This is a genomic window from Streptomyces sp. YIM 121038, assembly GCF_006088715.1.
GTDB lineage: Bacteria > Actinomycetota > Actinomycetes > Streptomycetales > Streptomycetaceae > Streptomyces.
In genome coordinates, this window is the sequence record NZ_CP030771.1 from 8,947,243 (window position 1) to 9,386,316 (window position 439,074).

498 protein-coding genes and 4 pseudogenes (2 of these 502 cut by a window edge) are annotated in these 439,074 nt (G+C 72.3%); 292 read left to right on the forward strand and 210 right to left on the reverse strand.

Annotated elements, in window-relative coordinates; all coding sequences use genetic code 11:
• From C9F11_RS37255 to C9F11_RS37280, 6 genes are all read left to right on the forward strand, one after another.
• Positions 1-852: the 3' portion of a DUF6421 family protein gene (locus C9F11_RS37255; protein ID WP_138964077.1), read on the forward strand. 552 nt of this gene lie to the left of the window's left edge; only the last 852 of its 1,404 coding nucleotides appear in the window; the start codon falls outside the window, past its left edge; it ends in the stop codon at positions 850-852.
• Between the two features lie 26 nt (positions 853-878).
• The gene (locus tag C9F11_RS37260; protein ID WP_138964079.1) at positions 879-1,619 is read left to right on the forward strand and encodes an SDR family oxidoreductase; all 741 of its coding nucleotides are present in this window, start codon (positions 879-881) and stop codon (positions 1,617-1,619) included.
• On the forward strand, positions 1,616-2,686 hold the full coding sequence (locus tag C9F11_RS37265; protein ID WP_138964081.1) for a low specificity L-threonine aldolase: 1,071 nt from the start codon (positions 1,616-1,618) through the stop codon (positions 2,684-2,686). Before C9F11_RS37260 ends, C9F11_RS37265 begins: the two co-directional genes overlap by 4 nt.
• A gap of 127 nt (positions 2,687-2,813) precedes the next feature.
• On the forward strand, positions 2,814-3,422 hold the full coding sequence (locus C9F11_RS37270) for a transglutaminase domain-containing protein (RefSeq protein ID WP_138964083.1): 609 nt from the start codon (positions 2,814-2,816) through the stop codon (positions 3,420-3,422).
• Between the two features lie 180 nt (positions 3,423-3,602).
• Positions 3,603-5,846 (forward strand): glycoside hydrolase family 95-like protein, encoded by a 2,244-nt coding sequence (locus tag C9F11_RS37275; protein ID WP_138964085.1) that lies wholly within the window; start codon positions 3,603-3,605, stop codon positions 5,844-5,846.
• A 155-nt stretch (positions 5,847-6,001) separates the two neighbouring features.
• Complete coding sequence (locus C9F11_RS37280) at positions 6,002-6,703, forward strand: phenylalanine--tRNA ligase beta subunit-related protein (protein WP_138964087.1); 702 nt, start codon at positions 6,002-6,004, stop codon at positions 6,701-6,703.
• 21 nt (positions 6,704-6,724) lie between these two features.
• Here C9F11_RS37280 and C9F11_RS37285 read toward each other — a convergent pair whose 3' ends face one another.
• Positions 6,725-7,453, reverse strand: coding sequence for a lysophospholipid acyltransferase family protein (locus tag C9F11_RS37285; protein WP_138964089.1), 729 nt, complete (start codon positions 7,451-7,453; stop codon positions 6,725-6,727).
• 260 nt (positions 7,454-7,713) lie between these two features.
• Between C9F11_RS37285 and C9F11_RS37290 the strand changes: the two genes are divergently transcribed.
• The 4 genes from C9F11_RS37290 to C9F11_RS37305 all read left to right on the forward strand — a co-directional run bounded on the left by C9F11_RS37290 (position 7,714) and on the right by C9F11_RS37305 (position 10,836).
• Positions 7,714-8,049: a thioredoxin family protein gene (locus C9F11_RS37290; protein WP_249402045.1), complete on the forward strand. Its 336-nt coding sequence runs from the start codon at positions 7,714-7,716 to the stop codon at positions 8,047-8,049.
• Between the two features lie 240 nt (positions 8,050-8,289).
• Positions 8,290-8,796 (forward strand): flavin reductase family protein, encoded by a 507-nt coding sequence (locus tag C9F11_RS37295; RefSeq protein ID WP_138964093.1) that lies wholly within the window; start codon positions 8,290-8,292, stop codon positions 8,794-8,796.
• A gap of 229 nt (positions 8,797-9,025) precedes the next feature.
• Positions 9,026-9,814, forward strand: coding sequence for an electron transfer flavoprotein subunit beta/FixA family protein (locus C9F11_RS37300; protein ID WP_138964095.1), 789 nt, complete (start codon positions 9,026-9,028; stop codon positions 9,812-9,814).
• A 59-nt stretch (positions 9,815-9,873) separates the two neighbouring features.
• Positions 9,874-10,836, forward strand: a complete 963-nt coding sequence (locus C9F11_RS37305) for an electron transfer flavoprotein subunit alpha/FixB family protein (protein ID WP_138964097.1) — start codon at positions 9,874-9,876, stop codon at positions 10,834-10,836.
• Positions 10,837-10,896: 60 nt separating this feature from the next.
• Here C9F11_RS37305 and C9F11_RS37310 read toward each other — a convergent pair whose 3' ends face one another.
• Positions 10,897-11,802, reverse strand: a complete 906-nt coding sequence (locus C9F11_RS37310) for an endonuclease/exonuclease/phosphatase family protein (protein ID WP_138964099.1) — start codon at positions 11,800-11,802, stop codon at positions 10,897-10,899.
• A 285-nt stretch (positions 11,803-12,087) separates the two neighbouring features.
• On the opposite strand from C9F11_RS37310, the gene C9F11_RS37315 reads away from it, so the two are divergent.
• Entirely contained in the window at positions 12,088-13,386 is a 1,299-nt protein-coding gene (locus C9F11_RS37315) for an aldolase/citrate lyase family protein (RefSeq protein WP_138964101.1), read from the forward strand.
• A gap of 13 nt (positions 13,387-13,399) precedes the next feature.
• Here the strand turns inward: C9F11_RS37315 and C9F11_RS37320 are convergent, their stop codons facing one another.
• Positions 13,400-14,386: a LacI family DNA-binding transcriptional regulator gene (locus C9F11_RS37320; protein ID WP_216677027.1), complete on the reverse strand. Its 987-nt coding sequence runs from the start codon at positions 14,384-14,386 to the stop codon at positions 13,400-13,402.
• Between the two features lie 430 nt (positions 14,387-14,816).
• Here C9F11_RS37320 and C9F11_RS37325 point away from each other — a divergent pair, with 430 nt between their 5' ends.
• Positions 14,817-15,788, forward strand: a complete 972-nt coding sequence (locus tag C9F11_RS37325; RefSeq protein ID WP_138964105.1) for an ROK family protein — start codon at positions 14,817-14,819, stop codon at positions 15,786-15,788.
• 62 nt (positions 15,789-15,850) lie between these two features.
• Here C9F11_RS37325 and C9F11_RS37330 read toward each other — a convergent pair whose 3' ends face one another.
• Complete coding sequence (locus tag C9F11_RS37330; RefSeq protein WP_171075963.1) at positions 15,851-17,899, reverse strand: NPCBM/NEW2 domain-containing protein; 2,049 nt, start codon at positions 17,897-17,899, stop codon at positions 15,851-15,853.
• 276 nt (positions 17,900-18,175) lie between these two features.
• On the opposite strand from C9F11_RS37330, the gene C9F11_RS37335 reads away from it, so the two are divergent.
• Genes C9F11_RS37335 through C9F11_RS37345 form a run of 3 tightly spaced genes read left to right on the forward strand, consistent with a single transcriptional unit; the run spans position 18,176 to position 21,303 of the window.
• Positions 18,176-19,444 (forward strand): ABC transporter substrate-binding protein, encoded by a 1,269-nt coding sequence (locus tag C9F11_RS37335; protein WP_138964107.1) that lies wholly within the window; start codon positions 18,176-18,178, stop codon positions 19,442-19,444.
• Between the two features lie 18 nt (positions 19,445-19,462).
• On the forward strand, positions 19,463-20,377 hold the full coding sequence (locus C9F11_RS37340) for a sugar ABC transporter permease (protein ID WP_138964109.1): 915 nt from the start codon (positions 19,463-19,465) through the stop codon (positions 20,375-20,377).
• Entirely contained in the window at positions 20,374-21,303 is a 930-nt protein-coding gene (locus C9F11_RS37345) for a carbohydrate ABC transporter permease (RefSeq protein WP_138964111.1), read from the forward strand. The genes C9F11_RS37340 and C9F11_RS37345 overlap by 4 nt, the downstream gene beginning before the upstream one ends.
• 81 nt (positions 21,304-21,384) lie before the next feature.
• Here the strand turns inward: C9F11_RS37345 and C9F11_RS49745 are convergent, their stop codons facing one another.
• The 4 genes from C9F11_RS49745 to C9F11_RS37365 form a co-directional block, all read right to left on the reverse strand.
• On the reverse strand, positions 21,385-21,513 hold the full coding sequence (locus C9F11_RS49745; RefSeq protein ID WP_269078113.1) for a hypothetical protein: 129 nt from the start codon (positions 21,511-21,513) through the stop codon (positions 21,385-21,387).
• A 66-nt stretch (positions 21,514-21,579) separates the two neighbouring features.
• Positions 21,580-21,777, reverse strand: a complete 198-nt coding sequence (locus C9F11_RS37350) for a hypothetical protein (protein WP_138964113.1) — start codon at positions 21,775-21,777, stop codon at positions 21,580-21,582.
• Positions 21,778-21,871: 94 nt separating this feature from the next.
• Positions 21,872-22,594, reverse strand: a complete 723-nt coding sequence (locus C9F11_RS37355) for an alpha/beta hydrolase (protein ID WP_138964115.1) — start codon at positions 22,592-22,594, stop codon at positions 21,872-21,874.
• Between the two features lie 185 nt (positions 22,595-22,779).
• Complete coding sequence (locus tag C9F11_RS37365) at positions 22,780-23,694, reverse strand: NAD(P)-binding domain-containing protein (RefSeq protein WP_138964117.1); 915 nt, start codon at positions 23,692-23,694, stop codon at positions 22,780-22,782.
• Positions 23,695-23,768: 74 nt separating this feature from the next.
• Here C9F11_RS37365 and C9F11_RS37370 point away from each other — a divergent pair, with 74 nt between their 5' ends.
• Positions 23,769-24,176 carry a MerR family transcriptional regulator gene (locus C9F11_RS37370; RefSeq protein ID WP_138964119.1) on the forward strand — a complete coding sequence of 136 codons (408 nt, stop codon included), beginning with the start codon at positions 23,769-23,771 and terminating at the stop codon, positions 24,174-24,176.
• 248 nt (positions 24,177-24,424) lie between these two features.
• Here the strand turns inward: C9F11_RS37370 and C9F11_RS37375 are convergent, their stop codons facing one another.
• Complete coding sequence (locus tag C9F11_RS37375; RefSeq protein WP_249402046.1) at positions 24,425-24,757, reverse strand: STAS domain-containing protein; 333 nt, start codon at positions 24,755-24,757, stop codon at positions 24,425-24,427.
• A gap of 1,015 nt (positions 24,758-25,772) precedes the next feature.
• Here C9F11_RS37375 and C9F11_RS37380 point away from each other — a divergent pair.
• Positions 25,773-26,006, forward strand: a complete 234-nt coding sequence (locus C9F11_RS37380) for a helix-turn-helix transcriptional regulator (protein WP_138964123.1) — start codon at positions 25,773-25,775, stop codon at positions 26,004-26,006.
• 7 nt (positions 26,007-26,013) lie between these two features.
• Here the strand turns inward: C9F11_RS37380 and C9F11_RS37385 are convergent, their stop codons facing one another.
• From C9F11_RS37385 to C9F11_RS37400, 4 genes are all read right to left on the reverse strand, one after another.
• Positions 26,014-26,481 carry a hypothetical protein gene (locus tag C9F11_RS37385; RefSeq protein ID WP_138964125.1) on the reverse strand — a complete coding sequence of 156 codons (468 nt, stop codon included), beginning with the start codon at positions 26,479-26,481 and terminating at the stop codon, positions 26,014-26,016.
• On the reverse strand, positions 26,478-26,846 hold the full coding sequence (locus C9F11_RS37390; protein WP_138964127.1) for a hypothetical protein: 369 nt from the start codon (positions 26,844-26,846) through the stop codon (positions 26,478-26,480). Before C9F11_RS37390 ends, C9F11_RS37385 begins: the two co-directional genes overlap by 4 nt.
• Positions 26,843-27,316 carry a hypothetical protein gene (locus C9F11_RS37395; RefSeq protein ID WP_138964129.1) on the reverse strand — a complete coding sequence of 158 codons (474 nt, stop codon included), beginning with the start codon at positions 27,314-27,316 and terminating at the stop codon, positions 26,843-26,845. The genes C9F11_RS37390 and C9F11_RS37395 overlap by 4 nt, the downstream gene beginning before the upstream one ends.
• A gap of 104 nt (positions 27,317-27,420) precedes the next feature.
• A complete protein-coding gene (locus tag C9F11_RS37400; protein WP_138964131.1) occupies positions 27,421-28,623 on the reverse strand; it encodes a transcriptional regulator in 1,203 nt (400 codons plus the stop codon).
• Positions 28,624-28,706: 83 nt separating this feature from the next.
• Here C9F11_RS37400 and C9F11_RS37405 point away from each other — a divergent pair, with 83 nt between their 5' ends.
• A complete protein-coding gene (locus C9F11_RS37405; RefSeq protein ID WP_138964133.1) occupies positions 28,707-29,375 on the forward strand; it encodes an HAD family hydrolase in 669 nt (222 codons plus the stop codon).
• A 66-nt stretch (positions 29,376-29,441) separates the two neighbouring features.
• Positions 29,442-29,621: a hypothetical protein gene (locus tag C9F11_RS37410; RefSeq protein ID WP_138964135.1), complete on the forward strand. Its 180-nt coding sequence runs from the start codon at positions 29,442-29,444 to the stop codon at positions 29,619-29,621.
• A gap of 60 nt (positions 29,622-29,681) precedes the next feature.
• Here C9F11_RS37410 and C9F11_RS37415 read toward each other — a convergent pair whose 3' ends face one another.
• The 47 genes from C9F11_RS37415 to C9F11_RS37625 form a co-directional block, all read right to left on the reverse strand.
• Positions 29,682-29,960, reverse strand: coding sequence for a hypothetical protein (locus C9F11_RS37415; RefSeq protein ID WP_138964137.1), 279 nt, complete (start codon positions 29,958-29,960; stop codon positions 29,682-29,684).
• A gap of 3 nt (positions 29,961-29,963) precedes the next feature.
• On the reverse strand, positions 29,964-30,914 hold the full coding sequence (locus C9F11_RS47670; protein ID WP_212767864.1) for a hypothetical protein: 951 nt from the start codon (positions 30,912-30,914) through the stop codon (positions 29,964-29,966).
• A 2-nt stretch (positions 30,915-30,916) separates the two neighbouring features.
• A complete protein-coding gene (locus C9F11_RS37425) occupies positions 30,917-31,363 on the reverse strand; it encodes a hypothetical protein (RefSeq protein WP_138964139.1) in 447 nt (148 codons plus the stop codon).
• Positions 31,364-31,401: 38 nt separating this feature from the next.
• Positions 31,402-31,761: a hypothetical protein gene (locus tag C9F11_RS37430; protein ID WP_138964141.1), complete on the reverse strand. Its 360-nt coding sequence runs from the start codon at positions 31,759-31,761 to the stop codon at positions 31,402-31,404.
• The gene (locus C9F11_RS37435) at positions 31,758-32,198 is read right to left on the reverse strand and encodes a hypothetical protein (protein WP_138964143.1); all 441 of its coding nucleotides are present in this window, start codon (positions 32,196-32,198) and stop codon (positions 31,758-31,760) included. Before C9F11_RS37435 ends, C9F11_RS37430 begins: the two co-directional genes overlap by 4 nt.
• Complete coding sequence (locus tag C9F11_RS37440; protein WP_138964145.1) at positions 32,198-32,380, reverse strand: hypothetical protein; 183 nt, start codon at positions 32,378-32,380, stop codon at positions 32,198-32,200. The genes C9F11_RS37435 and C9F11_RS37440 overlap by 1 nt, the downstream gene beginning before the upstream one ends.
• A 9-nt stretch (positions 32,381-32,389) precedes the next feature.
• Entirely contained in the window at positions 32,390-33,178 is a 789-nt protein-coding gene (locus tag C9F11_RS37445; RefSeq protein ID WP_138964147.1) for an N-acetylmuramoyl-L-alanine amidase, read from the reverse strand.
• Positions 33,178-33,414, reverse strand: coding sequence for a hypothetical protein (locus C9F11_RS37450; protein WP_138964149.1), 237 nt, complete (start codon positions 33,412-33,414; stop codon positions 33,178-33,180). The genes C9F11_RS37445 and C9F11_RS37450 overlap by 1 nt, the downstream gene beginning before the upstream one ends.
• A gap of 62 nt (positions 33,415-33,476) precedes the next feature.
• Positions 33,477-36,122: a right-handed parallel beta-helix repeat-containing protein gene (locus tag C9F11_RS47675; RefSeq protein WP_171075964.1), complete on the reverse strand. Its 2,646-nt coding sequence runs from the start codon at positions 36,120-36,122 to the stop codon at positions 33,477-33,479.
• A gap of 12 nt (positions 36,123-36,134) precedes the next feature.
• Positions 36,135-36,752 (reverse strand): hypothetical protein, encoded by a 618-nt coding sequence (locus tag C9F11_RS37460; protein WP_138964151.1) that lies wholly within the window; start codon positions 36,750-36,752, stop codon positions 36,135-36,137.
• An 11-nt stretch (positions 36,753-36,763) separates the two neighbouring features.
• A complete protein-coding gene (locus tag C9F11_RS37465; RefSeq protein WP_249402047.1) occupies positions 36,764-37,693 on the reverse strand; it encodes a hypothetical protein in 930 nt (309 codons plus the stop codon).
• Positions 37,693-38,850 carry a phage tail protein gene (locus tag C9F11_RS37470; RefSeq protein WP_138964153.1) on the reverse strand — a complete coding sequence of 386 codons (1,158 nt, stop codon included), beginning with the start codon at positions 38,848-38,850 and terminating at the stop codon, positions 37,693-37,695. Before C9F11_RS37470 ends, C9F11_RS37465 begins: the two co-directional genes overlap by 1 nt.
• A complete protein-coding gene (locus C9F11_RS37475; protein WP_138964155.1) occupies positions 38,850-39,728 on the reverse strand; it encodes a hypothetical protein in 879 nt (292 codons plus the stop codon). Before C9F11_RS37475 ends, C9F11_RS37470 begins: the two co-directional genes overlap by 1 nt.
• Positions 39,729-39,748: 20 nt before the next feature.
• Positions 39,749-44,122: a phage tail tape measure protein gene (locus C9F11_RS37480; protein ID WP_138964157.1), complete on the reverse strand. Its 4,374-nt coding sequence runs from the start codon at positions 44,120-44,122 to the stop codon at positions 39,749-39,751.
• Between the two features lie 22 nt (positions 44,123-44,144).
• Positions 44,145-44,405, reverse strand: a complete 261-nt coding sequence (locus C9F11_RS37485; protein ID WP_249402048.1) for a hypothetical protein — start codon at positions 44,403-44,405, stop codon at positions 44,145-44,147.
• Positions 44,406-44,566: 161 nt separating this feature from the next.
• Positions 44,567-44,932 carry a hypothetical protein gene (locus C9F11_RS37490; protein WP_138964159.1) on the reverse strand — a complete coding sequence of 122 codons (366 nt, stop codon included), beginning with the start codon at positions 44,930-44,932 and terminating at the stop codon, positions 44,567-44,569.
• A 4-nt stretch (positions 44,933-44,936) separates the two neighbouring features.
• Positions 44,937-45,302, reverse strand: a complete 366-nt coding sequence (locus C9F11_RS37495) for a hypothetical protein (protein WP_138964161.1) — start codon at positions 45,300-45,302, stop codon at positions 44,937-44,939.
• 85 nt (positions 45,303-45,387) lie between these two features.
• Complete coding sequence (locus C9F11_RS37500) at positions 45,388-46,158, reverse strand: Ig-like domain-containing protein (RefSeq protein WP_138964163.1); 771 nt, start codon at positions 46,156-46,158, stop codon at positions 45,388-45,390.
• 62 nt (positions 46,159-46,220) lie between these two features.
• Positions 46,221-46,649, reverse strand: a complete 429-nt coding sequence (locus tag C9F11_RS37505) for a DUF3168 domain-containing protein (RefSeq protein ID WP_249402049.1) — start codon at positions 46,647-46,649, stop codon at positions 46,221-46,223.
• Entirely contained in the window at positions 46,637-46,918 is a 282-nt protein-coding gene (locus C9F11_RS37510) for a hypothetical protein (RefSeq protein WP_138964165.1), read from the reverse strand. Before C9F11_RS37510 ends, C9F11_RS37505 begins: the two co-directional genes overlap by 13 nt.
• Before the next feature lie 9 nt (positions 46,919-46,927).
• Entirely contained in the window at positions 46,928-47,296 is a 369-nt protein-coding gene (locus C9F11_RS37515) for a hypothetical protein (RefSeq protein ID WP_138964167.1), read from the reverse strand.
• Positions 47,297-47,312: 16 nt separating this feature from the next.
• Entirely contained in the window at positions 47,313-47,870 is a 558-nt protein-coding gene (locus C9F11_RS37520) for a mobile element protein (protein ID WP_138964169.1), read from the reverse strand.
• Entirely contained in the window at positions 47,863-48,168 is a 306-nt protein-coding gene (locus C9F11_RS37525; protein WP_138964171.1) for a hypothetical protein, read from the reverse strand. The genes C9F11_RS37520 and C9F11_RS37525 overlap by 8 nt, the downstream gene beginning before the upstream one ends.
• 86 nt (positions 48,169-48,254) lie before the next feature.
• Positions 48,255-48,467: a hypothetical protein gene (locus C9F11_RS37530; RefSeq protein ID WP_138964173.1), complete on the reverse strand. Its 213-nt coding sequence runs from the start codon at positions 48,465-48,467 to the stop codon at positions 48,255-48,257.
• A 15-nt stretch (positions 48,468-48,482) separates the two neighbouring features.
• Positions 48,483-49,811: a phage major capsid protein gene (locus C9F11_RS37535; protein WP_138964175.1), complete on the reverse strand. Its 1,329-nt coding sequence runs from the start codon at positions 49,809-49,811 to the stop codon at positions 48,483-48,485.
• Between the two features lie 6 nt (positions 49,812-49,817).
• A complete protein-coding gene (locus tag C9F11_RS37540; RefSeq protein ID WP_138967486.1) occupies positions 49,818-50,708 on the reverse strand; it encodes an HK97 family phage prohead protease in 891 nt (296 codons plus the stop codon).
• A gap of 13 nt (positions 50,709-50,721) precedes the next feature.
• Positions 50,722-52,680: a phage portal protein gene (locus tag C9F11_RS37545; RefSeq protein WP_138964177.1), complete on the reverse strand. Its 1,959-nt coding sequence runs from the start codon at positions 52,678-52,680 to the stop codon at positions 50,722-50,724.
• Entirely contained in the window at positions 52,680-52,898 is a 219-nt protein-coding gene (locus C9F11_RS37550; RefSeq protein ID WP_138964179.1) for a hypothetical protein, read from the reverse strand. Before C9F11_RS37550 ends, C9F11_RS37545 begins: the two co-directional genes overlap by 1 nt.
• A 21-nt stretch (positions 52,899-52,919) precedes the next feature.
• On the reverse strand, positions 52,920-54,614 hold the full coding sequence (locus C9F11_RS37555; RefSeq protein ID WP_249402050.1) for a terminase TerL endonuclease subunit: 1,695 nt from the start codon (positions 54,612-54,614) through the stop codon (positions 52,920-52,922).
• Between the two features lie 43 nt (positions 54,615-54,657).
• Positions 54,658-55,122 carry a phage terminase small subunit P27 family gene (locus C9F11_RS37560; protein WP_138964183.1) on the reverse strand — a complete coding sequence of 155 codons (465 nt, stop codon included), beginning with the start codon at positions 55,120-55,122 and terminating at the stop codon, positions 54,658-54,660.
• Between the two features lie 290 nt (positions 55,123-55,412).
• Entirely contained in the window at positions 55,413-55,817 is a 405-nt protein-coding gene (locus C9F11_RS37565) for an HNH endonuclease (protein WP_138964185.1), read from the reverse strand.
• A gap of 126 nt (positions 55,818-55,943) precedes the next feature.
• Positions 55,944-56,162, reverse strand: coding sequence for a helix-turn-helix domain-containing protein (locus tag C9F11_RS37570; RefSeq protein ID WP_212767865.1), 219 nt, complete (start codon positions 56,160-56,162; stop codon positions 55,944-55,946).
• Between the two features lie 24 nt (positions 56,163-56,186).
• A complete protein-coding gene (locus C9F11_RS37575) occupies positions 56,187-56,570 on the reverse strand; it encodes a hypothetical protein (RefSeq protein WP_138964189.1) in 384 nt (127 codons plus the stop codon).
• Between the two features lie 107 nt (positions 56,571-56,677).
• Positions 56,678-56,983, reverse strand: coding sequence for a hypothetical protein (locus C9F11_RS37580; RefSeq protein WP_138964191.1), 306 nt, complete (start codon positions 56,981-56,983; stop codon positions 56,678-56,680).
• A gap of 63 nt (positions 56,984-57,046) precedes the next feature.
• Positions 57,047-57,202, reverse strand: coding sequence for a hypothetical protein (locus C9F11_RS47680; protein WP_171075965.1), 156 nt, complete (start codon positions 57,200-57,202; stop codon positions 57,047-57,049).
• Positions 57,203-57,291: 89 nt separating this feature from the next.
• The gene (locus C9F11_RS37585; protein ID WP_138964193.1) at positions 57,292-58,071 is read right to left on the reverse strand and encodes a hypothetical protein; all 780 of its coding nucleotides are present in this window, start codon (positions 58,069-58,071) and stop codon (positions 57,292-57,294) included.
• Positions 58,068-58,523, reverse strand: a complete 456-nt coding sequence (locus C9F11_RS37590) for a hypothetical protein (RefSeq protein ID WP_138964195.1) — start codon at positions 58,521-58,523, stop codon at positions 58,068-58,070. Before C9F11_RS37590 ends, C9F11_RS37585 begins: the two co-directional genes overlap by 4 nt.
• Positions 58,520-59,041, reverse strand: a complete 522-nt coding sequence (locus C9F11_RS37595; RefSeq protein ID WP_138964197.1) for a hypothetical protein — start codon at positions 59,039-59,041, stop codon at positions 58,520-58,522. The genes C9F11_RS37590 and C9F11_RS37595 overlap by 4 nt, the downstream gene beginning before the upstream one ends.
• Positions 59,042-59,049: 8 nt before the next feature.
• Complete coding sequence (locus tag C9F11_RS47685; RefSeq protein WP_171075966.1) at positions 59,050-59,223, reverse strand: hypothetical protein; 174 nt, start codon at positions 59,221-59,223, stop codon at positions 59,050-59,052.
• 7 nt (positions 59,224-59,230) lie between these two features.
• Positions 59,231-59,440: a hypothetical protein gene (locus tag C9F11_RS37600; protein WP_138964199.1), complete on the reverse strand. Its 210-nt coding sequence runs from the start codon at positions 59,438-59,440 to the stop codon at positions 59,231-59,233.
• On the reverse strand, positions 59,437-59,628 hold the full coding sequence (locus tag C9F11_RS37605) for a hypothetical protein (RefSeq protein WP_138964201.1): 192 nt from the start codon (positions 59,626-59,628) through the stop codon (positions 59,437-59,439). The genes C9F11_RS37600 and C9F11_RS37605 overlap by 4 nt, the downstream gene beginning before the upstream one ends.
• On the reverse strand, positions 59,625-59,768 hold the full coding sequence (locus tag C9F11_RS47690; protein WP_171075967.1) for a hypothetical protein: 144 nt from the start codon (positions 59,766-59,768) through the stop codon (positions 59,625-59,627). The genes C9F11_RS37605 and C9F11_RS47690 overlap by 4 nt, the downstream gene beginning before the upstream one ends.
• Positions 59,765-60,781 carry a hypothetical protein gene (locus C9F11_RS37610; protein ID WP_138964203.1) on the reverse strand — a complete coding sequence of 339 codons (1,017 nt, stop codon included), beginning with the start codon at positions 60,779-60,781 and terminating at the stop codon, positions 59,765-59,767. The genes C9F11_RS47690 and C9F11_RS37610 overlap by 4 nt, the downstream gene beginning before the upstream one ends.
• Before the next feature lie 105 nt (positions 60,782-60,886).
• Positions 60,887-61,339, reverse strand: a complete 453-nt coding sequence (locus C9F11_RS37615) for a hypothetical protein (protein ID WP_138964205.1) — start codon at positions 61,337-61,339, stop codon at positions 60,887-60,889.
• 55 nt (positions 61,340-61,394) lie between these two features.
• Positions 61,395-61,562, reverse strand: a complete 168-nt coding sequence (locus tag C9F11_RS47695) for a hypothetical protein (RefSeq protein ID WP_171075968.1) — start codon at positions 61,560-61,562, stop codon at positions 61,395-61,397.
• Entirely contained in the window at positions 61,559-61,777 is a 219-nt protein-coding gene (locus C9F11_RS37620) for a hypothetical protein (protein WP_138964207.1), read from the reverse strand. The genes C9F11_RS47695 and C9F11_RS37620 overlap by 4 nt, the downstream gene beginning before the upstream one ends.
• Positions 61,774-62,082 (reverse strand): hypothetical protein, encoded by a 309-nt coding sequence (locus tag C9F11_RS37625; protein ID WP_138964209.1) that lies wholly within the window; start codon positions 62,080-62,082, stop codon positions 61,774-61,776. The genes C9F11_RS37620 and C9F11_RS37625 overlap by 4 nt, the downstream gene beginning before the upstream one ends.
• A gap of 163 nt (positions 62,083-62,245) precedes the next feature.
• On the opposite strand from C9F11_RS37625, the gene C9F11_RS37630 reads away from it, so the two are divergent.
• From C9F11_RS37630 to C9F11_RS37645, 4 genes are all read left to right on the forward strand, one after another.
• Positions 62,246-62,539, forward strand: coding sequence for a hypothetical protein (locus C9F11_RS37630; RefSeq protein WP_138964211.1), 294 nt, complete (start codon positions 62,246-62,248; stop codon positions 62,537-62,539).
• A 2-nt stretch (positions 62,540-62,541) separates the two neighbouring features.
• Positions 62,542-62,940: a DUF6221 family protein gene (locus C9F11_RS37635; protein ID WP_138964213.1), complete on the forward strand. Its 399-nt coding sequence runs from the start codon at positions 62,542-62,544 to the stop codon at positions 62,938-62,940.
• Between the two features lie 99 nt (positions 62,941-63,039).
• A complete protein-coding gene (locus C9F11_RS37640) occupies positions 63,040-63,291 on the forward strand; it encodes a hypothetical protein (protein ID WP_249402051.1) in 252 nt (83 codons plus the stop codon).
• 55 nt (positions 63,292-63,346) lie between these two features.
• A complete protein-coding gene (locus C9F11_RS37645; protein WP_138964215.1) occupies positions 63,347-63,562 on the forward strand; it encodes a hypothetical protein in 216 nt (71 codons plus the stop codon).
• 23 nt (positions 63,563-63,585) lie between these two features.
• Here the strand turns inward: C9F11_RS37645 and C9F11_RS37650 are convergent, their stop codons facing one another.
• From C9F11_RS37650 to C9F11_RS37715, 14 genes are all read right to left on the reverse strand, one after another.
• Positions 63,586-63,816 carry a hypothetical protein gene (locus tag C9F11_RS37650; RefSeq protein WP_138964217.1) on the reverse strand — a complete coding sequence of 77 codons (231 nt, stop codon included), beginning with the start codon at positions 63,814-63,816 and terminating at the stop codon, positions 63,586-63,588.
• Between the two features lie 75 nt (positions 63,817-63,891).
• Entirely contained in the window at positions 63,892-64,536 is a 645-nt protein-coding gene (locus tag C9F11_RS37655) for a hypothetical protein (protein WP_138964219.1), read from the reverse strand.
• A gap of 96 nt (positions 64,537-64,632) precedes the next feature.
• Positions 64,633-64,854 carry a hypothetical protein gene (locus C9F11_RS37660; RefSeq protein WP_138964221.1) on the reverse strand — a complete coding sequence of 74 codons (222 nt, stop codon included), beginning with the start codon at positions 64,852-64,854 and terminating at the stop codon, positions 64,633-64,635.
• Between the two features lie 2 nt (positions 64,855-64,856).
• Positions 64,857-65,072: a hypothetical protein gene (locus C9F11_RS37665; RefSeq protein ID WP_138964223.1), complete on the reverse strand. Its 216-nt coding sequence runs from the start codon at positions 65,070-65,072 to the stop codon at positions 64,857-64,859.
• 10 nt (positions 65,073-65,082) lie between these two features.
• On the reverse strand, positions 65,083-65,583 hold the full coding sequence (locus tag C9F11_RS37670; protein WP_138964225.1) for a hypothetical protein: 501 nt from the start codon (positions 65,581-65,583) through the stop codon (positions 65,083-65,085).
• Positions 65,580-65,912 carry a hypothetical protein gene (locus C9F11_RS37675; protein WP_138964227.1) on the reverse strand — a complete coding sequence of 111 codons (333 nt, stop codon included), beginning with the start codon at positions 65,910-65,912 and terminating at the stop codon, positions 65,580-65,582. Before C9F11_RS37675 ends, C9F11_RS37670 begins: the two co-directional genes overlap by 4 nt.
• Positions 65,909-66,331 (reverse strand): hypothetical protein, encoded by a 423-nt coding sequence (locus C9F11_RS37680; RefSeq protein ID WP_138964229.1) that lies wholly within the window; start codon positions 66,329-66,331, stop codon positions 65,909-65,911. Before C9F11_RS37680 ends, C9F11_RS37675 begins: the two co-directional genes overlap by 4 nt.
• Before the next feature lie 196 nt (positions 66,332-66,527).
• Positions 66,528-66,677: a hypothetical protein gene (locus C9F11_RS47700; protein ID WP_171075969.1), complete on the reverse strand. Its 150-nt coding sequence runs from the start codon at positions 66,675-66,677 to the stop codon at positions 66,528-66,530.
• 259 nt (positions 66,678-66,936) lie between these two features.
• The gene (locus tag C9F11_RS37690) at positions 66,937-67,971 is read right to left on the reverse strand and encodes a hypothetical protein (RefSeq protein ID WP_138964233.1); all 1,035 of its coding nucleotides are present in this window, start codon (positions 67,969-67,971) and stop codon (positions 66,937-66,939) included.
• 198 nt (positions 67,972-68,169) lie between these two features.
• Positions 68,170-68,685 (reverse strand): hypothetical protein, encoded by a 516-nt coding sequence (locus tag C9F11_RS37695; RefSeq protein WP_138964235.1) that lies wholly within the window; start codon positions 68,683-68,685, stop codon positions 68,170-68,172.
• 50 nt (positions 68,686-68,735) lie between these two features.
• A complete protein-coding gene (locus tag C9F11_RS37700; protein WP_138964237.1) occupies positions 68,736-68,942 on the reverse strand; it encodes a hypothetical protein in 207 nt (68 codons plus the stop codon).
• Complete coding sequence (locus C9F11_RS48330) at positions 68,939-69,664, reverse strand: hypothetical protein (protein ID WP_212767866.1); 726 nt, start codon at positions 69,662-69,664, stop codon at positions 68,939-68,941. Before C9F11_RS48330 ends, C9F11_RS37700 begins: the two co-directional genes overlap by 4 nt.
• 57 nt (positions 69,665-69,721) lie before the next feature.
• On the reverse strand, positions 69,722-70,027 hold the full coding sequence (locus C9F11_RS37710; RefSeq protein WP_138964239.1) for a hypothetical protein: 306 nt from the start codon (positions 70,025-70,027) through the stop codon (positions 69,722-69,724).
• A gap of 17 nt (positions 70,028-70,044) precedes the next feature.
• A complete protein-coding gene (locus C9F11_RS37715) occupies positions 70,045-70,890 on the reverse strand; it encodes a hypothetical protein (RefSeq protein ID WP_138964241.1) in 846 nt (281 codons plus the stop codon).
• 147 nt (positions 70,891-71,037) lie between these two features.
• Here C9F11_RS37715 and C9F11_RS37720 point away from each other — a divergent pair, with 147 nt between their 5' ends.
• On the forward strand, positions 71,038-71,232 hold the full coding sequence (locus C9F11_RS37720) for a type II toxin-antitoxin system prevent-host-death family antitoxin (RefSeq protein WP_138964244.1): 195 nt from the start codon (positions 71,038-71,040) through the stop codon (positions 71,230-71,232).
• A gap of 61 nt (positions 71,233-71,293) precedes the next feature.
• Here the strand turns inward: C9F11_RS37720 and C9F11_RS37725 are convergent, their stop codons facing one another.
• From C9F11_RS37725 to C9F11_RS37835, 23 genes are all read right to left on the reverse strand, one after another.
• The gene (locus tag C9F11_RS37725; protein WP_138964246.1) at positions 71,294-71,731 is read right to left on the reverse strand and encodes a hypothetical protein; all 438 of its coding nucleotides are present in this window, start codon (positions 71,729-71,731) and stop codon (positions 71,294-71,296) included.
• The gene (locus C9F11_RS37730) at positions 71,731-71,937 is read right to left on the reverse strand and encodes a helix-turn-helix domain-containing protein (RefSeq protein ID WP_138964248.1); all 207 of its coding nucleotides are present in this window, start codon (positions 71,935-71,937) and stop codon (positions 71,731-71,733) included. The genes C9F11_RS37725 and C9F11_RS37730 overlap by 1 nt, the downstream gene beginning before the upstream one ends.
• A 266-nt stretch (positions 71,938-72,203) precedes the next feature.
• Positions 72,204-72,893 (reverse strand): VWA domain-containing protein, encoded by a 690-nt coding sequence (locus C9F11_RS37735; RefSeq protein WP_138964250.1) that lies wholly within the window; start codon positions 72,891-72,893, stop codon positions 72,204-72,206.
• A gap of 63 nt (positions 72,894-72,956) precedes the next feature.
• Positions 72,957-73,205 (reverse strand): hypothetical protein, encoded by a 249-nt coding sequence (locus tag C9F11_RS37740; RefSeq protein ID WP_138964252.1) that lies wholly within the window; start codon positions 73,203-73,205, stop codon positions 72,957-72,959.
• Positions 73,202-73,441: a hypothetical protein gene (locus C9F11_RS37745; RefSeq protein ID WP_138964254.1), complete on the reverse strand. Its 240-nt coding sequence runs from the start codon at positions 73,439-73,441 to the stop codon at positions 73,202-73,204. Before C9F11_RS37745 ends, C9F11_RS37740 begins: the two co-directional genes overlap by 4 nt.
• Positions 73,438-73,737, reverse strand: coding sequence for a WhiB family transcriptional regulator (locus C9F11_RS37750; RefSeq protein WP_138964256.1), 300 nt, complete (start codon positions 73,735-73,737; stop codon positions 73,438-73,440). The genes C9F11_RS37745 and C9F11_RS37750 overlap by 4 nt, the downstream gene beginning before the upstream one ends.
• Positions 73,734-74,291: a hypothetical protein gene (locus C9F11_RS37755; RefSeq protein WP_138964258.1), complete on the reverse strand. Its 558-nt coding sequence runs from the start codon at positions 74,289-74,291 to the stop codon at positions 73,734-73,736. Before C9F11_RS37755 ends, C9F11_RS37750 begins: the two co-directional genes overlap by 4 nt.
• Positions 74,292-74,302: 11 nt before the next feature.
• A complete protein-coding gene (locus C9F11_RS37760) occupies positions 74,303-74,932 on the reverse strand; it encodes a hypothetical protein (RefSeq protein WP_249402052.1) in 630 nt (209 codons plus the stop codon).
• A 184-nt stretch (positions 74,933-75,116) separates the two neighbouring features.
• Positions 75,117-75,920, reverse strand: a complete 804-nt coding sequence (locus C9F11_RS37765; RefSeq protein ID WP_138964260.1) for a DNA polymerase III subunit epsilon — start codon at positions 75,918-75,920, stop codon at positions 75,117-75,119.
• A 23-nt stretch (positions 75,921-75,943) separates the two neighbouring features.
• The gene (locus tag C9F11_RS37770) at positions 75,944-76,519 is read right to left on the reverse strand and encodes an HNH endonuclease signature motif containing protein (RefSeq protein WP_212767867.1); all 576 of its coding nucleotides are present in this window, start codon (positions 76,517-76,519) and stop codon (positions 75,944-75,946) included.
• On the reverse strand, positions 76,516-77,541 hold the full coding sequence (locus tag C9F11_RS37775) for a hypothetical protein (RefSeq protein WP_138964262.1): 1,026 nt from the start codon (positions 77,539-77,541) through the stop codon (positions 76,516-76,518). The genes C9F11_RS37770 and C9F11_RS37775 overlap by 4 nt, the downstream gene beginning before the upstream one ends.
• A complete protein-coding gene (locus C9F11_RS37780) occupies positions 77,541-78,374 on the reverse strand; it encodes a hypothetical protein (RefSeq protein WP_138964264.1) in 834 nt (277 codons plus the stop codon). Before C9F11_RS37780 ends, C9F11_RS37775 begins: the two co-directional genes overlap by 1 nt.
• Positions 78,371-78,607 (reverse strand): hypothetical protein, encoded by a 237-nt coding sequence (locus C9F11_RS37785; protein WP_138964266.1) that lies wholly within the window; start codon positions 78,605-78,607, stop codon positions 78,371-78,373. Before C9F11_RS37785 ends, C9F11_RS37780 begins: the two co-directional genes overlap by 4 nt.
• Positions 78,604-78,867 (reverse strand): hypothetical protein, encoded by a 264-nt coding sequence (locus C9F11_RS37790; RefSeq protein ID WP_138964268.1) that lies wholly within the window; start codon positions 78,865-78,867, stop codon positions 78,604-78,606. Before C9F11_RS37790 ends, C9F11_RS37785 begins: the two co-directional genes overlap by 4 nt.
• Entirely contained in the window at positions 78,864-79,100 is a 237-nt protein-coding gene (locus C9F11_RS37795) for a hypothetical protein (RefSeq protein WP_138964270.1), read from the reverse strand. The genes C9F11_RS37790 and C9F11_RS37795 overlap by 4 nt, the downstream gene beginning before the upstream one ends.
• The gene (locus C9F11_RS37800) at positions 79,097-79,531 is read right to left on the reverse strand and encodes a hypothetical protein (protein ID WP_138964272.1); all 435 of its coding nucleotides are present in this window, start codon (positions 79,529-79,531) and stop codon (positions 79,097-79,099) included. The genes C9F11_RS37795 and C9F11_RS37800 overlap by 4 nt, the downstream gene beginning before the upstream one ends.
• Positions 79,528-79,977 carry a hypothetical protein gene (locus tag C9F11_RS37805; protein ID WP_138964274.1) on the reverse strand — a complete coding sequence of 150 codons (450 nt, stop codon included), beginning with the start codon at positions 79,975-79,977 and terminating at the stop codon, positions 79,528-79,530. The genes C9F11_RS37800 and C9F11_RS37805 overlap by 4 nt, the downstream gene beginning before the upstream one ends.
• Complete coding sequence (locus C9F11_RS37810) at positions 79,974-80,231, reverse strand: hypothetical protein (protein ID WP_138964276.1); 258 nt, start codon at positions 80,229-80,231, stop codon at positions 79,974-79,976. Before C9F11_RS37810 ends, C9F11_RS37805 begins: the two co-directional genes overlap by 4 nt.
• Positions 80,228-81,001: a hypothetical protein gene (locus tag C9F11_RS37815; RefSeq protein ID WP_138964278.1), complete on the reverse strand. Its 774-nt coding sequence runs from the start codon at positions 80,999-81,001 to the stop codon at positions 80,228-80,230. Before C9F11_RS37815 ends, C9F11_RS37810 begins: the two co-directional genes overlap by 4 nt.
• A complete protein-coding gene (locus C9F11_RS37820; protein ID WP_138964280.1) occupies positions 80,998-81,315 on the reverse strand; it encodes a hypothetical protein in 318 nt (105 codons plus the stop codon). Before C9F11_RS37820 ends, C9F11_RS37815 begins: the two co-directional genes overlap by 4 nt.
• Positions 81,312-81,722: a hypothetical protein gene (locus tag C9F11_RS37825; protein WP_138964282.1), complete on the reverse strand. Its 411-nt coding sequence runs from the start codon at positions 81,720-81,722 to the stop codon at positions 81,312-81,314. Before C9F11_RS37825 ends, C9F11_RS37820 begins: the two co-directional genes overlap by 4 nt.
• Before the next feature lie 90 nt (positions 81,723-81,812).
• A complete protein-coding gene (locus C9F11_RS37830; RefSeq protein WP_138964284.1) occupies positions 81,813-82,121 on the reverse strand; it encodes a DNA-binding protein in 309 nt (102 codons plus the stop codon).
• Complete coding sequence (locus tag C9F11_RS37835) at positions 82,052-82,369, reverse strand: helix-turn-helix transcriptional regulator (protein ID WP_138964286.1); 318 nt, start codon at positions 82,367-82,369, stop codon at positions 82,052-82,054. The genes C9F11_RS37830 and C9F11_RS37835 overlap by 70 nt, the downstream gene beginning before the upstream one ends.
• Before the next feature lie 174 nt (positions 82,370-82,543).
• Between C9F11_RS37835 and C9F11_RS37840 the strand changes: the two genes are divergently transcribed.
• The 3 genes from C9F11_RS37840 (at position 82,544) to C9F11_RS49875 (ending at position 85,834) form a co-directional block, all read left to right on the forward strand.
• On the forward strand, positions 82,544-82,990 hold the full coding sequence (locus tag C9F11_RS37840; RefSeq protein WP_138964288.1) for a helix-turn-helix transcriptional regulator: 447 nt from the start codon (positions 82,544-82,546) through the stop codon (positions 82,988-82,990).
• 430 nt (positions 82,991-83,420) lie between these two features.
• Complete coding sequence (locus C9F11_RS37845; protein WP_138964290.1) at positions 83,421-84,794, forward strand: integrase; 1,374 nt, start codon at positions 83,421-83,423, stop codon at positions 84,792-84,794.
• Positions 84,791-85,834 carry an NUDIX domain-containing protein gene (locus C9F11_RS49875; protein ID WP_138964292.1) on the forward strand — a complete coding sequence of 348 codons (1,044 nt, stop codon included), beginning with the start codon at positions 84,791-84,793 and terminating at the stop codon, positions 85,832-85,834. The genes C9F11_RS37845 and C9F11_RS49875 overlap by 4 nt, the downstream gene beginning before the upstream one ends.
• A 121-nt stretch (positions 85,835-85,955) precedes the next feature.
• On the opposite strand, the gene C9F11_RS37855 is transcribed toward C9F11_RS49875, so the two are convergent.
• Together C9F11_RS37855 and C9F11_RS37860 are read right to left on the reverse strand one after the other, a co-directional pair.
• The gene (locus C9F11_RS37855; protein ID WP_138967494.1) at positions 85,956-86,672 is read right to left on the reverse strand and encodes an MBL fold metallo-hydrolase; all 717 of its coding nucleotides are present in this window, start codon (positions 86,670-86,672) and stop codon (positions 85,956-85,958) included.
• Between the two features lie 113 nt (positions 86,673-86,785).
• A complete protein-coding gene (locus C9F11_RS37860) occupies positions 86,786-88,135 on the reverse strand; it encodes a tannase/feruloyl esterase family alpha/beta hydrolase (RefSeq protein WP_138964294.1) in 1,350 nt (449 codons plus the stop codon).
• A gap of 242 nt (positions 88,136-88,377) precedes the next feature.
• On the opposite strand from C9F11_RS37860, the gene C9F11_RS37865 reads away from it, so the two are divergent.
• Both C9F11_RS37865 and C9F11_RS37870 read left to right on the forward strand, forming a co-directional pair.
• The gene (locus C9F11_RS37865) at positions 88,378-89,673 is read left to right on the forward strand and encodes a sensor histidine kinase (protein ID WP_138964296.1); all 1,296 of its coding nucleotides are present in this window, start codon (positions 88,378-88,380) and stop codon (positions 89,671-89,673) included.
• Complete coding sequence (locus tag C9F11_RS37870; RefSeq protein ID WP_138964298.1) at positions 89,670-90,341, forward strand: response regulator transcription factor; 672 nt, start codon at positions 89,670-89,672, stop codon at positions 90,339-90,341. The genes C9F11_RS37865 and C9F11_RS37870 overlap by 4 nt, the downstream gene beginning before the upstream one ends.
• Before the next feature lie 141 nt (positions 90,342-90,482).
• Here C9F11_RS37870 and C9F11_RS37875 read toward each other — a convergent pair whose 3' ends face one another.
• The gene (locus C9F11_RS37875) at positions 90,483-91,841 is read right to left on the reverse strand and encodes a dipeptidase (protein ID WP_138964300.1); all 1,359 of its coding nucleotides are present in this window, start codon (positions 91,839-91,841) and stop codon (positions 90,483-90,485) included.
• Positions 91,842-92,061: 220 nt separating this feature from the next.
• Between C9F11_RS37875 and C9F11_RS37880 the strand changes: the two genes are divergently transcribed.
• The 4 genes from C9F11_RS37880 to C9F11_RS37895 all read left to right on the forward strand — a co-directional run bounded on the left by C9F11_RS37880 (position 92,062) and on the right by C9F11_RS37895 (position 96,139).
• Positions 92,062-93,264, forward strand: a complete 1,203-nt coding sequence (locus C9F11_RS37880; protein WP_138964302.1) for a geranylgeranyl reductase family protein — start codon at positions 92,062-92,064, stop codon at positions 93,262-93,264.
• 230 nt (positions 93,265-93,494) lie between these two features.
• On the forward strand, positions 93,495-94,076 hold the full coding sequence (locus C9F11_RS37885) for a response regulator (RefSeq protein ID WP_138964304.1): 582 nt from the start codon (positions 93,495-93,497) through the stop codon (positions 94,074-94,076).
• 97 nt (positions 94,077-94,173) lie between these two features.
• Positions 94,174-95,451, forward strand: coding sequence for a sensor histidine kinase (locus C9F11_RS37890; protein WP_171075970.1), 1,278 nt, complete (start codon positions 94,174-94,176; stop codon positions 95,449-95,451).
• A gap of 22 nt (positions 95,452-95,473) precedes the next feature.
• Positions 95,474-96,139: a response regulator transcription factor gene (locus C9F11_RS37895; RefSeq protein WP_138964308.1), complete on the forward strand. Its 666-nt coding sequence runs from the start codon at positions 95,474-95,476 to the stop codon at positions 96,137-96,139.
• Here the strand turns inward: C9F11_RS37895 and C9F11_RS37900 are convergent.
• The gene (locus C9F11_RS37900) at positions 96,100-96,438 is read right to left on the reverse strand and encodes a DUF6332 family protein (RefSeq protein WP_171075971.1); all 339 of its coding nucleotides are present in this window, start codon (positions 96,436-96,438) and stop codon (positions 96,100-96,102) included. The genes C9F11_RS37895 and C9F11_RS37900 overlap by 40 nt on opposite strands.
• A gap of 71 nt (positions 96,439-96,509) precedes the next feature.
• On the reverse strand, positions 96,510-98,018 hold the full coding sequence (locus C9F11_RS37905; protein ID WP_138964310.1) for an MFS transporter: 1,509 nt from the start codon (positions 98,016-98,018) through the stop codon (positions 96,510-96,512).
• An 86-nt stretch (positions 98,019-98,104) separates the two neighbouring features.
• Here C9F11_RS37905 and C9F11_RS37910 point away from each other — a divergent pair, with 86 nt between their 5' ends.
• A complete protein-coding gene (locus C9F11_RS37910) occupies positions 98,105-98,524 on the forward strand; it encodes a MarR family transcriptional regulator (RefSeq protein ID WP_138964312.1) in 420 nt (139 codons plus the stop codon).
• A 54-nt stretch (positions 98,525-98,578) separates the two neighbouring features.
• Here C9F11_RS37910 and C9F11_RS37915 read toward each other — a convergent pair whose 3' ends face one another.
• Together C9F11_RS37915 and C9F11_RS37920 are read right to left on the reverse strand one after the other, a co-directional pair.
• The gene (locus C9F11_RS37915) at positions 98,579-99,310 is read right to left on the reverse strand and encodes a maleylpyruvate isomerase family mycothiol-dependent enzyme (RefSeq protein ID WP_138964314.1); all 732 of its coding nucleotides are present in this window, start codon (positions 99,308-99,310) and stop codon (positions 98,579-98,581) included.
• A gap of 152 nt (positions 99,311-99,462) precedes the next feature.
• A complete protein-coding gene (locus tag C9F11_RS37920; RefSeq protein ID WP_138964316.1) occupies positions 99,463-100,680 on the reverse strand; it encodes an MFS transporter in 1,218 nt (405 codons plus the stop codon).
• Between the two features lie 226 nt (positions 100,681-100,906).
• On the opposite strand from C9F11_RS37920, the gene C9F11_RS37925 reads away from it, so the two are divergent.
• Positions 100,907-102,127 (forward strand): ROK family protein, encoded by a 1,221-nt coding sequence (locus C9F11_RS37925; protein ID WP_138964318.1) that lies wholly within the window; start codon positions 100,907-100,909, stop codon positions 102,125-102,127.
• 14 nt (positions 102,128-102,141) lie between these two features.
• Here C9F11_RS37925 and C9F11_RS37930 read toward each other — a convergent pair whose 3' ends face one another.
• From C9F11_RS37930 to C9F11_RS37955, 6 genes are all read right to left on the reverse strand, one after another.
• A complete protein-coding gene (locus tag C9F11_RS37930) occupies positions 102,142-103,338 on the reverse strand; it encodes an MFS transporter (RefSeq protein WP_138964320.1) in 1,197 nt (398 codons plus the stop codon).
• A 116-nt stretch (positions 103,339-103,454) separates the two neighbouring features.
• Positions 103,455-104,051, reverse strand: a complete 597-nt coding sequence (locus C9F11_RS37935; RefSeq protein ID WP_138964322.1) for a TetR/AcrR family transcriptional regulator — start codon at positions 104,049-104,051, stop codon at positions 103,455-103,457.
• A gap of 100 nt (positions 104,052-104,151) precedes the next feature.
• Complete coding sequence (locus tag C9F11_RS37940) at positions 104,152-105,081, reverse strand: phosphotriesterase (protein WP_138964324.1); 930 nt, start codon at positions 105,079-105,081, stop codon at positions 104,152-104,154.
• Positions 105,075-105,659, reverse strand: coding sequence for a DUF4865 family protein (locus C9F11_RS37945; RefSeq protein WP_138964326.1), 585 nt, complete (start codon positions 105,657-105,659; stop codon positions 105,075-105,077). Before C9F11_RS37945 ends, C9F11_RS37940 begins: the two co-directional genes overlap by 7 nt.
• Before the next feature lie 36 nt (positions 105,660-105,695).
• On the reverse strand, positions 105,696-106,091 hold the full coding sequence (locus tag C9F11_RS37950) for a cupin domain-containing protein (RefSeq protein WP_138964328.1): 396 nt from the start codon (positions 106,089-106,091) through the stop codon (positions 105,696-105,698).
• 85 nt (positions 106,092-106,176) lie between these two features.
• Positions 106,177-106,749, reverse strand: coding sequence for a TetR/AcrR family transcriptional regulator (locus C9F11_RS37955; RefSeq protein ID WP_138964330.1), 573 nt, complete (start codon positions 106,747-106,749; stop codon positions 106,177-106,179).
• Positions 106,750-106,946: 197 nt separating this feature from the next.
• Between C9F11_RS37955 and C9F11_RS37960 the strand changes: the two genes are divergently transcribed.
• The 3 genes from C9F11_RS37960 to C9F11_RS37970 are packed head-to-tail and all read left to right on the forward strand — an operon-like array spanning position 106,947 to position 110,283.
• Positions 106,947-107,231: an SHOCT domain-containing protein gene (locus C9F11_RS37960; RefSeq protein ID WP_138964332.1), complete on the forward strand. Its 285-nt coding sequence runs from the start codon at positions 106,947-106,949 to the stop codon at positions 107,229-107,231.
• Positions 107,228-108,103, forward strand: a complete 876-nt coding sequence (locus tag C9F11_RS37965; protein ID WP_249402053.1) for an ABC transporter ATP-binding protein — start codon at positions 107,228-107,230, stop codon at positions 108,101-108,103. The genes C9F11_RS37960 and C9F11_RS37965 overlap by 4 nt, the downstream gene beginning before the upstream one ends.
• A complete protein-coding gene (locus tag C9F11_RS37970) occupies positions 108,100-110,283 on the forward strand; it encodes an ABC transporter permease (protein ID WP_249402054.1) in 2,184 nt (727 codons plus the stop codon). The genes C9F11_RS37965 and C9F11_RS37970 overlap by 4 nt, the downstream gene beginning before the upstream one ends.
• 5 nt (positions 110,284-110,288) lie before the next feature.
• Here C9F11_RS37970 and C9F11_RS37975 read toward each other — a convergent pair whose 3' ends face one another.
• Positions 110,289-111,638, reverse strand: a complete 1,350-nt coding sequence (locus C9F11_RS37975; RefSeq protein ID WP_138964334.1) for an integrase — start codon at positions 111,636-111,638, stop codon at positions 110,289-110,291.
• Between the two features lie 455 nt (positions 111,639-112,093).
• Positions 112,094-112,510: a hypothetical protein gene (locus tag C9F11_RS37980; RefSeq protein WP_138964336.1), complete on the reverse strand. Its 417-nt coding sequence runs from the start codon at positions 112,508-112,510 to the stop codon at positions 112,094-112,096.
• A gap of 187 nt (positions 112,511-112,697) precedes the next feature.
• Here C9F11_RS37980 and C9F11_RS37985 point away from each other — a divergent pair, with 187 nt between their 5' ends.
• The 62 genes from C9F11_RS37985 to C9F11_RS49040 all read left to right on the forward strand — a co-directional run bounded on the left by C9F11_RS37985 (position 112,698) and on the right by C9F11_RS49040 (position 140,857).
• Entirely contained in the window at positions 112,698-112,946 is a 249-nt protein-coding gene (locus C9F11_RS37985; RefSeq protein ID WP_138964338.1) for a helix-turn-helix transcriptional regulator, read from the forward strand.
• Position 112,947: 1 nt separating this feature from the next.
• Positions 112,948-113,322, forward strand: coding sequence for a hypothetical protein (locus tag C9F11_RS37990; RefSeq protein ID WP_138964340.1), 375 nt, complete (start codon positions 112,948-112,950; stop codon positions 113,320-113,322).
• Positions 113,323-113,439: 117 nt separating this feature from the next.
• Positions 113,440-113,718 (forward strand): hypothetical protein, encoded by a 279-nt coding sequence (locus C9F11_RS37995; RefSeq protein WP_138964342.1) that lies wholly within the window; start codon positions 113,440-113,442, stop codon positions 113,716-113,718.
• Positions 113,715-113,981 carry a hypothetical protein gene (locus C9F11_RS38000; protein ID WP_138964344.1) on the forward strand — a complete coding sequence of 89 codons (267 nt, stop codon included), beginning with the start codon at positions 113,715-113,717 and terminating at the stop codon, positions 113,979-113,981. The genes C9F11_RS37995 and C9F11_RS38000 overlap by 4 nt, the downstream gene beginning before the upstream one ends.
• Complete coding sequence (locus C9F11_RS38005) at positions 113,978-114,784, forward strand: phage antirepressor KilAC domain-containing protein (protein WP_138964346.1); 807 nt, start codon at positions 113,978-113,980, stop codon at positions 114,782-114,784. Before C9F11_RS38000 ends, C9F11_RS38005 begins: the two co-directional genes overlap by 4 nt.
• Positions 114,777-115,205 carry a hypothetical protein gene (locus C9F11_RS38010; protein WP_138964348.1) on the forward strand — a complete coding sequence of 143 codons (429 nt, stop codon included), beginning with the start codon at positions 114,777-114,779 and terminating at the stop codon, positions 115,203-115,205. Before C9F11_RS38005 ends, C9F11_RS38010 begins: the two co-directional genes overlap by 8 nt.
• The gene (locus C9F11_RS38015) at positions 115,202-115,411 is read left to right on the forward strand and encodes a hypothetical protein (protein ID WP_138964350.1); all 210 of its coding nucleotides are present in this window, start codon (positions 115,202-115,204) and stop codon (positions 115,409-115,411) included. The genes C9F11_RS38010 and C9F11_RS38015 overlap by 4 nt, the downstream gene beginning before the upstream one ends.
• On the forward strand, positions 115,404-115,913 hold the full coding sequence (locus tag C9F11_RS38020; RefSeq protein ID WP_138964352.1) for a hypothetical protein: 510 nt from the start codon (positions 115,404-115,406) through the stop codon (positions 115,911-115,913). Before C9F11_RS38015 ends, C9F11_RS38020 begins: the two co-directional genes overlap by 8 nt.
• Complete coding sequence (locus C9F11_RS38025) at positions 115,913-116,158, forward strand: hypothetical protein (RefSeq protein WP_138964354.1); 246 nt, start codon at positions 115,913-115,915, stop codon at positions 116,156-116,158. Before C9F11_RS38020 ends, C9F11_RS38025 begins: the two co-directional genes overlap by 1 nt.
• Entirely contained in the window at positions 116,155-116,700 is a 546-nt protein-coding gene (locus C9F11_RS38030; RefSeq protein ID WP_138964356.1) for a hypothetical protein, read from the forward strand. The genes C9F11_RS38025 and C9F11_RS38030 overlap by 4 nt, the downstream gene beginning before the upstream one ends.
• Complete coding sequence (locus tag C9F11_RS38035) at positions 116,697-117,107, forward strand: hypothetical protein (RefSeq protein ID WP_138964358.1); 411 nt, start codon at positions 116,697-116,699, stop codon at positions 117,105-117,107. Before C9F11_RS38030 ends, C9F11_RS38035 begins: the two co-directional genes overlap by 4 nt.
• Positions 117,104-117,667, forward strand: a complete 564-nt coding sequence (locus tag C9F11_RS38040; protein WP_138964360.1) for a hypothetical protein — start codon at positions 117,104-117,106, stop codon at positions 117,665-117,667. The genes C9F11_RS38035 and C9F11_RS38040 overlap by 4 nt, the downstream gene beginning before the upstream one ends.
• Positions 117,664-117,870: a hypothetical protein gene (locus C9F11_RS38045; protein ID WP_138964362.1), complete on the forward strand. Its 207-nt coding sequence runs from the start codon at positions 117,664-117,666 to the stop codon at positions 117,868-117,870. Before C9F11_RS38040 ends, C9F11_RS38045 begins: the two co-directional genes overlap by 4 nt.
• A complete protein-coding gene (locus tag C9F11_RS38050; protein ID WP_249402055.1) occupies positions 117,867-118,184 on the forward strand; it encodes a hypothetical protein in 318 nt (105 codons plus the stop codon). Before C9F11_RS38045 ends, C9F11_RS38050 begins: the two co-directional genes overlap by 4 nt.
• The gene (locus C9F11_RS38055; RefSeq protein ID WP_138964363.1) at positions 118,184-118,387 is read left to right on the forward strand and encodes a hypothetical protein; all 204 of its coding nucleotides are present in this window, start codon (positions 118,184-118,186) and stop codon (positions 118,385-118,387) included. Before C9F11_RS38050 ends, C9F11_RS38055 begins: the two co-directional genes overlap by 1 nt.
• The gene (locus C9F11_RS38060; RefSeq protein WP_138964365.1) at positions 118,384-118,578 is read left to right on the forward strand and encodes a hypothetical protein; all 195 of its coding nucleotides are present in this window, start codon (positions 118,384-118,386) and stop codon (positions 118,576-118,578) included. Before C9F11_RS38055 ends, C9F11_RS38060 begins: the two co-directional genes overlap by 4 nt.
• Complete coding sequence (locus C9F11_RS38065; protein ID WP_138964367.1) at positions 118,575-118,775, forward strand: hypothetical protein; 201 nt, start codon at positions 118,575-118,577, stop codon at positions 118,773-118,775. The genes C9F11_RS38060 and C9F11_RS38065 overlap by 4 nt, the downstream gene beginning before the upstream one ends.
• Positions 118,772-119,146, forward strand: coding sequence for a hypothetical protein (locus tag C9F11_RS38070; RefSeq protein ID WP_138964369.1), 375 nt, complete (start codon positions 118,772-118,774; stop codon positions 119,144-119,146). The genes C9F11_RS38065 and C9F11_RS38070 overlap by 4 nt, the downstream gene beginning before the upstream one ends.
• Positions 119,143-119,604 (forward strand): hypothetical protein, encoded by a 462-nt coding sequence (locus C9F11_RS47705; RefSeq protein WP_171075972.1) that lies wholly within the window; start codon positions 119,143-119,145, stop codon positions 119,602-119,604. Before C9F11_RS38070 ends, C9F11_RS47705 begins: the two co-directional genes overlap by 4 nt.
• Positions 119,605-119,679: 75 nt before the next feature.
• The gene (locus tag C9F11_RS49750; protein WP_269078114.1) at positions 119,680-119,805 is read left to right on the forward strand and encodes a hypothetical protein; all 126 of its coding nucleotides are present in this window, start codon (positions 119,680-119,682) and stop codon (positions 119,803-119,805) included.
• On the forward strand, positions 119,805-120,917 hold the full coding sequence (locus C9F11_RS47710) for a hypothetical protein (protein ID WP_171075973.1): 1,113 nt from the start codon (positions 119,805-119,807) through the stop codon (positions 120,915-120,917). The genes C9F11_RS49750 and C9F11_RS47710 overlap by 1 nt, the downstream gene beginning before the upstream one ends.
• 18 nt (positions 120,918-120,935) lie before the next feature.
• On the forward strand, positions 120,936-121,574 hold the full coding sequence (locus C9F11_RS38080) for a hypothetical protein (protein WP_138964373.1): 639 nt from the start codon (positions 120,936-120,938) through the stop codon (positions 121,572-121,574).
• A gap of 27 nt (positions 121,575-121,601) precedes the next feature.
• A complete protein-coding gene (locus C9F11_RS38085; RefSeq protein WP_138964375.1) occupies positions 121,602-121,856 on the forward strand; it encodes a hypothetical protein in 255 nt (84 codons plus the stop codon).
• Positions 121,857-121,920: 64 nt separating this feature from the next.
• Positions 121,921-122,499 carry a TerD family protein gene (locus C9F11_RS38090; protein ID WP_171075974.1) on the forward strand — a complete coding sequence of 193 codons (579 nt, stop codon included), beginning with the start codon at positions 121,921-121,923 and terminating at the stop codon, positions 122,497-122,499.
• 161 nt (positions 122,500-122,660) lie between these two features.
• Complete coding sequence (locus C9F11_RS38095; RefSeq protein ID WP_138964379.1) at positions 122,661-123,293, forward strand: exonuclease domain-containing protein; 633 nt, start codon at positions 122,661-122,663, stop codon at positions 123,291-123,293.
• The gene (locus C9F11_RS38100; protein WP_138964381.1) at positions 123,290-124,156 is read left to right on the forward strand and encodes a PD-(D/E)XK nuclease-like domain-containing protein; all 867 of its coding nucleotides are present in this window, start codon (positions 123,290-123,292) and stop codon (positions 124,154-124,156) included. Before C9F11_RS38095 ends, C9F11_RS38100 begins: the two co-directional genes overlap by 4 nt.
• Complete coding sequence (locus tag C9F11_RS38105; protein ID WP_138964383.1) at positions 124,153-125,016, forward strand: hypothetical protein; 864 nt, start codon at positions 124,153-124,155, stop codon at positions 125,014-125,016. The genes C9F11_RS38100 and C9F11_RS38105 overlap by 4 nt, the downstream gene beginning before the upstream one ends.
• Positions 125,017-125,095: 79 nt before the next feature.
• A complete protein-coding gene (locus tag C9F11_RS38110) occupies positions 125,096-125,467 on the forward strand; it encodes a hypothetical protein (RefSeq protein ID WP_138964385.1) in 372 nt (123 codons plus the stop codon).
• Positions 125,464-125,841: an SLOG family protein gene (locus tag C9F11_RS38115; protein ID WP_138964387.1), complete on the forward strand. Its 378-nt coding sequence runs from the start codon at positions 125,464-125,466 to the stop codon at positions 125,839-125,841. Before C9F11_RS38110 ends, C9F11_RS38115 begins: the two co-directional genes overlap by 4 nt.
• A 100-nt stretch (positions 125,842-125,941) precedes the next feature.
• The gene (locus C9F11_RS38120; protein WP_138964389.1) at positions 125,942-126,199 is read left to right on the forward strand and encodes a hypothetical protein; all 258 of its coding nucleotides are present in this window, start codon (positions 125,942-125,944) and stop codon (positions 126,197-126,199) included.
• Positions 126,196-126,591 carry a hypothetical protein gene (locus C9F11_RS38125; protein WP_138964391.1) on the forward strand — a complete coding sequence of 132 codons (396 nt, stop codon included), beginning with the start codon at positions 126,196-126,198 and terminating at the stop codon, positions 126,589-126,591. Before C9F11_RS38120 ends, C9F11_RS38125 begins: the two co-directional genes overlap by 4 nt.
• Positions 126,588-127,010, forward strand: coding sequence for a hypothetical protein (locus tag C9F11_RS38130; RefSeq protein WP_138964393.1), 423 nt, complete (start codon positions 126,588-126,590; stop codon positions 127,008-127,010). The genes C9F11_RS38125 and C9F11_RS38130 overlap by 4 nt, the downstream gene beginning before the upstream one ends.
• A complete protein-coding gene (locus C9F11_RS38135) occupies positions 127,007-128,029 on the forward strand; it encodes a DNA cytosine methyltransferase (RefSeq protein ID WP_138964395.1) in 1,023 nt (340 codons plus the stop codon). Before C9F11_RS38130 ends, C9F11_RS38135 begins: the two co-directional genes overlap by 4 nt.
• Before the next feature lie 114 nt (positions 128,030-128,143).
• Positions 128,144-128,992, forward strand: coding sequence for a hypothetical protein (locus C9F11_RS38140; RefSeq protein WP_138964397.1), 849 nt, complete (start codon positions 128,144-128,146; stop codon positions 128,990-128,992).
• Positions 128,993-129,065: 73 nt separating this feature from the next.
• A complete protein-coding gene (locus C9F11_RS38145) occupies positions 129,066-130,217 on the forward strand; it encodes an HNH endonuclease signature motif containing protein (RefSeq protein ID WP_138964399.1) in 1,152 nt (383 codons plus the stop codon).
• Entirely contained in the window at positions 130,214-130,957 is a 744-nt protein-coding gene (locus C9F11_RS38150; RefSeq protein WP_138964401.1) for a hypothetical protein, read from the forward strand. The genes C9F11_RS38145 and C9F11_RS38150 overlap by 4 nt, the downstream gene beginning before the upstream one ends.
• Positions 130,954-131,286, forward strand: coding sequence for a hypothetical protein (locus C9F11_RS38155; protein ID WP_138964403.1), 333 nt, complete (start codon positions 130,954-130,956; stop codon positions 131,284-131,286). The genes C9F11_RS38150 and C9F11_RS38155 overlap by 4 nt, the downstream gene beginning before the upstream one ends.
• A complete protein-coding gene (locus C9F11_RS38160; RefSeq protein WP_138964405.1) occupies positions 131,283-131,588 on the forward strand; it encodes a hypothetical protein in 306 nt (101 codons plus the stop codon). The genes C9F11_RS38155 and C9F11_RS38160 overlap by 4 nt, the downstream gene beginning before the upstream one ends.
• Positions 131,585-131,827 (forward strand): helix-turn-helix domain-containing protein, encoded by a 243-nt coding sequence (locus C9F11_RS38165; RefSeq protein WP_138964407.1) that lies wholly within the window; start codon positions 131,585-131,587, stop codon positions 131,825-131,827. The genes C9F11_RS38160 and C9F11_RS38165 overlap by 4 nt, the downstream gene beginning before the upstream one ends.
• A 192-nt stretch (positions 131,828-132,019) precedes the next feature.
• Positions 132,020-132,268: a hypothetical protein gene (locus C9F11_RS38170; RefSeq protein ID WP_138964409.1), complete on the forward strand. Its 249-nt coding sequence runs from the start codon at positions 132,020-132,022 to the stop codon at positions 132,266-132,268.
• An 88-nt stretch (positions 132,269-132,356) separates the two neighbouring features.
• Positions 132,357-132,800 (forward strand): hypothetical protein, encoded by a 444-nt coding sequence (locus C9F11_RS38175; protein WP_138964411.1) that lies wholly within the window; start codon positions 132,357-132,359, stop codon positions 132,798-132,800.
• Positions 132,793-133,401 carry a hypothetical protein gene (locus C9F11_RS38180; RefSeq protein ID WP_138964413.1) on the forward strand — a complete coding sequence of 203 codons (609 nt, stop codon included), beginning with the start codon at positions 132,793-132,795 and terminating at the stop codon, positions 133,399-133,401. Before C9F11_RS38175 ends, C9F11_RS38180 begins: the two co-directional genes overlap by 8 nt.
• 105 nt (positions 133,402-133,506) lie before the next feature.
• Complete coding sequence (locus C9F11_RS38185; RefSeq protein WP_138964415.1) at positions 133,507-133,827, forward strand: MazG-like family protein; 321 nt, start codon at positions 133,507-133,509, stop codon at positions 133,825-133,827.
• The gene (locus C9F11_RS38190) at positions 133,827-134,090 is read left to right on the forward strand and encodes a hypothetical protein (protein WP_138964417.1); all 264 of its coding nucleotides are present in this window, start codon (positions 133,827-133,829) and stop codon (positions 134,088-134,090) included. The genes C9F11_RS38185 and C9F11_RS38190 overlap by 1 nt, the downstream gene beginning before the upstream one ends.
• Before the next feature lie 60 nt (positions 134,091-134,150).
• Positions 134,151-134,381 carry a hypothetical protein gene (locus C9F11_RS38195; RefSeq protein WP_138964419.1) on the forward strand — a complete coding sequence of 77 codons (231 nt, stop codon included), beginning with the start codon at positions 134,151-134,153 and terminating at the stop codon, positions 134,379-134,381.
• The gene (locus C9F11_RS38200) at positions 134,378-134,617 is read left to right on the forward strand and encodes a hypothetical protein (RefSeq protein ID WP_138964421.1); all 240 of its coding nucleotides are present in this window, start codon (positions 134,378-134,380) and stop codon (positions 134,615-134,617) included. The genes C9F11_RS38195 and C9F11_RS38200 overlap by 4 nt, the downstream gene beginning before the upstream one ends.
• On the forward strand, positions 134,614-135,069 hold the full coding sequence (locus tag C9F11_RS38205; protein ID WP_138964423.1) for a hypothetical protein: 456 nt from the start codon (positions 134,614-134,616) through the stop codon (positions 135,067-135,069). Before C9F11_RS38200 ends, C9F11_RS38205 begins: the two co-directional genes overlap by 4 nt.
• On the forward strand, positions 135,066-135,236 hold the full coding sequence (locus tag C9F11_RS47715; protein ID WP_171075975.1) for a hypothetical protein: 171 nt from the start codon (positions 135,066-135,068) through the stop codon (positions 135,234-135,236). The genes C9F11_RS38205 and C9F11_RS47715 overlap by 4 nt, the downstream gene beginning before the upstream one ends.
• Positions 135,237-135,590 carry a hypothetical protein gene (locus C9F11_RS38210; RefSeq protein ID WP_138964425.1) on the forward strand — a complete coding sequence of 118 codons (354 nt, stop codon included), beginning with the start codon at positions 135,237-135,239 and terminating at the stop codon, positions 135,588-135,590.
• Positions 135,591-135,696: 106 nt separating this feature from the next.
• Positions 135,697-135,990, forward strand: coding sequence for a hypothetical protein (locus C9F11_RS38215; protein WP_138964427.1), 294 nt, complete (start codon positions 135,697-135,699; stop codon positions 135,988-135,990).
• The gene (locus tag C9F11_RS48335) at positions 135,987-136,343 is read left to right on the forward strand and encodes a hypothetical protein (protein ID WP_212767868.1); all 357 of its coding nucleotides are present in this window, start codon (positions 135,987-135,989) and stop codon (positions 136,341-136,343) included. The genes C9F11_RS38215 and C9F11_RS48335 overlap by 4 nt, the downstream gene beginning before the upstream one ends.
• Positions 136,340-136,573 (forward strand): helix-turn-helix transcriptional regulator, encoded by a 234-nt coding sequence (locus C9F11_RS38225; RefSeq protein WP_171075976.1) that lies wholly within the window; start codon positions 136,340-136,342, stop codon positions 136,571-136,573. The genes C9F11_RS48335 and C9F11_RS38225 overlap by 4 nt, the downstream gene beginning before the upstream one ends.
• Positions 136,570-136,827, forward strand: a complete 258-nt coding sequence (locus C9F11_RS38230; protein ID WP_138964431.1) for a hypothetical protein — start codon at positions 136,570-136,572, stop codon at positions 136,825-136,827. Before C9F11_RS38225 ends, C9F11_RS38230 begins: the two co-directional genes overlap by 4 nt.
• 88 nt (positions 136,828-136,915) lie before the next feature.
• Positions 136,916-137,404 carry a hypothetical protein gene (locus C9F11_RS38235; protein ID WP_138964433.1) on the forward strand — a complete coding sequence of 163 codons (489 nt, stop codon included), beginning with the start codon at positions 136,916-136,918 and terminating at the stop codon, positions 137,402-137,404.
• A gap of 104 nt (positions 137,405-137,508) precedes the next feature.
• Positions 137,509-137,742, forward strand: a complete 234-nt coding sequence (locus C9F11_RS38240; protein ID WP_138964435.1) for a hypothetical protein — start codon at positions 137,509-137,511, stop codon at positions 137,740-137,742.
• 56 nt (positions 137,743-137,798) lie between these two features.
• Positions 137,799-138,095: a hypothetical protein gene (locus C9F11_RS38245; RefSeq protein ID WP_138964437.1), complete on the forward strand. Its 297-nt coding sequence runs from the start codon at positions 137,799-137,801 to the stop codon at positions 138,093-138,095.
• 9 nt (positions 138,096-138,104) lie between these two features.
• Positions 138,105-138,278, forward strand: coding sequence for a hypothetical protein (locus C9F11_RS47720; RefSeq protein ID WP_171075977.1), 174 nt, complete (start codon positions 138,105-138,107; stop codon positions 138,276-138,278).
• Between the two features lie 479 nt (positions 138,279-138,757).
• Positions 138,758-139,660 carry a hypothetical protein gene (locus C9F11_RS38250; protein ID WP_138964439.1) on the forward strand — a complete coding sequence of 301 codons (903 nt, stop codon included), beginning with the start codon at positions 138,758-138,760 and terminating at the stop codon, positions 139,658-139,660.
• Positions 139,661-139,847: 187 nt separating this feature from the next.
• The gene (locus C9F11_RS38255; protein ID WP_138964441.1) at positions 139,848-140,066 is read left to right on the forward strand and encodes a hypothetical protein; all 219 of its coding nucleotides are present in this window, start codon (positions 139,848-139,850) and stop codon (positions 140,064-140,066) included.
• On the forward strand, positions 140,056-140,316 hold the full coding sequence (locus C9F11_RS38260) for a hypothetical protein (protein ID WP_138964443.1): 261 nt from the start codon (positions 140,056-140,058) through the stop codon (positions 140,314-140,316). The genes C9F11_RS38255 and C9F11_RS38260 overlap by 11 nt, the downstream gene beginning before the upstream one ends.
• Positions 140,317-140,323: 7 nt before the next feature.
• On the forward strand, positions 140,324-140,608 hold the full coding sequence (locus tag C9F11_RS38265) for a hypothetical protein (protein ID WP_138964445.1): 285 nt from the start codon (positions 140,324-140,326) through the stop codon (positions 140,606-140,608).
• Positions 140,609-140,674: 66 nt separating this feature from the next.
• On the forward strand, positions 140,675-140,857 hold the full coding sequence (locus tag C9F11_RS49040) for a hypothetical protein (RefSeq protein WP_249402056.1): 183 nt from the start codon (positions 140,675-140,677) through the stop codon (positions 140,855-140,857).
• Positions 140,858-141,428: 571 nt separating this feature from the next.
• Here the strand turns inward: C9F11_RS49040 and C9F11_RS38275 are convergent.
• From C9F11_RS38275 to C9F11_RS38290, 4 genes are all read right to left on the reverse strand, one after another.
• Positions 141,429-141,815: a hypothetical protein gene (locus C9F11_RS38275; RefSeq protein ID WP_138964447.1), complete on the reverse strand. Its 387-nt coding sequence runs from the start codon at positions 141,813-141,815 to the stop codon at positions 141,429-141,431.
• Positions 141,816-143,247: 1,432 nt separating this feature from the next.
• Positions 143,248-143,748 carry a GntR family transcriptional regulator gene (locus C9F11_RS38280; RefSeq protein WP_138964449.1) on the reverse strand — a complete coding sequence of 167 codons (501 nt, stop codon included), beginning with the start codon at positions 143,746-143,748 and terminating at the stop codon, positions 143,248-143,250.
• Positions 143,741-145,225 carry a peptide deformylase gene (locus C9F11_RS38285; protein WP_138964451.1) on the reverse strand — a complete coding sequence of 495 codons (1,485 nt, stop codon included), beginning with the start codon at positions 145,223-145,225 and terminating at the stop codon, positions 143,741-143,743. The genes C9F11_RS38280 and C9F11_RS38285 overlap by 8 nt, the downstream gene beginning before the upstream one ends.
• A gap of 127 nt (positions 145,226-145,352) precedes the next feature.
• Positions 145,353-145,625, reverse strand: coding sequence for a hypothetical protein (locus C9F11_RS38290; RefSeq protein ID WP_138964453.1), 273 nt, complete (start codon positions 145,623-145,625; stop codon positions 145,353-145,355).
• A gap of 292 nt (positions 145,626-145,917) precedes the next feature.
• Here C9F11_RS38290 and C9F11_RS38295 point away from each other — a divergent pair, with 292 nt between their 5' ends.
• From C9F11_RS38295 to C9F11_RS38520, 50 genes are all read left to right on the forward strand, one after another.
• On the forward strand, positions 145,918-146,373 hold the full coding sequence (locus tag C9F11_RS38295) for a hypothetical protein (protein WP_138964455.1): 456 nt from the start codon (positions 145,918-145,920) through the stop codon (positions 146,371-146,373).
• Positions 146,370-146,642 carry a hypothetical protein gene (locus C9F11_RS49045; protein ID WP_249402057.1) on the forward strand — a complete coding sequence of 91 codons (273 nt, stop codon included), beginning with the start codon at positions 146,370-146,372 and terminating at the stop codon, positions 146,640-146,642. Before C9F11_RS38295 ends, C9F11_RS49045 begins: the two co-directional genes overlap by 4 nt.
• Positions 146,639-146,983 (forward strand): hypothetical protein, encoded by a 345-nt coding sequence (locus C9F11_RS38305; protein ID WP_138964457.1) that lies wholly within the window; start codon positions 146,639-146,641, stop codon positions 146,981-146,983. Before C9F11_RS49045 ends, C9F11_RS38305 begins: the two co-directional genes overlap by 4 nt.
• Positions 146,980-147,216: a hypothetical protein gene (locus C9F11_RS38310; RefSeq protein WP_138964459.1), complete on the forward strand. Its 237-nt coding sequence runs from the start codon at positions 146,980-146,982 to the stop codon at positions 147,214-147,216. The genes C9F11_RS38305 and C9F11_RS38310 overlap by 4 nt, the downstream gene beginning before the upstream one ends.
• A gap of 96 nt (positions 147,217-147,312) precedes the next feature.
• The gene (locus C9F11_RS47725; RefSeq protein ID WP_171075978.1) at positions 147,313-147,489 is read left to right on the forward strand and encodes a hypothetical protein; all 177 of its coding nucleotides are present in this window, start codon (positions 147,313-147,315) and stop codon (positions 147,487-147,489) included.
• 145 nt (positions 147,490-147,634) lie between these two features.
• Positions 147,635-147,820, forward strand: a complete 186-nt coding sequence (locus C9F11_RS38315) for a hypothetical protein (protein WP_138964461.1) — start codon at positions 147,635-147,637, stop codon at positions 147,818-147,820.
• A 71-nt stretch (positions 147,821-147,891) separates the two neighbouring features.
• On the forward strand, positions 147,892-148,065 hold the full coding sequence (locus C9F11_RS47730; protein ID WP_171075979.1) for a hypothetical protein: 174 nt from the start codon (positions 147,892-147,894) through the stop codon (positions 148,063-148,065).
• Between the two features lie 14 nt (positions 148,066-148,079).
• The gene (locus C9F11_RS38320; RefSeq protein ID WP_138964463.1) at positions 148,080-148,376 is read left to right on the forward strand and encodes a hypothetical protein; all 297 of its coding nucleotides are present in this window, start codon (positions 148,080-148,082) and stop codon (positions 148,374-148,376) included.
• A gap of 15 nt (positions 148,377-148,391) precedes the next feature.
• Complete coding sequence (locus C9F11_RS38325) at positions 148,392-148,709, forward strand: hypothetical protein (protein ID WP_138964465.1); 318 nt, start codon at positions 148,392-148,394, stop codon at positions 148,707-148,709.
• Entirely contained in the window at positions 148,709-148,915 is a 207-nt protein-coding gene (locus C9F11_RS38330; RefSeq protein ID WP_138964467.1) for a DUF4236 domain-containing protein, read from the forward strand. The genes C9F11_RS38325 and C9F11_RS38330 overlap by 1 nt, the downstream gene beginning before the upstream one ends.
• Positions 148,915-149,196 carry a hypothetical protein gene (locus tag C9F11_RS38335; RefSeq protein ID WP_138964469.1) on the forward strand — a complete coding sequence of 94 codons (282 nt, stop codon included), beginning with the start codon at positions 148,915-148,917 and terminating at the stop codon, positions 149,194-149,196. The genes C9F11_RS38330 and C9F11_RS38335 overlap by 1 nt, the downstream gene beginning before the upstream one ends.
• Positions 149,197-149,290: 94 nt before the next feature.
• Positions 149,291-150,724: a DUF2058 domain-containing protein gene (locus tag C9F11_RS38340; protein ID WP_138964471.1), complete on the forward strand. Its 1,434-nt coding sequence runs from the start codon at positions 149,291-149,293 to the stop codon at positions 150,722-150,724.
• On the forward strand, positions 150,724-152,829 hold the full coding sequence (locus C9F11_RS38345; RefSeq protein WP_138964473.1) for a hypothetical protein: 2,106 nt from the start codon (positions 150,724-150,726) through the stop codon (positions 152,827-152,829). Before C9F11_RS38340 ends, C9F11_RS38345 begins: the two co-directional genes overlap by 1 nt.
• Before the next feature lie 151 nt (positions 152,830-152,980).
• Positions 152,981-153,604, forward strand: a complete 624-nt coding sequence (locus C9F11_RS38350) for a hypothetical protein (RefSeq protein WP_138964475.1) — start codon at positions 152,981-152,983, stop codon at positions 153,602-153,604.
• 8 nt (positions 153,605-153,612) lie between these two features.
• The gene (locus C9F11_RS38355; RefSeq protein ID WP_138964477.1) at positions 153,613-154,149 is read left to right on the forward strand and encodes a hypothetical protein; all 537 of its coding nucleotides are present in this window, start codon (positions 153,613-153,615) and stop codon (positions 154,147-154,149) included.
• A gap of 12 nt (positions 154,150-154,161) precedes the next feature.
• Positions 154,162-154,332, forward strand: coding sequence for a hypothetical protein (locus C9F11_RS47735; protein ID WP_171075980.1), 171 nt, complete (start codon positions 154,162-154,164; stop codon positions 154,330-154,332).
• Between the two features lie 178 nt (positions 154,333-154,510).
• Positions 154,511-154,645 carry a hypothetical protein gene (locus tag C9F11_RS49755; protein ID WP_269078115.1) on the forward strand — a complete coding sequence of 45 codons (135 nt, stop codon included), beginning with the start codon at positions 154,511-154,513 and terminating at the stop codon, positions 154,643-154,645.
• Positions 154,646-154,778: 133 nt separating this feature from the next.
• Positions 154,779-155,498 carry a hypothetical protein gene (locus C9F11_RS38360; RefSeq protein ID WP_138964479.1) on the forward strand — a complete coding sequence of 240 codons (720 nt, stop codon included), beginning with the start codon at positions 154,779-154,781 and terminating at the stop codon, positions 155,496-155,498.
• A 46-nt stretch (positions 155,499-155,544) separates the two neighbouring features.
• The gene (locus C9F11_RS38365; protein ID WP_138964481.1) at positions 155,545-156,105 is read left to right on the forward strand and encodes a hypothetical protein; all 561 of its coding nucleotides are present in this window, start codon (positions 155,545-155,547) and stop codon (positions 156,103-156,105) included.
• 117 nt (positions 156,106-156,222) lie between these two features.
• On the forward strand, positions 156,223-156,462 hold the full coding sequence (locus C9F11_RS38370; RefSeq protein WP_138964483.1) for a helix-turn-helix domain-containing protein: 240 nt from the start codon (positions 156,223-156,225) through the stop codon (positions 156,460-156,462).
• 217 nt (positions 156,463-156,679) lie between these two features.
• On the forward strand, positions 156,680-157,507 hold the full coding sequence (locus tag C9F11_RS38375) for a glycoside hydrolase family 16 protein (protein ID WP_138964485.1): 828 nt from the start codon (positions 156,680-156,682) through the stop codon (positions 157,505-157,507).
• Positions 157,508-158,140: 633 nt separating this feature from the next.
• A complete protein-coding gene (locus C9F11_RS38380; protein WP_249402058.1) occupies positions 158,141-158,551 on the forward strand; it encodes a hypothetical protein in 411 nt (136 codons plus the stop codon).
• 6 nt (positions 158,552-158,557) lie between these two features.
• On the forward strand, positions 158,558-159,109 hold the full coding sequence (locus C9F11_RS38385) for a hypothetical protein (RefSeq protein ID WP_138964489.1): 552 nt from the start codon (positions 158,558-158,560) through the stop codon (positions 159,107-159,109).
• A gap of 15 nt (positions 159,110-159,124) precedes the next feature.
• Positions 159,125-159,628, forward strand: coding sequence for a hypothetical protein (locus C9F11_RS38390; RefSeq protein WP_138964491.1), 504 nt, complete (start codon positions 159,125-159,127; stop codon positions 159,626-159,628).
• Positions 159,629-160,489: 861 nt separating this feature from the next.
• Positions 160,490-162,538 carry a hypothetical protein gene (locus C9F11_RS38395; RefSeq protein WP_138964493.1) on the forward strand — a complete coding sequence of 683 codons (2,049 nt, stop codon included), beginning with the start codon at positions 160,490-160,492 and terminating at the stop codon, positions 162,536-162,538.
• Positions 162,532-162,819, forward strand: coding sequence for a hypothetical protein (locus C9F11_RS38400; protein WP_138964495.1), 288 nt, complete (start codon positions 162,532-162,534; stop codon positions 162,817-162,819). The genes C9F11_RS38395 and C9F11_RS38400 overlap by 7 nt, the downstream gene beginning before the upstream one ends.
• Positions 162,820-162,891: 72 nt before the next feature.
• Positions 162,892-163,224 carry a hypothetical protein gene (locus tag C9F11_RS38405; protein WP_138964497.1) on the forward strand — a complete coding sequence of 111 codons (333 nt, stop codon included), beginning with the start codon at positions 162,892-162,894 and terminating at the stop codon, positions 163,222-163,224.
• Positions 163,225-163,236: 12 nt separating this feature from the next.
• The gene (locus C9F11_RS38410; protein ID WP_138964499.1) at positions 163,237-164,079 is read left to right on the forward strand and encodes a hypothetical protein; all 843 of its coding nucleotides are present in this window, start codon (positions 163,237-163,239) and stop codon (positions 164,077-164,079) included.
• Positions 164,070-164,363 carry a hypothetical protein gene (locus tag C9F11_RS38415; protein ID WP_138964501.1) on the forward strand — a complete coding sequence of 98 codons (294 nt, stop codon included), beginning with the start codon at positions 164,070-164,072 and terminating at the stop codon, positions 164,361-164,363. The genes C9F11_RS38410 and C9F11_RS38415 overlap by 10 nt, the downstream gene beginning before the upstream one ends.
• 12 nt (positions 164,364-164,375) lie before the next feature.
• Positions 164,376-164,606, forward strand: coding sequence for a hypothetical protein (locus C9F11_RS38420; RefSeq protein ID WP_138964503.1), 231 nt, complete (start codon positions 164,376-164,378; stop codon positions 164,604-164,606).
• Between the two features lie 16 nt (positions 164,607-164,622).
• Entirely contained in the window at positions 164,623-165,330 is a 708-nt protein-coding gene (locus tag C9F11_RS38425; protein ID WP_138964505.1) for a glycosyltransferase family A protein, read from the forward strand.
• On the forward strand, positions 165,327-165,920 hold the full coding sequence (locus tag C9F11_RS38430; RefSeq protein WP_138964507.1) for a class I SAM-dependent methyltransferase: 594 nt from the start codon (positions 165,327-165,329) through the stop codon (positions 165,918-165,920). Before C9F11_RS38425 ends, C9F11_RS38430 begins: the two co-directional genes overlap by 4 nt.
• 9 nt (positions 165,921-165,929) lie before the next feature.
• Positions 165,930-166,352: a hypothetical protein gene (locus C9F11_RS47740; RefSeq protein ID WP_171075981.1), complete on the forward strand. Its 423-nt coding sequence runs from the start codon at positions 165,930-165,932 to the stop codon at positions 166,350-166,352.
• A complete protein-coding gene (locus C9F11_RS38435; RefSeq protein ID WP_171075982.1) occupies positions 166,352-167,233 on the forward strand; it encodes an NAD-dependent epimerase/dehydratase family protein in 882 nt (293 codons plus the stop codon). The genes C9F11_RS47740 and C9F11_RS38435 overlap by 1 nt, the downstream gene beginning before the upstream one ends.
• A gap of 11 nt (positions 167,234-167,244) precedes the next feature.
• A complete protein-coding gene (locus C9F11_RS38440; RefSeq protein ID WP_138964511.1) occupies positions 167,245-167,514 on the forward strand; it encodes a hypothetical protein in 270 nt (89 codons plus the stop codon).
• Positions 167,515-167,621: 107 nt separating this feature from the next.
• Positions 167,622-167,771 carry a hypothetical protein gene (locus tag C9F11_RS47745; protein ID WP_171075983.1) on the forward strand — a complete coding sequence of 50 codons (150 nt, stop codon included), beginning with the start codon at positions 167,622-167,624 and terminating at the stop codon, positions 167,769-167,771.
• Between the two features lie 22 nt (positions 167,772-167,793).
• Complete coding sequence (locus C9F11_RS38445; protein ID WP_138964513.1) at positions 167,794-168,219, forward strand: hypothetical protein; 426 nt, start codon at positions 167,794-167,796, stop codon at positions 168,217-168,219.
• A gap of 26 nt (positions 168,220-168,245) precedes the next feature.
• Positions 168,246-168,644, forward strand: a complete 399-nt coding sequence (locus C9F11_RS48340) for a hypothetical protein (RefSeq protein ID WP_212767869.1) — start codon at positions 168,246-168,248, stop codon at positions 168,642-168,644.
• Positions 168,637-168,843, forward strand: a complete 207-nt coding sequence (locus C9F11_RS38455; RefSeq protein WP_171075984.1) for a hypothetical protein — start codon at positions 168,637-168,639, stop codon at positions 168,841-168,843. Before C9F11_RS48340 ends, C9F11_RS38455 begins: the two co-directional genes overlap by 8 nt.
• 3 nt (positions 168,844-168,846) lie before the next feature.
• Positions 168,847-169,122 (forward strand): hypothetical protein, encoded by a 276-nt coding sequence (locus C9F11_RS38460; protein ID WP_138964517.1) that lies wholly within the window; start codon positions 168,847-168,849, stop codon positions 169,120-169,122.
• A gap of 300 nt (positions 169,123-169,422) precedes the next feature.
• Positions 169,423-169,641, forward strand: coding sequence for a hypothetical protein (locus C9F11_RS38470; RefSeq protein ID WP_138964521.1), 219 nt, complete (start codon positions 169,423-169,425; stop codon positions 169,639-169,641).
• Positions 169,642-171,173: 1,532 nt separating this feature from the next.
• Entirely contained in the window at positions 171,174-171,662 is a 489-nt protein-coding gene (locus C9F11_RS38480; RefSeq protein WP_138964525.1) for a hypothetical protein, read from the forward strand.
• A gap of 4 nt (positions 171,663-171,666) precedes the next feature.
• A complete protein-coding gene (locus C9F11_RS38485) occupies positions 171,667-173,343 on the forward strand; it encodes a terminase (RefSeq protein ID WP_138964527.1) in 1,677 nt (558 codons plus the stop codon).
• Positions 173,340-174,809, forward strand: coding sequence for a phage portal protein (locus tag C9F11_RS38490; protein WP_138964529.1), 1,470 nt, complete (start codon positions 173,340-173,342; stop codon positions 174,807-174,809). The genes C9F11_RS38485 and C9F11_RS38490 overlap by 4 nt, the downstream gene beginning before the upstream one ends.
• Entirely contained in the window at positions 174,787-175,605 is an 819-nt protein-coding gene (locus C9F11_RS38495) for a hypothetical protein (protein ID WP_138964531.1), read from the forward strand. The genes C9F11_RS38490 and C9F11_RS38495 overlap by 23 nt, the downstream gene beginning before the upstream one ends.
• Positions 175,606-175,668: 63 nt before the next feature.
• Positions 175,669-176,304, forward strand: coding sequence for a hypothetical protein (locus tag C9F11_RS38500; RefSeq protein ID WP_138964533.1), 636 nt, complete (start codon positions 175,669-175,671; stop codon positions 176,302-176,304).
• Positions 176,305-176,324: 20 nt separating this feature from the next.
• On the forward strand, positions 176,325-177,284 hold the full coding sequence (locus tag C9F11_RS38505; RefSeq protein ID WP_138964535.1) for a phage major capsid protein: 960 nt from the start codon (positions 176,325-176,327) through the stop codon (positions 177,282-177,284).
• A 119-nt stretch (positions 177,285-177,403) separates the two neighbouring features.
• Positions 177,404-178,318, forward strand: coding sequence for a glycosyltransferase family 4 protein (locus tag C9F11_RS38510; RefSeq protein WP_346347426.1), 915 nt, complete (start codon positions 177,404-177,406; stop codon positions 178,316-178,318).
• Positions 178,319-178,327: 9 nt separating this feature from the next.
• On the forward strand, positions 178,328-178,741 hold the full coding sequence (locus tag C9F11_RS38515; RefSeq protein WP_138964539.1) for a hypothetical protein: 414 nt from the start codon (positions 178,328-178,330) through the stop codon (positions 178,739-178,741).
• Entirely contained in the window at positions 178,741-179,121 is a 381-nt protein-coding gene (locus C9F11_RS38520; protein WP_138964541.1) for a hypothetical protein, read from the forward strand. The genes C9F11_RS38515 and C9F11_RS38520 overlap by 1 nt, the downstream gene beginning before the upstream one ends.
• Positions 179,122-179,145: 24 nt before the next feature.
• Here C9F11_RS38520 and C9F11_RS38525 read toward each other — a convergent pair whose 3' ends face one another.
• Positions 179,146-179,442: a hypothetical protein gene (locus tag C9F11_RS38525; RefSeq protein WP_138964543.1), complete on the reverse strand. Its 297-nt coding sequence runs from the start codon at positions 179,440-179,442 to the stop codon at positions 179,146-179,148.
• A 74-nt stretch (positions 179,443-179,516) separates the two neighbouring features.
• On the opposite strand from C9F11_RS38525, the gene C9F11_RS38530 reads away from it, so the two are divergent.
• From C9F11_RS38530 to C9F11_RS38605, 16 genes are all read left to right on the forward strand, one after another.
• Positions 179,517-179,804 carry an HK97 gp10 family phage protein gene (locus C9F11_RS38530; RefSeq protein WP_249402059.1) on the forward strand — a complete coding sequence of 96 codons (288 nt, stop codon included), beginning with the start codon at positions 179,517-179,519 and terminating at the stop codon, positions 179,802-179,804.
• A complete protein-coding gene (locus tag C9F11_RS38535; RefSeq protein ID WP_138964547.1) occupies positions 179,801-180,193 on the forward strand; it encodes a hypothetical protein in 393 nt (130 codons plus the stop codon). Before C9F11_RS38530 ends, C9F11_RS38535 begins: the two co-directional genes overlap by 4 nt.
• A gap of 76 nt (positions 180,194-180,269) precedes the next feature.
• The gene (locus tag C9F11_RS38540) at positions 180,270-180,854 is read left to right on the forward strand and encodes a phage tail protein (protein WP_138964549.1); all 585 of its coding nucleotides are present in this window, start codon (positions 180,270-180,272) and stop codon (positions 180,852-180,854) included.
• A 122-nt stretch (positions 180,855-180,976) separates the two neighbouring features.
• Positions 180,977-181,330, forward strand: a complete 354-nt coding sequence (locus C9F11_RS38545; protein WP_138964551.1) for a hypothetical protein — start codon at positions 180,977-180,979, stop codon at positions 181,328-181,330.
• A 14-nt stretch (positions 181,331-181,344) separates the two neighbouring features.
• Positions 181,345-181,731, forward strand: a complete 387-nt coding sequence (locus tag C9F11_RS38550; protein ID WP_249402060.1) for a hypothetical protein — start codon at positions 181,345-181,347, stop codon at positions 181,729-181,731.
• Positions 181,732-181,750: 19 nt separating this feature from the next.
• Positions 181,751-187,075 (forward strand): peptidoglycan DD-metalloendopeptidase family protein, encoded by a 5,325-nt coding sequence (locus C9F11_RS47755; RefSeq protein WP_212767870.1) that lies wholly within the window; start codon positions 181,751-181,753, stop codon positions 187,073-187,075.
• 3 nt (positions 187,076-187,078) lie between these two features.
• On the forward strand, positions 187,079-189,310 hold the full coding sequence (locus C9F11_RS38560; protein ID WP_138964553.1) for a hypothetical protein: 2,232 nt from the start codon (positions 187,079-187,081) through the stop codon (positions 189,308-189,310).
• 12 nt (positions 189,311-189,322) lie between these two features.
• Positions 189,323-190,405, forward strand: a complete 1,083-nt coding sequence (locus C9F11_RS38565; RefSeq protein ID WP_249402061.1) for a DUF5047 domain-containing protein — start codon at positions 189,323-189,325, stop codon at positions 190,403-190,405.
• Positions 190,402-191,142 (forward strand): hypothetical protein, encoded by a 741-nt coding sequence (locus tag C9F11_RS38570; protein WP_138964557.1) that lies wholly within the window; start codon positions 190,402-190,404, stop codon positions 191,140-191,142. Before C9F11_RS38565 ends, C9F11_RS38570 begins: the two co-directional genes overlap by 4 nt.
• 9 nt (positions 191,143-191,151) lie before the next feature.
• Positions 191,152-191,772, forward strand: a complete 621-nt coding sequence (locus C9F11_RS38575) for a hypothetical protein (RefSeq protein ID WP_138964559.1) — start codon at positions 191,152-191,154, stop codon at positions 191,770-191,772.
• A gap of 24 nt (positions 191,773-191,796) precedes the next feature.
• Positions 191,797-192,123, forward strand: coding sequence for a hypothetical protein (locus tag C9F11_RS38580; protein ID WP_138964561.1), 327 nt, complete (start codon positions 191,797-191,799; stop codon positions 192,121-192,123).
• A gap of 37 nt (positions 192,124-192,160) precedes the next feature.
• The gene (locus C9F11_RS38585; protein ID WP_212767871.1) at positions 192,161-193,108 is read left to right on the forward strand and encodes a hypothetical protein; all 948 of its coding nucleotides are present in this window, start codon (positions 192,161-192,163) and stop codon (positions 193,106-193,108) included.
• A gap of 16 nt (positions 193,109-193,124) precedes the next feature.
• Complete coding sequence (locus C9F11_RS38590; protein ID WP_138964562.1) at positions 193,125-193,442, forward strand: hypothetical protein; 318 nt, start codon at positions 193,125-193,127, stop codon at positions 193,440-193,442.
• The gene (locus tag C9F11_RS38595; RefSeq protein WP_138964564.1) at positions 193,443-193,868 is read left to right on the forward strand and encodes a hypothetical protein; all 426 of its coding nucleotides are present in this window, start codon (positions 193,443-193,445) and stop codon (positions 193,866-193,868) included. It begins immediately after the preceding gene.
• Positions 193,865-194,218, forward strand: a complete 354-nt coding sequence (locus tag C9F11_RS38600; protein WP_138964566.1) for a hypothetical protein — start codon at positions 193,865-193,867, stop codon at positions 194,216-194,218. Before C9F11_RS38595 ends, C9F11_RS38600 begins: the two co-directional genes overlap by 4 nt.
• A gap of 563 nt (positions 194,219-194,781) precedes the next feature.
• Complete coding sequence (locus C9F11_RS38605) at positions 194,782-196,413, forward strand: TROVE domain-containing protein (RefSeq protein WP_138964568.1); 1,632 nt, start codon at positions 194,782-194,784, stop codon at positions 196,411-196,413.
• A gap of 172 nt (positions 196,414-196,585) precedes the next feature.
• On the opposite strand, the gene C9F11_RS38610 is transcribed toward C9F11_RS38605, so the two are convergent.
• Complete coding sequence (locus C9F11_RS38610; RefSeq protein ID WP_138964570.1) at positions 196,586-196,864, reverse strand: hypothetical protein; 279 nt, start codon at positions 196,862-196,864, stop codon at positions 196,586-196,588.
• A gap of 86 nt (positions 196,865-196,950) precedes the next feature.
• Here C9F11_RS38610 and C9F11_RS38615 point away from each other — a divergent pair, with 86 nt between their 5' ends.
• Together C9F11_RS38615 and C9F11_RS38620 are read left to right on the forward strand one after the other, a co-directional pair.
• Entirely contained in the window at positions 196,951-197,133 is a 183-nt protein-coding gene (locus C9F11_RS38615) for a hypothetical protein (RefSeq protein ID WP_138964572.1), read from the forward strand.
• A 189-nt stretch (positions 197,134-197,322) separates the two neighbouring features.
• Complete coding sequence (locus C9F11_RS38620) at positions 197,323-197,934, forward strand: recombinase family protein (protein WP_138964574.1); 612 nt, start codon at positions 197,323-197,325, stop codon at positions 197,932-197,934.
• Positions 197,935-197,986: 52 nt separating this feature from the next.
• Here the strand turns inward: C9F11_RS38620 and C9F11_RS47760 are convergent, their stop codons facing one another.
• From C9F11_RS47760 to C9F11_RS38630, 3 genes are read right to left on the reverse strand one after another with little or no spacing between them, the layout of a single operon-like run.
• The gene (locus C9F11_RS47760) at positions 197,987-198,157 is read right to left on the reverse strand and encodes a hypothetical protein (protein ID WP_171075584.1); all 171 of its coding nucleotides are present in this window, start codon (positions 198,155-198,157) and stop codon (positions 197,987-197,989) included.
• A 43-nt stretch (positions 198,158-198,200) separates the two neighbouring features.
• Complete coding sequence (locus C9F11_RS38625) at positions 198,201-199,097, reverse strand: ATP-dependent DNA ligase (RefSeq protein ID WP_138964576.1); 897 nt, start codon at positions 199,095-199,097, stop codon at positions 198,201-198,203.
• A gap of 41 nt (positions 199,098-199,138) precedes the next feature.
• Complete coding sequence (locus C9F11_RS38630) at positions 199,139-199,483, reverse strand: DUF6233 domain-containing protein (RefSeq protein ID WP_138964578.1); 345 nt, start codon at positions 199,481-199,483, stop codon at positions 199,139-199,141.
• Positions 199,484-199,522: 39 nt separating this feature from the next.
• Here C9F11_RS38630 and C9F11_RS38635 point away from each other — a divergent pair, with 39 nt between their 5' ends.
• Positions 199,523-199,750 carry a hypothetical protein gene (locus C9F11_RS38635; RefSeq protein WP_138964580.1) on the forward strand — a complete coding sequence of 76 codons (228 nt, stop codon included), beginning with the start codon at positions 199,523-199,525 and terminating at the stop codon, positions 199,748-199,750.
• 241 nt (positions 199,751-199,991) lie between these two features.
• Here C9F11_RS38635 and C9F11_RS38640 read toward each other — a convergent pair whose 3' ends face one another.
• From C9F11_RS38640 to C9F11_RS38650, 3 genes are read right to left on the reverse strand one after another with little or no spacing between them, the layout of a single operon-like run.
• Positions 199,992-200,204: a hypothetical protein gene (locus C9F11_RS38640; RefSeq protein WP_138964582.1), complete on the reverse strand. Its 213-nt coding sequence runs from the start codon at positions 200,202-200,204 to the stop codon at positions 199,992-199,994.
• Positions 200,205-200,213: 9 nt separating this feature from the next.
• Positions 200,214-200,393, reverse strand: coding sequence for a hypothetical protein (locus C9F11_RS38645; RefSeq protein ID WP_138964584.1), 180 nt, complete (start codon positions 200,391-200,393; stop codon positions 200,214-200,216).
• 39 nt (positions 200,394-200,432) lie between these two features.
• Positions 200,433-200,672, reverse strand: a complete 240-nt coding sequence (locus tag C9F11_RS38650) for a winged helix-turn-helix domain-containing protein (RefSeq protein WP_138964586.1) — start codon at positions 200,670-200,672, stop codon at positions 200,433-200,435.
• Between the two features lie 218 nt (positions 200,673-200,890).
• Here C9F11_RS38650 and C9F11_RS38655 point away from each other — a divergent pair, with 218 nt between their 5' ends.
• Positions 200,891-201,121 (forward strand): hypothetical protein, encoded by a 231-nt coding sequence (locus tag C9F11_RS38655; protein WP_138964588.1) that lies wholly within the window; start codon positions 200,891-200,893, stop codon positions 201,119-201,121.
• A gap of 126 nt (positions 201,122-201,247) precedes the next feature.
• Here the strand turns inward: C9F11_RS38655 and C9F11_RS38660 are convergent, their stop codons facing one another.
• Positions 201,248-201,862, reverse strand: a complete 615-nt coding sequence (locus tag C9F11_RS38660; protein WP_138964590.1) for a GntR family transcriptional regulator — start codon at positions 201,860-201,862, stop codon at positions 201,248-201,250.
• Positions 201,863-202,374: 512 nt separating this feature from the next.
• Here C9F11_RS38660 and C9F11_RS38665 point away from each other — a divergent pair.
• Positions 202,375-202,800, forward strand: a pseudogene (locus tag C9F11_RS38665) (ABC transporter permease); the annotation flags it as partial.
• Between the two features lie 145 nt (positions 202,801-202,945).
• Here the strand turns inward: C9F11_RS38665 and C9F11_RS38670 are convergent.
• Together C9F11_RS38670 and C9F11_RS38675 are read right to left on the reverse strand one after the other, a co-directional pair.
• Positions 202,946-203,455 (reverse strand): ATP-binding protein, encoded by a 510-nt coding sequence (locus C9F11_RS38670; RefSeq protein ID WP_138964592.1) that lies wholly within the window; start codon positions 203,453-203,455, stop codon positions 202,946-202,948.
• Positions 203,456-203,644: 189 nt separating this feature from the next.
• Positions 203,645-203,971: a hypothetical protein gene (locus C9F11_RS38675; RefSeq protein WP_138964594.1), complete on the reverse strand. Its 327-nt coding sequence runs from the start codon at positions 203,969-203,971 to the stop codon at positions 203,645-203,647.
• A 341-nt stretch (positions 203,972-204,312) separates the two neighbouring features.
• Between C9F11_RS38675 and C9F11_RS38680 the strand changes: the two genes are divergently transcribed.
• Complete coding sequence (locus C9F11_RS38680; RefSeq protein WP_216677008.1) at positions 204,313-205,470, forward strand: PLP-dependent cysteine synthase family protein; 1,158 nt, start codon at positions 204,313-204,315, stop codon at positions 205,468-205,470.
• A 12-nt stretch (positions 205,471-205,482) separates the two neighbouring features.
• On the opposite strand, the gene C9F11_RS38685 is transcribed toward C9F11_RS38680, so the two are convergent.
• Together C9F11_RS38685 and C9F11_RS38690 are read right to left on the reverse strand one after the other, a co-directional pair.
• Positions 205,483-205,962 carry an SRPBCC family protein gene (locus tag C9F11_RS38685; RefSeq protein ID WP_138964598.1) on the reverse strand — a complete coding sequence of 160 codons (480 nt, stop codon included), beginning with the start codon at positions 205,960-205,962 and terminating at the stop codon, positions 205,483-205,485.
• A 99-nt stretch (positions 205,963-206,061) separates the two neighbouring features.
• A complete protein-coding gene (locus tag C9F11_RS38690; RefSeq protein WP_138964600.1) occupies positions 206,062-206,889 on the reverse strand; it encodes a DeoR/GlpR family DNA-binding transcription regulator in 828 nt (275 codons plus the stop codon).
• A 300-nt stretch (positions 206,890-207,189) separates the two neighbouring features.
• Here C9F11_RS38690 and C9F11_RS38695 point away from each other — a divergent pair, with 300 nt between their 5' ends.
• On the forward strand, positions 207,190-209,454 hold the full coding sequence (locus C9F11_RS38695) for a hypothetical protein (protein ID WP_249402272.1): 2,265 nt from the start codon (positions 207,190-207,192) through the stop codon (positions 209,452-209,454).
• Here C9F11_RS38695 and C9F11_RS38700 read toward each other — a convergent pair.
• The 3 genes from C9F11_RS38700 to C9F11_RS38710 form a co-directional block, all read right to left on the reverse strand.
• On the reverse strand, positions 209,414-211,816 hold the full coding sequence (locus tag C9F11_RS38700; RefSeq protein WP_171075987.1) for a right-handed parallel beta-helix repeat-containing protein: 2,403 nt from the start codon (positions 211,814-211,816) through the stop codon (positions 209,414-209,416). The two genes, C9F11_RS38695 and C9F11_RS38700, sit on opposite strands and share 41 nt — an antisense overlap.
• A 133-nt stretch (positions 211,817-211,949) precedes the next feature.
• A complete protein-coding gene (locus C9F11_RS38705; RefSeq protein ID WP_138964604.1) occupies positions 211,950-212,555 on the reverse strand; it encodes a hypothetical protein in 606 nt (201 codons plus the stop codon).
• 515 nt (positions 212,556-213,070) lie between these two features.
• Entirely contained in the window at positions 213,071-213,523 is a 453-nt protein-coding gene (locus C9F11_RS38710; RefSeq protein WP_138964606.1) for a DUF6643 family protein, read from the reverse strand.
• A gap of 293 nt (positions 213,524-213,816) precedes the next feature.
• Here C9F11_RS38710 and C9F11_RS38715 point away from each other — a divergent pair, with 293 nt between their 5' ends.
• Complete coding sequence (locus tag C9F11_RS38715) at positions 213,817-215,124, forward strand: TerD family protein (RefSeq protein WP_138964608.1); 1,308 nt, start codon at positions 213,817-213,819, stop codon at positions 215,122-215,124.
• Positions 215,125-215,164: 40 nt separating this feature from the next.
• On the opposite strand, the gene C9F11_RS38720 is transcribed toward C9F11_RS38715, so the two are convergent.
• On the reverse strand, positions 215,165-216,346 hold the full coding sequence (locus C9F11_RS38720; RefSeq protein ID WP_138964610.1) for a glycosyltransferase: 1,182 nt from the start codon (positions 216,344-216,346) through the stop codon (positions 215,165-215,167).
• A 58-nt stretch (positions 216,347-216,404) separates the two neighbouring features.
• On the opposite strand from C9F11_RS38720, the gene C9F11_RS38725 reads away from it, so the two are divergent.
• The gene (locus C9F11_RS38725) at positions 216,405-217,205 is read left to right on the forward strand and encodes an aspartate/glutamate racemase family protein (protein WP_249402063.1); all 801 of its coding nucleotides are present in this window, start codon (positions 216,405-216,407) and stop codon (positions 217,203-217,205) included.
• 201 nt (positions 217,206-217,406) lie between these two features.
• Positions 217,407-217,961 (forward strand): hypothetical protein, encoded by a 555-nt coding sequence (locus tag C9F11_RS38730; protein ID WP_138964612.1) that lies wholly within the window; start codon positions 217,407-217,409, stop codon positions 217,959-217,961.
• A gap of 12 nt (positions 217,962-217,973) precedes the next feature.
• On the opposite strand, the gene C9F11_RS38735 is transcribed toward C9F11_RS38730, so the two are convergent.
• Positions 217,974-219,029 carry an O-antigen ligase family protein gene (locus C9F11_RS38735; RefSeq protein ID WP_171075988.1) on the reverse strand — a complete coding sequence of 352 codons (1,056 nt, stop codon included), beginning with the start codon at positions 219,027-219,029 and terminating at the stop codon, positions 217,974-217,976.
• A gap of 215 nt (positions 219,030-219,244) precedes the next feature.
• On the opposite strand from C9F11_RS38735, the gene lnt reads away from it, so the two are divergent.
• From lnt to C9F11_RS38760, 5 genes are all read left to right on the forward strand, one after another.
• Positions 219,245-220,837 (forward strand): apolipoprotein N-acyltransferase, encoded by a 1,593-nt coding sequence (lnt, locus tag C9F11_RS38740; RefSeq protein ID WP_138964616.1) that lies wholly within the window; start codon positions 219,245-219,247, stop codon positions 220,835-220,837.
• A 10-nt stretch (positions 220,838-220,847) separates the two neighbouring features.
• Entirely contained in the window at positions 220,848-221,318 is a 471-nt protein-coding gene (locus tag C9F11_RS38745) for an NUDIX domain-containing protein (protein ID WP_138964618.1), read from the forward strand.
• 121 nt (positions 221,319-221,439) lie between these two features.
• Positions 221,440-222,150 carry a hypothetical protein gene (locus C9F11_RS38750; protein WP_138964620.1) on the forward strand — a complete coding sequence of 237 codons (711 nt, stop codon included), beginning with the start codon at positions 221,440-221,442 and terminating at the stop codon, positions 222,148-222,150.
• A 90-nt stretch (positions 222,151-222,240) separates the two neighbouring features.
• A complete protein-coding gene (locus C9F11_RS38755) occupies positions 222,241-223,398 on the forward strand; it encodes a methyltransferase (protein WP_138964622.1) in 1,158 nt (385 codons plus the stop codon).
• Entirely contained in the window at positions 223,395-224,057 is a 663-nt protein-coding gene (locus tag C9F11_RS38760; protein ID WP_138964624.1) for an alpha-ketoglutarate-dependent dioxygenase AlkB, read from the forward strand. The genes C9F11_RS38755 and C9F11_RS38760 overlap by 4 nt, the downstream gene beginning before the upstream one ends.
• A gap of 13 nt (positions 224,058-224,070) precedes the next feature.
• On the opposite strand, the gene dnaA is transcribed toward C9F11_RS38760, so the two are convergent.
• Positions 224,071-225,870, reverse strand: a complete 1,800-nt coding sequence (dnaA, locus tag C9F11_RS38765; protein WP_212767872.1) for a chromosomal replication initiator protein DnaA — start codon at positions 225,868-225,870, stop codon at positions 224,071-224,073.
• 159 nt (positions 225,871-226,029) lie between these two features.
• On the opposite strand from dnaA, the gene C9F11_RS38770 reads away from it, so the two are divergent.
• Positions 226,030-226,263, forward strand: coding sequence for a hypothetical protein (locus C9F11_RS38770; protein WP_138964626.1), 234 nt, complete (start codon positions 226,030-226,032; stop codon positions 226,261-226,263).
• 11 nt (positions 226,264-226,274) lie between these two features.
• On the opposite strand, the gene C9F11_RS38775 is transcribed toward C9F11_RS38770, so the two are convergent.
• Complete coding sequence (locus C9F11_RS38775; protein WP_138964628.1) at positions 226,275-227,036, reverse strand: 2OG-Fe(II) oxygenase; 762 nt, start codon at positions 227,034-227,036, stop codon at positions 226,275-226,277.
• Positions 227,033-227,530, reverse strand: a complete 498-nt coding sequence (locus tag C9F11_RS38780) for a methylated-DNA--[protein]-cysteine S-methyltransferase (RefSeq protein WP_138964630.1) — start codon at positions 227,528-227,530, stop codon at positions 227,033-227,035. The genes C9F11_RS38775 and C9F11_RS38780 overlap by 4 nt, the downstream gene beginning before the upstream one ends.
• Before the next feature lie 352 nt (positions 227,531-227,882).
• On the opposite strand from C9F11_RS38780, the gene C9F11_RS38785 reads away from it, so the two are divergent.
• The 3 genes from C9F11_RS38785 (at position 227,883) to C9F11_RS38795 (ending at position 231,253) form a co-directional block, all read left to right on the forward strand.
• Positions 227,883-228,416, forward strand: a complete 534-nt coding sequence (locus C9F11_RS38785; RefSeq protein WP_138964632.1) for a hypothetical protein — start codon at positions 227,883-227,885, stop codon at positions 228,414-228,416.
• Between the two features lie 162 nt (positions 228,417-228,578).
• Positions 228,579-230,609, forward strand: a complete 2,031-nt coding sequence (locus tag C9F11_RS38790; protein WP_138964634.1) for an NADPH-dependent 2,4-dienoyl-CoA reductase — start codon at positions 228,579-228,581, stop codon at positions 230,607-230,609.
• Between the two features lie 53 nt (positions 230,610-230,662).
• Entirely contained in the window at positions 230,663-231,253 is a 591-nt protein-coding gene (locus C9F11_RS38795; RefSeq protein WP_138964636.1) for a PadR family transcriptional regulator, read from the forward strand.
• Positions 231,254-231,264: 11 nt separating this feature from the next.
• On the opposite strand, the gene C9F11_RS38800 is transcribed toward C9F11_RS38795, so the two are convergent.
• The 4 genes from C9F11_RS38800 to C9F11_RS38815 form a co-directional block, all read right to left on the reverse strand.
• Positions 231,265-232,401 (reverse strand): Gfo/Idh/MocA family oxidoreductase, encoded by a 1,137-nt coding sequence (locus C9F11_RS38800; protein ID WP_138964638.1) that lies wholly within the window; start codon positions 232,399-232,401, stop codon positions 231,265-231,267.
• Positions 232,398-233,141: a sugar phosphate isomerase/epimerase gene (locus C9F11_RS38805; protein ID WP_138964640.1), complete on the reverse strand. Its 744-nt coding sequence runs from the start codon at positions 233,139-233,141 to the stop codon at positions 232,398-232,400. The genes C9F11_RS38800 and C9F11_RS38805 overlap by 4 nt, the downstream gene beginning before the upstream one ends.
• Before the next feature lie 171 nt (positions 233,142-233,312).
• Positions 233,313-233,816: a hypothetical protein gene (locus tag C9F11_RS38810; protein WP_138964642.1), complete on the reverse strand. Its 504-nt coding sequence runs from the start codon at positions 233,814-233,816 to the stop codon at positions 233,313-233,315.
• 169 nt (positions 233,817-233,985) lie between these two features.
• The gene (locus tag C9F11_RS38815) at positions 233,986-234,951 is read right to left on the reverse strand and encodes a LysR family transcriptional regulator (protein WP_138964644.1); all 966 of its coding nucleotides are present in this window, start codon (positions 234,949-234,951) and stop codon (positions 233,986-233,988) included.
• Positions 234,952-235,123: 172 nt separating this feature from the next.
• Between C9F11_RS38815 and C9F11_RS38820 the strand changes: the two genes are divergently transcribed.
• From C9F11_RS38820 to C9F11_RS38830, 3 genes are read left to right on the forward strand one after another with little or no spacing between them, the layout of a single operon-like run.
• Entirely contained in the window at positions 235,124-235,819 is a 696-nt protein-coding gene (locus C9F11_RS38820; RefSeq protein ID WP_138964646.1) for a type 1 glutamine amidotransferase domain-containing protein, read from the forward strand.
• 2 nt (positions 235,820-235,821) lie between these two features.
• Complete coding sequence (locus C9F11_RS38825) at positions 235,822-236,502, forward strand: TetR/AcrR family transcriptional regulator (RefSeq protein WP_138964648.1); 681 nt, start codon at positions 235,822-235,824, stop codon at positions 236,500-236,502.
• Complete coding sequence (locus C9F11_RS38830) at positions 236,499-237,824, forward strand: aldehyde dehydrogenase family protein (protein WP_138964650.1); 1,326 nt, start codon at positions 236,499-236,501, stop codon at positions 237,822-237,824. Before C9F11_RS38825 ends, C9F11_RS38830 begins: the two co-directional genes overlap by 4 nt.
• A gap of 99 nt (positions 237,825-237,923) precedes the next feature.
• On the opposite strand, the gene C9F11_RS38835 is transcribed toward C9F11_RS38830, so the two are convergent.
• Positions 237,924-238,376: a nuclear transport factor 2 family protein gene (locus C9F11_RS38835; protein ID WP_249402064.1), complete on the reverse strand. Its 453-nt coding sequence runs from the start codon at positions 238,374-238,376 to the stop codon at positions 237,924-237,926.
• A gap of 150 nt (positions 238,377-238,526) precedes the next feature.
• On the opposite strand from C9F11_RS38835, the gene C9F11_RS38840 reads away from it, so the two are divergent.
• Together C9F11_RS38840 and C9F11_RS38845 are read left to right on the forward strand one after the other, a co-directional pair.
• Positions 238,527-239,117, forward strand: a complete 591-nt coding sequence (locus C9F11_RS38840) for a PadR family transcriptional regulator (protein WP_138964654.1) — start codon at positions 238,527-238,529, stop codon at positions 239,115-239,117.
• Between the two features lie 93 nt (positions 239,118-239,210).
• Positions 239,211-240,869: an amidase gene (locus C9F11_RS38845; protein ID WP_138964656.1), complete on the forward strand. Its 1,659-nt coding sequence runs from the start codon at positions 239,211-239,213 to the stop codon at positions 240,867-240,869.
• Positions 240,870-240,945: 76 nt separating this feature from the next.
• Here C9F11_RS38845 and C9F11_RS38850 read toward each other — a convergent pair whose 3' ends face one another.
• Entirely contained in the window at positions 240,946-241,869 is a 924-nt protein-coding gene (locus C9F11_RS38850) for a fibronectin type III domain-containing protein (RefSeq protein WP_249402273.1), read from the reverse strand.
• 162 nt (positions 241,870-242,031) lie between these two features.
• A complete protein-coding gene (locus C9F11_RS38855) occupies positions 242,032-242,625 on the reverse strand; it encodes an exonuclease domain-containing protein (protein ID WP_138964660.1) in 594 nt (197 codons plus the stop codon).
• Positions 242,626-242,784: 159 nt separating this feature from the next.
• Between C9F11_RS38855 and C9F11_RS38860 the strand changes: the two genes are divergently transcribed.
• Complete coding sequence (locus C9F11_RS38860; RefSeq protein WP_138964662.1) at positions 242,785-243,198, forward strand: nuclear transport factor 2 family protein; 414 nt, start codon at positions 242,785-242,787, stop codon at positions 243,196-243,198.
• A gap of 141 nt (positions 243,199-243,339) precedes the next feature.
• Here the strand turns inward: C9F11_RS38860 and C9F11_RS49050 are convergent.
• Positions 243,340-243,513, reverse strand: a pseudogene (locus C9F11_RS49050) (hypothetical protein); the annotation flags it as partial.
• Positions 243,510-243,860, reverse strand: a complete 351-nt coding sequence (locus C9F11_RS38870; RefSeq protein WP_138964664.1) for a DUF6191 domain-containing protein — start codon at positions 243,858-243,860, stop codon at positions 243,510-243,512. The pseudogene C9F11_RS49050 and the gene C9F11_RS38870, both read right to left, overlap by 4 nt.
• 296 nt (positions 243,861-244,156) lie before the next feature.
• On the opposite strand from C9F11_RS38870, the gene C9F11_RS38875 reads away from it, so the two are divergent.
• Positions 244,157-244,705: a GNAT family protein gene (locus C9F11_RS38875; RefSeq protein WP_138964666.1), complete on the forward strand. Its 549-nt coding sequence runs from the start codon at positions 244,157-244,159 to the stop codon at positions 244,703-244,705.
• Positions 244,706-244,994: 289 nt separating this feature from the next.
• Complete coding sequence (locus tag C9F11_RS38880) at positions 244,995-245,960, forward strand: hypothetical protein (protein ID WP_138964668.1); 966 nt, start codon at positions 244,995-244,997, stop codon at positions 245,958-245,960.
• Between the two features lie 85 nt (positions 245,961-246,045).
• On the opposite strand, the gene C9F11_RS38885 is transcribed toward C9F11_RS38880, so the two are convergent.
• The 4 genes from C9F11_RS38885 to C9F11_RS38900 all read right to left on the reverse strand — a co-directional run bounded on the left by C9F11_RS38885 (position 246,046) and on the right by C9F11_RS38900 (position 249,915).
• Positions 246,046-246,540, reverse strand: a complete 495-nt coding sequence (locus tag C9F11_RS38885; protein ID WP_138964670.1) for a hypothetical protein — start codon at positions 246,538-246,540, stop codon at positions 246,046-246,048.
• A 27-nt stretch (positions 246,541-246,567) separates the two neighbouring features.
• Positions 246,568-247,359: an alpha/beta hydrolase fold domain-containing protein gene (locus C9F11_RS38890; protein WP_138964672.1), complete on the reverse strand. Its 792-nt coding sequence runs from the start codon at positions 247,357-247,359 to the stop codon at positions 246,568-246,570.
• Positions 247,360-247,429: 70 nt separating this feature from the next.
• Positions 247,430-248,218, reverse strand: a complete 789-nt coding sequence (locus tag C9F11_RS38895) for an SDR family oxidoreductase (RefSeq protein WP_138964674.1) — start codon at positions 248,216-248,218, stop codon at positions 247,430-247,432.
• A 200-nt stretch (positions 248,219-248,418) separates the two neighbouring features.
• Positions 248,419-249,915, reverse strand: coding sequence for an MFS transporter (locus tag C9F11_RS38900; RefSeq protein WP_138964676.1), 1,497 nt, complete (start codon positions 249,913-249,915; stop codon positions 248,419-248,421).
• Between the two features lie 234 nt (positions 249,916-250,149).
• Between C9F11_RS38900 and C9F11_RS38905 the strand changes: the two genes are divergently transcribed.
• Both C9F11_RS38905 and C9F11_RS38910 read left to right on the forward strand, forming a co-directional pair.
• On the forward strand, positions 250,150-250,767 hold the full coding sequence (locus C9F11_RS38905) for a TetR-like C-terminal domain-containing protein (RefSeq protein ID WP_138964678.1): 618 nt from the start codon (positions 250,150-250,152) through the stop codon (positions 250,765-250,767).
• Positions 250,768-251,129: 362 nt separating this feature from the next.
• Positions 251,130-255,050: a hypothetical protein gene (locus tag C9F11_RS38910; RefSeq protein WP_138964680.1), complete on the forward strand. Its 3,921-nt coding sequence runs from the start codon at positions 251,130-251,132 to the stop codon at positions 255,048-255,050.
• A gap of 3 nt (positions 255,051-255,053) precedes the next feature.
• Here C9F11_RS38910 and C9F11_RS38915 read toward each other — a convergent pair whose 3' ends face one another.
• Positions 255,054-256,220: an alpha/beta hydrolase gene (locus C9F11_RS38915; protein ID WP_138964682.1), complete on the reverse strand. Its 1,167-nt coding sequence runs from the start codon at positions 256,218-256,220 to the stop codon at positions 255,054-255,056.
• 187 nt (positions 256,221-256,407) lie between these two features.
• Between C9F11_RS38915 and C9F11_RS38920 the strand changes: the two genes are divergently transcribed.
• Positions 256,408-257,274 carry a GNAT family N-acetyltransferase gene (locus C9F11_RS38920; protein WP_138964685.1) on the forward strand — a complete coding sequence of 289 codons (867 nt, stop codon included), beginning with the start codon at positions 256,408-256,410 and terminating at the stop codon, positions 257,272-257,274.
• Between the two features lie 49 nt (positions 257,275-257,323).
• Here C9F11_RS38920 and C9F11_RS38925 read toward each other — a convergent pair whose 3' ends face one another.
• On the reverse strand, positions 257,324-257,524 hold the full coding sequence (locus C9F11_RS38925) for a hypothetical protein (RefSeq protein ID WP_138964687.1): 201 nt from the start codon (positions 257,522-257,524) through the stop codon (positions 257,324-257,326).
• Positions 257,525-257,676: 152 nt separating this feature from the next.
• Between C9F11_RS38925 and C9F11_RS38930 the strand changes: the two genes are divergently transcribed.
• From C9F11_RS38930 to C9F11_RS38945, 4 genes are all read left to right on the forward strand, one after another.
• Positions 257,677-258,189, forward strand: a complete 513-nt coding sequence (locus C9F11_RS38930) for an RNA polymerase sigma factor (RefSeq protein ID WP_171075989.1) — start codon at positions 257,677-257,679, stop codon at positions 258,187-258,189.
• Between the two features lie 71 nt (positions 258,190-258,260).
• Positions 258,261-259,019, forward strand: a complete 759-nt coding sequence (locus C9F11_RS38935) for a hypothetical protein (protein WP_138964691.1) — start codon at positions 258,261-258,263, stop codon at positions 259,017-259,019.
• Positions 259,020-259,068: 49 nt separating this feature from the next.
• Entirely contained in the window at positions 259,069-260,121 is a 1,053-nt protein-coding gene (locus C9F11_RS38940; RefSeq protein WP_138964693.1) for an ROK family protein, read from the forward strand.
• A 30-nt stretch (positions 260,122-260,151) separates the two neighbouring features.
• On the forward strand, positions 260,152-261,144 hold the full coding sequence (locus tag C9F11_RS38945; RefSeq protein WP_138964695.1) for an ROK family protein: 993 nt from the start codon (positions 260,152-260,154) through the stop codon (positions 261,142-261,144).
• A 31-nt stretch (positions 261,145-261,175) separates the two neighbouring features.
• Here the strand turns inward: C9F11_RS38945 and C9F11_RS38950 are convergent, their stop codons facing one another.
• The 3 genes from C9F11_RS38950 to dhaK form a co-directional block, all read right to left on the reverse strand.
• Positions 261,176-261,580, reverse strand: coding sequence for a PTS fructose transporter subunit IIA (locus tag C9F11_RS38950; RefSeq protein ID WP_138967510.1), 405 nt, complete (start codon positions 261,578-261,580; stop codon positions 261,176-261,178).
• Positions 261,581-261,617: 37 nt separating this feature from the next.
• Positions 261,618-262,244: a dihydroxyacetone kinase subunit DhaL gene (gene dhaL / locus C9F11_RS38955; RefSeq protein ID WP_138967508.1), complete on the reverse strand. Its 627-nt coding sequence runs from the start codon at positions 262,242-262,244 to the stop codon at positions 261,618-261,620.
• An 84-nt stretch (positions 262,245-262,328) separates the two neighbouring features.
• Positions 262,329-263,321, reverse strand: coding sequence for a dihydroxyacetone kinase subunit DhaK (gene dhaK / locus C9F11_RS38960; RefSeq protein ID WP_138964697.1), 993 nt, complete (start codon positions 263,319-263,321; stop codon positions 262,329-262,331).
• A gap of 368 nt (positions 263,322-263,689) precedes the next feature.
• On the opposite strand from dhaK, the gene C9F11_RS38965 reads away from it, so the two are divergent.
• Both C9F11_RS38965 and C9F11_RS38970 read left to right on the forward strand, forming a co-directional pair.
• The gene (locus C9F11_RS38965) at positions 263,690-264,250 is read left to right on the forward strand and encodes a sigma-70 family RNA polymerase sigma factor (RefSeq protein WP_138964699.1); all 561 of its coding nucleotides are present in this window, start codon (positions 263,690-263,692) and stop codon (positions 264,248-264,250) included.
• Complete coding sequence (locus C9F11_RS38970; protein WP_138964701.1) at positions 264,243-264,539, forward strand: hypothetical protein; 297 nt, start codon at positions 264,243-264,245, stop codon at positions 264,537-264,539. The genes C9F11_RS38965 and C9F11_RS38970 overlap by 8 nt, the downstream gene beginning before the upstream one ends.
• Before the next feature lie 137 nt (positions 264,540-264,676).
• Here C9F11_RS38970 and C9F11_RS38975 read toward each other — a convergent pair whose 3' ends face one another.
• The 4 genes from C9F11_RS38975 to C9F11_RS38990 form a co-directional block, all read right to left on the reverse strand.
• Positions 264,677-265,024: a DoxX family protein gene (locus tag C9F11_RS38975; protein WP_138964703.1), complete on the reverse strand. Its 348-nt coding sequence runs from the start codon at positions 265,022-265,024 to the stop codon at positions 264,677-264,679.
• Between the two features lie 230 nt (positions 265,025-265,254).
• Positions 265,255-265,626 (reverse strand): MerR family transcriptional regulator, encoded by a 372-nt coding sequence (locus tag C9F11_RS38980; protein WP_212767932.1) that lies wholly within the window; start codon positions 265,624-265,626, stop codon positions 265,255-265,257.
• Between the two features lie 26 nt (positions 265,627-265,652).
• Positions 265,653-266,420 (reverse strand): SDR family oxidoreductase, encoded by a 768-nt coding sequence (locus C9F11_RS38985; RefSeq protein ID WP_138964705.1) that lies wholly within the window; start codon positions 266,418-266,420, stop codon positions 265,653-265,655.
• Between the two features lie 110 nt (positions 266,421-266,530).
• A complete protein-coding gene (locus tag C9F11_RS38990; RefSeq protein ID WP_138964707.1) occupies positions 266,531-267,232 on the reverse strand; it encodes an NAD(P)H-binding protein in 702 nt (233 codons plus the stop codon).
• 123 nt (positions 267,233-267,355) lie between these two features.
• On the opposite strand from C9F11_RS38990, the gene C9F11_RS38995 reads away from it, so the two are divergent.
• From C9F11_RS38995 to C9F11_RS39015, 5 genes are all read left to right on the forward strand, one after another.
• Entirely contained in the window at positions 267,356-268,072 is a 717-nt protein-coding gene (locus tag C9F11_RS38995) for a TetR/AcrR family transcriptional regulator (RefSeq protein WP_138964709.1), read from the forward strand.
• Positions 268,073-268,232: 160 nt separating this feature from the next.
• The gene (locus C9F11_RS39000) at positions 268,233-269,120 is read left to right on the forward strand and encodes a LysR family transcriptional regulator (RefSeq protein WP_138967514.1); all 888 of its coding nucleotides are present in this window, start codon (positions 268,233-268,235) and stop codon (positions 269,118-269,120) included.
• A 255-nt stretch (positions 269,121-269,375) separates the two neighbouring features.
• A complete protein-coding gene (locus tag C9F11_RS39005; protein WP_138964711.1) occupies positions 269,376-270,032 on the forward strand; it encodes a hemerythrin domain-containing protein in 657 nt (218 codons plus the stop codon).
• 71 nt (positions 270,033-270,103) lie between these two features.
• Entirely contained in the window at positions 270,104-270,991 is an 888-nt protein-coding gene (locus C9F11_RS39010; protein ID WP_138964713.1) for an NAD-dependent epimerase/dehydratase family protein, read from the forward strand.
• Between the two features lie 90 nt (positions 270,992-271,081).
• Positions 271,082-271,549 (forward strand): MarR family winged helix-turn-helix transcriptional regulator, encoded by a 468-nt coding sequence (locus C9F11_RS39015; RefSeq protein ID WP_138964715.1) that lies wholly within the window; start codon positions 271,082-271,084, stop codon positions 271,547-271,549.
• A gap of 115 nt (positions 271,550-271,664) precedes the next feature.
• On the opposite strand, the gene C9F11_RS49060 is transcribed toward C9F11_RS39015, so the two are convergent.
• Positions 271,665-272,006 (reverse strand): hypothetical protein, encoded by a 342-nt coding sequence (locus C9F11_RS49060; RefSeq protein WP_249402065.1) that lies wholly within the window; start codon positions 272,004-272,006, stop codon positions 271,665-271,667.
• Positions 272,007-272,348: 342 nt separating this feature from the next.
• Here C9F11_RS49060 and C9F11_RS39025 point away from each other — a divergent pair, with 342 nt between their 5' ends.
• The 3 genes and pseudogenes from C9F11_RS39025 to C9F11_RS49080 all read left to right on the forward strand — a co-directional run bounded on the left by C9F11_RS39025 (position 272,349) and on the right by C9F11_RS49080 (position 275,186).
• Positions 272,349-273,284 carry a MarR family transcriptional regulator gene (locus tag C9F11_RS39025; protein ID WP_138964717.1) on the forward strand — a complete coding sequence of 312 codons (936 nt, stop codon included), beginning with the start codon at positions 272,349-272,351 and terminating at the stop codon, positions 273,282-273,284.
• A 501-nt stretch (positions 273,285-273,785) separates the two neighbouring features.
• A pseudogene (locus C9F11_RS49075) lies at positions 273,786-274,178 on the forward strand (zinc-binding dehydrogenase); the annotation flags it as partial.
• Positions 274,173-275,186, forward strand: coding sequence for an NAD-dependent epimerase/dehydratase family protein (locus C9F11_RS49080; RefSeq protein ID WP_346347465.1), 1,014 nt, complete (start codon positions 274,173-274,175; stop codon positions 275,184-275,186). The pseudogene C9F11_RS49075 and the gene C9F11_RS49080, both read left to right, overlap by 6 nt.
• Positions 275,187-275,239: 53 nt before the next feature.
• On the opposite strand, the gene C9F11_RS39035 is transcribed toward C9F11_RS49080, so the two are convergent.
• On the reverse strand, positions 275,240-275,818 hold the full coding sequence (locus tag C9F11_RS39035) for a hypothetical protein (protein ID WP_138964721.1): 579 nt from the start codon (positions 275,816-275,818) through the stop codon (positions 275,240-275,242).
• Positions 275,819-276,189: 371 nt separating this feature from the next.
• Here C9F11_RS39035 and C9F11_RS39040 point away from each other — a divergent pair, with 371 nt between their 5' ends.
• The 6 genes from C9F11_RS39040 (at position 276,190) to C9F11_RS39065 (ending at position 282,542) form a co-directional block, all read left to right on the forward strand.
• The gene (locus C9F11_RS39040) at positions 276,190-277,056 is read left to right on the forward strand and encodes a universal stress protein (RefSeq protein WP_249402066.1); all 867 of its coding nucleotides are present in this window, start codon (positions 276,190-276,192) and stop codon (positions 277,054-277,056) included.
• A gap of 203 nt (positions 277,057-277,259) precedes the next feature.
• On the forward strand, positions 277,260-279,668 hold the full coding sequence (locus C9F11_RS39045; RefSeq protein ID WP_269078146.1) for a phosphoketolase family protein: 2,409 nt from the start codon (positions 277,260-277,262) through the stop codon (positions 279,666-279,668).
• 125 nt (positions 279,669-279,793) lie between these two features.
• The gene (locus C9F11_RS39050) at positions 279,794-280,777 is read left to right on the forward strand and encodes a universal stress protein (protein WP_138964727.1); all 984 of its coding nucleotides are present in this window, start codon (positions 279,794-279,796) and stop codon (positions 280,775-280,777) included.
• Between the two features lie 65 nt (positions 280,778-280,842).
• A complete protein-coding gene (locus C9F11_RS39055) occupies positions 280,843-281,478 on the forward strand; it encodes a maleylpyruvate isomerase family mycothiol-dependent enzyme (protein ID WP_138964729.1) in 636 nt (211 codons plus the stop codon).
• Entirely contained in the window at positions 281,475-281,942 is a 468-nt protein-coding gene (locus C9F11_RS39060) for an NUDIX domain-containing protein (RefSeq protein WP_138964731.1), read from the forward strand. Before C9F11_RS39055 ends, C9F11_RS39060 begins: the two co-directional genes overlap by 4 nt.
• 123 nt (positions 281,943-282,065) lie before the next feature.
• A complete protein-coding gene (locus C9F11_RS39065) occupies positions 282,066-282,542 on the forward strand; it encodes a VOC family protein (RefSeq protein ID WP_138964733.1) in 477 nt (158 codons plus the stop codon).
• 30 nt (positions 282,543-282,572) lie between these two features.
• Here C9F11_RS39065 and C9F11_RS39070 read toward each other — a convergent pair whose 3' ends face one another.
• Positions 282,573-283,214, reverse strand: coding sequence for a TetR/AcrR family transcriptional regulator C-terminal domain-containing protein (locus tag C9F11_RS39070; RefSeq protein ID WP_138964735.1), 642 nt, complete (start codon positions 283,212-283,214; stop codon positions 282,573-282,575).
• A 124-nt stretch (positions 283,215-283,338) separates the two neighbouring features.
• Between C9F11_RS39070 and C9F11_RS39075 the strand changes: the two genes are divergently transcribed.
• Positions 283,339-284,841, forward strand: coding sequence for an FAD-dependent monooxygenase (locus C9F11_RS39075; RefSeq protein ID WP_138967518.1), 1,503 nt, complete (start codon positions 283,339-283,341; stop codon positions 284,839-284,841).
• 11 nt (positions 284,842-284,852) lie between these two features.
• On the opposite strand, the gene C9F11_RS39080 is transcribed toward C9F11_RS39075, so the two are convergent.
• Entirely contained in the window at positions 284,853-285,806 is a 954-nt protein-coding gene (locus tag C9F11_RS39080; protein WP_138964737.1) for a hypothetical protein, read from the reverse strand.
• 313 nt (positions 285,807-286,119) lie between these two features.
• Complete coding sequence (locus tag C9F11_RS39085; protein WP_138964739.1) at positions 286,120-286,497, reverse strand: hypothetical protein; 378 nt, start codon at positions 286,495-286,497, stop codon at positions 286,120-286,122.
• A 64-nt stretch (positions 286,498-286,561) separates the two neighbouring features.
• Here C9F11_RS39085 and C9F11_RS39090 point away from each other — a divergent pair, with 64 nt between their 5' ends.
• The 12 genes from C9F11_RS39090 (at position 286,562) to C9F11_RS39145 (ending at position 299,993) form a co-directional block, all read left to right on the forward strand.
• Positions 286,562-287,014 carry a MarR family winged helix-turn-helix transcriptional regulator gene (locus C9F11_RS39090; RefSeq protein ID WP_138964741.1) on the forward strand — a complete coding sequence of 151 codons (453 nt, stop codon included), beginning with the start codon at positions 286,562-286,564 and terminating at the stop codon, positions 287,012-287,014.
• 141 nt (positions 287,015-287,155) lie between these two features.
• Positions 287,156-287,668 (forward strand): YbaK/EbsC family protein, encoded by a 513-nt coding sequence (locus C9F11_RS39095; protein WP_138964743.1) that lies wholly within the window; start codon positions 287,156-287,158, stop codon positions 287,666-287,668.
• A 127-nt stretch (positions 287,669-287,795) separates the two neighbouring features.
• Positions 287,796-289,061: an ATP-grasp domain-containing protein gene (locus C9F11_RS39100; RefSeq protein ID WP_138964745.1), complete on the forward strand. Its 1,266-nt coding sequence runs from the start codon at positions 287,796-287,798 to the stop codon at positions 289,059-289,061.
• A 119-nt stretch (positions 289,062-289,180) separates the two neighbouring features.
• Positions 289,181-292,132 (forward strand): AAA family ATPase, encoded by a 2,952-nt coding sequence (locus C9F11_RS39105; protein WP_138964747.1) that lies wholly within the window; start codon positions 289,181-289,183, stop codon positions 292,130-292,132.
• On the forward strand, positions 292,129-293,352 hold the full coding sequence (locus C9F11_RS39110) for an MFS transporter (protein WP_138964749.1): 1,224 nt from the start codon (positions 292,129-292,131) through the stop codon (positions 293,350-293,352). The genes C9F11_RS39105 and C9F11_RS39110 overlap by 4 nt, the downstream gene beginning before the upstream one ends.
• 98 nt (positions 293,353-293,450) lie before the next feature.
• Positions 293,451-293,882 carry an S-adenosylmethionine decarboxylase gene (locus C9F11_RS39115; RefSeq protein WP_171075990.1) on the forward strand — a complete coding sequence of 144 codons (432 nt, stop codon included), beginning with the start codon at positions 293,451-293,453 and terminating at the stop codon, positions 293,880-293,882.
• Between the two features lie 27 nt (positions 293,883-293,909).
• Positions 293,910-294,995, forward strand: a complete 1,086-nt coding sequence (locus C9F11_RS39120; protein ID WP_138964753.1) for a radical SAM protein — start codon at positions 293,910-293,912, stop codon at positions 294,993-294,995.
• A gap of 46 nt (positions 294,996-295,041) precedes the next feature.
• Positions 295,042-296,364 carry a radical SAM protein gene (locus C9F11_RS39125; RefSeq protein ID WP_171075991.1) on the forward strand — a complete coding sequence of 441 codons (1,323 nt, stop codon included), beginning with the start codon at positions 295,042-295,044 and terminating at the stop codon, positions 296,362-296,364.
• Positions 296,361-297,071, forward strand: a complete 711-nt coding sequence (locus tag C9F11_RS39130; protein WP_171075992.1) for an SDR family oxidoreductase — start codon at positions 296,361-296,363, stop codon at positions 297,069-297,071. Before C9F11_RS39125 ends, C9F11_RS39130 begins: the two co-directional genes overlap by 4 nt.
• Complete coding sequence (locus tag C9F11_RS47775; protein WP_171075993.1) at positions 297,065-297,874, forward strand: ABC transporter substrate-binding protein; 810 nt, start codon at positions 297,065-297,067, stop codon at positions 297,872-297,874. Before C9F11_RS39130 ends, C9F11_RS47775 begins: the two co-directional genes overlap by 7 nt.
• Positions 297,871-298,698 carry an amino acid ABC transporter permease gene (locus C9F11_RS39140; RefSeq protein ID WP_138964759.1) on the forward strand — a complete coding sequence of 276 codons (828 nt, stop codon included), beginning with the start codon at positions 297,871-297,873 and terminating at the stop codon, positions 298,696-298,698. Before C9F11_RS47775 ends, C9F11_RS39140 begins: the two co-directional genes overlap by 4 nt.
• Positions 298,695-299,993, forward strand: coding sequence for a GNAT family N-acetyltransferase (locus tag C9F11_RS39145; RefSeq protein WP_138964761.1), 1,299 nt, complete (start codon positions 298,695-298,697; stop codon positions 299,991-299,993). The genes C9F11_RS39140 and C9F11_RS39145 overlap by 4 nt, the downstream gene beginning before the upstream one ends.
• On the opposite strand, the gene C9F11_RS39150 is transcribed toward C9F11_RS39145, so the two are convergent.
• Complete coding sequence (locus tag C9F11_RS39150; protein WP_138964763.1) at positions 299,990-300,286, reverse strand: trypco2 family protein; 297 nt, start codon at positions 300,284-300,286, stop codon at positions 299,990-299,992. The genes C9F11_RS39145 and C9F11_RS39150 overlap by 4 nt on opposite strands.
• Before the next feature lie 78 nt (positions 300,287-300,364).
• On the opposite strand from C9F11_RS39150, the gene C9F11_RS39155 reads away from it, so the two are divergent.
• The 6 genes from C9F11_RS39155 (at position 300,365) to C9F11_RS39180 (ending at position 309,528) form a co-directional block, all read left to right on the forward strand.
• Positions 300,365-302,059, forward strand: coding sequence for a serine protease (locus C9F11_RS39155; RefSeq protein ID WP_138964765.1), 1,695 nt, complete (start codon positions 300,365-300,367; stop codon positions 302,057-302,059).
• Positions 302,056-304,461, forward strand: coding sequence for a serine/threonine-protein kinase (locus C9F11_RS39160; protein ID WP_249402067.1), 2,406 nt, complete (start codon positions 302,056-302,058; stop codon positions 304,459-304,461). The genes C9F11_RS39155 and C9F11_RS39160 overlap by 4 nt, the downstream gene beginning before the upstream one ends.
• A 34-nt stretch (positions 304,462-304,495) precedes the next feature.
• The gene (locus C9F11_RS39165) at positions 304,496-305,980 is read left to right on the forward strand and encodes a VWA domain-containing protein (protein ID WP_138964767.1); all 1,485 of its coding nucleotides are present in this window, start codon (positions 304,496-304,498) and stop codon (positions 305,978-305,980) included.
• A complete protein-coding gene (locus tag C9F11_RS39170; protein ID WP_138964769.1) occupies positions 305,977-306,915 on the forward strand; it encodes a hypothetical protein in 939 nt (312 codons plus the stop codon). Before C9F11_RS39165 ends, C9F11_RS39170 begins: the two co-directional genes overlap by 4 nt.
• A gap of 29 nt (positions 306,916-306,944) precedes the next feature.
• Positions 306,945-308,153: an ABC transporter substrate-binding protein gene (locus tag C9F11_RS39175; RefSeq protein WP_249402068.1), complete on the forward strand. Its 1,209-nt coding sequence runs from the start codon at positions 306,945-306,947 to the stop codon at positions 308,151-308,153.
• A 184-nt stretch (positions 308,154-308,337) separates the two neighbouring features.
• Positions 308,338-309,528 carry an acyl-CoA dehydrogenase family protein gene (locus tag C9F11_RS39180; protein WP_138964773.1) on the forward strand — a complete coding sequence of 397 codons (1,191 nt, stop codon included), beginning with the start codon at positions 308,338-308,340 and terminating at the stop codon, positions 309,526-309,528.
• A 19-nt stretch (positions 309,529-309,547) separates the two neighbouring features.
• On the opposite strand, the gene C9F11_RS39185 is transcribed toward C9F11_RS39180, so the two are convergent.
• A complete protein-coding gene (locus tag C9F11_RS39185; RefSeq protein ID WP_138964775.1) occupies positions 309,548-310,462 on the reverse strand; it encodes an AraC family transcriptional regulator in 915 nt (304 codons plus the stop codon).
• Between the two features lie 205 nt (positions 310,463-310,667).
• On the opposite strand from C9F11_RS39185, the gene tkt reads away from it, so the two are divergent.
• The 7 genes from tkt (at position 310,668) to C9F11_RS39220 (ending at position 319,961) form a co-directional block, all read left to right on the forward strand.
• Entirely contained in the window at positions 310,668-312,752 is a 2,085-nt protein-coding gene (gene tkt, locus C9F11_RS39190) for a transketolase (RefSeq protein WP_138964777.1), read from the forward strand.
• A gap of 28 nt (positions 312,753-312,780) precedes the next feature.
• Positions 312,781-313,935: a transaldolase gene (gene tal, locus C9F11_RS39195; RefSeq protein ID WP_171075994.1), complete on the forward strand. Its 1,155-nt coding sequence runs from the start codon at positions 312,781-312,783 to the stop codon at positions 313,933-313,935.
• The gene (gene zwf, locus C9F11_RS39200) at positions 313,932-315,467 is read left to right on the forward strand and encodes a glucose-6-phosphate dehydrogenase (RefSeq protein ID WP_138964781.1); all 1,536 of its coding nucleotides are present in this window, start codon (positions 313,932-313,934) and stop codon (positions 315,465-315,467) included. The genes tal and zwf overlap by 4 nt, the downstream gene beginning before the upstream one ends.
• Positions 315,464-316,405, forward strand: a complete 942-nt coding sequence (gene opcA / locus C9F11_RS39205) for a glucose-6-phosphate dehydrogenase assembly protein OpcA (protein WP_138964783.1) — start codon at positions 315,464-315,466, stop codon at positions 316,403-316,405. Before zwf ends, opcA begins: the two co-directional genes overlap by 4 nt.
• Positions 316,398-318,056 carry a glucose-6-phosphate isomerase gene (gene pgi, locus C9F11_RS39210; protein WP_138964785.1) on the forward strand — a complete coding sequence of 553 codons (1,659 nt, stop codon included), beginning with the start codon at positions 316,398-316,400 and terminating at the stop codon, positions 318,054-318,056. The genes opcA and pgi overlap by 8 nt, the downstream gene beginning before the upstream one ends.
• 6 nt (positions 318,057-318,062) lie before the next feature.
• Positions 318,063-318,947, forward strand: coding sequence for a phosphogluconate dehydrogenase (NAD(+)-dependent, decarboxylating) (gene gnd, locus C9F11_RS39215; protein ID WP_138964787.1), 885 nt, complete (start codon positions 318,063-318,065; stop codon positions 318,945-318,947).
• 264 nt (positions 318,948-319,211) lie between these two features.
• Positions 319,212-319,961 carry a nucleotidyltransferase domain-containing protein gene (locus tag C9F11_RS39220; protein ID WP_138964789.1) on the forward strand — a complete coding sequence of 250 codons (750 nt, stop codon included), beginning with the start codon at positions 319,212-319,214 and terminating at the stop codon, positions 319,959-319,961.
• 147 nt (positions 319,962-320,108) lie between these two features.
• Here the strand turns inward: C9F11_RS39220 and C9F11_RS39225 are convergent, their stop codons facing one another.
• Positions 320,109-321,626, reverse strand: coding sequence for an FG-GAP-like repeat-containing protein (locus C9F11_RS39225; RefSeq protein WP_138964791.1), 1,518 nt, complete (start codon positions 321,624-321,626; stop codon positions 320,109-320,111).
• Between the two features lie 264 nt (positions 321,627-321,890).
• On the reverse strand, positions 321,891-322,319 hold the full coding sequence (locus C9F11_RS39230; protein WP_171075995.1) for a peptidase inhibitor family I36 protein: 429 nt from the start codon (positions 322,317-322,319) through the stop codon (positions 321,891-321,893).
• 361 nt (positions 322,320-322,680) lie between these two features.
• On the opposite strand from C9F11_RS39230, the gene C9F11_RS39235 reads away from it, so the two are divergent.
• The 5 genes from C9F11_RS39235 (at position 322,681) to C9F11_RS39255 (ending at position 329,253) form a co-directional block, all read left to right on the forward strand.
• A complete protein-coding gene (locus C9F11_RS39235) occupies positions 322,681-323,493 on the forward strand; it encodes a metalloregulator ArsR/SmtB family transcription factor (RefSeq protein WP_138967524.1) in 813 nt (270 codons plus the stop codon).
• Between the two features lie 158 nt (positions 323,494-323,651).
• Positions 323,652-324,587: an oxygenase MpaB family protein gene (locus C9F11_RS39240; RefSeq protein ID WP_138964795.1), complete on the forward strand. Its 936-nt coding sequence runs from the start codon at positions 323,652-323,654 to the stop codon at positions 324,585-324,587.
• The gene (locus tag C9F11_RS39245) at positions 324,560-326,854 is read left to right on the forward strand and encodes a serine/threonine-protein kinase (RefSeq protein WP_138964797.1); all 2,295 of its coding nucleotides are present in this window, start codon (positions 324,560-324,562) and stop codon (positions 326,852-326,854) included. Before C9F11_RS39240 ends, C9F11_RS39245 begins: the two co-directional genes overlap by 28 nt.
• A 115-nt stretch (positions 326,855-326,969) precedes the next feature.
• Entirely contained in the window at positions 326,970-328,532 is a 1,563-nt protein-coding gene (locus tag C9F11_RS39250) for an NAD(P)/FAD-dependent oxidoreductase (RefSeq protein ID WP_138964799.1), read from the forward strand.
• A gap of 97 nt (positions 328,533-328,629) precedes the next feature.
• Positions 328,630-329,253: a TetR/AcrR family transcriptional regulator gene (locus tag C9F11_RS39255; RefSeq protein WP_138964801.1), complete on the forward strand. Its 624-nt coding sequence runs from the start codon at positions 328,630-328,632 to the stop codon at positions 329,251-329,253.
• Here the strand turns inward: C9F11_RS39255 and C9F11_RS39260 are convergent.
• Positions 329,225-329,821 (reverse strand): hemerythrin domain-containing protein, encoded by a 597-nt coding sequence (locus C9F11_RS39260; protein WP_138964803.1) that lies wholly within the window; start codon positions 329,819-329,821, stop codon positions 329,225-329,227. The two genes, C9F11_RS39255 and C9F11_RS39260, sit on opposite strands and share 29 nt — an antisense overlap.
• Positions 329,814-331,025, reverse strand: a complete 1,212-nt coding sequence (locus tag C9F11_RS39265; protein ID WP_138964805.1) for a hypothetical protein — start codon at positions 331,023-331,025, stop codon at positions 329,814-329,816. Before C9F11_RS39265 ends, C9F11_RS39260 begins: the two co-directional genes overlap by 8 nt.
• A 160-nt stretch (positions 331,026-331,185) precedes the next feature.
• On the opposite strand from C9F11_RS39265, the gene C9F11_RS39270 reads away from it, so the two are divergent.
• From C9F11_RS39270 to C9F11_RS39310, 9 genes are all read left to right on the forward strand, one after another.
• Positions 331,186-331,425 carry a hypothetical protein gene (locus C9F11_RS39270; RefSeq protein WP_138964807.1) on the forward strand — a complete coding sequence of 80 codons (240 nt, stop codon included), beginning with the start codon at positions 331,186-331,188 and terminating at the stop codon, positions 331,423-331,425.
• Between the two features lie 732 nt (positions 331,426-332,157).
• Complete coding sequence (locus C9F11_RS39275) at positions 332,158-332,397, forward strand: phosphopantetheine-binding protein (protein WP_138967526.1); 240 nt, start codon at positions 332,158-332,160, stop codon at positions 332,395-332,397.
• Positions 332,394-333,248, forward strand: a complete 855-nt coding sequence (locus C9F11_RS39280) for a siderophore-interacting protein (RefSeq protein ID WP_138964810.1) — start codon at positions 332,394-332,396, stop codon at positions 333,246-333,248. Before C9F11_RS39275 ends, C9F11_RS39280 begins: the two co-directional genes overlap by 4 nt.
• 64 nt (positions 333,249-333,312) lie before the next feature.
• The gene (locus tag C9F11_RS39285) at positions 333,313-334,308 is read left to right on the forward strand and encodes an ABC transporter substrate-binding protein (RefSeq protein WP_138964813.1); all 996 of its coding nucleotides are present in this window, start codon (positions 333,313-333,315) and stop codon (positions 334,306-334,308) included.
• The gene (locus C9F11_RS39290; protein ID WP_138964815.1) at positions 334,305-335,348 is read left to right on the forward strand and encodes an iron chelate uptake ABC transporter family permease subunit; all 1,044 of its coding nucleotides are present in this window, start codon (positions 334,305-334,307) and stop codon (positions 335,346-335,348) included. Before C9F11_RS39285 ends, C9F11_RS39290 begins: the two co-directional genes overlap by 4 nt.
• 59 nt (positions 335,349-335,407) lie before the next feature.
• A complete protein-coding gene (locus C9F11_RS39295) occupies positions 335,408-336,388 on the forward strand; it encodes an iron chelate uptake ABC transporter family permease subunit (protein ID WP_249402275.1) in 981 nt (326 codons plus the stop codon).
• Positions 336,385-337,170 carry an ABC transporter ATP-binding protein gene (locus C9F11_RS39300; RefSeq protein WP_138964820.1) on the forward strand — a complete coding sequence of 262 codons (786 nt, stop codon included), beginning with the start codon at positions 336,385-336,387 and terminating at the stop codon, positions 337,168-337,170. Before C9F11_RS39295 ends, C9F11_RS39300 begins: the two co-directional genes overlap by 4 nt.
• A 1-nt stretch (position 337,171) precedes the next feature.
• Positions 337,172-347,137, forward strand: a complete 9,966-nt coding sequence (locus tag C9F11_RS39305) for a non-ribosomal peptide synthetase (RefSeq protein WP_138964822.1) — start codon at positions 337,172-337,174, stop codon at positions 347,135-347,137.
• Complete coding sequence (locus C9F11_RS39310) at positions 347,134-348,534, forward strand: MDR family MFS transporter (RefSeq protein ID WP_138964824.1); 1,401 nt, start codon at positions 347,134-347,136, stop codon at positions 348,532-348,534. Before C9F11_RS39305 ends, C9F11_RS39310 begins: the two co-directional genes overlap by 4 nt.
• Before the next feature lie 43 nt (positions 348,535-348,577).
• Here the strand turns inward: C9F11_RS39310 and C9F11_RS39315 are convergent, their stop codons facing one another.
• Positions 348,578-349,054, reverse strand: a complete 477-nt coding sequence (locus C9F11_RS39315; protein WP_138964826.1) for an HIT domain-containing protein — start codon at positions 349,052-349,054, stop codon at positions 348,578-348,580.
• A gap of 152 nt (positions 349,055-349,206) precedes the next feature.
• Between C9F11_RS39315 and C9F11_RS39320 the strand changes: the two genes are divergently transcribed.
• Positions 349,207-350,757, forward strand: coding sequence for an alpha/beta fold hydrolase (locus C9F11_RS39320; protein WP_138964828.1), 1,551 nt, complete (start codon positions 349,207-349,209; stop codon positions 350,755-350,757).
• Here the strand turns inward: C9F11_RS39320 and C9F11_RS39325 are convergent.
• The 4 genes from C9F11_RS39325 to C9F11_RS39340 form a co-directional block, all read right to left on the reverse strand.
• Positions 350,738-351,253: a hypothetical protein gene (locus tag C9F11_RS39325; RefSeq protein ID WP_138964830.1), complete on the reverse strand. Its 516-nt coding sequence runs from the start codon at positions 351,251-351,253 to the stop codon at positions 350,738-350,740. The genes C9F11_RS39320 and C9F11_RS39325 overlap by 20 nt on opposite strands.
• Positions 351,254-351,527: 274 nt before the next feature.
• The gene (locus C9F11_RS39330) at positions 351,528-353,957 is read right to left on the reverse strand and encodes a CHAT domain-containing tetratricopeptide repeat protein (RefSeq protein ID WP_138964832.1); all 2,430 of its coding nucleotides are present in this window, start codon (positions 353,955-353,957) and stop codon (positions 351,528-351,530) included.
• Between the two features lie 19 nt (positions 353,958-353,976).
• Complete coding sequence (locus tag C9F11_RS39335; protein WP_138964835.1) at positions 353,977-355,482, reverse strand: CATRA conflict system CASPASE/TPR repeat-associated protein; 1,506 nt, start codon at positions 355,480-355,482, stop codon at positions 353,977-353,979.
• Positions 355,479-355,886, reverse strand: a complete 408-nt coding sequence (locus C9F11_RS39340) for a CATRA system-associated protein (RefSeq protein WP_138964837.1) — start codon at positions 355,884-355,886, stop codon at positions 355,479-355,481. Before C9F11_RS39340 ends, C9F11_RS39335 begins: the two co-directional genes overlap by 4 nt.
• Positions 355,887-356,245: 359 nt before the next feature.
• On the opposite strand from C9F11_RS39340, the gene C9F11_RS39345 reads away from it, so the two are divergent.
• The 5 genes from C9F11_RS39345 (at position 356,246) to C9F11_RS47780 (ending at position 365,867) form a co-directional block, all read left to right on the forward strand.
• A complete protein-coding gene (locus C9F11_RS39345; RefSeq protein WP_171075996.1) occupies positions 356,246-358,183 on the forward strand; it encodes a dynamin family protein in 1,938 nt (645 codons plus the stop codon).
• A 166-nt stretch (positions 358,184-358,349) separates the two neighbouring features.
• Positions 358,350-362,339 carry an Hsp70 family protein gene (locus C9F11_RS39350; protein ID WP_138964841.1) on the forward strand — a complete coding sequence of 1,330 codons (3,990 nt, stop codon included), beginning with the start codon at positions 358,350-358,352 and terminating at the stop codon, positions 362,337-362,339.
• Positions 362,329-363,246, forward strand: a complete 918-nt coding sequence (locus tag C9F11_RS39355) for a hypothetical protein (protein ID WP_138964843.1) — start codon at positions 362,329-362,331, stop codon at positions 363,244-363,246. Before C9F11_RS39350 ends, C9F11_RS39355 begins: the two co-directional genes overlap by 11 nt.
• Entirely contained in the window at positions 363,243-365,480 is a 2,238-nt protein-coding gene (locus C9F11_RS39360) for a hypothetical protein (RefSeq protein WP_138964846.1), read from the forward strand. Before C9F11_RS39355 ends, C9F11_RS39360 begins: the two co-directional genes overlap by 4 nt.
• A 210-nt stretch (positions 365,481-365,690) precedes the next feature.
• The gene (locus C9F11_RS47780; protein WP_171075997.1) at positions 365,691-365,867 is read left to right on the forward strand and encodes a hypothetical protein; all 177 of its coding nucleotides are present in this window, start codon (positions 365,691-365,693) and stop codon (positions 365,865-365,867) included.
• A gap of 52 nt (positions 365,868-365,919) precedes the next feature.
• On the opposite strand, the gene C9F11_RS39365 is transcribed toward C9F11_RS47780, so the two are convergent.
• Positions 365,920-366,531, reverse strand: coding sequence for a TetR/AcrR family transcriptional regulator (locus tag C9F11_RS39365; protein WP_138964848.1), 612 nt, complete (start codon positions 366,529-366,531; stop codon positions 365,920-365,922).
• A gap of 40 nt (positions 366,532-366,571) precedes the next feature.
• On the reverse strand, positions 366,572-367,063 hold the full coding sequence (locus C9F11_RS39370) for a MarR family transcriptional regulator (protein WP_138964850.1): 492 nt from the start codon (positions 367,061-367,063) through the stop codon (positions 366,572-366,574).
• Between the two features lie 171 nt (positions 367,064-367,234).
• Here C9F11_RS39370 and C9F11_RS39375 point away from each other — a divergent pair, with 171 nt between their 5' ends.
• The 4 genes from C9F11_RS39375 (at position 367,235) to C9F11_RS39390 (ending at position 371,674) form a co-directional block, all read left to right on the forward strand.
• Positions 367,235-368,365 (forward strand): GDSL-type esterase/lipase family protein, encoded by a 1,131-nt coding sequence (locus tag C9F11_RS39375; RefSeq protein WP_138964852.1) that lies wholly within the window; start codon positions 367,235-367,237, stop codon positions 368,363-368,365.
• Positions 368,366-368,552: 187 nt separating this feature from the next.
• On the forward strand, positions 368,553-370,553 hold the full coding sequence (locus C9F11_RS39380; protein WP_171075998.1) for a carboxypeptidase-like regulatory domain-containing protein: 2,001 nt from the start codon (positions 368,553-368,555) through the stop codon (positions 370,551-370,553).
• A gap of 22 nt (positions 370,554-370,575) precedes the next feature.
• Positions 370,576-371,079, forward strand: a complete 504-nt coding sequence (locus C9F11_RS39385; protein ID WP_138964856.1) for a hypothetical protein — start codon at positions 370,576-370,578, stop codon at positions 371,077-371,079.
• Positions 371,080-371,212: 133 nt separating this feature from the next.
• Positions 371,213-371,674: a cyclic nucleotide-binding domain-containing protein gene (locus C9F11_RS39390; protein ID WP_138964858.1), complete on the forward strand. Its 462-nt coding sequence runs from the start codon at positions 371,213-371,215 to the stop codon at positions 371,672-371,674.
• On the opposite strand, the gene C9F11_RS39395 is transcribed toward C9F11_RS39390, so the two are convergent.
• Together C9F11_RS39395 and C9F11_RS39400 are read right to left on the reverse strand one after the other, a co-directional pair.
• Complete coding sequence (locus C9F11_RS39395; RefSeq protein WP_138964860.1) at positions 371,671-372,144, reverse strand: universal stress protein; 474 nt, start codon at positions 372,142-372,144, stop codon at positions 371,671-371,673. The two genes, C9F11_RS39390 and C9F11_RS39395, sit on opposite strands and share 4 nt — an antisense overlap.
• Before the next feature lie 40 nt (positions 372,145-372,184).
• Positions 372,185-373,441 (reverse strand): SLC13 family permease, encoded by a 1,257-nt coding sequence (locus C9F11_RS39400; protein ID WP_138964862.1) that lies wholly within the window; start codon positions 373,439-373,441, stop codon positions 372,185-372,187.
• 176 nt (positions 373,442-373,617) lie between these two features.
• On the opposite strand from C9F11_RS39400, the pseudogene C9F11_RS39405 reads away from it, so the two are divergent.
• The 3 genes and pseudogenes from C9F11_RS39405 to C9F11_RS39415 all read left to right on the forward strand — a co-directional run.
• Positions 373,618-373,716 (forward strand): annotated as a pseudogene (locus tag C9F11_RS39405) (SAM-dependent methyltransferase); the annotation flags it as partial.
• Positions 373,717-373,936: 220 nt separating this feature from the next.
• Positions 373,937-374,905: an FG-GAP-like repeat-containing protein gene (locus C9F11_RS39410; protein WP_138964864.1), complete on the forward strand. Its 969-nt coding sequence runs from the start codon at positions 373,937-373,939 to the stop codon at positions 374,903-374,905.
• Positions 374,906-375,006: 101 nt separating this feature from the next.
• Entirely contained in the window at positions 375,007-375,510 is a 504-nt protein-coding gene (locus C9F11_RS39415; protein ID WP_138964867.1) for an RICIN domain-containing protein, read from the forward strand.
• 143 nt (positions 375,511-375,653) lie between these two features.
• On the opposite strand, the gene C9F11_RS39420 is transcribed toward C9F11_RS39415, so the two are convergent.
• The 6 genes from C9F11_RS39420 to C9F11_RS39445 all read right to left on the reverse strand — a co-directional run bounded on the left by C9F11_RS39420 (position 375,654) and on the right by C9F11_RS39445 (position 384,214).
• Positions 375,654-377,459 carry an ABC transporter ATP-binding protein gene (locus C9F11_RS39420; protein WP_138964869.1) on the reverse strand — a complete coding sequence of 602 codons (1,806 nt, stop codon included), beginning with the start codon at positions 377,457-377,459 and terminating at the stop codon, positions 375,654-375,656.
• Positions 377,456-379,186 (reverse strand): ABC transporter ATP-binding protein, encoded by a 1,731-nt coding sequence (locus C9F11_RS39425; RefSeq protein ID WP_138964871.1) that lies wholly within the window; start codon positions 379,184-379,186, stop codon positions 377,456-377,458. Before C9F11_RS39425 ends, C9F11_RS39420 begins: the two co-directional genes overlap by 4 nt.
• Positions 379,186-381,477 carry a YcaO-like family protein gene (locus tag C9F11_RS39430; RefSeq protein WP_138964873.1) on the reverse strand — a complete coding sequence of 764 codons (2,292 nt, stop codon included), beginning with the start codon at positions 381,475-381,477 and terminating at the stop codon, positions 379,186-379,188. The genes C9F11_RS39425 and C9F11_RS39430 overlap by 1 nt, the downstream gene beginning before the upstream one ends.
• 562 nt (positions 381,478-382,039) lie before the next feature.
• The gene (locus C9F11_RS39435; RefSeq protein WP_138964875.1) at positions 382,040-382,663 is read right to left on the reverse strand and encodes a TetR/AcrR family transcriptional regulator; all 624 of its coding nucleotides are present in this window, start codon (positions 382,661-382,663) and stop codon (positions 382,040-382,042) included.
• Between the two features lie 64 nt (positions 382,664-382,727).
• Positions 382,728-383,738 (reverse strand): NAD(P)-dependent alcohol dehydrogenase, encoded by a 1,011-nt coding sequence (locus C9F11_RS39440; protein ID WP_138964877.1) that lies wholly within the window; start codon positions 383,736-383,738, stop codon positions 382,728-382,730.
• A 50-nt stretch (positions 383,739-383,788) separates the two neighbouring features.
• Complete coding sequence (locus C9F11_RS39445; RefSeq protein ID WP_138964878.1) at positions 383,789-384,214, reverse strand: nuclear transport factor 2 family protein; 426 nt, start codon at positions 384,212-384,214, stop codon at positions 383,789-383,791.
• A gap of 102 nt (positions 384,215-384,316) precedes the next feature.
• Here C9F11_RS39445 and C9F11_RS39450 point away from each other — a divergent pair, with 102 nt between their 5' ends.
• On the forward strand, positions 384,317-384,910 hold the full coding sequence (locus C9F11_RS39450; RefSeq protein WP_138964881.1) for a TetR/AcrR family transcriptional regulator: 594 nt from the start codon (positions 384,317-384,319) through the stop codon (positions 384,908-384,910).
• A 50-nt stretch (positions 384,911-384,960) separates the two neighbouring features.
• Here C9F11_RS39450 and C9F11_RS39455 read toward each other — a convergent pair whose 3' ends face one another.
• Together C9F11_RS39455 and C9F11_RS39460 are read right to left on the reverse strand one after the other, a co-directional pair.
• Positions 384,961-387,816: a hypothetical protein gene (locus tag C9F11_RS39455; RefSeq protein WP_138964883.1), complete on the reverse strand. Its 2,856-nt coding sequence runs from the start codon at positions 387,814-387,816 to the stop codon at positions 384,961-384,963.
• A 147-nt stretch (positions 387,817-387,963) separates the two neighbouring features.
• A complete protein-coding gene (locus tag C9F11_RS39460; protein ID WP_249402069.1) occupies positions 387,964-389,136 on the reverse strand; it encodes a serine hydrolase domain-containing protein in 1,173 nt (390 codons plus the stop codon).
• A 110-nt stretch (positions 389,137-389,246) separates the two neighbouring features.
• Here C9F11_RS39460 and C9F11_RS39465 point away from each other — a divergent pair, with 110 nt between their 5' ends.
• Positions 389,247-389,873, forward strand: coding sequence for a TetR/AcrR family transcriptional regulator (locus C9F11_RS39465; protein ID WP_138964887.1), 627 nt, complete (start codon positions 389,247-389,249; stop codon positions 389,871-389,873).
• A 7-nt stretch (positions 389,874-389,880) separates the two neighbouring features.
• Here the strand turns inward: C9F11_RS39465 and C9F11_RS39470 are convergent, their stop codons facing one another.
• On the reverse strand, positions 389,881-391,182 hold the full coding sequence (locus C9F11_RS39470; protein ID WP_138964889.1) for a PD40 domain-containing protein: 1,302 nt from the start codon (positions 391,180-391,182) through the stop codon (positions 389,881-389,883).
• Between the two features lie 244 nt (positions 391,183-391,426).
• Here C9F11_RS39470 and C9F11_RS39475 point away from each other — a divergent pair, with 244 nt between their 5' ends.
• Entirely contained in the window at positions 391,427-392,011 is a 585-nt protein-coding gene (locus C9F11_RS39475; RefSeq protein WP_138964891.1) for a TerD family protein, read from the forward strand.
• Between the two features lie 143 nt (positions 392,012-392,154).
• Here C9F11_RS39475 and C9F11_RS39480 read toward each other — a convergent pair whose 3' ends face one another.
• Together C9F11_RS39480 and C9F11_RS39485 are read right to left on the reverse strand one after the other, a co-directional pair.
• The gene (locus C9F11_RS39480; protein WP_138967528.1) at positions 392,155-392,361 is read right to left on the reverse strand and encodes an antitoxin; all 207 of its coding nucleotides are present in this window, start codon (positions 392,359-392,361) and stop codon (positions 392,155-392,157) included.
• A gap of 130 nt (positions 392,362-392,491) precedes the next feature.
• A complete protein-coding gene (locus tag C9F11_RS39485) occupies positions 392,492-394,525 on the reverse strand; it encodes an acetylserotonin O-methyltransferase (protein WP_249402070.1) in 2,034 nt (677 codons plus the stop codon).
• Between the two features lie 547 nt (positions 394,526-395,072).
• Here C9F11_RS39485 and C9F11_RS39490 point away from each other — a divergent pair.
• Positions 395,073-395,627, forward strand: coding sequence for a sigma-70 family RNA polymerase sigma factor (locus tag C9F11_RS39490; protein WP_138964893.1), 555 nt, complete (start codon positions 395,073-395,075; stop codon positions 395,625-395,627).
• Positions 395,628-395,669: 42 nt separating this feature from the next.
• Here the strand turns inward: C9F11_RS39490 and C9F11_RS39495 are convergent, their stop codons facing one another.
• Positions 395,670-395,909 carry a zf-HC2 domain-containing protein gene (locus C9F11_RS39495; protein ID WP_249402071.1) on the reverse strand — a complete coding sequence of 80 codons (240 nt, stop codon included), beginning with the start codon at positions 395,907-395,909 and terminating at the stop codon, positions 395,670-395,672.
• A gap of 85 nt (positions 395,910-395,994) precedes the next feature.
• Positions 395,995-398,616, reverse strand: a complete 2,622-nt coding sequence (locus tag C9F11_RS39500; protein ID WP_249402072.1) for a PA14 domain-containing protein — start codon at positions 398,614-398,616, stop codon at positions 395,995-395,997.
• A gap of 357 nt (positions 398,617-398,973) precedes the next feature.
• On the opposite strand from C9F11_RS39500, the gene C9F11_RS39505 reads away from it, so the two are divergent.
• On the forward strand, positions 398,974-400,125 hold the full coding sequence (locus C9F11_RS39505) for a S1 family peptidase (RefSeq protein WP_138964899.1): 1,152 nt from the start codon (positions 398,974-398,976) through the stop codon (positions 400,123-400,125).
• Positions 400,126-400,428: 303 nt separating this feature from the next.
• On the opposite strand, the gene C9F11_RS39510 is transcribed toward C9F11_RS39505, so the two are convergent.
• The 4 genes from C9F11_RS39510 to C9F11_RS39525 form a co-directional block, all read right to left on the reverse strand.
• The gene (locus tag C9F11_RS39510; RefSeq protein ID WP_138964901.1) at positions 400,429-400,797 is read right to left on the reverse strand and encodes a YbjQ family protein; all 369 of its coding nucleotides are present in this window, start codon (positions 400,795-400,797) and stop codon (positions 400,429-400,431) included.
• Between the two features lie 130 nt (positions 400,798-400,927).
• The gene (locus C9F11_RS39515) at positions 400,928-401,464 is read right to left on the reverse strand and encodes a DUF3618 domain-containing protein (RefSeq protein ID WP_138964903.1); all 537 of its coding nucleotides are present in this window, start codon (positions 401,462-401,464) and stop codon (positions 400,928-400,930) included.
• Positions 401,440-401,868, reverse strand: coding sequence for a phage holin family protein (locus C9F11_RS39520; RefSeq protein WP_249402073.1), 429 nt, complete (start codon positions 401,866-401,868; stop codon positions 401,440-401,442). The genes C9F11_RS39515 and C9F11_RS39520 overlap by 25 nt, the downstream gene beginning before the upstream one ends.
• Positions 401,869-401,870: 2 nt before the next feature.
• Complete coding sequence (locus tag C9F11_RS39525; RefSeq protein ID WP_138964907.1) at positions 401,871-402,503, reverse strand: hypothetical protein; 633 nt, start codon at positions 402,501-402,503, stop codon at positions 401,871-401,873.
• A gap of 136 nt (positions 402,504-402,639) precedes the next feature.
• Between C9F11_RS39525 and C9F11_RS39530 the strand changes: the two genes are divergently transcribed.
• Positions 402,640-403,716 (forward strand): YihY/virulence factor BrkB family protein, encoded by a 1,077-nt coding sequence (locus C9F11_RS39530; RefSeq protein ID WP_138964909.1) that lies wholly within the window; start codon positions 402,640-402,642, stop codon positions 403,714-403,716.
• 108 nt (positions 403,717-403,824) lie between these two features.
• Here C9F11_RS39530 and C9F11_RS39535 read toward each other — a convergent pair whose 3' ends face one another.
• A complete protein-coding gene (locus tag C9F11_RS39535) occupies positions 403,825-405,057 on the reverse strand; it encodes an FAD-dependent oxidoreductase (RefSeq protein ID WP_138964911.1) in 1,233 nt (410 codons plus the stop codon).
• A 263-nt stretch (positions 405,058-405,320) separates the two neighbouring features.
• On the opposite strand from C9F11_RS39535, the gene C9F11_RS39540 reads away from it, so the two are divergent.
• Both C9F11_RS39540 and C9F11_RS39545 read left to right on the forward strand, forming a co-directional pair.
• The gene (locus C9F11_RS39540) at positions 405,321-406,424 is read left to right on the forward strand and encodes a nitronate monooxygenase family protein (RefSeq protein ID WP_138964913.1); all 1,104 of its coding nucleotides are present in this window, start codon (positions 405,321-405,323) and stop codon (positions 406,422-406,424) included.
• A 116-nt stretch (positions 406,425-406,540) separates the two neighbouring features.
• The gene (locus C9F11_RS39545; protein WP_138964915.1) at positions 406,541-408,097 is read left to right on the forward strand and encodes an acyl-CoA synthetase; all 1,557 of its coding nucleotides are present in this window, start codon (positions 406,541-406,543) and stop codon (positions 408,095-408,097) included.
• Positions 408,098-408,119: 22 nt separating this feature from the next.
• Here C9F11_RS39545 and C9F11_RS39550 read toward each other — a convergent pair whose 3' ends face one another.
• Both C9F11_RS39550 and C9F11_RS39555 read right to left on the reverse strand, forming a co-directional pair.
• Positions 408,120-408,842 (reverse strand): N-acyl homoserine lactonase family protein, encoded by a 723-nt coding sequence (locus C9F11_RS39550; protein WP_138964917.1) that lies wholly within the window; start codon positions 408,840-408,842, stop codon positions 408,120-408,122.
• 84 nt (positions 408,843-408,926) lie between these two features.
• Positions 408,927-409,619 carry a VOC family protein gene (locus C9F11_RS39555; protein ID WP_138964918.1) on the reverse strand — a complete coding sequence of 231 codons (693 nt, stop codon included), beginning with the start codon at positions 409,617-409,619 and terminating at the stop codon, positions 408,927-408,929.
• Positions 409,620-409,758: 139 nt separating this feature from the next.
• Between C9F11_RS39555 and C9F11_RS39560 the strand changes: the two genes are divergently transcribed.
• Positions 409,759-410,334: a GNAT family N-acetyltransferase gene (locus C9F11_RS39560; protein WP_212767874.1), complete on the forward strand. Its 576-nt coding sequence runs from the start codon at positions 409,759-409,761 to the stop codon at positions 410,332-410,334.
• 73 nt (positions 410,335-410,407) lie between these two features.
• Here the strand turns inward: C9F11_RS39560 and C9F11_RS39565 are convergent, their stop codons facing one another.
• The 3 genes from C9F11_RS39565 to C9F11_RS39575 all read right to left on the reverse strand — a co-directional run bounded on the left by C9F11_RS39565 (position 410,408) and on the right by C9F11_RS39575 (position 413,340).
• A complete protein-coding gene (locus C9F11_RS39565; RefSeq protein WP_138964920.1) occupies positions 410,408-411,418 on the reverse strand; it encodes an aldo/keto reductase in 1,011 nt (336 codons plus the stop codon).
• Positions 411,419-411,635: 217 nt separating this feature from the next.
• Positions 411,636-412,496 carry an oxidoreductase gene (locus C9F11_RS39570; RefSeq protein ID WP_138964922.1) on the reverse strand — a complete coding sequence of 287 codons (861 nt, stop codon included), beginning with the start codon at positions 412,494-412,496 and terminating at the stop codon, positions 411,636-411,638.
• Entirely contained in the window at positions 412,483-413,340 is an 858-nt protein-coding gene (locus C9F11_RS39575) for a helix-turn-helix transcriptional regulator (protein WP_138964924.1), read from the reverse strand. The genes C9F11_RS39570 and C9F11_RS39575 overlap by 14 nt, the downstream gene beginning before the upstream one ends.
• Before the next feature lie 307 nt (positions 413,341-413,647).
• On the opposite strand from C9F11_RS39575, the gene C9F11_RS39580 reads away from it, so the two are divergent.
• From C9F11_RS39580 to C9F11_RS39590, 3 genes are all read left to right on the forward strand, one after another.
• Positions 413,648-415,450 (forward strand): LuxR family transcriptional regulator, encoded by a 1,803-nt coding sequence (locus C9F11_RS39580; RefSeq protein ID WP_138964926.1) that lies wholly within the window; start codon positions 413,648-413,650, stop codon positions 415,448-415,450.
• A 163-nt stretch (positions 415,451-415,613) separates the two neighbouring features.
• The gene (locus C9F11_RS39585; RefSeq protein WP_171075999.1) at positions 415,614-416,039 is read left to right on the forward strand and encodes a peptidase inhibitor family I36 protein; all 426 of its coding nucleotides are present in this window, start codon (positions 415,614-415,616) and stop codon (positions 416,037-416,039) included.
• 63 nt (positions 416,040-416,102) lie between these two features.
• The gene (locus C9F11_RS39590) at positions 416,103-417,029 is read left to right on the forward strand and encodes a hypothetical protein (RefSeq protein WP_138964930.1); all 927 of its coding nucleotides are present in this window, start codon (positions 416,103-416,105) and stop codon (positions 417,027-417,029) included.
• A 39-nt stretch (positions 417,030-417,068) separates the two neighbouring features.
• Here the strand turns inward: C9F11_RS39590 and C9F11_RS39595 are convergent, their stop codons facing one another.
• Complete coding sequence (locus C9F11_RS39595) at positions 417,069-418,520, reverse strand: amidase (RefSeq protein WP_138964932.1); 1,452 nt, start codon at positions 418,518-418,520, stop codon at positions 417,069-417,071.
• A gap of 217 nt (positions 418,521-418,737) precedes the next feature.
• Between C9F11_RS39595 and C9F11_RS39600 the strand changes: the two genes are divergently transcribed.
• Both C9F11_RS39600 and C9F11_RS47785 read left to right on the forward strand, forming a co-directional pair.
• Positions 418,738-419,508 carry a phosphotransferase gene (locus tag C9F11_RS39600; protein WP_138964934.1) on the forward strand — a complete coding sequence of 257 codons (771 nt, stop codon included), beginning with the start codon at positions 418,738-418,740 and terminating at the stop codon, positions 419,506-419,508.
• Between the two features lie 330 nt (positions 419,509-419,838).
• Positions 419,839-419,991: a hypothetical protein gene (locus C9F11_RS47785; RefSeq protein ID WP_171076000.1), complete on the forward strand. Its 153-nt coding sequence runs from the start codon at positions 419,839-419,841 to the stop codon at positions 419,989-419,991.
• A 161-nt stretch (positions 419,992-420,152) separates the two neighbouring features.
• Here the strand turns inward: C9F11_RS47785 and C9F11_RS39605 are convergent, their stop codons facing one another.
• Together C9F11_RS39605 and C9F11_RS39610 are read right to left on the reverse strand one after the other, a co-directional pair.
• Positions 420,153-422,567: a penicillin acylase family protein gene (locus tag C9F11_RS39605; RefSeq protein WP_138964936.1), complete on the reverse strand. Its 2,415-nt coding sequence runs from the start codon at positions 422,565-422,567 to the stop codon at positions 420,153-420,155.
• 106 nt (positions 422,568-422,673) lie between these two features.
• On the reverse strand, positions 422,674-424,338 hold the full coding sequence (locus tag C9F11_RS39610; protein ID WP_138964938.1) for a hypothetical protein: 1,665 nt from the start codon (positions 424,336-424,338) through the stop codon (positions 422,674-422,676).
• Between the two features lie 226 nt (positions 424,339-424,564).
• On the opposite strand from C9F11_RS39610, the gene C9F11_RS39615 reads away from it, so the two are divergent.
• On the forward strand, positions 424,565-425,143 hold the full coding sequence (locus C9F11_RS39615) for a hypothetical protein (protein WP_249402074.1): 579 nt from the start codon (positions 424,565-424,567) through the stop codon (positions 425,141-425,143).
• A 172-nt stretch (positions 425,144-425,315) separates the two neighbouring features.
• On the opposite strand, the gene C9F11_RS39620 is transcribed toward C9F11_RS39615, so the two are convergent.
• Positions 425,316-425,723 carry a hypothetical protein gene (locus C9F11_RS39620; protein ID WP_138964940.1) on the reverse strand — a complete coding sequence of 136 codons (408 nt, stop codon included), beginning with the start codon at positions 425,721-425,723 and terminating at the stop codon, positions 425,316-425,318.
• Positions 425,724-425,867: 144 nt separating this feature from the next.
• On the opposite strand from C9F11_RS39620, the gene C9F11_RS39625 reads away from it, so the two are divergent.
• Positions 425,868-428,102, forward strand: coding sequence for a helix-turn-helix domain-containing protein (locus tag C9F11_RS39625; protein ID WP_138964942.1), 2,235 nt, complete (start codon positions 425,868-425,870; stop codon positions 428,100-428,102).
• A gap of 94 nt (positions 428,103-428,196) precedes the next feature.
• Positions 428,197-428,931, forward strand: a complete 735-nt coding sequence (locus C9F11_RS39630) for a VOC family protein (RefSeq protein WP_138964944.1) — start codon at positions 428,197-428,199, stop codon at positions 428,929-428,931.
• 103 nt (positions 428,932-429,034) lie between these two features.
• Here C9F11_RS39630 and C9F11_RS39635 read toward each other — a convergent pair whose 3' ends face one another.
• Entirely contained in the window at positions 429,035-430,744 is a 1,710-nt protein-coding gene (locus C9F11_RS39635) for a glycoside hydrolase family 18 protein (protein ID WP_138967537.1), read from the reverse strand.
• Positions 430,745-431,114: 370 nt separating this feature from the next.
• On the opposite strand from C9F11_RS39635, the gene C9F11_RS39640 reads away from it, so the two are divergent.
• The 5 genes from C9F11_RS39640 (at position 431,115) to C9F11_RS39660 (ending at position 435,592) form a co-directional block, all read left to right on the forward strand.
• Positions 431,115-431,651 carry a hypothetical protein gene (locus C9F11_RS39640; protein ID WP_138964946.1) on the forward strand — a complete coding sequence of 179 codons (537 nt, stop codon included), beginning with the start codon at positions 431,115-431,117 and terminating at the stop codon, positions 431,649-431,651.
• 2 nt (positions 431,652-431,653) lie between these two features.
• Positions 431,654-432,865 carry a histidine kinase gene (locus C9F11_RS39645; RefSeq protein WP_138964948.1) on the forward strand — a complete coding sequence of 404 codons (1,212 nt, stop codon included), beginning with the start codon at positions 431,654-431,656 and terminating at the stop codon, positions 432,863-432,865.
• Complete coding sequence (locus C9F11_RS39650; protein ID WP_138964950.1) at positions 432,862-433,527, forward strand: response regulator transcription factor; 666 nt, start codon at positions 432,862-432,864, stop codon at positions 433,525-433,527. The genes C9F11_RS39645 and C9F11_RS39650 overlap by 4 nt, the downstream gene beginning before the upstream one ends.
• Positions 433,528-433,573: 46 nt before the next feature.
• Complete coding sequence (locus C9F11_RS39655; protein ID WP_138964952.1) at positions 433,574-435,082, forward strand: acyl-CoA synthetase; 1,509 nt, start codon at positions 433,574-433,576, stop codon at positions 435,080-435,082.
• 171 nt (positions 435,083-435,253) lie between these two features.
• Positions 435,254-435,592, forward strand: coding sequence for a hypothetical protein (locus C9F11_RS39660; RefSeq protein WP_138964954.1), 339 nt, complete (start codon positions 435,254-435,256; stop codon positions 435,590-435,592).
• Between the two features lie 28 nt (positions 435,593-435,620).
• Here the strand turns inward: C9F11_RS39660 and C9F11_RS39665 are convergent, their stop codons facing one another.
• Positions 435,621-435,956: a cupin domain-containing protein gene (locus C9F11_RS39665; RefSeq protein WP_138964956.1), complete on the reverse strand. Its 336-nt coding sequence runs from the start codon at positions 435,954-435,956 to the stop codon at positions 435,621-435,623.
• Between the two features lie 71 nt (positions 435,957-436,027).
• Between C9F11_RS39665 and C9F11_RS39670 the strand changes: the two genes are divergently transcribed.
• Complete coding sequence (locus C9F11_RS39670; RefSeq protein WP_138964958.1) at positions 436,028-436,963, forward strand: helix-turn-helix domain-containing protein; 936 nt, start codon at positions 436,028-436,030, stop codon at positions 436,961-436,963.
• Between the two features lie 192 nt (positions 436,964-437,155).
• Here the strand turns inward: C9F11_RS39670 and paaK are convergent, their stop codons facing one another.
• Positions 437,156-438,457 (reverse strand): phenylacetate--CoA ligase PaaK, encoded by a 1,302-nt coding sequence (gene paaK / locus C9F11_RS39680; protein ID WP_138964960.1) that lies wholly within the window; start codon positions 438,455-438,457, stop codon positions 437,156-437,158.
• 147 nt (positions 438,458-438,604) lie between these two features.
• Positions 438,605-439,074, reverse strand: the 3' portion of a protein-coding gene (locus C9F11_RS39685) for an SAM-dependent methyltransferase (RefSeq protein WP_138964963.1). It continues 349 nt past the right edge of the window; 470 of the gene's 819 nt are visible here — the last part of the coding sequence; the start codon falls outside the window, past its right edge — the gene reads right to left on this strand; it ends in the stop codon at positions 438,605-438,607.

Here is a 439,074-nt window from a genome sequence, read left to right on the forward strand (position 1 = left end):
GTGCTCTTCCCCGAGACGATCGCCGTGCGCGAGGCCCCCGAGCGCTTCACCTGGGGCGGCATCTTCTGCGACCGCGAGGCCGCCCGCTTCCGCCGGGTCACCGAGGCCGCCGTGGACATCCTCGGCATCGAGCTGCCGGACGACATCCGCGCCATGGTCGCCGACCAGGCCCGCTGCCAGGAGGCGTTCGTCCTGTGGGACATGGTCCACGACCGCACCCACAGCCACGGCGACCTGCCCTTCGACCCCTTCATGATCAAGCAGCGGCAGCCGTTCTGGATGTACGGCCTCGAGGAGCTGCGCTGTGACCTCACCGCCTTCAAGGAGGCCGTGAAGCTGGAGGCCGAGGGCGTGCCCCAGGCCCGTGACGTGCAGTACGCGGTGCTCTTCGACCGGATGTTCCGCTTCCCGGTCACCGGCGACCGCGTGCGCAACTACGACGGCGTCGGCGGCCAGCTGCTCTTCGCGTATCTGCACAAGCACGACGTCGTCCGCTGGACCGACAACAAGCTGAAGATCGACTGGGACCGTGCCCCGCAGCTCACCAACCAGCTCTGCGCGGAGATCGAGAAGCTCTACCGCGACGGCATCGACCGGCCCAAGCTCGTCCACTGGCTGGCCGGCTACCAGCTGGTTTCCTCCTATCTGGCCCCGCACCCCGGCTCGCGCTGGGCCAAGGGTCCGGAGGCCCTGGACACGTCGCTGCCGCCGCGCAAACTGGTCGACGACGTGCTTCCCGACGAATTTCCGCTCAGCATGTTCTATGAGGCGCTCTCCAAGAAGCTCAAGCACGTGATCGCCTCCACCAAGGGGATCACTGCGGAGTCCGGCGCCGAGACGGTTGCCGCGTGAGCGGCCGCAACAAGGAGGCGAGGGCCATGTCCGCACTCGACGGAGCCGTGATCGCGGTGGCGGGGGCCGCAGGGCCCGCGGGGCGGGCGACCCTGCTGCGCCTGGCGGAGGCGGGGGCGACCGTGGTCGCGTCCGACGCCGACGCCTCGCGCCTGGCGGAGGCCGTGGACGCGGCGCGCTACGCGCACGGCGGCGCCACGGTCACCGGTGACACGGTCGACCTGCTCGACCTGGAGGCCGCCCGCGCCTGGGCCGACCGCACGGAGAAGGAGTACGGCCGGATCGACGGCCTGGTGCACCTCGTCGGCGGCTGGCGCGGCAGCTCCTCCTTCGCCGACACCGACCTCGGCGACTGGGACGTCCTCGAAGACCTCCTGATCCGCACGGTGCAGCACACGTCGCTCGCCTTCCAGGGCGGCCTCCAGCGCGGCGGCAACGGCCGCTACCTGCTGATCAGCGCCGCGGGTGCCAGCAAGCCGACCGCGGGGAACGCGGCGTACTCGGCGGCGAAGGCGGCCGCCGAGGCCTGGACGCTCGCGCTCGGCGACGCCTTCCGCAAGGAGGGGGGCGAGGACGGCCCGCGGGCCGCGGCTGCCATCCTGATCGTCAAGGCGCTGGTGCACGACGCGATGCGCGCGGAGCGCCCCAACGCGAAGTTCGCGGGCTTCACGGACGTCAAGGAGCTGGCCGAGGCCATCACCGGCGTCTGGGAGCGCCCCACATCGGAAGTGAACGGGAAACGTCTGTGGCTGACCGAGAAGCCGTGAACCCTCCGAAGACCGATGCCAGGCGGCATCACGACCCCGCCGTCCGCGGTTTCGCGAGCGACAACTACGCGGGCGCGCACCCGGAGGTCATGGCGGCGCTCGCCCTCGCCAACGGCGGCCACCAGGTCGCCTACGGCGAGGACGAGTACACCGACCACCTCCAGCAGGTCATCCGCGGCCACTTCGGCGCGGGCGCCGAGGCGTTCCCGGTCTTCAACGGCACCGGTGCCAACGTCGTCGCTCTCCAGGCGGTCACCGACCGCTGGGGCGCGGTGATCTGCGCGGAGAGCGCGCACATCAACGTGGACGAGGGCGGCGCCCCCGAGCGCATGGGCGGTCTGAAGCTGCTCACCGTGCCGACGCCCGACGGCAAGCTCACCCCCGAGCTGATCGACCGTCAGGCATTCGGCTGGGAGGACGAGCACCGCGCGATGCCGCAGGTGGTCTCGCTCGCGCAGAACACCGAGCTGGGCACCCTGTACACGGTGGACGAGATACGCGCGATCGTCGAACACGCCCACGGCCTCGGCATGCTGGTGCACGTCGACGGCGCCCGCCTGGCCAACGCGGCGGCCGCGCTCGACGTGCCGATGCGGACGTTCACGAACGCCGTCGGCGTCGACATCCTCACCCTGGGCGGCACCAAGAACGGCGCGCTGTTCGGTGAGGCCGTCGTCGTCCTCAACCGCGACGCGGTGCGCCACATGAAGCACCTGCGCAAGCTGTCCATGCAGCTCGCCTCCAAGATGCGCTTCGTCTCGGTGCAGTTCGAGGCGCTGCTGGCCAAGGACCTGTGGCTGCGCAACGCCCGGCACGCCAACGAGATGGCCCAGCGCCTCGCCGAGGGCGTCCGCGCGGTGCACGGCGTGGAGATCCTCTACCCCGTGCAGGCCAACGCCGTCTTCGCGCGGCTGCCGCACGACGTCAGCGAGCGCCTGCAGAAGCGGTTCCGCTTCTACTTCTGGGACGAGGCCGCGGGCGACGTCCGCTGGATGTGCTCCTTCGACACCACGGGGGACGACGTCGACGCCTTCGTGGCGGCGCTGAAGGAGGAGATGGCGCGCTAGTCGCGCCCGGACCTGCCGTGGGCACGGCGACCGTGCCCGTCCCGCGCAGGCCCTGATATCGCATAGGTATGCGGCTGATCGAAAAGTCATTGACTCTCGGTCGGCCGCTTTCCTATGCTCGCGGCTCATGGAGCTGATCCAGGAGAACCCAGACCTGTCCGCCTATCTCGCGGCGGACGAGGCCATCGACCACAGGCACCCCCTGGTCCGGGAGACCGCGGCGCGCCTGGCCGAGGGCGCCGACGACTCATACGTATACGCGCGGGCGGCCTATGCGTACGTCCGCGACACCATTCCGCACTCCGCGGACGCCGGGGACCCGCGCGTGACGTGGCGCGCCTCCGACGTCCTGGAGCGGCGGACCGGCATCTGCCACGCCAAAGCGCACGCGCTCGCCGCGCTGCTGCGCGCCGAGGACATCCCCACGGCCCTGTGCTACCAGCGGCTCCTCCATGACGACGGCAGTGGCTTCGCGCTGCACGGCCTCGTCGCCGTGCGCTTCGACGGTTCCTGGCACCGCCAGGACGCGCGCGGCAACAAGCCCGGCGTGGACGCGCGGTTCTCCCTCGCGGGCGAGCGGCTGGCCTTCCCGGTGGACGCGGCCGCCGGGGAAGTCGACTACCCGACGCTGCACGCCGAGCCGAACCCGGTGCTGCTGGAGATCCTCAAGGCGGCCCCGGACCGGCCCTGGCTCTGGGCGAGGCTGCCGGAGGAACTCCCCGCGGCGCAAGGCTGAAACATCGGATGTGGCGAGGGGGTGCTTGCCGAATTCACCGCGTGAAAGAGGCTTATGAGGCGGCGAGTTGGAAAGTCATCCGACCTATTCCTGTCGGATCGCTTGACGCGGCAGGGCGTGGACCCGATGCTGCGTACGCCAACTCACCCTGACCGCACCGCTGTTGGAGAGGCCCACGCCATGACTCCCCTCTCACGGCGCGCCTTCGTCGCAGGCGCCTCCGGAGCACTCGTCGCGGCGGGCTCGCCCGTCGCCTGGGCCGCGTCCGCGGCGTCGCCCCGCGCGGACGCGCACGCCGCGCTGCTGCGGGACGCCGCCATGGTGTGGAAGCGGCTCCCGCGCAGCTGGCAGGAGGGGCCGTTCCTCGGCAACGGCTTCCTCGCCGCGCACGTGTACGCGCAGCCCGGCGAGGGCAACGTCCTGCGCTTCATGGTCAACCACGGGCACGTACAGGACCAGCGCGGTCAGTGGGAGGCCGCGATCGGCTACTCCCGGCTCGGCGTCGGCTTCCTGACGCTCACCTTCGCCGGGACGGTCACCGGCGTCGACTGGCGCCTGGACCTGGACGACGCCGAACTGGCGGGCACCGTCACCACCACCCGCGGCAGCGTCGCCTTCTCCGCCCTGATCCTCAGCCACGAGGACGTCCTGCTGATCTCGACGGAGCCGAGCGCGGGCGAGGAGGCCGCGTCCTGGGGGTTCACCGCGCTGCCCTCGCGCACCACCCGCACCGTCCGGGTCCCGCCCGAGTACACCGCCAACCCCGACCCCGCGACCGGCCCCGGCCACGTCGAACAGCCCCTGCACGCGGGCGGCGGCTACACCACGGCCTGGCGCGAGCGCCGCTCCGGCACCGGCCGCCTCCTCGCGGCCACCATCGCGTACGGACACCCGGACTCCACCGGCCGGGAGCGGGCGCTCCGCGCGGTCGAGAAGGCGCTCGACGGTTCGGCCGAGGCCGCCGTGGCCCGCCACCGCGGCTGGTGGCACGCCTTCCACCGGCGCAGCTTCGTGTCCGTGCCCGACAAGAAGCTCCAGCGCTTCTACTGGATCCAGCTGTACAAGCTGGCGTGCGCGACCCGCGCGGACGGGCCCGTCACCCCGGTCTTCGGCCCGTGGTTCCCGGAGACGGGCAACAACTGGACGAGCATCTGGTGGAACACCAACGTCCAGGTCACGTATCCCCTCGCCGACGTCTCCAACCACCGCGAACTCGACGCCGTCACACCGGCGTTCGCCCGCGACCACGCCAACCTGGAGAGCAACATCCGCCCGGAGCTGCGCGACGGCGACACCTACGCGCTCTGCCACCCCGGCGACTGGCGGCTGCGCTCCGGGCCGCGCTACGTCGGCGTGCCCGGCGTGAGCCCCAACGACCACACGGGCAACCTCGTCTGGGCCCTGCACAACGCGTGGGTCACCTACCGCCACCACATGGACGACGACGCCCTGCGACACGTGATCCGCCCGGTCCTCGCCAAGGCGGTCCGCTACTACGCGCGGCACCTCACCGAGGGCTCCGACGGCAGGCTGCACCTGCCCGAGACCCGCTCGCCCGAGTACGCCAACGCCGCCGACTGCACCTACGACCTGTCGCTGCTGCGCTGGGGCGTCACGGCCCTGCTCGACTCCGTGCGGCGGCTGCGCCTGCGGGACCCCGACGAGAAGCGGTGGCGCGACATCCGCGACCGCCTCGTCCCGTACCACCGCGACGAGAACGGCGTCATGATCGGCGCCGGGGTCCCGCTCGCCGAGTCCCACCGCCACTTCTCCCACCTGCTGTGGCTCCACCCGCTCCAGGAGGCCCTCGACCGGCGCAGCTTCGACCACTGGGCCGGGCGGCAGGACCGCTGGCACGGCTACAGCTACGCGGCGGCCGCCTCCATGGAGACGCTGTTCGGACAGGCGGAGCGGGCCCTGCGCCACCTGCGGTTCTTCGTGGACGGCAACGTCACCGACAACTGCGCGCTCACGCCCAACACCATGTACCGCGAAGGCTCCAACTTCGCCCTGGAGAGCCCCGTCGCCGCGGGCCGGTCCCTGCTCGACATGCTGACGCAGAGCCACGGGGGAGTGGTCAAGGTCTTCCCCGCCGTCTCCGACACCTGGCGGGACGCGAGCCTCCAGCGGCTCCGTACGCAGGGCGCGTTCCTCGTCGACGCCTCGCGGCGCGCCGGGCGCACGGAGTGGGTCCGGGTGCACAGCGAGGCCGGGGAGCCGCTGCGGCTGCGGCACGGCATCGCAGGGGAGATCGACGTACGCGACGAGCGGGGCCGTGACCTGCCGTACCGGGGCAGCGACGTGATCAGTGTCCCGCTGCGGCGCGGACAGACGGCGCTGGTCACCCCGAAGGGCGCCCGCCCGGCACCGGGTCCGCGCGACGTGCCGGGCAACGCGACGGAACCGGCCTGGGGGCTGCCGTAGGCGGGCCGCGGGCCTGTCGTAAGCCTGGAGTATGCCTGGCGTCGTCCGGCGCGGGGCCGCGCCGAGCCCGCCGCGGAGCGAAAGTACAGTGCAATGAACTAATGAGTTCGTTATGCTGTACTTCCGCTGATGACGTCCGCGACCCAAGGCAGATCATGACGCTCACGCTCACCGTGTCCGACGAGGTGCGGGCACTCGCGCCCGGCTTCACCCACATCGCCGTCGAGGCGTACGACCTCGTGAACGGCCCTAGCTCCGACGGCACGTCGGCCCTCCTCGACGACGCGGCCCGGCGCCTGGCCGCGCGCCTCGACGGCCGCGCCCCGCACGAGGACCCGCACATGGCGGACTGGCGCGGGGCCTACACGGACTTCGGCGCCAAGCCCTCGCGCACCCGGAACTCCGCCGAGGCCCTGGCCAAGAGGGCCCTCACCGACGCGGGGCTGCCGCGGATCAACGCGCTGGTCGACGTCTACAACGCGATCAGCGTGGCGCATCTGATCCCCGTCGGCGGCGAGGACCTGGACCACATCAAGGGCGCCATGCGGCTCGTCCGCGCCACCGGGGACGAGGACTTCGTCACCATGGCCGGGGGCGAGCGGACCGTCGAGCACCCCGACGCGGGCGAGGTCGTCTGGCGCGACGACGAAGGCGTGACCTGCCGCCGCTGGAACTGGCGGCAGGGCCCGCGCACCCGCCTCACCGAGCAGACCGTCAACGCGGTCTTCCTGCTCGAAGGCATGGGCCCGCACGCGGGCCTCGACGCGGCGGCCGCGGAGCTCGTGGAGCTCCTGGAGAAGTTCAGCCCCGGCGCGCGGATCGTCGTCCACGAGCCGGCGGGCGGGCCGCTCCGCTAAGGCGGGCCGCCCGCCGTGGCCTCAGTGCGCCTCGGCGGCGCGGACCTCGGCCGGGGTCGGGGCCGTGCCGCCCAGGTGGGCGGGGAGCCACCAGGTGTCGTCCGGGCCCTTGGGGCGGCCGGGGTAGGCGCGCTGGGCGGCTTCCAGCAGCTCCTGGCAGCGCTCGCGCAGGCGCCGCGTGATCGCGCCCGCGTACTGCTCCTTCGGCGCCTCCACGCCCTCGCCGACCCGGATCGTCACGGGCAGGTGCTGGCGCTTGAAGTTGCGCGGGTGCCCCTTCGTCCAGACCCGCTGCGTGCCCCACACCGCCATGGGGATCAGCGGAACCCCCGCCTCCTGGGCCAGGCGCGCGGCACCCGTCTTGAACGACTTCAGGGTGAACGACTGCGAGATCGTCGCCTCGGGGAAGACGCCGATGATCTCCCCGGAGCGCAGCGAGTCCAGGGCGTGGGCGTACGCCTGGTCGCCCTGCTTGCGGTCCACGGGAATGTGCTTCATTCCGCGCATCAGCGGACCGGAGATCTTGTGGCGGAACACCGACTCCTTCGCCATGAAGCGCACCAGGCGCTTCTGCGGAAGCGCCGCCAGGCCGTTGAAGACGAAGTCGAGATAGCTGATGTGATTGCTGACGAGGACCGCGCCACCCGTGCGCGGAATGTTCTCGGAACCCTTGCAGTCGATCTTCAGGTCCAGTGCCTTGAAGAAGGTCTTGGCGACGCCGACGACCGGTCGGTACACGAGTTCTGCCATGGGTGGGGAGGCCCTTCATCTCTGCCAGAGGAGGGGGGCCTTTGGCAGGTAACCAAGTTACGGATCCGTAGGTATACGGCTCCGCAGATCGTGCCCCAAGAACGAGCGACTGGCCAGCGCTAGTGCCCGTAGTGCGGGAGATTCTCGTCACGTCGGAATCTTTGAGCCCGCGCGCGTGCTGAAGGGAATGAGGTATGTGCGCCCCCGGCCGGGGGCCGGACAGCGCCCCGGCGGGCGACGGAGAAGGGTGGGAGGCGCGGGTGACAGCGGCGCGCGGACACGAGAGCGCACGGCGGCTGGACGCGGGGGACCTGGGCGGACCGCTCGGTGAGCGGGCCACGCTCGTGCAGTTCTCCAGCGCCTTCTGCCAACCCTGCCGGGCCACCCGCAGGGTCCTTGCCGACGTCGCCGCCATGGTGCCCGGCGTCGCGCACGTGGAGATCGACGCGGAGGGTGCCCTGGCGCTCGTCCGCGAGCTGCGCATCGACAAGACGCCCACGGTGCTCGTCCTCGACCGCGGCGGGCGCGTGGTGCGGCGCGCGGCGGGACAGCCGCGCAAGGCCGACGTCATCGCCGCCCTCGGAGCGGCCGTATGAGGCGGGGGCCCGCGGTCCCGGAAGGAGGCCACGTGCTCCGGCCCGTGTTCCTGAGTGATCTTTACCGCGCCCGCAGGGCCTTGACTGCACCGGCCATCTATCGACAGCCTGCTGCCATGCCACCGGAGCTCCTTCTCTACGAGCGCGTCCATGTGGACCTCGCCCGTCATGCCAGTGCGCGCTGTTGGTCCTGCTGAGCAGCCACGGACCCGCTCGTACCTCCTGCAGAAGGACAACTCCATGACGGCTTCGCCCGACCTCGACACCCCTCAGCTCGCCGCGCCCGACCTGCTGCGCTCCGTCTTCCGGCGGCACGCGGCCGGGGTCGCGGTGATCACCGCGACCGGCTCAGGTCCCGTCGGCTTCACCGCCACCTCGCTCACCTCGGTGTCCGCCGAGCCGCCCATGATCTCGTTCGGCATCGGCACCGGCGCCTCCAGCTGGCCCGCGATATCCCGGGCCGAGTACGTCGGCGTCCACGTCCTCGGTGAGCACCAGGAAGAGCTCGCCGCGACCTTCGCGCGCAGCGGCGCCGACCGCTTCGGCGCGCCCACGCGCTGGTTCGAGGGACCGCACGGCGTGCCCGTGCTCGACGGCGTCCTCGCCTGGCTGGTGTGCCGCGTCGTGGCGCGGGTGCCCGCGGGCGACCACCGGCTCGTGCTCGCGGAGGCGGTCGTCGGCGACCCCGCGGGGGCGGGCCGCCCGCTGCTGTACCACCAGGGGCGCTTCAACGCGCTGCGTGACTGAGAGTTCCCGATGACGCGGCGTGCGCGCGATTACGGAGCGTTGCGAAGGTCACAGTTCAAAGCGCTTGCTCAGCGGGAAAGCAGTGGGTGTACTCATGAGTAATATTCCGGTTGGAGCGGGGGCCGCCCCGACCGGGATCCGCCGCTTGAGGCGCCTATGCTGCCTGCAAGAAGGCAGTGGCCCAGCCAAGGCAGCAGCCCAGTAATGACGATGCAGTAGGAGAGCCGGCGTGAGCTTGAGGATCGTTGTCTGTGTGAAGTACGTGCCCGACGCCACCGGCGATCGGCACTTCGCCGAGGACCTGACCGTCGACCGTGACGACGTGGACGGCCTCCTCTCGGAACTCGACGAGTACGCGGTCGAGCAGGCCCTGCAGATCAAGGAGGCGGCGGACGGCGAGGCCGAGATCACGGTCCTGACCGTCGGCCCCGAGGACGCCAAGGACGCGCTGCGCAAGGCCCTGTCGATGGGCGCCGACAAGGCCGTCCACGTCGAGGACGACGACCTGCACGGCACGGACGTCATGGGCACCTCGCTGGTCCTCGCCAAGGCCGTCGAGAAGACGGGCTACGACCTCGTCATCGCCGGTATGGCCTCGACGGACGGCACCATGGGCGTGCTCCCCGCGATCCTCGCCGAGCGCCTGGGCGTCCCGCAGGTCACGCTGCTCTCCGAGGTCTCCGTGGCGGACGGCGTCGTCAAGGGCCGCCGTGACGGCGACACCGCCTCCGAGCAGCTGGAGGCGTCCCTGCCGGCCGTCGTGTCCGTCACGGACCAGTCGGGCGAGGCCCGTTACCCCTCGTTCAAGGGCATCATGGCGGCCAAGAAGAAGCCGGTGGAGTCCCTGGACCTGGACGACCTGGACATCGACGCGGAAGAGGTCGGTCTCGAGGGCGCCTGGACCAAGGTCGACTCCGCCGCCGAGCGTCCCGCGCGCACCGCGGGCACGATCGTCAAGGACGAGGGCGAGGGCGGCAAGCAGCTCGCCGAGTTCCTCGCGGGCCAGAAGTTCATCTGAGCTTCAGTCACTCCCTCAACCGCCCCAACTTCTTCGTAATCGCAGGAGATTGAAGTCCCATGGCTGAAGTTCTCGTCTACGTCGACCACGTCGACGGAGCCGTCCGCAAGCCCACCCTTGAGCTGCTGACGCTCGCCCGCCGTCTCGGCGAGCCCGTCGCCGTCGCTCTCGGCGCGGGCGCCGAGGCCACCGCCGCCACGCTCGCCGAGCACGGCGCGGTCAAGGTCCTCACCGCCGACGCCCCCGAGTTCGCCGACTACCTCGTCGTGCCGAAGGTGGACGCGCTGCAGGCCGCGTACGACGCCGTGTCCCCGGTCGCCGTGCTCGTGCCGTCGTCCGCCGAGGGCAAGGAGATCGCGGCTCGCCTCGCGGTCCGCGTCGAGTCCGGCATCATCACCGACGCCATCGACCTGGAGGCCGGCGACGAGGGCCCGGTGGCCACGCAGTCCGTGTTCGCGGCCGCGTTCACCACCAAGTCCCGCATCTCCAAGGGCACCCCGGTCATCACCGTGAAGCCGAACTCGGCGCCGGTCGAGGCCGCCCCGGCCGCGGGCGCCGTCGAGGCCCTGGCCGTGTCGTTCTCCGCCCAGGCCACCGGCACCAAGGTCACCGCGCGCACGCCGCGCGAGTCGACCGGCCGCCCCGAGCTCACCGAGGCCGCGATCGTGGTCTCCGGCGGCCGCGGTGTCAACGGCGCCGAGAACTTCGCGATCATCGAGGCGCTCGCCGACTCGCTCGGTGCCGCCGTCGGCGCCTCGCGCGCCGCCGTCGACGCCGGCTGGTACCCGCACTCCAACCAGGTCGGCCAGACCGGCAAGTCCGTGTCGCCGCAGCTGTACATCGCCTCCGGCATCTCCGGCGCGATCCAGCACCGCGCGGGCATGCAGACGTCGAAGACCATCGTGGCCGTCAACAAGGACGCCGAGGCCCCGATCTTCGACCTCGTCGACTACGGCGTGGTCGGCGACCTCTTCGAGGTCGTCCCGCAGCTCACCGAAGAGGTCAAGGCCCGCAAGGGCTGAGCCGTTCGACGCTCACGAGGCCCCTGGTTCCGCCGCGCGCGGGGCCGGGGGCCTCGCGCGTCACAGCGTCAGGCTCGCCTGCACCGGCAGGTGGTCGCTCGGGAACTGGCCGTCCAGGGAGAAGACGTTGACGGCCGCCGCGTGCACGCGCGCGGCCGGAGTCGCCAGGATCCAGTCGATGCGGTCGCCGTCCGGCACGAGCGGCTTGTAGCCGTGGAAGGTCGCGTACTGCTTGCCGCGTTCGTCGGCCGCGTCCCAGGTGTCGACGAGCCCCGCCTTGAGCAGCGTCTCGTACACCGGGTTCTTGTGGGCCGCGACGTTGAAGTCGCCGGTGACGACCTTCGGCACGGTGCGGTCGAGGGCGGAGAGGCGGTCGGAGATCAGATGCGCGGCCCGCGTGCGCGCGTACTGGCTGTGGTTGTCCAGATGGGTGTTGAGGAAGTAGAACTCGCGCTCCGTGCGCCGGTCGTGGAAGCGGACCCAGGTGACCATGCGCACGGAGCCGCCGCCCCAGGTGTTGGAGCCGATCACCTCCGGGGTGTCGGAGAGCCAGAAGTGTTCGTACGCGACGGGCGTCAGCCTGCGCGTGTCGTAGTAGACGGTCATGAACTCGTCGCGGCTGCCGCCCGCGCGGCCCGTGCCGATCCAGGCGTAGTGCGGGCCCAGGTCCTCGGCGATGTCCCGCACCTGCTGGTAGAGGCCCTCCTGGGTGCCGATCACATGGGGCCGCGCCCGGTGCAGGAGCTCGCGGGTCACCGGGCGGCGCTCCGGCCACGCGTTCGGCGGCGTGGGGCTCGCGTAGCGCAGGTTGAAGGTCATGACCTCCAGGCGGCGGCCCGGGCGCTCCGCGGCGTGCGCGGGAGCGGCGGCGAACGCCGTGGCGAGCAGCGGGACCGTGACGGCCGTCGCGGTGGCCACGGCCGTACGCAGGCCGGAGCGGCGGGTCACGGGTGTGTCGGTCGGCACGCGTTCTCCTTCGGTCGGTCGCGGTGCGGCGCTGTCGGGCTCCGAGCGGACCCCGACCGTGCGGAAGGGGCCCATCGGAGTGTGGAAGCACCATCTGAGACAGGCGTGAACGCCCGGGGTCCGGTACACGAGAAGGTGTTGACCAGTGGGAAGGTACACGGATAACTTCGCCATACGGATTCCTGATTCCGTGAAGCGGAAGATTCGATGCTCGGTTCACCGGCGTCCCCGCCATGGAACACCGTGAGCACGGAACGCCGCACTATGAATGTGGAGGGTGCACGGATGGGTCAGCAGGAAAAGGTGGCGACGAGTCTCGCGGGCGCCGTCAGCGAGCGGGTCAGCGCCTCGCTCACGCCGGTGGACGAGGAGCTGGAGCGCCGCTACCCCGGAGACCCCGGCACCCGCCAGCCCGTCCACACCGTGTACGTGCCCGGCGAGCTGTTCGCCGCCGACACCATCCGCTCCTGGGGCGACCGGGCGCTGGCCGCGCTCGACGAGCACGCGCCGGACGCCGCCTCCTTCGCCGCCGTCCTCGGCCTCGCCGACGACCTCGCCGAGCCGGTCTACGCGCGCGTGCGGGCCAAGCTGGAGCGCGAGCCCGTCGAGGACCTGCGCGTCGACTTCGAGGACGGCTACGGCGGCCGCACGGACGCCGACGAGGACGCCGACGCGGCACGCGCGGCCCGGCTGATCACCGAGACGTACGCGGGCGGCAGCGCCGCGCCGTACATGGGCATCCGCATGAAGTGCATGGAGGCCGCCGTACGGGACCGCGGCATCCGCACCCTGGACGTCTTCCTGACCGGCCTCATGGAGGCGGGGGGCCTGCCCGACGGGCTCGTCCTGACGCTGCCGAAGGTGACGTATCCGCAGCAGGTCACCGCGATGGTGCGGCTCCTGGAGGAGTTCGAGAAGGCGCGCGGCCTCGCCCCCGGCCGGATCGGCTTCGAGATCCAGATCGAGACCAGCCAGTCGATCCTCGCCGCCGACGGCACCGCGACCGTCGCCCGCATGATCGACGCCGCCGAGGGCCGCGCCACCGGCCTGCACTACGGCACCTTCGACTACAGCGCCTGCCTCGGCGTGTCCGCCGCGTACCAGGCGAGCGACCACCCGGCCGCCGACCACGCCAAGGCGATCATGCAGGTCGCGGCCGCGGGCACGGGCGTGCGCGTCTCCGACGGCTCCACCAACGTCCTGCCGGTCGGCCCCACGGCGAAGGTCCACGACGCCTGGCGCCTGCACTACGGCCTCACCCGGCGTGCCCTGGCCCGCGCCTACTACCAGGGCTGGGACATGCACCCCGGCCACATCCCCACCCGCTACGCCGCCGTGTTCGCCTTCTACCGCGAGGGCTTCGAGCAGGCCGCCGCCCGCCTGGCCGCGTACGCCAACCGGACCGCGGGCGACATCGCGGACGAGCCCGCCACCGCCAAGGCGCTCGCCGGGTATCTGCTCCGCGGCCTGGACTGCGGCGCGCTCGACACCGCCGAGGTCACCCGGCTCACCGGCCTCACCCCGGCCGGGCTCCAGACGTACGCGGGGCCGCGCCGGGGCGACCTGACGCCCTCGGCCACATAGCGTCCCGCCGCGCTCAGTCCGCGGGCGCCAGCTCCCCCGAGCCCCGGGTGATCAGGCGCGTCGGCAGCTCCACCCGCTCCGGCGGGCCCGACGCGCCGTCCAGCTGACGGAAGAGGCGCTCCGCCGCCGTGCGGCCGAGCTGGGCCGCGTCCTGGGCGACCACCGTGACCCCAGGCCGGAGCAGGTCGGCCAGCTCGATGTCGTCGAAGCCGACCAGGGCCACGGGGCGGGGGAGCCCCGCGAGGACGCGTACGACGGTGACCGTCACGCGGTTGTTGCCCGCGAAGATCGCGGTGACGGGAGCCGGGCCCGCCAGCATCGTCTCGGCGGCGCGGGCGACGCGCTCGGGGTGCGTGAGGCCGAGGGACACCCAGGACTCGTCGACGTCGATGCCCGCGTCCGCCATGGCCGTGCGGTAGCCCCGCAGGCGCTCTATGGCGGTGTGGATGCGCGGCTGGTCGCCGATGAAGCCGATGCGGCGGTGGCCGTGCGCGATCAGGTGCGCGACGCCGTCCCGCGCGCCGCCGAAGCTGTCGGAGAGCACCACGTCCGCGTCGATCCGCCCCGGCGGCCGGTCCACGAACACCGTGGCGACGCCCGCGGCGATCTCCGGCTCCAGATAGCGGTGGTCGTCGCCCGCGGGGATCACCACGAGACCGTCGACGCGCCGCGCGCACAGGGCGAGCACCAACTCCTGCTCGCGGTCCGGGTCCTCGGCGCTCGAACCGTTGATGAGCAGCGCCCCGTGCGCCCGCGCCACCTCTTCGACCGCGCGGCTCAGCGGGCCGTAGAACGGGTCGGCCAGGTCCTCCAGGACGAGGCCGATGCTGGCCGTGCGGCCCTTGCGCAGCACCCGCGCGCTGTCGTTGCGCCGGAAGCCGAGGGCGTCGATGGCCTCCTGGACGCGCCGCTCGGTGTCGGGCGTGACCCCCGGCTCGCCGTTCACGACGCGGGAGACCGTCTTGAGGCCCACGCCCGCGCGGGCGGCGACGTCCTTCATGGTCGGCCGGTTGCCGTAGCGGCTCCTGGGGTCCGCGGGGTCCGAACTGCCGTCGGTGCGGCGGTGGGAGACGGGGGTGCGGGCGGTCTCTGCCACGGTGCGCTGTCCTGTCTGTCGTCCACTACGGGGCTGTGCTGCGCGGGTCGCGGACCCAGTCTGCGTAACGGAGGCCGGTTCGCGTGCGGAAGTTCAGGTTTCCACGGTGTACGGGGCTCATGTGACGTCCACTATGTATACGGGGGGTTGGATGTCCGGTGTTTACCCGGGGGTGGCGTGCTGCGCTGCCGAGGCGGGGGCCGCGGTTCCGGCGGTGGGCGCAAGGGCCCGCCGTGTGGCATCGAGCATAGAACCTGGACAACGTTGTCAGATGCACGAGAGACTGTCCCCCCGCACTCTCCGGCCTGCCCTTTCACCAGGAGATCTGACAGTGATGCCCACGGACCTCGTCGCCGCACTCGACATCGGCGGCACCAAGATCGCCGGAGCCCTGGTGGACGGCCGCGGCCGGATCCTGCTGCGCACCCAGCGGCCGACGCCCGCGCGCGAGGACGGCGACACCGTGATGCGGGCGGTCCAGGACGTGCTCGGCGAGCTCGCGGCCGGGGAGGCGTGGGCCCAGGTGCGCGCCGTCGGGATCGGCAGCGCGGGCCCCGTGGACGCGTCGGCGGGCACGGTCAGCCCCGTCAACGTGCCCGGCTGGCGCGGCTATCCCCTGGTGGAGCGGGTGCGCGCCGCCACGGACGGCCTGCCGGTGGAGCTGGTGGGCGACGGCGTGGCGATGACGGCCGCCGAGCACTGGCAAGGTGCCGCCCGGGGTCACGACAACGCCCTGTGCATGGTGGTCTCCACCGGCGTCGGCGGCGGCCTGATCCTGGGCGGCTCGCTGCACCCCGGCCCCACCGGAAACGCGGGCCACATCGGCCACATCTGCGTCGACCTGGACGGCGACCCGTGTCCCTGCGGCGCCCGCGGCTGCGTCGAACGGATAGCGAGCGGCCCGAACATCGCCCGGCGCGCCCTGGAGGCGGGCTGGCGGCCGGGCCCGGACGGCGACACCTCCGCGGCCGCCGTGGCGCTCGCGGCCCGCGCGGGCGACGCGGTCGCCACGGCGTCCTTCGACCGGGCCGCCCAGGCGCTCGCGGCCGGCATCGCCGCCACCGCCACGCTCGTCGAGATCGACATCGCGGTGATCGGCGGGGGCGTGGCGATGGCGGGCGACGTCCTGTTCGCGCCGCTGCGCCGAGCCCTGCGGGACTACGCCGCGCTGTCCTTCGTACGCCAACTGACGGTCGCCCCGGCCCTGATGGGCACGGACGCGGGTCTGGTGGGCGCGGCGGCGGCCGCGCTGCGGGCCTTCCCCGACCCGGCGGTGCCCCGGCTGCCGTCCGCCGTCAACGGCTGAGCGGACCGGAGCCCGCTCGCGCGGCGCCCGGCGCGAGCGGGCTCCGGCGCCCGGCGAGTCGCTCAGCAGCTGAGGACGGGCTCCGCCCAGTCCGCGTGGTCGGAGTCGATGCCGTCGCCGCCGTCGGTGACGACGAGGCGCACCACCTCGGCGCCGCTGACGTCGGCGGAAACGGTCTGCGCGGGCAGCTGGTTGGTGAGGACGCCGGTGGACGCGGCCTTCTCGCCGTCGGCCCAGACCTCGAAGGCGACGGTGCCCTTGAGGAGCTTCTCGTCGTCGAGACCGACCTGTGCGGTCAGCCGCTCGCAGGCGCCGCCCGCGTAGTAGGCGATGTCGCTCTCGGCGTGGACGCCGAGCCCCTTGGCGTACACCTTGCCGTCGATGGTGAGCGGATTGCCGTCGCCCGCCCGGCTCTCGCCGTTGCTGGTGTCCTTCTCGACGGGGCCCCAGCCGTTGGTGGTGGAGATCCACGGCAGGTCGCTCAGGGCGGAGCGGCCCGCCGGGGGCGCGGTCACCACCTGGGCCGTCAGGGGCAGCGCGCTCTCGACCTGGCGGCCGCCCGGGCCGCGGTGGGTCGTCTTGAGCTCGAAGGCGTACGCGCCGGTGGGCGTGCCCGCGGGTGCCGTCACGGTCCAGGAAGTGGTGAGGGCCTTGCCGGTGGGCAGCGCCGCCGCGCCGGTGGGTGACGTCGCCTTCACCTGCCAGCCCGCGGGGCCGCTGAGGCGTGCGCGGACGTCGCGCGCGGGGGTGCGGCCGAGGTCGGTGACACGGGTGGTGAGCTCCTCGGGCCTTCCCGCCTCGACCAACGCGCCGCCGTCGAGGCCGAGTTCGACGGCCGGGGGCTTGTCGGCCCACGTGCCGTCGGCGGCGACGCGCACCAGGACGGTGCCGTGCGCGGGCACGGTCGCGGAGATGGCCCCCGCGGTGTTGAAGCTCTCGTGCTTCCACAGGTCGCGCAGCGTGTAGCCGGCGGCCTGCGGCAGGCCGACGGCCTTCGCGGTCGTGGCGACGCGCTGGGGGCTCCCGGTCTCGTTGAACAGCGCGACCGCGCGGCTGCCGTCCTTCATCTCCTTGGCGACGACCCAGCGCCCGCCGGTGGAGGAGAGGACGGTGCCCTGCTTGCCGAGCGGGTCCTGGTCGACGGCGACGACTTCCTTGTTGCCGAGGATCTCGAAGGTCTGGGGCGAGACCTTGCGCAGGTCGGAGCCGATGAGCAGGGGTGCGGCCATGATCGACCACATGGAGAAGTGCGTGCGGTACTCGGTGTCGGTCATTCCGCCGTTGCCGACTTCGAGCATGTCCGGGTCGTTCCAGCGGCCGGGGCCCGCGTAGCGCGCGAGCGGCAGGTTCCGCTTCATGATGGAGAGCATGGAGTTCCAGTTGTCGCTGATGTCACCCGTCGTGCGCCACAGGTGGCCGACGCCGGAGGCCCACTCCCAGGGCTTGTTCTCGCCCCACTCGCAGATGCTGTAGACGATGGGGCGCCCCGTGCTCTCGGACGCGGCCTTGAGGGCGTCGCGCATGGCGATGTAGCGCTCCTTGGCGTCCACGCCCTGGTTATTGCAGTTGTCGTACTTGAGGTAGTCGACGCCCCACTCCGCGAACTGCCGTGCGTCGCTGCGCTCGTGGCCGAGCGCCCCGGGGAAGCCCGCCTGGTTGCAGGTCTTGGTGCCCGCGCTGGTGTAGATGCCGAGCTTGAGGCCCTTGCCGTGCACGTAGTCGGCGACGGCCTTGATGCCGCCGGGGAACCTCTTCGGGTCGGGCACGAGCTTGCCGTTCGCGTCGCGCTGCGGCAGGGCCCAGCAGTCGTCGAGGTTGACGTACTGGTAGCCCGCGTCCTTGAGGCCCTTGGACACGAAGAGGTCGGCGATCCCCTTGACCATCGCCTCGTCGAACTCGGCGCGGCAGTGCGTGGCGTTCCAGTTGTTGAAGCCCATCGGCGGGGTCAGCGCGAGGCCGTCGGGCAGCCGGGGCCCGTCGGCGCCCGCGGCCCGCGGGCCCGGTGCCTCGCCCGCCACGGCGGGCGAGGCGAGCCCCGCCGCGCAGAGCAGCGCCGCGGTGAGGGATCCGACCACTCTTCGGCGGGATGTGCGGGTGGGAAGGTGACGCATCGTTACGTTCCTCCGTACTCGCGGAAGATGGGATGTCTCCATGTACGTGTCAGTCGTGCGCGCTTACGGTAGAGCGTGTTGAAGTCTGTTGGAAGAGGAGGGGTAACGGTTCGAGCATTTGCCGTCAGAACCCTTGACGGCGGTGACTCTTGGGAGTGAGATCCAAGCCTTGCGTTCGGTTGTGTTGGGTTGCACCCCGAGGAGGGGGACATGGCACAGTCAGATTTCACCGGGTCCCACGGTCCGACCGCCCCCCGGAATGTGAATGGACATCCGATGTCCCGCCGGACCCTCCTGCGCGGTACCGCCCTCGGCGCCGGGGCGGTGACGCTCCCCGCCCTGCTCACCGCCTGCGGCGACGGGCCCGGCGGCGACAAGAACGAGGTGACGGTGGGCTCCAACTCCTCGGACGCCGTGCCCAAGGCGGCCTTCGCGCAGGCCTTCAAGGCGTACGAGAAGGAGAGCGACAAGCGCGTCAAGGTCAACACCACAGAGCACAACGAATTCCAGCAGAACATCACGCGCTATCTGCAAGGATCGCCCGACAACGTCTTCATGTGGTTCGCCGGTTACCGCATGCAGTACTTCGCCGAGAAGGGCCTGCTGGTCGAGATCAGCGACGTGTGGAAGGGCTTCCGGGGCTTTTCGCAGGCACTGCGGGACCAGTCCACGCACGACGGGAAACAGTACTTCGTGCCGTACTACTACTACCCGTGGGCGGTCTTCCACCGGAAGAGCCTCTTCGAGAAGCAGGGATACGAACAGGCCGGGAACTGGGACCAGTTCATCGCGCTCGCCAAGAAGATGCACAAGGACGGCATCCCCGTCGCCTTCTGCGACAAGGACGGCTGGCCGGCGATGGGCACCTTCGACTACATCGACCTGCGGCTCAACGGCTACGACTTCCACAAGCGCCTGATGGCGGGCGAGGAGGCGTGGACCGACCGGAAGGTCAAGAAGGTCTTCGACCTGTGGCGTGAACTCATGCCGTACTACCAGAAGGGCGCCCTCGGCCGGACCTGGGAGGAGGCCGGACAGGGCCTCCAGCGCCGCAGGACCGGCATGGCGGTGTTCGGCATGCCGCACCCCGGCAGCCAGTTCCCGGAGGGCGAGCGCGACGACATCGACTTCTTCGCCTTCCCCGAGATCGACCCGCAGTACGGCCAGGACGCCGTGGAGGCTCCCATCGACGGATTCCTCGTCCCGAAGAAGTCGAGGAACGTGGAAGGCGCCAAGGACTTCATGAAGTGGCTCGGCACGGCGGAGGCCGAGGACGCCTATCTCAAGGGCGACCCGAACAACGTCGCCGTCAACGAGGACGCGGACACCAGCAAGTACAGCCCGCTGCAGAAGAAGTCCGCCGAACTGGTCGCCGAGGCGAAGCAGATCTCCCAGTTCCTGGACCGCGACACCCGTCCCGACTTCGCCCAGACCGTCATGATCAAGGCGCTGCAGGACTTCATCGACGACCCCAAGGACGTCGACGGTCTGTGCAACAGGATCGAACGGCAGAAGAAGGACATCTTCTCCACGTCCGTGAGCTGAGTCAGGGGAGCGCACTCCGTGCCGCAGAACACCGCGCGGCGCGCCGGACGGCGTACGACGCGGCGTTTCACACGCCGCGACATCGCCGTTCTCGGCGCGCTCTTGGGCCTGCCCGTCCTGCTGGACGTCCTCATCGTCTGGGGGCCCGCCCTCGCCTCCGTCGGCCTGTCCTTCACGTCCTGGGACGGCATCGGGGACATCCACTGGGTGGGCGGCGACAACTACGAGAACCTGGTCCAGGACTATCCCGCGTTCTGGCCCGCCGTCCGTCACAACCTGCTGTGGATCGCCTTCCTCGGGCTCGTCGCGACGCCCTTCGGGCTCCTCCTCGCGGTCCTCATCGACCGGGGCATCCGCTTCAGCCGCTTCTACCAGTCCGTGATCTACCTGCCGGTCGTGCTGTCGCTCGCCGTCGTCGGCTTCATGGCGCAACTGCTGCTCGGCACCGACCAGGGCGTGGTCAACACCGTCCTCGGCAACGAGCAGGACCCCGTCGACTGGCTCGGCGACTCCGACATCAACCTGTGGATGATGATGCTCGCCGCGAGCTGGCGGCACACCGGCTACGTGATGATCCTGTACCTGGCCGGGCTGAAGTCCGTCGACCCCGAGCTGAAGGAGGCCGCGGCGATCGACGGCGCGAACGAGCGCCAGACCTTCTTCCGCGTCACCTTCCCCACCCTGCGCCCCGTCAACGTCATCGTGGGCGTCATCACGGTCATCGAAGCGCTGCGCGCCTTCGACATCGTGTACGCGGTGAACAAGGGCCGCAACGGCCTGGAACTGCTCTCCGTCCTCATCACCGACAACATCATCGGGGAGGCCAGCCGCATCGGCTTCGGCTCGGCCATCGCGGTCGTACTGCTCGGCGTCTCGCTGGGCTTCATCGTGACGTTCCTGGTCCAGGAGCTGAGAGGGGCGCGCGAGAAATGACCGCGGACCTGAAGTCCACGACACGGGCCGGCGACGTGACGCCGAGCCTCCGGGGCGCCGCGCCGCGACCCCGCCCGCGCCGGGGCAGATACGGCGTCCACCTCTTCCTGTCCGCGGTCTGCCTGGCGTTCGTCGCCCCGCTGCTCCTCGCCGTCTACGCCAGCCTGCGCCCGTACGAGGAGACCGCCCGGGACGGCTACTTCTCCTGGCCGGACAAGCTGTCCTTCGCCTACTACCGCGAGGCCTACACCGCCTCCGGCATGGGCAAGTACTTCACCAACACGCTGATCATCGCCGTGCCCGCGGTGCTCGTCACGCTGTTCCTCGCGGCCTTCGTCGCCTTCGCGGTCTCCCGTCTGAACATCCGCGGCGGCCTCGCGCTGCTCATGTTCTTCACGGCAGGCAACCTACTCCCGCCACAGGTCCTCGTGACCCCGCTCTACGTCCTCTTCCTGAAGGTCGACCTGCCCTGGTGGATGTCGGACTCGATGACCCTCTACGACTCGTACTGGGCGGTCATCCTCGTCAACATCGGCTTCCAGGTGGGCTTCTGCGTCTTCGTCCTCTCCCAGTTCATGCGCACCCTGCCCAAGGAGATCCTGGAGGCCGCGGTCGTCGACGGGGCCGGGGTGTGGACGCAGTTCTGGCGCATCACCCTGCCGCTGTGCCGCCCGGCCCTCGCGGCCCTGGCCACCCTCGAATTCACCTGGATCTACAACGACTTCCTCTGGGCCCTCATCTTCATCTCCAACCCCGACAAGCTCCCCATCACCTCGTCCCTGAACAACCTCCGCGGCCAGTTCTTCACCGACTACAACCTCCTGGCGGCAGGCTCCGTCCTGGTGGCGCTCCCGACGATCCTGGTGTTCCTCCTCCTGCAACGCCACTTCATCGCGGGTCTGACCTTGGGGTCGAGCAAGGGCTGAGGCCGACCTGGAACAGCGCACCCCGGCACGGACGTGCCGGGGTGCGCTGCGACCGTACCGGGCCGGGCGAGGGCGAGCGGGCTACCGCCGACGCCGGATGAGGAACCAGACGCGGAGCGCCGCCAGGCCGAGCACCACGACCCCGGCCGTGACCCGCAGCCACGGAGGGATGGCTCCCGCTTCGGGGAGGAAGAGGGCCATGGAGTTCACGTGGCGTCCTCGTCTCGGTCGTGGCTCGTCCGAGCCCATGATCCCGGATCCGGGCGGCCGCCACCGTCAGGGGGCGGACGGGCCGCGGGGCGCCGGGGTGTCGTCCGGCTTGGTGGGGGTTGCGGTCCAGACCTCGGCCGCGAGGGCGTCCACCTCGGCCTGGGGCAGGCCCGCCCGCACCGTGATCACGCCCTTCGTTCCGTCGGGGAACACCGCCTCCCGCATCTCCACGCCCAACCGGCCAGGCACAGGCTCGTCAGCCATGACATCCCTCTCGACGACTGGACCTCCACGACTACCACGAAGATCCCGCCGGGTTGAGGAGGCGTTTCACCGGCGTGGCGGTCCGGCACCGGCCCTACCTCAGGTGCCGGTCGAAGAAGCGGCCCCCGTCCTCCACCTCGAACCACGGGGTGCCGGTGTGCCCGCCCGGATTGGCGTGCAGCGTCTTCTGCGCGGTGCCGAAGGCGTCGAACAGGTCGAGGGCCCGCTGCCGGGGGTTGCCCTCGTCGTCCCACTGCAACAGGAGCAGCAGCGGAACGGCGACCTGCCGGGCCTCCTCGCGCTGGGCGCGGGGCACGTACCCCCCGGCGAAGAAGCCGGCGGCCGCGATGCGCGGCTCGGTCACCGCGAGGCGGATGCCGAGGGCGGTCCACCCCGAGTACCCGACCGGGCCGCCGATCCCGGGCAGCTGAAGGAGGGCGTCCAGGGTGGTCCGCCACTCCGGGACCGCCTGTGCGACGAGCGAGCCGACCAAGGACTCGAAGATGTCGTCGACCGGTTCACCGGCCCGCATCGCCCGGCGCAGGTCGGCGCGGGCCCGCTCGTCGGCTGCGGAGCGGGGCCGGTCACCGCACCCGGCGGCATCGATGGTGGCCACCGCGTAGCCGTGCGCCGCGGAGTGCCGGGCGCGGGCCACCAGCCGCGGTTCCCGCTTGGGCAGGCCGTTGTTGTGGGCCATCAGGATCAGCGGGGCCGGTGCGGCGGACGCGGGTGTCCACAGGGTGCCGGGGATCTCGCCGAGGGTGAACTCGCGCTCGATGACGCCGTCGTCGAGGCGTCGTTCGGACGTGATGTGCATGGTCGTGCCTTTCGGGAGTGCGCTGCAACGGCGCTCCCGGACGACCTACCGCCCGACCGTGACCCCGGAGGGGAGCACCCATGTCGATACGTTCACGGGTACCACCTCCTCACTCTCTCGCACGGCCTTCGGAAACGTAGCAGCGCCCGCCGCGGCCCGCCAACGGATTTTCCCGGAGGCCCCGGTCAGGACGTGGGCGACGCCTGCTTGAACACCTCGTAGACGGCGAGGTAGTTGTGCTCGCCGTAGCCCTGACGTATCGCGCGTTCGGCGACCTCGTGCATCAGCCGTGGCAGGTCGGTGTGGACGCCCTGCTCCGCGCTGGCCCGCGTGATGTGTTCCAGGGCGTTCGCGTTCATCACCAACGTGCCGAGTTCGCCGGGGTAGTCGGCCTCGTCCAGGGCGGGTGCGTACCGGGCGAGCATCGGGTCGACGACCGTCGGTGTGAACCAGTCGAGTGCGAGCTTCGAGAAGTCGGCCGCGGACACCCCTGCGGAGCCGACCAGGGCGGAGGCCTGGAGGAAGCCGTTGACGCTCGCGAACATCATGTGCAGCAGGGCCGTGTTGTACAGGACGGCCAGCGCCGGGTCCGTGCCGATGAAGCGCGGGTCGCCGAGGCTCGCCAGGGGTGCCCGGTACTCGTCGAAGACGGCGCGGTCGCCGCTGTACAGGAAGACCGCGTCGGGCCGCCCGACCAGCGGCGGCGGCACCATGATGGCGCCGTCGAGATAGCCGGCGCCCCGCTCGGACGCCCAGGCGACGGCAGCGTGGACCTCCTGTGGCGTACCGGAGTTGAGGTTCACCAGGGCCCGGCCCCGCAGGGCGTCGTGGGCGGGGGCGAAGACCTCGTACATCGTGTCGTAGGTGTTGAGGCACATGAGCGTGACGGGGCTCGCGGACACCGCGTCGGTGATGCTCCCGGCGAGCCGCGCGCCCTGGGCGACGAGGCCGCTCGCCCGTTCCTCGGTGCGGTTCCAGACGGTCGTGGGGTGGCCCTTGGCCAGGAGGACCTCGGCGAGGACCAGGCCCATGGGGCCGAGGCCGACGACGGAGACGGGGGTCGTGGGAGTCGTGGCTGCTGATGTTCCGTGGTGCGTCATGCGGCCTAGACTGCTCTCTCACATCGATGTGAGAGTCAACGGGCGCGAGAGTCAACAGACGTGGTGGTGATCACATGCGCATGGGTGGGTTCTCCCGGCGGACCGGCGTCAGCCAGCGGCTGTTGCGCTACTACGAGGAGCAGGGCCTGCTCGCTCCCGCGCGGCGGCCCAGCGGATACCGCGAGTACACGGAGGACGACGTGGTCACGGTGCGCGGCATCCGCGTCCTGCTGGCCGCGGGCCTCAACACGGCCACCATCGCGGAGCTGCTGCCCTGCATGATCGACGACGACGGCGCCCTCGCCCCCGGCTGTTCCGGGATGCTGCCGGACCTCACCAAGGAGCGTGACCGCATCGACGAGGCCGTCGCCGGTCTGCTCGCCGCCCGTGCCCGTCTCGACGAGATCATCAACGCGACGGTGCCGGGCGCGCTCGACGACCCGGACGCCTGTTACGCGAGCGCCGCGCCGGGCGCCGCGTGACGTGTGCGCTCTGCGTGGCGCCGGGGCCCGAGGCGGGCGGCGAATCGCGGGTGGGGCGGGGGTGTGCCACGGTGGAGACACACTCCGGCTCAGGCACAGGCCCTGACCAGCAGGGAGAGGAGCACGCATGTCCTCGAAGCGACGCCGTAAGAAGAAGGCCCGCCGCAAGCACGCGGCCAACCACGGAAAGCGGCCGCAGTCCTGACCCGGCCGGGGCGGCTCCGGGCCGCCCCCGCCCTCTCCGACGGCTAGGTGCCGGGCCCCGCCTGCTCCAGTGCCTCGCGCACCGACGCCACCGGCGCGAGGATCACCCGAAGGCCGGTGATGCCCATGACGCGCAGCGCCATCGGATCGCGGCACACGACCCGCAGCTCGGCGCCCCTCGACGCGAGGCGGCGCCGCGCCCGCATGAGCAGGGCGAGGCCGGAGCAGTCGATGAACGTCGTGTGGGTCAGGTCGATGACGACGGTCTCCGCGGAGCCCGCGGTGACGGGATCGAGTACCGGTGCCGCCTGCTGGAAGCCCACGAGGTCGACCTCGCCGCGCAGTTCCACCACGACGCCGCCCCCGGACTCGTACACCCGAGGCGGTAAGTCCGGAATCTCGCACGCGAATTCGCGCAGTTCGTCCTGATGCACTAATCCCCCCAGGGCGGGCCCCGGCCGGTCTGCGAGGCCGGGGTGGATGCGGTGAAGCAACCGGAATGAGGAGGTCACCAGGGGCCGGGGTGCCTGGCTGATCACGGTAGCGGGCGGGGGCCCGCCCCGCAGTGCGGGAACGATTCGTGGGGTGGCGGTGCCACTCGATGGGGCGAAGTTGTCGCGAGAGGCTTGACATGATCTGGCGGCTTTTGGTCTGGCGTCGGCGGCGCTCATCAGGTGCTGGTTTCCGTGGCACTGTGTAGCGGGCAAGCCACTTGGGGCCAACAGAAGAGGGGGAAACGTGATCGTCTGGATCAAACGCGTGGCTGGCGAAGGGGCTGGTCAGTTGCCTGCCTGCGAGGTGGGAGCCTTGACTGTTGGCCCAAGTTAGCTCCAGTTGGGTCCAGTTAGCCTTGGTGGGCAAGATCTATCTCCCATCTTTCTCCCATGTGCACAGAGGAGCCCCCGGCGGCTACGCCGGGGGCTCTCTCCTGTGGGGGACCAGAGTGGGGCCGCCACCCGGGGAGGCGGACTTAGCGCCCCACTCTGGCCGTCTGGAGAACGAAACTGGCCAGGCACATGACACGGTCAAATGCCTGCCCCAGATAGATGAGTTTGAGCCATGGCTGGTTCTTACTCAAGAGGGCAGGGCCGCCCACTCGTCGACGAGGGGGTGCTCACGGCGAGCGGGCGGCTGCCGACGGCGCGGGCGGGGTCTCGGCGCGCGCCGGTCCTGTCGGGGGTGGTCCCCTCATCTCACTGCGGATCACGACGTGCCGGGAGTGTGTGCACACGGCACGTGACTGCGCTCTATTCACACGGGGCGCGTTCCGATCACACGCTGTTCAGCTTTCGCGATAGGTCGCGCGCGGTCCGCCGCAGCGACCCAGTCAAGATCACATAATTTACCTGGCCAGGTAAAGACTCTTGCTCATGATCTTTACAAGGTGGGCGAGTGCCACTCGACCCCATGCCCGCCTGGGTACTCACCCGCCGCCGGGCCATCGGGGACCGCATCCGCACCGCACGCCTCAACGCGCAGCTCTCACAGGTCCAACTCGGCGAACGCATCGGCCGCGACCACAAGACCATCCACCGCTACGAGGTGGCGTCCAGCGTGCCCACCCTCGTCGATCTGCTCCTGATCGCCGATGCACTCGACGTGCCGCTCGCCGACCTCGTCCGCTGACTCAGGGTCAGGGCTGCGGGCAGGTGCCGGCGTGCCGGTAGCTGAGCTCCGTCCCGCGGCGGCTCTGCCACAAGTGCGGCTGCCACAGCTCGTCGGACCGCATCACGCGCAGGCACTCCCTGCACCAGACCGCCGGCCGCCCGATGCGGCGCCGGGCCTCTATGTGCGCGGCGCGCAAGGTGCCCACGGTGGAGCACGGCGCGTGCTGGCAGCAGGCGGCGCAGCCGAGCAGGTGGTCGTTCCAGTCGAGGGCCGTCGCCACGGACCGGAGATTGTTCGCGTAGCAGGCCTTGCAGGCGTGCGGCCACCAGTCCCGCTCGGCGGTGCGGCCGCCGCGGATGTCGACGCCGTCGCCGGGGAGCAGAACCGCGGGGCACCACACGCAGGCGTTGCCCTGGACTTGCTGGACGCTCAGCGCGGGGCCGCGCTCGACGATGGCCAGCAGCAGGGTCTCGGCGACGCCGGGCGCGCTCACCGGGGCCTCGGCGGGCAGGTGTGCCCTCCGGCGCTGGCTGGGTACACCGCCAGGGCCCGCAGTCTGGGGGCGAGCTCGGCGACGCGCAGCGCCGCGCCGGTCGGACCGTCGCCCGGGGACGGCTCCTCGCCCACCATCGCCAGGGCGTCGTGCGTCGCGTCGACCACCCGCTGGTGCGTGTACCAGGCGTCGCTGCGCACACGCTCGGCCGCCGCGGCCTGCTCTGCCTGAGGCAGGCGCAGGAGGATCTCCGCGACGATGCGGCGGTGCAGGGTGGCGGTGTCCTCGGGCCTGGGCAGGTCGGCGAGCGCACTGAAGGCGAGCTCGACGAGCTCCTCCAGTCGGGGCTGGTCGGCGGTCATCATCGGCCCACCGTCCTGAGGGAGGCGGTCGTCGAGAGGAGCGTGTGCACGTACCGGGTGTCGCACAGGGCGCCGGGGTACGACGGCAGCACCACCCAGCGGGAGAGCATCGTGGAGTGGCCCGGGCGCGGGACGCCGAGGTATGTGTCGGTGCTGAGCCGCTCGGCCGGGCCGTCCCAGTCGGCGCCCGGCGCGATGAGTACGTAGTACGGGCCCATGCTGCTGCGGGAATCCCGGATGACCGGGCCGTCGAGCCAGGCTGCCAGCACCTTGGCCACCGTCTTCGCGGCGTCGCTGCCTACTACGTCGTGGACCTGCTCGGCCGGGATGCGGATCGCGTCGAAGAGGCGGCCGAGCGGGAGCAGCGCGGCTCCGCGTTTCTCCCACTCCGCCCATGCGTTGCCCGGTCGCGGGTCGGCGTCCGCCAGCCACTGCGATACGGCGAGCAGTTGCCTGTCCTCAAGCGTGGTCATCGGGCCCTCACAGTTGCAGGTGATCTGAATCACTTCTGCGACCGTAAGTAGTCCTCCTCGGACTCACCCGAACTGTCAGCTCGGGTGAGCCACGGGCTCGGCAGCTACACGAGCCCCATCCGTACAGCGAGTTTCTCCGCCTGCCGTGCGTGCATCGCTCGGGCCCGCCGGATCACCGTCAGTACCAGCTGCCGGGCAAGCGGCGTCCGGGCCAGGTCTTCTGGGGCGATCGCCTCCAGGCTGAGCAAGGAAAGGAGTGCTGCGGCGTCGTCCCGCCGCTGGCTGTGGCAGGCCGCCACCTCCAGGCCGAACGTGAACTCCCGCTCCACCGAGGGAAGCCCAGCGGTATCGATGGCGTCCGCTGTGTGCAGAGCCTCTCCTGTCTCTCCCGCTTCCATCTCGATGGACAGTGCGTGCAGGGCGATGTTCGTCGACCCGAAGACCGTCCAGCCGATGTTGCTGTTGTCGGGCACCTTGCGCGCTGCGGGCGCTGCGTGCTCGACCAGTCGCTCGCGCGCCTCCCACCAGCGCCGCCGACGGGCCGCGCCGAGCACGGCCACCAGCTGGAGCGCGCCGCGCATCGCTTGGCGCTCCACCTCCGGCATCTGAGCGGTAGCCACCTGCTCGGCCGCCCGCAGAGCCATTTCCTCCGCCTCGGACGGCTGGCCCGCCGCGAGGAGCGCGTGCCCCAGATTCCACTGGGCAGTGGCAATGCGCAGCGGATCGTCAGCGTCTTCGGCGGCCCTCATCGCCCGGTCGGCCGCGAGCGTGGCAAGGTCGACACGGCCGATGCGGCGCAGGTAGGAGCGGAGCAGACAGTACAAATCAGCAGCTGCACGCAGGACCGCACGGCGGTCCCCGGCGTCGCTGCTGGCACGCACAGTGCGCAGCGTGTGCTCCACGTCGGCCACCAGCCCCGGGAGCGTCTCAGCCGCGGTGGTGAACCGCTCGCCGCTGGTCTGCCAGCTGTGCCACGCAGTCTCTACCCGGTCCCTCAGTACACCAGCCTCGACGGGCGTGGAGCTGCGGGCGGGGCCGTAGCCGAGGAGCGCGCGACCCACGGCTGTCTCGGGGCTGTCCGCTGTCTCGATCTCGGGGGGCGGCTGCTCAGACAGCAGCGCTGCGGTGGGCACGCCCAACTCCTGCGCGAGGGCGTACAGGATCGGTAGCGATGGCACCTTGAGGCCTCGCTCGATCTGTGACAGGTAGTCCGGCGAGATGCCGACCAGTCCGGCGATCGCGTCCTGCCGACGCCCTCCGCGGTAGTGCCTGATCCGGTCCCCGATGGGTAGATCCGCTGCAACCATGCTGCCCACACTCCTCGTTCACTGCCTGAGCGTAGGGTTCCCGCTACGCGGGGACACGCGAATCTGCCGAGACAGGGGGCGCCGTGACGAAGCTGGTGCTGTGGGACATCGACCATACGCTGATGGCCACCAGGGGCCTGGGGGGCGAGCTGTGGGCTCAGGCTTTCCGCGAGGTCACGGGAGTTGAGCTGCGGAGGCAGGCGTCCGTCACCGGGTCGACCGAGCGCGTCATCCTGCGAGAGACCGCGCGCCTGCACGATCTGCCCTACAACGATGAGCTGTTCGAGTCCTTCGCTCACGCGCTCAGCACCGTCCATGTCCGACGGGTCGCCGAGCTGCGCGAGCGCGGGCACGCGTTGCCCGGAGCCGCTGCGGTCCTCGACCGTCTCGCTGAGCAGGGCCTGCGGCAGAGCGTGGTGACGGGCAACGTCCGCGGCGCCGCCGAGGTGAAGCTCGCGGTCTTCGGCCTCGATGACTACCTGCGTCTGGACGACGGGGCGTACGGCGAGGACGGGGAAGAGCGCCTCGAGCTCCTGCGCGTGGCCCTGGCCCGGAACTCCGCCCGGCGCGAGGACGCGGTGTTCCTGGGGGACACGCCCGCGGACGTCGCGGGCGGGCTGGAGGCTGGCGTCCGGGTCGTCGCTGTTGCGACGGGACGCACGTCGGCGGATGAGCTCCGCGATGCTGGTGCTGACGCAGTGCTCGACGGGCTGACGGACATGGACGCGGTGCTCACTGCCATCGTGGCCTGACTGTGAATTGGCCAGACGGTGGCGGCGCCGTGGCCGCTGTCAGCGCGACCGCCTACGCTGGCAGGCATGTCCCCCAACCCCAGCCCCCGGGCCGCCGCGCGCCCTGCTGCGGCCGTGAACGAGGACATCCGCAACCTCTGGCGCGACCCCCGCGTCCGCCTCACCGCCCCCCAACGGGCCCTGTACGAACGCCTGCTCGCCGAGTGGGCCGCCGCCGCCCGCGCGGACATCGTCGCCGCGGCCTGACTCCGGACATGACGAAGCGGCCCCCTCCGCCCGAAGGCAGAGGGGGCCTGAGCCGTTGTCCTACCGGTTGGCGATGGTGAGGTAGATCGACCGCTCGTCGATCAGCCCTCCAGCCGTGATGATCTGGCAGACCACCGTGTACGCGCCGCCGAGGGACCCGCCCGAGATCCGCTGAGTCACGGCCGCCTCGTCGACGACAGGCGCCCCGACGGCCGTCAGCCCGGCAGGCACGGCGACCGTGGCCGTGCTGATCGTGTCGGCGACCGCGTCGAGCCAGCCCGACCAGTCCCAGGTGTAATCCAGCAGCGCCGACGGGTCCTTGACGAATCGGTCCGGCACGGCCTACCTCCCGACTCTCAGGGTGCGGTGCTCGGCGGGGATCCGGTACGTGCGCTCCGGGCTGCGCGTGGTGGCGGACCGCACGGTGAGCGGGCGCGCCGTGTCGACCTCCACCGCGGGCGCGAGCGCGACGGTCTTGCTGCCGGTCAGCGCGAGCGCGGCCTCGACGACTGCGGCAGTGCCGAGGACCGCGGTGACCGTCCCGGTGAGGGGCTGCGCGGCCTCCACAGCAGTCGCGGGGGCGAGCGCGGCCGTCTTGGTCCCCGCGAGCGCCTGCGCAGCCTCCAGCTCGGTGGCTGGCGTCAGGACGGCCGCCTTAGCGCCGGTGAGCGGCTGCGCCGTGCTGGTCTCCCCCGCGATGCCGAGCGGGGCCTGTTTCGCCCCCGCGAGGGGCTGGGCGCTCTCGGTGCTGCTGGCGGTGCCGAGGGCCGCGCCGGTGGTTACGTCGGCGGCGGCGAAGTCGTCGTAGCGGATGCCGCTGGCGGTGCCGGAGCGGATGCCGACGCCGGTGCCGCTCGTGACCGCGGTGTTGGTGACCGAGACGCGTTCGACTCCGTTGACGTAGGCCTTGATCGTCGAGCCGACGGCCTGCACCTTCGCGACATCGCCCGGGCCAGCGGGGGCAGCGTAGGTACCGATCAGCGTGAAGGTGCTGCTGACGACGCTGAACAGGTCCCAGGTGCTGCCGTCGTTGCGCCACAGGTAGCCGGTGCTGATGTTGCTGTTGCCGCGGCACCACACGCCCATGCTCGCCGCCGCGGTGGCGGCGATCGTGACCTGCGCGGAGTGGTCGCTGCTGTCCATCGCGCCCGCGGCGCGCAGGATGACGGTGCCGGTGTCCACGCCCGGGCTCAGCTGGTTGGAGGTGATCGACCAGTCGCCGGATACCTCCAACCATCCGGCGCCCAGGTCGCTGCTGTTGGCGCGGTTGAAGTCGTCGCTGAAGCTCGCCACGGTTACGCGGCCGAGGTGGCCCGGTAGAAGTCGGAGACCGTCAGCGTGAAGTTGTTGCCGTCCGGCGTCCAGCTCAGATCGTGCTTGGTGAGCGGGATGATCGCGGCGTCGCTCGGGGTCGTCGTGTCCGGTACGTAGCCGATGACCACCGCGCCGACCGGGGTGCCGGTGGGGGCGGTCCAGGTGACGTCGGCCGCGTCGACTTCGACCCGGTCGGCGGTGTCGTTCACCGTGACCGTGACGGACGCGAGGGTCTTGCGGCCGATCGACGTCTGCTCGTTGGAGGCGCCCGCCAGCAGGTCAGCGAGGGTGTCGTAGTCGCGCATCGTCGAGTCCGCGACGAGCCCCGACGCCTCCAGCGGCACCAGGACCAGCGCGTCGTTGGCAGCGGGCAGGGCGGCCAGCGCGGCGACGCGCCCCAGCGCGGTGTTGAAGGTGATGGTGGCCATGCTCTCTCTCCAGGTCTTGCACGTCGATGTGGGGGTGGTCAGACGCCGGTGCGGTTGTACTCGTCGACGCGGTCGGGCGGCGCGGGCGGCTCGATGCCGTGGCGGCGCATCTGGCTCGTGAGCTCGGAGACGTACCAGGCGAAGGAGCGCACCAGCGCGCGCAGGGACCGCACTTCCTCCTTCGTCGCGGAGAGGTCCGAACGCAGTTCGTTCTTGATCGCCTCGAAGGCGGCCCGGTCCTCGGCCCGCTGGTTCGGCTCGGCCGTCGCGGCTGCGGCCGCCCGGGTGGCCTCCGCCGTCGCGGCCGCCGCCCGTGTCGTCGCCCGCGCGGCGAACAGTCCGGCGACCACCATGCCGACCGTGCCGATCACGGCCACGATCCCCGCCCACACCGTCATGGCGTCCCGCCTTTCCGGGCGGGTCTCGGCGCGTGGGGGACCGAATACTCGGGCACCGCGGCCGCCCACATGATGACCCCGACGTGCGAAGTCAGGTACCAGAGAGCGACGTACGCGCCGCGGGAGTAGTCGCCGTTGATCACGGCGACGGTGTAGGAGATAGCCCACACGGTGGGGGGAATCAGCGCGGCGACGAAGCCGATCCAGTCCCGGCCGACCTGCACGAACGCCGAACTGGCAGTGATGACACCGGCGATGATCCACAGCCATGCCCAGTGCTGCAGGCCGCACAGGTTCGTCAGCAGCCGCAGGCCCTGGCCCGGGGGTGGGTCGACGAGCATGCCCACGCCCCAGCAGGTCTTGCCGGTGCCGACGATCGCGAGGAAGACGCCGCGGCGGCCGAGCAGCTGGCCGAGCCGCCGGGCCGCCGCGCACATCAGGCGCCCGGGCCGGGCTTGTTGGGCACGGCGTACGTGATGCCCCAGGCGCCGAGGACAGCGAGGACGATCGTGACGACCTCGCCGGTGGCGAGCGCGTCGTCCTGGACGGCGGTGACCGCGGCGGCTGCGCCGGCGGCGAGCCCGGCGATAAGCGACTTGGCGATGCTGGAGATACGCATGATCGTTCCTCATCTCTTGGGGAGGGTGAGCTTCTGGCCGGGCACGATGTCGTCGGCGTCCCGGAGCCGGTTGAGGTCGGCGATCTCGCGCCAGCGGGCGCCGTCGCCGAGCTTGGAGGCGGCGATCGACCACAGGGTGTCGCCCGCGCGGACCGTGTAGCGCAGCTGGTCGCCGGGCGACCACGTGGCAGGGTGCTTCAGGCGCTCGGCCGCGCGGGCGCGCACGTCCGTCATGGTGATGCCGGGCCCCTTGGGGTCGCTCTTGCCGGGCTGCCACTCGGCGTGCCCGATCACGGACGTCGCCCCGGCCTTGCCCCAGCCGTGCGCGCGGCAGAGCGCGGCCGCAGCGCGCACGATCGCCTCCACCTGGACGCCCGGCCAGGGGTCGTCGCCGTCGCCGAGGTTCTCGCACTCGAAGCCGTAGAAGTGGCGGTTGCCGTCGGTGCTGGCCTCGTTGTCCGGGGGCAGCGCGCGCTCGGCGATGACGGCCTGGAGCACGTCGTCGTCACCGAGGCCCGCGTGGTTGGCGCGGCCGTAGCCGACGAGGTGGACCGTGCCGTCCTTGGTGATGACGCCGTGGCACAGCGGGCCAGGCAGGCCTGCGTAGCCGTCGCGGCAGATGGCGACGGTGCGGGCCGAGCCAGACGTGACGGTGTGGTGGATCATCACGCCGTGTACCGGGCCCCACGGCCCCTTCGAATTGCGGTTGTGCGTGCGCCAGTCGCCGACCTCGACGACCCGCACGCCCTCAGCGCGCAGTACGTCGAGCAGCCTGGACGCGGTCAGGGGCGCGGCCATCACACACGCTCCGGCCAGTGCCAGGTGCCGCCGCGGCGCTCGTCTTGCGATTCCAGCACGTACCGGTTGAAGAACATCCCTTCGGGGTTCAGCACAGCGAGGCCGATCAAGTCGCTGTCGCCTTGGGCTGCCTCGGTCACGATGGCCGCCCGGCACTGCGAGGTGTACTCGCCGCCCGGGGTGCCGTGGCTGACGTAGTGGACGATGCGGCCGACGGTCGCCTCGGGATGGGACATGGGACCTCCGTGCATGAAGAACGCCCTGGCCGAAGGGCTCAGGGCGTGCGAAGGGGAAGGGATCAGGTGGTGTAGCCGTAGGCGAGCAGGCCGGTGTTGCCGCCGAAAGCGGCCGCCGTGAAAGCACCCGACGTCACCGTCGGCGGGGTGGTCTGGCCGGTGTTCGTGTCGCCGAAACCGGGCGAGGAGCTGGCCCCTGCGGTCATGGATCCCTCGCCGACGATGGTCGGCATGGTCGTGGCCTTGATCATGATGCCGAGGTAGTACAGGCCCGCGTACGTCGTCGTGTACGTGGACGCCGAGCCCGCCGTGGTCTGCGCGATCGCCAGGGTCTTCGTGGTGTTCGCGGCCCACGCGGCCGTCGTCTGGTCCGCCGTCCGGGCCAGCGCCACGCGGCTGCGGTCGTGCAACGTGAACCAGTAGTTCGTCGGCGTGCCCACCCCCGTGCCGCCGGTGACGAACGACAAGTTCGAGATCACGGCGCCCTTAGGCAGCCAGATCGGCACCAGGTACAGCACCCCGGATGTCATCGCCGAGGACGAGGTGCCGCAGCGCAGCCGTGAGGTGGTCTCGAAGCGGCCCGCGGGCCGCATCAGCTCCTCCAGCGCCCCCACGGTGTCGTACGGCGTGGTCTCAGGCCCGGTGGACTGGTCATCGATGCCGGTGTCGCCGAGGTCGTTGCCGTACCGGCGCACGTTCGTGCAGGTGTTGGTGATGCCGATGCCGTTGGCGACCTCGTTGCCGCTGCCGTACTTGCGGATCTTGTTGCCGGTGATCAGGAGCCCGTCGGAGGACGTCGAGGCGCGGATGCCCCACGACCCGGCTGCGGCCCGGGAGGCGCCCTTGATGTAGTTGTCGACGATCGTGACGTCCGTGCCCCCGAGAACGTGGATGCCGTTGACGCCGAGCTCGCGCATCGTGTTGTCCGCGATCTCGATCTCGGAGCACGTGGTGCAGGCGATGCCGGAGCCGGTCGTGCCGCGCACCCGGTTGCCGGTGACGGTGCCGCCGCTGGTCTGCTCCTGGCTGATGCCGGTGCCCGCCGTGTCGCGGATCGTGTTGTCGCCGATCGTGTAGTCGTCGGCGTACTCGATGCGGATGCCGTTCTGCCCACCCGCGCTGTTGCCGTCGAGGATGTTCCCGTCGATCGTCGCGTCGATGATCCGGCCGGTGGCCTCGCCCTGGAGGACGATGCAGTCGTCGTAGCCGGTCGTGCCGGTGATCGTGTTGCCGACGATGGTGAAGTTGCGGGCGGCCTGGGAGGCGGAGGTCTGCGTCCCGGACGTGTTCTTGGTGTCCTCGGTGTCGGCGGTGTCGACGGTGCGCATGCGGACCCCGGCGCCGCACCCGGTGATCGTGTTGCCCTCGACGACCGGGTCCTGCCAGTTGTAGCCGCCGACGGCGTACTGGGCGCCGCCCTCGAAGGTGTTGCCGATGACCTTGATGCGCTTGTGCCAGCGGCCGATGGTCGCCGAGTGCGAGCCCACCCCGCGCGGCCAGGGCACGGTCCCGGCGGTGCCGGAGGCCCCGAAGTAGCAGTCGGTGACAGTGAGGTCTTCGACCGGCGTGTGGTCGTACGGGCCGAACGCACCGAAGTACGCCGAGCCCTTGGCCAGGTCGGGCTGGATCGCCTCGGAGAACGGGCGCGAGCCTGGGTCGATGTAGCCGAGGAAGCGGCAGTTCTCCACCCGGATGTTCTTGCACGCGTTGATCTCCAGGGCGTGAAAGCCCGGCGTGTCGCGGACCTCGGTGTCGCGGATCAGGATGCGCTGCGCGTGGCCGAGGCTGATGCACATCCGGGAGGCGGTCAGGCCGCTGGTGGTGCCGCGCATCTCCCAGGTCCCGCCCTCGATGACGAGGTCGCCGTGCCCGGTGTAGCCGCCCAGGTTCTGCGAGGCGGCGCCGTTGGTCAGCACGGTGGAGTCCGCGGCGCGCAGCATCCGCGCGCCCGGCAGCAGGGTGAGGCGGGTCTTGCCCCAGATCCGCAGAGGGAGCGTGGCCAGCCGGTAGTCGCCGGGCGGGATGATGACCCAGCCGCCGCCCGCGGCCTGCGCGGCGTCGAAGGCGGCCTGGATGAACGGGGCGTCGTCGACGGTGCCGCCGCCCGTCGCTCCGTGGATGCGCACGTTGAACAGGCGCATCCCGGACAGGGAGACCTGCCCGGCCACGAACGTGCCCGGCGTCTCCAGCACTCCCGCGGCCGAGCGGGACAGGAACGTGTCGCGTGCGGCGGCGCCGCTGCCCCAGGCCATCGCGCCGTCGGCGGTCATCCGCCACCGGTCGAAGGCGTCGGCGACCTTGAACGATCCGAGGGCCACGTCGGTGCTGTTGGCCATGCCCCACTGGAGCTTGCCGGTCAGCGTGCTCCCGGACTTGTCGACCTTCGCCTCCAGCTGGTCCAGGGCGCCGGTGGCGGCCTCGCGCGCGGCCGCGTACCAGCGCACCGGGTCGCCCTCGCCGTCGAGGTACTCGAACTGGATCGCCGTCACGCTGTCCGCCTTGAACGTGCGGATCGCCCCCGGCGCCCCGCTGCCCACCGGATTCGAGCGCAGTTCGCTGATCGGGGTGGTGCCGTCCTCCTCGTACAGGGCGGTCACCAGCTCGCCGGTGCCCGCGCGACGTACGAGGACCGGGTAGTCGGGCACGACGTCGCCGGTGACCGTGGTCAGGACGTCGGCGGGGGTGCCGCCGTAGGTGTACAGAGCCATGCGCGCGGCCTCCTAGTCGAGCCAGTAGTCGCCGCTGATGTCCACCCAGCCGGTCCCGCCCGGGCCCTGGTACCACCACAGGAGATCGCCCGGATCCCCGTACGCCGAGGACGTGTTGTCGCCCAGGACCTCCATGCGCCCGGCCGCGAGGGTGGTGGTGCCCGCCATCGAGCAGGTCCCGGCCCACGTGCCGAGCGCCTCGGGGACCAGGCTGGACGGCACGCTGCCCAAGTTCACCGCGTTGGCGTCCTCGATGTTGTTGCCGTCGATGCGCTGGACGCGGCCCTTGAGGTAGACGTGGCCGCCCTCCAGGCGGCGGATCCCCAGGTCGACCGCCCCCTCCTCGAACCCCGCCTTCAGGGTCAGGGTGGACTGCCAGGTCTGCATCGGCTCCCATATCGTCACCCACGTGTTCGCCACCGAGGAGGTCTTGATCCAGGTGGTGCCGTTCTGGGCGATGACCAGGGTCTGCACCGGCGCGGCCGCGTACGTCGCATCCCGGTCGGCCTGGTCCACAGCGTGCTGGACCAGGTGCGGGTCCAGCACGGAGGCGAGTTCGGCGATGTCGGCGGGGATCGTGGGGCTGTCCCCGCCCACCGGGACGGGAAGTTCGGCGAATCCGATGGTCACAGCACGGCTCCCTAGGAGGCAGAGAAGGTGATCACGATGCGGCCGTCGGTGAACGCGCCGTAGTCCGCCGAGCCGGTGGTGTAGATGGCCAGCCCGCGCGCGGCCCCGGACGCCAGCTGCGAGCGCCAGGACGCGGGCAGGGTGGCGGTGCCCTTCGCGCCGACGGACAGGCGCAGGAGTTCCTCGGGGCCGTCGTCGAGGTCGAGCTGCCCGGACGGCGGGGAGGTGTGGTCGTGGAGGTACAGGTGCATGGGCACGCGGGAGTTGCGGCCGGCGCCGCGCTTGCGCGTGAACTTGACCTTCATGCTGGAGACGGTCTTGCCGGAGCAGGCGGAGGCGATCGCGGTGCCGTAGAACCAGCCCCCGCGCCGCGGCCCCCGGGAGGTCCAGGTGCCCTGGGTGGGGCTGGAGGCGTAGTCGTCGGGCCGTCCGTCGCGCCAGGATCCGGAGGCGGTCGGGGAGATCGTCACCGTCTTCGGCGGCCGGGTCGGCGTGGTGGGCGGGGAGGGGTCGGTGGCGCCGATCTGCGCGTACAGCTGGCCGATGCCGTTGGAGTCCTTGCGGGTGTAGAGCTGGGTGACCGTCTGCCAGCCGGAGCCGCCGGGGGCGCCGGTGCCCCACGTGAACGCGCTGACGGCGATCATGTCCTGGGCGGCGTCCTGGGCGAGCTCGGTGACCGTGGCGGCCTCGGCCTCGGCCGGGTCGTCGCCGAGGCGCCACAGCACGACCGGCCGGGCGCCGAGCTGCACGGCGACCCAGTCCCCGGCGGCCCGGTTGCGGTAGGAGTCGGTGCACGGCACGTCCGGGACGAGCGCGCCGAGCAGGTCCAGGTTCACGCGGCCCTCGGCGGTGACGTCGACGACGCGCGCGGTGACCTGCCGCGGCGAGGATGCCCGGCCCGCGCGGGCGAGTTCAGCGCCCCACAGTTCGGCTTCGTCCACTACAGCCTCCTGGCGGTGGTGCGCGTGGTCAGGGACATGGAGGCCGCGCCGAGGGTGTAGGACAGCGAGTCGACCAGGTGCCGCTCCCAGGTCCCGGGGAGGGTGTCGACCTCGACGACGTCGCCGGGCTCCAGGGCGGGGTTGCAGGCCGCGGTCAGGGAGAGCGCGTACTGCACGCCCAGGGAGTCGGCGAGCTTGGCCTGCGCGACCTCGTGGGCCTGGCCGAGGCTGGTGATCACGGCGCTGGAGTGGCGCTGGACCCGCAGGCGTACGTGCCACAGGCCGAGCCGCTGCGGCGCCAGGGGATCGGAGATGGGGTCCGGGCCCGCGTACGTGAGGCTGTTGGGGTCGTCGTCCCAGGCGTAGGCCGGGCCGATCGTGGCTTCGCCGGATCCGCTGTCGCCGGTGACGGCCCATACGTTGGCCAGGCCTTCATCGGACTGCTCGGTCTGGGGCTCGATGAGCACGCCGCCCGCGCCGCGGGCGATCCGCCACCGGACGGGGTCGGCGAGGGTGGGCACCGGGGCGACGGTGATGATGCCGCGGGCGTCGGCGTAGATCTCGGCGGCCAGGGCCTCGACGATGCCGGTGGAGGTGCCGGAGGAGTCCGTGCCGGAGGAGAGCACCGACCAGCGGCTGGACTCCGCCAGGACCTGCGGCACCAGACGGTCGCCGTCCACGCCGTCGCGCCAGGACACCGGGATGCCCGGCAGGGCCTCGCCGACGAGCTGCTCCACCAGCGCGCGGGCGGCGCCCGGGCCCACAGGGCGGGCGGTGGGCAGCCCGGCGTCGCGGATCTCGTCCTCGATCCCGGCGAGCTCCACCTCCAGCCCCGTCTTGGTCTGCCGCGGGCGACCGACGGTGTACCGCCCGGCCGGGAACCACACGACGTTGCTGCGTGGGAGCTGGATGCCCTGCCACAGCCGCACGTTCGTGCTGATGGGGTTGATGCCCTGCGCGCCGGCGGGGGCGCCGGTGAGGGTGGCCTGGCCGGTGTAGCGGGTCTCCGCGGTGCGGCTGGCGGTGATCTGCGCCGACCCGGCCTGGATGCCGCAGCCGGTCCAGGTGCGGCCGCCGTCGTTGGACCAGTCGGCCCGGTACGGACGCCCCACGGCCTGGCCGAGTGCGGCCAGCACGGCGTCGGTGACGGGCAGCATCACAGCACCCCGCGCAGGGCGAGGGACCGGTAGGTGCTGTAGCTGGCCTCCACCGCGTCGTAGGTGGCGACCTGCTCGGCGAGCGCGTCGTAGGACCAGCCGGGCATGCGCATGCGCTGCCCGGCCGTGTCCGGCCGCTCCACCTGGACCAGAGAGGCGGTGAACGTCCGGGACTCGTCGGGCTCGCCGTCCAGGGCCTCGGCCGGGCCGGACACCAGCACGTACATGTCGGGCCGGTGGTAGGCGGCCCGGGTCTGGATCAGCAGCACGCCGGGCGTCGTCAGCAGCGCGCGCACGGCCTCGATCGCGGAGCCCTCGGCGTCCATGGTGATCTCGGAGGCGGTGGCCGCGTATACGTCCTGCGCGGCCGCCGGGAAGCGGCTGCCCGCGATCGCGGCCTGGTCGATGCGGGCCTCCCAGGACAGCTGCGGCCAGGCGGTGACCGTCACCCGCGCGGATGCCCCCGGCGCCTCCAGCGATTTGATCCACACGTCGGCGGGCGGGGCGGGGGCGGGCAGGGTCAGACCGAGCGACGAGGTGGGGCCCCAGCTGCCGTCGGCGAACAGCGGGCGCGCGGTGTAGGTGACGCCCACGCCGAGCGGCGCCTCGTGGTCGTAGCCCTGGCTCACGCCGCCGATCGCCCACGCCAGGTCCGCGCCCCGCACCGGCACCGGGGCGGCGGCGTCCGGGTCCTGGCGGGTGATCAGGACCTTGCGGACGTCGGCCACATCCGGCAGCGGGGTGGCGGCGGTGTAGTCGACGGACAGCACCACCCCGGCCCATACCGCATCCACGGCCGCCGTCAGCCAGCCGTCCGGGCTGGAGACGGTTTCCGGCGGCTCGACCAGCGGCGCCCCGGGGTCGACGATCATCGGCATGGGCCGGGCCCTCCCTTCCTCTACTTGCTGCCGGCGTGCTGCGCGCGGCGGGCCCGCGCGAACCCGGCGCTGACCCGGCTGTCTGCGCGGTCGTCGACGTAGGCGGCGAACTCCCGGCCGTCCTCGACGACCAGGCGCAGCCGCGTCCCCGCCGCGAGCCCGGTCGGGGTGCTGGCGGCGCGGGCGATCCCGGCGGGCGACACGGCCGGTATCTCGGGCACCGCGGCGTCGGCCAGGCGGGCCGCGGAGGCGGCGACGGCGGACGCGGTGCTGTCCAGGCCCACCCCGACCCCGGCGCCGGTCATCTCACCCAGGTACGCGGTGACCCGCGACGGGGACTTGATCTTCAGGCGGCGTTTGATGGCGTTGACCAGGCCCGCGCCGAGGCGGTCCATGGCCTTCTGCAGTTCCTTCTCCTGCGCCTTCAGCCCGGTCAGGAACCCCTTCCCCGCCTGGCTGCCCGCGTCGAACATCGCGTCCGCCATCGTGTTGCCGTACGACGTCGACAGCTTGCCGCCGGACTTCGCCAACTGGTTGAGCTGCGCCAGCTGCCCCTTGGAAGCGCCGGAGACCAGGTCGATGAGCGGCCCGCCGGGGCCCTGCGCCACCAGCTGGCTGATGATGGACTTCGAGACCCCCTTCTTCGACAGGCCCGCGATCTGCTTCTGGAACGCACGCGCCTGGTCCTGGCGGGACTGCAGCCCGCCCAGCAGGTCGGAGAAGGTGGTGACCTCCCCGACCTGGCCGAGGCCGAAGAAGTCGGCGGCCGACTTCTTCTGGTCGGCCGCCGCGGCCTTGGCCTCCTGCAGCCGCTTGTCGACGCTGTCGCGCTGCTTGGCCAGCGCCTGCAGCTTCGCCGACGCCTTCGAGGAGGAAGCGGCCAGGGCCCGCCCGGCGCCGCCCGCCGCGCGCAGGTCCTTGGTCAGCTCGTCGAAGGCCCGCTTGATCTCTGCCACGGATCCCGTGAGTGCCTTGCTCGCCCCGGTCAGGTCGCCGGGGATCTGACCGCGCGCGGTCGCGCGGGCCCGGGCCGCCGCCTTCGCCTTGCTGGTGCCCTTGGCGAAGCCGCGCGCGCCCAGCCCGGCGGCCATCTGCACCGAGGTGCGGTGGTCGTAGACCTCGCTGGTGCCGGAGCCGAACCGCACGAGCTCCGGGCCCATCTCACCGACCCAGGCCAGCTCGCCGGGGCGCGGGCGCCCGCCGGACGCGTAGCCCTTGGCGTTGAACCCGTACCGGGCGGTGAACAGGAAGTCCCCGGCCCCGCGGGCGCGCTTGCCGACGAGGACACCGTCCCCGCCGCGCGACTCGACGTTGACGCCGTTCAGGGTCCCCGCCGTGTGGCCGACACCCGCGTTCGTGATGCCGATCATGAACGGGGAGCGCTTGCCGCGCACCCAGCCCGCCGGAGCACTGGACCCCGAGAACGCCCCGGTCGCCCACCTCCTGTGCGGCTTCTGGCCGCGGATGACGGACTCGATCGCCGACATGAAACCGGAGCAGTCCCAGGACGGGTTCCCGTTACCGGCCCACTGGTAGGGCTTGCCCGCCTGCGTGCGCGCCCACGCGAGCGCACCCTTGTAGCCCTTGCCGCCGACGCCGAGGGCGATGAACTTCTTGTCCGCCTCCCCGGAGTACGACAGCACGGTCTTGAGGATCTTCTGGGGGATCTTCGTGACCATGTCCTTGTAGAGGGACGCGGACCCGGAGATCTTGTCGATCAGCGGCTGCACGATCTTGTTGAACCCGGCCATCGCACTGGCCTTGACGCCGTCCTTCAGCCACGACACCCCCGACGTGACCAGGTCGCCGCCCTTGGACGCGGCGTCCTTGACCCAGTCGAAGATGCCGCCCTTGGCGAACCCGCCGCCCTGGTACGGCTGCAGAGAACGGCCCGACATGGCGGCCCGGTTCACCGCGTGCAGGCGCGCCCGCTCGTACGGGTCGCGCATCGCCTCGGAGACGTACACGCCCTCGCCACGGCGCATGGGCACCAACTGGTCGTCGCCCTGCCTCCACGAGGAGGTACCCGGCAGCACACCGCCGCGCGCCAGACCCGCGATCTTGTGAAGCGTCGGCGCCCCGAACTTGGAGGCGACCGCATTCCAGACACGGACGATGCCCCCGTTGTAGACGGTGTCGATAATGAAGCTGACCGGCCCCTTGGCGATGCCCTTGACCTTGTCCCAGGCAATCTTGATCGCGCGGCGGGCGGTCTCGAACGAATCAGCCGTCTTACCGACGGCGCCCCGCAGAGCGGCCAGGACGGGCTTGATCCCCGTGTTGTAGACGGTGGAGATCACCGACTTGATGCCGCTCATGGCCGGGGAGATGGCGTTGGTCCACAGCCACTTAGCCCCGGCACCCACACCCTTCAGCCCGGCCGTGAACAGACCGAAGACGACCTTCACGCCGGTCCACATGAGGCGGAACCCGGCCACGACCAGCCGCACCACGGGCGCGACCGCGGCGTCGTACAGCCACCGCACCGCCGCGCCACCGCCGCGCACGCCCGCGATCAGCAGGCCGAGGACCACCTGGATCCCGGCCCACATGAGCTTCCACCCGGCGACGATCAGACGGACCGTCGGCCCGATGGCCACCGCCCACAGCCACATGAACGTCGCGCCGAGGAGCCGGATGGCCAGGTAGATCGGGCCGAACACCACGATCGTCACGACGGTCAGCAGGATCCGCAGCGCGGTGTCGATGAAGCCGAACACCGGCTTCAGCACGGTCGACCACAGCCACACCGCGGCCGCGCCGATGGCACGCAGCCCGGTCAGGAACCCGGCGAACAGCATCTTCAGCACGCCCCACACCGCGAGCGCGCCCGTCTGGACCCCTGCCCACACGGCCTGCACGACGCTGCGGAAGGTCGCGCTGCGCTGGTAGGCGATGACGAGCGCGGCGCCCAGGGCCACGATCGCCGTGATCACCAGGACGACCGGGTTGGCGTTCATCACGGCGTTGAACGCGGCCTGCGCGATCGTCGCGCCGCGCTGCACCACCGTCCACGCCAGGATCGCCGCCCGGTACAGCGCGAACGTGGCTGTCACCGCGCCCGTGGCGATGGCCTGCGCGGTGATGGCCACGGTCAGACCGGCGACGAGGATGCCCACCGGGATGAGCCACACGCCCATGTCCCGCAGCCAGGCGACAGTGCCTGTGCCCGCCGTCCACAGAGCCGTCAGGGCCGGGACGAGGAGGGCGACGACGACGCTGCCGGTGGCCTTCAGCGGGGGCAGCACGGCCCGGTTCATGAACGCCCCGGCCTTGGCGATGACCGGCAGGACCTGCCCGCCCAGGACGTTGACGAAGCTCTGCTTCAGGCCGCGCGTGAACACCTCGATCTCGTAGCTCGGCCCGGAGTGCAGGTCCTTGCCGAGCTTCTTCGCCGACCCGGCCACGTCCCCCATCACGGAGACGGCCTTGCCCGGGTCCAGCTTGAACAGGGCCTTGCCGAGGTCCTCGGCCTGGGTACCGAACAGCCCGACAGCCGCGGCCTCGCGCTTGACGGGGTCCTTCATCGACCGCAGCTTGTCCAGGACGGTCTGCAGGCCGCGCTGGGCGGCGTCGCCGCCCTGCCCGATCTGCTTCTCCATGTCCTTGGCGTCCAGGCCGAGCGCCTTGTACGCCTCCCGCGAGCCGTCGCTCATGTCGACCGCGCGGATGGAGAACTCCTTGAACGCGTCCGCGATGATGTCGGTGTCGCGGGCGCCACCCTGGATGCCCTGCCGGAACAGCCCGAGCGCCTCGCTGCTGTCGATGCCGAGCTTGCGCAGCTGCACGCTGTACTCCTGGAACGTCTCCAGGAGGTCCTCGGCGTTCGGGCCGAGCTTCTGCATGCCGACCGTGATGACGTCCAGCGCCGCGGCGGCGTTGGGGGCCAGCTTGTTCTTGAGCATCGCCGAGACGGCCTGCGTCTGCAGCGACATGTCGGTGCCGAACGTGTTCGCCACGTCCGCCATCTGCGCGCTGATGGCCTTCAGCTGCTTGTTCGTCGCGTCCGGCGGCACCAGCCCCGCGTTGATCACGGAGCGGATGATCTCCGCGCCCTGCGCGACGTCTTCGGTGATGCCCTTCGCGTACAGCTGCCCGGCGATCTTTCCGTAGCGGGCCGCGTCCTTGCCCGTCGCGCCGAGCTGCGCCTTCAGCGTGGAGGTGATGTTCGCCTGGTCCATCGCCTCCTGGATCCCGGCGACGAACAGCGCCCCGGCCGCAGCGCCCGCGGCGGCCGCGCCCATCTTGACCTTGTCGCGCAGCCCGCTGCCCGCCGCCTCACCGGCATCCTGCCCGGCATCGCCTGCGGGGCCGATGAGCTGGCGCCGCAGTTCGTCGCCGATGCCCCGTACGGAGGGGATGACCTGGAGGGTGGCGTAGCCGACCGAGGGCATGGAACACCCCCTCTGCGCTGGTTCAGGTGATCTCGCCGGACGCGATAGCGCGGCGCCGCGCCGCTGCCCGCTCCAGGGCCGAGCGGCGTTTGGCGATCCGCTCCGGGCTGTTCTTGTCCCGCCCCCGGCCGACGCCGGGCCGGACCATGGGCTTGGGCGGCTTGGTCTGCTTGGACGGCTTCACGCCCTCGTTGCCGCGCTGCCAGTTGGCCACCCGCAGCTCGTCGACGACGAGCGCGGTCAGGTGCTCCTGCAGCCCCCACACACCGTCGGTCTCGCCCATGACCAGGCGGGTGCGGGCGCGCGGGGGGAGCTGGCGGATGTAGCCAGCCAGCTCCCGCCACGTCAGCAGCGGCCGCCCGTACGGGTCGCGCGCAAACAGGTCACTGAGGCGGATGCCGTAGTGCTCGCGCAGGTCGGCTTGGACGGCCTCGCCATGCTCACTCAGGAGCTGGACGAGGCGAGCGATTCCCCCACGTTCGTGCCGCAGTGCTTGGTGTAGGCCTTGAACAGAGCCTTCATCTTGTACTGGGGCAAGGGGGTCTTCTGGAAGTCTTCCCACTGGTCGTCGCCCAGCGCGGTGCGGAAGACGCCCACCATGGCACCGACATCACCGCCGTCGGCGGCGGCCATGAGCGGCCAGATGTTCAGGCCCTCCAGGTGCTGCATGGTCAGACGGCGGTTGGGGTTCTGCTTGCTGGCCCACATGAAGCGGAAGGGCTTCAGCTCGGTCTCCGCCTGGACGGAGTTGAGGTTGAACTCGAAGACCTCGCCGTCATCGGGCTGGTCGGTCGCGGTTCGGCTGGTCATGGCGCTACTCGCTCTCGCTCTGGTCGGGGTTCTGCTTGGGTTTGAGGACCTGCACGGCGCCGGCCATCAGGGTCAGGCGCACGGTGGAGATCCCGTCGGGGTTGAGGCCGATCTCCATGGCCTGCTTGGCGATCAGCCAGGGGAACGGGGCGCCATCGACGAGGACGGCGCCGCCGGGCTGCACGACGATCTCCCCGGCCAGTACCGGCTCCGGCGCGGCGTCCTCGGCGTGCGCGGCCTGGCGTTCCTGAAGGAGGGCGGCGGCGACCTTCGAGCGCTGCTGGCGCGGCAGGTCCTGCTCGTCGGTGATGATGCCGAGCTGCACGGCCTTGGCGTGGAGCTCGGCGTCGGTGAACTGCTGCAGAGGCACAGGGCCCTCCGAGTCGCGGTTCGGCGGGCGGGTGATGCACCGGGGCGCGGGCCGAACCGCGACGAACTCCCCGCGCCCCGGGCGCTCAGGCCGTGACGGTCACGGCGCAGGTGTCGGACTGCCCCTGGTAGGTGGCCGTGACGGTGGACGAGCCGGGGTCCACGCCGGTCACGAACCCGGCCGAGACGGTGGCCTTGGCCGGGTTCGACGAGACCCACGACGCGGTCGCGGTGACGTCCGCCGTGCTGGCGTCGGAATACGTCGCTGTCGCCATCAGGGCGCTGATCTCGCCGTCGGCGACTGTCAGCGTGGCCGGGGTGACGGAGATCGACGACAGCACTGGGGTGTCCTGCCGGTTGAAGAGCCAGCCCTCGGCGGTGGGGAAGATCGTCGCGGCGATCGTGGCGGATTCGAGGTCGGTCTCGTTCTCGCCGTGGTCACCGTCCAGCGAGCACTCGGCGTACTGGGCAGTGATCAGGCGGCGGATCTTCTCGCCCTCGCGGGTCTCGAAGGCGACCAGCACCCGCTCGGGGCGCGGGACCTTGATCTGGGTGGCGGTCGAGCCGGGCCACACCAGCTTGCGGGTCCACTCGTTGTCCTCCAGGCACGTGAAGCTCTTGGTGAGCTTGAAGTGGTTCCGGGACGTGCGGACGATCATGCCGCCCCAGGCGAACTTGTCGTCGGAGTCCTCATCCCTGCTTTCGGGGAATCCTTCGTCGCCGTCGAGCAGGCCGATGAGCTTCCAGTCCGAGGAGAACGCCGCCTCGGCGTTCGCGGGCAGCGTCGCGCTCAGGTTCCAGGACACGTACACGTCCGCGTCGATCCAGAGATTTGCCTTGGTCGGGTCGCCAGCCACGGCGCCCTCCTCTCAGGTAGCAGATGCAGGGAGCCGCGGTTCAGCAGAGGGGCCCCGCCCGGTCAGGGCAGGCGGGGCTTGATGTTGGCGAGCACAGTGATCGTCGACAGGTCGACGCCGGAGATGTCGTCGACAGCAGCGAGCGGGCCGGTGCCCGGGCGCACCCCACGGATGACGGGCCCGGAGTGGACGATGAGCAGGCCCTGGCAGAGCATCGCCAGGTCGTGCGCCTGATCGGCGTCCCGGTGCCAGACCGTGATCCGCAGCGTGCACCGGGCGTTGGCCATCGAGGGGTGCGGGCTGTCGGAGTCCTTGCGGACCATCACGTAGGGCAGGTGGTCCAGTTCTGGGGCACGGTCGTAGGGGACCCTCGTGCCGACCGTGGCACTGGCCGCGTACGCCTCGGCGCGCCCGGCGAGCGCGGTCCGCAGTACCCCAGCCCCGGCGGCCTGCGCGTCGTCGAAGACCGTCAGCGTCTTCACCGCTGCCACGCCTTCACCTCAAGGCCCGCGGCCGCGGCCGCGCGCGTGAGGATCCCGTCGCGGGCCTGCCACGCCATGGCGCGCACGTCCTGGACGGTGACCGTCGCGGCGCCGCGGTCGGTGGTGTAGCCGCGCACGCTCACCGCCACGTCCGACGGCACCGACGTGCGGACGTGCGCGGCGATGTCGTTGGCCAGGCCGTCGACGACACGACGGATCTCGGGGCCCTTGAGGATCTCCCGGATGCCCGCCGAATCGAGGCGGAGTTCTTCGAGCACGAGGGCCTCCTAGCCGGTGGCGCGGGTCATGGTGAACTCGACGTGGTGCACGGCCCCGGTGAGCGGGTCCGACCACTCGGCGACCTCGCCCTCCACCTCAAGGACCATGCCGCGCCACTCCAGCCGGTCGGCGGCGGTGATGTCCGGGCGGGTGCCCTCGGCGGACTGCACGCGCCAGCCCGTGACCACCGCGGTGCGGGTGGGGTCCGCGGCTCCGCTGGACGTGCTGCTGCCCTCGGCCTGGCTGGACGGCTGGATGTTCAGCTGGCCCACCGGGACCCGTACGACCTTGTCCGCCGACCAGTCCGGCACCGTGTTCCCGCCGCGGTCCGTGCGCGTGCCCGCGCGCACGCGCACCAGGGAGTCGAAGAAGAACACCACCAGCCCCCGTTCGTCACGCGTAGGCGGAGGTGCGGACCTTGTGCCGGGCAACGGCCTGCACCCAGGCCTCGGTCGCGCCGGACGCGGCCTGCGCGCCGAACGTCACGGACTGCCCGCCCACCGCCTTGGACTGCACGCCGACCGGGATCGTGACCCCCGCCTGCGCGCGCTCCAGCACGGCCTCCTGAATGTCGTCCGGGATGGCCGCCGCCGACCAGCCGTGGCTGTAGGTGACCTGCAGACAGCGCAGCCGGTCCGGCCACATCCGGCAGCCCAGACGGCGCAGGATCCCGCTCTCCGACCAGGAGAAGTCGGTTCCCTCGGTGAGCTCCTGGCCGTCCAGGAGGACCTCGTGGACGGCCGTGGTGGGCCACACGGGCAGCAGCAGCGAGCCGCGGCCGGTCCCGTCCAGCACCACCGTCTCCTCGGCGACGAGGTGGACCGGGTGGCCGACCTGCCCGCGAAAGCGCCGGGTGGCCGCGCGCAGGGCGGCGAGCAGCGTGGGGTCGTCCTCGGACCGGCCGAGCAGCGCGGCCAGCTCGCCCGGGTCGGCGAGGAACTCCTCAGCCATCGGCCTTCGTGGACGCGCCGGTGCGGGCCTTGTTCGACGACGCGGTGCGCCGCTTGGCCGCCGTCCTGCGCGCGGGCTCCGCAGGCGCCGCATCCTCGGGCCCGTCCGGCTGCTCCTCGTCGGCGGCGGTCACGGGCTGGATCGTCGAGGCCGCGCCCACGATGTCCTCAGGTCCGGCCCCCAGCCGCTTCGCGTCGTCGTCGGACAGCTTCATCACGGTCACGACGCCGCCGCGCCGGACTCGGTACTTCTTCAGGGGACCGCTCACCGGCCCCACCTCCTCGATGAGTTGGTCCACCGGCACCACGCTGGAGGGCGGCCCGCACGCGGCGTTCTCGGCCCCGCACGGGCAACGCCCTCCAGCGACACGGTGGACGAACAGGGTCACGGCGCGAGCTGGCCGGACGTGCGCATCGCCGCGAGCAGCGCGTTCAGCTTGGTGCGCAGCGCGTTCACGTCGGCCAGCAGCGCGTCGTACTCGGCCTTCGTCGGCGTCGCCCCGGCAGCCGCCGCGGCCGTGGCCGCAGCGGCGTTGGCGACGGCGGCGGTCTGCCTGCCCTCGCGGGCCTTGCCCTTGGACGCGTTCAGGTACGCCATAGCGGTCGTCTCCGATCAGGCCGTGAGGTCGATCTCGACGAACGCGGACGGCTGCATGATGCCGAAGGCCGCGCGCATCTCGGCGAGGATCGCGACGAGGTTGCGGACGAAGAAATCGAGGTGGCTGTCGGTGACCTGGACGGTGGCCTGCTCGCGGTCCCACAGCACGGCCTTGCGGAAGTCCCCGACGTAGCCGGTGCCCGCCGGGACGGCCTCGGTCTCGACGACGCCCACGCCCCACAGGGGGTTGGCGCTGCCTGAGGCGGTCGGGCCGCCGAAATAGTACCGGCCCTCGTTGTCCTGCAGCAGGTCGAGGGTCTCCAGGTCGGCCGGGTTGAACAGGTAGGCGTTGGCGATGGACCGGCCCACCGTGCGGACCTTGGTCCGTGCCTTGCGCAGCGTGGTGAGCAGGTCGGTGTCCCAGGCCTGCGCCTGCACGCCGGACACGTTGCCGAGGCCCTCGAAGTTCTCGCCAGTGTTGTCGCCCTGGATCATCTGGTCTTCGAGTTCTTCCTCCAGCCCATACAGCAGGAAGGAGTCGATCAGAGTCCGGATCTGCGCGGCGTCGGACAAGGACCGCTTGGTCGCGGGCATCCAGTGCGCGATCGTCCTGACCGGTGCCTGGATCTTCGCCAGGGCGAGGCCGGACTCCGGCTTGTAGCCGCCGCCCGCCGCATTCACCAGGGCGCCCGCACCGCCCGGCGCGGTCGGGGCTGCCGCGGTCGTGGCCTCAGCCACCGGGGCGGCGTTGTTCGTCACCGAGGTGACGCGCACGTACTCCACCGTGTCGGAGGTGGTTGTGCCCGGGGTGACGACGTCCCGCATGCGCAGCGGCCGCTGGAAGACGTCCAGGCCCACCTGCAGGCCCCGGTAGTCGGGCTGGACCAGCGCGCCGCCGGAGGTGTCGGAGGCGCCGGTGACCAGCGACTTGTAGCCGACCATGCCGGACTGCACCCGCTGGTTCTTCGCGAAGACCCCGTTGGGGGCCTGGGCGAGCAGGGCCTTGTACTCCGGCGACTCGGTGAACTGCTCACCGACGGACTTGGCCTTGTCCGGCAGATGGAAGCCGGACGCGGTCTGCCGCTGCCCATCCTCATCCGTCTTGGCGTTCAGGGCGATGTCGTCGCCGAGCTGGGCGAGCGTCGCCTTGAGCTCCTCATTGCCCTTCAGCTTCTCGATCTGGGCCTTGGCCGCGGTGGCCTTGGCCATGTGCTCGCGAAGCTGCGTGTTCTCCTCGTCGGTGAAGCCCCGGTCGTCCTCCTTCTCAGCGAGGGCGGTGATCTCCCGCGCCTTGAGGAGGTGGTGCTTCATCTCCTCGGAGAGTTCCTTGATCGTGTTGGGCATGTCTCCTCATTCCGTGAGCGAGACCTCCAGCTCCAGGAGCTGGAGATCGGTGCGCAGACGGGCAGAGGCGGCACCGTCCCTGGCGGCGGCGTCGGGCGACGGCGCTTCGCGGGGGTCCGGCGTGGTCTCGTCCTCGGTGCTGCTCTTACTGGTGTCCGCGACGGTGTCCTGGGCGGGCGCGGGCTCGGAGGGCTGAGCGGGCGGCACGGTGCCGCTGGCCGCCGCCGGGCCGGGCTGGCCGGACTCCTCGGGGCTGGTCGTGGGGGCGGCCGGGCCGCGGGCCTTCTCCGGCTCCGCAGCGGCCAGGACCTCACCGATCGCCGAGTGGGCGGAGGCGAGGCGGTCATAGTTGGCCGCGCTCAGGACGCGGCCTGCCTTGGCTCCGGCGGCCAGGCTCTGCGCCTTCGCCGCCAGCAGCTCGGTGTCCCTGTTGACGCCGAGCAGGCACGGGCCGACCTCGTGCAGGTCCAGGCGCCGCAGCTCGTAGTAGCCGCCCCAGGGGTGCTCGTCGTCGGTGATCCAGCCGCCCTCGCCGACGTCGTACGCGAAAGAGAACTGCGTGACGCGGCGGCCCTTGAGCAGGCGGTAGACCTGGGCGGACGTCGGGTTGTCGGCGAGGTCCTCGATCTGCCCGGTGACCTCCAGGCCCTGCAGCGTCTCCACCGCCTTGACGACCCGTCCGATGTGGGAGAACGGGTCCGACCACTGGTGCGACCAGATCACCGGGATGTCGTCGCCCTTGGCCGCCCACTCAGCCAGCGTCTGGGTGAACGCGCCCGGCCGGACGATGTCGCCCATGCTGTCCTCGGTGTCGAACACACTGACCAGGGCGGTGAACTGCCCCTCGGCCAGCCCGTCGGCGACGCCCGCCGCCTTGACCTTGGCGGCCACTTCCATCGTGCGCACGGCGTCACTCCTCCTTCGCGTAGTCGAGAGTGCAGTTGCAGTTCACGAGCTCCTCGGTGCGGCCCTTGCCGTCGCCCGGCCAGCGCAGCCCGTTGGAGAACACGTCATCCAGCGCCACGGCCTCGCCATCCTGTGCGCGGTGGGAGGCCCGCGGGTTCTTGCCGCCCGTGCGCCAGACCTTCCGCGTCAGCCCGGACGCGCCGGCCGCGTCGTGGCCGCCGAAGGAGCGGAGTTCGGTGGAGGCGGTGAGCGCCCGTGCCGCAGCCGCGGTGCCCCACGCGACCGCAGCCGACTGCAGGGCCTCCCGCCAGCCCTCGCCGCCCTCCTCCTGCACCTGGGCGACGGCCTCCCGTCCGGCCTCCTCGTGCTGCGCCGCATGCGTCTCAGCAGCCGCGAGGATCCAGGCGAGCATCACCTCGGCCGACCAACCCTCGGCCTCCTCGTTCCAGACGTCGAGGACCTCCCACGCCCCCACCTGCGCGAGGCGGTAGCCGTGGTGGGCCAGCAGAGCCTGCAGCTGCGCGAGCCGGTCCTCGGACCCGGCCGCCCACAGCGCCAGCAGGTCCGGCAGCGCCTGCCCCTCGGCGGCCTTCGCCCCGGCCGCCACCAGCAGCGCGGTGCTCTGCCGCTCGGTGAACGCGGTGAGCGTCTGCTGCAGCGCGTCCCGCTCGCTGGCGAAGGACCCGATCGATGACGGCCTGCCGGAGGCTTTCCTACGCGGCAGGCCGCGCGCTTTTGGGACCGCGTCCACCGCATCCGGCGCCGTATCCCTGGGGCTGGCGAGGCCGCCCTCGGTGACGTTCATCGGCACGATCAGCTCGTCGCCGCCCTCAACGCGCGGCAGGTTGAAGCGGGCCCGCTGTTCGTTCCGAGTCATCCACGGCCCGCCCGTAGCGGTCGACGCCGCGGCCGCCTGGCTCTCGAAGTCGCCGCGCATCTTCTCCGCGATGTTGAACTCGCAGTACACATCGCCGTACTCGCCCGGTGTGCCCTCCAGGTCGGGCAGGATCTGCGCCGCGAACTCCTGCTGGATCATCACCGTCCACGGACCGAGGGTGTCCTGGTAGAGGTGGCTGTGCTGCTCCTTGATGTTGCTGTACGTGGCGTGATCCAGGATCCCGATCAGCGGCGGCGGGATGAAGTACGCCGCGGAGACCTCCTCGCGGGTCAGCTTCCTGGCCTCGATGTACTGCGCCTGCTCGGGGTTGAAGCCGACCTTGTCGTAGGTCATGCCGTCCTCGAGGATCGGCGTACCGCCCTCGGCGCCGCCGCCGTCGGCGAAGGAGCGCCACATCTCGCGGAAGCGGCGCTTGTCGTCCGGCGACCAGTCCGGCGCGTCGGCTGGCCGGACCAGGACACCGGTGAGGCGAGCCCCGGACTTCCACATGTGCCGTCGCTGCTTGGACGCCTCGGAGGACTCCAGCAGCAGGTCGCGCAGGGACTCGATGGGCGACTCGCCGTACGTGAGGTCAGTGGGCGAGTAGCCGTGGATGTGGACGACCTCGTCCACCCCGAAGTCCCGCCCGCCCGCGGTCTCGAAGTGCTTGGGCCGGATCCAGTTGCCCCCGTAGGGGCGGATCAGCGTGGGCGGCACCGGCAGGATCTGCAACTGCCCGTTGAGCTTCAGCTTGATCCCGTACCAGTTGTCGTACAGCGCGATGTCCGAGACGAGCCGCTCGATGAACCGGTACGTCGTCATGCCGAGCAGCGGGGTGTTGAGCAGCTGCGCGAGCGGGTGCAGCGTGAGCCGCTCCCGGTCGGTATCGCTCACCCGCCGGTAGACGTGCACACCGAGCTGGGCGATGTTCCGCGCCAGGAACGCGATCACCGTGCGGACCTGGGGCTGGGTGCGCCAGATCGTCTCGTACTCCCACGGCGCCGCCCGGTAGGTCATCGGCGCGTACGCGGGCAGCACCCCGGCGCCGGTGGTGGCGAGATCACCGGAGGAGACCACGAACGCCATCAGCCACCCCCCGGCAGGACCTGCGTGAACTCCACCCGAGGCCGCTCGACCACGACTTCCCCGTCCACCGGCTGCGGCTCCCGCCCCGCCTCCAGCAGCCGCGCATCACGCAGCACCAGCAGCGGGCCCCGCTGCGCCCACAGCACCCCTTCGAAGGCCTTGTCCGCCAGGTTCACGATCACCCGCTTACGGACCGCCGTACGCCGCCATGCGAACACGCCGCCTCCCGCCCGGCCGCGTCACACGACCATGATCTCGTCCTCGTCCGCGTACCTCGACTTCCGCCGCGGCGGGCGGGCGAGGATCTCCGACATGGCGGTGGCCAGCGCCGACACACCATCGATCTTGTCGCCGCTGTTGGCCTTGTCCGGCTTCACGTTCCCGGCCGGATCCATCGCCACGGCCAGGTTGTCCACGCACCAGCGCACGACCGGATGCCCGCCGTGCCGCAGCGCCGGAGCCTCAGGCGTGCCCTGCAGCACCAGCCGCTGAATCGCCTTCAGCGACGGCGACATGGTCAGAAAGCCCTGGCGGACCTTCACCATCGGCGCCCGCTCACTGATCAAGTCGTTCGTCAACTGCGAGGCGTTCCACGGGTCGTAGCCCAGCGAGCGGACCCGGAAGGTGTCCCGGTCCCGGCGGACCTGCTCGCGGATAAAGTCGTAGTCCGCGACGTTGCCCGGCGTCGCCACCAGGAAGCCCTCACGCACCCACCGCGAGGCCGCCCCCGCCGTCCGCTTGTCCAGGGCCCGCAGGTTGTCCTCCGGCGTCCAGAACCGCCACAGCGCATCGAGCGTGCCGTCGCTGTCGTCGGGGAACAGCCAGCACAGCGCACACAGGTCGCTGGTGCTGGCCAGGTCCAGGCCGCCCCACGTCTCCCGCCCGGCGAAGGCCTGCTCGTCGACCAGGCCCGCGTTCGCATCCCAGTCCTCCAGCCGCAAGAACCTGGTGGACTGCTTCGTGCGGATCCCCAGGTGCAGCCGCAGGTACTTCGCCAGGTCCGCCGGTGACTGCTGCGCCTCCGCCGCCGCGCCCCGCAGATACGCCGCGCTCGGGCTCACCCCGTAGCCGGGATTCGCCTTGCGCATCGTCTCCTCGGCGAACGGATCATCACCCTCGTCCGCGCCCCACACCACGCCGTACGTGTCCGGATCGTGCAACGACCGGCGGGCGAGCTGCTCGACGTACTGACGGCGCCGGTCGTAGATCGACTCCTGCTTGCCGTCGTCCGCTGTAGTGATGATCACGACCAGCGGCTGACGACGCGAGCCGGTACCGGTCTCGATCGTCTCCACCAGGTCCGGGGACTTGTGGACGTGCAGCTCGTCGATGATCCCGCCGTGCACGTTCGCGCCGTGCATCGCCTCGGCCACCGACGAGACGACGGTGAAGTACGAGCCGGACGCCGGGTGCGTGATCTTCTTCGTGAACGCCTTGACGTTGCCCTTCAGCGCGGGCGCCCGCTCGGCGATCTGTCGGATCGGATCGAACGTGAACCGCGCCTGCTTCTCCGACGTGGCCGCCGCGTACACCTGTGCGCCCGGCTCCCCGTCCGCCGCCATCAGGTACACCGCGATGCCGCCGCTGAGGGTGGTCTTCCCGTTGCGCCGGGGCACGTCCACGTACAGCTTGCGGACGACCCGCACGTAGCCCTCGGCCTCGTCGTCCCACCGCACCCAGCCGAAGACGGGCGCCAGGATGTACGCGACCTGCCACGGGTCCGGGTCCAGCGGCCGGCCCGCCCATTTGCCCTGCGTGTGCCGCAGCAGGTGGAAGGAGCGCAGCACCCGGTCGACGCGGGCCGGATCGAACACGGCCCCGGGCGCCTCACCGGGCGACGGCGTGATCACCTTGGGCGGGCAGTCAGGCAGCGGGATCCCGCGCTCCACCAGGTACCAGGCGACCTCACGCGACAGCTTCAGCCGCGCCAGCAACTCCTCGTCCAGGTACGCCGCCGGCGTCTTCGTCGCCCGGCGCCTACCCCGACCCGGCGAACGGGTTGTCGTCCCCAACGTCATCGCCCCCGCCCCGGCTCAGCCCCTGCTCCGTGGAGGGCGTCAGGCCGAAGTGCGCGGCCCACGTCCGCAACTCCCTCCCCGCGTTCCGGGCGATCGCGACCGCCGGGTGCGCGAGGGTGCCCTGCTTCGCCTCGATCGTCAGGCCCTCCCGCTGCACCGCCTCCGTCGCCTCCCTGAACGTCGCCCACGCCTCGCAGTACGCGGCCAGCCCCGCCCGGTCGTTCTCCTTCAGCAGGTCCAGCCGCGCCAGCTCCGGCACCACCCGGTCCCACTCCGCGCGCGCCTCCGCCGACAGCCACTCAGGCGGGGCCGGGGCGACGCGCTTGAACGTCGGCACGGCCGGGACCGGCCGCCCGCCGGAGTCGCGGCCCTCTGACCTGCCTTTTAGCAGCCGCAGCGGGGCAGGCTCGGAAGCCTTGGCCATAGCTGACCCCCTATCAGCGAGCTGAGCTCACGTCTTCCGAGTTGACCGCGGCGGGCCCCCAGGATTTTGACCTGGTGATTTCGACTCCCCTACCCCTCCGGGAGGGGTGCGGGGCGGGCTCGGCGGGGGTTACAGACAGTGAAATTCGGGTCTGTGCGGCGACTTTTGGGCCGTTCGGAGACCAAATTCGTGGTCTGCGTGCACGTTTTTCGTGTGGTCCTTGGCTCGCGGTGAGCGCCGGGAGGGGGCTCGGGCCCGTGTGGGGCTCGTGGTGGCCCCTTGCGGGGCTCTCAGCGGGCCTTGCGGCGCCGTGCGTTGGCTCGTGCGGCCTCGGCCTTGCTCTTGGCCTCGTGACACGTCACGCAGGCCAGGCCGAGGTTGTCGAGGTCGCGGCGTGCTCCGCCTTCGCTGATGGGGATGACGTGGTCGAGCTCGTGTGGCCAGGTGGTGCGGTCGCCTTCGTCGTACTGCTCGGGGTCGGGCGACTCGGCGCCGCAGAGGTAGCAGCAGCCGTGATCACGTCGTGTGATCTTGGCCTTGAGTGATCGCCACTCGCCTGAGCTGATGCCGTAGCGCTCGGCCTTGTTGTCGCGTCCTCGCCAGGGGATGGGCTGGTGGTCGTCGCAGCGTGATCCTTTGGTGGCGTACTCGTGGCACTCGGGGTCGGTGCAGCGGGAGGGCGGGGCGTACGGCATGGGCCCCTCCTGGGTATGGCGAAGCCCCCGGGGCGTGGCCGTCGGGGGCTTGATCATGTGTGGTGTGTGTGCCCGGTTTTGGGCATGGGTCTGCGGAAAGATCGTGGCGCATGAGATTGGTGCACGTCAAGCGGCTTCGCTGCGTTGGCCTGGGCGGGTGGGCTTGGCTGCTGCTCGTGCGGTGGTGATGTCGTCGATGCGGTAGTAGGGGCGGCGGGGGCTTCCGCCTGCGCGGTGGAGGATGCCGCGGCGTATCCAGTCGCGGATGGTGGCCGGGCGGACGCCGCAGGCTGTGGCGGCCTGGGTGGTGGTGAGGAGGCCTGGGGGCAGGGACGGATACTCCATGGTGACCATGATGCGGCCGTAGCCTCACCAGGACGCGTCTCCCAAGCGCTGGCCCACGTTGCGGGCGGCGTGCCACAGCCACTCTGCCCAGTCCCTGATCTGCGCGTAGTGCTGGGGGCCTGCGTCCTGCGGGGGCGGCACGAGGGCGGTGATGGCGGCCAGGGCCCTGGTGACGTCGGCCCGAGTCCCGGGGTACGAGGGGCCGATGGGCAGTTCTTCCTGCGGGTGCGGTGTGCCCTCTTTCAGTGTGATGGCGGCGCCGCTGATCCACTCCACGAGCTGTTCCACCCGCTCGTAGTCCTGCTGCGTGGTCGGCTTGCGGGGAAGGGCCTGGACGGCGCGGGTCAGATCCTTGATCGTGGCGTCGAATTGGTGTGGCAGCGGCCGGTCGTCGGGCAGGTCGGGCATGGGGGGATCCTCTCGTGACGGGGTGGGGATGAAGAAGGCCCCGCTGCGACGAAGCGCGGCGGGGCCGGTGCCGGGCGCGGCCCGGCGTGTGCTGGCGGCCTAGACGTTCACCCTTCCTGGCGCGGTCGCCCTCCCTCGGACTCAGGCACGCGCGGATCGATCCAGTTGATCAGGTCAGCCATCGATACCTCTCCGCCGCTGTCCAGTGATACGGCGTGGTGCTTGGCCATGGCGCGCTGCTCCTCAGCCATGAGGTGCGCGGCCTCGTCCAGCAGGGCTTCGATCAGGTCGTCGGCGCGCTGCTCATCGAGGTCCGGGTTGTTGCGGAGCATCTCGCGCAGCACCGCCTCGTGGGCCTGACGGTGGGCTGCCCCGTAGTCGCCCAGGCCGCAGTCGGGCATGTCGTCGCTCATGTGCTCATCCTTCTCCAGCTGTAGACGGTGCCGGGGCACTTCTCTGGTTCTGGCACGTTTTTGTCAACTCTGCTCGTGGCCCTGCGGCGCGCCGGGTACGGGCTTGGGTTCGGTGGGGTAGTAGCCGCCGCGGCTGGCCTGGTAGTCGGTGGCGTGGGCCGGGTCGGGCTCGGCGTCGTGGGGTGGGCGGATGGGCATGTCCTGCGGGAGCGGTGCCACGATGGCGGTCTCCTGTCTCGTGTCGCGGGATGGGTGGTCCGGGGCGGCCGGTCTGCTGGCCGGCGGGCGGCCGCGCCGGGGCTTGCGGGTCAACGGCCCTGCCGGGCGCGAACCTTCTTCGCGACGTCGGCGTACGACGTGCCAGCGAGGAAGACCGACACCGCGACAGCGGGCCAGGCGAAGCTGAGGGCCAGCGCCGCGAGCGGCCCGGCCATGTAGGTGTCCCAGAACGCTGACCACTGCGCGACGGGTAGGCGCGGCAGCAGGACTTCGCGGACGGCTGCGTCGAAGCCGACGTCCCAGAGGATCCATCCGCCTGCGCTGAGAGCTGCCAGGCAGTTGCCGATGAATGTGTGGAGCAGCGCGCGCAGTACTGCCCGCAGCAGGAGCGCCGCCGCGTAGGCAGGCCCGCCTGCTGTGACGATCAAGGCAGCTGCCCACGCGGGCACCGTGTCGTTGGCGCGGGCCTTGGCCAGGCGGCCGAACGCCCATGCCGCGAGCCGCACATCGGGGATGGCGCTGTTCGGGACCCGGGCAGGGGCGGGGGCCGCCTGCCCTAGATCGGCGAGGTGCTGGCGGTAGTACGGGAAGTTCAGGAGTCGGTGGCCCTGGTCGGCGTGGCGGCGGATCTGCAGCTGTTCCTCGTGGTTGAGCAGGGGTACGGGGACGGTGGTGAGGGGCTCGATCCGCGGGGTCATCCCTTGGAGGCTGAGGGCGTTGATCCAGACGCGCATCGCTGGGTTGGTGGGGGTGGCGAGGTGGCTGCCGAGTCGGGTGAGGACGGGTTTCTCGGTCTTGCCGATGTAGCGGATCTTGTTGTCGCGGGGGTCGATCAGGGCGTAGATGGTGCCGTTGCGGGTTGGGCTCACGGTGTCCGTCCGGTCGGTTCGCTGCTGTCGGTGGGCTGGGTGGGGGCGACCTCGACCCGGACTGGGTGCAGGATGAAGCCAACCCCTTCTGCGATCGGCTCCACTCGCTCGACTTCGCCGGTCTCACCTGCGAGGACGTCGCCTTGGGGGCGAGCCCCTCTCGGTGGGGGAGGGGCGGACGATTCGGACATCTGCCAGGCGCCGTAGAGCCACACGAGCGGTACGGCGTAGATCAGGTGCGGGGCCCGCATCAGCAGCAGGCCGTAGAAGACGGCGGCGCCGACGGCGAGGACCAGGCGGCGCACGGCGACGCCGACGGCGCGCGCGATGGCGCCGAGGGTCCGCTCGCGCGGAGCGTGGTCGGCGGCCGTCTGCCAGCGCCCCCACGCCTCGATGCCGAGCCAGGTGCCGCGGCACAGTCGACGGCCCGCGGCGGCCGCGCGGGCGCTCACAGCAGCCCCGCGACGTAGTCACCGGCGGTGGAGACGACAGGGGCCGCGAGGTAGCCGACGGCTCCGGCGATGCTCTTGGCGAGGCCGAGGCTGATCCCGGCGAGGATGCCGCGCACGAAGCGCCAGTTGATGCCGCGGCGGCTGGTCACGGCGGCGACGATGACGGTGAGGATGATGACGACGGAGTGCCCGCCGGGGGTGAGCGCGAGCTGGGAGGTGCGGGTGACGTCGGGGCTGGTGCCGCCGACGCCGTAGACGAGGCCGACCTCACCAACCTGGTTGCTGCCCCAGAGGGACCAGTCGGCGGCGGCGCCGATGATGCCGCCTGCGGACAGGACGAGCAGGGCGCCGTAGAGCATGCACAGCACGACCGGGGCCAGGTCCTTGAGGGCCTTGGCGGCGAGGCGCTTCTTGTGGGTGGCCCACCAGCGGGTGACGTCCCAGGCGGTGAGGGACAGGCCGACGGTGACGCCGCCGAGGGAGACGGCGGTGTAGACGGGAATGCCGAGCGGGGTCACGGTGGGTCCTATCGGAGGACGGCGATGCCGAGGGCGGCCAGGGCGAGGATGGCGAGGGTCGTGGCGCTGATCGGGGTGAGGTAGAGCAGGCGCGCGCGGCGGGGCGCGAGGCTGCACAGGCCGAGGAGGCCGACCAGGGCTGCGGCTGGGAACAGGGCTTCGAGGACAGGTGTGTTGGCCATGGGCGTCTCAGTGGATGAGGTGGGCGGCGAGCGCGCTGGCGGTGGTGGCCGCGGTGAGGGTGGCGGCGGGGCGGTGGTGTCCGTACGTGGCCGCCGTGATCGCGAGGAGCAGCGCGAGGGCCTCGGTGAGCGCGGCGGCCGTCGGGCTGGTGGTCCCGGCGAGGACGCACAGGTGCCAGGCGTCGGCGACGTCGCGCAGGACGGTGGTGTCGCTCACCGCCCCACCGTCCAGGCCTTGAGGAGGCAGAAGGTCATCGTGCACGTGAGGCCCACGACGAGGGCTGTGGCGCCGGTGGTGGACAGGAGCGGACGCTGGTGGCGCTCGCCCCAGGCCGCAGCCGCGCTGGTGACGGCGATGCCGCCGCCGAGGACCGCGCCGATCACGAGGCCGAGTTCGAGGGTCACCAGGCCCCCAGTTCGGTGAGGGCGCGCAGGGTGATGTACGCGGTGAGGATCCAGGCGGCGAGGCGGGGGCCGGGCTGTGTGCGGGTGCTGGTGGCGACGGTGCCGCTGAGGAGACCGGCGGCGAGCAGGACGTAGATCATGCGTAGCCGCCCCCGCCCTGGCCGACGCCGTCGTCGGGCGGCTGCTTCTTCAGCTTCAGCTCCCGCTCGAAGGTGCGCCGGACTGAGTCCGGATTCGTGTCCGGACCCAGCAGTTCCCGAGTGATGGTGACGACTGCGGACCGGTCGGTGACGCCGCGGTCGAGGAGGGCGCGTACGGCGGTGGTGATGTTGTCCGGGCGTTGTCCGGACAGCATGTCCGCCCTGGCCAAAGCGATGCGGGGGTCTTCGCGCCGGTCGGTGTCCGCCGTGGTCCGGGCGCTGTCCGGACGCTCGACCGTGACCTGGGCCGGGCGGCCGTGGAGGACGAGGGCGACCTGGACGGCGTCGACGTTCACGCCGTAGGTGCGCAGCAGCGCGGCCAGGTCGGCGGGGGCGAGGTCGGGCTGGGACTCGTGGGCGATGCGGATGGCCTCTGCGGGGTCGCACTGGGCGAAATGCACGCGCAGCAGGTCGGTGGCGGAGGGGCTGGTGTCCGGATCGTGTCCGGACGGCTGTCCGGCGAGCTGGATGTGGTCGACGGCTCGCGCCATGACGGCCTTGCTGGCGCGTCCAGGGGCGAGGACCCAGGCCCATCCGCCGAAGGCGGGAAGCCGGTAGGGCCGGTCACCGCGGGCGGCGCGGGCTTGGGCGCGGGGGCCGGACCAGGACATCTCGGAGACGGCGAGCAGGCCGAGGGTGGGGACGGCGAACAGGACGGCGGCGGGCAGGCCGCCGCCGATCAGATTGGCGTGAGTGATGTTGAGGTAGACCGACATGCCGGCCATGGCCAGGGCGGTGAGGCGGGCGCCGAAGGCGCTGCGGCCGTCGGTGGCGGCTTCGGAGGCGAGGTGGAGGCACATGTAGGCGATGCCGTCGAACACGGCGACGGCGGCGCCCGCGATGCCCTTGGGGGTGTCGTAGTGGCGAGCGACGGTGTAGAGGGACCAGCCGGTGGTGATGAGGGCGGCGAGGGAGACGATGGTCATGGCCGTGCGGCGTGCGGTGTGGTTCACGGTGCTGCTCCAGAAGGAGGAGCCGGGCCCGGGGCGGGGGCTGGGGCGCGGGGCCCGGCGGCGGGGTTCAGTGGGCAGATTCGGCGTGGAGTCCGACGAAGCCGGTCAGGCGGTGCTCAGCGGGAGCGGCTGCACTCGCCACGCCACCTCGGACGCGGGCGGCAGGGCAGCCCCCGCAGTGAGCGACGTCCAGCCGGAGGGGGTCGCGCCCTCGGCTTCTGCTGCCGCTTCGGCGCCGTCCAGCGTGGTGTGGATGCTGTGCAGGGCCCCGCGCTGGAAGAGGACGAACACGCGGTCGGGTAGCGAGGACTGTCGCCGGGCGGAGCGCAGCAGCATCCGCAGGGCGACGCGGTCCTCGGCGTCGAGGTGCGTCTGAGCGCGCAGCGCGACGAGCTCGCCCTCGGCTCCGGCGAGGGCGCCGCGCAGCTTGTCGGCCTCGGCGTGGTGCTCGCGAGCGACGGCCTCGGCGGCGGCGCAGTGCCGCTCGGCTTCGGCGCGGGCGGTGGCGGCGTCGCTGCGTAGGGCGTCGAGCGTGGTGGTGCGGACGAAACGGAACATCGTGGCCTCTCTGGGATGGCCGGGCCCGCGCGGGCGGCGGGCCCGGCCGGGTGGGTCAGCCGTGGGAGCGGGGTACGCCGGCCTGCTCGGCGCCGTGGGCGCGGGCGAGGGCGAGCTGGTCACGGGCGGCGGCGGGGTCGGTGCCGAGGTCGGCCGCGCAGGCCTTGACGGTCGCGGGCTCGGCGAGGATCCGGTTCGGCTGCGGCGGGTGCTGCTCGGTCATCGCGGGTGGACCCCCTCGGCGGCGAGGGCGGCGAGCAGCTGGCGCATCCGGTGGTCCAGCGCGACGCTGTGGCGGATCAGGGCCCGGTGGTCGTTGATGTCGACCTGGTCGGCTGCGGTGAGGATGCGGTGGGCCTGGTCGAGGGTGATGGCCAGGGAGGGGACGTAGCCGAGGGTGCTGCCGGGCTTGTGCAGGGGTGCGGTCGGCTCGCTCATCGCAGCCTCCTGGCCACGCCGCGCAGGACCTGGGCCTGGACGTGGTGCGTGTTGCCGTCGACTCCGGCGGGGATCGCGGCCCATGCCCGCGCGGCGGCCGTGTCGGCGACGGCGGTGGGCAGGGTGTGGAGGTGGGTGGCGACCGCGACGGTGACGGCGCGACGCAGCGTGGTCTCGGTGACGCGGCGGTCACGGCCCATGCCCTCCAGTACGTCGGCCGCGGTGGTGAGGACGTCCACGGCGTACGAGGGTTCGGGCAGCGCAGGGCTGGGCTGGTCAGGGGGCTGATCTGTACGGTTGGGCATGCCTGCCTCTTCGTGGAGTTGAAGGTGGGCGCCCCCGGCCCATATGGCGTTCCAGCGCCGGGCCGGGGGCTTTGTGCATCAGTGACTGCGGTGCCACTTCCAGCACTGTAGGGGAACCCCCTACACTCGCGCCAGTGGCCCGCCCAAGAAGAAGGGGCTGGGTGTGACCGAGGAGGCGCAGCGGGTGTTCGACGCCATCGACGCTCTGAAGGAGATCGCTGACCCGACCGAGAGAGCGCGCGCCCTCGGAGAGGTGCTGAAGGCGATGCCGTCGCAGAACAAGGCCCTGAAGGAAGCGCGGCAGGCTGCCGTCAGCGAGATGCTGGCGAAGCCGGACGCGTCGCTGCGATCGGTGGGGGCCGAGCTGAACATCAGTTTCAGCACGGTGCAGGACATCATGAAGGGCTACTCGGGGTCCGGCTCGAAGCGCCCCAAGAAGACCGATGCGGAGGCCTAGCCGTGGATGATCTCGTGCAGTGGCTGCGCGCCCAGCTCGACGAGGACGAGAGGATCGCGCGGGCGGCTCGCGGCGTCGAGTTCTGTAAGGACGGCCGTTGGGTAACGAGAGGTCCGTTCGAGGAGGGGCTCGGCGGTATCCACTCCGAAGCCGGGGAGGCCATCCTCGGCGAGGAGGAAAACGTGCCGTTCGCCGTAGCTGATCACGCCTCCCGTCATGATCCGGCGCGGGTGCTGCGCGAGATCGGCGCCAAGCGGGATCTGCTGCGCGTCGCCAAGGCCGCTCGCGACTACCACGAGACGTTCACCAGCGGCTTCGCCTCCGCACTGGAGGGGACGCTGCGCCTGTTCGCTCTGGCCTATGCGGACCGGCCGGGCTACCGCGAGGAATGGCGGCCGTAGCCGCGCGCGGCGAAGCCCCGGTCGAGGCCCCGGGGCTTCCGCGTGGCGGGCGGCGTGCGTGAGTGGCGTGACCTGCGAGGCAGCCTAGAATTCGGTCACGTGGCTGATACTGATCTCCCTGACGACCTGATCATGCTGGAACGTTCCTCCGAAGAGGCCCGCGCCGCGCTCGCCAGCCTCGACAGCGAGGCGTTCGAGGAGCAGTGGCGCGCCTGGCGCGACGCCGCCGAGCGCTTCCAGGCCGCAGTCACCGAGCATGCCGCGCGTGAGGACGTGACCATGCCGCGCCACCAGCTGGAGCAGGCCGTGAAACGGGCCGTGAGGCACGCCGAGGAGGACCCGGCCGAGTAGGGCGCCCCGCCCCGCTCGGCGTGCTGGACTGCCCGGGCTGCCGCACGCTGGGGTCATGGTCTCCGCCACGCCCGTAGTGATCTACCCGCCCGACGAGGAGGGCGGCCGGCGTGTCCGGATCGACGGCACGATCCTCGGCCGCGCGTACGGCGTCCGCGATGTCGCGGCGTTCATGCAGGAGGCCGGGCTCCAGGACTTCGACGAGATGGACGTGGTCCGGTCCGCGCTGATCGAGTGGCGGGGCGGCGGGCCCGAGGTCTGGACGCGCTGACCGGGCGGGCGTAGCGTCGGCCTTTACTTGGGAGAGCGCGGCCCGCTGGTCCTGTCCGGATCCGCGGGCCGCGTGCTGCGCGGGGCCCCGGGCGCGGCTCGGTCGTGGCGCCTCACCGCTGCCTCGTGCCGGGCAATGAGTTCATCGTCGGTCATCCGCGCGGTGCGCTCGGTCTCTTCGAAGGCGACGATCACACGCTCGTCCTTGGTGGGCCAGTACTCGATCACGCGGCACTTGTATGCTTTTTCAGCCATGACGCCCCCTATTCGAGACAGGGCGTTCAGCGTGGGTCCGCGGGCGGTGCAGGTCAATACGCCGGAGCCGGATTTCTACGCTGCCATGCCTTGGCCGCGTCCGGGCTGGTAGTGCCGAAGGGCGAGCCAGGTGTCCGGGGTGTAGACGCACAGGCACCAGTCGCACTGCACGGCCCGGTCCGGGTACGCGTGCAGCGGCCGCCCGCACACGGCGCCGGTCGTGTCGGTGGCGATGCAGCGGCCGAGATATTGCGGCTCGTCGGGGTCGCGTCCGGGCTGGATGACGGCGTAGGCGCGGCCGACGAGGGTGCGGATGTCGGTGGCGAGGTCGGGGGCGGCGTACCAGCGGGCGATCCAGTCGAGGTGTCCGTCGAGGGCCCGGGCGGCGATGGCGACGCGGTGTTCCAGGGAGACGGCGCGCGGGGGCGGGGCCATTCCGCGGGCGTCGTGCACGGCCGCGCGCCAGTCTTCGAGGACGCCGACGATGCCGCCCTCGGCGCGCAGGTCCAGGACCTCCTCGCGGAGCGGGAGCGGGGCTTCGGCGCGGGGGGTGCGGCCGCTGATGAAGGGGGCGCCGCGTCCTGGTGCGAGCCAGATCTCCAGCGCCGACCACAGGGTGGGGAGTTGGAGGAGGTGGCGGCTGGTGGCGCGTACGCAGGGGTCGCAGAGGAACCCTCCGTGAGGGAGGTCGTTGGTGGTGCAGTGTGGGCAGGTGGTCATCGTCGTGCTCCGATGCGTGCAGAGGGCGTACGGTGATGCCACCGGTGGGGGCGCGCCTGGTCTGGGGAGATCGTGGGCGCGCCCCTTCGTCATGCGTCAGTCGTCCCAGCGGATGCCGTTGTTGGCGAAGGCGCGGACGATCGCGGGGTCGTCGAGGAAGAGCTGGAGCGAGTCGAGTTCTGTGTCCCAGTCCTCGGCTTGGAGGTTGGCGATCAAGTCGGTGAGTGTCTTCTCCTTGACCTCGTCGGACGCTCCGGCCCCGATGAGGGAGCGGGCGACCGGGTTGAAGAAGGTAAGTCCTGCGCTGCCGAATCCCATGGTCATTCCTCCGTGGCTGGCTGTTGGGTGGTCGTGGTGGTCCGCTCCATCAGCCGGTGCTCCCATCCGGGCTGCATCTCGCGGCGGGTGGCGAGCCGCTCAAGGGCTGCGGCCTTGGAGGCCCAGGTGCGCGGGACGCCCGTCGGGCGCTGCCAGGGCTGGCTCGGGGCGGGGCGGGACTGGATGAAGTAGGCGGTGGTGGTGCGCTCTTCGGGCATGGTGATCCGTTCAGGTGGTGGGCGGGAGGATCGCGTCGTGGAGCTCGGCGAGGCGGGCGTCCCACCAGCGGGACACAGACGTGCCGAGCGGCGGGGGTCCGGCCGCGAGCCAGCGTTCGTACAGGTCGATGACGCGGCTGACGTTCTGCTCGGCGCTGCGGTGAAGGGCCGCGAAGACGCGGGCGGTCGTATCGGTCGCTGCCGGGCCGGGCTGATCGAGAGTGCCGAGGACGGCAACGGAGCATGCCCTGAAGCCTCGCTGCCAGTCGGTCACGTCTTCGTCGTCGGCGATGTGTACGGCGGCCCGCACGCGGGCGAGGGCGCCCTCGGCCTGCTCGGCGCGCCTCACGGCGCTGGCGCGTTCGGCCTCGGCCCGGTTGGACGTCTCGTGCGCGATGCGGAGGAGGTCCTCGGCCTGCTCCGCGCGGGTCTGCGCCTGCTCCAGCCCGGCGTACAGCTCGTCGAGGGCATCGTCGGTGACCGTGTCGGCGGTGTGGCGGGGCTCGGTCATGCTGCGGTCCCGTGGTCGAAGTCGGCCTCCAGGGAGGCGATCACGGCGCGCTCGTAGGCGTCGAGCGGGGCCCCGTCCCGGAGCGTGCGGGCGGCTGCCGGGCGGGTGCAGTCGGGTGCGGGCCGGGCGGCGAGCTCCGCGCAGCGGGCGTGGACGCGGGCCCGGCGGTCGAGCACGGCCTCGCGGCGCCCGCACCAGGCGAGGAACGCAGCGCCGTAGACGGTGGCGAAGGCAGCGGGCCAGTACGGCGTTGCGGCGGTGGCCGCGGTGGCGACGAGGAGGGTGAAGGCGCCGGCGCGGCAGGCGAGGGCGCGGTGGTGTGGGGTCATGGCTGGCTCCCGAGGATCGCGCGGGCGACGGCGAGGGCGTGGTCGCCGTCGATGGCGACGGCGTGTTCGTCGGTGCCGTCCTGCGCGATACGTCCGGCGATGACGTCGGCTTCCAGGTCCAGCCAGTCGGCGAGGGCGAGGCCGACGGTCGGGTCCATGGCGGCGGCGTACTGGCCGTGTCGGGTGCGCATGCCGGGGTGGCCGTCGCGTCCGGTGCCGTGGGTGAGCCGTGCGCCGGGGCCGTTGGGGTTCTCTGCGTACAGGTAGCCGGAGCCGAAGCCGGGGCGTTCCGCGAAGTGCCAGCGGGTGGTGGGCTTGCCGCCCCTGTCGAGTGGTGCGGACGTGGCGGTGGATGCGGCGGTGGCGAGGGCGCGCAGTGTGGCGGCTGCGGTGCGGATTTCGTCGGTGGGGCTGGTCATGGGCTGACCTCGATCTCTGAGAGCGGGACGCGGCGTTCGAGCTGGCGGTGGAGTTGGCGGACCCGGGCTGTGGCGCCGGGGTCGCGGCGTGAGAGGGAGCGGAGGGCGGGAGCGGGGAGTTGGTTCCAGCAGGTCCAGCAGAGGTACTGGTGGGGGCGGCGGGTGCTGTGGCAGGTGGGGTTGGGGCAGGGCGTGGTCATCGCTGCTCGCCCGTTCGGCGCCGTAGCTCGTCCTGTGCGGCGAGGCGCTGCTGTGCTTCGGTGAGGCACTCGCGGTACGGCTTGCCGGTCTCGGCTTGGATCTGGCGGGCGAGCTTCTGTGCGGGGGTGCGCTTCTTCTTGGTCACGGCTGACTCCTGGTGCGAGTGGGGCGGCGAGGGCCTGAGCGCCCGTCTGGGGCGCGTGTGCGGTGCCGGGCGTGGATTCGGGCCTGGAGGCGTCCGCGAGCCCAGGAGGGGCGCCTGGGGCCGCTCCTGACGGCATTCCAGGCCCACGCGACGGCGGCGGTCAGGGCCGCGAAGAGCAGCGCGGCGGCCGCGGCGAGGCCGATGACCCACCAGAAGAGGGCCCGGAGCAGGACGAGGGCGGTCTCGATGGCCTCGCCGATCACGTCGCTCCCGCCTCGCCGCCGAGCACCCGCCGCTTGGCGACCTCGATGAGGGCTCCGAGCGCCTGCTCGGCCTCCGGGCTCAGGTCCGGTGCGGCGTGGACCATGACGACGACCTCGTCCTGTTGCGCGCCGTCCTCGGCGTGGCAGGGGCAGATGCAGCGGGCCCCGCAGACCTTGCAGGTGCCCGCGACCTTGGTCGTGCCGTCGTACCGCCGTGCCTCGGTCTGGCAGTACTCGTGTCCGGTGCGCCCGTCGGGGATGACGGTGTCTCCGTGATGGCAGCCGGTGGACAGGTACACGTGCGCGCCGTCGTCCTGCTGCGCCTCGTCGGCCATGCGGCGGAGCCTGACCTCAGCGTCGATGAGCGCCCGCTGCTCCGTCGCGGTGGGGTACGACGGGTTCAGTTCGCCCTCGACGTACTCGCGGCGCATCTCCTTGACCGCGTCGGCGGCCTCGTGGAGCACTGCGGCCTTGTCGGCGGGTGCGGGGAGGACGGCCAGCACCGCGTCGGCGATCTGCCGCGCTGCCTGGTCCGGGATCTGGCCGCTGTAGATCTCGTGCATCTTGGCGACTGCGGCGGCATGGGCGCGGTCGCGGAGGTCCCGGTCGGCGGGCGCAGACGACGCGGCGGCCTGCTCCAGCTCGGCGATCCGGGCGCGTTGCTGGGAGACGTCCCGGATCAGGTCCGCCCACTCCGCCTGCGGGTCGGCGGCGAGGGCGGTGACGAGGTCGTCGTGGCTGTCGGCGAGGTCCTGGCGGGCCTGGTCCCGCTCGGCGCGGAGGTCGGCCTGCTCGGCGTCCGCCACCGCCAGGACGGCGCGGGTGATCGCCTCGTAGAACGGGCTGTTCCCGTATGCGGCGTCGCCCGCGGTGCGGATCGCTGCCGCGTACCGGTCGCGGCGCCCGGCGTCGGGCACCGCGGGCGCAGACGGGACGGCGACGGGGCGGGCCATGAAGGCGTGAGCCCAGTCCTGCGTGTACTCGCAGGCCGGGTCCGGGCAGATCCAGCCCGAGTGCGTAGCGTCAAGCACTGGCGTCATCCCACTCGCGTGCAGGGCACCGCACGTGAACGGATGCATCGGGCCCGCCTGCTGAAACTGGTTGAGCGCTTCGACTTGCTCTGAGGTCCACGGCGCGTGGATCAGCTCAGTCATGGTCGTCTCCAGGTGTTGTGTGGTGTGCTTGGTGGTGCGGCCGCCCCGATACCCGCGGGGCGGCCGTCCTGCTGCTCACGCCTGCGCGGCCAGACGGTGCAGCGCAGCGATCAGGGCGTCGAGCTCGGCGACGGGCACGTACACCGGATCCGTCGGGGTGTAGAAGCTGACGACGCGGCCGTCGGGCGTCCCCGGAATGCCGATGTGGACGTAGTCGCCGTCAGCGTCGGTGTACCGGTACGGCTCGCACGGCTTCAGGGCCGACGGCTCGTCGACCGGCACCCACTGCTGGACGACGACGGGCCGCTCCTCGACCTCGACGGCCTCGACCGTGGGCCCGTACCAGCCGTAGTCGTCCGGGCCTCCGTCGCCGACCTCGAAGTCCCCGACGTCGATGGGCGCCTGGTACTCGACGGCGTACGTCCGGCCGTCGTCGGGCGCGGTGAAGATCACGCGGCGTAGGGCGGTGTACTTCAGGTTCGTGACGTGCTCGTCGGCGAGGAGGACGTCGCTGTACTCGACGTCGTCGGGCTGGTCGGGCGGGACGCCGAGGGCGGCGAGCTGCTCGCGGGTGAAGTGGCGGTCGGTCATGGTGCTCCTTCGTGGTGCCGGGTCGGTGGTCGGGCGCCGCGCCCGGGGGTTCACGGGGTGGTCTTGCAGGCGGGGCACAGGTCGACGAGCCGGCCATCGCGGCGGCGCCGCACCCAGCCGTCCCGTCGGCCGTCGGCCCGCACCTGCGCGGCGGTCAGAGAGCCGAGCCTGGCGCTGATCGCTGCCGAGTCGGGGCAGTCGCTGGCCTTGTCGGGGCCGTCGCAGGCGATCTCGAAGCCGAGGTCGTGCGCGGTCACCGCTGCACCGCTTCGTCGAAGCCCGCGGCCAGGAACTCGCGGACCGCCTGATCACCGCGGCCGGTCTCGGCGTCCCGCTTGGCGAGCTGGCCGAGGAGGTACCTCCGCTGGTGCTGGAGGCGGCGGACTTCGGCGACGAGCGCGGTCACGTCCTGCTGCGCGTGCCGCACGAACTCCTCGTCCGCTGCCGCCTGGCGGCCCGCCCCGAAGGCGAGGTCACCGACACCCTGGAGGTACGGGCCGGAGACGTTGGCGAAGAAGTGGCGGCCGCTGTCGGGGTGGCGGTCCCAGGGGCCGTCGGTGGCAGCGGTGGCGCGGGCGTCGATCTGGGTGAGCTGCTCGTCGGTCAGCGGGGCGGGGGCTTCCCCCGCAGGGGCAGGCTGTTCCTCAGCCACCGGCGCGGCTGCGGAGGCCGTGCGTCGGTCGATGGCCTGTACCCACGCGACGGCGACCGCAGCGACCTGGACCAGCTCCGCGCGCAGCCGGGCCGGGTCCTCCTCGGCGAGGGCCTCGTACACCTCCTCCAAGAGGATCGCGCGCCAGTCGGGGCCGCCGTTGGCGGCGAGGTGCTGGCACTGTGCGCGGGCCTTGTCGGCGCGGGCACGCATCACGGGGCCGCCGGTGCCGTCTCGGTGGTTCTGTTCGCCGAACGTGGTGTCCTGGCGGGTGCGTTCGGTGCGGATCTCGACGAGGACGGTGTTGAGGGTGCGCTGGTTGGTCATGTGCTGCTCCCTGGGGTTGTGGTGTGTGTTGGTTGGTGGGGTGGCTGGTTGGAGCGGTCAGACGGTGTCGTGGCCGCCGCGGGCCGAATCGGGGCCCGGGGGCCCTTCGGCTGCGAGGGCGAGGCAGTCGGCATCTGGGGGCCGCCATCCGGCGTCGAGGAGGCAGGCAACGATGCGGCGGGCGGCACATTCGGCGGAGTCGTCGGGGCCGTAGGTGGGGAAGGAGTCTGGGCTTTCGGCGCGTGCGGCACGGACTTCGAGGAGTGCCCAGATGCGTGTGGTGACGATGTCTTCGGCGATCTTGAGTCCGGTCTGGCCGTGGGCGTAGCCGGTGCGGGCGAGGGGGCATTCGACGTTGGTCATGCGGGGGTCGTTGGGGTTCATCCGGCTTCTCCGGTGTCGTGGTCGGTGGCGGGGTCGACGAGGCGGAGTTCGGGGCAGTGGGCGTGGGTGGTGCGGCCGGGGCGGGGGAGCATCGGTTTGCGGCAGCGGGCGCAGCGGATGAAGTCGCTCGGCGGCGGGTCTGCTCTTGGCTCGTCTTGGTGATCGATTTCGGGGGCGGCGGACCCAACCACCTGAGGTTGGAAGATCACCTCAGCCCCGTCTTGGGAAGTCCCTTGGGAAGTACCTGGGTTGTTCGGGGGGCGGTCCCCCGAACTCAACGGGGGGCGGTCCCCCGAACTCCAACGGGGGGCGGTCCCCCGAACTTCGTTCTCCGTACCGTCGGTAAGTTCCGGGGGCGGTCCCCCGAACTTCGGGTCTGCAAGTTCGGGGGACCGCCCCCCGAACTTTGGGCCCTGCTCGTCGGCCCACGGAGCGCTCTTTCGGCCGGAGCGCGTGCGCTTCGTGGCATCGAGATGGGCGAGCGCGGCACCCCAGTCGGGCCGGGGGGACATGACCAGGGCGTACAGGTTCGGGCGGCCTCGGCGCCGCTCGCCGACGACGACCAGCACGCCCGCGTGCTCGGCGGCGTCCAGGTAGCGCCGGGTGTCCTTCTCGTCGGCGCAGGCCGCCTTGGCGAGGTCCTGGATGCGGATCGGTCGGCCGTCGGAGAAGCGGAGCTGCCCGGCCGCGTTGGCCATGGCGCGGAGGGCGTAGAGGAGCGTGGGCAGCCCGGAGCGCCGGAGGGCGGGGGGCATGCTGCGGGTCCACTTCCAGGCGAGGGCGTTACCGAAGGCGTTCGGCACACTGCCGCTGGCGCGGGTGTCCTGCTCCTCGTTGCTCAACTCGTGCTCTTCTCTGAGGCGTTCCGGTCAGGGCGTGACTGCGGAGGCCCCAGTTCAGGGCGGTCTCTCGTGTCGCTCCTGCGTCTCAGATCCTACCGGATTTGTGTACACATGTGGACCTTGGTGTACCACGGCTACCATGTGTGTATGCCTGCGACCACAAGCGCCGAGATCGGGGTCCGCGAACTGCGCGCGACGCTGTCCGAAGTCCTGAACGACACCGCCGTGCGCGGCCGCATCACCTACGTGACCAGCCACGGCCGCCGCGTCGCCGCGATCGTGCCGGTGCCCGACGCGGAGGCCGTTGAGACGAAGAGGCAGGCGCCGCCCGCCGAGTCCTGACACCGCTCTCTCCCCTCTGTCTGGCCCCGCACCGTGCTGGTGCGGGGCTTCGTGCTGCCGGTCAGCTCTGCTGGTCGAGCGCGAGCCGGGTGATGCCGACGACGTCCGCGAGGAGCGCACACACCGAGTCGATGTACTGCTCGCCGTGCGCGCGCACGGCGGCTGCGAAGAGCGCCTGCGTGGTCGAGTGGTCGCCGTTCGCGTGCGCGATCAGGAACCGGACGGCGAACGCGCCCGCCGGGTCGCGGTCGAGGGCGCCGGGCTGCAACTGCTCCAAGACCCACATGTCGCCCTGTTCCGGGGACACGACACGACCGCCGTTGAGGCGGACGAGCATGAGCTTCCCGGCCTCAGCGATGGAGCAGCAGGCTGCGTACATCAGCCGGTTGTCGCCCTGGATGCCGAGCTTGGTCAGGTTGTCGGCTGCCCGCTCGGAGTCGCCTGCGACCCCGTAAGCGATGGCATCGAAGACGAGCGTGGAGGCTTCTCGGGAGTCCATCAGGCAGCCGCCTTCGAGCGGTGGCCGCCTCGGGCCCGGAGCGTGACCCCGGCCTCCAGCAGCAGCGCCCGGGTCCCGCCGTACGAGCGGCCGAGCTGCCGGGCGACGGAAGCGATCGTGCAGCCCTGCGCGTACAGCTCGGCGGCGCGGCGGGCGGTCTCCTCGCGTTCGGGGCCCTTGAGGCGGGTGCGGGTCGTGGTGCTCATGTGCGGTGCCTTTCGTGGTGGTTGGGGTCCGGGCCCGCCCGCCGGGCAAGGACGGGCGGGCCCGGGTGGCGGCCGCGAGGGGCGTGGAACGGGGGCGCGGCCGCCGGTCTCGGTGCGGTCAGAGGAGCTCGTCGAAGTACGGCTTGCCGAGCCAGACCAGGACCGCGACGCACACGCCGATCACGACGGAGACGGTCAGGTCATGGCTCGCGCCCCGGCGATGCCGAAGGCACCGGCGCCGAGGATGAGTCCGACGAGGAACCGCGTCACCGGACAACTCCCGCCGTGCGGGCGGCCGTCAGCCAGCCCGCGAACTCGTGGGTGATGCCGTCGTACAGCTCGGCGTCGGACACGAGGTGCGGTTCGGCTGCGTGGAAGAACGAGGCGTTGTCGACCACGCGCCCGCCCAGGCCATCGAGCTGCTCCAGGAACTCGACGCGGCCGCCGAAGCCGACGAAGGCCCAGAAGATCGGCAGCGACGACGCGTGACGCAGCACCCGCTCGGCGCCCTCGCGGTCGTCGGGCCCACCATCGGTCTGGAAGATGACCAGGGCCGGGTCTGTGGCCCCTGAGGCCCGGTACTCGCTGACCGCCGCGTTCATCGCGGCGACGTAGTTCGTCGAGCCCCAACGGAGCCGCTGGTGAGCGCGGTCGATGAGGCCGGTGTAGTTGTCGAGGCGGACGTCCTCGTGCTGCTCGGCCTGCGAGCCGAAGAAGATCAGAGGCACGCTGCCGTCGTCGTCGAGGTTCACGGACAGCCCGAGAGCCTGTTCAGCGAGGCGCTGGACGCTGCCGTCACGGTAGAAGGGCCGCATGCTGCCGGAGTGGTCCAGGACAAGCTGGACGGCGGCGCGCTGCCCGCCCAGGCCCTGCTTCTCCAGGCTGACGGCGGCGGTCTTGGCGAGGCTGACCAGGCCGGGGGCCTGCTGCTCGATGCTGGTGAGTGCGATGGGCACGTGTTCTCCTGATGGGTTAGGTGCCCCGCCGGATTCCGCCCGGCGGGGCGCTCGGGCGGGTGGTCAGTCGCAGTCGTCGAAGTCGACGTGCGCCTTGCCGGGCTTGGACTTCGGCTTGGGCTTCGCCTTCTGCTTGGCGGGCGCCTGACGGGCCGGGCGCGGCGGTGCGGGCTTCACCGCGGCGGCCACGGCGAGCGCGTCGCCGTCGCAGCCGTCGTCCGGCTCGTCGCCGCACGCGGCCAACAGGCCAAGCGCGAAGACCGTGGCGACCGCAGCGGCGGCGGCCCGGCGGCGGGCGGGGTGGTGGGTCATGACTGTCCGTTCTGGTAGACGTCAGCCGCCTCGGCGGCCTGCTGGGCAAGCGCGGTCTCGGCGCAGATCTTGTGGGCCGATTTGCCCTTGGAGTCCCGCAGTTGGGTCGGGCGACCGCAGTAGCGGCAGGGCAGCGGGCCGTCGTAGTCCCAGTGCGCCGAGCTGGTCCAGTCGAGGAGCGTGCCGGGCACGTACTCAGGCTCCGGCGGGGCACGATGGCGCCGACGGCCGCTCACGGGCTGATCCTTCGCTTGCGGAGCTCCAGGTGGAGTCGGTGCCGCTGGCGGGGCGTGAGCCCTCCGAAGATTCCGTAGCGACTGTCCCGTCCTGCCTTGCCTTCCGCTCGCAGCGCCAAGACGAGGCAGGCTCGGGTGACGGGGCAGGCGGCGCAGACGGTCTGCGCGAACTTGATGCGGACGGCGTCGCTGTCCGGGAACATCTCCTCGGGCTCGACGTCACGACAGGCAGCGCGCTTCAGCCAGGCGTCGGCGGGGGCGAGGGTGCGTGGGGCCGAGTGGCTGTTACTGATCATGGCGTCACTGCCCGCCGCGCGCGGGCCTGGACCGTGTTGCACGCCGCGCAGTACGCAGTTCCGTCTGGCCCGTACCGCCCGTGCTCCGCCTGGTCGTGGCCCTGCCCGCAGAACGGCTTCCGCTCACGACCACCCCGCAGGTACCGGAACTGCTCACGGGCCCGGAGGCGGCCCGGCTCGTCTTCGACATGGGCCGGGGCGACACAGTGCGGACGCCCGCACTCGGCGAAGACCATGCCCTTGGGCTCGCGGCCGTGCTGGATGCGGAACGCGATGGCCGCGGGGCTGTAGTGCTTGCCCTTGTGACGCATGACGGGGGTGGTGGCCCGTAGCGGCCCGGTCCACTCCAGGTGGCCGTGCTCGGCGGGCTGCACGAACTGCGCCCACTTCTCCTCGGCGGTGTCTGGCTCCGTCGCCTGGACGAAGACGGGCAGGCCGAGCTCGCGGCGGATCTGGACGACTCGGGTCTTGGCACAGTGGAGGCTGCGGGCGATCTTCCTTGCGCTGTGGCCGTCGTGGAGCATGGCGATGATGTCGGCGCGGGTAGCGTTCATGCGGCGAGGGCTCATCGGGCCGTCACCGCCTCGCGGTCGGGCCAGCGCACCGAGTCGAGAGCGCGGCGCCGGTCGTCGGCGACGACAGCGAGCGGGTAGCCGAGCCAGTGCAGGCCCATCGCCATCAGGACGTAGGCGTCGGCCTCGTCGTACCGCGCGGGCCCTTCGGTGGTGATGCCGTACGTCTCGGCCACGGCCTGCCGCAGGATCGCCTTGAGGCCCGTGCCTTTCAGCCGCTTCCCGGTCTCCGGGTCGGTGGGCGCCGCGGTGCCGACCGCGTAGATCATGCGCTGGCCCGGGGTGACGACGGCGTAGGGGATGCGGCGCTTCCACAGGGCGTGGCGGACCATCCACCGCATCGCGGCGAGGGCGTCGGCGCCCTGGTTGTTGTGGCCGTAGGCGGCGCCTTCGATGACGACGAGTGCGGCGTGGCGGGTGTGGTCGGCGATCCCGGCGAGCTGCTGCTCGAAGCGGGAGTGTTGGCTGGCGCCCTTCGCGCGGACGTAGTCGGTCCAGCCCTCGCCCGCGATGCCGGTGATGCTCATCGCGACGTCGAGGCCGATCACCTTGGGGACGCTGGCGGTGGACCGGGGCCCGGCCGCCGCGGGGGCGGCCAGTGTCTCGGTGGAGGTCAGGCCCATGAGCCCCCCTTGGCAGTCGTGTGGCCTTCGGCGCAGGTGTGGGATCCGTCGGCGTGGACGACAGCAACGGCCTCGATGCCGCACGTCAGGCAGAACCGGAACGCCGTGTGGGCGGCGGCCCCGTGCGGGCGGCGGTGACGGCCGTCAGGAGCCACGACCTGCCGCAGGAAGCGGAAGGCTCTCATCAGTCCTCACCTACCTGACGCGGAGCCGGGACGAGCGGCCAGCGGCCATCCACCACCGCCTGCGGATCCCGCTTCCCCTCCGGCGCCTTGCACCGCAGCCACTCCTGGAACCCGGCCGCCTGCTCCTTCGCCCACGCCTGCTGCATCAGGTGCAGGTCATCGACCGACACCCCCGCCAGCGCGTCGAAGCGCTGCGCGCGCAGCCGGTGCACCCACACCGGCCGCTCCGCCCGCGGCTGGTGGGCGATGGCACCCATCCGGTACGCGGCCCGCGCCGACTGCAGCGCGTCGTACTCCGCGCCGTGCGCCGCCGCCTCGTCCCAGGCGAGCCCGTACGTCTCTGCGGTGGTCCGCATCTGGTAAGGGCCCTGGGTTTCCGAGACGCGCCGCCGGTAGGGGGCGACGTGCCGGTCGATGACCATGGTGTCGATCACCCGGGTGAGCGGCTGCCGCAGGATCCCTTCGAGGCCGTCGCCGAGGTGGCGCAGACACTCGTGGTTCAGCAGGTTCAGATCGAAGCTGCCGATGTTGTGGCCGACGATCGGCACGCCGGCGGCGACGACTTCAGCAATCGACTTCGCGATGTCGGCGACGGCCTGAGCAGCCGGTGCACCATGCTCTGACAGGTGCTCGTCGGTCAGCTTGTGCACTGCAATCGCGCCGGGCTCCTGTGCGACCCCCGGGTTGACCAGCCACGTTCGGGTATTGGTGTCGAGTCCACCGCCCACGAGGATCAGGGCGCAGCTGACGATGCGCGCAGTCTCGGGGACCTTGTCCGAGCACTCAAAGTCGAGTGCCGCCATCCTCTGGGTGTGCCAGGGAGCGTTCACTTGGTCACCGCCCGGTTCGCCGCGGTCTTCCGCTGACCCCACTCGCGCTGGCAGGCCTTGCAGCGGCGGGTGCCAAGGGGAGTGATGCGCAGGTTGGCGCCCGAATACGGGTGTCCGCTCGGGCAGTGGGTCTTGGCCGCCGCTGTTTCGCGGCGACGCTGCACGGCGATGCCACGCCGGACGTTCTCCGCGTGCGTGACGGGTTCGAGATGCTTGGGGTTGCAGCAAGCCGGAACGCGGCAGAGGTGATCGAGCTCCAGACCAGCGGGGACTTCCCCCACCGCGTGCTCGTAGACGACACGGTGCACGAGCGCCCCTCCGAGGCCACTTCCGCGCTTAACCTGGCCGTGCCCGAAAGGCATCCGGTAGCCCGTCCAGATCCAGCACGGGCCGAGCTCAGGGCGCTCGGGCGACACCGGTCCGCTCTTGTCGACCTTGGCCATCACCCGCTCGATCAGCGTCGGCTTCGGCAGGACAGCTACGCCGTGGCGCCGCCAGTTCTTGGCGTGGCCGCCGCAGTAGCCATGCGCGTGGTGCTTCTTCCCGCAGTCGGGGACAGAGCAGGTCGTCATGCGCGGGCCCCCGATCCGGGCTGCGCGACAGCAGGCCAGCCAGCGGGGTCTCCCTCGCCCGGCTCGTCCTCGACCACCTCGGCCTCGTACGCACCGTCCTCGTCCGGGCCCGGGCCGTCGCCGGTGGCGTTGTCGGCGTCCTTCGCCGCGGCGATGGCCATCAGCTTCTTCGAGAGCTCATCCGTGCCCTTCGGGTGCACGGCGCCCGCCGCCTGAGCCTCCATCCACAGGTCCCGCACGTCGTCCGACGTGAGCGCGCCCTCCGCCTCGGCGATCCAGTCCCGCCCCTTCGGCGCCTCGATCGCGGCCCGCTGCTGCCCGGCCGCCCCCGGATCGAGGGCGGTCGCGGCGTTCATCGGCCCGGCCAGGGCCTGGCGCGGCGTCACACCGCGCAGCTCGACCACGACGACAGGGAACTTCTTCGTCTTCCCCTCGCGGATCACCTGTCGGGGCTCGATCCGCAGCGTCACGGGGACGAAGCCCTTGCCGTCGGTCCCGGCGAGGACCATGTCGACCATGCCGCCCCACTCGGAGGCTGCGTAGAAGCTGTGGGTCTCGGCCCGCCACATGCCCATCCCGGACAGGTCGGGCAGCATGACGTTGAAGCGGGAGGTCGCCGAGCAGACGCGGCCCTTGGGCTGGGTGTGCCAGTCCTCGCCGAACTGGCGGGCGCAGATGCAGGGCTGGCGGGTCAGGAGTTCGGTCTCGCCGTCGCACCGGCGCTGGCACCCGCCGGCGGACCACATCTCGTTGTACTGGTTCAGCGGGTCCCCGGGCGTGATCAGCGCCTCGATCGAGGGCGCCTTCGTGATGACGCGCCACTGCGTGATCGTCGAGTTGAGCGGCTGCCACTGCTCGGGCTCACCGCCCCACAGCTCGGCCGCACGGCGCACGTGCTCTTCGCTGTGGGAGGTAATGACCCACGTCGCGGAACGCATGGGCCGCTTGCCCTGGGTGTAGCCGGTGCGCAAGCGGCCGTGCTCGGCCGCGCGGGCTTGGATGTTGCGGAGGCGAGATCCCATCAGGCCGCCTTTCGATTCGACCGCGCGGCCCCATCGGGGGCGGTGAGCGCGGGGTACGAGGAGGGCGCGGCGTGCAGCCAGCGCGTGGTTTCCAGGGCGCCGCGGAAGGCGCGGTGCGCGTCCCGGCCAGCGGGCATCGGCACGAGCGCGTGCGATTTGGCGCGGAGGTTGAGGACGCCGGTGCGGTCGATGCGGGGCATCGGCTGCTCGGTGTCGTCAGGCAGCAGCGCGGTCTCGGCGTAGCGGAGCGCGGCGAGCTGGAGCGTGTTCTCGGGGTAGACCGACGAGGCGCGGCGGGTGGCGGACGACTTGTAGTCGATGAGCCACAGCTCCAGGCGCCGGGCCGGACCGGTGGGCAGCCAGATCATGAGGTCCGCCGTCCCGGCGTAGCCCAGGCGCCGGTGCAGGACGGTGATCTCGGTGGCCTCGACGTGCTCGTCGACGTCGACGTCCCAGGAGGCGAGCCACTGGTCGAACTGCGCCAGGTACGGGGCGACTTCCGGGTCGTCCGCGATCGGGGCCCGCAGGAGGCGTGCTTCGGCGGCGGCGTGGACGCGGTCGCCGAGGTCGGCCGCGCGCTCGCGGGCCTCGCGGTGGATGGCCTTGATCTCCTTGGTGAGGCCGGTCCGGTCGCCGAGGACGCGGCGGGTGATGCTCGCGATGTTGTCGAGGACGTGCTCGACGGTGAGCTTCACGCCCCACGGCACCAGGGCCATGGACTTGTTCACGGCGGTGTCGAGGACGTTGGTGACGGATACGAGGTCCGGGCCCCCGGCGGGGTCGCTGTAGTAGCGGCCCCGCTCGGTGTCCCGGGCGTGCTTGGGACTGGTCACGCGGCACCTCGCAGCGGCTGGCACGAGCAGCCGGTCGACACCCGCGGGTCGCAGTGCTCCTGATGCCGTAGCGCCACGGGCGCGGGCGGGCGGAGCATGGTGGTCGGCCACACTGCGCGGCCGTACGCGGCCTCGTGACGGGCGGCGATCGCCCGGGCACCGGCCGCACCGGCGAGGACCTCACCGCGCTCGATCTGGCCGAGCACCCGCTCGGCGTCGTCGCGTGGCGTCATCGCGGATCACCCACCACGTACCGCACCAGGACCTCACACCCGTACTCCGTGAGCCTCTTCACGGCCTGGAAAGCCCCCGCAGGCCGGTACTCCGAGACCTGGCCGAGCCTGCTGCCCGCTGTGTGGATGTCGCGGACGATGCCTTCGGCGGACTGGCCGGACCGGTACTCGCCCACGACGAGCCAGGTGTGCGGCTTGCTGCGGGCTCGGGCGGCGACGGCGGCGTGGTCGACGCGCGGGCGACGAACGAGGCGGCTCATCGGCGGCCCTCCTTCCTGAGGTGGTAGTAGCGGCCGTCCTCCGGCCCGTGCTGGGTCAGGTGGCCCCGGCGGTGCAGCTCGGCGAGGTCACGCCGGGCCGTGCCGGTCTGCGGAGCACCCCAGCCGGGCCCGCGGTAGAGGGCGTGGACGCGGGCGGTGTTCCACCGGCCGCCGTGGGAGCGCATCTCGTCGAGGAGGCGCTGGAGGCGGGCTTCCTGCCCGCGGGCGCTCACGCCGTACTCCCGAGCCAGCGGGCGACCTTCGCCCGGGTCTCGACGTCCAGCAGCAGGGCGACGGGGCGCCCGTCCTCGGCGATCGCGCCGATGGTGAGGACGGGCTCCTCCTCGGGCGCGGGCTCGATGGCCACGTCGAAGCGGGACACCAACAGCGGCTCGGGAGTGTCGGGAGTGACCGTCGCCGCCGAAGCGCTGGCCTTCTCCTCGCTGCCCTCGGTGACCTCCGTGTGCCCTACCAGCTGGTGCAGGTCCCAGTCGTCCGTGTGATAGGCGTAGGGCTCCCACACGCCGTAGAAGTGCCGCCACCCGAGCGCGGCGCGCTCACCGGTTTCCGGGCAGGTGGTGATGTGGTCGACCCGGAATGCCCAGTCGGTGCCGCGGTCCGAGTCCGTGTAGGTGCGGCCGGGCTGGAAGAAGTCGGCGCTCATGCGGTGCGCCTCCCGTCCTGCTCCGGCAGGGGGTGCGCGGCCAGGTACTTGCGCGTGGCCCGCATGGTCGGGTGCTTGATGTCCGAGGCGCCCTTCGGCCGCTCGACGCGGTCCGGGTTGAAGCGGCCGAGCTTCGCGATCACCGCGTCCAGCTCGGCCCGCAGCCGGAGAGCGTCATCGAGACGGACCTCGACCTGCGCGTCATCCATCCCGGCCGCGCCCTCGACCTGCTCGACGAGGGCATCCAGCTCGCCCTCGCGCGGGGAGGCCACCGTCTCGGCGAGCGCGTCGAGCTGCGCGAGCACGTCGTCCCGCGCGTCCGGGTCCGACCAGGCGGCGACCAGGCCGACGAGCGTGTCGTGACGGATCTGGTCGACGCGGAGGTAGGCGGCCAGCCAGTCCGAGCGGAGAGAGAAGGAGAGCTGCGGCTTCGACGATTCGGTCATGACGAGATCCCCTTCGGGGCGGAGAGCAGCAGGAGAAGAGCAGCGCCCGACAGCGCGGCGCGGGTCCGGGCGCCGGCGGCGGTGTGGCGCGCGCGGGCGATCTCGACGAGCAGCCGGTCACCGGCACGGGTCTCGATCAGCTCCCGACGCGACGGCCATACGGGGTCGTCGACGAGGAGCAGCACCGGGATGCTCGCGGTGGCGTACGCGCTGGTCGCCAGCGCGACAGCGGCGGGCACGGTCTCGGCAATCACGAGGCACCACCCCACGAGGCGTTCGCGTGAGTGCACGCGTTGCCGTCGAACCCTCCGAAGCAGCCCTTCTGGCAGGCCGCGCAGTCCGGGCACCAGCTCTCCGGCAGCGAGCCGCACGCGTCACAGGCTCCGGGAGCCGGGCGCGGCGACTCGGCGAGCAGCCCTCGCAGCCTCGCGGCCGCCCGCTCCTCGGCTCGCTGCGCCACGGTCACGTCGGCCAACACGGCGTTCGTCGCGTGCCGCTCGGCCTCCAGCTCGCCGACCCGAGCCCGCAGCCCCTCGCGCTCCGCCTCGACATCCAGCAGACGCCTCAGCACCGGGCCGACCCGCTCGCCCATCCAGCCGTAGAGATTGCCGCAGAAGATGTCCTCCTGCTTCGGGTGCTCGTGCCCCCAGCAGTCCCGCAGCACCTCCGCCACCGCGACCACGAGACCAGCCGTCGCCGGAGCCGTCCCCGCGAGGATCTCGGCCAGCTGCTCCCGCTCCTCCGGGTACAGCTCCGTCGCCCGCTCCGGGGCCTGCGCCCGCAACCGATCCAGGTGGAAGCGCAGCGCCTCAGCACCCACCGGCACCGGCAGCACGTCCGCCGTCCCCACGATCCCGAGCTCAGCCAGATCCGCCAGCGACGCCAGCACGCACTCCGGAACACCCGGCACCGCACCAGCCACCGCGTACAGGCCACGCCCATCCACGCTGACCGCGTGCCGCAGCCACGACGCTCCATCCCGGGTCGTCACCGCGACCGGGTCATGCGACGACGGGGCACTCATACCGACACCTCCAGCGGGTCCATGAGCGTCCAGATCTTCACGGGGATGCCAGCGATTTCGGCCGTCGCCACCGTGTAGAGCTGCGGGTCGGTCGTGCTGTGCTGCCGAGTCGTCGTCCCTACGCCGAGCACCTCGGCGAGCTGCTGCACACCGTCGCGGTCCACGTGGAAGTTGATGTCCACGCTGGGCTCGGTGGGGCTGAAGGCGTGGCACATGATCGTGACCGACGACGGCGGAACCGGGGCCACGACCTGCACGTGCAGGGCCACGGAGTGCGCCGCCAACAGGCTCTTCCTGCGCTGCGAGTCGCTCATGCCGACACCTCGCACGCAGCCGCAGCCGCCTCCAGCACCGCCACTGCCGACTCCGTCGTACGGCCCTCGGCGTCGCCCCACTCGTCCACGTGGAACGCGAGCGCGAACTCGTCCTCGGCGTACGGGCCTTCGCCTCGGACGACGAGGCGGTGCGCGAGGAACGCGACTGCCCGGCGGGACTCATCCGACGGCCGGTGCGGGTCCGCGGTCGTCACGTAGTTCAGCGACGCCACGATCGACATCCGACGCATCGCGTGCGGCGTCGTCAGACGCCGGTCGAAGGGGTCCTCGACGAAGTCGCCCTGGTGGAGGCGGTTCACGGCGAGGACGCACGCCGCAGCGCGGAAGGTCTGAGCGTCGGCAGCGAGGCCGCTGGTGGGCGGTCGATCGCTAAGGTGTGTGGCCATGGTGACCTCTGCTTTCATGAGTGGTGGAGGCGCCGTAGTCGTGGGGGTCGCCGGGCCTGGCAGTCGGGCGGCCCCTGCGGCGCGTTGAGCTCAGGACTTGGCGAGAGCCGCTGCGGACCGCGGGGAAGTACGGCGCCGCTGACGCGGCAGACTGCGACCAGCACGCGGGTCACCCGCGCTGCGCGCTTTGTGGATGGCAGTCCGCTGCTCACGGTCGGTGGTGATCCGGCCCCGGGTTCCGTTGCGGCCGCGCAGGTGCGCGTTGTCCCGGAGGAAGCGGTACAGCCACGAGACGCTGCACTTCATGACGTAGGCCGTCTCCTGGATGGTCATGTACTCCTGGTCCGGGGAGTCGGGGGGAGTCGGTCGGCCGTAGCGCTCGTATGCCCTGGTGGCCATGTCGTCACTTCCTTTCGGGTTGGGCCTCGGTGGGGGGCGAGGAGGCGCGTGTCGGTCGCTTGCAAGGCCTCGCGGAGGGCGATGTAGCGCTTGGGGCTCATGTGCTTGCGGGTGCCGTTTTCGAGGTGGGCGAGGTAGCGGTGGCTCATGCCTGCTCTCTCGGCCAGCTCGGATCGGGCGAGGCCCGCCTGCATGCGCTCTTCACGGATCGCGTCCCCGACGACCTCGAAGGTCGTGGGTTGGTGCATGCGACGAAGTTAGCCCTAGTTAGCTTCCATGTCTAGCCTCAGTGCGTGTTACATCGTGCCAAATAGTCCCGAGGTCGCCTTAGATCGTCTCGCAAGGCGTGGGTGTGGCCAAGAATCCGGCCGTTCTGGCTGGTGGCCCTAGTTGGCCCTAGTTGGTCCTGCGAAGATGTCGACATGGCACTTCGTGATCTCGACCGCGTGGCGAAGCGTGTGAAAGCTCGCCGCATGGAGCAGTACCCCTCGCGCCGAGCCGCGGCGGAGGCGGCTGGCGTCTCCAAGGACACCTGGCAGCGCATCGAAGAGGGCCGGGAGGTGCGCGAGGTTACCTACGCCAAGGTGGATCGAGGGCTGGGGTGGGCCGCTGGCAGCTGCCTCGCTATCGCGGAAGGTGGCGAGCCGGTCGAGGTCGGATACATCGAGACTGGCCCCGACGTGACGATGGTGTCCAGGCTGCCCGCCGCATGGTCCGACGAGTTCGAGGATGACGTGCGGCAGGCGCTGATGGACTCGGCGATCGCGACAACCCCCGACCTGCCGATCGGCAAGATTCAAGAGCTGGCTGATCAGTTCATGGAAGCGCTGCGGAAGCGTGCAGCTTCGAGCGGCCCAGGGCAAGGTTGATCTGCGCCATTCTGCGTACAACCATTCGACCGTAACGGGATCGTGACATTCCGTCACGGTAGAAAGTGGCCGCGCCCCCTCCCGCGCGCGCGACCCACGTGCCACTCTGACGATCCACCCGGGGAGGTCTCCGCGAGAACATAGGGGGACCGGTGAGTTACGCCATCGAACTGGATCTCGGACCAGATTTCTTCGGACTCGCAGCCCGAGAAGCAGGAGAGGCGGTGTGTTACCTGACCCCCAGGGCCGCCACCGACACGCGTATTCAGGCACGCGTCAGGCAGTTCATGAGGGGACAGGGAAGAGACTGCGCAAAATGCCGCGGCTGCCCCGTCGGGCAGGCAAGGTAGAAGCAGTCAGGGACGGGCCGGCGGTAGGGGTGCCTGCCGGCGCATCCACTCAACTCAGGCAAGATTTGGGGGGATGACGCATGCCTTACGTAGAAACGCGTGGCAACTCGATTCGCGTGAAGTGGTGGTCAGGCGAGTACCACCTCGACACTAAGGGCAAGCCCACGAAGCGGAAGCGCTACGACTCCGCGAGCGGTCCCGAAGACGGGGTGCCCTTCAAGGACGAGGACGAGGCGTACCACTACGGCCTCGACCGTGAATCCGATGTGCGGAACAAACGGAACCGACGCAAGGTGTCCGACCGCCTGGCCATGGGCGAGTACGTCGATCTCTGGTTCAGCAACATCGAACTGAGGGTGAAGTCCGACGCCACGTACAAGTCCCGCCTGAACGCGGTGATCAAACCGTACTGGGAAGGGTGGACCGTCGACGGGATCACTCCGCCCGACTACGACACGTTCCGGGATTACGTCATCGGGAAGTACTCGCACAACTACAGCAAGCACGTCCTCGGCATGTTCAGGATGCTGATGGACGACGCGGTCGTGAAGTACAAGCTCCGCGACGAGTCACCCATCGTGGAGCAGCGCCGTCGTGGCCTCTATCGAAAGAAGCAGACCCGACGAGTGAAGCGCAAGTTGGGAATTCAGTCGATTCATCAAGCGGCAGTAAACGCTTACATCGTGTGGGGCTTCGCCGGGTGGGTGTACATCTGGACCGTCGCGTTCACGGGCATGCGGTCGCCCGGCGAGATGTACGGACTCCAGCGGGGATACTCGTCGCCCTACTGGCCTGCGTCGGAACCGGACGAGGAGCTTCGCGAGGAGTCGCTCGCGAGATACGAGGCGATGCACGCGCTACGGGTGCAGTATCAGACGTACTTGGCTGATGGCGGGCCAGTTCTCGCGGGGCCGAAGTACGACTCGTGGAGAACGCTTGTGATGCCGCCGTTCTTGCATGCGATGCATGTGGCGCTGCTGGCGTCCCACGACCAGCCGTGGACGTTCCTGTCGATGACTGGGAAGCCGCTACTGGGGTCGAACTTCAAGAGCCACTATTGGTATCCGATCCGTGACGGCGCAGATGAGCGACTAGAGGAAGGGCGTAACAGGCGGTGGGCCCGGCCTGCGATCCCGCCGGTGCCGGAGCTTGCGGGAGAAGACATCTACCGGATCAGGCACTGGCACAAGGGGAAGCTTGATGAGCCGGGGGACATTCCGCGTGTGGCGGTTGAGGCGCGTCTGGGTCACGAGTTGCCAGGGGTTGAGGGCACCTACAGTGAGGTGACGGTCGCGATGGAGGAGCGGATCGTGGAGTACCTGCAGCAGGTCTGGGAGAAGGAGGTAGTGGGTGCGGGGCTGTGGACGCCGCCATTTCCCATGCCTCTCCCATCCGGTCCTGCGCAAGCCGTTCCGTCGCTGTTCAGCGGCCTTCGAGTCTTGGAGTATGAATGATCGTCTGGATCAATGGGGCGTTCGGTGCGGGAAAGACATCCGCCGCACGGGAACTGATCGAGCTGATCCCGAACAGCGCGCTCTTCGACCCTGAGGTCATCGGCGGCGCCCTGCCGCAGCTGCTGCCCGCCAAGCGACTCGCCGAGGTGAGCGACTACCAGGACCTGCCGATCTGGCGACGCCTCGTGGTGGACACGGCGGCCGGACTGCTCGCGGAGCTGGGCGGGGTCCTCGTGGTGCCGATGACGCTCCTGCGCCAGGAGTACCGGGACGAGATATTCGGGGGGCTCGCCTCGCGGCGGATACCGATACGCCATGTGGTGCTCGCCCCGGACGAAACGATCCTGCGCAAACGCATAGCCGGACGCGAAGTCCCCCCGGACCTCCCCGATGGCGAACTGCGCATTCGCCAATGGTCGTTCGACCACATCGAGCCCTTCCACACGGCGCTCGCCGTCTGGCTGGGGGCGGACGCCCATCGCGTCGACACCAGCGCCCTGACGCCGTACGAGACGGCCGAGCACATCGCCGACGCGGTGCGCACCGGAGCCGCCCCCGTCTGCGAGATCGTGCAGACCCCGCAGCCCACCGCCGAGACGCTGGCCGCGGGCGTGCTGCTCTTCGACGAACGGGACCGGGTGCTGCTCGTCGACCCCACGTACAAGGCGGGCTGGGAGTTCCCCGGCGGGGTCGTGGAGCGCGGCGAGGCGCCCGCGCACGCCGGTGTGCGCGAGGTCGCGGAGGAGACCGGCATCCGGCTCACCGGGACTCCCCGGCTCCTCGTCGCCGACTGGGAGCCGCCGCTGCCGCCCGGCTACGGCGGGATGCGCTTCCTCTTCGACGGCGGCGTCCTCGACGGCACCGAGGCCGAGCGCCTGCTGCTGCCGGGACCCGAACTGCGCGACTGGCGCTTCGTCACCGAGGAGGAGGCCGCACGGCTCCTGCCGCCGGTGCGCTACGAGCGCCTGCGCTGGGCCCTGCGCGCCCGGGAGCGGGGCGTTCCGCTGTATCTGGAGGCCGGGAAGCCCGTGGGCGACTGAGCCCGCGCGGGCGCCGGGCGCGCGGCAGGCCGGGCGCCGTCCAGGCCCTGGCCCTGGCACGGGTGGAGGCGGTCACCCGCCGCTGAGGGCCGCCGCCCCCGCTCGTCCCGCCCAGGCGGTGTCAGGCGTGCGCATACCGCGCCGCCGACTCCCGCAGCACCGCCGACGCGTCCGCGCGGACCGGATCGCCGTGACCGAAACACGCCATGTCCGAGTCAAGCGCGGCGAGCCGGTGGAACGAGGCGACGGCCTGCTCCGCGTCCTGGTTGAACACGCCGAGGAGCACGCCCGTTTCGGGGGTGTTGGCGATGGCGTCGCCGGTGAACAGGACGCCGTGCTCCGGCAGGTGCAGGCCGATGCTGCCCCGCGTGTGCCCGGGGGCGCCGACCACGTGGGCCCCGCCGCCGAAGGGCAGGACGTCGCCGTCCGTCACCTCCTGGACCTCGGCGGCGTACACCCGCCGCTCGGTCGGCTTCGGCACGTTCTTCGACGTCTCCGCGAAGATCGGCACCTCCCAGTCCTCCAGGACGGGGGCCGGGCCCGGGACCTCGCCGCGCACCATGGGCGCGTCCAGGTGGTGCGCGAGGACCGTGGCGCCGGTGAGGGCCGCCACCTCGCCCGCGCCGCCCACGTGGTCGCTGTGGAAGTGCGTCAGGACGACGCGCCGTACGTCGCGGGCGCGCAGCCCGAGGCCCTCGATGGCCTCCGCGATGGCCGGACCCGAGCCGGGGGTGCCCGCGTCCACCAGGGTCAGCTCGTCGCCGTCGCGCCACAGATAGGCCTGGCCGACGGAGAAGCGGAAGAGGTGGACGCGGGGCCGGAGTTCGACGATCTCGATCGGGTTCATACGGCGACCGTAGGGACGGCGCGCCCCGCGGAGCGAGCCCCCTTCGCCCGGAGCGTACGGGTTCTGCTTCCGGCAGAGCGGCCCGGCCGGAGCCCGTGCCGGGCTCAGAGCGCGCACGTGTGCACCGGGTCGCCGTCCGGGCGCGGCACCGTGCGGCCGCGCGGGGGCGCCGTGCCGTCCTCCACCCAGGCCGTCAGGGCGTCGAAGGCGTCGCGCACGCACGGCAGCAGGGGGCGGACGAGGTCCGGGTGCGCGGCGTACAGGCCGTCCGTGTGGTTGCCCCCGGTGATCCGGTAGTAGCGGTGGAGCGGGCCGCGCCGGGCCCCGTCGACGAGCCGCGCGTAGCGGTCGGAGCCGGGCCCGATGGGGATCAGGGCGTCCAGGGTGCCGTGCACGGTCAGGAGCGGCCGGGCGATGCGGCCGGTCAGCGCGAGCCTGCCCACGGTGTCGTGCACCGCGCGGGGGCGCGCCGCGTAGTCGTAGTCCGTGTCGCAGCCCCGGCCGGTGCCCTCGGGGCAGAACGGCGTACCGGCCTCGGTGGCGCCGTCGTAGCCGGGGTCGACCTCCTCGCGGATCAGCCGCTGGAAGGTGTCCCACTGCGTCCGGTAGTGCGTGTCCCACAGGGGCTCGGACTCCGGCGGGTACCCGGCGGCGGCCAGCGCGTCGCGTGCGCCCGGCTCGCCCGCGCGGAGCCGTGGGTAGGCGCGCAGCGCGGGCGGCAGCGTCGTGAGGAGGTCGGGCGCGTCGCGGGTCAGCAGGACGCCCTCCCAGTCGAGCCCGCCGTCGTACAGCCACGGGACGTTCTCCAGCTGCCAGCGCACCAGGTAGCCGCCCATGGACATGCCCGCCGCGTAGGTGCGCCGGGGCGCGCGGCCGTAGTGCCGCGCCGCGACCCGCTCGGCGGCGACGGTCAGCTGGGTCAGGCGCCGGTGCCACTCGGCGATGGCGTCGCCGGGACGTGCGCCGTCGCGGTACAGCGTGGGCCCCGTGTTGCCCTTGTCGGTGGCCGCGAACGCGTAGCCCCGCGCCAGGACGTGGTCGCCGATGGTGCGGTCGTTGGCGTACTGCTCCCGGACGCCGGGCGGCCCGGCCACGACGAGGCCGCCGTTCCACCGCTCGGGCAGCCGGATCACGAACTGGCTGTCGTGGTTCCAGCCGTGCGTGCCGTTGGTGTGCGAGGAGTCGGGGAAGTAGCCGTCGAGCTGCACACCGGGCACGCCCGACGGGCTGCGGGTGCCGGGCGCCACCAGACCCGCCCAGTCCGCCGGGTCGGTGTGGCCGGAGGCGACCGTTCCGGCCGTGGTGAGGTCGCTCAGACAGGCGGCGACGGTCTTCTCGGCTCCGGGGACGCGCAGCCGCTCGCCGGGGCAGGCCCCTGGCGGCGCGGCCGTGGCGGCGGGGGCGAGCGTCGCGAGCAGCAACGCCGCGGTGGTGGCGGCCAGATGACGGATCATGCGTGGGGCTCCCGGTTCTCGTCGTGGGCCCGGCCGCGGACAGCGCCGGGGCGACAGACCCTAGGGAGCGGCCGAGGGCGGCGGTCAGTGCCGGACGGCCGCAGCGGCGGCCACCGTCCCGGGCGGCGGCCGTCCGTTCGGCACGTGCCGAACGGCCAGAGCTCCTGCGGGAGCCCCCGAAGGGTCGTGGCCCGCCGCCCGCCCCAAGTACCGTGACCCGCACGCCGTGGGGGGAGGGGCGGATGACGACCACGCCGTGGCACCCGGGGGAACCGTCACCGGTGCGACCGGGCCACGCTCCGCCCTGGGTGGCCTCCGTGCTCTACGCGGCCGTCCTGTTCGCGGGCGTGTACTACGACCTCGTCGGGGACGAGCCCCAGGTGCCCGCGCGCACCACCGGATTCGTCGCGGCGCTGGCCGCGCTGTTCGCGCTGGACGCGGCCGAGCGGCGGCTCCACCGGCGTGCGGGCGTCGCGCGCGGCCTCGCGGCGGGCGTGCTCCTCGCGCGCGTGGGCCTCTTCTTCGCGGTGACGGCCTGCGACAGCGCGGGCCTTGCGCGGGCCTTGTTCGTGCTCGTGCCGTTCACCGCGTACTTCGCCTTCGGGCGGCGCGTGAGCCTCGCGCTCGGCGCGGGCTGCGCGGGCGCGCTGCTCGGCCGCTACGCGCTGACCTCCGACGGCTGGTACACGGACGCCGAAGCGATCTCCGACCTGCTGATGTTCGCCCTCGTCCTGGTGCTCACGGTGTCCATGGCGGCCGTCGCGACGGGGGAGCGGGACGCCCGGTGGCGCCTGGAGTCGACGGTGCGCGAACTCACCTGCTCCCAGCGCCGGTTGCGCGCCTACGCCGCCCGGGTCGCCGAACTGTCCACGGCCGAGGAGCGCAACCGGCTCGCCCGCGAGATCCACGACAGCATCGGCCACCACCTCACGGCCGTCGCCGTGCAGGTGGAGAAGGCGGAGGCGTTCCGCGACCTCGACCGCGCGGAGTCCGACCGGGCGCTGGCCGCCGCCCGCTGGTCGGCGCGGCGCGCGCTGGCCGAGGCCCGCCGCTCGGTGCGGGCCCTGCGGGACGAGCCGGAGCCGTTCTCGCTCTCGGACGCGCTCACGGACCTCGTGCGGAACGGGGCCGACGGCGGCGGCCCGCACGTCACCCTCGACATCACCGGAGAGGAAACGGGCTACGGAGAAGGCCAGTTGACCGCGCTGTACCGCGCCGCCCAGGAGGCCCTGACGAACGCCCGCCGCCACGCGGACGCGGCACACGTCCACCTCCACGTGGCATACGGTCCGGCCGCCGCGCGCCTGACCGTCACCGACGACGGCCGCGGCCTGCCCGACCCGGCCGCCGCGCGGGCCGCCCCCGGCGTCGGCCTGCGCGGCCTGCGCGAGCGGCTCCAGCCGCTCGGGGGCGCGCTGTGCGTGCGGAGCGCGCCGGGCGACGGCACCACGCTCACGGCGACGGTGCCCCGAACCCTGCCGGTGCCGGGCGCCGCGGACGCCGTCGACCCCACGGCGCCGACCGGACCCGGCCGATGAACTCCCCGGCCCCCGAAGGCCCCGAGGCCGTGCGCGTCCTCGTCGTCGACGACCAGGAGCTCGTCCGTGAGGGCATCGCGTCCCTGCTCGGCATCCAGCCCGGCGTCCGGGTGGTCGGCACGGCCGCCGACGGTGCCGCGGCGGTCGACGCCGCGCTGACGCTGGCGCCCGACGTGATCCTGATGGACGTGCGCATGCCGGGCATGGACGGCGTCACGGCCGTCGCCGCCGTCCATGCCCGCGCCCCCGCCTGCAAGGTCGTCATGCTGACGACGTTCGACGACGAGGACTACGTGGTGCGCGCCCTGCGGGCAGGGGCCGTCGGCTACCTCCTCAAGAGCCTGCCCGCGGCCGAACTCGCCGACGCCGTACGGCTCGCGCACCGGGGCGTGGCCCCGCTCGACCCGGCGGTCACCCGCCGCCTCGCGGCCGCGCCGCCGCCCGCCGGGCCGCCCGCGCCCGTCGTGGAACCGGGCGGCGCGCCCACCGCCCGTGAGATCGAGATCCTGCGGCTCGTCGCCGCCGGGGCCACCAACCGCGAGATCGCGGCGGAGCTCTACCTCAGCGAGGGCACGGTCAAGAACCACATCTCGCGCGTCCTGACCCGCCTCGGCCTGCGCGGCCGCGCCCAGGCCGCGCTGTACGCCCGCGACCACGGCCTGCTGTAGGACCCGGGGCCTTGCGCTGCGGGTCAAGGAATCCTGCGCTCCGTGCCGACGACACGAGGGGGTGCGGCCGGGCACGGTAGGGCTCCGGAGGGGGAGCCGGAGCCCGGGGCCGCGTTCACGGCCCCGGGCATCGGGGCGGGGTCAGGCCCCGGTCGCGTACCGCTGCAGGAACAGGGCCTCGGCGACCGACATGCGCTCCAGCTCGTCCGGCGACACGCTCTCGTTCACGGCGTGGATCTGCGCCTCGGGCTCGCTCAGGCCGATGAGGAGGATCTCCGCCTCCGGGTACAGCGCGCCCAGCGTGTTGCACAGCGGGATCGAGCCGCCCATGCCGGAGGCCTGCATCTGCCGCCCGTCGTACGCCTCGCTGAGGGCGGCCGCCATCGCCTCGTACGCGGGGCTTGTGACGTCCGCGCGGAAGGCCTGGCCCTGGCCGACCTGCTCCGTGCGCACCCGGGCGCCCCACGGCGTGTGCGCCTCCAGGTGGGCGCGCAGCAGCTTCGTCGCCTCCGCGGCGTCCACGCCCGGCGGCACCCGCAGGCTGATCAGCGCCCGCGCGCCCGCCTGCACGGACGGGGTGGCGCCGACGACGGGCGGGCAGTCGATGCCGAGCACGGTGACGGCCGGGCGCGCCCAGATGCGGTCGGCGACCGTGCCCTCGCCGATGAGGCCGACCCCGTCGAGGACCTTGGCGTCCCTGCGGAAGTCGTCCTCGGCGTACTGCAGGCCCTCCCAGACGCCGGCGCTGTCGAGGCCGTCGACCGTCGTCGAGCCGTCCTCGGCGCGCAGCGAGTCCAGGACGCGCACGAGGGCCGCGAGCGCGTCCGGGGCCGCGCCGCCGAACTGCCCGGAGTGGAGGTTGCCTTCGAGCGTGTCGACCTCCACGCGCACCAGGGTCATGCCGCGCAGGGTCGCGGTGACCGTCGGCAGTCCGGCGCGGAAGTTGCCCGCGTCGCCGATGACGATGGTGTCGGCGCGCAGCAGGTCGGGGTGTGCCTCGGCGTAGCGCTCCAGGCCGCCGGTGCCCTGCTCCTCCGAGCCCTCGGCGATGAACTTCACGGCCACGGGGATGCCGCCGTTGGCCTTCAGGGCGCGCAGCGCGAGCAGGTGCATGACCACGCCGCCCTTGCAGTCGGCGCTGCCGCGGCCGTACCAGCGGCCGTCGCGCTCGGTCAGCTCGAAGGGGGGCGTGGTCCAGCCGGACTCGTCGAGCGGGGGCTGGACGTCGTAGTGCGCGTACAGGAGCACCGTCGGGGCGCCCTCGGGGCCCGGCAGGTAGCCGTACACCGACTGCGTGCCGTCCGGGGTGTCCAGGAGCGCGACGTCCTCGAAGCCCTCGGTGCGCAGGGCGTCGGCCACCCAGTGCGCGGCGGCCTCGCTCTCGCTCTTCGGATACTGCTCGAAGTCCGCCACCGACTTGAAGGCCACCAGCTCGGTGAGCTCCGCCTTCGCCCGCGGCATGAGCGAAGCGACGGTCTCGGCGATCGGATGCGACGGCATGGGCACGCTCCTCGTAGGTGCGACGTTGTCCTTGGGGACGGGTGACGCGGTTCGCGGTGGTCTCGGGTGCGCGCCGCGCGCGTGGCCTGTGGGCACGGTGCGTGCGGTGTGCACGTTGCTGATCCTCCCACAGGAGGATCGCGCGGGCGTGCGCCGTAGGATGCCCTCCAGAGAGCAAGGACAGCGCGGCCAAGACGGGGATCAGGAGCGTAAGACCAACGTGAGCAGCGAGAAGTCAGCGGACGACCCGCGGCAGGTGTGGGACGTCGTGGTGGTCGGCGCGGGCCCCGCGGGAGCCTCCGCGGCCTATGCGGCGGCCGTCGCGGGACGCAGCGTCCTGGTCCTGGAGAAGGCCGCCCTGCCGCGGTACAAGACGTGCGGCGGAGGCATCATCGGTCCCTCGCGGGACGCGCTGCCCCCGGGCTTCGACCTGCCCCTGCGGGACCGGGTGCACGCGGTCACGTTCACCCTGGACGGCAAGTTCTCCCGCACCCGCCGCTCGCGGAAGATGCTCTTCGGGCTCATCAACCGGCCGGAGTTCGACCAGCAGCTCGTGGAGCACGCGGAGAAGGCGGGCGCCGAGGTGCGCACCGGCGTCACCGTGGCGCGCGTCGAGCAGCACGGCCCGGCCGTGCCGGACCGGCGCACGGTCGCGGTCGTCCTCCAGGGCGGTGAGACGGTCCTGGCGCGCGCGGTCGTGGGCGCCGACGGCAGCGCGAGCCGCATAGGAGCGCACGTCGGGGTGAAGCTGGACCAGGTGGACCTCGGCCTGGAGGCGGAGATCCCCGTGCCCGCGACGGTCGCCGAGGACTGGGCGGGCCGGGTGCTCATCGACTGGGGCCCGATGCCCGGCAGTTACGGCTGGGTGTTCCCCAAGGGCGACACGCTGACCGTCGGTGTGATCTCCGCGCGCGGTGAAGGCGCCGCGACGAAGCGCTATTTGGAGGACTTCATCGCCCGGCTCGGCCTTTCGGGCTTCGAGCCGAGCATCTCCTCCGGTCACCTCACGCGCTGCCGCAGCGACGACTCGCCGCTGTCCCGCGGCCGGGTCCTGGTGTGCGGCGACGCGGCGGGCCTCCTCGAGCCGTGGACCCGCGAGGGCATCTCGTTCGCGCTGCGCTCGGGCCGGCTCGCGGGGGAGTGGGCGGTGCGCATCGCGGAGGCGCACGACGCGGTGGACGCCCGCCGCCAGGCGTTGAACTACGCGTTCGCCGTCAAGGCGGGCCTCGGCGTGGAGATGAGCGTCGGGCGGCGCATGCTGGCCGTCTTCGAGCGGCGCCCCGGCCTCCTGCACACGGCGATCACCGGCTTCCGCCCGGCGTGGAACGCGTTCGCGAAGATCACCAGCGGCCGGACGACGCTCGCCGAGATCGTGCGCACGCACCCGATGGCGGGCCGCGTGCTCGGCAAGCTCGACCGGTAGCGCCCCGACCGGGGCGGGCGGCGGGCGGAGGGACGCCCCGCGCGCCCGCCCCGACGGCCCCGCCCCCACCCGTGCGCTCGTGCCGCACGCCCCCTGGCGGGAAACGCGTGGAGCGGCCGAGTTCGGTGATCGGCTTGTGAAGAATGAGAAGTCGTCTAGCGTTTCGCATGAAGGTTTCTCCAACTCGCCATGGGCATAGGCTGGTTAGCTCGGATGAGGGGGCTCCACACATGCCGTCGCACTCGAAGATCCTCGTCGTGGACGACCACGAGGATTACCTCTTCGCGCTCGAAAGCGCGCTGGCTCCGCTCGGCTATGAGACGACGTGCGCGACCAACGGGGACGACGCCCTCAAGGAGATACTCCGCGGCCACATCGCCGTGGCCCTGCTCGATGTGCGCATGCCCGGCGTCGACGGCCTGGACGTGGTGCGTTACGTACGGGGCGTGGAGCAGACGCAGCTCCTGCCGATCATCCTCCTGACCGGCTTCGACGTGAGCCAGGAGCTGTCGGCGACGGCCCTGCGCCTCGGCGTGGCCGACATCGTCGTGAAGCCCGTCGACCCGTGGACGCTGCGCACCAAGGTGCGCTACCTCTACGACACCTACCAGCGGTTGCGCGCCCTCCAGGCCGAGGTCGACGGCTATCGCTCCCGGAGCCTCGACGGCGTGCGCCCCGGCGCGGGCGCACCGGCCCGCCGGGGCGTGCCGAAGACACCGTCCGATTCCCCCGCCCCGCCGGACGCCGTACAGGTCCGCGTGCCCTCCCAGCCCAAGGGGACGGCGCGCCGAAGACCGCTGCCGAAGGACTGACCGCCGGGGGCGCGCGTGGCGTACTCCCCAGGGAGTACGCCTGATCGCCACGCCTGGCGGACGCCCGGTGCCCCGGCCGCCGTCTAGCGTGGCCGCCATGGACGAACAGCGCGGACGCGGGTGTCCCGGCCCGCCCCGGAGCGGACCACCGGGGTGGCGGCAGGGGCCGCCGTGGTGGCGGTTGCGGGGCCCCGACGAGCCTGCTGCGGCCGGGCGCCGCCTGCCCTGGCTGACGACCGTGCTGCTCACGGCGTTCATCCAGATCGGCACGGGCTTCGCGGCGCACGGCCAGCCCGAGCGCGTGGGGGTCGACGGCTTCGCTCGGGCGCTGCTCCTGCTCGCGTCGGGCTCCCTGTTGCTGCGCCACCGCCACCCCGTGGCCGTGGCCTACGTCACCGCCGGGGCCACCCTGGTCTACCTGGGCGCCGGATATCCGTACGGGCCCGTGCTCCTCACGGTCGCGGTCGGCTGCTTCGCGGCGGTCGTCGCGGGGCACCGGCGGGCGGCGTGGGGCGCCGTCGGCCTGTGGTGGGCCGGGCAGATCCTGGTCACGCAGGTGCTGTACCGCTGGCTGCCGCCGGACGGGGACGGCGCGCTCGGCTGGGGCGAGGAACTGGTCGTCGCCGTCTGGGTGGTGGCGACCGTCGCGGTCGCGGAGCTGGCCCGCACCCGCCGCGAGCAGTGGGCCAAGGAGCGCGCCGAGCGGGCGCTCGCGGCCCGGCGCCGCGCCGACGAGGAGCGCCTGCGGATGGCCCGCGAGCTGCACGACGTCCTGGCCCACAGCATCTCCGTCATCAACGTGCAGGCCGGGGTGGGCCTCGCCCTGCTCGACTCCGACCCCGAGCAGGCCAGAACCGCCCTGACCACGATCAAGGCCGCCAGCAAGGAGGCCCTCGGCGAGGTCCGTCAGGTCCTCGACACCCTGCGGGCCCCGGGAGCCGCCCCGCGCGCCCCGGCCCCGGGCCTCGACCGGCTGCCCGAGCTCGTCGAGCAGGCGGGGAGCACCGGCCTGACGGTGACCGTCACCAGGGAGGGCCGCGACGGCCCGCTGCCGCCCGGCGTGGACCTGGCCGCCTTCCGCATCGTCCAGGAGGCGCTCACCAACGTCGTACGCCACTCCGGTTCGCGGCGGGCCCGCGTCCTGGTGCGCCGCGCCCCGGGCTCCGTGACCCTGCGCGTCGACGACGACGGCCCCGCCACCGGCGCGGACGCGGGCGGCAGCGGCAACGGCCTGGCCGGCATGCGGGAGCGGGCCGCCGCGCTCAAGGGCACCATTGAGGCGGGTCCGCGCCCCGACGGCGGCTTCCGCGTGACGGCGGTGCTGCCCACCACCGGTGCCGCGCGGCCCGGCCGGGACCGGCACGACGACCAGTGAGCACCCCACCCCAGGAGGCCCCGTGATCCGCGTACTGCTCGCCGACGACCAGTCGTTGGTCCGCGCGGGGTTCAAGGCGCTGCTCGACGCCCAGGCGGACATCGAGGTGGCGGGCGAGGCCGCGGACGGCGAGGAGGCGGTGCGCAAGGTGCGGGAGCTGCGGCCCGACGTCGTCCTGATGGACATCCGCATGCCGCTGCTCGACGGCCTGGAGGCCACCCGCCGGATCACCGGAGAGCCGGACCTCGACGGGGTCCGGGTGGTCATGCTCACCACGTTCGAGCTCGACGAGTACGTCTTCGAGGCGATCCGCTCCGGCGCCTCGGGCTTCCTGGTGAAGGACACCGAGCCCGACGAACTGCTGCGCGCGGTGCGGGCGGTGGTCGCGGGCGACGCGCTGCTCTCGCCCGGGGTGACGCGCCGCCTCATCGGGGAGTTCGCCGCGCGCTCCAAGGAACCTGCGGCCGCCGGGGCGCTCGCCGACCTCACCGAGCGGGAGCGGGAGGTGATGGCCCTGGTCGGCATCGGCCTGTCCAACGAGGAGATCGCGCGCCGCCTGGTCGTCAGCCCGCTCACCGCCAAGACGCATGTGAGCCGCACGATGGTGAAACTGGGCGCCCGCGACCGCGCCCAACTGGTCGTCCTGGCCTATGAGTCGGGCCTGGTCCGCCCCGGCTGGCTGGGCTGAGCGGGCAGCCCGGGAAGGGCCGCGCGGCGCGCCCGCCACCGCTCGGTGAAGCGCCACAGGACGGTGACGACGCGGACGACGAACACGAGGGCGGCGAGCGTCACGCCCACGACCGTGAGCGTCCGCGCGGCGCCGCCCGACAGGCCGAAGACGAGGACGGGCCCGCCCGCGAGGGCCATGAAGACGAGCACGGCGGCCGCCGCCGCGCTCGCGAGCGCGTACCCGATCTCGACCGTGACCGCGTCCCGCTCGGCCTGGCTCCGTCGGCCTTGTCCGACCGTGTCCCCCATGTCATTCATACGGGGAGTGTCACAGGGCCGGGGCCCGGCGGGCAAGAAACCGCCCGCCGGGCCCCGGGGGCCGGTCGTGGTCAGTCGCCGACGGTGACCTGCTCGCGCGGGGCGTCCGTCCGCGGCTGCGACGAGGCGACGGTGATCGTCCGCTGCTTGCGCCGCGCGCGCAGGCCGGTGAGGTTGATGAGCAGACCGGCGACCGCGAAGGCCGTCACCAGGACCAGGCCCGGCCGGTAGCTGTCGAGGACCTCCGCGGGCGAGGCGCCGGTCTCGGGCGAACCCTTGCCGGAGGCCGTGATGGCCGCGGTGGTGATCGCGAGGATGACCGCGCCGCCCACCTGGATCGAGGTGTTGAGCAGGCCCGAGACCATGCCCTGCTCGTGGTCGGCCACGCCGTTGGTGGCCTGGATGTTGAGCGAGGGGAAGACCAGGGCGCACGCGACGCCGAGCAGCACCATCGAGGGCAGGATGACCGCGACGTACGTCGGCGTCAGGTCGATGCGCAGGAACAGCGCGTACGACGCGACGAGCAGCGCGAAGCCGGTCACGATGACCCGGGTGGTGCCGAACCGGTCGATGACCCCGGCGATCTTCGTGGCGGACAGGGCCACGATCACGCCCGCGGGCAGGAAGGCGAGCGCCGTCTCCAGGGCCGACCAGCCGAGCAGCGACTGGAGGTACTGGGTGGCGATGAACTGGAACGAGACGTAGCCGCCGAAGAAGGTCACCGCGCCGAGCTGGGCGCGGACCTGCGCTCCCGAGCGCAGGACGCCGAGGCGGATCAGCGGGCTCGCGGTGCGCAGCTCGATGGCGACGAAGGCGGCGAGGAGCACCGCCACGGCCAGGAACGACAGCAGCGTGCGGGCGGAGGCCCAGCCGACCTCGGGGGCCTGGACGACGGTGAAGACGAGCAGCAGCATCGACGCCGTGCCGGTGACGGCGCCCGGCACGTCGTAGCCGCCGCGGTTCGCCTCGCGGGCGGAGCGCGGGATGAGCTTGAGACCGGCGACGAGCGCGATGACGGCGATCGGCGCGGGCAGCAGCATGGTCAGGCGCCAGCTGACCTCGGTGAGGACGCCGGACAGGACGAGGCCGAGCGAGAAGCCGGTGGCGGCACAGGTGGTGTAGATGGACAGGGCGCGGTTGCGGACCGGGCCCTCGGCGAAGGTCGTGGTGATGATCGACAGGCCCGCGGGCGCGGTGAACGCGGCGCTCAGGCCCTTCACGAAGCGGCTGGCGATGAGGAGCGGCCCGGAGTCGACGAGCCCTCCGAACAGGGAGGTGACGGCGAAGACGCCGAGGGCGATGAGGAAGACCTCTCGGCGTCCGAGGAGGTCGGCGGCGCGGCCGCCGAGCAGCAGCAGACCGCCGTAGCCGAGGATGTAGCCGCTGACGACCCACTGCAGGGACGAGGTGGAGAGGTCCAGGTCCGAGCCGATGGAGGGCAGGGCGACGCCGACCATCGAGACGTCGAGGGCGTCCAGGAACATCGCGGCACACAGGACGAGCAGCGTGCCCCACAGGCGTGGGGTCCAGCGCTCCGCCGACGCGGAGGCATGGGGGACAGGGGAGACCGGTGAAGTCATGCGGAGCACAGTACATGCATATGCATTGACTGCAAGTGCATTTAATTCCGATGCAATAATCGCCCGATTTCTGCTACGGTGCCGCCATGGCGGCGACGAAGGCCGAGCCCCCGGCGGAGGCCGAGCAAGGGCTTGTGAACGAGTGGCGGGAGATCCTCGCGGTGCACGCGCGCACCCTCTGCGAGCTGGACCGGGAGCTGCATCCGCACGGTCTGGGCGCGAGTGACTTCGAGGTGCTCGACGTGCTCGCCGCGGGCCACTCCGCGGGCGGTGGCGGCGGCTTCCGGGTCCAGGACATCGCCTGCCAGGTCCACTTGAGCCAGAGCGCCCTGTCCCGCCTCGTCGGCCGTCTGGAGAAGGACGGCCTGGTCGAGCGCGGCATGTGCAGCGAGGACCGCCGCGGCGTGCTCGTCTGTCTGACCGCCAAGGGGCGTGCGCTGCACGCCGAGGTGAAGCCGGTGCAGCGCGCCGTGCTCACCCGCATGCTGGCCGCGCCGGACGCCTGACCGCGGCCCCGGGGGGGCGGGCCCGGCCGGAGCCGGGCCCTCGTCGGCCCGGCGTCAGCCGACCCCCGCCGTCTCGCGCCACAGCGTGGCGAGCGCGGTGTCGCCCGTGATCTGCGGGAACGGCAGCCGGTTCCACAGGGCCAGATACAGATACGCCGCCTGACCCGCGACCTCGCAGTCGGCGGGCAGGGTGTCGCCGTGCTCGGTGACGGGCACCTCCGTGGACAGATGGACCGTCCACGCCTCCTTCGCGTCGGTGGCGCGGATCCGCAGCACGCGCGGCTCCGGCGTGCGCAACCGGCTCTTGGGCCGGGCGTGGAAGCCGCGGAGCAGCTCGTCGATGCCGTCCACCGCGAAGTCCGTGCCGACGGCCGTGGGCGTACCGCCCCGGGCGGACTCGGCGTCCACCCGGTGCACGGCCGTCTCGTTCGCCTGCCGCCGCGCCCAGAAGGCCAGCGGTGACGGGGCGGGCAGGAACGTCCAGCACCGCAGGTCGGCCGGGGCGGCGGTGAGTGCGGCGACGAGCCGCGCGTGCCCCTCGCGGAACCACGCCACGAGGTCGGCGCCGTCCAGGGCCGGCTCCTCCGGCAAGGAGCGGAAGGAAGGATGCGCGTCGGCGACGAAGGCGGCGGCCCAGCGGTGCACCACGCCCGTGTGCCGCACCAGGTCACGCACCCGCCACCCGGGGCAGGTGGGCACGGCGGCAGCGGTCCCCGCCTCCTCGGCGGCGCGGGCGAGCAGCCGCCCTTCCCGGTCGAGGATCTCTATGTGCTCGGCAATCTCCATGCGGGGATTGTGCAGGACGATCCGGCCCGCGCGTGGGGGAAGCGATGCCCGCGTTCGCGCCGGGACGAAAGGCGCTTGTGGCCGGGCGCGGGGGCGCGCGTGAGGGCGGGCGCGGTGGCGGAGGGCGCCGCACCCACCCTCCCTCGGAGGGCTCAGGCGTCGCCGCGCGCCGCGGACGCGCGGCCCGTCGCCCCCGCGATGCCCGCGGCGAGCGCCGCGAGGAGGGCCACGCTGGTCAGCGCCACCGGCAGGGAGAACCAGTCCGCCATGAAGCCGATCGCGGGCGGCCCGAGCAGCATGCCGCCGTAGCCGAGCGTGGACGCGGCCGCCACCCCGCTCGGACCGGCGAGCGCACCGGCGCGCTCGATCGCCACGGGGAAGATGTTGGCCAGGCCGAGGCCCGTGATCGCGAACCCGGCGAGCGCCGCGCCCGTGGAGGGGGCGAGCGCGCCGAGGAGCATCCCGGCCGCGGCGAGCAGGCCGCCGCCGACGACGGTGCGGGTGCCGCCGAGGCGTTCGAGGAGCGCCGTGCCGGACAGACGGCCGATCGTCATCGCGAGGGCGAAGCACGAGTACCCCGCCGCGGCGACGCCGGGGTGTGCGTCGAGGTCCTGCTCCAGGTGGAGCGCGCCCCAGTCGGCCAGCGCCCCTTCGCCGTACGCCGTGCACAGCGCGACGAGCCCGAAGACCAGGACGAGCACCCGCGCGCCGCCGCCGCCGGACCCGGGCGGCGCGGACGCCCGCGACCCGGCGGCGGCCGGGGCCTGCGGCACCTCGTACCGCAGCAGCGTCGGCGCGGTCACCGCCGTGACGAGGAGGCCGATCAGGGCGAGCCCGAGCAGGTGCCGGGTGGGGGAGAGGTGCCCGGCGACCAGGCCGCCGAGGCCCGCCCCGATCATGCCGCCGAGGCTGAACGCCGCGTGGAAACTGGGCATGACCGGCCGCCGCAGCGCCCGGACGAGATCGACGGCCGCGCTGTTCATGGCCACGTTGATGCCGCCGTACGCGGCGCCGAAGAGCAGCAGGACCAGGCCGAGGGCGAGGGCCGAGTGCGTCAGCGGGGGCAGCGCGACGCTCAGCGGCATCAGGACGCCGCACGCCACGGTCACCGGATGGCTGCCGAAGCGCGTACACAGCCGCCCCGTCATCGTCATCGTCACCACGGCCCCCGCCGAGACCCCGAGCAGCGCGAGCCCCAGCGTGCTCGCCGACGCCCCCGTCTGCTCCTTGATGGCGGGGATGCGGACGACCCATCCGGCGAAGACGAAGCCGTCGAGGGCGAAGAACACGGTGAGGGCGGCGCGCAGTCGGCCGAAGTCGTGGGACGTGGCCTCGGACGCCTCTGACGTGGTTTTGTTTAGTAGCGGCACAAAGTCAGCGTAGGGCCGCACCCCGGTCGGGGACAAGGCGGTTGTCCGGGGTGCGGCCGCCGCGCGGTGCGCGCGGTGCGGCGCGGCCCCGGCGCGGAGCCGAGGCGGCGCACTTCGGAAAGAGGCGTACGAAACCGTGGATCACGGGCAGGCGAAGAGCGCGGGAAGGCCGGATGGCGACGACGGAACGGCGAGGTGGCGTACGGATCATGGGAGACTCGCACTCATGAACGGGAAGGCTGCCACCGGGGGTGAGGCGCGTACGCGCCTGGAGCGAGGGCGTACCGCGCTCGGCCCCGCACTCGAACTCGTCCACACCGGGCGCGCACCCACCCGAGCCGTCCTCACCGCCGAGTTGGGCGTCACGCGCGCCACGGCGGGCGCCGTCGCGGCCGAGTTGGAGGCGCTCGGCCTGATCAGCGTCGACGCGAAGCCGAGCGCCGCCTCGGGGTCGCAGGGCCGCCCCTCGCACCGCCTCTCCGTCGCGGGGACCGGTCCGGTCGCCCTCGCCGCCCAGGTGCACGCCGACGGCTTCCGCGCGGCGCTCGTCGGCCTCGGCGGCGAGATCGTCGCCACGACGCCCGGCTGCGAGACGATCGACGCGGACCCGGCGCAGGTGCTCGGCACGGTCGTCGACGAGGGCGCGCGCCTGCTGCGCGAGACCGGGAGGCGGTGCGTCGGCGCCGGACTCGCGGTGCCCTCGGCCGTCGCGGAACCGGAGGGCACCGCCCTCAACCCGCTGCACCTGGCCTGGCCCGCGGGCGCGCCGGTGCGGGAGATCTTCGCGGACTGCGTACGCCGGGCCGGGGTCACGGGCCCCGCCTTCACCGGCAACGACGTGAACCTCGCGGCGCTCGCCGAGCACCGGCACGGCGCCGGGCGCGGCGCCCGCGACCTGCTGTGCGTGGCGACCGGGCACCGGGGGGTCGGCGGCGCCCTGGTCCTGGACGGCCGCCTGCACACCGGGAGTTCGGGACTCGCCCTCGAAGTCGGGCACCTCACGGTGCACCCGGAGGGGCGCCCCTGCCACTGCGGCAGCCGCGGCTGTCTGGACGTGGAGACCGACCCGCTCGCCTTCCTGACGGAGGCCGGGGTCAGGCCCGGCCCCGAGGGGCTGCTCAACCAGGCGCGCACGCTGTTGGCCGAGCACTACGCCGACCCGGCGGTGCGGGTGGCCGCCGAAGCCCTGATCGACCGTCTGGGCCTCGGTCTCGCGGGCCTGGTGAACATCCTCAACCCCGACCGCATCGTCCTCGGCGGTCTGCACCGCGCGCTGCTCGACGCGGACCCGGAGCGGCTGCGCGCGGTCGTCGCCGACCGGAGCCTGTGGGGCCGCAGCGGCGGGGTGCCGATCCTGGCCTGCACCCTCGACCACAACAGCCTGGTGGGGGCCGCCGAGCTGGCCTGGCAGCCGGTGCTCGACGACCCCCTGGGGGCGCTGGGTTAGGGGCGCGAGGCGCCTCAGCCGACCCGAGCGGGTTCCCGTACGGGGGCCACGACGTCGGCGGTGGCCGGTGCGGCGGCCCCGCGCCGCCGCAGGTCCGGGATCAGCGAGAGCAGTCCGAGCACCGCGAGCCCGGCGCCGATCCACAGCGGGGCGCGCAGCCCGTAGGCGTCGATGGCGGGGCCGCCGACGGACGTCGCGATGATGATGCCGCCCGTGATGAACGACGAGTGGACGCTGTTGACCAGGGGGCCGGTGTTGCTGGCGCGCTGGACGCGGGTGATCATCGCCGGGTTCATGGTGACGCCCACCAGGCCGATGCCCAGCATCATCGCCACGGCGGCGACCGGTACGTCGGCGACGAGCGCGAAGCCGATGAGGAAGCCGAGGTTCAGCAGCAGGCCCGTGGCCAGGACGGGCAGGGTGTACCGGTCGGCGAGGCGGCCGACGACGGTGTTGCCGATGAGGGTGGCGGCACCGTAGGCGATGAGCAGCAGCGGCACGGTGCCGGTGGCGAAGCCGGTGATCTCGGTGAGGATCGGGTTGAGGTAGCTGAAGGCGGAGAAGGTGGCGCCGATGACGAACGTACTGGTGAGAAGGGAGAGCCAGAGCCGCGGGCTCTTGAAGGCGCCCAGCTCGTCGCGGAGCGCGCCACCGCCCTCGGTGCGCTCGACGTGCGGCACCCCGAAGAACGTCGTGACCGCGGCGAGGGCGGTGAGCACGGTGATGGCCCAGAACGCGGCGCGCCAGCCGAGGTGTTCCCCGACGACGGTGGCCATCGGCAGGCCGAGGAGCGTGCCCAGCATCAGCCCGTTCAGCGCGACGGCGACGGCGCGGCCCCGCATCTCGGGCCGGGCCAGCTGCGTGGCCATGGAGATGCCGACCCCGAAGAAGGCCTGCGAGGCGACGCCGGTGACCACGCGCGCCACCAGCATGGTCCCGTAGTCGGGGGCGAGGGCGGCCAGGACGTTGCCCGCCAGGAAGACGGCGAAGACGACCAGCAGGGCCCGCTTCGGCGCCAGTTTGAGCAGGGCGGCCGTCAGGAACGGCCCGCCGAAGGCCATGGCGATCGCGAAGGCCGTGATCAGATAGCCGATCTCGGGGATCGTGGCGCCGAGCCCGTCGGCCATCTGCGGCATGAGTCCGGCGACGACGAACTCGCTGGTCACCATGGCGAAGATGCCTAGGGCCAGGACGTATACGGCGCGGGGCATGGGTGCTCCTCGGGGTGGGCGGGGCAAGTATTGGATAGGTCAGTACAAAATTGGGGCAGGGGGTGCCGCGGAAGGGGCTCCGGGGTGGGTTCGCCGTGCCCGTGCGGCGGGGAGGGTCAGGGGCGCAGCGCGTCCAGAGCCGTCTCGGCGATGGCTTCGAGGGCGGCGCGGTCGGCGCCCGCCTGGGCGGAGACCCGCATGCCGCCGATGGTGGCGTTGACGAACCGGGCCAGGGACTCCGTGTCCCGGCGGGCGGTGATGGTGCCGTCGCGCTTGCCCGCGTCGATCGCGATCCGCAGCAGCCGGAGCCGCAGGTCGAGGTCGCGCTGGATCAGCGCGTCCGCGTCGGCGTCGCGCCGGGCGAGCTCGACCACCGTGTTGACGGTGAGGCAGCCGATGCTGCGGTCGTCCTCGCGGTACTCGAACTCGCTGTCGACGATCCGGGTGTACAGCGCGCGGAGCCGGTCGAAGCCCGGGCGCTCGCTGTCCTCCAGGATCTCCGCCTGCGGGGCGCTCATCATGTCGATGTAGCGGTTCAGCGACCTGCGGAACAGGTCGTGCTTGCTGGTGAAGGTGTTGTAGATGCTGCTGCGGCCCAGTCCGGTGGCGTCGCACAGGTCCTGGGTCGAAGTGGCTTCGTAGCCCTTTTCCCAGAAGGCGCGCATCGCCGCGTCCAGGGCCCGCTCCTCGTCGAACGTCCTCGGTCGGGCCATGACGGAACCGTACCTGTTTTGGAACGCGCGATGCAATACGGGTGTGCGGGTGAGCGCCCGCCTTCCCGGTGCGGTGCCGGGCGGCACCGCACCGGTGGTGTCAGGCGGGCCACTCCACGGCGAAGGCCGCGGCCGGGTTCGCCGTGAGCATCCGGTCCACCAGGTCCTCGCCGACGGCGCGCGCCAGGCGCGGGCGGACCCCGCGCAGCAGATGCGGCAGGCCGGGCCCGCCGTGCACGGAGCGCGCGGCGGCCGTCGTGGTGTCGCCGCCCAGGAGCAGCCGGGCGCCGTGGCCCGCGTCGGCGAGGGCCCGTACCGCGTCCGGCATGCGCCAGTCCGTGGCGTGGTGGGCGCGCGAGGGCCCGTCGAAGGCCAGATAGGCGCCCGCCGCCGCGGCCCGGAGGTGGACGTCGAGGTCCGGGAAGCGGTTGAGGTGGCCGAGGATCACCTTGGCGGGCGGCACCTCCAGATCGGCGCAGAGCAGGTCGAGCACGTCCTCGGCGCCGGTGCCCAGCTCCAGGTGGACGGCGATGGGCGCGCCCGTCGCGTGGTGGGCCTCGGCCGCCGCCGTCATCGTCCAGCGGGCGTGGGCGTCCAGGGTGTGGAAGCCGCCCGCGACCTTGATCAGACCGGCCCGTACGCCGCTGCCGGCGATGCCGTCGGTCAGCTCCCGTACGAACACCGCGGCCAGGCCGGTGGCGCGCAGCGCGGCGAGTGCGTCCGCGTCGTAGTGCACGGCCTGGTGCAGGCCCGTCGCGGCCACGATCCGGGTGTCCGTCGCGCGGGCCAGGGCGGGCAGTTCGGCCGCGTGGCGGCCCATGCCGTGCGGGGTCCACTGGATGAGGCTGCGGCCGCCCGCCGCGCGGAAGGCCGCGAGCTCGTCGGCCGCGGCCCGCGCCGAGTCCAGCTCCTGGCCCGGGAGCCGGGGGCTGCGCAGGAAGAGGTGGTCGTGCGCGTCGCAGACGCCGAGCTCGGACGGCGCGACGTCCCCCGTGACGGTACGGACCGCCGGGCCCGCCCCGTTCACCACGACCTGCCCCGGACGAGCCGGTCGCGCTCGGGCGTCGAGCAGTGCAGGACCTGGAAGACCTCGCCGCGCCCCGCGGGCGCCTCGTGGGCCCAGAGCGAGAACGTCACCGCCTCCCAGTGCCGCGGGTCGACGGCCACCGTCACGCCGACCGCCCCGTCGACGCGGGAGAGGGCCGCCGCGTCGTCGAGGAGCCCGGTGGCGAGGTCCGCGATCCGCGCGCCCTCCGGCAGCGGCGTCCGGTGGCGCACCGCCGCCGTCGGCGGGGCGTCGACGGCGGGCCCGGCCTCGTAGGCGAGCGCCGTCCAGTGCTGCACCACCGGCCGCCCGAAGTCGTCGGTGAGCCCCTGGAATCCGGGCCCCCAGAGGAAGGAGTTCATGCCCTCGGCGGTGTTCCAGAGGTAGAACGGCGCGTACTGGTTCACGGGCGAGCCGTCGACGCCGCGCTCGCGCATGAGGTAGGCCTTGAAGCCGAGGCCGGGGAAGTCGTCGAGGAGATGGCCCTTGGCCGCCACGCGGTCACGGATGACGCCCATGTCGTAGTCGGCGGGCAGGGTGATCTCGTACTGCAGAGCGTGCATGGTGTGCGTACCTGCTGTTCTGTCGGATGCGGGGTCTCAGGCCGGGTACTCGTCGGCGGCGAGGAGTTCCTCCCAGTGGGCGGCGGTGCCGTCGTCGGCGGCCTCCACCACGGCCAGGTGCGTCATGAACGTGTGCGGCCCGGCTCCGTGCCAGTGCCGCTCACCGGGCGCGATCCACACGGTGTCGCCCGCCCGGATCGGCTCCACGGGCCCGCCCTCGCGCTGCACCAGGCCCTCGCCCTCGGTGACGTGCAGGACCTGGCCGTGCGGATGGCGGTGCCAGGCGGTGTGCGCGCCCGGAGCGAAGTGGACGTTGAACATCCGTAGCCGGGACGGGGCTTCGGGGCTCGCGATCTCGTCGAGCCAGACGCTGCCGGTGAAGTGCTCGGCGGGGCCGCGCAGGCTTGCGGGGCGGGTGCGGGTGATGTGCACGGCGTTCCTCTGTGCGTAGTGCGGGGCGTGCGGGAAGCGCGACGCCCCGGTGGTGAGTGCGGGCGCCGGAGTGCGTACGGCGGGCTCAGCGCGGGGCGAGCAGGGCAAGCAGGCCGCGTACGCCCGCGTCGAAGGCGTCGGGGGAGCCCGTGGAGCGGGCCAGGACATAGCCGCCCTGGACCGTGGCGACGATGGTCGACGCGATCTCGTGGGCGTCGAGCGACGGGCTGAACTCGCCCTGGTCCAGGCCCTCCTGGACGATCGCGGCGAGCCGCCCGCGCAGCCACTCCAGGGTCTCGGTGACCGGCGCGCGCAGCGTGTCGCTCGCGATGACGTCCGGGTCCATCGTCAGGCGCCCGACGGGGCAGCCGCGCAACACGTCGCGCTCGCGCAGCAGATACCCGGCGACGCGCTCGTACGCCGACCCGGCGCCGCTCAGCGAGGCCTCGGCGGTGGCGCGCATCTCCTGGGCCGTGCGCCGGATCGCGGCGAGCGCGAGGTCGGGCTTGCCGGAGAAGTGGTGGTACATGCTGCCCTGTCCGGCGCCCGCGTGCTGCTGGATGGCCTTGGGGCTCGTGCCCACATAGCCCCGCTCCCACAGCAGCTCGCGGGTGGACTCGATCAGACGCTCCGGGGTGCTCATGCCGACACTGTACATACTAATAGGTACAGAGCGCCAGGTGAGAAGGCATCCGTCGCGGCACCGCACACGGGGGAGCAGGCGCCACGCCCCCTCGTACTCCCCGGGAGGTACGCGCACGGCCGCTGGCCGTACGACGACTTCGACGCGCCCCCGGACCAGGCTCGGAAGCGACGGAAAGCACGGCTCCGCACCCCTTCGAGGAGATGGACATCATGTACACCCTGGCGTTCGACGGCGGGCCCGGCCCGTGGATCCTGTTCTTCCCGCTGATCTGGGCGGCCGTGGTGTTCGGCGTCGTCACGGTCCTGCGCCGCACCGTGTGGCGCGGCCGGGGCGGGCCCTGGCAGCGGGGCGCCGCGCCGGTCGACCCGAAGTCGCCCATCGCCGTCCTCGGCCACCGCTTCGCCTCCGGCGAGATCGACGAGGACGAGTACTGGCGCCGCCTCACCGTCCTGAACGAGGAGTTCGGCCGCGTGGCCGAGGGAGGCCGGTCATGAGCACCGCCACCACCCCGCAGCCGGCCGGGATCCGCTACGCCGCACGGGTCGAGCGGGCCGTCAAGGTCTACGGCTCGACCGCGGCCGCCGAGACCGCGGTGACCGCCCTGGACGACGTCAGCGTCGGGTTCCCCGCCGGGCGCTTCACCGCGATCATGGGCCCGTCCGGCTCGGGCAAGTCCACCCTGATGCACTGCGCCGCGGGCCTGGACACCCTCACCTCGGGCTCCGCCCTCATCGGCGAGACGGACCTCGGCTCCCTCGACGACCGGCAGTTGACCCTGCTGCGCCGCGACCGGATCGGCTTCGTCTTCCAGGCCTTCAACCTGGTGCCGACGCTGACCGTCGCGGAGAACATCACCCTGCCGATGGACCTCGCCGGGCGCCGCCGCGACCGCGCGCAACAGGAGTGGACGGACGCGCTCATCGACGTCGTCGGCCTGCGTGACCGCCTGCACCACCGGCCCGCCGAACTCTCCGGCGGACAGCAGCAACGCGTCGCCGTGGCCCGGGCGTTCGCGGGCCGCCCCGACGTCGTCTTCGCCGACGAGCCCACCGGCAACCTCGACTCGCGCTCCGGCGGGGAGGTCCTCGGACTGCTCGGCCGCACGGTGCGCCAGATGGACCGCACCGTCGTCATGGTCACCCACGACCCGGTGGCCGCCGCCCACGCCGACGAGGTCGTCTTCCTCGCCGACGGCCGTCTGGTGGACCGCATGCGGGCGCCCACGGCGGACAAGGTCCTCGACCGCATGAAGGCCTTCGAGACCACGGGCGCGGCCCGCTCCGGCCTGGCCTCCTACGACGCGTACGGCGAAGCGGCCTACGACGTCCCGAGCGCGTACGACCCCACGAAGGGGGCGGCGTCATGACCTCCCTCGCCCCCGCCGCGCGCCTCGGCCTCACCTCCCTGCGCGGCCACAAGCGCCGCTTCGCCGGTACGTTCGTCGCGGTACTGCTCGGCGTCGCGTTCCTGGCGGGCACCCTCGTCATGGGCGACACGCTGCGCGCCGGCTTCGACACGATGTTCGGCGACGCGACCCGCGGCACCGACGCGGTCGTCCGCGCGGAGAACACCATCACCGCGCCCGGCGAGAGCCAGGGCGTCCGGCAGGCCGTCGACTCGGGCCTCGCCGAGCGGATCGCGCGCGTGCCGGGCGTCGCGGCCGCCGAGCCCAGCATCCAGGGCGCCGGCCAGCTCGTCGGCAAGGACGGCGACCCCGTCGGCGGCCAGGGCCCGCCCACCCTCGCGGGCAACTGGATCGAGGACACCGCGCTCAACCCCTACCGGCTCGCCGAGGGCCGCGCCCCGGCGAGGTCCGGCGAGGTCGTCGTCAACCGCGGCGCCGCACAGCGCGGCGACCTGAAGATCGGCGACACCACGACCCTGCGCACGCCCGACCCGGTCCGGGTGACCGTCGTGGGCCTGGCCACGTTCGGCGGCGAGGACGGGATGGCGCAGACGACCTTCACCGGCATGACCCGCGCGGACGCGGAGAAACATCTGACGCCGGAGCCCGGCCGGGCCTCGTCCATCCAGGTGCGGGCCGGGCCCGGCACCAGCCAGGCGGAGCTCGTCGACGCGCTGACCCCCGTCCTTCCCGACGGCGTCGAGGCCATCACCGGCCAGGAGGCCGCGGAGGAGAACTCCGAGATGATCTCCGGGCAGTTCCTGACCCTGTTCACGACGTTCCTGCTCGTCTTCTCCGGCATCGCGCTGCTGGTGGCGACCTTCTCGATCCACAACACGTTCGCGATCGTCGTCGCCCAGCGCACCCGTGAGAACGCCCTGCTGCGCGCCCTCGGCGCCTCCCGCCGCCAGGTCACCGGCGCGACACTGCTCGAAGCGGGCGCCGTCGCCGTGGTCGCGTCCCTGGCGGGCCTCGCGGGCGGCATCGCCGTCGCGGCCGGGCTCCAGAAGCTGTTCCCCGCCATCGGATTCCCCTTCCCCGAGGGCGACTTGGTGATCAGCGCCACCTCCATGCTGCTGCCCCTCGCGGTCGGCGTCGTCGTCTGCATGGCCTCCGCGCTGCTGCCCGCCGTCCGGGCCGGGCGCACCGCGCCGCTGGCCGCGCTGCGCGAGACGGCCGTCGACCACTCCGGCGCCTCGCGGACGCGGGCCGTGGCGGGCACCGCACTCGGGCTCACCGCCGTGGCCCTCGCGCTGGCCGGGGTCCTCGCCGACCCGTCGGTGTGGCTGGCGGGGACCGGCGCCGTGCTCGCGCTCGCCTCGTTCGTGGTGCTCGGCCCCGTCGCCGCCGCGCGCGCGGTCCGTCTCATCGGCGGCCCGCTGGACCGGCTGCGCGGCGTCACCGGCGCCCTCGCCCGGCGCAACGCCCTGCGCAGCCCCAAGCGCACCGCCGCCACCGCGAGCGCGCTGATGATCGGCGTCGCCGTCGTCTCCCTGTTCACGGTCTTCGGCGCGTCCCTGAAGGCGACCATGGACCAGACCGTGTCCCGGTCCTTCGCGGGCGACATCGCGGTCAGCACCCCGTCCTTCGGCGCCGGAGGCAGCGGACTGAGCCCGCGTCTGGCCCCCGCGCTCGCCGAGCGCCCGGAGGTCGCGACGGCCGTCGGTCTCGGCAAGGGAGTGGCCGAAGTGGACGGCAAGGGCCGGGCCCTGACCGTCACCGACCCCCGGGCCCTCGCCGAGGCCTTCGACCTCGGCGACGTCCAGGGCTCCCTGGCCCGGCTCGGCGACGACGGCATCGCCGTCACCCGGGGCGAGGCCGACAAGCGCGGCCTGAAGGTCGGCGACCGCGCCGAACTCGCCTTCACCGACGGCACGAAGGACACCTTCACCGTGCGCGCCGTGTACGGCCGGTCGGAACTCGTGGGCGACTACGTCGTCACCCGCGAGGCCTGGGCCCCGCACCGGGCCCAGGACTCCGACACCCTGGTCTCCGTCACCTTCGCGGACGGCGTGAGCGCCGCCGACGGCAAGGCCGCGGTCTCCGCCGTGGCGAAGGACTACGGCAACCCCGAGGTGCAGACCCGTGACGCGTACGCGCGGTCCTCGGCCGGAGGCATCGACATGATGCTCACCCTTTGATTCAGCTACCCGTCTGACCTGTGAACTCCGTCGCTCTCGCTCCCAGATGGGAGACTGATGGGAACCGGTGGTGCCCACCAGACACCCATCGCCCAGAACTTGTCCCACCGCTCCTGCAGACTCTGCATGATGGCCGCCTCCATCCGCGGAGTCAGATTGCTGTACAGGCCCTCCACTCCGGCCACCTCGTGCCCCATGCGCGTCTCGATCGCCGTGCGCGAATGCCCGTCCTCGTCCAGCCACTCGCGGTGGCCGTGCCGCACCAGATAGAACCGCTTGCCTGCCATCTGAGGCACCGCGAAGATCCTCGGCCGTATCAGGTCCCTGCGCCCGCCACGCTCCGGAACGCCGTCCCTGATCGGGATCCAGTAGCTGTCGTACCAGTTCCTCGGCATCTCCCCGCCCTGGATGCCAGGGAACGTCCACTCGCTGTCATGCGACGCCAGCAATACCACGAACAGCTCGTGCAGGAACGGCGGGATCACGAGGGTCCGGTGCGAGTCGTACTTGGGGTCCACCAGGGACCGCGTCCCGTCAACGTACTGCTGCTGCCACTGCACCCGGATCGCAGGCATGTGATCCGGCCCGTACCGGCCTGCGGCCAGCGCGCGGCGCTCGTCGTCAGGGTCGGAGGCGGGCCAGGTGGGGGATGTGAACTCACGGCGCAACCCCCACAGTTCCCCCGGCGGGCGCAGGCCGGTGAACGCTGTGGCCCACACGCACACCCAGCCGGTGAACCCCCAGACCGTGTATGCGTTGCGGGCAAGATGGTGCAGGACCTGCATTTCCAGAGGCCGCTTGATCTCGCGCTTCCTCTTCACGTACCTGCCGCGGCGTCGGTGGTTGACGACAGGGGACTCGTTGCGCAGCTTGTACTTGACCACCGCATCAGTCATCAGCAGGTTGAACAGGCTGAGCAGCTGGCTGGCGTAGTGATGGGAGAGCTCGCCGGCGGCTTCCGCCTTCCTGAGGCTCTTCTTCCACGCGTCGTACTCCCATGCGGTGATGTCGCCGACGGGCCGGTCGCCCCAGTAGGGGACGATCCTGGCCTTCAGGCGGGACTTGTACCTGCCCATCGACATGGGGCGCAGGTCCTGCGCCTCCCACCACATCCAGCAGTAGTCCTCCATTAGGGTCTTCGCTGAGGCCCGGCGAATGTGCTTGCCGTGGCGGACGTCGTGCTCTCGGTCAAGGCCGTAGTCGTAGGCCTCGGCCTCGGTCTCAAAGGGCTCGCCGGGTTCGGGTCCAGACGCGGACTCGTAGCGCTTGGTCTTCCGACCGCCCGGATGGATCTTGTACTCGCCAGCCCACCACTTGACGCGGATGCTGTTCCCGCGCCGTTCGATCCACGGCATGTGGCCCCCTTGCTGCTGGTGCGGTCGTCCGGCGGGTACCCCTCCGCCGGAACACCGCGGCCGACTGTCAGCTGTCGTTGCCTATATGGCAGTTGCGGCAGCTGTCGCAGTCTCCTCCTCCGCGCCTGACGATCTCGCGTAGTGACTGACGGCGTTCCGTGTCAGTCACGAGATCGGCAGGCATCACACAAACCATCCTCTTCCCGTTGATCAATCCCGCCCACCCGTCGAACTGCGGGTCGGGATCGGTTACGAGCAGGGTGCTTTGCATGCTGGTTCCCCCTCTCGGGACTGTGGGGAACCCCCAAGGTGATGCAAAGACTCTGCCATGCCTGTGACTTGTTGGGACCTGGCAGGACCAGAAATGTGTGAGGCCAAGCGATAACAAAGCGATGTATGCGAATGGTTGTACGTCGAATGTGTGATTTCTGCTAGCTGAACAAGCGCGTCCTCGATCAGAGGATGCCGCGCTCCTTCAGGTGATCGAGGACGCGCTTGTTCAGCTCAAGGATCTCGTCTCCCGTCAGGGATCCCTTGGTGGCGATAGCGGCGTGCGTGACGGCGTCGCCGACGTGCCGCTCCAGTTCAGCCTTCGGGATCTCGGTGACGGTCGTGTCGGGGTGGTCGGTGAGGGGCTCGCTGACGATCGGGTCGCCGCCGTCGAGGACGCGCGTGCAGCTGCCTGACGCCCACTGGAGGGCGACCTCGATGCCTGCGTAGGTGCGGTCCCAGACCTTGGTGCCGGCCTCGACGCGCTTCCAGGTGTCCTTGCTGATGCCGCCGCGCCGGGCGGCGGGCTCCACGCCGAGGCGCAGCTCGGTGCGGCGTTTCTGTACGAGCGTCGCGAGCCGCTCGAAGTCGGGGGTGGTCATGACTCACATCTTCTCAGGACCAGCTAGGACCAGCTAGGACCAGGCCAAAGGAGGCCGGAACGCGCCGGTAAGCAGGCGGAGAGTGAGCGAGTCAGGACCTGATCAACCGGATAGGTAGCCGCGAACATCAGCAGACATGTGCACACTTCCGCTAGACATGGCCGCCCACTTCCGCTAACTTCGATGCATGGAAAGACCCCCCACCTACACGGTGAACGGGGCGGAAATCCGCAGGCTCCGCATGCAGGCGGGGCTGACCACCGAAGAGCTGGCACGAAAAGCACAGATCAGCAGGCGATACCTCGGCCACCTCGAAACCGGCTACCGCACCCGCATGAGACCGGACACCTACGCCGGACTCCGCACAGCACTCGGCCTCCCGGCCGACTCCCGACAGCTCCTCGATCCCACCGAGGGCACATCCGAGAAGAGGTGACATGCCCACGCGAAGCGGTCCCTCCGCCCCGCAGCTCGAGAGCTTCTACAACCTTGGCCTGGCGGCAGTGCTGCTCGGCCTCAAGACGAAGGACGAACACGAGAACGGCAGCAAGAAGGGCGAACGCTGGCTACGCGACGGCGTCAACCGGCTCGAAGACGGCAGCGAAGGCCGCCCGTTTCCCCACCACCGCATGAACGGCTGCCTGATGTTCAGCGAGAGCAATCTCGCCGAGATCGCCGAGATGCACCTCAACGCCCCCACCCAGGGGCCCCGCCGTCGGACCCGGCGCAAGAAGACCGCGCCGTCACAGGCGACGCCTTTGACTGAGGGCGCCAAGCGGCGACGCGGCTCTGAAATGCCGTCCGCCGCTTAGCGCGGTGTTGCGGCCCCAACCGCCGGGCCTTCACACACCGGCAGCCGGGGCCACCGCGGCCCGTGAGCCGCGAGATCCACCCACACCATCCACAGAGAAGAGGAGTGGACCAACATCATGGTCTCATCCCCGAACGAAGAACCCATGGCCTATGTGGTCATGATCGGCGGGCTGCCCCTGGCTGCTGCTTCCTCGTTGGAGGCCGCCCAGGCGGACGCCGAGGAAGGCGAGAAGCGCTACGCCATGAAGGGCGAGAGCCGCTGGGACGAGTACCGCCCCGGCAAGGAGTGGCGGCTGATGAGCCGCCCGGAGGGGCGTCGCCGCTTCGCGTGGACCCAGCGCTGGGTTGCCGCTGTACCCCTCCTCGCCGACGACCTCTCCGGCGGTGCGTCGTGACGAGCGTCCCGAAGCTGAAGTCCACGCGGGAGTACGCGGAAGCGATCACCGAGCTGCGGGACATGGTTCCGGCGGAGTCCCAGTACCGCATGTTCGACCTGCTGACGGCGGTCGTCGAGTACGTCACGGACGACGCCCGCGTGAAGACTCTCCGCGAGGCCGCCGAGCTCGGCCGTGAGTTGAGCCGTCAGGGCTACAGCGCGCAGGAGATCGCCAAGAAGCTCGACCGCAAGGCCGATGCCATGGAGGGCGGCGCATCATGACGACTCCGCTGGTGTTCACGTTCCCGGAGACCGCGCAGCACGTGCGCTCCGTGGTGATCGACGGCGAACCGTGGTTCGTCGCGAAGGACGTAACCGACGTGCTCGGTCTGGCGAACGGCCGCGACGCCGTCGGGCGCCTGCCGAAGCGCATGAAGAGTTCCGTCGTCATCTCCGACGGAACCCCCGGCAACCCCACCAAGACCCTGATCCGCGAATCGGGCGTCTACCGACTGATCATGCGGAGCAACCTTCCGGCCGCCGAACGCTTTCAGGACTGGCTCGCAGAAGAGGTAATCCCGGCGATCCGCCAGACCGGCTCGTACACGGTCGAGCCCGCGGCCCCGCGGCTGCCGGACCTGACCACCCCGCAGGGCGTCCTGGCTCTGGCCGAGCAGTTCAAGGCGACCGCCGAGCAGTTGGTGGAGGCGGACCGGAAGCTGAAGGAACTGGAGCCGAAGGCGCTGGCGCACGACACGCTGATGGCTGCGGCCGACGGTGATCTGCTGGTGCGGCAGGCGGCGAAGACGATCGGCTGGCAGGAGAAGCAGCTTCGGCACTTCCTCCTCGACGAGAAGCTGATCTACCGCCGTCAGGCGACGTGCGGCGCCACCCAGTACGACTTCTACGCGGCGCACGCCGACTGCTTCGACGCGGTCGAGAAGGTCGTCGAGCACACGTGGGGGTCCTGCGCGCACTACACGCTGATGCTCACCCCGCGCGGCCTGTCGTTCGTGCAGATGCGGATCGGCAAGAGGGCCGCCGAGATGCGGGCCGCGATCGAGGGCGGTGCCCGCGATGAGTGATCTGTTCGAGGAGATCGTGGCTGGGGTTGCGCAGCCGTCGGTGTGGCAGACGGCGTTCGGTATCGAGGAGGAGTACCTCCAGGCGGAGCGGCCGGGCGGCTACGAGGTCGAGGAGATCGGCCACCGCACGTGGGAGCGCCTGTCGGAGGAGGACCGCGAGACCGCGCTGCCTGAGCTGTTCTACGCGGCGTGGGAGAACCGTCAGCAGCAGCTGGATGAGCGGGCTCGCTGGGAGCGGGAGGGGTCGCTGAAGAAGGAGCTTCAGCCGCTGCTGGCCCGCTACGGCGAGCTGACCGAAGCGGGGGCTCCGGTGCCGCCGGGACTGGCGGCGTCGATCGCGCAGCTGACGTTCCGGCTGATGGTGCCGTGTGATCCGTCGTGCGAGTGCCCGGCCTGCAGCACGGCTGGGGGTGCGTCGTGAGTGCCCGCGACGAGCTGTTCTTGCATCTGCCGGACACGTTGTGGCTGAGTAAGCGTGACGCGCTGCTCGACGCCTACCGCGCCGAGGTGCTCCGGGAAGCGGCGGTCATGGCCGCTGCGCGAAGTGGGTGCCCGTGCAATGCGGCGGAGGCGATCGCGCACGATCTGCGGCGCGCGGCCGCCGAGGGTGGTGGCCGGGATGCCTAACCGTCTGTCGCCGCAGCGCGAAGCCGAGATCCGTGAACAGCGCACCGCGTGGGGCTTTAGCGAGGATCCCGATGAAGCGGTCCCCTACGAGATGCTGGACGACCTGCTCCGCGAGTTCGACCGGGTCCGCGCCGAACGCGACGCCGCTCAGGCGGAGACGGTTCGGCTTGCGGGGCTGCTGGGTGAGCGTGGCGCGGAGCTGGAGTCGCTGCGCGGCAAGGCTGCTGCTGCGGACGGCTACTACCGGCAGATCAAGGAACAGGCCGAGGAGCTCAACCAGCTGCGCCGCGAGCTGGAGCGGCGCCGCGGCGGCCGGCTTCCCCGGGTGTCGCTGGAGGAACAGGCCGCGCGCGAGACGGATCCGGCTCGCCGGGCTGCGCTGCGGATGATCGGCCAGCCCGCGCACTTCGGGTCGTGCGGCACGAACTCAAGTGGGCACCGGCTCGTGAACGGTCACTGCGTGTACTGCGGCACTCCGTCGGCTGAGGCGGGTGATCGGTGATGGCGATCGACATGCCGCGCCCGATTGAGGCCCTGGACCGTGCGCTGCACGCGCTGGAGGCGGACGCTCAGCGGCTGGCGTTGCAGGACGCGTACCGGCACGTGCCGGAGCCGCTGGAGGCCGAGTTCGCTGCCCTCGCGATCACGCACCCCGAGGCGTGCTCCACCGCCGCCGACTATCCCGGCTGGGCTGAGCAGCTTGCCGCCCTCGCCGAAACCAACCGCCGCCCCAAGGAGGGGTCATGAGGTGCGATGAGCCCTACGAGGGCAACGAGTACACGGGCTGCACGAAGGACCTGGGGCACCCCGGGGACCACGAGTACTACGGCAAGCAGTGGCCCCGGCCGGTCAAGGCGGGCGAGCTGACGGACGACGTCCTTGCTCTGATCCCCGACCAGTGGGACGTGGACGAGCGCGGTTACTACCTCGCCTTCGAGGTCACGAACGTCTACCCCATCAAGGTCGGCGCCGAGTCCGAGGACGACGCGCTGAGGCAGTACGACGACTACGTGGACCTGCCTGATTTCAACCGTGAGACCGCGATCGACGGATCCGTCGAGGTGCGGCGGCCGACCCAGTACGAACGGTCGGGCATGACTGGTGCACCGATCGGGCCGGTGATCGCTTGCCCTGGCTGCGGCAAGCAGGCCATGCAGCGGTCCTGGTTCCACAACCCGCTGCGTAAGTGCCACGGGCCCATCAAGTGGAGGGAAACACGCGCTCCGAGCCCTCGCTGGCGCTGGAGCAGGGACCATGAGGCGCACGCCGGACAGGCGGTGGCATCGTGACCGAGCCGATCACCAGGGAACTGCTCGCTGAGGTCGCGCAGTCGCATCCGGGCGACTGGTACGACGGCGAGTGGCGTAGCGAGTACATCGAGTCCACGCCGGACCGGTACGGGCACTACGTGGTCCGCCACCAGGAGTCGGGCGAGGTTCTGGCGGAGCTGCCGGACTGGGCAGGCGGGATCGCCCTGTTCATCGCCGACGCCCACGACCACACACCCGTACTGCTGGCTGGCGTCCAGCGCCTGACGGCACGGATCACACAGCTGGAAGACGCGGCCGTATGCCCGTCCGTCTCCCGCCTCGGCCACGCCCGCTGCTGCCTGCCGGTCCGGCATCGCGGTGACCACCAGACCGCGGACAAACGCCGGTACTGGGACGACCACCACGCCGCAGGGGAGGCGCTGTGACCGCCGTGAAGTGCTCGTGCATGTTCGGCCCGCGTACCGGCCTGAATGGCGAGATCGTCCACTCCGGCGACTGCCGGGTCATCAACCCGGTGCGCCACGCCTCGTGGCAGGCGATTCTCGCGCTCGTCGAGGACCTGCCTCGAGAGACCGGTGGCACGGACCGCAGTATCGGCGAGTTCACCGAGGACGGCCTGGGCGGCAGCTCCATGCGCGCCACATACAAGGTCGGCCAGGTGGACGGCTCCGACATGGTCTACACGATCACCGTGACCGTCGAGCAATCGGCCGATCACAAGGACAAGTTCTGGGGGCCCGGCGGCACCCGAGACGGAGATGACCCGACCAGGCGCGTGGTCGTCGGCGGCGAGCACTTCATGCTCGGTGACGATCGTCCGGGCGACGGATTCAAGGGGTTCGGCGGGCGCCGCTTCGACATCCAATTCTTCGACGGCCGCACCGTCACGACGCGCGACCTCTGGTACCAGGGCGTGGTCCCTCCCAAGTGGCGTGAGCGCTACCCCGACAACGCCCGCTTCGTCACCACCCAGGAGGCGCTGTGACTGCCGACGAGTTCAAGGCCCTGTGCCCAGTCGGTACTCGGGTCGCCGCGTACCCGATGACTCGCGACGAGGAGCCGCTCCTCACTGCCACCCGCACCCCGGCCTGGAATCTCGGCCACGGGGCTCCGGTCGTGTCCGTCGAGGGCTACGCGGGCGGCATCTGCCTCACCCACATCGACATCCGCACCGGAGGCACGTCGTGAAGAGGTTCGCTGATCTGTCCCGCCCGATGGCCCTGCTCCGCCTCCTGGCCCTGGACCATCCTGACCTGCCCGCAGCGGACGTGCAGATCTCACCGATCTACCCCGACCGCCTCACCTTGTCCATCCACAACAACCTGAGCGCCTTCGAAGCGTGGCGTGAGGCCCTCGGCCTCGACCCGGCGGAGGTCAAGCACAAGCTGCAGAGCGGCGACACGACGACCGTCCTCATCGCCGTCGGCCAGGTCGCCGACGCCACCGTCGAACTCGTCGGCTACGCCCGCAACCTGACACTCGTCGCACAGGCGGTGGCGTGATGGCGACTGAGATCGAGCCGCGCCGTTTGGAGGATCTGGAGGAGGACGCGCTCGTCCAGGTGGAGCGGGAGTGGCAGCGCCGGGCCCGCGGCCGCAAGCCGTGGACGAACTGCGAGTACGTCGACCAGATCGAGCGTGTCCACGCCCGCTACACGGCCCGCCGCGCCTGGCTCGCCAAACACGGGCAGGGGGTGGGGTCGTGACCGCGATCGTTCCGGAGCCGAATCTGCTCGCCGATCTGCCGTCGATGCCTGCAGGGGCTGACCCCGTGCTGCTTCCCCGCCTGCTGCGGGGGCTGGGGCTCACCGACTACCAGCGGTCGATCAACGACGGGCTCGTCGAGTCCTTCGAGGAGTACTGCAGCCGCATCAGCGCCAAGGAGGCGACACCATGAGCGATCATCCGGCCCCGGAGGAGCGGCTGGCTGAGCTGCGGGCTGCCGCGCGGGACCGGCTGGCGGCCCGGGAACAGGCTGTCGCCCGGCAGGACCCGATGCTTGCCGACCTGGAGCAGTTCCTGGTCGAGGGCGCCGAGCTGGAGCTCCTGTACCAGCTCGGGCTCGGCCACCTCGACGAGGGAGGCATGCCGTGACCACCGAAACCAAGCCGCGCAACACCGATGTTGCCGACGCCCTCGACAGGGCCGCCGACCACATCGAACGCTACGGCTGGGCACAGGGCGCCCTATACGACGGACGACAGGCCGAAGGCGCGCCGACCAGCGAATGCCGGGTCTGCGCGATCGGAGCCATCAACACCGCCGTCTACGGCAGCCCCAGCTACCCGGCCTACGACTCCCCGCACCACGATCTGGCCCTGCTCGCCGAGCGCTGGCTGCGCGTCTACCTCCAGCTCGACACGGTGACGCTCCCGGAGTGGAACGACGCGCTCGGACGCACGCAGGAGCAGGTGGTGCAGGCGATGCGCGACACCGCGAAACGGCTGCGCGAGGAGACGCCATGAGCATCGCCGACCTGATCACCGGATGGCGGGGCACCGGAAGCCGCCGCGCCATCGACGAAGTGCGGCGGCTCCGCGAGGAGGTCTTCCAACTCCGGGGCTTCCTGCAACAAGCGGGCGACGAACTCGCACTGCTGCAGTGGGACCTGACCGTCGCCAACAGCCATCTCGGCAAAGCCGAACTGCTGGTCGTGCATCTCGACGCGGACATCGAAGACCTCACCAAGGAACGCGACGCCCTGCAAGAGGAAGTCACCTCCCTGCGCCAGAGGTTCGCCGCTCAGCTGGCGGCCGAGGCGAATGCGGCCGCGATCCGGGTGCCGCCCGTCTACCGCGACACCTCCGACCCCGACGACCAGGCCACCGAACCCATCCGAGTCTTGACGCTGGCCGAGGCGTTCGGCAGCACCGACCCGACGCACGTGCCCGCCTGGGCCCTCAAGACCGGCCCGGCCGCCTAGTCCGCCGGTCGGCCGCAGGATCCCGCGACGCCGCGGCCGACCGGCGCACCACCTTCAGTCTTCTTGGAGAACCTCATGGATCACTTCGTTCAGGACGTCCTGTTTCCCGACACCGACCTGCAGCAGGCCGGATGGGCGATGCCCGCGCCGCGCGGCGAAGAGGCGGACGATGGGCCGCAGCCCGCAGAGGACGCGGCCTGATGCGCCTGACCATTCCCCAGCCCGAGCTGGCCGCGGCGGCGAAATGGGCGGTCCGGCAGCTGCCGCACAACCCGTCTCAGCCTGTCCTGCTTGGCGCCCGGCTCGAGGCCACCGACCACCAGCTGAAGCTCAGCGTGTGGGATGGGGCAACGGCAGCCCACACCACCGTCGACGCCGACGTCGACCAGCCGGGCATCGTCATCCCCTCCGGCCGACTCCTAGCCGACGTCACCGGCAGCCTCCGCAAGAGCGAGGTGACGCTCGAAGGCGACCGCGACTTGACCCTCACCACATCGGTCGCCGAGTTCCGTATCCCCGGCATCGACCCGTCCGACTACCCCGCCCTGCCCGGCCTGCCGCCGACTCAAGGGCAAGTGAGCGGAGACGAGTTCGCCGCCGCCTACCAGCGCGTGCACCGGGCCATCGACCCCAAGGCCACCGGCTCCTTCGCAGGCATGGCCGGGATCCGCCTGAAGGTACTGGGAGGCATGCTGAAGCTGTCGGCAACCGACCGGTTCCGTATCGCCTCCGCCTGGCTGCCCTGGTGCGGCGAGGCGGGGGATGAGGCCATGGGTGTCGTCACGGCCAAGGTCCTCGCGGACAACGCCAAGACCTTCGACGGCACACTACGGATCGCCTTGCCAGAGAAGGGCAACGGAACCGCCGCCTTCGTCGCCGACCGCACCGCCGTCACGAGCCTGCTGATCGATCCGGCCCTGTTCCCGCACAAGGTCGACAGTCAGATCCCGCGCCAGTTCACCGGCACCATCACCGGCCCCGCCGACGAACTGACCGCCTCACTCCAGGCGGCGATGACCGTGGCGGGCGGCAACCTCCTATGGATCAGCACCAGTGGCAGCACCGTCACCCTCAGGGCCGGACGCGACGCCTCCAGCCGCGTCACCGCCGACGCCGAATACGACGGCGACCACGACGAGTTCGAGATCGCCATCAACGCCGGCTACCTCCTCGACGGCCTCGCCCCCATCACGGGCAACGCCCAGATCAATCTCACCACCCCCATGCACCCGGTCCTGATCGAAGACGCCGCAGACGACTCCTACCAGTACGTCACCGTCCCCATCCGTGAACCCGCCAAAGCAGCCGCCTAAGCCGCCGGAGAACCAGACGTGATCACCATCGCCGACCATACTCTCAGCCGACTCGTCGCCCAGACCCGCCCGCACGTCGGCAACCTCATCGACGCCGAGGCCGTGCAGTGCATCACCTTCGACCACGACGGCCGCCACCTGTACGCCATGGCCACCAACCGCTACACCATCGCCGTCTCCCGCACCCAGATCACCGGCGGCGGCGACCAGCCCTGGTCGGCCATCGTCCACCGCCAGCAACTGCCTGACCTGGCAGCCGCGGTCAAGCTGCTCGACGCCCACACCGTCCAGCTCGAACGCACCCAGGACCAGCTGATCCTGTCGGGGCAACGCGGCAGCCGCATCGCCGTCGACCTCAGCCCCTACGCCAAGGAACCCCTCGACTGGCGCAAGGTACTGCTGCCCGCCCTGGACAAGCCCGCCGCAGGTGTGCACACGTCGCTGGACCCGAGGTTCTTCGGCGCCTGGAAGAACCTGCCCAAGCCCGTCCAAATGTGGTCCACCGGCGAGGGACGCCTGTCCCTGATCGTCGCAGCCGACTTCCTCGGCGCACAGATGCCGATCCGCCGCGAAGGCGCCGACCTCGAGCTACGCCGCCAACTCGACACCTGGGCGGCCGCCCGCCGCGACGAACCCGAGACCGCGGCCGCCGCCTGACCCCGAACACACTCCCTGGAGACCTTCATGCGCCGTACCCGAATCCGGGCCGCAGCAGCCGCTGGCGCCGCCATCCTCGCCCTCGGCCTGTTGTCCGCATGCGGCGACGAGCCGGACGACGACTGCGACACCGAGGCCCTGGCGCTCGTCGCTGTAGCGAAGCCAGCGCCTCCGCGGCCAGGACGTCAGGCGCCGGCCAAGAAGCAGACCATGCCGAAGGCGCCCGCGCAGCAGCAGCCTGGTAAGTCGAGGCACATCGACATCGACGACTGCGACGACTGACTGCCCCCAAGGAAGTGCCCCGCCGAGGCGTGTTCGGCAGGGCACCCAACCCCGAGGAGATCACGTGCTCAGCCTGAAGAAGAACCAGCCCGAAACCCTCACTGACATCACCACCCTCCAGGCCGGCGTCGCCTGGAAGACCTCCAGCGGCGGCCAGAAAGGCCTCATGGGCCGACTGCGCCGCGCCGTCGGCACCGACCTCGACCTGGCCGCCGTCGCCCTGGAAGAAGGCCGTCCGAAGCGGATCTGCTGGTTCGACAACGCGGACGCTTTCGACGACGGCTCCCTGATCACCCTCGGCGACAACCGCAGCGGCAAGGGCGACGGAGACGACGAGACCATCATCGCCCGCCTCGACAAGCTCCCCGACTTCATCGACACCGTCGTGTTCATCGTCTCCGCGTTCAAGCAGGGTGTGTCGTTCTCCAACGTCGAGGGCGTCACCCTCAACGTCTACGACGGCAACGGCGGCCGCAAGCTCGGCTCCTACCTGCCTGACATCGACTCCCGCAACAACGCCTGCGTCATGGTCAAGGCCCGCCGCGCCGCCGGCCCCGAGTGGGAGATCGCCATCGTCAACGAGATGGGGCACGCCACCAGCCGCGAACAGCTCCTCCACCTCGCCAAGCAGCACGCCGCCTGACAACACGGCTGCGTTCCTGCGCCGCCCCTTCCTCACAACCGAAGACCACCGCAGCACCCCCGCCCCCCGGGCGGTCTGCGGCTCCCAGGCCCGCCGGGGCCGGGGCCCACCCCTCCTCGGCCCCGGCGGGTCCTACCTCGCACACCCTTTTGGAGCAGCACATGAGCACCGAAAGCACCACAAGGCAGGCGCCGTCACTCGTCTTCGTCGACACCGAGACCACGGGCCTCGACCCGTTCATGCACGACGCGTGGGAGTACGCCCTCATCGTCCGCCGCGACGGCCACGACACCGAGTACACGTTCCGCATCCGCCCCGACCTCGAGCATGCGGACCCCAAGGCACTGGAGATCAATCGGTTCCATAAGCGCACGAGCGACGAGGACTGGAGCTGGGACGACCCGCACGCTGCGGCGACCCGCATCTACCGGCTCCTCGACGGCGCCGTCCTCGTCGGCTCCAACCCCAGCTTCGACGCCAACATGACCAGCGGCCTGCTCGCCCTCTACTACGAGAACACTCAGCCCTGGCACTACCGCACCATCGACATCGCCACCCTCGCGGCCGGCTTCCGCTACGGCCAGGCCGCGTCGGGCGCCTACGGCGGAGACTTCGCCTTCCGCGCCGACTACCCGCAGGTGCCGTTCAAGTCCTACGAGCTGTCACGAGCCGTCGGCGTAGAACCGCCCGCCAAGGAGGTCGCACACACCGCACTCGGTGACGCGGCGTGGGCTCGGGACGTGTACGACGCCGTCACTCGCGTGCAGGCCGCGGCCCTCGGCGGCGCCGCATGACCGCCGCCGTCGAGGCCTCGGCGCCCGCCCTTGGCCTGCACACGGACCTCTCCAATGAGTCGTACCACGCTGACAAGACGTCGCTTTCCTCGTCTGGCGCCCGCAAGCTGCTGCCGCCGTCCTGCCCGGCCAAGTTCCGCTGGGAGCAGGACAATCCGCAGCCGCCGTCCAAGACCTTCGACTACGGCAACGCCGCTCACAAGAAGGTGCTCGGCAATGGGCCCGAGCTAGTTGTCATCGAGGACGACACCTGGAACACCAAGGACGTCAAGGCGGCCGTCTCAGAAGCCCGTTCACGCGGCGCCATCCCTCTGAAGCAGCACGAGATGGACATGGTCGACGCCATGGTCGACGCCATCCGCCGCCACCCTCTCGCCGCCGCCCTCCTCGACCCCGCCTACGGCGCGCCCGAACAGTCCGGGTTCTGGATCGACGAAGCCTCCGGGATCCGCTGCCGCGTCCGCTTCGACTGGCTGCCCTCCATCCACGAAGGCCGCCTGATCATCGCCGACTACAAGACCTGCACCGACGCCAGCAACGAGGCGATGCAGAAGGACATCGACAAGTACGGATACAACCAGCAGGCCGACTGGTACGAGACCGGAGCCCGCGCCCTAGGACTCGGCGACCAGGCCACCGAACTCCTGCTGATCGCACAGGAGAAGAAGCCGCCCCACCTCGTCAACGTCATTGGTATCGGCCTTGGCTCCCGCCTCCTCGCCGCCGCCAAGAACCGGCGCGCCATCGAGACCTTCGCCGAGTGCACCAGCACCGGCCACTGGCCCGGCTACGCCGACCACGAACCCAACTACCTCGAACTCCCCGGCTACGCCGAGAACCGCGACAAGGAGATCTACCTGTGAACTTCCCTGCCCAGATGCCCGCCGCGCAGGGCCCCGACCGCCTGGGCCAGCAGACCGCGGTCGAGCAGTCCCGTGCTGTCGCCGAGGTACAGGCTGCGATCTACGTGGCTCGCCAGTTCCCCCGCGATGTCGGCCGCTCCCGCGCTGCCATGCAGGCCGCCTGCGGCTCCATGGCGCTGGCCGAGCGCGCCTTCTACCGGTTCCCCCGCGCGGGGGGAGCGGTCGAAGGGTCCACGATCCACCTCGCCAAGACCCTCGCCCAGACGTGGGGCAACATCCAGTACGGCGTTTCCGAGATGCGCCGCGACGACGATTACCGCCAGTCCGAGATGCAGGCGTGGGCGTGGGACGTCGAGGCCAATACCCGGCACGTGCTCTCGTTCATCGTTCCGCACGCGAAGTTCGCCAACAAGCAGGTCCAGCAGCTCGTCGATCTCCGGGACATCTACGAGAACAACGCCAACAACGGTGCCCGCCGACTCCGAGAAGCGATCTTCGCGGTGATCCCCGACTTCTTCATCGACGAAGCCGAAGAACTCTGCCGCGAGACCCTCAACAAGGGCGACGGCAAACCCCTCGAGCAGCGCGTCGAAGGCGCCGTCAAGGTCTTCGAACAGCTCGGCATCACCGCAGACCGCCTGGAGCAGAAGCTCGGCCGCCCCCGCGCCCAGTGGGCTGGCGCCGACATCGCCCAACTACTCATCACCCACAAGTCGATCCAGCGCCGCGAGATCGCGGTCGACGAAGCCTTCCCTCAAGCCCGCATCACCGGCGCCGAAATCACCAGCAAAAAGAACGGCGGACGCAAGCAGCAAGGCCCGCCAGACGACGACCCCTGGGCCGGAGAGCCCTCGCACTAGCCCGCGCAGGCCTGAGCCGGCCGCACCCGTAATGCGGCCGGCTCCCAGCCCAGCAGACCACATCCGGAAGGAGCCGACCATGGCCCGCAAGCTCACACCCGCCGAACGCCTCGCCTCCGCCGAGAAGGACCTCCTCCTCGAGGAGATCGCCGACCAGTCCTCCTGGGACCAGTTCCTCGTCGAGCAGGCCGTGTTCCACTTCGGGCAGCGCCACACCGAATGGTCTTGCAACGACCTGCGCGACGTGCTCCCCGAGCTCGGGCACGGCTTCCTCGGCGCCGCCATCAACGCCCTACGCACCGCCGGAATCATCGCCCACACCGGCCGGATGGTGCCCTCCACCCAGGCCAACACCCACGGGCACCGCATCAACTGCTGGAAGTTGAGCGACAAGGGGCTGCAGATAGCCGCCCAGCGCCGCGCCGCCCGCACGCAGGGGAGGGCAGCGTGAGGCCCTACCGCATCCTCGTCACGGGGTCTCGGGCCTGGGACGACGTACTCACCGTCGAGGGCGCCCTCGCCGTGGCCTGCTACCAGAAGGTCCCCGCGGTCATCGTGCACGGCGCGTGCCCCAACGGGGCCGACGCGATCGCGTCCCGCTGGACCAGGACCCACCGCGTCATCGGTCTCACCGAGGAGATGCACCCCGCCAACTGGCAGTGGCTCGGCAAGCGGGCCGGGTTCGTCCGCAACCAGCTCATGGTCGACCTCGGCGCCGACCTCGTTCTCGCCTTCATCAAGGACGGCTCCCGCGGTGCCTCCCACACGGCGGCTCTTGCCGAGCGCGCCGGGATCCCCGTGCGCCGATTCGAGGTGCACGGCTGATGTGCCTCTTCGCCCTCCTCGTTGGGGCCCTTGGCCTCGCCGTCTCCGTCACCGCCGTCAGCCTCGCCCGCGCCGACCGCAGGTACAGGAGGCGGACGTGATGGCCGACCTCGTCCAGACCGCCGACGCGATCGTCTTCGGCGCCATCGTCACCGTGTCCGTCCTGTGCGGGGCCGCCGCAGCCGGCATCGCCCTCGGCGTCCAAGCCGCCCTCCACTGGGCCCGCACCCGCCGACTCCGCCAGCCGCAGGTTCCCGCCGCGCCAGACAACCAGCCCGGCACGAACACCGACGCCCTGTGGGAATGCCGCCGCATCCACGCCACCAGCAACCCCCAAACCCGGAAGGAGAAGCCATGAACGCCCGCCGTCCGCACGCCACATGGGCTGTGCCTGTCCGCCGCCCCCTACCCCTGCCGACCACCAAGACCAGCACCGGCGGCATCGACTGGATCGCGGTGGAACGCGCCATCACCGGCGACTACCCGCGCCCCCATCTCACTCGGGAAGAACGCTGCACCGCCGCGATCATCCTGATCCGCGCCGGGTTCACTGAGAAGGAGACAGCCCGACTTGTCGAGGTCGCCGAACGGCAGATCGCCCGCTGGAAGTTCCAGCACGGCCTCGGCGGGGCCAGCACCTGCGCCATCTCAGACTGCTACGACCTGGTGAAAGGCCGTGGTCTCTGCCACCGCCACTACCGGCGAGACCTGCGCCGCCGCCACGCTGCCCGCAAGCAGGTGGCCGCGTGAGCACGCGCGCCGCGATCGTCGAACTGCTGCACGCCGGCTACAGCGACAAGGCCATCGAACGCCAGCTCCACGTCTCCCGACGCCGGGCCCGCGACCTGCGCGCCGAGCTCGGCCTGCCCCAGCACAAGCCCGGCATCACGCCCGCCGCCAGCCCAGAGGACCTGTTCTGGCGGCGCACCCAGCCCACCGGCGACGGCCATCTGCTGTGGCCCCGCTACAGCACCGGACGCGGCGCGTCCGTCCGCCACGGCGGGCGCAGGCACTCCGTGCACCGGATCGCCTTCGCCATGGCCCATGAGCGAGAGCCCGTCGGCCACGTCGCAACCGGCTGCGGCACCCACGGCTGCGTCCACCCCCGCCATGTCGAAGACCAGCTCATGCGCGACCAGTTCCGCGCGATCTTCGGGGAGGCGGCATGACGAACCTCAGCCTCTGCTCCGGCTTCGGCGGACTGGACATCGCGGTCGAGCAGATCACCGGCAACAAGACCCTCGTCTACGCCGAGAACGACCCGTTCGCCGCCCAGGTCATGGCCGCCCGCTTCCCACACGCCACCAACCTCGGCGACATCACCGCCATCAACTGGGCGGGCCTCGCCCAAGACCACCACTTCGACACCGTCACCGCCGGTTTCCCCTGCCAGGGACTGTCCAACGCCGGCCTCAGGAAAGGATTCCTCGATGCCCGCTCGGCCCTCTGGAAGAACGTTGCTGAAGCTGTTCGCGTCCTTCGACCCCACCTCGTCTTCCTGGAAAACGTGGCGGCGATCCGGTCGCGCGGCCTCGGCGAAGTCGTCGCCGACCTGGCCCAGGTCGGGTATGACGCGCGGTGGACATGTGTACGAGCTGGAGACCCGGCCGTCGGCGCGCCGCACCCGCGGGACCGCTGGTTCCTCATCGCCCATCCCGCTGCTGAAGACCCCGACAGCGCAGCTTGGCGTCAACGGTGGCCCGCAGCACCCCGACAAGCGGAAAGCCGGGGGGCACGGACCGACCCTGGAGGACGAGGTCGTCTTCTTGCTGCCGCCCCCGCCGGCGGCATAGCGCTCCTGCCCACCCCCAAAGCCTCCGACGGGCCCAACGGCGGCCCCAACCAGCGCGACGGACAGGGCAACTACTACCTGCCCGGCATGGCGGTACGCCTCGGCCAGGACTGGGTCGCCCACGACGGCACCGACTACGGGCCCGCGATCCGTCGCTGGGAGTCAGTGCTCGGCCGCCGGGCCCCGTTCCCGACGGAGCCCGGATCGCGCGGCAACCGGCGCCTTACCCCGCCGTTCGTCGAATGGCTCATGGGCGCGCCGGAAGGCTGGGTTACCGGCCTCGGTCTGCCCCGCGCCCAGCAGCTCAAGATCCTCGGCAACGGCGTGGTGACCCTGCAGGCCATCGAGGGCTACCGCCGGCTGCTGTGCGCCGACCTCGAGGCGATGGCCGCGTGACACACCGGCCGCCCGCCGCACGCGGGCCCTGACGGGCACGGCAACCCGCACCCATGCGCGAAGGGGTCGGCCGCCCACCGGCTGACCCCTCCGTCACCCGACAAGGAGCAGAAGATGACCACAACGCTAGCGCCCGCGACCACCGCAGAACTCGACATGATCGGCGCCGACGGGCCCACCGCCGTCGTCATCACGATCACCCCCGAGCTCGCCCAGCAGCTACTTAAGCGCAACACCCGCAACCGCAAGCTGCGGGAACGCGCCGTGAGCGACTACGCCCGCGACATCACCGCAGGTAACTGGTCCCTCAACGGCGAAGCCCTCAAGCTCTCCGCCAACGGGGATGTTCTCGACGGGCAGCACCGCCTCCACGCCGTCATCGAGGCCGGAGTCCCCGTCGACATGTTCGTCGTCATCGGCCTCGACCCGGCCGCCCAGGAAACCATGGACTCCGGCCGCAAGCGCTCCACCGCCGACGTTCTCGCCCTGCGCTCCGAAGAGAACGCCACCACCCTCGCCGCCGTCCTGCGCCGCGTCTGGGCCTGGCAGAACGGCGACCACCGCTTCAAGGGCCGCCAGAGCCCCACCACCGCCGAATGCGCCGCACTGCTCGAGGCGCACCCCGAACTCCGGCGCTCCGCAGAAATCGCCAACCGGGTCCGCAGCTCCTTCCCGCACATCCCGCAGTCCGTCCTCGGCACCTGCCACCACCTGTTCAACGCCATCGACGCCGACGAGTGCGCATGGTTCTTCCAGCGCGTCGCCGACGGCGCCGAACTCCCTCTCGGCCACCCGGTTCTTGCCCTGCGCACCCGCGTCACCAGCGAACGCCTCGACAGCGTGCGCCTGAGCGAGGACCGGTTCATGGCCTACCTCATCCGCACCTGGAATGCCGTCCGCGAGGGCCGCGAACTCACTCGTCTCATGCACAAGCCCGGCACGGAAATCCCGATGCCCAAGTAGCCGTGCGTCGGGGCCGGTGGTCCCGGTCCCCGCACCCAGCCCCCATCCGCACTGCCAGGAATGAGAACGCTCGATGCCACGCATCCGCACTGTGAAGCCCGAGTTCTGGGAAGACGAGCTCCTCGGCGTCATGCCGCGTGATGCGCGGCTGCTGTTTATCGCCACGTTCAACATGGCCGACGACGAGGGGATCCTGCGGTGGACGCCGGCGTATATCAAGGCGCAGGCGTTCATGTACGACGACGACCTCACGATCAAGGATGTCGATCAGCTCATGCGGTGCCTTACCGACACGGGGCTCGTCTTCCCGTACATCGGTGGCGCCGCGCGGCAGCAGATGGCTGTGATCGTCAACTTCCGCAAGCACCAGCGGATCAACCGGCCGCAGAAGAGCAAGCTGCCGCCGCCGTCGACCGGGGCTTGGCAGGTGCGGGAGATGTACGCCCGCCGGGATGGCTGGGTGTGCCAGCTGTGCGGCGGCGAGATCCCTCGGCGGCTAGTCGTTAATGACGATCACAACCTTTGGGTCGACCACATCCGCCCGGTGGCGGCGGGGGGTACCGATCATCCGTCCAACGTCCGCGCCGTGCACCGGGTGTGCGGCCGGAGCCGGGGTGCCTGCGAGAGCGAGGAGGGCTTCATTCCGCCCGCCGGGCTGGCAGGCATTGAGGATTCACTGAACGATTCACTGAATCGTTCAGTGAATGACCCAGTGAAGGAAACTCACACTCCGTTGAACTTCGATGTCCAGACGGATACTGACGGTGAGTTTTCTTCCATGAACCATTCACTGACGGAAGGGAAGGGAAAGGAAGGGAACAGGGAAAGGAAGGGACCCCCCCCTACCCCCCGGCAGTCGTCCGGCAGCCCCACCGTCGCGCAGACGGGCGAGAGGGCCATCGAAGACCGGATGACCGACGCCTTCCTCCAGCGGTACGGCCGCGGCAACGCCTACAAGCAGCGACAGGTGCGCAAGGTCGTCGCCGACGCCCTCGCCAACAGCACCGACTCCAGCGAGCTATGGCGCGCCCTCGAGCGACTCGGATCCCTCTCGAAGCCCGTCAGCGCCGGAACCCTCCAGTTCGCCTTCTCCGAGATCCGGCAAGCCCAGAACGCCTCCAACGTCATCGCCCTCCCCTCCGGCCAGACCCTCACCGGCACCGACGCCACCGTCGCCGGATGGGCAGCCCTGGCCGTCCCGCCACCCTCAGAGGACTCCGCATGAACGAGTACGAAGCAGCCGAACTGCTTGGCCACTGCGCGGCCTTCGACAACCGGAAACCGTCCGTGGCCGCCCGCGCCGCGTGGGCCGCCGCCCTCCACGACGTGCCGCTCGACGCGGACGCCAAGGCTGCCGTCGCCAGCTACTACACGACGCCGCCGAAGGATCCGGACACGAAGCTGTGGATCCTGCCGCACCACCTCCGAACCCTCCGCTCCAAGATCCGTTCGGCCCGGCTGGAGAACTTTCAGTACGAGCCGCTGCCGGATGAGACGCCCGCCGAGTTCCTTGCCCGCTACAAGGGCCAGGTTCAGGCGATCGCCTCCGGCCGCGTTGCCGCCCCGTCCGCCCGGCTGGCCCTGGAGGGCGGCCCATCGCGGGAGTTCATGGCCGAGTTGGAGGCGCGCGGCTGGCAGGTCGGCCGCGACGTGCCCGACGACGAGGAGCCCCTCGTCGAGACCGTCCGCCGGTCCGGCCCGCTGGGCGTCGACTGCCCGGCCTGCCAGGCGGCGATAGGCCGGCCGTGCAAGACGCCAGGCGCCTCACAGAAGCAGCCGCTGGGCAAACCGCGCACCAAGCCGCACAGCGCCCGCCTGCGCGCCGCGGAGGGCGAAGCCGAGGCGACCGCTGCAGAGCGGGCCGAGCAGGAGCAGCGGATCCGGCAGATGTCCGCCCAGCACCTGGCCCGTGAAGCCGAGACCATCCCCGACGCCGAGATCGTCGACGAGGAGGCCGCGTCGTGAGCGATGCCCGGATCCCGGATGACGACGGCATCCAGGTCGACGACATCAGAGCCATCCGCGGCGAGGGCCGGGGGGAATTGCGGGCGCTGATGCGGTCGCAGATCGCCATTGGCCGCTCCCGCCGCGAACCCCCGCCGAAGCCCGTGCCGTCGTCGCCGCCAGGGCACCGGCCTGGCGCCTGGCCTACCGGCGCCTCGCCGCCGGGGCCGCCGCCGGACTGGCAGATCCCCACCCCTGTGTGGCGGGCCGCGGCCCGCCACTGCAGCAACCAGACCCACCGACCCGACGAGCCCTGCGACTGCGGCAACTGCCCTGAGGAGAACCGATGATGATGCGTTCCGGCGCCCCGATGCCCGAACAGCTCCGGCACTTCATGCGGGCCAGTCAGCACCCTGCCCGCTCGGTGCCCTGCCCGCACTGCGGGGCGCGCGCCCACCGGCCGTGCCTCCTGCGTGCTTCGGGCCGCCAGCTGCCGCAGCCGCACCCGCGGCGGGTCTCCGACTGGGCGCGCACGGTGGCCTGCTGCCCCGAATGCCAGGTCGAGCCGACCGTGTCCTGCCACGACGACGGCTGGGCCCGCACCACCGTCCACGCCCGCCGCCAGCAGGAAGCCGAGGCCACCGCCCCATGAGCATCGGAAGGACCGGGTGGCACGAGGCACGCCGCTGCTGGCGGGACGCCGACGACTACGACGTCGACTTGATCGTTCGGGAGCGGCGGCCCGCCGGAGACCTGACCCGCCTCGAGCGGGTGCTCGTCGCCCGCGGACTCCACGGCCAGCTGCCCGGTACGGAGATCGCCCGCATCGTCGGCGTGACGCCGCGCACGGTGTGGCGGTGGGCGGCCGACGGATGGAAGCAGGCCGCCTGACCCGTGCCCGGCCTCGCCTGCCGCCCGCAGCACCCCGTCCCGCGCTCACAGAAAGCCCTCAGGCGGCCTCGCAGGCATCCGGTGGCCCCTCGCGTCATCCCGAGCCGTTCCAGGGCCTCTGAGGGCCGTACACGGCTTCGCCGCCCAACCCGGGCCCGCAACACCTCGATCCGCAACCGAAGGAGAACCCCGATGACCGACCGCTACGCCGTGATCGGCGCCGACCAGATCGAGCTCCACGGAGGCGACGTGATGCTCCAGGAGCTGTCCGTCGGCGACCCCCTTGAGATCGGTAAGCAGACCGGGCCGCTCGCTCCCGGCACCTGGGTGATCGACCGCTTCGAAGCCGACGACCGCAGCCGGGCCCGGATGCGGAAGCTCACCCGCGCCGAGATCGAGGCTCGGCGACGCGCCGAAGCCTTCGGCCGGATCTACGAGTAGCCCGCCCCGTGACCCCGCGTGCGGCAGCGCCCGGCCGTTATCCGGGCGCTGCCAACCCGACCCTTCCACGAATCTCTGGAGAATGACCATGAACCTTGGTGATCTGATCGCCCGCCTCGAAGCCGCCGACCCCGGCCAGACCCTCCGGCACGGCTTCAACAACCCGCACTCCTACCGGGGCCAGTACATGGACCTCGCCTTCGAGCTCGCTTCCCACATCACGGTCGCGGCCATGCTCGCCGCGGCCCGCTCCGCGCTCGGCGCCACCTTCCAGGGCTGGAAGGGCGGCGACTTCACGATGGACGAAGACTCCTGGTGCTGGCTGTCTCAGGAGGGCGACGCGTCGGGGGAGACGATCAGTGCACTGCTGCTCGACTTCATGCTCACGCCCGACCGTGCCGCGGTCCTCGACGAGGCTGTCGCGGCAGCCGTCGCCGTGAACAGCCGTTACCCCTACGGGTGCAGCGGCGAGACGGTCATCACCGAACTCCGCCGCCTCGCCGACGACACGGGGGAGGCGAGCCGTGGCTGACTCCCAGCGCCGCGATCGGTACGCGACAGCGATCCGCGCCGAATCCTCCCGCGTCGATGACATCGCCCTCGCCACCGCCGTCATGGCCGTCGCCGACGCCGAGCAGGCCGACCTCCGTACCCGCATCGCGCAGGTTGAGGAACTCCTCAGCATCGCGCACCAGACGTCCAACACGTCCGAGGCCGCACGCGCCGCCGCCGAGCGCATCCGCGAGAACGCGGACTTCCACCTCGGCCAGGAGATGGCCCGCCGCCAGCGCGCCGAGAAAGAGACCGCGCGGCTCCGAGCCGACCGGGCCGCCGTGCTGCGCGAGGCCGCCGACGCGATCGTCGAGATGCGGCGCGAGTTCTTCGAGGGTGAGCTGGACCCGTCGTACCCCACGACAGTGGAGCAGCGGGCGCTCATCGACGCCGAGGTCAATCTCCGCCGCATGGCCGACGAGGCGCAGCAGGCACCCGAGCCGCACACTCCGACCGCCCACTACCGCCGTGACGACGGCGTGGACTGCTGTGTCCACACCATCCCTGTCGGCCCCAACTCCTGCGCAGCATGCCGGGAACTGGACGCCGACGAGGCCGAGCACACCCCGGAGCCGACGTGATCGGCGACGCGGTCGCCACCGCCTCCATCCTGCTCCGCGCCCGCGACGACCAGATCGTCATCGAATTCACCACCGAATCCCCCGCCCCCTGATCAGGAGAACCTGATGCTCACTTCCGACCAGTGGTCCACGATCAAGCGTCTCGTGGACTGGCTCGACTCCACCAACGGCCGCAGCCGTGAGGAGATCGGCCTGCGGATCCTCAAGCTCACCGAGGAGGTGGGGGAGGCCGGGCAGGCGTGGATCGGCGTGCAGGGGCAGAACCCGCGCAAGGGCGTCACGCACACGATCGCTGACGTGCAGGACGAGCTGTGCGATGTGATCGTCACCGCCGCCGTCGCGCTCGCGTCGATCAGCGGCGAGCCCGAGGACGTCCTCGCCGAGAAGCTCGCGAAGATCGCGGCCCGGTCCGGGGCGGCCACCTGATGGCCCGCGTGATCCGCACCCGCCACGTCGCCCAAGTCCTCGAGGCCTACCCGCAGTCGGAGTGGATCAACGACGACTGGGGGATCCCCGGCTGGCGCGTCGTCCAGGCTGGCCGACGCCAGGTCAACGTTTTCCACGACGGCCCCGGGGAGACCGACGGCCTTGAGACGTACCGGCTCGAGCTCCAAGCCGCCGGATTCCACGTCGTCGTCGACCAGCAGCCCGGCGGCGGACGACGCCGCCTACACATCACCAAGCCCTAACCCACGCCCCGGGGGCGGCGGTTCCGGCCGCCGTCCCACTCCGAACCGACAGGAGACCCGATGTCCGTCCGTGGCCTCGTCCCGGAGCCGACGCCCGAACAGATCTCGATGATCATGCTGCGGCTCATGGGCGCCGCCCAGCCCCGTGAACAGCAGACCCTCTTCCGTATCGGAAAGCGTGCCGGATTCCTGTGGACCCATCGCGGCTGCCCGCACCCCAAAAGCGTCAGCCTCGCCACCGACGACCACTGCCTGCACTGCGGAGCGCCCAAACCGAAAGGCAAGCCGTGACCGCCCAGCCACCGCCGCGGCGCCGTCTCGTGATCGACGGCTCCGGCCGCGTCACTGCCGCACCCGCGCGCCCGGGCCGCCCGAACGCCCGCCGCTACCTGACCCCGGCCGCCGAGCAGATCCTTGCCGCCTGCTACCCGGGCCAGATCACCGCCGCCGTCATCGAACGTGCCCTGCGGCGTATGGCCATCGGCGACGGACTCCTCCAGCCCAAGCCCCGGAAGGACCAGACATGACCAGCCCCGCAGCCCGTACCGCCGCCGTCTGGGCGGCCCTCAGCGCCTCCCACGAAGTCGCCGATCTCTGGATGCAGATCGACGCCCAGGCTGTCGCCAAGGGCAAGCCCGGCCGGGACGGCGCCATCGCCTGCGCCAAACACGTCGCCACCTACACCGCCACCCAAGCCCTCGCTGTCGTCGCAGCGGACCGCCTCCTCGGTCTGCGTCTGGAGTGGCGGCGCGCGGCCCTCGGCCTCGCCGTGTCCGCCGCCACCCACTACGCCGCCGACCGGCAAGGAGGGCACTGGCGCGACCCAGAACCCCGCGGCGTCGTCAAGCTCGCGGCCGCCACCGGGCACGCGGGCTGGCTGCAACGTGACCCGAACGCCGGCTACCTGATGGACCAGTCCTGGCACAAAGGCTGGCTCGCCGTCGCAGCGGTGATCGCCGGGGCCAGGAGGCCGTCGTGACCGTGCACTGGGCGGCCGCTGATCCGGCCGCGATAGAACCCTGCGACACCAGCCCCGCCGAAGTGCGCGCGGTGCGACTCGACCTGGACGCCACCCGGCAGGGGCGGGCCACCGACATCGACGTCCTCACCGCCGAGCTCGTGATCCTGGAAGGGGAGTGGCTGTAGATGATCCGCCGCCCGCCCACGATCGAGCAGCTCCGGAACATCGCCGACCGCGCCGACCGCGGCCCCCTCGCGCCGTCCGAGGTCGCCCGGCTCCGCGAAGGCATCAACCGATTCGACCGGCGACCCGACCAAGCGCGTGCCGTCCAGCCCGCCGCAGTGTGGGCCCGCAAGGCCGCCGCACTGCGCCGCCGCCTCACCGCAATCCACCACCCGGTGCAGCGCGGCCCGATCGCAGCCTGCGCGGAGTGCTCCGGCTGGAACGGCCGCCGCTGCACCGGCCTCGTCACCCCCTGGCCCTGCCCCACCCTCGAGACGCTCGACGAGCTCTTCCCCGGCAAGGAGACCGCCGCATGACCGTCAGCCCGTGAATGCGGGCTTAGGCGCCCGGACGCAGCCGAGGCCGCCCTCAGGCCCCCAGGCGCTCCTGACCAAAACCCTTCAGGCAAGAAAGGGCAACTTCATGGCACTGCCTATCCCCGGCTCCGACGGGATACCGAAGAACGCCATCGTCCACGGCGCATGCGGATCATGGTGGACCGGCGCCGAACGCTCCCACTGCGGAGGATGCTGCCGCACCTTCAGCAGCCTCACCGCCTTCGACCAACACCGAAAAGGCGGACGCTGCAACAACCCCGCCACCATCGCCCTCGCCGCCCGCCAGAAGCCCCACGGCACCCTCTGGGGCTGGCCCGCACCCATCGGCGGATACACCGGACCCCGCACCCGCAACGACATCGAGGAGGCCGCAGCATGACCGACCAGCTTCCCCGCCGCTTCCACCTGGTCCGAGACGTCGACGAGACCGGCACGTCAGGTGTCGGCATCGTGGTCGAGGGCCTGGAGTTCACCGACGGCACCGTCGCCCTCCGTTGGCTGACCGCCACCACATCGACCGCGATCTACGCCTCGATGGCCGACGTCGAAACCATCCACGGCCACGGCGGCAAGACCCGCGTCGTCTGGGTCGACGACCACACGACCGCCTGGCCTGAGCCCGCCCCGGCAGCGACTGAAGCGACCGGGCCCGCCACTTATGACGGGCCGTCCATCACCGAGGCGGCGGCTGACGACCGACGCTGGTGGGAAGGCGAAAGGGACGGCGAGTGAGCTCCTACCGCCTCGACGTGCCTGAGCTCCGCAGACGGCTTGACGCCCGGCGGCGTGAACGGGGCCTGACCTGGCGCGAGCTCGCCGACCAAGTCGGCATCTCGGCTTCCACGTTCTCGCGGCTCGCTGACGACAAGCGCCCCGATGCCGATGCCCTCGTCACACTGCTTGTCTGGCTCGACCTCGACGACGGCCTCGCCTACCTGATCACGCCCAAGGAGCCGCGATGACCGACTGGACGCCGCCCCCGCCCGGCAACCCCCGCGAACAACTACCCGACAACATACTCGCTCTGATCGACATCCCGCTGTACCTGTCGACCGCCTGCGAAGCTGCCGGCCGCCTCACCGAAGCGATCGAGATCCACCCCGGCCGTGCCGACGAACTGCGGCAATGGGCCGACCGCATGCACGCCCACTGCCGCATCAACAACAAGTACACCGGACAGATCTGCCAATGCCCCCACCACCGCGCAGGGGCGTGAGCACCGCGGCCCCTGCTCGTTTGCACGTTGTGCAAGCGGACTTGCGGCCGAGCCCGACACCGAGTACCGACCCGCACCAGGAGCCCCGATGAGTACCGCCGATCACATCCTCGGCCAGATCGACAACGCCCTCCACGACACCACCGTCGGGCCCGACGCCATGCGCAGCACGCCCCGGCCAGCAGCGCGCCCGCAGATCACGCCGTTCCGGCAGGCCCGGCAGCTCCTCATCGACCGACTGATCGACAACCACGGCCTGGCCCCCGCCACCGCCCGCCCTGCCGTCCTCGCCACCGAACAAGGCCACGCCAGCCGACACGCGGACCTCGTCCGAGCCGAAGCCCGCGCTGTCATGCGCGAAGCCGCCGAGCCCATCCGGGCCGCCCTGCAGCCCGCTCTCGAGGCCGCCGTCCACGCCATGCGTGCCTTCGCCGAAGCCTGCAAGCGGATGACCGACGACGCCGGGTGGACCGACACCAGTAGCTGCCCTGCGCCCACCGCTGAGCCGCGCAGCCCGCACGACCGGCCCGCCTGGCAAACCCCCTACGGGCCCGCCCCCAGGAGGCGACGCGCATGAACCTCGGCACCGTCGTGACCCACCTCAACATCAACCTGTGACGGCAGGACCCTGCCGCATCCGCCCGCCGTACAGGCCACCACCCGCCAGCCAGGAGTCCCGCCATGACGTCCCGAGTCTGGTCCACCACCATCGACGAGCACCTCGCCGCCGCAGGCCACACCGGCTACCGGCTGCGGCAGGACAGCCACTACACCGTCCGCGTCATCCAAGACGGGCCCGACCCGCAGACCCGTCTCGACGAGTACGCGCACCTCCTCCAGGGCCACGGCTACAAGACCACCCTCGAGAAGGCCACCGACATCCGGCCCCTCCGACTGCGTGTCACCCACCCCTGAACCGCGGCATACGCCCCATCAGCAGGGCAGCCACACCACCTCAGAAAGGGAGGCACATGCCCCCAGCCCAAAACCCGCTCACCGACCTCGCTGAACTCCTGGACCAGGCCGGGCTCGACAACACCACGGTCGAACGCAACACGCACGGCCACATCCTCATCCGGCTCGCGCCCGACGACACCGCCGCCCTCGCCCGACTGCTGAACCTCGACGACGCGTGGTCCCTTGCTTGGGACCTGCCCCCGCTCGGCATCCGGCACATCACCTGCTGCATCACCCCCGAGATCAGCGTGCTCACCCTGACCGACGGCAACGCCAGGCACCTCGCCACCCGCATCCGATACGCCCAGTAGGAGGCGATCATGTACGACGACAAGCTTCTGCCCGGCACTCCCCTCTTCGACGACGAAGACGACGACGGCCTCGAGCGCCGCATGGCCGGGCCCTCACCTGACACCGCCCGCCTCATCGGCCAGCACCTCGTCGACCGGCAGGCGGAAGGCCGCCCCCCGTACTGGCCCGACTGGGACGAGTAGCCGCAGCACCCAAGGCGGGGCTGCCGCCTGGTGGCCCCGCCCGCTAGTCCCGGGACGGCACCCGCGCCGCCAGCACCGACGCGAGATCCCCCACCCACTGCCGGTCCACCGGCCGGCCCTGCGCGACCAGGGCGAGGGCTTCGACGATGTCCTGCGCCTCGGTGCGTGTGATCAGGGGGAGGAGCAGGCCGTCGTCCGGGGAGGGGCGGTGATCTCATCCATACGATCATCAACCGGCGGGGGAGCCTTGCGGTTACGGATGAGAAGGCCCGCTGGCGTCAGCGATAGTGGCTTCGGCGGCAGGACACGCGACCGCGTTCCTCGCGCACCGACTCGCTTCCTGCCGCCGCCCGCTCGGCGTCATGTACGATCACCGGCACCCCAACACCGGGGCCGGCCGCGGTCCTTCCAGTCTCTGACTCACTGAGACCGCGGCCCACTGCACCCTCCCTGCGGGGAGGCCGAGTGACGGAGGGCCCATGCCCAAAACCGCGTACATCTACGTCCCCACCCCCTCCAGCGGCAACCTGGAAATCGGGCTCAGCAAGGGCCTGTGGGGATGGCGCAGCAGCGCCCTCGACCGCGCCGGCGCCCGCCAGACAGTCCAGTCCCTCACCAAGGGCGACCTCCTCGTCCTCGCGCACAAGGGCCCCAACAGCCGTGTCGCCCCAGGCGGATGGGCGGCCGCCACCCTCAAGCGCGTCATCGTCACCCAGATCGACAAGCCCTACTTCACCGACACCCTCACGGTCTGGCCCGACGACGACTACCCCGAGCGCATCGGCATCGACATCCTCGACGAGGAACACGACGTCCACGGCCACGCCCTCGGCGCCGACGCCATGGAAGCCCTCCGCCTGTCCGCCAACAAGCAGGGCGCCGCCGTCCTGCAGGCCGGCACCGGCGCCGTCGCCCAGCTCGCCGACACCCTGCCGCCCGTCAGCCCGCCCAGCAGCGACGGCAGCATCGACCACGATGGCGACGACAGCACCGTCGCCCAGGTCCTCGTGCGCCGCGAGCAGAGTAAACTCCGCAAGCAGATGCTCAACGGCGCCACCACCTTCACCTGCGCCCTGTGCGGCCGCCACCTACCGATCCGCTTCATCCGCGCCGCCCACATCAAACGCCGCAGCGCCGCCAGCCGCGAGGAACGCCTGCAGCGGGCGAACATCATGCCCGCCTGCCTCCTGGGCTGCGACGAACTGTTCGAGCACGGCTACGTGTACGCCACCACCGACGGGAAGATCGCAGTCAGCGGCAAGAACCCCACGACCCCTGCGCTCGCCGACGCCGCCAAGACCCTCGACGGGCTCCCGGTCGCCGACTACGGCCCCCACCGCGAACCGTTCTTCACCTGGCACCGCACCAACATCGCCACCTGACCACGGCGAAGCCCCGCGGACCGCACCCCGCGGGGCTTCCCGCCGCGAACACGAACGCGGCCTCACCTGCGGCGATCACCGTGCGCCGGAAGAGCAGACCATCATGTTTTTGGCACAGACCGGTACTCTCCGGCACAGTCCGGTACCGTGATGGCCTAGGCCACGCACGGGCAGCAGGGAGACCGGAATGCCGCGCACCCCACTCGCAGCAGACAAGGCCGCCGCCCTCACTCAATGGGCCGAACAAGAGCGCGAAACATCACCTGAACTGGCGGCAGTCCTCGAAGGCATCGCCGCCAACGGACTCCCCGGCCAAGATGAATGCGTGCCCTGGGAGCAAGTACGCGACGATCACTACCGGCAGCTCGGCATCGACCCGACCCGCTGGCACCACGGTGTCGCCTAAGCACGGCCCCTGGCGGGCGAAGGCCATCCTGACCCCGGCCGCCCAACGTCAGATCGACGGCTACGACACCCGCGAGATGATCGCCGCAGACCGGGCCATCGTCGCCATCCAGACCGACCCCGGCATCGGCGACCTCACTCCAGGCCGCGAACCGCTGCGCGACTACCAGGAGTCCGGCTCCGGCGTCCGCGTCATCTACTACATCGCGGAATACGGCAGCCACGTCGTCATCGTCTACATCGAAGTCTGAGTCAGCCGTGGCCGAACGCATGTGGACCATCGACAGCATCTGGCATGGCCTCCCCATGCCCGAGCTCCGGCAGGCCTTCCTCCAGCAGGTCCACCTCGCCCCCCTGCCCGATCTACAGGCGACCCTGGACCGCTGGATCAAACTCGTCGCCGACCCCGGAACAGCCCAGCCGAAGATCGAAGCACTCCGGGAGTGGATCAAACAACACGGCCGAGAACCCGAAGAACTCCACACCCGCGGGCTCGACCACTGGCACAACACCTGGAAAGCCCAGCAAGAGCAGCCAGACTGAACACACCCTTGCCGCCTACCCCGCCCCGGCGAGACGCTAGACACCCAACCCGGGACGGAGGCCGCCATGGGCTGGGTCGACAAGCAGCACCTCCCCGCCCTCCGCGAGGACACCCGCTACCAGCGCATCCTCGCCCTCACCCAACGCCTCCTCCGCCGCGACCTCCACACACGCCTCGCAGCAGACCTCCGACAGCTGGAGCACCGGTGGCAGCACCCTGCACAGACTGCACCGGCACAGGAACCATGACCCTCACCGACGAGACGCGGCAGTACACGATCACCTGCGGAAGCTGCGACGGCACCGGCCAGACGCCGACCCTCGCCGACAACGAAGACAACGGGCAAGCCGGACAGTGAGAGCTGCCGGAATGGGACTGCTGGAATGAGCCTGCACTAAATCTCCGTCTCGCCGTGTCCTGGAATTCGAGACGGAGGCTCGGAGAGAAATCGAACGAGAGGAGTGAAAGGCTGATCGAGAATAAGGGGAAGCCGCCAGTGGAAATTATCCAGAGGGCTAACAAGGTCAGTATCACCGCTGTGGCCAGCAGGAACGCGAAGATTATGCCACCAGTGGTGCTTTTTGCGGCAGGGGTGTAGCTCATGGGTAACTCCGTTCAGTAGCTCTGCAAAACCGGACACCGTACTCGTTCTCCAGTCCGAGAATGCGGCGGTCCATGCCAGAACATTACGCCCGATACCCCGCACTGAAACCGGGTTCGACGGTGCCATTTCGATCAGTTTCTGAAAGGCCCGCAGCTCAGCCCATGCGACAGCACCCCCGCAGCCGTGAGGCTGCGGGGGTGCTGTCGTGCGCGCAGTCAGTCGCCCGCGGCCACCACCCCGCCAGCCAGCCGCGCCTGCTCCAGCATGGCCAGACCCTGCGCGATCAACAGGCCCCCCGCCGCATCCGCCATACCCGGCGACAGATACGCATCAAGCGCGTCATCCGAGCTGACGACGAGGTGGACGTCGCGCAGCCGCGGATCCTCACTCGACGGGTCAGCATGCAGGCGCACGTCCAGCTCGAGCACCTTCACGCCCGGCAGCAAGAAGGAGCCGACACTCCACGCCGCCGGAGCGCCATAGTGATCCACATCCTCGACCGCCACCTGACGATCTACGGCATGATCCACCACACACCACGACGTCGGACAGGCGACGGCCTCCAGCCGAGCCGCACCCGGCAGGCCAATCAACGCCGGCACCAGCTCAAAACCAGGCGGCAGAGCAGGCGAGCACCCCCGAACGGTCAGGCCTGGTGCCGGTGCGGCAGCCGACGGGGACGGATCGAGGTTGGGATGTGACCCTTTCCTCGTTAAGCTCATGAGCAGAGTCCTCTCTTGACGGTAGGGACTTACTGATCAGCGAGTTAGTGGCTCGCCGGTCGCGGTGGCCGGGTGTTCCAGCACCCGGCCACTCCGCGTTTCAAGCGCTCACCGCGGAGCCGCGACCCGATGACCATAGATCAAGCCACCACCTGACAGAGCCGACGCGGATCAAATTGAGCACCCCTCTCCGCAAGCCTTAAGAGTCAAAACCGCAGGTCAGTTATAGTTATGTCTGTAAGGTCCTCTCCCTCTCACCTCCTGCTTCCTGCGTGGCGGGGGGGGGGCCTCGGGGTATTGCGTAATTTGAATCAACACCCCGAACATCCCGAATTGGGAAGCGAGGCAGGCTGGCGGAAAGTCGCCCCCAAGCTGGCCCCTGCCAACTGCCAGGCGCGGATACTCTCCCGCAACCAGCCAGCGCACCGCACACAGATTGCGGCAGATTGCTCTAACAACCGCCATGTTGTGCGAGGTTGTACGGCCGTCACCACATCCCCTTCCCTCGCGCTAATCCTGCCCCCGGCTGCCGGTCCGCGCCCTGTTGGGCAGCGCAAAACAACAAGGACAGGCGAACAACCAACAAAACCAACACGCCGAGCAACGGCCATCCTCGGCGAACGCGGCCCCCAAGTCACCTTACGAATGACCCGAAACTCCCTGTCTGCCGGAAACAGGAAGTTTCCAAATCACTTGGAAACTCCAATGCCGGTAGAAGGCAGCCCACACCGACACGCACCCAAGCCTCCCTCCCAACCACCCCAACCACCAGACGGACGGCCTGGACAAACGAAGCTGTCCAGACGTCGGGCCGCGGAACGACTCTCCCAGTCGACACTCGACCTGGGAAGGAACCCTTGTAGAACTTGCGCCGCACTAGCATCGATCAGCCCCCTCCTCCCGCACCTCTCGGCGACTTGAGCTGCGCACGAACGTACCCCGCCCCCCAGAACCAGCCATCGAAATCCGGCGACAGCGACACTCACTGAACCTCACGAGACTCACGTGACAAATTCTCAGAAGCGAGAACACGCACGTCGCCGACCTGCAACGCAGCCAGCGGCATATGCACGCTACGGCACCCCAACGAAAGCCACGGACGGCCGGAACACGACCACAGCCAGACGCTACCGGCGCGACGCGAGGATGCCGGCACGAACCAGACGGCCGACGGCGGGCCGCCCACCAGCAGCACGTCCAACTTGCCCGAAGCGGTACGATCTGGCGCGCTCCCTCCACTCGCGCGGCCGGACCGGGCTGGCGGGAGACGTCGGCCAGAACGCGGTGGGCGCTGGCGGTCTGTTTCGAGGCGCTAGAGCAGGCGCCTCTGGCGAACGAAATGCCCAAAGCCTCGACGCAAGTAGACGTATCTCGCGTCAACGAGCTTCTCGATCGCCTGCCTGGCGGTGCACCAGCCGATGTCAACCGCTGCGGCAAGGGCGCGCGGGCCTGGGAGTTTGTGGCCGACGGGCCAGCGGCCAGTCTCGATCTCTATGCGCATCAGCTCAGCCAGTTGGATCGCCTTGGTCCGGTGGGCCTTCGCCAGGGAGGGCCACGCCATGTCGTCGAGCGTGATGTCGCCGAAGTTGTGGGCCCGGTTGTAGGTAGGCAGCTCTGCTTTGATGGCTCGTATCTCAGCAGCGGCCGCGTCGGCCGCAGAATCGTGCCACTCGACGACGAAGGATGCGGCCTCTCGGTGCCACGGCTGATGCGAGTGCGCCTCCCTTCGCTCCTTCACGTTGCCGGTGATCCCGATGTAGAGCGGGTGACCATCGTCGGCCAAGTAGCGGTAGAGCGCAGTGCGCTCAGGCACCTGACCGGCCCTCGTAGCTCCACGTGCTGCCGGTCCCGCGGTACTCCGAGACGGGGATGGGCTCGATGCCCTCCCGCATCCGCGAGCGGTAGAGCTGGCCGTGCAGGTGGTCGACCTCGTGGGCGACGAGCCGGGCAAGGCCGCGCTCGAAGATCGTGATTCTCTGCTGGCCGTCGATGTCCGTGTGCTCGACGCTGATGGCGAGCGGGCGGGGGACCATGCCGCGGACGTCGAAGAAGCTCAGGCAGCCTTCATACTGCTCGTCCCGCTCGGGGGACTCCTCGACGATGCGAGGGTTGAACAGGGTGATCGACTCGCCGTCGGGAGTACGGACGATCGCGGCAGCCCGGTCGATGCCGATCTGCGGCGCCGCCATGCCCATGCCCTTGCCGAAAACATGAACGCTCGCGGCGCGCTCGCAAGCGGAGATGAGCTCGGCGACGACTCTGCGCGCGTCCTCAGCCTCGGCGGGCAGGTCGAACGTCCGGGCGGTCTTGGCGAGGATCGGGTCGCCCTCCTGGACGACGCCGACGGCGCGCATCCTCTCGCTCGCGGTCACTGCGGTGGTCATGTCCTGCTGGGTCTCCTCGGTATCGGGGCGTGTGCGGAACTTCCATTCGAGCCGGTAGCGGGCGTGCAGCGGCGGGTCCTCGGTGGACCACGAGAAGACGCGCCGGCCGCCCTCGTCAGTGCGGCGAATCGCGGTGCGGAGCGGCATGGCCTCGGCGGTCATGCTGGTCTCCGTGCCCCACGCAACAGGTTCGAGCTCGGCAGGGAAGTCCAGGCGGACGCTCATGCGCTGGGTCGGGAGGCGCACCGCCCGCTGGAACCATGACCCCCACTTGGAATCCGAGACCGTGTAGCTGTACTCCAGCCACACCGACTCGCCCGGGTACAGAGGGAACTGCCCGAACAGCAGCCAGAGTTCCTTGAAGGCGTCACGGTCATGCTTCACCCGCCACGACAGGGGCTCGCCGTCGATCGACGCGCTGAGCCCGATCTCCTCCCACGTCAGCGGGTTCTCGCGGTAGTGCCGATTCGAGCGCTCGGGGTCGCCCGGGTACCGGTCCACGGAGATCCGGATCAGGTACCGGGTGACGGGGTCAGGGGAGTCGTTGAAGAGGCGTCGGCGCTGGCTTGCCCGGTACGTGCGCCCGTCGTAGGCGAGCGTCGTGTCCTCATGCTCGACGATCAGGCTCGTCGCGTGCGCGTCCTCCACGGCCGGGCCGGGGTGAGGGGCCGTTGGCCGCCCGTGCTTCGCGATCTCACGGAACGCGCGGCGGAGGGCGCCGCCGGACTGGAGCACGTCGTCGGCCGCAGCGGCGAACTCCTCCGAAGGGGCCAGCTGCCCGCCCTCGACCTTCGACACGTAGGACGGCGTGTACCCGACCTCGCGAGCCAGCTTCGACTGGCTCTTGCCACGGATGTCGCGCCAGTGCTTCAGCTCGGCGATGAACGCCTCGGCCGCCGCCTGCATCGCTCCCCCTGTGCCTATGAGTGATATGTGAGTGATCGACTCTCAGGCTGCCGTCACAGGGCCCGCCTGGGCTTCTCTGTCCGCAAGACAGAGAGGAGGCCCGTTATGCGCCCGCCTTTGAGGCCGGCTAGGTTCTCGATTTCGCACTGCGCACGGTCGGCTCCCGCAAGGGTGGTACGCCGGCAGCGTTCGCGATCCGTCGGATGTGATTGCGGTCGTAGGGCGTGTGGTCCGCGACCCGGCCCGGGCGGGCGTTACGAGCCATGAGGTGCTTGATGATCGCCGAGTGAAGGGCGTCGCGGGCCTCGTCGAACGGCTTCTTGGCTTCCTCGTATGCAGCCGTAAGCACGTCGAGCTCCTTGAGCGCGGCTTCCTCGCGCTCCTTCTCCTCTTCGGTCATGGGCTGATGATCCCACACCCCCTGGTTGCAACCACTAGTCGCAGGACCAGCGAATTCAAGCCGATGACGTCGGACCGCTTGCGATTGGCTCCTCATGTTGCAACTATAGGTTGCATCGCTACGGAGCGATAGACGCAAAACGGCCTCGCCCGGTGCGCCAACACCGATGCGAGGCCTAGGTCAGACGTCCCTACTCCCAGGGAGACCAACCGTGAGTCCAACCGTACAGGCCGTTCCAGCGGCGGTTCCGCCCCCCATTCCGTTCCCCGTGGCCAGGCCAGGTTTCCGGCTGGTGCCTGCGAAGGTCGGCCGCCCCGAGGGGCCGACCGCGACGATCTACATCGAGTGCCCGACGAGCTGGTGCGACAGCGGCACTCATGTCGCCGAGCCGACGGCCCACCCCGAGGACATCAGCCACATCTCAGGCGCCGAGGCGAACGAGGTGTCGGTGAGCTCGTTCCTCAAGTCCAAGCACGTGGCCGCGCACATGCTGACCTCCACCATCCAGTGCGACCCTGGCTCGCACGACCCGCGCCTCGAAGCCGCCCACATCGTCATCGAGGACGATGTCGACTACGCGCACCTGACGCCGGACATGGGCGAGGCCTTCGCCGACGACCTGGTCGCCTTCGCCTCCCGCCTGCGGCAGCAGGCTCGTACCGCCCGGCAGCACAATCAGACGGTCGCTGGCGACTCGGGCACGGACATGGACGAGGCGCTGCGCCGGGTCCGCGGAGGTGCCGCATGAGTCCGGCCGATGTGGCCGCCCACGAGGCAGCCTCCTACGTCCGCCGCCCGCGCCGTGTCCTGGCCCGGTTTCCTGCTGGTGGTCCGCGTGGTTCGTGGCCTGCGGAGCGGGAGGCGGAGCGTCTGCGTCGGGAGGGTGTTCCTGCCGAGGTCCGGATGGATCTGGTGTCGGACAGTTTCCTCGTCGTCGCCGAGGATCACGGTAAGTCGAAGCCTGAGCTGCCGCGTCGTCCGCGTGGCCCGCACCCGTACCGGGCGGTGGCGTCGTGACTGGTGTGCCCGCGCGGTCGGCGTATGGGGAGGGCGATTTCGTCCTCTACAGGGATCCGGTCCGGTTTCTGCTGGGCGCGAGGGATCACACGCGGATTGGTCGTGTGTGGAAGTCGTGGCCCGATGCGGTGGAGGTCTTCGATCTGGCTCCGGGGAAGGTCCATCGGGTGCCGCTGGAGTATGTGCGGCCGATCCCGGTCGAGTACCTGATGCGGGATATCGATGAGGCGCCGCTGGGTGCCGAGCATCCGGAGCTGGCGTCGGTGGCGGTGGCGTGGTTGCAGCAGCAGGCACGTCTGCAGACCCCGCCCGAGCTGGAGTCGGGCGGTGATCCGCGATGACGGTCCTGTTCGACGCGGACCTGGCCGTGACGGAGCTCGGCGTGAGGCGGCGTTCACAGTCGTCGGTGGCTGAGGCTCGGGATGCTGCGGTCGCGGACTTGTTCGCCGAGTATGCGGAGGCGCGTGAGGCGGGTGATGGGGCCCGGATGTCGGAGATCCTCGACCACGCCTACGCGCTTGACCCGGCCCTGACCGACGAGCTCCTCGGTTTCGACTATCCCGCTGCGGCCTGAGCGCCGCACTTGTTCGCCGTGGGCGGCGGATGCTTCGGCTCCCCCGATCCTGCCGTCCACGGCTCCCACCCTTGTTGATCCCGGAGAGGATCCGTCATGTCTGCACAGACTCGTGCTGCGTTCCTTGCCGAGTACCGGGCGGCGCGCGCCGTCGAGGACTTCGACCGTGCGCTGGAGCTCGCGTTCGCGGCGATGGACCACGACGCCGACCACCCCGACGAGCCGTCGCTGATGGCCGAGCTGCGCGGCTTGCATCAGCCGGCTGCGGCCTAGCCGTCCTTGAGACCGCTGTGGCGGCGGGTGCTGCCTCCTCGCGGCCACGGCTCCCAGCCCCCGTTGACCGTTCTGGGTCTACGTCTCGAAGCAGGCAGGGGCACGCACGACCGGTATCCGACATCGATCACGTGAGGAGAACGACATGAGCGACAGCGACTTCTACGCCGACCGTCTGCATGATGCCAAGGCCGCCGTCAACCGGGGAGACATTGAGGGAGCCGCCGACATCACGTTCCACGCCCTCCTTGAAGGGGGCGGTACGTGTGCGGAGAACCTCGCGGAGCTGAACAAGACCACGCAGGGGCTCCTGGACGGCCGGGACCGCTGACCACGCCGGCCGCCTTGTCTCGAGGGAGCCGTCGATCTGGCGGTGACCGTCCACCCGAGAGGAGACCGCACATGAGCTGGAAGAAGGACCGAGCCGAGATCCGCGAGCTGATGGCAGCCCGCCCCGACCCGGATGGCAAGCATGGCTGCGAGTCCCAGGAGGCCGTTGCCGTCAACGCGGAGCTCGACCGGAAGCTGCGTGAGCAGCCCGTCTGGCGGCGCGCCCGCGCGCTCTACGAGGACTGAGGAGGGGAGTGCTGATGCGCCCGTATCTGATCACTGCGAAGCCGGGCCGGCTGCACCGGGCGGCTGTGTGGCTGCGGGTGTGGGCGCTTCGGCTCCTGGCTCTGACGGTCATGACCGTGCTCGGCGCGCTGGTGTTCAGCGTCCGCTGCGCCCGCCCGCTCATCAACTACGTGGCCACTCGGGCGGCGTGGCTGGAGCTGTGGGCCGCATCCGTGACCGGGATCGGCCCGATCGGCGCCGCTGTCGGCTCCGGGCTGACCGACGAGTTCGTCCGTGAATTCCACAAGGCGCGCACCGGCGCGCCCGCCTAGAGAGGAGTCATCCCCATGGCCGCGGCCACCCGCCGTCACCGCGTCATCCAGTGGGCCGTCGTCGACGGTCAGCGCGATCACCTGAACTTCGGCCTCACGGAGGGACGGGACCGTCTCCGTTCCGCCCGCCGCTCCGCTGATGCCTTTCACGTCTACGAGTTCCCCGCACGCAACGGCGCCCCTCTGTATGTCGCCTACGCCCGTTTCCTGCCCGGTAGTGCAAAGCACGGTTTCAGCAGGTTCGATCCCGACCTGGATGTCGCCTACGTCTTCGAGCTCACCGCCGAGGCGGTCATCGCAAGCTTCGGACTCGGTGAGAGGGAGGTCGCCTGATGTCGATCACGTTCCGCAAGAGCTACCGGATCTTCCCCGGTGTCCGGCTCAACATCAACCGCAAGTCGTGGTCGATCACCCTCGGCGGGAAGCACGGCCCCCGCCACACGATCTCATCCACCGGCCGCCGCACCACCTCCATGGATCTCCCCGGCGGATTCGGCTGGAGGAAGACCACCACCCGACGTGCCCGAGGAGACAACTGATGTTCGCGCTGACCTTTCCGAAACGACGCAAGGAGATCGCCATGACCGAGACTGCTGCCCCTGCCGACACCCATCCCAACGCTTTGATGCGCTTCCTGGCACAAGGCGGAGCGACCGTCATCGTCACGGGATCCGGCCGGTACGGGGACGAGGACCACCACTGGAAGTGCCTCGGCTGCGACGCCACGGACAACGGGATCGGTCGATACGACTGGGATGCCCGTGACCAGGCCAACGGGCACGCCACCGTCTGCCGAGCGATGCCGAAGCCGCAGTCGTGAACCCCGACACCTACTGATCATCTGCTGACCAAGAAGGGACCTGCCCGTCATGACCGCCAGTCCGCCCCTGATGAACGGCCACCGGAGGCCGGCCATGCCCGTGTTCGGGGACTGGCGGCCCGTCACAGATACCCCCGAGCCCGCCCCCGTCGACGAGCAGCGCGCCCTTCAGCCGGAGCCCGCCGGGACGTCGGCCCCGTCCTCTCGACGCGAGCAGAAGAGGCAAGACCGGCGCGCCCAGCGCGAGGACGACCGCGCAGACCGCGCACAAGACCGCGAGGAGAAGCGGCGGGACAAGGCGCACCGACGTCAGCTGAAGGACGAAGCCCGTCAGGCCGAGCTCGCCCGCAAGCAGCAGGAGCGCGCCGAGAGGGAGAAGGCCCGGGCCCGCCGCCGCAAGGAGCGGCGTGCCGCCTGGCTGGCACTGCAGGTCAAGCTTGCCCACCACATGCCGCTGTGGGGCCTGCCGGTCGTCGCCGTCTCCCTGGTCATGGGCTGGTCGGGGCAGGCCGGGGCTGCCTCGCACCTGGGCATGGGGTGGGCCGCGGCTGGCGTGCCGGTGCTCACGGAGGGCATGACACTGACGCTCGCGGGTCTGACCGGGCAGGCCATCGAGCACCGCCGCCCCTACCGGTGGCTGCTGTGGGCCACCTGGGTCACCGCGATCATCTCCGCCACCATCAACGGACTCGGCCACCTCATCGAGGACGACACCGTAGCCGGGGTCTACCGGGCCTCCGCCTACGCCGGCGCGTCCCTGGCCGCCCTGGTGCTGTGGGCCGTCGTGATGCGCTCCAAGCGGGCCGCGGTCTCCGGCCGCACGGCCGAGGAGATCGCGCGCTGGAAGCGGCTGCGCCGCCGTCACCCGATCCTGATGCGGCGTGCCCGGCGGATCGCCGACAACACCGGGACGCGGCTGGAGGACGCCTACGCCAAGGCGTGGGAGCGGGCGAACGGAGCAAAGCTGGGGGAGCCGTCGATCCGTGAGATCCGTGCGTCCCGCCGTGCCGCGTACCGGCGCCGGGAGGCCGAGTCCTGGAACGGCCAGCGCGGCCGCCGGTCGGGTTCGAAGGCGCTCAAGCCGGTGGTTCCCGCGAGTGAGCACAAGCTGGCGGACACGCCCGGGGAGGCCATGTCGCCGTCTCCGGCCGGGCGGGTGCAGGCGCCGGTCCTGCCGGTGCCGCTCCTGATTCCCGGCGCCGAAGGGGAGTGGGTTTCACACCCCGTCCCGGTGCGTCCGCTGACCGCTTCCCAGCACCCTCGGGCGCACAGTGAGCGGACCGCTACACCCCGCTTCCCGCAAGGGAAGGACGCGGTTTCCAAGCGTGTCCGAGAAGACGTCACCGACGACCGCGTCAAGACCGTGCGGCGCCTCGTTGCGGAAGCTGCCGAGAACAACCAGGACCTTCGGAAGCACCCGTCGAACCGGGCCGTTGCCCGCCACCTCGGGTGCCGTCCCGCCACCGCCCGTGAGCTCCTGACCGCCGTCCTCGCCGAGCGCGGAATCACCCGCAAGAAGGACCAGTGATGACGACCGAGATGCACCGCGGGCTGCCCGCGGACTGGGACCTGGACAAGGTCGTGCCGGGGGAGGTCGTCGACCCCGACGAGGCCGACGGCTACGACGAGGACGACGACATCGCCCCGGGCGTCGTCGAGGTGTACGAGCCTGGCGAGCCCGCCCTGCACAAGGTCGGGACGGCGGCGATGGTGGTCGCGGCGACGACCGGCCGGGCGGTCGGCCTGACCGCCCGCGGCGGAGGAGTCCTCGGCCGCTGGTTCGGCCACGGCGTCAAAGCCGTCTCCTACCTTGGCTGGCGGTACGTGCGCGCCCACGATCTCCAGGAGGTCATGGGCGGCATGCAGCGCAGCGCCGACTGGAACAAGGTCGCCATGGTGCGGCACTCCCGCTGGCGGTTCCTCGGCTGGACCGGCGGCATCACCGGGGCGCTGAACTTCAGCGGCTGGATCGCTCTGGTCACCGCCGGGGGCATGGAGCCGGTCGGCCTGTCGATGGCGGTCCCGCCGACCGGCACCGGCCTCATCATCACCACCGCGATCACCGCCTACGGCCGCTACCGCCTCAACCGGCCCGACATCGCCCCCGAGGCGTACATCGCCGACCAGGACGACCCCGACAGCGACGAGCCGTTCCCGCTGGCCATGTGCCAGTCCCCGGGCCAGGTCGAGGACTGCGTGTCCCGCGCGCTGGCCGCGGAGGGCATCGGCACCCGGACAGTGCGGGTGCTCGGCTTCCGCGGCTGGGGCTGGGAGATCGACGTCATCCTCAAGGGCGCCGCGCCCGAGCAGGTCAACGCCGTAATGAGCAAGCTCGACTCGCACTTCGGCATCGGTAAGGGCGGCACCCTCAACGAACCCGACCCTGCCGACCACTCCCATCTCACACTGCGCCTCGTGCAGTCCGACCCGTTCGCCGACATGCCGCGCCCGTCGGTGCACGCCCCCAACAGCCTGTCGGTACGGGACGCGGTGGTCTACGGCCGCTGCATGGACGGCTCCCACTTCGAGGCCCGGCTGCGCGGAATGTTCATGCTCATCATCGGCTCGTCCGGGTCGGCGAAGACCAAGGGCGCCCTGCGCTGCCTCGCCGAGGTCGTCACCGCCTGCCGGGACGCCATCGCCATCGAGATGGACCCGATCAAGGACGGAATCCGAGAGTTCTCCGAGGTCATGGCGCTGCCGCCCATTCGGGGCCGGAAGGAGTGCACGGAGAAGCTCAGGTGGCTGCGCGACATTGCCTCGGCCCGCAACCAGGTGAAGTCCGTCAAGGAGATGGGTGACCTGTGGGAGCCCACTGCTGAGGACCCTGCGATCTACGGGTTCATCGACGAGTTCATCTTCTTGTCTCCGGAGGCCAAGGAGCTCGCGATCGATATCCTCCGCATCGGCCGTGAGACGGGCGTCTATCTGATCTTCGCCGCGCAGGAGGCGACGCAGGACTCGCTCGGTGACGCCATCGCCAGCGCTGTGACGTACCGGGTGATGCTGGCTGCGCGCAGCGAGGACATCCGGCTCGTGTTCGGCAAGGGCGCCAGCGACATGGGCTACCGGCCGGACCGGCTGCGTCCGGCTGTGGACGACGAGCGGGTCTACGACGCAGGCAAGTTCTACATCGCCGGGCCCGGCTTCGACCGGCCTGTGCTGTGGCGGTGGAACCGGTTCGAGCGGGACCAGATCCGCCAGGCCGTCAAGGACCGCCAGGAAGCCGGTCGCCCTTGGTTCGATCACGACAGTCTTGCAGCTGCCGACCTGCTGCACGTGATTCGTCGGGACGGTGCGACGGGGGAGGCGTCACTGGCGGACCGGCTCGATGCGCTCGACGAGCAGGGCGGAGTGGAGGACGCGGCCGTGGTGGCGGTCTTGCTCCGGTCGTTCGGGGGCAAGCCGTTCCTGCCGACGACGGAGGTGCTGCTGCCTGCGCTGGCCGATGCCGGTATCGAGTCGGATGCGACAGCTCTTGCTCAGCTGCTGAGGAAGTACGCCCCCTCGGTGAAGGCCAGCCGGGAGGAGTGGGACGGACGGTCGCAGGTTCGTGGTTGGTCGCGCGGGGCTGTCGAGCAGGCCGCCGCGGGCCTGCTGGACCCGTCTTTGGCCCGTCTACGGGCCGTCTGACCCCCGTCTTTGACCCGTCTACGGCCCGACTAGGCGATCAAGGAGAGTCGCAGGCAGCCGGGCTGTAGACGGGCGATAGCCGGGCCTTAGACGGCCTATAGACACCCTATTGATCCGCATATGTGTACTTGGTTCTGAGGAGATCGCGATCATGGCTGCGAGGAAGTCGACCACCCGCAAGAGGACCGCCGCGCGCCGCCGCAAGACCGTCTCGCGCGCCCGCCGGGCCCGCATCCCGCGCTCCGGCCCACTGCACGCCCGCCTCACCGCCTGGGCCATGATCCGCACCGTGGAGCAGCTCGGCCTCCACCAGGACGGCGTCCGCTCCCGCAAGGACGCCGCAATCCTCCGCGCCACCCACGAAGGCTGCCCGAAATGCGGCGGCAACGGGCAGGTCTTCACCAAGCGCAAGGACGGCAGCTTCTCCGGCTCCAGGCCCTGCCCCGCCGCCCCCACCAAGACCCGCGTCTCCAAGTGGCAGGTCTACAAGGCCAGTCGGTTCGGCGCCGAGAAGCGCTCCGGGCTCGTCGGCTGCTCCTGCCCCTGCGGCTGGAAGCGGAAGCCCCGATTCCGTGACGCGAAGGAAGCCACCAAGGCCCTGCGCGCCCACGAGAAGCACAAGCACGGCGGCAAGAGCGTCGGCGGCACCTGGTACGCCCAAGTCGCCAAGACCACCCCCGGAACCCAGCCGCAGAAGACCGCGGGCCCGGCCGTCACCAAGGTCAACACCAGGAAGGCCGCACCCAGCCCATCAGCCGCCCGTCCGGCCGCCTAGGAGCCGCCATGCACAGGCCGCTGACCGGCCGTGGTCTGGCCGGCCCGCGGCACCCCAACGGCCAGACCACCCCGGCGCCCCCCGTCCACCTCGACCTCGAAGCCCGACTCGCCCTCGTCAACGCCCTCATGGGCGGCCATATCGACCGGTGCCTCGTCGAGTTCGAGGTCCGCACCGTCCACATCCCCGCCCCACCCCAACCAGCAGTCACCCTGCCGCTCCCGCCCGCCGCCGAGCCCTGCCCCTACACCACCCCCGTCGCGGCGACCCTGCACCGGGCACGCGTCCGCATCGAGCAGGGCGGCTGGTGCACCGGACAGCTCACCGACGGGCAAGGCGCCACCTGCCTCGCCGGAGCCATCCACGCCGCAGCCGCCCGCCGCACCGACGCCCACGACGCACTCGCCGTGCTCTTCGAGACCATCCACCGCGACTACCCCCACGCAGAGACCATCCCGGCCTGGAACGACGCCCAACGCGACCCGCGGCTCCCGCTCCTCTACCTCGACCGGGCCGCCGCACTCGCCCACAGCCGAAACCAATGAAGGAGAGACCCGATGCCCCTGCCCCTGACCGCCACCCTGTCCACGGTGGTCCTGTTCCTGACGGTGTACGGCGCCCATGTGGCGGGCGCCTCCGACGTGCAGGCCGCCGCGGTCGCGGTGGCCGTGCTCGGGCTGCTGACGGTCGCCGCCGCCCTGGCGGGACTGCGCGCGCCGACGAACTGACCACCGATACCCCCGAGTGCAACGACGAGAAGGAGACGTGATGGACGACGATGTGCGGTGTGGTGATCCGATGTGTCACTGCCGGTGCGGTGATGACCACGACTGCGGATGCGACTGCGGGCGCTGCCCCGACTGCAGGCAGCTCGAGGAACACTGCGACTGCTGAAAGGAGACCAGCGTGGAAGAGGAAGACCCGAACCGTCCCTGGTACGAGAAGACGACCGCGGAACTGACCGACGAGGAACGCCTCGAGGCGCACGCGTACTTCGACTCCATCGGCGAGCACATGCCGGACGGAACCCCCTCGCACTAGACCCGCCCGTCGCAGTAGGCCCTGACCGTTGAGGTCGGGGCCTACTGCTGTGCCATTGGCCTGCATTGTCAACTGTTCGTGCATCATTGGCTCAAGCATTGCCTAGTTCCCCGTGCCACCCGAGGAGCCCGCCGTGCACGACCACCCCACCCACCTCGACGACTACCTGTGGCCGACCTGTACGGCACCGCGGTGCGGCCGTCAGCTTTGGGTCGCCGAGACGGGCCGATACGCATGCCGCCCGTGCGAGGACAGCACCGCCACCCGCATCCGCGAACTCCCCGCGCTGTTCGTCCGCTTGGACACGACGGCGATGTTGATGAAGGGTGCCCGCCGCACGAGCTCCGCGACCTCGGGCAGTCGCACCCCGCCGATACCGCCCCGCCTCGACGTCCTCGCTCTCGTCGGCCCCGGCGGCATAGCCACCCGACTCCGCGACATCGAGGACGCCTGGCGGGCCGCGCTCGGCTGGACGGTCGCGCCGTGGCGCGGCAGCCCCGCCGAGGCGATCCCGCAGCACGTGAAGTTCCTTGCCGACAACCTGCTGTGGGCCTGCAGCTCCTACGAGTCGATCGGCCAGGACATCGACGACCTCCGCAAGCTGCACGGTGAATGCCGGGCCCTCGCCGACGGAGAGAAGCGCGGCGGCCGCGTCCAAGTCGGCTGTTGCCCGGCCCGCTACGACGACGGCACCCTCTGCTGGCAGCCCCTCACCGCCGCCACCGACAACCACCGCATCCACTGCCGATCCTGCGGCACACGCTGGGACGGACTGGGAGAGTGGCGGGCACTCCGCGAAGCGCAGGATCTGGTGGCCTCCGAAGCCTTCGAAAAGCCCGCGACAGCAGCCTGACGAGCAAGCCAAGCTGAACCTTCACGCCCGCCGACGGAGGCCCGCAGTGCAGAAAATCCCAACCCTATTCGTCCGCAACCCCGATGACCGACGCCACGTCCTCCCCGAGACCACGCCCGGCTGTGAGTGGGTCATGGACGGCTACGGCATCGCGACCCGCAAGTACGACGGGACCTGCGTTCTCCTCGACGAGTCCGGTGAATGGTGGGCCCGACGCGAGGTCAAGCGCGGGAAGGCGGAGCCCCCCAACTACGTGCCCGTCGAGTTCGATGAGACAACGGGCAAGACCGTCGGCTGGGAACCCATCAGCCAGTCCTCGTTCGTGAAGTACCACGCCGAGGCTTCCGAGATACGTGCCGACTGGCCGCACGGCACTTACGAGCTCTGCGGCCCGAAGGTCAACGGCAATCCGGAGGGGCTCGACCGGCATACCCTCATTCGGCACGCGACTGCTGAGACCGTCGACACCAGCCTGGATATCCGTACCTACGACGAGATCGGGAACTTCCTGGCCCGCCACGATTGGGAAGGGCTCGTCTACCACCACCCCGACGGCCTCATGGTAAAGATCAAGACCAGGGACTTTCCGGGCGCAGAAGTGCCCTGACTACTTGAGCGCTTGACAAACGGCGATCACCGAAGTCACTCTGTGCTCAGATAGCTGAACTTCGCGCTGAGGCCACCCGCCACCCCGGGTGGCCTTCGTCGTACCCGGAGGTGACCATTGCCCTCCGGAACCCCCACCCTCGTCACCGCCGCAGACCTCGCCTACTGGACCGGACGCCCCGTCGGCACCATCTGGCGATGGGCCTCCGAAGGCCGCCTCACCGTCTACGGCAGAGGCAAGACGGCCCGCTACGACCTCAACGAAGCCGCCGCCGCCGAGCGCGACCCCGACACACGTGAACTGATCACACCCACACCTGCACCCCCCATCAAACAGCGGCAGCCCCACGCCGCCTGAAGCCCCTGCGCGCGGTGGTCGGCGCAGGCGGGCCTGGAGCGCCACGCGCTCGGCCCAACCCCGTCCGCCCGGTCCGTGGGGGTCTGGGCGGACACCCCCTGGCCGGACACGCCCGCCCCCAGCAGGCGTACCCGGCCCCCGTCGCCCGGCAGGCCCCCGCCCCGGGCGACGGGACCCCACCCCCCCCGATCGGTGCGGCGAGGAAGAGGTGGTTGCTGTGCGACGTGCCCTCACCATCGCAGGCACCCTCGCCGCACTCCTCCTCTGGCACGTCACCGCCCCCACCGCCGATGCCGGACGCGTCGCGGACGCCGGGCCTTCGTGGCAGCTGCGGTTCTCCGACGGCTTCAACACCCCGGTCGCCCGCGGCCGGTTCACGGACTGCGCCCACTACGTCGACACGCCGAAGGCCTACTGCGGCGGCCTGTCCGGCAGCGTGCGCACGAACTGGTGGGCCTACCCACACGGCTGGCCCGACACCGCCACCCAACGCGACTACCCCGTCGGCGGCATCTACGACCCGGCGTCCACAGTGTGGATCTCCGACGGGCAGATGCACATCCGCATGTGGCGCGGCAGCAACGGACCCGTCCACTCCGCCGCCGTCGTGCCAAAGCGGCTCATGAACCAGCGGTACGGGCGGTACGAGGAGCGATTCCGCGTCTCCAAGGTGGCGCCTGGCTACAAGAGCGCGCACCTGCTCTGGCCCGTCGTGAACGACAGCTGCAGCGAAATTGATCACCCCGAACTTGAGTGGACCGAGACCATCGCGGCCTTCCACCACCCCTCCAACTGCACACGGCAAGCCGCCTTCGACACGGGCAAGCGATGGAGTGACTGGCACACCTCGCGCATCGAGTGGAAGCCCGGCGAGGTCCGCTTCTACCTCGACGGCCAACTGGTCGGCCGCTCCGCGAACAGCGTCCCCGACAAGCCCATGAGCTGGATCATCCAGAACGAGGCCGCACTCAACGGGGACCAGGCCGCGCCCAACTCTTCCGCCCAGATGGACATCGCCTGGGTCAAAGGCTGGAGCTGGAGTTGAAACTCGGTGGCTTGCGCGGCCCGCGACGGGCGCAGGAGCGTGAGCAGAACCGACCGCGCCCCGGTCGAGGATCAGGGTGCGCAACAAACCGATTCCCGCACAGCTCGCAATTCCTGGCCTCTCCACGCAGGCGCGTCCCATTGGCGATGATCCGAAAGTCTTCGTCATCCTCGACGGTCCGCTCAGAATTGAGAATGTTGCACCGCTGGCACGACGGCACAAGGTTCTCGAGCGCGTCGTTCAGTGGGTCCCTGTCTAGGTGATCCACGACGAGCACTCCGGGGCCGCACTTGCCGCCCGGCTTCCACTCCACACGAGTTCCGCAGTGGTGACACGGATGAGCCCCAGGCCCAAGAGCCGAGTACAGGATCGCCCTGTACTCGGGGATGTACGGGCTATTGAAGGCCAGAGGGTGATCGGGCGCATAGATCATGCGCCTGGCCGTCACCTCCCCTTTCCGGCGGCTCGCGTAGGCGCACGACTTCGAGCAGAACTTGCCTAGATGGCTAGGTATTCGCGAGTACTCGATTCCGCATTGATCGCATTTTCGGGTCACCTTCTCCATTCCCCTATTGTAATGAAGTCCGGAGGCGTGAAGTGGGGAACATAGTATTCAATCAAGCTCTGGGGCGTGTGGCATATTTGGCTAGCCTCCCCGCCACCAACGACGCCCTCATCGCCGTCCCCATCGAAACCAGCGGCATCGTCTCCGACGCGACCATGCGCGACTACGACGACCTGCAGACCCTCCTCGCCGGCGCGAGCAACGAGCAGACGACCATGGGCCGCAAGACGCTGGCATCCGTCACCGTCACGGTCGACGATACGAACGACCGCGTCGCCGTGGACTGCGCCGACATCACGTGGACCGCAGCAACGGGCAACGCGATCTCCGCCGTTGTGATCTGCTACGACCCGGACACCACCAGCGGCACGGACGCAGATCTGATCCCGCTGACCAAGCACGACGTGTCGATGACCCCAGACGGCAGCGACTTCACGCTCACTGTCGCCGATCTCTTCCGCGCCACCTCGGCGGCCTAGCAGATCGTGCCGTCCAGTGACCGCTACACCAACACGTCCGTCGCCGCCGCGGCCGTCACCAACTTCGAGAGCGGCACCGGAGCATGGTCGACGGGCGCCCAGGCCTCCGCGATGGCGCAGTCCACGGAGCAGGCCCACGAAAGCGCTAACTCCTTGAAACTCACCAGGTCGGCGACCGCAACCGGGTACATGGTCGTGAGCGGCAACACCGACTACCCCGTCGCCGCATCCACCGCCTACATCCTCGACTGGTGGATGTACGCCAACTCCACCGCCGCCGTGTACCGGATCGACACCGACTGGTACACCTCCGGCCAGGCATACATCAGCACCACCACCGGCACCAACGTCACCTGCACCCAGAACGCCTGGACCCACGCCGGACCCTTCACCATCACCTCCGCAGCCACGGCAGCCTTCGCCCGGCCCGCGCTCATCGCCGTATCCGGCAGCTCGACCGGTGACCTCGTCTACCTCGACGAGATCTACCTCTACCAGCGCCTGTGGCGACACCAACTCCCCATGCTCCAGAGCATGAACCGCGCCGCTACCCGGTAGGAAGGAGCCAGCCAGGTGACCGCCCAGTACATCGCGTTCAACAGTGCCTTCGGCGCGACGACCAACACCATGGCGGGCACCAGCTACGCCACCGGAGCAAAGGTCGCCATCCAGCTTGCCACCCCGTCCACACTCCAGATCAAAATCATCGAGTGGGGGATCTCCTTCAACGGCAGCGCCGCAGCCACTCCGGCCGTCTGCGAGCTGGTGCAGAACGGCACCGCATCGACCTGCAGCAGCGCACACAGCACGACCACGATCCAGCCCATCGGCGACAACGCCAAGGGCAGCGGTCTGACGATGGGCACCACCTCGTCGGGATACGGGAATGGTGCGATCACCTCAGCAACACCGGACAAGTACTTTGAAGCGCAATATATTTCGCCTACCGCGCAGTTTGTCCACCAGTATCCACTGGGGCGTGAGCCAGTGGTTGCGGCGTCGAAGTACTGTCAGTTGCGTGTCAATACGTCGGCCACGGTCAATGCGATTGCCTATGTGGTATTCGAGGAGTGTTGAGCGCAGAAATCAATGTCGTTGATATCCGTATTCTCTGCGCTAGTTGGAGCGATGGATTGTAGAATCTATGTGTGGCGCAACTCATTCATCGAATCACGCCAGGGGATCGCTTCGGGAGACTGACCGTGGTCGATGCAACGGATCGTCAGGCGATTCGCTGCCTATGCGACTGCGGAGAGGAGCGCACAGCGCGGGCGCATGGCCTGTATGGAGGCGGCGTCCAGTCCTGTGGCTGCCTACGCCGCGAGACGGCGCGGGCGCGAGGAAGACGTAACGCGCGCCTGGTCATCAGTAGAGGTGATCGGTTCGGGCGTCTCACGGTGATTGATGCATCGTCGCGGCGTTCTGTTCTCTGCCGCTGCGACTGCGGCAACGAGAAGCGCACCACAGCTGACAGGTTGGCGAGTGGACACACACGGTCATGCGGATGCTTGCGCAGAGAAGGAACACGCCGTACCCACGGCCTTACAAATCACGCGCTCTACCCCACATGGCAGGGAATGTGGGCGCGGTGCACCAAACCCGAAGCCACCGGGTACCGCAACTATGGTGGTAGGGGCATCTCGATACATGAACCGTGGCGTGATCCGTCTGTCTTCATTGCTGACATCGAGGCATCCATAGGTCCCCGGCCAAAAGGGATGACATTGGACCGCATCGATAACAACGGCAATTACGAACCAGGAAACGTTGCTTGGCGCACCCACAAGGAGCAGGCCAGTAATCGGCGGAGCCCTTGGACCGAGAAGGTGACCTGTCCTTGCTGTAGTCACACGTTCGTCATTGCAGAAGGCCAGCGGTGACCTTGCTCGGACGGGACGTCTCTACTGCCTCCCAGTTGGTGCTGAGGGCGGTGACCGCATGGCCCGGCTCGGACGCGGACGGCCCGCACGCGCCTACCTCATCATCACCCGCCCCCTCACCAGCAGCGCCACCAGCGCCCCGCTGACCGGCTCAGACGAAACAGACTCCGCGCAGACCCTCGGCAGGACGAAGACCCTCAGCGTCAGCCCCGCGCAGGCCACCGACACCGCGCAGGCGCTCGGCCGCACCAAGAACCGCGCCCTGGCCGTGGCCTCCGGGCAGGACACCGCCCAGACCCTGGCCCGCGGCAAGACCCGCGCCCTGGGTACTGCATCGTCGAGCGAGACCGCACAGGCCCTCGGCAGACGGAAGACCCGCGCGCTCGGCACCGCCACCGAGACGGACACCGCCCAAGCCCCCGGCCGCACCAAGACCAGGAGCCCCGCGCTCGCCGCAGGGTCGGACACAGCACAGCCACTCAGCCGCACCAAGACCCGGCAACTGGGCGTCGTCGCCGAACCCGGCACCGCCCGGACGCTGGGCGCGGCGAAGACCCGCGCCGCTGCTACTGCGGCGGAGACCGGAGCCGGCCAGACGGTAGCCCGGTCCAAGCGAGCCAGCCTCGCGGCCGTCGCGGGCACCGAGACAGGGCAGGCGCTGGCGCGCACCAAGACGCGGGCGCTCACCGTAGCCACCGCGACCGAGGCAGCCCAGCCCGCCGGGAAGGCCAAGCAGAAGACGCTCGGCCCCGCGGTAGCCGTCGAGACCGCACAGGCGCTCACACGGACCAAGACGGCCCCTGCCGCGACTGCGGCGGAGGCTGATGGCGCGCAGCTGCTCGGACGGGCGAAGTCCCTGCCCCTCCCGGCGGCGGTCAGCACGGCGGGGGCGGAATCCCTCGCACGAGGGAAAGCCGCCGTACTCTCGCCGTCCGCCGAGACCAGCACTGCCGTCCCGCTCTCCGCCACCAAGGCCGTGCAACTGGCACCCGCGGCCGAGCAGAGCACCGCGCCGCCGCTCGGGCACGGCAGCACCCTCGGGCAGGCAGACCAGATCGACGGGGCACGAGCCCTCGGAGCGGCCAAGAGCAAGACGCTGCCGCCTGCGGACGGCACGGACGCGGCGCAGGAGCTGACCGGCGGCAAGGCCCGCGCCGTCGAAGCGGCCACGGCCACCGAAGAAGCCCTGCCGCTCGGCCAGGCCAAGACCCGCACCCTGCCCTCCGTGACCGCGCAGGAGGCGGCACAGTCGCTCGGCGGGGCACGCGACGTCGCCCTCACCACCGCCGTAGAGACCGGCATCGCATCGGCTCTCGGCGCCGCGAAGGCGACGGCAGTCACACGCGTCGGCGGCCTGGAAGCCGCAGTCGAGGTCGCCTCGGGCAAGGCCCGCCTGGTCGGAGCCGTGCAGGACGTCGAAGCCGCCCAGGCCCTGACGTCTGCCAAGCACAGGCCGCTCGAACCTGCGGTTGTGGTCGAGGTGGCGCAGCCGGTAGGCGCCCGCAAGGCGCGTCTGCTCGGCGCCGCGACGGAGGCGGGCCAGGCACTGCCCATCACGGCAGCCGGCGTCCTCGCCCAAGCGGTCGAGAGCGACACGGCGCGCCCCCTCGGACGCGTCAAGGCGAAGGTCCTCGGAGCCGTCATCGAGACTGCTGCCGCCCTTTCGCTCGCCGCATCGAAGCGGGCGGGGCTCGGAACCGCGGTCGAGACCGACAGCGCACAGCCGATCACCGCAACACCACTGCTGGGCACTGCGGCCAGCGTCGAATCCGCCACAGCCCTGGGCAGGGTCAAGCGGCTCACGCTCGACGCTGCAGAAGCAGTCGGCGAGGCGCTGCCGATCGGCAGCGGCAAGAACCGCGTGCTTGCCGCTGCCGCCGAGCTCGACACCGTGCTCGCGCTCAGCAGCGGCATGCCGACGCCCGTCGACATCGACATCGTCGTCGGCGCCCCCTACAGCCGCTGGAGCGCTGGGGCGCCGCACGGTGATGACGCCTACGGCACCCACGTCCTGCCGTCCGTCTGGCGCGCTGGAACACCGAGCGCCGAGCCCTACACCGCGGACGTGTCGCAGGACTCGGAGTGGGAGGTGGGCGCCCCGTGCTGATCCCCGCCAGTAGCACCGAGTACCTGCACGTCCCCGTGACCGCCCCGGAAGGGGTGGATCTCTCCGGGGCCCCGGTGAGGATCGCCGTCGTGGCGCACCGCGATAACCCGGCGACGGGGGAGTGGCGGACCGCGGCGTGGGACGGCGACGAGGTGGTCCTCTTGATTGGCCCCGGTACCGGCCTCGTCCTCACGCGCGGCGACTACCGCGTCTGGGTGACCGTCGACCCGCCCGGTGCCGAGAACATCACCCGCCACGCCGGACACCTCGGTGTCACCTGACCAGGAAGGAGGGCCGTAGCCATTAGCGACAACTTGAGCAATACCGGAGAAAATCGGGCGCTGGATTGGCTCATGGGCACGTCCACCACGGCGCCCACGCTGCCCCTCAAGGCGGCCCTCGTGACCGCCAACGGCAGCGACAGCGCAGCCGGTACCGAGGTCACCGGCGGCTCCTACGTCCGAAAGAACATCACCGTCGGCGCCGCCTCATCCGGCGCGACCTCCAACAGCGCGGACATCGTGTGGACCGGCATGCCCGCCGGAACCATCGTCGGCGTGGAAATCTGGGACTCCGCAGGCAGCCCCGTCCGCTGGTGGTACGGGCCCCTCGCCAACAGCCGCACGCTGGCATCCGGCGACGAATGCCGCTTCCCCGCAGGCACGCTGACCTTCGCCTTGGCCTGATCGGGGGCGGTCGTGGCCCTGCTCAGCACCCTCACCGACAACTTCAACGACGGGATCATCGGCCCGTACTGGGGGAACTCCTACGGCGGCGCCCTGGAGACCGGGGGCAGGGCCCGGCTGCCCTGCGTGGCAGGCGCCTACGCGGGCTACCAGACCGCCAAGGACTGGACGCTCGCCGGGTCCTCCGCCTACGTCCAGCTTCCCCTCGCCGCGGCGGCGAACGGCGCCACCGTCGAAGCCCAGACGGTCATCAACATCATTCAGGCGACCGCGGGCACCACCATCGCCATCAACATCAACACGGTGGCGAACACGATCCGCTTCGAATCCAACGTCAACTACACCGACGGCAGCGCCGTCTCCCTCACCTACAGTGCCGCCACCCACGCCTGGCTCCGCATCCGCGAAAGCGGCGGCACCCTCTTCTGGGACACCTCCACCGACGGCTCCTCCTGGACGAACAGGCGCTCCATCACCACCCCGGCCTGGGTCACCAGTAGCGTCGACGCGGTCGCCGTGGAGATGTACTCCTACCGCAACAACGGCACCACCAACTACGCGGAGTTCGACAACTTCAACACCGCCGCATCCAGCGCCGCCGTCTACCTCCTGTCCGCCAGCCTCACCGCCGACAGCACCCAGACCGCAGCCCTCACCCAGTCCAAGGTCCTCGGCGCCGCACTCGACGCCACCAGCAGCCTCGACGCGTCCGCCACCCAGGCCGCAGTCCTCGGTGCCTCCCTGTCGGCCAGCTCGCGGCTCGGCGCACAGACCGACGCCGCACCCCTCGACGACCTCACCACCCACATCAGCGAGCCCCACAGCGGATGGGCGGTGACCGGCCCGTGGATCTAGCAGCCCTCTCCACCGAATACGTCAAGATCACCGTTGTGGCCAAGGCCGGAGGAGCGACGATCAACACCGGTGTCCCGCCGAGCTTCGCGTTCCTCGCCGACGGCGCCACCCCCGAGACCGGCGACTGGCTCAGCGGCGAGTGGCTCGCCCCGCACGCGCGGATCCTCATCGGCCCCGAAGGCGGCGTCACTACCCTCGAACCCGCCGACTACAAGGTGTGGATCAAGTTCGCGGGTGGCACCGAAACCCCCGTCCATCAGACTGGGAGCCTCAGCGTCTACTAGGAGCCCGCGACCATGCCCACGTTCAAGGTCACCTTCCGGTACCAGCACGACGAGAACACCACCGAAACCGTCGACGTCCTCGCCGACGCCCCGAGCGAGGACGATCTGGCCGCCAGGGTCGACAAGAGGATCGCCACCGCGATCACCACGGAGAGCAACGTCCTCGAACTCTGGGACGTGACCGGCTCATCGTGGATCATTCCGGCGGACAGCATCCTCGACACCAAGGTCACCGCCATGTGACGAAGGGAGCCGCGCCGTGGACGACCTCCTCGTCATCATCCCGACCCGTGGTCGTCCGCACGCGATCCCCGAGATCATGCAGGCGTGGGACGACACAGGCGCCACCGCCCACGTGCTGTTCGCCGTCGACACCGACGACCCCGAGCTCGCCGCGTACAAGAAGCACGCCGCCGCCCTGAAGGCGGACTCGCGGGTGCGGTTCGCGTTCGGCAAGCGGCGCCGCCTCGTCGGCACCCTCAACCAGCAGGCAGTCAAGGCCGCGAAGGCGTACCGGTTCCTCGCCTTCCTCGGCGACGACCACCGGCCGCGCCCGGCCGCTATGCCGTGGGACGCACGCATCCGGGAGTGCCTGTCCGGCGGGCCCGGCATCGTCTACGGCAACGACCTGCTCCAGGGCGAAGCCATGGCGACCGCCGTCGCGATGACCTCGGACATCGTCACCACGCTCGGCTACATGTGCCCTCCAGCCCTGGTGCACTTGTGCGTCGACCTCTGCTGGGTCGACTGGGGGCGCGGCATGGGCCGCATCACCTACCTCCACGACATGATCATCGAGCACCTGCACCCCGCGAACGGCAAGGCCGAAGTAGATCAAGGCTACGAAGAGGCCAACAGCCCCGAGCAGGTGACCGCCGACTCGGCCGCCTACTACGAGTACCGCGACGGCGGCGGCCTCCAAGCCGACCTCGCCAAGCTGAGGAAGCTCGTCGAGGAGGCCTCGTGAATGCCGCTGACGTCATCATCGCCTGGGATCAGGCCGACCCTGAGTCGATCCACCCGCTTCGCCGAGTCTCCGAGGACGCCTACTGGGAGTCCGGCCGGGCGCAGGCCAACCTGCTCGCCTCGGTCATCCCGCCTGGCGCCCGCGCCATGGACTTCGGCTGCGGCGACGGCCGCGTCGCCATCCCCCTCGCCAGCCTCGGCTACGAGGTGACGGCCGTCGACAGCTCGCAGCGGATGCTCGACAGGCTCACCGAACGCGCCGACCTCACCACCGTGCAGGCCGACGCCGACGGCATCGCCGCCCATCTCGGCCGCCGCCGCATGGACGCCGTGTACGCCCTCGCTGTCCTCATCCACCACAGCTACGCCGACTGCCTACACATCATCGGCAAACTGCGGGCCGCCACCAAGCTCGGCGGGACCCTCGTCCTCGACTGGCCCGTCTCCGACACGCCCGAAGAAGCCGACTCGTGGATCGGCGTCACCACCTGGTCCGAGCAGCAGCAGACAGACGCCTGCGCACGGATCGGACTGGAGCCCGTCGACAGCGGACTGCCATGGGGCGTCTACCGGGCCGTGAAGGCAGGCTGAGGAGGCGAGATGGACGAGCTTCCCGCACCGCGCAACGTCCGCCCCTACACCCCTCAAGGCGAGCGCCGACCGACACAGCGAACGAAGGCGCAGAACCACACCCAGCTATGGAGGGCGGTCGGCTGGTACGGAGCATCAGGAGCCCTGTACGGCTGGGACGAAAAGGCTTGCCGCTACGAAGGCAGCAACTACAAGATCGTCTGGGTTCTTGCAGAGGAAGAAGCTCTCAGCGCCGACGGAGTAGGACTCTCCGTACCTGCCGCTCCGGCAGCCGAGACTGCGAACCCTCGCGTGATGGCCCTCGCGCAGCGACTCATGGACCTGCAACAGCAGCTCGGCACCACGCTCACAAGGGAGCAGCAGGGCGAGCTAGTCGGAATCGCCGTAGGCCTCGGGCTTGCAGCAGCGCAGCATCCCGACGGGGAGAGCTGATGCGCGTCCTTCTCAGTGGAGCGTCCGGCTTCGTCGGCCGTCATCTGCACCCGGCGCTCCGCGACCGGGGCGACGACGTCCTCGCGATCGACCTCCACCCGACGCCGGGTGTGCAGGCCGGGGACGCGCTCGACCTCTTCCGCCACGACGGCACCCGCTTCGACCTCGCCATCCACTGTGCGGCGGTCGTCGGCGGCCGGGCGTCCATCGACGGCAGCCCCCTCGGCGTCGCCACCAACCTCGCACTCGACGCCTGGTACTTCCGCTGGCTGGCCCGCACCGGCACCCCGCGAGCCGTGTACTACAGCTCGTCCGCGGCTTACCCGGTCGCACTCCAGCAGCCCGGCCCGATCCACCGGCTCGTCGAGACGGACATCGACTACGAGCAGCCCGGACGACCGGACGCCACCTACGGCCTCGCCAAGCTCGCGGGGGAGCAGCTCGCCCGGTACGTCGAAGCTGAGGGGTGCCGCGTTCACGTGCTCAGGCCGTTCTCCGGCTTCGGCGAGGACCAGGACGACTGCTACCCGTTCCCCGCGTTCATCCGCCGGGCGAAGCAGCGGCAGGACCCGTTCGAGATCTGGGGCGACGGCAGCTCGACGAGGGACTGGGTCCACATCGACGACCTCGTCGGCGCCACCCTCGCCGCCATCGACCAAGACGCCACCGGACCCATCAACGTCGGCTGGGGCAGGGCGACCTCGTTCGACGAACTCGCCGAGCTCGTCACCACCGAAGCCGGATACCAGCCCGAGCTCAAGCACCTCGCCACGGCGCCGCAAGGCGTCCACCACCGCGTCTGCGACCCCAAGCGCATGCTCGACGTCTACCAGCCGCGCGTGGAACTCGAAGAAGGCATCCGGCGAGCGCTCACAGCCTGAAGGAGGCCGCCATGCTGTCCATCCACATCGCCGTACCCGCCGGAGACAGCCCGCACCGGCATGCCGAGTGGCGCCTCCTCCAAGAAGCCCACATCCGCCGCCTCCACCTCAAGAGGCCCCTGACACCCGTCTTCACCCCGACACAGGAGCGCTTCCGGGTCCTAGCCGAGGTGCTCGGCCTCGACCCCGACGCCGACATCACCCGCGACTTCTACAAGGTCGAAGTCGAGACCGTGCCCTGCGGCGAAGACGACCACCCACGAGGCCACCCCGATGAATGAGACCTGGCCCAGCCTCCTCGCCGCCCTGGCCGTCCTCAGCATCGCCATCACGACCGGATGGTTCATCGGACCGCTCATCGACAAGATCAGACGCAGTAGGAGACCTCGTGCCCGATCCTGAGGACCCGATCACCGAGCTGGCAGCCGCCGCCGTCCAGCTACACGAGGCCTACACCGCCTACCTGCAAGCCGGATTCACCGAGCCCCAAGCCTTTGAACTCGTCAAGACCATCCTCGCCGCCAGCTTCGGCGGATAGATGCCCCACGGAGCCCGCGCCCATGGATCTCCACGCCTGGATTACCCAGCAAGTCGACCTCGTCGAACGGCTGCTGGACGAATACGAGTGGCCGCCCAGTCAGAGCGAAGGCGTCCGCCTCCGCTGCGAGGCGGACCGCCGCATCCTCGCCCGGCACACCCTCGACCTCGACTGCCCCTACGAGCCCGCTTGCAAGGGCTGCGGCACTTACGGGGACCAGGCGATGTCGAACACCGAGAACCTCAACGACTGCCCCGAACTCCTCGACCTCGCCCACGCACACGGGCTGACAGACGGCATCCTCGCCGGGCTCGACCGGCCCCAGCCGCCCGAGCCCGAGCCCCGCGCCGACGGGTGGCACCGCGGCCTCGCCGACAGCCTCGCCACCCCGCCCATCACCACCAGCGACGTACCCGCCGCACTACGCGGACCCCACTGGAAGCCATAACCCCCACACCACAGGAGCCCGCGCCCATGGCCCGCCTGCAGATCCTCGAACTCCCCGAAGGCACCAGCGACGACCGACCACCGTTTGTGCTCGTCGTCGACGAGTCCGTGCCGCAGCGCATCGTCCTCGGCGTCGACCACCCGGTCCGCGACTACTGGCAAGACATCGCCGACAAGATCGGCGCACGTGCCGTCATCGTCACACCCGAAACCATTGACATCCCCGCCAACGACACCAGCGCCTACGCCCTCGGCGGCCCACTACCAGCGAGCCCTAAAGGGCCTGACTTTACGAGCTCGCTCGCAGGACGGATCGAAGTCCGCAAGCCGTGCCCGTACTGCGGCGACCAGCAGATGATCCCGGCCCATCAGTTCCGCGAGCACATGGCCCGGCTCCACCCCGACGAGCCAGCCACCGATGCCTGACGTGACGGTGAAGCTGTCCGACGGCATCCGGGAGATCACTGTCGAGATCAGTGGCAGCGACGACGACCCCCTCAGCCGGGCCGAAGCAGCAGCCGTCCGACTCCTCGACCACGTCGCGACAGCCATACCGCCCAGTCGGCGCGCTGGCTTTGACAGCTGGGCACTCGCCAGCGACACCGAACGCAGCCCCGAGGAGTGAGCGATGAGCGATCCCGAGTACGGAGACATTCAGCTCACCCAACATCTCGGCATCGGAATCACCGTCGACGAGGCCCCGCGGCGGGCCAAGATGGACGTCGACCTCCTCGCCCAGCCAGGCCTCTACCTCCGTGTCGAACACGGCGACGTCGTCATCGCCGACCAGGTCGTCTACCGCATCACCGGCTACGACCCCGCCAACTGCACACTCGCGCTCGAACTCATCAAGGACTGGCGGCCCGGCCAGAAGGACGACCCCAACGCCGAGACACAGCCATGAGCGGCGGCTGGAAGGGCAGCGACCGGAAGAGCCGGCTACCGTCCAACTGGTCGAAGATCCGCGCCAAGGTCCTCGCCCGCGACCCGATCTGCAAGATCTGCTGCGTGAGGCCGAGCAGCCACTGCGACCACATCGAAGCCAAGACCGACGCCCACGCCGAAGACAGACTCCAAGGCGTGTGCGCCACTTGCCATGGGCTGAAGAGCAGCGCGGAAGGGAACGCCGCCCAACGCGCCAACCCGCGGCCCGGACGGACGAGGCCCGCCGAGCAGCATCCCGGACTCCTGTAAGGCGGTGCCCATGCCCGCCTACCTCATCGTCCACCCCGCCGGGCAGCGCCGCGAAGACATGCTCCTCGAAGACGACCAGCTCACCGTCGACTTCACCACAGGCTGGGCAATCTTCCACGACGGACACGGCATCTGCCTCGCACTCCCCGCCGAACTCGGAGCCATGATCCAGCGGGTAGACGAGCAGCAGGAACCGCAAGACCAGGAACCCGCGCCGCAGAAGGAGTGAGACCTGTGGCCAGCCGAGCCAAGTCCAACCGTCGCATCGTCGGACAAGGGCGCAGGTACTGGAGCGACAAGCCGACAAGCCGCGGCAAGGCAGCCGGCATCGGCTACGCGCCGCGCTCGGGATCTTTTACGCGCTGCGTGTCCCGGGTTCAGCGCTTCATGGGCCCGCGGGCGCGAGGGTACTGCGCGCTCAGGTTCCACGAGGCGACGGGAATCTGGCCCGGATCGAAGGCCAACCGAGGCGCAAGTGGTCGGCGGCGCTGAACTCCCCGACTGCCAGAGGCGGATGAGAACCTGAAACGAAGAGCCTCGGCGAGTGCGCTCACACTCCCGAGGCATGGCCGAACCTGACACGACAGGAACGACATGACCAACGCTACACGTGCGTGCGCGTACTGCGACGCGCCCCTCACCAACCCCCGCCGAGTCCAATGCGGAGCCCCGGAGTGCAAGCGCCAGCACCGCAACGAACGACAGCGGGAGTTCCAGGCCAAGCACCGGGCGGCAACCGGGCGCAGCTACAGTCGGCGATACGATCGGCCGCGGACGAAGGCGTACCCGATCACGTGCGCTCAGTGCGGCCGGGAAGCCACGGTCACCAAGACGACCTCTCGCTACTGCACACATCAGTGCTTCTACGACGCCAAGTACGGACAGGGGCGCCCGCGCGAGAAGTACGTTGGCATCGGCAAGGCCGAGTATCAGGCCCGCGAGCGCGCTAAGACCCGCCGACGTCGAGCCGAGCGCAGACTGCGCGCCTCGATGGCGGGCGTGCGTGGGGCAGGGGTGTGGTGTGCTGGGCGTTGTGCTCGCTGCGGAACGCACTTCCTGCGCAAGAGCACTACAGAGCCCACGGCATTCTGTTCTCGTCGGTGTCGGCAGCGAGCCAGCGCATCCCTGCGACGCGCATTGGCTGCCGGAGCCGAAGGAGGCTTCGTCTCTCGCTGGCGCATCTATGAGCGGGACGGATGGCTCTGCCACATCTGCGGAGATCCAGTGGACCGTGATGTCGTCGTCCCCGCCCCTCGCGCACCGGTTCTGGATCATGTCGTACCTATCGCCCGTGGCGGCCCCCACTGTGAAGAGAACCTCAAGACGGCGCACTTCTACTGCAACAGTGTCAAGCGGGACCTGGTGGACGGGTGGCAGGTGGTCGCCTGATGGTGGTCGGCGCCCATGTGGTTGCCGTCGGCGCGGGGCAGCAGGCGAGGCTCACTGGTGCTGAGGCCAGATGCGTTGCATGCAGGTCAACATCACGATGAAGGTTCCTCGATCGACGTTCAATGGTGAATGAGTCTTGATCTTCAAGTGAATCAAGATCGAGATGTTCTGAATTCAGGCGACGACGAGCCTGCTGGGCGCCTCGCACAGTCCGGATGACTAGTGGATCTCGATCCGGTGGGGCCGATCGTGGTGTGAATGAGATCAAGGTCCTGACCAGGGGATATGTCCCTGACCTGCGGTTTCTTCGGATCGGGGACGTGTACGCGCTGTCCTGATGTACAGGTCTGGGGTTTCAGGGAGGTGGTCCAAATGGCTGGTGTGGGGCCAGCGCCGAAGGATCCCTCCCGGCGGGCGCGGCGCAACAAGGAGGCGCAGCCTCAGACGATTCTTCGCTTCCAGCGTGCTGAGGCGCCTGAGCTGCCAGACTTCCGCATCGAGCAGGACGGCGACCTCGTCGAGTTCGTCTGGCCGGAGCGCACCCGTGAGTGGTGGCAGATGTGGGTCGACTCGCCGCAGGCGGAGCACTTCGGTTCCACGGACTGGGACTTCCTGCTCGACACCGCGCTCATCCACGCTCGCTTCTGGCGCGGCGACGTATCGGTGGCGGCCGAGCTCCGGCTCCGGGTGGCGAAGCATGGGGCCACGATGGAGGACCGGGCGCGGCTGCGCATGGCGTTCGCTGAAGCCGACGGCGCGGATGGCGGGCAGGGCTCGTCGGGCGCCGACGCCGCGAAGGAGCGGTACGCGAAGCTGCGGGTCATCAAGCCCGGCCAGGAGGGCGAAGCCTCCGGGGGGTGATCCGATGCCTTGGCGCGGACCCACTTACTCGGGCGAGATCCCGACTTTGGGCTACCAGGTTCTCGGCTGGATAGCGGAGAACCTGATCGTTCCTGACGGGCCAGCCGCTGGTGAACCACTGGAGTTCACCGACGAGCAGGCGATGTTCGTCCTGCAGCTGTACGCCATCGACCCGCATTTCTCGGGTCCCGCCATCGGCGGGCGGGCTCTTCGTAACGGGCGCCGTATTCGTCGAGCCGTCCTCTCTCGCCCGAAGGGTTGGGGGAAGTCGCCGCTGGTCGCGGCGCTCTGTCTGGCGGAGGCGCTGGCCGATGTGGTCCCGGACGGCTGGGACGCTGACGGGGAGCCTGTTGGGCGGCCTTGGACGACGCTGGGCTTCAAGGCGAAGGTGCAGATCGTTGCGGTCTCGGAGGATCAGACGGCGAACACGTGGGATCCCCTGCTGGAGATGGCCCGCGGCGGTCCGGTGCTGGACGCCTACGACATTGAGCCGATGGAGACCTTCGTCAATGTCCCGCGAGGGCGCGTCGAGTTCGTGACCAGCTCGGGGACCAGCCGGGAGGGATTCCGGCCGGTGTTCTCCGCGATGGACCAGACGGAGTCGTGGATTCCTTCGAACGGCGGACGGAAGCTGGCCGCGACGATCCGCCGCAATCTGGGCAAGGTTAACGGCTGTTCTGTCGAGACGCCGAACGCGTTCATTCCCGGCGAGGGGTCGGTAGCCGAGCGGTCGTTTGAGGCGTGGACGAAGCAGCAGGAAGGCAAACTGAAGTTGGATGAGGGCCTGCTGTTCGATCATCGCGAGGCTCCTGCTGAGACTGACCCCGCGGATGAGCGGTCGTTGATGGATGGCCTCGCCGTGGCCTACGGCGATTCGGCGGACAGGAGCGGCGGCTGGGTGAACCTGCGCCGCCTGCTTGCTGAGTACTGGGATCCGGATACGGACCCTCAGGATGCCCGGCGGTACTACCTGAACCAGGTCACTCACGCGACGGACGGATGGATCAGCCAACCGGAATGGGCAAGCGTCGCAGCCATCGAGAAGGTCGTGGCGGACCAGGACGAAATCGTTCTCGGCTTCGACGGTTCCCGTCGCCGCGCCCATGGCGTGACGGATGCGACGGCTCTGGTCGGCTGCCGAGTCTCGGACGGACATCTCTTCCTGCTCGGCTGCTGGGAGCAACCCGACGGGCCGTTCGGCCAGGACTGGCAGGTACCCACAGTCGAGGTGCTCGCGGCGGTCGAGGACGCTTTCCGCGAATACAAGGTCGTCGGGATGTACGCCGACCCGGCCAGGTGGGAGTCCCATGTGGCGAAATGGGAGGCGGACCATGGGCGCCGGCTGAAGTTGAAGGCGTCGGTGCAGCATCCCATCGAGTGGTGGATGACGGGCGGGCGGTCGAACCAGATCGTGCGGGCGTTGGAGAAGTTCCGCTCGAGCGTCGTCGACGGCGAGTTGTCCCATGACGGGTCGAGCGTGTTGACGAGGCACATCCTCAACGCGCGCCGCCGCGAGTCGCGTAGTGGCATTCAGATCATGAAGGAGCATCCCGACAGCCCCCGGAAGATCGACGCCGCAGTCGCGGCGGTGCTTGCCTGGCAGGCCCGTGTGGACGCGATGGCCAAGGGTCTTGGCCGTAAGAAGACGGGTAAGTCGGGACGGGTGGTGGTGCTGCGGTGACCCTCTCGATCCCTGAACTCCCGCTGCTGACGCTGTCGGACGACGAGCTTGCCCTGATCAACCTGTTGCGTGCGGACATGCTTCGGGACCGCTGGGCGCTGCAGTTGCGGGACGCCTACTTCAACGGCGAGCAGCTGGTTCGCGACCTCGGTATCAGTATTCCGCCGCAGCTCAAGGGTCTGCATACGGTGATCGGCTGGCCGCGTGTCGGTGTCGAGTCGCTGGAGGAGCGCCTAGATCTGGAGGCGTTCCGGTGGGCTGACGGCTCGGACTCTGCCGAGCTGGCCGAGATCGCCGAGGCCAACGACCTGTTCGACGAGTCGTCGCTGGCTCACCTGGACGCCCTGGTGTACGGCCGCGAGTATCTGGCGGTCGGCTCCGGTGACTGCGGCGACGACTGCCCGCCGTTGATCTCGGCGGAGTCGCCGCTGGACATGACGCTGCTGTGGGATGCGCGGCTGCGGATGGGGACGGCGGCGTTGCGGGAGTGCGCGGCGGACACGTTCGTCGAGGCGCGCCCTGAGGAGCGGATGCTGGTCCTGTACCTGCCGGATCAGACGGTGATGTGCTTGCCGTCGGAGTCGGGGGGCTGGGAGGTCATCGACCGGGACATGCATGGCCTGGGTGTCGTGCCGGTGGTGCGGATGGCGAACCGGCAGCGCACTGCCGACCGGGTGGGTAGGAGCGAGATCACGCCCGAGGTTATGTCGATCACGGATGCGGCGTGCCGGCGGCTGATGGGCATGGAGGTCGCCGCTGAGTTCTTTGGGGCGCCGCAGCGCTACATCCTCGGTGCGGCCGAGTCGGCATTCCAGGATGCGGAGGGCAACGCCAAGAGCGCCTGGGAGACGTACATCGGCCGGGTCCTCGCGCTGGAGCGGGATGAGGACGGCAACGTCCCCGCGGTCGGCCAGTTCGCGGCGCACGACCCGACGGGCATGACGAAGATCATCGACCTGTACGCCAGGATCATGTCCAGCCAGTTCGGGCTGCCGCCGCACATGCTCGGCTACACCACCGACAACCCTGCCTCCGCCGACGCGATCCGCTCCACCGAAGCCAAGCTCGTCAAGCGCTCCGAGCGGCGCATCCGCAGGTTCGGTGCGTCCTGGCAGCAGGCCATGAGGCTCGCTCTGTGGATCCGCGACGGCGAGCCGCCCGACAAGACGCGGCGCATCGAGACGGTCTGGCGCAACCCGGCGACACCCACCGTGGCAGCCCAGGTGGATGCCACGGTGAAGCTGGTGCAGGCCGGCGTGCTGCCCGCGGACTCGGACGTCACGCTGGAGATGGCTGGGTTCACAGAGGCGCAGCGGCAGCGCGTGGCCGCGGACCGGCGGCGGGCTGAGGGCCGGGCCGGGAGCAGCGCGCTGATGGACCGCCTCGCCGAGCTCGGCGCGAACGCCAACAGCCCCTCGGCGGCCGAACCGTCGGAGGCTGACCTTGGCATCGACGACCTCGGATAGCAGCACGAGCGTCACCCGCTGGCGGCAAGCCCAGCTCGGCCTGACCACGCTGCTCCTGCGGGATTTGCGCGGCCTCCGCCGCCTGATCAACCCTGCCCGTCTGCAGGTCACCGTGCCGACGTGGATCGAGGCGGTGGCGGCCCTGGTGGCCCGCTACTCCGAGGTCGCCGCGACACTGGCCGCCGACTTCTACGACGGCGAACGGGATGCGGCAGGCATGCCTGGCCTGTTCACGGTCCCCCTCACCGATGCCCCGCCGGACAGCCAGATGTCGAACTCGCTGCGGTGGGCCACGAAGGACCTATGGCCGCGCGATGAGGCCGCCGACGCGACGACCGCTCAGCTGGCGCCGTTCGACGTGCGGCTGGGCGCGGCGATGGCGAAGGCGGACGGGGCGGTGCAGAAGCTGGTCGCAGACCGCGGCCGAGCCACCCTGCGGCAGGCCGTGGGCGCGGACCCGCAGGCAGTTGCCTACGCTCGAGCGGCAGCCCTTGGAGCCTGCTCCTTCTGCAAGCTCATGGCGTCCAGGGGGCAGGTCTACCGGACCGCTGGCAGCGCTGGCGTGGAGGCCAACGAGCGCTTCACGGGCGATGCGTCGGTGGTGAAGTTCCACGACAACTGCCACTGCGTGATCATCCCAGTTTTCCGTGGCCAGCAGTTCGAGCTGTCGCCGCACGCCGCGGAGTGGGAGCGGCTGTACCGCGAGTACGCCCAAGGTCATCCAGGGGACCAGCTTCGCCTGTTCCGCAGGGCGCTAGCCGAGCACGACCAGTACCCGCTCCCCGGATCCAACTGATCAACGAGGTCGCCCTGGTGGCGGCCTTCCTCATTTCCACAGCCCCTGGAGGGCCGTTTCGTCATGCCCGAAGAGACCGAGCAGCAGGAGCAGCAGCAGGACACCGCCGCCGAGGCCCCCGTCGAGGAGACGGCGACCGAGGAGAACGGCACCGCCGAGCAGCAGGACGACGCCCCGGAGGCGGACTCCGACAGCGAGGAAGAGCCGTTCGACCGGCGGAAGTTCGAGGCTGCGCTGCGCAAGAAGAACAGCGAAGCCGAGAACCTCCGCCGGCGCTTGAAGGAGCAGGAGCCTCTGCTGGCCGAGCTGCAGCAGCGCAAGGACGCGGAGAAGTCCGTCACGGACCGTCTCAACGACCAGCTGGCCCGCGCGAACGAGCAGATCACCACGACACGTCAGCGGCTGGTGCGCACACAGGTGCAGGCCCTGGCCATGACTGGGTTCGCGGACCCGGAAGACGCGGTCGGCGCGCTGGATCTCGGCTCGTACATCGGCTCTGACGGCGACATCGACGAGGCAGCCATCAAGGCGGACCTCGACGCGCTCTTGGAGCGCAAGCCGCACTGGGCGAAGAGCCAGCCCCTGGAGGGCCCGCGGCGTCCCGCACCGGACCGCACTCAGGCGTCCGGCGCCAACAAGCAACGGACCCTCAACCCCGCCGATGAGTTCGCGGGGTTCATACAGGCGCGGCTGAAGTAGCCGCTGAAAGCGAGTAGGCCATGGTGGCTACGGCCCCTCTCAAGCTCTCTGACGTCAACGATGCCCTACTGCCCCGGACGCTCACCGGCCCGATCTTCGAGAAGTCGGTGGAGCAGTCCGCGGTGATGGCGCTGGCGCGCCGGGCGCCGCTGGCGATTGACGCGACGACGTCGGTGCCGATCCCGATGGACGTGCCGACCGCCGACTGGGTCGGGCAGGCGGCGAAGAAGCCGCTGTCCACATCGTCGGTGGGCGTGAAGCAGATGACCGCCAAGAAGCTCGCCGTCCTCATCCCGGTCGCGGAAGAGGTCGTGATGACCAACGCGGGCGGGCTGTGGACGCAACTGCAGACGGACCTGCCGACGGCGTTCGCGCGGGCCTTCGACCACGCAGCGATCCACGGCAAGACCATGAAGGGCGCGGCCGGGCCGTTCGACGACTACCTGGCCGAGACCACCAACTCGGTGGCGCTCGGCACCGCGTCGCAGAGCAACGGCGGTATCTGGGCTGACCTGGTGACCGGCATGGAGAAGGTCATCGACTCGGACTGGGACTACACCGGCACCGTCGCCGACCACCGGCTGAAGCCGAAGCTTCTGCTGGCCACCGACACGACCGGCCGTCCGATCCTGGTCGACACGACGACCCCGGGCACGAACATGGCGGCGGCGGGCACGCTGATCGGCGAGCCGCTCGCCTACTCGCGTTCGGTGTCCGGCAAGCAGCGCCGTCAGTCGGCGTCCAGCGACTCGGGTCTGCGCGGCATCGGCGGCGACTGGTCCCAGGCGGCGTTCGGCGTGGGCATGGACATCACGGTGAGGATCTCCAAGGAGGCGACCTACGTCGACGAGGACGGCGGCGTGCACTCGGCGTTCCAGGAGAACCTGGTGCTCCTCCTCGCCGAGGCCTTCTACGGCCTGGTGATCGGTGACACCGACGCGTTCGTCAAGTTCACCGGCACGCCGTCGGGCAGCGCCTGATGAGTGGGGCTGTCCCGGCTTCCGCGCCGGGCGGGGCAGCCAAGCCCCTTCAGATCGTCGCCCGTGTCCACGCGATGCCGCCGGAGCACAATGCGGGTGCCGAGCACATGCTCGTCTCCATGCTGCGTCCTCTGGTGGAGCGTGGCCACGATGTGTCGGTGTGGCTGTCCCGCTACGGCAAGGCCCACCGGGAGTACGAGTACCGCGGCATCAAGGTGATCCCGCTGGAGTCGCGGCTCGACTTTCCTTCGGCGGTGCGGCGGGCGGATGTGCTGCTGGGGCATCTGGAGACGGTGCCGTCGACGGCGTCGCTGGCCCGCGGATACGGCAAGCCGCTGATCGTGGTGTGTCACAACACGCACCCGCCGACGTTCCGGGACATGGCCGCGGGCGGGACCGCGCTGGCGGTGTACAACAGCCGGTGGATGGAGGCGGAGGCGGAGGTCTTCTTCGCCGAGTACCCCAAGTCCATCCGCCCCGCGGACGCGCTGATCGTGCGTCCGCCGGTGTTCGCCGACGAGTACGCGACGAAGCCCGGCAAGGCCATCACGCTGATCAACTGCAACCCGGAGAAGGGCGGCGAGGTCCTCGAAGCCCTTGCCGAGAGGTTGCCGGAGCAGCAGTTCCTCGCCGTCCGAGGAGCCTACGGGACACAGATCCTGCCCGACTTGCCCAACGTCGAGATCATCGAGCATGTCGACGGGCAGGACATGCGGGACCGCGTGTACGCGCGGACCCGGGTGCTGCTGATGCCGTCCTCGTATGAGTCGTGGGGGCGCGTCGGCTGCGAGGCCTTGGCCAGCGGGATTCCCGTCGTGGCCCACCCCACGCCGGGCCTGTGCGAGTCGCTCGGAGAGGCCGGGATCTTCGTGGACCGGGCGGACGTGGACGGCTACGAAGCGGTCCTGCGGAAGCTCGTGTCGGCGGCCGAGTACCGGCTGGCCAGCAAGCGGGCCAAAGCCCGTTCTGCCGAGCTCGACCCGTCCGCTGATCTGGCGGCCTGGTGCCAAGCCGTGGAGGCTCTGCCCGCATAGGAGGCTCCTGTGGCGTTCGAGCTCCCGACAGCCGAGGACCTGGGCCTGTACCTGGACCTGGACGAGATCAGCGGGGACCGGGCGGCACTGCTGATCCGGCAGGCCGTCAACCTGTGCCAGACCGTAGTGAAACCCCTCCCTGAGGGCGCCGAGGCCGTGGTCTTGTCGGTCGCTGGCCGGGCCTACACCAACCCCCAGCAGGTCTCCTACGAGACGATCGGCCCGATGTCGGTGCAGCGCCCGACAGGATCGGGCGGCCTGTATCTGACGAAGGCCGACAAGTCCGCGCTCAAGGCGCTCGCTGGCCGCGGGGGAGCGTTCACCGTCGACCCGACGCCAGAGACAGCGGATCCCTCGCCGACGTGGCCGATCGATGATGACGGGTTCGCGGACGAGTTCGAGCCGGGCTGGGGGTACTCCTGATGCCCGGACGGTATCCGTATGGGGAGACGGTGCGGATCCTGCGCACTGGCGCCTCGCCCGGGCGTGACCCGCGCGGGCAGCCCTTGCCGGGGCCCGACGAGTCCTTCGACCTGGAGGGCTGCGTGGTCACACCGCGTGCGGAGACTCCGCAGGTGGGCGGCGAACAGCAGCAGGGCCGGGACACCGTCATCGTCGGCTGGACGGTGTACGTGCCGAAGAGCCAGAAAGCTGCGGCGGCTCTGCCGCTGCGCACCACCGACAGGGCCAGGGTTCGGGGCGTCGCATGTGACATCACTGGCGAGCCCGGCGACTGGGGGCGCAGCCCGTTCACCGGCACACGGGGCGTGATCCAGTTCGCGGCCGACCGGGTCACGGGGTAGGCCGTGCCTGTTCGACGGCGGCGATCAGTTTCTCGGCCGCCGTGTTGCTGCTGTGGCGGATGGACAGGCTGTGTGGGTCGTTGTGCGGTGGTCGGCCGCCGTCCCAGAGGTCGTCTTCTCTGGCGCCGGCTGGGATCCGGGCAGCACGAACTGCACGTAGCCGTGGAAGAGCCTGCTGGCGGGCTTGTGGCGGGTGCCGGTGACGTCGGCGGCCCGGAGTCTGAACTCCTGAGCTCGCTGGCCCGGTGCCTTCTTTCTGATTGTGATCCATTCGCCGTCGAAGTAGATCTCGCCGAGTACGCCTTTGACCTGCATGTCCATGCCGCCCCCAATAGCACGTAGTGGAGGTGGCTATGGCAGCACGTCTCAAGGTCCGTCGTCAGGGAATCGGTGAAATGCTGCGAATGCCCGGCATGCAGGCGGAGATGCTGCGCCGCGCCGAGGTCATCAAGGCCGTCGCGGTGGCGACCTCTCCAGTTGACGAGCGCAGTCCGAACCCGGGGCACTACAAGGCGTCGTGGGAGACGGACAGCACGAGCCGCGGCGGCAGGCGCCGTGACCGGGCTGTTGCCTACGTCCGCAACACCTCCTACTACGCGCGGTGGGTGGAGTACGGCACCGAACGCGTACCCCCGCATCACGTGGCACTCCGGGCCGCGCAGATCGGCGGGCGGAACCAGTGACCGCCCTGATAGACGTCGAAGGCGAGCTCATCGCCCGCGCCGCCGATCGCTTCCCCAGTGCTGTGGTGCGCGATGAGCTCGACAACAACCTCGCCAACGAGCTCCCGACGATCCAAATCGAACAGGTACCGGGCGGCGGGGACGACGGTCTACGCCTCGCCCGCTACCTCGTCGACATCAACGTGTACGCAGCCACTCGCGTCGAGGCGATCGCCCTCGCCAACGACGTGCACGCCTGGGCCACCGGCGAGCTCCGCGGCTCCACCAGCACCGCTGCGGTGATCGGCCGCACTGGGGCTCTCACCCTGCCCGCGGCCCGCCCCTACGAGAACACCGGGCTCCGACGCGTCGGGGCCACCTACGAGATCTACCTCCATCCGGTCTCCTGACCGGCGGATTCGCGCCGAGTCCCCCAACCTCTGACCCCGCCGGTGTGCGGGGTTTTCGCATGTCTGGAGACCCCTCATGGTCAACATCACCCGCGCTGCGGATCTGACGGTCATCGGCGCGAATGGCGCCGGCTGGGTGGCGGACACCGGCACGGCAGCCCCGGCGGCACCGCTGACGCAGCCGATGCCGCCCTGGGAGCCGCTCGGCGCCATCAGCGACGACGGCCTCACCTACGGATTCGACGAGGACAGCCAAGAGTTCACCCCCTGGGGCCTCACCTCGCCGTTCCGCACGCAGATCACGAAGTCGGTCCGCACGTTCAAGGCGACGCTGTGGGAGACGGCCCGCGTCTCTGTCCAGTCGGTCATGTACCGGATTCCGGCGGCCGAGCTCGAGCCGGTCAGCGGCGTCACCTCCTTCGCCGAGACCGCCAGCCCCGTGCCGGACCGCAGGGCCTGGTGGTTCCTCGTCCTCGACGGCGACACGGCCCGCGGCTTCTACGTCCCCCAGGGTGAGGTGTCCGACCGCTCCGACGTCACCTTCAAGCAGGACGAAATGAGCGGATATGAATTGACCATCACCGCCTACCCAGACGCCGCAGGCAACACCGTCTACCACAGCGACAAGCTCCCGGCCACGCCCGACTACACCGGGTCCTGAACGGGCGGACGGGCCACTGCGGCAGCTCCACGGGCGAGAGGGCTGCCGCCGGGGCCGGGCGCGAGCCCCGGCCCGTCCGCCTCCACACCTCACGCGCCACCAACCCGTAGGAGATTCGCGCCATGCCCGCAACCAAGGCCCAACTCGACGCCGCTCGCGCACAGGAGCTGGAGGCCGACCTCGGCGACGACTACGTCACTGTGCCGCTCGCCGGGTACGACGGCGTCACCAAAGACGTCCGCACGCTGCCCGTGGGCCGCTGGAGGGCGTCGGCCCTGCGTGCTCTTAACCGGAGCGACTTCGATGGCTTCTTCGAAGCCGTTCTGCACGAGGACGACTTCGAGATCTACGAAGACCTCGACCCCACCGCGGAGGGTGTTCTGCACTTCGCCGAGGCAGTCGCCCAGGCCGGTGGTGATGATCTGGGAAAGTCCAGTCCACGGCGGCCCTCCTCGCGGAGCACGCGGAAGAGGTAGAGGCCGACCTGCTGGTGCTCGGTATCGACGTTCTGGACGTGCACCGCGGCCTCATGTCGTGGCGGCGCCTGCGGGTGCTGGTCGAGCATCTGCCGCCCGAGTCGCACACCATGACCGCTCTACGGAACCAGCTCTCCGACGAGGAGCTGGCGGAGCAGGCGGACAAGGGCGAGCCGGAGAAGGGCCGCTGGTCCCAGCAGGACCAGCTCCTGGCTGCGGTTGTGGATGCTCTGCGTCGCGTGGAGTACGTGCTGATCTGCGCGAACAGCGAGAAGCGCAATCACCCCAAGCCGCCTGAGCCGATGCGGCGTCCGGGCGCGAAGGCCCGCCCGGTGAAGCAGTCCCTCTCCGATGCTCAGGCGGAGCGCCTGTTCCGGATCATCAACGGGGGCGCGGCCTAACGCGGGAGGGGGACCTCTCGTGGCGATCAGTGTCGGCTCCGTCGAAATCGACGTCATCCCGAACGCGCGCGGCATCCACGGCCGTCTGCGGGCGGCGATCGTTCCTCCGGCGTCGCAGATCGGCGACGAGGTCGGCCGGATCATCGGCCGTCAGATCGCCGCGCACATCGCGCCGGCGATGCGGGACGGCATTCAGGACGGGGCTCGGGCGGCGCGCCCGGCCGCCACCAGGCAGGGAGCTGACACGGGCGGCGCGTTCGCCCGGTCGCTGAAGGCCCGCCTGGAGGCGGCCTTCCGGTCGATGCCCAAGCTCGACGTCCGCCTGAACGACACGGGTGTCGACGCGGACCTCGCCCGGCTGCGGGCCCGCTTGGAGTCGCTGTCCGGCAAGCGCATCGGAATCGATGTCGACGCGCAGGCTGCGCGTGCGGAGGCCGCCGACATCGAGGAGCGGCTGCGCCGTATCGGCGCCGCCCACCCGAACGTCGCGGTGCGCGCGGACACGGCGGCGGCGATCGCGCAGCTCCGTCTGCTGCAGGCGGAGATGGATGAGCTGTCCGCTGATCCGGCGCGCATCCGGGTGGAGACGGACGGCACGTTCGGCCAGCGGCTGCGCGCCCAGGTTCAGGCTGCCGAGGCGAGCCTCCCCAACATCAACATCGGGGCGGATACCTCTCCGGCCGAGGTGGAACTGGCGCGGCTGCGGGCCCGACTGACCGCGCTGCGGGATGTGCGGATCGGCGTCGACATGGACGCTGCGACCGCGCAGGCGGAGATCACCGCGATCGAGGCACGTCTGCAGGCGTTGACCGCGCAGGACGCCGACGTGGCGGTGCGTGTGGACGCAGCTGCTGCTGCGGCGCAGCTTGCCGCGGTCCAGGCGATGGTCAACAAGCTGGACGCGGACGACGTGCACATCCGTGTCGATGCGTCCGGGGCCACGTCGGCGATCTTCCAGCTGACGGTCGCGCTTGGCTCTGTCGCCGTGCTTCCGGCGATCCCGGTGCTGGCTGCGGGGCTGGGCGCGATCGCCTCTGCTGGTGTCGCCGCGTCGGTCGGCGTGGGTGCGCTCGCAGCTGTGGCGGTCCCGGCGTTCATGGGGATTGCGCGGGCGGCGCAGGCGCAGCGGGCGGCGCAGGATGCGGCGACGACGGCGTCGATCAAGGGTGGTCAGGCGGCGGCTCAGGGTGCGGCGCGGGCTCGGCAGTTGGAGGGCGCGCAGCAGTCGCTGGCGGCGGCGCACCGGAATGCCGCACGGCAGATCCAGCAGGCTGAGCAGGCCGTCGCCGACGCCAAGCGTTCTGCGGCGGAGGCGAACAGGAACGCCGCCCAGCAAGTGCGTCAGGCCGAGCAGGATGTGGCGGCCGCGGTGCAGCAGGCTGCGGACCGGCAGCGGACTGCCGCCCAGCAGGTCAAGGACGCCAAGCAGAGCCTGGCGAACGCGATCCAGCAGGCGGCGGACCGGCAGCAGGCCGCGAACGAGCGGGTGGCGCAGGCCGAGCAGTCCCTCGCCGACGCTCAGCGCACGGCTCGGCAGGCGCAGCAGGACCTGACGCAGGCCCGCCGTGACGCGGCGATGGAGCTCGAGGACCTCGCCAACCGGTCCGCCGATGCGCAACTGTCCCAGCGGGATGCCGCCCTCAACGTCCAGGAGGCCGAGCAGCGCCTGCGGGCGGTGCGGGCCAAGGGCTCCAAGGCGTCGGCGCTGGAGCAGGCGCAGGCACAGCTGGCCTACGACCAGGCGGTCCAGCGCCTCAAGGAGCAGCAGCTCGCGACGAAGCGCATCGCCGACGAGAAGAAGCGCGCGGACCGGGCCGGCGTCGATGGCTCGGACCGGGTCAAGAACGCCCAGGAGAGGCTCCGGCAGGCTCAACGGCAGGTGCGTGAGCAGACGGCCGCGTTGGCGAAGGCGCAGCAGGCGGCGGCTCGTCAGCAGCGCGAGAACGCGTTGGAGATCGCTGCTGCCCAGGCGAAGGTCGCGGACGCTCAGCGCAATGTCGCCCGCGTCCAGAAAGACAGCGCGGACGCTATCGCGGCTGCTCAGGCCAAGGTCATCGAGGCGCAGCGGAACTCCCGCCGTGTGCAGGAGGACGGTGCACGGTCGGTGGGCCGCGCGCAGGAGTCCCTGGCTCACACGCATGTGACGGCCGCGGATTCGATCGCGTCAGCTGAGCGGCAGGTGGCGTCGGCGGCGGAGCAGACGGCCGGGAGCATGTCGCAGGCCGCTGTCGCGCAGGCCAAGTACCAGGACGAGCTGTCGAAGCTGTCGCCGAGCGCGCGCGACACGTTCGACGCGTTCACCGACCTGCGGTCCGCGCTGACTGCGTGGTCGGAGTCGCTGCAGCCCCGCGTGATGCCGATCTTCACGCGGGCGCTGATCGGGCTGAAGAACAGCCTGCCGGGGCTGACACCGTTCGTGAAGGCCGCCGCTGACGCGATCGGCGAGCTCCAGGAGCGGGCAAGCAAGGGCTTCAAGTCCCAGGGCTGGAAAGAGTTCAAGTCCGACCTTGCGGGCGCCGTGAAGCCCGCGATCATCGGGATGGGCGTGGCCTTCGCCAACCTTTTCAAGGGGATCGGCGGCATCGTCCAGGCCTTCCTGCCCCACATGGACTCGATCTCCGCGCACATGCAGCGGATCACCGGAAGGTTCGCTGCCTGGGGCACCGGACTCAAGGGGTCGCCTGCGTTCGAGCGGTTCCTCTCCTACTCTGCGGAACAGGGCCCGGTGGTGGCCCGCGCGATCGGCGACATCAGCTCTGCGTTCTACCAGGTGGCACGGGCCCTGGAGCCGCTGTCGGGCCCGATCCTGCGCGTGCTCGGTGTCTTGGCCCGAGGTATCGCCTCGGTGGCGGAGACCACGCCGTGGCTGATCCAGGGCCTGTACGGCCTGTTCATCGCGACCCGGTTGTGGACGCTTGCGCTTGTCTTCCAGGCCGCGGTGCTGAACGCGCACCCGCTCGCTCTCCTGGTCATCGGGATCGCAGCGCTGGTCGCCGCGATCATCTACGCGTACAAGCACTTCGGCTGGTTCCGCGCAGGGGTTCAGGCGGCCTGGAACGGCATCAAGGACGCGGTGTCCGGCGCCTGGAACGTCGTACTCAAGCCCGCCTTCGATGGCATTTCCGCAGGCCTGCGCACGGTGGGCGGCTGGGGATCATGGCTGTGGCGCACCGCGCTGAAGCCCGCGTTCGACGGCATCTCGCTGGGCGCACGTGTCCTCGCTGCAGCCATCGCCACCCTGCTGATCACCCCGGTCGTGCTGGGGTTCAAGCAGACGGCGGCGACCGGGAAGTGGATGTATGAGAAGGGGCTCCTCCCGGCATTCCGAGGTGTCGGTGTCGCGGCTGGATCCCTGTACCGGAATGCGATCAAGCCTGCCGTCGACGGCATCGTCGAGGCCTTCCGCTTCGTCGCCAGGACTGGCAAGTGGCTGTGGCAGAACGCTCTGCGGCCCGCCTTCCAGGGCATCGGGACGGCGGCTGGGGCGCTGTATCGGCTGGCTATCAAGCCTGTCGGCGAACGCATCGTCGGGACGTTCCGGTTCGTCGCACGGATCGGGAAGTGGCTGTGGCAACAGGCCCTGGCCCCGGCGTTCCGAGGCATCGGCGCGGTTGGCAAGTGGCTGTACGACAAGGCGATCAAGCCTGCGTTCAATGGGATCGCGACGACTGCGTTGTGGCTGTGGCGCAAGGGGCTGAAGCCTCCGTTCGACCGGATCAAGGAAGCGGTCCGGCTGGTCGGTGTGGCCTTCGGTAGGGCGAAGGACGCCATCAAGACGGCTTGGGGCAAGGTTCAGTCGATCACTAAGGGCCCTGTCAACTTTGTGATCAAGTACGTGTACGGCAAGGGCATCCGCCCCGTCTGGAACGCCGTCGCGAAGATCGTGAGCTTGGACGAGCTGCCCGCAGGACCGAAACTGCTGGCCGCGGGTGGCACGGTCGGTAACGGCTTCGGCCCTGCCCGGCCGATGGTCACCAACCGTCCGACCGCGATCGTCGGCGAGGGGCGGAGTCAGTGGCCTGAGTTCGTGATTCCCACCGACCCGCGGTATCGCGGCCGGGCGCGCTCGCTGTGGGAGGCCGCTGGCACCAAGCTGATGGCAGACGGCGGCATCCTGGGCGGCGCCTGGGACTGGACGAAGGACACCCTCGGTAAGGCGATCAACTGGGCGAAGACTGGCTTCAATCTGATGACGAACCCCGGCAAGGTCTGGGAGAAGGTCATCAAGCCCATCAAGGACAAGGTCGCCAAGGGCATTACCGGTGATGGCCAGTGGGCCAAGGCGATCCGGCGTATGCCCGGCAAGTGGCTGAGTGGGCTGAAGCACAAGCTCGTCGACGCCGTGAACTCCCTGTTCGGCGGCGGCGCTGACGGTGGCCTCGGCGGCGCCTGGTCCAAGCCGGTCGATGCGCGCTTCGGCACCCGGTTCGGTGTCCGCGGCTCCATGTGGTCGTCGGGCCGCCACACCGGCCTCGACTTCCCTGCCGCTGTTGGTACGGCTGTGAAGGCGGTCGCGGACGGCACGATTGCCAAGACGGCGAATGGCGGCCCCTACGGCAAGCACATCGTGATCAACCACGGGAGTGGGCTGCAGAGTCTGTACGCCCACATGTCGGCGATCTTGATGAAGCAGGGCCGGGGTGTCGCGGGTGGCACGCAGATCGGGCGGGTCGGTGCGACCGGCAACGTCACCGGACCGCACCTGCACTTGGAGGCCCGCGTCAACGGCAGGTCCGTCGACCCCATGCCCTTTCTTACTGGCGGAGGGAAGGGCTTCCCGGCGAACGCGGTCGGGGCGGCGCAGAAGTACGCTAAGGCGCTCCTGCCTCGGTTCGGCTGGGGTGCCAATCAGTTCGGGCCGCTGAAGAAGCTGTGGCAAGGAGAGTCCCGCTGGCGCTGGAACGCGGATAACCCCACGTCAGACGCCTACGGCATCCCACAGGCGCTCCCCGGCCGACGCATGGCGTCGGCGGGTCCGGACTGGCGCACCAACGCCAAGACGCAGATCCGCTGGGGCATGGGTTACATCAAGGACCGCCCGGACTACGGCAGCCCGTCGCGCGCCTACGCGAAGTGGCTGGCCAGGTCACCGCACTGGTACGACAAGGGCGGCATGCTCCAGCCCGGCCTCAACCTCGCCTACAACGGCACGGGCAGGCCGGAGCCTGTCTTCACAGTGCAGCAGGCCAATGCCCTCGCCCGGCTGGCGACGGACGGCGGCGGGCTCGGCGACCTTAACGTGCAGGTGTTCGTCGGGGACCGGGAGATCACGGATATCGCTCGTGCCGAGGTGCGGCGGTCGAACGGCGAGCTGGTGACGGCGCTGCGTGGCGGGCGGGGGTGAGCGATGGCGATCCCCGGGAATCTCCTCAGCGCGACGACGTCGGAGATCGATCCGAACACCAGCGGGTGGACCAGCAAGCTCAACTGCACGCTCAGCAAGGGCACAGGAGGCCGGGTCGGTGACGGCTGTCTGATCGTAAAGTCGGTGGCGGCGGGGGAGATGCAGGCCCGCACGGTCTCGTCGTACCCCGTCACCGCCGGCACCACGTACCAGACGTTCGCGGACGCCGCGGGCACGCTCGTGGAACGGATCGGGATCCGCTGGCTCAACTCCAGCGGCTCCGAGATATCGATCACCTGGTCGCTGTCCACGGCGTCGGCCTCGGCGGCGTGGCACCGCGTCGGCGTCGCGGGCGCGGCACCGGCAGGGGCGACGCAGGCGCAGGTCTTGCTGTCGTCCACTCCGGCCGCCGGGAATGTGAATCAGTTCTGGGAGAACATCTACCTGGGTTTGCCGATCAGGACGACCGGCAACTTGTTCTCCTTCGGCACGGAGTCCGCCGAGATCGACGCGTCGGGATGGACAGCCGAGGTCAACGCCGGTGTGACCCGGCAGGTCCCGGCGGTCGCGTGGTCGGTCGACAACTACCTGGTGGGCGGGCAGGTCATCGCGGTCACCGCGACCGGTGCCGGTAACGCGGCGGCAGTGTCGACGGACCGGCCCGTCGTCACACCGGGCACCGACTACCGGGCCTACATCTACCTCAACCCCCCGACACTCGCTGCGGACACGTGGGTTGAGCTGCGCTACTACGACATCAACGGCAACCAGATCTCGGCTGCCCGGTCGTCGTTGGTGCAGCCGTCACCCGGGCAGGGCTGGTACCGGCAGCGCGCCTCCGGCATCGCCCCGACCAACGCCGCCACCTGCAGCATCGCTGCAGGGATCAACGGCGCGGCGGCGGGGCAGGTGCTGCGGCTGGAGGGCGCAGTTGTCACAGTCGCCCCGGAGCTCCAGGCCGGGACGATCCTGCCCTACGCCGACGGTTCGCTCGAGCAGGGCATCGCTGGGTGGACTGTTGCCTCCGGTGTGGCGACGATTGCACGCTCCTCGCCGTGGGGCATCGCAGCCTGGGACGGGAACTACTCGCTGGCTGTGTCGTCGTCGACAGCGACTGCGAGTGTGATCCGGTCCGGGCGGTTCGCGGCCCCGGCGGATACCAGCTACCGGGCTCAGATCATCGCCAGCCGGTCAGCGGGCTCCTGGTCCACGGTGAACATCAAGGTCCGCTGGTACGACGCAGCCAACGCCGACCTCGGCACCTCGAGCGGCACCAGCTACAGCCTGCCCGCGAGTGACTGGTGGGCGATGGCCACCGACGCCTCGGTGCCAGCCGCGGCGACGCAAGGCGCGATCGAGCTGACCGTCACCGCGTCAGCGACAAGCTCCGGCATGTACATCGACAACGCCGCGCTGTGGGAGGCCCTGCCCCTCACGGCGGTGGAGGTCGTCGAGCCCACGGCGTCGATCACGCTGACGCTGCGGGAGCTGCCGCTCGACTACGACATCAGCGTCTACCGGCAGGCCTCCGACGGCTCCCGCACCCTCGTCCGCGGCCCGTCCGGACTCCTCGACCACACGCTGATCACCTCGGACCTGCTGGTCATCGAGGACTACGAGGCGCCGATCGGCGTCTCCGTGTCCTATCTGGTCGAGCTCTACCCACCAGGCTCGACGAGCCCGTCCACCCGCGGCTCCGACACCGTCACCATCCCGGCCGGGGACCGCAATGAGGCCTGGCTGAAGGATCCGGGGAACCCGCAGCGCAACCTGCAGGTGATGGTGCAGCGGGCGCCGGACTGGCAGCGGCCCATCGAGCAGACCGCGTACCGCGTCAAGGGCCGCCGCAACGCCGTCGTCCTCTCCTCCACGCGCGGCGGCCTTGAGGGCGAGCTCACTGTGTGGACCCGCACTGACGACGAGCGGGCCGCCCTGCACTGGATCCTCGACTCCGGCGCCACCCTCCTGTGGCAGGCCGTCCCCGGCATGGGTGTGGCCGACATGTACGTCAGCGTCGGCCAAGCTGCCGAGGCCCGCACCGGCGGCACCGCCATGGACCAGTGGCGGGCCTGGACGCTGCCGTTGACGGAGACGGACATGCCCGTCACCACCGGCGTCGGCGCCAGCGCAGGCCGCACCTGGCAGGACATCCTGAGTGAGTTCGACACGTGGCAGGCGGTGCTCGACACCTACGCCACCTGGGAGGACGTGCTCCTCGACCGCCGAACGGGGTGATCCGTGTACCCCGTGAGTGATCGGTTCTTGCCGCGGCTCGCCGAGTCCCACACCCCTGTCACGCGCGTCCAGCTGTTCCGGACCGACGGCAGCGTCGTCGAGCTGGAGCACACAGGTGGCAGCGTAGCGGTGGACCGCGGTCAGGCCATCCGCCGCACCTGCACCGTCACCAGCGCCGACGTGTCCCTGATTCCGCGCACGCCCACCGACCAGCTGGCCGTGTACGGGGCCCGGCTACGGATCGCCCGTGGCGTCGACTACGGCGACGGCACCACCGAGCTGGTGCCGCTCGGCGTGTTCCGGCTCGACAGCGTCGAGGGCGACGTCGCCGAAGGCCCGGTCACGCTGCAGGGCAAGGACCTGTCTGCCTGTGTTGCCGACGACAAGCTCACCGAGCCCTACAAGGCCACCGGCACGGTCGTCGGCGCGATCACCTCGCTGATCCAGCGGAGTCTCCCCGACGCGGCCGTCATCAGCACCATCGTCGACGCCCCCATCGGCGCCCGCACATTTGATGTCGAAGCGGACCCGTGGGCCGGGGTGCAGGAGATCGCCGCCGCGGCCGGGGCCGAGTGCTACGCCAACGCCGACGGCGAATTCGTCATCGCCACCCTGCCGGAGCTGACGACCACACCCGCGGTGTGGGAGGTCGCCGCGACCGAGGGCGGCGTGTACGTGTCCGGCAGCCGGGCCATGACCAGCGACAACGTGTGCAACGGGGTCCTTGCGCGCGGCGAGAACACGGAGGAGAACGTCCCGCCCGTCTCCTATCTGGCAACGGACGACGACCTGAACTCGCCGACGTACTGGGGCGGCCCCTACGGGCGGCGGCCCCGCTTCTACTCCAGCTCGACGCTCATCACCGAGGAGGCGTGCGCGCAGGCAGCCGGGCTGAAGCTCAAGGCCAGCAAAGCGCCGAACGCATCCGGTGACTTCAGCAGCCTCCCCAACCCTGCCCTGGAGCCTGGCGACGTCGTCCGCGTTGTCCACCCAGACGGCACCCGCGAGCTCCACCAGGTGCAGTCGTTCTCCGTCCCCCTCGACTACGGCGGCGACTTTCCGATCACCACGATCGGCGCCAAGGAGGACGAATGACCTCGCCCTTTTCCTCCACACGCGAGCTCGCCGACGCCTTCGTCCACTCCGCCCAGCGCGTCGGGGCCACCACCCCGGCCATCCGCGGCGCGGACTGGCGGCTCGCCGTCGTCACGTCCGTCGGCGGGGGCGGCACCGTCGTCGCGGAGGGCGTCACTTGCCGGTGCCTCGACAGCTACCCGCAGCCCACCATCGGCGACCTCATCGTCATCACGCAGTCGTCCTCCGGGAACTGGCTCGCCGCGGGCCGCACAGCGACGGGTGGCCTTGGTATCGGGCAGTCCGTCACCGCCCTGAAGACCGCTGACACGTCCCGCACCAACAATGCGACCCCCGCCGACGACCCTCACCTGGCCTTCACCGTCGCCGCCAACGCGACCTACACCGTCGAGGGCTGGATCAAGTACTCGGCGCTCGTCGACCTCGACATCACGGTCGACTGGACCGTGCCGTCCGGGGCCCTGGGGGAGTGGACCGGACACGGCATGGGCCTGGGCACCACAGGCCAGAGCACCAGCGGCTACAGCATCCGCACCGAAACCAACGACGTCAGCCAACCCAGGAACTTCTCCGGCACCACCTCAGCGGCCGGCGAGTACAGCGTTCTGCTCTACGGCACCCTCCGCGTCCAGGGCACGGGCGGGACCTTCGCCATGCAGTGGTCGCAGGGCAACACCGGCGCCACCGCCACCACCGTCTACACGGACTCGTGGCTGCGCCTCACACGCATCTCATAGGGAGGCCCTGTGCCGATCACGGACGACTACGGGCAGGGCATCCAGATCGCCGCCCTCACCGACCAGCCCGACGCGGGCAAGCTCGCCAAGGACATCACCAACGCGCTCGCCCAGCGCGGCGTGATGCGCTTTGCCTCGGCGTCGGCGCGAGCCGCCACGCTCGTCGGCACGTCCGCGCCCGTCGAGGGCATGGAGACGTGGCTGCAGGACGTCAATCGCCTCGACGTGTACGACGGGTCCGCCTGGGTCGCGGTGTCCACGGGCGCCTCCGCCTGGACAACGATCAGCCTCGCGAGCGGATTCACGCAGAACGGCAACAGCAACGGCAACCTCCAGTACCGGCTCCTCAACATCTCCGGTGAGGAGTCGCTGCAACTGCGCGGCGCCGTGAACCGCACCTCGTATCCGAGCAGCCCGCCGAGCTCCTACGTCATCAACTCCACCGCCCTGCCGTCGGTCGTGCGGCCGTCGACGCTGCGCACCGTGCTGATCCCCTGCTCGGACATCAGCAGCGACCGCATCGCCCTCAAATTGGACGTGCAGACGGACGGCTACCTGCAGGTCTACGGATTCTCCTCCGGCGTCAAACCCCCGTGGATCGGCTTCAACGGCGTCATCGTCAGCCTCTGACCCATCAACTGGGCTGGAGGCGCCATGCCAGCTTTGATCGTCGACGCAACTTGCCACAGCGACGACGCCGAGTACCACGAAGTCGAGGAGCAGTTCCTGTTGCTTGGCCACTTCACCCCGGCCCGAAGCAGCTGCTTCCCAGCTCAGACAGCCATCGCCCTAGGGCATCTCCCTCAAGGGGCCTGGCGCGAGCAGGCCCGTCGGAGCGCCCGGATAGGCGCCATCGTCGGCGGCGCCTTCGTCCAGGCAGTCCTCGACATCGACCGGAACGGCGCACTGGTTGCCTACTGCCGCCAGGAAGTCGACGAGATCTTCCTCTCGGTCACCTGTGTGGCCCGGCCGCGCCCCTGAGACAGGGCCTTCTCCACGCCAAGAACGGGGGGCTCACATGGCCACGAGCGGTCCGCAGCGCTACCCCGGAGCGTCGACGTCGTACTGGTACGGCAGCCGCTACCCGGGCTCGGCGATGGAGGTCAACGTCATCGTCTGGCACTCCACCGAAGGAACGTCCCTGCCCACCTACGGCAACGGAGCCTCGGCGCCGAACTTCACCGCGAAGCCGGACTTCGCGGCGAAGCGCCTGGTCTGGTACCAGCACTTCGACTTCGACGAGTCCTCCCGCGCCCTCGTGAACCGGGCCGGGGGAGTGGAGACCAACACCCTCAACGCCTGCCAGGTGGAGATCGTCGGCACCTGCGACCCGACGACCCACGGCAAGTGGGAGCGCGCCGGGTACCTCCACCTGTACACGCCCGACCTGCCCAGCTGGGCCATCCGCGACCTCGGCGCCTTCGCCCGCTGGGCGCACGAGCAGCACGGCGTGCCGCTCACGTCCGGGCTCGCCTTCAAGGCGTATCCGTCGAGCTACGGCACCAACGGCGTCCGCATGAGCGGCCCTCAGTGGACGGCGTTCAAGGGGCACTGCGGACACCAGCACGTCCCCGAGAACGACCACGGCGACCCGGGTGCATTCCCGATGGCCGCCGTCCTCACCGCCGCCAAAGGCGGCACCACACCGCCCAGGGAGGACGACGTGCCGCTCACCAAGGCAGACGTCAACACGATCTTCAACACCGACAACGTCATCGCAGTGCCGCCCGACTGGTCGCCCGACAACGCCTACTGGACCGCGGCCTCGGTGCTCGTCGACCAGGGCAAGCGCCTGCGCGCACTCGACAAGAAGCTCGACGCGCTCACCGCCGCCAACACCAAGCTCGTCGACGCGGTCGCCCAGCTCGCCGCCGGTATCGGAGACCTCGACCCCGCCTCGATCGTCGCCGAACTCCGCGCCGCCATCGAATCCATCGAGATCCACCTCGACGTCCCCGACGCCTGACAGAAGCGAGACCGTCATGAACGCATCCCTCGACAAGGCCTACTGGATCGGGCTCGCCATCTCCGTCGCGCTCCCCGTACTCGTCGGTCTCGTCACCAAGCACGTCACCCACGCCGGCGTGAAGGCCGTCCTGCTACTCGGCCTGGCGACGCTGAACGGCTTCCTGGTCGAGCTCGGAAACCCCGGGCCTGGCTGGGACTTCGGCACTGCCGTCGTCCTGGCTCTGGTGAGCTTCGCGACCGGCGTCCTGGCTCACTTCGGCCTGTGGAAGCCCGCGGGGCTGAGCGACAAGGCGCAGTCGGCCCTCGGCGGCGGCAACCCCAGGGCGGTCTGAGTGCGCTGCCGCATTGCGCGGCGGCTCGCCCGGATGCTCGGCCGCCGCGGCGCCATCCTCCTCTGCTACGGCACCGTCTGGGCCCTCTACGGCTACGCGCAGGTCGTGTCCCCGCAGCCCGACCAGCGCGGACTCAAGCTCGTGCTGGACGTCATGCCCCTGGCGGCCTGGGGCTGGCTGTGGGTCGCCACTGGCCTCGTCGCCGTCTTCTCTGCCTGGCTGCCGCAGGGCCGCGACTGGCTCGCGTTCCTCGCCCTGCCGCTCATGGTCCTGCCGTGGATGACCTCCTACCTGGTCACGTGGCTCACGGGTGAGTTCGAGAGGGGGTGGGTCGCGACCCTGATCTGGGGCGTGATCGCGGTGCCCGTGCTGGTCGTGGCGGGATGGTCCGAGCCGCCCCGCGTCAAGAGAGTGGTGAGCTCATGACGGTGGACACCTGGGTGCAGGCCGGACTGGCGATCGTCGGCGCCGGAGGAGGCGTCGTCGCCGCCCGTTCCGCCCGCCGCACGAAGCGCCAGGAGACGCGCGACGACTTCCTTGCCGTCACCGAACAGCAGGGCAAAGCGCTTGAGCGCCTGGAGAAGCGCATCCAGCGGCAGGAGGCCGAGGCGGATAAGCAGCGCGAGCGGATCGCCGACCAGGACGAGGCGATCGGCTGGCTCCTCCACCGCGTGCGGTCCCTCGTCTCCCATATCCGCCGCCAGGGCACGGAACCGCCCGAGGCCGAGCCGATGTCGGAGCGGGCAGCCCGCTACATCCGGCATATCGACGCGTGAGAACTGGAGTGCGATATGCCTGAGCCGCCGCGCCCCATGGCCCGCCGCCGCGACAGCACGGCGGCAGACGTCCCCTCCCTCGTCGAGCTCGGCCTCGCCGAACCCCCACCCGAACCCGCCCCACCACCCCAACCTCTCAGTGTCGAAGTTCCGTTGGCTACCGCCGAGGAACTCGCTGGCTGACCATGCCGCCCCGCTCCCTCGCCAACTGGCGGGAGGGCGGGGCGCTTCGTCATGCCCGGGCGCCCAAATGGGCCAGCACCTGATGGCTTGGCGCGTTATGGTGGTCGTACAACTTCATGCACCTCCCGGTGCGCAGGCCGCGGCTACTTCTTCTGGTGAATCACGCCGCACGCCGACTTTGATCTCGGGAGGCACAGCATCGGGGGTGCCCGGTGCGCAGATGGGTGGTACTTCCACTGTTAATGGGGTGGTTGCGGGTTCAAGTCCCGTCGGTGGCATGGCCGCCGTAGCTCAATCGGCAGAGCACCTTGTCCCATCCATCGACTTGATCTCGGGCACCCCGCGCTGAGCTTCCCCTCCACGGAGGGGTTTCTTCATTCATGGCCCGCTACAACACCCGCAGCACTCGTCCTGACGTCCACTCGCCCGTGACCACCACCGGGGAGCAGGCCCGCACCCACGAAGGCGCCACCGGATTCCTCCGCGACACGAAGAGCGAGCTCTTCCTGCTCGCGGTGTCGAACATGGTCGGCACCGACACCTTCTACGAGACCGGCGGACAGCGCGACGACCGCTACAGCCAGCTCATCCGCCAGCTCGCCATCGAGGACCCCGCCTGGTGCGTCGACTTCCTCCGCTGGCTCCGCAGCGAGGGCAACATGCGCACCGCGGCCCTCGTCGGCGCCGCCGAGTTCACGGCCGAACGCCTCCTCCAGGAAGCGCCCGGATACTCCCGCCAGGCCATCGACGCCGTTCTCCAGCGCGCCGACGAGCCCGGCGAGATGCTCGGCTACTGGACGTCGAAGTACGGTCGCAAGCTCCCCAAGCCGGTCAAGCGCGGCATAGCCGACGCCGTCCAGCGCCTCTATTCGGAGCGGAGCCTTCTCAAGTACGACACCGACAGCAAGGGCTACCGCTTCGGCGACGTCCTCAACCTCGTCCACGCCAGCCCCGATTCCGGAAGGCCGTGGCAGGGCGACCTGTTCAAGCACGCCCTCGATCGACGCCACGGCAGTGACGACGAGATCCCCGAGCGGCTCACCATGCTTCGCCAGCGCGCCCAGATAGCCACTGCCCTCACAGTCGAAGGTCGCCGAGCGCTTCTGTCGACGGACGAAGGGCGTCAGAGGCTTCGCGCCGCGGGCATGACGTGGGAGGCGCTAGCGGGCTGGCTGCAGGGGCCAATGGACAAGGCGGCCTGGGAGACGATCATCCCGTCCATGGGCGTGATGGCGTTGGCCCGGAACCTGCGGAACTTCGACGAGGCAGGCGTCTCCGACGAGGTCGCTGCGCAGATCTGCGCCCGCTTCGCCGACCCCGAGCAGGTCGCCAAGTCCCGTATGTTCCCGTTCCGCTGGTGGGCCGCCTACAAGCACGCCCCCTCTCTGCGATGGGCCCACGCGCTTGAGCAGGCCCTCGGCCACTCGCTCGCCAACGTGCCGCGTCTGACGGGGAGCACACTGATCCTGGTGGACCGTTCGCCGTCGATGTTCCCCGGCTACGGCTTCTCGACCCCGAACCGGTCGGACATCACGCTCGCCGAGCAGGCGGCCGTCTTCGGCGCGGCCCTCACGCTGCGAGCGGAGAAGCCGACGCTCGTCGAGTTCGGTGGCGGATCGAAGAAGCTGCACGTGACGAAGGGCGGCAGCGTCCTCAAGCACATCGAAGCGTTCGGGCGGATCGACGGCACGGACATCCCTGCCGCCGTGAAGGCGCGCTGGTTCGCTCACGACCGGATCGTCATCGTCACGGACGAGCAGACCCGGCCCGGCTGGCTGCCCTCCAACATGGGGTCCTACGGCGGCATGCGCGAGACCGCCATCGACGACCTGGTGCCGAAGACGACGCCGGTCTACATGTGGAACATGGCGGGCTACAAGCCCGGAGCCATGCCCTCCGGCAAGACAGGCCGCCACACCTTCGGCGGCCTCACCGATCAAGCGTTCAGGATGATCCCGCTCCTCGAAGCCGGACGCGACGCCCACTGGCCATGGGAGAAGAAGGCCGCCTGACCGAACGCGTTCGCCACCCGGCAGACGTGGGGCGCCTCGTCGTATCCTGATGGCAGCCGCCGGCCTGAGAAGTCAGCGCACCAGATGCATCCACCGTCTGGCGCGTGAGCGCGGTTAGTGGACAGGAGGGCCGGAGCCGACGGGCGACGGCCCTTCGCCGCATTTCGTCCGCTCAGAACGGGGCGTCGCCGCTGCCCTCGATGCGGATACGGAACTGCCCGGTGGGGGAGTTCACCCAGTCCGAGGTGTCCGGCCGCACGAACGAGCCCTCACGGCCATGGATAGTCAGGCGCCCCTCGGTGAGGTTCAGCAGCTGCGGTGTCCGAGCCTCGACGGGGAAGATGAGACTGCCGCCCCACGACCCGGAGTCGGTCTTGCACAAGTCGCCCGCCGCGGCGGGCCTCTCGCCGTCGTCCAGTAGAAGGATCACGGTTCCTCGGTGTGCGTCCATGCCGCGAACCTACCGACGCCGTCAAACCAGTTATCCACAGGCGGGTGTTGCCCGTTCCCTCGACGCTGCCTGCTCGGTTGCAGGGCATGAGCCCTGAGGAACGCCGACGGTTCCTCGGCGACGACGTCATCGCCCACATCCACGCCGTCGTCGACGCCGCACCTGAACCGTCGCCGGAGGTCGTGGCGGCGCTACGTCGGATCTTCGCGAACCCCGCTGGAGAGGTACCCGGAGGGGAAGAGGGCGAGACCGGCGGTGCCTCCAGGTAGCGCATAACGTTCCCTTGCGGGCTACGGGTTGACCGCCGACCTCCCTTCATCTAACGAGCGAGAGGTGAATCTGAAGGCGATCAAGCCCCAACGCGCGTTCGCCGAGAGGGAGCCGTTCAGGAACTCGTTCACCTACTCGCTTCGTTCACCTACCGTGGAGACCCGTTAGCTGAACGAAGGAGGCGGTCCATGGCCCTAGTTGGGCTCGTCCGGGTGAGCACCGACAAGCAGAACACCGAGCGGCAACACGACGCGCTCGACCCGATCTGCATCAAGGTGTTCGAGGAGAAGGTGAGCGGCAAGCTTGCAGCCGAAGAGCGGCCCGCACTCACTGACGCCATCGAGTACATGCGCGACGACGACATGCTCTGCGTCCAGGAAGTCGACCGGCTCGGCCGCAACCTCCTCGAAGGACTGATCGTCCTCAACGACCTCTTCGAACGCGGCACCGCCGTCAAGGTGCTCGAAGGGATCGCCGCTGGCGAGCACAGAGAGCGGTCCCTCATCCTCGACCTTGCGCTCGCCCTCGCTGAAGACCGCCGCCGCGACATCGTCAAGAAGACGAAGGACGGCCTCGACGCAGCCCGCAAGCGCGGTCGCGTGGGCGGACGCCGTCCCGTCATGACCGAGGCGCTCGTAATCCAGGCCGTCGCCCTACGCGCCAAGGGCTTCAGCCTCAAGCAGATCCAGCCCCACCTGCGGATCAGCGAGGGCAAGAACAAGGGAAAGAACCCCAGCATCGGGGCCATCTCTCAGGCGCTCCAGGCTTACGACGCAGGGCGTGACGTCGGCGCCGCTTGACCTGCTTCCGCTCGTGCGCCCGCCCTCGCCACGGAGGGCGGGCGTTCGTGTGTCAGAGCTCGCCGGGCTTGACCTGTCTGATCACGATGCCAGTGCAGCCTTCGGTTTCGAGTCTCGTCTTCCGGTGCTCTGCGCTGGGCTTGTCGTAGGTGACGGCGCTGGTGTGGGTCTTGCCGTCGGGGTCGGTCCAGTCGAGCCGGTAGCTGATCATTGTGGTGGTCATGGGTGCATCATCGCTGGTCGCACTGACAATCGGCGGGTGTGGCTCAGTCGGCGAGGTCGGGCCGGAGCCGCCGGACGGTGGTCGCGGCGTGCCGGGTGGTGCCGTGGTCGACCTCGACGGGCAGGGGCCGGGGCAGCCGCCAGTACACGGTCCCGTCGTCGAGCCGTGCCGTCTCCGCCCGCCCGCCGCTGCCGCTCGCGTCGAGGGCCTGCGCCAGGAGGTGACGGTGTTCGACGCTGAGGGGCGTGGACAGGGCCAGGTGGTCGCCGAGGTCGACGATGAGCCGGGCCGGCGCGCGTGCCCGGCCGGTGTAGCCGACGGCCACGGCGTCCCGCGGCGCGGACGGCCGGATCTTCAGCCAGCCCCTGCGGCCGCCCGGATAGGTCTGCGCCCACGGCTTGCAGAGCACGCCCTCCACCCCGGCCGCGGCCAGGTCCTCGTCGTGTAGCCATGCGCGGGCCTGCTCCCGCTCGCGGGTCATCGGCATGATCTGCAGGGGCGGGCCGACGGGCGCGACGAGGTCCTCGAGGAGCGCCCTGCGGCGGTGATACGGCCAGCCACGCCGGTCCTGCCCGCGGTGGGTGAGGACGTCGAAGGCGACGAAATGGGCGGGCAGGGTGCGCGCGAGCTTGGCGGCGCGGCGCGGGGAGGCGAGAGCCCGGGACTGCATGGCCCCGAAGTCGATGCGCCCGTTGTGGTGGACGACGCCCTCGCCGTCGAGGACCGTTCCGACCTCGAGCTGCTCTGCGACTGCGGTCAGGTCCGGGAACAGCCTGGTGATGTCCCGCCCGGAGCGTCCGGCGTGGACGAGCGGGCCCGTCTCGGTGCTCGCGAGGAGTAGCCGGTGGCCGTCGAGCTTCCACTCCCAGGCGTAGTCGCCGACGGGCAGATCGGTGACCGGCTCGGCCAGCGCGACACGGACAGGGAAAGGGAGGGGCACATGGTCAGCCTCCGGCTGTCGGAGTGGCGGCGCCTGCTGGGCTACTCCAGGAACCCGAGGTCCTTGTCCGGTCGGCAGTGGGGGCAGGCTTCGGTGCCGTCGACGAGTGAGCGCAGGGCCTGCTCGCGGTCAACGCCCTTGCTGCGTTTGCCTGCCATGTGGCAGCCGCCGACGTGCACGTACACCGGGAGTCGGTCGCGGCCGACACCGGTCTCCAGTAGCCAGTCCGGCTCGGGCGGCCGGGCGGCCTGCCCGCGGGCTCGCTCGGCTTCGCGCTGCTCCTCGGCGGCGATCCAGCGCCGGGTCCGCGCGAGGTCCTGCTCCTGGACGCGGGCGAGGAAGTGGAGCGCGGCGAGGCGGGGCGACTCGGAATCAGGGTCGTGCATGTGTTCGATTCTATGCCCGGTTTGATCTACCCTGCACCCATGAACGCCCCCGGCAGATACCGCGTCACCCTCACCATCAGCGGAAACACCGCCCTCACCGGCTGGTGGAGCGACCTCGCGGTCGCCACCGACCGCTACGGCCAGGTGATCGGCAAACACGGACGGCCGGGCAGCAGCGTCCAACTCGCCGAACGCGACGGCAACGACTGGCGGGTCCTGAAAACCTGGCCGGCCACCGCATCCGCGACGGCGGCCGACGCGGAATGAGGGGTGACGGCGAGCCGGGCTCCCCCTCGCCGTCCGCCACGCCGCTGGCCCCAGGCGTCCGACCCGCCAGGCGTCAGCGGCCGTTGTCAGTGCAGCCCGCTACGTTGGGGGGGCATCTATCCGCGCCTGCTGGCTGCAGCGCAACGCCCCGCCCGGCGTGATGCCCAGGCGGGGCGCTCTGCTGTCGGCGGGGGTTGGCTGGTGCAGGGTGGAGATCACGTTGCGGACATCCGCAAAGCGATCAAGCCGTCTCACCTTGCGGCTCCGAGTGCCGGACGAGCCGCTTGAGCTGCGTCTCGACGGTGTACCGCGACTGCCCCGTCGCCGCGGCGACCTCAGTGATCCGCTCCTGCACCCGCTGCGCGATCTCCACGGTCAGCGTCCCTGCCTGGATCTCTTCCCAGGCGGAACGTTCCAGCTCAATCAGATCATCAGGAAGGTCAAAATCAGCCATGAGGGAATATTAGGCCGCCCGCACGATCTCCGCGCGTACTGCGGCCGCCCACTCCGCAACCAGCCGCTCGTACTCCGCGCGCTGCTCAGGGCGCAGTCTCCCGCCGGACCGCTCCATCATCCGGCGGATCAGCTCGTTCACCTCGTCAGCAGAGCGCGCGAGGCCACAGTGCTGGGGCTTGGGGGACATGAAGACAGCCTATGCGGCCGGTCTGACAGCGGGCCACGGCTAATCAGCCGCAGGCCGCTCCGCCACGAACGACCCCATTCCCGACTCCGTGTAGATGAGCCCGTCCGCCCGCAGTTGTCGCAGTACCTTCTGCGCGGTGACGTTGGCGATGCCGAACTCGCCCATCAACTGCACGGTCGACGGGACCCTCGAACGGGGCGGGTATTCCCCGGCCCGGATCCGCTCCACGATCACCTCGTGGACCTGCCTCCACCTGGGGCGATCACTTGCGAACTCCATGAGGCGCACCGTAGGCAGCCATGATCCGCTCTGGCGATCGGTAGTACGCCAGGCAAGCTATAGCTTGCTATGGCATGGTGGACTACGTTTCAGCACGTGAGACCCCCGCGACCGCGCGACCGGCCCGGGGGCATGGCCGACGAACGGAGCGTCGACATGAGCCAGCGTAGAGATCAACCCCAGGCGCGCCAGACCGCCGACCAGACGGAGGCGTGACCATGGCGCGCACCAGCTACCGCTACGTCGACTGGACCCTCGACAGCGACCCCGAACAGCCCACCCAGCGGCGCATCGAATGCGCCTCCTGCCCGGCCGCCTCCGGCGACAGCCCCGGCCAACTCGGTCCCGATCAGTGGGCCCTCCGCCACGCCGGCGACACCGGCCACCGCGACTACCGTGAGATCGCCATAGCCCACCTGCACGCCCGGCCCGCCGACGAGGACGCCTAGCTTCCGATTCACACGGGGTGTGAAGGTCACGACGCGACCCTTGTGGCACACACCCTTCTCGGCATATGCATATATCTATGAAACTGAGTGGACCACCGCCGGGCCCGGACCCCGCTCGGCGGCCGCTCAGCCAGCAATCCGGATCGTCCACCTGTCCATCGGCAGGATCAGATCCGCAGTCTCCACGGGGGCGCCATGCTCATCCAGGCGGGTCCGCACCACCCGGTAGGCCAAGGCGTCCACCAGCAGCCCCAGCGCATGCGCCTGCTCTATCCCCAAAGTCGCCACGCCGAGCTCCGCGATGAACGCCGCGTGCGGGCGGCGGCGGCCACGCCACCACGTCGACACCAGCATCGCCGAACGGCCACCTGGATCCAGGCACTCCACCGTCTCGTGCTGCAGCACCGTCCGCGGCGCGACACGAAGACGCTCAGCCAGCTCTTCCGTGGCGGGGCGCGGGCGGGTGTCGGTGGTCTCGCTGGAATAGGGCCACGGCGCATCGGGGTCGGTGAGGGTGCGCATAGCAGGAGGATGCGCCACGTAGACGTGGCGGCGCTCCTCGCCCTCGAGAACTCCAGTGCGGCGCAGACGGTCGTAAGCGAGGCGCACAGTCTGCGGATGCACCCGGTACTCGTTGGCCATCTGGCTGCGCGAGGGTAGGGGCTGTCCTGGCTGCCACTCGCCCGCTGCGATGCGGCGGCGGATGTCAGCGGCGATGCGGCGGTGCTTCGCTTCCGGCATCGGGACCCCTGGCGTCGATCATGACGAGAGGCCTGACGGTATGAATCCGGCTGGACACTGGATATATCCAGACGCTGACAGCAGCCTGGCCTGAGCCAGAGGCAATTGCACAGAGAGATTTCGGCATCGTGGAGTTCAGGTCTCCACGATGCCGATTGGCCCACCGGACGGCCGCGTACCCCTTTGGTGGTCGTCCGGTGGGTCGCACATCAACAGGCTGGGCGCATGCCCAGCGTTCACCCGACCGGGCGACCCTGGGGGGCCGTGATCGAAGTAGGGGGGCATCGTTGATTCTGTAAGCCGGAGCCGGAGTCGATCCCACCCCCAAGGTGAGCACGATGACTCCGGCTCCGGCGTGTTCGCGAGATCCCTGGCCTGGGGATGGGAGAAGAATGGGAGTTGATCAATGTGAGCAGGCTCAAGCTCCCGCCAACTTCCGCATACTTCCGCCAAGTCCACATTGAGTCGCCAGAGGCTGTGGCCTTGGACATGCAGGTAACGGCGAGTTTGACTCCTCGGCCGGAGGCATCGACATGATGCTCACCCTCGTCTACGCGCTGCTCGCCCTCGCCGTCCTCATCGCGCTGCTCGGCATCGCCAACACCCTGACCCTCGCCCTGCACGAACGCACCCGGGAGCTGGGCCTGTTGCGGGCCGTCGGCCAGACCCGCGCCCAGCTGCGCGCCATGGTCCGCTGGGAGTCCGTCCTGGTCGCCGCGTTCGGCACCGCGGGCGGCCTGGCGCTCGGCGGCTTCCTCGGCTGGGTCCTGGTCAAGGCGTCCGACGGGGCGTCCGACACCGCCTTCGCGTTCGCCCTGCCGCCGCTGCCGCTCACGGTGGTCGCCCTGGTGGGCGTGGTCGCGGGGGCCCTCGCGGGCCTGCGCCCGGCGCGGCGCGCGGCACGTCTCGACGTACTGCGCGCGATCGCGACGGAGTGAGCGGAACGCGGCGGAAGGCGAGATACGGAAGCAGCGGAAGGAACCGAACCACCGGAAAGGGCTGAATCACCGGAAGGAGCCGAATCAGCGGAAAGGAGGAGCGAGGGAAGGGACGGGGAACAGCGCGACAACAGTCACCGCCCGGTCAGCCAGGAACGGCCGACCGGGCGGGAGTATGCGCGCCGACGGGTGACGCGGCGACGAAGGAGCGGGTGCTCGCGGCGTCGTACGCGGGATACGTCGGCAGGTCCACGGTGGGCGACGGCGCGGCGAGCGTGAACCAGACGACCTTGCCGCGCTCGCCCTCCGGCCTGACGCCCCAGCTGTCGCTGACCGCGGCGACCATGGCGAGCCCGCGGCCGCAGGTCGCGAACTGCTCCGCGTCGCGCACCTCCGGCAGCCGCGGATCGTGGTCGTGGACGGAGACCACGAGGCGCCCGAGCATCAGCTCGATGTCCACGGTGCACACTTTGTCCGGCTCCGCGTGCCGGTGGACGTTGGTGAGCAACTCGGTCACGCCGAGCGCGGCCCGGTCTATCAACGGATCGAGATGCCAGTAGCGCAACTGCGCCGATACGATTCTGCGGACTTGACCGATCCGCGACGGCAGGGCTTGGAGCTCTACCGTGCACTGCCTGCTTGGCTGGCTGATCACGGTGCGACTCCCCGAAGTGAGGTCCGGAAGAAGACGGCGTTCCGATCCAGCAGGGGCCCGCGCGCTGTCTGCCGCCTGCTGTGGGACCGGCGGCTGGTTCGCAGCGTTATCGCCGGTAAACCCAGAGTGATGTGAAACCAGAGTGACGCAGGGGGTGCGGGCGTGCAACTCGCGCCCGGCTCGGCCCCGTCAGACGCGCCGTCGGCCGCCCGCGCTGCGCAGCGCCTCCAGGAAGGCGCGGACGGAGGGTGGGCCCGGCTCCCCGGGCACCGGATCGTGGTCGCCGAGCGTGAGCCGGTAGCGCGTGCCGTTGACCTCGGCGAGGGCGCGGTCGTGCGGGGCGAACCACGGTTTGCCCGCGCGCACCGCCTGCACCGGTGCGCTGTCGATCTCCGTTCCGTAACTGGTGAGCAGTTCCAGCCTGCCGTCGTTGATCCGGACCTGCCCGGCACGGGTCAGGGAGCGCAGCCGCTTCCCGATCCGCACGCCGGTGGCCCTGAACTCCGGCTCTGCCATGAGGCTCCGCCCCCTCGCGCGCGGTGACGTCCCGCGCATGGTGTGCCGCGGCGTGCCGCGGGCCTTCGTCTGCCGCTGTCCGGGCGCCGCCCGATGGCGCCCGTCCGGGACATTACCCCTGCCCCGTGCGGTGCAGTGTGCACTTGCCCGGCGCCGAGCACTAGGGCGTACGGCGACGACGCACATGCCACTTCCGTGCGTGACCACGTCAGGAACACAAGAGGGCCAGATGGCCGCGACAGCTGCGCCTTTGAGGTACCAAAAGGAGTGTTTATGCAGGTGAGGGCGGTGTTGTAGGTGTTTATCATCAAGAGGTCCGGCCGGATCGAACCGCGTCCGGCATGAACGCGAGGAGCCACGCGGTGAGCACCACCCAGCACGACCCGACCGGCGAGCCCGCCGTCACTCTCGATGTCGACCGCAGCGACCCGGAGTACCGTTCCTGGCTGAAAGAAGCGGTGCGCAAGGTCCAGGCCGACGCCAACCGCTCGGCCGACACGCATCTGCTGCGCTTCCCGCTGCCCGAGCACTGGGGCATCGACCTGTACCTCAAGGACGAGTCGACGCATCCGACCGGCAGCCTCAAGCACCGGCTCGCCCGCTCGCTGTTCCTGTACGGCCTGTGCAATGGCTGGATCCGCCCGGGACGCCCCGTGATCGAGGCCTCCAGCGGGTCGACGGCCGTGTCCGAGGCCTACTTCGCGAAGTTGATCGGCGTGCCCTTCATCGCGGTGATGCCGCGCACGACCAGCGCCGAGAAGTGCCGCCTCATCGAATTCCACGGCGGCCGGTGCCACTTCGTGGACGACTCCCGCACGATGTACGCGGAGTCGGCCGCCCTCGCCGTCGAGACCGGCGGCCACTACATGGACCAGTTCACCTACGCGGAACGGGCCACGGACTGGCGCGGCAACAACAACATCGCCGAGTCGATGTACCAGCAGCTGCGCCTCGAACGCTATCCGGAACCGACGTGGATCGTGGCGACGGCCGGGACCGGCGGCACCTCGGCGACCATCGCCCGCTACGTGCACTACATGCAGCACGACACCCGCATCTGCGTCGCCGACCCGGACAACTCCTGTTTCTTCGACGGCTGGACGCGGCACGATCCCGGCGCCACCAGCGACTGCGGCTCCCGCATCGAGGGCATCGGCCGGCCCCGCATGGAGCCGAGCTTCGTGCCCGGCGCCATCGACCGCATGATGAAGGTCCCGGACGCGGCGAGCGTCGCCGCCGTCCGCGCCCTGGAGCAGGTCATCGGCCGCAAGGCGGGCGGCTCGACCGGCACCGGCCTGTGGAGCGCCCTGAAGATCGTCGCCGAGATGGTGGCGGCGGGCCGCACCGGGAGCGTCGTGACCCTCATCTGCGACCCCGGCGACCGCTACCTGGACAAGTACTACTCCGACGCGTGGCTCGCCGAGCAGGGCCTGGACATCCGGCCGTACGCGGCGGCCATAGAGACGCTCCTCGCCACCGGCAGGTGGACGAACGCCTGAGCCGGTCCCGCGCTAGGCCTTCGTGCCCGACAGCCGGCGGTCCAGGTTCCTGACGGAGGCCTCGAAGGTCTTGCCGAGGCCCCTGCGGCCGTGCCGGAAGAGGAACCGCATCAGGCCCCTGGGCTCGACCGCGAAGGTCCAGCGCACCCGCGTCCCCGTGGCGGTGGGCGTCAGGTGCCACTCCTCGACCAGGGCGCGGACCCCCGGCGCGCTCGAGACGTCGACGCGGTAGACGTACCGCGTCGGCGCGTCCGCCGCGAGGATCGTCTCCAGGAGCCGGAAGCCGCCCTGGAGATGGACCACCCGGCCCGCGCCGTCCCGCGTGGGCCGGGCGCGGGTGACCGACGTGAACCACGCGGGCCACTGCGCCACGTCCACCGCCAGGGCCTGGAACACCGGCTCCGGCGGCGCGGACACCTCGCCGGTGAAGACGTGCCGCACGGGAGCGGTCACGAGGAAGTCGAGCCCCACGGGCCTCAGACGGCGTGGCATCGCACTCAGCCCCCAGCGGACGACGGTGGTGGAACGAGTACGGTCACCTTAGACGAGCACGTCCGACAAGGGCAGTGACCGGCTGACGCCGGGTGGCCCTCAGGCCTCCTCGGCGCTCTCCGGCTCGCCCGCCACGACGAGCCGCAGCTGCTCGGCGACCTCCGCGCGGGCCTCGGCGGGCAGCCCCGCGTCGGTCACCAGCGTGTCCACCTGCCCCAGCGTGGCGAAGGAACTCAGGCCCACCGTGCCCCACTTGGTGTGGTCGGCGACCACCACGACGCGGCGCGCGGACTGCACGAGCCGCCGGTTGGTCTCCGCCTCCGCGAGGTTCGGCGTGGACAGACCGGCGTCGGCCGCTATGCCGTGCACCCCGAGGAACAGCACGTCGAAGTGGAGCGCCGCGATCGCCTGGTCGGCGACCGGGCCGACCAGCGAGTCCGAGGGGGTGCGCACCCCGCCGGTGAGGACCACCGTGGCGGCTCCCTGCCGCTGGCCCGAGCTGCGCTGCGCGGAGTGGAAGACGTCCGCGACCCGCACCGAGTTCGTCACCACCGTCAGGTCCGGCACGTCCAGGAGCTGATGCGCGAGCGCGTAGGTCGTCGTACCGCCGGAGAGCGCGATCGCCGAACCCGGGGCCGCCAGGGCCGCCGCGGCCCGCGCGATGTCCTCCTTGGCGCTGAGCTCAAGACCCGACTTGGCCTCGAACCCCGGCTCGTGCGTGCTCGCCTCCGCCACCGGCACCGCGCCGCCGTGGACCTTCTCCAGGACGCCCTGGCGCGCGAGCGCGTCCAGATCGCGGCGGACCGTCATGTCCGACACGCCCAGCTTCCTGGTGAGTTCGTTGACCCGGACGCCGCCGCGGCGGCGGACCTCGTCCAGGATCAGGGCACGGCGCTGCTCCGCGAGGAGGTGCTGATTCTCACTCACGTCAGGTCCGGCCCTTTCGCCTCGTCAAGCCCGTCATCAGGTCGCCTCATCCTCGCATGCGCCACCGGTGGATAACGAAGGGGGAGATTACGTGACGGCGGGTGCGCGCGGCGCCCCGAGCCGGGATCCTTGGTACTCGCAGTCAGCAGCGCACACCTCGGGGGAAGCAGAACAGTGGAGCGCGCCACAGCGGGGGAGCCCGCGCATGCCAAGGACCCGGCGTCCGGCCCGCCCGCACCGGCGGACCGGATCGCCCTGGAACTCCTCGTCCACGGCGTCGGCGGCGCCACGCCGCAGGCGATGCTCGACGACCCCAGGACCGTCCGCGTCTTCGGCGACGGCACCGCGGCCGTCCACCGCCGCGCCGACGACGTGACGGCCGAGTCCCGCCCGGAGGACTACCGCGGCCGCCCCGTCCCGGAGGCGTACGTCTGGTCCAACCTCACCTCCGGCAACGGCTCCCGCGCCCTGTGGCTCCTGCTCCTGCCGTTCATGGTGGTCAACCTCGCCCACTGGATGCGCCCCACCGCGCGCCGCATGCGCCGCGCGGTCCGCGCGTACGGCCTCCTGGTGCGCCTCGTCGCGCTCACCCTCACCGTGCTGCTCGTGGCCGCGGCCTGCGAGATAGCGGTCGACCTGCTGGCCTGGCAGTGCGCGGGCACGAGCAGGTGCGCGGCCGACCACTCCTGGCTCGGCTTCCTCGCCCCCGGCCCGGCCGGAGGCGGCGGCTGGTGGTCGCAGCCCGGCCGCCGCCTCGCCCTCGCCGCGGCCCTGCCCGCCGCCCTCACCGGCCTGCTCTGGTACCTGTCCCACCGCACCTGGAGCGCGTACGAGTCCCAGCAGCCGCTGCCGCACCAGCCGGACCCCGAGGAGGCCGCCCGCAACGCCCTCGGCAGGCCCGGCTTCTGGTACGGCCGCCGGATCGTCGCCCGGCTGCGCGCCGCCCACACGGCCGCGGGCCTGCTCACGGTCGCCACCGCCGTGGGCGCGGCCGCCGCCCGCCACGACCGCCGCCCCGGCGGCTCCGCGCTCCTGGACGTCCTCGGCTGGGCCCTGATGGCGGCCCTCGCCGGGTGCGGGGCCGTCGTGGTGGGGGTGGTGTGCCGCAGGGGCCGCAGCGAACACCGCGTCGACCGGCGGCTCGACCGCACCCTGGTGCGCCTGCTCCCGCTCACCGCCCTCGCCCTGCTCGTCCTCGCGGTCCTGTACGCCGGGTGGTCGCGCCCCGACTGGACCTCCACGGGCCGCCTGCCGGGCAACACGACCTTCGGCGGCATCGCCCTCGTCCAGGGCGCCCTGGTGCTCGCCCTCGCGGCCGTCGCCACCGGGCTCTACCGAGGGGCGCCCGACACGCGCACGGCCATACGCGGCCTCGGCGGCCCCGCCGTGGCCATGCTGGCCTGCGCGCTCGGCGGCGTCATGTCCGGCGGCGGCTCGCAGCGCGTCGCCGACTGGCTGGACGGCAGGGGCGGCACGATCGACGGGCCGCCCGCCCTGCTGACCTGGCAGGCCTCGGTCATCCCGCCGCTGCTCGTGGTCGTCGCCGTGCTGTGCGCCGGGCTCGCCGTCGCCACCGCGCGGCGCGTGCGCGTCGAGCTCGCCCGGGTGCCGCGCGAGTACCCCGGCGAGCGCCCCGACACCGCCCGCACCCGCCGCATCGCCGCCAAGCGCGCCAGCGCCACCCTCACCGACCGCGTCCCCCTCATCGTCGGCGTCACCTCGGCCACGACGCTGCTGCTCGGGGCCGCCGCCCTCGTCGGGGCCTGGGTGAGCGACGAGGTCCCCGGCGAGGCCGCCGAGGGCGCGCCCGCCTTCGTCGAGGGCACCGCGCAGACCGCGCAGGCGCTCGGCTCCTGGCTGATCGGCTTCGGCTTCATACTGTTCGTCACCTGGGGCCGCCGCGCCTACCGCGACGCGTCCGCCCGCCGCACCATCGGCATCCTCTGGGACGTCGGCACGTTCTGGCCGCGCGCCGCCCACCCGTTCGCGCCGCCCTGCTACGCCGAGCGCGCCGTGCCCGACCTGACCTGGCGCATGCACACCTGGACCCGCGCCACGGGCGGCCGCCTCGTCCTGTCCGGCCACTCCCAGGGCAGCGTCCTCGCCGCGGCGGCGGCCTGGCAGCTGCTGCCGTCCGTGCGCCGACGGGTCGCGCTGCTCACCTACGGCTCCCCCCTTGAGCGCCTGTACGGCCGCTGGTTCCCCGCGCACTTCGGGCCCGCCGCGCTCAGCTCCCTGCACCGCGAGGTCGACTGCTGGCGCAACCTGTACCGCGCCACCGACCCCATCGGCGGCCCGGTGCGGCTGCACGGCGACTGCGGCCCGCAGGTCGACCGCGCCGCGCTCAAGGATCCGCTCGCCTACGGCCGCACCGCCGAGCACCCGCTGCCCGCGCCGCTCCTCGGCCACGGCGACTACCAGGCCGACCCCGCGTTCGCCGAGGAGCGGGCCCGGCTGCTCGCCCGGCTCAGGCCCGCTGTGCCGCGCCCCGCGACCGCCCCGTCGCCGACCCCCGCACCGGCTCCTACACCAGCTCCGGAAGGTCGTCCGGGTACAGCAGGGTGAGCTCGTCGGTGCTCGGCGCCGCCACCTGCGCGACGCGGCCCGCGTGCCGCTCCACCATCGCCTCGAACGTCTGCCGCGCGGTACGGCCGTTGCCGAACGTGGGGCCCTTCGGGATGGCCGTGAAGTACTTCAGGAGCGCCTCGGCGGTGCCCGTGCCGAGCGTGTACTCGTGCTCCTCCGCCTGCTGCTCGACGATGCGCAGGAGCTCCTCGGCGTCGTAGTCGCCGAACGTGATCGTGCGCGAGAAGCGGGACGCCACCCCGGGGTTGACGGACAGGAAGCGGTTCATCTCGTCCGTGTAGCCCGCGACGATCACCACGACCGCCTCGCGGTGGTCCTCCATCAGCTTCACGAGCGTGTCGATGGCCTCCCGGCCGAAGTCGCGCCCGGAGTCCTCCGGCGAGAGCGCATACGCCTCGTCGATGAACAGGACGCCGCCGCGGGCCTTCTCGAACGCCTCCTGGGTGCGGATCGCCGTCGAGCCGATGTGCTCGCCCACCAGGTCCACGCGCGACACCTCGACGAGGTGGCCGCGCTCCAGGACGCCGAGCGCGGCCAGGATCTCGCCGTAGAGCCGGGCCACGGTCGTCTTGCCCGTGCCGGGGGAGCCGGTGAACACCAGGTGGCGGCGGACCGAGGCGGCCTTCAGGCCCGCCTCCTGGCGGCGCCGGCCCACCTCGATCATGTCGGTGAGCGCCCGCACCTCGCGCTTGACGCTGTCCAGGCCCACCAGCGTGTCGAGTTCGCCGAGCACCGCCTTGGAGGTGCGGGAGGGCTGCGGGGCGGGCTGCGCGGGCGGCTGCTCGGTGACGCGCGGCTCGGGCACCGCGCCGAGCAGCCCCGTGGACTGCGTGGCCGTCTGCACGGACGGCTCGGGCACGGCGGGCCGCACGCTGGCGCTCTCGTCGCTGGTGCAGTCCTCGACGAGCGGGCCGTCCTCCGCGAATTCGTAGCCGCCGCGCGCGCACCGCTCGGTGCGGCAGCGCTTCAGCGTCGTACGGCAGCCGTCGAGGACGTGGAAGCCGTAGCCGCCGCTGTCGACGACCTTGCAGCGGTGGAAGCTGCCGCGCCCGCCCGCGGAGACGTAGAAGCCCGCCTCGGCCGGGGAGGAGACCGTGCACCGCTCGATGGTCGGATCGGCGCCCTTGGTGACGATCACGCCCGTCTGCGTGCCGTCCACGGTGCAGTCCGCGAGGACGCCGCCGCTGCCGTGGTCGCGGAACCACGCGCCGGTGGCCGCCTCCCGGATGCGCACGTCGTCGAGCTGGGCGGTCGCCCCGTCGCTCACCGAGACCGCCGTGTTGCGCACCTGCGTCAGATCGCTGTCTATGACGTCGACGCGCGAGCCCCGGTCGAGGACGAACAGCGCGTCCGGCACGTCGTGCACCCGGCACGACTCCAGGACGGCCGTCGCCCCGTCGCTGACCCACACCGCCGGGTAGTCGCCCGTGCTGTCGTGGATCTCGCACTGGTTGGCGTCCACGCGGGTGCCCGGGTCCCACACCGACAGGCCGTTGCGGCCGAACTCGCGCACCGTGGTGCGGGTCAGCGTGAGGACCGAGCGCGAGCGCAGGTCGACCGCGTTCTCCGGGACGTCGTGGATGCGGCAGTCGGCGAGGGTGAGGACCGCGTCCGTGTCGAGCGTCACGCCGTCGGACGTCGTGCGGTGCACCGCGCAGTCCGTCAGGTGCGCCGTGGCGCGCGCGGTGATCTGCACGCCCGCGCCCTTGACCTCGTACACCTCGCAGCCGACGGCCTCCAGGCCGCTGTACTCGCCGGTCACGGACAGGCCCGCGCCCGAGGTGTGGTGGATCCGGCAGCGCTCCAGGCGCGGGTGCCCGCCGCCGCGCACCGCGACCCCGGACTGGCCGGCCGCGAGGACCTCGCACTCCTCGAACACCCCGCCGCCGCCGTCGAGTACGGCGATGCCGATGCCGCCCGCGTTGTCGACCGTGCAGCGGCGCAGGGTGGGCCGGGCGCCGCCGCGGACCTCGATGCCGGCCGCCGAGCGCGTCATCACCCGCAGGTCCGCGAGCTCCGGCGCCCCGTCCTCGACGAGCAGCGCGGGCGCGGCCGAGTCCTGGCCCTCGATGTGCAGGTCCTGCACGACGGCGGAGGCCCGCACCGTCAGGGGCACGCCGTCGGCCGGCGCGATGCGCACGGAGCCGGGGGAGCCCTCGGGGCCGCGCAGCGTCACCGCCCGCTGGACGACGAGGTTCTCGCGGTACGTCCCCGGGGCCACTGTCAGGACGTCCCCGTCGCCCGCGGCCTCCAAGGCGGCGGTCAGCGATGCGTACTCTCCCGTGCGGCGCCGCCACCGCGACGTACCGGTGTGCGTCACCTGGACCGTGCCCTGTGCCATGGAGTTGCTCTGCCCCCACCTCGACGTACGCGGGTACCCCGCGCCCGCGCGCGAGGAGGCCGAAGAGTCGGCCCGCTCCACCGTAGCGCGCGCGGCGCGGGGGAGTTGACCTGATGGGCAGGCTCTCACCAGCTCAGGCGCCGGTACCGGCCTTGCCCCAGTCCGGGCCCGCCTGCTGCCAGGCCTGGTCCCAGCGGGCGTGGCGCCGCCGGACGATGCGCCACAGGAGCAGCCGCCGGGCGCCCTCGACGAGGCCGGCGCTCGCGAGGGTGGCGCCGAATCCGGCGAGGGCCGCGTGGGTCGTCGCGGTGGCCGGGTCGAGCGGGCGGCCGACGACCCGGCCGGTGCGGTCGGTCCAGACCGTGAACCGGTCGCCGGGGTGCGGAGACTTGAGGCCGGACGCGACCGTGCCCGCGTGGCCCGAGCCGTCCGGTCCCTTCCAGTGGGCGAGCACGCGGCGGTGCGCGTCCCGCGCGGAGGAGGTCTCCGGGTCGGGGTCGAGGGGCGGGTGGTCGAGCTTCTTCAGGACGGTGGCCGTCACGACGTGGCGGGTCGCGCGCTGGGCCTCCACCGAGCGCAGCAGCGCGTCGTTGGTCAGACTGCCCGTCACGGCGCCGGCCACCGGGGCCCCGACGACGATGAGGGCGAGCGCGACGAGCGCCGCCCAGGCCTCGGCGAGGTCCGTCGCGCGGCGCAGTGGATTGCGGCGCCAGCGCCAGAGTCCGGCGATCGCTCGCACGGTCCTGCACCCCCTTCCGCGTCCGTCACCACGGCCCTAACCGCGGACGGCCCGGCTCACGCATGGGTCACGAGAACCGAGGATGACATCGGCCAGTTTCCCGGCGCTTTCCGGACTGCTCCCGTCGGGGCCCGACAGCGCCCGCACCGGTGCTCGTCCACCGGCTCCGCAGGTTCCCATCGAACCTCAACGGCCTTGCCCCGCCTTCGAGTTCCCCACGACCGCCCTGTTCATTCGAGGATCCTCGGAGGGTCACCGATACGGATGGCCCCGGTCACCGGCGGGACGGAACCCGCCCGGGCGGAGAGTCACGGGCCCCGCACATTAGGCCGGAAACGGCTCCTGGGCGCTCCGGCCGTGCGCGCATACGAAAGCCGCCGTCGACCCATGGGTCGACGGCGACTGCCAGGCGTGCCCCCCGGACGCCTGCGGCGGATGAACGTGGAGCGATCGAACGGCGGACCCGACGTGCGGCCGTGCTGTCAGTGGTCGCTGACGGCGCCGGCCGCGGCCGGTCAGTAGCCCCGGTACTGCTGCCGGTTGTACGGGTCCTCGTGGGGCGCGGGCGCCGGGCGGGGTGCCGCGGGGCGCATCGCCTCATAGCCCGTCGTGGTCCCCATGGGCCGCTGCTGCTGCGGGCCCGGATAGCCGCGGGGCGGACCCGCCTGCTGCGGGATGTACGGCGCCGGGGCCTGCTGCAGCGGTGCGGGCTGCGGCGCGGGCGCGTAGCCGTAAGCGGCGTTCGGAGGAGCGGCCATCGAGGGCCCGGAGGGCGCCGACGGCAGGGCGGGCAGCGCGGGCGGAAGGGCCGGGAGGTGGCTGCCCGTGTCATAGGGGGACGGGTTCACCCGGATCGGGGCGATCTGCGGGGTGCCCCGCTCGGCGACCAGGGAGTCGTAGATCGGGGTGTCCGGGAAGGACGGCGCGGAGTAGTAACCGCCGCCATAGGTGGAGCGGGGGGAGGTCATGCTCCATAAGTTAAGCCCTTGATGTGCTGGTTGGGGAGACCGATAAGAGGGTTGTTTGCCGTGTTGCCCGTGCCTTCAGGCCCTCAATGCGAGCGAACCTGGGAAAATCGGTCGCGCGGCGGCGTAGGGATCCTGTAAAAGGCGGGGATCTCGGGGGTTACCGGTGGTCGACCGGCGGTTGACGCGGAGCGATGGCCGGGTGGGTCCGTGCGCGTCCGCGAATGCCAGGTAATAGGTTGGGCGGGAACGGAACGGCGGTCCTGCCGGACCCGGCACTGGTGATGGGGGCAGACATGTCTATGGCCAAAGGTTCGAATGTTCCCGTGGGGGCAACTGCCGTACGGGTCGAATTGGGCTGGGGTTCCGGACCCGGAGTTCCGGACGCCGACGCGTCCGCTCTGTTGCTCGCGGACTCCGGAAAGGTGCGCTCGGACGCGGACTTCGTCTTCTACAACCAGGCGACGCACGCCTCGGGCGCCGTGCGCCACGAGGGCAAGCGGAACGCGGGCGGCACCGTGACCGACGCGCTCGTCGTCGACCTCGCGCGCGTGGAGCCCGCCGTCGAGACGGTGGTCCTGGCCGCGTCCTCGGACGGCGGCACGTTCGGCAAGGTGCCCGGTCTGCACATCCGGGTCCTCGACGCCGCGAGCGGCGCGGAGATCGCGCGCTACGACAGCGCCGACGCGAGCGTGGAGACGGCGTTCGTCCTCGGCGAGCTCTACCGGCGCCAGGGCGCCTGGAAGTTCCGCGCCGTCGGCCAGGGCTACAGCAGCGGCCTGGAGGGCCTGGCGACGGACTACGGCATCACGGTGGACGAGCCCCAGCAGACGGCCGCGCCGACCCCGCCCCCGGCCCCCGCCCCGCCGGTGGCGGCTCCCGCGCCCGCCCCGGCCCCGGCCCCGCCCGTGACCGCGCCCGCCCCCGTCACGCCGCCCCCGCCGGCCGCCGCCCCCGCCCAGCCCGTGCGCCTGACCAAGGTGACGCTCACCAAGGAGGCGCCCACGGTCTCCCTGACCAAGCAGGGCGGCACCTCGGGCGCGCTGCGCGTCAACCTCAACTGGGAGGTGCGCAAGCAGTTCAAGGGCTGGGCCAGCAAGCTCGGCCGGGCCGTGGCGATGCACGCCGACCTGGACCTCGACCTGTGCGCGCTGTTCGAACTGGCCGACGGGCGCAAGGGAGTCGTCCAGGCCCTCGGCAACGCCTTCGGATCCCTCCACCAGCCCCCGTACATCCTCCTGGACGGCGACGACCGCACCGGAGCCGTGTCGACCGGTGAGAACCTCACCGTGAACCTCGACCGTACGCAGGAGTTCAAGCGCATGGTCATCTTCGTGACCATCTACGAGGGCGCGCGCAGCTTCGCCGACCTCAACGCGACGGTCACGCTGACGCCGCAGCACGGCGCGCCGATCGAGTTCTCCCTGGACGAGTGCACGGTGCCGTCGACGGTGTGCGCCCTCGCGCTCATCACCAACCACAACGGCGAGCTCGTCGTCCAGCGCGAGGCCCGCTATCTGGTGCCCGAGCGCGGCGTGAGCCCGCAGCGCACCATCGACTACGCGTACGGCTGGGGCATGAACTGGACGCCCGGCAGGAAGTGACGGCCGCAACCGGCGCCTCCCGGGACGTGGGAGGCGCCGGTCAGGCCCGTGAGTCGGGGGCCGCCTCAGGGGCGGCCCCGTACGTCCGGCCCTTCCACGCGGCGCCGCGCCCCCGGTAGTGCCGCACCGCTGAGTCCACCGTCATCAGCAGGTACAGGAAGGCCGTGCCGGGCAGCGTGAGCGCGAGCCACAGCGGCTGGCGGTAGTAGCGCAGCATCGGCAGATACGTGGCCGTCATGACGAGCCAGGCGGTGCCGCCGACGGCCGCGGCGGTGGTGTCGCCCCGGGCCAGGCCCACGACCAGGCCGACGGGCGGCACCAGGTAGATCACGGCGAGCCCCACGACCGTCCCGAGGAGCACCGCCGGGTTGTGGCGCAGCTGGGCGTAGGCGCTGCGCGCCACCATCCGCCACAGGTCCGCGAGGGCCGGGTAGGGGCGCACGCTGTCGACGCGGTCGGCGAGTCCCAGCCAGATGTGCCCGCCGCTCCGCTTGACCGCCCGCGCGAGGGCCACGTCGTCGATCACCGCGTGCCGGATGGCGTCCGGCACCCCCGCCCGCGCGGCGGCGTCCGCGCGCAGCAGCACACAGCCACCGGCCGCGGCGGCGGTCCCCCCGTCCTTGCGCGCGATCCAGCGGAACGGGTACAGCTGCGCGAAGAAGTAGACGAACGCGGGGACGACCAGGCGCTCCCACACGCTGGCCACGCGGAGCCGGGCCATCTGCGACACCAGGTCGAAGCCGCCGGACTCCGCGGCGGCCACCAACTCCCGCAGGCTGTCGGGCTCATGGGCGATGTCCGCGTCGGTGAGCAGCAGGTACTCCGGCTCGCGCGCGCGGGCCAGGCCGATGCCGTGCCGCACCGCCCACAGCTTGCCCGTCCAGCCCGCGGGCGGTTCGCCCGGCGAGCCGACGGTCAGCGCAAGGCCGCCGTGCCGCTCGGACAGCTTCCGCGCGAGAGCCCCGGTGCCGTCGCTGCTGCCGTCGTCGACGAGGAACACCTCGGCCCGCCCCGGATAGTCCTGCGCGAGCAGCGACGGCAGGCTGGCGGGCAGCACCTCGGCCTCGTCCCGCGCGGGGACGACGACCGCCACCGCCGGCCATCGCGCCGGCTCGCGCCGGGGTGGCAGGCGCAGGTCCGTGCGCCAGAAGAAGCCCTGTCCGGCCAGCAGCCACAGCCACGCGGCGAGCGAGGCGACACAGATCCACGCAACGGCACTCATCCGCCGCAGTCTGCCCCACGGTGACCGGGTTGTACGGCCGATCGTCTAAGGTGACCGGGTGAAGATCGCGCTCATGGACTCCGGCATCGGACTGCTCGCCGCGGCGGCCGCGGTACGGCGCCTGGCACCCGGCGCCGATCTCGTCCTCTCCTCGGACCCCGACGGCATGCCCTGGGGCCCCCGCAGCACGGCGGACCTCACGGAGCGGTCCCTCGCGGTCGCCGCGGCCGCCGCCGCGCACCGCCCGGACGCGCTGATCGTGGCCTGCAACACCGCGACCGTGCACACGCTGCCCGCCCTGCGCGCCCGCTTCGAGCCGGAGCTGCCGGTCATCGGCACCGTCCCGGCGATCAAGCCCGCCGCGGCCGGGGGCGGACCGATCGCCATCTGGGCCACCCCCGCCACCACCGGCAGCCCCTACCAGCGCGGCCTCATCGAGGAGTTCGCCGACGGCGTCGACGTCACCGAGGTGCCCTGCCCCGGTCTCGCCGACGCCGTGCAGTGGGCCGACGAGGACGCCATCGACCGCACGATCGCGGCGGCCGCCGCCCTCACACCGCCCGAGGTAAGGGCCGTCGTCCTGGGCTGCACCCATTACGAACTGGTCGCGGAGCGCATCCGCGCCGCCGTCCAGCGGGCGGACCGGGCGCCGCTGGTCCTGCACGGCTCGGCCGGCGCGGTCGCCGCCCAGACGCTGCGCCGCATCGGCGAGGTGCCCGGCGCGCGCCCGGCGCCCGGGAACGGCCACGGCGGCGTCCGCGTGCTCCTCAGCGGGCGCGAGGCCGCGCTGCCGCCCGCCGCCCTGACGTACGCCGAGGGGCGCCTCCTGGCGTCGGCGAGCCCGGCCCTGAAGGGCTGAGACCGCCGCCCGGCCCGGGGCGGTGGCCGGAAGGGCGCCCGTCCTGGCCGACGGCTGCCCCTCCCGTGCGGCCCAGCGAGCGGAACGCGCCGTTGAGGGCGCCCCTCACCCGGGGAAACCTGGTGTTCGGGGTGTCCGGCCGGAGAGGTAACCCTTCGCGACGCGGTGCCGTCGACGCGGATCGTGAGTAACCTCGACTCCATGACGGACCATGCCCACGGCGAGCGGGCTGCCGCCGAGGATCAGCCCGAGATCTGGACCGGACGCGCGTCGAACCGCGTCCAGTGGCTGCTGGCCTGCGCCGGCGCCGCCTGCCTCGCGCTGGGCATCGACCTGGCCGTGGAGACGCTGTGGCCCTCGGGCGTCCTGCCGCTGGTCATGGCCATCGTCGGCTGCATCGCGGTCGGTCTGCTGATGCTCTTCGGCACGCTGGCGTTCGTCCACGTCGCGGTGAAGGTCGACAAGGAGTGCATGGAAGTGCGCTGCGGCCACATCGGCGTACCGCGCCGCCGCATCCCGCTCTCGCACGTCGTCGGCGCCGACTTCGCGCCCGCCGTCACCCCGCGGCACTGGGGCGGCTGGGGCTACCGCTGGCGGCCGGAGCAGGGCACCGCCGTCATCGTGCGGCGCGGCGAGGGCGTCGTGCTGCGACTCGGCGACGGCCACAAGTTCACGGTCACCGTGGACAACGCCGAGAGCGCGGTCCGTGTCATCCGCGACCACCTGCGGCCGACCCGCCCCACGCCGACGGTCTGACCGGCGCGTCCCTCAGGGAAGGCGGTCCGTCTCCCCGCTCCCGGTCTCCCGGCCCTCCGGCAGCGGCCGTGCCGTCGCGATGCCCGCGAGCAGGCCCGCGCCCGCCGTCACGGACGTCACGCTCAGCGCGTTGCCCAGCGTGGCCACCGCCGCGACGGCGGTCAGGGCCGCGCCCGCCGTCAGGACGACCGCGGTGGAGCGGGGCGAGCGCCACAGCGCGAACAGGACCCAGCCGAAGGCCGCCGTGAGCAGCACGACGCCGGTGAAGCCCTGCTCAGCGGCCTGCTGGAGCAGCGCAGAGTGCGGCTTGTCGTCCGGGAGCAGGCCCTCCGTCACGGTCGGTGACGCGTCCCCGAACCGCCCCGGGCCCACCCCGAACGCCGGATGCGCGCCCGCCAGATCCCCGGCGTCCCGCCACAGGCCCACCCGGTGCGGGCCCAGCTGGCCCTCCAGCGATGCGGTCAGGCCGCGGGGCAGCACCTCCTCGGCGACGGCCCAGGACGCCCCGGCCACCAGCACGGCGGCGAGGGCGAATCCCGCGAGGCCGGGGGCCCTGCGGGTCAGGGCCCCCGCGAGCGAGCACAGCAGGATCCCGGCGCAGGCGAGGAAACCCGCGGTGGAGCCGAGCAGCGCCGCACAGCACACGACACCGACGGCGGCCAGGCGCAGGCACAGCCGGAGCGCGGGGCCGCGCGCCGCCCAGGCCGCACAGCAGACCGCGCCCGCCGACAGGCTCAGGAGCGCGGCGGTGGCGCCGATGGGGCCGAGCGGTGCGGAGCTGGCGGGTCCGGGCGTGACGTGCGGGGCCGCGGCGGCGAGGCAGACCCCCGCGAGCGCCCCGGCGCACGGGGCCGCCACCGGTAGGAGGGCTCCGGCGATGCGCCCGCCCGCGTACCCGGCGGCGACCGCGAGGATCGCGAGCAGCACGCCGTCCGGCCGTCCGCCGCCGACCCCCGAAGCGATCAGCGCCCAGGCCGCGCACGCCGCGAGGATCGCGAGACCGCTCGCGTCGGCCACCCCGTGCCGCTCCCCGGTCCGCTCGGCCGTCACCGCCCCCGTCGACCCCAACCCGCCCCCCGAATGTCCGCGGGCCCCCGACGGCGTGGCAGCGTGTTCCGGCCGCACGTCAGGGACTGCGGCACACCGTAGCGGCTGACGGCGTCGGTTGTGGATGTCTTGCGCAGAAACGATCTAGCAAATGTGTGGACGGGGCACCTGGGACACCCGTGCGCGGGGGCCGACCGCGCTGTCCGCGCCCAGGTGGCGGGCCGTAGACTCCCCGAGTGACCGCCACCACCGCTCCCACCGAGACGTCGGAGCAGACCGAACCGCAGCCCGGACCGGAAACCCGCGCGGAGCGGGTACGGCGACGGCTGCTTCCGGCCGTCGCCGCGGTGCTCTCCGGCGTCCTGCTCTACCTCAGCTTCGCGCCGCGTGAGCTGTGGTGGCTCGCGCCCTTCGCGTTCGCGCTGCTCGGCTTCGTCCTGCACGGCCACGGGGCCCGCTCCGGCTTCCGCCTCGGCCTGCTGATGGGGCTCGGCTACTTCGTGCCGCTCCTGTCGTGGACGGGTGTCGACGTGGGGCCGCTGCCGTGGCTCGCCCTGGCCGTCGCCGAAGCGCTGTTCATCGGCCTCGCGGGCCTGGGCATCGCCCTGGTGTCCCGCCTTCCGGTGTGGCCGGTGTGGGCCTGTGGGGTGTGGCTCCTGCTGGAGGCGGCGCGCTCGCGCTTCCCCTTCGAGGGCTTCCCGTGGGGCAAGGTCGCCTTCGGCCAGCCCACCGGTCTCTTCCTGCCCCTCGCCGCGCTCGGCGGGACACCGCTGCTGGGCTTCGCCGTGGTCCTCAGCGGCTTCGGGCTCGCCGACGTCGTGCGCCGCCTGAGGGCCGCGCCCCGTACCCGGGACCGCGCCGTGCTGACCGCGGCCGCGCTCACCGTCGCGCCGGTGGCAGCCGGGGCGGCCGCGCTGCCGCTGGTGTCCACCGCGGCGGAGCACGGCACCGCCACGGTCGCCGTCGTCCAGGGCAACGTGCCGCGCATGGGCCTGGACTTCAACGCCCAGCGCCGGGCCGTGCTCGACCACCACGTCCGGGAGACGCTGCGCCTGGCCGCGAAGGTCAGGGCGGGCAAGGCCGAGCAGCCCGACCTGGTCCTGTGGCCGGAGAACTCCTCCGACATCGACCCGTTCGTCAACGCCGACGCCTACGCGGAGATCGACAAGGCGGCGAAGGCCATCGGCGCCCCCGTCTCCGTGGGCGCGGTCGTCGGGGCGAAGGACGGCAAGCCCCGCAACCGGCAGATCCTGTGGGACCCGAAGACGGGCCCCGGCGCCTCGTACGACAAGCGGCACCTCCAGCCGTTCGGCGAGTACATGCCCTACCGGAGCTTCTTCCGGATCTTCAGCTCCGACGTCGACCGCGCCGGTGTCTTCCAGCCCGGTACGAAGCCGGTCGTGTTCGACATGGCGGGCACCGAGGTCGGGCCCGTGACCTGCTACGAGGCGGCGTTCGACGACGTGGTGCGGGACCAGGTGCGCCAGGGCGCGCAGATCCTGTCCGTGCCGAGCAACAACGCGACGTTCGAGCGCAGTCAGATGACGTACCAGCAGCTGGCCATCGACCGGGTGCGGGCCGTCGAGCACGGACGGGCCGTGATGGTGCCGGTGACCAGCGGGGTGAGCGCCGTGATCCGCCCGGACGGGACGGTCGCCCAGCGCACCGGGATGTTCACCGCGGAGTCGCTCGTCGCGGAGGTGCCCAAGCGCAGCTCGCTGACGCCCGCGACGCGGCTCGGGGTCTGGCCGGAGGTGTTTCTGGCCGGTCTGGGAGTGGCCGGAATCGGCTGGGTCATCGCGCGCAGGCGGACGGGCACCGGCGGTTAGGCTGCTGATCATGGCTACTCCAGACTTCATCAAGACCCTGCGCGCCGACGTGGGCCACCAGTTGCTGTGGCTCCCGGGAGTGACCGCGATCGTCTTCGACGACGAGGGCCGGGTGCTGCTCGGACGGCGCGCCGACAACGGCAAGTGGTCGGTGATCGGCGGCATCCCGGAGCCGGGGGAGCAGCCCGCCGAGTGCGCCGAGCGGGAGGTCTTCGAGGAGACGGCCGTGCGCTGCGTGGCCGAGCGGGTGGTCCTCGTGGAGACCCTGGAGCCCGTCACCTACCCCAACGGCGACGTCTGCCAGTTCATGGACATCACCGTCCGCTGCCGGGCCGTGGGCGGCGAGCCCCGCGTCAACGACGACGAGTCCCTCGAAGTCGCCTGGTTCGCCCTGGACCGGCTTCCCGAGCTGCACGAGACCGGTCTGTTCCGCATCAAGCAGGCCATGGCGGACGGGCCCACCTGGTTCGCCCGCGGCTGAGCCGCGGCCGCACGCCCCGTGGTGACCGCCCCGGACAGCGTGTAGCCTGCACGGACATTGACGGATGCTCTCCGCGCGGCGCCCTCGCGGCGTCGCCGAACCACTGAGGCAGGGACGGGAGTTGGGCCGGAAGAGCTATGGCGTCGTGCTGCGGGGGCTCGCCTGCGCGCTCCTCGCCTGGCAGGTCTGGCTCGTGTGGCACCTGAGCACGTACGACGCCACGAGCGCCGGGTGGTCCTGCTACGACGACGTGGGCTGCGGCAGCGACCAGCTGGTGGCCATGGCGCCGGAGCTCGGCATCGGCGCGGACGTGCTGCTCGGCTTCGTCGCCGCCCGGTTCCTGCACCGCGCGACGGTGGGCGCGGTGATCGCGCTCAGCGCGCTCGCCGCCGCCGTGGGCTGGTACGACGCGCTGGCCGACGGCCGCGTCGCCTACGGCACGGTCACCGACTACATGCTGCTCGCGCCGGTCGGACGGCACTCCGTCGCGGCCTGGCTGACGTTCCTGTGGTCGGTGGCGGCCGTGGGCGGGCTCCTCGCGGTGTGGGGCGCCGCCGTGAGCCTGCGCAGGACCGCCGCACTGCGCCGGGTGCGGGCCGGGTTCGCCACGGCCGAGGCCCGGCTCGAGGGCTGGCGGCCGGTGCGCGGCAGGCGCGGCGAGGTCACCGTCGTCTTCCACGACCGGCAGGGCGCGCGGCACGCCGTACCGGTGGTCGTGGACCGCGTGGCCCTCGACCGGCCCGTCCTCGCGGTGTACGACACCGAGCGCCCGGCCGACCCCGAGCGCACCCGGGTCGCCGTCCCCCGGCAGCGGCTGCTCCGCTCCTCCTGAAGCGGGCGGCGCCGCGACGGCCGGCCGCCCCGCGCCGGGGCAGCGGCCGGGTCCGCGCCGCCGCGCGCGGCCCAGTAGCCTGAGGGCACGATGAACCGTTTGAGCACGTCATGGGGCGCGTACGACCTCACACGCTTCCCGGAGGACCCCCGCGACCAGCTGCGGGCCTGGTCCGCCGCGGACGCCTATCTGCTGCGCCACCTGGCGGGAGAGGACGGCGGCGCGCCGGTCGCCCTCGACGGCACCGTGGCCGTGATCGGCGACCGCTGGGGCGCGCTGACCACGGTGCTCGCCGCGCACCGGCCCGTCCAGATCACCGACTCCTTCCTCGGCAGGCAGGCGACCCTCGCCAACCTGGAGCGGGCCGGGCACGCGCCGGACCCGGCCCGGCTGCTCACGACGCGGGACGCGCCGCCGGAGCGGGTGGACGTGCTCCTGGTCCGGGTGCCCAAGAGCCTCGCGCTCCTGGAGGACCAGCTGCACCGGATCGCCCCTTCCCTGCACGCGGGCACCGTCGTCGTCGGCACCGGCATGGTCACCGAGATCCACACCTCGACCCTCGACCTCTTCGAGCGGATCATCGGCCCGACCCGCACCTCGCTGGCCCGGCAGAAGGCCCGGCTGATCCACACCACGCCGGACCCGGAGCGGGTCCACGAGAGCGGTCCCTGGCCGCGCCGGTACGTCCTGCCCGCCGACTCCGGGGCGGGCGCGGGCCTGACCGCCGTCAACCACGCGGGCATCTTCTGCGCCGAGCGCCTGGACATCGGCACCCGGTTCTTCCTCCAGCACCTGCCCGCGAGCCGCGCCGACGCCCACATCGTGGACCTGGGCTGCGGCAACGGCGTGCTCGGCACGGCCGCGGCGGTCGCCAACCCCGGGGCCCGGGTCACGTTCGTGGACGAGTCGTACCAGGCCGTCGCCTCGGCCGAGGCCACGTTCCGGGCCAACTCGGCCGCCGCGCAGGCGGAGTTCCTGGCCGGGGACGCGCTGACGGCGATGCCCGCCGCGTCCGTGGACCTCGTCCTGAACAACCCGCCCTTCCACAGCCACCAGGCCACGACCGACGCGACGGCCCAGCGCATGTTCCGCGGTGCCCGCGCCGCGCTGCGGCCCGGCGGTGAGCTGTGGGTCGTCGGCAACCGCCACCTCGGCTACCACGTACGGCTCAAGCGCCTCTTCGGCAACGTCGAAGTCGCCGCCAGCAACCGCAAGTTCGTGATCCTGCGGGCGGTCCTGCGCCCATGACCGACGAGCTGTTCCCGCGCGAGCGCGGCGAGGTGGCCCCGGGTGCCGTGCACGTGCCCGGCTGGCTCGGCCCCGACCGGCAGCGGGAGCTCCTCGCCGCCTGCCGGGCCTGGGCGCGCCCGCCCGCGGGCCTGCGCACCGTCCACCTGCCGGGCGGCGGCACGATGACCGCCCGGCAGCTGTGCCTCGGCTGGCACTGGTATCCGTACGGCTACGCGCGCACCGTCGTCGACGGCGACGGCGCGCCGGTGAAGCCGATGCCCGCCTGGCTCGCGGAGCTGGGGCGCGCCGCGGTGCGGGACGCGTACGGGGACGGCGGCGCGGACGGTGACGCCCCGCCCGCGTACGACATCGCGCTCGTCAACCACTACGACGCCGACGCCCGCATGGGCATGCACCGCGACAGCGACGAGAAGTCCGACGCCCCGGTGGTGTCGCTGAGCCTCGGGGACGCCTGCGTCTTCCGGTTCGGCAACACCGAGACGCGCGCGCGGCCGTACACGGACGTCGAGCTGCGCAGCGGTGACCTGATGGTGTTCGGCGGCCCGTCCCGCCTCGCGTACCACGGCGTGCCGAAGATCCACGCCGGTACGGCGCCGCCGGGCCTTGGCCTGACGGGGCGGCTGAACGTCACGCTGCGGGTGAGCGGGCTCGGCTGAGGCACCGCCCCGGTCAGTCGGCCAGTTCGTCGGCGGCGTCCTTGATCCGCAGGGTGAGTTCGGTGACCTGGTTGTAGATGGAGCGGCGCTCCGCCATCAGCGCGCGGATCTTGCGGTCCGCGTGGTCCACGGTGCTCGGGTCGCTCCGCTTGAAGAGCTCGCGGATCTTCGGCCGTGACATGTCGGTCAGTTCGCAGCACAGGTATATGGCGATCTGGCGTGCCGTCACCAGGACCCGGCTGCGGGACGTTCCGCACAGCTCGCCCTCCGCCAGACCGAAGTAGTCGGAGGTCACAGCGATGATCAACTGCCCGACCCGCTCCCCGCGCGACGGCCCGCGGTCGGGGACCAGGTCCTTGAGGACGATCTCGGTCAGGCCGAGGTCCACCGGCTGCCGGTTGAGGTTGGCGAACGCGGTCACCCGGTTCAGGGCGCCCTCCAGCTCGCGGATGTTGCGCAGGGTGCGGGTGGCGATGAACTCGAGCACCTCCGGCGGGGTGTCGAGCCCGTCCGCGACGGCCTTGCGGTGCAGGAGCGCGACGCGCGTCTCCAGCTCGGGCGCCCTGACGTGGGTGATCAGGCCCCACTCCAGACGGCTGCGCATCCAGTCCTCGAGGTTCGGCAGCTGCTTGGGCGGCCGGTCGGAGGAGAGCACGATCTGCTTCCCGGCCTCGTGGAGCGCGTTGAAGGTGTGGAAGAACTCCTCGCGCGTCGACCGGTGGTGCATCAGGAAGTAGATGTCGTCGACCAGCAGGACGTCCGCGTTCCGGTGGTCGCCCTGGGGCTTGAAGTCCTCCGCGTGCACGTACCGGACGCGGAGGCCGGGGTGGAGGGCGAGGGCGTGGTGCGCGGTGGCGTGCAGCAGGTGCGTCTTGCCGATCCCCGAAGTGCCGTAGATGTACAGGGGGTTGTACGCCCGGCCGGGCCGCTTGGCGGCGGCGAGGGCGGCCGCGTTGGCGAAGCGGTTGGAGTCGCCGACGATGAAGGTGTCGAAGACGAAGCCGGGGTTGAGCCATCCGGGGTGGGTCTTCCCGCCGGGCGTACGGGGGCGTGCCCGGGGCGGTGCAGCGGCGGCGGGGGCGGTGTCCGGGAAGCCGTCCTCGGGCTCCTCGCGGCTCTCCTCGGGGCGGGGTGCGGTGGCGTCCTCGTCGTCCTGCCCGTGCTCCTCGGCCGCGATCAGCTGGCGCTCCAGCTCCTCGCAGCGCTCCTCCGCCTCGACGCGGCGGGCGTGGGCGTCGCGGAGCTCCTCGCCGAGCGCCTCCACCTGCTGGATGAGGGACTGCCGTTCCCTGCGGAGCCCGGCGAGCTGGTCCTCGTACAGTGCGAGCACCGTGTCCGTGTCGGCGTGCTCGCGGCTCTGGTGCGCCCGCAGCTGTCCGATCTGTACCTCCAGGTCCGCCGCGCGGTGTTGCGCGTCGACCAACGCCCCTTCGAGCGCGCGGACCAGCGCCGCCGAGCGGGTGGACTGCCGGTCGGCCTCGGCCAGTTGGTCCTCGAGGAGTTGCACCCGGTGGAGCGGGGAGCCGCTGCGGGCCAGTGCCTCGCGGTGCAGTCGGCGGAGCAGCTCCATGGCCTCGGGCGTGGGCGTGCGGCCCTGGTGCTCGGCCACGTCGTGGAAGAGGGAGTTGATGAACTCCCAGGTGGGTACGCGGGTCCCGTTGAGGAAGCGGGACAGGGACCCGGCGTCCCAGCTCCGCCGGGCCGCGTACCGGCGGACGCTGAGCCCGAGCCCGTCGAAGAGGGCGCGCAGCGCCTCGGCGAGCGCCCGCGACTCGTCGGGAAGCTCCCCGCCCAGCGGCACCAGGCTGCCCATGTCCCCTCCCGGTGTTCCCTGTCGGCTGCTGTCGCTCGGTGTTGCGACACGTGGCAACTGTGCCGCCTACCGCAACACCCCGCACCCCCAACAGCCTGATTGCCGCCTGACAAGACATCAGGCGGCAGTTGGTACAAGGAACTTCAGAGAGGCTCAGCGATGCACCTTCCACGGCGGCGAACCGATCTCGCCGTATTCCTCGCGGTCCTGGGGACCGGAGTCGTCCTCGTCCGGTGCGGGATCGAGGCGGAGGCGGTGTCCTCGGTAGCGATCGGGCTCTCCACGCTGTACGCCGCCTGGCAGCGTCAGGACGGTGTGCCACGGCCCCCGGCCGAGCGGGACACGGCCGAGCGGGACACGGCCGACCCGCGCGCGTCCGCACGCCGTGAGTAGCCGCGGGGCCCCTAGGCGAGGTGGAACACGAGGCCCAGCGAGCGCCGCAGGCCCGAGCGGACCGTGCTCACGCCGTGCCGGACCGGGGCCGCCGACCAGCCGCGGGCGGAGCGCACCGGGCGGTCGCGGGTGGTGAAGACCAGGCCGTGTCCCTGCGGGAGCACGGTGACGGTGCCCCGGGACTGGGCGCGGGGGCGCTGTTCGACGAGCAGGAACTCGCCGCCGGTGTAGTCGTCGCCGTGGACGTCGAGGCCGATGACGACCTGGAGCGGGAAGACCAGGTCGCCGAAGAGGTCGCGGTGCAGCGCGTTCCAGTCGCCCGCCTCGTACCGCAGCAGGATCTGCGAGGACTGCGACTGGCCACCCGCGCGGCACCGGTCGAGCCACTCGTCGAGGCTGTCGGGCCACGGGGCGGGGCGGCCGAGGCGGGCCGCCCAGTCCCGGGCGATCGGCAGGAGCGCGGGGTAGAGGGCGGCGCGCAGCTCGGCGACCGGGCGCGGCAGATCGGGGCCGAAGTAGCGGTACTGGCCGGAGCCGAAGCGGTGCCGGGCCATGTCGACGGTCTTGCGGAACAGCTCCGTCTCGTCGTACAGGGCGGCGATCGACCGGCACGCGTCGGGGTCCAGGAGCCGGGGCGTGAGGGCGCAGCCGTGGGCGTCGAGCTCGGCGGCGGCACCGGCCCAGTCCGCGGCGGCGACCCGGGCGGCGGCCCCGGTGCCGGTGGCGGCGACCCGGGCGGCGGGCCCGGCGGTGGCGGGCGCGGTCCTGGTCATGCCGCCTCCAGGTCCAGGAGCCGGCGCTTGCGGTCCAGGCCGCCCGCGTAGCCGGTCAGCGAGCCGTCCGCGCCGATCACGCGGTGGCAGGGGCGCACCACGAGCAGCGGGTTGCGGCCGATGGCGGTGCCCAGGGCGCGGACGGCGGCGCGCGACAGGCCGAGCCGCGCGGCGAGCGCCCCGTACGTGGTGGTGGTGCCGTACGGCACGGAGTCCAGGGCGTCCCAGACCTTGCGCTGGAAGTCCGTGCCGGATCCGGTGGCGTACTCGATGTCGAACTGCGTCAGCGCGCCCGCGAAGTACGCGCGCAGCTGGTCGGTGATCGCGGCGAACGCCTCGTCGTCGCGGACCCAGCCGTCCAGGACGGACGCGGCGCCCTTCTGCCCCGGCACGGAGAGCGACGCGAGTGCCGTGCCGCCCTTGGCGGTGGCCGAGGGCTCGCCGACGAGCAGCAGTTCGCCCAGCGGGCTGTCCAGGGTGGTGTAGACGGTCATCGCGCCGGTCCTCTCCGAGGGGTTCGAGATCGCCTCCGGCGGCCCGGAGGGGATCGGGGGAGTGTGTCCCTGTGATCAGTCTGCGTCGCGCGCGGGGGGCGTGGCTGGCGGTTTTCGGACACGGCGCTGACGGGGTCCCCCGCACGTCGGAGGACCGGCGGCCGAGCGCGGCGGCGAGGACCCGCGCGGTGCGGGCCGCCGGGGGCGCCCGGGCGGTCCGTGGCGGCGGCGAGAAGTCATCGGTCACGCGTGCGCCCGGGGATAACCTGCCGCTCCGGCCGGTAGTGATCAAGTGGGGAAAGGTCCGAGGGGCAGCTCGTTCTAGCCTTGTGCCGACCGAAGGGTGGGGATGATGGACGTACCGAACGTCGTCGGGGACTGGCAGGAGTACCAGTCCGACGAACTGGCAGGGCTGCGCGTGCGGGTGCACGGCCTCAAGCGGGCCACTCCCAAGCGCGGCCGGGACGATGACGCCAAGGGCCTGACCTACGTCGCCTTCGACGTCACCTTCGAGAACCGCGGTTCCGAGTTCGTCACCATCGATCTGCACGACCATCCGTGGCACTTCGACGTGCGCGTGGGCCGGGACGGCCACGGCGCGTTCGTCGACGAGTACGGCTCGGTGGTCATCCGGGACTTCAATCTGTATCCGCAGCGCCGGGTCACGGCGACCCTCTACGCGGCGGCGCCCGTGACCAAGCTCAAGCAGGTGGACGTCCAGGTCAGCCCGCGCCTCGACGGCGAGCCGTCGTTCGGCTACGTGTGGGTCGGCGGCCTCGGGGTGCACGAGGCGTCCACGCGCGCGGGCGCCCGGGCGTCCACGGCCAAGGCGGGCGTGGCCAGCGAGGTGGAGCGGTTCCTCCAGGACAAGGCGCAGGGGGAGTGAGGTCCGGCGGGGGCGGCCGCCGGGTGCGGGGCGGGCCCCCGCCCCGGCCCGTCCGGCCGGTGTGAGCTGCGTCCCGCCCGTTGTGCAACTAGTTGCATAAGGGGTGGGGCTGGCCTACAACTGTCCTGACGACTTCGCGCACCCGTGGACGAAAGAGGCCGCATGGACTCCCCGAGCCGCTACCCGCATCTGCTCAGCCCGCTCGACCTGGGCTTCACCACGCTGCCCAACCGGGTCCTCATGGGCTCCATGCACGTGGGCCTCGAAGAGGCGCCGGGCGGGTTCGCGCGCATGGCCGAGTTCTACGCGACCCGGGCGCGCGGCGGCGTCGGCCTCATCGTCACCGGCGGCATCGCGCCGAACGAGGAGGGGCGCCCCTGGGAGGGCGGCGCCAAGCTCACCACCGAGGCCGAGGCCGAGCAGCACGCGCCGATCACCGCCGCCGTGCACCGCGAGGGCGGCCGGATCGCGATGCAGATCCTGCACTTCGGGCGGTACGCCTACCACGCGGACCTGGTCGCGCCGAGCGCGCTCCAGGCGCCGATCAGCCCGTTCCCGCCCCGCGCCCTGACGGACGACGAGGTCGAGCGGACCATCGAGGACTTCGTCCGCACCGCCGAACTCGCCCGGCACGCGGGCTACGACGGCGTCGAGATCATGGGCTCCGAGGGCTATCTGATCAACGAGTTCATCGCGGCCCCCACCAACCGGCGGACCGACCGCTGGGGCGGCGCCTACGAGAACCGCGTCCGCTTCCCCGTCGAGATCGTGCGGCGCACACGCGAGCGCCTCGGCGACGACTTCATCATCGTCTACCGCCTCTCCATGCTGGACCTGGTGCCCGGCGGCTCCACGCTCGACGAGGTCGTCCTGCTCGCCAAGGAGATCGAGGCCGCGGGCGCCAGCATCATCAACACCGGCATCGGCTGGCACGAGGCCCGCGTGCCGACCATCGCGACCTCCGTGCCGCGCGGCGCCTACACCTTCGTCACCCGGAAGGTCATGGGCGAGGTGTCCGTGCCGCTGGTGACGACCAACCGCATCAACACCCCCGAGCTCGCCGAGCAGTTGCTCGCCGACGGCGCCGCCGACATGGTCTCGCTGGCCCGCCCGCTGCTCGCCGACCCGGACTTCGTGGCCAAGGCGCGCCAGGGGCAGCCCGACGCCATCAACACCTGCATCGGCTGCAACCAGGCCTGCCTCGACCACACCTTCAACCTCCAGATCACCTCCTGCCTGGTGAACCCGCGCGCCTGTCACGAGACGGAGCTCGTCCTCGCGCCGACCCGCCGCGCCAAGCGCGTCGCCGTCATCGGCGCGGGCCCCGCCGGGCTCGCCTGCGCCGTCTCCGCCGCCGAGTGCGGCCACGACGTGACGCTCTACGACGCCGCGGCCGAGATCGGCGGCCAGCTGAACGTGGCCCGCAAGGTTCCCGGCAAGCAGGAGTTCGACGAGACGCTGCGCTACTACCGCACCCAGCTCGACCTGCGCGGAGTGGACGTGCGGCTGAACACCCACGTCACGGTGGACCGGCTCACCGGCGCCGGGTACGACGAGGTCGTCATCGCCACCGGCGTCACGCCCCGCACCCCGGACATCCCCGGCGTCGACCACCCCAGCGTCGTCGGCTACCTGGACGTGCTGCGCGACGGCGCGCCCGTCGGCGACCGGGTCGCCGTCGTCGGCGCGGGCGGCATCGGCTTCGACGTCGCCGAGTACCTCACCGACAGCGGCGACAAGGCCGCCCTGGACCCGGCGACGTACTTCAAGCACTGGGGCGTCGACATGGACTACCGGGAGCGCGGCGGGCTCGCCGCGCCCGAGCGGCCGCTCTCGCCGCGCACCGTCCACCTCGTCCAGCGCAAGACGTCCAAGGTCGGCGGCGGCCTCGGCAAGACCACCGGCTGGATCCACCGCGCCGAGCTGCGCCACCGAGGCGTCGAGATGGTCGCGGGCGCCCGCTACGACCGCATCGACGACGAGGGCCTGCACCTCACGGTCGACGGCGCCGCGCGCACCATCCCCGTGGACACGGTCGTGCTGTGCACCGGCCAGGAACCCCGGCGCGACCTGTACGAGGCCCTGCTCGCCGCGGGGATGAGCGCGCACCTCATCGGCGGCGCCGACGTCGCGGCCGAGCTGGACGCCAAGCGCGCCATCAAGCAGGGCACGGAGCTGGCCGCCGCGCTGTGAGCGGGGCGGGCGCGGCCGGACGCCCGGCCGCGCCGCCTCCCTAGGATGCCCGCATGTCACTGCCGCACGCGATCCTCACCGCCTTGCTGGAGAAGCCGTCGTCGGGCCTGGAGCTGACCCGGCGCTTCGACCGGTCCATCGGCTACTTCTGGTCCGCCACGCACCAGCAGATCTACCGCGACCTCGGCAGGCTGGAGCGGGACGGGCTGATCCGCGCGCTGCCCGCCGCGACGGCGACCCGTGGCCAGAAGAAGCAGTACGAGGTGCTGCCCGAGGGCCGCGCCGAGCTGTCCCGCTGGACCGCGGCGGGCCAGGACCCCAAGCCGATGCGCGACGCGCTGCTCCTGCGGCTGCGGGCGGCGGCCGTCGTCGGCACGGCGGGCATCGAGGAGGACCTGCGCCGCCATCTCACCCTCCACGGCCGCCAGTTGGCGGAGTACGAGGAGATCGAGCGCCGCGACTTCCCGCCCGGCAGCGACGCGGTCGAGGACCGGCTGCGGCACCTGGTGCTGCGGGCCGGTATCGACCTGGAGACGTTCTGGACGCAGTGGCTGGCCCGGGCGCTCGACGAACTGGCGGAGCCCCGGCCCGACGGCCGCTCAACCCGCGCGGACGAGGACCACGACCGCGCGGGCGAGGCCTGACGCGGCGTACGTCAAGGCCCGGTGAGGGTCGCCGCCGTCGGGTCCCAGTCCTCGGGCAGCGGCGCCGGGGGCACGACCTGGGTGGGGAGCGCGGTGAACGCCGACCGCTCGGCGGACTCGGTGATCGCCGTCATGGTCTGGAGGACGTGCAGGGCCAGGGCGCCCGACGCGCGGTGCGTGCTCCGGGTGTCGGGCGTGATCCGTCCCGCCCCGGCGCGGATCGCGCGCGCCAGGTCCAGGACGCCGAGGCCGCGGCCGTCCGTACGGCCGTGGACGGGCAGCTCGCGCCAGTCGTCGGAGCCGTTCGGCCGCAGCCGCAGCGGGCCGCGGAAGGTGTTCGGGTCCGGCACGGCGAGGGTGCCCTCGGTACCGGTGACCTCGAAGCGGACGCGCGGCAGGGCGCTGTCGAAGCTGAACGTCGCGTTGGCGCTCGCTCCCGAGGAGAACGCGAGCAGCGCGCTCACGTGCGTCGGCACGTCGACCGGGAACGACTGCCCGGCCCTGGCGCCCGAGCCCACCGTGCGCCGCGCGCGGGCCCGCGCCGCCGTCGCCGCGACCCGCGACACGGAGCCGAACAGCGCCACCAGGGCCGTCAGATAGTACGGGCCGACGTCGAACAGGGGCCCCGCGCCCGGCTGGTAGAAGAACGCCGGGTCCGGGTGCCAGGACTCCGGGCCCAGGCTCTGCACCGCCGTCGTCGCCGCCACGGGCGTGCCGATGTGGCCCGCCCGGACGGCGCGGAGGGCCGACTGCAGGCCCGCGCCGAGGAACGTGTCCGGGGCGCCGCCGAGCAGCAGCCCGCGCTCGGACGCGTCGGCGATGAGTTTCTCCGCCTCCCCGGGCGTCGGCGTCAGGGGCTTCTCGCCGTACACGTGCTTGCCCGCGCGCAGCGCCGCGGCCGCGACCTGCGCGTGCGCCGCGGGCACCGTCAGGTTCACCACCAGCTCGACGTCCGGCTCCGCGAGGACGGTGGGCACGTCGCCGTGCACCGGTATGCCGTGGGCGCGGGCCGCGGTGGCCGCCCGCTCCCGGTCGAGGTCCGCGACGCCGAGGAGCCGCACGTCGGGGAAGCGGCCGAGGGTCCGCAGGTACTCCACGCTGATGACGCCCGCGCCGACGACCGCGACGCCGACCGGGCCCGCGCTCACGCCGCCTCCAGGGCGCTGACGTAGACGCGGCTCGCGGCCAGCTCGCCGAGCAGGTCGCCCGCGCACGCGTCGAACTCGACCACCCGCCAGGCGTCCGGGGCTGCCGCGAGGACCTCGGGCACCGGCATGGTGCCGCCGCCGACGGCGACGTTCGGGTCGTCCTTGGTGCCGGGGCCGTCCTTGAGGTGCAGGGCCTCCACGCGGTCGCCGAGGCGGCCGAGGAGCGCGGGCACGTCCGCGCCGCCGACCGCCGCCCAATAGGTGTCGACCTCCAGGAACACGTCCGGGTCGAGCAGCCCGGCGAGCACGTCGAGGGCGTGCGCGCCGTCGAGCCGCGGCTCCACCTCCCACCAGTGGTTGTGGTAGCCGAGCCGCAGCCCGTGCCGGGCGGCCCGGCGGGCGAGGGAGTTGAGGCGGTCCGCGACGCGGGCGAGCCCGTCGCGCGTCGTGAAGTCCTCGTGCGGGAAGCCCGCGGGGACGACGGCGAGGCCGGTGCCGAGCGCGGCGACGGCGTCGAAGACGGGGCCCGGGTCCCCGGCCAGGGCGTGGCCGACGTGCGCGCCCGAGACGGCGAGGCCGAGACCTGCGGCGATCCGGGCGAGCCCCGGCGCGTCGTCGGTCACGTCGAAGGCCTCCACCGCGCCGTACCCCATCGCCGCGAGGCGCTCCAGCGTCCCCGCCCGGTCGGCGGCGAGCTCGTCGCGCACGGAGTACAGCTGGACGCTGAGCGGTCGTGGCATGGCGGCCCTCCCAGTCGGCTGGGAGGACGGTAAGGCGCGCGGGCCGCGTGAACAAGAGCACCGGGGGGACGAGGACGACTGGTCCACCACGACGGCAGGCCGGGCCCTCGGGCCCGGCCTGCCGTGGTTCGGGGAGCCGGACCGGCTGCCCGGCTCCAGGGGAAGGGGGGTTCAGAAGCGGCCGCGGACCGTACGGCGGCGCAGGTACCACGCGCCGCCGCCCAGGGCCGAGACGACCAGGGCGCCGCCCGCGGCGAGCGTGACCGTGCCGTAGTCCTCGACCGCGCCGCCGAAGCCGCCGCGTACCCCGCGTGCGGGGGCCGTCGTCGACGACGCCGTCGGCGCGCCCGAGACCGTGACGGTCTGCGAGCCCGCCGTCGAACCGTCCTGACAGATCACCACGACCGTATGGGTGCCGGCCGTGACGTTCTGCCAGGAGGCGCTGCCGCCCGCCAGGGTCACCTGGCGGCCCTGGGCGAAGTTGGCCGTGCCGTTGCTGAGCAGCGCGGCCTTGCCCCCGCTGGGACAGGCGGCCGTGGTGGCCTGCACGGTGGTGCCGTTGACGGTCACGGTGATCCCCGGTGCCGCGAGCGCCGCGGGGGCGCTCAGGGTCAGGGGAAGCGCGGCGGCGGCGACGGTCAGGCCGGAGCGAAGGGATATCCGGTGAATACGCATGAGTCTGCCCTCCGGCGGCACGGGAGGCGGTACGTTCCGTGCGCCGCCGGAATGGGGGAAGCGCCCGTGCTGCCTGACGACGAGCCAACGTGCCGTCGGGCCGCGGCGCATGCGGACTGCCTCCGGGCAGGTGACGGGATCCTTCGTCCGGCCGACGGCTGACCGGTCGTCACCAGGACGGGGCCGCCTGTAGCAACCGGTCGCGCACGAGCAGGACGTGCGGGTTGCGCGGCGTGCCCGGGCGCTGCGCGAGGTAGCCGGTGTTGATCGGCGGGTCCTCCGGAAGGAGCAGCGGCACCAGCGCGCCCGCGGCCAGCTCCGCCAGACACAGATAGCGCGGCAGGACCGAGATCCCCGCCCCGGCCGCGACCGCCGAGCGGACCCCGCGCAGATCCGGCACCGTCAGGGCGGGCCGCGCGGTCAGGCGCTCGCCGAAGACGTGCCACCAGTAGCGGCGGGCGATCGGCAGGTCGTCGGCGTACGCGACGAGCGGCACCCCGCGCAGCGCGGCGGCGCCGTCGGCGGCGATCCGCTCCGGGCCGATCCGCCGCGCCCACGCGGGCGAGGCGACGAGCACGAACTCCTCGTCGGCGAGCGGCACCGCGCTGAGCGTGCGGCCGCGCAGCCGCATCGTGGAGATCACCAGGTCGAAGCGGCCGCCGCGCAGTCCGTCGAGGAGCTCGTCGGTCAGGCCCATGGTGACCCGCAGGCGCACCCCCTGGTCGGTGAGCGGGGCGAGCGCGGGCAGGACCCGGGCGCACACCAGCTCGGCGGGGCCCGCCAGGTGCACCGGGTCCGGCGGCCGCTCGGTGGCCAGCGGGCCGCGGTCGGCCACCGCGGCCAGGGCGTCCAGGGGCCCCGCCACCTGGATGGCCAGCTCGTCGGCGACCGACGTGGGGACGGCCCCGCGCGGCCGCCGTTCGAACAGCTCCCGCCCCAACTGCTGTTCCAGGGAGCGTACTTGCGTCGTCACCGTCGGCTGGGACAGGCCGAGCAGCCGCGCGGCCGCGGTGAACGAACCGGAGCGGTGCACCGCGAGGAAGGTGCGCAGCAGCGACAGGTCGAGCGGCGCGCGGGGCGGCTGCGGGGCACTCGGCCCCTCGCCTCCTGTGCCATCGGAATTCCTATGGACCATGCCGGAGATCCTATTGGCCCTCTATGGGAGGCGGGTCTACCGTCGAGGACGAGACATACTGACACTTCGCGTACGAAACGTCAGTCCGTGCGGCAGCGGAATCGTGCGGGGCAGATCCGTGCGGCAGCGGATCCGTGCGGCGCAGATCCGCGCGGCAGCAGAGGAGACAGGCATGGCGAAGATCCTGATGGTGGTGACCGGCTCCGCCGTATGGACGCTGGCGGACGGCACCGCGCACCCGAGCGGCTACTGGGCCGAGGAGGTCTCGGCCCCCTGGCAGGCCTTCACCGCGGCGGGGCACGAGGTGGTGGTCGCCACGCCCGGCGGCGTCGTACCGACCATGGACCCCGCGAGTCTCGCGCCCGAGCTGAACGGCGGCCAGGAGAACGCCGACGCGATCGCCGCCGACCTGGCGCGCGTCACCGCCCTGCGACAGCCCGTCGCCGTGGAGGACGTGCGGCTCGACGAGTACGCCGCCGTCTTCTACCCGGGCGGCCACGGCCCGATGGAGGACCTCGCGGTGCACGCCGCCTCCGGCGCCCTGCTGGGCGACGCCCTCGCCTCCGGCAAGCCGCTCGGCATCGTCTGCCACGGCCCGGCGGCGCTGCTCGCCACCGCCGACGGGCAGGGCGGATCGCCCTTCGCGGGCTACCGCGTCACGGCCTTCACCAACGCCGAGGAGGTCCAGTCCGGCTTCGCGGACCGTGCGCCGTGGCTGCTCCAGGACCGGCTGGTGGCGCTCGGCGTCGACTTCCAGGAGGGGCGGCCGTGGGCTCCGTACGTGGTGGCCGACCGCAATCTGTACACCGGCCAGAACCCGGCGTCGGCCGCGCCGCTGGCCGCCGAGATCGTCAAGGCGCTGGGCTGACCGTGGCCGCCGACCGGCTCTCCGAGGCCCTCGACGCGACGTACGCGTGCCTGAGCAGGTACGGCGTGCGGCGGACCACGGTGGACGACATCGCCCGCGAGATGGGGGTGTCGCGGTCGGCGGTCTATCAGTACGTGCGCGGCAAGGACGACGCGGTCCGCAAGCTCGCCATGCGCCTGCACGACCGGGCGCTCGCACGGGCCGAGGCCGCCGCCGTCGCCCCGGTCCCGCCCGCCGAGCGCGTCCACGGCATCCTCGCGGCGAAGCTGGACCTGGTCCTCGACCTCACCGGCCGCTCCCCGCACGCCGTGGAACTCCTCGACCCGGGCGCCCGCCTCTCCGGCGACATCTGCGACGCGTTCACGGCCCGGCTACGGGCGCTCCTGACGGAACAGTTCACGGCGGCAGGCCGTGACGCGGCGGTGCACGGTCAAGTCCGTGGCGCGGTGGCACACGGTCAAGCGGTCGCCGGCCCCGGCCCCGTCCGGGCCAGCCCGGGGGAGCCCGCCGCCCTCGCCCCCACGCCCGCGCAGTGCGCCGACATCTGCCTCGCCCTCGTCGTCGGCCTCGAAACCGCGCCCGACGCGGCCCGCCTGTTGCGGCCCGCGACGGACGCCCTGCTCACGGGGCTGCTGCCCCACCGCACCGCACCGCTCCGACCCCTCCAGAGGACCACCTCATGAACGACCCCGACCCCGCCGACCCCTCGGCCCTCGTCGCCCGGCTGCGCGCGACCTTCCGCACCGGCCGCACCCGCCCCCTCGACTGGCGCGAGCGCCAGCTCACCCGGTTGCGGGAGCTGCTCAGCGAACACCGCGAGGACTTCGCCGACGCGCTCCACGCGGACCTCGGCAAGCCCCGAGCCGAGGCCTACCGCTCCGAAGTGGACTTCTCGATCCGCGAGATCGACCACACCCTGGAGCACCTGGAGGAGTGGCTGCGCCCGCAGGACGTCGACGTGCGCGGCGTCTTCGGCGAGGCGGCGCGCGCCGGTACGCAGTACGACCCGCTCGGCGTCGTCCTCGTGATCGCGCCCTGGAACTACCCCGCCCAGCTCCTCCTCGTGCCCGTCGCCGGGGCACTCGCCGCGGGCAACGCGGTGGTCGTCAAGCCCAGCGAGCTGGCTCCCGCCACCTCCGCGCTGATCGCCGAGCTGCTGCCGCGCTACCTGGACACCGACGCCGTGGCCGTCGTCGAGGGCGGGGTGCCCGAGACCACGGCCCTGCTCGCGCAGCGCTTCGACCACATCTTCTACACCGGCAACGGCACCGTGGGCCGCATCGTCATGCGGGCCGCCGCCGAGCACCTCACGCCGGTCACGCTCGAACTCGGCGGCAAGTCACCGGTGTTCGTCGACGCGGGCGTCGACACCGCGGAGACCGCACGGCGCCTGGCCCGCGCCAAGTTCGCGAACGCGGGCCAGACCTGCGTGGCGCCCGACTACGTCCTCACCGACCCGGACACCGCCCGCGCGCTCGCGGCCGACCTGGCCGCGGCGGTCGAGGAGCTGTACGGGCCGGACCCGGCGGCGTCGGACGCGTACGGGCGCATCGTCGACGAACGGCACTTCGACCGGCTGTCCGCGCTGTTCGGCTCGGGCCGCGTGGTCACCGGCGGGCAGAGCGACCGGGCCGCGAAGTACATCGCGCCGACCGTGCTCGCCGGGGTGCGGCCCGACGAGCCGGTCATGCGGGAGGAGATCTTCGGGCCCGTCCTGCCGATCGTCGAGGTGGCGGACCTGGACGAGGCGATCGCGTTCATCAACGACCGGGACAAGCCGCTGGCCCTGTACGCCTTCACCGACTCGGCGGCCACGCGCGAGCGCATCGCCGCGCAGACCTCGTCGGGAGGCCTCGGCTTCGGGCTGCCGATGGCTCATCTCTCGGTCCCCGAGCTGCCGTTCGGCGGGGTCGGCGAGAGCGGCATGGGCGCCTACCACGGGCCGCACTCGATCGCGGTCTTCAGCCACCGCAAGGCGCGCCTGGACGTGCCGCTCGGCTCCTGAGGCCGCCTGGAGGTCGCCTGGAGGCCGCCAGAGGTCGCCGGAGGTCACCTGGGGCCGCCGGAGGCCCCGGGGCTGCCCCGGGCCGGGCTCCCCGGGGGCTCACCGCCCCTCGGGCAGCGGCGGCACGAGTCCCTCGGCGACGAGGCCCGCGTACACCGCCCGCCCGAGGGACTCCACCGCCGACTGCGGCCGCACCATCACCGTGAACTCCTTGATCCGGCCGTCCTCGTCGACGTGCAGCAGGTCGATCCCGTGGATCTCCTTGCCGCCGACGGTCGCCCGGAAGAGCAGCACCGCCGAAGGGGCCTCGGTTCCGTCGGCGCTCGTCCGGGACGTGCCCTCGAAGGACCCGACGTACCGGAAGTCCTCGAAGGTGCGAAGGAGCACGCCGAACAGGCCGAGCACCATCTCGCGGCCCTCGAAGGGGCGGAACTTCACCGGGCTGTAGAAGCGGACGTCCGGGGTGAACAGGCCGTCCAGGGCGGCGAGTTCGCGCTTCTCGACGGCGGCGCGGAAGCGGTCGGCGGCGGCTGCGGCAGGGTGCGCGGTCACGGGGGAACCTCCAGAGGGACTGGGGCGGCGTCGCCGGGGCCGGGCCCCGGTCTCCATAGTCAAGAATCTGACTAGTCAGATCGTTGACTATGATGGGGGAGCCGACCGGCAAAGGGAAGAGGCGGCGAGGAGAAGGGGAGGCGGTGGCTCATGGCCCTGCGGCACGCGGTGCTCGCGGCGCTGCTCGACGGCGAGTTCAGCGGCTATCAGCTCGCCAAGGGGTTCGACATCGGCGTCGCCAACTTCTGGCACGCGCTGCCGCAGCAGCTGTACGCCGAGCTGTCGCGCCTGGAGGGCGAAGGCCTGGCCGCCGGGCGCGAGGTGGTGCAGGAAGGGCGGCCGAACAAGCGGCTCTTCACGGTGACGGACGCGGGCGTCGCCGAGCTGGAGCGGTTCGCGGCGGACACCGCCAAACCGTCGTTCATCCGCGACGACCTGCTGGTCAAGGTGCAGGCCGTGGACGGGGTCGACGCCACCCCGGTGATCACCCAGCTCCGGGAGCGCGCCCGGGTCGCCGAGGCCAAGACCGAGGTCCTCAGCGCGCTCCTGCGGCGCCTGCGCGGCGACCTGGACGAGGAGGAGTTCCTGCGTACGGGCCGGCGGATCGGACCGTATCTGACGTGTCAGCGCGGGCTCGCCTTCGAACGGGAGACACGCGCGTGGTGCGAGCGGTCGGCGGACCTGCTGGCGGCGCGGGGCGAGGGGGCCGTGCGGCGGGGGAGCGGCCGGGCGCAGGCCTGAGGCGGCCGTCCCCCGAGGCCCGCGCGCCTTGCCCGGGAGTACGGCCCGCGATGCCCTTGCGCGGGCCCTTCGCCGTGTAGTCGGCTATGCCTCATGAGGAGCACGCGAAGCACGAGGCGTACGAGAGACATACGAGGCACAGGGACGACAGGGGCCGCAAAGGGCGTACGGCGGACCGGTGTTGCCGCCGCGGCCGCCGCGCTCGTCGCGGGCACGCTCTGGGCGGGGACGCCCGCCGTGCACGCCGAGGGCGGCGCCGAGGGGCGGGCGTCGGCCGCGGGCCTCGGCGTCGACCTCGACACGGTGACGATCCCGCAGCTCCAGGCGCGGATGGCGAAGGGTTCGCTGACCTCGAAGGCGTTGACCTCCGCCTATCTGCGGCGCATCGACACCGTCGACCCTAAGATCAACGCGGTGCTGCGCACCGACCCGACGGCCCTGCGCCAGGCGGCCGCGAGCGACGAGCGGCACCGCGCGGGCCGCGCCCTCGGCCCGCTCGACGGCATCCCGGTCCTGCTCAAGGACAACGTGGACACCCGCGGCATGCCCACGACGGCCGGGTCGCTCGCCCTCGCCGGAAGCCCGCCGGACGCCAACGCGCCGCTGGTGAAGCGGCTGCGGAAGGCCGGGGCGGTGATCCTCGGCAAGACCAATCTGTCCGAGTGGGCCAACTTCCGCGCGGCCAGGCCGACCTCGGGGTGGTCGGCCGTGGGCGGCCAGACCCACAACCCGTACGTGCTGGACCGCAATCCGTGCGGGTCGTCCGCCGGTTCGGGCGCGGCCCTCGCGGCGTCCCTCGCCCAGGTGGCCATCGGCACCGAGACGGACGGTTCCATCGTGTGCCCGGCCGGGATGAACGGCGTGGTCGGCCTCAAGCCCAGCCTGGGCGTGGTCAGCCAGTCCGGCGTGGTCCCGATCTCCGCCGAGCAGGACACGGCGGGGCCGATGGCGCGCAACGTCGTCGACACCGCGCTCACGCTCGCCGTCCTCAGCGGCGGCGACGGTGCCCGCCCGGCCGTGTCCCGGGGCTTCGCGGACCCGGGAGCGCGCCCGGGCAGCCTGCGCGGCAAGCGCGTCGGCCTGTGGCGGCTGCCCGAGCTCGGCCCGGACGTGGACGCCCTGATGACGCGCACCGCCCGCAAGCTGCGGACCGCCGGGGCCGAGGTCGTCGAGGTGACGCCGCCGTACCAGAAGCGGCTCGCGGAGCTCGAATTCCCGGCGCTGCTCAGTGAGTTCCACCGCGACATCGACGCCTACCTCGGCACCCGCGAGGGCCCGCGCGACCTCGCGGGGCTGATCGAGTTCAACCGCACCCACCCCGCGGAGCAGACCTGCTTCGCCGGGCAGGAGCTGTTCGAGCAGGCGCTCGCGGCGCCGCCCACCACCGACCCCGCCTACCGGGCCATGCGCGCCGAGCTGAAGGACCTCTCCCGGCGCTCCATCGACGAGACCCTGGCCGCCCACGACCTCGACGCCATCGCCGCGCCGACGAACCCGCCCGCCTGGACCACCGACTGCGAGCGGGGCGACAACGACGTCATCCCGTCCTCCACCCCGGCGGCCGTCGCCGGCTACCCGTCCCTCTCGGTGCCCGCCGGGTTCGTGAAGGAGCTGCCCGTCGGCGTGCTCCTGACCGCGGGCAACCACCAGGACGCGCGGCTCCTGTCGCTGGGCGCCGCGGTGGAGCAGCGCCTGCAGGCCTGGCGCGCCCCGCGCTACCTGCCGACGACCGGCTCCGGCAGCACCCGCTGAGACCGTGCGGTCGCCACGCGCGTGGCGACCGCACGCCCTCCGCGGTGCCGGTCCGCACCGGCTCGCTGCCGCTCGCTCACCGCGTGGTGACCGTGCGCCGGGCCGAGAAGGCGCCCCAGGTGCCGTCGGGCAGCTTGGCGCGCAGCCGCACGCGGTGCGTCTCGCCGGGCTTCTTGCCCACGTAGAAGCTGTGCTTCATCCGGCCCTGCGGGACCGTGCCGCCGAAGACGAGCGAGGTGGCGCTCTCCCCGTCCAAATGGATCTGATACTCCGTCACCGAGCCGCCGGTGCGCGGCGGCTCCCAGGACAGGTCGATGTAGTACGCCCCGTCCTTGCGGTGCGTCGTCGCGCGGAGGTCGGCCGGCGCGGTGCCGCGCCCGCTGTCCTTGCTGCCCGAGGTGGTCACGCGTGCGGAGGGGCTCGCGGGCGAGAAGTTGTCGGCGGCGTCCCGCGCCTTCACGCTGAAGGTGTACGTCCGGCCCGGCCGCAGCCCCGTGATGAGCGTGTCCGTGGTGCCGCCGCCCACGCTGTGGATCTTCGTCGTGCCCTGGTAGATCTCGTACGAGGCCACGCTCCGGTTGTCCTTCGACGCGCCCCACGAGAGGGTCGCGGCGTGCCCGCCCTCGGCCTCGGCGCGCAGGGTGCGCGGACGCGAGGGCGCCTTGGAGTCGGCCGCGACCGCGGCGGGCGTGGTGACCGTCAGCTTCTTGCTGCCCGCGCTGAGGTTCCCGTCGGCGTCGCGGGCCCGGACGGAGAAGGTGTACGTGGCCGACGGTTTGAGCCCGGTGACGTCGACCATGTGCTGCGCGGCCGGGACGCGCTTGACCCGGGTGGCGCCCCGGTACACCTCGTACCCGTCGATCTCGGCGCGGCCGGTGGACCGGTTCCACATCACGTGCACGGACGTGGCGCTGCCCGCCTGCACGGTGACCCCGCGCGGCGCGTCCGGCGGCGCCGCGCCCCCGCCCTCCTCACCGCCCCAGGCGCAAGCGCTCAGCAGACAGGCGACCGTGACGGTGAGACAGACGGGTGGCAGATGACGTGTGTGGGGGGTCCGTCGCACGGGTGTGCCTTCCACTCGACGGCAATTGGTCCGGACCAATTTGTCAGGCGTGACCGGGGCACATCAAGAGGCGCGGCGGATCAACCGCCCCGCGGGACGTCAGAGGCAGCCCTCCGGCAGGACGGCCCCGGCGGCCCGGAGGTGCCGGAGAGCGGCCGCGAAGGAGTAGCAGTCGAAGAGCGCCGCGTGCTCCTGTCCGGCGGCGGGCCTGGGCAGACCGAGCACCTGCCACAGCCGCCCCACGTTCACGCCGGTCGTCGTCGGCGCCAGTGCGTTGATCCAGGGCCGCACGTTCAGGAAGGGGGTGTCGAGACAGCTGGCGGCGATGCGCTCGCCGCGCGCCCGCGCCCAGCCCGCGTTCTCCCCGACGACGACCATGTCGTTGCCGTACGAGAGCGCCGTCCGGCCCTTGCAGAACCCCAGGAAGTCACCGATCGCCCGGGCGGGGGCCCGGCCCTCCCGGTCGACCTCCTCCTGCTCGATCCCGGTGAGCTCGGTGAAGAACGCCGAGAGCCGCGGATTGACCACCGGCCGCACCAGCACCTCGTACTCCTCCACGACCGCGAGGTCCGCGTCCAGCCGCAACGCCCCGATCTGCACGATCTCCCGCAACTGCCCGGGACCCGACCAGTCGTTCTCGAGCGCTCCCGGCCACGTGGTGAACTCCAGGTCGAAAACCACGAAGGTGGACACAGTGCCGTTCTCCTCGTCCTGCGGAAAAGGCCGCGCGCCGGCGCGGCCGGGGTGCCCATCATCGCGGTCCGACGAGGGTGACCGGTTCCCGGAAACCGCCTTCTGCGCGGCCTCGCTGTGATGATCTGGGCGTCCGCGTCCGAACCCAGGGAGGCCGTCATGTCCCCAACGCCCCAGGAGATCTTCGAGCGGTACGTCTACGCCGGAAGCATGACCCGGAACGCCGACGCCGTCGCCGAGACCTTCACCGAGGACGGCGTCTTCGAGGCGCCGCTCGTGCCCGCCGACGCCGCCTTCCCCAGGAAGCTGGTGGGCCGTGCGGAGATCCGTACCGCGATGGCGGCGTACTACGAGCGGCAGCAGCAGGACGGCCGCGCGCCGAATCTGGAGAAGTCCGGGTACGTGCTGCACACCACCACCGACCCCGACGTGTTCATCGCCGAGATCGACACGGTCTTCGACGGGCGCGCGGGGGAGGACGACGTGAGCGTGTCGCTGGTGCAGATCTTCCGCGTCCGCGACGGAAGGATCGCCCGGCTGCGGGACTACTTCGCGCCCGACCTGGTGAACTGAGGACGCCTGCCGGACCGGCGGGCGGCGAGGCCGAAGGCCAGCCCTCCGGCGATGAACCACGGGTTCCACAGGGCAAGGGTCGAGCAGCCGCGCCAGCAGGGCGCCGAAGAGACAGAGCCCACCCACACCCCACAGACCGGCCACGACGAACCACAGCGGGCGCTCGGTGGCCAGCGGCCCCGCGGAGACGCTCAGCCCGACGTCACCGCCGACGGCCCAGTAGAAGTGCAGCCCGGCGAACGCGATCGCCCACAGACAGGCGACCCACCCCCCGTACGTGGACGACTCCGCGCCCGCCGCCTCCGGCCGCCTCATCGCCGACGCTCACCGGCATCGCCAGGGTGCTCGGCCCCCTGGCCCTGTGGCACCACGATGAACGCGGTGCCCTTGGTGAGGTCGATGCTGGACCGGGGCGGCGCGCCGTCGCTCTCGTCGTCCCGCAGCAGCAGCTCCACCCGCCGCTGCTCCAGCTCCACCGTCTTGTTCCCGTTCACGACCGCGGTGAATTCATCGAAGGCGATGTTCGACAACGACCGCCCCGAGCGTCTGCGCAGCCACGGGATCAGACCGAGCCCCGTGAACCACCGCCAGACGCTCTCCATCAGGGCGAACAAGGCCAACAGACACGCGAACGCCGGGAACGACATGAGCCAGATCGTCACGAACGGCTCCCCGGCCCACGCGAGACAGCCGCCTCCCGGAGAGCAGCACCCCCCTGCCGAAACAGCCCGGGCCACTCGCTCCCCTCGGCCACTACTGCCCTCGCCTCGCTGATCGCCATGGGGCCACTCTCATGGCTGCCGCCGCCCGCGGGGATCGGCCCGCCGGATGATCCGCCTCCGCCGCGCGGCGGAGACGGCTCCCGGTCGAACCGGGAGGCCCCCTGACACGGCCGGCCGCGCTGATCGGAGGCGTAAACCGCTGGACAGCCCCCTGGCGCTCAGCGAGCATCGCCGCGATGAACAGCGAACTTCTCTCCACACCCCGACGCGTCCGCTTCGTCGAGCTCAGCGCGGTGGCGTTGCGGGCCCTTGCCGACGGCGACCTCGCGGGGGGCAGCGCCGAGGCCGGGGTCGCCCTCGACGCACACTTCGTCCGCGACCGGGCCCGGTCGATCTTCGCCCACCGCGCCGACCAGGTCGTCCGAGACCCGTCGGCCGCGCCCTGGATCACGCGGGCCGCGGTGTCCGAGCCGGACGGCACCGTCATCGGCGACGCCGGGTTCCACGGGCCGCCGGACGCGGCCGGTGCGGTCGAGGTCGGCTACACCGTCGTGCCGGGGCACCGCCGCCGGGGCTATGCCCGCGCCATGCTGAAGGCGCTGCTCGTCAGGGCCGCCGCCGAACCCGGTGTCAGGACCGTGCGGGCCACCATCAGGTCCGACAACAGCGCGTCCCTGGCCACCATCGCGGGCTTCGGTTTCACCCGCGTCGGCGAGCGGCGCGACGCGCACGGCGGGCTCGTGCTCGTCTTCGAGGTCCCGGCGGACGCGGTGCGGGCCGCGTAGCCGCACGCCCCCGGCGCCGCTGCTTCAACCGGGCAGGGCGTTCGGGTTCTCGGGCGGACGGGACGACCATGTCCGGATCGACTCGACGGAACGTTGCCTTCCGTCATGCGGTGGTGACAGGTGGTGGATGCGCTGCCAGAGTCTTCCACGCATCACCCTTGCGGGATTCCGGCCGGACCCGTCCCTGTTGTCACCCGGCGCCAGCCTCTTCGCGGTGCCGGGCTCCCGGAGCACGACTCAGCATGCCCCGCCGGCGTGGTGCCGGGCCGGGGCCGGGGAGGGAAGCTCGATGGGTTCATGGCAATGGAACGATCAGCAGAGGCCCACCAGTACGGTCGGTGTCAGGGCCACCATCGGCGCGGTCACCATGAAGGACGACCCGCAGGCCGCCCAGCGCCCGTACGTCTTCGTCCGCGGCCTCGACTCGAAGCTGCACGTCAACTGGTGGGACGGCAAGGCGTGGCACTGGAGCGCCCAGGGCTCGCCCAGCGGCCGCGGCGTCATCGAGAAGGTCGGCGCGGTCACGGTTCAGGACGGTCCGGCCGCGCCGCAGCGGCCGTACGCGTTCGTCATCGGCGACGACTTCCGGCTGTGGGTCAACTGGTGGGACGGCGCGAAGTGGAACTGGAGCGACCAGGGCGCACCGCCGAGCCGCACCCTCTCGCGCCCCCTGGGCGTGACCACCGTGCGGGACACCCCGGACGCCTTCACCCGCCCCTACGCCTTCGTCATCACCGATGACTCCCGGGTCTGGGTCAACTGGTGGGACGGCGCGAAGTGGAACTGGAGCGACCAGGGCGCACCGTCGGGGCAGCCGGTCAAGAAGGGCGCCGGTGTCATCAGCGTCCAGGACAACCCGAACGCGGTGGAGCGGCCGTACGCCTTCGTCCAGGGCTACGACTCGAAGCTGTACGTGAACTGGTGGGACGGCGCGAAGTGGAACTGGAGCGATCAGGGCGCGCCCGGCGGGCGGCTCATCCTCGACTCCGTCGGCGCGATCACGATGAAGGACGACCCCGGCGCCTTCACCCGCCCCTACGTCTTCGTCATCGGTGACGACTCCAAGCTGTACGTGAACTGGTGGGACGGCAACAAGTGGAACTGGGCGGCCCAGGGCACCCCCGCCGGCCGCGTCGCCGAACGCCCCGGTGAAGCCATCACCGTCCAGGACAACCCCAGCGCGTCACAACGCCCCTACGCCTTCGTGATCACCGATGACTCCGACCTCTGGGTCAACTGGTGGTCCCTGCCCTGAGCCGCAGCCGTCAGGCGGGCCCCGGACCGACACGGGGCCCGCCACCCGACGGGGGACCGGGGCGGGTGACCCGCAGGCCCGGCCGCTACCGGTTGGCGTGCAGGGCGGGGACGATGCGCCAGTCCCGTTGGAAGACGAGGTTGTGCAGGTCGGCGGCGATGATGGTGCGGAAGGTGGGGAGGAGTTCGGCGGCCTGGGCGGGGGTGAAGACGTTCAGGGGCCATTCGGCGACGGTGGCGCCGCGCAGGTGGGGGTGGTGGAAGCCGGCGTCGTAATGGGCGTGGAGGGCGAGGGCGGGGAGGTCGGCGCGGACCTGTTCGGGCCAGGTCAGACGCCAGGTGGCGTAGCTGCCCCCGTGCCGGTCGCGGCGCAGGCCGGTGGCGTGGAGGGTGCCGGTGCCGAGCAGCAGATGGGCGTCGTACTCGGTGAGGGCCTGGCGGGCGGGGGCGTCGAGCAGGTCGGTCGTGGTGGCGAAGACGGCTTCCTTGGCGGGGCGTTCGGTCTGCCCGGCGTGGGTGCCGTCGCGCAGATCGGTGAAGTGGCGGACGAGGGCCTCGATGGGGGCGGGCGGTGCGGTCATGGTGGGCGTCCGTTCCGGGAGCGTCGGTCAGGGCAGGTGGCGCAGGGAGTCGGCCAGGTGGGGCAGGAGGCGGCTCCGCGGGCGGAGGAGGTCGGCGTGCGCGGCGCCGGGCGCGTGGATGAGCCGGGCGGGGACGCCAGCGGCCTTCAGGAGCCCGGCGTAGGCGAGGACGTCGTCGGCGACGGGGCCCAGGGCGCCGACGGCGAGCACCGCGGGGGCAAGCCCCCGTAGGTCGGGGGCGTCGAGCGGCGTGCTGTGCAGGGCCGTGCCGTCGGACGCGACAGCCGTGGCGGGCCCGGTGCCGCGCCAGGCGCGCCAGGCCCGGCGCAGCGCCGCGGGCTGGGGGAAGGCGCCCGGGTCCCGCAGATGACTGGGCGTGGCGCAGGCCGGGGCGAGGGGCGGGTAGGCCAGTAGCTGGGCGTCCAGGCGGCGCCCGCGGTCGCGTTGCGCGAGGGCGGCGCCCGCGGCCAGGGTGGCGCCCGCGCTGTCCCCGCCGACCGCGATCGGGGCATCGGTGCGTTCGGCCGCCCAGTCCAGTACGGCGAGGACGTCTTCGAGCGCGGCCGGGTGGCGGTGCGCGGGAGCGAGCCGGTAGTCGACGCTCACGACGTTCCAGCCGCTCAGGGCGGCGAGGCGGTGGGTGACCGGGTGCCAGTCGGCGGCGGAACCGTACTGCCAGCTCCCGCCGTGCGCCCAGACCAGCCAGCCGCCGGGGCGGGCCCCGGGCTCGTACACGCGCACGGGGACGGGGCTCGGCGCCGGGACGGTCAGCTGCCGCCAGGCGAGGTCGCCCGCGCGGACCGCGCTGCTCGTGATCATGGCGGAGGGTCCTCTCGGTGTTCGTACGGGGCCGGATACGTATGCGTGTCCGTGTGCCTGACCGCGCGGGTCACAGCTGGCGGAGGGCCCCGCCGTCGACACTCCATTCAGCACCGGTGACCTGGGCGGCGCGCGGCGAGAGGAGGTAGGCGATCAGGTCGGCGACCTGTTCGGGGGCGCCGATGCGGCCGGTGGGCAGGCGGCGCTCGTGGCGGATGAAGTGGTCGACGGCCTGGTCCGCGGGGAGGGAGAAGCGTGCGGCGAGCTGTTCGGCGAAGCCGCCGGGGGCGTCGAAGAGGGCGGTGCGGGTGGGGCCGGGCGAGACGACGTTGGAGCGGACCCCGGAGTCGCCGAGGCTCGTGGCGAGGGACTTGGAGACGGAGAGCAGGGCGGCCTTGGAGGCGGCGTAGTCGGCGATGGTGGCGTCGGGCAGCCGGGCGGCCTCGCTGGCCACGTGCACGACGCTCGCGCCGCGCGGGTTGTCCTGGAGCAGGGGCAGCGCGGCGCGGGTGAGGCGGACGGCGGCGTGCAGGTTGAGCTCGAAGGTGGTGTGCCACTGGTCGTCGTCGATGGCGGCGAAGGACGGCTGGGAGACCAGGGCGGCGGCGTTGTTGACCAGGCCGTCCAGGCGGCCGTGGGCGGAGCGTACGTGTTCGACGATCCGCTCGGCGGCCGCCGGGTCGGTGAGGTCGGCGGCGAGGAAGTCGGCCTTCGCGGGCACGGCGGCGGTGCCGGTGGTGCCGCGGGCCACGGCGACGACGTGGGCGCCCTCGTCGGCCAGCAGGCGGGCGGTGGCGTGGCCGATGCCGCTGGTGGCGCCGGTGACGACGATGACCTTGTCGGTGAGCCGGAGGTCCATGAACTGCTCCTTCGAAGAAGAGATGTGGAGGTGGGTGTGGGTGTGTGGGGCGGGCCCCCGGCCCGCTGCGCCGCTCGTCGAGCGCGGGGGCCGTACGGGTGCCCGCCACCGGGTGATGCGTGCCCGCTGTCAGGCGGTCCGTGCCCGTCGCCGGGCGTCACGCGCCTGCCGTCCGGCCCCGCGCCGAGGCGACGCGGAGCTCAGGCCGTCGCGGCCCCGGCCCCCCGCTTCGGCCGGAGGAACACCGCCGCGAACACGACGCCGAGGAGCACCAGGGCGGCGTTGACCGCGATGGCGACCGTGATGCCGTGGTGGACGGCGGAGGCGGTGGCCGCTCCCGTGGTGGTGGCGGTGACGACGGCGGACATGATCGGGGTGCCCATGGTGATGCCGACCTGCTGGGACATCGAGGCGAGACCGGTGGCGAGGCCCTGTTCGGCGTCCGGGAGCCCGCTGGTGGCGGTCACCATGAAGCCGACGATGACGAGCATGTTGCCGATGCCGCCGAAGAAGGTGGCGGGCAGCAGCAGGGCGAGGGACGCCCCCGTCGTCGTGCCGAGGAAGAGGAGCGCGGCGGTGAACACCGTCTGGATGACGCCGCCCGCCACCAGGGCCGTCAGCGTCGAGCGGCGCGCGATCACCTTGGGCGCGAGGAGGCCGCCGACGACGGTGCCCGCGCCCAGGACGCCGAAGGTGACACCGGCGGCGAGCGGGGTGAAGCCGAGGGTCTTCTGGAGGTAGAGGGTGAGGACGTAGACCAGCGAGGTCTCGGTGACGAAGGCGAGCAGACCGAGGACATTGCCCCAGGCGACGGTGCGGCGGCCCAGCGTCTTCAGCGGGACGAGCGGCTCGGCGACCTTGCGCTCGACGGCGAAGAACGCGGCGAGCAGGGCGGCGCCCGCGGCGAGGCCGGACAGGGCGTGGGCGTTCGTCCAGCCGTGTTCGCCCGCCTGGGTGAGGCCGTAGACGAGGGCGAGCAGACCGAGGGTGACGGTGAGGGCGCCGGGCAGGTCAAGCTTCGGCCGGACCGCCGGCTTGGACTCCTTGATGACGGCGGGGGCGACGACGATCACGGCCAGGGCGACGGGCACGTTGAGGAAGAAGGCCCAGCGCCAGGAGAGCAGATCGGTCAGGACGCCCCCGAGGATCGCGCCGGTGGTGAACCCGGCGGACATCAGGGCGCCGTTGATGCCCAGCGCCTTCTGCCGCAGGGGCCCTTCGGGGAAGGAGGTGGTGAGCAGCGCGAGCCCGGCCGGGGTGGCGGCGGCCGTGGCGAGGCCCTGGGCGACGCGGGCGGCGAGCAGCACCTCCGGGCTCGTGGCCAGGCCGCCGGCGAGCGAGGCGAGGCCCAGCAGGGCGAGGCTGCCGATGAAGATCTTCTTCCGGCCGATCAGGTCGCCGATGCGGCCGAAGAAGAGGGTGAAGCCCGCCGCGCTCAGGGCGAAGGTCGTGGCGATCCACTGCAGGTCGGAGAGCGAGAAGCCGAGGCTGTCGCCGATGGCGGGCAGGGCGACGTTCAGGATCGAGAAGTCGACGGCCAGCATGAACTGGGCGACCAGCAGGACGGCCAGGGTCAGCTTCAACTCGCCGGTGAGCCGCTGGGGTTGGGCCGGAGCGGGAGCCGCAGGCCGCGTCGGAGGGGCAGGGGCGTCGGTGGGACGCGGAGCCGGGCGCGCCGCGAGCTTCGGTGCGGACATGGGAGGGCTTCCTTTCGGCTTCACCGCGGCGGGGCGGGAAGTGCCGACGGTGCCGGGGCGGGACGCCGGGGCACCGGGGCAGGACGGAGGAGATCCTGGAGCGATCCGCCCTAATGGGTCTGTCGTTCCGTTACGGCTGAGAAGTTAGCATGCCGAAGGCGGTAAGGGAACTGGAGTCCCGATACGATGGGCGCACGCCGTGCAGCACCGCTCGACACCCCTAGGAGGGGACCCATGCCTGACGCCCCGGCACCCGGCACCGTCCGGCCGGGCGGACGCACCGCCCGCGTACGCGAGGCCGTCCTGCGGGCGGCCGGTGACGCGCTGGCCGCCGACGGGTTCGACGCGCTCGACCTCACCGAGATCGCGAGCCGCGCGGGCGTCGGCAAGACCACGGTCTACCGCCGCTGGGGCACCCCCGGCGCGCTCGCCGCCGACCTGCTCGCCGACATGGCCGAGCAGTCGCTGCGGCGCGCCGACACCGGCAGCCTGGACGGGGACCTCGGGGCGAACGCCCGGCTCGTGGTGAAGACCCTCACCGACCCCCGGCAGGGCCGTCTGTTCAAGGCCCTGATCGCCGCGTCCCTCTGCGACGACCAGGCCGCGCGGGCCCTGCACCGCTTCTACGAGGTGCGCATCGAGGAGTGGTCCGGCTGCGTCCGCGACGCGATCGCGCGCGGCGAACTCCCCACCGGCACCGACCCGCACGCCGTCGTCGCCGCCGTCTCGGCACCGCTGTACTACGCCCTCCTCAACCGGGGCCGGACCGTGACCGACGCGGACGCGGACGCGGCCGCGCGGGCGGCGGCCACCGCGGCGCGGGCGGGGGTCTGGACCCCGTCACCGGAGTGAAGGCGACGGGGCCGGGCAGGACGTACGGCTAACGGCCCGTCAGCCAGTCGATCAGCGAGCGGACGGCGGCGGACAGGACCGCCCCCGCCACCAGGCGGACGACGGGCTTCAACTCGCGTTCCCTGCGGGGTGGGTGGGGCATGGTGTCCTCCGGTGCTCCGTGGGCGAAGAGGGGCCTGTGCCGGCCCGTCGGGGGCTACGCTCGCAAGGGGCCCCGACGGGGGTCCCGGTTCCGGAACGGACCCGAACGGCCCGGCCGTATCCCCTGGTGGCAGCCGACTGCGGGAGGCCCGGGGCCGAACGGTTCCGAAGGGCCCGGACCGGTGCGTACGCGCGGTGGCGGTGAGGAGTGCATCCGGCCGATGGTGGTGACGCCCCAGGAGAGGTTCGCCGACTGGCTCGTCCAGCTGCGCGTGGCGGCCGGGAACCCGAGCTACGGCGACCTGGTGACGCACAACGCGACCGCCGCGCCCGGGCGGCTGCGCGGACAGCTCAACCGCGCGGGCCTGAGCGCTCTGCTGAACGCCGCCTTCGTACGCCCGCCGAGGTGGGAGGTCATCGAGGCGTTCGTCGACGCCTGCCGCGCGGCGGCCGTCGAACGGTACGGCGACGTCACGCCGGAGGCCGTGCCGCAGCTGCGGCGATCCCTGTGGCGCGAACGGCACGCCGACCTCGTGCGGGCCGTCGGCCCCCGGCGCCCCCGCGCGGGCGCCGCGCCGCGGGAGCCCGCGGCCGAGGAAGCGGATCCGGACGGCTCGGGGCCTCTGCCGGAGAGCGTCCACGACCGCTACGGCGCCACCCGCAGTGCCTTCGAGAGCTACCACTCCGTCGTCCTCGACCGCGAGGAGGACCTGGCGCGGCTGCTCGCGGCCGTCCGGGGGCCGGGCGCGTACCACGTCGTCGAGGCCCCCGCGTTCGCCGGGAAGACGGCCTTCACCGTCGAGCTGTACCGCCGTCTGTGCGCGCGGGGCTGTCCCACCGCCGTGTTCTACGTCGTGGACCGCTACGCCCACCGGTCGCAGGACTTCCTGGAAGCGGCCATCGGGCAGCTCCTTACCGCCCTGCGCTCGCGGGAACCCCTCGCGCCGCCCGAGGAGCGGCCCGCCCAGTTCGCCCGGCTGTGGACGGGCTTCGCCGCCCTCGGCACGGCCGGGCGGCCTGCGGTGCTCCTGGTGGACGGCCTCGACGAGCAGCTCACGGCGGACGGCGTCAGCCCGCTGCTGCCCGTGCGCGTCTCCGGCCACGCCCACGTCGTCGTCGCGACCCGGAGCCTGCCCGACTTCCGCGCGGCGGTGCCCCGCCACCACGCCCTGGCGGCGACCCCGGTGCACGTCGTGCCCCTCAAGGCCAGCCCGCACGCCGAGGCCCGGCACGACGACGCGCAGCGCCACCTGGAGCACTGGCTGTCCTCGGCGGAGCCGACACCGGAGCGCGTCGCCACGCTGCTGCGGGTCGCGGCCGCGCCCCTGACGCGGCACGACCTCGCCGATCTCCTGGACCTCGGTGTCGGCCGCGTCGCCCGGCTCCTGCACGGCATCGAGCGCTGTCTGCTGCCGCTGACCCTGGAGTGCGGCGGGACCGGCTACCAGTGGGCGCACACCACGTACGGCGAGTTCGTCGACGACTGGGTGGGCAAGGCGCGCTCCGCGCAGGAGATCCACCAGGTCATCGCGTGGGCGGACCGGTACGCGGACGACGGCTGGCCCGGGACGACGCCGCCCTTCCTCCTGCACGGCCTCCACCACTTCGTCCGCGCGCACCGCGATCTCGTGGGCGGCACGCGCCTGGTGGACCTGGTGAGCACCGCGCGCCGCCGGCGCCTCCTCGCCGCGTACGGGCACGAAGCGACGTTCCTGGAGACCATTGCGTTCGCGCGCGAGGCCCTGCGCGTGGCACAAGGGCCCGCGACCGACCGCGGCCTGGAACTCGCGTTCAGACTCGACCTGCACCATCTGACGGCCACCGCGAGCACGGCCGGTCTGCCCTCGGGGCTGCTGGGGCTCCTCGTGCGCTCCGGGCAGGCGCGGCAGGCGGAGGGCATCGCCCTGTGCGTCGAGGAGACCTATCGCGCGGAGGCGCTCGCCGAGGTGGCCGAGGCACACCTCGACACCGGGGCCGCCGAGCGCGCGCGGGAACTCGCCGACCGGGCCTGGGCGTTCACCGCGGCCCGCGGCGAGGCGTACTGGCAGCTCGTCGCGCTCGGCACCTGCGCGCGTGCCGCGGGCAGGACCGGAGCGGGGATCCCGCCGTTCGCGCCGGGCGACTGGCTCGAAGACGCCGACCAGCGGGTGTTCTGCGCCTGCGCGCAGTACCTCCTGGAGGTCGGTGAGCCGGAGGCGGCCCGCTCGGTCCTCGCGGAACTCCTCGCGCACGAGCACGAGTACGGCCCGTTGTACCCGTGGGTGCTCGCCGACGCGGCGGCGGTACTGAGCCGCCTGGGCGACCTGGACGCCGCCGTGGACCTGGTCCGGAGAGCCGGCTCGCAGGAGCGCACCGCCTTCCTGCTGGGCAGCCACGGGACCGTGCCGGTCAGCCGGGTCGTCGGTGACCTGGTGCGTGCCGCGCGCGTCGAGGACGCGTGCGCCCTCGCCTCCGCGGCCACGAGCGAGGCGGACTATCTGCGCGCCGGGGGCCAGGCCGCGCTGAGCGAGGCACTCGCCGCGGAGGGCCATCGTGCTCGGGCGGCCGCCCTGCTGGAGCGGGAGTTGAGCCGGGCCGCGGCGATGTCGCACGAGACGATGCGCTTCGTCTCCCTGGCGTATCTGCGGGCGGCGCAGGCCGGGTGCGGCGACGGCGACGTACCGGCCATGCGTCGTCTCGTGGAGGGCGCCGACGCCATCGAGTACGGGGACGGGCACGTCAGCGCGGGCCTGACGAAGCTGGGCGAGGGCCTGTTGGCGGCCGGTGACCGCGACGGCGCGGTCCTGGCGGCGCGGCACGCCCTCGACTTCAGCGGGCGCTACAGCCATCCCTTCGCCGACGAACTCCTGCACCAGGTGACCGTGGCGTCGATCGAGGTGGGCGACCGGTCGGGGGCGCGCCGCGTGGCCGAGGCCAACCCCAACCGCGCCTGGCGGAGCCAGTCCGTCCGGGCGGTCGAGCTCGCGGAGGCCGCCGCCGGACACCTGGCCGCGGCCGACCGCTGCGCGACCTGGGACGCCGAACACCGCGCCGAACTGGCCCTCGCCTGGGCACGGGCCGGGAGGACCGCCGCCGCCCGGGACCTCGCGCACGGCGTCATCGCCGAGTGGAACGCGCGGCACCGCCCGGCCGGACAGCCCGACGGGATCCTGTGGGCCGCCGTCCTGCGCGCGGTGGAGGCGCTCCACCGCAGCGACGGCGTCGCCCCCTGCGCGACCACGCTGGCCCGGCTGCGGCCCGCCGCCCGCCGCGCCGAGGCGCTCGCGAAGCTGTCGGCGTGCTGCCGTACGACACCGGGGTCGGCGGCCGACACCCTGCTCGACGAGGCGGTCGCTCTGGCCGACCGCCTGCGGGACGACTCGCTGCGCCCGGCCGCGCTCTGCGCGACGGTGGGGGCCGCCGGGCCGCTGCGGGAACGGCCGCCGGCCGTCACCCGGGCGATCGCCGCCTTCCGGCGGAGGACCGCGCACCTGACGGACAGCACCGGTGCCGGACTCCGCGCGTCGATGGCGGTCGCGCTGAGCCGCACCGGTCTCGACGAGGACGCGCGCGCGTTCGCGGGCGAGGCCTACGACGTCGCGCGGGCTGTCGGCGCCGAGCGGGACGTCGAGGACGCCTACCGCGTCGGCGAGGCCCTGACCCGCGTGGGGATGAACGACCACGCGCTGCGCCTCACCGAGGACCTCGACCTGCCCTACTCCCTGCCGGACATCGTGCGGAGCCATGCCCTGGCGGGCGACACGGCGACCGCGGGGCGCGTCGCGGAGAAGGCCGCCGCGGTGTGGGCGGAGGTGGCGCGGGGCGACGCCTTCGCGACGGAGATGTTCATCGAGCCGCTGCTTCGGGCCGGGCGCGCGGACCTGGCCGAGACCATGCTCCAGGAGGCCCTGGCCGAGAGCCTCGAGTTCGGCGTCGTCGTCGACGCCTACTTCGCCGGCATGGTGGCGCAGGGCCTCGCGGACACCGCCCTGTCCCAGGCACGCGGCCTGGAACTGCGGCACTGGAAGGCCGCGGCCCTCGTCGCCTGGGGCACCGCGGCCGCCTGGCCCCTCGACGTGCGGCGCCGCCATGTGCGCCTGTTGCAGGAGCACGTCGTCGAGAGGCTGTGGCGGGTGGACGGGACCGACGGTGACACCCCGTAGGCCTCAGCGCGGGGCGTGCTGGAGGACGACCTCGGGATTCGCCCCGCTCGGCCCGTCGAACAGCGGCGTGCGCCGGTGGCGCAGCTCCTGGTCGAAGAACGCCCCCGCGTAGTCCCGCGTGATCTCCGCGGCCCGCCTGCCCGGCAGGCCCTCGGGGTCGTCCTCGCCCAACTGCCCGGCCAGCGGGGCCAGATCGGTGAACGCGAAGTGGTCCGCGCCGGACAGGGTGAGCCACCGCTTCCAGCCTTCGAGGCGCTTCCAGGTCACGTCCCAGCTGGCGTCCTCGCCGCCGGGGCTGTGGTCGGCCTCGGTGCCCATCATCAGGAAGGGGCGGTCGGACAGGCCCGACGCGTCACCGCTGTCGACGAAGGGGCCGTCCATGTTGACTCCGGCGCGTACGCGGGGGTCCCGCGCCATGGTGGCCGCGGCCGCGGCACCGCCCAGGGAGTGCCCGCCGAGGGCGACCCTGCCCTTGTCGACGAGGTCCGCGTGCTTCCACGGCGACGTCTTCCCGATCAACCGGTCCAGGACGAAGCGGAGGTCCTCGGCGCGCCCCTCCGCGGCGGGCCGGAAGGTGGTGGGGCCGATCTTCCCGCACGCCGTGCACGGCAGGACGCCCTTGCCCGGGAAGGCGACCCCCGCGGCCTCGTAGGCGTGGTCGACCACCGCGACGACGTAGCCGCGGCTGGTCAGGTCCTCGGCCAGACCGGTGAGGACGGCCCCCGGCGTCCTGAAGCCCGGCGAGAGGACGACCAGCGGGAACGTCCCGGACCTGGCCCTGGCACCCGCGAACGCATGGGTACGGGTGGTGCTCAGGACCTCGGCGGGGAGCTCCACCTTCATCTCCTTCAGGAAGGCCCGGGCGCCCTCGGCGCTCATGTACGGAGCCGGTGCGCCGGTTGCCTTCCGCGCCGGGTAGTACAGCGACACCATCAGCTCGCGGGCGCCCGCCTTCGGCACCCACGGGTCGCGGCGGGCCTTGTCGACGAGGTGCAGCGAGTCCCGGCCCACCGCGTACGCACCGGTGGGAGCGGGAAGCGCGAGCAGCGGCTCCTGTTTCTCCCGCCGGTCGGTGCCGGACGCCCCGACCGCGGCCCCGGAGCCACAGGCGGTCAGCGCGACCGCACCGGCCAGCACGACGGCAACGGTTCCACGACGACGTGACGACATGTCCACGACCCTTCTCTCGGTGGCCGTGCACAGTGGGGTGTCGGCCTCGGTGGAACCACCGTAGAAACGCCCGACCCGCCGGGAATCACGCCGTGGAGCCAACCCGCGAAGTAGCCCTGGAGAGCCAGGCCGTGGCCCGGCGAAAACCAGGTGCGGGCCGCCCGCCCGGCGGGGTGTGATGGGGCGCATGACGATCGTGATGGAACAGCCGGACGCCGACGGTCTCGGCGCTGCCGAGGGCGCGCTGCGGGAATGGCAGGCCGAAGGAGCGCCGACGCAGCTCCATCCGGGGGACCTCGGCTGGTACTGGCGCATGGGCGCGGAGGAGACGGCCGCGGCGGTGCGGACGTGGAGCCGCGACGGCCGGATCCTCGGCGTCGGGCTGCTCGACGGCCCCCGCCTGCTGCGGCTGACGACCGCGCCCGACGCCCTGCGGGACGCGGAGTTGGCGCGGCAGATGGCCGAGGACGCGAGCGAGCCGGAGCGCGGCGTGCTGCCCGCGGGGCGGGTGAGCGTCGAGGCGCCGCCGGGCGCCCTGGTCGACGACCTGCTGGGCGAGCTCGGCTGGCCGACCGACGAGCCGTGGACGCCGCTCCGCCGCGATCTGACGCGGCCGGTCGAGGACTCCGGCGTACGCGTCGAGGAGATCGGCCCGGAGCAGGCGCAGCTGCGGGCCGCCCTGCACCGGGCCTCGTTCGACGGGTCGACGTTCACGGCCGAGCGCTGGCACGCGATGGCGGCCGGGTCGCTGTACGCCGCCGCCCGGTGCCTGGTCGCGTACGACGACCGGGACGACGCGGTGGCGGCGGCGACGGTGTGGTCGGCGGGCCCGGGCAGACCCGGGCTCCTCGAGCCGCTGGGCGTGCACCGGGACCACCGCGGGCGCGGCCACGGCAAGGCGATCAGCGTCGCCGCGGCGGCCGCGCTCCAGCGGCTCGGCTCGTCGAGCGCGGTCGTCTGTACGCCGAGCTCCAACGCCGGGGCCGTCGCGACCTACGCGTCGGCCGGGTACCGGCACCTTCCCGAGGTCCGGGACCGGTACCGGGACGCCTAGCCTGGGCGGGCGCGCCCCCTAGACGCCTAGCCTGGGCGGGCCCGCCCCCCTACAGGAAGTACAGCGCCGCCAGCACCACCGCAAGGACCCCCGCGAGCACCGCGATTAGCGCCGACGACGTCAGCACATAGACCCCGCCCACGCCCATCGCCGTGCCGTTGACGAGCTTCACGACCTCGGCGGGGGAGGGGCGCCGGGAGCGCCGGTCCGCGTTGTCGTCCTCGTGCCGTGTACGGGTCTTCCACTTCATGAGTGCCCTGCCTCCTTCACGCTTGTCAAAAGGGGGCGATTTCGAGCCGTCGGCGTGCAACTCCCGCCGCGTGGAGGAAAAGTGCCGCCTTCCTTGCACGCGAACGGCCTCCGGAGGGACCTATAGGGAGACCGACCCGAGGAGGTGGCTGCGTGAGCCCTCTAGGTGTCCACGGGGCCGTCCCACCGGAGTTCTCCGAGTTCTTCAGAGCGGAATACCCCCGCCTCGTCCGCGGCCTGGCCGCGGCCGGGGCCACAGTGGAGGAGGCCAAGGACGTCGCGCAGGAGGCCATGCTCGAACTCGCGGGCATATGGCCGAACTGCCGCCGCCCGTACGGCTGGGTCCGCAAGGTGGCCTGGCACAAGTACTTGAAGATCGCGGAACGCGACCGCAAACGGACCAACGGCGAGTGGCAGGCCTGTCTGTGCCCCCAGGCCGTCCAGGACTACGACGACCCGGACGAGAAGGAATGGGTGCGGCAGCGCCTCCTCGAACTGCCCCCGCGGCAGCGGGCGGTGGTGGCCCTCTACGTGGACGGCTACTCCACGGACGAGATCGCCGAGCTGCTCAAGATGGAAGTGAGCACGGTGCGCAGCCACTTGAGACACGCCCGGACCGCGCTGCGGCGCAGCATCGAGGGCGATCGGCCGGAAGGCGGACCGTGACCGCCGCGCCCAGGAAGAACGAGCCGCGCCCGTGAAGAACGAGCCGTGCCCGTGAAGAACGAGCCGTGCCCATGAGGAACGAGAAGGAGGAGGCGCACATGCGCATGGGGGACAGCCGGAATCCCACGTCGATCCGTGTCAGCCCGCCGCCTCGGACGGGCGCCGAACTGAAGGTGCACCCCGCCTTCGAACGGTATCTCCAGGGGGTCCGGTCCGAGGTCGACGCGGACCTCACGTCGGACGAGGTGGAGGCCCGGCTGCGGACGGTCCTCGACGCGCACGCGCGCGGCCGGGGCGGGGCACGGGAACTGGAGGCCTACACCTCCGACTTCGGCGCCCGCGCCGACTGGGTGGTCTACGGCCTGCAGATCGTCCAGCTCTGGCTCGCGGCGATCGCGACGTCCGGGTACGCGGGGGCCGGGCCGCGCCGCGACGAGGTCGACGACCTCGTCGTGGAGACGGTGGCACGGTCGGTGAACACCTTCCGCGACCAGCTGGAACGGCCGGAGAGCGCGCTTCCGCCCTGCACGGCGGGGACGGAGGCGAAGGCCGCGTTCCTCACGGAGTGCGTGCGGCATCTGCCCCACGCCTACCGGGCGAGCAGGCTCATCGACATCGGTGCGCCGGACGACGCGTTCCAGGACACGGGCGAGCCGCGCCTCGTCCAGCGGGTGGGGGCGGCCGCGACCGCCGAGGGCGGCGCGCGACTGCGCCGCGTCGGCGGCATCGAGGAGCACGACATGGACGAGGTGGTCGCCCTGACCCGGCGCGCGGTCCGCACCGCGGTCGAGCGCCACCCCGACATCGTCGGCCCCGGCTCCCCGTCCTGACCGCCCTGACCGCCCGCTCACGGCAGAGACGACCCGGGGGGATCGGATCATGGACGGATACGACGCGAAGGTGCGGCGGGTCCTTCGGCGGTCGTACGAACTCGACCACGGACACTACGCGATAGGGATCGAGGTGCTCCCGTACAAACTCGCCGGTGTCATCGTCACCAGCGAGGGTGTGGTGACCGCCCGGTCCCGGACGGACCTGTCCGACATGGAGCCCGAGGCGGTCGTCCAGCGCGCGGCGGCGCTGATCCGCTCCCTCGCCGACAGCAAACTGGGGCGCTCCTTCCCCCGGAACCGGGTGTGCGTCGGCGTCCAGGTCGGCGGGCCCGTCGACGCGGACACGGGCCTGGTGCGGCACCTGGTCAACGGACCCGACGACCACGGGACGGAGAAGCCGCCCCCCTACGAGTGGGTGGAGTTCCCGCTCGGCCCCCGGCTCATGGCCGCCACCGGCTGGGACACCGTCGTCGAGAACGACGCGCACGCCTTCGCCGCCTACGAGCAGACGCTGGGCGTGGGGCGCCGCGCGGACACCTTCGGCGTGGTGCTCGTGCGCGACGGCGTGGGCGCGGGCATGGTCGTGCGGCGCGAACGCCTCAGCGTGCCCATGGAGTTCGGGCACCTACGGGTGTGGCCGCAGGGGCGCGTCTGCGACTGCGGCATGCGCGGCTGCATCGAGAGCCAGGTCGGCAACCGGGCGCTGGCCGGAGCGATCAAGGACATCACGGGCCGTGAACTGGACGGTCTGGAAGCGGCGGTGGACCTCGCCGACGGCGACGACCCGCACGCCCTGGCGGCGGTGGCCGCCTTCCGCAAGGCGGGCACCTCGGTCGCCCGCGGACTCGCGCACCTGCTGACCCTGTTCGGCCCGAGCCACGTCGTCCTGTACGCCGCCGACAGCCTGCTCATCAGCGGCCGCGGCCACCGCGCGGCGAACGCGTTCCTGAGCGCGGTCGGCACCTACCGCTCGTACGCCTTCCACGACAACCGCGACTGCCACCTCGTCACCAAGCCACTGGTCGCCGACCGGGGCGCGCACGGCGCGGCCCTCATCGCGCTGCAGAACTGCTTCGGAGTGCGGCTCCAACCCCACTGAGCGCCGCCCCACCCCTTAGGAGAAGACCCCATGGATCCCTTTCCCTCCCTTCCCTCCCTCGGGCCGTCCGCCCGCCTCTTCGTCGGGCTCGACGTCGGCGGTACGAAGATCGCCGCCGGAGTCGTCGACGCCGACGGGCACGTCGTGGAACGCGTGCCCGCGGTGCCGTGTCCCGCGGCCGACCAGGAAGCGATGCTGAAGACGGCCGTGCGGCTGATCGAGGCGCTGCGCTCCCGCCATCCCGGTGTCGCGGGTGTCGGCGTCGGCGTGGCCGGGCTCGTCGACTGGCCCGACGGCCGCGTCCGCACGGCCCCCAACAGCGCGTTCCGCGACGCGCCGCTGCGCGCACTGCTGGCGGACGCGACCGGCCTGCCGACCGTGGTCGACAACGACGCGAACACCGCGTGCTGGGCCGAGTACCACCTCGGGCACAGCGCCTCCTACATGGCGTTCGTCACCGTCGGCACCGGTGTGGGCGGCGGCCTCGTCCTCGACGACCGGCTCTTCCGCGGCAGGACCGGCATCGGCACCGAGATCGGGCACATGATCGTCGACCCGCACGGGAGCGAGCGCTGCGGCTGCGGCACCGTCGGCTGCCTGGAACCCCTGGCCTCCGGCCCGGCACTGGCGCGCTACGCCACACCGGCGGCGGGGCACATCCCGGGCCGGCCCCGCGTCACGGGCGAGGACGTCACCGCCGCCGCCCAGGCCGGGGACCCCGCGGCGCGGGCGCAGCTGGCCCGGGTCGGCCACTGGCTCGGCATCGGCATCGCGACCCTCGTGAACCTCTTCGACGTCGAGCTGGTCGTCCTCGGCGGCGGCGTGGCCGATGCCGGTGAACCCCTGCTCACCCCGGTGCGCGCGAGCTTCGAGCGGTACGTCACCGCGCGCGCCCACCGCGCCCTGCCGGACGTCCGGCTGACCCGCTGCGGCCCGGGGGCGGGGTGGGTCGGCGCCGCGCTCCTCGCCCGCGACGGCTGCTGCCCGCACCGCCTGGAGGCCGAGCGGACGGCGGTCGGCTGAGGCCCGCCGGGCGGCTGAGGCCCGCCGGGCGTCACACCTTCCGGTAGCCGTACGCGTCCTGGGCCGCCGCCGCCACGGCGGTGAGGTCCGCTCCCGTCGACGCCGTGACGACCGCCGCGACCGCGCCCTCGACGAAGGGCGCGTCCACCAGGCGGGTCAGGGCGGGGAGTTCGGCCTCTTCGGCGACGAGGGCCCGCACGGTGAGGACGGCACCGCCCAGGTCGGCGAGGATCGCCACGCCCGCGCCCCGGTCGACCCGGTGGGCGGCGGCCGCGACGAGGTCGGAGCTGGTGCCGAGGCCGCCGTCGGCGGTGCCGCCCGCCGGGGCGACGGGGACGGTGCCGCCGCCGCTCGCGAGATCCCGGGCGAGGGCCGCGACGGACTCCGCCACGGCGGCGCTGTGGGAGACGAGCACGATGCCTACGCGTCGGTCCAGGTGCCGGTCCAGGCCTCGGCCCGTGTCCCGGGGGTCGTCACTCACCGGGCGTCTTCCCGGTGGCGGTGGCTTCGGCGGCGTCGGTGAGGGCCTCGAACAGCAGGGCCGACGAGGCCGCCCCCGGGTCCTGGTGGCCGACGCTGCGCGCGCCCAGATAGCTCGCCCTGCCCTTGTGGGCCTGGAGCGGGATCGTCGCCAACGCCCCCTGGAGGGCTGCCTCCCGGGCCGCCGCGAACGACGTGGGCAGCGCGTCGGCACCCGGGACCAGCGCGTCCAGCATCGTCTTGTCGCCGGGCGCGGCGCCGCCGAGGGCGGCCACCGCGGCCACGCCCGCACGCAGCGCCGCGGCGAAGTCCGCCGCGCTGACCTGCGGCTCCGCGCCGAGCGCCGCGCCCGTGCGGCGCAGCAGCGTGCCGTACAGCGGGCCGGACGCGCCGCCCACCGTGGAGATCAGCTGCCGCCCCGCGAGGGTCAGGACGGAGCCCGGGGTGGCGGGCGCCTCCTTCTCAAGGACGGCGACGACGGCGGTGAAGCCGCGGCGCAGATTGCCGCCGTGGTCGGCGTCGCCGATCGGCGAGTCCAGCTCGGTGAGCCGGTCCGCCTCGCGCTCCACGGCCGCCGCGACCGAGGCCAGCCAGCGGCGGAAGAAGTCGGCGTCGAGCACGGGGCCTCCTCGCGTCAGGAGTTCGTAGGACGTTTCCACGGCGGGCGGCACGGACCGCACGTCGCGTCGGTACGTACGGGTGTGTCACATGCCCCAGCGCAGCGCCGCCGTGCGCACCGGCGCGTCCCACAGGCGCAGCAGCTCCTCATCGATCTGGCACAGCGTCACCGAGGCGCCCGTCATGTCGAGGGACGTCACGTAGTTGCCCACGAGGGTGCGTGCCACGGCCACGCCGCGTTCGCGGAGCACGCGGTGCACCTCCGCGGTGAAGCCGTACAGCTCCAGGAGCGGGGTGGCACCCATGCCGTTGACGAGGACGAGCACCGGGTCGCGCGGGCCGAGGTCCTCGACGACGGCGTTCACGGCGAAGTCGGCGATCTCGCCGGACGTCATCATCGGCCGCCGCTCGCGGCCCGGTTCGCCGTGGATGCCGACGCCCAGCTCCAGTTCGCCCGCGGGCAGGTCGAACGTGGGGGAGCCCTTCGCGGGTGTGGAGCAGGCGCTGAGCGCGACGCCGAAACTGCGGGAGGTGTCGTTGACGCGCCGGGCCGTCGCCTCGACGCGCGCCAGCGGCATGCCCTCCTCGGCCGCCGCGCCCGCGAGCTTCTCCACGAACAGGGTCGCGCCGGTGCCGCGCCGCCCCGCCGTGTACAGGCTGTCGGTGACCGCGACGTCGTCGTTCACCAGGACCTTGGCGACCCGGACGCCCTCGTCCTGGGCGAGTTCGGCGGCCATGTCGAAGTTCAGCACGTCACCCGTGTAGTTCTTCACCACGAACAGCACACCCGCACCGCTGTCCACCGCGGCCGCCGCCCGCACCATCTGGTCCGGCACGGGCGAGGTGAACACCTCGCCGGGGCACGCGGCCGAGAGCATCCCGGGCCCCACGAACCCACCGTGCAAGGGCTCGTGCCCCGAGCCCCCACCCGAGACCACCGCGACCTTCCCCGCGACGGGCGCGTCCCTCCGCGCGACGACGCGGTTCTCCACATCCACGGCCAGCTCCGGATACGCGGCCGCCATCCCCCTGAGCGAGTCCGCGACCACGGTCTCCGCCACGTTGATCAGCATCTTCATGGGTACCTCCTGGAGGGGCGGACGGACGGTTGAACTGCGGGTGCCGGGGCGGGGCGACGGCCCATCCTGTCGAGGGCAGTATCGGCCTTGGGACGGTGAAGGTCACGGGTCGGCGCTCTGCTGCGCACGCGACGGCGACGACGGCCGCCGCCACCGCCGCCGCCGTGGCGGCCGGTTTCAGGGAGCGCGTGCCGCAGAACCCCGGTGGGGCTGAATCCTTTCGCTGTGCTCGTGCCTCTTTAACGTGTGCGGACAGGAGCGTCGGCACAGGAACCGGAGGTTTGTCGTGATCATTGGTGCCGTCATCGTCGCGGCTGTGCTCAGCTGCGCGTGCAGTGTCCTCGTGCGGCGTCGGCGGGGGCGCTCGCGTGGCTGACTTCACATGGCCCGGCGACCAGTTGATCGCCGCGGCACAGGAGGGTGACGTCGAGGCCACAACCGCTCTGGTGACCGGCTCGCACCCGCATGTGCAGCGGTTCGCCCATGCGTTGTGCGCCACTCCCCAGGACGCCGAGGACGCCGCGCAGGAAGCCCTGATCATCCTGTACCGCAAGATCGGCATGCTGCGGGCCTCCGGCGCGCTGGCGTCGTGGATGTTCCGCATCGTCCGCAACGAGTGCCTGCGGCGGGCGCGGCTGACGCTGCGCAGCCACGGACCGGTCCCGGACACCGTCGTGCCGTCCTTCGAGGACGAGGTGCTGCGCCGCCTGGAAGCGGGCCGGGTGGCGACGGCGATCGCCGCCCTGCCCGCCGACCAACGGCGTGTCCTGATCCTGCGGGACATCCAGGGCCACAGCGGACGCGTGGTCGCCGACGCGCTCGGCCTCAGCACCGCCGCGATGAAATCGAGGCTGCATCGCGCCCGCGCGGCGATGCGCCAGACACTGCGGGAGACCCCCGGCCTCCGGCCAGGAGCGGGCCATGACTGACCGACGGAGCTTCGCCAGCACGTCGTTGCCCCGGCACCTGGCGCGCGGCACGCTGGGATTCGGCGCCTTGGCCGGATCGGTCCTGCTCGTCCCGGCGGTGGGACTGGTCAGCCTCCTGCTGGCGCCCGTGGGGCTGCTCGCACTGCGCGGATGCCCCCTGTGCTGGACGATCGGGCTGCTCCAGACCATCTCGAACGGCCGGCTGCGGCGTTCGTGCGCGGACGGCAGCTGCCAGCTGTCCGTCGCCCGGCACACCCGGACACACGGAGGCGCCGTCAGACAACCCTGAGCGCCTCGGGCCGCGCGGGCGGCCGCGGTCGCGTCGTCCGCGTTCCGCCCGGCCGCCGGTCCCTGTCCGTGCGAAAGCCCGTGACCGGCTGGGTGGGCCGGTCGCGGGCTGGGGTGTCGCGGGGGAGGGGGGTGTTGTCAGGCGGTGTAGCCGAGTGCGAGGGCGGCGATGACCGGGGCGAGGTAGAGGACGGGGAAGGCGACGGTCTTGTAGGAGCGGGCCCGCAGGACGGTGATGACCGCGCCGGCGAAGTAGAGGATGAGGCCGATCGCGGCCGCCACCCCGATCGCGGGCACCGCGAAGCCCACCAGCAGGCCGATGGCTCCGGCGGTCTTGGCCAGGCCGAGCGGGGTCCACCACGCCTGGGGTACGCCGTACTGGGTCAGGGGTTCGGTGACGAAGGCGGCCTTGCGCAGCAGCGAGAAGCCGGAGAAACCGACCCAGGCGGCGGTGAGCACGGTGACGATGGTGGCGGTGGTGGACATGGGGACTCCTCGGGGAAACTGCTGAGCGGATCAGGTGCTGGGGAAGGACGGCTGCTTTCCGGTCTCGCCGGGGTTGCCGTCATGGGTCTGACGCACCGGCGCCGGAGAATGTGACAGGCCCCGGAAAAGCACTCCCGTAGAACTGATCAGACGGTCGCCGCCACCGGCCGCAAGCCGTGACTCTTCTTCATGGTGGGCACGGCGTCAGGCTTCTGTGGCGAGGCGGCCGCTCAGGCCACCGGGCGGATCCGGCCACCGGTTGTCCGCCGCAGCGCGGCTCGGAGCCGGTCACGGGCCTCGGTCTGGGCGGCGATCCGTTCCTCGAGGACCGCCAGCCGGTCCAGCGCGACCCGCAGGCCCTTGTCCGAGGGCGGTGCGGCGGCCACGTCGCCGTCCAGGCACGGCAGGAACACCCGCACGTCGTCCAGGGTGAGCCCGACGGCCAGCAGACAGCGGATGTTGCGGACCCGCACCACAGCCCGCTCGTCGTAGACGCGGTAGCCGTTGGAGGCCCGCTGCGAGGAGATCAGCCCGGCCTGCTCGTAGTGCCGCAGCGCACGGGCGGTCGTCCCGGTCGCCCCGGCCAGCTCACCGATCCGCACCCGCCCCACCTCCGGCGCCACTTGTCTCACGCCACGACCGCTCCGCCGTCGACGGGGAGCACCACTCCGGTGACGAACGACGCGGCCGGCGCGGCAAGCTGCGTGACCGCCCAGGCCACCTCCTCGGGGCGGCCGATCCGGGCCAGTGGGGTGTGCGCGAGCTGCCACTCCCGCACCGCTGCCCTCCGCTCCGGCGTCAGGCCCTGGTGCTCGCCGATGGGGGTGTCGATCGCGCCGGGGGCGACCGCCACCACCCGGATCCCGCGAGGTGCCAGCTCGACCGCCCAGCTGCGGGTCAGCAGCTCCAGGGCGGTCTTGGTGGCCGCGTAGACCGAGGTGCCGGGCCAGGCCCGCTGCCCCACCGACGTACTGACGTTGACGACCACCCCGCCCGACTGCTCCAGAAGCGGCAGCGCGGCCTGGGCCAGCAGGACGGGGGCGACGAGGTTGGTGGCGAGCTGAGCTGCGATCGTCTCCGGCGTCAGCGTGCCGAGGGCTCCGCCGCGCACGATGCCCGCGTTGTTGACCAGTACGTCGAGGCGGCCGTGTGCCTCCCGCACGGCCCGGATGATCCGGTCCGGCTCGCCCTCGGCGGTGATGTCGGCGGCCAGCGGCGTGATCCGGTCGTGCCCGGCCGCGGTCTCCTCCAGGAGTTCTGCCCGCCGCCCGATGGCGACCACGCGGGCGCCCTCGGCGGCGAAGGCGCGGGCGGTGGCCCGGCCGATCCCGGTGCCGGCTCCGGTGACGGCGACGATCCTGCTGCTCTGCGGTGCGGTGCTGTTCATGTCCGTCATCGTGCAACCCTGCCGCCAACGGCAAGGTCAACTCCGCCCGCGGGCGGCGGCCCCGTGGGAGAGCCCAGGAGCTCTCCCACGGGGAACGCCGGGACGGCCGTGACGGTGTGTCAGTAGCCGATGGTGAAGCGGCGCTGGACGAAGCGGGGCAGCTCGACCTCGTCGATCAGGGCGACGGCGGCGTCCTCCGCGGAGATGCGGCTGCGGCCCTCGGCGTCCCGGACCACCTGGTCGCCGCCGAGCCGGAAGCGGCCGGTGCGCTCGCCGGGGGCGATCTCCTCGGCGGGGCTGAAGTAGGTCCAGAGCCGGTTCGACGTACGGAGGACGTTCAGGCCGTCCCGGGCCCCGCGCGCCGCGGCCGCGTACTCGCGGGGCAGCCCGAGCTGGTCGAGGGTCTCGTGGATCCGCTCGACGTCGTCGGCGAGCACGACACCGGGCGCCGTCTCCAGGCTGCCCGCCCCGCCGATCACGATGAGCCGGGTCCGCGGGTGGCTCTCCAGGGCCTTGGTCAGTGCCCGGGCCGCGGTGGCATGGACCGTGGGGTCGGCGATGGAGCGCCGCACGGTGTCCGCGAGGTCCTTGGCCGCGTTGCCCGGCTGGAACCCGCTGATCAGTACGTCCAGGCCGGGCAGGATCGCGGAGACGCTCGCGGGGTCGAGGACGTCCACGCTCTTCCAGGTGACGTGCGCGCGGCTCTCGTCGATCCGCGAGGCGTCGCGGCTGAGCGCCGTGACGTGGTGCCCGCGGCCGAGCGCCTCCGTGACGACCCGGCTGCCGATGGTGCCGGTGGCACCGATCACTCCGATGTGCATGGTTCTCCCCTTGTTCATGCCCAGACACGGTGGCTGCCGCCATCCGGCTGGACGCCATGAGAAAACTATATGCCGTGAAGTTTTAGTACGGCAATCAGTGTCGCGACGCTGTAGAGTGGCCGCATGGCGGGTACGGGAACCACGGGGCGGCGGGCGCGACTGCGAGCCGAGACGACGGCCGAAATCAAGAGCGTGGCCCTGGAGTTGATGGCCTCGGGCGGCCCCGGCGCGATCACCCTGCGCGCCATCGCCCGTGAGATGGGCATGACCCCCAACGCCATCTACGGCTACTTCGCCACCCGCGACGACCTGGTCACCACGCTCATCAACGACGTGTACACCTCGCTCGCCGACACGGTCGACGCCGCGGGGGACTCCGCCTCCGCCGCGCCCCCGGCCGACCGGATCCGGGCCTGGGCGCGGGCCTTCCGCGGCTGGGCGCTGGCCAACCCCGACGGTTTCCGCCTCATCTACGGCGATCCGGTGCCCGGCTACGTCGCACCCGAGGGCGGTGCCGCCCCGGACGCCGCGCAGCGGGTCTGCACGGCCCTGACCGGCCTCGCCGCCACCGCCTGGCCGCATGCCGAACACCTCTACGCGGACAGCGACTTCCAGTGGTCCGACTTCGACCCCGGCCTCCTCGACAAGGTCCGCCCCGCCTTCCCCGACCTGCCCCCGGCCGGAGTGGCCCTCGCGCTGCGCATGTGGGGCCACCTGCACGGCCTGGTCACGCTGGAGATCTACGGCCATCTGCGCACCCAGACCACGAACCCGGAGAAGCTGTTCCAGGAGGAACTGACGCACCTCGTCCGGTCGTTGGGCATCGGTCCGAAGGGCTGAGGGGCTCCGAGAGGTGGTCCTCTGGCTCTGAGGCACGCGCCGTCGCGGGCGAACGGGAAGCTCGCCAGGACGTCGCCCCGGTGCGCGAAACAGTGATCAACATATACTTCTGCGGCTCGGCGGCCTCAGCGCTGTCGGCGGAGAAGAACACGGGGGCGTGATGGAGCTGCGGGACATTGAGATCTTTCTGGTCGTGGCCGAGGAGCTGCACTTCGGGCGGAGCGCCGAGCGGCTCCTGGTCTCCCAGGCGCGGGTCAGCCAGGCCATCAGGAAACAGGAGCGGCGCATCGGTGCCCCGCTGTTCGTGCGCACCAGCCGCACGGTCCGCCTGACCAACGTCGGACGCCAGCTGCGCGACGACCTCCAGCCGGTCTACGCGGGCCTGCACGAGTCACTGGAGCGCGCCCGGATGACCGCCAGCGGCGTCACCGGCAGGCTCCGCGTCGGCATGATGCCGTTCAACATCGTCGACATGCACCGCTACTGGAGGGCCTTCCGCTCGCGGTTCCCGCAGTGGGAACTGGAGATCCGCCAGCTCTCGTACGTCGATCCGTTCGGCCGGCTCCGTGACGACGACGTGGACGTGCTCGTCACCTGGCTGCCCGTGGAGGAGCCGGACCTCACCGTCGGCCCGGTCCTGTGCACGGACCCCCGTGTCCTCGCGGTGGCCGCCGACCACGACCTCGCCGGGCGGACGTCGGTGCACCTGGAGATGTTCGCCGACTTCCGGCACGCCGTCGCCCCGGACATGCCGGAGTACTGGGAGGGCACCTACCTGCCCTTCCGCACGCCCCAGGGCCGGTCGATCGAGCGCGGGCGCCCCGTGACCAACGCGGAGGAACTGATCAACCGGGTCGGCATGGGCGAGATCGTCCACAACTTCCCCAGCCACGTCACCCGGCACTGGGGCATGCCGCACGTCCGCTGGCTTCCTATCACCGACCTGGCGCCGCTGTCCTTCGCCCTGATCTGGCGGACCGAGGCGGAGAGCGAGCTGATCGCCGCTCTCGCCGACACGGTCCGTGAGCTCGGCACCCTGCGGTTCTGACGCGCCGCCGCGTCCCGTACTCCGATAACCGTCGGGTTATGGATCGACGTACGAAGTCCGCGTTGATCCGGACGCGGCTCTCGGGAGAGTCTTGAGGCACCCGGGCAGGCCGCTCGTCGCCCCGCCCGGTCCCCTTCCCATGGTGCCCCGCTCCGTCAGGCGCGGCTCAGCGCTGCCCTGTTCCCGTCGGGACCGGTCTGCCGCCACTGCCTGACACGGGCTCACCGGGCCACCGGAACCAGGAGTCACACCGACATGACGGACACGCTCGACATGACCGTGACGTACGCGATGCACAACGCCTTGCGCAGGGAACTGCGCTTACTCGACGGGGTCGCGGCCCGCGCCGGCCCCGACCCCCGGGACGTCCTGCGCACCGCGGGCTGGGAGCTGTTCCGGGCGGCCCTGTACGCCCACCACTCCGCCGAGGACGACGCGCTGTGGCCCTCCCTGCGTCAGGCCCTGCGCGGTCACCCCTTCTCCCTGGTGCGTCTTGAGGCGATCGAGGCCGAGCACGCCGCGCTCGCCCGCCTGCTAGAGGCGATCGACAAGGCGCAGACCGACCCGGATGCCGGTCCCGACCTGTTCGGTGAACTCACCGGCTCCCTGGTCACCGGTCTGCGGGGACATCTCCGCCATGAGGAGGAGGCCGTCTTCCCCCTGGTCCAGGCCGTTCTGGACCAGGAGCAGTGGGAGCGGTTCGGGCGCGTCCACGCCCAGCGGATCGGGGCCGACGCGGCCCGGATCCTGCCCTGGCTCCTCGACGGCGCCCCCGAGCGGACCGTCACCGCCGTTCTGGAGCAACTGCTGCCCGCGTCCGCGCACCGCACGTACGCGGACCGGTGGCAGCCCGCCTATGCGGAGTTCGACCGCTGGGGCACCCGGGTCGAACTCACCGTCACCCGGTTCTGAAACCAGCACGTCAGTAAGTCACTACACCAACGAACGGGACATGACGTCTCGTTCCTCACGATAGGAATGTCATGAAGGTTCTGCTCACCGGTGCCACCGGCTACATCGGTTCCGCTGTCACCGACCACCTCGTCGCCGCCGGTCACCAGGTCGTCGCGCTCACCCGGAGCGCCGAGCCGGAGTCGGGCAGACCGTGGCACGCCCAGCTGGTCGGCGACACCGCGGACCCGGCCTCGCTCGCCGGCGCGGTGACCCCCGACATCGAGGCCGTGATCCACCTGGCGCCCCCGAGCGGTGACGCGGACGTCGACTCCGCCGTCATCGAGGCTCTGGCCACCCCGCTTCGCGGTACCGGCCGTCCCCTCGTCTACACCAGTGGCGTGTGGGTCCTCGGTGCCACCGGCGACGCCCAGGAGGTCGGGGAGGAGGCCCCGACCAACCCGGTCGGCCTCGTCGGCTACCGCCCGCAGATCGAGCAGCGGGTGCTGGCCGAGGCCGCCGAGGGCGTGCGCGCGGTCGTCGTCCGGCCCGCCATCGTGTACGGCCGCGGCGGCGGCATCCCCGCCCTCCTGGTCGACCGGGCCCGCAAGGAGGGGGTGCCCGAGTACTACGGCGAGGAGGGCGTGCGCTGGCCGACCGTCCACGTGGACGACCTGGCCGAGCTGTTCGTGGCCGCGGCCGAGCGGGCCGAGGCCGGCACCTTGTGGCACGGCGTCGGCGAGTCGGCCGTCGCGGTCCGTGACGTCGCACAGGCCGCCGGGCGTGCGGCCGGAGTGGACGCCGCCCCGCGCGTGCTGTCGGTGGAGCAGGCCGCCGAGTTCTTCGGCGCGCTCTTCGCGGACGCCCTCGCCCTCGACCAGAGCGTCAGTGGTGCCGCCGCCCGCACCGCCCTCGACTGGAAGCCGTCCAGGCCGGGCATGGTGGCCGAGCTGACGTCGGGCTCGTACCGGTCGGCCTAGGCGCTCGGCGCCCCCGGGCCGCCGACCGGCCCGGGGGCTGCCCTCGCGGACGTGTCCCGCGTACACGAAGTACCTGAAAGGAAACCCCTCATGACGACCCAGCAGATGTCCGATGCCGAGCTCGCCGGACAGCCCGCCGCCTACTGGACCGGTGTCGCCTACGAGGCGCTGATCGCGTTCACCCGGGCCCGGCAGCTCGAAAAGGGCTACACCCAGCCGCAGTTCTGGCTGCTGCGCAACCTGTCGGTGAACGACATCTCGTCCGACGGCCGGGGGATGACCCTGCCCGAGCTGCGGAAGGCCATGAGCCTCTACATCCGGCCCGAGGACGACCTGGCGGAAGCGTCCGCGGGGCTCGTCGAGCGCGGCTGGCTGAGACGGGACGACGAGGACCGGCTGTGGCTCACCGAAGAGGGCGAGCGGGCCCGGGTCGACCTGGCACAGAACGCTCCCGCGATCCGCGCCGCTCTCCACGAGGGCATCGACGACGCGGACTACGTCACCACGGTGAAGGTCCTCCGGCAGCTGATCCACAACGCCGGCGGGACGATGCCCTGACAGGTCGATAGATCGACAGATCCATCAATCCATAGAACGACAGGTCGATAGGACCTGAACGCCCGTGCCCCCACGAAGTCGCCGTGGGGGCACGGGTCGTACACCCCGCGGGTCCTCAGATGAGCTTCGGCAGTCCGAGGTTGTTGATCAGGGGGCCCTCGATCGAGATGCCCTCGGTGATCAGCGACTCGGGTGCGGGGAGCAGCGGTGAGGGGTTCGCCGGGGCGTGCCGCGCCGTGGGAGCGGGGCCGACGGCCGCCGCGGCGGCGGTGGACATGCCGGTCAGGGCCAGGCCTCCGAGGAGGGCTGCGGTCAGGCGTCGGCGCATGGAGTCCCTTTCTGCTGGTCGAGGCCCCTCCCGGGAGAGGACGGAGCCGCCGACATGGCTGCCCAGGCCGAGGCCCGTGGATGCGCCCTGTCCCTCGTACGAGGGGCGGAAGGTCACCTCGCGCGGCACGTCGGTCGTGCCGGAGCGCTTGCGGTCGTGCCGGAGCGCATGCGGAGTCCGTCGACATCGCGTACGACGTCGGCTTCCCCGGTGGTCGGCATCGGTCCACCGCGGCGGTGAGGAGTTCGGGGACCTCGAAAGCTACGTTGCGTTTACATGAGCATCAATCAAAAGTGCGCTTGTACGGGCAAGTGGATGGATATCTGAAGGGAACCGTTGCAACTGGCATGGGTGTGAGCGCAATTCTCGTGCCCGACCGATGCAATGAGCTGACGGTCAACGCATACTGGCCGGGCCGCCCGCGCGGAACGCGGGCCGGTGGTGAGGACCGGCAAGTGGAAGGCGGGCGCGGTGCCTGGAGGCAGGCTGACCCACGAGGACCGACGACAGGTGGCCTCCGGGCTCGCCGACGGACTCGGCTATGCCGAGATCGCCCGGCGGCTCGGCAGGCCGACGTCGACCGTCAGCAGGGAGGTCGCCCGCAACGGCGGCCCCGGCCGCTACCGCGCCGAGCACGCCCAGCACGCCACCGCGCGCCGGGCCCGCAGATCCGCGGCGAGCGCCCCGGAGGCGGCGGCGCCCGACGTCGGACACGGCCGCGACGCCGAGGTCGTGCGCGGCTTCGTGGTCCGGTTCGCGGAGGCGATGGCGCGCACCGGCGTGCCGCGGATGGCGGCCCGGGTGCTCGCCAGCCTCGTCACCACCGACTCGGGCACGCTGACCGCGGCCGAGCTCGTGGCCCTGCTGCGGGTGAGCCCCGCCTCGGTGTCCAAGGCCGTCGGCTATCTCGAACGGCTCGACCTGCTGCGGCGCGAGCGCGTGCCCACGGGCCGGCGCGAGCGGTACGTCATCGACGACGACATGTGGCTGCGGACCTGGCTGGCGAGCGCCCGTGCCCACGCGATGATGGCCGACACCGCCCGGGCGGGGGTGGAGATCCTCGACGCCGCGACCCCCGCGGGCGCCCGCCTCGACCACATGCGGCGCTTCTTCACCGGCCTCAGCGACGACGTGGCCGGGGCCTCCACGGCGGCCGCGTTCACCGACGCGCTGACCGTGCTCGCCGCCCTCGCCCACGCCGGAGCACCGCTGGACGGCGGCCGGTTGGCGGGGGCGCTCGGCTGGTCGCCGGAGCGCGTCACGACCGCCCTGTACGACGCCGAGCAGCACCCCGACGTCGCCGACCCGCTGGAGCTGCGGCGCACCCCGGACGGCGCGTACACCGTCGTGGCCCGGACCGGGCGGCTCACCCCGGAGCAGTGCGCGGCACTCGGCCGCACGCGGTGAGCGCGGCGCGGACGGCCCTCACCGCCCCCGGCGCGGCCGCAGGCTGAGCGCGTGCAGCGCCGGCCGCATCCCGAACTGGGCGGCGGGGTCGTGCAGATGGCTGCCGAAGACCTCGGCGAGCCGCTCGCGCTGCGGGCGGGCCCCTCAGGACCGGGCGCCACGATCACCCCCGGCCGGGTGTCGAAACGCGCCAGGAACTCGGGCGGCACGATCGGCGGCGCCGACTCGGCCCCCGGGGCGTGCCGGACGACGACCACGGCCAGCTCGCGCGGGACCACCCACTGGGCGGTGTGCGCGAGGTCGGCGACGGCCTCGGCGGAGACCGGCGGGTCGGCGGTGAACAGGTCGATGAGGCGGTTGCGGCGCCGCCGCATCTCACCCGCCGCGTACCGGCGCGCCTCCGTGCACCCGGCGGTGGTCGCGGCCGCCATCTCGTCCAGGTGCAGGAAGAACGCCTCACCGAAGGCGGAGACCGGGCGCGGGCCCGGCGACCCGGCGGCGGTGGGCCAACGGCTCGGCCGGTGCGTCCGGGACGCCGTCGGCGAGGATCCGCACATCGTCTTCGAGCACGTGGGCCGGGCGACGTGCGGCGTCTCGGTGTTCGTGGCCCGGCGCGGCGGCACGGTCGTCACCTGCGGGTCGAGCACCGGCTACCGGCACGAGTTCGACAACCGCCATCCGTGGAGGCGGCTGAAGCGGATCATCGGCAGCCACGGCGCCGACTTGCACGAACAGGCCGCCGTTCACCGGCTGCTCGACCTCGGGCGCCTGCGCCCCGCGTTGACCACCACGTACCCGTTGCACGAGACGGCCGAGGCCGCCCGCCTGGTCCAGCGCAATCTGCACCTGGGCAAGGTGGGCGTGCTCGCCCTCGCCCCCCGGCCGGGTCTGGGGGCGAGGAACGGCGCCAGGCAGTCGCGTGCGCGTGGTGCCGCACCTGAACGCACACGGCGTACGCACGTTATCTGGAGGTCGACCATGCGCATCTTCGTCACCGGAGCCACCGGCTACATCGGCGGCTCGCTCGCCGACCGGCTGAGGGGGACGGGCCACGACGTGAGCGGCCTCGCCCGCACCGAGGAGAAGGCGCGGGCGCTGCGGGAGCGCGGCATCACCCCGGTCCTCGGCGACCTCGACGACGCGAGGGTCCTCGGCGCGGCCGCGCGCGCCGCCGACGCCGTGGTCAACGCGGCCGACAGCGACCACAGGCCCGCCGTCGAAGCCCTCGTCGCCGCGCTCGCAGGCACGGGCAAGCCCCTGTTGCACACCAGCGGTTCCAGCATCGTCGCGGACGACGCGCGCGGCGCGGTGTCGCAGCGCGTCTTCACCGAGACCGACGTCGAGCCGGGCGGCCCGTGGCGGGCCGAGCCGGACAAGGCGCCGCGCGTCGACCTCGACCGGTTCGTCCTCGCCGCGGCCGAGCGCGGCGTGCGGTCCGTGGTGCTGTGCAACTCCCTGATCTACGGCCACGGTTACGGCCTGTCGCGCGACAGCGTGCAACTGCCCCGCCTCGCCCGCCAGGCGGAGGCCAGCGGCGTGGCCCGGCACATCGGTCCGGGGCACAACATCTGGTCGAACGTCCACATCGACGACGTCGCCGACCTGTACGAGCTGGCCCTGGCGTCGGCGCCCGCCGGAGCGTTCTACTTCGTGGAGAACGGCGAGGCCCCGTTCGGCGAGCTGACGCAGGCCATCGCCGACGTCCTGGGCTGCGGCGCCGCGCGGCCGTGGGGCATCGAGGCGGCGATCGAGGAGTGGGGCTACGAACCGGCCGTCTACGCCCTCGGTTCCAACAGCCGGGTCCGGGGCGCACGGGCCCGCGCGGAGCTGGGCTGGACGCCGCGGTACGACGACGCCGTGGAGTGGATCCGCAAGCGCCTGACGTCGGAGGAGAGCGGCTGAGGCGGCCCGGGTCGCGGGCGGGGCCCGGTGCGCAGCCGTGAGCTGAGCCCGGGTCAGGCCGTCCAGCCGCCCCACTCGGGCCCCGTGCGCCGCCACTCCCGCTCCCAGGCGGCGAGGCGGCGCCGGTCGAGGGCGTGGCCCACCGCGTGCCGCGCCAGGAGCGCGGCCAGGGCGGTGGCCGCGCCCGCGGCCAGGGCCGCGCTCGCCGTGCGCAGGGCCACGTCCTCCGCGTCCGGCGGGGCCCCGGCCACCCGGCCGTTACGGTCCAGCCACACCGCCGCGTGCTCACCGCGCCGACTGCCCGCGGCCACGCGCGCGTGGCCGGTGTGCTCGGCGCCGTCCGGGGTGGTCCAGCGCGCCGGGACGTCGTACAGGGGCACCGTGCCGACGGCCGGGACCGGCGGGGGCGCGTCCGAGGTGAGCGTCGCGGTCACGCGGTGCCGGGTGGCCGTGGCGGTCCGGGCCGTCTCCTCGGCCCGCGCGTGCACGGCGATCCCGGCCGCGGCCGCCGCCGCGGGAACGCCCAGGAACAGGACGAGGCCCATCACGAGCACCGTCCACGCCTCGACCACGTCCGAGCGGCGGCGCAGCGGACCGCGTCGCCAGCGCCAGCACCGAACCCGAGAGCGCATCGCGTCAACCTCCGCACCACGCAGGGGGTGCGCGTCTTCGAGCGTAGCGGTCACGGCCGTCCCTCGGCAGCGGGTCGGACGGCCCTCCGCGAGGTCCGGAGGGCGAACGGGACACCGGGCACCGCGGTCACGTGTCACCCCGGCCGTACGCCTCGTGCGGCCCGGCCCCGCGGACGGGCGGGTCTCGGCCACAGGGCCGTTCGGCCTTCACGTACAGGCCTGTTCGCCACTCGCGCGCGCGTCGTCGCGGTGTCAGCGTCATGCGGGAAGGCCCTGAAATCCTCCCGGACGTCACCCCGAAGCAGCTCCCGGGAGGCTTCGCCGCGGCCTTCTCCGATGAGTTCGCGACCAGACGAGAGGGGCGATGGCCCGTGGAGCATCCGTTGATCGTGGGCGTCGACGGCTCCGAGTCGAGCCTGCGGGCGCTGGACTGGGCGGTCGACGAGGCCGACCGCCAGGCGGTGCCGCTGCGGATCGTGCACGCGTCGAGCTGGGAGTGGTACGAGGGGCACGAGCCGTCCTTCGGCATCAACCGCGCCTTGGTGCGGGCACAGGCCGACCGCGTCGTCGCGGACGCGGCCGAGCGTGCCCACTGCCGCAGCTCCTCGGTCAAGGTCACGAGCCAGACGCTCGACGAGGACCCGGCGTCCGCGCTGATACGCGAGAGCCGCCGGGCGAGCGGGATCCTCGTCGGCAGCCGCGGCCGCGGCCGGCTCACCGGCCTGCTGCTCGGCTCGGTCGGCCTGGCCGTGGCCGCCCGCGCCGAATGCCCGGTCACCGTGGTGCGCGGCGCGGAGGACAACCGCGACGGGACCCACCGGCGGGTCGTCGTCGGCGTCGACGAAGCCGCCGACGCGCGGCCCGCGCTCGACTACGCCGTCCGCTGCGCGCAGCGGCGCGGCGCCGCCCTCGACGTCGTGCACGCCTGGCGCTGCCCCGCGCACGAGGCCCCGGAGCGGCCGCGCCCGGCCGCCGCCGACACCCACCAGGAGCGTGCCGAGCACCGGGTCGAGGAGGCCATCGGCGGCCTGGCCCGCACCCACAGCGCCGTTCCCGTGCACCGCAGGGTCGTCGAGGGCAGCCCGCGCGCGGCGCTGCTCGACGCGGCCGCGGGCGCCGATCTGCTCGTCGTCGGCGCCCGCCGCCGCACGGGCCAGGTCGGCATGCAGCTCGGCCCGGTGAACCACGCGGTGCTGCACCACGCGGCGTGCCCGGTGGCGGTGGTGCCGCATGCCTGAGCGCGGACCGCACGCCTGAGTGCCGGTGGCGCGGCCCTCTCGGGAGGGGGAGGGCCGCACCACCGCGGGGCCCCGAAGGGGCCGCCCGGCCCACGCCCGCGCCCCCTCCCCGCCGCCCCCGACCGGGCCGCCCCCAAGTGGGGCACGCCCCCGCCACGGGGCAGGCCATCCGGCGTGGGTGACTCACCCGGCCTGAACCGCACCTGCCGTGGAACCCGGCCACCCCGCCCCCGGACACTCCGACGGAATCGAGGCTTCCCATGGCCAAGGACCAGCTCTCCGTCCTGGACGCGCACTGGCGCGCCGCCAACTACCTCGCGGCGGGCCAGATCTATCTGCTCGCCAACCCGCTGTTGACCGAGCCGCTCAGGCCCGAGCACATCAAGCCCCGCCTCCTGGGCCACTGGGGCACCTCGCCCGGGCTCAACCTCGTCCACACCCACCTCAACCGGATCGTGCGCGAACGCGGCCTGGACGCGCTGTGCGTCTGGGGGCCCGGCCACGGCGGACCCGCCGTGCTCGCCAACTCCTGGCTGGACGGCAGCTACAGCGACGTCTACCCCGACGTCACGCGCGACGCCACCGGCATGGCACGGCTCTTCCGGCAGTTCTCCTTCCCCGGCGGCGTGCCCAGCCACGTCGCCCCCGAGACGCCCGGCTCCATCCACGAGGGCGGCGAACTCGGCTACTCCCTCGCCCACGCCTACGGCGCCGCCTTCGACAACCCCCACCTCCTGGTGGCCTGCGTCATCGGCGACGGCGAGGCCGAGACCGGGCCGCTCGCCACCTCCTGGCACTCCAGCCGCTTCCTCGACCCGGTGCACGACGGCGCGGTCCTGCCCGTCCTGCACCTCAACGGCTACAAGATCGCCAACCCGACCGTGCTGGCCCGCATCCCCGAGCCCGAACTCGACTCCCTCCTGCGCGGATACGGCCACGAGCCGATCCACGTCAGCGGCGACGACCCCAGCACCGTGCACCGCGACCTGGCCGCCGCCCTCGACCGGGCCGTCGACCGCGTCACCCACATCCAGCGGGCGGCCCGCGAGGAGGGCGCGACCGAGCGGCCCGCCTGGCCCATGATCGTGCTGCGCACCCCCAAGGGCTGGACCGGACCGGCCGAGGTCGACGGCAAGCCCGTCGAGGGCACCTGGCGCTCCCACCAGGTGCCGCTCGCCGGTGTCCGCGACAATCCCGAGCACCTGCGGCAGCTGGAGGCCTGGCTGCGCTCCTACCGGCCCGAGGAGCTCTTCGACGCCGAAGGGCGCCCCACCGCCCAGGTCCTGGCCTGCGTCCCCGAGGGCACCCGGCGCCTCGGCGCGAGCCCGCACGCCAACGGCGGCCGGCTCACCCGCAGCCTCCCCCTGCGCCCCCTGGAGGACTTCGCCGTCCCCGTCGACAAGCCCGGCACCGCCCTGCACGAGCCGACCCGGGTGCTCGGCGGGCTGCTCGCGAAGGTCATCGCCGACACCGCCGAACGCCGTGACTTCCGCGTCGTCGGGCCCGACGAGACCGAGTCCAACCGCCTGGGCGCGCTCTTCTCCGTCACCGGCAAGGCCTGGCAGGAGCAGACGCTGCCGACCGACGAACACCTCGCCCCCGACGGCCGCGTCATGGAGGTCCTGTCCGAACACCTCTGCCAGGGCTGGCTGGAGGGCTACCTCCTCACCGGCCGGCACGGCCTGTTCTCCTCGTACGAGGCGTTCGTGCACATCGTCGACTCCATGGTCAACCAGCACATCAAATGGCTCAGGACAGCACGCGACCTGCCGTGGCGCGCCCCCGTCCCCTCCCTCAACTACCTGCTCACGTCGCACGTCTGGCGCCAGGACCACAACGGCTTCTCGCACCAGGACCCCGGCTTCGTCGACCACGTCCTCAACAAGAGTCCCGAGGTCGTGCGCGTCTATCTGCCGCCGGACGCCAACACGCTGCTGTCCGTCGCCGAACACGCCCTGCTCAGCAGGGACTACGTGAACGTCATCGTCGCGGGCAAACAGCCCTGCTTCGACTGGCTGTCGCTGGACGCGGCCCGCGCCCACTGCGCGCGCGGCGCGGGCGTCTGGGAGTGGGCGGGCACCGACGACGGCCTGCGCGACCCGGACGTCGTCCTCGCCTGCGCGGGCGACGTGCCCACCCAGGAGGTCCTCGCCGCCACGGCCCTGCTCCGCGAACACCTGCCGGACCTCGCGGTCCGCGTCGTGAACGTCGTCGACATCGCCCGCCTCATGCCGCGCGAGGAACACCCGCACGGCATGGCCGACTTCGAGTACGACGCGCTCTTCACCCGCGACAAGCCGGTCATCTTCGCCTACCACGGCTACCCGTGGCTCATCCACCGCCTCGCCTACCGCCGCGCGGGCCACGGCCACCTGCACGTGCGCGGCTACAAGGAGACCGGTTCGACCACCACGCCCTTCGACATGGTCGTCTGCAACGACCTCGACCGGTACCGCCTGGTCATGGACGTGATCGACCGCGTCGCCGACCTGTCCGTGCGCGCCACGGGCCTGCGCCAGCTCATGGCCGACGCCCGGACGCGCCACCACGCCTGGATCCGCGAGCACGGCACGGACCTGCCGGAGGTCGCGGACTGGTCGTGGCCCTACTGACCGGCCCGCCCGGCCGGGGGGCCGCGCCCGGTCCCACGGGCCCGATCGACCCGATCGGGCCCGCCCGGAACCGCCCGCGCCGACCCGCACCGACCGTTCACCCTTCCACCCCGCTGGGGCACGACATGAAACACGACCGCACTCCGTCCCCCTCCGGCACTCCTCGCACCACTCCCTTCGGCAGTGCCCGGACCGCCGTCCCCCACGTCGTCACCGTGGGCATCGACGGCTCCTACGCCAGCATGGACGCCGCGGACTGGGCGGCCCGCGAGGCCCTGCGCCACCGCGCCCCGCTGCGCCTGGTGCACGCCGGGGTCCCGCCCGCGCTCCCGGCCCGGGACCGCCGCGTCCTGCGGCCCGCCGACCGGGCCCGCGGGGTCCTCGACCGGGCCGCGATCACGCTGGCGTACGTCCACCCGGCCCTGGAGATCCACGCCCAGCAGCCCCGCGGACCCGCGGTGCCCGCGCTCCTCGCGGCGTCCGCGCAGGCCGAGTCCCTGGTCCTCGGCTCCCGTGGGCTCTCGGGCCCGACCGGGTTCGGGGGCTTCCTGGTCGGCTCGGTGGCGGGGGGCGTCGCCGCTCGCGCCGAGCGTCCCGTGGTCCTGGTCCGCGCGGGGGAGCGGCCCGAGGACGCGCACGTCCCCGACGCCGCCGGGGTGCCCTCGCGCGGCACGCCGTACCGCCCGGTCGTGCTCGGCGTCGACGTCGAGCACCCCGGCGACCCCGCGTTCGCGTACGCCTTCGCCGCGGCCGAGGCCCGGGGCGCGCCCCTGCACGCGGTGCACGCCTGGACGGTACGGCGGCCCACCACCAGCACGCCGCCGTCCGCCGCCGAACCGACGGACCTGTCCGGCCTCCTCGGCGCGGAAGCGGACGCACGGGACCGGCTCGGCACCCTCCTCGCCCCGTGGCGGCGCGCGTTCCCGCAGGTCGAGGTCGTGGCGGAGGTGGTGTTCGGGCGCCCGGGCCACCACCTCCTGAAGGCCTCGCTGGGGGCCTCGCTCCTGGTCATCGGCCGCCGCGTCGCCACGGGCCCGCGCCTGGGCCGCACGGCGCACTCGGCGGTGCACCGGGTGTCCTGCCCCGTCGCGGTCGTGCCGTACGCGTGAGCGATGAGTTCCGGGTGCGCCGCGAGTCCCCCTGACAGAACCTGTGATCGAGCGGAGGAACTGTCATGAAGGACGACGTCTGGGCGCTGGTGCACGCGGAGCGCGCGGCACTGATCGACGACCTCGCGCACCTCGACGACGAGCGGTGGAGCACGCCGTCCCTGTGCGCGGGCTGGAGCGTGCACGACGTGGCCGCCCACCTGGTCGACACGGCCCGCACGACGCGCCTCGGCTTCGTGGCCGGTCTCGTACGGGCGCGCTTCGACTTCGACCGTCAGAACACCCGCGGGGTGGAGCGCGAGCGCGGCGCCACACCGGGGGAGACGCTGGAGCGGCTGCGCCGGGTGGCGGCGCGGACCTCGACGCCTCCGGCGCCCCTCGACAGCAGGCTCGTCGAGGAGGTCGTCCACGGCGAGGACATCCGCCGTCCCGTGGGCCTCACCCGCTCCTACCCGCGACAGGCCGTGGTCAGGGCGCTGCGCCTCCAGACCCGCACACCGGCCTCCTTCGGCGGGGCCAAGGAACTGACGACCCGCGTCCGGCTCACGGCCACGGACACCGACCTCGCGATCGGCACGGGCCCGGAGGCCAAGGGCCCCGCGCTCGCCCTGCTCCTGGCCGTGTCCGGGCGACGAACCGCGCTGGACGAGCTCGACGGGCCGGGAGCCGCCACGCTGGCGGAGGCGGCCCCGCTGTCATGACCGCCCGCCGCAGCGCCGGACTGCTGCTCTTCCGTGCTCCCGGTCCGGACCCGGAGGTGCTCGTCGGCCACATGGGCGGACCGTTCTGGGCGCGCCGCGACGCCGCCGCCTGGTCCATCCCGAAGGGGGAGTACGGCGACGACGAGGAGCCGCTGGCCGCCGCGGTGCGCGAGTTCGAGGAGGAACTGGGGCTCCCGGCCCCGCCCGGCCCCTACCTCCCGCTGGGCGAGGCGCGCCAGGCCGGCGGCAAGACGGTGACCGTCTGGGCCGTCGCGGCCGACCTGGACCCGGCGTCCGTCGTGCCGGGCACCTTCACGATGGAGTGGCCGCCCCGCTCGGGCCGCCTCCAGGAGTTCCCCGAGCTCGACCGGGTGGCCTGGCTGTCCCTGCCCGAGGCCCACGACCGGCTCGTCGCGGGCCAGCGTCCCTTCCTGGACCGCCTCACCGCACTCCTGACGAGCTGAGCGGCGCTCGGGGCGCGCCGCCCCGCCCGGTGGCGATGAGTTCCGGCCCGGGCGAGGGTCATCACAGGGAGAGCGGCGGCGGCCCGCGGGCCGCCGCCGACGACCAGGCGACAGGAGAGTGCCATGCCCAAGATCACCCCGAATCTGTGGTTCGACACGAAGGCCCTGGAGGCCGCGGAGTTCTACGTCTCGGTCTTCCCGAACTCGAAGGTCAACAACGTGTCGTACTACGGAGAGGCCGGGCCGCGCCCGGCGGGCACCGTGCTGACCGTCGACTTCGAGCTGGACGGACAGGCGTTCACGGCCCTCAACGGCGGCCCCGAGTTCACCTTCGACGAGGCCGTCTCCTTCGTGATCGGCTGTGCGGACCAGGACGAGGTCGACCACTACTGGGCCCGGCTCACCGCGGACGGCGGTGCGGAGAGCCAGTGCGGCTGGCTGACGGACAAGTACGGCCTGTCCTGGCAGGTCGTTCCCGCCGCTCTCGAAGAGCTGATGACCGACCCGGACGCGGGCCGCGCCCAGCGGGCGATGGAGGCCATGCTGAAGATGCAGAAGATCGACGTGGCGGCCCTGCGGGCCGCCGCCGACAGCGCCTGAGGGCGACGCGGGCCGCGCGGGCCCGGGCGCTCACCGCCGCCCGGGCCCGAGCAGCAGATCGAGCCCGTGGTCGAACCGCCCCTCGAACGACGCGTCGCCGATGTGCGCCGCGAGGCGGCCGAGCGACGGGTAGTCGCCCGCCGCCAGCGCCTCGGTGAGACGGGAGTCCCCGGCGTCCGGCACGGACTGCTCCTCCTGCGTCAGGCCCAGGACGAAGTACTGGAGGTTCCACGCCGTCCACGCGGCCTCGCGGTCGGGCAGCCCGCCGTCGAGCAGCGCCGTGGTCAGCGTCTCGGCGAACCGCAGCGTCGCGGGCTCGGCCGCGTACGTGCCGGTGACGATGCGGGCGCCGTCCCGGTGGGCGAGCAGCGCCCGACGGAAGCGGGCCATCAGCTCGCGCACGCGCTCCCGCCACTCGGTGGGGAGCCCGTCGAGCGAGACCTCGTCGACGATCGCGTCGGCCATCAGCTCCAGGAGCCGGGTCTTGGTCTTGGCGTGCCACAGCACGGTGTTCATCCGCACCCCGAGGCGCTCGGCCGTGCCGCGCACGGAGACGCCGTCGGCGCCCTTCTCGGCCAGCATGCCGAGGGCGGCGCGGGCGACGGCCCGGGGGCTCAGGCCCGCACGGTAGCTGCTCTCCGCCCGCACGGGCGGCTCTTGCCTTTTGGTCACTGACCTAGTCTACTGAGGTCAATCGAAATTGGTCACTGACCAAATGTGAGGGCAGGGCGTGCCGAACGCCTCCGTCGGCGACGCCCGCCGCCCGCACCTGGAGACCACCGGCAGAGGAGCGCCCGTGCGCACACACCACCCCGACCCCCACGTCGTCATCGCCGGGGCAGGCCCGGTCGGCCTGTGGCTGGCCGCCGAACTGCGCCTGGGCGGAGTGCGGGTGACCGTCCTGGAGGCGCGGCCCGAGCCGTCCCCGCACTCCAAGGCGCTCACCGTGCACCCGCGCACGCTGGAGGTCCTGGCCTTCCGCGGCGCCGCCGAGCCCTTCCTCGCCGAGGGTCTGCGCATCCCCGACGGGCACTACGGGTCGCTCGACCAGCGCCTCGACTTCGGCGTCCTCGACACCCCGTACCCCTTCACGCTCGCGCTGCCGCAGGCCCGCACCGAAGCCCTCCTCGAAGAGCGCGCGCGGGCCGCGGGCGCCGCCGTCCGGCGCGGCCACCGCCTCACCGGCCTGACCGAGCACGCGTCCGGCGTCCGCGTCGACGCCGAGTCCCCCGAGGGCGCGTACGCCATCGAGGCCGCGTACGTCGTGGGCTGCGACGGCACCCGCAGCACCGTGCGCGCCGCCGCGGGCATCGCCTTCCCCGGCACCGACGCCACGGTCTGGGGCTGGCTCGGCGACGTCGTCCTGGACCGGCCGTCCGCCCGGCCCGTCCTGAGCGTGGCCACGCCCCGGGGCGGCCTCATGTGCGTCCGTCTGCCCGACCGCGTCCACCGCTTCGTCGGCCACACCCCCGAGGGACAGCGGTCCGACCCGCCGGGCGAGTTCACCTTCGACGAGTTGCGCGCCACCGTCGCGCGCATCGCCGGGGACGACTTCGGGATGCGCGACCCACGCTGGCTCTCCCGGTACGGCAACGCGACGCGCCAGGCGGCGGCCTACCGCAAGGGCCGGGTCCTGCTCGCGGGCGACGCGGCCCACATGCACTTCCCGGCGGGCGGCGTCGGCCTCAACGTCGGCGTGCAGGACGCCACCAACCTCGGCTGGAAGCTCGCCGCCGTCCTGCGCGGCGCGGCCCCGGACGCGCTGCTCGACACCTACCACGCCGAACGGCACCCCGTCGGCGCCGAGTTGCTCACCAGCACCCGCGCCCAGACGGCCCTGATGACCGCCTACTCCGCCGAGGGCCGCGCCCTGCGCGAGGTGCTCGGCTCGGCCGTCGCCACCGTGCCCGCGTTCTCCCGGCGCCTCGCCGAAGGCCTCTCGGGCCTCGGGGTCGCGTACGACACCGCGTACACGGAGGCGTACGGGATCCGCGACGGCGGTTCAGGGCCCGGTGACGGCGGCGGTGACCATCCGCTGACCGGCCGCCGTGCGCCGAACCTCCGACTCGGCCCGGACGTGCGCCTCTTCGACCTGCTGCACGCGGGCCGCCCCGTGCTGCTCGACTTCGCCGGACGGACCGACGGCCCCTCGGCGGACGTGATCGTCCACCAGGGGCCGCCGGTCGGGGACCGTGCCGACTGGGAGGGTGTGGGCTCCGCGCTGATCCGGCCGGACGGGCACGTGGGGTGGGCGCGGGAGGCCGCCGCCCGGCCGGGGCACGCGCGGGAGGCCGCCTGAGGCCTGCCCGGTCAGCCGAACGCGATCGAGCTCACCTTGTTGTCGAAGTTGACCCTGCGCAGGTCCGCGACGTCCCCGGAGACCACCTTGGACTCGCCCTTGCAGCCGGGGCGCGACCACAGCTTCAGGGAGCCGTCGGCGGACAGGGACGAGGCGACCTTGGGGCGCGCCACGTTCTGGCAGCCCGGTCCGGCCACGCCCTGCGCCGGGTCCTGGAAGTTGACGTTGTCGAACAGGATCACGCTGCTCGCCGGGTCGGCCTGGCCCTGGCCGCCGCCCTGGCCCGCGCCGCCCCCGGCGGGCTGCCCGGCCTTCTGGCCGTTCGGCGTCACGCCGAACCAGGTGCCGCCCACTCCCTGGCCGTTGGTGTCGCCGGGCTTGAGGTCCTTGCTGAAGCGGTAGACCGGCCAGCCGCCGATCGTCACCTGGCGGGTGCCGTCGGCGCGCTTGATGACGCCGACGTCCGAGGTCTTCACGCCGTCCACGAAGATCTTGCCGCCCGGGTCCACGAGGACGGGGGGCCAGGTGGTGGCGCAGGCGCCGGAGCAGTTCGACACGGAGGGCCGCGCGGTGTCCTTGTCGAAGCGGTAGAGGGTGAAGCCGGAGCCGTTGACGACCACGGGGTTGAGCTTGCCCGCGCGGCTCGCCGAGAGCTGGACCCACTTGCGCTGCACGGGCTTCGCCGCGGGCTTGCCGGGCGGGTTGGCCCAATCGCCGGTCCGCTGGGGCGCGTTGTTCGCGCGGGCGGTGCCCGACCGCAGGGAGAGGTCGTAGCCGGAGCCGGAGCCGGAGCCGGAGTCGGAGCCGGTCTGGCCTTCGGCGCGGTCGGCGTTGGCGGCGGGGGCGTTGCCCGAGGACTTCTTGGCGTCGTCGTCGCTGCCGCCGCCCCCGCAGGCGGTCAGGGCGAGGGCCCCGACGGTGGCGAAGGAGGCGAGGAACAGGGCGGGCTTGGTCTTCTTGAGCATCGCGGTCTCCTGAGGTTCGGTCGGCCGGTGCGCCGCGGCGCCGGGCCGGTCGTGGACGCTGAGCTGTCGAGTGCCTTCGTGGCGTGAGTACGGGCGCCTCGTCCACCGGCGTTCAGGCCGCTCAGGCCTCGTGACCAAACCGAGACAATGTCTAAATCAAGGTGCTGTCCGAAACTGAGGCTTGCGCAGCGCGCGGGCCGCGTTCGCGCCGCGCCGGACGGACGGGGACGGCCTCGAACCAGGGACGCATCTACGACTCGGCCGAACTCCCCACCGCCCGGCGTGAGCCGCGGCGGTCCCCGGCCCGTGAGCCTCAGGCGAGACGGGTGCGGGCACGGGCCCAGGTCCGCGCCGGGTCGAACGCGTCCGCGTGCCAGGTGGTGGAGGTCAGGGTGCCCCGCTCCCGGTACGCGCGCATGATCTCCACGTGCGGCCGCCAGGCGATGAACCGGTGGAGGGCGGCCTCGTCCCGCCAGACGGCCACGGCGCCGCAGCGGCGCGCGAAGGGCCGCGCCCAGAGCCACATTCCGTAGGCCCCTTCCAGCTCCGGCCAGCCCTTCCCGAGCCGTCGGCCCGCGCGGTGGACGCCGGGCAGGTCCAGCGCCCGGTCGAGCCGGAAGTCCGTGACGCTGACCAGGACGGGGCCGCCCCGGCCGTGCTCGGGCCCGGGCGTCCAGGAGGACCTCACCATATTCATAAGCATGCGCCTACGATCTGCGTAGGCGTACTATTTGTCAACGGGTACCGTCCCTGGCATGAACGCCGCCCCCGGAGACGCGCCCCGCCCCGACCTCGCCGCCATGGTCGTCCCCCTGGGGCGCGCCCTCATGGCCGCCGAGCAGCCGGTCCTCGACGCGCACGGCCTGACGATGTGGGCGTACGCGGTCCTCTGTCACCTCGACGAGACACCCCTGCGCACCCAGGCCGCACTGGCCGAGGCCATCCACGCCGACAAGACGCGGATCATCGCCGTGCTCGACGACCTGGAGTCCCGCGAACTGCTGACCCGCCGGCCCGACCCCAAGGACCGCCGGGTGCGTCTGCTCACCCTCACCCCCGAGGGGCGCCGCCTGCGGGACGCCGCCCGGGCCGCGGTCCAGGACGGGGAGGAGCACCTGCTCGGGCGGATTCCCGCCGCCGACCGGGAGGCGTTCCTCCGCAACCTGAACGTCCTCTACCGTGCGAGCCAGGGGCGGCCGGACCGCTGAGGCGAAGGGCGCGACGCCCCTGCGTGCGGCGGCCAACTGGGCTGTTCCTCCAGACGTGTTCAGCATGAACGGACTGGAGAACGGCAGGGCTCCGGGGTAATCTGATCAGCTATCAGGTCGTGCGAAAGGAATGAATGGCCCATGGTGGACGGTCAGAAGTCAGCCGATGAGCAGCCCACCACCGGCGAGGTCCGGCAGCGCGTCGTGGAGGTGTTCGCCCGGTCCGGAGTCGACTTCTCGCCCCACGTGCATGAGGCCGTCCTGGACTACGAGACCGCCGCGCAGGTCAGGGAGCGCTTCCGCTTGACCGGTACGGAGACCAAGTCGCTGTTCCTGCGGGGCAAGAGCGGACGCCACACGATGTTCGTCTCCGTGGAAGGGCAGCGGCTCGACACCGCCAGGGCGCGGGCGGCCCTGGGGGAGAAGTTCTCCATCGCCTCCGGGGACGAGCTCAAGGCCGTCACGGGCTGCGAGCCCGGCTGCGCCGTTCCCCTCGGCCTTCCACCGCGGGTCACCCTGCTGATCGACAGCGCCATCGAGCACGAGGCGCGCCTGATCCTCTCGCCCGGCCCACCGACCGAGACCATCGAGGTCAGCGCGGAGCAGTGGGCGGCACTCCTGTCCGAGACGGACAATCCCATCGTGAAGTACTGAGCCCAGTCCGCCGAGCGCGGGGCCTTGTCCGTGCGGCACCGGCTCCGTCACCGGTACCGAGGTCCCCGCGGGTTCCGGCCGCCCCGGGACCGCGACCCTGTCCGGGGCCGAGAAGATCGGGTACGTCATGAGCCAGCGCGTCGGCGCCCTTGTGGACGCCCATTCCACCGGGCGCTATCTGCCAGCCGCCTTCCGGGAATTCGGCGTCGAGTGCGTGCATGTGCAGAGCACCCCCGAGATCCCGGAGTTCTTCCGGCGGGATTTCGAACCGTCCAGCTATCGGGAGCTCTTCGCCCACACCGGCGCGGTCGCGGAGACAGCGGCCTGGCTGGCAGCGCGGAACGTGGAGTTCGTGATCGCCGGTACGGAGAACGGCGTGGAGCTGGCGGACGCGCTCAGCGAGCGGCTGGGCCTGGCCACGAACGGCACGGCCCAGAGCCGTGATCGCCGCGACAAGGGCCGCATGGCCGAGGCCCTGCGCCGAGCCGGGCTGCGCGCCGCGGTCGACCACCGGGCGTCCGACCCGGCCGAGGCCGCCGCCTGGGCCGTGGAGCAGGACCAGTGGCCCGTCGTGGTCAAGCCCGTCGACAGCGCGGGCACCGAGAACGTGCACTTCTGCCACGACAGCGCGGCCGTCAGCGCCGCCGCGGCGAAGATCCTGGGCACGGTGAACCGCGTCGGCAGCGTCAACCGCCAGCTGCTCGTACAGGAGTACCTCAAGGGCGAGCAGTACTACGTCAACACCGTCAGCGCGGACGGCGGCCACTACGTCGCCGAGATCTGGACCGACGAGACCAAGGAGGTCGAGGGCGCGGCGGTGGTCTCCGACCGGGAGGACCTGCTCCCGCGCTCCGGCGAGCGACAGGAGGCGATCGTCGCCTACGTACGCGACGTGCTGGACGCGCTGGGCCTCAAGTGGGGCCCCGCACACACGGAGATCATGGTCACGGCGGCCGGTCCCGTCCTCATCGAGACCGCGGCGCGGCCGGTCGGCAGCATCCTGCCGGAAGCGGTGACCGCCGCGACGGGCGACAACCACGCCACGCTGACGGCCGAGTGCTACGCGACCCCCGAGGAGTTCGCGCGGCGGATCCCGCTGCCGTACGAACTGAGGAAACAGGTGTCGATGATCTCCCTCATCGCCGACCGGTCCGGGTACGTGGAGAGCGCCGAGGGCCTGTCGTTGCTGCACCGGCTGCCCTCGTACTGGGGCATCCTGAGCAAGATCAGCGAGGGCGCCGACGTGCGCCGCACCGTCGACATCCTTTCCTCCCCCGGGCATGTGTACCTCCTGCATGACTCCCAGCAGCAGATCATGCGCGACTACCTCCAGCTCAGAAGCTGGGAATCCAGTGGGCTCCTCTACCGCGTCGCTCCCCGCCCCGGCGGTTGACAACGCGTCGGCGGCCACCGCCGACGGGACGTTCCGACCGACGCGACCGGCCGGCAGAGCGCTCACCCACCGAAGGTCCGGATTGGTCCGTGACGCAGACGCATGGTCGGAGGGACCACATGCGCAGGAAGAGCTCCGTAATGATCGGCCGGGACGCCTGCCTGAAAAGCCTCGTCCACCACTATGAACATCTGGACGCCGACCGCCCCCGATTCCTGCTGATACGGGGCGAAGCCGGAATAGGCAAGAGCCGATTACTCGGGGAGTTCCTCGACATCGCGGAGCGGCGCGAGGGGATCCTGCTCCAGGGCGACTGCCTCTCGCTACGGCTCTTCGGCGGCCCTTTCGCGCCCCTCATCCAAGCGCTGCGGCACCCGGTCGTCCGGTCCGGAACGGCCCACCGACGCGCCAGGATCGCGCAGGACCTGCGGACGCTGACCGAGGCGCTGTCCTCCCTCGGTGCCCCGGCACCGGCCGCCTCCCGCCCCTCCGCGGCGCAGATCGCCGAACAGGTGCTCAGCACACTGGCCCGGATCAGCCACGACGCCCCCGTCGTCCTCGCGATCGAGGACATCCACTGGGCCGACGCGGCCACCCGGGAACTGATCCAGTTCCTGCACCACAACCTCCAGCGGGCGCGCGTCCTGCTGGTGCTCACGGACCGCACCGACGAGCCGTCCCCGCAGCCGACGCACCTCCACCTCGTCGCCGAACTCGTTCGCGCCGGCGCGGAAATCATCGAACTGGAATCCCTCGAGGCCGACGACATCCGGCTGCTCCTCGCCTCCCGCGGCGGTGGCGAGGTGGCCGACGACGTGGCCCGGGAGATCCACCGGCGCTCCGGCGGCAACCCCCTGTACTGCGAGTTCCTCCAGGACGCGTGGAGCACCGGCGAGGTCCTGCCCAACACCCTCAAGGACCTGCTGCTCGCCCGCACCTCCCGGGTCTCCGCCCGAGCGCGCACCCTGCTGGAACTCCTCGCGGTCGTCGGCCATCCCGCCTCCGAGGGCATGCTCGCCGCGCTGTGGGAGGGCGGGGCGCTCGGGCCCGCCCTGCGCGAGGCGGTCGCCGCGAAACTCCTCGCCTCGCGCGACGGCGGCTACCGGTTCCGGCACTCCCTGATCAGCGAGGCGCTCCTCGACGAACTGCTGCCCGGCGACCTCGCGCGGCTGCACCGGCGCGTGGCCGAGACCCTCACGACGAGGTCGGCGCTCGCCGACGACACCGGCCATCTGTTCGCCCTGCGCATCGCCAACCACTGGTACGCGGCGGGCGAGAAGGCCACCGCCCTGCGGACCGCCGTCCACGCCGCCCTGCTGATCGACGTCTCCTCCCCGGCGGACGCGCTGCGCCTGTACGAACGGGCCCTGAACCTCTCCGGCCACCTGCGGGAATGGCCGGTGCCGAGCACCTGCCGCGCCGAGGTGCTCCGGCGCGCCGCGGAGTCCGCCTTCTCGTCGGGCGACGTCGTCAAGGCCCGCACCTTGGTCCACCAGGCCCTGGGGGAGATCGCCGCGGGCCGGCCCGGCGCACCCTCGCGGGCGCTCCTGTACGAACACCTCGGCCGCTATCTGGAAGGCAGCAACGGCCAGGACTCGGGGCAGGAGTGCCGGGAGTGCTACGAGCGCGCCCTGAGCGAACTCGCCGCGTCCGACAGCCCCCGGACCTGGGCCCGGGTGCTGTGCTCCTGCGGCCTCTCCCGCGTCACGACCGGCTGCGCGGCCGACGGGATGGGTCTCCTCTCGCGCGCCCGCACCATCGCCGCGCGCTCCGAGGACCCCCATCTGCAGGCCATCGTGGACATGAACCTCGCGGAGGCGACGAGCTGCGTCCGCGAGCTGGAGACGTCCATCAAGTACGCCAGGAACGCGCGGGACGCGGCCTTCCGCATCGACTGCGCCGACGTGGCGCTGCGCACCTACTTCGTGGAGGCGCGGGCCGCGTACCTGGTGAGCGGGCGCCTGGCCGACTCCATCAGGATCCGCTGGGAAGGGCTCCGCTTCGCCGACCGGCACGGCCAGGCCTACTCCGGCGGAACGATGCTGCGCCTCGCGCTAGTCGAGGACCTGATCGAAGCGGGCGGCTGGGGCGAGGCCGCCGGGCTCACCCTGGACCGGCTGCCCAGCAACCCCAAGTCGATCCTGGAGACCGAGGAACACCTGGTCTCCTGCTTCCTCGCCGCCCACCGGGGGCACCCCGTGGCCAGGGAGCGCGTGCCCGAGCTCCAGCGGCTGCTGCCGGTCGACAACCTGGTGCACGAGACCTACTTCCTGAGCCTGCTCGTCCCCGTCGCCTCGGCCCTCGGCCACCAGCAGGCCCTGGAGGAGCTCTCGGACCGCGTGCTCGAACTGGCCGCGCACCCCCTGCCGTCGCTCGGCGGCGGCCTGTTCCTCGTGCACGCGCTCGCGGCGGTCATCGAGGCGCACGGCGACCGCGCCGACGGCGAGGGCGGCTGCGGGCACGGCGTGCCGCGGCTGCTCGACGTCGCCGAGGAGACCTACGCCCGGGCCCGGACCTCCGTGGCCGCGGAGGTGGAACTGACCGACGGCGTCATCGAGGTGGCCCGCGCCCAGGCCGAGCGGCACCGGGGCGTGCACCGCGCGGAGCACTGGTCGCGCGCCTGCGAGGTCTTCCGCCGCACGGGCGCCCGGGCCCGCCTCGCCCCGGCGCTGCTCGGGCAGGGCCGGGCGCTCCTCACCCAGCACGCGGAGCACCGCAGGGCACACCGGCTCCTGGAGGCCGCGCACGGACTCGCCGCCAAGATGGGCGCGGAGCCCCTGTGCCGGCGGATCGCGAACGTCGCCGAGCACGCCGCACCCGGGCAGGGCGAGACGGCCCCGCACCCGGCGGACCTCACGCCGCGCCAGGCCGAGGTGCTCCGCCTGATCGCCCACGGCCGGACCGACCGGGAGATCGCCGAAGAGCTGACGATCAGCACCCGCACGGCGAACTCGCACGTCGCGCACATCCTGGAGCGGCTCGGCGCCCGCAACCGCTCCGAGGCGGCCCTGCGCTACCACCAGACCCACCAGGCCGCCCCCGAGCCCGGCACGCGCGCGGTGGACGCATGAGCCGTCTTCCCCGGCTGCTTCCCCCACGCCCCGCCCTGCGGACCTACGCGCTGATCACCCTCGTCGAATCCGCGGGCAACAGCCTCTTCATCGCGGGCAGCGCGATCTTCTTCATCCGCGTCGTCGGTCTGGGGGCGGCGCAGGTGGGCAGCGGCCTGACCCTGGCCGCGCTGCTCGGCGTCGCGACGGCGGTTCCCAGCGGGCTCCTCGGCGACCGCTACGGCTACCGACGGGTCCTGCTGGTCTCCTACGCCGTGCGGATTCCGTTGTTCCTGTCCTATCTGCTGGTGGACGGCTACGCCGGCTTCCTGCTCGTCGCCTGCGGCATCGGCCTCGCGGAGAACACGGGGCGCGCGGTGCAGCCCGCGTACATCACGGTGCTCGCCGAGAAGGACGAGCGGATCTCGTTCATCGCCTACAGCAGGTCCGTGACGAACGTCGGCTGGGCCGTGGGCAGTCTGGCCGCGGGCGTCGCGCTCGCGCTGGACTCCCGCACGGCCATCGAGGCGCTGGTCGTGGGGAACGCCCTGGCCTTCGTCCTGGTGGTGCTGCTCCTGACGCGCCTGCGGGCCGGACCGTCCCAAGTGGCCACGGACGCGGCCGGATCGCTGACGGGCCTCGCCGGCGTCCTGCGCGACCGCTCCTACCTCACGCTGGCGCTGCTGATCGGACTGCTGTCGGTGTGCTCGGAGTTCTTCACGGTCGGGCTGCCGCTGTGGATCGTCACGCGCACCGCGGCGCCCTCGTGGACGCTCTCCCTCGTCCTGCTGCTCAGCACCCTCCTGGTGGTCGCGCTCCAGGTGGCCGTCAGCCGTCGCACGGACACGCTGAAGGGGGCCGCGCGCGCCGGCCTGTACGCGGGCGTCGTCCTCTTCGGCGGCTGTCTGATCATGCCGGTGTCCGCCGACGCGGGACCGGTCGCCGCGACCCTCGTCATCGTCCTGGGCGTCGTCCTGATCACCTTCGGCGAGCTGTACTCCGCCGCGTCGAGCTGGGGCCTGTCCTTCGCGCTGTCGGAAGAGGGCCACCACGGCGTGTACTTGGGCGTCTGGAGCTTCTCCACCCAGCTGATGCAGGCCCTGGCGCCGGTGGTGATGGGGGCCGTCCTGGTCGGGGGCGAGTACGCCGGGTGGCTCTCGTTCGGCGCGTTCTTCCTGGCGGCGGGCGTGCTCGTCGTGCTGGTGACCCGGCACGCGGACCGCGTCCACGAGCCCGTGTGAGGCCGGGGACGAGGATCGGTAGCCCCGCGTGCGGCGGGGGCCGAGGATCGGTAATCCTACGGATGGCCGGGGCCGAAGGCGTCAGTACCGTGCTGGGTATGCCAGAAACGGAGTTCGGCTCGGTTTACGGGTCACACGTCATGCTGCGCGTGCGGCAGGTCGCGTGGCCCGATCAGCTCGACGATCCGCAGACGGTGGGCCATTTCCTGCGGGAGCTCGTCACGCGTATCGGCATGCGCATACTCGACGGGCCGCTCACCGCGTCCGAACAAGGGGACCAGGCGCACTACGGATACTCCAGCGTGGTGATTCTCCAGGAATCCCACGCGGCCATCCACACCTATCCGCGGTTGGGACAGTTCTTCCTGGACGTCTTCTCCTGCCGCCCCTTCGACATGCGGGTGGTCATCGGCACCTGCGAGGACTTCTTCGGAGCGTTCGAGATCGCCGAACAAGCCAAGCTCGACCGCGGCCTGCACTGGCCCGGTCCCGCGACGGAGCGCCTCACAGAGTGGACGGCCACGCGCTAGAGCGTCCGGCCGCCGAGGGGAACGAGAATGACGTCTCAGGTAGCGGACTACCGGTTCACATCTCATGGCTGGAACGCCCGGACACCGCGCCAGCAGGCGCGCGTGCACACCTACAAGGGCGCGTACGTGTCGATCACGTCGCTGTGCAACACCGACATCTGCACGTACTGCTACGCGCGCGATCAGAAGACCGAGCACCACACGATGCCGCTCACGCTGTTCAGCGAGGTCCTGGACATGCTCCAGGACGTCTCCGACTTCCCCGAGGTGTACCTCGTGGGCGGCGAGCCCACCATCGTCCCCGACCTGCCCGGATACATCGGGGAGATCGAGCGCCGCGGGTGGTCGACCACCGTCTACACCAACGGCGGGTTCAACGCCAAGCGCCGGGACGTGCTGCTCGCCAGCCCCGCGGTCACCCGCATGAGCTTCCACTACGACGAGCTCCTCTTCGAGAGGTACGCCTGGCTCCGGCCACGCTGGCGGGAGAACCTGGCGGCCATGGCGGAGACCTGCGAGACCTCGGTCATCGGCGTGATCGACGGGCCCGACTTCCCCTTCACCGAACTCGTCGACCTGGCCGCGGAGTACGGCGCCTCCTTCACCTGGATCTTCTCCACCCCGACGTCCGGCGGAACGCCGTTCCTCGGCCTGCACGCGATGCGGGAGCTGGGCCCCGCCGTCCAGCGCATGCTCCTGCACGCCGAGGAGCGCGGGGTGCAGACCTCACCCGACCTGCCGGTCCCGCTGTGCATCTTCGAGCCGGACTTCCTCCAGCGCTACGCCGAGAAGTTCGCCCTCGTGCGCCGCTGCAAGCCGTTCGCCTACTTCCACGTGGACGGCCGGGTCAGCTACTGCACCGCGATGCCCGTCTTCACCGCACCGCGGCCCCATTCCGGCGCCGAACTCGCCACCGTGATCGAGGCGCACCGGGCCCAGGACACCAAGCTGAAGCAGCGCCCCTCCTTCCCCGAATGCGTGACCTGCGAGATGCACCTCAAGCAGAAGTGCCAGGGCGGCTGCATGACCTACAAGGTCTACCAGGAGGAGAAGCCGAACAATGTCGTCGCGGTCGATATCCTTCCTACAGCTCCCGCTGATTACCAAGCCTGAACCGTCTCCGGAGGAGAACGCGTACTACGCCGAATACTGGCGGGTGATGGGCCGGATATTCGACCGCGACTTCCCGCAGGGCGAGGCGTACACCATTCCGGAGCTCCCGCTGTGGGTGACCCGCCTCTCCGCGGTCGCCCGACGCCTCGACTGGACGCCCCGGCTCGTCGACTTCGCCTCGTACACCGGGCCGGAGCGGAACATCGACGTCGACGGTCTCGCCCGGCAGGTGCGGGCCACGGCGCCCGCCCTGGTGGCGATGTCCCCCTACACGGCCAACTACCAGCTGGCCGTGGCGCTCGCCCGCCGGATCAAGCGCCTCGCCCCCCGCACCACGGTCGTCGTGGGCGGGCCGCACGTCAGCGAACTGCCGCAGGAGAGCCTCCGCGACGGCTTCGACTACGTCGTGGTGGGGCGCGGCGAGGCACCGCTCGCCCAGCTGCTGTCCGAGCTGTCCGCCGGGCGCCGCCCGGGCAACGGCTACCCCGGGCTGCTCGCGCCGGGCCCGGGCGAGCGGACCGCGGAGCGGCGCGAGCTGTTCCAGGACTACTGGACGATGGAGGCCGACTACGACGTCCTGCCCCGCGGATACCCCCTGCACTACGCCCGGATCTACGCCACCCTCGGCTGCCCCTACCGCTGTTCGTTCTGCGCCGACACGCTGTGGATCGGCATGAAGCCCTATCTCCAGGACACCGAGCGGCTGCGCCGGGAACTCACCAGGATGAAGGAGCGCTTCGACCCGGCCGTGCTCTTCGTGGGGGACGAGGTCTTCACCCTCAACCACGACCACTGCTCGGCCGTGATCGACCTGCTCGGCGAGGTGGGCATCCCGTGGTTCTGCCAGACCAGAGCCAATCTGCTGGTGCGCGACTCCGATCGCAAGCTCCTCGCGAAGATGCCGGACGCGGGCTGCCGCCTCATCAACATCGGCGCGGAGAGCACCGACTCCGAGGTCATCCAGAACCTTCAGAAGCGCATCACGGCGGACCAGCTGCACGCCGCCTGCGAACGGGCCAAGGAGCACGACCTCGCCGTCCTGACCTACTGGATGGTGGGGGCCCCGGGGGAGTCGCGCCGGTCCGCCGACGCGACCCTCGACGACATGGTGGGGCTGCTCGACGCGGGCCTGACGGACCTGGTGGACTACTTCATCTGCACGCCCTACCCGGGAACCTCCATCTACCGCGACCCCGACAAGTACCGCGTCACCATCGAGCCCAAGCCCTGGCGGCTGTGGCGCGAGGACATCCCCTCGGTGATGAGCACGGTCGAGCTGCCCGCCGCCGAGATCTACGACCTGTGGCTGGCCGGGCTGCGCCGGATCACGAGCGTCATGCGGGCCGAGAGCATGCAGTCGGCCCCGTGAGGCGGACGGTCCTGGTCCTGGGGGGAACGGGAGTGCTCGGCGCGGCGCTGTGCGCGCGGTTCTCGGCCCTCGGGGACGAGGTGGTCGCCACGGCCCGCGCCGGGTCGCGCCGACGCGCCGCGCCCGCTCCCGGCGCCGCCCTCGTCCCCCTGGACGTGACCGACGAGGAGGGCTGGCCCGCCGCCCTGCGGGCCGTGGGACCCGAGCGCGTGGACCTCGTGGTGGACGCGATCGGCGCGTACACCCCGGCCCCGCTGCACACCGACAAGAGTGCGGCCGAGCGCGTGCTCTGGGTGAACTCCCTCGCGCGCGGACGCCTCCTGGACCAGCTGGTGGCGCGGCTCTCGCCGGGCAGCGGCGTCGTCCGCGTCGACAGCTCGCTCGGGGACTTCCCGTCGCGCACCGACACCCTGGTGTCGGCGGCGAAGGCCGCGGACCGGGTCATGTCGTACGCGCTCGCCGACAGCTGCCGTCGACGCGGCGTGTCGTTCGGTTCTCTGGTCCTCACCGCGGTGGAGGAGTCCCTCGACGCCCGTCAACGCGCGCTGTTCGTGCGGCGGTTCGGGCACGAGCCGCCCTCCGCCGCGGCCGTCGCCGAGGCGGTGTCGGGTCTCGCGGCCCTGTCCGGGATCGCACCGGGAAGCGCCCGCCTGTGGTTCCCGTGGCACGGCATCGGCGGCGATCCGCTGGCGGAGGACCCGTGCTGAGGCGCCTGTCGACGCTGCTGTGCGCGGGCGTCCTGGTGGCGGGGTGCGGCAGCGCGCGCGGCGAGGTCGTGGCCGGGGTCCCGCTGGTCGCCGCCGGTCGGCTCACCACCTGCACCAATCTGCCCTACCCTCCGTTCGAGTACGAGAAGGACCGGCGCGTCGTCGGCTTCGACATCGACATGACGGGCCTGGTGGCGAAGCGGCTCGGGGTGCGGCAGCGCGTCGTCGACTTCCCCTTCGAGGTGCTCAAGACCGGGACGGTGCTCAACGCCGAGCGGTGCGACATCGTCGCGGCGGCCCTGGCGGTCACCGGGGACCGCGAGCGCTACGTCGACTTCTCGGCGCCGTACTTCCGCGCCGTGCTGTGCGTGGTGGTCCGCCGCGGCACCCGGGTGGACTCCCTGGCCGACGTACGCCACCGGCGGCTGCGCGTCGGCGTGCAGTCCGGGACGACCGGGGCCGATCACACCCTCGCCGCGGGCATCGACCCGCGCTCGTACGCCACGGTCGACGGGCAGCTCGACGCCCTGCGCTCCGGGCAGGTGGAGGTCCTCGTCCAGGACTGCCCCGCGGTGTCCACCTGGCTGCAGGACCCCCGGCACGCCACCGCCTTCACCACGGCCCTGACCGTCGACGCCGAGCAGGACTACGCGTTCGCCGTCCGCCAGGGGGAGCACCCCGGGCTGCGGCGGCTGGTCGACGAGGTGATCGCCACGGCCCGGCGCGACGGCACGTACGAGCGCCTGTACCGGAAGTGGATCGGTGTCCCCCCGGTCCGGGCCGCCTCCCCGGAGGCCGGATGACGGCCTCGAAAGCGGTGGCGGCCGGCCTTCCCGTCCGGCGGCGGCGCGGACTGCTCCTCGCCGCGCAGTACCTCGCGCTCGCCGTCGCGGTCTTCGCCGTCGTGCTCGCGGCCGACTGGTCCGGCCTGCAACGCAACTTCGCGGAGCCGCACATCGCCAGGGCGATGTTCCCGGACCTCGTCGTCGTCGGGCTGCGCAACACCGTGCTCTACACGGTGACGGGGTACGGGATCGGATTCGCGCTGGGCCTCGGCGTCGCGCTGCTGCGGACCTCCAGGGCGGCGCCGTACCGCTGGCTCGCCGCCGTGTACGTCGAGGTCTTCCGCGGTCTGCCCGCGCTGCTGGTGTTCGCCTTCATCGGGGTGGGGCTGCCGTTGGCGTTCCCCGGGTTCGTCGTGCCGGGCGGTGTGATCGGGCAGGCGGGCCTCGCGCTCGGCCTGGTGTCGAGCGCGTACCTGGCGGAGACGTTCCGGGCCGGGATCGCCGCGGTGCCCCGCAGCCAGGTCGAGGCGGCGCTCTCCCTGGGGATGTCCGACCGGCAGGCGATGACCGCGGTGGTCCTGCCGCAGGCGCTGCGCACGATGGTGCCGCCCCTCACCAACGAACTGGTGGCGGCGTTCAAGGACTCGTCCCTGGTGCTGTTCCTGGGGGTGAGCCTGGACCAGCGCGATCTGGCGAAGTTCGGCCAGGACGCGGCGGGAACGCAGAGCAACAGCACGCCGATCATCGCGGCCGGCTGCTGCTATCTGCTGGTGACGGTGCCGCTGGCCTTCCTGGTGCGGCGCCTCGAAGCACGGCGTGGAAAGGGCGGGGGACACCCATGACGGACCACCTGCGCACGGATCCCGGGAGGGGGCCGGTACCGCCTGCCCCGTCGCCGCCTGCCCCGACTCCCGCGCTGGATCCCGGCACGGGCGTCCTGCCGTCGGTCGAGGCGTGCGACGCCGCCGAGTGGGCGCGGCTCGGCCGAGGCCGGAGCCTGTACGTCAGCCGCCCCTACCTCGCGTACGCCGAGCGGTGCCACCAGGACGGGGCCGCGTACGTCACCTGCCGGGCCCAGGGGCGCCTGGTGGCGGCGCTCCCGGCCTACGAGTGCGCCTGGCCGGACGGCGAGCTCGACGCCTACGACTACCAGGACCAGTACGGCGGCCTGCCCGCCCTGGCCGGGGTGGACCGGGCCCTCTGGTACCCGGGCATGCTCGGCGGCACCCGCAGCGGATACGTGACCGACCCGCTCCTCGACCCCGCCCTCGACGAGCGCGCGCAGCGCGAGGCGACGCGGCGGCTCCTGCGCGGCTTCCGCCAACGCGCCGCCGACCGGGGCGCCCGCAGCGCCGCCCTGCTCTATCTGACCTCGGACGCCGCGAGGATCGTGTCCGCCTCCTCGGCACGGGAGGAGGCGCCCGACGGCGAGCGGGCCCCGCTGCTCCTCTCGCCGTTCGGCGTCGACACCTGGCTGCCGGTGGACTTCGCGACGTTCGAGGACTACGTACGGCAGCTGTCCTCGAAGCGGCGCCACGCGGTCCGGCGCGAGATCGCGGCCTTCCGCGCGCAGGGCAGAAGGGTGGAGGTGACCCGGCTCGGCGACTGCCCCGAGGCACTGGGGCAACTGCTGGCGAACGTCCAGCGCAAGTACGGCCACCGGAGCACCGCGGCCCGGATGACGGACCTCCTCGACCAGTACACCCGCGTGCTCGACGACGAGAGCCGCGTCTTCCTCTGCCGGGGGCCGGACGGCGGCCTCCTCGGCTACGCCCTGTACTTCGCGTGGGAAGGGGTCCTGTACGCGCGGAACGTCGGGTTCGACTACGAGCGGCTGCCCGGCGACGACGGCACGTACTTCAACCTCCTCTTCTACGAGCCCATCGCCTACGCCGTCGAACACGGCTACAGGGCCGTGCACTTCGGCATGGGCTCCCGCGCCAAGGCGGCACGCGGCGCCCTGATCCGGCCCTTGTGGTCCCTCCTCCTTCCCCCCGAGGGCGCACGGGTTCCCTCGCCCGGGGAGGCAGGCGCGTGGAACGCGGCCTGGCGCGATCGGTGGGCGCGGGAGTACCGGGGGTTCGGTGCGCAGCTGCCGGACGCGGAGTGGGGCCTGACGGAGGGGCCCTGGGCCTAGTCCCGGCTCACGTTCACCCGCCCCCCGCTCGCGAGCTCCGGTGTCAGGTCGACCTGGATCTGATGGGTGGCCTGCCGGTCGACGCTGCCGCTGAGTTCGGCCGTCACCACGCCGATCCGGATCCCACCGCGCCCCGTTCCGGAGCGGTGGACCTGGACGGTGAAGGTGAGGCTCACGTTCTCCACGGCGAAGCTCAGGTCCTGGCCCTGGCTCTCAAGGCGGGCCGCCGCCAGCTCGCCCCTGATCTGACGGATCACCTCGGCCAGCCCCACGAACCCGGGTTCGTTCGACAACTCGCCTCCCCGGCAAGCCAGTTGATCTCACATTGCACCAGTATGCGCCGGGGGCGTGCGCCCGTATAGTTGCGGAGTATGGCTGCTGGCGGGGGAGTCCGAGCCGCCTCGTCGATGGAGACGCCGAGCTGGGCCGTGCGGATCCGCGGCGCTGACGGGGAGATCGCTGGGGCAGGCATCCTGCTGAGCCCCGACCGGGTCCTCACCTGTGCCCATGTCGTGGACCGGGCGGCGGCCCGGGTCACCGCGGAGTTCGTGGGCGCCGCCGGCCACCGCGTGCCCGCGGTCGCCGCCCGGGTGGACGGGGACGCGTACGTACCGGAGACACAGGACGCGGACGGCGACCCCAGCGGGGATGTCGCGCTGCTACGGCTGGAGCGGCCCCGGCCCGCGGGGGAAGCGGTCCGGCTGCACCGCCTTTCGGCGCCGGGCCGCGCGGTGCGGATGTACGGCTTCCCGTACGACCACAACGGCGGCATCTGGTTCCGCGCCACCGTCGTCGGCAGCTGCGGACGCGACGGGCAGGTGCAGCTCAGCCCCACCAGCCCCGGCGAACTGGCCAGCCCCGGCTGCAGCGGCGCGGGCGTCGCCGACAGCGCCACCGGCGAGGTCATCGGCATGGTCCTCACCGGGCAGAAGGACACACACGGCAACCGGTTCTCGTTCATGAGCCCCGCCGAGACGATCGTCCGGCACCTGCCCCGGGTCGAGCCGTTCCTGGAGGGGCCCGCCGCCGTCGACGACCGGCTGCGCTCCACCGCGGACGACGCCGCGGAGGCGCTGCTCGACGAGCCGTTCGCCCAGCGCCTCGCCGCCTGGCTCCGGGACGACGGCCGACAGGTGAAGATCAGCGTCGTCCGGCACGACGACGACGCCCGCGGCGCCACGCTGCGCCGCGCCATCACCCTCGCCGACCGGGAGTTGCGCACCCCGGCCTCCGTCGGCCGGGCCTCCCTCGACCCGCCGGGCACCGTCCCGTCGGCCGGCGGCCACGACCTCGCCGTGCACGCCGGCGGGCTCACCTCCACGGAGATCGCCGAGCGGATCGCCGAACGCATGGGCCTGTGGCCGCGGCCCGGGGACTCGGCCCTCGACCGGATCCGCACCGCGAGGGTCACCCTCAACCTGGTCGTCGTCGGCGTCGACGAATCGCTCGACCCACCCGCCCTCCTCGACCTCCTCGACGTGCTGCGCGCCGGGGGCAGCAGGCTGCTCCTCGTCTTCCGCACAGCGGGCAGCTGCTGTCACCGCGCCCGCCGCGAGCTCCTCGTGCGGCCCGCGCGCGAGCGCGGAGAACGGCTCGTCGTGCGGCTGAGAGAGATCACCGGGCCGCTCGCCGGGGCGCTGGGCGAACGCCGGGCGGCCGTGGTGCCGTACGGCGTTCCGCCCGTCGACGCGGACCTGGTCGCCGCGCATGCCGCCCTGGCCGACCTGCTCCGGACGGAGGGCCGCGACCACGGCCCGGACCTGGCCCGCTACGAGCGCCTCGCGGACCGCGTCGCGGCCCGCCTCACCCGCCACATCGCCCGGCTCGACCGCCTGAGCGACCGCCGCGACGAACTCGGCGGCCGCCTGCGCGGCTACCACGTCCTGCGGCAGCACTCCACCCGAGGTGAGGAGGACCCGGCGGTGGACGCTCTCTATCTCCGGGCACACGACCTGCTCCAGACCCGCCCCTGCGACCTCCACGCGGCCGAGGCGGCGGTCGACGCCTACACCCACCACGTCGACACCCACCACAGCCGCCCCGGCCGCAGCGGAGGCCCGGCGTGAGCGGGGCCGCCTGCGCCAGAGCCGACTGCCGGGGCGGCGAGATCATGGTGACCGGGTTCTGCGACACCTGCCTCCGGCGGGCCGTCGCCCCCGGCCCTCCAGCACCGGACACGCCGGGGCCGGACGGGTCGGGCCCGGACGCGCGAGGGGCCGGGACACCGACCGGCACGGGCGAGGGCACGGCACGCCCCTTCGGGCCGGCCGCCGGTGAGCTGGACCGCGACGGCCTTCTGGTGCTGCCGCATCTGCCCTCCCCGGAGCCCTCGGACGCCGCCGACACCACGGCCCGGCCGCCCACCGGGGGCCGACGCTGCGGATCCGACAACTGCCCCGGCACGATCGGGGTGTCCTACGACGACGACCTGCCACCGGACCACGGCTTCTGCCCGGAGTGCGGCACGCAGTACTCCTTCCGCCCGAAACTGCGCCCCGGCGACCAGATCGCCGGGCACTACGAGGTGCTCGGCTATCTCGCGGTCGGCGGCCACGGCTGGGTCTACCTCGCCGAGGACACCCGCGTGCCCGGCCTGCACGTCGTCCTCAAAGGCCTGATCAACACCGGGGACGCCGTGGCCCGGCGGGCCGCCGTCGAGGAACGCCGCTCGCTCACCACGCTGCACCACCGGGACATCGTCCGGATCGTGACGCACGTACAGCACCAGGCGCCCGGAGACACCGAGCCGACCGGCTACATCGTGATGGAGTACGTCGGCGGCCGCTCCCTCGCCTGGATCCGGTTCGCCTCGGACGAGGACCTGGCCCGGCTCTTCGGGCCCGGCGGCTTCGAGTTCGGGCACGTCATCGCGTACGGCTGCAAGATCCTCGGCGCCCTGGAGTACCTGCACGACCAGGGCCTGCTCTACTGCGACATGAAGCCCGAGAACGTCATCCACTACGGCCGCGAGATCAAGGTCATCGACCTCGGCGCCATCCGTCGCATCGACGACCGCTCCTCCGGCCTCGTGTACACCCTCGGCTACGCCCCGCCGAAGAAGGAACGCGACGAACGCGGCCTCGACGTCGACAGCGACCTGTACGCCGTCGGCCGCACCCTGAAGGTCCTCGCCGAGCGGGCAGGACCGCCCGCCGGCCTGGCCGCCCGCTCCTTCGACGCGCTGGTCCGGCGCGCCACCCGCCCCGAACCCGCCGCCCGCTTCCGCTCGGCCGCCGAGATGTCCCGCCAGCTGTGGGAGGTGCTGCGCGAGCACCAGGCGCTGAGCGGCCACGAGCCGTACCCGGAGCGGTCCACCCGGTTCGAGCCGACCGCCGCGCTCTTCGGCGCCGCCCTCGGCACGGTCCCCGCCCTGGACCGCTTCACCCACCGCCCCGCCACCGCCCCCGGGCTGCCCGTCGGTGCCCCCGCCCCCCGGGAGACCGCCCGCGCCCTGCCCGTGCCCCTGCCCGACGCCGCCGACGACGCCGCCGTGCTGCTCGGGGGGCTTGCCGCCGACACCCCCGACCGCATCGCCGAGCGCGCGGCGAGCGACCCGGCCCTCGGCACCGCGGAGACCGCGCTGTGGCTGTGCCGCGCCTATCTGGAGGCGGGCGACGCCGACCGGGCCGCGGTGTGGGTGCGTACGGCCGAGGAGCGCGTCGGCGACTACGACTGGCGGATCTTCTGGCACCAGGGCCTCATCCAGCTGACCCGGGGTCAGGTGGAGTCGGCGGAGGGCGAGTTCGTGGCCGCCTACAGCGCTCTGCCGGGCGAGGCCGCGCCGAAGCTGGCGCTCGGATACTGCGCCGAGTACCTGGCCGACCAGGAGAGCGCGGCACCCGGGTCCGGGGCGGCCCCCGCCCGGCCCCGGCACGACGCGAAGCAGCGGGCCCGGCGCGCCGAGGCCCGCGCCCGGCAGGCCGAGGAGTACTACGAGGCCGTACGGCGCCGGGACCGCGCCCAGGGCAGCGCCGCCTTCGGGCTGGCCCGCGTGCAGCTGCGCCGCGGCGACCGGCACCGGGCCGTAGCCGTCCTGGACGAGGTGCCGACCACCTCCCGGCACCACGACGCCGCGCGCGTGGCCGCGGTCCGGGTGCTCGCGGGCCGGCTGCCCGGCGGATCCGTGCCCGGCGCCGCCGAGTTGCGCGCGGCGGCCGAACGGCTCGCGGGGCTGCACCTGGACGGCAGCGGCTCCTGGGACCGCCTGGTCACCGAGCTGAGGGAGCACGCGCTCGGCTGCCGTCCGCCCGACGGCTGGGGGAGCGGCTTCCCCGCCGGTGAGCTGTTCGGCCCGGCGGACACCGAGTCGGCCCTTGCCGGACTCCTTTCCCGGTCGCTGAAGCGGCTCGCGGACCAGGCGGGCAGCGTCGGCGAGCGCGGCGACCTCCTTGACCGGGCGTACGCGGTGCTCCCCGAGCCGGTCGCCGTCCGCGATCTGCTGCGGGGCCGACGACGACGTACGGCGTGAGCGACCGACGACGAGGTCGAGGAGGCGCACGGACATGGCGGAGACAGGAGCGCCGAGGGCGGGCGGGACGGCCGGGCAGGTCACCGTCGGTCTTGAGGTCAGCCAGTGGAAGTACCTCTCCGGCGAGGAGAGCGACCCGCGGATGCACGCCGTCCTCAGCGTGCGCGTGGACGGCACCGAGGGCGGCGGCCCGGTGCTCGCGCAGGTGCTCGCCCTGGACTGCTCCGGCTCGATGACCTGGCCGCCGGAGAAGCTGCACGCCGCCCAGGAGGCGGCCGTCGCCGCGATCCGTGCACTGCCCGACGGCACGCCGTTCGCGGTGGTGCGGGGCAACGAGCAGGGGACCATGGCGTACCCCGGCACCGCGACCATGGCCCGGGCCTCGGACACGACCCGGAAGCGGGCGGAGCGGGTGGTGCACGGCCTCGTCGCGGGCGGCGGCACCTGCATCGGCGCCTGGCTGGACCTCGCCCGTCGGCTGCTGACCGAGCAGGGCGCCCCCGTCGGGCACGTCCTGCTGCTCACCGACGGGAAGAACGAGCACGACGAGCAGATGCCGCTGGCGGGCGTCCTGGAGGAGTGCGCGGGGCGGTTCGTCTGCGACGCGTGGGGGATCGGCGACGGCTGGGACGCCCGCGAGCTCCTCGCCGTCACCCGCAGGCTGCACGGCTCCGCCTCCTCGGTGCGGGAGGAGGCGGCCCTGCCTGTGGAGTACGAGAAGCTGGTCAGCGGCCTCCTCACCAAGACGGTCCCGGAGCTGGCGATCTCGGTGACGCCGATGCCGGGCGCCGAGGTGCGCTACCTCAAGCAGGTCTTCCCGACCGAGGTGGAGCTGACCCCCGAGGAGGGGACCGAACGGTTCGTCACCCGCGCCTGGGGCGACGAGACCCGCCGCTACCAGCTGTGCCTGTGCGCCGACCCGGCGGGCCGCCCGCGCCGCGAGGACCTCCAGCTCGCCGTGGTCGCCGTCGACGTACCCGGCGCCCAGGAGGCTCGGCTGCCTGCGCCGCAGCCCTGCCTGGTGCACTGGACCGACAACCCGGCCCTGTCCCGGCACACCGACGCCCAGGTCGAGCACTTCGAGCAGCACCAGCGGCTCGGCGAGGCCGTCGCCGCCGCGACCGACGCCCACCGCCGCGGGGAGCGCGACCTCGCCGAGCACCAGTTGGGCCGGGCGGCGCAGCTGGCCGAGGCGATGGGCGCCACCGAGCAGCTGGACCGCCTCGCCCGGCTTGTGCGGATCGACGACGCGAGCGCCGGGCGGGTCGCGCTGCGCCCCGATGTCACGGCCGTCGACTTCGAGCACCTGATCGCGGCCAGCAGCCACAGCAGCTACGGGCCCGCGTCCGGCACCGGTACCGGCGGCGGTACGGGCACCGGCGGCGGCAGCGCGGCCGGGTTCACGGCCGCTCCGGGCTCGGGCAGAGCCACCGTGCCCTGCCCGGGCTGCTCCCACAAGGCACCGGCGGCGGCCCGGTTCTGCCCCTCCTGCGGCCACCCCTTCGAGGCCCTGCCGTGAGCACCACCGGCCGGGACCTGACCCGACGACTGAGGCTGCTCCTTGCCCTCGGGGCCGCCACCACGTTCGTGCTGTTCCTCGCCTACCGGGGCGTGCACGACGACACCGTGCCGTTGTCGTCGTCGAGCACCCCCGGGATCCTGGCCGTCGACACCGCGCGGAGCGCGATGCGCAAGGCCCACGGGGTGGTCGGTGACAGTGGGCCGGAGGGCGACAAGAGCGGCGAGTTCCAGACCCAGATCTCGGTCGCCCACCAGAGCCTCGCGCTCGCCGCCTCGGAGAACGTCACCGGCCTGGAGGGCCGCCAGGACCTGCAGACCATCACCGGTCTGATCGCCGTCTACTCCGGCTGGGTGGAGCGCTGGGGCCAGGAGCCGGACAACTCGCCGTTGCGCGCGGCCTATTTGTTCTACGCCGAACAGGCGCTCGGCCTCCAGGCCGGACCCGGCTCCGACGCGGACATCATGAGCCGCCTCGACGCCCTGCGCGGCCGACAGCTCGACGAGGCCGGACAGCAGGCGGCCTTCCCGTGGCAGCTGTGGCTCGGCTGGAGCACGGTCGCCGTGCTGTACGTCGCGCTGTGCGCCGCGCTCTTCGAGACCCAGCGGTACCTGCGGCGTCGCTTCCGGCGGCCGGTTCAGGTGCGGCTGCTCGCCGCGACCGTCGTGTGCGCGGTCGGCGTACCGCTCCTGGCATGGGTCACCGTCGCGGCGCACGACGCGATGACCGACTCCGTCGCCGGGATCCGCGTGCCGAAGGACGACCCGGACGACATCCCCAGGGTCGCGGAGCAGGTGCAGGACGCGATGACGCACGCCGGGCTGTGGGCGTCGCTGTCCGACTGGGTACTGGTGGGAGGGGCCGTGGTGATGGCGTTGACGGCGTGGGGGCTGTGGCCGCGGATCGCCGAGTACCGGTTCAGGGCACCGCGATGAGGGCCGGGACGAGCGCCGGGACGAGCGCCGTGCCGCGCCGTTCCCGTCGCCGCACCCTCGCCGTCTTCGCCGTCTGTCTGGTCCTGCTCGGCGCGGGGGTGGTCGCCGGGGTGCGCTGGGCCCGGGAGGCGACGGGCTCGGTCACCCTGCTCGCCAACTGGAGCGGCGCGGAGCGCGAGCACTTTCAGGAGAAGGTCATCGAGCCGTTCGAGGAGAAGTACCGGATCGACGTCGTCTACCAGGGCAGTTCCGCGCTGAGCCAGGTGCTCGCCGCTGACGTGGCGGCCGGGAACCCACCCGACGTGGCGATCCTGCCGGGGCCGGGCGAACTGCTGTCCTACGCGGCCGACGGCAGGCTTCAGTCCTTGGACGGGCTGTTCGACCCCCGGCAGTACGACCGCATCTGGGCGCCCGAGGTGACGATCCCCGGCCGGGGCGGCCACACCTACTGGCTCCCCGTCAAGACCGGCCTCAAGAGCATGGTGTGGTACGCGGGAGAGAGGCCCGGCAGACGGTCGGCGGGCACGCCCGGGCGGTGGTGCCTGGGCATGGAGTCCGGCGCGACCTCCGGCTGGCCGGGCACCGACTGGGTGGAGGACATCCTGCTCCAGCAGGCCGGGCCCCGGGTGTACGAGGACTGGGCCAAGGGCGAACTCCCCTGGACCGACGGCGCCGTACGCAAGGCCTGGACCACCTTCGGCGAACTGGTCGGCGCCGGCCGGAACCGCCGTGTCGAGCGGGCCCTGACCACCGGCTTCGGCGCGGACTGCGCCCCCGGCCGGCTGGAGCACCAGGGCTCCTTCCGCGCCGCCCACTGGCACCGGGCGGGCGGCGACTACGTCCACTCCGCCGCGATCGTCCCCGACGCGGGCCCGGACGCCGGGGCCCGGGAGGTGTCCGGCGACCTCGCGACCCTGCTCAACCGCTCGCCGGAGGCCGAACAGTTCATCCGCTACCTGGCCGACCCCGGCACGGCGCTGCCGGAGTACACCGCCAACAAGGAGGCCGCGCCGGACGGTGGCCGGGACAGCGTGGCGCGGAAGATCGGCGAGGACCTGCGCACACCGGGGGAGCCCCGCTGCTGGGACGCCTCCGACCTCATGCCCCGCACCACCCGTGACGCCTTCCACCAGGCGGTGCTGCGCTTCCTCGTCGCCCCGAGGCAACTGGACGCCCGTCTGACGGAACTGGAGGCGGCACGCACCGGACAGGACCTGCCGGTGTGCGGTGGCGGGTGACCCCCGTCCTTTGCGGACGGGGCTGGAGCCGCACGCCTCCGGGGCGGTGGACGGGTCCCGTCGTCGCTCTTCCCCCTTACTGGAACACGTTCTACTGTGGCCGCCGTCAAGCCGGGCCGCCGCCGTGCGGTGGCGCCGGTGGCGGCGTCAGGGCCGCCTCGGCAACGGACCGCAAGGAGGGGCCGTGCACCTCGCATACACGCCCGCGCAGCAGCGACTGCGCGCCGAACTGCGTACGTACTTCGCCGAGCTCGTGCCCGACCACGCGAGCGCCCGGTTCGGCGACCGCGCCGCGCAGAAGCGGTTCTACCGCGAGACGATCCGCCGCCTCGGCGCCGACCGCTGGCTCGGCGTGGGCTGGCCCGAGGAGTACGGCGGGCGCGGGCTCACGCCCATGGAGCAGTTCATCTTCTTCGACGAGGCGGCCCAGGCCGGAGTCCCGCTGCCGCTGATGGCGCTGAACACCGTCGGCCCGACCCTCATGCGCTACGGCACCGCCGAGCAGAAGGCGTACTTCCTGCCGAAGATCCTCTCCGGCGAGATCGACTTCGCCATCGGCTACAGCGAGCCCGACGCGGGCACCGACCTCGCCTCGCTCAGGACGCGGGCGGTGCGCGAGGGCGACGAGACCACCGGCCACTACACGGTCAACGGGCAGAAGATCTGGACGACCAACGGCGACACCGCCGACTGGGTGTGGCTCGCCGTGCGCACCGATCCGGACGCGCCGCCGCACCAGGGCATCTCCATGCTCCTCGTACCGACGACCGACCCCGGCTACTCCTGCACCGTCATCAGCACCCTCGCCGGGCACGACACCACGGCTAGCTACTACGAGAACGTCCGGGTGCCCGCGGGGCACCGCGTCGGCGAGGAGAACAAGGGCTGGCGGCTCATCACCAACCAGCTCAACCACGAGCGCGTCACGCTCGCCGCGCACGGCACCATGGCGATCCGCGCCCTGCACGACGTGCGCCACTGGGCCGCGGGCACCAAGCTCGCCGACGGCCGCCGCGTCATCGACCTGCCCTGGGTGCGCAGCCGCCTGGCACGGACCCATCTGAAGCTGGACGCGATGAAGCTCCTCAACTGGCAGATGGTGCACGCGGTCCAGGACGGCACGCTCACCCCGCAGGACGCCTCCGCCGTCAAGGTCTACGGTTCGGAGGCGCGCCGCGACGCCTACGCCTGGCTGATGGAGGTCGTGGGCGCCCCGGGCGCCCTGAAGGAGGGCTCCGCGGGCGCGGTCCTTCAGGGCGAACTGGAGCGCGGCTACCGCTCCGCGGTCATCTTCACCTTCGGCGGCGGCAACAACGAGATCCAGCGCGAGATCATCTCGTGGATCGGCCTGGGCATGCCCCGGGTGCGCCGCTGACCGGGCCGCCCGGAAGGCCTCAGGCCTGTTCCGAGCGGAACGTCGCCGGGGTCCACCCGGTGTGCTGCTGGAAGAACTTCGAGAAGTTCGCCGAGTCCGCGAAGCCGACGGCCGCGCCGATGCGGCCCACCGGCAGGTCGGTGTGGGCGAGCAGGCGCTGGGCCTCCAGGATCACGCGGCGGTCGATGAAGCCCTTCGGGGTCTGGCCGGTGGCGGCGCGCACGGCGCGCACGAGCGTGCGGCGCGAGTAACCGAGCTCGTCGGCGTAGGCGCTGACGCTGTGGTTGGTCGTGAAGCCCTGCTCGACCGCCGTGCGGAACCGGGTGAACGTGGTGTCCGGCTGCGGCCTGCACTCGTCCGCCGCGGCCTGCGCGGAGACGTGCGCCACCCGCAGCATGAGGGCCGTGAGGGAGTGCCTGAGGACCGAGGTGTGCAGGCTCGGCGGCAGCGTCGCCGTGTCCAGGTACTCGCGCTGCAACTGCTCCAGGGAGGCGTCGATCGCGGCGCGCTGGGCCCCGTCCGGACGCAGCAGCGGCGGGCGGTCGTAGCGGTACAGGCCGGTCGCCTCCACGGTCGCGCGCGGCAGGAAGCCGGGCTGCATGGTGAGCGCGGTGCCCACGTACCGGTCGGTCGCCGAGAAGCTGTGCACCTGGCCGGGTCTGATCCACAGGACGTCGCCCGCGCCGACCGCGTACTCCGCGAAGTCGATGGTGTGGCGGACCGGGCCCTCGCGGAAGAAGAGCAGCACGTGGAAGTCGATGCGGTGCACGCGCCGCGACAGGCCCACGCCGCCCGCCCAGGGGCCGTCGGTGCCCATCGGACCGATCTGCATGCCGACCCCGGACACGCTCGCGCTCGGGTCGAAGGGGTAGGTACGGATGTGCTCCGCGGCTCCCAGATGTGCGCTCGTCCGTGCGCCGCCCCGCTCCGTCATCCACTGTCCTTGGCTCAAAGGGGCCTCACGGAGACCCCGACCGCTGTGCGTGTCCCATTTTCACCCAACGCTGGCACGGGGGCACCTACCTCGCCAAAAGTATGACCTTTACCTTCGTAGATGGCTCGACCAGGGGCTTTGGTCCTCGGCGGGTAGTGCCTTCGGGCACGAAAGACGACTCACGGATGCGAAGGAATTCAGACAGATGAGCACGCAGACACCGGACACCCTCGGCCCCTTCGAGTGGACCGACCTCGACCAGCGTGCCGTCGACACCGCCCGCCTCCTGGCGGCCGACGCCGTGCAGAAGGTCGGCAACGGACACCCCGGCACGGCCATGAGCCTCGCGCCCGCCGCGTACACCCTCTTCCAGAAGGTCATGCGGCACGACCCCGCCGACCCGGAGTGGACCGGCCGCGACCGCTTCGTGCTGTCCCCCGGCCACACCAGCCTCACCCTGTACACCCAGCTCTTCCTCGCGGGCTACGAGCTGGACCTCGACGACCTCAAGGCGTTCCGCACCCAGGGCTCCCGTACGCCGGGCCACCCCGAGTACGGGCACACCGCCGGGGTCGAGACGACGACGGGGCCGCTCGGCCAGGGCGCCGCCAACGCCGTCGGCATGGCCATGGCCGCCCGCTACGAGCGCGGCCTGTTCGACCCCGAGGCACCCCGGGGCACGAGCCCCTTCGACCACACCATCTGGACGATCGTCTCCGACGGCGACCTGGAGGAGGGCGTCTCCGCCGAGGCCTCGTCCCTCGCCGGCCACCAGAAGCTCGGCAACCTCGTCTTCCTCTACGACGACAACCACATCTCCATCGAGGGCGACACCCAGACCGCGTTCTCCGAGGACGTCCTCAAGCGCTACGAGGCCTACGGCTGGCACGTGCAGCGCGTCACCCCGCGAGCCGACGGCGACATCGACGTCCACGCCCTGTACGAGGCGCTCGCCGCCGCCAAGGCCGAGACCGAGCGGCCGTCCTTCATCGCGATGCGCACGGTCATCGCCTGGCCCGCGCCCAACGCGCGGAACACCGAGGCGTCCCACGGCTCCGCCCTCGGCGCCGACGAGATCGCCGCCACCAAGCGCCTCCTCGGCTTCGACCCCGAGCAGTCCTTCGCCGTCGCGGACGACGTCATCGCCCACACCCGCGAGGCCCTGGACCGCGGCGCCGAGGCGCACACCGCCTGGGACAAGCGGATCGCCGCCTGGCGCGCCGACAACCCCGAGCGCTCCGCGCTCCTCGACCGCGTCATCGCGGGCCGCCTGCCCGAGGGCTGGGAGGAGGCGCTGCCCGCGTTCGAGGCCGGCCCGAAGGTCGCCACGCGCGCCGCGTCCGGCAAGGTCCTCCAGGCCCTCGGCCCGGTCATCCCCGAACTGTGGGGCGGCTCCGCCGACCTGGCGGGCTCCAACAACACCACCATCGACAAGACGAGCTCCTTCCTGCCGGAGGGCAACCCGCTGCCGGAGGCCGACCCGTACGGCCGCACCGTGCACTTCGGCATCCGCGAGTTCTCGATGGCCGCCGAGATGAACGGCATCGCGCTGCACGGCAACACCCGCGTCTACGGCGGTACCTTCCTGGTGTTCTCCGACTACATGCGCAACGCGGTCCGCATGTCCGCGCTGATGCAGCTGCCCGTCACCTACGTCTGGACCCATGACTCCGTCGGCCTCGGCGAGGACGGCCCCACCCACCAGCCGGTCGAGCACCTCGCCTCGCTGCGCGCCATCCCCGGCCTGAACGTGGTCCGCCCCGCCGACGCCAACGAGACGGCCGTCGCCTGGCGCGAGATCCTGCGCCGCGGCTCCGTCGACCCCGCCCCGCACGGCCTGGCCCTCACCCGGCAGGGCGTGCCGACGTACGAGGCCAACGAGGCGGCGGCCAAGGGCGGTTACGTGCTCGCCGAGGCGTCGAAGGGGACCCCGGACGTCCTGCTGATCGCCACCGGCTCCGAGGTGCAGCTCGCCGTCGGCGCCCGGGAGCGACTGGAGGCCGAGGGCATCGCGACGCGCGTCGTGTCGATGCCGTCGGTGGAGTGGTTCGAGGAGCAGCCGAAGGAGTACCGCGACAGCGTCCTGCCGCCGTCCGTCAAGGCGCGCGTGGCCGTCGAGGCGGGCATCGCCCTGACCTGGTACCGCTATGTCGGCGACGCCGGACGCGTCGTCTCCCTGGAGCACTTCGGCGCCTCCGCGGACGCCGCCACGCTCTTCGCCGAGTTCGGCTTCACCGCCGAGAACGTCGCCGCGCGGGCCAGGGAATCCCTGGCCGCCGCCCGCGCTTGATCACTACGCAGCACGTACGCGAAAGAAGATGAAGAACATGAGCAACGCCGTACCCACCTCGCAGCCCCTGCGGGCCCTGTCCGACGCGGGCGTCTCCATCTGGCTGGACGACCTGTCCCGCAAGCGCATCGAGTCCGGTGACCTCGCCGACGTCGTGGCGCACGGCCACGTCGTGGGCGTCACCACCAACCCCTCGATCTTCCAGGCCGCCATCGGCTCCGGCGAGGGCTACGAGGACCAGCTCGCCGACCTGGCCGTCCGCGGCGTCACCGTCGACGAGGCCGTCCGCATGATGACCACGGCCGACGTCCGCGCCGCCGCCGACGTCCTGCGCCCCGTGTACGACGCGACGGGCGGCCGCGACGGCCGCGTGTCGATCGAGGTCGACCCGCGCCTCGCGCACCGGACGGAGGCCACCGTCGCCGAGGCCAAGCAGCTGGCCTGGCTCGTCGACCGGCCGAACGTCATGATCAAGATCCCGGCGACCACGGCGGGCCTCCCGGCGATCACCGAGGTCATCGGCCTCGGCATCAGCGTCAACGTGACGCTGATCTTCTCCCTGGAGCGCTACCGCGCCGTCATGGACGCGTACCTCAAGGGACTGGAGCTCGCCCACGAGCGCGGCCACGACCTCGCCACGATCCACTCCGTCGCCTCCTTCTTCGTCTCGCGCGTCGACTCCGAGATCGACAAGCGCCTCGACCGGATCGGCACGGACGCGGCGAAGGAGCTGAAGGGCAGGGCCGCCCTCGCCAACGCCCGCCTCGCGTACGAGGCCTACGAGGAGGTCTTCGCCGCCGCGCGCGCCGGCGTCCTGGCGGCCGCGGGCGCCCACAAGCAGCGCCCCCTGTGGGCCTCGACCGGCGTCAAGGACCCGGCGTACAAGGACACCCTGTACGTCGACGAGCTGGTCGCGCCGGGCACGGTCAACACCATGCCGGAGGCCACGCTGAAGGCCGCCGCCGACCGCGGCGAGATCACCGGCGACACGGTGACCGGCGGCTACGAGCAGGCCCGCGCCGACCTGAAGGCCGTCGACGCCCTCGGCATCTCCTACGACGAGGTCGTGCAGCAGCTGGAGGACGAGGGCGTGGCCAAGTTCGCGGTCGCCTGGAACGACCTCCTCGGCACCGTCGGCACCCGTCTGCAGGGCCTGCGCGGCCAGGGAGTTGAGTCCAAGTGAGCCCCAGCAGTACGTGGCGCAACCCGCTGCGTGACCCGCGCGACCGCCGCCTGCCGCGCATCGCGGGCCCCTCCGGGCTCGTCATCTTCGGCGTCACCGGCGACCTGTCCCGCAAGAAGCTGATGCCCGCCGTCTACGACCTCGCCAACCGGGGGCTGCTCCCGCCGGGCTTCTCGCTCCTCGGCTTCGCCCGGCGCGAGTGGGAGGACCAGGACTTCGCCCAGGTCGTCCACGACTCGGTGCGCGAGCACGCGCGGACCCCGTTCCGCGAGGAGGTCTGGCAGCAGCTCGCCGACGGCATGCGCTTCATCCCCGGCGACTTCGACGACGACACCGCGTTCAAGCAGCTGCGCGACGCCGTCGACGAGCTCGACGAGAAGCGCGGCACCAGCGGCAACTACGCCTTCTACCTCTCCGTGCCGCCGAAGTTCTTCCCGAAGGTCGTCCGGCAGCTCAAGAAGCACGGCCTCGCCGACGCGCCCGAGGGCTCCTGGCGGCGCGCCGTCATCGAGAAGCCCTTCGGCCACGACATCACGTCGGCCAAGGAGCTCAACGCGATCGTCCACGACGTGTTCGCGCCCGAGCAGGTCTTCCGCATCGACCACTACCTCGGCAAGGAGACCGTCCAGAACATCCTGGCCCTCCGCTTCGCCAACCAGATGTACGAACCCATCTGGAACCGGAGTTACGTCGACCACGTGCAGATCACCATGGCCGAGGACATCGGCATCGGCGGCCGCGCGGGCTACTACGACGGCATCGGCGCCGCCCGTGACGTCATCCAGAACCACCTGCTCCAGCTCATGGCCCTGACCGCCATGGAGGAGCCCGCCGCCTTCGACGCCGAGTCGCTCGTCCTGGAGAAGCTCAAGGTCCTCAAATCCGTACGCGTTCCGGCCGACTTGGACCGGCACACCGTGCGCGCCCAGTACGCCGAGGGCTGGCAGGGCGGCGAGAAGGTCAAGGGCTACCTCCAGGAAGACGGCATCGCCCCCACCTCGAAGACGGACACCTACGCGGCCGTCAAGCTGGAGATCGACAACCGCCGCTGGGCGGGCGTGCCGTTCTACCTGCGCACCGGCAAGCGCCTCGGCCGCCGCGTCACGGAGATCGCGGTCGTCTTCCAGCGCGCCCCGCACTCCCCGTTCGACGGAGCCGCCACCGAAGAGCTCGGCCAGAACGCGATCGTCATCCGGGTGCAGCCGGACGAGGGCATGACCGTACGCTTCGGATCCAAGGTCCCGGGTACGTCGATGGAGATCCGCGACGTGTCGATGGACTTCGCGTACGGCGAGTCGTTCACGGAATCCAGCCCGGAGGCCTACGAACGGCTGATCCTGGACGTCCTGCTGGGCGACGCCAACCTCTTCCCGCGCACGGAGGAGGTCGAGGAGTCCTGGCGCATCCTCGACCCCATCGAGGGGCACTGGGACAACCATGGCAAGCCCGCAAGGTACCCGGCCGGTACGTGGGGCCCGGCCGAAGCGGACGAAATGCTCGCACGAGACGGACGGAGCTGGCGCAGGCCATGAAGATCGACCTGACCGACACCACGGCAAGCAAGGTGAACAAGGCGCTCGTCGAAGGGCGCCGCGCCATCGGGACCCCTGCCGTGGGCATGGTCCTCACGATGGTCATCGTCACCGACGAGGAGAACGCCTACGACGCCACCAAGGCGGCCCAGGAGGCGGCCCGCGAGCACCCCTCGCGCACCCTCGTCGTCATCAAGCGCACCGCGCGCTCCCCGCGCGACCGCCAGGGCAACCGCCTCGACGCGGAGGTCCGGGTCGGCGCCGACGCGGGCACCGGCGAGACCGTGCTCCTGCGCCTGTACGGCGAGGTCGGCCAGCACGCCGACTCCGTCGTCCTGCCGCTGCTGCTCCCCGACGCCCCGGTCGTCGTGTGGTGGCCCGTCGACGCCCCGGACGAGCCCGCCAAGGACCCGCTCGGTGCCCTCGCCGCCCGCCGCATCACCGACGCGTACGCCGTCGAGGACCCGCTCGCCGCGCTCGCGGACCGCGCCAGGTCCTACGCGCCCGGCGACACCGACCTGGCCTGGACCCGGCTCACGCCGTGGCGCTCCATGCTGGCCGCGGCCCTCGACCAGGCCCGCGTCGACATCACCTCGGCCGCCGTCGAGTCCGAGGCCGAGAACCCCAGCGCCGAGCTGCTCGCGCGCTGGCTCGGCGCCCGGCTCGGCGTGCCGGTCGAGCGCGTCACCACTGCGGGGCCCGTCGTCACCGCGGTCCGCCTCGGCACGGCGAACGGAGAGATCCGCATCGACCGCCCCGAGGGCCCCCTCGCCACCCTGTCCCTGCCCGGCCAGCCCGAGCGCACCCTCGCCCTGAAGGTCCGCACGACCGCCGAGCTGATCGCCGAAGAGCTCCGCCGCCTCGACGCCGACGAGATGTACGCCGTCGCGCTGCACGGCGACGCCTCCGGCTCCAAGGAGTCCGTTCAACATGCCTGACACCACGCCCCTGTTGACCCGGCGACCGCAGTGGGCCGCCCTTGAGGACCACCGCGCCAAGTCCGAGGGCACGCATCTGCGGGAGCTGTTCGCCGCTGACCCCGGCCGTGCCGAGCGCTACACGGCGCAGGTCGGCGATCTGCACATCGACTATTCCAAGCACCTGATCACGGACGAGACCCTCGCGCTCTTGCGGGAACTGGCCGCCGCGACTGATGTGTTCGGGTTGCGGGATGCCATGTTCCGGGGCGAGAGGATCAATACGACGGAGGGGCGGGCGGTGCTGCACACGGCGCTGCGTGCCCCGGCGGATGCCGTGGTCGAGGTCGACGGTGAGGACGTGGTGGCGGGTGTGCACGCGGTGCTGGAGAAGATGGCGGCGTTCGCGGGGCAGGTCCGTTCGGGTGAGTGGAGGGGCCACACCGGCAAGCGGATCAAGAACGTGGTCAATGTGGGTATCGGGGGTTCCGACCTCGGTCCGGCGATGGCTTATGAGGCGTTGCGTGCTTATACCGACCGCGATGTGACGGTCCGTTTCGTGTCGAACGTGGATGGTGCCGATCTGCACGAGGCCGTGCGGGATCTGGATGCGGCGGAGACGTTGTTCGTCATCGCGTCCAAGACGTTCACGACGATCGAGACGATCACCAATGCCGAGGCTGCCCGTTCCTGGCTCCTGGCGTCCCTTGGTGACGAGGCGGCCGTGGCCAGGCATTTCGTGGCGCTGTCGACGAATGCCGAGAAGGTGGCGGACTTCGGTATCGACACGGCGAACATGTTCGGGTTCTGGGACTGGGTGGGGGGTCGTTACTCCTTCGATTCGGCGATCGGTCTGTCGTTGATGATCGCGGTCGGTGCGGATGCGTTCGGGGAGATGCTGGAGGGTTTCCGGCTGGTGGATGAGCATTTCCGTACGGCTCCGGCGGAGGCGAATGTGCCGTTGCTGCTCGGGCTGCTGGGTGTCTGGTACGGCAACTTCCATGACGCGCAGTCGCATGCGGTGCTGCCGTATTCGCATTACCTGTCGAAGTTCACGGCGTATCTGCAGCAGCTGGACATGGAGTCCAACGGCAAGTCCGTGACCCGGGACGGCAGGGCGGTGGAGTGGCAGACCGGTCCGGTGGTGTGGGGCACGCCCGGCACCAACGGCCAGCACGCGTACTACCAGCTGATTCACCAGGGTACGAAGCTCATTCCGGCGGACTTCATCGGCTTCGCGCGGCCGGTCGAGGAGCTGGGTGCGCTCGCGGGCCAGCACGATCTGCTGATGGCCAACTTCTTCGCGCAGACGCAGGCGCTGGCCTTCGGCAGGACGCCTGAGGAGGTGCGGGCCGAGGGGGTGGCGGAGGACCTGGTCGCGCACAAGACGTTCCGGGGCAACCATCCCACGACGACGATCCTCGCGCGGGAGCTGACGCCCTCGGTGCTCGGCCAGCTCATCGCGCTCTATGAGCACAAGGTGTTCGTCCAGGGCGCGGTCTGGAACATCGACTCCTTCGACCAGTGGGGCGTCGAGCTGGGCAAGGTCCTCGCCAAGCGCGTCGAACCCGCCCTGACCCAGGGCGCGGACGTCCCCGGCCTCGACCCGTCCACGACGGCCCTGGTCACGAAGTACCGCGCCCTGCGCGGGCGTACCCCGGAAGGTGTGTGAACCGACATGGAACTCGGACTCGTAGGCCTCGGCAAGATGGGCGGCAACATGCGCGAGCGCATCCGCCGCGCGGGCCACACCGTCGTCGGCTACGACCGTGACCCGAAGGTCTCCGACGTCGCCTCGCTCGCCGAACTCGTCGACAAGCTCGAAGGCCCCCGCGTGGTCTGGGTGATGGTGCCTGCCGGTGCCCCCACCCAGTCCACGATCGACGAACTCAAGGACCTGCTCGCCGAGGGCGACGTCGTCGTCGACGGCGGCAACTCCCGCTGGACGGACGACGAGAAGCACGCAGCCGAGCTCGCCGAGCGCGGCATCGGCTTCGTCGACTGCGGTGTCTCCGGCGGTGTGTGGGGCCTGGAGAACGGCTACGCGCTGATGGTCGGCGGCGACGACGAGCACGTCGCGCGCGTCCAGCCGGTCTTCGACGCCCTCAAGCCGGAAGGCGACTTCGGCTATGTCCACGCGGGCAAGGTCGGTGCCGGTCACTTCTCCAAGATGGTCCACAACGGCATCGAGTACGCGATGATGCAGGCCTATGCCGAGGGCTGGGAGCTGCTTGAGGCCGTGGACTCGGTCACGGACGTGCGTGAGGTCTTCCGGTCCTGGCAGGAGGGGACGGTCATCCGTTCCTGGCTGCTCGACCTGGCGGTCAACGCGCTGGACGACGACGAGCACCTGGACAAGCTGCGGGGCTTCGCCGCGGACTCCGGCGAGGGCCGCTGGACGGTGGAGGCGGCGATCGACAACGCGGTGCCGCTGCCCGCGATCACGGCGTCCCTGTTCGCACGGTTCTCCTCCCGGCAGGACGACTCGCCGCAGATGAAGATGATCGCGGCGCTGCGCAACCAGTTCGGCGGCCACGCCGTCGAGTCCAAGAGCGAGCACTGAGCGAGCACTGAGCGAGGGCTGAGCGGGCTGTGATCCACGGCCCGCTCAGCCCTCGCGGCCCCAGGGCGCGGGCCCGCACCGCCCGCGCCCTGGAGCCGCGCGGAAAATCGCTGGCCGCACCGCGGCAGGGGCCGTACGATCACGCCCCATGAAGTGAGTGATGACCTCCGCGCGCCGATCCGTACGACGCCGTCCGAGCCCCGGCTCCGGCGTCGGCGTGGCGCGCCCGCACGCCCGTCATCCCCTTCACACGATTGGAACCCCATGACCGACGACGTCTTCCTGCACTCCGTCACCGAACGGCTGGCCGCCCTCCCCGCCGTGCACGCCGTCACCCTCGGCGGCTCGCGCGCCCAGGGGACCCACACACCCGACAGCGACTGGGACATGGCGGTGTACTACCGGGGCGCCTTCGACCCGGCGGACCTGCGCGCGGTCGGCTGGGACGGCCAGGTGTCCGAGCTGGGGGAGTGGGGCGGGGGCGTCTTCAACGGCGGGGCCTGGCTCAGCATCGAGGGCCGCCGCGTCGACGTGCACTACCGCGACCTCGACGTCGTCGAGCACGAGCTGACGCAGGCCCGGCAGGGGCGCTTCCACTGGGAGCCGCTGATGTTCCACCTCGCGGGCATCCCCAGCTACCTCCTCGTCGCCGAACTCGCCGTCAACCAGGTGCTGAGCGGCTCCCTGCCCCGCCCCGAGTACCCGTCCGCGCTGCGCGGGGCGGCCCCGGCGTTCTGGCGCGGCCGGGCCGCCCTGACGCTCCAGTACGCCGAGGGCGCGTACGCCGGGCGCGGCCGGGCCGCCGAGGTGGCGGGGGCGCTCGCCGTGGCCGCCATGGAGACGGCCCACGCGGTCCTCGCGGCGCGCGGCGAGTGGACCACGAACGAGAAGCGCCTCCTGGAACGCGCCGGGCTCCGCGACCTCGACACGATCGTGACGAACCTGAGCCCGGACCCGGAGGCTTTGACGCGAGCGGTCGCGGGTGCGGAGAAGCTGTTCGCGGCAGCGTCCTGAACGACGTAGGGGCGGAGGGCAGCACTCTCCGCCCCTACGCGGTCGTGCCCCGATGGGGAGTGCCCCGAAGGGGCGCGGGGAACTGCGCGATCAGCCACGAAGGACCCGCAGGTGATCCACGGTCCAACACGGCCTACAGCCAAGCGCTCAGCGAAGGGCGCTGCCGAACAGCGCCGCCACGGACGGAGCCGACAGGTCCTTGGGCCCGAAGGCCACGGACTTCTTGGCCGTGAGCCCCGTGGACGTGCCGCGCAGCGACCACAGGGCGCCCGCGCTCGCGTTCTCGTTGACCGAGGACGCGGCGAGGTCGGCGCGGCCGTCGCCGGTGACGTCGAGCAGGGCCGTGGCGGCACCGAACGCGTCGCCCTTCTCGCCGACGCCGGGGATCCCCGGCGTGTCCTGCTGGAACGCCTGCGCACCGGTGCCGGTCACGCCGGCGGCGCTGCCGCGCACCAGGACGACGGAACCGGCGTCGGTGACCCGGCCGATGTCCTCGCCGGGCACGCCGACGGCGATGTCGGCGAAGCCGTCGCGGTCGACGTCACCCACGGCGACGGAGGCACCGAAGGCGTCGCCGTCCTCCTCGGCGCCGGGGACGCCGGGCAGGTCCTGGTTGAACTTCTGGACCTGGCCCTCACCCAGCTTCAGCCCGTCCTTCGAGCCGAAGGCGACCGTGACCCCGGTCTGGTAGTCGCTGTCGCCGACCACCAGGTCGTCGTAGTGGTCGCCGTTGACGTCGCCGAGGGCGAGGGCTCCGTTGGCGCCGGGGGCCTGGCCCCGCTTGAAGCCGGTGGGGGAGCCGTACAGGACCCGGTTGCCCCACTCGCCGTCGCCGTAGTAGTCGTTCACGGCGATGTCGGCGCGGCCGTCGCCGTTGACGTCGCCGACGGCCCGGGGGACGACCGGGCCCTTCACGGAGCGCGGGCCGTCGATGCAGCTCTCGACCTTGTCGGGCAGCGGCGAGCAGTTGAGGTCGGGCCGGTCGTCGCTGCCGTAGCTCCACCACTGTGACTTGTCCATGAAGTCGAGGGTCGCGGTGGGCTTGGCGGTGCGGGAGATCGGGCCCTTCCACAGCCTGGCCCGCTGGTCGACCGGGTCGTCGCCGTGGGACGCCACGGTGGCGAACAGCGCCAGGTCGGTCTTGCCGTCACCGTCGAAGTCGCCCGCCTGCGGGGCGTGACCGAACGTGTTGATCTTCGTGCCGCCGGTGAGGCCGGACGCGGAGCCCCATACGATCACCGATCCCGCGTCCCGCCAGCCGGTGCCGATGACCAGGTCGGTGTAGCCGTCGCCGTCCAGGTCGCCCTTGGTGAAGGTGCGGCCGAACTCCTGCTTGGTGGCGGCCGTGCCGGGCACTCCGCTGGTGGAGCGGCTGATGATCTTCTTGTGGGCGGGGTCGAGGCCGTTCTTGGAGCCGTAGGCCACCGCCACGTATCCGGCCTTCTTCTTGCCGGAGACGGTGGCGCCCGGGGCGCCGACGACCAGGTCGGCGTAGCCGTCGCCGTTGAAGTCGTCCGTCGCCTTGACGGCGGCGGCCTTCTGGGCGGCGGGCGTCGCGGCCTCGGCCGGGCTCTGGCCGAGGGACCAGATCGTCAGCCCACCCGTCAGCAGGGACATGGCGACCAGGGGCGTGGTGAGACGGGCTCGGCGACGTGCTGGAGACATAAGGTTCCCGGATTCCTTTGATCGGAGGTCGGCGGTGCGCGTCCGTAGGGGAGTTCACCGCCGGTTCACTCCCTTGACCACCCACGTCGCCCAATGGTTGCCCCGTGCATCGGAGGTCTCTGTGGGTGACCGGGGAGTGACCGGGCCGGGCCGGCCGCCCCGCCTGTCCGCGGCGCGCGAGGCCGCCCGCGACCCGCGCCCTCAGGAGGCGCGGCTCACGGGCGGCTCGGACGGTGGCCCCGGGGCCACCGGTTCACGGCAGGGTCAACAGGCCGCGTCGACGGAGCTCAGCTTGTTGTCGTGGGAGGGGTTGAGGTTGCCCTTGAACCATCCGGGCAGGGTGCCGAGGCGCCCGGTGTAGGTGCCGTCGTACAGGATGACGGGCGTCGGCGTCCTGTTCCAGGCGGAGGTGGCCTTGCCGTCGAGGTAGGGGGGAACGTGGTGGCGTCCGCAGCTCGGGACGGTCCAGAACAGGCCTTCGCCGTTGTAGTGCTGGAAGAAGCACGTGCCCGCACCGCAGCGGTCGTAGGCGTCCTGCGCGATGACGTCGCTGTTGGCTCCGGTCACCCGGTACAGGCCCTCGACCCCGGGGACCTTGGTGAACTGGGTCTCGGACGCACTGGCGGCGTTCGGTCCGACGAATGTCGCCGCGAGCGCGACGGCACCGGCGAACACGGCTAGCGATTTCCGCACGAATTTCCCCTTCGGGTAGGAGTGTTGTGCTGGAGACGCGCATGGGGCGGCAGTCCGGTGGTGGCGCGAGGGGTGAGGGGCGCGAGGCGCGAGTGACAGCACGGTGCCGGGCCCCCGTTCCCTTCCGGCTGCCCTCACATTGTGGCGTGCGTCAGGCTCGGTGAGTTGGCGCTGAGCGCGGCGTTACTTGGCCCTCGGCGCAGGGTTCCGGGGCTCGTCCCGGAGTGTGTGGAGCCGTCCGCCGGGGCTCGTGCCGAGGCGTGCGGGTGGTGGGGCCTCGCCTTGACATGCAGCTGTATGGCTGCCTATCGTTTTAGGCAGCTGAACGGCTGCCTATTGGAGGGCGGGGATGGACCACCAGATGGACGAGGTCTTCAAGGCGCTGGCCGACGCCAGCCGCAGACGGCTTCTCGACAGCCTGAACGCGCGCAACGGCCAGAGCCTGCGTGAGCTGTGCGCGGGGCTCGACATGGCCCGGCAGTCGGTGAGCAAGCACCTGGCCCTCCTGGAGGAGGCCCGTCTGGTCACCACCGTCCGGCGGGGCAGGGAGAAGCTCCACTACCTCAACGCCGAGCCCATCAACGCCATCGCCGACCGCTGGATCAGCCGTTACGACCGGGCGCGGGCCCACGCGCTCGCCGATCTCAAGCACGCATTGGAGAGCAGCACCATGAGCCGCACCGACGACACCGCGTTCGTCTACACCACGTACATCAAGACCACCCCCGAGAAGCTCTGGCAGGCCCTGACGGACCCGGCCTTCACCCGGCGCTACTGGGGCCTGGAGTTCGTCACCGACTGGCAGCCCGGCTCGGTCATGGCCTGGGAGGGGCACGGCCTGACCGGCCCCGACCCCGAGCAGGTCGTCCTGGAGTGCGACCCCTACCGGAAGCTCTCCTACACCTGGCACTCCTTCACGCCCGGCTTCGCCAAGGCAGTGAACCTGGACGACGAGTCGCTCGCGAAGATCGCCGCCGAGAAGCGCTCCAAGGTGTCGTTCGACATCGAGCCGCAGGGGGAGACCGTCAAGCTCACCGTCGTCCACGACGGCTTCGAGCCCGGCAGCGCCGTCCTGGAGATGATCCACGACGGCTGGGCCGCGCTCCTCTCCAGCCTCAAGACCCTCCTGGAGACGGGCGAGGAGCTCCCGGACCCCGACCGCAAGGACGCGTGAGCCCGCGCGGTGCCCGCGGTGCCCGCGGGCACCGCCCGCCCGAAGGGTCGAGCCGGACGCGGCCGTGTCCGGGGCCCGCGGGCCTCCCGCCGATGCGCTTCGCTCCACACCGGAGCAAACCCCCCGCCTGCGGGTAGCCTGGCGGGGGAGGTGGGGGCATGCGGGACGCGGACCCCGGGCTCTTCGGGCCCTCGTCGGTGACGTGGCAGATGCACGGCGACCCCATGATGTGGGTCGCGGGCGTACGCGCCCTGTACCTCCAGGCGCTGCACCCGCGCGCCGTGCGCGGCGTCATGCAGAACTCCGACTTCCGCAAGGACGCCTGGGGCCGGCTGATGCGCACCGCGGGCTTCGTCGGCACGACGACGTACGGCACCACCGAGGCCGCCGAGGCGGCGGGCGCCCGGGTGCGCAAGATACACACGATGCTGTCGGCGACCGACCCGGACACGGGGGAGCGCTACGGCGTCGACGAACCCGAGCTGCTCCTGTGGGTGCACTGCGCCGAGATCGACTCCTACCTCCACGTCGTGCGCCGCTCCGGCTTCCCGGTCGGTGCCGCGGCCGCCGACCGGTACGTCGCCGAACACCGCGAGAGCGCCCGCCTGGTGGGCCTCGACCCCGCCCGCGTACCGGCGTCGACGGCCGAACTCGCCGCGTACTTCGAGAAGGTGGCCCCCGACCTCGCCGCCGGAGCGGAGGCGCGCGTCGTCGACGACTTCCTGCGGCGGCCCCCCACCGCGCCCCTGTTGGTCCCGGCGCGCGCCCTGCTGTGGCGGCGCGTGGCGGACCTCGCCTACGCGTCGCTGCCCCGTTACGCCCACGAGCTGTACGGCAGGAGCGCGCCGCCGCCCGCGACGGTGACGCGCCGCCTCGTCACCACGGGTACCGTGCTGCGCTGCGTTCCCGCGCGTCTGCGCTGGCAGTTGCCGCCCAAGCACATCCTGCGCGCCATGGCCCGGCTCGGCCCGGGCAGCCGCCCCGCGTCGTACAAAGTCGCCAGACAGGACGCCATACTGGACGGGCCGGGGAGGGCGCGACGACGCGACGGGGGCGACAGCACGAGATGCCAGAGTCGGGGGACACCAGGCTGATCCAGGGCCGGTACCAGCTGCTCGACCTCATCGGCCGCGGCGGCATGGGCGAGGTGTGGCGGGCCCGCGACGAATCGCTCGGCCGCCGGGTCGCCGTCAAGTGCCTCAAGCCGCTCGGGCCCCAGCACGACGCGGCGTTCACCCGCGTCCTGCGCGAGCGCTTCCGGCGCGAGGCCCGGGTCGCGGCCGGGCTCCAGCACCGCGGCATCACCGTCGTGCACGACTTCGGCGAGTGCGACGGCGTGCTGTTCCTCGTGATGGAGCTCCTCGAAGGCCGCAACCTCAGCCAGCTCCTGGACGACAACCCGCGGCACCCGCTGCCCGTCGCCGACGTCGTGGACATCGCCGACCAGGTCGCGTCCGCCCTCGCCTACACCCATGAACAGGGCATCGTGCACCGCGACTTGAAGCCCGCGAACATCATGCGGCTGCACGACGGCACGGTGAAGATCTGCGACTTCGGCATCGCCCGGCTCGGCGCCGACATCGGCTTCACCTCGCGCCTGACCAACACCAACATCGCCATGGGCACCCCGCACTACATGTCGCCCGAGCAGATCAGCGGCGCCGAGGTCGACCAGCGCAGCGACCTGTACTCCTTCGGCTGCGTCCTGTACGAACTCGCCACCGGCGCCCCGCCGTTCGACCTCGACGACGCGTGGGCGATCCTCGTCGGCCACCGCGACACCGAACCCGAGCCGCCGCGCCGCCGCCGCGGCGAACTCCCCGAGTTCTTCGACCGGATCGTCCTCGACCTGCTCGCCAAACACCCCGACCAGCGGCCCGGCGACGCCCGCGAGCTGGGCCGCCGCATCGCCGCGGGCCGCGGCGGCAAGCCGACCCGCCCCACCTACGTCCCCACCGTCGTCAGCCCGCCCCTGCGCCGCACCCAGCACCCGCCTCCCGAGCGGCCCACGGGACGGCCCGCGCCCGGCCGGTCCGAGCCGTCCCTGCCGTCGTGGACGCGCGGCATGACCACCGGGCACAAGGCGACCGGCGCGGGCCCCCTGCGCCTGACCCCGCCCGACGCGGCCGCGGGCCTCACCGGCGAGTGGATCCCGCGCGCCACCGGCCGCCACACCGGCGGGCCGCGGCCCGCCCCGGGCCGCTCCACTCCGTCGCCGGACGTCCTCGCGACCCTCGTCAGCCGCCACAACGCGGGCCTGAGCCTCGGCCGCCTCGGCCGCTGGACGGAGGCGGGCGAGGTGCACCGTGCCGTCGCCGCCGAGCGCGAGCACGTCCTCGGGCCCGACCACCCCGACACCCTCGCCAGCCGCTACGAGGTCGGGTTCACGCTCAGCCGCACCGGGCGGCCCGCCGACGCCCTGCGCGAGTACACCCGCGTGGCCGAGGGCCGCGAGCGCGCGCTCGGCGGCGACCACGCGGACACCCTCGCCGTCCGCCAGGAGATGGCGTACGTACTGGGCCAGCTCGGCCGGCACTTCGAGGCCCACCAGGTGTACACCTCGGTGCTCGCCGTGCGGGAGCGCACCGCGGGCCCCGACCACCCCGACACCCTGCGCTGCCGCCACAACCTGGCGTTCAACCTCAGCCGTCTGGGCCGCCTCGAGGACTCCCACCGGCTGGCCCGCGACGTCGCGGCGGCCCGCGCCCGCGTCCTCGGCCCCACCCACCCCGACACCCTCGTCACCCGCTACGAAGTCGCCTACACCCTCGGCCAGTTGGGCCGCTGGCCGGAGGCGCTGCACACCTACCGCGAGGTCGCCGAGGCCCGCGCCGGTGCCCTCGGCGCCGACCACCCCGACACGCTCGCCGCGCGCTACGAGGTCGGCATCAGCCTCGGCCGCCTCGGCCGCAGCGCCGAGGCCCTGGAGCTCTACCGCTCCCTCATCGAGGACCGCGCCCGCGTCAACGGCCCCGCCGACCCCGAGACCCTGCGCGCCCGCCACGGCCTAGGCGTCAACCTGGGCCGCCAGGGCCGCTGGGAGGAGGCGCTCGCCGAGGCCCGCGACGTGTGCGCCGTGCGCGAGCGCGTCCTCGGCGCCGACCACCCCGACACCCTCGTCAGCCGCCGCGAGATCGCCGTCGGCCTCGGCTGGCTCGGCCGCTGGGCGGACGCGCTGACGGCCTACCGCCACGTGGCCGCGGCCCGCGAGCGCGTCCTCGGCGCGGACCACCCCGACACCCTCGCCAGCCGCAACGACGAGGCCCACTGCCTGGAACAGCTCGGGCGCGGCGCGGAGGCGGTGGCGCTCTACCGCAGGGTGGCGGCGCTGCGCCAGCAGCGCGCGACGGGCGGCCACTGACACACCGGGCGCCCCGCCGGCCCCGCGCGCCCGACACCCGAGGCGCACGCCGCGCGAAACGCCTCCCCGCCCCGCGAAACGCCCCCTCGAAAACTGATCCGTGCTACGAAGAGGCATGCGACCCAGCTATGACGCCGTGGTGATCGGCGGCGGCCACAACGCGCTGGTGGCGGCCGCCTACCTCGCCCGCGCGGGCCGGTCCGTGCTGCTCCTGGAGCGCCTCGGCCGACCGGGCGGCGCCGCCGTCTCCACCCGCCCGTTCCCCGGCCTCGACGCCCGCCTCTCCCGCTACTCGTACCTGGTGAGCCTGCTGCCCAGGAAGATCGTGCGCGATCTGGACCTGGACTTCCGGGTCCGCACCCGCTCCGTTTCGTCGTACACCCCGACCGTTCGCGACGGACGTCCCACCGGACTCCTGGTGGGCCGCGGCGAGTCCCGGACGCGGGCCTCCTTCGCCCGGCTGACCGGCGACGACCGGGCGTACGAGGCCTGGCGCGACTTCTACGCGCTGACCGCGCACGCGGCCCGGCGGATCTTCCCGACGCTCACGGAACCGCTGCCCGACAAGGCGGAGCTGCGGCGGCTCGTCGACGACGACACCGTCTGGCGCACCCTGTTCGAGGAGCCGATCGGCCGGGCCGTCGAGGCCCGCTTCACCGACGACCTGGTCCGCGGCGTCGTCCTCACCGACGCCCTGATCGGCACGTTCGCCGACGCCCACGACCCGGGCCTGCGGCAGAACCGCTGCTTCCTCTACCACGTCATCGGCGGCGGCACCGGCGACTGGAACGTCCCCGTCGGCGGCATGGGCACGCTCACCCGCGCCCTGGCCGACCGCGCCCTGGCCGCGGGCGCCGAACTGCTCACCGGCCACGACGTCACGCGCGTCGAGACCGACGGCCTGCGTGCCGAGGTGTCCTACCGCACCGCGGACGGCGACGGCACGGTCGCCGCCCGGCACGTGCTCGTCGGCACCTCCCCGCACGAACTCGCCGCCCTCACCGGGCAGCAGCCGCCCCCGCCCGCCGAAGGGGCCCAGCTCAAGGTCAACATGGTGCTCAAGCGGCTGCCCAAGCTCCGCGACCCCTCCGTCGACCCCCGCGAGGCCTTCGCCGGGACCTTCCACATCGCCGAGGGCTACGAGGAGTTGGCGCGGGCCCACGCCGAGGCCGCGGGCGGCGCGCCGCCCTCGGCGCCGCCCTCCGAGATCTACTGCCACTCCCTGACCGACCCCACGATCCTCGGCCCCGACCTGGTCGAGCGCGGCTACCACACCCTGACCCTGTTCGGCCTGCACACCCCGGCCCGGCTGTTCACCGAGGCCACCAACGCCACGGCCCGCGACGCGCTCCTGGCCGCCACCCTCGCCCAGCTCGACGCGCACCTGGCCGAGCCGATCGCCGACTGCCTGGCCACGGACGCGGACGGTGTCCCCTGCGTCGAGGCGAAGACCCCCCTGGACCTGGAGCGCGAGCTGCGCCTGCCCGGCGGCCACATCTTCCACGGGGACCTCTCCTTCCCCTACGCGGACGCGGACGCGGCCGCAGGCCACGAGGACCGCTGGGGCGTGGCCACCGCCCACCCGAACGTCCACCTCTGCGGGGCGGGCGCCCGCCGCGGGGGCGGCGTCAGCGGCATCGCGGGCCACAACGCCGCGATGGCGGTCCTGGAGCGCTGATCAGCGGCGATCGGCACTGGTGTACGGTCGGTCCCGGTCGGCGCGGGGCCGGGAGGAGCGCCCCACGCGTGCGTGAAGGAAACGAGAGGTGCTCACCATGGCTGCCCCACGAGACGGCCGCCGCGCGGACACACCGACCTTCACCGAACAGGCCCGCCGTCGCCAGCTCATCGAGTGCACGATCGACCTGATCTCCACCAAGGGTCACCCGTCGACGTCCCTGTCGGCCATCGCCGAGCGGGCGGGCCTGTCCAAGGCCGCGGTCCTCTACCACTTCGCCTCCAAGGACAACCTCACCCGGGCCGCGCTGGCCCACGTCCTGGAGGAGTTCACCGCGTACGTCGGCGAGCGCGTCGCGGCCGCCCCGGAGCCGCGCGCCGCCGTGGTCGCCTACGTCCGCGCCATGGTCGGCTACCAGCGGGAGAACCGCCGCCACGTCCGCGTCATCACCGAGATGCTCCTCGACGACCACGGCGGCACCCGCCTGAAGACCCCCGGAAGCCACGACACCGCGGGCCGCTGGCAGGCCCTCGCGGACCTGCTCACCGCGGGCCAGGAGGCCGGGTGCTTCCGGCCGTTCGACCCCACCACGACCTCCCTGGCCGTCGGCGGCGCCATCGACGGCGTCATCAGCCACTGGCTGGCCCACCCGGACCTCGACCTGAACGCGGCGGAGGACGAGCTGGTGACCTTCACCCTGCGCGCGATCGACCGACGCTGACGGAACGGATGCCCGCGCGGCCGACGTGGGCGGGGTCCGCTCCGTCCATGCCCATGGCCTCGCGTACGGCGTCACGGGCGCGGTCGACGAGTGCCGGGAGGGGGCTCTCGTCCAGGGGAGCCACGGCCTGCGCGGCCCGCACCCCGGCCGCCATGGCGGTGAGACGCGCGGGCCGGGTGTGCCGGAGGACGTGCGGGAACTCGTAGCGCTCCTCGGCACGGGCGTGCCGCGTCACCTCGGTGCGCAGCAGGGCGAGGGCGGGCAGGAACGCCGGGTCGTCCGGGGCCACGCCGTCGAGACGGGCGAGCAGCTCCTTGGCCTCCTTCTCCTCCGTGAGCCGCTCCCGCACGATGTCGCGGCCGCCGGTGAACACCGCGCGGGCGACGGGGTGCAGGACCTCCTCCTCGGCCGTCTCGTGCACCGCGAGCAGCCGCACGAGACGGCGGAACGCGGCACGCCGCTCGGCGCCCGTGGCCCGCTCCACCGCGTCGAACAGGGTGCGGATGTCGCCGTGCTGCCGCAGCAGAAGCGTGACGACGTCTCCGTCGCCCTCGGGAGTGTCAGACATGGCGGCTCCTCACCCGTGAGGCGGTGTCGGGGCGGTCGCCGCCGGGCTGTGAGCGGTACGCGCGCCCGAACAGGTCGGCGTGCTGGGTCATGACGCGCTCGCTCGGCGGCTCCTCGCCGCCGTGGATCCGCTCCTGCACGCTCTGGAACCGCTCGTGCGCGTCCCGCACATAGCCGGTGCCCAGTGTGGTCAGGTCCATCTCCGTGGCGAGGAGGCCACGCAGGTACTCCTTGTTGGGCTCGAAGGTCAGGGGGGCCGGCAGCTCGGGTGCGAGGATCTCCCGCGGGTCGCGGCCGTCGTGCCGGCGCATCAGGTCACAGGCGACGCGCAGGTGTTCCAGCTCCATGTTCAGGTGCAGTTCCCAGACGGCCCGCACCTTGGGTTCGGTCTCGTGCTCCATGAAGGAGTGGTAGAGGTAGCACTCGTTGTACTCGTGGGTGACGAGCTGCTCCCACCACGTCTCGCCGGGGTCGACGAGGGACTCGTAGTGGGTGACGTGCTCCTCCTCGACGAGCGCGATCTCCTGGTACAGCTGGCGGGCGATCGGCTCCATGTACTGCGGGCCGACGTTCATGTAGAAGTTCATGGTCTGCTGCTCGGCGGACAGGACGGTCAGCGCGTGCAGTTTGGACAGCGGGTGCGCGGTGGCGCGGTCGTACGGCTCGCGGACGTTGTCCACGGGGTGCCGGTGGTGGAGCCCGGTGGGGCGGCCCGGCATGACCTCGGTGAGCTGCCCGACGATCGCGTCGGCCTTGCGGTGCTCGATCATCTCGTAGAGGTTCGCGTACCGGAACAGGTGGTCGAAGTCCTCCAGGACGCCGAACCGGTACGCCTGCCGCAGGGCCGGATCCGGCTCCGACCGGGCCACCCAGGAAGTGAGGTCCACGGCGACCTGCTCGTACGCGATGGTCGTCTCCAGGACCGAGGCGAGCCCCGGCAGGAGCCAGTTGACGGCCTTCTGCTGCTGTTGCTCGACGTACCGGACCTCGGCGAGGAGCCGCCGCACCTCCGGGTCGGGGCAGTGGCGGGCGAAGTGATGGCTGAAGAGCGCCGCTTCGACCTCGATGCCGTTCATCGTGATGATGCGGCACCGGGTGTACGGATCGCAGTGGTCCGGGTCGATCGGTTCCACGTCCAGTTCGCGCCAGGACCGTATCTGGCGGTCCAGCGGGATGCCTCGCTGCTCCAGGGGGTTCAGGGTCATCGGGGACTCCTCGGCTTCGCCGTGCCGGACAAGGCCGGCGCCGGGTACCCGGGGCCCGGTGGGCGAAACGACGGGCCGGTGCCGGTCGGCCACGCGCGGCCGGACCCCGGTGGCGGCACGTCGGACTGCGTCATCCGCGGCGCGGGCGCACGCTGGAGGCATGACAGCAGAGATCGTGGTGCACCGCGCGTCCCCGTCCGGCGGCCGACGGGTGGACGTGCACGGGGAGAACGTCGGCGTGGCCCACGGCGTGGCGGACGTGACCGAGTTCCTGCGGCGCGCGGGCCTGGACCTCGACCCGGTGGAAGTCGCCGTGTCCCCGCTGATCGAGTGGCGCGGGGGCGGTCCGGAGGGGTGGGGGCGGGGGAGCGGCGACAGCCAGGAGGCACCGCAGGGGTGAGGGAGCGGCGCCGCCCGGTCCGCCGCTCGTGCGGGGCGCGCCGCGAAGCGCCGTGCCACAGGGCCATGTGACGTGTCGTCACATGGCCCTGTGGCGTGTGTGCCGCCCGGTCGCGTCGTGCGAGGTCGTACGGCGTGAAGATCACTTGCGCACACCGCACATAAGTAGTTAGGTTAGCCTTACCTGAGCGAGCGGGGGAGTATGCGTGGATTGCGGGGGTTCCAGACCTGGTCGCCCTAGGTATGGGGGCGGCTGCGGCGTCTCGGTGCGGTGTGGATCCGCCGGATCCGGTCAACGTGCTGACGTGACGTCGCCCGGGGCGGGAGACAGCGGCCGCGCGTCGGCCGCGTCCGTGGCCCGGCAGGGGTGTCGCCCCGTCAACTTCCAAGCGTGTCCGTGCACTTGCTGCCCGGCGCGGCATCCCGCAGAACCCGTTCGCCGACGGCGGCGCGACCGCGCACGCCCGAGAAAGGAAACGCTGACGTGTCCCTGCCTCCCGTACCGGGCCGCCGGGCCGCCGGGCCCGGCGGTGAACCGGCGGCGACCGCGGCCGAGTTCCGTACGCCGGTACGGGTCGTCGGCGTACCGGGGCGGCGGCGGTTGATCGCCGTGCGCGGCGGACGGCGCACCCCCTCCGCGCCGCCCGCCGCGACGCCCCGCCTCCCTCGGCCGCCAGGCCGCCCACCCCGTGCCGACCGCGCCGTCGGCCCCGATGCCCCCAGGAGCCACCCGATGCCCCAGACCCTGTCGCCCGAGAGGATCCGCGCCGACGTCGCGGAGCTGCTCGACTGCGACCCCGCCGAGATCGCCCCCGACGACAACCTGATGGACCACGGTCTGGACTCGGTGCGCATCATGACCCTCATCGAGCGCTGGCGGGCCGCGGGGGCGGCCACCGTCGAGTTCCCCGACCTGGCCGAGCGGCCCGAACTCGACCACTGGACCGCGCTGTTGACCGGTGGCTCCGCATGACGCTCAAGGACCACAGGGACCGGCACCTGGAGCGCATCGCGGAGGTCAGGGCGGGCCGCCACGCCGAGAAGGTGGGCTACCCGATCCGCGTCCGGCAGACCGAGGTCGTCCGCACCGCCATGGTCGGCACCGGCCTGCTGCGGCTCACCCTGGGCGGGCCGGGCGCCGCCGGGTTCGAGGCCCACTCGCCGGACGAGCACGTCAAGCTGCTCTTCCCGGAGCCGGACGGCACGCTGCGCCTTCCCGAGCCGGACGGGTCGATGCTGCGCTGGCCGCGCCCCTCGCCCACCTCGCGCGAGTACACCGTGCGCCGCTACGACCCCGACGCGGGCGAGATCGACATCGACATCGTCCCGCACGCGGGCGGCCTCGCGTCGGACTGGGCCCACGCGGTCGAGCCGGGCGCCGTCGTGCACGTCGCGGGCCCGCCCGGAGGACTGATCGTCCCGCACGCCTACGACCGCTATCTGTTCGCGGGCGACATCACCGCGCTGCCCGCGATCGCGCGCTGGCTGGAGGAACTGCCCCGGGACGCGCGCGGCTGGGCGTTCGTCGAAGTCGCCGACGCCGCACAGGAGATCGACCTGTCCGCGCCCGAGGGCGTCGAGGTGCGCTGGCTGCACCGCGGCGGCCGCCCGCCGGGCAGCGGCGACGCCCTGGCGCGGGCCGTGACCCAGGTGACCGTGCCCGAGGGCGAACGGATCTACGTATGGGTCGCGGGCGAGGCCGGGCAGATCAAGCCGCTGCGCCGCTGGGTCCGCGACGAACTGCGCCTGGAGAAGGCCGACCACGACATCACCGGCTACTGGAAGCGCGGCGTCGCCGACTTCGACGACGAGCACGACCACTGACCGTTCCCTCCCTCCCCATCGCCGCCCCGCGGGGCGGCCTCCCCGAAAGAGCAAGGAGCTCCACATGTCGATACGCAGATCGTCGGGCCTGGCCGGCGCCGTCGCGCTGGGCCTGGTCCTGACCGGATGCGGGTCGTCCAAGGACGGGTCGGACGCGTCGGACAAGGGCGAGACCCGGGTGTTCGCCGCGGACAACGGCAAGATCAAGATCCCGGTCAAGCCGAAGCGCGTGGTCGCCACCGGCTACGCCGTGCCCGTCATGATCGAGGCCCGGGCACCCCTCGTCGGCATCTCGTCGTGGAAGCGCGGCGAGCCCATGATGAGCAAGAAGGACCTGGCCACCTACAAGAAGGTGCCCAAGGTCGCGGGCGAGCAGGCGACCGAGACCAACTACGAGGCCATCGCCGAGGCCGATCCCGACCTGATCGTCATCGGCGTCCCCGCCCCGGTCCTCGGCGACATCGACGTCAAGCGCCTGGAGTCCATCGCCCCCGTGGTGGCGATCGGCCCGACCGTGCCCTCCGCGTGGCGCGAGCTGTCCCGCAAGCAGGCCGACGCGGCGGGCTCGCTCAAGCAGTTCGACTCGCTGCAGTCCACGTACGAGGCCAAGGCCGCCGAGCTGAAGAAGAAGTACAAGAACGTGCTGCCCCAGCTCAAGCTGGGCCACGTCGGCGCCTACGGCGAGTCCGCCAAGGGCACCTTCCAGCGCGAGTTCGGCCGCTCCTGGGGCACCAACATCGCCGAGGACGTCGGCGCCAGGTACTACGGCAAGGTCAAGAAGCCCGGCCCCGGCTCCCGCGCGGTCAGCGAGTACCCCTCCATCGAGGAGCTCCCGGCCTCGCTGCGCGACGCCGACGCCATCACGTACTCGGTGATGGCCGACGGCAGCGTCCCGAAGTCGGTCCAGTACGTCATGGACTCGAAGCTGTGGAAGAACCTCCCCGCCGTCAAGGCGAAGAAGACCTTCCCGATCCGCTACACCGAGGCCGCGACCTACGGACAGGCCATGCAGACCCTGGACGCGATCGACGAGTCGTTCGCTCCGCTCCTGAAGCGGTGACCGTCGCGGGCCGCGCGTCCGAAGCGGCATCCACCGGGCGGGAGACGGCACCCGCCGAGCGGGGCGTGCCGCGGATCGGGCTGCTCGTCGGCGGCCTGGTGCTGCTCGCGGCCGTCGCCGTGATCAGCATCGGCGTCGGCGCCCGCTCGGTGCCGCCCACGGAGGTCGTCCGCGCGCTGTTCGACTTCCAGGGCACCGACGACCACGTGGTCGTGCGGGACGTCCGGGCGCCCCGCGCGCTGCTCGCCGTCGCGGTGGGCGCCGCCCTCGCGGTGGCGGGCGCGCTGATCCAGACGCTGGCCCGCAACCCCCTGGCCGAGCCCGGCATCCTCGGTGTCACCGCGGGCGCCGGGTTCGCCATCACCATCGGCTCCGCACTCGGCCTGGCCGGCGGACAGGCGGGCGAACTGGGCTTCGCCGTCACGGGTTCCGTGCTCGCGGCCCTGCTCGTCGCCGCCGTCGGGCGGCACTCGCCGCTGCGCCTGGTGCTCGCCGGTGTCGCCCTGACCGCGGTCCTCAACGGCGTCGCCCTCGGCCTGCGCCTGATCCTCCCGGACGCCTTCGACACCTACCGCTTCTGGTCGGTCGGCTCGCTCGCGGGCCGTGAACAGGCGCCGCTGGCCGTGCCGTTGACCGCGATCGCGGTGTGTCTGGTCGGCGCGCTGCTGCTCAGCCGGGCCCTGAACGTCCTGAGCCTCGGCGAGAGCGTGGCACACACCCTGGGCGCGAGCGTGGTCCGCGTGCGGGCCGCCGCCCTCGTGCTGATCACCGTGCTCAGCGGGGCGGCCACGGCGGTGGCCGGGCCGATCCTGTTCGTCGGCCTGATCGTGCCGCAGCTGGTGCGCAGGCCCGCCGGGGGTTCCGTGCCGTGGCTGGTCCTCCACACGATGGTGCTCGGCCCGATCCTGCTCCTCGTCGCCGACATGGGCTCGCGCGTCCTGCTGCCCACCGGCGAGGTGCCGGTGGCCATCGTGACCGCGTTCCTCGGCGGACCCATGCTGATCTGGGCGGTCCGCCGCCACGGGGCGGGGGCACTGTGAACACGCCGGACACGACCGCCGTACGCACCCGGCGGGGAAGCGCCGTGAGCGCGCTCGGACTGCGGGTCGAACGCCGCACGGTGGTGCTCGTCACGGTCCTGACCGCACTGATCCTGGCCCTCGCCCTGGTGGGCCTCTGCTACGGCGCGTCCTGGTCGACCCCCAGGGAGGTGTTCGCCGTGCTCAGCGGGGCCGAGCCCTCCGTGGTGATCCAGGACTGGCGGCTGCCGCGGGTCCTGGCCGCCCTCGTCTTCGGAGCCGCGCTCGGCGTGGCCGGGGCGCTCTTCCAGAACCTCACCCGCAACCCCATGGGCAGCCCGGACGTGATCGGCCTCGACGCGGGCGCCTACACCGGCGCCCTGGTCGCCCTCACCGTCCTCTCCGGCACCTCCGCGCAACTGGCCGTCGGCTCGGTGCTCGGCGGTCTCGTCGTCGCCGCCGTGATCTACCTCCTCGCGTACGACCGGGGCTTCTCCGGGCTGCGCCTCGTGGTGATCGGCGTCGCCGTCAACGCCATGGTGACCGCGCTCAACTCGTGGATCGTGCTGCGCGCCGAGCTGGAGGTCGCCATCGCGGCCGTCGGCTGGAGCGCGGGTTCCCTCAACGACGTGGGCTGGGAGGACGTGGGCATCCCCTTCACGGTCATCGGCGTCCTGCTGGCCCTGATCGCCACGCGGGCGCACGCCATGCACCAGGCGTCGCTCGGTGACGCCGTCGCCGTGACCACGGGGGTCGGGCTCGACCGGCTGCGGCTCCTGATGGTCGTCGTCGGCGTCGGCTGCACGGCCACGGTGACCGCGGTCGCCGGACCGATCGCGTTCATCGCCCTGGCCGCCCCGCAGATCGGCCGCAGGCTCGCGGGCGCGCCCGGCGTCCCGCTGCTGCCCGCCGCGCTGACCGGCGCGGTCCTGCTGCAGGGCGCGGACCTGATCGCCCAGATGCTCCTCGCGCCCGTCTCCCTGCCGGTCGGAGTGGTGAGCACCGCGATCGGCGGCTGCTATCTGATCTGGCTGCTTACCAAGGAGGTGAGGCGCGCGTGACCGCACGCCTGACCGCGCGGGACATCACCCTGCGCTACGGAGACCGCGTGGTCTCCACCCGGCTGAGCCTCGACGTCCCCGACGGCGCGTTCACCGCCATCGTGGGCCCCAACGCCTGCGGGAAGTCGACCCTGCTGCGGGCCCTCGTACGGCTGCTGCGCCCCGACTCCGGGCACGTCGAGCTCGACGGCCGCGAGGTCGGCGGCTACCCGCCCAAGGCCCTGGCCAAGCAGCTCGGCTTCCTGCCGCAGGACCCGCTGGCCCCCGAGGACATCAAGGTCCGCCAGCTGGTGGCCCGGGGACGCTTCCCGCACCAGTCGCTCCTGGCCCTGTGGTCGCCCCGGGACGAGGAGGCCGTCACCGCGGCCATGGCCGCCGCGGGCGTCGCCGACCTGGCCGACCGGCCGGTGCAGGAGCTGTCCGGCGGCCAGCGCCAGCGGGTCTGGATGGCCATGGTGCTCGCCCAGGAGACCCCGTACCTGCTGCTCGACGAACCGACGTCCTTCCTGGACATCACCCACCAGTACCAACTGCTCGGCCTGCTTGCCCGGTTGCGCGACGAGGGCCGCACGGTCATCGCCGTCCTGCACGACATCAACCAGGCGTGCCGCTTCGCCGACCACCTGGTCGCCATGAAGGACGGCCGGGTGGTCGCCGAGGGCGAGCCCGGCGCCGTCGTGGACGCCGCGCTGATCAAGGACGTGTTCGACCTGCCGAGCATCATCGTCCCCGACCCCGTGACGGACACGCCGATGGTCGTCCCCACCCTGCAAGGAGAGTGAATTGAGCACCGCACGCGTGTCCTCGGACGGGCTGCTCGACCTGACGAGGGCCCAGCTGGGCATCTGGAACGCCCAGCGCCTCGAACCGGACTCGCCGTACTACGTGGTCGGCGACGTCGTGGAGATATCCGGCGACGCACCGGTCGACGTGGACGCCCTGGCCGAGGCGGTCCGCGCCACCACCGAGGAGGCCGAGACGCTGCGGCTGCGGGTGCGCGAAACACCGGACGGGCCCCGGCAGTCGGTCAGTGACGAGCCGGTCCGGGCGCCCGAGGTGATCGACGTCAGCGGCGAGGCCGACCCCGCCGCAGCGGCGGCCGCGCTCGTCGACGCCGAGCGCGCGCGGACGGGTGAGACCTGTCGGGGCATGGTGGAACGAACGCTCTATTCACGCGCCGTCATCAAGCTCTCCGACCGCGAGGTCTGGTACACCCAGCTCGGCCACCACCTGGTCTTCGACGGCTACACCGCCGCGATGCTCGCCCGGCGCACCGCCGCCCGCTACACCGCCCTCGTGCGCGGCACCGAGCCGCCCGGGTCGACCTTCGGTTCCTTCGCCGACCTCGTCGCCGCCGACCGGGCCTACCGGGACGGCGACCGGGCCGCCGACGACCGCGCGTACTGGGTCGAGCGGTTCACCCCGCTGCCCGACCTCGGCGCCGCCGACACCGCCGCGGGCCCGCCCGAGCGCACCCTGACCGCCCGCGCCGTCGTCCCCGCCGGCCAGGTCGCCCGGCTGCGCGCCTTCGCCGACGAAGCGGGCGTCACCTGGGGCGAGGCGCTGATCGCCGGATACGCGGCGTTCCTGCACCGCATGCTGGGCCGCACCGACGTGGTGTTCGCGCTGCCCCTGATGTGCCGCACCGGCTCGACCGAACTGCGCACCCCCGCCATGGCGGTGAACGTCCTGCCGCTGCGGGTGACCGTGCGCCCCGCCGACGACCTCGGCACGCTGAGCCGCGCGGTCGCCGCCGCGATGAAGGAGATGCGCGAGCACCAGCGCTACCGCGGCGAGGACCTGCCCCGTGACCTCGGCGTGCCCGGCGCGGGCGCGCTCCTCCACGGACGCGGCATCAACCTCAAGGCGTTCGACCTCACCCTCGACTTCGCCGGGTCCACCGGAGTGATGCGCAACGTCGCGGGCGGCCCGCCGGAGGACATGGGCCTGAGCGTCCTGCCCACCCGCGACGGCGGCCTCCTGCTCGGCTTCGAGGTCGACGCCCGCACCAACGACCAGGCCGCGGTCGACGGCAAGCTGACCGGCCTGCGGACCCTGCTCGCCGGGCTCACCGACGGCCTGCCCGTCGGGCGGATCGCCCTGACCGACGACGTGGGCCGGCTCCTCGCCGACTGGGCGCCGCCCGCCCTGCCCGGCACACCCGTGGACGTGCCCACCGCCCTCACCGCCATGGCCGCGGCCGAGCCCGCGCACACCGCCCTGGTGTGCGGCGCCGAGCACCTCACCGCCGGGGACCTCGCGGGCCGGGTGCACCGCGTCGCCCGCGCGCTGCGGGCCCGCGGCATCGGGCCCGACGACCTCGTGGCCCTGGCCCTGCCGCGCTCCGCGGACCTGGTGGTCGCGCTGCTCGCGGTCCTCGACGCGGGCGCCGCGTTCCAGCCCCTGGACGCCGCACACCCCGCCGAGCGGCTGCGCGAACTGATCGACGACACCCGCCCCGCCCTCGTCCTCACCAACGGCACGCTCGACGGGCTGCCCTGGACCACCCTGCTCCAGGAGGCCGCCGAACTGTCCGACGCTCCGCTGGGGGACGACGAGTTGGCGGCGCCACGCCACCCCGAGCACCTCGCCTACGTCATCCACACCTCCGGGTCGACCGGCCGCCCCAAGGGCGTCCTCGGCCGGGCCGGCGGCCTCGCCGCGCTCCTGCACCACCAGCGGGCGACGGTCGTCGCCGAGGCCGAAGGCGCCGCGGGCAGACGGCTGCGCGTCGCCCACACCTACTCGTTCGCCTTCGACTCCGCCTTCGACCACCTGGTGTGGCTGCTGTGCGGGCACACCCTGCACGTCTACGACGCCGAGACCGCCCGCGACGCCGACGCGCTGCTCGCCGCGTACGCCCGCGACGGCATCGACGTCGTGGACACCACGCCGTCGATGGCCGCGCCGCTCGTCGACGGCGGCCTGCTCGACCTGCGCCCGACGCTCCTCGTCCTCGGCGGCGAGGCCACCCCGCCCGCGCTGTGGCGGCGGGTCGCCGCCTCGGGGGTCACCGCGCGCAACATATACGGGCCCACCGAGGCGACCGTGGACGCCACCACCGCCCGGATCACCGGCGAGGAGCCCACGATCGGCCACCCGCTCGCGGGCACCCGGATCCTCCTGCTCGACCGCGCGCTGCAGCCGGTGCCGCACGGCACCGTGGGCGAGCTGTACCTGGCGGGGCCGCACCTGGCCCGCGGCTACCTCGGCAGGCCCGCGGCGAGTGCCGAGCGCTTCGTCGCCGACCCGTTCGGCGCACCGGGACAGCGCCTCTACCGCACCGGCGACCAGGGCCGCTGGGTGCCCGGGCGCGGTCTGGAGTACCTGGGCCGCGGCGACGGCCAGCTCAAGATCCGTGGCCACCGCGTGGAGACCGGCGAGGTCGAGGCCGCCCTCGGCGCGGTGCCCGGCGTCACCGCCGCGGCCGCCACGGTGCGCTCCTCCCGCCTGGTCGGCTACGTGGTGTCCGCCAAGGCCACCGGGGACGCCGTGCGCGCCCACCTGGCCGAGCGGCTGCCCGAGCACATGGTGCCCGCGGCCGTGGTGGTCCTCGACGCACTGCCCGTCACGCCCAACGGCAAGCTCGACCGCGCGGCGCTGCCCGCGCCCGCGGCCACCGGCGGCGGCCGGGAGCCGCGCACGGAGCGGGAGCGGCTGCTGTGCGCCGTCCTCGCCGAGGTGTTCGACGCCGAACGCGTCGGCGTGGACGACGACTTCTTCGCCCTCGGCGGCGACAGCATCACCGCCATCACCGTCAGCAGCCGACTGCGCGCCAAGGGCTTCGAGCTGCGGCCCCGCGATCTGCTGGCGCGCCGCAGCTTCGCCGCCCTGGCCGCCTCGGCCGCCGCGGTCGACGACGGCGCCCGCACCACGGACGAGCCGACCGGGCCCGTGCCCGCGCCGCCGATCGTGCGCGGCCTGCTCGACCCGCACCCGGACGTCGACACCGTCGCCGGGTACGCCCAGTGGACCGCCCTGCGCGTCGACGGCCTCGCCCACAAGGACCTGGCCCGAGGCGTCCAGACCGTACTCGACCACCACGACGCGCTGCGGCTGCGCGCGGACGACGCCCTGGAGGTGCTGCCCCGCGGGGCGGTGCGTGCCGTCGCCAACGAGGTGCACGGCGAGGACGTGACCGCCCTCGCCGAGCGCCTCGCCGGTGAACTCGACCCGCGCTCGGGCGACTTGCTGCGCGCCACCCTGGTGCGGACCGGCGACGGCACCCCGGACCGCCTGGTCGTCGTCGTGCACCACCTCGCCATGGACGGCGTCTCCTGGCGCGTCCTGCTGCCCGACCTGCACACGGCCTGCACCGGGGGCGCCCTCGCCCCGGTCGGCGCGTCCTGGCGGCGCCACGCCACGGTCCTCGCCGAGCAGGGCGCATCCGGCGCGCGCCGCGCCGAACTCGACCACTGGCGCACCGCGCTCGACGCCGCGCCCCGCCTCGGGGCACGCCCCCTCGACCAGCGGCGGGACACGGTCGCCACCGCCCACCGCTCGGTCACCGTGGCCTCGCCCGATACCACCGACGCGCTCCTGACCACCCTGCCCGCGGCCTACCGCGCCGGTGTCGACGAGGTCCTCCTCGCCGCGCTCGTGCTGGCCCTGCGCACCTGGGGCGTCAGCGGTGACGCGGTGACCGTGACGATGGAGGGCCACGGCCGCGAACACCTCGACCTGGCCCGCACCGTCGGCTGGTTCACCAGCGAGTACCCGGTGCGCGTGCCCGCGTCCGACGACGTGGGACGGCTGCTGCGTGCCGCCAAGGAGGCCCGCCGCTCCGTCCCCGACGGCGGCGTCGGCTACGGCGTCCTGCGCCACCTCGACCCCGAGGCCGGCCCCGAGCTCGCGGCGACCCCGCCGCCGGACGTGCTCCTGAACTACCTGGGCCGCTTCGCCCAGTTGACCGGAACCGGCTGGCGCCTGCCGGAGCGGGACGCCTTCGCCGTCACCGAACCCGGCGGCAAGGCCCTGGAGCAGGTCCTCGCCCTCAACTGCTTCGTCCACGAGGAGGGCGCACCGCGCCTGGCCGTCGAGTGGACCGCCGCGACCGAGGTGCTCCCCGCCGACGCCGTGACGGCCCTGCAGACGGCCTGGGCCGCCGCGCTCGACGCCCTCGCCGTGCACGCGCGCCACACCACCGGCGGCCTCACACCGTCCGACCTGCCCTACGTCGACCTCGACCAGGACGCCATCGACGCCCTCGAACGCACCGGCCGCGTCGCCGACGTCCTGCCCGCGACCCCGCTGCAACTCGGCCTGTCCTTCCACACGCTGGTCCGCGAGGAGCGGGACACCGACGTCTACGTCGTCCAGGCCGTGACGACCCTGGTCGGCGACCTCGACCCGGACCGGATGGCCGAGGCCGCGCGGGAGCTGCTGCGCCGCCACCCCGCGCTGCGGGCGTACCTGGGCACCGCCGGGGATGACGTGGTGCAGGTGATCCCCGCCGACGTCGCCCTGGACTGGCGGCAGGACGACCGCTTCGAGGCCGCCGCCCGCGCCGAGCTCCAGCGGCCCTTCGACCCGGCGCGCCCGCCGCTGATCCGCTTCCTGCTGTCCCGCGTCGGCCCGCACGAGCACAAGCTGGTGATCACCAATCACCACGCCCTGCTCGACGGCTGGTCCATGCCCCTGGTCGGCCGCACCCTGCTCGCGATCTACGCCGAACTGGGCGGCGGCCCGGCCGCGCCGTCCGCCCCGCCGCTCTCGGAGTACTTCCGCTGGCTGGCCGGACGGGACCACGAGGCGTCCCTGGCCGCGTGGCGCACCGCCCTCGACGGCGTCGACGACGCGACGCGCCTCGCCCCCGCGAGCACCGTCACCGGCGTCGAGCGCCCCGGGCGCGTGAGCGTCGACCTCGGCCGGGAGTTCAGCGACCGCCTGCGCGCCTTCGCCCGCGCCCAGGGCGTCACCCTGACCACCGTGCTCCAGACGGCCTGGGGCCTGCTGCTCGGCAGGCTCACCGGGCGCCGCGACGTCGTGTTCGGCTGCCCGGTGTCCGGGCGGCCCGCCGAGGTCGAGGGCGTGGAGTCGATGATCGGCCAGCTCGGCACCACCGTCCCGGTGCGCGTGGCGCACCACCAGGACCGCACCGCGCGGGACCTCATGGCGGACGTGCACGCCCAGAGCGTGGCCCTCGCCGACCACCACCACGTCGGCCTGCCCGCGATCCAGCGCGCGGTGGGCGTCGGCGAGCTGTTCGACACGATGCTGGTCATGGAGAACTTCCCGCTCTCCAGCCGCGGGCGCACCCCGCTCGCCCCCGGCCTCGACCTGGCCGGTGTGGACATCACCGACGCCACGCACTACGCGCTGACCGTGATCGTGATCCCCGACGACGCCCTCACCATCGGCCTGGGCTACCAGCCGAGCGCCTTCGCCGAGTCGACCGTGCGGGACTACGGCCGCTGGCTGCTCAACCTCCTGCGGGAGATCGTCGCCGACCCGGCGCGCCCCGCCGTCCGCCTGCCCGCCCTCGACCCCGAGGAGCGGCAGCGGATGCTGCGCACCGGCACCGAGGTCGTCCCCGCCAAGGCCCGGGGCCACTGGCTGGAGGAGTTCGCCGCCTGGGTGCGTCACAAGCCCGACGCGGAGGCCCTGGTCTGCCGCGACCGCAGCCTCAGCTACGCCGAGCTCGACCGCGCCGCCAACCGCCTCGCCCACGCCCTGATCGCCCGCGGCGTACGGCCCCAGGACCCGGTCGCCGTGCTCCTTGGACGCGATGTCGAGATGACGGTGGCCCTGTTCGGCGTGGCCAAGGCGGGCGCGGTGTACGTACCCCTCGACCCGAGCTATCCGCGCGAGCGCCTGGCGTACATGCTCGACGACATCGCCCCGGCCGCCGCCGTGACGACCGGTGCCGAACTGCCCGCCGCGCGTGACGTCCCGGTCCTGCGGCTCGACGACCCGGCCACGCTGGCCGCCGCCCCCGACACCGACCCCGCCGAGGCGCGCGCGAGGCTCACCGACGACGCGCTCGCCTACGTCATCTACACCTCCGGCACCACAGGGCGCCCCAAGGGCGTCGGCGTCACCCACCGCGGCGTGCCCGATCTGATCGCCCTCCAGGAGGAGGTCGTCGGCGTCACCGAGCACGACCGGTATCTGCACTTCGCGTCGACCAGCTTCGACGTGGCGTTCTGGCAGACCATGGTGCCGCTGCTGTCCGGCGGCACCTCCGTGATCGCCCCCGAGGAGGTCCGCGTCCCCGGCGACGAGCTCCTCGACTACATCGTCGAGCACCGGGTGACCGGAGTGAACCTGCTGCCGTCGTTCCTGGCCGCGATGCCCGACGACCGCACCGTCGACCCCGACGTGTTCTTCGTCGTCGGCGCCGAGCGCCTCGACCCGGAGCTGGCCCGGCGCTGGGGCACCGGACGCAAGGCGCTGTTCAACGCCTACGGCCCCACCGAAGTCACCATCAACTCCGTCACCTGGCACTACGAGGCGGACGATCCCGGCCCGCTGCCGATCGGCCGCCCCGACCCCCACGTCCGCGCCTACGTCCTCGACGGCGGGCTCCAGCCCGTCGGCGTCGGCGTCACGGGCGAGCTGTACCTCGGCGGGCCCAGCGTCGCCCGCGGCTACCTCGGCCGCCCCGGCCTGACGTCCGAGCGGTTCGTCGCCGACCCCTTCGGCGCGCCGGGGCAGCGCATGTACCGCACCGGAGACCTCGTACGGTGGCGGCCGGACGGGCAGCTGGTGTTCCTCGGCCGCGTCGACCACCAGGTCAAGGTCCGTGGCTTCCGCGTGGAGCTGGGCGAGATCGAGTCCACGCTGACCCGCCACCCCGACGTGCGCGCCAGCGCGGTGATCGTGCGCGAGGACCGGCTCGTCGGCTACGTCATCCCCACCGACGGCGCGGACCTGGACACCGAAGAGGTGCGCGCGTACCTGGCGGGCGAACTGCCCGACCACATGGTGCCGACCGCCTTCGTGGAGCTCGACCGGCTGCCCCTGAGCCCCAGCGGCAAGCTCGACGCCACCGCGCTGCCCGCCCCCGAGACCGCGGCCGCCGCGCGGCGCGCACCGGCCACGGAGGCCGAAGCGGTCCTGCTCCGCGTGTTCCAGGACGTCCTCGGCACCGAGGACATCGGCCCCGACGACGCCTTCTTCGCCATCGGCGGCGACAGCATCGTTTCCCTGCAAGTGGTCTCGCGCGCCCGCCGCAAGGGCGTCGGCCTGACCGCGCGGGACGTGTTCGAGGGCGAGACGGTCGCCGGGATCGCGGCGCGCGCCCGCGCCCTGGACGACGCCGCAGGACCCGTGACCGGGGACGCGCCGCTGACCCCGATCATGCGGGACCTGCTGCGCCGCGCGGGCACCGCCGCCGACGGCTTCTGCCAGTGGGTGGAGATCTGCGTACCCCCGGGCGGCGACGAGGCGACCTGGCACGCCGCGCTCGACGCGCTCCTGGCCCGCCACGACGTCCTGCGGGCCCGCCTGGTGGCCGACGCCCTGCGCATCCCCCAGGCCGGCGCGGTGTCCGCGGCCGACGTCCTGACCTGCGTACGGACGGACGACGAGCCGCGGGCCCTGGTCGACGCCCACATCGCCGGGGTCCGCGGGGCGGTGGACCCGCGCACCGGGCCGCTCCTGCGCGCCCTGTGGGTCGACGCCGGATCCGAACGGCCGGGCAGGCTCGTGCTCGTCGCCCACCACCTGGTGGTCGACGGCGTGTCCTGGCGCGTCCTCCTCGACGACGTGCGCCACGCCTACTCCGGCGGGGCCCTGGCCCGGCACGGCCAGTCGTTCCTCGCCTGGGCGCGGTCCCTGCGCGACGCCGACCGGGGGGCCGAACTGCCGCACTGGCAGGGCATGACCGCCACCCCGGCGCTCACCGGGCCGCTCGACCCCGCCCGGGACACCGTGGCCACCGCGGCGCACCACGAGATCCGGCTCGCCGCCGACACGACCCGCGCCCTGATCACGACCCTGCCCGCCGCCCACCGCAGCACCCCCGACGCCGTACTCCTGACGGCGCTCGCCCAGGCCGTTCACGCCTGGCGCGGCACCCCGGAGGTCCTCGTCGCCCTGGAGAGCCACGGCCGTCCCACCCGGGTCGACCTGTCGGGGACCGTCGGCTGGTTCACCGCCGTGCACCCCATGCGCCTCGACGCGCGCGACGACGTACAAGCCGTCAGGGAACGCCTGCGCGCCCAGGGCGACGGCCTCGGCCACGGCATCCTCACCGCCGCGGGCCTCCTCGACCCGGCGACGCCGGAGGTCGCCTGGAACTACCTCGGCCAGTTCCCCGGCGCCCCCACCGAGGAGACGCCCTGGCGGCCGGCCCCCGACGCCGACCCGCTCGGCTCCGGCGGCACCGGCGAACTGCCCCTGCCGCACAGCCTGATGGTCAACGCCCTGGTGCGCGACGACGCGCTCGGGGTGCGGATCACCTGGCCGTCCGCGCTGTTCACCGCCGCCGAGATCGAGGAGCTCGCCGAGCACCTGCGGGCCGCGCTGCATCGCGCCGCCGCGGCGCCGGAGGTCAGCGCGCTCACCGGGGACCGGCCGGTCGCCGAGGTGCAGCCGCTCACGCCGTTGCAGGAGGTGATGCTGCGGCACGCGCGCACCGAGCACCCCGACCCGTACACCGTGCAGTCGACGTTCACGCTCGCGGGGCCGCTCGACGTCGAGGCCCTGCGCGCCGCGGGCAGCGCCCTGCTGGCCCGGCATCCGAACCTGGGCGCCGTGTTCCCCGCGGACCTCGCGGTGATCCCGCAGGCGCCCCGGCCGGACTTCCGGGTGTCCGACGGGCCCGCCGACGAGGTCCTCGCGGCCGATCTGGCCGAGCCGTTCGACCTGGCCGAAGGGCCGCTCGTCCGCCTCACCGTGATCCGGCGCGGCCCCGACCTCGCGGACCTGGTCCTGACCACCCATCACGTCCTCTCCGACGGCTGGTCGGCCCCGCGCATCCTGACCGAGCTGTTCGCCCTGTACGCCGCCCGCGTCCGGGGCGAGGAGCCGGACCTGCCCGCTCCCGTGCCGTTCGGCACCTATCTGCGCTGGCGCGCGGAGCACGAGCCCGACCTCGACGTCTGGGCCGCGGAGCTGGACGGCCTGCCCGAGGGCGACCACCTGGGCGGCGGCGAGCCGGGCCCGGCCTGGCAGGAGCCCACGCTCATCACGTTCGACGCGCCCCTGGTGGCCGGCCTCGCCCGGCTCGCCGCGCACCGCGGCCTGACCCAGAACACGCTGGTGCAGGGCGCGTGGGCGGTGCTCATCGCCCGGCGCTCCGGGCGCGCGGACGTCTGCTTCGGCGCCATGGTCGCCTGCCGTCCCCCGGAGCTCGAAGGGGTCGAGGAGATCATCGGTCTGCTCGCCAACACCGTGCCCGTCCGCGCCCGGCTCGACGGCACGCTCGCCGCGACGCTCACCGACCTCCAGGCCCGGCAGCGGGCCCTGGTCGAGCACCAGCACGTCGCCCTGACCGACCTGGAGCGGCTGACCGGACGCCACCGCCTCTTCGACAGCCTCGTGGTGTTCGAGAACTATCCCGTCGACCCCGACCGGCTGCGCGAACCCGCCCCCGGCCTCACGGTCGTCGGCACCCGCTTCCGCGAGGCCACCCACCACCCGGTGACCCTGACGGTCATGCCGGACGGCGACGGATGGACGGGCGTGCTCGCCCCCCGCGCCGGAGTGGACGCCGACGGCCTCGCCGACGAACTCCTCGACCTGCTGCGCACCTTGGGCGACCACCTCGACACCGACGTACGCGACCTCCTGGAGCACCGATGAGCGAGAAGGCCGCACCGCCGCCCGCGCGGGTCGACGCCGACCTGCTGCGCATCGCGTTCATCCTGGTGCTCGGCACGTTCATGGCCACGGTGGACGCCACGATCGTCAGCGTCGGCATCGACACCCTGTCCGCGGAGTTCGGCGCGTCGGTCACCGAGATCCAGTGGGTCTCCACCGCCTATCTGCTCGCCGTGGTGGCCGCCGTGCCCGCGTCCGGCTGGCTGGCGGGGCGGTTCGGCGGCCGCCGGACGTGGCTCGCCGCCATCGGCGTGTTCCTGCTCGGCTCGGCGCTGTGCGCGCTCGCCTGGTCGGCGACCAGCCTCATCGCGTTCCGGGTGGTCCAGGGCCTCGGCGGCGGGATGCTGCCCGCCACCGGGCAGGCGCTGCTCGCCCGGATCGCGGGACGGGAGCGCACCGGCCGGGTGATCAGCGTCGTCTCGGTCGTGCCGCTCCTGTCCCCGGTCCTCGGCCCGCTGGTCGGCGGCTCCCTCCTCGGCGTCGCGTCCTGGCCCTGGCTGTTCCTGGTGAACCTGCCGATCGGCGCGGCGGCGGTGCTCCTCGCCCGCCGCCACGTGCCCGAGGTGCCGCCGTCGCCCCGGCGGACGGCGTTCGACCTGCGCGGCGCGGCGCTGCTCTCGCCCGGCCTCGCCGTGCTGGTCTTCGGCCTCACCGAGGTCGCCCACGGCCGTGCCCTGCCCGCCGTGCTCGGCGTCCTCGCGGGCCTGGCCATGCTCGTCGCGTTCACGGTGCACGGGCTGCGCACGAGCCGCACCCCGCTGGTCGACCCGCGCCTTTTCACCCGGCCGCCGTTCGGCGCCGCCGCCCTCGCGCTGCTCGTCCTGGGCGCGTCGGTGTTCGGCACGATGTTCCTGCTGCCGCTGTACTTCCAGACGGGGCGCGGCCTCTCGCCGTGGGAGGCCGGGCTGCTGCTCGCCCCCCAGGGCCTGGGCGCGGCGGCCGGATCGGTCCTCGTCAACCGCACCATCGACAAGGTCGCGCCCCGGACCCTGGTGCTCACGGGCATCGCACTGATCGTCGCGGGCACGGTCCCGTTCACCCAACTCGGCCACGAGCCGCCGGACCTCGTGATCGCCGCCGCCCTCACCGTGCGCGGCGTAGGCATGGCCATGATCGGCGCGCCGGTGATGAACATCGTCTACAGCCGCATCGAACCCGAGCACCTCCCGCGCGCCTCCGGAGCGCTCAACCTGCTCAACACCGTGGGCGGTTCGCTCGGCACCGCCGTCCTCGCGGTGGTCCTGCAGAACCGGCTCTCCGCCCGCGACGCCGACGTCTCCTGGGCCTTCGGCGACACCTTCTGGTGGGTGCTCGGCTTCTGCCTGTGCGCCGCCGCGGGGGCCACGCGCCTGCCCCGCACCCACGCCGGGAAGCCCTGACGCGCTCCCGGATCCCCGGCTGGGCCGCCCGTGCGGGGGCGGCTCAGCCCGCGGCCGTCCGCAGCCGCCGGACCAGCGCGGAGACCTCCGCCACCCCGCCCCGCGGCGCGTCCGGCCACTCGTCGACGCGGCTCCACCAGTACGCGCGCGGAGTGCCCGGGTAGCGCGGAAGGAGGTGCACGTGCAGATGAGGCACGTTGTCGCCGATCACCGCCGCGTACACGTGCTCGGCGCCACCGGCCTCCCGCAGCGCTCGCGCGGCCCGCGCGCACCAGTGCCCGACGCGCTGGGACTCCGCGTCGGTGAGATCGGCCAACCCGGCGGCGTGACGGCGCGGTTCGACGAGCAGATGGCCCAAATACACCTCGCCGGACCGGCCGGGGGAGTGGGGCGACAGATGGGAGACCATGACGAGGTCGTCCTCCCCCACCGGCCCTCCCGGCATGAGTACGTCGCCGCGGTGTGTCCCGCACACCACGCACCGCTGTGGCCTGCCGCCGTCCGTGTCGTCGTCTGCCATGGCGAGAAGCATGCCCGCGCGCGGCCGTTTCTTACGCGTTTTTGCCGTTGCTCTGCCGTTGCTGTGCGGCACGCCCCGCATCGTGGTGCTCGCACCCGGGGAACACCGGGGATCCCGGGAGCCCGAGGGGCTTCGAGGCGGAGGAGAGGGCGATGACGTACAAGAGCACGGCGCGGCGCGCGGGTCTGGCGGTGGGCCTGATGGCGGTGGTGGCCTCGGTCCTTCCGGCCGCGACGGCGACGGCCACCGGCGCCGCGCCGACGAGCGGCCCCACGGCCGCGGCGGCCCCCGGCTGGTGTCCGACCGCGCCCGGCCACCGGGTCGACTGCGGCCAGGAGAAGCGCCCCCTGGTGGCGGGCAAGCCCCGGCTCGGCACGGTCAAGGTGAGCTACGCCGTCGTGCGCCACCGCGGCTCCGGCCCCGCCAAGGGCACCGTCGCCATGAACCCGGGCGGCCCGGGCGAGACCCTGATCGACAAGACCGAGGAGATCACCTGGGCCCTGGGCGACCTCCTGAAGGACCACGACGTGCTGCTCGTCGACCCGCGCGGCACCGGCAGGTCGCAGCGCGTCCCCTGCGGAGTCACCGACGCCGAGTACCGGTTCGGCACCCGGGCCCAGCAGCGGGCCGCCGTCGAACGGTGCGGCAAGAACCTCGGGCCCAAGGCCGCCGGGTTCACCTCCGCGGCCACGGCCGACGACATCGACGCCGTCCGGGCCCGCCTCAAGGTGCGCAAGCTCAGCCTGTACGGCCTGTCGTACGGCACCTACCTGATGCCGGTCTACGCCTCCCGCCACCCCGAGCACGTACGCAACATCGTGCTGTCGGGGGCCTACTCCCTCGCCCTCGACACGATGGCGCGGCCCAGCGCCCAGGCGGTCTCGACGACCCTGCGCCGGGTGTGCCGGCGCAGCGTTCCCGCGGCGTGCGACGGGGAGCGGGCGGTGCGGGACCTCGCCACCACGGCGGCCCGGCTGCGCACCGCGCCGCTGACGATCCCGATCACCACCGACCACGGCGTCTACAAGAAGAAGTTCACCGAGGACAAGCTCGCCAACCTGCTGTTCGAGGCGGCCAGCAGCCAGGTCGGCCTCGAACCGCAGAAGCCCTCGCTGCTCGGCCGGCTGCCGCACGCCCTCAACCGCTTCGTCAAGGGCGACGCCGCGCCGCTGCGCGAGCTGGTGCGCGAGGAGGGCGAGACGGGCAGCGATCTTGACCAGGCGCCGTACATCGCGGTCGTCTGCAACGACTACCGCAGGGACTGGTCGAAGGACGCGTCGAAGGCCGCGCGGTGGCGCCAGTACCGCGCCGCCCTCGCGGCCGTACGCCCCGGTGAGCACGGCGCGTTCAGCGCCAAGGGCTTCACCGAGGGGACCACGGACGCGGGTGACGTGTGCATCGGCTGGCCGGGCAAGGACACCCCCGACCCGCAGCCGACGAAGCCCGCGCTGCCGGACGTGCCGGTCCTCGTGCTGTCCGGCGACCTCGACTCCAACACGCCCGACGCGAGCGGGAAGAAGGCCGCGAAGCAGTTCCGCGACAGCCGCTTCTACTCGGCCCGCAACATGGGCCACGTGCCCGAGCTCGAGCTGAGCGGCTGCGTCGTGGGCGTCTCCTCGACGTTCATCCGCTCCAACACCCCGGGGGACACCTCCTGCCTGCGGTCGCTCCCGCCGATCGCGGTCACTCCGGTACGCGGCTGACGCCGTCGGCCGGGCCCGCGGCCGCGGTCGGCCAGAACGTGTGGAAGGCGAAGCGGAGATGCCCCTCGGGGGTGCGGTGCAGCGCGAGGTCGTGGTCGTCGGCCTCGCGCTGCTCCTGTGGGTGGGGGGACACCGGCAGGGGCTGTTCCTGGTCGGCGGGGGTCGCGGGCAGCCAGGCGGGCTGGCCGCTGGGGCTGGTGCCCGCGTAGTCGGTGATGGTCAGGGTGACGCCGTCCGGGTCGGTGCGCACCCACAGGCGGCAGCGCGGCCGTTCGCTGTGGCCCGTCACGTAGTCGGCGCCGAACCGGGCCACCTCCGCCGCGCGCCGTGCGAGCACCGGCGGGGCGCCGATCGCGGTGAGCAGACACTGGGCGGCCTCGCCCAGGAGCATCCGGGTGCGGGGCGCGCGGCTGACCTCGACGGCGAGGCACAGCCTCGGGAGTCGAGCGTCCGGGGCGCGGCGCGGGTCCACGGGACGGTGGACGGCGCTCGGCATACCAGCCCTCCAGCTACGGTGCCGGGAGAGAGGCCGTGAGGGACTCGCCTGCCCGCACGCGGCCTGGCCTCTCCAACGATGGCCGGGGTCTGGGACCACGAGGAACTTACGGCGTGCGGTGCGCGGATCCTAGGCCGACCTCGGCCAACCTGCGCCGAGCAGGGACAACGCCGTACGAGATACGCGCGATGGACGATCCGGCCCGCCACGAATCGAATGAACTTTCGTCATGGGGGAGCGGCCCCGCCCGCAGACGCCGGTACCGGACCCCGTGTCACTCCTCGCCCCGCCGCGGCCCCGGCGAGCCGATCAGCGTGAACGCGGCCCAGATCTCCGGGGCCCGCCACGTGCGCCGCGTCATGAGGACCGCGCGGCGCAGGGCCTCGGCGGGGTCGTCGGTCCGTGCCAGCTCCTGGTGGAAGCAGACCAGCGCGTCATGGGTCGGCTCCTCGGGGACCTCCCAGAGCGTGGCGACGACCGTGGAGACACCCGCGATGAGGAAGGTGCGGGCCAGGCCGAGCACGCCGTCGGCGGTGACCAGGCCCTGGCCGGTGGCACAGCACCCCAGGACGGCGATCCTGGCCCGGGTCGGGGTGCTGGCCAGCAGGGTGCTGGTGAGCTGACCGTGCTCGGCCCCCGCAGGTGTCAGGGCGATGCAGCCGGGGAGCTGGTCGAGCCGCAGCCGCGCGTCGAGCACGGCGTGGCAGGAGAAGTGCAGCAGGTCCGCGGAGCCCATCCGGTCGAGCACGGCCGGTACGGTCGCCGCCGGTCCCGCCAGGGCGGAGGCCCGGTGCACCCGGGCGACGGCCCGCGCGGTCTCCAGCGTCAGCGGCAGATCGGACAGCGGCAGCAGACGCCCGTCCGGAGTCGGCACCACCGCGTTCCGCACGCCGCCCACCACGAGCGCCCCGGAACTCCCGGCCGCGGCCTCGCCGCGCCACACGTCCTCGTGGGCGATCAGCTCCAGGGCGTGCAGCGACGGCACCATGGTGAGGGAGCACCGGCTCACCAGCGGTTCCCCCGCGACGGGCAGCGCGGCGAAGGGCACCGACCACAGCCCCCGCTGCGGCACGATGACCAGGCGCGCGTCCGGCCCCGACGGCAACAGGTGCGCGACCTTCCCGAGGAGCGCGTCGGACCACCCCGCCATGAGCGCGTCGTCACCCACCTGGCGCTCCAACTGCCGTACGGCCTCGAGGAAGTCCACCGGCCGCGCCTCGTCCAGGCGGTCGTCGTCGGACACCTCGCGCTGCACCTCGTGGTGGACGCCGCCGTCGGGAGTCACCACCCACATGTGGATCTCCCGCAGGAGCGGGGCCTGCCCGCTGACGGCCTCGATCTCGAAGTGCGGGGCGTACACGAGCAGCGTGGCCCCCATGCGGCGGGCCAGGCGCCGCATCCGCTCACTGCCCGGCGGCTCCGCGGGCACCTGGGCCCTGGCGGGCCGGGCCGCGCGGATGCGCTCGCTCAAGGGTCCCGAGCGTCCCCGCTCGGCGGCCTCCAGCGCCCCGGTCACGTCGTCGACGCCGAGCCTCAGCTCCTGGGCGACCTGGGTGAGGGCCGTGGCGTGCGTGTCGAAGAGGCCGACCGAACCGGCCTCGTCACTGGCCGCCCGCAGCAGGGGCTCCCACAACTCCTGGGCCCGCCGCGCGTGGTGACGGGCGGCGGGCAGGTCCCCGGTGCCCAGGAAGGCGTGCGCCAGATTGAGGTGGCCGGTCGCCATCCCCCGGTGGTCGTCGACGCGCTGCTTCAGTTCGAGGGCGCTCAACAGGTCCGCGACGGCCTGTGCCGGGCGGCCCGCCTGGAGGCGGATCCCGGCCCGCAGGTTGAGGGCGACGGCGCGCTGGCGCGCCTGCCCCGGAGGGAGCGCGGCGAGCAGCGCGTCGGCCAGGGCCACGGCCTCGTCGTGCCGTCCCGCGCGGCTGAGCACCTCCAGCTTCGTCACGCGTGCCTGCTGGGCGATCAGCGGGATGCTCCGGGCGGCGGCCCACGCCCGCTCCATGGCCTCCTCGGCCTCGGCGGTGTGCCCCGCCCTGCTGAGGGCCAGGGCGCGGTTGCCCTCGACCTCGGCCACCACGAGGTCGTCATCGTCGGAGCGTACGCAGCGGTGGGCGACCTCGGCCCACTCCAGCGCCCGCTCCCGGTGCCCCACGCCGTTCGCGGCCAGGCTCAACTGGCTCGCGGCGAGCGCCGCCCGGGCGGCGCTGTCCAGCTCCCGCGCGACCTCGAAGGCCCGGTGCTGCACCTGCTCGGCCTCGCCGAAGCGTCCGGCGTGGGCGAGGGCGCTGCCCAGGTTGCTCAGCAGGGACCAGCGCAGTTCCCCGCCGGTCTCGTCGGCCGGTTCGCCGAGCGCCACCAGGGCCTCGCGGAACGCCTCGGCCGCCTCGACGAGCCGCCCGATCTGTGCGACCACCTCGCCGTACTTCCCGATGGCGGTGGCCCGGTCCTCGGGGTCGCCGTGGTCGGCGGCCCACGCGCGGAAGTCCACGGCACGCCGCTCCGCCTCGTCCAGGAGACCCGCCATCATGCAGGCGGTGACCAGGGGTTCGAGCACCTTGGGCACCTCGGCGCGCAGGCCCTCCGCGGTGAGTGCCTCAAGTGCCAGGGTGAGGTCGTCCCGGGCGGCCTGCCAGCGTCCCTCGCGGGCCGCCTGCAATCCGTCGATGCGCTTGACCTCGGCCCGCAGCCGTCGCCTGATCCCCATGCCGTGCTCCCCCCTGTGGTCACGTCCTGTCCCGCGTACGCCGTCCGCGGCCCAGCGCGTCGGCCGTCACGGCGACCACCGCACCGGCCCCGGCGCCCACCAGCGACCACCGGGCCTGCTGCGCACCGCCCCCGGTCCCCGCGGCCACCAGGGTCGCCGCGGCCCACCCCGCCGACGCGCCCACGGCCCCCAGGAGGACGTGGTGCAGCACCGCGAAGGTGCCCGTACGCACCGTGCCGCGCGACCAGGCGATCACGGTCACGGGCAGCGTCAGGGCGAGCGCCGTGAGGAGGGCGATCACCGGCGCCTGGACCGGACCGGGCACCGGCACGTGGTAGCCGAACGCCTGGATGGCGGCGAGCCCCATCAACAGGGCCCCGAGGAAAGAGGTCTGAAGCAACGTCAGGCGCTGTCGGTGGTCGGTCAGATGCGCCTCGGCGGCCGCCAGGGCCTCGCGGGACACCTCGGCCGACGCGTCGATCGTCGCCTGGAGGTACTCCAGTTCGTCGTCGATGTCCTGCCGCAGCCGCTCCGCCAGGAGCCGGTCACCGGCGAACGGGCTCGCGGGCGGCACCGGCGCGTCCGGTGGCCCGAACTCCCCGGCCACGGCCGCCGCCAGATTGTCCCCGGCGATCTCCACCGTGCGGCGCATCATCCGGAGCCTGGCCGCCGCCACGATCAGCCCCTGGCTGTCGGTCCGCAGCCCGATCAGTACGGCACGGGCGTCGAGGACCTCCCGCAGCGCGGGCCCGTCCCCGCTCAGCAGGCGCCCGGTGACCTCCCACGCCCGCCGCACCGCCGCACCGGCGCGGTCGCGCAGCTCCGCGTGACGGCTCCGCTCCAGCACGCTGCGCTCGTAGCGCAGCTTCGCCGCGTGCAGCACATGGCGCGTCAGGGGGGCGGGGCGGTCCCGGGCGTGCCAGGCGAAGGCGTCGAGGTCGCGCTCCCGGGCCACGGGGGCGAGCGCCACGAGACACCTGCGCGCCGCCGGGCCTCCGGCCCCGGGTGCTTCCCAGAGCGCGAAGCCCTCCCGGGTGCGGTGCGGCTCGCCGGGGTGCCGCCCCCCGAACGCGCCGCCCAACTCCACGGCCACCTCCGGCACTACGGCGCCCGAGCCGTCCTCCCCGAACAACGCACCGGCACTGAGCCCGAGCAGGACCTGAACGGCACCCAGGCTCCCCGGGCAGGGCCACGGCACCAGCCGCTCCAGGGACTCCCAGCCGCTCTCCGGCTCCGGGGCCAGCAGGAGCGTGACCCCGACGACGTCATGGCTCTGGAAGAGCAGCGCCTGGTGGAGCCCGCGGCCCGGCCGCTGCCGGGCCGCCAGGACGCGGTAGCGCGGCACGGGCCCGCCGACCGCGGGCACCTCGTCGAGCGACGGCTCGCCGGGCACCGCCGCGTCGAGGCCGAGGCGGCCGCAGTCGTCCCAGACGCGCTGCACCCGGGACCTTTGCCCGCCCAGGCCCCCGGGGCCGACCGCGTAGAACACGTGGAGCAGCAGGGCCCGGCGGACCACCGCGCTCACGCGCCTGCCCCGTCCCCGTCGTCGGAGGCGCCACGGGAGACGTCGTCCGAGGAGCCGCCCGGTGAGCCGTCCTCGCCACCACCCGGCGGGGGAGCCTCCAAGCGGTTCAGGATCTCGGTGACCAAAAGGTTGGACCGCTCGTACACCTCCGGCGGTGCCGGGACCAAGGGGTCGTCCTCGTGACGTGTCGCCACGAGGCGCGGCCCCGCCAGGGCGAGCCGGGCCGTCGCCAGGCGCAACCGCTCACCGTCACGGGCCTGCCACGACTGCCCCACGGCGTCGAGGGCCGCCGCGACAGCGGCCCAGCGAGAGGCGGGCATCCGCCACGCCGCGACGCGGCGCAGAGCGGAGGCCGCCTGCCGCGCCGCCTCACCGAAGTCGTTTCCCGTCGCCGTCTCCGTCACGCTGCCCCCCAGCCGCGTACCCGCCATCGCACAGGAACGGATGCCGATTGTCTTCGACGGTGCGCGGTCCGTACACCGCTTCGGCGGATCCTTTGTCAACGGCTTCCGGAGCGCCGACAGGGCGCATGCGAGCACAGGGTGTTCACCCGTGTGGGGGACGGGTATTGGCCATCCACAGCGAACCGGACGAGACTGCGCGCGAAGGCGGAGTCAGGGCGGCCGACCCGTGGGGGGTGTGCGGCGTCAGCCCGATCGGCCGTAGGGGGGCGTTCATGTGGGACAACGACGATTTCGCCGATCGCATGGTGGCTTTTGTTCCCGCTGTGGCGCGGTGCGCGCTCGAAGCGGGGCGACGGGACTTGACCGTCCGCCTGGACGAGGTCGAACGGCGCGTGCGCCAGGCGCAGGTGACGGTCGTGGCCCTCGGTGAGTTCAGCAGCGGGAAGTCGTCGCTGCTCAACGCGCTCCTGGAGGACGCGACGCTCTTCCCCGTCGATTCGTACGTCTCCACGCGGGTGCTCACCGCGGCGCGGTGGGGCGAGCAGGAGTCGATCACGGTGGAGCTGGCCGCGCGGCACGGGGACGACACGGAGGAACGCGACGTGGGCCGCGCGGGGTTGCGCGCCTACGTCTGCGAGGCCGAGGTGCAGGACGGCACCGCGGCGGCGGACGCCGAGCGGGTGCTCAGGGCCTCGATCCGCACGCCGAACGCGAAGCTCCGCGGCGGTGCGGTGTGCGTCGACACTCCCGGCATCGGCGGCGTCCACCGCGGCCACACGGCCGCCGCCCTCGGCGTGCTGCCCCAGGCGGACCTCGTCCTGTACGTCATCGACGCCATGCGGCCGCCGCTGCCGTCCGAGATCGCCTTCATCGAGCGGGTGGTGCGCGCCCTGGGCGCCGACGAGTGCCCCGAGCGGCTGCTGTTCGCCGTGACGAAGGCCGACCAGGCGGGAGATCCCGGCCGGGCGGTCCGCGAGGCACGCGCCCGCCTCGCGGCGGTTCCCGGGCTCGACGAGCGGTCCGCGGTGCTCGCCGTGTCGAGCCGCAGTCGGCTGCTCCAGCTCACCGGAGCCGAACCGCCGGCCAGCGGCCTCACCGGTTTCGAGGAGTTCGAGGCGCGGCTGTGGGAGGCCGTCGACCACGCGCGGCTGCGGCTGCGCGCGGGCGCGGCCCTCGCCGAACTGCACTCCGTCGTACGGGGCTTGCTCGCTCCCGTCGAGGAGGCCATCGGCGTCCTGGAGGCCCAGGACGCCGCGGCCCGCGAGAAGCTGGCCGGGGCCGCGGCCGCGCGACGCGTCGAGGCCGGGCGCCTGGCCGAGGGTTCCGCGACCTGGCCCACGGACCTGGACACGGCCTTCGCCGACGTCACCGCCGGGCTGCGGGCCCGGGCCGACACCACCCTCGCCAAGGCGTGGCGCGACCTGCGGGCCCGCTACCGTACCGACCCCGCGTTCCTCGACGACCCCCAGGCCGTCCTCGACGACCTGGCCGGAAAGCTCGCCGTGCTGGCGGGGCAGCTGGGGCGCTCGGCCGCCGAACTGACCGGGGCCGCGTGCGAGACGGTGGCCGAGCGCAGCGGCGTCCCGTTGCGGAGCCCGATGTTCGCGGACCTGCCGCTGCCGCCCCTGCCGGATCCGCTGACCGTGCCCGCGGCCTCCGCGGCGGCCGCGCCGAGCGTGGTCACGAGCCTCACGGCGGCCTTCGACGCCGCCGTACGCGGGGCTCGACTCGGCGCGGCCAGGGGCGAGGTCGTCGGTGCCATCGCCTGGGACCAGGCCGTCCAGTTCTCGCTCCCGGGCGGCAGCCGTACCGGCAAGGTGGTGAAGGGCGTCATCCAGTCGATGGCGGAGGGCCGGGAGGGCTCGCGCCCGCCGACCCCCGGTGTCGTGGCCGGGCACGTCGGCGGCGGCCTGGTCGGGGCGGTCCTCGCCTTCGCCGGGAAGGTCCGGGAGCTCCGCAGGACGACGCACGCCGAGCAGGTCGCCGCCCTGGACCGGCTGTTCGCGCCGTGGGAGGCCCAGCAGCGGGCCTTCCTGCACGACGCCGTGCAGGCCCTCGTCGACGCCTCCGCGGACCGGGCGCGGGCGGAGCTGCGCGACCGGATCGCCCAGCGCCAGGCGGAGTGCGAGACGGCCCGCACCGAGGTGACCGCGGCGCTGGCAGCGGCCCGCAGCGACGCCGAAGCGGCCCTCGCCCCGCTGGCCGCCCGGCGCGACGGCCTGCGCCGGATCGAGACCGGCCTCACGGCCCTCGTGGACGAACTCCGCGGCCGCCTCGCGGCAGCGGGGGACGACTGACGCGGCCGCGGCCCGTCGTCCCTGGGGCGAGCGGGGCACCCTCTGCCCGGGCGAAGCCGAGAGCTGGGGGAAGGGCGGGCCCAACACAGAGGTGCCCGCCCGCTGTTGACAGGGGGCGCGGCGCCCGAGCCCCCCATGAGACGGACAGGACGGACAGACGCACCCCATGACCCTGCGGCACAGAGCCGAGCGAGCCGTCCGCGACGCACTCGCCCGCATCCCCGCCACCACGACCACGCACCACGCCCGCGCGACGCTGGAAGCCCAGCTGCCGAAGCTCACCGCCCCGCTGCGGATCGCGGTCGCCGGACGCGTGAGCTCCGGCAAGTCCACCCTGGTCAACGCGCTCATCGGCGCCCCCGTAGCCCTGACCGGCAGCGCCCCGCTCACCCTGGTGGTCAGCGTGCTGCGCCACGGGGACCGTACGGCGCTGACCGTCCACCACAAGGACGGGCCGCCGACGCACCTCGAAGGCCTCGGCCGGATCGAGGAGTTCACGGCCCGCGGACACCAGCCGGAGGGACCGCGCCCCGTCGACCACGTCGAGGTGTTCGGCCCGCACCCCTGTCTGCGGCAGTTCGACCTCGTCGACACGCCCGGCTTCGACTCGCCCCACGCCCAGGACACCCAAGAGGCGATGCGCGCCCTGGGCGTCGACCGGGAGTCGGTGGCCGCCTCCTCGGCCGCCGGGCTCCGCGGCGCCGACGCCGTGATCGCCGTCCTCAACAGCGACGTGACCGCGCCCGACGCCGACGTGCTGCGCCGCTTCCACGACGCCGACGGCACCGGCTTCTCGCCGACGCCCGTCACCTCCATCGGCGTCCTGACGAAGGTCGAGCTCCTGTGGCCCGGCGAGATCGGGCAGCCGGTCGACGACCCCCGCGACACCGCGCGCAAGCACGCCCGCCGCATCATGGCGTCCGCGCACACCGCGCGCATGTTCCACGACGTACGCCCCCTCTGCGGCCGACTGGCGGCGGGCGCGGCCGCGTTCGACCCCGAGGACGACTTCGAGGCGCTGCACGCCCTGGCGGGCGTGGACCAGGCCGCACTGGACCTGCGGCTCTGCCATCTGTCCGGCTTCGCGTCCGCCACCGACCTGCCCCTGCCCGCCGACCGGCGCCGCCGCCTCGCCGGCCTCTTCACTCCGTACGGTGTGTCCCTGGCCTGCCGTCTGCTGCGGGAGGGCGTGGACCGGCCCGCCGTACTGCGCAGGGAACTCGAAGAGCGCAGCGGGATCACCGCGCTGCGCCGGGAGCTGACGGAGCGGTTCGCCGCCCGCAGCGACCTGATCAAGGTGGCCCGGGTGATCGAGGAGATACGCGGCCTTCCGGCGCTCCTCGCGCCGGACACCTCCGACCGGGACCACGACCTCGTCGTACGGGTGGTGGAGGCGATCACGGGCCTGGAACACTCCGAGCCCGCCTTCATGGAGTTCGACCTCCTGCTGCGGCACTACACCGGACGGTTGCGGCTGTCCGAGGGCGAGGCGCAGGAGCTGGAGCGCGTCACCGGCGAGCGCGGCAGCACGGTGGCGGCCCGCCTCGGCCTCGCACCCGAGACGGCCCCGGCCGCCCTCGAACGCGCCGTGCTGGACCGCCTGGCCCACTGGAACGGCCCGCGACCCCCGCAGGAGCCGGGCGGCAGAACCGTGGCCCACGTCCTCAAGCGCCGCTACGACGAGGTGTATCACCGGCTGCGGCGGGCCCGGGCCCTCCTGGACGACGTGCCGGCGCACGAGGAGGAGCCGACGCCGCGGGGACGGGCCCCGGCAGGGCCCGTGCCCCTCCCCGACGCCCCGGGCCCCGTCGACGACGGCCGCGTCGGCGGCGCGCCCGTCCTCGTGGTCGACCTGGGCACGACCACGTCCTCGGCGGTCCTGCTCGGCGACGGCAGGACGCGCCTGCTGAAGGAACCCGGCACCGGACGGGACTGGTGGCCCACCGCGGTGTACGACGACGGGCAGCTCCTCGTCGGCTCCGTCGCCGAGGCCCGCAGGGCGGGCGGCCCGGACCGCTTCCGCACCGAGTTCAAACCCGAGATCGGCAGCCCCGTCCCGGTGCTGCGCGGCCCCGGGGGCGCGCACACGGCCGAGGACCTCGCGGTGGCCGTCCTCGCCGCCTTCCGCCGCCGCGCGTCGGCGCTCCCCGGCGGCGTTCCCGCCAGGCTGCTCGTCACGGTGCCCGCGCGGACCGCCGGGCGACGGCGCGACGCGATGATCCGCGCGGGCGAACGAGCCGGCTTCACCGACGTCGAACTCCTCGAAGAGCCCGTGGCCGCCGCCCTCGCCCCGTCGGACGGCGGGCCCTGGCCACCCGGCAGCACCGTGCTCGTGTACGACCTCGGCGGCGGCACCTTCGACGCGGCCCTCGTCGGCATCGGCGACAGTGGCCACACCCTCCTCGGCACCGCGGGCCTCGCCGACGGTCACGGCGGCCGGGACATCGACGCCGCGATCGTGCGCGAGATGACCCCGGCCATGGAGGACTGGCTGCGGGCCGAACCCGAACGCGCCGCGCACCGCGACCAGTTGGCCCACCTCACCCTCCGCTCGGCCGTCCGGCTCAAGCACGGCCTCGCGGCCGAGGACTGCCCCGTGGAGACCGTCGTCCCCGGCATGCCGCCGCAGGGCCTGAGCCGCAAACGCCTGGGGCAGCTCACCGAAGAGCTGCTGGCCGGCACGGTCGTCTGCTGCCGCACCCTGCTGGCCGAGACCGGAGTGGATCCGCGGGACGTCGACGTCCTGCTGGTCGGCGGCAGCACCCAGATGCCGTCGGTACGCCCGTATCTGGAGCGGCGCCTCGGCACCCGCGTGCCGGTCCGCTCCGCCCTCGACCCGGTGCTCGCCGTCGTCGAGGGAGCCGTGACCTGGGCCGAGGGCATCGGGCAGCGCCGGATCGCCGCCGACGGCCCCTCCTCGCTGCGCGCGCCCCTGTCCTGGACGCTGCCGGGCGGCCGGGCGACCCTGGTGCGCTGGTTCGCCGCCGGGGGAGCCGCCTACCGCCCCGGCGCGGCCCTGGCCCGGGTGCGCCTCGCCGACAACAGCCTCTTCGACCTGCACGCGCGGACGGGGGGCCGTATCGAGCAGCACCACGTGTGGCCCGGCGACACCCTGTACTCGGGTACGTGGCTGGCCACGGCACTGCGCCCGGCGGGCCCGGAAGACCTCCTGCCCCGCCCGCGGGAGGTCCTGCGCTCGCCCGGCGTCGTCACCGCACTGGCCGTCGCCCCGGACGGCCGCCACGTGGCCCTCGCCGTACGGGAAGGCCCCGAGGACTCCGTGCTCCGGCTCCTGGACGCCCTCACCGGGGACACCAGGCACGAACTCCGGATCCGCGGACGGGTTCTGTCGGCGGCCTGGTCCTGCCCGGGGACATGGCCGGTCTTCGGCGTCTCGGGGTCCGAGCGGTCCGCGCACAGCGTGTGCGCCCTGGCCGCCCCGGCCGCCGGCGGTACGCCGGCGCGGCTGCGGCAGCTGGCGGAGCAGCCCGCCGCCGTGCTGGCCCTCGCCCAACTGCCCGGCGGGCGGGAGGTCGTGGTCCTCGGCGGCGACGGCGTCCTGCGGCGCGTGGACACGACGACGGGGCGGAACCGGGCGGTCGCCGAGTTCCCGCACCGCCCGACCGTGCTCGCGGTGGATGACGACGGGGCGAGAGCCGTGGTGGCCGGGGGCGGCGGACACCGGGGCGTCGTGCACGTCGTCGGTCTCGCGGACGGCGGCCGGCGGTCGTCCTGGCCGCTGCCGGCGCAGATCAGAGGTCTGGCCTGCGGCCCGGGCAACGACGTCCTGGCGGGCGGCGTGACCTCCGACGACCACGGGTTCGTCGGACATCTGGGGCAGGGCGAGAGGCTCATGCCCTCCCGCGCGCAGCCGGTGCGGGCCGTCGCGGTCTCGCGGGACGGGGCCCTGCTGGCGGCGGTCGCGGCCGACGGCGAGGCCTGTGTCGGCGGGGCCCGGGGCCGCGGCACCTGGGCCCGCCCCCAGTACCCGGACACCCCCGTCGCCCTGGCCTTCTCGCCCGACGGCCACTGCCTCCACATCGCGGGCGACGCCGGACTGCGCACGTGGGCCCTCACCGAGGCGCACCACCCGGCGGGCGACGAGCCCGCCGCCCCGACCGCACCGCGACAGGAGCCCACCAGCCATGACACCTGACGAGGCCCGCACCCCCAGGCCCGCTTCCGCCTCGGACCGGGCTCCTGAGCCCCCGGCGTCCGACAGCCACCCGCCCCTGGCCCCGCACACCCTGACGGACCTGTTCGCCTCCGCCCGCAGGAGAGCGGTCCAGCCCGCGAACCTGAGCCCCGCGTACGGGATCGGACAGACGGTCGGCAACGCGATCGACGACGTACGCCGCGGCCTGGACAGGAAGCGACTGGATCCGCACACCCGCTACCAGCTCACCCACCTGCTCGACGCGCTGAGCACCGCGGTGACGGAGACCGTCCGCACGGTCCTCGCCCAGCAGCCCGGAGCGGAGCGCGGGCCACAGGCCGACGAGGAGGAGCACAAGGGCCGCCTCGGGGACAGACTGAGGCGGGGCGGGGGAAGGCAGCGGAACCGCCCGGCCGCCGAAGCGCGGTGGCCCGCCGCTCCCCGTCCTTCGCCCGCCCCGGCCCTCGACGCGGTCGGCAAGGCGCTGCCGCACGTCGAGAAGGCGTTCGGCAGACAGCCCCCGACGACCGGGCCGCCCGCCCCGCCCTGGTACGAGCACGAGGTCATGATGGAGCTGATCCAGGACCTGGTCAGCCTCCGCGAGCGGGGGCGCGCGGAGCGGATCTGGGACCGCGTCGGCGTGTTCCGGGAACTCCTGCGCGCCCAGGGCATCGAGATCCTCGCGTACGACCCGCGGCTCCGGCCGGAGCAGCAGGCGGACGCCTTCCACCTGGAGCAGGCGACGCAGGACGCCGCGTGCCGGTACGAGACGGACCTGCCCGCGCTCGTCATGCACCCCGACGGCGACGACCGCCGGGTCCTCGTACGGGGCAGGGCCCTCCGCCTGCCCGCGACCACCGCTCGCACCCCTCGGACCACCGCTCAGGGCAAGGAGAACGACCGATGACGCCGCTGGAACCGACACCGGAGGACAGGCCGGAGGGCACGTCGGAGAATGGGCCGGAGGGCAACAGGAGCCTCGTCATCGGGTTCGACCTGGGCCACGGGGAGACCGCCGTGGCCACCCTGTGGTCGACCGCCGACGGAGAGCCGCACGTGGAGGACATCTCCCGCACCCCCAGCCGCGTACACCCCACCGTCGTCGCCCTCTGCCGGGCGGCGGACGACGGCTGGGCGGAGGACCACGACACCGGAGGAACGACCCTGGTCGGGGAGCCGTGCTTCACCGTGCTGCCCGCGCGCCTAGCCCGCGTCCCCGAGGCCCCGCCGGACGGTCTCGTACCGGGCGCCCCGGAGTTCTACATGGCGTTCAAGCACGCCGGGCTCGACGCGCGGGCGCGGCGGGCGACGGACCTGTTCATCCGGCAGGTCGCCCGGGAACTCGCCCTGGAACGGACCGAGGGCGTCGAGACCTGCGGCATCCTCAAGATCACGCCCGGGACACGGCTGCACTGGGTCTTCGGCGTCCCGTCCGGGTGGGACGAGGAGGAGTTCGAGGAGTACGAGCGGCTGCTCCGCTCCGCCGTGACCGGTCTCTTCCCCGGCCAGAGCGTGGAGTTGGTGCCCGAGTCGCGTGCCGCGATGCTCTACGCCAAGGAGTCCGAGGAGTTCAAGACCGGCGATCAGCACCTGATGGGAGCCGTCGCCGGGCGCGGCACGGTGCTGGTGCTGGACATGGGGTCCCTGACGACGGACTACACCTTCGTTTCCGGCATGAGCGAGCTGCCCGTCGCCGACTGGAACTCCCGCTTCGGCGCCTCGCTCATCGAGGAGGAGCTGCTGCGCCGCGTCGTGGCCGACCACCGTGACAGCGCCCTCCTGAAGGAAGCGCTCGCGGACGACCCCCTTCAGCGCGCACGCCTCGAGTTCGCCTGCCGTCATGCCAAGGAGCGGTACTTCGGGCTCTCTCCCGACCAGCTGCGGCTGAACCCCGGCCCGCGGCGCCTGGGGGGCGACGACGTCATCGCCCGGTCGGGGGAGCTGATAGAGGTCTCCATCCGGCTCTCGCCGCCGCTGATGGACGACATCCTCGACGCGCGCCTGGACGTCCTGGGCCGCTCCTGGCGCGCGGCGTTCCGCGAGGCGGTCGAAGGGGTGCGCGAGAAGCTGGTGAAGGAGACCGGGAAACCGCCCGACGTCGTGCTGATGACCGGCGGGGCGTCCCGGATGCGGTTCGCGCAGGAGATCTGCCTCGACGTCTTCGAAGCGGCGGAGGGCGGCACCCGGGTGCTGCTCGGAGTCCGCCCCGAGCACGCGATCGCCAAGGGCCTGGCCATCGCGGGCCGCACGCGCCGCCGGGTCGAGGGGTTCCTGGAGGAGGTGGAGGTGTTCGCCCGCGACCGCGTCCCCGCCGTCATCGGCGACAACCTGGAGTCCCTCGGCCTGGCCCTCGGCAAGGTCACCGTGGACGGCATCGTCGACGACCAGGTCTGCCCCGCCGTCGTACGGTGGCGCGACGGCGAGCTGCGGCTGCTCACGGACATCGCCATGGAGGTGGCGGGCAAGCGCGAGGCGTACCTCAAGAGCCCGGCCGGGCAGGCGAAGCTGAAAGAGGTCACCCGTGCCTGGTACGCGGAGGTCACCGCGGTGATCGACCGCGAGGCCGCGGCGATCGCGCACCGGTACGGGATCCCGACGGAACCCCTGCGGGTCTCGCCCTTCGGTCCCGCGGCGACGACACCCCGGCCCGACGTCAACCTCCAACCGCTCCTCGACACGCTGGACTCGATCCTCAGCCTGGTCGCGGGCTGGATGACCTCCATGACGGCGGGGGCGGCCCTCGGGGTCATCTCGGCGGCGTCGCAGGGCGCCGCCGGGGCCGGAGCGGCCGCCGCGGCGTCCAACCCGATCGGCTGGATCGTCGGTTCCATCGTGGCGGCCGTGGCCGTGGTGATCGGCATCTGGATGGGCAAGGACGCCCTGATGAAGTGGATCTCCAACGCCGACATCGCCGGACCGCTGCGCAAGCTCAACCGGGAGAAGACCCTCCTCAAGAAGATCCGCACCCAGGCCGACGAGGACCGTCTGGAGGCGAGGGCGGCCGAGGACTTCGCGCGCCACTTCGCCGAAAGCCACCGCGAGACGATCGTCGCCCGTCTGGCCGCCGCGGTCGGGGCCCAACTGACGAAGGCGGCACGGGAGGCGGCCCTCCTGATCGACCGCCGTCCAGAACCTGCGTGACACCCGGCGGGCGCTCCCCGTCGGCGTAGGCAGTACGGGACGGCGCCTGCGAGCGCCCGCTCCCGCTCCGGCAGGGGGCCGGGGGGGCGCACCCTCGTTTCCCGTCCGCCGTCGAGGGAACCCGACCGGCACACCGACGGAGAGCCGGCACCGCCCGACGGCGCCGCCGCTCTCCTGCCCGTCTCCCCACGCGAGAGAAGTTGAAGCGCCGTGACCGCGCGCACCAGCACCGAGAACGTCCTGCGTCTGCACGAGACCGGCTGGGCGAAGGCCCGCCGCCTGCGCGGGAAGAGCGTGCGCACCTGTCTGCCTCCCCTGTCGGACGAAGGAGCCCGTTCCTCGACGCGGGTGAGCCCGGAGGGGAACATCGTCCGGGGCGACGACTGAGGAGCCGACTGGTACCGACTCACCCCGCGGACTCGGGCGGCGCGCCGACCCGTCAGGCCGGTGGGGGAGTGCCCGCCGCCCGGAGGTGTGCGATGCCGTTGTCGAGGGCCGCCTTGAGGTGGGTCGAGTCGCCGGTGGACATCATGATGGTCACGCCGCCCTGGATGCCCGCGAGGAGTGCGGCGGCCTCCCGGTCCACGTCGAGGGACGGCGGGACCAGGCCCTTCGCCCGGAGGGCGCGCACGCCCCGGGCGATGTCCCGCTGCCACTGCCGCATGAGCTCCGTGACGATCGCCCGAGCGCCCGGCCCCGACCGCCCGACCTGGAGGAACAGCGAGCCCAACGGGCATGCGTCACCCTGGCGTTCATAGCGTTCCACCACGGCGTCCCGCCACTCCCGCCACGACTCCCACGTGTCGAGGCGGCCCAGGTGGGGCTGCTGGTCGTCCAGGATGCGGTCGGCCTCGAACCGGGCGACCGCGAGGAGCAGTTGGTCCTTCCCCTCGGGGAAGTAGTGGAACAGCTGGCTCTTGCTGGTGCCGGTACGGGCGCGGATGTCATCGAGCGTCGCGACGGCGACACCCTGCTCGCGCAACACCTCGGCCGCCCCCTCGACGATGCGCCCACGGGTGGCACGCCCCTTCGCGGTCAACGTGTCCGGCATCGCGGCTCCCCTCCGTACCCGAAGGGCCCACACTACGGCCTCACTGTGCCCCGGCCGGAGGCGGAGCGGTGTGCTTCGCCGCGTTCGGGTGGACGGCATCGCGGAGCGTCCGCAGGTTGGTGACCAGGTCGGCCAGTTGCTCCGGGGTGAACAGGCCGGTGAACCAGCGCTCGATGCCGTCGAGGTGTTCGCCCAGCACTCCGTGCAGCCGCTCCGCGCCCTCCGGGGTCAGGACGGCGTAGGTGCTGCGCCGGTCATCGGGGCTCGATGCGCGGCGGACGAGGCCGCCGCGTTGCAGACGGTCCACCGCGCGCGTGACGCCGCTGGTCGACAGGGAGAGCTGCGCGGCCAGGTCGGTCATCCGCAACTGCCTGCCCGGGGAGCGGCTCAGGCGGGTCAAGGCGTCGAAGTCCAGGGACGACAGCCCTGACCGCTCCAGGGTCGGAGCCAGTTTCGCGCTCAGCCCGGCATGGGCTTCGAAGAACAGGCCTGCCGCGGTCAGCCGGGGGTCGTCGAAGACATCGGAATCCATGCTCCGCATCCTAACCCCAGGTGATTGCCGTGCGGATAGTTGACGTGCGGAATATCCCTGCGGTAGAAATCTGCTTGCCGCGTGGAAATTCCGCACCGCAACTAAATGGGGTTCGTGCGCCGACGGTGCTCGACCGCGGGCCCCCTCCACCAGAACGAGGAGTTCACCACCATGACCACCACCTGGGTCGCAGGCTTCCGCTCCGCCGTGCTCAGCCCGTACGAGACCATCCAGCTCAAGCCCTCCCGCGCATTCCGCGACCAGACGCTGCGCCAGATCCTCCACCTCGACGGCGGAGGCGCGGCGTTGCGCGTCCTCCTCAGCAACGAATACGGCAAGGAACCCTTGGTCATCGGGGCAGCGCGGCTAGGAGTGCGGACCACGGGCGGCGCCGTCGACCCCGCCACCGACACCGCCCTGCGTTTCGGCGGCGAGACACAGGTGGTCATCCCCGTCGGCGAGCGGCTCCACAGCGACCCGGTCGCCCTTGAGGCCCCCGCCGGGACCGACCTGGCGCTGACCCTCCACCTGCCCGAGGACACCGGCCTCGCGACCTACTCCCACACCCCGTCGCAGAACGCCTACCTGCTGCCCGGCAACGCGCTCACCGCGGACTTCACCGAAGCCGAGGAGATCGACGGACGCTACTACGTCACCGGCGTCGACGTCCTCGCTCCCGAAGGCACCGCGATCGCCGTCGCGTTCGGAGACTCCTGGTTCGAGGGCGTCGGCACCTCCACGGGCGCGAACATGCGCTTCCCCGACCAGCTCAACCGCAGGCTCGACCGCGGCTGGGTCGTCAACCAGGGCATCGGCGGCAACCGCCTGCTGACCGACGAGGTCGGCCCGCGCGGCCTGGCCCGCTTCGAGCGCGACGTCCTGAGCGTGCCCGGCGCCACCCACGTGCTCCTCCACTTCGGCCTCAACGACGTGGGCCTGCCCGGCACGGTCGGCGAGCCCCCGGCCACCGCCGAGGACCTCATCGCGGGCTTCACCGCGCTCGCCGACCGTGCGCGTGCGCACGGCCTGACCGTCATCGGCATGACGATGGGCCCCTACGCGGGCACCATCTACCCCGGCGTCGACACCCCCGAAGGCCGCGCGGTGCGACGCGAGGTCAACGCGTGGATCCGTACCTCCACCGCCTTCGACGCCGTCGTCGACGTGGCCGCGGCCGTCCAGGACCCCCAGGCGCCGGACGCCATCCGCCCCGACCTCGACAGCGGCGACCACCTGCACCTCAACGACGCGGGCGCGCACGCGATGGCCGCCGCCGTCGACCTCGCGCGGCTGCGCCTGTGACAGCACGTCACTCGACGCCCCGCCAACGCTCCGCGGCCGCCGACCGGCAGCGCCTTGACAGCCGTCGGTTCCGCAAGTACGTCTCCTTCAAGCCGATTTCGCCCTGACGGGGGGACCGCCCGGAGCGCGGCGCGGGGATCCGTCCTCGGGGCCGCATCGGATGCCGCCCCAGCGGAAAGGCGCGCCCATGAGCTGTTGGCCTCCCTGCTCGGAATGGTGTGAATGCGTCGAGGGCGGGTGCCGGCCGGCGCCGCTCAAGCCCAACGCCGTACGGATCCGCACGCCGGACGGCCGCTGCCTTCAGGCCATCAACGGTCCCACCGCCCACTCCGGGTTCCTCGGCCCGGCCTCCGGCACGCCGGGCACCTGGGAAACCTTCCTGATCGACCAGCCCACGACCTGGCCGGTCCGCAGCGGGGGCCAGATGGTGCTGCGCGCCGTCGACGGCACGTGGCGGCCGCTGCCGGACGTCCTGGTCCGGGTCGACCACGGGGTGCTCGTGCTGCCCCGCAAGAGCAAGAAGGACCCACAGGTGGTCACGTACCAGTTCGGCGGCCGCGACCGTCCCCTGCTGGTGACCTCGCCGTTGGGCCCCGGGCATGCGGGCTATCAGCCCGGTGACTCCAGGGAGTGGACGTTCACGGTCACCAGGGTGGTGGGCGGCAGCCCTTCCCCCGTCGGTACGCCGATCGACACCGGCGACCAGGTGAGCTTCGGCTTCGCCACCCGCAACCGGGCCCAGCCGGAGCGGTTCTGGCGGCTGCGCGACGACGCGAGCCCCCGCCGCGTCGACGGCGACGCCGAGCCCGGCGGCCCGGCCGCCACCCCGTTCACCGTCGAGTTCAACGAGGTCAGGCCCGACCTCGGCTGGCGCCCGCCCGCGGACAGCGCGTGCCGCCGCTGCGCGCACGTCACCGCCGTCGTCACCCGCCGCAGCACCGGCACACCGATCCCCGGAGCCCACGTCGCCGCGCTGCCGCCGAGCGTGCCCTTCGCCGGTGACACCCGACCGAGCCCCACCGACGGCCGCGCCGACCTGACCGCGCCCGTCGACGGCGCCGTCCGCGACTGCGTTCCCGCCGGGCCCATCGAACTCCAGGCCACGGCGAACCGCTTCCAGACCGCGACCGTCAGGGACACCGTTCCCGACCGGGGCGCCGTCGACGTACGGATCCCGATGGACTGCACGATGGTCACCGGGCGCGTCCTCGACTCCGCGGGCAGCCCCATGCCCGGCGAGTGGGTGTTCCTCACCGACGTCCGGGACAACCCGCTCCTCGACCTCGACGGCAATCCGTACCAGACCAGGACCGACCTGGAGGGCCGCTTCTCCTTCGCCTGCGTCCCGCACGGGCAGGTCAAGCTCTCCACCGAGTACGACCCCAGCACCGACAGGACCGTGACCCTCGGCCCCCGCGGCGAGCACGTCGAACTGGTCGTCCAGCTCACCGCCGCCACCGTCGTGGTCCGGGTGGTCGACGCCGACAACAACGACCAGCCGCTCGACGGGGCCACCGTCCGGCTCACCGCCGGCGGCACGGCCCGCACCGCCACCACCGGCGGGGCGCCGCCCCAGGCGACCTTCGCCCGCGTCCAGCCCGCCGGTGCCGCCACGGTACGGGCGACCATGACCGGCTATCTGCCGAGCAGCGTCCCCGCGACCGTCCCGGCCTCCGGAACCGTGACCATCACCGTGCGCCTGCGCCGCGACGTGTCCGTCCAAGCGCCCACGGCGTTCGTGCTCCAGCTCGACTGGGGCGCCCTCCCGCGCGACCTGGACCTGCACTGCTCCGGCCCCGACGGCAGCAACGGGCGCTTCCACTGCCTGTTCAACGCCATGCGGCCCGTCGACTTCGTACGCCTGGACGTCGACGACCGCGACGCCACCGGGCCCGAACGCGTCACCGTCACCCCGGTCGCCGGGGCGTTCGTCCCCGGCGAGTACCGCTGCTGGGTCGACAACTTCTCCGGCGAGCAGACCCTCGCCGCCTCCGGCGCCTCGGTGGCACTGCTCAGCCTCGACGCCGCCGGACTGCCCACGCGGCGCGGCCGCTGGGTCGTCGCGGAGGTCCCCGGCGCCGCGAGCAGGCTCTGGTACGTCACGCGGTTCACCGTCGACGAGCAAGGCGGGCTGACCGTCGACCCCGTCATGACCTACCGGTCCGGGACCTGGGACACCGCCCTCTAGCAGTACGAGATGGAGACCGCCCATGCCCGCCAACCCGCATCAGGCCACGCTCCAGCGCCTGGCCGAACTCCACCGGGCGGACCTGGCCGACCTGCACCAGCAGGCCCGCAGGCTCCGGGAGATGCTGCGCCGCAGGCCGCCCTGGCCCGAGCCGCCGAAGCCGCCGCTGTCACGTGAGGTGCTGAGCGGCGACCTCGCGGGCGTCGAGCGCGCCATCGCCAAACACGACCGGATCGTCGAGCTCGCCCGCGACGAACGCGTCGGCGAGGTGCTGCAAGCCGTCGCCGACGACCCGGACCTCGCCCGGGAGGCGGCAGCGGACCCGTCGGCGTTCGCCGCACGACACGGCATCGACCTGCCCGCCACCCTGGTCGTCACCGTGCTCGTCGCGGGCCGCGACGTGTCCGCGCGCTTCAGCAACGCCGACCCGGACATGCCCTTCGAGGTCGCCTGGACGCGGGACGGCTTCCAGGCGCCGCCGGTGCCGGACCCGCCGCCCGGCCGCGCGGCCGCCGAACCCGTCTGACCGGCCCGGCCCGTCAGGGCCGTTCGGCCCGCGCCCGGGCGCCGCCCGGCCACTGTGCCGCGCGGGCCCCGGGGCGGACGCTGACAGCGTCGGGCCCACCGCGGCACGACAGGAAGGCACAGCGGTGAACACCATGACCACGTCCAGCACCCGCATGCTGCGGGCCCTGCCCGCCGCCCACCGGGAACGTCTGCTGCGCGTCGCCCGCGAAGTCCCCGTCGCCGAGGGCACCCGCCTGTTCGACGAGGGCGGACGCGCCGACCGCTTCTGGGTCGTCCGCACCGGCACGGTCACCCTCGACATGCACGTGCCCGGCCGCCGCTCACCCGTGATCGAGACCGTCGGCTTCGATGAACTGGTCGGCTGGTCCTGGCTGTTCCCGCCGTACGTATGGCAGCTGGGCGCCGTGGCGACGACTCCGGTACGCGCCTACGAATTCGACGCCCCTTCCGTACGGTCCCTGTGCGCGAGCGACCCCCGGCTCGGCGCCGCCGTAGGCCAATGGGTCGGCAAGGTCCTGGCCCACCGCCTCCAGTCGGCCCGCACCCGCCTGCTGGACCTGTACGCGCCCTACGGCAGCGGAGGTCCCCGCTAGGGCGGCGGCAGGGCGGCCCCCGGCGTGGCCTCAGGCCAGACCAGGAGGACCGGGCAGGGGGCGTGGTCGACGATGAAGCGGCTCGCGGGGCCGAGGCTGCGGGGCCCCAGGCGGCTGCGGTCGCCGTCGCGGGCGAGGACGAGCAGGTCCGCGCCTTCCGCTGCGGCGACGACTTCCCGCTCGGCGCGGCCGACGCGCTCGACGCGCGTACAGGGACGCCCGAGACGGTCGGCCGCGGCGGTCAGGAGGCGCTCGGCGGACGCGGCGGCCAGGTGCTCCACGGCGGTGCCGGGGTCGCGGTCGGGCCGGGCGCGGCCCAGCAGCCCGGCGTACGCGCCATGGGCGGCTCCGGGCGCTTCGGCCCCGGTGACGTGCAGCAGCACCACGTCGGCGGGCGCGGGCGCGTGGGCGCGGACGGCGTCGACGCACGTGGGCCAGGTGCCTTCGGCGATCCAGGCGATGACGGTCATGGTGTCCAGCCTCCTCGGCCTCCTCGGGCTCTTGGGCCCGTCAGCCCCCGATCACGACCAGCGACACCCACAGTGCCACCACTGAGAGCAGCAGCGCGGCGGGCACGGCGAGGAGCCCGAGCCGGGTGAACTCGCCCAGCTGCACGTCACTGTCGTGCTCGCGGACGATCCGCCGCCACAGCAGGGTGGCGAGGGAACCGGCGTAGGTGAGGTTGGGCCCGATGTTCACCCCGAGCAGCACCGCAAGGACGGCGCCGGGACCGGCCGGAGCGGTCAGCGGCAGCAGTACCAGGACGGCCGGAAGGTTGTTGATGACGTTGGCCAGGACGGCGGCCAGGGCCGCGATGCCGAGCAGGGCCGCGAATCCGGTGCCGTCGGGCACCACGTGGCCCAGCGCGTCGGCGAGCCCGTTGTCGACGACGGCGCGCACCACGACGCCCAGGGCCAGGACGAAGGCGCAGAACGGCAGGGACGCGGCACGCACCAGGGCGGTGGCAGTGGTGCGGCGCCGGAGCAGGGCACGGCCCCCGAGCACGGCCGCGCCCGCCGCTGCCGCCCACGCCGGGTCGAGCCCGACCGCGGAGGCCACCACGAAACCCACCAGCGTGCAGACCACCGTGGCCAGCGCGAACACCGGCACCTCGCGGAGCTCGGCAGCGGGCGGCGCCTCGGCTCCGGCGTCCAGGTCGGTGGCGAAGAACCGCCGGATGACCACGTACTCCACGGCGATCGCGGCCAGCCAGGGCAGGGCCATCAGAGCGGCGAAACGGGTGAAGCTCAGTCCGCTCGCGGCGAACGCGAGCAGATTGGTGAGGTTGGACACCGGAAGCAGCAGCGAGGCGGAGTTCGACAGATGGGTGCAGGCGTACACGTGCGGCGCGGGCCGCGCGCCGAGCCGGGCCGCGGTGGCGAACACCACCGGCGTCAGGAGCACCACCGTGGCGTCCAGGCTGAGCACCGCGGTGATCAGCGAGGCGGCGCCGAACACCTGCACCAGCAACCGGCGCGGGCTCCCGGCCGCCCGCCGGGCCATCCAGGCGCCGCAGGCCTGGAACAGGCCCTCGTCGTCGCACAGCTGAGCCAGGACCAGGACCGCCGCGAGGAAGCCGATCACCGGGCCGAGGCGGGCGGCCTCGTCCGCCGCGTGGCCCAGCGGGATCGCCCCGGTGGCGATGACCACCCCGGCGGCCGGGACGGCGACGACCGCCTCCGGCCAGCCCCAGGGCCGGACCACCGCACAGGCCAGGACCGCCAGGAGCAGAACGGCGGAGAGCGCTTCGGCGAGGGAGGCGTTCAGGGCGGAACCTTTCAGCAGCGGAGCCTTCCGCGGAGCCCGTCGAAGGCACCCGGGAGAGAGAACGGCAGGACAGCATGATCCGCTGCCGTGTCATCCTGCCACTCCGCGGGGCCCCACCAGGCCCTCGGCACCGTGCGGACCCGGCCGAGGCGGAGCGGAAGACGACCAGCCGGACCCACGACGTGGTGGCCGACCCGCCGCCCGCACCGCCCGGCGGATTCGACCTCGCGCACGCCCGGCTCGTCCTGATGCACATCGCCGACCGCGCCGAGGCCTCGGCACCGACGAGGAGAGTGGCCGGGCGGGGGTGAACCCGCCACGCCCCATCGCCTATCGGACACAGCAAGCCGTGCGTTCCGCTCAGCGGAATTTCGTCTTACCCCCGGCGCTCCCTTCGGGCATCGTCACCGTGTTCCCCAGGCGCACACGACTCAGCGAACTCACTCAGTGACACGCGCTGTCGATCAGCGCGACGACAGGAACGCGGGAGAAGCCATGAGGAAGAGGAAGACGAGTCCGGCTGTCCGCATGGGCGCGGCCTGCGCGACGGCGCTCGCGGTGACCACGGGCCTCGCGGGCCCCGCCGTAGCGGACGCGAAGCCGGCTCCCCCGTCCCGGGCAGCGCTCGACGGGGGCGCGCCACAACGGCTGAGAGCGGACTTCGACGGCGACGGCAGAGCCGATACCGCCGTGTGGCGGCCCTCCAACGGCACGTGGTACGTCCTGCGCAGCAGCAACGGCGGCCAGACGATCCAGCAGTGGGGCCAGCCCGGCGACGTCCCGGTGGCCGCCGACTTCGACGGCGACGGCAAGGCCGACCTCACCGTGTGGCGGCCGTCGAACGGCACGTGGTACGTCCTGCGCACGACGGACGGCGGCCAGACCATCCAGCAGTACGGCTTGTCGGGCGACGTTCCGTTGGCCGGTGACTTCGACGGTGACGGGAAGGCCGATGCCGCCGTGTGGCGCCCGTCCAACGGCACGTGGTACGTCCTGCGCAGCAGCAACGGCGGCCAGACGATCCAGCGGTGGGGCGAGTCGGGTGACGTACCGGTGCCGGGTGACTTCGACGGCGACCGGCGGGCGGACCTCGGCGTATGGCGGCCGTCGAACGGCACGTGGTACGTGCTGCGCAGCAGCGACGGCAGCCCGGCCTCGCAGCGGTGGGGTGAATCCGGCGACATTCCGGTGCTCGGCGACATCGATGGTGACCGGCGGGCGGACCACGTGGTGTGGCGGCCGTCGAACGGCACGTGGTACGTGCTGCGCAGCAGCAACGGCAGCGCGGCTTCGCAGCGGTGGGGTGAGTCGGGCGACGTGCCCGTGCCCGGTGACTTCGATGGTGACCGGCGGGCCGACTTCGTCGTGTGGCGGCCGTCGAACGGAACGTGGTACGTCCTGCGCACGACGGACGGCGGCCAGACCGTCCGGCAGTACGGCGTGGCGGGCGACATCCCGGTCTGACCGTCCCCACGGGCGGCGCGTTTCCGTCTCACCGGGCACAGCCGTGTCCCCGTAGCGTCGTCGCCGACGAAAGCGCCTGCATCCAACCTTTGGAGGTACGTGTGAAGACGTCACGACGGCCCGGCGCCCTCCTCGCGGCCCTGGTCCTGGGTCTGGTCAGCCTCTTCACGACCACCCTCTCGGCCTCGGCCTCGCAGCAGCCCGGCACACAGCGGGCCAAGGTCGGCTTCATGATCGCCTCGAACATGAACAACAGATGCCTGGAGGTAAGAGGGGCCAACCCCGGCAGCGGTGCCCTGGTCGCCATGTGGGACTGCTTCGGGGGCACGAGCGAGCGGTGGTACTGGGCCGGCAACACGATCCGCAGCGACCTCAACGGCAAGTGCCTGGACGTCGCCGCGGGAAACAGTGAGAACGGTGCCGCCCTGAACGCGTGGGACTGCCACGGCGGGGCTCCCCAGCAGTGGGTCTGGGACGGCACCCGGCTCCGCAACCCGGCGTACAACCGGTGTCTGACCATCGCCAACGCCAACTGGGGGAACGGCGCTGCGGTCATCATCTGGGACTGCAACCTGGGCTCCCACCAGCAGTGGCACACCACCTGAGCGGTGCGCCACGGGTACAGCGTCGCTGACCTGTCCGCGCCGTACGCGGCGGCCGAGGCGCCGCAGTGAGAGACGATCACCCGGGAGGAGGGCGGCACCCCGGCCCGCCCGGGTGATCGGAGCCGAGCTCGGCCTTGTGCGGCTCAGTACCCGCTGTCGTGCGACGACCCGCCGGGCCGCCGCGGGGCGTCGACGACACCGTCGTGCTGGGAGGCGATGAGGCGGGCGTAGACGCCGTCGCGGGCGAGCAGATGCGCGTGGGTTCCCGATTCGGCGACCCGGCCGCCCGCGAGGACGACGATGCGGTCGGCGGAGCGGATCGTCGACAGACGGTGGGCGACCAGGAGCGTCGTGCGCCCGGCCTGCAGGCGTTTCATCGCGGCCTGCAGCAGCGCCGTGTTCTCGGCGTCGAGGCTGGAGACCGCCTCGTCCATGACCAGGACGGGCGCGTCCCGCAGGAAGGCCCGGGCGATGGCGATGCGCTGGCGCTGGCCGCCGGAGAGCTGGGCGCCCCGCTCGCCGATGACGGTGTCGTAGCCGTGCGGGAGTTCGCGTACGAAGTCATCGGCGATGGCCCGCCGTGCCGCCGCCACGACCTGGGCGCGGGTGGCGTCCTGGCGGCCGATCCGGATGTTCTCGGCCACGGACGTGTTGAACAGGTACACCTCCTGGGGCACCAGCGTGATGAGTTCGCGCAGCGCGGCCTGGGGAAACGCGCGGACGTCGTGGCCGCCGACGGAGACCGAACCCTGCCGGGCGTCCCAGAACCGCATGAGCAAGTGGGCGCAGGTGGACTTGCCCGCGCCCGAGTGGCCGACCAGGGCCACCGTCTCGCCCGGCGCCACGGCGAAACTGACGTCGTGCAGGACGTCGGGGCCCCTCGTGCCGTAGCCGAAGGTCACCCGGCGGAACCGTACGTGGGGATCGACGGGCGGAGGGGGCGGCCGCGAGGCCAGGTCGGTGACGGTCGGCGGGGTGTCGAGGACGGTCAAGACGCGGTCCGTCGCGGCCCGTACCGCGCCGAAGTTGCGGGCGGTGGAGAGGATGTCGTTCAGCGGGGCGAAGCAGTAGACGGCGAGGATCACGGCGACCGGCAAGGTGGTCGCGGACAGCCGGTGGTCCGAGACCAGCAGGGAGCCGGTGACGAGGACGGTGGCCATGCCGAGGGTGACGAGGGCGTCCGCCGCGGAGTGCTCGGCGCCGGACCTGCGGCCGTGGGCGAGCTGGGCGCGGTAGAGGGCGGCCCCGCCGCGGCCGATCCGGTCGAGCCAGGCCGTCCCGCGGCCGAACGCCACCAGTTCCCGAAGCCCCTGCACACCGTCCACGACATCGGCGTTGACCTCGCCGAGCCGCGCGCGCAGCTCCCTTCCCTGGGCGCCGGACCGTGCGGCCAGCCAGACCGGGACGGTGGCGATCGCCGCCAGGAACGGCAGCACGGCCGCCAGAAGCAGGGGATGCAGCGTACCGAGCACCGCGAGCGCGCCGAACGGGACGACGACGGCGACGAGGAAGCTGATCACGGTGTGGGCGAAGAACTCCTCGGTCAGCTCGACGTCGGCCATCACCGTCGAGGCGAGGTCCCCGGTGCGGCGGCCGAGGAGATAGGCCGGTGCCAGGCGCTCCAGCGCTTCGTAGACCCGGACCCGCAGGACGGCGAGGATGCGGTACGCGATGTCGTGGACCATCCACATCTCGGCCCACGCCGCGGCGGCCCGCGCGATCACGAGCACGCCGAGCAGCACGACGCCGAGGCCGACGGCCCGCGCCGAGTGACCGGTGGCGGCCAGGCCGACCAGCCAGACCGCGGTGACCGCCGCCGCGATCCCGAGCGCCTGGTCGGCGATCCCCACCAGCAGCGCGAGGGCCAGCCTGCGGCGGAACCCCTTCATGAAGGGCAGCAGACCGGTCAACGCCGGGCCGTGCGGCGCCGACCGTGCGGCCGGGGTCATGGCGCCGCCTGCGCGGCGACCATGCGGGCGTAGTCACCGCGGCGGACCAGCAGACTCCGGTGGTCGCCGACCTCGGTGACCCGCCCCTGTGCCAGGACGGCGATGCGACCGGCGTCGCGGACCGTGGACAGGCGGTGGGCGACCACCAGGGTCGTGCGGCCCCGGCTCAGCGTCCCCAGCGCCCGCTGGATGTCGGCCTCCGCCGCGGCGTCGACGCTGGAGGTGGCCTCGTCCAGGACCAGCACGGGCGCGTCCTTCAGGAGGGCGCGGGCGATCGCGATGCGCTGCCGTTCGCCGCCGGAGAGCGTCAGTCCCCGTTCGCCGACCGGTGTGTCGTATCCGGCCGGGAGGGCCTCGACGAAGGCGTGTGCTCCGGCCGCGCGGGCCGCGTCGCGCATCTCGGCCGCGGTGGCGCCGGGCCGGGCGAGCCGGAGGTTGTCGGCGATGGTGCCGTGGAAGAGGTACGTGTCCTGGGAGACCACGGCGATCGTCTCCCGGAGCGTGGCGAGGGGCAGCCCGCGGATGTCCGAGCCGTCGACGAGGACCCGCCCGCCGACGGGTTCGAAGAAGCGCAGGAGCAAGGAGACCAGCGTGGTCTTCCCGGCGCCCGAGGGGCCCACGACGGCGAGTGTCCCGCCCGCTTCGAGCCGCAGGCTCACCTCGTCGAGGGCGGGGGCCGCGCGGTCGGCGTAGGTGAAGGTGACGCGCTCGAACTCGACCACAGGAGGCCGCTCGATCCGCCGGGGCCGCGGGGGAGCCGACGGCTCGGGCGTCTGCGGAACCGCGTCGAGGAGGGCGTGGATGCCCGCGGCGGCCGAGACCGCGGTGTGCCCGGCGTGCCAGAACCGGGACAGCTCGATGAACGGGCGGAAGCACTCGAACACCAGGAACAGGACGACGTAGAGCCCGGCGAGGTCCAACGCCCCCTGGGCGAGGCGCAGCGCGCCGACGCCCACGCTGAGCGAGGTGCCCGCCGCGACCCCGAAGGCGGTGAGACCGGTGTCGACCAGGGACACGCGCATCTGGGCCATCGTGGAGCGGTACAACACCTCGGCCCGGTCGCCGAGTTCGGCCCGGCGGCGCTCTCCGGCGTTGAACGCCTTGAGCGTCGTCAGGCCCTGCATGGTGTCGAGGTACTCGGCGTCGAGCGCGGCGTAGGCGTCCCAGTGGGCCTGTCCGCGCTCGCCGAGCAGCCGGTCCCACCAGCGCGGCGCCAGCGGGACGAACACCACGAGGGCCGCCACCAGTACCCCCACGACCCAGTCGATCGACGCCAGGTAGGTGACGAGGCCGACCGGTGCGAGAAGACAGACGGCCAGTTGCGGCAGATAGCGCGCGTAGTAGCTCTCGACCGCCTCCACGCCGTCCACCAGGGCCGACTGCACGGTGCCCGTCCTGGTCCTGGTCAGGTGGCCGGGGCCCAGGGCGAGCAGATGCGCGTAGAGGCGGCGGCGGAGCCGCAGTTTGGTCGCGGCCGCCGTCCGGCTGACGCACAGCTCGCGCAGCTGCAGCAGCCCGGCCCGTACGGCGACGAGCGCGAGGACCCCGGCGACCTGGGGGACGCTGGCGGTCCACGGCCTGTGGTCGCTCACCTGCTCCAGAACGGCGGCGACCAGCAGCCCTTGGCCGACGTAGGTGGCGGTGACGCCGAGCCCCACGGCCACCGCCGCCGCGATGTGCCAGCGGACAGCGGTGGCGAGTTCGAGGAGTCGGCGGTGGAGCAGCATCAGGCGTGCGGCAGCGGGAAGTAGTTGAGCTCCTCCTCCGTCAGCGGCCGCTGCCTCCAGCCGAGGGTGACCGCCATGTCCTGGATGCGCCTCCTGCCGAGGAACGGGAACGCCGCGGGGAAGTTGGGGACCAGACCGGGGATGAGCACCCGGACCACGCGGAACCCCGTCTTGGCGACGTCGTGGGTGGTCACGTCCACGTAGATGATCTCGTAGCCGCGTTTCTCGACCACGTCCCGGTACGTGGCCAGGGTGCGGTCGGGCAGCCGCGGCAGGTCGTCGACCGACCGGCTCGTGGGGGTGTCCACCCAGGGCCGCACCACTTCGGTGGCGCGCGGGTCGAGGAACAGCTGCTGCTGGCACAGCAGGTCGTTGACGTCGTGGAAGTCCTTCGCGTAGTCGTCGAGGTAGGCGCGGTCCTTGCGCCAGGGCTTGACCATGGCGTTGGTCCAGCCGGCCGCGACCGCCTCCCGGAACAGGCCCGCCGGGTCGTCGAAGTCGCGGGTGCCGTCCTGGAGGGTCAACGCCTCGCCCCACGCCTTGCGGGCGGCGTCCACCGGGTCGGGCCGGGCGCCGAAGCCGATGGTGAAGAGCTTCTCGATGTGGTTCTCGACCACTCCCGCCAGGACCGGCACGTCGAACTCGTTGTCCAGCTGGATGAGCCAGGCCCGCTGGCCGAGTTCGGCGGGCCGCCCGGCCCACAGCGCGGCGAGTTCGGGGGGCTGTTCCACCTTGGGGAGCGGATGGCGGTTCATCCACCAGATCATGGTGGCGTCCCGCTCGATGACCTCTTCGATGCCGGAGACCAGCGCGTCGTCCAGGGTGTGCCCCGCGGCGAGTCCCGGGTAGTAGAGGAAGTTGGTGGGCGGCACGTTCGCGTACTGGTCCATGTACCAGTTGACGTACACCAGGCTGGCGGGCACCCACACGGGCCGGTCGGCGGTGAGCGAGTGGCCCGGCACCCAGTGGGTGGTCCGGTCGTGGGTGAACCGGACGAACGGGAAGCCGGGGCTGTCGTACAAGCGGTCCGAGTAGAGCACGAGGCGGTTCGGGTCGAGTGCGGATTCCCCCGCCCGCTCCAGGTCCTGGTACGAGGCCTCACGGACGTCGACGGTCTCGGTGATGCAGTTCCCGCAGTACCGCTCGACGGCCTCGCCGATCGCGGCGCTGCGGGCGGCACGGAAGTTGCGGAACGCGGTGCCGCCGCAGACCACGTTGTTGGCCCAGGTGTACAGGCGGCGCATGTCGGCGACGTTGGTCTGCACCGTGACCAGGCGGTCGGGGACGGACTTGTCGTGCTCGAAGATCTGGTGGGAGGCGATCAGGCCGGTGCGGTTGTCAAGGAGGAGCCGTTCGTTGAAGGGCGGGGTGTCGTCGTTCAGGGGCCGGTCGGGCAGCGGAAGCACCGGGTGGCGCGCGATGGTCAGCTCGACCGGGTCGAGTTCGATCTCCGCCCACAGCGACCACGCGGTGACCCCGGCGACCCAGCGCTCGATGTCGATCAGCAAGTAGGAGAGCATCCACAGGAGTTCGGAGGGCGTCGGGGCGCCGCCCGCGCCGAAGACGGCCTCGCCGGTCAACGCGGCGTGGACGTCGGGCCGTTCGGCCGCCGTGAGCCGTCGGCCCAGGAGGTCCCGGTAGTCGGGCGTGCGGCCGGGTGCGACGGTCGGCCCGGCCCAGCCGCGGCCCTCGCTGAGGTGGAACGACGACCACAGGACCCGGTGCTCGGCGCAGAAGTCGTTCAGCGACTCCAGATAGCCGAGGTCGAAGCGGTCGCGCAGGGCGAGCACCACGGGCTTGTGGGCCGGATGTGCCGCCAGGGCGTCCGCGAGGCCGGACCTGGGCGTCACCTCGACCGAGGCGAAGTTGGCCGTCGCCGGGCAGACGCGGGCGACGTCGGTCAGCTCCGCGTCGCCCGTGAGGATCAGCGGTGTGGCCGTCACCCGCTCGGGGTCGGGCCGTGGTCCCTGGTCGAACCGCAGCCAGTTGGCCTCGCCCGCGATGGGTTCCGCCGTGCTGAGTCCACCGAGTTCCGTGAGCTTCTCCAGGACTTCGCGGTAGCCCGCCGGGTCGGAGGTGGTGCGGACGATCTCGTCGAGGGGGGTCGCGCCGTCACAGCGGGCCAGGACCGCCGCGACGTCCTCGGGCGCCGCTTTGATCTCGAAGAGGCCGCCTCTCGGGGCGATGGCGAGCGTGTGCCGCGGCGCGCCCGGGCGGGGCCAGACAAGTGGCCGTAATTCTACGCGCACCATCCGGGGGCAGCCGATTCCGATGGATTCATTGACCGTCAACGATTCCTCCAACCCATGAAGTTCCGGGAATCGCCGGTCGGCGATTCCCGGAACCCGGCACCTATTTCTCAGTCGTTCCAGGTGAACACAGGAGCGATACTTGAGTGGTTGTGGCTCGGGGCCAGCATCCTCCGAGTGCGGTGGAAATCAATGTGCACGATCATTCGGTCCTCCTCACGGACATACGGCTCCCATCACGGATGTCGCCGCATGGTAGAGAGGGTGGTCTGCCAGGAGGGGCGTCGCACATACGCATTTGAGCGTAGGAACCCGGAGGGCGGCCGATTCCCGACTCCTGCATCCGTCTCGCTCCTGCACGACAAATGCAATAGCTAAACTGCCGCCAAGAGGTGGCGTAACGGCCGTGTGGGATTAACGACGTGCGACATGGAAATACGCGGACCGGCCCCCAGGGATTTCCGTCGGGCTTCGGCCATCTCGACCGAATCGTGTCGGCGCGACCCAAGTGCACCCGCGTACGGGACAAGTGGGTGTGGCTCAGCAGACTGGTGAGGTCACTTTGCCCGCCGCATGTAGTTGGCCGATTCAACGCTATGGGGGCTCAGTCCGTCGGTACCTTCACCAGGTCCAGGCGGCCGCCCGCCAGCGCGATGGTCGCGGAGACCAGGGCCTGGAGGGCGAGGTCCTCGCCGGGCTGGTCCGGGGTGTAGAGGCACTGGAGCGTCAGCCCGTCGAAGCCGGCGAGGAAGAAGCGGGCGATGGCCTCCGCCGGGTGGGCGAGCTCGTGCCCGGTCCGGGCCGCCGCCTCGGACACCAGCTTCGCCGTCACGTCGTTCACCCCCTGGTAGTAGCTCCCGAGGGCCTCCGTCATCTCGGGGGTGCGCAGGGCGACCATGCTCAGTTCGGTCTGCAGGTTGTAGCGCATCGCGTCCTCCCGCACGGTGCGCCACAGGACGCTGACCAGGGCGACGATCGTGTCCTCGAAACCGGCGTCCCGCGGGGTCGCCCGCTCGACGTGGGCGATCAGGTCGGTGGTGAGTTGTTCCATCACCGCCCGGTACAGATCCGCCTTCGTGCCGAAGGTGTAGTGGACCGTGGCCTGCGCGACACCGAGCTCGGCAGCGATCGCGCGCGTGCTGCCCGCGGCCACTCCCTCCCTGGTCATGAGGTCGATGGCCGCTTTGATCAGTTGAGGGCGGCGCTCGGCCGCGGAAACGTGAGCCATGCGCCCATCCTACCGACCTAGTCAGGAGAACAAGTCACCCGACCAAGTTGCCTTCGCGCCGGGGTCACGAGGTGCTGATGACCACCTTGCCGAAGGCGCCGCCGGAGGCGTAGTGGCGGTAGGCGTCGACGGCCTCGTCGAAGGGGAAGACCCGGTCGATCAGGGGCCGGAGCCCGTGCGCCTCGATGACGGCGTTCATGGCGGTGAACTGGGCGCGGCTGCCCACCGCCACGGCGCGGACGGTGGCGCCGGAGGCGAACAGGGCCCGCGGGTCGAGCGGCTCCGCGGTCTTGCCGACGAAGCCGACGCACGCGACGGTGCCGGCCAGGGCGACGGCGCGGACGGACTCGTGGAGGAGCCCGGCGACGTCGACGACGCGGTCGGCGCCCCGCCCGCCGGTGCGGGCGCGGACCTCGTCGGCCCAGTCGGGCGTGGCCGTGTAATCGACGACGTCATCGGCGCCGAGGCCGCGCAGCCGTGCCGCCTTGGCCGGGCTGCTGGTCGTGGCGATCACCCGCGCGCCGAGCGCCTTGGCGAACTGGAGCGCGAAGAGGGACACGCCGCCGGAGCCCTGCACGACGACGGTGTCGCCGGGCCGGACGCCGACGCCGTCGCCGGTCAGCGCGTTCCAGGCCGTGACCGCCGCGCAGGGCAGCGTCGCGGCCTCCTCGTACGACAGATGGGCGGGGACGGTCACGAGCGAGTCCGCGTCGACGACGGCGTACTCGGTGAGCATGCCGTCCAGGGAGCCGCCGCGCTGCGCGAGGTGCTCCACGGCGAACGGGCCGTCCTGCCAGGAGGGGAAGAGCGTGGCGGCGACGCGGTCGCCGACGCGGACCGCGTCGACGTCCGGGCCGACCGTGACGACGTCACCGGCCCCGTCCGACACGGGGACGACGTCCGGCTCGACCGGCAGGACGTAGGTGCCGTCGAGGACCATGAGTTCGCGGAAGCTCAGGGATGTCGCGCGCACCGCCACCACGGCCTGGCCGGGTCCTGGCGCGGGGACGTCGTGCTCGCGGACGGTGAGGCCGGAGAGTCCGGCGCCGCTGTGGGACAGGTGGTAGCTCCGCATCGAAAGGCCCTTCGTGTGACGGGGGTGGAGGCGCCGGGCGCAGGGGTGCGTCACGCGGCGTCGGACTCGGCGGCGAGCGGGACCTCGCCCGCGGTCTTGCTGAAGCCGAACGCCTCGGTGATCCGGCCGCCCGTCACGCGCATGACGTTGACCCCGCGCACCCACTGGTCGGGACCCGCTCCGAAGCGGTAGCTCCACACGATCGTCGCGCGCTCGCCCGCCACGATGACCTCCTGCGGCGTGAACTGCGTGGCGCGGTCGTCGATGACGGCCGACCACCAGGCCGTGCACGCCTCACCGCCGCGGACCAGCTCCCCGCCGGGCGCGGGCTGGACGCTCTCCATGACGCAGTCCTCGGCGATCAGCCCTGCCAGGAGACCCGTGTCGTGCTCGATGAAGGCGCGGTTGAAGCGGTCGATGACCTCGGTGGTGTCGCGGACGGAGCCGACGGCCTCGGTGGTGTGGCGAGTGGACATGATGCCTCCCCAGAAGGGATAGACCGTTCGGTCTATCCGCTGTCGCTGGAGATATAGATAGACCAGTTGATCTACCGCGTCAAGAGCTGGCACAATCACGCCATGACCGCCGCCACCCAACCGGGCCCCCGCGAACGACTGCTGCTCGCCGCCCAGGAGTTGACCTACACCCAGGGCGTCGCTGTCGGCGTGGACGCCCTGCTCAAGGCGGCCGGAGCCGCCCGGCGTTCGCTGTACGAGCACTTCGGCGGCAAGGACGGCCTCATCGCCGAGGTGCTGCGCCGCAGCACCGCCGAGGACCTGGCGAAGTACCGCGCCACGATGGACGCCGCGGGGGACGACCCCCGTACCCGGCTCCTCGCGGTCGCCGACCGGCTGGCCGAGATCGCCGCGGCCCCGGACTTCCACGGCTGCCGCTATCTGGCCGCCGACCTCGCGCTCACCGACCCCGAGCACCCGGCCCACGAGGTCACCCAGGCCTACCGGCGCACCCTCCACGGCCTGTTCGCCGACGAGCTGACCGCCCTCGGGCACGCGCGCCCCGACTTCGGCGCGGACCAGCTGCTCATCCTCGTCGACGGCCTGCTCGCCACGGGCGCGTCCCGTCCCGCAGCGCGGCCGCCCGCCGCCGCGTCCCGCGAACTCTTCGAGTACGTCGTCGACTCCGCGACGCGGTCGGCAGTGGCTCCCGTCTGAGGGGTGAGTGATCGGCTACCTCGGTCACGCGGCGGGCTCGGGGGCTTCGGCTACTGAGCAGGCGGGACCGGCAGGCGCTGCCCGCTGGTGCCGTCGTACGTCCCGAGCGGCGCCGTGATGTCCAGGCCGTCGCGGTCGGTGATCCTGACCGCGATCGCATGGGCTCCGGAGCCGGTGGAGCGGACGTCGAAGGAGACGCCGGTCGCCGCCGCGCGGCCGTCGACGAGCCACGCCACGTCGGCGCCGGTGATCGGGCCGTGCTGCGGCGAACTGCCCTGGGCGTTCAACAGCGGTCCTTCGACGGCGCCGAGCAGCACCTCGGGCGGTCGCGGAGGCAGGGCGAACGCCGGAGTCTGCACGTACGACGTGTGATAGCCGTTGGTCGCGATGACCTGCGCCACGCACCGCTCGTGCCCCGGCATCGTGCGCAGGTCCAGGTCGAAGGACGTACCGCTGAGGCTGACCCCCGGGCGGGGCGCGAAGGTCCCGTCGGCGTTGGTGAACCGTACGAAGTACGTGAAGGCGGGGCGCGGTTCGGGCTCGCCGACGTCCAGTCGCTGCCAGCGCAGGTGCAGGACGCCCTCGGTGTCGATCTCCGGCGTGGACAGCGGTGTGTTCAGGATGAACTGGGGGGCGCCGGACGGCACGACCAGCGCGCCCAGCTCGGTCCCGTCGCGGCGCAGGACGACGCGGTGGGCCCGCGCGGCGTAGGGCAGACGGGCGCCGAACGCCGCCTCCTGCTGCTCGTGGCGGTCGAAGACCACGGCGGTCGGGGCGCTGGCCAGGACCTGCCCGGCCGCGTCCTCGACGGACACGGTGTAGACGGGGCCGGGGACCGTCCGCGGCGGCGACGGCTTGCGGAAGGTCCGCAGGCACGGCTGCCAGCGCACGGCCCCGGAGCGGCTGACCCGGCCGCGCACTCGCACGTACTGGCCCGGGAACGGCCGACTGGTGGTGGTCAGCGCGGCCGGAACCGTGCCGTGCACGGGGCGCTCGGGCGGTGCCGCGTCGGCCTGTTCGCCGCGCACGGACAGGGTGTTGAGCAGCCGGAGCCAGTGGTAGCCGCCGATCCAGCTGGAGCGGACGTCGCAGTAGCTCATCAGGTCACCGGTGGTGGCCGGGTGCAGGATGGGCGTGGGCGTCAGCGGTCCTGCACCGACCTCGCCGGTCCGGCCGTCGGGCGGGGTGAAGTCCTCGTCGACGTTCTCGGGGCCGCCGCAAGGTGCGTGGCGCAACCCCAGGAGATGGCCGACCTCGTGGGCGAAGGTGATGGCGTCCTCGTACCCGAACGAGACGTGATCGTTGTATCGCGCCAGGCCTCCGATCTTGCCCAGGGGGACGGCGTGGTCGAGCATCGCGTACAGCAGCTGGTCGTCGTTGCCGTGGTCCTCCTGGATGTCTTCCAGGTCGTCGATGAAGTCGCCCTGCCCGTCCTCGCTGGCCAGGTCGCGGGTGGTGTGGATCTCCGTCAGGCCAGGAACCGTGTAGTAGACGATCCCGCCGGTGTCGGCGATGGGGTAGCGCAGGGGGAGGAGGTCGGCGACGGCGCGGTAGCGCGCCGGGGTGAGGGCTGGGACCGCCGGGGTCGACACCCGCACCATCCAGACGGTCACCGGCCGCGTCGCCCGGAAGTCGGCCGTCACCTCCATGGGGTTGCTCAAGGTGCCCGCGACCTCCGCCTGCACCTGGATCTTGGCCGTCCCGGCCGTCACCCGGTCCGCGGGGATGAGGAAGTTCAGGGTGTGCGCGATCTGCCCCCGGTCGACCTGCGCGATGGGCCGGGCCGTGATCGGATTCAGCGAACGGGTGGTGAAGGAGCCGCCGTTGAGGGTCAGCGTCCCGACCACCCCGTCCACGGTGCCGCCCTCGCGCGGATCGATGCCGGAGTCCAGATAGACCCGGACCAGCGTGGCCTTGCCCGCCGCCAGGGCGTGCTGCGGGCCGCCCGTGGGCGGGGTGAAGTGCTGGGTGGCCTGGGTGACCTCGACGCCCGTGATCTCCAGGTTCGGGGTGGCGTCGGGAGGCAGGAGCTCGCTGCTCATCGTGAGCAGGAAGCCGTTGTGGGTCTGGTCGGTCTGGGTGGGGCCGAGGACGTGGCGGCCCAGGGTGTCCGGCTCGTTCGGGTCGATGGTGATCATCGCGCGGCCGAGGAAGTTCTCGTAGGCGCCGCCGCTCGGCCAGGCCTCGTCGTCGTGGGTGTACGCCTCGACCCAGATCCGGGTCGGCCCGCCCACGGCCAGCGTGGTGACGGGGGAGGGCAGGCCGCTGGCGAGCGGGAAGAGCGCCTCGTCGAAGACGCGGTCGCCCCCGTTGTTCCAGCGCAGGAGCTCCTGGTCGATGGCCTCGGCGCCGCCCTGGGCCGGGGCGAAGGCGCGGACGTACAGGCCCATGTGCGTGAAGTCGCTGTTCTCGTCGTCGAAGACCACCACGTCCCGGAACACCAGCCGCAGCTGCCGGAAGACGTGCGGCGGCACGGCTTCGAGGACGCCGGTCACCGCGTAGCCGGTGTGGCCGTTGTCGGTGGTGGTGGGGCCGAGCAGCACCTGGCCGAGCTGGCTCGGCTCGCGGGTGTCGAAGACGACCTCCGCCTCGCCGAGGAAGTTCTCGTGGTGGCCCTCGTCGGGCCAGCGCTCGTCGTTGTCCGTGTACGCCTTGACGTGGAGGCGGCCGATGCCGCCGGGGACACCGCCGATGTCGAACACCAGGACGCTCGGGTACTCCTGGTCGCCGTCCAGCGGGTACTGGAAGTTGTCCTCGACCTCGCCGTTGCGCCGGTTCCAGCGGAACTCGGCCACCTGGTTCCCGGAGTTGTCGAGGACCCGGACGTACAGGCCCATGCGGGTCGATCCCGCTTCCTCCTCCTCGAAGAGGTACACGGTGTCGAGTGTGAGTCGCATGAGGGTCATGAGCGCCGCCTCCGAGTCGCGGGTTCGCTGAGCTGTGTCCACGCGCTCGTGCAGGCAGGGGCGCGGAGGGCCGACTATGCCGAGGGGTGCGGGTGAGGGCCAGCGCCCGTTCCGTTCAATGGAACAGCGGCCGTGCCGTAGGGGGAATCACCCGGTCGTGTGACCCCCGGCGCAGTACCCCTCCTGGAAGGCTGCCCAGAACGGCTTGTCGAGCCCGGCGTCGACGAGGGGGTTCCAGTTGGTGTGGGCCACGAGCTGGTGGTCGCCGTCGCGGCTGTTGAGGGCGAAGGTCAGATATCCGGCGGCGCTGCCTCCGTGGCCGTACGCGGGGCCGCAGTCCGTGGCGTAGACGTAGATCCCGAGGCCGTAGCCCACCGCGGGCCGCGGGCTGCCGGTCGTGGGGACGGTGTCGTCGAGCATCCGGCGCAGGACGGCCGGGGGCAGCAGCCGCCCGCGCAGCAGGGCCCGGTAGAAGCGCGCGGTGTCGGCCGCGGTGGTCACGAGGGCGCCCGACGCGCCCGCCTCGGACGGGCTGAGGGAGGTGACGTCGTACCGCGTGGGGTCCGGCACGTGCGGCAGCAGCCGTGAGACGTCCGCGTAGCCGTGCGCGTGGGGCCCGTCGACGGCGGTGTCCGCCAGCGGGTACGAAGTGTCCCGCAGACCCGCGGGCTTGAAGACGCGCTGTTCCAGGTTGGTGCGCAGATCGCGGTCGGTGATCCGCTCGACGATGAGGTCGAGCAGCAGGTAGTTGGTGTTGGAGTACCGGAACCGGGTGCCGGGCGCGGGGAAGTACCGGGCCTCGGCGAGGCCGATGCCGATCAGCTGGTCGCGGGGCCAGTACTGGTCGAGGGCGCGGAAGCGGGGGAGCAGCCCTTCGACGTAGTCGTACAGGCCGCTGGTGTGGTGGAGCAGCTGGCGGACGGTGATGGGCGCGCCGGACAGCGCGTTGTCGGCGCGGACCTGGTCGGGCAGCAGGTGCTGCACGGTGTCGTCGAGGCGCAGCCGGTGCTCGGCCACGAGTTGCAGGACGACCGTCGCGGTGAAGGTCTTGGTGATGCTTCCCGCGCGGAACCTCAGGTCCGGGCTCATCGGGGCGCCGGTGGCCCGGTCCGCGAGACCGGCCGCGCCGAAGCGGACCCGCGCTCCGTCGCGAGCCAGGAGGAAGGCGCCGGGGTTGGGGTTCGGGTCGGCCACCACCCGGTCGGCCAGCGTCTGCAGGGCCGGGTCACGGGCGGGGCGGCGGTGGGCCTCCGCCTGGCCGCCCCCGCCGGGGCCGGCGGCGGCCACACCGGACGGCAGGAGCGAGGCGAGAGCGATCACGAGCCCCAGTAAGCGAGTTGAACGGCGTCGAAGCATCGAGGACTCCTTCTCCGGTAGCGGTACTGGTAGCAATATATGCATACGGTTATCGCGCGCGGTACCGTCTTCGCGTGCCGAGAACCGCCGACCACGACGCCCGCAACGGGCAGATCACCGACGCCGTCCAGCGCCTGATCGTGCGGGACGGCCTGACCGCCGTGACCGTCGCGCGGACCGCCGCCGAAGCAGGCATGTCCGTGGGCCTGGTGCAGCACTACTTCACGGCGAAGGACGAGATGCTGCTCGCCACGTTCACCCGCGTCAACGCCCGCTTCACCGCGCGCGTGGAGGAACTGGTGAACCGCGGCGAGGCGCAGGGCCGCACCATCGCCACGATGCTGCGCCAGGCCCTGGCCGAGCTCGTGCCGCTCGACCGGGACCGCCGCGCCGAATTCCTGGTCCGCCGCGCCTTCGCGGACCAGGCCGCGCACCACAGCCGCCTCGCCGCCGTCCAGAGGGAGACCCTCGCGGGCATCCGCGCACGCGTCACCCGGGCCATCGACAACGGCAAGGCGTGCGGCGAGGTCGCCCGGGGCGTCGACGCCGCCGGTCAGGCCCTGCGGATCGTCGCGTGTGCGGAGGGGCTCGCCCTGCACACGCACATCGACCCCGACGGCACACCCGAAGCGGCGGTCCTCACCGCCCTGGACGACCAACTCGACCGCGTCTTCACGGGCGCGTGCCGCCGCGCGCGCTGACGCCCGATCAGCCGGTGGGCAGCCGCAGGAGGTAGACCTTGCCGCCCCCGTCGAGGAGCGCGGCGGTGCCGAGGCCGTCCACGGAGAGGGAGTTGGGCGCCCAGGAGATCTCCGTGCCGCCCCCGGTCACGCTGATCCGCTCGACCCGGCCGGTGAGCAGATCGCGCCGGAAGACGTCCACGGCCTGATTGGTGTCACCGGGCACCAGATTGTCGGCGCCCGAGCCGAAGACGAGCCGACGGCCGTCGGCCGTCACCGTGCCGCGGTACGCGTCGTGCACCGTCCGGGTGCCCGGCAGCGGCGGCGCGGCCCGCGTGGTCGTCCCCCGCCACAGGTCGCGGACGTAGAGCTCGACGTGCGAGCCGTCCACGTCAGGGCCGTTCGGCTCGAAGACCCTGAAGAGGGCGTGGCGCCCGTCCGGGCTCAGCGTCGCGTACGGGTGAGCGTCGCGGGGCGCGCCGGTCGCGTCGACGGAGGCCTTCTGGACGCGGCCGGTGCGCGCGTCGTACGCGAAGAAGGGGAAGGTGTGGCGCGCGGGAGGGGGCTTGGACGCCGGGGCCCCGCCCGGCTGCGCCACGGTACGGGCCTGCCCGCGGGGAAGCAGGTCGGTGGCCTTGGAACGGAAGCCGACGGTGGCTCCGTCCGCGCTGATGACCGGGTCGGCGGACGCGTTGTCGGCCGGGGAGCCGTCCGCCCCGGTCGTGACGAGCCGGGTGGCCCCGGTCCGGCGATCGGCGACGGCGATGTCGCGCCGACCCGAGTGGTACGCCACATAGCGGCCGTCCCCGCTGATGGCGGGGCTGCCGGAGTTCCCTTCGGTGGGGACGAGTTCGGTGCGCCCGGCCGTACGGTCCCGCACGAAGACCTTCTCGCCGCCGCCCGTCGGCTGCCCCGGCACGACGCCGGGCGCGTCGGTGCTGAACGCCACGTAGCGGCCGTCCGCACTGATGCCGGCCTCGCTCGTGGACCCGTCCAGCTGCGCCCCGTCGTCGCCGACGCTGACCCGCTCGGTACGCCCGGAGCGCAGATCCCGTACGAAGACGTCGTACAGGCGGTTCGTGTCACCCGGCACCAGGTTGGACGCCAGAGAGGTGAAGAGGGCGAACCTTCCGTCGGCGCTGATCCCGCGTGCTTGCGACCAGTTGTCGGGCTGCGCACCCTCGGGCCCGAGGTCGACCTGGACGACGCCGTCCTCTCCCGGCTCCGCCTGCGCCTGCGGCGTCGGCCACCCCACCAGGACGGAGGCCGCGAGCACACAGCCGCCGCGGCGCCGCCACCGTCTTCCGCTCCCGCTGCTCGTCCGTCGCACGCTGATCGGTCCTCCCCGCGATCAGGGCGGCCGCGCCGATGCCGCCGCTCGGTTGGCGGGGGAGAGTCAACCCGCGGGCGAGTTGCCGGGTCAACGGCGCTTGCCGGGCGCGGGCCGAAACCGGCCCGTGGCCGGGCCGGGGTGTGAGGCGACGCACGTCAGCCGGGGCCCACCGCAGGGAACCGAGGGGGTACCAGGCACACTCTGCGTGTAGTAGCCCGTTAGATCAAAGGATGGCACGCACGTGATCACGCTCACCAAGGAAGACGGCCCGGCGGACCTCGACGGGGTGACCCACCTCTCGATCGGAGCTTCCTGGGACCCCACCGCCGGCAGCAGCGGCGGGGTGCTGGGCAAGCTCCGCCGCAAGACCGGCACGGACCTCGACCTGATAGCCATCGCCATGCAGGGCGGGGACCCGGTGCGCCTCGCGGGCCTCGACTCACTGGACCCGATGGGCAACGGCTCGCTGGTCCACAGCGGCGACAACCAGACAGGCCACGGCGACGGGGACGACGAGACGGTGACGGTCGAGTTCGCCCAGCTCCCGTCCAACATCACGTCGATCGTGTTCGTCGCGGCCGCGTACAAGAAGGGCAGTTCCTTCCAGAAGGCGCGCAACATCAGCTTCAAGGTCTACGACGCGACCGGGGGCAGCTCTCAGCAGGTCGCCGACATCTGGCCGAGTCTGCTCAGCCAGGACAACGGGTGCGCCGTCGCCAAGGCCGTGCGGGTCGGCGGCACGTGGAAGCTGGAAGTGATCAACACGACGGGGAAGATCAAGCAGGGCGACGAGCACGCCCTGATGCGCTTCGCCGTGAGCAAGTAGCACGTCTCCGGGGCCCGGCGCCGAAGGGGGCCGGGCCCGGGGCGAGCGGGCGTCGTCCGGGCGCCCGTGGGGCGGAGCGGCAGGTCCGGGAGCTCGACGGCGGTGCGGCGGCGCCCGGACCCGTGGTCAGCTCGCGGGGCGGCTCAGCGCTTGTTCTCGCTCTTCTCGCCCAGCTTCTCGACCAAGTCCTGGGCCTTGTCGACGGCAGTGTCGATCTTGTCGCCGTGCTTGCCGCCGGTCTTGTCGTCGACGACGTCGCCGGCCTTCTCCAGTCCGTCGGACACCTTGTCCCCGTGGGCTTCGGTGAGTTCTTCGGCCTTTTCCTTGATGTTCTTCAGCGCGTCGAACATGTACGGGCCTGTCTCTTGGGGGTGAAGCACCTGGTCAGAGACCATTTTCCCAGGGGAAGGGCAGCCGACAAGAAGGCTCTTGGAGCATTGGCCGGGTGAGGCGGTGTGCGCCGGGACTCTCAGCCGAACCTCACGCTCTCTCCCCTGTACCTGCCCCACTGCTCGCCGGTGCGCTTCGGCAGTGGCTGCTGGACACCGCTGCGCCCGTAGGTGTCGAAGATGACGGCGTCGGTGTCGGTCCGGTTGTCGGCACCGAAGGCGGGCATGTCGGAGTCGAAGGAGGGGCGCCGCGACGGCGCGCGCACAGCAGGCTGCCGTCCAAGGGGAGGCCGTGCACGGTGTCCAGGGTGAATCCGGCCGCGGCGAGGAGCTGTTCGTACTCGGCGGCGGTCCGCTCGCGGCCGCCCACGTTGCACATCATGTGCAGGTCCCAGGAGACGGCCAGGGAGGCCGATCCGTCGGTCGGCAGGAGGCGCTCCACGATCAGCAGGGCGGCGCCCTCCGCCATGCTCGCCGCGCAGCTGCGAAGGACCGTCAGGGCCCGGTCGTCGTCCCAGTCGTGCAGGACGCGGGAGAGCAGATAGACGTCTCCGCCCTCCGGCACCGCCGCCAGGAAGTCGCCCGCGACGAACGCGCACCGGTGGGCCCAGCTCGTCTCGGGCCGCTGCTGCCGTGCGGCCGCCAGGACGTCCGGCCGCTCGAACAGCACACCGCGCAGCTGCGGCGCGCGTTCCAGGATCCGCCCCAGCAGGTGGCCGTTGCCCCCGGCCACATCCACCACCACCCGGGCACCGCGGAAGTCGAAGAGCCCGGGGATCGGCTCGAACATGGCCGCGCTCGCGGCCATCGCGGCGTCGAAGAGCCGCGCGAGGCGGGGGTGTTCGGTGAGGTAGTCGAAGTGTCCCTTCCCGAAGAGCGCGGCGAAGGACTCCTCGCCGGTCCGTACGGAGTGGGCCAGGGCGCCGAAGGAGTCGTAGAAGGGCCCGCCGTAGAGCAGGGCCAGCGGGCGCAGCGAGGGGCGGGCGTCCTGCCGCAGGAGCGCACCCGTCTCCGTGGCCGCGTAGGACTCACCGGACGGTGCCACCAGGCCCACGGCCGCGAGGTGCCGCAGCAGCCGGGCCAGGCCGCGCGGGTCGGCTCCGACCCGCGCCGCCACCTGCGCGACCGGCACGGGGCGCGGCCGCTCGCCGCGCCCCACCGGAAGCTGGTCGAGCACTCCCAGCTCCGCCGCCACGGCGATCGCCTGCGTGGTCCAGGCGCCGGTCATCAGTTCAAGGAGCCGCTTGGCGGGCTCGGGCGCCGTCGCCTCAAGGTGTGCGGTCAGCGCCAGAGGGTGGTGCCCACGGGCCCGGATCTCCAGCCGCCGGTAGCGCGGCCTCCGCGTCCGCCCGCGACCGGCCGGACCTGCCTCTCCTGCGCTGCGGAAGAACAGCACCGTGCAGTCCTCGTGCCTGTTGTGACCTCCGCCGTCCGGTATGAGACCGCCCCGCTCGCCGAGGAGCGCGCGAAGTCCGGACAGCACCACCGCGTTGGGTTCCGGAACGTCGAGGGCGACGTGTGACTCGTTGTGCTCGGCGCGTTCCCGGGCGGCGATCCCGTCGAGCGGCGAACGCGGCGGCAGCTCCAGCGCGAAGACCTCGACGGTACGGGCGCTGTCGCCCGCCCCCGGGAGGCCCGCGTGCAGGATCGTGACGTCCAGGGATTCAGTCGGCACGCCGTACCGCCGGCCGAGCCGCGCCCGCACGACAGTGCTCGGAACCGCCTTCCCGACGGTGAGCCCTTCGGCACGCAGCCGGGCGGTCAGCACGCCGAGCGAGGCCGGAAACACCAGCGCCGCCACGTGGGCCAGGGTGCAGTGCGTGGCCATCTCCGCCCGTTCCCGCGCCGTGAGCGCGGGAACCAGCTCGGCCAGCACGCCGTCGGTGTCCGCGCCGCGCACCCACGCCAGAGCGTCACGGATCGAGTGCAGGTCTGCCGGGTCCAGAGCAGCCGGGTCCGGAGCTGTCAGGTCCGGAGCGGCCGGGTCCGAAGCCGCGAGGGCGGGATCTGTCGGATCGGGAGGCGTCGGGTCACAGCACGCGGGTTCGGCACGCGCCTGATCGGTGCGTCGTGGGTCGAGGTGGGTCGGGTGGGGCCGGGCCGTCGGTACTCGCTGAGCCGTCAAGGTCAGCTCCTCTCGGTGCACACCGCTGGAGTGACAGCGGCACGCGGTACTACGTCGCCCTCACCGCACTCCGGCACCTCGTTCCGGCCAGTCTGCGTCTCGTTCGAGCCAGCAAGGGGGGAGGCGGCGCTCCTCGGCGATGCCCTCCCACCGGGCCGTGAACGGGCATCGCGCACGCCTCTGTCGGGCTCCGGGCCGACCCGTCCCCCGGCCGAGCGGGCCGTCGACCAGGCATCCGGAGCGAAAGGAGGCGTGGCGGAACGGGCACACTCGGGCCGAACGTGTCGTACAACGGGCGCTTCCGTTCCCACCCACCGCGGGTAGAAAGACGCAATAGGCCCCATACGGGGGGTCGCCCGGCGGCAGCTGTTCCCTGACGACGAGGTCGGGACGCCACGAGGCCCAGGGCGCCGGCGAAGAGGCCGTTCGCCCCGTCCCCGCCCTGCACCGCTCGGTGCGCATCACGTCATGGCACCCCGCGCGGTCACGCGCCGGTGTCCGCTGCCGCTCATGGACGCGACGGAGGGGGAGCACGTTGCTGGACTTGATGCCGCCGACGGCACGGGGGGCGAGCGCCGCCCGGGCGGCGGAGCCGACGGAGGATTTCCTCAGGGCGCTGTACCACCGCCACGGGGCGGTCATGCTCCGCTTCGCCACCCGGCTCACGGGCGGCGACTGGCACCGCGCCGAGGACGTCCTCCAGGAGACGGCGATCCGCGCGTGGCAGCACTCGGGGGAACTCGACCCGACAGCCGAGACGCTGCGGCCCTGGCTGTTCGCCGTCGTCCGAAACCTGGTGATCGACGGTCACCGGCTGCGCCGCGCCCGGCCACCGGAAGAGGGCGAGCCGAGCCCGGCTCACCTGCCGGTGCCGGACGGCATTGATCACACGCTCACGCGCCAGGTGGTGGTGGCGGCCCTGCGGGAGCTGTCGGCCCGCCACCGGGAGGTGCTGCTGCACCTGTACTACCTGGGGCGCACCGTCACCCAGACCGCCGAGGTCCTCGGTGTGCCCGCCGGGACCGTCAAGTCACGTTCGTACTACGCGATGCGGGCCCTCAGCGACAGCCTGCGCGGCCGAGGGCTCACCACCCCCGACTGACACCCCCTTCGGCCCGGGGCCCCACGCGGCCCCGACGCCGTGTCAGGTCCCGGCAGCGCCACCGGGCGGGTCGCTGTCCGACAGGCCCAGTCCGTCGGACAGCTCGGCGTCGGAGAGCAGGGACAGGAAAGCCGGGGCGTCGGACAGCTCCCGATGGGCCGTGCGGCAGCTGTCGCACGCGGCGATGTGGGCGGCCACGCCCCGGCACTCCGCGGGGGAAAGGCCGCCGAGGACGTACGCCCCGAGGAGCAGCTCGACGTGGCCGTCCCCACTGCCCGACACCGGCATCCACCCCCCCCGGATCCCCGCGCGCGCACGGGCTTTGACGGTGGCCGGAACACAAGGTGGCGACCACACGCTCAGCTGGTCACGGCGCGGCACAGGGCAGGGTGCCGTCCTGCGCGCCTTCGATGAGGTCTTCATGAGCGGCCCTGACGCGCTGGGCGTCGGCCTTGAGGACCTTGCGATCGTACGTCAGCAGCCCGTTCAACTCACCCTCCACATCGGATATCTGGGTGTACACGGCGCCGTTGCCGCCCTTGCAGGCGAGGGCGCGGACCTCGGCGAGGCGGGCCAGATAGCCGTCGGTGTACCGCTCCTGGTCCACGTCGACGTACGACATCTGGACCGGCCAGGCGTGCCCGGGCACCGCGAGTCCCAGTCCGCCGTACTCGCCGCTGACCAGGGCCCTCCTGCCGTCGGGGGCGGGCTGGGCCGGGCTCGGGTAGCCGTGCTCGTCGAGGATGTCGCCGACGCCGCCGTCGGTGCCCAGGTTGACGCCGGACATGTTGTTGACCAGGCGGGTGGGGTCCCACCGCTTGACCTGCCGCGCGACGCGGGCCACGTCGTACTGGCCCCACCCCTCGTTGAAGGGCACCCACATGACCACCGAGGGGCTGCTCGCGTGCTCGTCGATCATCTCCTTCAGCTCGCGCTCGTACTGGGCCCGCGCGGCCCCGTCCGGGACGGTCCCCGCGGTCATCGCGGGCATGTCCTGCCACACCAGCAGGCCCAGCCGGTCCGCCCAGTAGAACCAGCGGTCCGGCTCCACCTTGATGTGCTTGCGCACCGAGTTGTAGCCGAGCCTCTTGTGCGTCCGCAGGTCGTACGCCAGCGCCTCGTCGGTCGGCGCGGTGTGCAGCCCGTCCGGCCAGAAGCCCTGGTCGAGGGTGGCCATCAGATAGACGGGGGTGCCGTTGAGCACCGTGCGCGGGGTACCGCTCGTTGTGTCCACGGCGATGGAGCGCAGGCCGAAGTAGCTGCCGACGCGATCGCCGCCGACCGTGACCTTCACGTCGTAGAGGAACGGGTCGTCGGGCGACCAGAGGCGCGGCTCGCCGATCCTCAGGGTGAGGGGAGCGCCCGTCCGTCCGGTCGCCGTCGCGACCCGCTCGCCGTCCGCGTACGCGGTGGCCGTGACCGGCACGCCGTCGCGCACGCCCTTCGCCTCCACGACGGCCCGGCTCCCGGGGACATCGGGTGTGATCTTGAGCGAGTCGACGTGGTCGGCCGCCACCGGCTCCATCCAGACGGTCTGCCAGATGCCGGACGAAGGGGTGTACCAGATGCCGCTGGGGTCCAGGCGCTGCTTGCCGAGGGGCGGGTTCTCGCCGCCCTCGCCACCCTTGGCGTCCGTCGGGTCGTACACGCCGACGATCAGTTCCTGGGTGGTCCCGGGCTTGAGCGCGTCGGTGACGTCGGCGCTGAACTTGTCGTAGCCGCCCCGGTGTTCGGCGACCTCGGTGCCGTTGACGTACACCCTCGCCCGCCAGTCGACGGCGCCGAAGTTCAGCCGCAGGCGCCGGCCGTCGCCGATCCGCCAGCCCTCGGGGACGGTGAACGTACGCCGGTACCACATGCGGTCCTCGTGCCGCTGGACGCCCGAGAGCTGTGACTCGACCGGGTAGGGAACGCGAATGCGCTCGGCGAGGTCCTTGCCCACCGGTGGCGCGTCACCCGCCTCGGCCGCGGCGAACTGCCACCGGCCGTTGAGGTTCCGCCACGTGGCCCGGGTGAGCTGCGGGCGCGGGTACGCGCGCCACCCCCTGCCCGCCTCGGCGTCGCCCGCCCAGGGCGTGCGCAGTTCGTGGCGGGAACGGTTGACGCCGCCGCTGAGGAACGCGTCGACCTCGTTCCCGCCGACGGTGGCGAGACCGCCCCGGCCGTCGTAGCGCAGGTCCACGGTGCCGCGCGCGGTGCCCTCCTTGTTGCCGACGACGGGCTCCTCGAGGCGTACGAGCAGGACGCCGGGATCGGCCTCGTCGAGCGCAGCGGTGGCCAGGGGCCACTTGGCGCCGCCGATGGTGGCGTGGATGTGCCCGGTGAGGGAGCCGGGCGGGGGCGCGAGGCGTTGGGGGAAAGCGAGGGCGAGGGTGCGGCCGTCGGCCCGCACGGCGGCGTCGGTGGCGCCGTCGTAGTCCCAGCCGTCGGGCGGGCGGAACGCGTCGCGCGGCACGACGGCCTTCTCACCGCCCGGAGGGGTCCAGCGCAGCCGCAGATGCGAGCCGCCGTAGTGCTCGAAGTACTCGACCTTGATGTCGTAGGACGTGCCCGCGGTGAGCTCCACGGGCCGGGAGCTCTGCTCCTTGTCCCAGTCGTCGACCCAGTGGTCGATGACGAGTCGGCCGTCGATCCACAGCCGGAAGCCGTTGTCCCCGATCATGGAGAAGGCCGTCGGTCCCGTCCGGTCCGGCACCAGCTTCCCGGTCCAGCGGACGGTGGCGTCGTCGCTGCGGCCGGTGGCCGCGGCGAGGCGGGGTTCGAGGGTGGCGAAGTCGATGACCGGGTCGAAGACGGTGGCCTTGAGCTCGTGGAAGTCGAAGGCTCCCGGCGCGGACTGGGTGTAGTACTCGCCCTTGAGTCCGTGGCTCCGCGGTGGGTCTCCGACAGCCGTGGCCGCGGGCGTCACCGTCAGTCCGGCGGCGCCCAGGGCCAGGAGCACCAGCAGGGCCACCTGGCGTCCGAGGCCGGTGAACTGTCGCAGTCGCACGGATCCTCCTTGGCTGAGGAAGACGGCGGCCCGGGGGCCGCGAGGGGCGAACGGCCGTGCATGGCGTTGCGAGGTTGTCCGTAGGTACCAGAACACACCTGTGATGCGAGAGCCAGGGCCTGGCGGAAGCGGGCGCCGAACGGGCGGCGGCGGGCGCGGAACGGAAGCCGCGTGGTCTGGACTTGCCATCGCGGCTTCCCTACTCTCGGCCCCAGCCGTGATGAGAGCGCTCTCAGAAACCTCGGTCCGACCCCGGCACCCCGGTTCCATGCACACCCGGTCCGACCCTCCACCCTGGTCCGACCCTCCCCGCCCCGGTTCCACTCCCACTCCGTTGGAACGACGAAAGGGTCCCCTGTGAGACGCAAGACGGGAGCACGTCTGGCTCTGTCCGCCCTATTGCTGCTGGCGACCTGCGGCGGCACAGGCGTCGCCACGGCCGCCACTACCGCCACCACGCCCGGGTCCGGGGCCCCCGCCTCCGCCGGGCTCCTCGACGCGATGGAGCGCGACTTCGGCCTGTCGCCGAGCGCCGCGCGTGACCGGCTCGCCGCCGAGCGGCACGCCGTCGGGGTCGAGCGCGCGGCGCGCGAGGCGGCGGGCGCCGACTACGCAGGATCCTGGTTCGACGCCGGGAGCGACCGGCTGACCGTGGCCGTGACCCGGCCGGGGGCCGCGAAGGCCGTGCGCCGCACGGGCGCCGCCGTCCGGATCGTCGAGCACAGCGCGGCGCGCCTCGACGCCGCGAAGGCGCGCGTGGACCGCATCAAGGCACCCTCAGGCGTGGCGAGTTGGCGCGTCGACCCCAAGGCGAACAGGGTCGTCGTCTCCGTCGTCGCGGGCCACGCCGCCGACAAGGACGTCGAAGCCTTCGTGCGCCGAGCCCGCGCCACCGCCCCCGTGCGGGTCGCGACGGTCGCCGACGCGCCCCGCACCTTCGCCGCCGGTACCGTCGGCGGCGACCCGTACTACACCGGCAACGTCCGCTGCTCCATAGGCTTCTCGGTGCACGGCGGCTTCGTCACCGCCGGGCACTGCGGGCGCGCGGGGGCCTCGGTGCGCGGCTGGGACGGCTCCGCGATGGGCACGTTCCAGGGCTCGTCGTTCCCGGGCGACGACTACGCCTACGTCTCCGTCGGCCAGGGCTGGTGGACCGTGCCGGTCGTCCTGGGCTGGGGCACCATCCCGGACCGGCTGGTGCGCGGCTCCACCGAGATGCCGGTCGGCACGTCCATCTGCCGCTCGGGCTCCACCACGCACTGGCACTGCGGGCAGGTCCTGGCCAAGAACGAGACCGTGAACTACTCCGACGGCACCGTCGTGCACCAGTTGACCAAGACCAGCGTCTGCGCCGAACCCGGCGACTCCGGCGGCTCGTTCATCAGCGGGGACCAGGCGCAGGGCGTCACGTCGGGCGGCTGGGGCAACTGCTCCGGCGGCGGCGAGACCTGGTACCAGCCGGTGAACGAGATCCTCGCGCGGTACGGGCTGACGCTGCACGTCACCTGACGCGCCGCCGCTGACCGGTCTGCCAACGCGTCGCGCCCGCCGGTGAGGTGCTCGGCCACAAGGCCGCGCCGACAGCCGACCGAACCGGGCGCGACGCGCTTGCCGCAACCCCCTGCTCGGGCGGAGCGGGCCTCCCCACCGAGCGATCCCGGCAGTTGCCGCACAGCGAACACCTGCGGTCCGACCCCGGGCCATTCGTAACCGCGAGTGAAGACGCGCGGCGTCGAGCCGGTCCTGGCCCAGGGCGAGGCGTGGCCAACAGGGCGCGCTGCCTATGGCGCCATCTCGTGAGGGCCTCCGCGGCTACCCCTTCGGGGCGAGGACCACGGCGGTTCCGTACGCGCACACCTCGGTGCCCACGTCCGCCGCCTCCGTCACGTCGAAGCGCATCATGAGGACCGCGTTCGCACCCCGTGACCTGGCCTGCTCCACCAGTCGTTCCATGGCCTGGTTCCGCGTCTCCACGAGGGTTTTGGTCAGGCCCTTCAGTTCGCCGCCGACCAGGGACTTCAGGCCCGCGCCGATCTGCGAGCCGAGGTGCCGCGAGCGCACCGTCAGGCCGAAGACCTCACCGATGACCTGCTGCACCTGATACCCCGGAACGTCATTGGTCGTCACGACCAGGACGTCGGACTGCGCGGCCTGGCCGCCGCCGAAATCCTCGATGCCCATACGAGTGCACCTCCTCGACGCCAGCATGGCCTGCTCCACGGCGTCGTGCCAGTGGGCACCGGCGTGGAGGTGCCCCGAGAGGTACCGAGGACCGCCCCGGCCGGCTCGGGCCGGGGCGGTGCGCCCGCGGTCACTCCGGCGTGCGGGCCCGCCGGGTCGTGGAGCGTGCCGCCTCCTGGGCCGTGTCCTTGACCGACGACACGGCCTCGCGGGCCGGTTCGCGCAGTTCGGCCCCGGTCTCGCGGGCCGCGCCCTGGGCGGCGTCCTTCACGGGGGCGACGAGCTCCTCGGAGTGGTCGCGGACCCGCTGGCCGACGCGGGTCTCGGCGGCGGTCGGCGGGAAGAGCGCGCCGACGAGCAGGCCCGCGCCGAAGGCGACCATCCCGGCCGCCAGCGGGCTGCCCTGGGCCCGGGCGCGCATCCGCTCGGGCGTCTGCCCGGCCTGCTCCCGCACCTGCCCGGTGGTGTCGCCGACCTGCGCGGTGGTGGCCCGCGCGGTGCCCATGACGCGGTCCCTGACGCCCTCGGCGCGGGAGCGCACCGCACGCGCGCGGCGGCGCGCCACACGGGGAGGACTGAGCCGCTCGGCGAGTCGGTCCACACTCTCGGACAGATGGGTCCGGGTCTCCTCGGCCTCCTGCTTCAGCCGGTCGGGTGTCGGGCCCATGTGGCGTCCTCCTTCAACGAATCGATCGAGCGTTCGGGTGTGAGCCGCACCGCGTGCATCCGCTTGCGCCCGGTGACGTACAGGACCGCGCCGACCACCGCCCATACCGCGGCGACGATCAGCGCCGCCCACGCGCGGTCCATGACGTGGTCGAGGCCGAAGACCGCCGCGAGGCTGGCGAGCGCGAGGGCGAGGCCGGTGGCGTATCCGGAGCCCCCGTACAGGCCCGCCGCCTGTCCCGCCTGCCCGCCCTGTTCCTTCAGCTCCGCCTTGGCCAGGTCGACTTCGGTGCGTACGAGGTGGGTCAGGTCGGTGGTGATCTCCCCCACGAGGTCGCCGATGGAGGCGTCCGGGGCGGGGTCCTGCCGGGTGGCCGGTGGCCGGTCGGTGTGCGGGGCGGGCACGGTCACCACCCCCGGCCGGTCGTGGGCGGCGGCGTGGCCGGGGGCTCCGGCGTCACCGGGGTGCCGGAGGCACCCAGGCGCGGCATGGGCGGGGGCCCTTCGCCGGGCGCCAGGGCGGGCTCGGGCGCGTACGCGGCGACGGACTCGGGTGCTTCGCGCGCTGCTCCCCGGTCGGCGGGCCGCTCCTCGGCGCGCCGCTCCGCCGCGCCGACGCCGCGCCCGAGCCGGGACACGGCGAGCCCGGCGAGCGCCGCGCCCGCCAGGAACATCCCGGGGCGGCTGCGCGCGAAGTTCCGCGCGTCGTCGAGGAGTTCGTCGGCGCGGCGGTGCTCCATGCGGTCGGCGATGCGGTGGCCGCTCTCCGCGAGCTGCCGCACGAGCGGTGCCGCGGGGGAGTCGGGCTTGGCGCTCTCGCCCATGTGCCACAGGTCCGTCGACAGGTCACGAAGGCCGGCCGCGAGGCGTCGCACCTGCGCGCCGGCCTCGTCCGCGGCCTGTTCCCGCAGCCGTTCGTACAGGTCCCGGCCCTGGGCGACGGACTCGTGGACCACCTCGGCCGCGCCCTCGCGGGCGGCGCCCGCGACGTCCTGTCCGGTCGACCGGCCCTCGCGGCCGGGATCGTGCATCCGGTCCATGGTTCCTCCCTGTGCAGTGCCTTGGTGTCGGACGCCGCGCCGGGTACCCGGGGTGCTGATCGGAACACCGTCCGTACGCGACACGCGAGGCCGCACTCCGGATTGGCGCGGGCCCGATGGGGTCACCCGTGCCCGTATGACAGACGGCGATGAGCGCAGGAACCAGCGGGACACCGAGGCCGATGACGCGCGACAGCGGCAGGACCCGGCCCCCGGCCCCGGCCCCGAGGTCGAGCGGGCCGCGCCGGACGAGCCGGGCGAGTTGCCCGCCCGTTCCTGGTGGGCCGTGTCGCGCCGCACGGTGAAGGAGTTCCTGAACGACGACCTGCCCGACCGCGCCGCCGCCCTGACGTACTACAGCGTGCTGTCGCTGTTCCCGGCGCTCCTGGTCCTGGTCTCCGTCCTCGGGGTGATCGGTGAGTCGGCCACGCGCACCGTCCTCGACAACCTGGACGACCTCGCGCCGGGGCCGGTGCGCGACCTGCTGACGGACGCCGTACGGCAGTTGCAGGACCGGGGCGGGGTCAGCGGTGTGGTGGCCCTGGCCGGGCTCGCGGCCGCGGTCTGGTCCGCGTCCGGCTACGTAGCCGCCTTCATCCGCGCGGCCAACGCCGTCTACGACGTGGCCGAGGGCCGCCCCGTGTGGAAGCTGACCCCGCTGCGGCTCGGGCTGACCCTGGCGCTGATGGTGCTGCTGGCCGTCAGCGCGGTGATCGTGGTGTTCACCGGCCCGCTCGCCGAGCGCGCCGGTGACGCCATCGGGGCGGGCGACGTGGCGGTCACCGCGTGGTCCATCGCGAAGTGGCCGCTGCTCTTCGTCCTGGTCGTCCTGATGATCGCCCTGCTGTTCTGGCGCGCGCCCAACGCCCGCACCTCCGGCTTCCGCTGGATCAGCCCCGGCAGTGCCGTGGCCGTCGTCCTGTGGCTGGTGGCCTCCGCCGGGTTCGCCGTGTACGCGGCCAACTTCGGCTCGTACAACAAGACGTACGGCACGCTCGCCGGTGTCATCGTCTTCCTCGTCTGGCTGTGGCTCACGAACCTGGCCGTCCTCCTCGGCCTGGAGTTCGACGCCGAACTCGCCCGGCAGCGCGCCATCAGCGGTGGCATGCCGGAGGCGCAGGAACCGTACGTGGAGCCGCGTGACACCCGGAAGTGGCCGCGCGAGCTGCGGAAACGGCTGCGCGGGAGCGGCGGCGAGCGGGTGGGCGGCTGAGGGCGGCGCGAGCAGGACCCGGTCCGTGACGGGGCGGGCGGCGGCCGGTCCCTGACCGGACGGGGCGGGACGGGCGGCGGCCCGGTCGCCGAGGCCGCGGGCGGCCGGTCACCGGCGGGCGAAACCCGGCGCGTGCTCCGGCCGCACCCCCACCCCGCCCAGGTACCCGGCGACCGTCCGCAGCGGCGGCACCTTCTGGAGGAGCTTGAGCGGCAGCGGAAGCCGGTCGCCGCGGAGCGTTCCGGCCAGCGCGGGCCGCAGCAGCGTCTCGTGCTCGCCGCGCTGCGACGCCTGGGTCACCGCCATGGGCAGCCAGCGCCGCTTCTGCACCCGTTCCAGGTCGCGTACGCCGACGTCGCCCCGCCGCAGCGGGGCCGCGAGGACGCGGGCCGCCGCCACCGCGTCCTGCACCGCGAGGTTGACGCCGACGCCGCCGACCGGGGACATGATGTGCGCCGCGTCCCCGATGCACAGCAGGCCGTCGCGGTACCAGCGGCGCAGCCGGCCCATGGTGACCTCCAGGAGTTTCACGTCGTCCCAGGACCCGATCCCGCGCAGCGCCTCGCGGTCCCAGTCGAGCAGGTCGCCGAGCCGGTCCCGGAACCACTCGATGCCGTGGGCCCGCAGCCGCGCGTCGGCGCCCTTCTCGATGAGGTAGGAGGTCTGGTAGTAGTCGCCCCGGTCCATGGTCGCGGCGACCTGGCCGTCGCGGACGCTGAGGAACACGCGGCCGTCCTTGACCGGGTCGCGCGGCGCGGGCACGCGCACCTGCCACACGTCGATGGGTACGTCGAAGTAGTCGGGCGCGAGCCCGGCCGCCCGGCGCACCCGTGAGTCCCGTCCGTCGCAGGCGACGGTGAGGTCCGCGGCCAGTGCGCCCCGGGCGCCGTGCTCGTCGACGTACGTCACGCCGGTGACCCGGCCCGTCCGGTCGGTGGAAAGACCCGTGACCGTCGTGCGCATCCGCAGGGTGAAGCCCGGCTCCTCGGCGGCCGCGCCCGCGAGCAGATCGAGGAAGTCCCACTGCGGGACCATCGCGATGTACTTGTGGCGGCCGGGGATGCGGCGCAGGCTGCCCGCGACGACCGTCGTGCCGTCGATGTGCATCCGCATCTCCTGGAGCCTGCGCGCGGGCAGCTCGGCGAAGCGTTCGCCGAGGCCCAGTTCGTCGAGCAGCCGCAGGGTGGAGGGGTGCACGGTGTCCCCGCGGAAGTCGCGCAGGAAGTCCCCGTGCTTCTCCAGGACGGTCACCTCGACTCCGGCCCTGGCCAGCAGCAGGCCGAGCATCATGCCCGCGGGTCCGCCGCCCACCACACAGCACGTCGTGCGCTCGCGTTCCATGTCCGACACCTCTCCCCTCGTAGGCGCCCCGTGTCGCCGGGCGCCGCCCGCGCAGCACTCTAACCGATCGGTCAGATATCTGACCGGTCGGTTAGTCGAAGAGGCGGAGGGGATCGGTCGAAGTGGCGTGGGGGATCGGTCGAAGAGGTGCTCCGGGAGCGTCGAAGGGGTGTCCCGGGAACGCCGAAGAGGCGCGCCAGGAAATCTGACGTCTCATCAGAAAATCTCTTCCGTCGTCCGGACGCCTGCGGCATCCTGCGCCCATGCAGACGGAGCTGAGCAAGCGACTGGGAGTCGAGCACGCCGTCTTCGGCTTCACGCCGTTCCCCGCGGTGGCCGCGGCGATCAGCAGGGCCGGAGGCTTCGGCGTGCTCGGCGCGGTGCGCTACACCGCGCCCGACGACCTCGCGCGCGACCTCGACTGGATGCAGGACCACGTGGACGGCCGCCCCTACGGCCTCGACGTGGTGATGCCCGCGAAGAAGGTCGAGGGCGTCAGCGAGGCCGACGTCGAGGCGATGATCCCCGAAAGCCACCGGCAGTTCGTCAAGGACACCCTGGCCCGGCACGGCGTGCCCGGGCTCGCCGAGGGCGAGGCGGCGGGCTGGCGCATCACCGGCTGGATGGAACAGGTCGCCCGCGGCCAGCTCGACGTCGCCTTCGACTACCCGATCGAACTCCTCGCCAACGCGCTCGGTTCACCGCCCGCGGACGTCGTCGCACGCGCCCACGAGCGGGGCGTGCTCGTCGCCGCGCTCGCGGGCAGCGCCCGGCACGCGCGCAAGCACGCCGAAGCGGGCCTCGACATCGTCGTCGCCCAGGGCTACGAGGCGGGCGGCCACACCGGTGAGATCGCCTCCATGGTCCTCACGCCCGAAGTCACCGAGGCCGTCGCGCCGTTGCCCGTGCTCGCCGCGGGCGGCATCGGCAGCGGCGAACAGGTCGCCGCCGCCCTCGCCCTGGGCGCACAGGGGGTGTGGCTCGGCTCGGTGTGGCTCACCACGACCGAGGCGGACCTGCACTCCCCGGCCCTCACGCGCAAGCTGCTCGCCGCGGGCTCCGGCGACACCGTCCGCTCCCGCGCGCTCACCGGCAAACCCGCGCGCCAGCTGCGTACCGCGTGGACCGACGCCTGGGACGACCCGGCGGGACCCGGCACGCTGCCCATGCCGCTGCAGGGGCTGCTCGTCGCCGAGGCCGTCTCGCGGATCCAGAAGTACGAGGTGGAACCACTGCTCGGCACGCCCGTCGGGCAGATCGTCGGCCGGATGACGGCCGAGCGCAGCGTCCAGGCCGTCTTCGACGATCTGACCAGCGGCTTCGAGAGGGCCGTCACCCGGCTCAACCGCATCGCGGGGCGCGCTTGACCCCGTGCTCGGGCGACCCCGCACCCTACCCGGCCCCGGCCGCACGGCCCACGGCCCTGGCCGCACCGCCCACGGGCCCGACCGCCCGGCCCGACCCCGCCCGAGGAGGCAGTCCGATGACCAACAGCGCCCCGCCCAACGGCTTCTGGGCCCAGGCGACCGCCGACCCGGACCGGACCGTGCTGACCGCGCCCGACGGGACGCCCTGGACGGCGGGCCGACTGCACGCCGCCGTCAACCAGCTCGTGCACGGGCTGCGCGCGGCGGGTCTGGAGCGCGGTGACGCGTTCGCCGTCGTCCTGCCGAACGGCGTCGAGTTCCTCACCGCCTACCTCGCCGCCGCACAGGCGGGCCTCTACCTCGTCCCCGTCAACCACCACCTGGTCGGCCCGGAGATCGCCTGGATCGTCGCCGACTCCGGCGCCAAGGTCCTCATCGCCCACGAGCGGTTCGCCGACGCGGCGACGGCCGCCGCCGACGAGGCCGGGCTCCCGGCCGCGCGCCGCCACGCCGTCGGCGACGCCCCCGGCTTCCGTCCGTACGCCGAACTCCTCGCCGGGAGGCCCGCGTCGCCCCCGCGGGACCGGACGCTCGGCTGGGTCATGAACTACACCTCGGGCACGACGGGACGGCCGCGCGGCATCCGCCGCCCCCTGCCCGGCAAACCGCCCGAGGAGGCCCACCTCGGCGGCTTCCTCGGCATCTTCGGCATCAAGCCCTTCGACGGCAACGTGCACCTGGTGTGCTCCCCGCTCTACCACACCGCCGTCCTCCAGTTCGCGGGCGCCGCCCTGCACATCGGACACCCCCTGGTGCTCATGGACCGGTGGACGCCCGAGGAGATGCTGCGCCTCATCGACCGCCACCGGTGCACGCACACGCACATGGTCCCGACCCAGTTCCACCGCCTGCTCGCACTGCCCGACACGGTCAGGGCCGCGTACGACGTGTCGTCGATGCGGCACGCCATCCACGGGGCCGCGCCCTGCCCCGAGCACGTGAAGCGGGCGATGATCGACTGGTGGGGGGAGTGCGTCGAGGAGTACTACGCGGCCAGCGAGGGCGGCGGCGCGTTCGCGACCGCCCGCGAGTGGCTGAAGAAACCCGGCACGGTCGGCAAGGCGTGGCCGATCAGCGAGCTCGCGGTCTTCGACGACGACGGCGACCGGGTGCCGCCCGGTGAACTCGGCACCGTCTACATGAAGATGACCACCGGCGGATTCGCGTACCACAAGGACGAGGCGAAGACGCGCAAGAACCGCATCGGTGACTTCTTCACCGTCGGCGACCTCGGCTATCTGGACGAGGACGGCTATCTCTACCTCCGCGACCGCAAGATCGACATGATCATTTCGGGGGGCGTCAACATCTACCCCGCCGAGATCGAGTCCGCCCTGCTCACCCACCCCGCGGTCGCGGACGCCGCCGCGTTCGGCATCCCGCACGACGACTGGGGCGAGGAGGTGAAGGCCGTCGTCGAGCCCGCACCCGGGCACGCGGCGGACGACGCGCTCGCCGCGGACATCCTGGGCCACTGCGAGCGGCACCTGGCGGGCTACAAGCGGCCGAAGAGCGTCGACTTCGTCGCCGCGATGCCCCGTGACCCGAACGGCAAGCTCTACAAGCGGCGTCTCCGGGAGCCGTACTGGGAGGGCCGGGACAAGGCGCTCTGAGGCCGCGGCCCGCCCGCGACGGCTACCACGGCTCTCCGGAGGGGCCCGGCGCGGACTCCCACACCGAGGCGTCGTGGGCGAAGCGCACCTGCCGCGGCGCGAACGCGGCGAGCCGCTCCAGCCAGTGCGGGTACGCGGGCAGCGGCGCCGCCGCGCCGTCCCGCGCGGCCCGCCGGGCGAGGTGGTCGCCCGCGAACTGCGAGGCGAAGTCCCTGGCCTGGCCCGCGAGGACCACTGCGCCGTCCGTACGTTGCACGACCAGCGACTGGTGCCCGTCCGTGTGCCCGGGCGTCGGCACGATCCACACACCGGGCCAGACCTCCGTCTCGCCGGACAGCTCCCGATAGCGCACGCCGGGGAAGTCGACGAGGTGCTCGGCGGTGTAGCCGCCCCGGCGCGCGGCGGCCAGCTCCGCCTCCTGCACGAGCACGGGCCTGCCCGCCAGGAGGGGATTGCCGCCGCAGTGGTCGAAGTGCAGATGGCAGTTCACGACGAGCGTGATGTCGTCGGGGGAGGCCCCGGCGGCCCCCAGGGCCTCTCGCAGCGGACGGCGCCGGGGCCGGTAGTGCGCCTCGGTCTCGGGCCCCGCCTCGCCGATGCCGGTGTCGAAGAGCAGGAGCCCCCGCTCGTGCCGTACGAGATAGGCGAGCACGGGCTCCACCCGCGGCTGTGCCCCACCCGCCTCGGACGCGGGCCGGACGACGTACCCGAGGTCGAGCCGGTGGATCGCTGGAGTGATCGGCATGCGGTGATCCTGCCCGGAGGGCGGCGCGGACGCGCCGCGCGTCTGCTGTCGGCAGAGCCGGCGCCTGCCTTCGCCCACGTGGGGTCAGCCGTCGCGGCCCTGCCATGTGGTGACGCAGGCTTCGTTGCCCTCCAGGTCGGCGAGCAGCCAGAAGGCGGGGGCACGGGTCGCGGACACGAGCCGGCCCCCGGCTGCCAGCGCGGCTTCGACGCGCCGGGCCGCCTCGTCATGCGGAACGCTGATGTCGATGTGGAGGCGATTGCGCTGCGGACGCGCGCGGTCCATGTGCTGGAACCAGATGGCCGGTCCCTGCCCGAGCGGGTCGACGAGCGGATCCTCCGGTCCGTCGGCACCCGCCTCGTCGGCATAGCCCGACACCGCCTTCCAGAACGGCCGGATCCCGGAGACGTCCAGGGCGTCGATGGCGATCTCCATAACCTGGACGGACCGCGGTGCCCCCGTTCCGATCCCGGGCTCCGGCAGGAACCCGGCCTTGGTGGCGGTGGCGGAGATCCGACGCGCGAGCTCGACGTCCCGGGTGGTGACCGCCGCGTGGTCCAGCGACTGCAAAATGAAGAGGGCCAGGCCGGGGCGGGCGTCGACCCGCAGATGGCGGTCGGCGTCGTCGCCGCACACCGCGACGGCGTCCGCCGCCACGCTGATCGCTTGAGCCAACGACCCGACCGGAACCGCCGTGTGCAAGGCACCCAGCAGATAGCGCCACCCGTGGTCCCGGACCGACTCCGAGGCTTCCTGCCGACTCAGTATCCGTTCCATGACCGCATCCTCGCAGTCCCGCCGTCGGCCCCGCCCGCCGGTTCCTCCGGTACGCGCCGTACGCGGTCGGCGCGGGCCCGGCGTGCGGCGGCGCGACCGCCCCTGTGGCCGCGTCGGGTGGTGGGAGATACTGGGCGCCATGTCCCAGGCGATCTTGCGTACCGAACGCGTCGAGTTGGTCCCGCTCTCCGATGAGCACGTCGAGCATCAGATCGAGCTCGACTCCGATCCTGAGGTGATGCGCTACCTGGGCGGGGCGCGCAGCCGTGCACAGGTGGTGGAGAAGGCGCACCGGGCGGCCCTCGCGGACGCGAAGCGGGCCGAGGGCCTCGGGTACTGGGCCGGGTTCGTCGAGGGGAACTTCGTCGGCTACTGGATCCTGCGCCCGCCGGGAGACATCGACGAGGAGCCCGCGGCGGGCCGGGCCGAACTCGGCTACCGGCTGCTGCGGCGCCACTGGCGGCAGGGCCTGGGCAGCGAGGGGTCGGCCGAGTTGGTCCGGCACGCGTTCGAGGACCTCGGCCTCGACCGGGTCTGTGCCATGACCTCGGCGGGCAACGCGGCCTCACGGGCGACGATGGCCGCTGTCGGGCTGCGCCACGTACGCGACTTCGACGCGGACGCCAGCTGGTTCCCGCCGGGGACCGACCTGAGCTCCGTCGAGTACGCGCTCACGCGGGAGGAGTGGCAGGAGGCCCGGAGCGCCCGCCGCTAGGGGCCCTTCACGGCTCGCGGGACGGCCGCGCCGGGAGCGCGTCCGGCGCGGCCGTCGGCTGTCGCCGTGCGGGTCAGGCGTTGTCGGGGAGTGGGGCGGTGGAGCTGATCAGGCCGCTGGTGCGCAGGTCGGTCCAGAACGCGGTGGGGATGTTCTCGTTGAGGGCGGCGGTGTCTTCGGTGATGCGGCTGGGGCGGGTGGCGCCGGGGATGACGGCGGCGGTGGCGGGGTGGGCCAGGGAGAACTGCAGGGCGGCGGCCTTGATGCTGATCCCGTGGCGCTGGGTGAGGGTCTTGAGTTTGCCGACGCGCTCGATGATCTCCGGCGGGGCCTGCTGGTATTCGAAGTGGGTGCCCCCGGCGAGGATGCCGGAGCTGTAGGGGCCGCCGACGACCATGTCGACGCCCTGTTCCTGGGCCATGGGCAGCAGGCGCTGGAGGGCGTGGGTGTGGTCCAGGAGGGTGTAGCGGCCGGCCAGGAGGAAGCCGTCGGGGCGGGGCTCGTCCAGGGCGAGGGTCAGCTCGATGGGCTCGGTCTTGTTGACGCCCAGGCCCCAGGCCTTGATGACGCCTTCCTCGCGCAGGCGGGACAGGACGCGGAAGGCGCCGGTGCGGGCTTGTTCGAACGTGCTCAGCCACCGGTCGCCGTGGAAGTCCTGGGCGATGTCGTGGACCCAGACGATGTCCAGGCGGTCGGTGCCCAGGCGCTTGAGGCTGTCTTCGATGGAGCGCTCGGTGGCGTCGGCGGTCCATTCGTGGACGATCTTGTTGGGGTTGCCGTGCGCGAACAGTCCGCCCTTCTCTCCGAAGTCGGGAGCGGCGGTCTCGTGCTCGTCGAGGATGACCCGGCCGACCTTGCTGGACAGGACGTAGGAGTCGCGGGGGCGGGCGGAGAGGACCTCGCCCAGCCGTGTCTCGGCCAGCCCGGCGCCGTAGAAGGGGGCGGTGTCGTAGAAGCGGATGCCCTGGTCCCAGGCCGCTTCGACCGTGGCGCGGGCCTCATCGCCCGGAATCGCGCGGAACATGTTGCCGAGCGGGGCGGTACCGAAGCCGAGCCGCCCGGGCAGGATGTCGCTGAGTGACATGAGGGTGCCTTCGCAGGTGAGGGTGGACGTCCGTGAGTGCGACGGCGGTTCCGTCGAGGGAACCGGGGGCGCTGGGGGAAGGGATGGACCACCGGGTGGTGCGAGCGCCGCATTTAGTTGCGGACGCGCCTTGCATGCGTAGACAATAGTTGCAGACGCGGGTTAATGCAAGGAGTGTCGATCTCTGCCGCAGGGCGTGAGGCGGTGCTGGACACCGTCAGCTCGCGGTCTGCCGCGAGGGGAAGTCGGCGCCCAGCGTGACGTCCCGCCAGTCGTCGAAGGTGGCTTTGAGGGTGTCGAGCTTGGCGGTGGCGAGGTCGTATGCGGCCTTGCCCAACAGCAGGCGCAGCGGCGGCTGTTCGGCCGTGACGGCGTCGATGGCGGCCCGGGCGGCGCGTGCCGGGTCCCCGGGCTGGTGGCCGTGGGTGGCCAGGGTGCCGGCGCGGCGTGTGCCCGCGGTGGCGGCGTAGTCGTCGATGGTGGTGGCGGACTGGCGCATGGAGGGCCCGGGCCAGTTGGTGCGGAAGGCTGCGGGTTCGACGATCGTCACCTTGATGCCCAGTGGGGCGACTTCGGCGGCGAGCGACTCGGAGAGGCCTTCCACGGCGAATTTGGTGGCGTGGTAGTAGCCGGTGGCGCCGAAGCCGAGCAGGCCGCCGAGCGACGAGATGTTCACGATGTGGCCGCGGCGGCGGGCGCGCATGCCGGGCAGGACGGCTTTGGTGGTGTCCGCCAGGCCGAAGACGTTGGTGTCGAAGAGGGCGCGGATCTCGTCGTCCTCGCCCTCTTCGACGGCGGCGAGGTAGCCGTACCCGGCGTTGTTGACCAGGACGTCGATCGCCCCGAAGGCGGTCTGTGCCCGGGTGACAGCCGTCTCGATCTGCTGAGGGTCGGTGACGTCCAGGGGCAGGGGGAGGGCGCGGTCGCCGTGCCCGCGGATCACGTCGGCGAGCGTGCGGGGGTCCCGGGCGGTGACGGCCGCCCGCCATCCGCGCTCCAGCACGGCGGTGGCCAGGGCCCGGCCCAGGCCGGAGGAGCAGCCGGTGATGAACCAGACCGGCGCGTCAGGAGTGGTCATGAGGGGTGTGCCCTTCGGTCGGGAGGTCGGGGGAGCCGGTGAGGGTGAGGCTGCCGAGCAGGGCCAGTGACTGGTCGGCGGCGCTGCCGGGTTCGGCCCGGTAGACGACGAGGTGCTGGCCGGGGGCGCTGTTGACGGAGAAGGTCTCCAAGCCCAGGGTGAGGTCGCCGACCAGCGGATGGTGGAAGCGTTTCGTCGAGGCCGTCTTCGCCCGCACCTCGTGGCGCGCCCACATGCGCGCGAAGTCGGGGCTGCGGACGCACAGTTCGCCCACCAGCTCCTGCAGTCGCCGATCGTCCGGAGCGGGGTCGGCGGCTCGCAGCGCGGCCACGCACCCCTGCGCGACGACGGCCCAGTCGCGGTAGAAGTCCCGGGCGGCCGGGTTGAGGAACATGGCCGTGATCAGGCTGGAGTCGCCGCCGAGCCATGAGAAGAGCGCCTCGCCGAGGGTGTTGACGGCCAGCAGGTCGAGGTACCGGCCGTAGACCAGAGCCGGTGTGTCCGCCCATGTGTCCAGCAGGGCCACCAGGTGCGGGCCCGCGTACTCCCGGGCGGGCCCGGAGCGCGGCGGGTGCGGCGGATCGACCAGCGCGCGCAGGTAGGCGGCTTCCTCGTCCTTCAGCAGCAGGGCCGCCGCCAGGGCCCGCAGGACCTGGGGCGAGGGGTTGCGTTCACGCCCCTGCTCCAGCCGCACGTAGTAGTCGGTGCTCACCCCGGCGAGGACCGCGACCTCCTCGCGCCGCAATCCGGGAGTACGGCGCGTCCCCGCGGGCATCTCGTGGTCCTCGGGGCGCACCAGCGCGCGCCGGGCCCGCAGGAACTCACTCAGCCGTTTCGTGTGCATGGCCACCACCGTAGGGGCCGGTGACACGGAGAAGGTGGCCCTGTCACACCCACCCGGCCACCCCCCCCGCCGGGCCGATTCCCCCCTCCTCCCCGTCGTCGGGTGGGTGACGCCACCCCAGGTCAGGGCGCCACTGCTGAGGAGAGTCGGCGACGACCTCGCATGCCCTGCCGGCCCGGCCCCGATCCCCTCGCCCACGCCGGTGCCACCGGCTCGCTCTCCCGTTCCAATCCGGACCCCCTCACGGTCCGAATGCTGTGTGTTGTCTGTGAGGGCGCCTCCGCGGCGCTCTTGGGGGGAGGAACCAATGACGGGGAACTGTCCGATGATGTCCGACTGGCCGCTGGTCGGCCGGGCGCGGGAGCTGGTCGCGATCGGGGCCGCGATCGGCACGAGCACGGCCACCGGTAGGGGTGGCGACAGCGGGGTGGTGCTGGCGGGCGAGGCCGGGGTGGGCAGGACCCGGCTGGCGCGAGCCGTCCTGACCCGCGCCCGGCGGGCGGGCCGGGACACCTGCTGGCTGGCCGCCACCCGCACGTGCGCGGCCGTCCCGTTCGGCGCCCTGCTGCCGCTGGTCGCGGGCGACGAGCCGCCGGGCACTGACCCGATGGCCGTGCTGCACCAAGCGGTGCGGCGTGCCGCCCGGCACCGGCCGCCGCTCGTGGTGGGTGTCGACGACGCCCATCTGCTGGACGAGCAGTCGGCGTGGGTGATCCAGCAACTCGCCTTGCGAGGCCTCGTATCCGTGGTGGCGACGGTACGGGCGGGAGAGCCCGCACCGGATGCGGTGACCGCGCTGTGGAAGGACGCGCTGGCCCACCGGATACTCGTCGAACCGCTGACACCAGGAGCGATGGACGAACTGCTGACGCGCTCCCTGGGACCCCAGGTGGAAGGGGTGACCCGGCTTGCGATCGTCCGGACGGCGGCGGGCAGGCCCCGGTTGCTGAGGGACCTCCTGGTGGAGGCGTACGAAGACGGTGCGCTGGTGTGCCGGGAGGGAGTGTGGCTGTGGGACCGGGCCGCCGACCGCACGGAGGGCTTCGGACAACCCGCCGCCACGCTGTGGGACGAGGCCGTGTTCGGCTGGACGCACTGTCTCGGCCTGGTCCTCGCCGGACGATTGCACGAGGCGAGGAACCTCGCGGAAGCGGGCTACAGCGGCGCCGTCGACCAGGGAATCAGGGAGGTGGCCATCGGCTGGGCCGGATGCCGGGGCGCGATCGCCAAGGCCCAGGGGCAGGTGGCCACCGCCCAGGCGGTGCTGCGGGAGGCGGTGGCCGCGCTGCACGGGCGCGGTGCCGACCAGCTCGCCCGGTGGCTGCTCGCCGATCTGGGCGGAGCCGCGGCCCTCGCCGGTGACGCCGCCGGGGCAGGGCGGTGGATGCGGCGCGCCGACGCCCTGCGCACGGAGGGCCCGCGGGGGGAGGTCCGGCGGCTGGTCGACCCCTGGATCGAGCTCGACCGCGCGTGGGTCATCGCGGCCGAGGGGAACCTGGAGCGCGCCGCCCGGCAGGCCCGGTGGGCGGCCGACCTGGCCGACGACACCAAGCAGTACGACGCCGAGGCCATCGCGCTCTACGACGTCGCCCGCCTGGGCGCGCCCTCCTCCGCCATGCCCCGGCTCGCCGACCTCGCCGACACCGTGCACGGACCGCTGGTACCGGCCCTCACCAGGGCGGCGGACGCGCTGGTCGCCCTGGACGGCTCCGCCCTCGACGCGACGGCCGCCGCGCTCGACGACCGCGGCCTCGCGCTGCACGCCGCCGAGACGGCGGCCGCGGCCGTACGCGCCCACCTCACGGCGGGAAACCAGACGGCGGCGGTGGCCGCGCGGACGCGTATGACCGTGCTGCTCGACAGGTGCGAAGGCGCCAGCACGCCCCTGCTGACGGCGCAGCGGGGCCTCGGCGTGTCCGCGCTCTCCCGGCGGGAACACGAGATCGCGCTCCTCGCGGCTTCCGGGCTGCCCAGCAAGGCCATCGCCGAGCGCCTCTCGCTGTCGGTGCGGACCGTCGACAACCACTTGGGCCGCGTGTACGCGAGGCTCGGCGTCTCCGGCCGCGCCGCACTCGCGGTGCTCATCGGCCAACGCCCGGAACGGACTTGAGTATTGATTACTCAAGACATCAAGAACTCGTCGTCATAGCCTTCCCTGTGTCTTCGGATTTTCCCTCGAGGAAAGGCGCGCCCAAGGGTCTGCGAAAAGGGGCCCGAACGACCAGGAGAAGGAATCCGGGAGAGAGGAAAGTGACATGAGGATCCCCAAATCTATGAAGGTGGCAGCGGCGACCGCCATCGCTTCCGCGACGGCCGTCATCGGTCTTTCCGTTCCGGCTGACGCGGCGGGCGCCGACGGCGTGTGCCAGTCCGGTGAATGGTGCCTGTACTACGGCTCGTACCTCAACGGGTCGCTGCGCGACTACAGCGGCGCGGATGCCAACTACAACAACGACAGCTTCGTCAGCGGCGGTCTCGGCAGGTTCCAGACCGTCGCGAACAACGCGCGATCCGGCCTCAACGCGAACGGGTTCTCGTACGTCCAGGCATTCACCGGACCCAGTTTCACGGGGACACGGGGGTACGCGGCTCCCGGAGCGTTCGGGACGCTCGCGTCACCGTACTTCGCCAACCTTGAGTCGCATTACTTCTCAAGGGGTCCGGCGGGCGTGGCCCCGACTCCGGGCCTGCTCCGCTGATGCCACTCCGGTTCCCCGCCCGGCGCACCGGGCGGGGAACCGGTCCCACCGAACGGAGACCCCATGCAGCTCACCGCGAAGCGAGCCGCCGCGGCACTGCTCCTGATCGCCTTGTCGGCGGCCACCGGCTGTAGCGGCGACTCCGACGCCGGTGCCACCTCCGGCGCCGGTGCCGAGCCTGAGGTGAAGTCGACACCGACCGCACTGGAAGCCGCCTCCCTGAAGCTTCCCCTCGACACGTACCAGCTGTCTTCGGACGAGCTCGACCGGCTCGCCGCGGCGCAGAGCGCCCTGGTCGCCCGGTGCATGCACCGCTTCGGCTTCGCATTCCGCATGCCGGACTCGCCGCCCCAGCCCGAACCTCCGGACGGCAACGAGAGGCGCTACGGGACGACCGACAGGGCAACGGCCGCGAAGTACGGCTATCAGCCGAAGCCGCCACCGCACAGGAAAGCACCCGCATCGAAACCAGCTCCCACGAGCGAGGACCCCGCGGAGACGTCCGTACTCATGGGAAAGGGACAGCGGTCGTGGAAGGGAAAGCCCATTCCCGAGAAGGGCTGCGCGGGTGAGGCGGCGCGCGGGCTGTCGTCCGGCGCCCCGCCCCTGTCCGACAGCGAGACGCAGACAGCGCAGAACCTCTCCGCGGAAAGCTTCGCACGCTCACAACAGGACTCCCGGGTACGCGCGGTGTTCAGCCGGTGGGCGCAGTGCATGAAGAAGAGAGGTTACGACTACGCCACACCACTCGACCCGCCGGGAGACCCTCGCTTCACCAAGCAGGTCACCGCACAGCAGATCGAGACGGCGAACGCCGATATCACCTGCAAGAAGAAGACCAACCTGATCGGTGTGTGGTTCGCGGTGGAGTCGCGCTACCAGAAGGACCTGGTCGCAGCGAATCGGAGCACGCTGGAGAAACTTCGGCGGAACAACCGAGCACAGCTCGCCGAAGCCGCGCGCGTCACGGGCAGGGCAACTCCGAGGTGACGACTTCCACCGCGACTCGCCGCACGCGGCAGGACGACCCTATTCCGGCGCCTGGAACCCCCCGATCTCCCGCTCGAGCAGTTCGGCCAGCCTCAGCGGGGTGCGGTCCTCGTACATCGGGCCGATGAGCTGTACCCCCACCGGCATCCCCTCGGGGGACCGGCCCGCGGGCACGGCGGTGGCGGGGAGGCCGGGCATGGTGGCCAGGCCGGCCCAGACGAGCTGGTCGAAGTACGGGTACTCGACGCCGTCGACGGCGATGAGGCGCCGCAGCGGGTCGGGGTGGTGATCGTGCGGGAACGCGGGAGTGGGCGTGATCGGACACACCACGGCGTCGAACTCGGCGAAGAACCGGCGCCAGCGGTGGCGGTGCAGCTCGCGACGGCTGTTCGTCTCCAACCAGTCGCGGTGGGTGAACACCATGGCGCGCAGCCGCACCGCATCCAGACTCGTGTCGTCCGCGCTCAGCTTCGCGGCCTGGGCCTGCAGGGTCTCGTACGCCTCGATGGGAAAGCGCGCCACGGAGCCCGAGACCAGCAACTGCATGTAGACCGAGGCGGCCTCGGCCAGGTCGGGCAGCAGCGGACTGTGCCGTTCGACGCGGGCGCCCGCGTCGACGAGCGCGTCGGCCACGCGCCGCACGCCCGCCCGCACGGCGGACCCGGTCGGAATGAACGGATGCTGGTCGAGGACCAGGACCCGGAAGTCGCGCAGCCGCTCGTGGCGCGCGGGCGGCAGCGTCACCTCGTGCGCCACACCGAGCGTCAGCGGATCCGGGCCGGCCATCACGTCGAGCAGGAGCGTGAGATCGCGGGCGGTGCGCGCCATCGGCCCGACGACGGCCAGGTCACTCTCGGTCGGCAGCGCCGGTGCGGGCGGCGGGACCATACCGCGGTGCGCCGTGAGACCGAGCGTCGGCTTGTGCGCGTAGACGCCGCAGAAATGTGCGGGGGTGCGCAACGAACCGGCGAGGTCCGAGCCGATGGACAGCGACCCGAACCCGACTGCCAGGGCCGCCGCCGAACCGCCGGAGGAGCCGCCCGACGTACGACTGTGATCCCATGGATTGTTGGTCGTACCGTAGATCTCGTTGAAGCTCTGAATGTCCTGCAGCCCCAAGGGCACATTGGTCTTGCCGACCAGCACCGCGCCCGCGGCCTTGAGGCGCGACACCTGCACCGCGTCCTCGGCGGGAACGTAGTCCCGGAACTGCGGCATGCCCCAAGTCGTGGGCAGCCCGACCATGTTGTACGACTCCTTGACCGTCACCGGAAGGCCGAGCAGCGGCCCGTCCTCCCCGCGGGCGCGCGCCTGGTCGGCGTCGCGGGCGGCGGCCCGCGCACGGTCGAAGTCCGGCACGCAGATCGCGTTGACGGCCTCGTCGTCCCGCTCGATACGGGCGATCACCTCGTCGGTGAGTTCCACCGACGTCACTTCACGGGCGCGCAGGGCAGCCATGGTTTCTTCGGCCGTAGAAAATTTCCACTTCATGAATCGACCGTAACGACCGTGCCGAGAGGCCATAAAACGGATTCTCCCGCAATGGTTTTGAATGGCTGAATCATCACGGCCACGCGCGGTCGTCCACTGTCGGAAAGGGCCCGTCCACCCGCTCGGGCATCCCGCTCCATGGGCCGGGCCCGCCGGGTGATCGCCTCCGTGTACGGTCGGTCGAAGCCAGTGCTGGATCTTGGGAGGCGAGGAACGCATGACGGAACGGCAGGAATTCCACGGTGGAGTGAACGTCGTGCACCGCCACGGCGACGTCGTCCACCGACCGGCGTCCCCGGCGGCACCGGCGATCCACCGCTTGCTGGACCACCTCCACGACCAGGGATTCCACGGCGCACCGGAGGCACGGGGCTTCGACGCCGAGGGCAACGAAGTGCTCACCTTCCTCGACGGCGAGGTGCACAACGCGCTCACGCCGCAGTTGCGTACGCCCGAACTCCTCACCTCTGCGGCCGTACTGCTGCGGCGCCTTCACGACGCCACCGTCACCTTCCGACCGCGTCCCGACGACCGCTGGCTGTTCCCGGCCCGACAGCCGGCGGAGGTCATGTGCCACGGTGACGCCGCCCAGTACAACTGCGTGGTGAAGGACGGTGTGGCGGTCGGACTCATCGACTTCGACGCGGCGCACCCGGGGCCACGCGTCTGGGACGTCGCCTACGCCGTCTACCGGTTCGCGCCGCTGCAGGGCCCCGACAACCCCGAGAGCTTCGGCACGCCACAGCAGCAGGCGCGCCGGGTCGCCGCCTTCTGCCGGGCCTACGGCCCGGGCGTGGGCGCCGAGGTCATCGACGCCGTCCCCGAACGCCTGCAAGCCCTCCTGGACCTCATGCGTGCACAGGCCGCGCAGGGCAACGAGGCGTTCCAGCAACACATCGCGGATGGCCACACCGACCTCTACGAGGCGGACATCCGCTATGTGCGGGCCCACCGCGACGTTCTGCGGGCCGCCTTCGACGCTCGATGAAGGCGAACCTTGCGGGAAGGGGCACAGCCCGGACGCGGAGCCTGCGGCGGAAGGACTCCCCGGCCGGTCGCCCCTGGCCGGTTCACCCCCTCTTGAGACTGGTCGGGGGCTGCAAGGATCCGATCTGCCGGACTGCTGGAGCGGGGAGCCCGCGCGGCGCCCACGCACGGCGGCGCCGCGGTCCGGAGCCCCCACGGCCGCGTCCGAGGGCGCGTCCCCCGACACGTTGTTGAGCTGGTTCGCGTACTGGGGCTACGGCGTCATCCGTACCGGGCGCAAGGGCGTCCGGTACGGGACGGAGGCCGACAACGGCCAGTAACAGCAGTCAGCGTGGGTGCCGCCGTCATCGCTGCCGTCAGCTTCGCCACCCTGGCCTCGGCGTCGCCGGGCTCCGACGGCTCCGACGCGCCCAAGCCCAAGCCCAAGCCCAGGATCGTCAAGGCGCAGGCAGCACAGGCCGGTTCCGTGTCCCCCAGGACCTGACGGCGTTCGCGCTCTGCCAGTAGCCGGCGGCCCTCCGCGAACCGCGCACCACGAGCGACCGTGGCTCCGCCACTTCGGGCCGATGGTGGGACGCGCTGGTGCCCGCACGCCGGGCGCGGCGCTGGACCGGCTCGGTGTCCAGCGCGGCCCCACCCCGGGCCTCAGCGCTCGCGCACCCTCACCACCTTCAGTCCGGGCGCCTTGCGGATGTCCCGCTCGCAGAACCGTGACGTCACCCAGCGCTCGGCGGAGTACAGGCGCGTCTGATCGCTGTAGTGCGGCGAGCGCGGGTTCGACGACTGGGAGTAGGTCAGGAGCGTGCGTGCCCTCGGGCAGAGGGAGGCGTCCCAGCCGACGGCCTGGATGTGGCTGGAGCCGCTGCCGACCTCCGCGTAGCCGCCGGTCGTCGGAGTCCAGCGGCCCTCGATCTTGTTCCAGACGCCGAGGGACTCCGTGCCGCCGTGGATCGGCAGGCGCTTTCCGTCGCGTACGACGAACTGGTGGTCGCCGAGGCGCGCGTCCAGCGGGATGCCCGCGGCCCGCAGCTCCGCCACCGCGTCGGCGAGCGCGGTGGCGAAACCGGGCGCGTCGGTGTTGAGGGAACGGGGAGTGCGGACGGGATCGGAGGCGCTGAAGGGCACCTTCCACAGCTGGGCACCCGGCACCTTCGTGAGCAGGGCGCGCCAGAACCGGTCGAAGAGCAGCGCGCCCCGCGACCCGGTGTTCGTCGTGCGGTCCCAGGCCTTGAGCACGTCACAGGCCGCGCGCACGTCGACGGCCCTGCCGTCGCTGCCCGTCGCCGACCCCGAGGGCAGGGCCGCGCAGGCGCGCGCGGCGTCGGCGGCGGCCAGGTCACCGGCGGGCGCGCGGTTCGTGAACTGCTGTCGCTGGAGGTCCTTGACCGTCAGGCCGCCCCGGCGGGCCATCGCGGCAACGTCCTCGACGGCCCCGCGCGTGCGCATCGTCCGCTCGGTGCCGACGGTGCCGAAGATCCGCTCGTAGCCGGTGAGGGGCTGGTCGGCATTGGACAGCCAGGCGCTGTCGTTGGAGTTCTCGGCGTACGGGGCGTCCTTGAGGGTGGGCATGCGCGACGGCCCGAACGTGCCGGGCTGGAGGGCGTCCTCGTCCGAGCCGAGCGCGCAGTCGCGCCGGGAGCCGTCCAGGACGGCCACGCCCGCCACCGGATACGTCAGCCTGCCGAGCGGGGCCGAGCAGCGCGCGGCGAGGTCGTCGGTGACGCGCGGCAGGATCTGCGACTGGGTGAGCAGCGAGTGGCCGGCGCGGTCCGCGGCGACGGTGTTGACCCAGGGCAGCCCCTGGGTGTCGCGCAGCGCACGCAGCACGCCCTTGACCGAACGGGCCTTGCCGAAGCGCAGGTTGGCGTCACCGGCGCGCAGCTGCGCGGCGTTGGGGTCGTTCAGCGCGTACGCGGTCTTCGCCGTCCACGGCAGGGGCAGCTGGGAGCCGAGCGAGGTGACGACCGGCCCGTAGCGGGTCCACCACTGCGTGCGGGTGACCGGAGCGCCGTCCCGCACGGGCACGGTGACCGTCCGGCGCGTCATCCGCTCCCGCTCGCCGTCCACGAGGTACGCGGTCGGGTCGGCCGGGTCGAGCGTCAGCTCGTGCACGGTGAACGGGACGCCGGTCGCCACGGTGTGGCTCCACGCCACGTGGCTGTTGAAGCCGATGTTGACGACGGGGGTGCCGAGCAGCGCCCCGCCCGAGACGTTCAGCTCGCCCGGGATGGTCTGCTGGAGCTGCAGGAAGCGACGGCTGCCCTGCCAGGGGTAGTGGGGGTTGCCGAGGAGCAGGCCGCGGCCGCCCGCCGTGGTCCTGCCGCTGAAGGCCACGGCGTTGGAGCCCATGTCGGCGCCCTCGGCGCCGGGCGCGAGCAGCCGCCGCGCCGCCTCGGCGGTTCCGTGCGGGTCGGGGGAGCGTCGCGTCGTGCCGGGGCCCGGCGGGTTCGCCCCGGTGATGCCGTCCACGACCCGGCCCTGACCGCCGAGCATCGACACCGCGTGACCGAGGCGGGCCACGTCCAGGGCCGAGGCCGGACGCACCCAGTCGGCCTTGGCGCACGCGGGGTCCGTGACGCGGTTCTGCCGCAGCCACGCGTTGTAGCCCGCGGCCAGGCCGCGCATCAGCTCCTTGGCGGCGCGGCTGGGGCCGCGCGGCGCGGGCTGTTCGAGGAGCTTCTCGACCGTGCCCGCCTGCCGTACGCCCCGGAAGTACAGGTCGCTCGTGAGGTTCGTCGTCGCCGAGGACAGGCCGCCGCCCGGGTCGCGGTCAGGGCCGAAGTGGCGCGAACGCTCGCCGCGTACGGTGGTGAAGCTCTGGGCGAGCACGCACACCTGGTCGGCGGCCTGGGCCCAGCCGGTGCCGAAGCCGAGGTCCGCGTAGTCCTTGGCGAGGATGTGCGGGACGCCGTACTCGGTGTAGCGGATGGTGGCGGAGAGGCCGCCGCCCGACGGCCGCTCGCTGCCGCCCGGCGCGGCCGTCGCCGTGGCGGTCAGCAGGGCCGAGGCGGTCAGCAGGGCCGTTCCCCACGCCACGACGGGTCTGGTACGCATGCGCATCGTGCCTCCCAACTACGGTGAGAGCAGTGGCCGTTGGAGCGTACCAACCGGTACGTAACGTGTCTGGAGGGCATACGCCAGGTGTCCCGTGGAGCGTGCGGTTCCGTCAGTGCCGCGCGGCCCACTCCGCGCGGGCGGCGCGCACCTCGTCGAGGGCCTGGCGGTGGCCGCCCTCGCGGGCGCGGCGCTCGGCGCGGTCGAGCAGGGCGGCCGCCCCGGCCGGGTCGACGGCGGTGCGGACACGGGCCAGCGCGGTGAGAGCGAAGGCGAGAACGGTGCCGCCGAAGGGCTCGGCCAGCTCGACGGCGGCCCGCGCGAGGCGCTCCGCCTCGACCGCATCGCCCAGGGACAGCTGGAGTTCGGCGAGGTTCGCCCGCTCGAACGCGGTGGCCGTGGGGCGGCCCGCCTGCTCGGCCAGGGCGAGGGCGCGGCGGCCGTGGCGCAGGGCTCCGGGGAGGTCGCCCGCGCGGCGCGCGTTCTCCCGCAGGACGGAGAGCACGGTGGCGAGCAGGGCCGGGTCGCCGGACGCCTCGGCGGCGGCGAGGGCCTGCTCGGCCGGGGCGGCTGCCTGGTCGAAGCGGCCGAGGAGGCCGTTGCAGGCGGCCTGTTGAGCGAGGGAGCGGGCCAGGAGCGCGGACCGGGCGGACGGGGGAGGCGCCGGCGCGAGGCTCGCGGTCGCCGCCGGGGGACTGCCCAGCGCGGCCTGGGCGGTGCGCGCCGCGTCGAGCCCCGCCTCGTACGCGCCCTCGTAGAAGAGCACCAGGGACCGCGCCATGTGATGCGCGGCCCTGACCTCGGCCGGAGCCGCCGGGTCCGGCGCGTGGGCGCGCAGGCTCGCGTGCGCCTCGGCCGGGCGGTGGCGGCGGGCGAGCACCTCCGCGAGGCGGGCGGCGGCGAGGGCGCAGGCGTCGGCCTGGCCGCGCAGCGCGTACGCGGCCAGGGCCTGCCGCAGGACGCCGATGGCCTCGTCGTAGCGGCCCGAACGGTCGAGGGTGAGCGCCCAGTCGAGGCGGACGCGCGCGGCCTCGAGGTCGACGTGCTCGCGCGGTGCCGCGCGCTCCCGGCCCGCGCCCCGGCGCCGGGAGGCGTCCCCGAGGACCCGGCGGGCCCGCTCGTCGGCGGGGGCTCGGTCGAGGACGCGCCGGGCGACCGCCGCCGCGCGCACCGGATCGTCCTCGCGGAGGTGTCGCTCGGCGAGGGCGAGGCCCGTCGTGGTGCGCAGGTCGGCCAGGCGGGTGCGCCGGGCGTCGGCCCAGGCGGCGTAGCGGTCCTCGGGGAGCAGCTCGCCGGTGAACGCCTCGAACGCGGCGGTCAGCTCGGGCAGACCACCACGCGACAAGGCGTTTTCGGCCAGGGCCTCGACTCGGTCCGCGTCGACGAGCACCGCCCCCGGCACCAGGCGCAGCAGCGCCCCGTCGGTGGTGAGGTAGGAGGAAGCGGCCCGGGGTCTGAGTTCGGGCTCCAGGGCGTGGCGGGCGGTGTGCAGGGCGACGCGCAGGTTCCGCAGCGCGGCGTCCAGCTCGGCGTGCGGCCAGCACTCGGCCATGACGTGCTCGCGGTGCAGCTGGTGGCCCGGCGCGAGGGCCAGGAGCTTCACCAGGGTCCGGGCGCCGGGACGCGGCCAGCGCGCGGCGGGCGGCACGCCGTGCGGCCGTTCGGCGCGGAAGCCGCCGAGCAGATACAGATGCAGGGGACGGGCGCCCGCACCGGCCGCCCCGTCGTCCTCGCGGGCCCCGCGCTCCTTGCCGTCCGTGGGTGCTGACGTGCTCATGAGGTGCAGTTTCTCCAACGGGGCACGCGATCACGCCTGTTACGGCCCTATTACTGGCCGGAACTCGCCGGGCATCGCGGCACGTCACAGGCGGGCCGGGTGCGTGATCACGACGTTGTCGTGAGGGGCGCCGATTGCCCGTCGCTTCCGCGTTGACCTGCGGGAAATCCCCTCCCGAAGATGTCGTGCGAGCCCCAGGAGCCCCTTGAGTCCTACTGGAGGAAACATGAAGCGTCCCCAAGCCCTGGCCATGAGTGTCCTGTTGCTGCTGTCGGGCAGTGCCGTGGCGGCCGGCGCCGCCGACGGCTCCGCCGCGGGGCCGTCCGGCCACCACCGGTCCCCGGCCGCGGTGTGGTGCGTGAAACAGGGCGGCACGGCGCAGGTCCAGGTCCCGTACTACACCAAGACCGGCACCCAGATCGTGCGCCTCGGCGGCGAGCGGGAGATGTGCGTGTTCACGGCGGACGACGGCTCGAAGCTGACCATCGGGGCGGACACGCTCGCCGCGACGAAGCCGACGCTCGCCGCCCTCGCCTACGTCCACAAGCCCGCCGACCCCGGCGGCCACCCCGGCAACCCGTCCATCGGCTACTGCAAGGCCCTCAACGGCACGGCGATGTACGGCCCCAGGGCGACGGACGGCGGTGGCTGGGCCAAGAAGGGCGAGACGAACCCGGAGAAGGCGATCCCCGGCTGCATGTTCGGCGACGGCTCGGTGATCGACGCCTGGGCGCTGAAGTACCACTCGGGCGGGGTGATCCGGGGAGCGGACCTGACGAAGAAGTTCCGCGCGGACCTGCCGTAGGGCGCGGCCGCGGGGAGGGGGCGGCTCAAGTGGTTGTGCTGTAAGGTCCCTTCCCCGCACGCCCCGGTCTTCGCCGCCGACGCCACGCCTGGGACGGCTGCCGGGCGGTGGGAGCCCCTCCATGGGGAAGCCCCTCCACGGGCCCCTTCATCGGGCGCCCTTCCACCGGGCATCAGTTCAGCAGCGGCAGGACGAGGGCGAGCACGATGAACGTACTGGTGAACGCGGTGGCCGCGGAGGCGAGGCGCTTCGGCCTGCTCAGGGCGGCGGCGGGCGGCCCGGCGGCGGGCGCGGGGGTCGGGCCGGTGACGTCGTACGCGACGAACCCCAGGAAGAGCGCGAGGGCGACGGTGACCACCGTGACCGCGACGCGGGAAGCCCTGGGATGCCCGTCCCCGAGCTCAAGGGTGGCGGCGACCGTGCACACGTCGGTGATCACGGCCATGGCGGACGCCCCGGCCGCACCCCAGGCCCTGGCACGACCGGCCCCGTCGGCCAGCGCGAGGCGGAAGCCCACGCGCGCGCAGACCGCGGCGGCCAGGGCGGTGCACCCAAGGAGCACGGCGACGACGACGGACACGGAGACCCCCTCGGGGCGAAGCGCCTTGCGGACGCGGCGAGAGGACAGGGCTGACTGCGGCGTCCCCTCCTGCCACTGTCCCAGAGTTTCTGAGACAATGGAAACAACGCAGTTGAACAGCTATGCCGGGGGTGGTGATCCAGCATGACGGCGCGACGCGCCGGACGTCCCATGGCCGCGCTGCGACAGGATCTGCCGCCCGCGCTCCGTTCCTTCGCCGTCGAACTGCGGCGCCGCCGCGCGGAGTCGGGGCTGACCCTGCGCGACCTCGCGCGCGCCATCGAGCTGAGCCCCGCCTCGCTGTCCCGGGTGTTCAACGGCGAGCGCCTCATGAGCGAAGCCGATCTGCGTCGCCTTGCCTCCTCGCTCGGCCTGGCCGAGGACGAGACGAGGGCTCTTGAGCTGGGACTGCGCCAGGCGCGCGCGGAGAGTGAGGGGGCGACGGGTGGCCAGGGGACAGGAGGGAGCGATCTGCGCGACCACCTCCTGGTGTTGCGGGAGGAGTCCGGACTCAGCCTGCGCGAGATCGCCCAGCGACTGGAGGCCGCCGGAACCCCCCTGGGGAAGTCCACGATCGAGCGTGCGCTCCGCGACCCCGCCCCCGCGCTGCCGCACTCCCTTGAGGTGGCCGAGGCCCTGATCGGCGCGTTGCCGGACGCCGAACGCGAGGCCGCCACCCAAGGAGTGCTCCAGGCCGCCCGCGCCGCCGTCACCCCACCCGCCGTACAGGGCGAAGCCCCGTACGGCGCACGACCGATCAGCCAGTGGGATCCGCTCGACCTGGGAGTGCACCGTGCGGTGCGCCCGGCGTCCACGGCCGTCGGACAGGCACTGCCGGGATACGTCCTGCGCGCCCACGACCGGGCCCTGGCCCGCGTGGTGTCGGCCGCCGCCGAGGGCACCAGCGGCATGGCGGTCCTCGTCGGATCCTCCTCCACCGGCAAGACCCGCGCCTGTTGGGAAGCGGTCAGGCCGCTGGCGCCGAAGGGCTGGCGCCTGTGGCACCCGGTCGATCCCACGCGCGCCGACGCGGCACTGCGCGGCCTCGACGAGGTGCGGCCCCGGACGGTGGTGTGGCTCAACGAGACCCAGCACTACCTCGGCCAGCCCCGCCACGGCGAGCGGCTCGCAGCCGCGCTGCACGACCTGCTCGTACGGCCCGAGCGCGGCCCGGTCCTCGTCCTCGGCACCCTGTGGCCCGAGCACGCGCACCCGTACACCGCCCCGCCCGCGCCCGGAGCACCCGATCCGCACCCACGGGCGCGCGACCTGCTCGCCGGACGGCTCGTCGCCGTCCCCGACGCCTTCGACCAGGACGCCCTGAGGTCCGCCGGTGCCCTGGCACGACACGGCGACGCGCCCCTCGCGGAGGCCCTCGCCTGGAGCAGCGGCGGCCGCGTGCCCCAGTTCCTCGCGGGCGGTCCGGAACTCCTGCGCCGCTACGCCGCGTCCACCCCGGCCGCGCGAGCTCTCCTGGACGCCGCGATCGACGCCCGCCGTTACGGCGCGGGGGCCGCGCTGCCCCGTTCCTTCCTCACCGAAGCGGCGGTCGGCTACCTCTCCGACTCCGAGTACGACAGCCTCAGCGGCGACTGGGCCAGGGGTGCGCTCGCCGAAGCCACCGCGCCCGTCCACGGCCGCATGGCGCCGTTGCGGCCCGGCCCCGAGAGGGAGCGGAGGGACGCACGGGACTCGCCCACCGCCCGGGCGTTCCGTCTCGCCGAGTACCTCGTACAGTTCGGCCGCGCCTCGCGCCGGACGCGGTTCCCGCCCTCCTCCTTCTGGTACGCGGCTTACGCACACCTGCCCGCCCGGGATCTCTTCGCCCTGTCCACGGCGGCCTTCAGGAGCGCCCGGCTGACGTGGGCGAACCAACTGGTCCGCCGTGCAGCCGACTTGGGTGGCCCTGTGGTGGAAGGCACGGCCGTCCTCTACTCGAAGGCCGCCTTGGCGGAGCGGTCGGGCGACCACGACGGGGCCGAGCAGCTGTACCAGCAGGCCGCCGAAGCCAGGGACCCACTGGCCCTGTTCCGACTGGCCCAGGCGTACGAACGGGCGGGCGACGCGGAAGGCGTCGAACGCCTGGCCCGAAGCGCGGCGGACGCCGAGGGATTCCTCCCTCTCACGGACACGGGCCCGCGTGCCGGGGAGGGCGCCGAGCCCTTGTACCGCCGAGCCGCCGAGGCCGGTGACCCCCACGCCCTCTTCCGCCTCTTCCGGATGCGCGAGCGCGGCGGTGACCCCGAGGGCGCCGAGCGCGTGGCCCTGAAGGCCGCCGACGCCGGCTACGCCTGGCTGTTCAACTTCCCGGTGCGGTGGCCCGACGGACTGGACGCCGACGGCACGATCACACCTCCCCCTCCCCGGTCCGATGACTGAGAGCAAGTCGGCATAACGGCTGCTGGAGGGCGCAGAAACCGGCGTCCCGCGTCACCTGGTGGCGCCTGATCGGCACCGGCATATGATCACCCGCATGGCGACACGACTCGTGCAGATTTCGATGCAGGCCCGGGACAACTCCGCGGTCGGGCGGTTCTGGGCCGAGGCACTCGGCTGGAAGGTCACCGGCGACAAGGGCGCCGAGACCAACGTCGAACCCGAGGGCTTCTCCTACCCCGACGCGGCCGCCGTCTGCGTCGACGTCATCGGGGTCCCGGAGCCCAAGACGGTGAAGAACCGCGTGCACGTCGACCTCGCCACCACCTCGGCGGCTCACCAGGCGGAACTGGTCGCACGCCTGACGGACCTCGGCGCGACGCCCGCCGACGTGGGCCAGGGCGACGTCCCCTGGACGGTCCTCGCCGACCCGGAGGGCAACGAGTTCTGCGTCCTGGAGCCCCGGGAGATCTACCGGGACACCGGGCCGATGGCCGCGGTCGTGGTCGACTGCGCGGACCCCCGCGCCATGGCCCGGTTCTGGGGCGAGGCGATGGACTGGACCGTGCACGAGGTGAGCGACGACCGTGCGGCGCTGCGCTCCGCCGCGGGCGTCGGCCCGTACCTGGAATTCCTCCGCTCGTCCGACCCGAAGACGGTGTGGAACCGCGTCCACCCCGACCTCCGCCCGTACGCCGGGGACGACCAGGCGGCGGAGGTGGCCCGGCTCCAGGCCCTCGGCGCGACGCGCGTCGACGTGGGCGGCGACATGGCGTGGACGGTCCTCGCCGACCCCGAGGGCAACGAGTTCTGCGTCCTCACACCGCTCTGAGCTCGACCTTCCGCGACCGCCGCCTCGGAGGCGGGGCGGGTCGGGCCGCGCGTGCCCGAAGGGGCGGACCGTGCTCGGCCCGCCCCTTCGGGGCGTTCGTCCATTACGGAAGGCTGTGCACCTTCGGACCGACGGCGTTCGACCACGCGTGGCCCGCCGTCGCGTCCCAGTTCGTCGACCACGTCATGGCGCCGCGCAGCGACGGGTACGTCTTCGACGGCTTGAAGGAGCCGCAGCCGGTGCCGCGGGTCAGGCAGTCGAGGGCGTTGTTCACGACCGACGGGGCCACGTAACCGCTGCCCGCGCCGCGCGTCGACGCCGGGACGCCGATCCCGACCTGCGACGGGTCGAGACCGCCCTCCAGCTGGATGCAGGCGAGCGCGGTCAGGAAGTCCACGCTGCCCTGACTGTAGACCTTGCCGTCGCAGCCGAGCATCGAACCGCTGTTGTAGTACTGCATGTTGACGACCGTGAGGATGTCCTTCACGTTCAGCGCCGTCTGGAAGTACCCACCGGACGTGGACTGCATGTCGATGGTCTGCGGTGCCATCGTGAGCACCAGCTTCGGGCCCGCCTTCGCCGAGAGCTGGCGCAGCGCCTTCGACATGTAGGTGGGGTTGATGCCGTTCTCCAGGTCGATGTCGACGCCGCTGAACCCGTACTCCTGCATCAGCGCGTAGGCGCTGTTGGCGAACGCCGTCGCGGAGGCGTCACTGTTGACGGAGATGGTGCCCTTCTCGCCGCCGACCGAGAGGATCACGGACTTGCCCGCGGCCTTCTTCGCGGCGATGTCCGCCTTGAAGTCGGCGGTGGAGGCGTAGCCGACGGCCGGGTCCAGGTTGAAGGTGATCTGCCCCGGAGTGCTGGTGGCGTCGGCGAACGACACGGCGATGATGTCGTACTGCGAGGACACGTCGCGCAGCTTCTGCACGGTCGCGCCGTTGTTGAAGTTCTGCCAGTAGCCGGTCACCGCGTGCCGGGGCACGGTGCCGTCGCCGCCACCGTCGCCCTTGGGCGTCCGTACGGACACGGCCGTCGACTTCGCCGACTCGCCCGCCGCGTTCGAGGCGCTCACCTGGAAGCTGTACGTGGTCTCCGGCGTGAGGCCGGTGACGGTCGTGGAGGCGCCACTGGCCGACGCGACCTTCGTGCCGTCGCGGTAGACGGTGTAGCCGGTGGCCGTGTTCGACGGGGTCCAGGACAGGTCCACCGACGTGGGGGTCGCCGTGCCCGCCGTGAGCCCGGCCGGGACGGGCGGTATCTCGACCGGGTCGGGGCCGCCGCCCCCGTCGGGTCCGAAGACGCTCACGTCGTCCACGTAGTACGCGCTCTGCCCGTACCAGCCGTGTGTGTACACGGTGACCGAGGTGGTGTTCGCGCCGGTGGTGAAGCTGGTGGAGAGCTGCTGCCAGGACGAAGTGCCCGGCGCCCACGTCGACACGTCGGTGGTGCCGGTGCCGCGGGCGCCGAGGTAGGCGTAGCTGCCCTGCACCCAACTGCTCAGCTTGTACGTCGAGTTCGGCTTCACCGCGACGATCTGGGAACACTCGGCGGTGCCCTGGCCGGACGGGGTGGCCTTGAGCGCCTTCGCGCCGCCGTGCACGGGGGAGGTGACGGCGGCACCGCTGTTCGCGGCGCAGGTCCAGTTGCTCAGGTCCGCCTCGAACCCGGCGTTCTTGGCGACGTTGACGTCCGCCGCCCCGGCGCCGGACGCTCTGGCGCTCGCCGCTCGGGTGCCGGCCGCGTTGTCCGCCGACTGCGCGGGCGCGGCGAGCGCGGTGACGGCGAGCGCGGCGGCCGCGCCGACGGCCATCGCCGCGCTGATTCTCCGGCGGACTCCTGGTCTGCCCTGACGTACACGGTCCACGGGTGCCTCCTGGGGGGAGAGAGGTGAGGTGCGCGAGCGACGACGGCGGCCACCGCTGTTGCGCAAAGTTGGTCCAGACCAATCGAGTTGTCAAGACCTCTGGACAGAACAACCTGCGGCGGAGCACGCGACGGCCGTGGCCGCCGTCCTGGCCGACACCTCGACCGGGACCACTCGGCGGACCTGGGCGGCGGCGACGTCCCGCACGGCGCCGGGCCCGCGCCGACGCTCGGCCACCGGCGCCCAGCTGATCTCCACCCCCGGTTCCACCCAAGGGTCCAGGTGTTCCGGGCCTCGTCGGAGGAGCCTTGAGGGCATGACGACAACCGAGTGGATCACCGACATCGCCCTCGTCCTGGTCGTCTTCCGGCAGCTGCGGGAAGACCGGCTCGACCTCAAGACCTTCCTGGTCCCGCTGGGAATCGTGGCCTTCGTGGCGTACTCGTACCTGGACTCCATCCCCACCGCGGGCAATGACCTGGTGCTGATCGCGACCCTGATGGGCGTGGGGGCCGCGCTCGGCGTCGCAGGGGGCGTCTACACCCGGATCCGGACCCTCGGCGGGCACGTCCTGATCAAGGCGGGGGCGGTGTCGGCGATCCTGTGGGTCGTGGGCATGGGCGCGCGGATGGGCTTCCAGATGTGGGTCGAGCACGGCGGCGGCGCCGACGACGTGGCCCGGTTCAGCCTCGCGCACCACATCACCAGCCAGCAGGCCTGGGTGACGGCGTTCGTGCTGATGGCGCTCACCGAAGTGGTGACGCGCGTGGCCACGATCTTCATACGGAGCCGGAGGCCCGGCCTGACCCGGACCGTGTCCCACCCCGTGCCCGTCACCGACCGTACGGCCTGACCATGCAGTATGTTCTGCCCGTGTCCGCTACGCCGAGTGCCCCGACTCCCCAGCAGGCCGCGGACCAGGAGGCGGGCCCGCGGCCGGTCCCCGGGCAGGACCCGCGGGTGCAGTGGGCCGTGACCCTCGCCGTCATCGCCGTCGGCATCCTGACCGTCCGGCCCATGGGCTTCAGCGGCCGGGGCCTGGCCGTCGCCGTCCTCTTCGTGATCAACGCGGTGGCGCTGCTGGCGCGGCGCCTGCCCGAGCACAGGGTTCCCCAGCCTCTGGCCCTGGTCTGGCTGTCGCTCGGCATCGTCGCGGCGGCCGCCCTGATCGGCATCAGCAGCAGCGGCACGAGTTACCTCTTCGCCTTCTTCCTCGCAGGTCACATCGGATACCGCCTGGAGACCAGGCAGGCCCTCGTGCTCGCCGGGGCCTGCAGCCTGCTCTGCGGCGGCGTCCTGTACTTCCACCTCGGCCCGGGGCACGACCTGTTGCCCTGGACGCTCGGTCTCACCACCGGCACCCCGGTCCTGATCGGCATCATCAACCGCAGTCAGCGGCGGGCCGTACGGGCGGCGATCGAAGCGGCGGAGTCCGCCGAGCGCGCCGCCCGGGCCGAGGCCCGGACCGCCGTGCTGACCGAGCGCAGCCGCATCGCCCGGGACGTGCACGACGTCCTGGCGCACTCGTTGGCCGGGATCAACATGCAGTTGGAACTGGCCGACGCGCTGCTCGAGACCGGCGACCTGGACCGGGTGCGCGAGGCGAACGACAAGGCCCACCACCTGGTCAAGGAGAGCCTGAAACAGGCGCAGTGGACCGTGCACGCGCTGCGCGAGGACGCGCTGCCGCTCCTGGAGAGCCTGACCGCGATGCTCGCGTCGACGGGCCATCGCGATGTACTCACCGTCACCGGGACCGTCCGCGCCGTACCGGCCCAGGTGACCCAGAACCTGCTGCGCATCGCCCAGGAGGCGCTGACCAACGCCGCTCGGCACGCGCCCGGGGGAGAGGTCGGTGTGGAGCTGGAGTTCACCGCCTCATCGACCACGCTGAGAGTCCGCAACCGCCCCGCCACCCGTAAGGTGAGCGTGGCTGTCGGGAGCGGGATGGGGCTGATCGGCATGCGCGAACGCGTCGCCCTGCTGGGCGGAACGGTCACCGCTGGCCCGGTCACCGAAGGGCCGTACCAGGGCGGCTGGCAAGTGGAGGCAGTGATCCCGGAATGAGTGAACCGACGCAGGAGCCGCAGCGGCTGAGGGTGGTCGTCGCCGACGACCAGGCCGCCGTCCGGGAACCGCTCGCCGCGGTGCTCGGACTGACCGAGGACATCGACGTCGTCGCGTCCGCCGCGAACGGCAGCGAGGTGCTGACCGCTGTCGCGGCCGGGCCGGTGGACGTCGTCCTGATGGACCTGAGAATGCCCGTGATGGACGGCATCGAGGCAACGGGCCGGCTGACCGAGGAGCACCCGGAGGTGGCGGTGGTCGTCCTCACCACCTTCGCCGACGACGACTCGATCCTGGGCGCGCTCGGCGCGGGAGCCCGCGGCTACCTCACCAAGAACGCGGGACGCCAGGACATCACCCGGGCGATCCGGGCCGCCGCCGCCGGTCAGTCCGTGCTCGACCGCGAGGTCCAGGACCGGCTCCTCGCCACGGTCAGGACCAAGGCGCCGACACGGGGACAGGCCCTGCCCGAGGACCTCACACCCCGCGAACGCGAGGTCCTCACCCTGATCGGCCAGGGCCTGCCCAACCGGGCCATCGCCGAGAAGCTCTTCATCAGCGAGGCCACGGTCAAGACCCACATCAACAACCTGTTCGCCAAGGCAGGCATCCGCGACCGCGCCGACGCCGTCCGCCGCGCCATCGAGGCGGGGCTGGCCTGACGGGCCCCCTCTTGACCCCCGCCCCGGCGACCCACAGGATCACGCCATGACGGATGTCCGCAGCAGTACGGTCGACGGAGTCCTGCGGCGCAGTGCGCGCCGTACGCCGGAGGGCATCGCTCTGCGGTACGGCGAGCGGGTGTGGACGTACGCCGAGTTGGACGACGCCGTTTCCCGGGCGGCGCGGGTTCTCGCTGAGAGCGGCCTCGGGCGGGGCGACCGGGTCGGGGCGTACGCGCACAACTCCGATGTCTACCTGATCGGTTTCCTGGCGTGCTCGCGGGCGGGCCTCGTCCACGTGCCGGTCAATCAGAACCTCACCGGTGACGACCTGGCGTACATCATCGGGCAGTCCGGGAGCGCGCTGGTGCTCGCCGACCCGGACCTCGCACCCCGGCTCCCGGACACGGTGCGGGTACTGCCCCTGCGCGACGCGGCCGACTCGCTGCTCACACGGCTCGCCGCCGCGGCGCCGTACGACGGGGAGGAGCCGGACAGCGGCGACCTCGTGCAGCTCCTGTACACCTCGGGCACGACTGCCCGTCCAAAAGGCGCCATGATGAGCCACCGCGCCCTGATCCACGAGTACGTCAGCGCGGTGCACGCGCTGGATCTGAAGGCCGCGGACCGGCCGCTGCACTCGCTGCCGCTGTACCACTCCGCGCAGATGCACGTGTTCCTGCTGCCGTACCTGGCGGTGGGGGCCGAGAACACGATCCTCGACGGGCCCGACGCCGCGCGGATCCTGGACCTCGTCGCGGCGGGCCGCGCCGACAGCCTCTTCGCGCCGCCCACGGTGTGGATCGGCCTCTCCCAGCACCCGGACTTCGCCACCCGCGACCTGAGCGCGCTGCGCAAGGCGTACTACGGCGCCTCGATCATGCCGGTGCCGGTCCTGGAGCGGCTGCGGGAGCGGCTGCCGGGGCTCGCCTTCTACAACTGCTTCGGACAGAGCGAGATCGGCCCGCTCGCCACGGTCCTCGGGCCCGACGAGCACGAGGGGCGGATGGCCTCCTGCGGGCGGCCCGTGCTCTTCGTGGAGGCCAAGGTCGTCGACGTCACCGGCGAGGAGGTGCCCGACGGGACGCGGGGCGAAGTCGTCTACCGCTCCCCGCAGCTGTGCGACGGCTACTGGGGCAAGCCGGAGGAGACCGAGGAGGCCTTCCGCGGCGGCTGGTTCCACTCCGGCGACCTGGCCGTGCGCGACGCGGAAGGCTACTTCACCGTCGTCGACCGCGTGAAGGACGTCATCAACTCCGGCGGGGTGCTGGTCGCTTCACGCCAGGTGGAGGAGGCCCTCTACACCCACCCCGCCGTCGCGGAGGCGGCGGTGATCGGCCTGCCGGACGCGCGCTGGATCGAGGCCGTGACGGCCGTCGTCGTCCCGGCCCACGACGCGGCGCAGGTCACCGAGGCCGAACTCATCGCCCACGCCCGCGAGAAGCTCGCCGCGTTCAAGGCCCCGAAGCGGGTCCTGTTCGTGGCCGAACTGCCCCGCAACGCCAGCGGCAAGATCCTGAAGCGGGAGCTGCGGGACCGGTTCGCGGACGGCTGAAGGCATCGCCCCGGCGCGCGAACGGGCCGGCCTCCAGGTCCTCTCGCCAGGACCGTGCCGGCCGGGTGGGTGAGTGGACCGCGGCACCGGACCTGAGTACGCGTACTCAGGTCCGGGCGGTCAGCGTCGACCACAGTGGGGGGTGGACCGGACAAACAACAGGAGACGACCATGTCCCCCAGCGTCACCCGCCCGCGCACCGCCTCCCGCCGACAGACCCGCACGGCCGTGGCCGCCGCGCTCACGGGAGCCGCCGCAGTCGTCGCGCTCAGCGGCTGCTCCGGACTCTCCTTCCGGGACGACATCTGCAGCGGCGGCGAGTACCCCGTCATGACCATCGGGGGGACCGGCTCCGCGTGCGTCAAGGACGGCACGAAGGAGCCGAAGGGGTACACGCGTTACCCCGAGGGCAAGGTGCCGCAGAAGGTCGACGACAAGTGGGACGTGTACTGGCGCACGCACACCGTCGACAAGAAGGGCGACATCATCGACGCCCCCGACGCGGAGTGACCCGGCCCGGCCCCGGCGGGGGAGTTCGCTAGCCCTCCGGATAGAAGACGAACAGCGTGCAGCCGGTGGTCGTCGAGGGCACGTGCCACGAACCGGCCGGGGCGTGCAGGAACGTACCGGGCGGATAGTCGCGTGCCCCGTCGTTGAAGGTGCCCGCGACGACGTAGACCTCCTCGGGGCCGGGCTCGTGGACGTCGCGGTGCGGCCAGGACGTACCCGCGTCCATCTCCAGCATGTTGGCGTGCGCGCCGCTCGGCCCCCGCCACAGGGGACGTACGCGGATCCCGGGGAACAGCTCGCGGACCGGGGACGCGGCGGCAGGGACGGAGGTGTAGCCCTCCTGCATGAGTATCTCGGGGTGCATGCCCGCAACAGTGCCCTGTCCCGGCCGGGCGGGGCAGAGTCTGCCGTGACACCATGGGGTACTTTTGTGCCATGCATCGCGTGGTGGCTCTGGTGCGGCCGGTGCAGTCGGTCTTCGAACTCGGCTGCGCCGTCGAGGTCTTCGGCACCCAGCGGCCGGGCGTGCCCCGGCACTACGCGTTCGAGACGTGTGCGGAGGCGCCCGGCCCGGTGCCGACCACCGGCGGGTACGCGATGTCCGTGACGCGGGGCCTGGCGGCGATCGAGGCGGCGGACACCGTGGTCATCCCCGGCTGGCTGCCGGTGGAGGAGCCGCTCTCCGACCCCGTACGCGAGGCGCTGCTGCGGGCGCACGCGCGCGGGGCACGGCTGGTCACGATCTGCTCCGGAGTGTTCGCACTGGCCCGCACCGGGCTCCTTGACGGCCGCGCGGCCACCACGCACTGGGCCCGTGCCGAACAGCTGCGGCGTGAGTTCCCCGAGGTGCGCGTGGAGCCGGACAGGCTCTACGTGGACCACGGCGACGTCGCCACCAGCGCCGGCGCGGGCGCCGGATTCGACCTGTGCCTGCACCTGGTGCGGAACGACCACGGGGCCGCGTACGCCGCCCTGCTCGCGCGGCACATGGTGCTGCCGCCGCACCGCGAGGGCGGCCAGGCGCAGTACGCGCCGCCGCCTCCGCCCGGGGACGCGCTCGACGGCCTGCTGGGATGGGCCGACGACCGCCTCGGCACGCCGTTGTCGGTGGCCGACCTGGCCGCGCACCTCGGCGTCTCGCCCCGCACCCTGGCCCGCCGCTTCACCGACCGGCTGGGCATGAGCCCGGGCGCGTGGCTGCTGTCCCGGCGGGTGGCGGCGGCCCGCACCCTCCTTGAGGAGACGGACCTGCCCGTCGAGGCGATCGCGGCCCGCGTCGGCCTCTCCTCCGCGGTCAATCTGCGCCGCCGCTTCCGCGCCCACACCGGCACGACCCCGGGCGCCTACCGCCGGGCGTTCCGCGTCCCGTGAGCCCGCCGCAGCCCGGCCCTCGACGCCGCGCAGGCGCGGGACATGGCCCGGCGGCGGGCGCGGGTCCGGCTGGTGGAGCTGGACACCGGGCACACCGTGCACGAGACCGGCCCCGAGGAGTTCGCGCGGGCCGTGGACGCCTTCCTGGCAGGGCTGTGACAGGGCGCGCGGGCCTCGCGGCCCGGCCCGCCGTCAGGGCTTGCGGTGGCGCATGTCGACGATCCGCTTCACCTTGCCCACCGACCGTTCGATCGACTCGGGGTCGACGACCTCCGCCGAGATGGAGACGCCGATGGAGTCCTTGACCGCCGACTCGACCTCGCGCGCGGCGGTGACGCGGCGCCCGCGCGGCGTGTCCACGCGGGACTCCACGCGCACCGTGAGGGCGTCCATGCGGCCCTCCCTGGTGAGACAGAGCTGGAAGTGCGGGGCGAGGCCCGGCGTGCGCAGGATGATCTCCTCGATCTGCGTGGGGAAGAGGTTCACACCGCGCAGGATGACCATGTCGTCGCAGCGGCCCGTGACCTTCTCCATGCGGCGGAAGACCCGGGCCGTGCCCGGCAGCAGCCGCGTGAGATCGCGGGTGCGGTAGCGGATGACGGGCATGGCCTCCTTGGTGAGCGAGGTGAAGACCAGCTCGCCGAGCTCACCGTCGGGCAGCACCTCACCGGTGATCGGGTCGACCACTTCCGGATAGAAGTGGTCCTCCCAGATGTGCAGGCCGTCCTTCGTCTCGACGCACTCCTGCGCGACCCCGGGGCCGATCACCTCCGAGAGCCCGTATATGTCCACCGCGTCGATGGCGAACCGCTCCTCGATCTCGTGCCGCATCTCCTCCGTCCACGGCTCCGCGCCGAAGATGCCGACCTGGAGGGACGTGTTGCGCGGATCGATGCCCTGCCGCTCGAACTCCTCCAGGAGCGTCAGCATGTACGAGGGCGTCACCATGATGATCTCAGGGCGGAGGTCCAGGATGAGCTGCACCTGGCGCGTGGTCATGCCGCCGGACGCGGGGATCACCGTGCAGCCGAGCCGCTCCGCGCCGTAGTGCGCGCCGAGCCCGCCGGTGAAGAGGCCGTAGCCGTAGGCCACATGGACCTTGTGGCCGGGCCTGCCGCCCGCGGCCCGGATCGAGCGGGCCACGACGTCCGCCCACATCGACAGGTCCTGCTCGGTGTAGCCGACGAGCGTGGGACGGCCCGTGGTGCCGCTCGACGCGTGCAGGCGCCGCAGCTCCGACTGCTCCACGGCGAACATCCCGAAGGGATAGTTGGCCCGCAGGTCCGCCTTCGTCGTGAAGGGGAAGCGGGCCAGGTCGGGCAGCGCATGGCAGTCGTCGGGGCTGAGCCCCGCCGCGTCGAACGCGGCCCGGTAGAAGGGAACGTTCTCGTACGCGTGCAGCAAGGTGTCCTGAAGGCGCTCGAGCTGCAGCGCTTCGAGCTCCTCACGACCGAGCCGCTCCGCGGCGTCCAGGAGTGCCGGTGTACGCGCCATGGGCGGATACCCCCGTCCGAGCCGGGCGGCCGAGCTATCGGCCGATCTTGTTTCGGGGTCAGTAATTCAAGCTTTCATGGCTTGTGGCAAGGGTCTCGTACCCCGTGCCGTAGCCGCAGCAGCGGGCGCGGCGCGCCCGGCGGGAAACTAGGGTTTGCGGGCGACCGCGCCGTACATGGCGATGTCCTCGTCCTTGATCATTTCACCCTCCGTGCCGTCCGGGCGCCACTTGTGGACCTGGACGATCCCGGGCTCCACCAGGTCCAGGCCCTCGAAGAACCGCCCGGCCTCGGCCCGGGTGCGCAGCCGCATGGGCAGGCCCCGCGCCGCGTATTCGCGCGCCACCCGCGCCACGTCTTCCGGCGCGAAGTCGGCGGTGCCGACGGACATCGCCAGATAGCTGCCCGACGGCAGGGGTTCCAGGAGGCGCTTGACGATGCCGGTGGCGTCGTGCTCGTCGAGGAGGAAGTGCACGATCGCGATGATCGTGAGCGCGACGGGTTCGCCGAGATCCAGGGTCTCGCGCAGCTCGGGGGCGTTCAGGATCGTGTCGGGGTCGAGCATGTCGGCCTCGATGTACGAGGTCATGCCCTCGGTGGTGCTGGCGAGCAGCCCCT

Bases quoted from the DNA above. Each gene is read 5' to 3' on its own strand.
- C9F11_RS37260 (WP_138964079.1), top strand. From the start codon at position 879: ATGTCCGCACTCGACGGAGCCGTGATCGCGGTGGCGGGGGCCGCAGGG.
- C9F11_RS37270 (WP_138964083.1), top strand. From the start codon at position 2,814: ATGGAGCTGATCCAGGAGAACCCAGACCTGTCCGCCTATCTCGCGGCG.
- C9F11_RS37275 (WP_138964085.1), top strand. From the start codon at position 3,603: ATGACTCCCCTCTCACGGCGCGCCTTCGTCGCAGGCGCCTCCGGAGCA.
- C9F11_RS37280 (WP_138964087.1), top strand. From the start codon at position 6,002: ATGACGCTCACGCTCACCGTGTCCGACGAGGTGCGGGCACTCGCGCCC.
- C9F11_RS37285 (WP_138964089.1), bottom strand. From the start codon at position 7,453: ATGGCAGAACTCGTGTACCGACCGGTCGTCGGCGTCGCCAAGACCTTC.
- C9F11_RS37295 (WP_138964093.1), top strand. From the start codon at position 8,290: ATGACGGCTTCGCCCGACCTCGACACCCCTCAGCTCGCCGCGCCCGAC.
- C9F11_RS37305 (WP_138964097.1), top strand. From the start codon at position 9,874: ATGGCTGAAGTTCTCGTCTACGTCGACCACGTCGACGGAGCCGTCCGC.
- C9F11_RS37315 (WP_138964101.1), top strand. From the start codon at position 12,088: ATGGGTCAGCAGGAAAAGGTGGCGACGAGTCTCGCGGGCGCCGTCAGC.
- C9F11_RS37320 (WP_216677027.1), bottom strand. From the start codon at position 14,386: ATGAAGGACGTCGCCGCCCGCGCGGGCGTGGGCCTCAAGACGGTCTCC.
- C9F11_RS37325 (WP_138964105.1), top strand. From the start codon at position 14,817: ATGCCCACGGACCTCGTCGCCGCACTCGACATCGGCGGCACCAAGATC.
- C9F11_RS37330 (WP_171075963.1), bottom strand. From the start codon at position 17,899: ATGCGTCACCTTCCCACCCGCACATCCCGCCGAAGAGTGGTCGGATCC.
- C9F11_RS37335 (WP_138964107.1), top strand. From the start codon at position 18,176: ATGTCCCGCCGGACCCTCCTGCGCGGTACCGCCCTCGGCGCCGGGGCG.
- C9F11_RS37345 (WP_138964111.1), top strand. From the start codon at position 20,374: ATGACCGCGGACCTGAAGTCCACGACACGGGCCGGCGACGTGACGCCG.
- C9F11_RS37350 (WP_138964113.1), bottom strand. From the start codon at position 21,777: ATGGCTGACGAGCCTGTGCCTGGCCGGTTGGGCGTGGAGATGCGGGAG.
- C9F11_RS37355 (WP_138964115.1), bottom strand. From the start codon at position 22,594: ATGCACATCACGTCCGAACGACGCCTCGACGACGGCGTCATCGAGCGC.
- C9F11_RS37365 (WP_138964117.1), bottom strand. From the start codon at position 23,694: ATGACGCACCACGGAACATCAGCAGCCACGACTCCCACGACCCCCGTC.
- C9F11_RS37370 (WP_138964119.1), top strand. From the start codon at position 23,769: ATGCGCATGGGTGGGTTCTCCCGGCGGACCGGCGTCAGCCAGCGGCTG.
- C9F11_RS37390 (WP_138964127.1), bottom strand. From the start codon at position 26,846: ATGATGACCGCCGACCAGCCCCGACTGGAGGAGCTCGTCGAGCTCGCC.
- C9F11_RS37395 (WP_138964129.1), bottom strand. From the start codon at position 27,316: ATGACCACGCTTGAGGACAGGCAACTGCTCGCCGTATCGCAGTGGCTG.
- C9F11_RS37400 (WP_138964131.1), bottom strand. From the start codon at position 28,623: ATGGTTGCAGCGGATCTACCCATCGGGGACCGGATCAGGCACTACCGC.
- C9F11_RS37410 (WP_138964135.1), top strand. From the start codon at position 29,442: ATGTCCCCCAACCCCAGCCCCCGGGCCGCCGCGCGCCCTGCTGCGGCC.
- C9F11_RS37425 (WP_138964139.1), bottom strand. From the start codon at position 31,363: ATGGCCACCATCACCTTCAACACCGCGCTGGGGCGCGTCGCCGCGCTG.
- C9F11_RS37430 (WP_138964141.1), bottom strand. From the start codon at position 31,761: ATGACGGTGTGGGCGGGGATCGTGGCCGTGATCGGCACGGTCGGCATG.
- C9F11_RS37435 (WP_138964143.1), bottom strand. From the start codon at position 32,198: ATGTGCGCGGCGGCCCGGCGGCTCGGCCAGCTGCTCGGCCGCCGCGGC.
- C9F11_RS37440 (WP_138964145.1), bottom strand. From the start codon at position 32,380: ATGCGTATCTCCAGCATCGCCAAGTCGCTTATCGCCGGGCTCGCCGCC.
- C9F11_RS37445 (WP_138964147.1), bottom strand. From the start codon at position 33,178: ATGGCCGCGCCCCTGACCGCGTCCAGGCTGCTCGACGTACTGCGCGCT.
- C9F11_RS37450 (WP_138964149.1), bottom strand. From the start codon at position 33,414: ATGTCCCATCCCGAGGCGACCGTCGGCCGCATCGTCCACTACGTCAGC.
- C9F11_RS47675 (WP_171075964.1), bottom strand. From the start codon at position 36,122: ATGGCTCTGTACACCTACGGCGGCACCCCCGCCGACGTCCTGACCACG.
- C9F11_RS37470 (WP_138964153.1), bottom strand. From the start codon at position 38,850: ATGCTGCCCGTCACCGACGCCGTGCTGGCCGCACTCGGCCAGGCCGTG.
- C9F11_RS37475 (WP_138964155.1), bottom strand. From the start codon at position 39,728: ATGCCGATGATCGTCGACCCCGGGGCGCCGCTGGTCGAGCCGCCGGAA.
- C9F11_RS37480 (WP_138964157.1), bottom strand. From the start codon at position 44,122: ATGCCCTCGGTCGGCTACGCCACCCTCCAGGTCATCCCCTCCGTACGG.
- C9F11_RS37485 (WP_249402048.1), bottom strand. From the start codon at position 44,405: ATGGGCGAGACCGACGGTGTGTGGGGGCTGCAGGAGCACCTGACCGCG.
- C9F11_RS37490 (WP_138964159.1), bottom strand. From the start codon at position 44,932: ATGACCAGCCGAACCGCGACCGACCAGCCCGATGACGGCGAGGTCTTC.
- C9F11_RS37520 (WP_138964169.1), bottom strand. From the start codon at position 47,870: ATGGCTGAGGAGTTCCTCGCCGACCCGGGCGAGCTGGCCGCGCTGCTC.
- C9F11_RS37530 (WP_138964173.1), bottom strand. From the start codon at position 48,467: ATGGCGTACCTGAACGCGTCCAAGGGCAAGGCCCGCGAGGGCAGGCAG.
- C9F11_RS37535 (WP_138964175.1), bottom strand. From the start codon at position 49,811: ATGCCCAACACGATCAAGGAACTCTCCGAGGAGATGAAGCACCACCTC.
- C9F11_RS37540 (WP_138967486.1), bottom strand. From the start codon at position 50,708: ATGGAAGTGGCCGCCAAGGTCAAGGCGGCGGGCGTCGCCGACGGGCTG.
- C9F11_RS37545 (WP_138964177.1), bottom strand. From the start codon at position 52,680: ATGGCGTTCGTGGTCTCCTCCGGTGATCTCGCCACCACCGGCGCCGGG.
- C9F11_RS37560 (WP_138964183.1), bottom strand. From the start codon at position 55,122: ATGGCCAAGGCTTCCGAGCCTGCCCCGCTGCGGCTGCTAAAAGGCAGG.
- C9F11_RS37565 (WP_138964185.1), bottom strand. From the start codon at position 55,817: ATGCCGTACGCCCCGCCCTCCCGCTGCACCGACCCCGAGTGCCACGAG.
- C9F11_RS37570 (WP_212767865.1), bottom strand. From the start codon at position 56,162: ATGGAGTATCCGTCCCTGCCCCCAGGCCTCCTCACCACCACCCAGGCC.
- C9F11_RS37575 (WP_138964189.1), bottom strand. From the start codon at position 56,570: ATGCCCGACCTGCCCGACGACCGGCCGCTGCCACACCAATTCGACGCC.
- C9F11_RS37580 (WP_138964191.1), bottom strand. From the start codon at position 56,983: ATGAGCGACGACATGCCCGACTGCGGCCTGGGCGACTACGGGGCAGCC.
- C9F11_RS47685 (WP_171075966.1), bottom strand. From the start codon at position 59,223: ATGGCCAACACACCTGTCCTCGAAGCCCTGTTCCCAGCCGCAGCCCTG.
- C9F11_RS47690 (WP_171075967.1), bottom strand. From the start codon at position 59,768: ATGATCTACGTCCTGCTCGCCGCCGGTCTCCTCAGCGGCACCGTCGCC.
- C9F11_RS37615 (WP_138964205.1), bottom strand. From the start codon at position 61,339: ATGTTCCGTTTCGTCCGCACCACCACGCTCGACGCCCTACGCAGCGAC.
- C9F11_RS47695 (WP_171075968.1), bottom strand. From the start codon at position 61,562: ATGACCGAGCAGCACCCGCCGCAGCCGAACCGGATCCTCGCCGAGCCC.
- C9F11_RS37620 (WP_138964207.1), bottom strand. From the start codon at position 61,777: ATGAGCGAGCCGACCGCACCCCTGCACAAGCCCGGCAGCACCCTCGGC.
- C9F11_RS37625 (WP_138964209.1), bottom strand. From the start codon at position 62,082: ATGCCCAACCGTACAGATCAGCCCCCTGACCAGCCCAGCCCTGCGCTG.
- C9F11_RS37645 (WP_138964215.1), top strand. From the start codon at position 63,347: ATGGTCTCCGCCACGCCCGTAGTGATCTACCCGCCCGACGAGGAGGGC.
- C9F11_RS37650 (WP_138964217.1), bottom strand. From the start codon at position 63,816: ATGGCTGAAAAAGCATACAAGTGCCGCGTGATCGAGTACTGGCCCACC.
- C9F11_RS37655 (WP_138964219.1), bottom strand. From the start codon at position 64,536: ATGACCACCTGCCCACACTGCACCACCAACGACCTCCCTCACGGAGGG.
- C9F11_RS37660 (WP_138964221.1), bottom strand. From the start codon at position 64,854: ATGGGATTCGGCAGCGCAGGACTTACCTTCTTCAACCCGGTCGCCCGC.
- C9F11_RS37665 (WP_138964223.1), bottom strand. From the start codon at position 65,072: ATGCCCGAAGAGCGCACCACCACCGCCTACTTCATCCAGTCCCGCCCC.
- C9F11_RS37670 (WP_138964225.1), bottom strand. From the start codon at position 65,583: ATGACCGAGCCCCGCCACACCGCCGACACGGTCACCGACGATGCCCTC.
- C9F11_RS37675 (WP_138964227.1), bottom strand. From the start codon at position 65,912: ATGACCCCACACCACCGCGCCCTCGCCTGCCGCGCCGGCGCCTTCACC.
- C9F11_RS37680 (WP_138964229.1), bottom strand. From the start codon at position 66,331: ATGACCAGCCCCACCGACGAAATCCGCACCGCAGCCGCCACACTGCGC.
- C9F11_RS37695 (WP_138964235.1), bottom strand. From the start codon at position 68,685: ATGACCGACCGCCACTTCACCCGCGAGCAGCTCGCCGCCCTCGGCGTC.
- C9F11_RS48330 (WP_212767866.1), bottom strand. From the start codon at position 69,664: ATGACCAACCAGCGCACCCTCAACACCGTCCTCGTCGAGATCCGCACC.
- C9F11_RS37710 (WP_138964239.1), bottom strand. From the start codon at position 70,027: ATGACCAACGTCGAATGCCCCCTCGCCCGCACCGGCTACGCCCACGGC.
- C9F11_RS37720 (WP_138964244.1), top strand. From the start codon at position 71,038: ATGCCTGCGACCACAAGCGCCGAGATCGGGGTCCGCGAACTGCGCGCG.
- C9F11_RS37725 (WP_138964246.1), bottom strand. From the start codon at position 71,731: ATGGACTCCCGAGAAGCCTCCACGCTCGTCTTCGATGCCATCGCTTAC.
- C9F11_RS37730 (WP_138964248.1), bottom strand. From the start codon at position 71,937: ATGAGCACCACGACCCGCACCCGCCTCAAGGGCCCCGAACGCGAGGAG.
- C9F11_RS37740 (WP_138964252.1), bottom strand. From the start codon at position 73,205: ATGACCCACCACCCCGCCCGCCGCCGGGCCGCCGCCGCTGCGGTCGCC.
- C9F11_RS37750 (WP_138964256.1), bottom strand. From the start codon at position 73,737: ATGATCAGTAACAGCCACTCGGCCCCACGCACCCTCGCCCCCGCCGAC.
- C9F11_RS37755 (WP_138964258.1), bottom strand. From the start codon at position 74,291: ATGAACGCTACCCGCGCCGACATCATCGCCATGCTCCACGACGGCCAC.
- C9F11_RS37760 (WP_249402052.1), bottom strand. From the start codon at position 74,932: ATGGGCCTGACCTCCACCGAGACACTGGCCGCCCCCGCGGCGGCCGGG.
- C9F11_RS37765 (WP_138964260.1), bottom strand. From the start codon at position 75,920: ATGGCGGCACTCGACTTTGAGTGCTCGGACAAGGTCCCCGAGACTGCG.
- C9F11_RS37770 (WP_212767867.1), bottom strand. From the start codon at position 76,519: ATGACGACCTGCTCTGTCCCCGACTGCGGGAAGAAGCACCACGCGCAT.
- C9F11_RS37775 (WP_138964262.1), bottom strand. From the start codon at position 77,541: ATGGGATCTCGCCTCCGCAACATCCAAGCCCGCGCGGCCGAGCACGGC.
- C9F11_RS37785 (WP_138964266.1), bottom strand. From the start codon at position 78,607: ATGACGCCACGCGACGACGCCGAGCGGGTGCTCGGCCAGATCGAGCGC.
- C9F11_RS37790 (WP_138964268.1), bottom strand. From the start codon at position 78,867: ATGAGCCGCCTCGTTCGTCGCCCGCGCGTCGACCACGCCGCCGTCGCC.
- C9F11_RS37800 (WP_138964272.1), bottom strand. From the start codon at position 79,531: ATGAGCGCCGACTTCTTCCAGCCCGGCCGCACCTACACGGACTCGGAC.
- C9F11_RS37805 (WP_138964274.1), bottom strand. From the start codon at position 79,977: ATGACCGAATCGTCGAAGCCGCAGCTCTCCTTCTCTCTCCGCTCGGAC.
- C9F11_RS37815 (WP_138964278.1), bottom strand. From the start codon at position 81,001: ATGAGTGCCCCGTCGTCGCATGACCCGGTCGCGGTGACGACCCGGGAT.
- C9F11_RS37820 (WP_138964280.1), bottom strand. From the start codon at position 81,315: ATGAGCGACTCGCAGCGCAGGAAGAGCCTGTTGGCGGCGCACTCCGTG.
- C9F11_RS37825 (WP_138964282.1), bottom strand. From the start codon at position 81,722: ATGGCCACACACCTTAGCGATCGACCGCCCACCAGCGGCCTCGCTGCC.
- C9F11_RS37830 (WP_138964284.1), bottom strand. From the start codon at position 82,121: ATGGCCACCAGGGCATACGAGCGCTACGGCCGACCGACTCCCCCCGAC.
- C9F11_RS37835 (WP_138964286.1), bottom strand. From the start codon at position 82,369: ATGCACCAACCCACGACCTTCGAGGTCGTCGGGGACGCGATCCGTGAA.
- C9F11_RS37840 (WP_138964288.1), top strand. From the start codon at position 82,544: ATGGCACTTCGTGATCTCGACCGCGTGGCGAAGCGTGTGAAAGCTCGC.
- C9F11_RS37845 (WP_138964290.1), top strand. From the start codon at position 83,421: ATGCCTTACGTAGAAACGCGTGGCAACTCGATTCGCGTGAAGTGGTGG.
- C9F11_RS49875 (WP_138964292.1), top strand. From the start codon at position 84,791: ATGATCGTCTGGATCAATGGGGCGTTCGGTGCGGGAAAGACATCCGCC.
- C9F11_RS37860 (WP_138964294.1), bottom strand. From the start codon at position 88,135: ATGATCCGTCATCTGGCCGCCACCACCGCGGCGTTGCTGCTCGCGACG.
- C9F11_RS37865 (WP_138964296.1), top strand. From the start codon at position 88,378: ATGACGACCACGCCGTGGCACCCGGGGGAACCGTCACCGGTGCGACCG.
- C9F11_RS37870 (WP_138964298.1), top strand. From the start codon at position 89,670: ATGAACTCCCCGGCCCCCGAAGGCCCCGAGGCCGTGCGCGTCCTCGTC.
- C9F11_RS37875 (WP_138964300.1), bottom strand. From the start codon at position 91,841: ATGCCGTCGCATCCGATCGCCGAGACCGTCGCTTCGCTCATGCCGCGG.
- C9F11_RS37885 (WP_138964304.1), top strand. From the start codon at position 93,495: ATGCCGTCGCACTCGAAGATCCTCGTCGTGGACGACCACGAGGATTAC.
- C9F11_RS37890 (WP_171075970.1), top strand. From the start codon at position 94,174: ATGGACGAACAGCGCGGACGCGGGTGTCCCGGCCCGCCCCGGAGCGGA.
- C9F11_RS37900 (WP_171075971.1), bottom strand. From the start codon at position 96,438: ATGAATGACATGGGGGACACGGTCGGACAAGGCCGACGGAGCCAGGCC.
- C9F11_RS37905 (WP_138964310.1), bottom strand. From the start codon at position 98,018: ATGACTTCACCGGTCTCCCCTGTCCCCCATGCCTCCGCGTCGGCGGAG.
- C9F11_RS37910 (WP_138964312.1), top strand. From the start codon at position 98,105: ATGGCGGCGACGAAGGCCGAGCCCCCGGCGGAGGCCGAGCAAGGGCTT.
- C9F11_RS37915 (WP_138964314.1), bottom strand. From the start codon at position 99,310: ATGGAGATTGCCGAGCACATAGAGATCCTCGACCGGGAAGGGCGGCTG.
- C9F11_RS37925 (WP_138964318.1), top strand. From the start codon at position 100,907: ATGAACGGGAAGGCTGCCACCGGGGGTGAGGCGCGTACGCGCCTGGAG.
- C9F11_RS37930 (WP_138964320.1), bottom strand. From the start codon at position 103,338: ATGCCCCGCGCCGTATACGTCCTGGCCCTAGGCATCTTCGCCATGGTG.
- C9F11_RS37935 (WP_138964322.1), bottom strand. From the start codon at position 104,051: ATGGCCCGACCGAGGACGTTCGACGAGGAGCGGGCCCTGGACGCGGCG.
- C9F11_RS37945 (WP_138964326.1), bottom strand. From the start codon at position 105,659: ATGCACGCTCTGCAGTACGAGATCACCCTGCCCGCCGACTACGACATG.
- C9F11_RS37955 (WP_138964330.1), bottom strand. From the start codon at position 106,749: ATGTACAGTGTCGGCATGAGCACCCCGGAGCGTCTGATCGAGTCCACC.
- C9F11_RS37960 (WP_138964332.1), top strand. From the start codon at position 106,947: ATGTACACCCTGGCGTTCGACGGCGGGCCCGGCCCGTGGATCCTGTTC.
- C9F11_RS37965 (WP_249402053.1), top strand. From the start codon at position 107,228: ATGAGCACCGCCACCACCCCGCAGCCGGCCGGGATCCGCTACGCCGCA.
- C9F11_RS37970 (WP_249402054.1), top strand. From the start codon at position 108,100: ATGACCTCCCTCGCCCCCGCCGCGCGCCTCGGCCTCACCTCCCTGCGC.
- C9F11_RS37975 (WP_138964334.1), bottom strand. From the start codon at position 111,638: ATGCCGTGGATCGAACGGCGCGGGAACAGCATCCGCGTCAAGTGGTGG.
- C9F11_RS37980 (WP_138964336.1), bottom strand. From the start codon at position 112,510: ATGACCACCCCCGACTTCGAGCGGCTCGCGACGCTCGTACAGAAACGC.
- C9F11_RS37985 (WP_138964338.1), top strand. From the start codon at position 112,698: ATGGAAAGACCCCCCACCTACACGGTGAACGGGGCGGAAATCCGCAGG.
- C9F11_RS37990 (WP_138964340.1), top strand. From the start codon at position 112,948: ATGCCCACGCGAAGCGGTCCCTCCGCCCCGCAGCTCGAGAGCTTCTAC.
- C9F11_RS37995 (WP_138964342.1), top strand. From the start codon at position 113,440: ATGGTCTCATCCCCGAACGAAGAACCCATGGCCTATGTGGTCATGATC.
- C9F11_RS38005 (WP_138964346.1), top strand. From the start codon at position 113,978: ATGACGACTCCGCTGGTGTTCACGTTCCCGGAGACCGCGCAGCACGTG.
- C9F11_RS38010 (WP_138964348.1), top strand. From the start codon at position 114,777: ATGAGTGATCTGTTCGAGGAGATCGTGGCTGGGGTTGCGCAGCCGTCG.
- C9F11_RS38020 (WP_138964352.1), top strand. From the start codon at position 115,404: ATGCCTAACCGTCTGTCGCCGCAGCGCGAAGCCGAGATCCGTGAACAG.
- C9F11_RS38025 (WP_138964354.1), top strand. From the start codon at position 115,913: ATGGCGATCGACATGCCGCGCCCGATTGAGGCCCTGGACCGTGCGCTG.
- C9F11_RS38030 (WP_138964356.1), top strand. From the start codon at position 116,155: ATGAGGTGCGATGAGCCCTACGAGGGCAACGAGTACACGGGCTGCACG.
- C9F11_RS38055 (WP_138964363.1), top strand. From the start codon at position 118,184: ATGGCGACTGAGATCGAGCCGCGCCGTTTGGAGGATCTGGAGGAGGAC.
- C9F11_RS38065 (WP_138964367.1), top strand. From the start codon at position 118,575: ATGAGCGATCATCCGGCCCCGGAGGAGCGGCTGGCTGAGCTGCGGGCT.
- C9F11_RS47705 (WP_171075972.1), top strand. From the start codon at position 119,143: ATGAGCATCGCCGACCTGATCACCGGATGGCGGGGCACCGGAAGCCGC.
- C9F11_RS49750 (WP_269078114.1), top strand. From the start codon at position 119,680: ATGGATCACTTCGTTCAGGACGTCCTGTTTCCCGACACCGACCTGCAG.
- C9F11_RS47710 (WP_171075973.1), top strand. From the start codon at position 119,805: ATGCGCCTGACCATTCCCCAGCCCGAGCTGGCCGCGGCGGCGAAATGG.
- C9F11_RS38085 (WP_138964375.1), top strand. From the start codon at position 121,602: ATGCGCCGTACCCGAATCCGGGCCGCAGCAGCCGCTGGCGCCGCCATC.
- C9F11_RS38095 (WP_138964379.1), top strand. From the start codon at position 122,661: ATGAGCACCGAAAGCACCACAAGGCAGGCGCCGTCACTCGTCTTCGTC.
- C9F11_RS38100 (WP_138964381.1), top strand. From the start codon at position 123,290: ATGACCGCCGCCGTCGAGGCCTCGGCGCCCGCCCTTGGCCTGCACACG.
- C9F11_RS38110 (WP_138964385.1), top strand. From the start codon at position 125,096: ATGGCCCGCAAGCTCACACCCGCCGAACGCCTCGCCTCCGCCGAGAAG.
- C9F11_RS38120 (WP_138964389.1), top strand. From the start codon at position 125,942: ATGGCCGACCTCGTCCAGACCGCCGACGCGATCGTCTTCGGCGCCATC.
- C9F11_RS38125 (WP_138964391.1), top strand. From the start codon at position 126,196: ATGAACGCCCGCCGTCCGCACGCCACATGGGCTGTGCCTGTCCGCCGC.
- C9F11_RS38135 (WP_138964395.1), top strand. From the start codon at position 127,007: ATGACGAACCTCAGCCTCTGCTCCGGCTTCGGCGGACTGGACATCGCG.
- C9F11_RS38140 (WP_138964397.1), top strand. From the start codon at position 128,144: ATGACCACAACGCTAGCGCCCGCGACCACCGCAGAACTCGACATGATC.
- C9F11_RS38145 (WP_138964399.1), top strand. From the start codon at position 129,066: ATGCCACGCATCCGCACTGTGAAGCCCGAGTTCTGGGAAGACGAGCTC.
- C9F11_RS38150 (WP_138964401.1), top strand. From the start codon at position 130,214: ATGAACGAGTACGAAGCAGCCGAACTGCTTGGCCACTGCGCGGCCTTC.
- C9F11_RS38160 (WP_138964405.1), top strand. From the start codon at position 131,283: ATGATGATGCGTTCCGGCGCCCCGATGCCCGAACAGCTCCGGCACTTC.
- C9F11_RS38165 (WP_138964407.1), top strand. From the start codon at position 131,585: ATGAGCATCGGAAGGACCGGGTGGCACGAGGCACGCCGCTGCTGGCGG.
- C9F11_RS38170 (WP_138964409.1), top strand. From the start codon at position 132,020: ATGACCGACCGCTACGCCGTGATCGGCGCCGACCAGATCGAGCTCCAC.
- C9F11_RS38175 (WP_138964411.1), top strand. From the start codon at position 132,357: ATGAACCTTGGTGATCTGATCGCCCGCCTCGAAGCCGCCGACCCCGGC.
- C9F11_RS38185 (WP_138964415.1), top strand. From the start codon at position 133,507: ATGCTCACTTCCGACCAGTGGTCCACGATCAAGCGTCTCGTGGACTGG.
- C9F11_RS38190 (WP_138964417.1), top strand. From the start codon at position 133,827: ATGGCCCGCGTGATCCGCACCCGCCACGTCGCCCAAGTCCTCGAGGCC.
- C9F11_RS38195 (WP_138964419.1), top strand. From the start codon at position 134,151: ATGTCCGTCCGTGGCCTCGTCCCGGAGCCGACGCCCGAACAGATCTCG.
- C9F11_RS38205 (WP_138964423.1), top strand. From the start codon at position 134,614: ATGACCAGCCCCGCAGCCCGTACCGCCGCCGTCTGGGCGGCCCTCAGC.
- C9F11_RS38210 (WP_138964425.1), top strand. From the start codon at position 135,237: ATGATCCGCCGCCCGCCCACGATCGAGCAGCTCCGGAACATCGCCGAC.
- C9F11_RS38215 (WP_138964427.1), top strand. From the start codon at position 135,697: ATGGCACTGCCTATCCCCGGCTCCGACGGGATACCGAAGAACGCCATC.
- C9F11_RS48335 (WP_212767868.1), top strand. From the start codon at position 135,987: ATGACCGACCAGCTTCCCCGCCGCTTCCACCTGGTCCGAGACGTCGAC.
- C9F11_RS38230 (WP_138964431.1), top strand. From the start codon at position 136,570: ATGACCGACTGGACGCCGCCCCCGCCCGGCAACCCCCGCGAACAACTA.
- C9F11_RS38235 (WP_138964433.1), top strand. From the start codon at position 136,916: ATGAGTACCGCCGATCACATCCTCGGCCAGATCGACAACGCCCTCCAC.
- C9F11_RS38240 (WP_138964435.1), top strand. From the start codon at position 137,509: ATGACGTCCCGAGTCTGGTCCACCACCATCGACGAGCACCTCGCCGCC.
- C9F11_RS38245 (WP_138964437.1), top strand. From the start codon at position 137,799: ATGCCCCCAGCCCAAAACCCGCTCACCGACCTCGCTGAACTCCTGGAC.
- C9F11_RS47720 (WP_171075977.1), top strand. From the start codon at position 138,105: ATGTACGACGACAAGCTTCTGCCCGGCACTCCCCTCTTCGACGACGAA.
- C9F11_RS38250 (WP_138964439.1), top strand. From the start codon at position 138,758: ATGCCCAAAACCGCGTACATCTACGTCCCCACCCCCTCCAGCGGCAAC.
- C9F11_RS38255 (WP_138964441.1), top strand. From the start codon at position 139,848: ATGCCGCGCACCCCACTCGCAGCAGACAAGGCCGCCGCCCTCACTCAA.
- C9F11_RS49040 (WP_249402056.1), top strand. From the start codon at position 140,675: ATGGGCTGGGTCGACAAGCAGCACCTCCCCGCCCTCCGCGAGGACACC.
- C9F11_RS38285 (WP_138964451.1), bottom strand. From the start codon at position 145,225: ATGCAGGCGGCGGCCGAGGCGTTCATCGCCGAGCTGAAGCACTGGCGC.
- C9F11_RS38290 (WP_138964453.1), bottom strand. From the start codon at position 145,625: ATGACCGAAGAGGAGAAGGAGCGCGAGGAAGCCGCGCTCAAGGAGCTC.
- C9F11_RS49045 (WP_249402057.1), top strand. From the start codon at position 146,370: ATGAGTCCGGCCGATGTGGCCGCCCACGAGGCAGCCTCCTACGTCCGC.
- C9F11_RS38310 (WP_138964459.1), top strand. From the start codon at position 146,980: ATGACGGTCCTGTTCGACGCGGACCTGGCCGTGACGGAGCTCGGCGTG.
- C9F11_RS47725 (WP_171075978.1), top strand. From the start codon at position 147,313: ATGTCTGCACAGACTCGTGCTGCGTTCCTTGCCGAGTACCGGGCGGCG.
- C9F11_RS38315 (WP_138964461.1), top strand. From the start codon at position 147,635: ATGAGCGACAGCGACTTCTACGCCGACCGTCTGCATGATGCCAAGGCC.
- C9F11_RS47730 (WP_171075979.1), top strand. From the start codon at position 147,892: ATGAGCTGGAAGAAGGACCGAGCCGAGATCCGCGAGCTGATGGCAGCC.
- C9F11_RS38320 (WP_138964463.1), top strand. From the start codon at position 148,080: ATGCGCCCGTATCTGATCACTGCGAAGCCGGGCCGGCTGCACCGGGCG.
- C9F11_RS38325 (WP_138964465.1), top strand. From the start codon at position 148,392: ATGGCCGCGGCCACCCGCCGTCACCGCGTCATCCAGTGGGCCGTCGTC.
- C9F11_RS38330 (WP_138964467.1), top strand. From the start codon at position 148,709: ATGTCGATCACGTTCCGCAAGAGCTACCGGATCTTCCCCGGTGTCCGG.
- C9F11_RS38335 (WP_138964469.1), top strand. From the start codon at position 148,915: ATGTTCGCGCTGACCTTTCCGAAACGACGCAAGGAGATCGCCATGACC.
- C9F11_RS38340 (WP_138964471.1), top strand. From the start codon at position 149,291: ATGCCCGTGTTCGGGGACTGGCGGCCCGTCACAGATACCCCCGAGCCC.
- C9F11_RS38345 (WP_138964473.1), top strand. From the start codon at position 150,724: ATGACGACCGAGATGCACCGCGGGCTGCCCGCGGACTGGGACCTGGAC.
- C9F11_RS38350 (WP_138964475.1), top strand. From the start codon at position 152,981: ATGGCTGCGAGGAAGTCGACCACCCGCAAGAGGACCGCCGCGCGCCGC.
- C9F11_RS38355 (WP_138964477.1), top strand. From the start codon at position 153,613: ATGCACAGGCCGCTGACCGGCCGTGGTCTGGCCGGCCCGCGGCACCCC.
- C9F11_RS47735 (WP_171075980.1), top strand. From the start codon at position 154,162: ATGCCCCTGCCCCTGACCGCCACCCTGTCCACGGTGGTCCTGTTCCTG.
- C9F11_RS38395 (WP_138964493.1), top strand. From the start codon at position 160,490: ATGGCCCGGCTCGGACGCGGACGGCCCGCACGCGCCTACCTCATCATC.
- C9F11_RS38405 (WP_138964497.1), top strand. From the start codon at position 162,892: ATGGGCACGTCCACCACGGCGCCCACGCTGCCCCTCAAGGCGGCCCTC.
- C9F11_RS38420 (WP_138964503.1), top strand. From the start codon at position 164,376: ATGCCCACGTTCAAGGTCACCTTCCGGTACCAGCACGACGAGAACACC.
- C9F11_RS47740 (WP_171075981.1), top strand. From the start codon at position 165,930: ATGGACGAGCTTCCCGCACCGCGCAACGTCCGCCCCTACACCCCTCAA.
- C9F11_RS38435 (WP_171075982.1), top strand. From the start codon at position 166,352: ATGCGCGTCCTTCTCAGTGGAGCGTCCGGCTTCGTCGGCCGTCATCTG.
- C9F11_RS38440 (WP_138964511.1), top strand. From the start codon at position 167,245: ATGCTGTCCATCCACATCGCCGTACCCGCCGGAGACAGCCCGCACCGG.
- C9F11_RS38445 (WP_138964513.1), top strand. From the start codon at position 167,794: ATGGATCTCCACGCCTGGATTACCCAGCAAGTCGACCTCGTCGAACGG.
- C9F11_RS48340 (WP_212767869.1), top strand. From the start codon at position 168,246: ATGGCCCGCCTGCAGATCCTCGAACTCCCCGAAGGCACCAGCGACGAC.
- C9F11_RS38455 (WP_171075984.1), top strand. From the start codon at position 168,637: ATGCCTGACGTGACGGTGAAGCTGTCCGACGGCATCCGGGAGATCACT.
- C9F11_RS38460 (WP_138964517.1), top strand. From the start codon at position 168,847: ATGAGCGATCCCGAGTACGGAGACATTCAGCTCACCCAACATCTCGGC.
- C9F11_RS38470 (WP_138964521.1), top strand. From the start codon at position 169,423: ATGCCCGCCTACCTCATCGTCCACCCCGCCGGGCAGCGCCGCGAAGAC.
- C9F11_RS38480 (WP_138964525.1), top strand. From the start codon at position 171,174: ATGGCTGGTGTGGGGCCAGCGCCGAAGGATCCCTCCCGGCGGGCGCGG.
- C9F11_RS38485 (WP_138964527.1), top strand. From the start codon at position 171,667: ATGCCTTGGCGCGGACCCACTTACTCGGGCGAGATCCCGACTTTGGGC.
- C9F11_RS38500 (WP_138964533.1), top strand. From the start codon at position 175,669: ATGCCCGAAGAGACCGAGCAGCAGGAGCAGCAGCAGGACACCGCCGCC.
- C9F11_RS38505 (WP_138964535.1), top strand. From the start codon at position 176,325: ATGGTGGCTACGGCCCCTCTCAAGCTCTCTGACGTCAACGATGCCCTA.
- C9F11_RS38510 (WP_346347426.1), top strand. From the start codon at position 177,404: ATGCTGCGTCCTCTGGTGGAGCGTGGCCACGATGTGTCGGTGTGGCTG.
- C9F11_RS38520 (WP_138964541.1), top strand. From the start codon at position 178,741: ATGCCCGGACGGTATCCGTATGGGGAGACGGTGCGGATCCTGCGCACT.
- C9F11_RS38525 (WP_138964543.1), bottom strand. From the start codon at position 179,442: ATGGACATGCAGGTCAAAGGCGTACTCGGCGAGATCTACTTCGACGGC.
- C9F11_RS38530 (WP_249402059.1), top strand. From the start codon at position 179,517: ATGCTGCGAATGCCCGGCATGCAGGCGGAGATGCTGCGCCGCGCCGAG.
- C9F11_RS38540 (WP_138964549.1), top strand. From the start codon at position 180,270: ATGGTCAACATCACCCGCGCTGCGGATCTGACGGTCATCGGCGCGAAT.
- C9F11_RS38545 (WP_138964551.1), top strand. From the start codon at position 180,977: ATGCCCGCAACCAAGGCCCAACTCGACGCCGCTCGCGCACAGGAGCTG.
- C9F11_RS38560 (WP_138964553.1), top strand. From the start codon at position 187,079: ATGGCGATCCCCGGGAATCTCCTCAGCGCGACGACGTCGGAGATCGAT.
- C9F11_RS38570 (WP_138964557.1), top strand. From the start codon at position 190,402: ATGACCTCGCCCTTTTCCTCCACACGCGAGCTCGCCGACGCCTTCGTC.
- C9F11_RS38580 (WP_138964561.1), top strand. From the start codon at position 191,797: ATGCCAGCTTTGATCGTCGACGCAACTTGCCACAGCGACGACGCCGAG.
- C9F11_RS38585 (WP_212767871.1), top strand. From the start codon at position 192,161: ATGGCCACGAGCGGTCCGCAGCGCTACCCCGGAGCGTCGACGTCGTAC.
- C9F11_RS38590 (WP_138964562.1), top strand. From the start codon at position 193,125: ATGAACGCATCCCTCGACAAGGCCTACTGGATCGGGCTCGCCATCTCC.
- C9F11_RS38600 (WP_138964566.1), top strand. From the start codon at position 193,865: ATGACGGTGGACACCTGGGTGCAGGCCGGACTGGCGATCGTCGGCGCC.
- C9F11_RS38605 (WP_138964568.1), top strand. From the start codon at position 194,782: ATGGCCCGCTACAACACCCGCAGCACTCGTCCTGACGTCCACTCGCCC.
- C9F11_RS38610 (WP_138964570.1), bottom strand. From the start codon at position 196,864: ATGGACGCACACCGAGGAACCGTGATCCTTCTACTGGACGACGGCGAG.
- C9F11_RS38615 (WP_138964572.1), top strand. From the start codon at position 196,951: ATGAGCCCTGAGGAACGCCGACGGTTCCTCGGCGACGACGTCATCGCC.
- C9F11_RS38620 (WP_138964574.1), top strand. From the start codon at position 197,323: ATGGCCCTAGTTGGGCTCGTCCGGGTGAGCACCGACAAGCAGAACACC.
- C9F11_RS47760 (WP_171075584.1), bottom strand. From the start codon at position 198,157: ATGACCACCACAATGATCAGCTACCGGCTCGACTGGACCGACCCCGAC.
- C9F11_RS38630 (WP_138964578.1), bottom strand. From the start codon at position 199,483: ATGCACGACCCTGATTCCGAGTCGCCCCGCCTCGCCGCGCTCCACTTC.
- C9F11_RS38635 (WP_138964580.1), top strand. From the start codon at position 199,523: ATGAACGCCCCCGGCAGATACCGCGTCACCCTCACCATCAGCGGAAAC.
- C9F11_RS38640 (WP_138964582.1), bottom strand. From the start codon at position 200,204: ATGGCTGATTTTGACCTTCCTGATGATCTGATTGAGCTGGAACGTTCC.
- C9F11_RS38645 (WP_138964584.1), bottom strand. From the start codon at position 200,393: ATGTCCCCCAAGCCCCAGCACTGTGGCCTCGCGCGCTCTGCTGACGAG.
- C9F11_RS38650 (WP_138964586.1), bottom strand. From the start codon at position 200,672: ATGGAGTTCGCAAGTGATCGCCCCAGGTGGAGGCAGGTCCACGAGGTG.
- C9F11_RS38655 (WP_138964588.1), top strand. From the start codon at position 200,891: ATGGCGCGCACCAGCTACCGCTACGTCGACTGGACCCTCGACAGCGAC.
- C9F11_RS38660 (WP_138964590.1), bottom strand. From the start codon at position 201,862: ATGCCGGAAGCGAAGCACCGCCGCATCGCCGCTGACATCCGCCGCCGC.
- C9F11_RS38675 (WP_138964594.1), bottom strand. From the start codon at position 203,971: ATGGCAGAGCCGGAGTTCAGGGCCACCGGCGTGCGGATCGGGAAGCGG.
- C9F11_RS38680 (WP_216677008.1), top strand. From the start codon at position 204,313: ATGAACGCGAGGAGCCACGCGGTGAGCACCACCCAGCACGACCCGACC.
- C9F11_RS38685 (WP_138964598.1), bottom strand. From the start codon at position 205,962: ATGCCACGCCGTCTGAGGCCCGTGGGGCTCGACTTCCTCGTGACCGCT.
- C9F11_RS38695 (WP_249402272.1), top strand. From the start codon at position 207,190: ATGCTCGACGACCCCAGGACCGTCCGCGTCTTCGGCGACGGCACCGCG.
- C9F11_RS38700 (WP_171075987.1), bottom strand. From the start codon at position 211,816: ATGGCACAGGGCACGGTCCAGGTGACGCACACCGGTACGTCGCGGTGG.
- C9F11_RS38710 (WP_138964606.1), bottom strand. From the start codon at position 213,523: ATGACCTCCCCCCGCTCCACCTATGGCGGCGGTTACTACTCCGCGCCG.
- C9F11_RS38715 (WP_138964608.1), top strand. From the start codon at position 213,817: ATGTCTATGGCCAAAGGTTCGAATGTTCCCGTGGGGGCAACTGCCGTA.
- C9F11_RS38720 (WP_138964610.1), bottom strand. From the start codon at position 216,346: ATGAGTGCCGTTGCGTGGATCTGTGTCGCCTCGCTCGCCGCGTGGCTG.
- C9F11_RS38730 (WP_138964612.1), top strand. From the start codon at position 217,407: ATGACGGACCATGCCCACGGCGAGCGGGCTGCCGCCGAGGATCAGCCC.
- C9F11_RS38745 (WP_138964618.1), top strand. From the start codon at position 220,848: ATGGCTACTCCAGACTTCATCAAGACCCTGCGCGCCGACGTGGGCCAC.
- C9F11_RS38755 (WP_138964622.1), top strand. From the start codon at position 222,241: ATGAACCGTTTGAGCACGTCATGGGGCGCGTACGACCTCACACGCTTC.
- C9F11_RS38760 (WP_138964624.1), top strand. From the start codon at position 223,395: ATGACCGACGAGCTGTTCCCGCGCGAGCGCGGCGAGGTGGCCCCGGGT.
- dnaA (WP_212767872.1), bottom strand. From the start codon at position 225,870: ATGGGCAGCCTGGTGCCGCTGGGCGGGGAGCTTCCCGACGAGTCGCGG.
- C9F11_RS38770 (WP_138964626.1), top strand. From the start codon at position 226,030: ATGCACCTTCCACGGCGGCGAACCGATCTCGCCGTATTCCTCGCGGTC.
- C9F11_RS38775 (WP_138964628.1), bottom strand. From the start codon at position 227,036: ATGACCAGGACCGCGCCCGCCACCGCCGGGCCCGCCGCCCGGGTCGCC.
- C9F11_RS38780 (WP_138964630.1), bottom strand. From the start codon at position 227,530: ATGACCGTCTACACCACCCTGGACAGCCCGCTGGGCGAACTGCTGCTC.
- C9F11_RS38785 (WP_138964632.1), top strand. From the start codon at position 227,883: ATGGACGTACCGAACGTCGTCGGGGACTGGCAGGAGTACCAGTCCGAC.
- C9F11_RS38790 (WP_138964634.1), top strand. From the start codon at position 228,579: ATGGACTCCCCGAGCCGCTACCCGCATCTGCTCAGCCCGCTCGACCTG.
- C9F11_RS38795 (WP_138964636.1), top strand. From the start codon at position 230,663: ATGTCACTGCCGCACGCGATCCTCACCGCCTTGCTGGAGAAGCCGTCG.
- C9F11_RS38805 (WP_138964640.1), bottom strand. From the start codon at position 233,141: ATGCCACGACCGCTCAGCGTCCAGCTGTACTCCGTGCGCGACGAGCTC.
- C9F11_RS38810 (WP_138964642.1), bottom strand. From the start codon at position 233,816: ATGCGTATTCACCGGATATCCCTTCGCTCCGGCCTGACCGTCGCCGCC.
- C9F11_RS38815 (WP_138964644.1), bottom strand. From the start codon at position 234,951: ATGGTCCATAGGAATTCCGATGGCACAGGAGGCGAGGGGCCGAGTGCC.
- C9F11_RS38820 (WP_138964646.1), top strand. From the start codon at position 235,124: ATGGCGAAGATCCTGATGGTGGTGACCGGCTCCGCCGTATGGACGCTG.
- C9F11_RS38830 (WP_138964650.1), top strand. From the start codon at position 236,499: ATGAACGACCCCGACCCCGCCGACCCCTCGGCCCTCGTCGCCCGGCTG.
- C9F11_RS38840 (WP_138964654.1), top strand. From the start codon at position 238,527: ATGGCCCTGCGGCACGCGGTGCTCGCGGCGCTGCTCGACGGCGAGTTC.
- C9F11_RS38845 (WP_138964656.1), top strand. From the start codon at position 239,211: ATGAGGAGCACGCGAAGCACGAGGCGTACGAGAGACATACGAGGCACA.
- C9F11_RS38860 (WP_138964662.1), top strand. From the start codon at position 242,785: ATGTCCCCAACGCCCCAGGAGATCTTCGAGCGGTACGTCTACGCCGGA.
- C9F11_RS38875 (WP_138964666.1), top strand. From the start codon at position 244,157: ATGAACAGCGAACTTCTCTCCACACCCCGACGCGTCCGCTTCGTCGAG.
- C9F11_RS38880 (WP_138964668.1), top strand. From the start codon at position 244,995: ATGGGTTCATGGCAATGGAACGATCAGCAGAGGCCCACCAGTACGGTC.
- C9F11_RS38885 (WP_138964670.1), bottom strand. From the start codon at position 246,540: ATGACCGCACCGCCCGCCCCCATCGAGGCCCTCGTCCGCCACTTCACC.
- C9F11_RS38890 (WP_138964672.1), bottom strand. From the start codon at position 247,359: ATGATCACGAGCAGCGCGGTCCGCGCGGGCGACCTCGCCTGGCGGCAG.
- C9F11_RS38895 (WP_138964674.1), bottom strand. From the start codon at position 248,218: ATGGACCTCCGGCTCACCGACAAGGTCATCGTCGTCACCGGCGCCACC.
- C9F11_RS38900 (WP_138964676.1), bottom strand. From the start codon at position 249,915: ATGTCCGCACCGAAGCTCGCGGCGCGCCCGGCTCCGCGTCCCACCGAC.
- C9F11_RS38905 (WP_138964678.1), top strand. From the start codon at position 250,150: ATGCCTGACGCCCCGGCACCCGGCACCGTCCGGCCGGGCGGACGCACC.
- C9F11_RS38910 (WP_138964680.1), top strand. From the start codon at position 251,130: ATGGTGGTGACGCCCCAGGAGAGGTTCGCCGACTGGCTCGTCCAGCTG.
- C9F11_RS38915 (WP_138964682.1), bottom strand. From the start codon at position 256,220: ATGTCGTCACGTCGTCGTGGAACCGTTGCCGTCGTGCTGGCCGGTGCG.
- C9F11_RS38920 (WP_138964685.1), top strand. From the start codon at position 256,408: ATGACGATCGTGATGGAACAGCCGGACGCCGACGGTCTCGGCGCTGCC.
- C9F11_RS38925 (WP_138964687.1), bottom strand. From the start codon at position 257,524: ATGAAGTGGAAGACCCGTACACGGCACGAGGACGACAACGCGGACCGG.
- C9F11_RS38935 (WP_138964691.1), top strand. From the start codon at position 258,261: ATGAGGAACGAGAAGGAGGAGGCGCACATGCGCATGGGGGACAGCCGG.
- C9F11_RS38940 (WP_138964693.1), top strand. From the start codon at position 259,069: ATGGACGGATACGACGCGAAGGTGCGGCGGGTCCTTCGGCGGTCGTAC.
- C9F11_RS38945 (WP_138964695.1), top strand. From the start codon at position 260,152: ATGGATCCCTTTCCCTCCCTTCCCTCCCTCGGGCCGTCCGCCCGCCTC.
- dhaK (WP_138964697.1), bottom strand. From the start codon at position 263,321: ATGAAGATGCTGATCAACGTGGCGGAGACCGTGGTCGCGGACTCGCTC.
- C9F11_RS38970 (WP_138964701.1), top strand. From the start codon at position 264,243: ATGACTGACCGACGGAGCTTCGCCAGCACGTCGTTGCCCCGGCACCTG.
- C9F11_RS38975 (WP_138964703.1), bottom strand. From the start codon at position 265,024: ATGTCCACCACCGCCACCATCGTCACCGTGCTCACCGCCGCCTGGGTC.
- C9F11_RS38985 (WP_138964705.1), bottom strand. From the start codon at position 266,420: ATGACGGACATGAACAGCACCGCACCGCAGAGCAGCAGGATCGTCGCC.
- C9F11_RS38990 (WP_138964707.1), bottom strand. From the start codon at position 267,232: ATGCACATCGGAGTGATCGGTGCCACCGGCACCATCGGCAGCCGGGTC.
- C9F11_RS38995 (WP_138964709.1), top strand. From the start codon at position 267,356: ATGGCGGGTACGGGAACCACGGGGCGGCGGGCGCGACTGCGAGCCGAG.
- C9F11_RS39000 (WP_138967514.1), top strand. From the start codon at position 268,233: ATGGAGCTGCGGGACATTGAGATCTTTCTGGTCGTGGCCGAGGAGCTG.
- C9F11_RS39005 (WP_138964711.1), top strand. From the start codon at position 269,376: ATGACGGACACGCTCGACATGACCGTGACGTACGCGATGCACAACGCC.
- C9F11_RS39010 (WP_138964713.1), top strand. From the start codon at position 270,104: ATGAAGGTTCTGCTCACCGGTGCCACCGGCTACATCGGTTCCGCTGTC.
- C9F11_RS39015 (WP_138964715.1), top strand. From the start codon at position 271,082: ATGACGACCCAGCAGATGTCCGATGCCGAGCTCGCCGGACAGCCCGCC.
- C9F11_RS39035 (WP_138964721.1), bottom strand. From the start codon at position 275,818: ATGCGCTCTCGGGTTCGGTGCTGGCGCTGGCGACGCGGTCCGCTGCGC.
- C9F11_RS39050 (WP_138964727.1), top strand. From the start codon at position 279,794: ATGAAACACGACCGCACTCCGTCCCCCTCCGGCACTCCTCGCACCACT.
- C9F11_RS39055 (WP_138964729.1), top strand. From the start codon at position 280,843: ATGAAGGACGACGTCTGGGCGCTGGTGCACGCGGAGCGCGCGGCACTG.
- C9F11_RS39060 (WP_138964731.1), top strand. From the start codon at position 281,475: ATGACCGCCCGCCGCAGCGCCGGACTGCTGCTCTTCCGTGCTCCCGGT.
- C9F11_RS39065 (WP_138964733.1), top strand. From the start codon at position 282,066: ATGCCCAAGATCACCCCGAATCTGTGGTTCGACACGAAGGCCCTGGAG.
- C9F11_RS39080 (WP_138964737.1), bottom strand. From the start codon at position 285,806: ATGCTCAAGAAGACCAAGCCCGCCCTGTTCCTCGCCTCCTTCGCCACC.
- C9F11_RS39085 (WP_138964739.1), bottom strand. From the start codon at position 286,497: ATGGTGAGGTCCTCCTGGACGCCCGGGCCCGAGCACGGCCGGGGCGGC.
- C9F11_RS39090 (WP_138964741.1), top strand. From the start codon at position 286,562: ATGAACGCCGCCCCCGGAGACGCGCCCCGCCCCGACCTCGCCGCCATG.
- C9F11_RS39095 (WP_138964743.1), top strand. From the start codon at position 287,156: ATGGTGGACGGTCAGAAGTCAGCCGATGAGCAGCCCACCACCGGCGAG.
- C9F11_RS39100 (WP_138964745.1), top strand. From the start codon at position 287,796: ATGAGCCAGCGCGTCGGCGCCCTTGTGGACGCCCATTCCACCGGGCGC.
- C9F11_RS39105 (WP_138964747.1), top strand. From the start codon at position 289,181: ATGCGCAGGAAGAGCTCCGTAATGATCGGCCGGGACGCCTGCCTGAAA.
- C9F11_RS39110 (WP_138964749.1), top strand. From the start codon at position 292,129: ATGAGCCGTCTTCCCCGGCTGCTTCCCCCACGCCCCGCCCTGCGGACC.
- C9F11_RS39115 (WP_171075990.1), top strand. From the start codon at position 293,451: ATGCCAGAAACGGAGTTCGGCTCGGTTTACGGGTCACACGTCATGCTG.
- C9F11_RS39120 (WP_138964753.1), top strand. From the start codon at position 293,910: ATGACGTCTCAGGTAGCGGACTACCGGTTCACATCTCATGGCTGGAAC.
- C9F11_RS39125 (WP_171075991.1), top strand. From the start codon at position 295,042: ATGGGCCGGATATTCGACCGCGACTTCCCGCAGGGCGAGGCGTACACC.
- C9F11_RS39140 (WP_138964759.1), top strand. From the start codon at position 297,871: ATGACGGCCTCGAAAGCGGTGGCGGCCGGCCTTCCCGTCCGGCGGCGG.
- C9F11_RS39145 (WP_138964761.1), top strand. From the start codon at position 298,695: ATGACGGACCACCTGCGCACGGATCCCGGGAGGGGGCCGGTACCGCCT.
- C9F11_RS39155 (WP_138964765.1), top strand. From the start codon at position 300,365: ATGGCTGCTGGCGGGGGAGTCCGAGCCGCCTCGTCGATGGAGACGCCG.
- C9F11_RS39165 (WP_138964767.1), top strand. From the start codon at position 304,496: ATGGCGGAGACAGGAGCGCCGAGGGCGGGCGGGACGGCCGGGCAGGTC.
- C9F11_RS39185 (WP_138964775.1), bottom strand. From the start codon at position 310,462: ATGACGGAGCGGGGCGGCGCACGGACGAGCGCACATCTGGGAGCCGCG.
- tkt (WP_138964777.1), top strand. From the start codon at position 310,668: ATGAGCACGCAGACACCGGACACCCTCGGCCCCTTCGAGTGGACCGAC.
- tal (WP_171075994.1), top strand. From the start codon at position 312,781: ATGAAGAACATGAGCAACGCCGTACCCACCTCGCAGCCCCTGCGGGCC.
- opcA (WP_138964783.1), top strand. From the start codon at position 315,464: ATGAAGATCGACCTGACCGACACCACGGCAAGCAAGGTGAACAAGGCG.
- pgi (WP_138964785.1), top strand. From the start codon at position 316,398: ATGCCTGACACCACGCCCCTGTTGACCCGGCGACCGCAGTGGGCCGCC.
- gnd (WP_138964787.1), top strand. From the start codon at position 318,063: ATGGAACTCGGACTCGTAGGCCTCGGCAAGATGGGCGGCAACATGCGC.
- C9F11_RS39220 (WP_138964789.1), top strand. From the start codon at position 319,212: ATGACCGACGACGTCTTCCTGCACTCCGTCACCGAACGGCTGGCCGCC.
- C9F11_RS39225 (WP_138964791.1), bottom strand. From the start codon at position 321,626: ATGTCTCCAGCACGTCGCCGAGCCCGTCTCACCACGCCCCTGGTCGCC.
- C9F11_RS39235 (WP_138967524.1), top strand. From the start codon at position 322,681: ATGGACGAGGTCTTCAAGGCGCTGGCCGACGCCAGCCGCAGACGGCTT.
- C9F11_RS39240 (WP_138964795.1), top strand. From the start codon at position 323,652: ATGCGGGACGCGGACCCCGGGCTCTTCGGGCCCTCGTCGGTGACGTGG.
- C9F11_RS39245 (WP_138964797.1), top strand. From the start codon at position 324,560: ATGCCAGAGTCGGGGGACACCAGGCTGATCCAGGGCCGGTACCAGCTG.
- C9F11_RS39250 (WP_138964799.1), top strand. From the start codon at position 326,970: ATGCGACCCAGCTATGACGCCGTGGTGATCGGCGGCGGCCACAACGCG.
- C9F11_RS39255 (WP_138964801.1), top strand. From the start codon at position 328,630: ATGGCTGCCCCACGAGACGGCCGCCGCGCGGACACACCGACCTTCACC.
- C9F11_RS39260 (WP_138964803.1), bottom strand. From the start codon at position 329,821: ATGTCTGACACTCCCGAGGGCGACGGAGACGTCGTCACGCTTCTGCTG.
- C9F11_RS39265 (WP_138964805.1), bottom strand. From the start codon at position 331,025: ATGACCCTGAACCCCCTGGAGCAGCGAGGCATCCCGCTGGACCGCCAG.
- C9F11_RS39270 (WP_138964807.1), top strand. From the start codon at position 331,186: ATGACAGCAGAGATCGTGGTGCACCGCGCGTCCCCGTCCGGCGGCCGA.
- C9F11_RS39275 (WP_138967526.1), top strand. From the start codon at position 332,158: ATGCCCCAGACCCTGTCGCCCGAGAGGATCCGCGCCGACGTCGCGGAG.
- C9F11_RS39280 (WP_138964810.1), top strand. From the start codon at position 332,394: ATGACGCTCAAGGACCACAGGGACCGGCACCTGGAGCGCATCGCGGAG.
- C9F11_RS39285 (WP_138964813.1), top strand. From the start codon at position 333,313: ATGTCGATACGCAGATCGTCGGGCCTGGCCGGCGCCGTCGCGCTGGGC.
- C9F11_RS39310 (WP_138964824.1), top strand. From the start codon at position 347,134: ATGAGCGAGAAGGCCGCACCGCCGCCCGCGCGGGTCGACGCCGACCTG.
- C9F11_RS39315 (WP_138964826.1), bottom strand. From the start codon at position 349,054: ATGGCAGACGACGACACGGACGGCGGCAGGCCACAGCGGTGCGTGGTG.
- C9F11_RS39320 (WP_138964828.1), top strand. From the start codon at position 349,207: ATGACGTACAAGAGCACGGCGCGGCGCGCGGGTCTGGCGGTGGGCCTG.
- C9F11_RS39325 (WP_138964830.1), bottom strand. From the start codon at position 351,253: ATGCCGAGCGCCGTCCACCGTCCCGTGGACCCGCGCCGCGCCCCGGAC.
- C9F11_RS39330 (WP_138964832.1), bottom strand. From the start codon at position 353,957: ATGGGGATCAGGCGACGGCTGCGGGCCGAGGTCAAGCGCATCGACGGA.
- C9F11_RS39350 (WP_138964841.1), top strand. From the start codon at position 358,350: ATGACCCTGCGGCACAGAGCCGAGCGAGCCGTCCGCGACGCACTCGCC.
- C9F11_RS39355 (WP_138964843.1), top strand. From the start codon at position 362,329: ATGACACCTGACGAGGCCCGCACCCCCAGGCCCGCTTCCGCCTCGGAC.
- C9F11_RS39360 (WP_138964846.1), top strand. From the start codon at position 363,243: ATGACGCCGCTGGAACCGACACCGGAGGACAGGCCGGAGGGCACGTCG.
- C9F11_RS39365 (WP_138964848.1), bottom strand. From the start codon at position 366,531: ATGCCGGACACGTTGACCGCGAAGGGGCGTGCCACCCGTGGGCGCATC.
- C9F11_RS39370 (WP_138964850.1), bottom strand. From the start codon at position 367,063: ATGGATTCCGATGTCTTCGACGACCCCCGGCTGACCGCGGCAGGCCTG.
- C9F11_RS39375 (WP_138964852.1), top strand. From the start codon at position 367,235: ATGACCACCACCTGGGTCGCAGGCTTCCGCTCCGCCGTGCTCAGCCCG.
- C9F11_RS39380 (WP_171075998.1), top strand. From the start codon at position 368,553: ATGAGCTGTTGGCCTCCCTGCTCGGAATGGTGTGAATGCGTCGAGGGC.
- C9F11_RS39385 (WP_138964856.1), top strand. From the start codon at position 370,576: ATGCCCGCCAACCCGCATCAGGCCACGCTCCAGCGCCTGGCCGAACTC.
- C9F11_RS39390 (WP_138964858.1), top strand. From the start codon at position 371,213: ATGACCACGTCCAGCACCCGCATGCTGCGGGCCCTGCCCGCCGCCCAC.
- C9F11_RS39395 (WP_138964860.1), bottom strand. From the start codon at position 372,144: ATGACCGTCATCGCCTGGATCGCCGAAGGCACCTGGCCCACGTGCGTC.
- C9F11_RS39410 (WP_138964864.1), top strand. From the start codon at position 373,937: ATGAGGAAGAGGAAGACGAGTCCGGCTGTCCGCATGGGCGCGGCCTGC.
- C9F11_RS39420 (WP_138964869.1), bottom strand. From the start codon at position 377,459: ATGACCCCGGCCGCACGGTCGGCGCCGCACGGCCCGGCGTTGACCGGT.
- C9F11_RS39425 (WP_138964871.1), bottom strand. From the start codon at position 379,186: ATGCTGCTCCACCGCCGACTCCTCGAACTCGCCACCGCTGTCCGCTGG.
- C9F11_RS39435 (WP_138964875.1), bottom strand. From the start codon at position 382,663: ATGGCTCACGTTTCCGCGGCCGAGCGCCGCCCTCAACTGATCAAAGCG.
- C9F11_RS39440 (WP_138964877.1), bottom strand. From the start codon at position 383,738: ATGCGGAGCTACCACCTGTCCCACAGCGGCGCCGGACTCTCCGGCCTC.
- C9F11_RS39445 (WP_138964878.1), bottom strand. From the start codon at position 384,214: ATGTCCACTCGCCACACCACCGAGGCCGTCGGCTCCGTCCGCGACACC.
- C9F11_RS39450 (WP_138964881.1), top strand. From the start codon at position 384,317: ATGACCGCCGCCACCCAACCGGGCCCCCGCGAACGACTGCTGCTCGCC.
- C9F11_RS39455 (WP_138964883.1), bottom strand. From the start codon at position 387,816: ATGACCCTCATGCGACTCACACTCGACACCGTGTACCTCTTCGAGGAG.
- C9F11_RS39480 (WP_138967528.1), bottom strand. From the start codon at position 392,361: ATGTTCGACGCGCTGAAGAACATCAAGGAAAAGGCCGAAGAACTCACC.
- C9F11_RS39490 (WP_138964893.1), top strand. From the start codon at position 395,073: ATGCCGCCGACGGCACGGGGGGCGAGCGCCGCCCGGGCGGCGGAGCCG.
- C9F11_RS39510 (WP_138964901.1), bottom strand. From the start codon at position 400,797: ATGGGCATCGAGGATTTCGGCGGCGGCCAGGCCGCGCAGTCCGACGTC.
- C9F11_RS39515 (WP_138964903.1), bottom strand. From the start codon at position 401,464: ATGGGCCCGACACCCGACCGGCTGAAGCAGGAGGCCGAGGAGACCCGG.
- C9F11_RS39525 (WP_138964907.1), bottom strand. From the start codon at position 402,503: ATGGACCGGATGCACGATCCCGGCCGCGAGGGCCGGTCGACCGGACAG.
- C9F11_RS39530 (WP_138964909.1), top strand. From the start codon at position 402,640: ATGACAGACGGCGATGAGCGCAGGAACCAGCGGGACACCGAGGCCGAT.
- C9F11_RS39535 (WP_138964911.1), bottom strand. From the start codon at position 405,057: ATGGAACGCGAGCGCACGACGTGCTGTGTGGTGGGCGGCGGACCCGCG.
- C9F11_RS39540 (WP_138964913.1), top strand. From the start codon at position 405,321: ATGCAGACGGAGCTGAGCAAGCGACTGGGAGTCGAGCACGCCGTCTTC.
- C9F11_RS39545 (WP_138964915.1), top strand. From the start codon at position 406,541: ATGACCAACAGCGCCCCGCCCAACGGCTTCTGGGCCCAGGCGACCGCC.
- C9F11_RS39550 (WP_138964917.1), bottom strand. From the start codon at position 408,842: ATGCCGATCACTCCAGCGATCCACCGGCTCGACCTCGGGTACGTCGTC.
- C9F11_RS39555 (WP_138964918.1), bottom strand. From the start codon at position 409,619: ATGGAACGGATACTGAGTCGGCAGGAAGCCTCGGAGTCGGTCCGGGAC.
- C9F11_RS39560 (WP_212767874.1), top strand. From the start codon at position 409,759: ATGTCCCAGGCGATCTTGCGTACCGAACGCGTCGAGTTGGTCCCGCTC.
- C9F11_RS39565 (WP_138964920.1), bottom strand. From the start codon at position 411,418: ATGTCACTCAGCGACATCCTGCCCGGGCGGCTCGGCTTCGGTACCGCC.
- C9F11_RS39570 (WP_138964922.1), bottom strand. From the start codon at position 412,496: ATGACCACTCCTGACGCGCCGGTCTGGTTCATCACCGGCTGCTCCTCC.
- C9F11_RS39575 (WP_138964924.1), bottom strand. From the start codon at position 413,340: ATGCACACGAAACGGCTGAGTGAGTTCCTGCGGGCCCGGCGCGCGCTG.
- C9F11_RS39580 (WP_138964926.1), top strand. From the start codon at position 413,648: ATGACGGGGAACTGTCCGATGATGTCCGACTGGCCGCTGGTCGGCCGG.
- C9F11_RS39585 (WP_171075999.1), top strand. From the start codon at position 415,614: ATGAAGGTGGCAGCGGCGACCGCCATCGCTTCCGCGACGGCCGTCATC.
- C9F11_RS39590 (WP_138964930.1), top strand. From the start codon at position 416,103: ATGCAGCTCACCGCGAAGCGAGCCGCCGCGGCACTGCTCCTGATCGCC.
- C9F11_RS39595 (WP_138964932.1), bottom strand. From the start codon at position 418,520: ATGAAGTGGAAATTTTCTACGGCCGAAGAAACCATGGCTGCCCTGCGC.
- C9F11_RS39600 (WP_138964934.1), top strand. From the start codon at position 418,738: ATGACGGAACGGCAGGAATTCCACGGTGGAGTGAACGTCGTGCACCGC.
- C9F11_RS39605 (WP_138964936.1), bottom strand. From the start codon at position 422,567: ATGCGCATGCGTACCAGACCCGTCGTGGCGTGGGGAACGGCCCTGCTG.
- C9F11_RS39610 (WP_138964938.1), bottom strand. From the start codon at position 424,338: ATGAGCACGTCAGCACCCACGGACGGCAAGGAGCGCGGGGCCCGCGAG.
- C9F11_RS39615 (WP_249402074.1), top strand. From the start codon at position 424,565: ATGAAGCGTCCCCAAGCCCTGGCCATGAGTGTCCTGTTGCTGCTGTCG.
- C9F11_RS39625 (WP_138964942.1), top strand. From the start codon at position 425,868: ATGACGGCGCGACGCGCCGGACGTCCCATGGCCGCGCTGCGACAGGAT.
- C9F11_RS39630 (WP_138964944.1), top strand. From the start codon at position 428,197: ATGGCGACACGACTCGTGCAGATTTCGATGCAGGCCCGGGACAACTCC.
- C9F11_RS39635 (WP_138967537.1), bottom strand. From the start codon at position 430,744: ATGGCCGTCGGCGCGGCCGCCGCGCTCGCCGTCACCGCGCTCGCCGCG.
- C9F11_RS39640 (WP_138964946.1), top strand. From the start codon at position 431,115: ATGACGACAACCGAGTGGATCACCGACATCGCCCTCGTCCTGGTCGTC.
- C9F11_RS39645 (WP_138964948.1), top strand. From the start codon at position 431,654: ATGCAGTATGTTCTGCCCGTGTCCGCTACGCCGAGTGCCCCGACTCCC.
- C9F11_RS39650 (WP_138964950.1), top strand. From the start codon at position 432,862: ATGAGTGAACCGACGCAGGAGCCGCAGCGGCTGAGGGTGGTCGTCGCC.
- C9F11_RS39655 (WP_138964952.1), top strand. From the start codon at position 433,574: ATGACGGATGTCCGCAGCAGTACGGTCGACGGAGTCCTGCGGCGCAGT.
- C9F11_RS39660 (WP_138964954.1), top strand. From the start codon at position 435,254: ATGTCCCCCAGCGTCACCCGCCCGCGCACCGCCTCCCGCCGACAGACC.
- C9F11_RS39665 (WP_138964956.1), bottom strand. From the start codon at position 435,956: ATGCACCCCGAGATACTCATGCAGGAGGGCTACACCTCCGTCCCTGCC.
- C9F11_RS39670 (WP_138964958.1), top strand. From the start codon at position 436,028: ATGCATCGCGTGGTGGCTCTGGTGCGGCCGGTGCAGTCGGTCTTCGAA.
- paaK (WP_138964960.1), bottom strand. From the start codon at position 438,457: ATGGCGCGTACACCGGCACTCCTGGACGCCGCGGAGCGGCTCGGTCGT.